This window comes from Streptomyces sp. DSM 116793 (assembly GCF_057320905.1).
In genome coordinates this window covers 4,897,065-5,356,808 of record NZ_CM170494.1, presented here as the reverse complement: position 1 = coordinate 5,356,808, position 459,744 = coordinate 4,897,065, and the positions used below count along the sequence as shown (strand labels likewise).

Sequence of the window (459,744 nt, the reverse complement as noted above, 5' to 3'; positions counted from 1 at the left end):
CCGCCGTGCACGAGGGCACCGTCCCGATCAGCTCCTCGATCAGGAACGCGTGGATCGACTTCAGCGCGATGGACTGCTCGATCGTCGCGGTCGTCAGCGATGTGATCCGGGACGGCGAGCCGGTCGTGGGCTACGGCTTCAACTCCAACGGCCGCTACAGCGCGGGCGAGATCCTGCGCCGCCGCATCATCCCCCGTCTGCTGGCCGCCCCCGCCGGGGAGCTTCTCGACGAGCGCGGCGACCTGGACCCCGCGCGGGCCTGGGACGTGATGATGCGCAACGAGAAGCCCGGCGGGCACGGCGAGCGCTCGGTGGCCGTCGGCGTCGTCGACATGGCGCTGTTCGACCTCGCGGCGAAGATCGCGGGGCAGCCGCTGTACCGGTACCTGTCCGACCGGTACGGCGACGGCAGTCCGGACGACTCCGTCTTCGTCTACGCCGCCGGCGGCTACTACGCGCCCGGCAAGACCCTCGTGGACCTCCAGGACGAGATGCGCGGCTTCCTCGACCTGGGCTACGACGTCGTGAAGATGAAGATCGGCGGCGCGGACCTCGCCGAGGACCTGCGCCGCATCGAGGCCGTCCTCGACGTGCTGGGCGGCGACGGCTCCCGGCTCGCCGTGGACGTCAACGGCCGCTTCGACCTCGCCACCGCCCTGGAGTACGGCCGGGCCATCGAGCCGTACGGCCTGTTCTGGTACGAGGAGGTGGGCGACCCGCTGGACTACCGGCTGAACGCGGTGCTCGCCGAGCACTACCCCGGCCGGATCGCCACCGGCGAGAACCTCTTCTCCCTCCAGGACGCCCGCAACCTCGTCCGCTACGGCGGCATGCGCCCCGACAAGGACGTCATCCAGGTCGACCCGGCGCTCAGCTACGGCCTGGTGGAGTACCTGCGGATCCTCACGATGCTGCGCGAGCACGGCTGGTCACCGCGGCGCTGCGTGCCGCACGGCGGGCACCAGTTCTCCCTGCACATCGCCGCCGCCCTGGGGCTCGGCGGCAACGAGTCCTATCCGGGCGAGTTCCAGCCCACCGGCGGCTTCGCCGACGACGCCGTCGTCGAGCACAGCCGGGTCGGCCTCACCGAGACGCCCGGCATCGGCTTCGAGGGCAAGGCCGCCTTCCACCGCGTCCTGCGCGCGCTGCACGCCTGAGACTGGGAGCACCGACGATGACATCCACCACCGCGCCGGAGCGCCCGGTGCGCTCCGGGCCCGCCCGTCTGATACGCGAGCTGTGGTTCCAGGTGGTGCTGGCCGCGGTCCTCGGGATCGCCGTCGGCATGGCCGCCCCGGGCGTGGGCAGGCAACTCGCGCCGCTCAACGACTGGTTCGTCAGCCTGGTCTCGATGATCGTGGTCCCGGTGGTCTTCTCCGTGGTGACCACCGGCATCGCGGCCATGGACGACCTCCGCAAGGCCGGCCGCATCGGCGGCAAGGCGATCGGCTACTTCCTGGTGCTGTCGCTGGTCTCGATGCTGATCGGGCTGCTGGTCGCCAACGTCTTCCAGCCCGGCGCCGGCCTGCACGTCGACCCGTCGACCCTCGACGCCCACGACGTGCCGTCCGACGCCAAGGAGCACGTCACCTTCACCGGCTTCGTCACCTCCCTGATCCCGACCTCCCTCTTCGGCTCCCTCACCGGCGACAACATCCTCGCCGCGCTGCTGGTGTCGATCGTCTTCGGCGTCGCGCTCAACATGGCCGGCGAGCAGGCGGCGCCGCTGACCCGCGGCATCAGGGCCCTGTCCGACGTCGTGTTCCGGATCGTCGGCTGGGTGATGCGGCTCGCGCCGTTCGGCACCTTCGGCGCACTGGCGACCGTCGTCGCCACCTACGGCGCGGAGAGCCTGAAGCAGCTCGGCTATCTGATCGTGCTGTTCACGGCGGTCTGCGTGCTCTACATCGTCGTCGTCCTCGGTCTGATCATGCGTGCCTGCGGCCTCGGTCTCCTGCCGCTGATGCGTTACCTCAAGGCGGAGCTGCTGGTGGCGCTCAGTACCTGTTCCAGTGAGGCGGTGCTGCCGGGTGTGGTGCGCAAGCTGGAGGCCCTGGGCGCCGGCCGCCCGGTCGTCGGCATCGTGATCCCGTCCGGGTTCTCCTTCAACCTGGACGGCTCGGCCGTGTACCTGACGATGGCGTCCCTGTTCCTGGCGCAGGCGCTCGGCATCGACCTGTCCTGGCAGGAACAGCTCGTCATGGTCGGTGTCATGATGCTCACCAGCAAGGGCACGGCGGGGATCGCGGGCGGTGCGTTCCTCGTGCTGGCCAGCACCATCACCGCCGTCGGCCACATTCCGCTGGCCGCCCTGTCCCTGATCGTCGGCATCGACCGCATTCTCAACGAGGGCCGTGTCTTCATCAACGTCCTGGGCAACGCCGTCGCCACCATCGTCATCGGCAAGTGGGAGAACGACTTCGACGCGGACCGGGCCCGTGCCGTCCTGCACCCGGCGCCAATGCCCACCCCGTAGGGGCGCGGGGAGCCGCACGGTCGAGGGCACGCACGAAGGGGCGCGGGGAACCGCGCGACAAGCCACGACGAGCCCGCCGGATCGTCACCGGGCCCGAGGGGCAACCGCATGACAGGAGTCCTCACCGGCTTCGCCGCCATCGGCACCGTCATAGCCGTCGGCTACGTCCTCGGCCACCGCGGCCACCTGGGCCGCACCGGCAAGGACGTGCTCAGCAAGCTCGCCTTCAACGTCGCCACCCCCGCCCTCCTCTTCACCACCCTCTCAAGGGCCGACCTCTCGGTGATCCTCTCGGCACGGCTCCTGGTCACCGCCCTGGCCACCGCGGGCACCGCCGCGGCGTTCGCCGCCGTCGGGACGGCGCGCCGCTGGGGCGCGGGGCGCACCACCGTCGGCGCGCTGTGCGCCAGTTACGTCAACGCCGGCAACCTCGGCATCCCCATCGCCGTCTACGTGCTCGGCGACGCCGCGCTGGTCGCGCCCGTCCTGCTCTTCCAGCAGATCGTGGTCACGCCCGTCGCCCTGACGGTGCTGGACCTGACGCGGCCGGGTTCGGCGCGCGCCCCGCTCTGGCGGCGGCTGACGACGCCCCTGCGCAACCCGATGGCCGTGGGCTCCCTGTCCGGGGTGGCGGTGGCGGCGGCCGGCTGGACGGTACCGGGGCCGGCCCTGGCCCCGCTCACCCTGCTCGGCAACATGTCGGTGCCGGCCGTGCTGATGGCCTTCGGCATCTCCCTGCGCGGCAGCTCCCTGCCGGTTCGCGGTCCGGACCGCGGCCCGGTGCTGCTGTCGGCCGGGCTCAAGTGCGTCGCGCAACCCCTTCTCGCCTGGGCGCTCGGCACCTGGCTCTGCGGCCTGGGCGCCACCGCCGTGCTCGACGTGACGGTGGTCTCGGCGCTCCCCGCCGCCCAGAACCTCTTCACCTACGCGACCCGCTACCGGGTGGCCGAGGAACTGGCCCGCGAGTCCATCCTGGTGTCCACCCTGGCATCGGTCCCCGTGCTGTTCGCGGTGGCGGCGCTCCTGGGGTAGGTCCGGCCTCACCGGGTGAGGCCCGGGGACCGGCCGAAGGGGTCGTGGTCGGTCCCCCGCGGGGAACGGCCATGGGGGCGCTTGTGCTCGACGGTCAGGAACCGCAGTTCCGTGGGGCCGTCGTTGCAGAGGTCGTGCAGCAGGTACTCGTCGCCGGGGAAGGTGAAGTGCCGGGTGTCGCCCGCACGGTAGGAGACCCGCCGTGTGGTGCCGTCATCGGTGTGCTGGATGCTGGACCCGTCGGTCAGGGCGGTCCAGAAGTAGTCCAGGACGTGTCGGTGGGCGGGCAGTCCACCGCCGGGGGGCACCTGGATGCTCCACACTTTCAGGTCCTCGGTCTCCGACAGGAGCACGGAGCCGACCTGGTAGTTGAAGGCGTTGTCCACGAACTCCTGCCGCAGCCGGGGGCTCCAGCCGTCGAAGTTCCTGGCGATGATCTCTCCGGCCAGGGAGGACGTGCGGGTGAAATCGGGGGTCATGCGGTTACCGCCTCGGTCACGATGGAAGGGAGAGGTCCCGCCGGCCCCCCGTGCGTCGGTGAGGAGCCGGGCACGAGGCCGCCGGGAACGGAAGGACCCCGGGGCACCCGCCCCAGGGCCGTGCGAGCCGTGCAGGAACGTCATGGCGGCTCTTCGTCGCGTCCTGGGTGGTGAGGGGAGGCCCCGGCGGTGTGCGTCAGCGGATGCGCAGCGCCTTGAGGGCGCGCAGCGAGGTGGTGAACACGGCGGCCTGCCGGGCCCTGCCCATGCGGGAGGGAGGGTCGAAGCCGAGCAGCCGCTGACTCGCGACCGTCTGGGCCTCGGTGTACTTGAGCAGGCCCGCGGAGCCGTGCCGCCGGCCGAGCCCGGAGGCCTTCATGCCGCCCATGGGCGCGCCCTGAGAGGCGTAGGCGGCCGCGTAGCCTTCGTTGATGTTGACCGTTCCGGCGCGGATGCCGGCGGCGACCCTGCGGGCGCGTCCGACGTCACGGCTGTACACCGCGGCGTTGAGCCCGTAAGGGCTGTCGTCGGCCGCCGCGACGGCCTCCTCGTCGGAGGCGACCCGGTAGACGGAGACGACCGGCCCGAACGTCTCCTCGTCGTGCACCGGCGTGCCGGTGGGCACGTCGGCCAGGATCGTGGGCTCGTAGAACAGGGGGCCGAGGTCCGGCCGCCGTCTGCCGCCGGTGATGACTCGCGCGCCGGCGACGCAGGCCTCGGCCACGTGCTCCTGGACCCGCTTGAGCTGCTGCTGGGTGGTCAGTGAGCCCATGTCCGTCTCGAAGTCGAAGTCCGGCCGCAGGGTCATCCGCTGCACCCGGGCGGCGAAGCGCCCGAGGAAGTCGTCGTAGACGTCCGCGTGGACGTAGATGCGCTCGATGCCGACGCACATCTGCCCCGAGTTGCCGAAGCACCCCCGGATCGCGGACTCCACGGTGGCGTCGAGGTCCGCGTCGTCGAGCACCACCATCGGGTTCTTGCCGCCCAGTTCCAGGGAGCACCCGATGAGCCGCCGGGCGGCCTGTTCGGCGATGCTCAGACCGGCCCTGGTGGAGCCGGTGAAGCTGACGTAGTCGGCGCCCTCCAGCAGCGGGGCGCCCACGACGGCGGGATCACCCAGGACCACCTGCCACAGCCCCTTCGGCAACCCGAGTTCCCCGAGGACGGCACGCGGCCACAGACTCGACAGCGCGGTCTGCGTGTCCGGCTTGTGGACGACCGCGTTGCCCGCCAACAGCGCCGGGATCACGTCCAGGCCCAGGGCCAGGGGGTAGTTCCAGGGCGTGATGACCGCGACGACCCCTTTCGGCCTGTGGGCCTCCACAGCGCGGGTGAGCAGCGGGAACGCGCCCTGACGGCGACGGGACCGCAGGACCTTCGGCGCCTGCCGGGCCGCGTAGAGCGACGCGGTGGCAGCCTCCAGCACCTCGTCGAAGGCATCGTGACGGGCCTTGCCGGTCTCCCACTGGAGCAGATCGAGGATCTCGCGCTGCCGCGCCAGCAGGACGTTGTGGAACCGGAGGAAGGGCTTGGCCCGCGCCCGCGGCGGCAGGGCCGCCCACGCCCGCTGGGCTGCGCGGGCCGCGGCGAAGGCCTGGGCCACGTCCGCCGCGGTGGACTGCGGGAGTTGCGCGAGAGGCTCTCCCGAGAACGGGGCACGCGTCGTGAGTCCTTCGCCGCTCGCCTGGACGCCGGCGGTCAGGCGTTTCACGAACGTGGGGTCCAGCAGCGGCTCTCCGGTGTCAGCGGCGCGGAGCCGGCGCTGAGGGGATGAGTTCATCAGGGTCTCCGTCGGGCGGAACGGTCGCGCCGGGACCCCGGCGGGCGGAGTCGACGTGCGCAGGGGCGAGCGGAATCCAGTCGCCCCGCGATCAGGTTACCGGCGTTCCTGTACGCTGTTCATGGACAACAATAACCATGAGACACGTACGGGATGGGGTTGTCAACAGGCGCGGCCCCGGCACGGCCGATGCCGTCATGAGGCCGCCGCGTTCGTGACGGCGGGGACGATGCGGAAGTCGCGCTGGTAGACGAGGTTGTGCAGCTCGGCGGAGGCGATGGCACGCAGAGTGGGCAGTTCGGCCGCGGCCTGCTCATCGCTGAAGACGTTCAGCGGCCAGTCACCGACGGTTCCGCCGCGCAGGTGGGGGTGGTGGAACCCGGCACCGTAGTACGCGTGCAGCGTGACCGGGCCGATTCCGGCTGCCCGCTGTTCGGGCCAGGTCAGAGTCCACAGCGCGTCCGGTCCCCTCCTGGAGGTGCGCAGCCCGGTGGCGACCACGTCTCCCCGACCCAGCAGGAGACAGGCGTTGATCTCCTGGAGCACCTGTCGGGCGTAGGGATCGAGCAGCCGGACCGCGGCGGCGAAGAGCTCCTCCTTGTCCTTGCGGGACACGGCGTCGCCGTGGTTGCCGTCGCGCAGATCCGTGAAGTGCCGGAGCAGCGCCGCCGTGTATGCGGGGGCCGGAGTGTTCATGGGCTGTCCTTACCGTGTGGAGTCCGACAGGGAGGTGCGGGTACCCGGCCGGTGCGCCGCCGGCCCCGCCGGGCCCGCCGACGGCGCCGGGCACCGGACCGCGGGGCCGCCGGAGTGGGTGGTCGGCGGCCCCGGGCGTCCGGGGAAGTGGCGCCGGCGGTTCAGGCTGCCGCCGCGGCCTCGGCGATCTGTTCCGCACTCGGCGCGATCTTCGGGGACGACACCGTCACCAGCACGTTGACGACGGCGAACACGGCCGCGACGATCAGCCCCCGGTGGAACCCCTCGACGAGGGCCTGCTGCTGGGACATGCCATCGGCCAGCGCGGCGTTGGTGCGATCGACGGACAGAGTCGTCGCAAGGCCCAGGCCCAGGGCTCCGCCGACCTGGTAGAAGGCGGTGACGACCCCCGAGGCGGCCCCGGCCTCGCGATGCTCGACGTCGACCACGGCCGCTATCTGCGCCGGTACACCGAGGGCGATGATGCCGGCGCCGAACAGGATCAGCCCCGGCAGGAGGTGCGCGGCGTAGCCGCTCCCGGCGTCCGTCCGCGCCAGCAGGAGCAGGCTCACCACGCTGAGCACCGCTCCGACGAGCTGTACGAACCGGGTTCCGAGGCGATGCACCAGCTGTGTGGTGACGACCGCCGCGACGATGGCGGCGCCGCCCATCGGCAGGACCTCCATGCCGGTCTTCAGCGCCGAGGCCCCACGGACTTCCTGTAGGTAGATCGCCGTGAGGAAGAACATCGTCAGGAACGCGGCACCGTTGAGGGCCAGGGCACCACTGGACGTGCTCAGGGCCCGGGACCGGAACAGGCGCAGCGGCACGAGGGGGGCCTTGGAGCGGCTTTCGACGCCGATGAAGACGGCCAGCAGAACGACTCCCGCCACAAGGCTGACGATCACCTCGGCCGACCCCCAGCCCACGGGCTCGGCCAGTACGACGCCGTAGACCAGGGCCAGCAGCCCGACGGTGCTCACCAGTGCACCGAGTGCGTCGAACCCGCGACCCGCGTGCGGCGCGATGTGCCGGACGATCAGCGGGGTCGCGATCATCAGCGCCACCACGATCGGGACGTTGACGAAGAAGACCCAGCGCCAGCTGAGGGAGTCGACGAGCAGGCCGCCGGCCACGACCCCCAGAGTGCCGCCCAGGCCGGCCAGGCCGCCCCAGACGCCCATGGCGATGTTGCGCTGCCGGCCGTGCGGGAAGGTCACGGTCAGGATCGACAATGCCGCCGGGGACATCAGGGCTCCGCCCAGCCCCTGCACCGCACGGGTGGCGATGAGCTCACCGGGGAAGGCCGCCAGTCCCGCGAGCAGCGAGGTGACGCCGAACAGGCCGAGACCGACGACGAACACACGCCGGGATCCCAGCAGGTCCGCCGCGCGCCCGCCCAGCAGCAGAAATCCGCCGAAGAGCAGCGTGTACGCGCTGATGACCCACTGCAGGCCGTCGGCGGTGAACTTGAGGTCCGTCTGGATGTGGGGCAGCGCGACGTTCACGATCGTCACGTCGAGCACCACGATGAACTGGGCAAGGGCCAACACCGTCAGTGTCGCCCATGGGCTGCGCCGCATGGTCTTCCTCATCAGGGCAGAGGTTTCACGTCTTCGGGCATCGCGTTCCAAGCCGCGGGCTGCCGTGAGCAGCCGCGGCCGAGCGACTGCGTACAATGTAAACACACACTGCTCATGAACGTCGTACAGGATCACCATCAAGGAGATGTCTTCCTGGTGAAACCCCATGTGTACGCTGGGGACTTCCGGGCTGGGGAGGTCGCGTTGGAGTCGTCGAGGAAGCGTCTCGATCGGGATGGCCTGACGGCCACCGCCCTGGCACTGGCCGACGCGGAGGGCCTGAGCGCGGTCACCGCACGCCGGGTCGGCCAGGCGCACGGAGTCTCGGCGATGGCCTTGTACCGGCACTTCCGCGACAAGGAACAGATCCTCGACGCCCTGGCGGAACGCCTCCTGGCCGAGGTCCGGCTGCCCGAGGCCGATGACCGTCCGTGGGACGCCCAACTCCGTGATGTCCTCATGGCACTTCTCTCGGCGCTGCGTCCGCATGCCGCCGCGTCCGAACTCGTCATCACCAGGGTCCTGGCCTCCCCGCCGGGACTGGAGCTGACGGAGAGGACGCTCGGACTGCTGGCCGCCGCCGGCTTCCACACGGAGCAGGCCGCGGAGATCGCCGGTCAGGCGTTATGTTCGGTGGTCGTTCTCGTCGTCACCGAGCCCGGCCACGGTCACGGTCACGGTCACCTGGAGGATCCCGAGCTGCGGGATGGCGTCGTCCGGGCCAGGCAGGCCGCACTGGAAGCCCTCTCCCCCACGCGCTACCCGCATGTCGTCGCGGCGGCCGGCGCGCTGGCGTCCTGCGCGAGCCGGGACGTCTACTACGAGCACGGTGTCGATCTCATCGTCTCCGGCATACGCGGTGTCCGGGCGGAGACGAGAGCCGACGTCGCCTGACCGCCCGCCGACGGCACGCGGAGCCCGACGGGCACCGTGGTGCCCAGGACCCCGCGGTACCCGTGTGCCCCGGCGCCCGCGGCACCGAGATGCCAAGACCCCCGCTCGAACCCTTCGCCGTCCCGGGCCGGCATGGCGAACTCCGCCTGCCGAGGCGGACGCCACCGGGAGCGTGATGCCAATCACCCGCGCCTTCCGGGTCTCCGTACGAACAGGGGAGTAGAAATTAGCCGGTAACCGTAACTTCTGAGCCATCCCGGTGGGGGCGAGGAGATATACATGAGCGTGTTGGATGGCATCCTGGCAGGTGTCCGTGAGGACCTTGAGCAGCGCAAGAGCGAGACGCCTCTCGCGGAGTTGCGCGCACGGGTGGCGGACATGCCGCCCGCCATCGACCCCCTGCCGGCTTTCCGGGCCGAGGGTGTGTCGATCATCGCCGAGGTCAAGCGCAAGAGCCCGAGCAAGGGCGATCTCGCCGAGATCCCGGATCCGGCCTCTCTGGCCGCCCGGTACGCAGCCGGTGGCGCCTCCGCGATCAGCGTGCTGACCGAGCGGCGCCGCTTCGGAGGATCACTTGCCGATCTGGACGCCGTACGCGCGCACGTCGATGTCCCGGTCCTCCGCAAGGACTTCATCGTCGATCCGTACCAGGTGTGGGAGGCCCGTGCGCACGGTGCCGACCTGGCGCTGCTGATGGTCGTGTCCCTGGACGGAGGTCAGCTCGCCGACCTGATCGGGCTGTGCCGTCAGGTGGGCCTGACGCCGCTCGTGGAGTCGCACACCGCCGAAGAGCTCCAGCGGGCAGCCGGCACGGAGGCGCAGGTGCTGGGGATCAACGCCCGGGACCTCACGACGCTGGAAGTCGACCGTTCGGTCTTCGCCGACCTCGCGCCCCTCATCCCCCAGGGAAGGGTCCGCGTGGCGGAGTCCGGGGTGGCCGGTCCGGAGGACGTCGCCGAGTACCGGCGCTGGGGCGCCGACGTCGTGCTGGTCGGTGAGGCCCTGGTGCGCTCGGGAGACCCGCGGACCTCCGTTCGTGAGTTCATCGATGCGGCGAACGCGCGAGTACAGGCGTCCTGACTCCCCGACCGCCGACACGGGCGTACACACCGACCCACACTCCCGGCCTACCTGCGAGACCACACCATGTACGTGAAGATATGCGGCCTGCGTCACCTGCCCGATGTCGAGTGCGCTGTCGAGGCGGGCGCGGACGCGATCGGGTTCGTCCTGTCCGAAAGCCCACGTCAGGTGAGCCCGGAGGTCGCCGACCGGCTGGCGGCGGCGGTGCCACCGGACGTGCTCACGGTCGCGGTGTTCCTCGGTGTGCCCGTGCCCCGGATCCGCCGGGCTGTGGCCGGGTCGCACCTGCGTGCCGTTCAACTGCACGGCGACTACCGGCCCGCCGACTTCGCGGCCCTGCGTGACCTGCCCGTCCGACTCGTCCGCGCGACGTCCCCGCAGCCGGGCGAGCGCCTGCGCACCGGCGACAGCGGCGAGGACATCCTCCTCCTGGACTCACAGCGCGCCGGCTCGGGCAGGACCTGGGACTGGTCGTCGGTGGCCGACCCGGGCGGCCGGTGGATGCTGGCGGGCGGTCTGCACCCGGGCAACGTCGCGGAGGCCGTGGCCACCGTGCGGCCGTGGGGAGTCGACGTGTCCAGCGGCGTCGAGTCGAGCCGGGGGGTCAAGGACCAGGGGCTCATCCGGGAGTTCGTCGCCGCGGCGCGGACGGACCCACCGGCCTGACCAGGCGACGCATGAACACCCGGGGAGCAGGACGACGTTGTCGAGGACAGGCGTCCACATCGTCACGCCGAACCTGTCCCGGGCGCTCGGCGCCTGCCCTCAGAGCTGTCGTGCGACCTCTGTGGCCCAGTACGTCAGGATGATGTGGGCGCCGGCCCGCTTGATGCCCGTCAGGGTCTCCATGATCGCCCGGTCCCGGTCGATCCAGCCCCGCTCGGCCGCGGCCTCGATCATCGCGTACTCGCCGGAGATCTGGTACGCGGCCACGGGCACGTCCGCGCTGTCGGCGACCCTGGCGAGGATGTCCAGGTAGGGCCCGGCCGGCTTCACCATCACCATGTCCGCGCCCTCCTGAAGGTCGAGGGCGAGCTCCCGCAGCGCCTCGCGGGCGTTGGCCGGATCCTGCTGGTACGTCTTCCGGTCGCCCTTGAGCGACGAGGCGACGGCCTCGCGGAACGGCCCGTAGAACGCGGACGAGTACTTGGCGGTGTACGCGAGGACGGCGACGTCCTCGCGGCCCGCCGCGTCGAGCGCGCCGCGGATCACGCCGATCTGGCCGTCCATCATCCCGCTCGGCCCCACCACATGGGCACCGGCCTCCGCCTGGACCCGGGCCATCTCGGCGTACCGCTCCAGGGTGGCGTCGTTGTCGACGTGGCCGTGGGCGTCCAGGACGCCGCAGTGGCCGTGGTCCGTGAACTCGTCCAGGCACAGGTCCGACATCACGATCAGGTCGTCGCCGACCTCGGCGCGGACATCGCGCAGCGCGACCTGGAGGATGCCGTCCGGGTCGGTCCCTGCGGACCCGACGGCGTCCTTCTTGCTGTCCTCCGGCACGCCGTACAGCATGATCCCGGACACGCCCGCCTCCGCCGCCTCCACGGCGGCCTTGCGGAGGGTGTCCCGGGTGTGCTGGTACACCCCCGGCATCGAGCCGAGCTCCACCGGGGTGGTGATCCCTTCCCGCACGAAGGCGGGAAGGACCAGGTCAGCCGGGTGCAGCCGGGTCTCGGCGACCATGCGCCGCATCGCGGCCGTACGACGCAGCCGCCGGGGCCGCGCCGCGGGGAAGGAACCGTACGTCGTCATGTCCACCACGGTACGCCCGGTCCGACTGTCCTTTTACCGACAGTTTGTCGGCCCGGCGGGTTCAGGCCGCCCGGTACCGGCCCACCGCCGTCGGCGGTCCTGTCCGGCAGTCGCGGCAGCGCCCGGGGCGGGAGGCGCGGAACGCGCGTTCGCAGCCGTCGCAGGTCTGGAACGGGGCGGGAGGACCGGCGCCGGTGAGGGCGCGGGCAGGGGCGGCGGCAACAGCTCCCGGAGGCGGTGGGCGACCAGCCCGGCGGGTTCCTGAGGTCTGCGGGGAGGTCGGCGGTGAGGGCGCGGTGCACGACGGCGTCCGTGGCACCGGCGTCGAACCAGGCGGTGACGGCCGGGGCGAGCCGGTGCACATCACGGCGGGGAAGGGTGAGCCGGTCGGCGGTGCGGCGCAGGTCGCTGAGGAGGGCGACGGCGCGGTCGTGGTGCGGGTGGTGGGCGGTGCCTTCTTCGGACGGGGCCGTGGGCTCGGTCGGCACGGCCGGGGTGGTCGGGGCCTCCGGAACCTCCGGGGCGGCTGGGGTGGCCGCTTCAGGTTCTTCGGGCCGGTCCGGCGGTACGGCCTCGGGGAGTGCGGGCGGCACGGGTCCAGCGGGGGCGGCGTGGGCGACGCGTGCGACGTGGGCGGCGGCCCCGACGGGAGCGTGGTGCGCGTAGGTGCGGGTGACGAGCCGCCCCGCCGCGGTGCGCTCCCGTACGCGTTCCAGGTAGCCGCACGCCTCCAGCTCCCGCAGGGCGAAGGCGATCCGGTCCCGGCCTTCCGGGAAGCGTTCGGCGAGGCTGCGGATGTCGACGGCGGCGCCTTCCGGCAGCGACAGGGTGTGGGTGGCCAGACCGATCGCGGTCAGCGACAGCTCGCGGTGCTGGACGAGGTGGTTGCCGACGATCGTGTACCGGCTCGGCTGGTACGCCCGTACGTGGGTGACACCTGAGTGGGTGGTCGTTCGCCGAACACGCTGTTGCGGGCGTCCGGCACCGTTAGGCTTGGAGTAAGCCATGGGGAAGGTCCGTTCTTCCTCGATGGTCAGGCCCTCGCACTGGGATTGCCGTCCCGGCGGGGGCCGAAGCATGTGTGGGGTCTGTTCTGCGGCTTGCCAGGGCCGAGCCTGCACGGCTCGACGCGGCGAACGCCAGCCAGGCCGCCCGCTTTCACCCTCGTGAGTGACGTGGGCGGGGTTTGGCCGGTTGGGAGGGTTTTCTCCCCGGTTCTTTGCTCCTTTACAGCCCGCAGCCCGGGCCCCCGCTCCACCGGGCCACGTGTTTCCGGGCTCCGGTGCGTCGTTCATCCACAGGGTGGGGACGGGGCGGTGGGCGGGGCGAGATCGAGTTCCGCCCACACGGTCTTGCGCGGCGTCGGCCCGCACTCCACGCCCCACCGGTGCGCCAGTTCCTCCACCAGCAGCAGCCCGTAGCCGGACTCGCCGGGCACACCGTCCGCGGCAGGCGTGCGGGCGGGCATCCGGTCGCCCCGGGTGTCGGCGACTTCGATGCGCAGCGTCGCGGGCGCGTGGACGTAGAGGCCGAAGAGGAAGCAGCGGCCCCGGACCCGGCCGTGCAGGGCGGCGTTGGCCGCGAGTTCGGCGACGACGAGCTGGGCCGGGTCCAACGGCAGTCCCCACGAGCGCAGTTGCTCGACCGCGAGCAGCCGGGCGAGCCGGGCGCCCCGGCGGGTGGCGGAGAGCGGCACGGCGAACTCGTGCACGGGGGTGGGCGGTTCGGCGGTTTGCTGATTCATGTGACACAGCGTGTCCATGCGTGCATACGCTGTGAAGGAACGACGCCCGGGCGAACCTTCACCGTCCGGCGGATGTACGGCTGGCGCCCGGTTCTGTACGGGTCGTGCGGGGTGACCGGCCGGGGGCGCCCGGGGTTGGGCACGTAGGGACTCGACGGGGAGGCAGCGGAGATGGGTGACTCGGATACGGTTCTGGACGACGACGAGGCCGAGGCCGTGATCAAGTTCGTGAGCAGGCAGCTCAAACTGTGGCGGCAGGCCGCGGGCCTCACACAGACGGAGTTCGGGGCGGCCATCGGGTACGGGGAGGAGTTGGTCTCCTCGGTGGAGCGGGGTAAGCGGATTCCACGCCCGGAGTACCTGGACGCCTCAGATGAGGTGCTGGGCGCGGACGGCAAGATCTCGGCGATGAAGAAGGATCTGGCGGAGGTCCGGTATCCGAAGAAGGTACGGGACCTGAAGAAGCTTGAGGCGCGGGCAGTTGAGCTGTGTGCCTACAACAACTCCGTGATCCATGGGCTGTTGCAGACAGAGGAGTACGCAAGGGCCGTATTCAGTGCTCGAAGGCCGCCGTTCACCGAGCAGGAGATGGAGAAGAGACTCGCTGGGCGACTGGCCCGCCAGGAAATCATCCACAGCGCCAACGGGTTGCCGATCTTCAGCTTCGTACAGTGCGAGTCGACGCTGCGACGCCCTTACGGGGGCACAATGGTGATGCGCGAGCAACTCGAACGGTTGTTGGAACTCGGTCGGCTCCCGAGCGTTGACATCCAGATCATGCCTCTGGACCGTGAGGGGAACGCCGGGATGGACGGCTCGTTCCGAGTGCTCAGGCTCAAGGATGGAAGCACCGTGGGATACAGCGGAGTAGAGCTCATCAGCCGCGAGATCGCCGAGCTGGAACTTGCCCCCATCCTCGCCATCCGCTATGGGATCATCAGATCTCAGGCCCTCACCCCCCAAGAGTCACTGGACTTCATCGAGAAGATTCTGGAAGACACATGAACCTCACGCCGGTTTCCGGGGACGACCCAGCCCTCACGTGGACAAAGAGCAGCTACAGCGGCGCAGACGAGCCTGACTGCGTCGAAGTCGCCTGGACGAAGAGCAGCTACAGCACGCCTGAAGGACCCGACTGCGTAGAGATAGCCACCACCCCCGACACCATCCTCATCCGCGACTCCAAGAATCCCACAGGCCCCCGCCTCACCCTCACCCCCACCGCCTGGGCCGATTTCCTGCCCTACGCCTCCGGGCACTGACGGGGCGAGCCCCTGGCCCTGGCCCTGGCCCTGACCCTGGCCCGCGTCCGGTCGACGGGCGCGGGCCGCACCTCCATTCAGGTGAATCGGCGACCCGAGTGGCGCGCCGGAGTTCCCGGTGCCACGCTCTTGTGCTGGGGGGGGCGGACAGCCGAGGTACAGACCGTCGCGGCCGATCGCCGGCGGCGGACCCGCTGTCCACCACGCTCGGGACAACCTGACTCGCCCTGGAGTCGCCATGAGCTTCCCGCGTTTTCCCATCCTGATCGCCGTGACCCTGCTGATCTCGGGAACGGCCTCGGCCTCCCCTGACGCCGCCGCGGCCCCGACCGCCCAGCACGTCGAGGCGCTGGGACCGACGGTGTCCATCCCACCCGGCGAGTCCGCCCACTCCTTCGCACAGTGCCCCGACGGGCTGCACGTCAGCGGGGGAGGAAACCGGAGTCCCGAGGACGCGAGTGCCCTGCGGCTGACCATGACGCACCCGGCAGTGCGAAGCGGTGATCCGGAACACGACGGCTGGGAGATCGAGGCGGTCAACACGGACCGGACGACCGCCCACACCATCACCCCCTACGCCGTCTGCACGCCCGAGCGCCTCGTGCAACGGCACTCGGACGATCTCAGGGTCGATGGCGGGGCCACCGGATTCTCCCAGGTACCGTGCCAGCCCGACGAGGCGGTCACAGGAGGTGGCATGGAGCTGGGGCTCGCCCCGGGAGGAACCTCCCCGACCGTGTACACCCAGTTCTCCACGCCGAAGCCCGACCGATGGCGCATCGCGGCGACCAACCACGGCAACGCCACGGAGACGATGAGCGCCGTCGTCATCTGCTCGAAGACACTGCACGTCACCGTCGTCAGTGACAGCTTCACCGTGTTGCCCCCGGGCAGGAGCGGAACGGCCCAGGTCTCATGCCCGGCCGGGCGGGTCCCCGCCGGCGGCGGCACCGGCGACGTCACCGCGAACGGCGTCTACCTGTACGCTTCGTCAGGAGACCTCACGTCGAACACCTGGCTCATACGCGCCATCAACACCTCCGACCGGGAGAAGACCCTCCGCGCAGCGGTGACCTGCACCGCACCGTGACCCCTCGCCATCCGGCCCGTTCGTCCGACCGGGACGGACCGGGCCACCCCGACGACGAGGAGCCGTACACCCGGCAGCCGTACTACTGCCCGGGCCCCCGTACCGGTGTCAGGCCAGGGCGGGATGCGCCATGATGAGGGCAGGTCCACAGCGCATCAGCAGTGCCCTCTGGCACGCACGTGCCAGTCACCCGAGGCGTTGCAGGTCGTCCTCGGAGGTGACATTCCGGAGGAGTCCGCCGTCTCCCGGCGGACCGTTCCGGTGCTCCGCAAGGCTCTCGCCGGCATCGACGACGCCCGCCGGCGTGTCTCCGCCGAGCTGGAGCACGCGGAGGCGGTCGGGGCCCGGCTGGTGACGGTACTCGACCCCGAGTACCCGGCCAATCTCCGGCTCGTGCCCGATCTGCCGCCTTTCCTGTTCCACCTCGGGGCGTTGGATGACCGCGACGCCCGCTCCGTGGCCGTCGTCGGCACCCGTAGCGCGAGCGACGTCGGCCTGCGCCGCGCCGCCCGGAACAAGCCCCTGGCCGAACGGATCCTGACCGCGGGCGGCGCGCTGCTGTCGCAGTTCTGGCCAAGCTCGTCCACTGCGACCTGGACCTTCCCCCGCCGCAACGTGGTCACTTCCGGCGCGAGCCGCGGCAGCGTCGGCATTGAGGCATCCGCCACCTCCGGTGCGAAGATGCAGGCCAGGATCGCGGCCGCGCACCGCAAGCACCTCTTCCTCCTGCGCTCGCTGGCCGCCACCGAGGAGTGGGCGCGGAAGATGATCGCCGAGGGGGCGGCGGTCGAGGTCACCGACCTGGACGACGTACTCTGCCGTCTCGGAGAGCCCGAGAAGCTCCAGCAGGTCGGCCGGCAGCGGTTACAGCTCGCGCTGGCGGGTCTGTGAGCCGGCCGTTAGACCTGGAGCCGTTAGGGTTCCCCAACTGCCGCGCCTGCCCGTTCCGGCTGAACGGCACGCCGTCGACCTGCGCGGACTGCGCCGCAGAGACTCTGCGCCCGCTCGTACCGCGCCACTGTCCGGTGTGCAGCCAGAGCTGGGACGACGAACAGACGACCTGCCGCAACACGATCTGCCGCTGGCCACTGGGGACCCAGCCTGAACCGACCGCCCGACGCCAGCCGACTTCCGGCTCTGACTCCGGTTCGGCTGCACCGCCGCTTCGCCACGAGCGCCGCACCGGGCGGTCCGGCCACGGGAGACACCGGCCTCACGGCGGGCACACCGGGGAGGGACCGCACGGGAGGGGTGAAGGGAATGCGTGTTGGCCATCAGCACGTCGGACCGTGGACGCTCGACGATGTCCTGGCACTTCCGGAGGACACGGCACAGCGGGTGGAGCTGGTCGGGGGCGCTCTGATGATGAGCCCCCTGTCCGGCCTGCCGCACCAGCGCGTCAGCCACCGCCTGCACACCCTGCTCCAACAGGCCGCCGACAAGGCAGACGCCGACGTCGAGGTGTTCGAGGCCATCAACGTCATCGTCCCGGACGGCCTGGCCGTCTCAGGTCGCGTGGCGACTGCGGGTGAGCCGGAAGTCGGTTTGTCAGTGGCACTGGTTGTGACGGTGAGCGGGCGGCGCTCGGGACGGCTGTCGGTGGCCGGAGTGGTCGCCATGCGGCCCGGCTCCCGGACCCGGCTGTGCCACCGTCTGCGCACCCACCCCTCGGGCAGGGGCAAGCGCCTTCAGCATCACTCCGGCACCCTCGACGGCTTCATAGCGGGCACTGGCCTGGCCCTCGAGCTCTGGGCCCCCGGCGAGCCCATGGGAAACCTCGGCATTTCCCACGGACAGGGTGACGGAGACTCACCACCGTACCGATGCCCGCTTTGCGGGCCTTCGCCATACAGCGTGCTCAAAATAAGCTCAATTAAGTGAACATTCGTTGACGTTCCTGTGCGGATGCCGCATGGTCACTGGGAGGGCCGGGCGAAGAAAGCTTTCAACTGGACCTGCCAGCGGGGGGACTGGGGGCTTGCGCATCCTACGTGGCTTGCGCTTCACCATTTCCTCTTACCCGATTCCGTACCTCGGAATCGGATGCCATAGAGGGGAATCAAAGTCATGCGTTCGACAATTCGTAATGGTGCCATTGCCACGCTAAGTGCGGGTCTTGCTGCGATGGCGCTGATGGGAATGCCCGGCACGGCCGTCGCCGGGGGCGTTCAGCCTCCGGGGCCCACCACTACTGCCGCGAACTATGTCTCCTACCTGGAGGGCAGGGCGCTTGCGGGCGACGCTGAGGCCGCCGATATCGCCAGGCAGTTCAAGGCACTCTCGATCGAGGATCAGTACAGATTCCTCACGCTGATCAGTGACCAGAAGACGACCGAGGCGTACGTCGCGGCGGTTACAGACGCGACGGACGATGCAGCCGACGGCCAGGAGCTCGACACGCCACCCACGTCGTCGGTGTCCACGGCCGTGCTCGGCGAGGGGCACAAGGTCGAGATAGTGACAGAGACCGGAGAGGCCGCACCGGAGGTCCAGAGCGTCGCCAAGGCGGGCGGTCAAGCAGGTCCCGCCGCGGCTGCCAGCTACCACGACATGTGGGCCTCGTACACGGTCTACGACACGGTTTTCGGTATTCGCGTCACCAAGGTCAGCGTCCGCACCAACTACCAGGTCAACGGCACTGACACGACCAAGGTCTACCCCGGTAGCGCCACTCACTACAACTACGTCCCGGCTGCTTCGTTCTCCAACAGTCCGGTGAAGGAGTGGATCTCGTCCCCGCCGGCCGACAACGCCCAGTCGGAGACCGTCTGGACGGCCACCGGAAACTGCTCGAACCCATCACTACCGTGGCCTCGGTGGCTCTGCGGCTACTCATGGCTCTGATGGTTGCCGCATTCATCCTCTCCACTGTCCACGGCTGGCGCAGCGGCAGCGTCTGCAGCACGGACTGGACCTCCAACAGCTCATACACGGGGCGAGATTTCACCCCCGAACCGGGCGCCCGCGTCGGCTCCGTTCCGCGCTACTGCGCAGAGAGCGCAACTACCGCGCAGAACATCCTGGCCAACCTCGGCCCCCTGGCATCACTCGTCTTGAGCGTCGGGGGCCTCTTCTTCCTCAGCCTGCTGCTCCGCGGCGCCTCACGCGGCGGAGTGCACACACTGCAGACCGCCACCCGGCTGCGACTGCTGGGATGGTGGCTCCTCGTGGGTAGCGTGGCTGCTGCAACCGTCGCTGCTGTCTCGCGGACGGCCCTCCTGGCGTCACTCGCCCGCGGAGTGGATATCACAGCCGTCTCCTGGCTCCAGGCCTGGAATGCGCCCTATCTGGCCATATTTACTGGTCTTGGTCTGCTTACTTTCGCCCGGATCACCCGTGACGGTTCCAGGATGCGGGAAGACCTCGAAGGACTCGTCTGATGGCCCCCGAAGAAGACGGCGGCCATGCTGTTGTCGTTCACCTTGACAAGATTCTTCAGCGTCGCGGAATGACACTGACCGAGCCTGCCACTCGGGTGGGCGTGACAAACGTCAACCTGTCTGTACTCAAGAATGGTCGCGCAAAAGCGATCCGCTTCAGCACACTGACTCGCATCTGTGAGGTATTGGAGTGCCAGCCCGGCGACATCCTCACTGTTCGGACAGGCCATGGTGAAAATTCAAAAGCATGACCATCGAGCCTCGATGGTCAGCCGCTCTATCTGATGGGAGAGCATCGTGTACGGAACGATGGGCACAGGGATGAAGGTTGCAATCGGTCTGGTCGTCGTCCTGATCGTCGTAGGAATCACCGCTGGAGTGAAGTGGTTCAGGAAGTCCGCATCCACACACTCGACGGAACACTCCACGGACGACGAGTAGTTGGGGGTCGGGGAAGGGCGGACTGGGAACCGGCGCCAAGGGCCTTACCGACTTCGGCTTGTCGAGGTGGCGTTGGTTCGTCGAGGGTCAGGCCAGTGCCCGCTATGAAGCCGTCGAGGGTGCCGGAGTGATGCTGAAGGCGCTTGCCCCTGCCCGAGGGGTGGGTGCGCACACGGTGGCACAGCCGGGTCCGGGAGCCGGGCCGCATGGCGACCACTCCGGCCACCGACAGCCGTCCCGAGCGCCGCCCGCTCACCGTCAGAACCAGTGCCACTGACAAACCGACGTCCGGCTCACCCGCAGTCGCCACGCGACCTGAGACGGCTTGACCTTCCACTCGAACAGCTCGGCCGCCTGCATCCGCACGGTCTCCCGGCGCCGGCGTCCCCCAGCAGCCAGCCCGCCCCCTCTGCATATCGCACACAGCATGGGATACCACCACCACTCCAGGCCCGTCAGGGACTCCGCCGAAGTGCACCTGACGAGCCGAAGTCAGTATTGGCTGAATCCCGCGCTCTTGGTGCGGAAGTTCCTGGTTCTGGAGGCGCGGGGACGACACACCGGGCACGATACTCCTCGCAATCATCCAACTACGGATCGCTATCACGAGGGGCGCACATGGTGCCGAGGCGCGGGGACTGCTCCAACACGCTGACAATGCTGCACAACACCGTCCTGCACACCGGGAAAGACCTGCGGGAGGCGCTGGCCGGCGCGGTGGAGAAGCTGGAGGGGAGCGGGCGGGCCGCCCAGGAGGAGACGCAGAAGGCGGTCGGCGACGAGCTGAACCGGATGCGGAACGACCTGCGCGACGCGCGGAACCGGCTGGCGTCCAGCCGGATCGACCTCGGCGAGGAGGTGCAGCGGGCGCTCGCCCAGGTGCAGCAGGACATGCGGGCCGTCACGGCGGCGGTGGACAGGCTCGCCGAGGCGGCGGCGCCCGCGCCCGCGGCGCCCGCTGCCCCCGGGGACCCCTCGGGCGCGAGGACGGACTCCGCCGGGGCGTCCGGCCATGTGGACCCCCGTGTGCTCCCGACGCCGTTCGGCGTGGACGGGAGCGGCCCCGCCGCGGAGCCGTCCCCGGCCGGTGTCCTGACGGAGCCCGCCCTCGCGCCCGAAGGGTCCACGCCCGAGGGGTCCACGCCCGAGGGGTCCGCGGCCGAGGAGTCCGCGCCCATCCGCATTCCCGCGCAGCGCGACGGCGTGAGCGGGGCGGCGTGCGGAGAGGCCGACGGCGAGGCGGGCGGGGGGACGCGTAGCGCGGCGCGGGTCGAGCAGACCGTGCAGGACACCGTCCGCGCGGTCGTCGCCGCCGTCCGGGACGAGGTGCGCGCCCGACTGGACACGATCGCGGACGACTGGTGCGGCCGTCTGGACGCCGCACGCGAGGAGTGGCGGGCCGAACTCGGCCGGGTCCGGGAGGAGGTGGCCGCGGCGGCGGGGGCGCTGCGGGAACGTGACGCCGGGGCCGTCGCGAAGGTCACCGAGGAGCACACCCGACTGCTGCGGCAGGCCGCCCGGGTGTCGTCGGCCGTGCTGCTGTGCCACCGCGACGTCTGGGGGTTCATCACCGCCCACGCGGGCCGCCACCCGCACTTCCGCGTGCCACCGCAGGTCGCCGACACCGGGCAGGAGCGGGTGCGCGCCGACGTGTCAGGGCGCTCCCTGATCGCCCTGCTGATCAGCCTGCACACCGTCGAGGCCGGCGCCCGGGAGGGCGACGGCGACGGGGAACTCGCCGGCACCCTCTACGAGCGGATCCGCACGAGCCTCACCGGACTGGCCGGCGACGGGGAGCCGGTGACCATCGTCCTCGACGACCGCGCACACCCGGGAGCCGACACCGCCCGCACCGCGGGAGCCGAGTCGAACACCGACGACACGCCCGAGGACGAGGGTGAGGATGGGGAGGCGCTGTCCGACGGGGAGGCGACCGGCTTCGACGACGAGTAGCCGTTCACCCGCGGGCCCGCGCACCCGCCGGCCCCAGCCGCCGGACCCCGCCGACGGATGACGGGCGGGGTCCGGCGGGACCGGCAGGTCCGGCGGGACCGGCAGGTCCGGCGGGACCGGCAGGTCCGGCGGGACCGGCAGGTCCGGCGGGACCGGCGGGGCCCGTACGGCCCCGGCCGCGTCAGTGCTGCGTGTGGGACGCCCAGTACACCTGGCCGCCCCGTTCGATCACGACGTTGCCGTCGGCCTGGAGGACGAGCACGGCGCCGTCGTGACCGCCGGTCCGTGAGGTCCAGAGGGTCCTGTTGGTGCTGCTGCGGACGACCAGGTCGCCGTCCGCCTGGAACACCGCCCTGTTCCCCCGGCCGGAGGTGTGCGAGGCCCAGCGCGCGTGCCCGTGCTCGTCGTAGATGACCAGATCGCCGTCGCCCTGCATCACCATGCGCGCACGCGTCGCGCTCCAGGACTGGCCGGCGCTCAGGGTCCGGGGCCCGCCGATCACGGCGGTGGTGGCGCCCGTGTGCTGCCTTCCGGTCCCGTCGGCGGCGACCCAGTGCCTCCAGTCATCCGTGCCGGCGCGCTCGTGGTGCGTGCGGCCGGACCCGGCGGTGCTCCGGTCCGTCGTGCGCGGTGCCGCGTGCTCGGCCTTCTGCGACGCCCGGGGCACGTCGCTCGGCGAGGCCTTCGCCGCCTCCGGCTTCTCGTTCGTCGCGGGGCTCCCCCGGTGTGTGCCCGTCCCCGACGGAGACGGGGAGGCCCCGGCGAGGCCGCTCTTCGCGCTGTCGTCGTCGGCGCCGCCGAGCACCGTGCCCGTGGACACGTCGGACCGGCCGGTGACGTCCTTCCCGTCGTCGTGGCCACGGCCGAGGAGCAGCAGCGGGACGCCGATCAGCAGGGCGCCGGCGATCCCCGCGGCCACCAGGACGGGCTTCACCCGGCGCCCCGAGCCCGGTGCCGCCGCGGTCGCGGTCCCGGCGGTGGAGGCCCCCCTCCGGGCGCCGGCGGTGGCGGTCGCGGCCCGGGCGGTGGCGGTCGAGGCGGCCGCGACCGTCCTGGCGGCGCTCAGGCCCCGACCCGGCCTGGTCCCCTGGCCCGGGCCGGCCGCAGGAGTGGTCGTCGGTGCGACGGGAGGGGGCTGCTCGGGAGGGAGGGGCTGCGAGACGACCGGCCGCCGCGTCGGAGCGACCGCCTCTGCCCCGGGCTCGGGCCGCGGTCCGGGCCCAACGGCTCCGCTCTGGTCCCCGGCGGCGACGGGGGCGCCCGAGGGCGCCGCCGGAGTGCCTGACGTCTGCGCCATGCGAAGTCCCAGCATTGAGAAGTGAGGTGTACGACTAGGCCGTTGATAATCCCATGACAACGCCCGCCACAGGAGCGCTTTCCCGTATCCGGGGGGCTCGGCTGTGAGGCATCCCGGGGCACCGGCAGCACGCACCCCGGCCTGCTCCTGCCGGACCACGGCCGCGTCGAACACCGACCCGCACTCCGCGCGGGCCCACCGTGCACTCGCCACGCGCCGGCAGCGCGGGCGAAACGCCACATGGCCCGCACCCGAGCTCACGGTGCGGGCCATTCGCGGCAGGGCCGCGTCTCAGGCGGGGGCTTATGTGGTGCGCCGCCGCCGCGCCCCCGGGCGCCGCTCGCTCGGGCGGGTGACCGGGTCGCCCGCCTCCATCGCCGCCTCGCGGCGCCCCGCGCCGAACTCCGCCAGTGCCTCCGCCAGCGCGTGCACGGACGGCTCGGGGGACATGACATCCACCCGGAGCCCGTGCTCCTGCGCGGTCTTGGCCGTGGCGGGGCCGATGCACGCGATCACGGTCACGTTGTGGGGCTTGCCGGCGATGCCGACCAGGTTCCGGACCGTGGACGACGAGGTGAACAGGACCGCGTCGAAGCCGCCGCCCTTGATCGCCTCGCGGGTCTCCGCGGGCGGCGGCGACGCGCGGACCGTGCGGTAGGCGGTGACGTCGTCGACCTCCCAGCCCAGCTCGACCAGGCCCGCGACCAGCGTCTCCGTGGCGATGTCGGCGCGCGGCAGGAACACCCGGTCGATCGGGTCGAAGACCGGGTCGTACGGCGGCCAGTCCTCCAGCAGGCCCGCCGCGGACTGCTCGCCGCTCGGCACCAGGTCCGGCTTCACGCCGAAGGCGACCAGCGCCTTCGCGGTCTGCTCGCCCACCGCGGCCACCTTGATCCCGGCGAACGCGCGCGCGTCGAGCCCGTACTCCTCGAACTTCTCGCGGACCGCCCTGACCGCGTTCACGGACGTGAAGGCGATCCACTCGTAGCGGCCCGTGACCAGGCCCTTCACGGCGCGCTCCATCTGCTGCGGGGTGCGCGGCGGCTCGACGGCGATCGTCGGGACCTCGTGCGGCACGGCGCCGTAGGAGCGCAACTGGTCGGAGAGCGACGCGGCCTGCTCCTTCGTCCGCGGTACCAGCACCTTCCAGCCGAACAGCGGCTTGGACTCGAACCAGGAAAGCTGCTCGCGCTGGGCCGCCGCGGACCGCTCGCCGACCACGGCTATCACCGGCCGGCCGCCGTCCGGGGACGGCAGCACCTTCGCCTGCTTGAGGGTCTGCGCGATGGTGCCGAGCGTCGCGGTCCAGGTGCGCTGGCGGGTGGTCGTGCCGCCGATGGTGACGGTCAGCGGCGTGTCGGGCTTGCGCCCCGCGGCCACCAGCTCCCCGGCCGCCGCGGCCACCGTCTCCAGCGTGGCGGAGACGACGACCGTGCCGTCCGACGCGCCGACCTCGGTCCAGCACCGCTCGGGCGCCGTGCGCGCGTCCACGAACCGGACGTCGGTGCCCTGCGCGTCCCGCAGCGGCACCCCGGCGTAGGCGGGCACGCCGACCGCGGTGGCGATGCCGGGCACCACCTCGAAGGGCACGCCCCCGGCCGCGCAGACCAGCATCTCGTCGGCCGCGGTGGTGTCGAAACCGGGGTCGCCGACGACCGCACGGACGACCCGCTTGCCGCCCCGCGCAGCCGCCATGACAAGATTGGCCGCATCCCTCAACGCGGGGATGTCAGCGGTTTTTGACGCGCTGTCAACAGACGCGCCGTCGAGGACCGCAGGCTGAGACGTGCCCGAATCCCCGGCGGCGGCCGTGCCTGAACCGGGGCTTCCGGAATCATCAGCAGGGCCCGTGCGGGACTCCGGCTGCGTCGCTGTGGCCGTGTCCCATACGGTGACACCGGCTCTGGTGTGCGCCCGGACCACATCGAGCACATCGGGCTCGGCGATCAGCACATCGGCGTTGGCCAGAGCCTCCACGGCACGGAGGGTCAGCAGCCCCGGGTCCCCTGGCCCGGCGCCCAGGAAGGTGACGTGCCCCTGCGCGGTGCCGGACTGTCTGGGGACGCCGGTGCCGTGCGGTGTGGCCCTTCCGTTGGGGGCGGCCGTGCCGCGGGCGGAGTGGGTCGGATGGTTCGAGGTGGTGGGGCTCAAAGTGCTCGCTCCCCCATCAGACCGGCCGCGCCCTTGGCGAGCATCTCGGCCGCGAGCTCACGGCCGAGCGTCACTGCCTGGTCGTGCGACTCGGGCACGGGACCGGTGGTGGACAACTGCACCAGTGTGGTGCCGTCGGGAGTGCCGACGACGCCGCGCAGGCGCATTTCCTTGACAAGCTGCCCGTCGACCTGGGGGTCCCCCCGCTCGAGCGGAGCCGAGAGTGGGGGAAGGTCGGCCAGCGCCCCCACGGGTGCGCTGCAGCCGGCCTCCAGGGCGCCGAGCAGGGACCGCTCGGCGGTCACGGCGGCCCGTGTGTACGGGTCGTCGAGCTCGCCGAGCACGGCGGCCAGCGGGGCGTTCCACGCCGCGCACTCGACCGCCAGTGCCCCCTGGCCGGGGGCGGGCAGAACCGTGTCGACCGACAGGAAGTCGGTCACCTCGGCGCTCCGGCCGAGCCGGATGAGACCGGCGGCGGCGAGGACCACCGCGTCCAGCTCGCCGCTCGCCACCAGGCCGAGCCTGGTGTCGACGTTCCCGCGCACCGGAACGGTCTCGATGACCGCCCCGTGGTCGCGTGCGTAGGCGTTGAGCTGGGCCATCCGGCGCGGGGACCCCGTGCCGATCCGGGCGGGCCGGGAGGAGTCCGCCACCAGGCCGGCGAAGGTGAGGCCGTCGCGGGCGATCAGCACGTCCCGCGGGTCCTCGCGGCGCGGCACCGCGGCCAGTGTCAGCCCCTCGGGCTGCGTGGTCGGGAGGTCCTTCAGGGAGTGCACCGCGAGGTCGACCTCGCCGCGCAGCACCGCGTCCCGCAGTGCGGTCACGAAGACGCCCGTGCCGCCGATCTGCGCCAGGGGCTCGCGGGTGGTGTCCCCGAACGTGGTGATCTCCACCAGCTCGACGGGTCGGCCCGTCACCTTTCGTATCGCCTCGGCCACCAGCCCGGACTGGGCCAGGGCGAGCTTGCTGCGCCTCGTGCCCAGCCGCAGCGCCGTGCCGCTCGGGGCCCGCTCACCGCCGGTGTGCGCGCCCCCTCCGGGCGCCCTGGCGCCGGGTCCGGGAGGCCCCGAGGTCTGCGGGGGGTCCCCCGGGAAATTGCGGTCGGTCATGCTCGCCCTCGGTTCTCGGCGCCCTTGACGGCCGCCTCGTTCAGGTCCTTCGTATCGTTCCGCCCGGCCGTGGAGACGGAGGCGACGGTCTCCGGGTCCAGGTCGAACAGGGTCCGCAACGCGTCCGCGTACCCGGCACCGCCGGGCTCGGCCGCGAGCTGCTTGACCCGTACGGTCGGCGCGTGCAGCAGTTTGTCGACGACGCGCCGCACGGTCTGCGTGATCTCGGCGCGCTGCCGTCCGTCGAGCTCCGGCAGCCGCCCGTCCAGACGAGCCAGCTCGCCGGCCACCACATCGGCGGCCATGGTACGCAGTGCGACGACCGTCGGGGTGATGCGCGCGGCCCGCTGGGCCGCCCCGAACGCCGCGACCTCGTCGGACACGATGACGCGCACCTTGTCCACATCGGCAGCCATCGGGGCGTCGGCGGAGGCCGCGGCCAGCGACTCCAGGTCGACCAGCCGCACCCCGGCCAGCCGGTGCACCTCCACGTCGACGTCGCGCGGCATGGCGAGGTCGAGCAGCGAGAGCACCGGACGCGCGGCGGGCCCGTCCTGCCGGGGGCCGCGCAGCTCGGGCACCCGGCCCACGGCCGCGGCGGCGGCCAGCGCGGCGATCGCGTCCGCTTCCGCGGCGGGGTCGGGCACCACGCGCGCCCGGCCCGGGCGGGCGGGCGCGCCGATGCCCTTGTCCACCCAGGCCGCGTGCTGCTCCAGGGCGGCGGCGTCCATGCCGGCCACGGCCGCCTCGCCCTGCACGGAGAACCCTCCGGCGGCCTCCTGCACGGCGGCCAGGTCCACGGGGCAGGCGTCGTTCTTCGCCGCGCCCGGGGCGCCCGCCGCGGCGTCCTGCGCCGCGCCGGGCCGGGTGCGGCCGTCCTGGGCGGCGCCGGCGGCGCCGGCCTCGTCCGGGCGGGGGGCCGCGGTACCGGGCGGCAGCCGGTCGGCGACCGCCGCGGCCACGTCCCGGGCGGTGAGCACGAGACCGGTGGCGCCGGTGCAGGACACCACCACGTCGGCACGTGTCAGCTCCTCGGCCACCAGCTCCATACGGACCGCGCGGGCCGGGGCGGAGGTGCCGCCGTGCGGGCCCGGTCCCTCGCCCTGGCTCTCGGTCAGGATCCGCGCGAGACGCTCCGCACGCGCATGCGTGCGGTTGGCGATGACGACCTCGGCGACCCCGGCCCGCGCGAGCGTCGCCGCGGCCAGCGACGACATCGAGCCCGCGCCGATCACCAGCGCCCGCTTGCCCGCGGCCCAGGCGCGTACGGCGGCCTCGGCGCCGTCCCCGGTGCCGGAGTCCGCGAGCTGTTCGAGCCCGAAGGTGACCAGCGACTGCCCGGCGCGGTCGATCCCGGTCTCGGAGTGCGCCCGCTTGCCGACCCGCAGCGCCTGCTGGAACAGCTCGTTGATCAGGCGGCCCGCGGTGTGCAGCTCCTGCGCGGTGGCCAGCGCGTCCTTGATCTGCCCGAGGATCTGGCCCTCGCCGACGACCATCGAGTCCAGGCCGCAGGCCACCGAGAACAGGTGGTGCACGGCCCGGTCCTCGTAGTGCACGTACAGGTACGGCGTCAGCTCGTCGAGCCCGACGCCGCTGTGCTGGGCGAGCAGTGTGGACAGCTCGGAGACGCCCGCGTGGAACTTGTCGACGTCCGCGTACAGCTCGATGCGGTTGCAGGTCGCGAGCACCGCGGCCTCGGCGGCGGGCTCCGACTCGACGGTGTCGTGCAGCAGCTTGGCGGCGGCGTCCGCGGAGAGCGCGGCACGCTCCAGGACGCTGACCGGCGCGCTGCGGTGGCTCAGGCCGACGACGAGCAGACTCATGCCGGCATCACGGCGGGGACGTCCCCGTCGGGTCCCTTCGGGCTCACTCCCGGCGTGGCGGTTCCTGCGGCGGCGCCCGGGGCGGCTTCTGGCGCGGGGGTACCCGTGGGGGCCGCGTCCGGCGCGGTGGTGCTTCCGGGCGGGGCGGCTCCCGGGGGGTTCGCGGCTTCCGGGGCGGGGGCCGCGGTGCCCGCGGGGGCCGCGGCGGCGCCCGCGGCCGGCTCGACGGCGCCCGCACCGGGCACGACCGCGCCCGCACCGGTGCCGGTGCCGGTGCGGGCGCCGGCACCCGCGCCGGCAGCGGCAGCGGCTTCGGCTTCGGCGAGAGGCGACCGCTCGTCGCGGTCCTCGCCGTTCTTGCGCTGCTCGTGGAAGGCGAGGATCTGGAGCTCGATGGAGAGGTCCACCTTGCGGACGTCGACGCCGTCGGGCACCGAGAGCACGGTGGGGGCGAAGTTCAGGATGGAGGTGACCCCGGCGGCCACCAGGCGGTCGCAGACCTGCTGGGCGGCGCCGGCCGGGGTGGCGATCACGCCGATCGAGACGCCGTTGTCGTGAATGATCGTTTCAAGCTGGTCGGTGTGCTGCACGGGGATGCCCGCGACCGGCTTGCCGGCCATCGACGGGTCGGCGTCGATCAGCGCGGCGACCCGGAAGCCGCGGGAGGCGAACCCGCCGTAGTTCGCGAGCGCCGCGCCCAGGTTTCCGATGCCGACGATGACGACCGGCCAGTCCTGGGTGAGGCCCAGCTCACGGGAGATCTGGTAGACGAGGTACTCGACGTCGTAGCCGACCCCGCGGGTGCCGTACGAGCCGAGGTAGGAGAAGTCCTTGCGGAGCTTGGCGGAGTTGACCCCGGCCGCGGCCGCCAGCTCCTCCGAGGAGACGGTGGGGACCGATCGCTCCGACAGTGCGGTGAGTGCCCTCAGGTACAGCGGAAGCCGGGCGACGGTGGCCTCGGGAATCCCTCGGCTGCGGGTCGCCGGTCGGTGCGTTCGGCCAGTTGCCACGATGCTCCTGCGGGTAGAGCGGGGCTGTGGGCGGTCAGACGTCCCGGGACCGCCCCGTCCCCTGCAGGCTATGTCTTTGTGAACGCGTGCACAAAGATTGTGTCCGAATTGCCCGGGCAACGTGACCGGGGTCACGCACCTCCGGGAGGGGCCCGGAGAACCGCCGCCCGGGCGGCTTCGTTCCTCAACGGACGGGGGCAAAGCCGAACACACTCCTCACGATCCTCGCCCCCGAGATCAGACCGCCTTCGATCGTAAGCCGCCACGGGCCCCTGATGCCTCCTCGGACCGTGACTGTTCCATCACGAACCACTCCCGTGACAGCAGATGTCCGCGATGCGAGACAACCACGGCACGTTCGCGGCACGGGCCGCGGCGTGTCCGCACCCGGAGGGCGGCGCCGCGCACCGGCTCCCGCGGCACGGGCGCAAGGCCGGGCGCGCCGGGCCTACGAGGTGAGCGCGCGGCGCAGCCGGGCCGGGTCGACGCGCCAGAAGTCGTGCTGCGCGCCGTCCACCAGCACCACCGGGATCTGCTCCCAGTACGCGCGGTACAGCTCCTCGTCCTGGGTGATGTCGCGCTCCTCCCAGGTGGCCCCCAGCTCGGCGCAGACCTTCTCCACCACGGCCTGCGCGTCGTCGCACAGATGGCAGCCGGGTTTGCGGATCAGGGTGACGACCCGTTCCTCGGGGGGCTTCTTACCGGGTCGCCGGAACACAGGGCTCATACGTCCATTCTGACCCGGCCGCCCGAGCATTCAACGGTTCGTCGCGGAGAGTTCACGCACCCCGGATCCGCCCGACTCCGGAGCACCGTACGAACTGGCTATGCTCACGTCATGTCCGCTCTAGGATGGCTCCCCCACCGCAGGCGCTCGGCCACGGCGCGCAGCGTGCTCGCCGGCGAGGCCTCTGCGGAGGCCGCGCGCAAGTCCCGGGAGGACGCCGCGGCGGAGTTCCCCGTCATCGGTGACGACAAGGCCGCCGCCTTCTTCGACCTGGACAACACCGTGATGCAGGGCGCCGCGCTCTTCCACTTCGGGCGCGGCCTGTACAAGCGGAAGTTCTTCCAGCGCCGCGAACTGGCCCGGTTCGCCTGGCAGCAGGCGTGGTTCCGGGTGGCCGGCGTCGAGGACCCGGACCACATGCAGGACGTCCGCGAGGCCGCGCTCTCCATCGTCAAGGGCCACCGCGTCGCCGAGCTGATGGCCATCGGCGAGGAGATCTACGACGAGTACATGGCCGAGCGGATCTGGCCGGGCACCCGCGCGCTGGCCCAGGCCCACCTGGACGCCGGGCAGCGCGTCTGGCTGGTCACCGCCGCGCCCGTGGAGACGGCCACCATCATCGCCCGCAGGCTCGGCCTGACCGGCGCCCTCGGCACCGTCGCGGAGTCGGTCGACGGCGTCTACACCGGCAAGCTGGTGGGCGAGCCGCTGCACGGGCCGGCGAAGGCGGAGGCGGTGCGGGCGCTGGCCGTCGCCGAGGGACTCGACCTGTCCCGCTGCGCGGCGTACAGCGACTCGCACAACGACATTCCGATGCTGTCCCTCGTCGGGCACCCGTACGCCGTCAACCCGGACGGCAAGCTGCGGAAGTACGCGCGCGAGCGTGACTGGCGGCTGCGGGACTACCGCACGGCGCGCAAGGCCGCCAAGGTCGGCATTCCCGCGGCGGCGGGCGTCGGCGCGGTGGCCGGCGGCACGGCCGCGGCCATCGCGATCTCCCGCCGGCGCCACTGACGAAGCCCACGGAGCCTTCCGGCTCCGGGACACCCGACGGGACACGACCGGGACCGCCCCTCCCGGCCGGTCCCGGCCTGGCGGTCCGGGCCCAGCGCCGTCCTGGCGGTCCGGGCCGGTACCGGCCTGACGGTCCGGGCCCGTACCGACCTGACGGTCCGGACCGGTGCCGACCTCACGGTCTCGTCGTGGCTTGTCGCGCGGTTCCCCGCGCCCCTTCAAGGCGGGGCTGCGCCCCGGTCCATCTCACGGGCGCGGGGGACCGCGCGCGCAACCCACCACCGGCTGGTCCGGAAACGACAGAGAACGCCCCTCCAAGGCGGTGCCGACCTGACGGTCTCGTCGTGGCTGGTGGCGCAGCTCCCCGCGCCCCTCGGGTGGGCCGGGGCTCGGCCCGCGTCATGTCACGCTGCGTGTCCACCGCGCCCCCCACCTACGTACGGAGTACAACCGCACGCTCCGTTCGGCCCAACCACGGGCCCGCCACATGCGTCCGTACGGCGCAAGGACACACAATCCGACACAAGCGCGGACACGCGGCAATCTTGCCGTCTTACCCGCGTACACCCCTCGCCAGTCGCGTTGATGCCACTCGACCACAACACACCTCGGAACCAGACCGAACCCGAACCCAATCGATCAACATTCGGTCACCGATTGCTACTTGAACGGTCGTCGATCGATAACAGAAGCGACGGAACCGATGATTTGGGCAACTGGGTGTAGCGCCGCCTGTACGAAGCGTTATTCTCCTCAGACGAAAACCGGTACCCACGCGTCGCCACGACGGGTGAATGGTCCCGTACTGCACGTGATGGAAGCTCTGCCTCTGGGAGTCTTGTGTACCCACACGTCGGGGTTGACGCCTCGGGCCTGGCTACGCTGCGCGCTACGGTCCTCGACCGCCTGCGCGGCTTCGTCCCCACCGTCCGCACCGCGTATGCCACCCCCACCGCGTACGCCGTGCCCGCGGCCGCCACCGTCCCCACCCGCACCGCACCCCGCCCCACCGGACCCTCCGGTCCGTGCTACGCCCTGGCCGACGGCAGCGCCGCCGTCGGCCGCCGCGGCCGCGCCACCCAGGCCGCCGCCACCCCCACCGCCCGCCGCCCGGCCGCCGACAGCGACAGCGCCCGGATGATGGAGCTGGTCGAGCGCGCCCAGGCCGGCGAGGCCGAGGCCTTCGGCCGCCTCTACGACCAGTACAGCGACACCGTCTACCGCTACATCTACTACCGCGTCGGCGGCAAGGCGACCGCCGAGGACCTCACCAGCGAGACGTTCCTGCGCGCCCTGCGCCGCATCGGCACCTTCACCTGGCAGGGCCGTGACTTCGGCGCCTGGCTCGTCACCATCGCCCGCAATCTCGTCGCCGACCACTTCAAGTCCAGCCGCTTCCGCCTGGAGGTCACCACCGGCGAGATGCTCGACGCCAACGAGGTCGAGCGCAGCCCCGAGGACTCCGTCCTGGAGTCCCTGTCCAACGCCGCCCTGCTCGACGCCGTACGCCGCCTCAACCCCCAGCAGCAGGAGTGCGTGACCCTGCGCTTCCTCCAGGGCCTCTCGGTCGCCGAGACCGCCCGCGTCATGGGGAAGAACGAAGGCGCCATCAAGACGCTCCAGTACCGGGCGGTCCGCACCCTCGCCCGCCTGCTCCCCGACGACGCCCGCTGAGCCCCCACCCTCAGGCTCCTCGGATTCCCCAGGCTCCTCAGCTCCTCAGATCCCCAGGTTCCCCAGATCCCCTAGATCCCCTAGTTCCTCAGATCCCCCAGGTTCCTGAGACCTCAGGCCCCGAAGCCCCCCTCCCCGGCCGGCCGCCGCCGAGCGTGCCCACGCCCCCCGCCGTCTTCGCGGACACCCACCGGCCCGCCCACAGCGCCCGCAGCCCCACCCCGCGGCGCCCGCCTCCCGCTGTACCCATCCCTCTACCCCACCCATGGCCGTGCGCGAACACCCCTTGCGCACACAGAGAGCAATTGTCAATTCACTTACGGTGAAAGACAGTTGGCGTCACGATCCGATCATCTTTCGTCCGTAACCCATGTGCCGCGCCACTCGTTGTGCGAGATGCAGGCTCCCTGCGGTTGCACGCCCACTGCCCTGGCTCACCCGATCGTGTGAGCCTGGTTGGACGCCGCAACCCCCAGGGTCCCCTGGGGAGTCGACCGTCATGACGAGAGGAGGTGCCGCCAGTGATCGCGAACGTATCGGCACACCGGCGGGCGAACGCCTTCGCCCGGGCCCTGGAGGAGCGATCCGCCCGGGGCACCGCTGCCGAGCGCCCCGAAGAGCCGGCGGAAGGCACCGAGCAGACCCGGATGCTGGCGCTGGCCGGAGGCCTGGCCGACCTGCCGAGGCCCGAGCTGGAACGCGACGTCAAGGCCGTCCAGCGCGCCCGGCTCGTCGCCGCCATGGAGGCCCTGGAACAGGGCGGCACGGCCCCGGGCGAGGCCCCGGGCGAGGCCACGGGCGCCACCGACGCCCCCGACGCCGCCGTCCCCGAGCAGCGCTCCCGCCGCCGGAAGTCCCACCGCGCGGGACCGTTGCGCGGGCTGCGCCCCAGGACCCGCCTCACCAAGGGCCTGGCCGCGGGCGGGCTCACCGTCGGCGTGGCCGCGGGCGCCTTCGGCGGCGTGGCCGCGGCCAGCACCGACGCCCTCCCGGGCGACTCCCTCTACGGCCTCAAGCGCGGCATGGAGGACGTCAAGCTGGGCCTGGCGGACAACGACGCCGCCCGCGGGCAGATCTACCTCGACCAGGCCTCCACCCGGCTCAACGAGGCCCGAAGACTCATGGAGCGCCGCCGCTCGGGCCCGCTCGACACGGAGTCCGTCTCGGAGGTCAGACACGCCCTGTCCGGCATGCGCCATGACGCGTCCGAGGGCCACCGCCTGCTCTTCGCCGCCTACAAGCGCGACGGCTCCCTCGCGCCCATCGAGGCGCTCTCCTCGTTCTCCCAGTCGCACCGCGACAGCTGGACCGCCCTCCGGGACCAGCTGCCCGTCCAGCTCGGTGACGTCCGCGACCAGGTCACGTCGGTCTTCGACGCCATAGACCAGGAAGTCGACCCGCTCCGCCCGTTGCTGCCGCGCACCCCCTCCCAGGGCCCCGGCACCCAGCGCCCCGGCTCGGGCCAGGGCTCGGGCGGCCCGTCCGGCTCCGGCGACCCGGCCCCGTCCGCGTCCGGCTCCAAGAGCGGCCACCGCGAGCGCACCGGCGACCCCGAGCCGTCCACCTCCGGCTCCGGCGACGGCGGCGGCCTGCTCGGCAGCTCCCCCGGCGACCTCTTCGATCCCCCGACGACCGACACCAACCCCCCGAGCCCGTCCGCCAAGGGCGGCCGCAGCAGCACCCCCGAGCCGGAGATCACCCTCCCGCCCCTTCTCCCGGACGTCCTCGGACTCGGCATCGACGGCCAGGGCGGCGGCAGGAGGTAGGCCGTACGGCCCCGCAGGGAAGGGCCCCCTACAGCTCCTTGTGGCCCTGTGCGGCACGGCTCCTTGCGGCGGCCCCTGCGCGGGCCCTGCGCGAGGCCTGTGCGGCACGGCTCCCGGCCGGCCCTGTGCGGCCCTCCGGGGCTCTCCTGTGGCCCCCGCGTCCCTCTTGAGGCCCCTTGTGGGCCCGGGGCACCCGGCCGCCGGGTGGGGACCGCTTGGTCCGGCCGGGGCGACGGCGGGGGCGGACCGGTGGACGCGGAGACCAACGCCGACCGGCCGGGCGGTGATCGGCAGCGACCGGCCGGGGCGGCGCCCAGGCGAACCGGGCTGGGCTGACCGGTGCGGGGCGTACGGGCCACGGTGGCCGGCCGGGCGTGCGGGGCACGGTGGCTGGCCAGGCGTGCGGGGCACGGTGACCGTGCGGACCGCGGCACGGTGGTCGTGCGGGACGTGCGGCGGGACGGGGCTGTGCGGGACGTGCGGCGGCACGGTGGTCGTGCGGGACGGGGGCTGTGCGGGCCATACGGTTCAAGTCAAGTCCCGCTGGGGCACACGGCGTTAGGATGAGGGAATGACGGGGCGGGGGGCTCGCGGTGCGGCGCTGGTCCTCGGCGTGCTCGCCCTGATCGGGCTCGGCCTCTACTCGGCGTTCGGCGATGTGCACGGCCAGGCGAGACACCACCTGTCACTGGCCATCGCCCTGGTGCTGGCCTCGTTCCTGCTGCTGTCCTGGCCGCCCATGCGGCCGGCACCCGGCGAAGGGGTGCCGCGTGCGCGGCCCACCGTGCTCCTCGGCAAGCTGCTGATCACCGTGGTCTGGCTCACCCGGTGCGTCCTCTCCGGGTACCTCAGCTACGCCATCTCCGTCCGGTTCCAGCACCCCGGGTTCCACAAGCCGGTCGCGCTGCTCTCGGTCGCGGGGGCACTGCTCACACTGCTGCTGCACTGCGGCAGCGCCATGGTCGGCATCCGCCCCCAGTGGCCCTTCACCCGGCACCCGCTCAGCCTGCTCCGCTACCTGCTGAACACCGCGGCCTTCGCCCTGCTCGCCGGCTACGCGACCCTGCTGCCCGGCATCGTCGAGACCGCCGTGACCGGGGTGCCCAGCCACACGTACCACTTCTGGACGGGCCTGGTCCCGGCCTGGCTCGGCATGCCGCTCACCGTCGCCACCTGCACGCTCTGGTTCTGCGCCGTGCTGGCCGTGGAAGGCGTCGTGCAGTGGCTGCTCGGCGTGGCGCTCGGCCGGGACAACGCCGTCGGCGCATGGCTCACGGAGCACAGCCCCGTCTCGTACCGCAGGACGGACACCGAGGTGACGTTCTCGTTCAACTTCTGGCTGCTCGCGTTCCAGTACTACAACAGTGATGCTTTCAAGGCGTTCGCCGGTCGCGTGGTGTTCTTCTCCTTCACCTTCGACGGCGACCGGGGCATGTACGCGCCACGCAAGCCGAAGCCGGCGCAGGTCCGCGCCTGGCAGGCCCTGGAGCGGCCGCTCCCGGACGACGAGAGGGCCGCCCTCCAGGACCGCATAGCCGCGGCCGCCGTGGCCCACGCGCCCGAGCACTGGCGCACGCTGCGGCTGGAACACCGGGCCGTCCTGGGCCACCAGGAGGTGCAGCTCGACGTGGACCCGCCGCCCGCCTTCCACGGCTGGGGCGCGGCCGGGACCGAGGACGGCGCCCAGGACCCCGCCGGGCACACCGTCCTCCAGCTCACGGACTTCCCGGAGCGCACGGCCCTGTGGCGGCTGCGGGAGGCCGCCTACCGAGCCGGCGCCGGCGCCCCCTACGTCCAGACCCTCACCATCACCAAGGAGCGGGCCACACCGTCCGGTGGGTCCGGCGGGTCCGGTGGCCGACGCTGGGACGTCCTGTTCCGCGACGAGCACGGCCACGCCCCGCCCGTCTGGCAGGACCCCCCGCCCCGCAGCCGGTACCGCAGGGACCTCCACCGCTTTCCGCAGCAGCGCGCCACCCGCCCTTTCTGGCTACGCGAGCGGGTGAGCCGCATCCGGTGACGCGGCTCCGGAGGCACCGGAGACTCCCGGACCGACGGGTCCGACGCGGCTTGGCGCATGGTTCCCCGCGCCCCTGTCCGGGCGTGCCCCTTACCTGGGGACGAGCCCCGGCCCGCAGAAGGGGCGCCGGGAACTGCGCGAACAACCACGACGCACCCGCAGGTACGAACCCGGCACGGAACGCCCCACGAAGAAGGGGCGCGGGGAACTGCGCGAACGGCCCCACCGCACCCGCAGGGTCCCGCCCCGGCGAAGCCGGGCACTCGGAAGAAGACCGCGGCAGCCGGGCACTCAGAAGAAGACCGACCTCCGCTGCACCAGCAACCGGTACAGCGTGTGCTGAATCCGTTCCCGCACCTGATCCGTGAGGTTGAACATCAGCATCGGATCCTCCGCCGCCTCCGGCGCATACCCCTCCGTCTCGATCGGCTCCCCGAACTCGATCGTCCACTTCGTCGGCAACGGCACCGCCCCCAGCGGCCCCAGCCAGGGAAACGTGGGCGTCACCGGGAAGTAGGGGAAGCCCAGCAGCCGCGCCACGGTCTTGGCGTTGCCGATCATCGGGTAGATCTCCTCCGCCCCGACGATCGAGCACGGCACGATCGGAGCGCCGGCACGCAGCGCCGTGGAGACGAAGCCGCCCCGCCCGAACCGCTGGAGCTTGTACCGCTCGGCGAACGGCTTCCCGAGCCCCTTGAAGCCCTCCGGCATCACGCCCACCAGCTCACCGCGCCCGAGGAGCACTTCCGCGTCCTCCGCGCAGGCCAGGGTGTGGCCGGCCTTGCGGGCGAGTTCGTTGACGACCGGCAGCATGAAGACGAGATCCGCGGCGAGCAGTCGCAGGTGCCGTCCCTCGGGGTGCCGGTCGTGCACGGCGACCTGCATCATCAGCCCGTCCAGCGGCAATGTGCCGGAGTGGTTGGCGACGATGAGGGCCCCGCCCTCGGACGGGATGTTCTCGATGCCTTTGACGTCGACGCGGAAGTAGTTCTCGTAGAGGAGCCGCAGCAGCGACATCAGGACCTGGTCGGTGAGTTCCGGGTCGTAGCCGAAGTCGTCGACCTCGTAGTTGCCGGTGAGGCGGCGGCGCAGGAAGGCGAGGCCGCTCGCGAGACGCCGCTCCCAGCGGCCCGCCTCACCACCGCCCGCCCGTCCACCGCCCGCCTGCCCATCGGCTCCCTGTCCATCGGCTCCCTCGGCATCGGTCGGCTCGCCAGAGGCCGCCACTCCAAAGGGCGCGTCTCCCCCTGCCCTCTCGCCAGAGGCCGCGTCTCCGCCTGCCCTCTCGCCACCTGCCCTCTCGCCACCTGCCCTCTCGCCACCTGCCCTCTCGCCACCGGCCCCCTCGGCACCGGCACCCGCCTCACCGGGCCGCGCGCCACCGCGGGCCCGGCCACCGCGGGCCCGGCCACCGGCGTCCCCGCCGCCCGCCCGCGCGCCACGACCCCGTCCCGCAGCACTCGTGGAGCCCGCCGCCCGGGCCTGCCCCGCCGCGTCACCGGCGGTCGCGTCGCCCGCTGCCGGGCCACCGCCGCCCGTCGCGCGGGCCTCCGTGCGGTGGGCCTGCTGGCCGGGCAGGGTCGCCACCTCGCCCACCGGGCCCGCCCCGGAGCCGTCCGTATGCGCCGCACCCTCCGCGCCGTCGGCGTCATGAGCGTCACGAACGGCACGGACATCGCCGGCGTCACGGGGGCCGTCGGCCTCCCGCCCACCGCGGCCGTCCCCGTCGTCCCGGGCTTCCCGATTGCCCCTGCCGTCCCTACCGTCCCTGCCGCGCGAGCCGTCGGAGCCCGCGGCCGGGCCACGGCGGCGCCCGGCGCGCTGGGCGCTTCCGCGCGCCCTGTCGTCGTCGAAGGGAATGACCTTGGCGTCCGCCATCGTTGCTGCGCTCCTCTATCGACGCTGGCCGGAACGGCGCTCGTGGGCACCGGAGGCATCAGACGCGCCGGCTGCACCTGACGCACCGGACGCACGGCGTGCACGGCCAGCACCGGGTACCCCGGACGCGGCGGCCGCATCAGACGCACCGCCCACGTCCGGACCGCCGCCCACGCCGAACCCGCCCGCCGCCCACGCCACCGCACGCCTCACGAACGGCGTCGCCGCCACCCGGTCGACGGCCGCCGCCACGCTCTCGGGCGGCAGCAGACCGGGGCCGCGGGTGCGGACGAACTCCGCGAACGTCTCGGCGGTGCTGTACCGGGGCGTGAACCCGAGTGTCTCCCGCATCCGCCGGGTCGCCACCACCCGTCCGTGCGTGAGCAGCCGCAGTTGCTCCGGCGAGAAGTCCGTCAGGCCGACCGTCCGCAGCGCCGAGCCGGCCCAGGTGACGGCCGGCAGCAGGACGGGCACGGTGGGCCGGCCGAGGCGCCGCGCGCACTGCGACAGCAGCAGGACCCCGTCGCCCGCCACATTGAACGTGCCGCTGCTGAGGGCGCTCGGCTCCGCCTCGTACGCCGCCAGGCTCAGCACGTCCAGCACGTCGTCCTCGTGGACGAACTGGAGCCTGGGGTCGTAGCCGAAGACGCTCGGCAGCACCGGCAGCGAGAAGTACTCGGCGAGCGGGGTGTCCCCGGTGGGGCCGAGGATGTTCGCGAACCGCAGGATGCACACGGCGACGTCGGGGCGGCGCCGCGCGAAGCCCCGTACGTACCCCTCGACCTCGACCGCGTCCTTGGCGAAGCCGCCGCCGGGCAGCGACTTGGGCGGCGTGGTCTCGCTGAAGACGGCGGGGTCGCGGGGCGCGGAGCCGTAGACGTTCGTGGAGGACTTCACCACGAGACGCCGGACGGTGGGCGACTTCTGGCAGGCGCCGAGGAGCTGCATGGTGCCGATGACGTTGGTCTCCTTGACCGCGCCGCGGCTGCCGCCGCCGAGCGCGGTACCGGAGACGTCCATGTGCACGACGGTGTCGACGGCGTACTCGGCGAGCACCCGGCCGATCGCCGGCTGGCGTATGTCGGCCGCCACGAACTCGGCGTCACCCAGCTCGTGCTCGGGCGTGACCGCGTCCACCGCGATGACCCGTTCGACCTGGGGGTCCCGCGTCAGCCGCCGGACGAACCGGCCGCCGAGCTGCCGGGCCACCCCGGTCACGAGCACGATCCTGCCCAAGATCAGCGCCTGCCTTCCCATCCGCGGAGCGCCGTGCCGTGTGGTGCCGACCGTACGCCGTGACCGGCGCGGTGCACCGACGCCGCGCCGCCCCTGATCACGCGCCGTCCGTACTGTCCTACAGCCGGACCGGTGCCGGGTGGGTACGGCGCGTGCGAGACGTTATCGGAACGCAAGCGGCTGTGGCCCTCCCACCGGTGGTGGAAGGGCCACAACGCGCGCTTGATCCTGCGGACGCTACTTCTTGTTGCGCCGCTGGACGCGGGTGCGCTTGAGCAGCTTGCGGTGCTTCTTCTTCGCCATCCGCTTGCGCCGCTTCTTGATGACTGAGCCCACTACAACCCTCGCTCACTTCTCATGGCGACCCCCACTCGACGGGGGGCAATCACACGGTGCGGGGCTGCATTGGGGCCCACACGACCTACGAAGGGCTAGCCTACCCCGGCTGGCCGCCAGGGTTGTAATCGAGGGGCGGAAAAAGCCTTCGGCGGGGCGGCTCGCCCCGCGGAGAACTCCGTGGAGAACCCTTGGAGAGCCCTTGGAGAACCCCGCGGAGGACACCAGCAGAACTCCTCGGAGGACCCTTGGAGGACCCTTTGAGGAGCCCCAGGAGCCCCAGGAGCCCCTGAAGCGCCCCTCGAAGAGAACTCCGGGAGACACCCATCGGGCGGGCCCCCGGAGTCCCCGGACATCCACCGTCAGGCCGTCTCCACCCCCACATATGAGTCGCGAAGGTACTCGTGAACCGCTTGCTCCGGGACTCGGAAGGACCTCCCCACCCGGATCGCGGGCAGATGACCGCTGTGCACCAAGCGGTACACGGTCATCTTCGACACTCGCATCACCGAGGCGACTTCCGCCACGGTCAGGAACTGAACCTCGTTCAGAGGCCTCTCGCCAGCAGCCATGACACACCTGAACCTTCCGCACATGACGGGCACCGGCTTCCCCTCCGGTGACTCCTCGTCGCTGTGCGCTCACTCCCCAGAGTAGGGGCGGGTGATGCGAGTGGGGAAGAGGAGCAGCATTCAGCCGCCTACTGTGACAGACACGCCCGTTTGAGTACATAGCGAGTAGGCGCCCGGTGGAGGAGGGGGCGTACGGCACCGACGCGCGGAACGCCCCTCGGGAGCCGCCCCCGGACCACGCGGGCCTTCGGCGCCAACCGGCCCGCGCCCGCCACTCACAGACCTCCGCACCCCTTCTGACCTGCACCGAAACCTCGCGCGCCACAGTCGGCGGCGGCTGCGTGAAAGGCCGCACGGGGCACACCGGCGCGACCGTCGCGGTGCGCATGAGATGCGGTGGACGGGTGTGTGCGCCGGTCTCATTTGCTACGAGGCGTGCGCCGGGTTCCCGCACCAGAGCGACCGTCTGTACGTCGCCGAGATTGCAGATGCGTAGACGGAACTGGATCGTTTTGTCGACACGCCTGCCCTGCAATGAGCGGAGGTCGATGCGATACGGCGCCGACGGAACGTCTGCACGAGCCGGTTGAAGAGCTCGCGGACGCCGCCCGACGACGGCCCGACGGCCTCCCGAGGGAGCTTGCGGGGCGCCGACGGGGGTGCGTCGGAGTGCCGGTGTGCGATCGCGAGCGGGGCGGCGGAGGGGCGCGCAGTGATACGGCGCGAGCCCGAACTGCCCCGGACACGCCCCTGATGCTGCCGCATCGGACGGGCCGGGACAGGCGGAATCGGGAAAAACCCGCCCGGGACGAGCGCGGGCGTACCGCGCACGGCACGGCACCGCGCACGGCACGGCACCGCGATCGTGCCCTCGCTACGGCAGCATGCCGCGCAGCGGGAACACGGCCTTCCTGGTGGCGCGCACCGCCTGGTCGATGCGGGAGGCCGGGTCGTAGCCGTCCTCCCAGGGCGCGTAGCCGACGGGCCAGCGCCCGTCCGTCATCCGGCCGGGCGCCACGCCCCGGCCCTTGGCGAAGACTTCGCCCCGCCACTCCTCGGGAAGCCGCTCCGCCGGCTCGACGGGACGGCCCGCGGCGATGGCCACCAGGTGCGTCCAGGACCGCGGCACCACGTCGACCACGGCGTATCCGCCGCCGCCCAGCGCGATCCAGCGGCCCTCCGCGTGCTCGTGCGCCAGCTCGTGGCAGGCGAGCTGGACGGCCCGCTGGGCGTCCAGGGACACCGTGAGGTGCGCCAGCGGATCCTCGAAGTGGGTGTCCGCGCCATGCTGGGTGACCAGCACCTGGGGACGGAAGTCCGCCACCAGCTCCGGCACCACGGCGTGGAAGGCCCGCAGCCAGCCCGCGTCGCCGGTACCGGCGGGCAAGGCCACGTTCACGGCCGACCCCTCCGCCGCCTCTCCTCCGGTCTCCTCGGGCCAGCCGGAGCCGGGGAAGAGCGTCTGGGGGTGTTCGTGCAGGGAGACGGTGAGCACCCTCGGGTCGTCCCAGAACGCCGTCTGCACCCCGTCGCCGTGGTGCACGTCCACATCGACGTAGGCCACGCGCTCCGCGCCCAGCTCCAGGAGGCGGGCGATGGCGAGCGCCGGGTCGTTGTAGACGCAGAAGCCGGAGGCGGCGGCGGGCATGGCGTGGTGCAGCCCGCCGGCGAAGTTCACGGCGTGCAGGGCCTCGCCGCGCCACACGGCCTCTGCCGCACCCACGGACTGGCCGGCGATCAGCGCGGACACCTCGTGCATCCGCGGGAACGCGGGGTCGTCGAGGGTGCCGATGCCGTAGTCCCCGTGTGCGGATGCGGGGTCGGCGGAGGCCGCCTTGACCGCGTCGATGTAGTCGTCTCGGTGCACGAGCCGGAGAGTGGACTCGCCGGCGGGCCGGGCGGCGACGACCGTCAGCTCGCGGTCGAGCCCGAACGCCGAGATCAGGCTCCTGGTGAGGCCCAGCCGGACCGGGTCCATGGGGTGGTCGGGCCCGAAGTCGTACCCCGATACTGCGTCATCCCACATCAACTGCGCGCGGCCGCTCATGCCCGCCACCGTATCGGGCCGCGCCGGGAGCGAACGACCTGGCGTAGCACAGTGTCACAAGCACCAGCGCCATGGGAACGAGCATCGCGGCACGGTAGTTCCACGCGTCGCCGAGCGCCCCGACCAGGGGGGAACCGACGAGGAAGCCCACATAGTTGAAGACGTTGAGCCGTGCGACGGCCGCGTCCGAGGCCCCGGGACCGTACCGCTCGGCGGCCTGCCGCCCCGCCGCGGCGAAGGTCTGCGGCACCAGGACGCAGAGCCCGAGCCCGAGCAGGGTGAAGCCGGCGATGCCCGCCCAGGCGCCGGGCGCCACCGCGACCACCGCGAAGCCGAGCGCCGCGAGCAGCGTTCCGCAGCGCACCACACCGGCCGCCCCGAACCGCCGCACCCCCAGGTCGCCGAGGGCACGGCCGAGCAGCGTCATCGCCATGTAGACGTTGTACGGCACCGTGGAGAGCTGCTCCGAGCCGCCCAGCACGTCCTGGAGGTACTTCGCGCTCCAGTTGGAGACCGTGGAGTCCCCGATGTACGCGAACGCCATCACCAGGCAGAAGGGCAGCAGCAGCTGGAAAGCGATGCGGACGGGGGCGGGGGCGGTGCCGTCCGGGTGCCCGGGGCCGTCGGGGTCGCCCGCGCCGCCGGTCCCCGCCCCGGTGCCGCTGTCGACGTACCACCTGCTGCCGAGCAGGGTCGCCGGCAGCAGCACCAGCACGACGGGCATGTAGGTGACGGGCAGCGGCAGTTGCCAGTGGGCCCCGGACCACGCGAGGGAGGCGCCGAGAATTCCGCCCAGGCTGAACGCGGCGTGGAACCCGAGCATGATGCTGCGCCCGTACGCGTGCTGGAGGCTCACCCCGAGCATGTTCATGGACGCGTCCAGCGCACCGACCGACAGCCCGAACGCGGCGAGTGCCAGGGCCGCCTGCCACAGCAGGTGCCCGGACCCGGCGGCCAGCAGGGCCAGCAGGACCAGGGGTTGCGACCAGCGCAGTACGCGACTGGGCCGCAGGCGCCGAACCATGCGCTCGGTGGACACGCTCCCGACGCCCGCGAGCACCGGCACCGCGGCGAGGAAGGCGGGCAGCAGCGCGTCGGACACCCCGTACCGGTCCTGAATGGCGGGAATGCGCGTCACGAGCAGCGCGAAGGTGGCGCCCTGCGCAAAGAAGGCAAACGCCAGAGAAGCCCTACCGCGCCGCAGCACTTCCGTCATGGCGGCACAGCGTAAGCCTCCGGGCTACTCACCGGTAGAGATGCGTCAGGCGATCTCGTCCTCGCATGCCGTCGCGACGGGCCGCACGGGTGCCGCCCGCTCGGGCCCGCCGGTGCCCTCCGGGTCGGTGAGCAGCAGGTCCGGCAACTGCGCCATGTCGTCGAAGAGTTGCCGGGCGCCGGCGTCCAGGAGCCGCTGGGCGGGCGTCATCGCGGTGAACCCGTAGACGTCCATTCCGGCCGCCAGGGCCGCCTGTACCCCGAGTGGGCTGTCCTCGACGACGGCGCAGCGCGCCGGGGGAACGTCCATGCGCTTCGCCGCGTGGAGAAAGAGATCCGGTTCGGGTTTGCCCCGCCCGACGTCCTGCGAGCTGAAGATCCGGCTGTCGTCGAACCATGCGTCCAGCCCTGTCTTGCGGTGCCCGACGCGAATGCGCTGGTGACTTCCCGACGAGGCGACGCAGTACGCGATCCCGGCGGCCGTGAGTCGCCCGAGAATATCGGGGACACCGGGAACCACGGTCAACTCCCGCTCGAACGCCTCGAACACGCGGGTGTGGTACCCCTCGTCGAAGCCTTCGGGGAGGCGCCGGCCGCTTCGCTCGAAGATGATGTCGTGGACGCGGTGCACAGCGCCGCCGAGGTAGTCGCGCAGCGAGTCCTCGTATGTGGTGGGGTGCCCTAGCTCGGTCAGGTACTCGGCGAGGATCCGGTTGGAAATCGGCTCACTGTCGACGAGTACGCCGTCGTTGTCGAAGATGACCAAGTCGTAGCGCATGCCCTGACAGTAGACGATGCGGAAAACGCAGAGAGCCCTGGTACTGGGTAACCCAGTACCAGGGCTCTCTCACAAAGAGTTCGGCGGCGTCCTACTCTCCCACAGGGTCCCCCCTGCAGTACCATCGGCGCTGTAAGGCTTAGCTTCCGGGTTCGGAATGTAACCGGGCGTTTCCCCCACGCTATAACCACCGAAACACACACCACCAACCACAACCCCAACCCCTACGGGCAAGACCATGTGATTGTTCGTGGTTTCAGAACCAACACAGTGAACGCGAGCACCTGAGGACAAGCCCTCGGCCTATTAGTACCAGTCACCTCCACACCTCACGGTGCTTCCAGACCTGGCCTATCAACCCAGTCGTCTACTGGGAGCCTTACCCCATCAAGTAGGTGGGAGCCCTCATCTCGAAGCAGGCTTCCCGCTTAGATGCTTTCAGCGGTTATCCCTCCCGAACGTAGCCAACCAGCCATGCCCTTGGCAGAACAACTGGCACACCAGAGGTTCGTCCGTCCCGGTCCTCTCGTACTAGGGACAGCCCTTCTCAAGACTCCTACGCGCACAGCGGATAGGGACCGAACTGTCTCACGACGTTCTAAACCCAGCTCGCGTACCGCTTTAATGGGCGAACAGCCCAACCCTTGGGACCGACTCCAGCCCCAGGATGCGACGAGCCGACATCGAGGTGCCAAACCATCCCGTCGATATGGACTCTTGGGGAAGATCAGCCTGTTATCCCCGGGGTACCTTTTATCCGTTGAGCGACGGCGCTTCCACAAGCCACCGCCGGATCACTAGTCCCGACTTTCGTCCCTGCTCGACCCGTCAGTCTCACAGTCAAGCTCCCTTGTGCACTTACACTCAACACCTGATTACCAACCAGGCTGAGGGAACCTTTGGGCGCCTCCGTTACCCTTTAGGAGGCAACCGCCCCAGTTAAACTACCCATCAGACACTGTCCCTGATCCGGATCACGGACCCAGGTTAGACATCCAGCACGACCAGAGTGGTATTTCAACAACGACTCCACGAACACTGGCGTGCCCGCATCACAGTCTCCCACCTATCCTACACAAGCCGAACCGAACACCAATATCAAACTATAGTAAAGGTCCCGGGGTCTTTCCGTCCTGCTGCGCGAAACGAGCATCTTTACTCGTACTGCAATTTCACCGGGCCTATGGTTGAGACAGTCAAGAAGTCGTTACGCCATTCGTGCAGGTCGGAACTTACCCGACAAGGAATTTCGCTACCTTAGGATGGTTATAGTTACCACCGCCGTTTACTGGCGCTTAAGTTCTCAGCCTCGCCCACCCGAAAGTGAGCTAACCGGTCCCCTTAACGTTCCAGCACCGGGCAGGCGTCAGTCCGTATACATCGCCTTACGGCTTCGCACGGACCTGTGTTTTTAGTAAACAGTCGCTTCTCGCTGGTCTCTGCGGCCACCCCCAGCTCACACCGCACGGGCGATCACCAGGAATGGCCCCCCTTCTCCCGAAGTTACGGGGGCATTTTGCCGAGTTCCTTAACCATAGTTCACCCGAACGCCTCGGTATTCTCTACCAGACCACCTGAGTCGGTTTAGGGTACGGGCCGCCACAAAACTCGCTAGAGGCTTTTCTCGACAGCATAGGATCATCCACTTCACCACAATCGGCTCGGCATCAGGCCTCACCCACAAGCCAGGCGGATTTACCTACCTGACGGGCTACACCCTTACCCCGGGACAACCACCGCCCGGGATGGACTACCTTCCTGCGTCACCCCATCACTCACCTACTACCAGCTCGGGCCACCGGCTCCACCACTCCCCTTCACCCGAAGGCTCCGGGGCGGCTTCACGGGCTTAGCATCACTGGATTCAATGTTTGACGCTTCACAGCGGGTACCGGAATATCAACCGGTTATCCATCGACTACGCCTGTCGGCCTCGCCTTAGGTCCCGACTTACCCTGGGCAGATCAGCTTGACCCAGGAACCCTTAGTCAATCGGCGCACACGTTTCCCACGTGTGAATCGCTACTCATGCCTGCATTCTCACTCGTCAACCGTCCACAACTACCTTCCGGTGCTGCTTCACCCAGCAGACGACGCTCCCCTACCCATCACGACCTCCGTTAAGAGTAATATCGCAATGACACGACTTCGGCGGTGTGCTTGAGCCCCGCTACATTATCGGCGCGGAATCACTAGACCAGTGAGCTATTACGCACTCTTTCAAGGATGGCTGCTTCTAAGCCAACCTCCTGGTTGTCTCTGCGACTCCACATCCTTTCCCACTTAGCACACGCTTAGGGGCCTTAGTCGATGCTCTGGGCTGTTTCCCTCTCGACCATGGAGCTTATCCCCCACAGTCTCACTGCCGCGCTCTCACTTACCGGCATTCGGAGTTTGGCTAAGGTCAGTAACCCGGTAAGGCCCATCGCCTATCCAGTGCTCTACCTCCGGCAAGAAACACACGACGCTGCACCTAAATGCATTTCGGGGAGAACCAGCTATCACGGAGTTTGATTGGCCTTTCACCCCTAACCACAGGTCATCCCCCAGGTTTTCAACCCTGGTGGGTTCGGTCCTCCACGACCTCTTACAGCCGCTTCAACCTGCCCATGGCTAGATCACTCCGCTTCGGGTCTTGAGCACGCTACTCCACCGCCCTATTCGGACTCGCTTTCGCTACGGCTCCCCCACAACAGGTTAACCTCGCAACATGCCGCAAACTCGCAGGCTCATTCTTCAAAAGGCACGCAGTCACGACTAACAGGAACAAGTTCCCGCCAGCGACGCTCCCACGGCTTGTAGGCACACGGTTTCAGGTACTATTTCACTCCCCTCCCGGGGTACTTTTCACCATTCCCTCACGGTACTATCCGCTATCGGTCACCAGGGAATATTTAGGCTTAGCGGGTGGTCCCGCCAGATTCACACAGGATTTCTCGGGCCCCATGCTACTCGGGAAACAAACAAGTGAGCCGCTGACATTTCAGCTACGGGGGTCTTACCCTCTACGCCGGGCCTTTCGCATGCCCTTCGCCTACATCAACGGTTTCTAACTCACCCAACAGCCGGCAGACTGCTGAAGCTCGCTCCCACAACCCCCTGAACGCAACCCCTGCCGGGTCTCACACGCTCAAGGTTTAGCCTCATCCAGTTTCGCTCGCCACTACTCCCGGAATCACGGTTGTTTTCTCTTCCTGCGGGTACTGAGATGTTTCACTTCCCCGCGTTCCCTCCACATACCCTATGAGTTCAGGTATGGGTGACAGCCCATAACGACTGCCGGGTTTCCCCATTCGGACACCCCCGGATCACAGCTCGGTTGACAGCTCCCCGGGGCCTATCGCGGCCTCCCACGTCCTTCATCGGTTCCTGGTGCCAAGGCATCCACCATGCGCCCTTAAAAACTTGGCCACAGATGCTCGCGTCCACTGTGCAGTTCTCAAACAACGACCAACCACCCACCACCCCAAACCACACGGCTTGAGTTCACTGGGGCCGGCAACCGAAGACACAACCAAGCGGCCGCGCCCTCAGACACCCAACAGCGTGCTCAACCCGTCCCACCCGAAGAACCACGTTCCACGCCCCCACAAGGGCAGTACTAGCAGCCTCCAAGCCCAGAACCAGGCCGAATAGTCAACGTTCCACCCATGAGCAACCGGCACCGGACACTCGCCGATGAACCGGCCTCTGACCCGAACCCCACAACAGGATCCGAGTAAGAAGTGCTCCTTAGAAAGGAGGTGATCCAGCCGCACCTTCCGGTACGGCTACCTTGTTACGACTTCGTCCCAATCGCCAGTCCCACCTTCGACGACTCCCTCCCACAAGGGGTTGGGCCACCGGCTTCGGGTGTTACCGACTTTCGTGACGTGACGGGCGGTGTGTACAAGGCCCGGGAACGTATTCACCGCAGCACTGCTGATCTGCGATTACTAGCGACTCCGACTTCATGGGGTCGAGTTGCAGACCCCAATCCGAACTGAGACCGGCTTTTTGAGATTCGCTCCACCTCACGGCATCGCAACTCATTGTACCGGCCATTGTAGCACGTGTGCAGCCCAAGACATAAGGGGCATGATGACTTGACGTCGTCCCCACCTTCCTCCGAGTTGACCCCGGCGGTCTCCCGTGAGTCCCCAGCACCACAAAGGCCTGCTGGCAACACGGGACAAGGGTTGCGCTCGTTGCGGGACTTAACCCAACATCTCACGACACGAGCTGACGACAGCCATGCACCACCTGTACACCGACCACAAGGGGGACCGTGTCTCCACGGTTTTCCGGTGTATGTCAAGCCTTGGTAAGGTTCTTCGCGTTGCGTCGAATTAAGCCACATGCTCCGCCGCTTGTGCGGGCCCCCGTCAATTCCTTTGAGTTTTAGCCTTGCGGCCGTACTCCCCAGGCGGGGCACTTAATGCGTTAGCTGCGGCACGGACCACGTGGAATGTGACCCACACCTAGTGCCCACCGTTTACGGCGTGGACTACCAGGGTATCTAATCCTGTTCGCTCCCCACGCTTTCGCTCCTCAGCGTCAGTATCGGCCCAGAGATCCGCCTTCGCCACCGGTGTTCCTCCTGATATCTGCGCATTTCACCGCTACACCAGGAATTCCGATCTCCCCTACCGAACTCAAGCATGCCCGTATCGACTGCAGACCCGGAGTTAAGCCCCGGGCTTTCACAACCGACGTGACACGCCGCCTACGAGCTCTTTACGCCCAATAATTCCGGACAACGCTTGCGCCCTACGTATTACCGCGGCTGCTGGCACGTAGTTAGCCGGCGCTTCTTCTGCAAGTACCGTCACCTTGCGGCTTCTTCCCTGCTGAAAGAGGTTTACAACCCGAAGGCCGTCATCCCCCACGCGGCGTCGCTGCATCAGGCTTGCGCCCATTGTGCAATATTCCCCACTGCTGCCTCCCGTAGGAGTCTGGGCCGTGTCTCAGTCCCAGTGTGGCCGGTCGCCCTCTCAGGCCGGCTACCCGTCGTCGCCTTGGTAGGCCATCACCCCACCAACAAGCTGATAGGCCGCGGGCTCATCCTTCACCGCCGGAGCTTTCCACACCGAGGAGATGCCTCCCGGTGTCATATCCGGTATTAGACCCCGTTTCCAGGGCTTGTCCCAGAGTGAAGGGCAGATTGCCCACGTGTTACTCACCCGTTCGCCACTAATCCCCGACCGAAGCCGGTTCATCGTTCGACTTGCATGTGTTAAGCACGCCGCCAGCGTTCGTCCTGAGCCAGGATCAAACTCTCCGTGAATGCTTCCCCGTACTCGGGGCGAACACATCACGAGAGCGGTGCGGGAAGAGGAATTATCTTCCCGCACACAGCATCCTCGCTGTGTATTTTTTTCAAAGGAACCTCGTCACCGGAGAACAATCTCCGGCAGACGGGGTATCAACATATCTGGCGTTGACTTTTAGCACGCTGTTGAGTTCTCAAGGAACGGACACTTCCTTTGTACTCACCCCGGAACCAAATTCCGCGGCTTTCCTCCGGGCGTTTCCCTTCGGTGTGTTTGTGACTCTATCAGACTTCCTCTCGGTCCTCTGACGCCCTGTCACCGGGCTGTCCGTCCCGCTGATGCGGTCCGAACGGAGTGAGACTTTAGCGGAACCTGGTCCGCCCGAGCTAATCGGGCGGCGCGTTCTTCCGAACGACGATTCCTCATTCGCGGGAGCGCACGACTGTGCGTCGACGAGGATCTCGCCGAACTTGTAGTGGGTTCCTGCGGAATGGTGTCCGGGGACCGGCCGGAACCGGCGCTCACATCGGACAACCCGAAAAACAGTACGGAGCGGTCCCGGGCGTGTCAACTTGGTTCTCCGCGCTCCCGGACGCAGCCCGGACCGCCTGCCCCGGAGCGTGGTCGCGGCGTACTCTCGGAGGCATGACGACGCATACGTACACCCAGTGGTGGGCCGCCTGACGGCGGCCGGAGTCACGTGTGCACCAGCGGCCGCCGCGCTCGGCGGCCACTGACGCGTCTCCGCTCCGGAGGCCTCGAAGCCGGCCGGCGGGCCACTGCGGTCCTCGACGGAAGGCGGAGAGCGGAGAGATGACAGGTACGCGGATCTTCAGCGGGGTCAAACCGAGCGGGCACCTGACGCTGGGGAACTACCTGGGCGCCATGCGGCGCTGGGCCGAGGTCGACCAACACCGGGCGGACGCGCTGTTCTGCATCGTCGACCTGCACGCCCTGACCGTGGAGCACGACCCGGCCCGCGTGCGGCGGCTGACGCATCAGGCGGCGACACTGCTGCTCGCGGCTGGACTCAGCCCCGAGCGGTGCACCCTGTTCGTGCAGAGCCATGTGGACGAGCATGCGCGGCTGTCCTACCTGCTGGAGTGCGTCGCCACGGACGGCGAGATGCGCCGGATGATCCAGTACAGGGAGAAGACGGCACGGGAGCGGGCCAGGGGCCGTGGCGTGCGGCTGTCCCTGCTGACGTATCCGGCCTTGATGGCGGCGGACATCCTGGCGTACGGAACGGACGAGGTGCCGGTCGGGGACGACCAGGCGCAGCACGTCGAGCTGAGCCGGGACCTGGCGGTGCGGTTCAACCAGCGCTACGGCCACACGTTCGTCGTACCGCGGGCGACGCGCCCCGGTGTGGCGGCACGGGTCATGGACCTGCAGGACCCCACGTCGAAGATGGGCAAGTCGCACGAGGCCGGGGCGGGGATCGTCTATCTGCTGGACGAGCCTGACGTGGTGCGCAGGAAGATCCTGCGGGCCGTGACCGACAGCGGGCACGAGGTCGCGTACGACCGGACGGCCAGGCCGGGCGTCTCGAATCTGCTGGAGATCCTCGCGGCCTGTGAGGGCGGGGACCCCGAGGAGTTGAGCGCGGCCTACGAGTCGTACGGGGCGTTGAAGAAGGACGTCGCCGATGCCGTGGTGGAGCTGCTGAATCCGCTGCGGGAGCGGCACCGGGAGCTGGCGGCCGATCCGGCGTATGTGGAGAGGGTGCTGCGGTCGGGCGCGGAGCGGGCCCGAGCGGCGGCGAGGCCGCGGGTGGACGCCGCTTACCGGGCGATCGGGCTGCTTCCGCCGGGCTGAGCGGATGGTGGGGGCCGTTCGCCCGTGCGCGTCGTGCGCAGGAGCCGGCCGGCTCCGGGGCCACAGCCGGGCCGGCCGGTGCCGGGGCGCACCTGGTTCAGCCGGTGCCGGAGGCCAGGGCGCGGCTGCGGTCGCGGGCGGCCTCCAGGGCGGCGATGAGGGCGGCGCGCACGCCGTGGTTCTCCAGTTCGCGGATGGCGTTGATGGTGGTGCCGGCCGGTGAGGTCACGTTCTCCCGTAGCTTCACCGGGTGCTCCCCGCTGTCGCGGAGCATCACCGCGGCGCCGATCGCGGCCTGGACGATGAGGTCGTGCGCCTTGTCCCGGGGCAGTCCGAGGAGGATGCCGGCGTCCGTCATGGCCTCCACGAGGTAGTAGAAGTACGCGGGCCCGGAGCCGGAGAGTGCGGTGGCGGCGTCCTGCTGGGCCTCGGGGACCCGCAGGGTCTTGCCGACGGCGCCGAAGACGTCCTCGGCGTGGCTGAGGTGCTCGTCGGTGGCGTGGGTGCCGGCGGAGATGACGGACATGGCCTCGTCGACGAGGGCGGGGGTGTTCGTCATGACCCGGACGACGGGCGTGCCCTCCGCGAGACGCTGCTCGACGAAGGAGGTAGGGATGCCGGCGGCGCCGGTGATGATCAGGCGGCTGGCGGGGGTGTGCGGGGCGAGCTCGTCCAGCAGGGCGCCCATGTCCTGCGGTTTGACCGTGAGGATCAGGGTGTCGGCCGTTTTGGCGGCCTCCGGGTTGCTGACGGGTGCGACGCCGTAGCGGGTGCGGAGTTCCTCGGCGCGCTCGGCGCGGCGGGTGGTGACCAGTACGTCCGCGGGGGCGCGGCCGGCCCTGATCATTCCGCTGAGCAGGGCCTCGCCGATCTTTCCGGTGCCGAGCACGGCGACTTTCTTGGTCATGAGCCTGTCCTTCGGGTGCGTCGTCCGCCCCCCATCCTCGCACCGGGCGCCGTCCGGGGGGTGCGCTGTCCGCCGGTCGGGACAGGGGACGTCCGGGCCGGCGGGGCGCGGCGAAGCGGCCGGAGGGGCGGGGTGGGGCGACCGGCCGCGGTGGGACGGGCGTCCGGCTGGTTCCGGGCGGGGTCCGGCGCGGGTCAGCGGCCGCGCGTTCCCGGACCCGGGTGCGGGCCGGTCCCGCTCAGGGGGTGCGGCGGCGGAGCGTGGCGGCGCCGAGGCCGAGGACCAGGAAGGCGCAGCCGGCGACGATCAGGCAGTCGCGGATGAAGTCGGCGGTGACGTCGGTGTGCCGCAGGACCTGGTTCATGCCGTCCACCGCGTACGACATGGGCAGCACGTCGGAGATCGCCTCGAGGACCGGATGCATGCTGGAGCGCGGCGCGAAGAGGCCGCAGAGGAGGATCTGGGGAAAGATCACCGCGGGCATGAACTGGACCGCCTGGAACTCTGAAGACGCGAACGCGGAGACGAAGAGGCCGAGCGCGGTGCCGAGGAGGGCGTCGAGCAGGGCGACCAGGAGCAGCAGCCAGGGGGACCCGGTGACGTCCAGGCCGAGGCCCCAGAGCGCGAGCATGGTGGCGAGGGCGGACTGGAGCACGGCGAGGCCGCCGAAGGCGAGGGCGTAGCCGCCGATCAGGTCGGCCTTGCCGAGCGGCATGGCGAGGAGGCGTTCCAGGGTGCCGGAGGTCCGCTCGCGCAGGGTGGCGATGGACGTGACCAGGAACATGGTGATCAGCGGGAAGATCCCGAGCAGTGAGGCGCCGATGGAGTCGAAGGTCCGCTCGTCGCCGTCGAAGACGTAGCGCAGCAGGACGAGCATCACGCACGGCACCAGGATCATCAGCGCGATGGACCGCGGGTCGTGGCGGAGCTGGCGCAGCACGCGGGCGGCGGTGGAGAGGGTGCGGGGGAACGAGAGCGCGGGGCCCGCGCCGGGCAGGGGGGCGGCGGGGGCCGCGGTGGTCGGGGCGGCGTTCATCGGTGGGGCTCCTTGCCGGGGTGGGCGGGGGCGGCCGGTGGGGCCGACGTGGCCGGTGCGGGCGGTGCGGGCGGTGCGGGCGGTGCGGTGCGGCCCGCGGCCTGGTCGACGAGGCGGAGGAAGGCGGCCTCCACGGTCTCCGTGCCGGTGCGGGCGCGCAGGGCGTCCGGGGTCTCTCCCCCGTCGTCCGTGCCCGGCCCGCCGCCGGTGAGGATCTCGCCGTCCCGCATCAGCAGCAGCCGGTGGCAGCGTTCGGCCTCGTCCATGACGTGCGAGGAGACCAGGAGCGTGGTGCCGCGCTCGGCGGCCAGGGCGTGGAAGAGGTCCCACAGGTCGCGGCGGAGGACGGGGTCGAGGCCGACGGTGGGCTCGTCGAGGACGAGGAGGTCGGGGGCGCCGAGCAGGGCGACGGCGAGCGAGACCCGGCTCAGCTGGCCGCCGGAGAGGGCGCCGGCCAGGGCGTTCGCGTGCGAGGTGAGGTCGACGTCGGAGATGGCGCGGGTGACGTCCGCCCGGCGCCGGTCCGCGGCGGCGCGGCCCGGGTCGAGGACCGCGGCGAAGTACTCCAGGTTCTGCCGCACCGTCAGGTCGGCGTAGACGGACGGCGCCTGGGTGACGTAGCCGATGCGGGACCGCAACACGGCGCTGCCCGCGGGGCGGCCGAGCACCTCCAGGGTGCCGGTGACCCGGCCCTGCGTACCCACGACCGCCCGCATCAGGGTGGACTTCCCGCAGCCGGAGGGCCCGAGCAGCCCGGTGATCCGGCCGCGGGGCACGGTGAAGTCGAGGCCGCGCAGGACGGTGCGGGTCCCGCGCACGACGCGGAGGCCCACGGCGCGTACGGCGGCGGATGCGGCGGCCGTGGCCGGGCGTTCGGCGGTGTCTCCGGCGGCTTCCGGGGGCGCGGAGCCCCCCGAGTAATTCATCATGCGATGAATAATGGGGGTGGCGAGTCGTGGCGTCAAGGAGCGGTGTGAGAAGCGGCTTCGGGACGCGGCTTCAGGAGGCGGCTTCAGGAACGGCATCCAGAGGCGGCGCCAAGGCGGGGCGCAAGAAGCGTTGCCCCGTCAGAAGGGTTCGGGGGCAGGGGCGAGAGGGCCTTGCGGCGGGGCCGAGGGCTGCGGGGTGGGGCCGAACGGGGCGTGCGGAAGTCGGGTCAGGCCCGGGGGCGGGAGGCGGTGAGGAGGTCGACGACGTAGGTCTCCTCGACCGTTTCGTCGGGGAACAGCTCGCGCAGCAGGGCGCCTTCCCGGGTGAGGAAGTCGTGCGCGGCCGTCTCGCCGTGCACCAGGAAGAGCGAGTGGCTGGCCAGGTTGGCGAGGTGCCCGTCCAGGGGGACCCGGCGGCTCCAGCGCACCCGGCTGCGGGTGAAGTCCAGGTCGGCACCGGCGCTGCGCACCCGGTCGGCGGTGCCGTGGGCGCCCGTGCCCGTGCCGAACCGCTGCCGGATCTGGCCTGCTGCTCGGCCAGCCACGGGACGGTGTGGTCGGGGACGTTCCACCAGAGGGCGAGGGTGCCGCCGGGGCGCAGTACCCGCATGGCCTCGGGGGCGGAGCGGGCGGGGTCGGTCCAGTGCCAGGACTGGGCGTAGGTGATGAGGTCGGCCGAGGCGTCGGCCAGCGGGAGGGCGTTGCCGTCGCCGCGCACCAGCGGCACATCGGGCAGCGTGTGGCGCAGTTGCGCCGCCATGCCCGCGCCCGGCTCCACGGCGAGGACCCGGGCGCCGCGGGCGGCCAGCAGGGCTGTGGAGATCCCGGTGCCCGCGCCGACGTCCACGACCCGGGCTCCGGCCAGCGGTCGGCCGGCACGTTCCTCGACGGTGTCGAGGAGGGCCGGCGGGTAGGAGGGGCGGTGGGCGGCGTACTGGGCCGCGACTGCGTCGAAGGACCGGGCGCGAGCCTCGCGGGACGGGGTGCGGGTTTCGCGGGACGAGGCGCGGGCCTCCCGGGACGGGGTGCGGGTTTCGCGGGACGAGGCGCGGGTTTCGCAGGACGAGGCGCGGGTCTCGCGGGACGAGGTACTCATGGTCTGCGGCTTCCTCCTGCTTGTTCGGCCTGTCTCCTCTTCCGCCTGCCTCTTCCGGTTCCGCTTCTGCGCTTCCTCTTTCGGCTCTGCCTTTCGGCTCTTCCGGTCTTCTCTCCCGGTTTCGCTCTCCCGGTTTCGCTCTCCCGGTTTCGCTCTCCCGGTTTCGCTCTCCCGGTTTCGCTCTTCCGGTTTCGCTCTTCGGGTCCCCCTCTTCCGCCTACCTCTTCCGCTTCCTGCGGGCCGCGGGGTTGCCGGTGCGGCGGGCGGTGCGGCGGGCGTGCTCCTCGCGGGCGCGGTCGTACTCCGCGCGGCGCAGTCGCTCGCCCGGGGCCTCGACGAGGCAGCGGACCGCGTACGCCAGCAGGACGCCGAGGAACCCGATGGCCGTGAAGCCGCGCTGCGAGGCCTGCTCGGCCGGGTCCTGCCGAGCGCTGAAACCGGACCAGGTACGCCGGAACGAGACCACGCTGCTGATCGCGACCACCGCCACGAGCAGCACGTTGACCAGGCTGCCTTCCGCGGCGGCCAGGCCCTGGCAGGCCAGGACGAGCACCAGGCTGCCTGCGGCCGCGGCGGCGAGGGCGCCTGCGGCGACGGCCAGGCGGCGGGCCGTGTAAGTGCTGTCGTGGGTGAGCCAGGTGGTGCCGAAGAAGCGCAGGGGTTCGGGGGTCGGGGTACCGGTGCCCTTGTCCGCCGTGCCGGCGGGGGCCGGGGTGTCGGGGGTGCCGGGTGCGTTGCTCACGTGTCGATTATCCGTCCTTGCCTCCAGAGGGGGTCCCGCGGGCCGGTGGGGCGGCTTCCGGGCCGCTCCTCCCGCGGGGTGGTGGTGGTCTCACGGTCTCGTCGTGGCCTGGCGCGCGGCTCCCGGCGCCCCTGGCCGGGCTCCGCCGGGCCGTGATGCCGTCGGTGTCATGCGCGTCGTGCGGCCGGGCGGCGCGGTGTTCGGGGCGGGAAACGATAGTTTGGTCAGGGCACGACGGTGCGGAACGTCGGGGGAGGTCGACCAGAGTGCAGCTCCGTGTGGGAGATCCCGAGACGATCGGGGGGTACACGCTGCAGGAACGTCTCGGTTCCGGCGGCATGGGTACGGTCTTCCTGGCGCATACGCCGTCCGGCCGGCCCGTTGCGATCAAGCTGATCCACCAGCAGTTCCTGGACGACGACGAGTTCCGGATCCGGTTCCGGCAGGAGGTCGCCGCGGCGCGGCGGGTCAGCGGGGCCTTCACGGCGGCCGTCGTGGACGCCGATCCCGACGGCCCCCATCCCTGGATGGCCACCACGTACATCTCCGGGCCGACGCTCGCCCAGCGGATCACGGAGGACGGCGCGCTCGGCGGCGCCGAGCTGCGCACCCTCGCCATCGGCCTGGTGGAGGCGCTGCGCGACATCCACCGTGCCGGCGTGGTGCACCGCGACCTCAAGCCGTCGAACGTCGTGCTCTCCCCCGACGGCCCGCGCGTGATCGACTTCGGGATCTCCCGCGCCACCGACCACCAGACGCTCACCATGACCGGGCGGGTCATCGGGACGCCGCCCTTCATGTCGCCCGAGCAGTTGCAGGCGCCGCGCGAGGTGGGGCCGGAGTCGGATGTGTTCTCGCTGGCCACGCTGCTGGTCTACGCGGCCACCGGCCAGGGGCCCTTCGACGCCGACAGTCCCTATATGACGGCGTACCAGGTGGTGCACGAGGCGCCGGTGCTCGCCCAGGTGCCCGCGCCGCTGCGTGCGGCCATCGAGCCCTGCCTGGCCAAGGACCGCGTCGGGCGGCCCAGCGCGGACGAGCTGCTGGACCGGCTGCGCGCCCTGCCCGAGGAGCTGACGGTCTCCCCGGCCGCCGCGGCCGCCGCCGCGGCCCGGGATCTCGACCCCGACACCCAACTGCTCTCCCCGCAGACCCGGGAGCGGCTGCGCAGGGCACGGGCGGCCAGGGGGGGACGGGAGCGCCGGGAGCGCCGGGAGCAGGGACAGCGTGCCGACCGTCGCCGAGCGGTTCGAGGAGTCCCTCGCCGCGGACGCGGACGCGCGCGCCGGTGCGGGTACGGACTCGGGCGCCGGTGCGGACGCGGGCGCGGGCACAGGCGCGAGCGCCGGTACGGGCGCCGGTGCGCGCCCCGGCCCAAGCGCAGGCACGCGCCCCGGTGCGGACGCGGGCGCGGGCGCCGGTACGGGCGCCGGTGCGGGGGTCCTCGGCGTCGGTCCGGCCTCCGGGGCCTTCGACGCCGACCCCGTCGTGGGCTCCCTCGACGAGGACGCCGCCGCGGGCTCCCTCGCTGCCGGCCCAGTCGCGGTGCCCTTGCCCGCCGACCCGGCGGCGAGCTCCCCCGTCGATCCCGCCGCCGACGACACCCACCCCGGGCGGGGCGCGGGCCGGGTCCGGCGGCGTGCGGAGCCACCCGCGCGCCCGGTGTCCGGCGCGGGCCGCGCCACCGCCGTGCCCACTCCCCCGCCGGGGGCCGGATCCCCGGCGGGTGCGGACGGCTCCGGGAGCGCGGAGGGCACCACGACCACCGGGGACGCCTCCCGGAACGGCGCACCGGCAGCCGCGGGCAACCCCGGGTGGGGCGCACCGACAGCCCCGGGCACGCCCACGCCCGCGTCCGCCACGGCCCCGTACGGCCCCTCCGCCACGGCCGGTGGGCCGTCCCGGGGCGGCGTGCCCGCCGGGCCGCCCCCTTCGGCCGGGTCGGCGCCGCAGGGCGCCGCCTCCGGGCACCCGGCGGCCCCACCCCCGTTCTCGGCTCGTGGCCTGCGCAGACGCTGGCGGACGGTGGTCGCCGTGGCGGCGGCGGTGGCCGCGATCAGCACAGGGGTGACGCTGCTGAGCGCGGGCGGTCCCCCGCGGGAGAGGGCCGGCGGCACGGACGACGCGGACCGCGGCACGGTCGCCGTCGCACAGGAGCGGCCGCCCGCGGGCTTCGCGCCCTGGCGCAGAACGGTCACCGGCGGGCAGCCGATCAAGGACGAACTGCGCTGCGTCCCGCACGGCGACTCGGTCTACTGCGGCGGGGGCGGCGTGCTCGGCGTCCGGCTCAGGACGGCGGACGGCAGCCAGGTGTGGAAGCGGACGAGCCCGGGGGTGCCCGCCCAGGGGGTGTACATGGCCGGCTTCGCCGACGACACGTTCGTCGGTTACCGGTTGGCGGCCAACGGCCCGGAGCAGGTCGTCGGCCTCTCCGCCGGGGACGGCGAGGAACTGTGGTCGGCACGGCCCGGGTCGATCTCCGCGGTGTTCACGGGTCGGCAGCAGGACGTCGTGACGCTGGGCTCCAGGGTCTTCTACGTCGACGGCGCGGCCACCCGGATCGAGGCCCACGAGGCGCGGTCCGGCAGACGGAGCTGGGCCACCCCGTTCCCCGCCCAACAGCAGTGCATCCCCCTCACCGCGGGGGCCCGCCTCTACGCGATGTGCGCGTCCCGTGCCGAGATCGCCGCCATCGATGTGGCGCACCCCACTTTCCACACGCTGGATCCCGAAACCGGCGCCCTGGGGCGCACCCTCGCGGTCGACGGGCACGTGGTGCCCGTGGGCGCGGCGGACGGCTCGCTCGTGCTGCTGCGCGAGCACAAGGTGGGCACCGGCTACGACGGCTACTCGGATGTGCTGCGGCTCGATCCGGAGACGGGCGAGGCCGCCTCGGCGCCGCTGCGGGGCGCCACGGGCGCGACACCGGGGCTGACCGGCGGGACGCTGTACCTGGCCAGGGCCGAGGGGCTCGTCATGGCGGTCGATCCGGTGACCGGACGCCGGAAGTGGGCGATGCAGACGGGCGTGGAGTCGGTGTCGGGGCCCGTGCTGTCGCACGGGGTGCTGTACTTCAGCTCACCCAGCGGGCGGGTGCTGGCGCTCGACGCGCGGGACGGACGGCGGCTGTGGAGCACCGTGCCCCGCTCGGACACCGTCAACTCCACCACGGGGGCCTCGGCGCGGGTGTCGGTGGCCGGCGGCGCGCTGATCGTCACGGCGGGCGGCAACACGGTCTTCGGCTTCGCGACGGCGAAGCCGCCGAAGGCGCCCTAGCGACCGCCGCGCCCCGCAGGGCGCTGGGAACTGCGCGCTCAGGCCCCACCGGCGCGGGGGTGCCCCCAGGACACAGCCCCGTGCCCTGCGGGGCACAGCGCCACCGACCCGGTGCCGGGCGAACGCATGGCGCCGCCCGGCGCCGGGTCACTGCTTCAGCAGCGGGGCGCCACGTACCCGTCGCTCCCGGTGCGGACATACGCGTCGGACACATAGCGCCCGCTGCCGATGCGGTCCCAGATGTTCGTGGTGCCGAGCGGGCCGACGACGCTCTGCCCCGGTGTCTGGCAGCTGATGGTGACCATGCTACCGGCCGAGACGGTGCCGACCTTCGCGTAGGACGTGCCGGGGCCCGAGCGGACGTTCACCGTCGCGACCACCGGGTAGCCGGCCGCGGCCGCGGTGAGCGCCATGCCCTCGGTGGCCACCGCCGGCTGCACGGTGTCCTGCGTGCCGTCGTCTCTCGTCTCGGGTGTCACGATGCTGTCGGTCATATGTGTCCTCCCCCATGCGGCGCGTCCGGCGTCCGGGTGGGCGCCGCGCCGTGCCTCCCCATTGGACATGTTTCCTGGCCTGTTGGCCACATATAAAGACGCCCCTCGCGGCGTGACAGTTGCACCGCGAGGGGCTCAAAGAGGTGAGGGGGCGTCAGCGAGGTCCGCCGTGCGCGACGTGCGAGGCGTCAGCCCAGCTTGGAGACGTCGCGGACGGCGCCCTTGTCGGCGCTCGTCGCCATCGCGGCGTAGGCGCGCAGGGCGGTCGAGACCGGGCGGTCGCGGTCGGCGGGCGCGTAGACGCCGCCGCGCGCGGCGCGCCGGGCCTCCAGGGTGGCGTCGTCGACCAGGAGATCGATGGTGCGCCCGGGGATGTCGATACGGATCCGGTCGCCGTCCTCGACGAGCGCGATGGTGCCCTCGGAGGCCGCCTCCGGGGAGACGTGGCCGATGGACAGGCCCGAGGTGCCACCGGAGAAGCGGCCGTCGGTGACCAGGGCGCACGCCTTGCCCAGGCCGCGGCCCTTCAGGTACGAGGTCGGGTACAGCATCTCCTGCATGCCGGGCCCGCCCTTGGGGCCCTCGTAGCGGATGACGACGACGTCGCCCTCCGTGATCTCCTTGCGGAGGATCTTCTCGACGGCCTCCTCCTGCGACTCGCAGACCACCGCCGGGCCCTCGAACGTCCAGATGGACTCGTCGACGCCCGCGGTCTTCACCACGCAGCCGTCGACCGCCAGGTTGCCCCTGAGCACGGCCAGGCCGCCGTCCTTGGAGTAGGCGTGGTCGACGTCGCGGATGCAGCCGGCCGCGGCGTCGGTGTCCAGGCTCTCCCAGCGCTCGGACTGGGAGAACGCCTCCGCGGAGCGCTTGCAGCCCGGCGCGGCGTGCCACAGCTCCACCGCCTCGTCGGACGGCGCGCCGCCGCGCACGTCCCAGGTCTCCAGCCAGGCCTTCACGGACGGCGAGTGGACCGTGTGCACGTCCTCGTTGAGCAGGCCGCCGCGGTACAGCTCGCCCAGGATGGCCGGGATGCCGCCGGCCCGGTGCACGTCCTCCATGTAGTACGTGGTGGTGGGGGCGGTGTTCGGGGCGACCTTGGCCAGGCAGGGCACCCGGCGCGAGACGGCGTCGATGTCGGTCAGGTCGTAGTCGACACCGGCCTCCTGGGCGGCGGCCAGCAGGTGCAGGATCGTGTTGGTGGAGCCGCCCATGGCGATGTCGAGGGCCATGGCGTTCTCGAACGCGGCGTGCGTGGCGATGCTGCGGGGCAGCACGGACGCGTCGTCCTCCTCGTAGTACCGCCGGGTCAGCTCGACGACGGTGGCCGCTGCGCGCTCGTAGAGGGCGCGGCGGGCGGTGTGGGTGGCGAGCACCGAGCCGTTGCCCGGCAGGGCCAGGCCGATGGCCTCGGTGAGGCAGTTCATCGAGTTGGCGGTGAACATGCCGGAGCAGGAGCCGCAGGTCGGGCAGGCGTTCTCCTCGATGCGGAGCATGTCCGCGTCGGAGACCGACTCGTTCACGGCGTCGGACATCGCGTTGATCAGGTCCAGCTTGCGGACCGTGCCGTCGACGAGGGTGGCGCGGCCGGCCTCCATGGGGCCGCCCGAGACGAAGATCGTGGGGATGTTGAGGCGCAGCGCGGCCATCAGCATGCCCGGGGTGATCTTGTCGCAGTTGGAGATGCAGATCAGGGCGTCCGCGCGGTGCGCCTCGACCATGTACTCGACCGAGTCCGCGATCAGGTCGCGGGACGGCAGGGAGTAGAGCATGCCGCCGTGGCCCATGGCGATGCCGTCGTCGACCGCGATGGTGTTGAACTCGCGCGGCACGGCGCCCGCCGCCTTGATGGCCTCGCTCACGATCCGGCCGACCGGCTGGAGGTGGGTGTGGCCCGGCACGAACTCGGTGAAGGAGTTGGCGACCGCGACGATCGGCTTGCCGATGTCCTCGCTCGCTACACCGGAGGCACGCATAAGGGCGCGGGCGCCCGCCATGTTGCGGCCGTGTGTGACAGTGCGGGACCTCAGCTCGGGCATCGTCGCTCGCTCCTTCTCAGGGGTGACTCCCCGACGAGCCTACGCCGCCCCTCCAGAATTCGGACAGGCCGTCCGTGATACGGGACGGGGGTTCCGTTTTCGCGGCCGGGGCGTGCTCCGGGGGCGCGTCGCGCTCCGCGGGGGCCGTTCCGGGGGCGGGGACCGTCGGGCCGGCGCCTTCGAAGCCGGTGAGGTGCCCCTGCACCACGGGGGCGACGCGGGCGACGATCTCGTCCACGGGCACCGACGCCAGCGGCTCGACCTTGATCACATAGCGCAGCATGGCGATGCCGACGAGCTGGGCCGCCGCGAGCTCGGCGCGCAGTTCCGCGTCCGGGAGGTCGAGCTGCCGCACGATCCTGCTCAGCAGCTGGGCGGCGACCAGGCGGCGGAACACCGCCGCCGCGGCCTCGTGGTTCACCGCGGAGCGGACGATCGCCAGCAGCGGCACCCGGGTCGCCGGGTTCTCCCAGATGTCGAAGATGAACCTGGTCAGCCGCGCGCCGACCACCTCGGGGGGCAGGGCGGCCAGCGCGTCGGCGCCGGTCAGCGCCGGTGCGAAGGCGACCGCGACCGCGGCCTCGAAGACCTGGTCCTTGGTGCCGAAGTAGTGGTGCACCAGCGCGGAGTCCACGCCAGCGGACTTGGCGATGCCGCGGACGGACGTCTTCGCGTAGCCGCGTTCCGAGAACTCCTGACGGGCCGCGTCCAGGATCAGCTCCCGGGTGCCCGGGCCCTCCGCCGCCCTGGTGCGGGGCGGGCGCCCGCGGCGGCGGGGTTCCGGGTCGGTCATGAGCGGGCCACGCCCTCGGCGCCGTGCGGCGAGACGCCGTGCGACGGGGCACCGTGCGGCGAGGCGCCGTGCGGCGAGGCGAGGTGCAGCCGGGTGAACGCCAGGGCCTCGGCGAGGTCGGCCTCGCGCTCGGCGCTCGACATGGCGCGGCGGGTGTTGACCTCGACCACGATGTGGCCGTCGAAGCCGCGGGCGGCCAGGCGCTCCAGCAGCTCGGCGCAGGGCTGGGAGCCGCGGCCCGGCACGAGGTGCTCGTCCTTGCCGGAGCCGGCGCCGTCCGCGAGGTGGACGTGGCCGAGGCGGTCGCCCATGCGGTCGATCATCCGCAGGGCGTCGGTGCGGGCGGTGGCGGTGTGCGAGAGGTCCACGGTGAAGTGGCGGTAGTCGTGCTTGGTGACGTCCCAGTCGGGCGCGTAGGCGAGCATCTCGCGGTCGCGGTAGCGCCAGGGGTACATGTTCTCGACGGCGAACCGGACGTCCGTCTCGTCCGCCATCCGCCATATGCCGTCGACGAAGTCGCGCGCGTACTGGCGCTGCCAGCGGAACGGCGGGTGGACGACGACGGTGCCGGCGCCCAGCCGCTCGGCGGCGGACCTGGCGCGCTGCAGCTTGGTCCAGGGGTCGGTGGACCACACGCGCTGGGTGACGAGCAGGCAGGGGGCGTGGATGGCCAGGACCGGGATGCGGTGGTAGTCCGCAAGGCGGCGCAGGGCCTCGATGTCCTGGCTGACGGGATCGGTCCAGACCATGACCTCCACGCCGTCGTAACCGAGGCGTGCGGCCATCTCGAAGGCCGTTGCCGTCGACTCCGGGTAGACGGAGGCCGTCGACAGGGCGACCTTCGCGTCAGGGATGCGTACGACGGGTTCAGCCACGGGCACCAGGTTACGGGGCGTTGGAGGGCGTGGGGTGTGGCGCTGTTCACGTCACCCCCCTCTCCGGCTCCCCCCGGCGGGGTGGCCCCTGGCCACGGGGATGGTGCGCACGTCTCGTCGTGGCCGGTCGCGCGGTTCCCCGCGCCCCTGAAGGTGGGCCGGGGCAGCCCCAACGTACGGGTCCGCCGAAAAGGGGCGCGCGGAACGGCGCGAGCAACCGCCCACCGGCTGATGGTCCGGAAACGACAGAAACAGCCCCCTTGGGACGGTGACGACGCGCGGGTCTCGCCGTGGCTTGTCGCGCAGTTCCCCGCGCCCCTGAAGGTGGGCCGAGGCAGCCCCAACGTACGGGCCGACCCGAAGAAGGGGCGCGGGGAACCGCGCGGACGGCCCCCGCCCGCCGGTGGTCCGGCACGACATAAACCGCCACCTTGGGGCGGGCGCCGGGGTGGCCCCGGCTGACAGGGGAACCTACGTGCTGGGGAGGTGGTCGAGGCGGCGCAGGATCACTCCCTCGCGCAGAGCCCAGGGGCAGATCTCCAGCGTCTCCACGCCGAACAGGTCCATCGCCCCCTCCGCCACCACCGCCCCCGCGAGCAGCTGCCCGGCACGCCCCTCCGAGACGCCGGGCAGCTCCGCCCGCTCCCGCGCCGTCATCGCGGCCAGCCGCGGCACCCAGTCCTCCAGGGACTCCCGCTTCAGCTCCCGCTGCACATAGAGCCCCTCGGCCGAGCGCGCGGCCCCCGCGATCCGGGCCAGTTGCCGGAACGTCTTGGAGGTGGCGACCACGTGGTCCGGCCTGCCGAACCGGCTGAACTCCCCCACCACCCGCGCTATCTCCGCGCGCGCGTGCTTGCGCAGCGCCCGGACGTCCGACGGGTCCGGCGGGTCCCCGGGCAGCCAGCCCGCCGTCAGCCGGCCGGCGCCGAGCGGCAGCGACACCGCCGCGTCCGGGTCCTCGTCGATGCCGAACGCGACCTCCAGGGAGCCGCCGCCGATGTCCAGGACCAGCAGCCGCCCCGCGGACCAGCCGAACCAGCGGCGCGCGGCGAGGAACGTGAGCCGTGCCTCCTCGTCGCCGGCGAGCACCTGGAGTGTGACGCCGGTCTCACGCCGGACGCGGGCCAGCACCTCGTCGGCGTTGCCCGCGTCGCGCACCGCGGAGGTGGCGAACGTCAGCAGGTCCTCAACGCCCTTGTCCTCGGCGGTCTGCAACGCGTCGCGCACCGTCTCGACGAGCCGTGCGATGCCCTCGGGTCCTATGGCGTCCCGCTCGTCGAGGAGCTGGGCGAGCCGCAGGTCGGCCTTGTGCGAGTAGGCCGGCAGGGGCCGGGCCCCCGGGTGCGCGTCGACCACCAGCAGATGGACTGTGTTCGAACCCACATCGAGGACACCGAGTCTCATGGACGGAACGCTACTGCCCACGGCGCCGGCGCCCGGCCCGGGTGCCCGAACTCTCCTGGTGGACGGCAGGGTGGACGGACGGGTCGGGGCGGCCCCGGGAGGTACGTCCGGGTGGCGCCCCGGCGGTGGTCCCGGGGCCGCATACCCTTGAGTGGTGCCAAAGACGAAAAAGGCAAAGGACCGCAAGTCTCCCGACTTCGCCCAGGCCGGACAGCAGAAGGGGCCGGGCCGGCCCAAGCTGCCCCGGGAGGCGCCCCCGCAGCGCCCCGGGGAGCCCGACGAGCAGGGTCTCGACTTCGCGCGGGCCTGGGTGGAGTTCCCCGACCCGGCCGACGAGGAGCAGGTCTTCCGGTGCGACCTGACCTGGCTGACGTCCCGGTGGAACTGCATCTTCGGCGCCGGCTGCCAGGGCATCGAGGCGGGCCGCGCGGACGACGGCTGCTGCACGCTGGGCGCGCACTTCTCGGACGAGGAGGACGAACAGCGCGTCGCGTCCCATGTGGCCCGGCTCACACCGGACATCTGGCAGCACCATGACGTGGGCCGCGCCACAGGGTGGGTGGAAGAGGCGGACGACGGCGAGGGGGGCCGCGAGCGGCAGACCAGGCGCTGGCAGGGGAGCTGCATCTTCCAGAACCGGCCCGGTTTCGCGGGCGGCACCGGCTGCGCCCTGCACATCCTCGCGCTGCGCGAGGGCCGGGAGCCGCTGGAGACCAAGCCGGACGTCTGCTGGCAGCTGCCTGTGCGGCGCACCTACGACTGGGTGGACCGGCCGGACGACACGCGGGTGCTGCGGGTGTCCATCGGGGAGTACGACCGCCGGGGGTGGGGGCCCGGCGGTCACGATCTGCACTGGTGGTGCACGTCCGCGCGGTCGGCGCACGGGGCCGGGGAGCCGGTGTACGTGTCGTATCGGGCGGAGCTGATCGAGCTCATGGGGAAGGAGGGGTACGGGCGTCTGGTGGAGCTCTGCGAGGAGCGGCTGGCCCGGGGCCTGCCGCTCCTCGCGGGGCACCCAGCGGATCCCGGCCCCGAGGCCTGAGACGGCCTGCGGCCCGGCTGAGGTCCTGCTGAGGTCCTGCTGAGGCCCGACAGTCCCTTCGGGACGGCGACGGCCTTCGGGACGACGACGGCCCGCGGGGGACGCGTCGCGGCCGAGCGCGCAGTCCCCCGCGCCCCCGAGCGGGCCGGGCCGACCCAGCCGTGAAGGCGCACCCCCAAAGGGCCCGGGGAACTGCGCACACAACCACCCACCCACCCGCCCGACGGCCCGACGGCCCGAACACGACAGAAACAGCCCCCTTCGGACCGAGACGACCCCACGGCCACGTCATCGCCGATCGCGCGGTCCCCACGCCCCCGAGCGGGCCGGGGCGCAGCCCCGTCTTGAAGGGGCGCGGGGAGCTGCGCGCGCGACCCACCACGCGCAGGTGGTCCGGACGCGGCCGGGACCGTCCCTCCGGGGCGGTGGCGGGTGGGTGGAGCTACTCGTCGTGGCGGGTTCCGTAGCCGTCGAGGAGGAGGACCGTGCCGGAGGGCCGGACGGCGACGCGAGCCGTCCAGTGACCGACCGGTGCGCCGTACCGGTCGGCACGCACCCGTACCCCCGCGCTCTCCCCTGGACCGAGCGTGCCGGAGGTCCTGCTGGGGTGCAGCCAGTGGGCGGCCCCCGTCCGCAGCGACCAGTGCACCGCCGCAGACCGCCGCGACGCTCTCAGCGTGAGGTACGTGGTGTCGCCGGCGGGCCGCGCGGTGACGCTGAGGCCCTGCGCGGACGGCGTCCCGCTCGGGCCGACGACCTCCACGGAGACGGTCGGACCGGTGCCGCGCGGGGAGGCGGCCGCCGGGTTCTCGCGGACGGTGTCCGCGGCGTCCTCGGCGTCCTCGGCGTCGTCCCCGGAGCCGGCCTCGCGGGTGCGCTCGGTGCCGGCGGCCCCGACGGAGCCGTCGCCGTCCCGGTCGCCCGCGGTGAGCGAGTCGCTGCGGTAGGCGGCCCACAGGGACAGCACCGGCGTGGCGAGCACGGCGGCGACGACCGCGGTGGTCACCGCACACATCCGCACCCGGTGGCGGCGCGCGGCACGGTCCCCCGGATCCACCGGGTAGCCGCGCCGGTCGAACCGCGGACCGGCACCCCGCGCGCGCGTAGCGGCCGCCATCGCGGCGGGCAGCGCCGCGCGCGGCGCCCCGATGAGGGGCAGATCCATGGGCATGACGGTGGTGCCCGGCCAGGCGTCCCGCACGACGCCGACGGCCGTGCGGCGGCAGCGCGGGCACTCGTCGACGTGCCGGACCAGTTCGCGGCAGAGCACCGCACCCGGGGGGTGCCCGCCGGTGAGCCCGGCCACGATCGGGCAGGTGCCGGTCGCCACGACGGCGACGGCGGCCCGGGTGCGCTCCACCTCGCAGGCGGCCGACGCGATCAGCTCCCCGGCGGCGGCCGGCTCGACGCCCAGTACGGCGGCCACCTCGGCCGCGGTGAGCCGGTGCCGCGCGGTGAGCTCCAGCGCCTCCCGCTGCTCGGGAGTGGTGCCGGCGGCCTCCGGCCAGGCCGGCAGCGCGGTATCCCGGCGGCGTCCGCGCTCGACGGGATCCGTGCTGCCGGGGGGAGCCTCCCGCACCGGCCCGGGCCCCGTCCGCTCGCCCGCCGCCGCCCCGGCGGCCCCGGCGGCCCCGGAAGGCGCCGGGACGGCGGAGCGGCGCGCCGGGCCGCGGGCGGGCGCGCCACGGCGTGGGCGGCGGGGCTCGGCGAGGCGTCGCAGGCAGGCCCAGCGGGCGAGTGCGTAGAGCCAGGCGCGGTGCTCCTTCGGATTCGCGGGGGCGCGACCGCGGCGGGCGCGGCGGCGCTCGGCGGCGGCGAGGGCGTCCCCCAGGGCGGCCGTCGCGGCGCCGTGGTCGCAGAGCACGGAGAGGCAGTACGTGAACAGGCCGTCCAGGTGTGGTTCGTAGCGCGCGGGCGGACACTGCGGCACGGCCCCCGCGACCGGCGGCACGGCCCGGTGGCGCGGGCTTCCGTGCGCCTGATGTGCGCGGGTGGGGGGCTCGAAGGTTTCCGACCGGCTGCTCATCACCCGTGCGACCGTAGGCGGGGCGAGGCGAATCCTTCCTTCACCAAGGGCACTTTTAACCCTTACGGGTGATGACATCCCCCAAAAGGGGACAGGGGTGTGGTGTGACGTCAAGCTCGGTGGGTTGACGACCCTCACCCGATCGGGGACGGCGCCGTTCGGGTGGCCCGGGCGCCGCTCGGGTGGCTCGGGCACCGCTCGGGTGGCTCGGGCACCGCTCGGGTGGCTCGGGCACCGCTCGGGTGGCTCGGGCACCGCTCGGGTGGCTCGGGCACCGCTCGGGTGGCTCGGGCACCGCTCGGTGCGGGCTCCGGTCAGTGCCCGGGCACCCCCTCGGCGCCCGCATCCGGCGGTCCACCAGCGCTCCACCGCCGTGGGTCACCGCGTGCCACGGCGGGCCACCGCGGGTTGCCAGGGGGCGCGGTGGAGCCGCCGGACCGCGTCGCGGGTTCCCGTCGCCGGTTCGCGTCGCCGGACCGCACCCGCCCGCGGGCCGCCGTTGTCAGTGGCGGGCGCTAACGTTCCGTGTCATGGCTGCCCGTACGAAATCCGGCAAGGACCGGCCGTCCTACCGCTGCACCGAGTGCGGCTGGCAGACGGCCAAGTGGCTCGGCCGCTGCCCCGAGTGCCAGGCGTGGGGCACGATCGAGGAGTACGGCGCGCCCGCGGTCCGCACCACGGCCCCCGGCCGGGTCACCACCTCGGCCGTCCCCATCGGCCAGGTCGACGGCCGCCAGGCCACGGCCCGCAGCACCGGCGTCCCCGAGCTGGACCGCGTGCTGGGCGGCGGCCTGGTGCCCGGCGCCGTCGTCCTGCTGGCCGGCGAGCCGGGCGTCGGCAAGTCCACGCTGCTGCTGGACGTCGCCGCCAAGGCCGCGAGCGACGACCACCGCACGCTCTACGTCACCGGCGAGGAGTCCGCCAGTCAGGTGCGGCTGCGCGCCGACCGCATCAAGGCGATCGACGACCGCCTGTACCTGGCCGCGGAGACCGACCTCTCCGCGGTCCTCGGCCACCTGGACGAGGTCAAGCCGTCCCTGCTGGTGGTGGACTCGGTACAGACCGTGGCCTCCCCGGAGATCGAGGGCGCCCCGGGCGGCATGGCGCAGGTCAGGGAGGTGGCGGGCGCGCTGATCCGTGCCTCCAAGGAGCGCGGCATGGCCACCATCCTGGTGGGCCATGTCACCAAGGACGGCGCCATCGCGGGCCCCCGCCTGCTGGAGCACCTGGTGGACGTCGTGCTGCACTTCGAGGGCGACCGGCACGCGCGCCTGCGCCTGGTCCGCGGCGTCAAGAACCGCTACGGCACCACGGACGAGGTCGGCTGCTTCGAGCTGCACGACGAGGGCATCACCGGCCTCGCCGACCCCTCCGGCCTCTTCCTCACCCGGCGTGACGAGCCGGTGCCGGGCACCTGCCTGACGGTCACCCTGGAGGGCCGCCGCCCGCTGGTCGCGGAGGTCCAGGCGCTCACCGTCGACTCCCAGATCCCCTCCCCGCGGCGTACCACCTCCGGCCTGGAGACCTCGCGGGTGTCGATGATGCTGGCGGTGCTGGAGCAGCGCGGCCGGATCACCGCGCTCGGCAAGCGCGACATCTACTCGGCGACGGTCGGCGGCGTGAAGCTCACCGAGCCCGCGGCTGACCTCGCCGTGGCGCTCGCGCTGGCCAGTGCGGCCAGCGACACCCCGCTGCCGAAGAACCTGGTGGCGATCGGCGAGGTGGGCCTCGCGGGCGAGGTGCGGCGGGTCACCGGTGTCCAGCGGCGGCTCGCCGAGGCGCACCGGCTGGGCTTCACGCACGCCCTCGTGCCGTCCGATCCGGGGAGGATACCCGCCGGTATGAAGGTCACCGAAGTGGCCGATATGTCCGATGCGCTGCGGGTACTGCCGAGGAGCCGTCGGCGGGAGGCCCCGCAGGAGGCGGTGGACCGCCGGTAGACTTTGCCCCGGTCTCGCCCATCCGTACGAATGCGGGGTACGAATGCAGGGGCGGACCGGACCCCGCGACCGGAGGAGTGCATGGCAGCCAACGACCGGGCGTCAGCTCCCGGCAAGACCGGCGGGAGCTCCGGTGCCGATGGGCTGATGCGCGCCTCGCTGAGCGCGGTCGCGCCGGGCACCGCACTGCGCGACGGGCTGGAGAGAGTCCTGCGCGGCAACACCGGAGGCCTCATCGTGCTCGGCTCCGACAAGACCGTCGAAGCCATGTGCACCGGCGGATTCGTGCTGGACGTGGAGTTCACGGCGACGCGGCTGCGGGAGCTGTGCAAGCTCGACGGCGGCATCGTGCTGGACAAGGACATCACGAAGATCCTGCGCGCCGGTGTGCAGCTGGTTCCGGACCCCACCATCCCCACCGAGGAGACCGGCACGCGCCACCGCACGGCCGACCGGGTCAGCAAGCAGGTGGGTTTCCCCGTCGTCTCCGTCTCGCAGTCGATGCGGCTGATCGCGCTGTACGTGGACGGGCAGCGGCGGGTGCTGGAGGACTCCGCGGCGATCCTGTCCCGGGCGAACCAGGCGCTGGCGACCCTCGAGCGGTACAAGCTGCGGCTCGACGAGGTGGCCGGGACGCTCTCCGCGCTGGAGATCGAGGACCTCGTGACCGTGCGGGACGTGACGGCGGTGGCGCAGCGTCTTGAGATGGTGCGGCGGATCGCGACGGAGATCGCGGAGTACGTGGTCGAGCTGGGCACGGACGGGCGGCTGCTCGCGCTGCAGTTGGACGAGCTGATCGCCGGGGTGGAGCCGGAGCGGGAGCTCGTGGTGCGGGACTATGTGCCGGCGCCTACCGCGAAGCGGTCCCGGACGGTGGAGGAGGCACTGTCCGAGTTGGACTCGCTGTCGCATGCGGAGCTGCTGGAGCTGCCTACCGTGGCTCGGGCGCTGGGGTACACCGGGGCGCCGGAGACGCTGGATTCGGCTGTGTCGCCGCGGGGGTTCCGGCTGCTGGCGAAGGTGCCGCGGCTGCCGGGGGCGATCATCGATCGGCTGGTGGAGCACTTCGGGGGGTTGCAGAAGTTGCTGGCGGCCAGTGTGGATGACCTGCAGACCGTGGACGGGGTGGGGGAGGCTCGGGCGCGGAGTGTGCGGGAGGGGTTGTCGCGGTTGGCGGAGTCGTCGATCCTGGAGCGCTACGTATAGCCTGCGGCCGGCCCAGCCGACCCGGGGCGCGCCGGACGTACGGCCTGGGGTTTTGTAGGGGTAGCGGGCTTTGGCTTCGCCTGGACGCGCGTTGTGGTTGGTTGTGGGCGGGCTTGGTGCGGCGCGTGCGGCTTTCGTTGGGGCGGTGCGCCTTCTATTCGTTGCAGGTTGGCTTTGTGTGGCGCCTGCGGCTTTCGTTGAGGCGGTGCGCCTTCTGATTCGTTAAAGGTTGGCTTTGTCTGGCGCCTGCGGCTTTCGTTGAGGCTGGGGCGCTTGGGTTTCGTTGTGGGGCGGGGCCGCGGGGGGATCTCCTCCCCCACGGCCTTGAAGGCCTGGGAGGTGCCCCCAGGGCGGACATCCCCCCACGTCCCCTCACGCTCGTCGGCGGCTGCGGCCCGGTGGGGCCTGAGGTGGGCACAGCCCACGGCGTGCGGTGGCCGGACGGTGCCGGCCCGTGCCCTCGGGGAGCAGATACGCCGCTTCAGTCCTCGTTGAGGACGAAAGACGTCTGGGACTTGGGGTAGCCGGGAGCCTTCGCCTCGACCAGGTACGTGCCGGGGGCCGCCGAGGCCGTGGAGGGCGTGGCGCAGTGGGGGGCGCTGGGGGTGCGGTTCCAGGTGACGGTGTGGGTGATGCTGGCGCCCGCCGGCACGCGGAGGAAGAGACTGCTGCCGTCCTTGGGGCAGTCGTCCGACGCCCAGATCTGCTTGTCCGTGCTCGCCTGAGTGATCGTCAGGACGGCGTTGCGGGGCCCGAGATCGAATTTGCAGTCGCTGCCGGACAGGTTCTTCGCGATGAGTTGGAACCGCGGATCGCGCCCCGGCGCATAGGAGTTGTCGACGCTGCGCAGCGAGAGCCGTACCGCGCTGTGCGAGCACGTCGGCAGCCCCGAACTCGCCGGCACCTCGGCCCCGGTGCCGCCGCCCGCCGTGGAACCGGCGCCGCCCGCCGAGCCGCTGCCGCCGCCCGCCGAGCCGCCCGTGGCGCCGCCCGCACCGGAGCCCCCCGCACCTGTCGTGTCCCCCGCGCCGCCCGACGTGCCGCCGCCGTCCGACTCGTCACGTCCGCCGGGGTGTTGGCTGATCGCCGGCCCCGAACCGGACGGGCCGGGGGTGATGGACGGCGCGGGGTTCTTGCCCTCGGCCCCGTCGGAGTGCTTCTTGCCGCCCCCGCCACCGGCCGTCACGAACCAGGCGATGAGCAGCGCCACCACAGCGAGCAGGGTCAGCAGTACGGCCCTCCGTCGCCAGTAGATGGAGGAGGGAAGCGGCCCGACCGGATTGCGCAGAGATCCCACGGCGCAAACTGTACGAGAGATCGGCGCGTCGTCTTGCCCCACCCGCCGTACCACAGGCGAATTTTGCCGATCATCATGCCGGCCGGAGACCGTGCGGTGTGCGCCGACGGAGGGAATCGCCGTGTCCCGCCACCGCCTGTCGTCAGGCACACCACCTGCCGATGGTCCGAGGTGGCCGAATGTGTCCTATTCCTACCGTCCTGGCCATGGATGATTTCGATTCCGATCTCTACATCGACGTCACGGACTTCGCGCACGTCTCCCCCACCTGGCTGCAAGGACTCGCCGGTGTCTGGACGGAGGCCGGACTGCTGGTGTTCTGCGTGCTGTTCGCGGCCTGTTGGTGGCGTGCGCGCCGGGGGCGGCCGCCGTGGTACTCGGATCCACGGTGAGTCCCCCGACCCGGCTCGTGCACACCCTGCGTGCGTCCGAGCGGCGCGCGGTCCGCTGTGCCACGGGCCCCAGCCCGCGGGCGGACTCCCGCACGGCTCAGAAGACCGGAACGGGACCACGGCCGCCCGTGGCGCCCCGTGGCCGGCACGGCGCGGGCCCGTGCGGCCGCGGTGCGGGACATCCGGCGGGTGCCGAGGCCGTCGATGACCTGCAGCGCCACCCGCGGCGGGAGGAACGCGGCGCCCTCGGCCACCACCCGTAGGCCCGCGATGAGTTCCCGCGGTCGCCGGACTTCGGGAGGAATCCGGTGGCACCGCCGCCGAGGGCCCGTGCGACGTACGCGTCCTCGGAGAACGTGGTGAGCATGGCCACCGCGGTGCCCGGCACGGTCCGGACGATCTCCTCGGCCGCCGCCAGGCCGTCCAGTCGCCGCATGCGGATGTCGAGCAGCGCCACGTCGGGCCGGTGCGCCTGGTGCGGTCGGTGCGGCCAGTCCGCCCGGTGCGGGCGGTCCACCGGGTGCGCCCGGCATGCACAGGGCGCCGCGGGTCGGTGCCCGGTCCGTCCGGCACGTCCGGACCACTCGGCACGTCCGGACCACTCGGCACGTCTTGGCCGCTCGGCGCGCCCGCTCCGGGCTTCGCGCTCGGTCCGTTCGGTGCGTAAGCCCCCGGCTTCGCGGGGAGCCATGCCGCGATCCCGAAGCCCGTGCCGCCGTGCGGGCCCGTCTCGACGTGGCCGCCCGGCGAGGTGATCCGGGCCCCGCAGGTCCGGCAGCCCGGAGCCGCTGCCCGTCCCGGCGCCCCGTGCCCACCCCGTGCTCCGCACACCGTCCATCCCGACGGCGCTGCCGGCGACCCGCACCCTGTACCCCTGCCGATCGTCAGGTCTTCGGGGCCGAACGCTGTCATCCCCGCCACGCCCTGCCCCGCCCGGCCCGGCCCGGCCCCGGTGCGGGGCCGGGCAGGGCAGGGCGGGCCGGAAGGCCGCGGGAGGCACCCGGTGACGCCGTGACGCCGGGCACCCGGCGACCGGGACGGTCCCGCCGAGCCGTGGAAGGCCGCGCGAGGCCCACGGCCAGGCGCACCCCGCGGCACTTCGCGGTCACGCACCCAAGAGGCCCACACCCCGGCCACGTAAGCCGCGCCCACCCCCACGGGCGTGCGAGGATCGCTCTGTCATGACTGCGCCCACACAGAACCCCGCCCGCCCGACGCCCGCACCCGCCCCCGCGGCCCCCCACAATCCGCAGCACGCCCAGGACCTGCACACTCCCGTCCTCGCCTGGTTCGAGCAGCACGCCCGCGACCTGCCCTGGCGACGCGCGGAAGCCGGCCCCTGGGGTGTCATGGTCAGCGAGTTCATGCTCCAGCAGACCCCCGTCAGCCGTGTTCTGCCCGTCTACGAGCAGTGGATGGCCCGCTGGCCCCGGCCGGCGGACCTCGCCGCCGAGGCACCGGGCGAGGCCGTCCGTGCCTGGGGCCGGCTCGGCTACCCGCGCCGCGCCCTGCGCCTGCACGGTGCCGCCGTCGCCATAACGGAGCGGCACGGCGGCGACGTGCCGACGCAGCACGCCCAGCTGCTCGCCCTGCCGGGCATCGGCGAGTACACGGCCGCGGCGGTGGCCAGCTTCGCGTACGGACAGCGGCACGCGGTGCTCGACACCAATGTCCGCCGGGTCCTGGCCCGTGCGGTGACGGGCGTGCAGTACCCGCCGAACGCCACCACCGCGGCCGAACGGAAGCTGGCCCGCGCGCTGCTGCCGGAGGACCCGGGCGTCGCCGCGCGCTGGGCGGCGGCCTCCATGGAGCTGGGGGCGCTGGTCTGCACCGCCAAGAACGAGAACTGCGCCCGCTGCCCGATCGCCGCGCAGTGCGCCTGGCGGCTCAAGGGCAAGCCCGAGCACGACGGCCCGGCGCGGCGCGGCCAGACCTACGCCGGCACCGACCGCCAGGTACGCGGCAAGCTGCTCGCCGTGCTCCGCGACGCCACCGGTCCGGTGCCGGGGGCCGTGCTCGACCGGGTGTGGCACGAGCCCATCCAGCGGGCCCGCGCCCTGGACGGCCTGGTCGCCGACGGCCTCGTCGAACCCCTCCCCCACGGCGCCTACCGCCTGCCGCTCACGCAGGGGTCGTGAGGCCCGGGTGTCCTGAGGCCCGGGTGCCGCAGAACTCTCCGGCCGCCCGGTTCCCCGCGCCCGCCAGGTCGTGGACCGCGCCCACGAAGGGGCGCGGGGAACCGCGCGCCCGATCACGGCGAGAGCCGCGGCCCGCCACCGGCCCCGAGAGGCAGCCGGCCCCGCCTCCCTGCCACCGGCCACCGATCACCGGCCGACGGGCGACGGCCGACGAGCGACGAGCGACGGGCGATGGCTGACGGCTGACGGCTGACGGCTGACGGCTGACGGCTGACGGTGGCGGCTCCACACCGCCCCGCGCCGCTCCGGAGCGGGGCACACTCGCCCCTGCCTTACCTCCCCCTTACATCTGTTACACAACCGACTGTCAGCCGTGCGCCCGCCGCAGGCCGGCCCCCACAGGCCCGTGACAATACCGCCGTAGCGTCATCTCCGACGCCGTGAACCGCCACCGCACCCGCCGGTACACCGGCCCGGGTCCGGGGCACGCGCGGCGGTTCACCAGCGGACGGCAAGCAGCGCGCGGCCATGCGACGGGGCGTGGCGCGCGCCATGGCAACAGGTCGCGTGCGGCGCACGGCGGTGCCGGGGGGTTCACCGGATGGCACCGGCCGGGTCGCCGCACGGCAGACGACGGTCACAACGGGAGGCGGTTGGAATGGCGCACGGCGAGGTGCTTGAGTTCGAGGATTATGTACGCACCCGGCAGGACGCCCTGCTGCGCAGTGCCCGCCGCCTGGTCCCCGACCCGGTCGACGCCCAGGACCTGCTGCAGACCGCCCTGGCCAGGACCTACGGCCGCTGGGACGGCATAGCGGACAAGCGGCTCGCGGACGCCTACCTGCGCCGTGTCATGATCAACACCCGTACGGAGTGGTGGCGGGCCAGGAAGCTGGAGGAGGTCCCCACCGAGCAGCTTCCCGAGGCCGCCATCGACGACTCCACCGAGCAGCACGCGGACCGCGCCATGCTGATGGACGCGATGCGGGTGCTGGCTCCCAAGCAGCGCAGTGTCGTGGTGCTGCGACACTGGGAGCAGATGTCCACGGAGGAGACGGCCGCCGCCCTCGGGATGACCGCAGGCACGGTCAAGAGCACGCTGCACCGCGCGCTGGCCCGGCTCCGCCAGGAGCTGGAGAGCCGCGCACGTGATGCGCGCGCGGTCGAGGACGAGGAGCGGGAGCGTTGCGCGGCCTGAGCAGACGGCACCCCGGCGTGGACGGCACCGGCGCGGACGGCACACGCGCGGGCGCCGCCCGCCCGGCACGCACCCGGCCGCACCGGCGCCGACCCACGGAACCGCACCCGCACCCGCACTCACACACACGCCCACACCCGCACCGCCCGCTCCGCGCCGCCGCGGTCCTGGCCTCCGCCGCCGCGGCCCTCGCGCTGCTCGCCGGCTGCTCCACCGGCGGCACCGGCACTCGGGACGAGGGCCCCGCGCGCACCGACCCGGTCGGGCACGCCACCGCGCCGTCCCCCACCCCCAGCGAGGCGCCCGCGCCGACGCCGGGCCGGGTGGACCCGGTGAAGCTGGTGATGACCGATCCGAAGGTGAGCACGGCGGTCAAGAAGGAACTGCGCCCGTGCAGGACGAACGACTACCCCGTCGACGTCTCCTACGGCAAGCTCACGGGCTCGGCGGACCCCGACGTCCTGGTCAACGTGATGACGTGCAATTCGGTCGGCGTAGGGTCGTATGTGTTCCGGCAGGAGAAGGGCCGTTACGAGAGCGTCTTCCAGGACGAGGAGCAGCCCGTCTACGCGACGATCGACCGCGGTGACCTGGTGGTGACGCAGAAGGTCTACGAGCAGAGCGACTCGGTCACCTCCCCGTCCAGCGAGGACGTGATCACGTACCACTGGTCCGCGTCGGCCCACCGCTTCACGGAGCAGGACCGTACGCACAACGAGTACAGCAACGCGGTGGGCGGCGACAAAACCGCCCCCGCCGACAACTGACAACCCCGGGCCCGGCCCGGGGGCCCACGGCGCCGAGGAGGACTGCACAGGGCACCCGGCACCATCGGCCACACGGCCACAGGGGGTACACGGCCCCGACGGCCGCACCCCGGTGGCAGCACACGGCGACAACGGCACACGGCACGACAGCGAGCGGACGCGATCGCCCGGCGGCGGGCGGTCCAAAGGGAGCGGCGGATTCGGATGACGCAGCGGACGGCAGAGCCCACCCATGTCCTGTTCGTCGAGGACGACGACGTCATCCGCGAGGCCACCCAGCTCGCCCTGGAGCGCGACGGCTTCGCGGTCACCGCCATGCCGGACGGCCTGTCGGGGCTGGACGCGTTCCGTGCCGACCGGCCGGATATCGCACTGCTCGACGTGATGCTGCCGGGCCTGGACGGGGTGAGCCTGTGCCGCCGGATCCGCGACGAGTCCACCGTCCCGGTGATCATGCTGTCGGCCCGCGCCGACTCCATCGACGTCGTGCTGGGTCTGGAAGCGGGCGCGGACGACTACGTGACCAAGCCGTTCGACGGTGCGGTGCTGGTCGCCCGGATCCGTGCGGTGCTGCGGCGCTTCGGGCACGCGAGCGGCGCGGCGGGCGGTCCGCGGCAGGGGCGGACCGGGGGCGGGGCGGCGCACGGCGGCCCGGACGGCACGCAGGACGGGCGCAGGGGCATGCTTGAGTTCGGCGATCTGTCCGTCGACACCGAGGGCATGGAGGTGCGCCGCGCCGGTCAGCAGGTGGCGCTGACGCCGACCGAGATGCGGCTGCTCCTGGAGTTCTCCACCGCCCCGGGCACGGTACTCTCCCGCGACCAGCTGCTGCAGCGCGTGTGGGACTACGGCTGGGGCGGCGACACCCGCGTCGTGGACGTCCATGTGCAGCGGCTGCGCACGAAGATCGGCCAGGACCGGATAGAGACGGTCCGCGGCTTCGGCTACAAGTTGAAGGCCTGATCCGGCCATGCGGGACCCCAGCTCCTCGTCCGCCGCGTCCTCACGTGCCAGGTCTGCGCGTGCCTCGTCCCGACGCGCCACGTCCTCGGGCGCCGCGCCCCTGGGTACGGGGTGGGGCGCCGACCCGGAGGCGGGCCCCTCGGCGGGGTCCCGTCCCCGGCCGCGTAGGCGCCTGCGTGACCGGCTGCTCGGCGGGCTCCGGCTGCGCACGGGCGTGCGGTGGCAGCTCAGCGCGGCGATCGCCCTGGTCGGCGCGCTGATCGCGCTGGCGCTCAGCCTGGTGGTGCACAATGCCGCGCTCGTCTCGATGCTGGACAGCTCGCGGGATGTGCAGGACGAGCGCGTCCAGTTCGCCCAGCGGATCTACGAGTCGACGGGCCGCAGGCAGTTCGGCACGTCGATCGACGATCCGAAGCTGCCGCACGCGCTCAAGGAGAAGGCGGCGCAGGGCCGGCGGGCCACCTATGTCTCGGACGGCGGCCCCGGCGGCCCGGACGTGTGGGCGGCCGTGCCGCTGAAGGACGGGCACGTGCTGTCCCTGCACACCCGGTTCACCGACGGCAGCGGCCGGGTGATGGACGATCTCGACCAGGCCCTGGTCATCGGCTCGATCGCGGTAGTGCTGGGCGGCTGTGCGCTGGGCGTGCTCGTCGGCGGCCAGCTCTCGCGGCGGCTCCGGAAGGCGGCAGCGGCGGCGGGCGAGGTCGCGAAGGGGCAGACGGACGTCCGGGTGCGCGAGGCGATGGGCGGGGTGGTGCGGGACGAGACGGACGACCTCGCGCGGGCCGTGGACGCGATGGCGGACGCGCTGCGGCAGCGACTGGAGGCCGAGCAGCGGGTGACGGCGGACATCGCGCACGAACTGCGCACCCCGGTGACCGGGCTTGTCACCGCGGCGGAACTGCTGCCGCCCGGGCGGCCGAGCGAACTGGTCAAGGACCGGGCGCAGGCGCTGCGCACGCTGGTGGAGGACGTCCTCGAGGTGGCGCGTCTGGACAGCGCGGCGGAGCGGGCCGAGTTGCAGGACATCATGCTCGGCGAGTTCGTCGCCCGCCGGGTGGCGGTGCTCAGCCAGGACGTCCGGGTGGAGGTGGTGCACGAGTCGGAGGTCACCACCGACCCGCGCCGGCTGGAGCGGATCGTGGGCAACCTGCTGGCGAACGCCGCCCGGCACGGCAAGCCGCCGGTGGTGGTGACCGTGGAGGGCCGGGTGATCCGGGTGCGGGACCATGGTCCCGGCTTCCCTGCGGAGCTGGTCGCCCGGGGGCCGAGCCGCTTCCGCACCGGCAGCGCGGACCGGGCCGGCCACGGGCACGGGCTCGGTCTGACCATCGCGGCGGGGCAGGCGCGGGTGCTGGGCGCGCGGCTCACGTTCCGCAACGTTCGGCCGTCGGGTGCGCCCGACGACGCGCCCCCCGAGGGTGCGGTCGCGATCCTCTGGCTCCCGGAACACGCACCGACCAGCACGGGCAGCTACCCGATGCTCCAGCTCCCACCCCAGCCGGGCCCGTAGCGGCCACCGTAGCGGCCTTACCGCCCCCCGGGGCCTTACCGCCCCCCGGGGCCTCACGGCCCCCGGGCCCCCAGAGGGGCGCGGCCCCCGGGCGAACGTCGACGTCAGGGCGCACCCCGAAAGGAGCGCCGGACCAACCGGGTGGACGGGACCTAGCAGGCCCAGTCCTTGTCAGGGTCGAGGCCCCCTTCGCGCGGCTGGGTGAACGAGAACCAGTTCCCGGAGTCGTCCCGGAAGAGCGCCTCCGTGCCGTACGGCCGCTCCTGCGGCTCCTGGATGAACTCCACACCCCGCGCCCTGAGGCGCTCATACCTCGGCGCGCTCCGTCCTGCGGTGCGAGAGGTACTGGCCGGGGTCCGGCCGTGGACCTCCTTGAAGGTGCGGACGAAGTAGTAGCGGGAGTAGCCGGCGTGCGCGGCCACCGCGTCCAGGTCGAGGTCCGGGTCGGACCAGTCGCGGTCCATCGCGTCCTTGGCGAGGCGTAGCTGCCGCAGTCTGTCCACGTCTTCGATGCTGGCACGGCCCACTGACAATGCGCCCGCGCGGCCGCAACCTCGTCCCGGCACCGCCGGCCCGCTCCGGGGAGACGGCGAGGGCCCCGGGCGCGCGTACTCCGCGCTCCTGGGGCCCCCGGACCGAGAACGAGCTGATCAGACGGCCTCTGCTACCGCCCGGTCGCCCTGCGCGGCGTCCCCTTCCGCGCGCTCGGCCGGCTTGCCGGTCTCCGAAGAGTCCTCGGGCCCCGCACCCCGCAGCGGTATCTCCTTGATGAAGACCGCGCCGAGCAGGGCCACCACGGCCACGGCGCCACCGAGTACGAACGCCGCGTGCGTACCCGCCGACACCGCGTGCTGGTAGGCGTCGCGCATGGCCGCGGGCAGCTTGCTCAGGCTGGCGGCGTCGAGCTGGGCCGACTTCTCCGTGATCTTGCCGCCGAGCGCGCCGGCGCGCTCGGCCATCACGTCCTGCACCTTGGAGTTGAAGAGCGCACCCATGATCGCGACACCGAAGGAGGAGCCCAGCGTCCTGAAGAGGGTGGTGGAGGACGAGGCGACGCCCATGTCCTTCATCTCCACGCTGTTCTGCGCGACCAGCATGGTGATCTGCATCAGGCAGCCCATGCCCGCGCCGAGCACGACCATGTACAGACCGGAGGTGAGGCGGCTGGTGCCGGTGTCCATCTGGGCCATCAGGAAGAGCCCGGCGATCATCAGGATGGTGCCGACGACGGGGAAGGCCTTGTACCGCCCCGTGCTGGTGGTGATCCGGCCCGCGACCAGCGAGACGGCCAGCATGGACAGGAGCATCGGCAGGAGCAGCAGGCCGGAGTTGGTGGCGGAGGCGCCCTGCACGGACTGCTGGTACAGCGGCAGGAAGAGCGTCGCGCCGAACATCACGAAGCCGGTGACAAAGCCGATGACGGCCACCAGGGTGAAGTTGCGGCTGCGGAAGATGTGCAGCGGCATGACCGGCTCGGCGGCCTTCGTCTGCACGAAGACGAAGCCGATCAGGGCCGCGACGCCGATGCCGATGAGCTCCATGATGACCGCGGAGCCCCATGCGTACTCGCTGCCGCCCCAGGTGGTGACCAGCACGATCGCGGTGATGCCGACGGTCAGCAGCCCCGCGCCCAGGAAGTCGATCCGGCCCTGGACCCGCTTCTTCGGCAGGTGCAGCACGGCGCTGACGGCGAGCAGGGCGACGATGCCGAGGGGGATGTTGATGTAGAAGGACCAGCGCCAGCCCAGGTGGTCCGTGATGGCACCGCCGACCAGCGGCCCGCCGATCATGGCGACGGCCATCACGGCGGACATCATGCCCATGTACTTGCCGCGCTCCCGGGGCGGGATCAGGTCGCCGATGATCGCCATGACGCCGACCATCAGACCGCCGGCGCCCAGGCCCTGGATGGCGCGGAAGCCGATGAGCTGTCCCATGTCCTGCGACATGCCGCTCAGCGCGGAGCCGATCAGGAAGATCACGATGGAGGTGAGGAAGCTGCCCTTGCGGCCGTACATATCGCCGACCTTGCCCCAGATGGGGGTGGAGGCCGCGGTGGCGAGCGTGTAGGCGGCGACCACCCAGGACAGGTGATCCAGGCCGCCCAGCTCCCCTACGATCGTCGGCATCGCGGTACCGACGATCATGTTGTCGAGCATCGCGAGGAGCATCGCGATCATCAGGGCCAGCAGGATGACTCGCACGCTGCGCTGCTGTTTGCCATTCTTCGGTACGGCATCATCCACCTGCTGAACCTGCGACATGGTGACCAACCCCCCTGGGCCATAAGGAGACAACGTAGGAGAACCGGGCGGAAGCCTCGCACTTACTTGCCGCCCGGCTAGCTGAACTGCACGCAAGCAAGGTAATCTGAAACTAGCCGGGCGTCAAGTAAGTTCCGGAGCGTGAGGAGCCACCACGATGGACGACACCAGGCACCACCGGCGCGGCAACACGCGCCAGCGCATCCAGGACGTGGCCCTCGAACTCTTCGCCGAGCAGGGCTACGAGAAGACGTCGCTCCGTGAGATCGCCGAGCGGCTGGACGTCACCAAGGCGGCGCTGTACTACCACTTCAAGACCAAGGAAGACATCCTCATCAGCATCTTCGAGGACGTCGGCAGGCCGATGACCGAGCTGATCGAGTGGGGCAGGCAGCAGCCGCACACCCTGGAGACGAAGATCGAGCTGCTCCGCCGCTACAGCGACGCGCTGGCCACCGCAGCGCCCATGCTCCGGTTCATGCAGGAGAACCAGGCGACGGTCAGGGAGCTGATCCCCGGCGAGATGTTCAAGCAGCGGATGTTCGCGCTGAACGACCTGCTGAAGGAGCCGGACGCCGACCTGGCCGACCAGGTCCGCTGCATCACCGCCCTGTTCACCATGCATGCCGGCACCTTCGCCCTCAAGGACGCCGAGGGCGACCCGGAGGACAAGCGCAGGGCCGTCCTCCGGGTCGCCATGGACCTGGTCGCCCAGGCACACACGGGCAGGGCCCCCGAGCCCCCTACCGAAGACGCCTCGTCGGCGCACGGGGACGCGGCCGCCCGGGCGCGCGAGGACATAGCCGGGACGCACGACGGCGGCCGGTGAGCCACCGGCCGCCGTCGTGCCAACGGGCGTAGGCCCGTCAGGCGCTGTCCGTCAGACCCTCAGGCCGTGGTGGGCCAGGAAGGTGACGGGGTTCACCGCCGAGCCGTAGTTCGGCGTGGAGCGGATCTCGAAGTGCAGGTGCGGCCCCGTGGTGTTGCCGGTGTTGCCGCTCAGGCCGATGACCTGGCCGGCCTTCACCTTCTCACCGGGGTGCACGTCGATCTTCGACAGGTGCGCGTACTGCGAGTACGTGCCGTAACCGTGGTAGATCACGATCGCATTGCCGTACGCGGGACCATCGCCGCCGCCGTTGGGGCCGTCCTTCACGACGACACCGCTGTGCGCGGCGCTGACCGGCGTCCCGACCGGCACGGCGAAGTCCTGGCCGGAGTGCTTGTGCGCCCACAGCCCGCCGGCCTGGTCGAAGCCCGCGGTCAGCTTGTAGTGGTGCACCGGCCGCACCCAGGTGAGCGTCTTGCCGTGGTGCGCGTGGTGAGCGTGGCGCCCATGGTGGGCGCCGTTGTGGTGCGCGGCCTTGTGGTGGGCGTTCCCGTGGTGGTCGCCACCGTGGCGTGCGCCCTTCTCGTGGCCCTTGTCGGCATGGTGACCGGCGTGGCCGTGATCGCCGTGGCCACCCTTGTGGTGCGCGTCACCATGGTGCGCGTCGGACGTCTGGTGCGCCACCGTCTCGAGCTGGGCAGAGGCAGCGGGCTTGGCCGGCGCGTCGTGCGCGGCGGGGCCGCCGTCCGCAGCGGCCGAGACCCCGGCCCCCAGTGCGGCCGAGGCACCCACACCCGCGGCGACGACGGCCACCCGGGTACGGAGCCGGGACGCGGCGGGACGACGGGACAGGGCACGCTTCAGCATTCTGAATACCTCCGGACATAAATGGACCCGGCGGAAATCACGCCCATCGACGTACAAGCCGGGCTGGCCATCCCTTGGTAACCCCACCCCCTCCCCCGCACCAAAGCCCCCTCTTACTAAGCCCGGCCGTAGCCACCGCACTGGGAATAGGCGCCATCGCATACATCCGATAGCGGAATAAATATGGTCAAATACCCACCAAAACGGGCGCTTATCTTCAGAGCTCCAGGGCCTGCGGCACACCCCGCGGCGCCCCGGCACCCCGGCCCACCCGCGCCTCCCCCGCCCACTGCGCACCCCCACCGGAATCGGCGCACTATCTCGCCTAGTAGGCCGGGAAACCGCTGTGTGGCATGTCACCGGAAGCCCGCCGGAAAAGTCCGGAAAATGTGACATGGACTACGCGAAAGACGAGCCGGCCGTGGACTACGCGAAAGACGAGGCGGCCGGTGAAGGACGAGCGGCGCCGGGCGCCGCACAGCTCGGCCCCGCCGGCCCCTCCCCCGCCGATCAGGCCCTGGCCGCGCACGAGCGCGTCCTGCTGCGGGGCGTCGCCGGTTCGGGGAGGACCACCCTCGCCCAGTGGCTCGCGGTCTCCGCGGTCGCCGAGGAGCCGTCCGCCCGGATGGCTCACCTGCACGGCAGGGTCCCCTTCGTGTTCCCGCCGCGCACCCTCACCCGGCACGGCGAGCGGCTGCCGTCGCCCTCGGGTTTCCTCGCCGCCGTCGGCTCGCCGCTCGCCGGTACGCAGCCCGACGGCTGGGAGGCGCGGGTGCTCGAAGCGGGCCGCGGCCCGCTGCTCGTGGACGGCATCGACGAAGTGCCGGAGGCCGAGCGGGCCCCGCGCCAGGGACTGGCTCAGCGCGCTGGTCGACACCTTCCCCGGCAACCGCTGGCTGGTCACCTCGCGGCCCTCCGCGGTCCGCGAGAACTGGCTCGCGGACGACGGGTTCACCGAGCTCACCCTCGCCGCCATGAACCCGTCCGGCGTGGCCGCCTTCATCCGCCGCTGGCACACCGCCGCCCGCACCGGCGACCCCGCCGAGGACGCCCAGCTCGGCGCGTACGAGACCCAGCTCCTGGACGCCGTCCGCGGCAAGCCCGACCTGGGCCGGCTCGCGACCAACCCGCTGATGTGCGGGCTGGTCTGCGCGCTGCACCGGGACCGCCGCGGCTACCTGCCGCACGGCCGCAAGGAGCGCTACGAGTCGGCGCTGTCGATGCTCCTGACCCGCAGGGACCGGGAGCGGGACATGGCGGGTCCCGAGCTGAGCGAGGAGCCGCAGCTCCAGCTGTTGCAGCGCCTCGCGTACTGGCTGATCCGCAACGGCCGCACGGAGATGGACCGCGAGCGTGCGGAGCCCACCATCGCAGGGGTGCTGCCGGCGGTGCCGACCGCCGCGGTGCTCGGTGACGCCCCGGACGTGCTGCGGCACTTCCTCGTCCGCACGGGCCTGCTCCGCGAGCCGGCCCCCGGCACGGTCGACTTCGTCCACCGCACGTTCCAGGACTACCTGGGCGCACGGGCCGCGGTGGAGTCCGGCGACTTCGGTCTCCTGGCGGAGCACGCCGCCGACGACCAGTGGGCGGACGTCATCCGCATGGCGGTCGCCCAGGGGCGGCCCCGGGAGCGGGCGGAGTTGCTGCGGCTGCCTCTACCAGCCCATTCCCGGAGACCGGCTGAACGCCCTCCTCCCCCAGGCCCCTCTCGGACGTCTCTCCCTCAGCTCGGAAGCAATCGTCACCACGGGCCTGCGGGGTGTGAGCCGATGGCCGACGATCAGGGAGCTGCACCTGTACGACGCGGTTGGTCCGGTCACCGCACGGGACTGGGCCGAGGTTGCCGACCTGCCGGCGCTGCGCCGCCTGACGCTGAACCGTGATGGACTGCCGGTCCGGGCAGGCGCCACGGTCCTGCCCGGCGTCGAGACATTGACCCTGAGCCAGTTACAGGGCAACGAGGATCTCTCCGGGCTGTCTGTCTGATCTCCTGCCTGCCCTCCGGAGAGTCGATCTCGTCCCGGACAGGACCACGTCCTCGACGCGGCCCACTACGTGCGCGTCTTTCCCCATGCACAGGTCGCCGTCGCCAAGCGCCACCCATCGGTCTTCTGACCGCACACGGAAGGGGGCTGCCCCCGAACCGTCAAACCGGTCCGGGGGCAGCCCCAACGCCTCCACGAGGCACTCGTGCGCACCGCGCGTGGCGGTTACGCCTCCTTGCTCAGGTTCGGCCCAGCCCCGCCGGCCGCCTGCTCGACGGGCGGCATGTCCGGGAGAGCCGTCTTCTCCTCGCCGCGGAACGTGAAGGTCTTGGTCTCACCCTCACCCTCCGTGTCGACGACCACGATGTGACCGGGGCGCAGCTCGCCGAAGAGGATCTTCTCGGAGAGCATGTCCTCGATCTCCCGCTGGATCGTCCGGCGCAGCGGCCGGGCGCCCAGGACGGGGTCGTAGCCCTTCTTGGCGAGCAGCGACTTGGCGCTCGCGCTGAGCTCGATGCCCATGTCGCGGTCCTTGAGCCGCTCGTCCACCTTGCTGATCATGAGGTCGACGATCTGGATGATGTCTTCCTCGGTGAGCTGGTGGAAGACCACCGTGTCATCGACACGGTTCAGGAACTCCGGGCGGAAGTGCTGCTTCAGCTCGTCGTTGACCTTGGCCTTCATGCGCTCGTAGCCGGTCTTCACGTCGCCCTGGGCGGCGAAGCCCAGGTTGAAGCCCTTGGAGATGTCCCGGGTGCCGAGGTTGGTGGTCATGATGATGACCGTGTTCTTGAAGTCCACGACCCGGCCCTGGGAGTCGGTCAGGCGACCGTCCTCCAGGATCTGCAACAGGGAGTTGAAGATGTCGGCGTGGGCCTTCTCGACCTCGTCGAAGAGGACCACGGAGAACGGCTTGCGGCGCACCTTCTCGGTGAGCTGGCCGCCCTCTTCGTAGCCCACGTATCCGGGCGGGGAGCCGAAGAGCCGGGAGACCGTGTGCTTCTCGCTGAACTCCGACATGTCGAGGGCGATCAGCGCGTCCTCGTCGCCGAAGAGGAACTCGGCGAGCGTCTTGGACAGCTCGGTCTTACCGACACCCGACGGGCCCGCGAAGATGAACGAGCCACCGGGGCGCTTGGGGTCCTTCAGGCCCGCACGCGTACGCCGGATGGCCTGGGAGAGCGCCTTGATGGCGTCCTTCTGGCCGATGACGCGCTTGTGCAGCTCGTCCTCCATGCGCAGCAGGCGGCTGGACTCCTCCTCGGTGAGCTTGAACACCGGGATGCCCGTGGCGGTCGCCAGGACCTCGGCGATCAGCTCGCCGTCGACCTCGGCGACGACGTCCATGTCGCCGGCCTTCCACTCCTTCTCCCGCTTGGCCTTGGCGGCCAGGAGCTGCTTCTCCTTGTCACGCAGCGAGGCGGCCTTCTCGAAGTCCTGCGAGTCGATCGCGGACTCCTTGTCGCGGCGGACGCCCGCGATCTTCTCGTCGAACTCGCGGAGGTCCGGCGGCGCGGTCATCCGGCGGATCCGCATCCGGGAGCCGGCCTCGTCGATCAGGTCGATCGCCTTGTCCGGCAGGAAGCGGTCCGAGATGTAGCGGTCGGCCAGGGTGGCGGCCTGGACCAGTGCCTCGTCCGTGATGGAGACGCGGTGGTGCGCCTCGTAGCGGTCGCGCAGGCCCTTGAGGATCTCGATCGTGTGCGGCAGCGACGGCTCCGCGACCTGGATCGGCTGGAAGCGGCGCTCCAGGGCGGCGTCCTTCTCCAGGTGCTTGCGGTACTCGTCGAGCGTGGTGGCACCGATGGTCTGGAGCTCGCCGCGGGCCAGCATCGGCTTCAGGATGCTCGCCGCGTCGATGGCGCCCTCCGCGGCGCCCGCGCCCACCAGGGTGTGCAGCTCGTCGATGAACAGGATGATGTCGCCGCGGGTGCGGATCTCCTTGAGCACCTTCTTCAGGCGCTCTTCGAAGTCGCCGCGGTAACGGGAGCCGGCGACCAGGGCACCCAGGTCGAGGGTGTAGAGGTGCTTGTCCTTGAGGGTCTCGGGCACCTCGCCCTTGACGATCGCCTGGGCGAGGCCCTCGACGACCGCGGTCTTGCCGACGCCGGGCTCGCCGATGAGCACCGGGTTGTTCTTGGTACGGCGGGAGAGCACCTGCATGACCCGCTCGATCTCCTTCTCGCGCCCGATGACCGGGTCGAGCTTGGACTCCCGAGCGGCCTGCGTGAGATTCCGGCCGAACTGGTCGAGGACCAGGGACGTGGAGGGGGTGCCCTCCGCGGGACCGCCGGCGGTGGCGGTCTCCTTGCCCTGGTAGCCGGAGAGCAGCTGGATGACCTGCTGCCGCACCCGGTTGAGATCGGCGCCCAGCTTGACCAGGACCTGGGCGGCGACGCCCTCGCCCTCGCGGATCAGGCCGAGCAGGATGTGCTCCGTACCGATGTAGTTGTGGCCGAGCTGAAGGGCCTCGCGGAGCGACAGCTCCAGGACCTTCTTGGCACGGGGTGTGAAGGGAATGTGGCCGGACGGTGCCTGCTGGCCCTGGCCGATGATCTCCTCCACCTGCTGGCGGACAGCCTCAAGCGAAATCCCGAGGCTCTCCAGGGCCTTAGCGGCGACACCCTCACCCTCGTGGATCAGGCCCAGGAGGATGTGTTCGGTGCCGATGTAGTTGTGGTTGAGCATCCGGGCTTCTTCCTGAGCCAGGACGACAACCCGCCGCGCGCGGTCGGTGAACCTCTCGAACATCGTTAATCGCTCCTCAGAGCGGTCAGGCAGTAAGGGGACGCTCCCCTCCCTGTCCTTCCGCAGCTTAGTCCCGCGAGCGGGGACCGCTCATTCCAACTGCCGACATCTGTCCGGATGACCCCCGCCCAGCCGGGGAAACCCGCTGCCGAAGTGCCGGCAATTGCTCCAACCCGATGGTGCGAGACGATGTTCCCGCAGGCCAGGCATATAGCCTCGTCTCCAGTACGCCGATGGCGAACGTGAGCCGTGCCCGTCCTGCGTGTCGCCCCTCCCCACTAGGGATGTCTTACCCGCGGGCACGGACACTCCATGCGGCGCACACCGGTTCCCTCCGCTACGGGCGAACAGCCTTGCGCGGCCATACGCTCCCGCACGCCCCGTTCGCCTGTACGCAGCGCAGTCGAACGGGGACGCGGTGTGACTCTCCGTCGTCCCGAGGAGCCCTGGAACGATCTCCGTACGCGCGCGCGGCGCTTCGGTACGGCCCCGCCATGCGGGGGCCGGGCTCCTGGACGGCCCGGGGGTGGAACGGCTCGCAGGGGGCCGCCGACGGGTGCGACCCCCCGAGCCCGGATGCGAGGTCGAGCCGGCTTCTCCTGGGCAGCACCACCGGCTCCGGCTGCCGGACGCCTCCGCTCAGCGGTGGGCGTCCTCGTACGCCTGGCGGATGTTCGCCGGGACGCGCCCCCGGTCGTTGACCTCGTAGCCGTTCTCCTTCGCCCAGGCGCGGATCTGCGCCGTGTCCTGGCTGCTGCCGGACGCCGCCGCGCGCGCCTTGCCACGCCCGCCCGAGGCTCGGCCCCCGGTACGGCGGCCGCCCTTCAGGTAGGGCTCCAGCAGGCCGCGGAGCTTGTCCGCGTTGGAGGTGGTGAGATCGATCTCGTACGTCTTGCCGTCCAGGGCGAACGTGACGGTCTCGTCCGCCTCGCCGCCGTCGAGGTCGTCGACAAGAAGGACCTGAACCTTCTGTGCCACCGCTATTTCCTTTCATCGATAACGTGCGGGCCGGTGTCCCGCGGCTCCGGCCGCTGTTTCGCCGTCCCCTTGTTATATGCACTACAGCAGTACGTCGGAAAGCAAACCGCTTTTCCCGGAAAAACACAAACCCCTGACAGCGGCCAAGACCCCAAGGCCCCCTGGAAACATGCGCGTTTCGGACATAGGGCACCGGGTCGAGTGACCACAGGAATACCGTCGGCGATCACAGATGCAGAAGCATCCGGCTGTTGCCCAAGGTGTTCGGTTTCACCCGTTCGAGACCGAGGAACTCCGCAACGCCCTCGTCATAGGAACGCAGCAGCTCACTGTAGACATCCGTGTCGACGGGGGTCTCACCGATCTCCACGAAGCCGTGCTTGGCGAAGAAGTCCACTTCGAAGGTGAGGCAGAATACGCGCCGAACACCGAGCCAGCGGGCGGTCTGCACCAGCTTCTCCAAGAGGTGGTGCCCCACCCCCGTGCCCCTGACCACGGGGTGCACCGCGAGCGTGCGCACTTCCGCGAGGTCTTCCCACATCACGTGGAGCGCTCCACAGCCCACGACCTGCGCGTTGTCGTCACGTTCCGCGACCCAGAACTCCTGGATGTCCTCGTAAAGCGTCACCGTCGCTTTGTCGAGGAGGATGCCCTTGCGGGCGTAGCGGTCCAGGAGGTGGCGCAGTTGCGGGACATCGCTCGTCCTGGCCCGCCGGACAGTAAGGGCTTTTGCGGTGACTTCGGGCTCTGCTGGCATGCCCGGACGCTATCGCCCGGCCTCCGAGTGCCGGGAGCCGGGGTTCTGCGTGGCCGTTCCGCTCCCGGAAGACGGCGCGTTCTCATGCCCTTCCGCGTTGGGCCCGTCTTCCCCGGCGCCGTTCTCCGGCTCTTGCGGCATCTCGTCCTCTTCGGCGTTCTCGCCGGCCGCCGGGGTCTGGTGCCCTTGGACGATGCGCATCGCATCGCGGAGCGCTTCACGCTGCCGCGGCGACATCATCCCGAAGAAGGCGACGAGAGCGGCCGCCGGGTTGTCACTGTGCGACCAGGCTTCGTTCATCAGAGCAGCCGCGTAGGCGGCGCGCGTGGAGACCGCCTCATATCGATAGGCACGGCCTTCCGCCTCTCGGCGCACCCACCCCTTCTGATGAAGATTGTCCAAGACGGTCATCACGGTGGTGTAGGCGATCGTCCGTTCCCGCTGGAGATCTTCCAGGACTTCTCGAACGGTCACGGGGCGGTTCCACTTCCAGACCCGCGTCATGACCGCGTCTTCGAGTTCTCCCAGAGGCCGAGGCACACCTGAACAATAGTCTTTAAATCGGTTGGAAGTGTAATCAACGCGTCTTCAACCCAATACGCGGACAAACAGGACCGTAAGGGCTGCTCCAGGTGGCCTCGCAGGGCCTCGGCGGCACCGGCCACCGCCGGGCCGCGAAAGAACCCGGAAGGCCGCATACGACAGGATGACGCGCTGATCACGCCCGGCCGCACGCCCACGTGCCGGAAGGTCGCCGAAGCCGCCGGCACGTCGCCCGGCCATCAGGGGCCTCCGCCAACGGCGCCGGTCGCCGGTCGCCGGTCGCCGGTCGCCGGAAGAGTCGCCGCAGCCGGCCGCCGCACCTGGACGTGGGGCGGGCCGGTCGGCCGAGGGCTCAGCCCCGGGTGTCGCTCCCGCCACGGCCGGTGGCCGTACCGGCCCCCGCGGCCACACCGGCAGCCGGTGTCACACCGTCCGTGCCCTCGGCGCGCGCCGCGATGGCGGCGTCGACGGCCGCATCCTCCTTGGCCTTGTTCGCCCCGCCCTGACTCTTCACCATCGTCACGATCACGCCGATGAAGAGCGCGGCCATCACCACCGGGGGCACAAGCGCAGAGACATAGTCCATGTCCCCAGGGTAGCTACCCGGCCGCCCGCTGCTCCGGCGGGTTCGACGGCGGCGCCGGCCTGCGCTTGGGCGGGAAGACCTCGGCCGGGGTGGGCACCGGACGCCCGTGCTCGCCGGGCCGGCGCGGCCCCCGCTCACGGTCCCGATCCGGCTCGGCCGAGGGCTCGGGCTCGGACGTCTTCTCCGGCTCCTCGTCGGGCCGGGCCTCGGTGTCCGGGCTCTCCGCCGGCTCCTGCGGCTCGGACGGCTCCGGTGCGTCCGCGGCGGCCAGCCCGCCCGGCAGGGCGTGCAGCCGGCGGCGCGAGGCGGGCACCAGGGCACGGGGCGCCGGGGTGTACTCGGCGCGGGCCGCCGGGAAGGGGGTGCGGTCGGCGAGCTGGACGTTCATGCTCTCCTCCAGGACGGCCCGGCACCGGTCGAGCAGCGCCGCGGCGGCCGGGTTGCCGCGCAGCGCCCGCAGCGCCGCGAAGTCATCGGGGTCCGGCCGGTACGCGGCGTCCAGCGCGTCACCCAGAAGGGCCAGGTACCCGGTCACGCTGCCCGGCAGGGCGGCGCGGTACCGGGCCAGGTCGTCGAAGAGAAACGCACGGAACCGGGCGCCCTCGCGTGCCGCGTCGTCGAGGGACTCGGCCAGGCGGTGGCAGTCCTGGACGTCCTGCACGGTGGCGGAGCTGGGGTGGAGGGCGAGGGCGAGGGCGCGGCGGAGTACGCGTAGCTCCGCCGGAGCGAACGCCATGCCGCCGCGGGATCCGTAGGGCGTGGGCATGTTGTGACGATAGGGGCTAATCCGACAATTTTCTCTCACCGCCACCCCGGCGTGCCCCACCCACCCCACTGCGTGAGGCCACGCCGCGGACCTGGGCGAGTGGGGCGGGGGCGGCTCTTCCCCTTCCCCATGTGCCCCTGGCGGTGCGGGCCGGTACCGCCCGGGCGCCGTACGCCGTGGGCTATGCCCACCGTCCCCCAGTGCCTTCAGAGCCTGGGAGGTACCCCCACCTCCAGCAGAACGACTGCCCACAGCGGGGGAAGGCCTGTGCCGGACGGCGCTCAGTGGCCACCCCAGGCCCCACCGGACCGCAGCCGCCGACGAGACGTGAGGGGACGTGGGGGGATGTCCGCCCTGGGGGTACCTCCCAGGCCTTCAAGGCACTGGGGGAGTCCGGCGCCACGGCCAGAGAACCCTTCCAGCCCACGGAGGGCGCCGGACCGAGGACGGACATCCCCCCGCGGCCCCGCCCCACAACGAAACAGAAGGCGCACCGGCGACAACGAAACCCGCACACGCCAACGCGCCCCGGCAAGTCTCAACGCACCGCGCAGCGGCGCCCCGCACACGCGGTCCCACGCCCTGGCGCCCCGCCCGCACCCGCGCGAACCGGCACGCCCCGCCCCCTACAACCGGGACACGTTCCTCTCGTACACCAACCGCAGCCCGATCAACGTCAACCACGGCTCATGCTCATCGATCACAGACGCCTCCCCCAACACCATCGGCGCCAACCCCCCGGTGGCGATCACCGTCACATCGTCCGGATCCTCCGCCAACTCCCGGGCCATCCGCCGCACGACCCCGTCCACCTGCCCGGCGAACCCGTACACGATCCCCGCCTGCATCGCCTCGACCGTGTTCTTCCCGATCACGCTCCGCGGCCGAGCCAGCTCGATCTTCCGCAACTGCGCCCCGCGCATCCCCAACGCGTCCACGGAGATCTCGATCCCGGGCGCGATCACCCCACCCGCGTACTCCCCCCGCGCGGACACCGCGTCGAACGTCGTCGCCGTCCCGAAGTCGACCACGATCGCCGGCCCCCCGTAGAGATCCACCGCGGCGACCGCGTTGATGATGCGGTCGGCGCCGACCTCCTTGGGGTTGTCCATGAGGATCGGCACCCCGGTCTTGATCCCGGGCTCCACGAGCACGGCCGGCACATCGCCGTAGTACCGCCGCGTCACCTCACGCAGCTCGTGCAGCACAGAGGGCACGGTCGAGCAGATGGAGATCCCGTCGATGCCGTCGCCCAGCTCCTCACCGAGCAGCGGGTGCATCCCCATGAGCCCCTGGAGCAGCACGGCCAGCTCGTCTGCGGTGCGCCGCGGCTCCGTGGAGATGCGCCAGTGCTCGACGATGTCCTCCCCGTCGAAGAGACCGAGCACCGTGTGGGTGTTCCCCACGTCGATCGTCAGCAGCATGACGCCTACTCAGCCCCGTCCCGGGACGCGCCCGTCCCCTCCGCCTCACCGCCACCAGCCGCGCCCCCGCCTGCCTCCCGCAGATCGAGACCGATGTCCAGGATCCGCGCGGAGTGCGTGAGAGCACCCACCGAAAGATAGTCGACTCCCGTCTCGGCGTACGCACGGGCGTCGTCCAGGGTGAGGCGCCCGGAGGACTCCAGGATGGCGCGTCCCCCGACGAGCGCGACGGCCTCCTCGGTCTCGACGACGGTGAAGTTGTCCAGCAGGATCAGGTCGGCGCCGGCGTCCAGCACCTCGCGGAGCTGGTGCAGGGTGTCGACCTCCACCTCGATGGGGACGTCGGGGAACGTCTCGCGGACGGCGGCGAAGGCCTGGGCGACGCCGCCCGCGGCCACGACGTGGTTGTCCTTGACGAGCGCCGCGTCGGAGAGGGACATGCGGTGGTTGACGCCGCCGCCGCAGCGCACGGCGAACTTCTCCAGGGCGCGCAGCCCGGGCGTCGTCTTCCGGGTGTCGCGGACCCTCGCCTTGGTGCCCTCCAGCACGTCCGCCCACGCGCGCGTGGCGGTAGCGATGCCGGACAGCCGGCACAGGATGTTGAGTGCGCTGCGCTCCGCGGTGAGCAGATCGCGGGTGCGGGTGGTGACGGTCAGCAGCCGCTGCCCGGCGACGATCCGGTCGCCGTCCTCGACGTGCCGCTCCACCTCGAACTCCTCCGTGCAGACCACGGAGAGCACGGCCTCGGCGATGTGCAGGCCCGCCACGACGCCGTTCTCGCGCGCGGTGAAGTCCGCGGTGGCGACGGCGTCCTCGGGGATGGTGGCGACGGTGGTGACGTCCACACCCTCGTCGAGGTCCTCCGCGACGGCCAGGTGGGCGATGTCCTCGACGAGCACGGGGTCGAGGCCCTGGTCGGCCAGGAGCTGCGCGAGCGTGGGGTCGAGCCCGCACTCCATGGGGTCGTGCTCCTCGCCGTGGGCGTGCTCCGGGGCCCCGGCCCCGCCGGAACAGCCACAGCCGCAGCCGCCCGCCGAAGGGCCGGACGAGGGAACAAGGGGAAGGTCGGCATTGCTCACGATCGGTCACTGCTCCTGGGGCTGGGCTGTGCGGTGTCGGACAGGGAAGAAACATGGGCGCCCCCGGAACCACCCGGACCACTGGGCTCAGCGGGCTCACCAGGATCACCGGACTCACCGGACTCACCGAGACCACCGAACCCACCAGGCTCACCGGAACCACCAGGCTCACCGAACCCTCCGGACCCACCGGACCTTCGGAGCCCTCCGGACCCACCGGCGCCGCCACCCCCGAAATCCCCCTGAGTGGCCGGAAACCCCGCCCCCTCCGTCGTCCGCAGCGCAACGCTCCGGTCGGGGTTCAGGCGTACCACGACATGGCGGCGCCAGCGGGCGTCGTCCCGTTCGGGGTGGTCCAGGCGCCAGTGGCAGCCCCGGGTCTCGGGGCGCTCCAGGGCGGCGGCGACGAGCGCCCGGGCGACGCACAGGAGGTTGGTGGCCTCCCAGCTGTCCACCCCGGGCTCGGCGGTCTTGCCCTGCTCGTCGAGCGCGTTCCGCGCATCGGTGTGGAGCTGCTCCAGCTGTGCCGCGGCGCGCTCCAGGGAGGCGGCGGAACGCAGTACCCCGGCGCCCTCGGTCATGATCCGCTGGATGGCGAACCGGGTCTCGGGCGCGAGCAGCGGGTGCGCAGGGGCCGCGGGAGAGACCGTGGGCGCCGGCACGCGCGCGTGGAGGGTGCCCTCGGCGTGCCGGGCGGCGATGTCGGCGGCGATCCGCTCGGCGTACACGAGCCCTTCGAGGAGGGAGTTGGAGGCGAGGCGGTTGGCGCCGTGCACACCGGTGCAGGCGACCTCTCCGCACGCGTAGAGGCCCGGCACGGTGGTGCGGCCCCGCCGGTCGGTGCGCACGCCGCCGGAGGCGTAGTGCGCCGCGGGGGCTACGGGGACAGGCTCGGTGACCGGGTCGATGCCGTGCGCACGGCAGGCGGCGAGGATGGTCGGGAAGCGGCTCTCCCACATGGCGGCGCCGAAGTGGCGCGCGTCCAGGTACATGTGGTCGGCGCCCTTCTCCTGCATCCGGCGCGTGATCGCCTTGGCGACGATGTCCCGGGGCGCCAGCTCGCCGAGTTCGTGCTGACCGGTCATGAAGCGGACCCCGTCGGCGTCCACCAGGTGGGCGCCCTCACCGCGCACCGCCTCGGAGACCAGCGGCTGCTGCCCCTCGGCGTCCGCGCCCAGGAAGAGCACGGTCGGGTGGAACTGGAGGAACTCCAGGTCGCTGGTCTCGGCCCCGGCGCGCAGCGCGAGCGCGACGCCGTCGCCGGTGGACACGGACGGGTTGGTGGTCGCCGAGAACACCTGGCCCATGCCGCCGGTGGCGAGCACCACCGCGGGCGCGTGCACGGCGCCCACGCCGTCGTGCTGGCCCTCGCCCATGACGTGCAGGGTGACCCCGGCGGTGCGGCCGGCGGCGTCCGTCAGCAGGTCGAGGACGAGCGCGTTCTCCACGGTCGGTATGCCACGCGCGCGTACCGCCTCGACCAGGGCGCGGGAGACCTCGGCACCGGTCGCGTCACCACCCGCATGGGCGATGCGGCGGCGGTGGTGGCCACCCTCGCGGGTGAGGGCGATGTCGCCGGTGGCGTCCGAGGTGTCGAAGTGGGCGCCGGTCGCGATGAGGCGGCGCACCGCGCCGGGCCCCTCGGTGACGAGGGTGCGGACCGCGTCCTCGTCGCAGAGGCCCACGCCGGCGACCAGGGTGTCGTCCAGGTGCTGCTCGGGGGTGTCGCCCTCGCCCAGGGCGGCCGCTATGCCGCCCTGCGCCCAGCGGGTGGAGCCGTCGTCCAGGCGGGCCTTGGTGACGACGACGGTGTCGAGACCGGCGGCCGAGCACCGCAGGGCCGCGGTGAGCCCCGCCACGCCGGAGCCGACGACCACGACGTCCGCCGTCTGCGACCAGCCGGGCGCGGGGGCGTGCAGCCGGATGCCGGTGGCCGCGGGGACGGGCGGCGGGCCGGCGGGAGCGGGCGGCACGTCGGCGGCGGACGGCACCGCGGGCGTCCCGCCCGGCGCGCGGGTGCCCCGTGCGGATCTGCCGTCCGAAGCGCTCGCGGCGGGGGGCTGGGTGCCGGTCATGTGGCGGCTCCGTGGTTTCCGAAGGTGAGCGGGAGGTTGTCGATCAGCCGGGTGCTGCCCACCTTCGCGGCGACCGCGAGGACGGCCTCGCCGGTGTGGTCGTCGGGGACCTCGGTGAAGTCGGCCGGGTCGACGAGGGCGACGTAGTCCAGTTCGAGCGGGGGCGTGCGGCTGGCGGCCTCCTCCAGGACCAGCCGGGCGGCGGCGCGCACGGCCGCCGGCCCGCTGGGTATCGCGCCCGCCACGGCGTGGGCGTCGGCGGCGGCGCGGGACTCGCCCAGGGCGGTGAGCGCGTCGGCACGCGCGTGCGTGGTGGGTGCGAGCGCGGCGCGGGCGCACAGCGCCTCCTGGGCGGCGTGCCGGTCGCGGCCGGCGAAGAGCGCCCGGGAGAGCGCGAGGGCGGTACGGCGCTCCGCGGGCGACAGATAGCGGTTGCGGCTGGACATGGCCAGGCCGTCGTCCTCGCGGACGGTGGGCACGGCGACGATCTCCACGGGGAAGTTCAGGTCACGCACCATGCGCCTGACGAGGGCGAGCTGCTGGGCGTCCTTCTGCCCGAACAGGGTGACGTCCGGGGCGGTGAGGTGGAGCAGCTTGGCGACGACCGTGAGCATGCCGTCGAAGTGGCCGGGCCGTGCGGCGCCCTCCAGTCGCGTCCCCATGGGGCCCGCGGCGATGGTGACCTGGGGGCGGCCGCCGGGGTAGACCTCGTCGACGTCGGGCGCGAACACCACGTCCGCACCGGCCCGTTCCGCGATCGCCAGGTCCTCGGCCAGGGTGCGGGGGTAGCGGTCCAGGTCCTCGCCCGCGCCGAACTGGAGGGGGTTGACGAAGACGGTGACGACGACCTCGCCTGGGCCGCCGGGCGCGGCGTCCGCGCGGGCGCGGGCCGCCCGGATCAGTGCCGCGTGGCCCTCGTGCAGGGCGCCCATGGTCATCACCACGGCGCGGCGGCCGGCACGCGCGCGTGCCCGCAGGTCGGCGGCGGTGTGCAGCAGGGTGGTCATCTCTCTCCCCCGTCCGTGCCGGGGTCGGCGGTCATCGGTCTCCTCCGCCCGTGCGCGGGTCGGCGCCGTGGGCCAGGGCGTCCAGCAGTTCCTCGGCCAGCTCCGGCTTGAGCAGGCCGTGCGACAGGGCGCGGTCGGCGGTGGCGCGCGCCATGGCGAGGTATCCGGCGACGCTGCCCGGGGCGTGCTTGCGCAGCTCGGACACGTGCGCCGCGACGGTGCCCGCGTCGCCCCGGGCGACGGGCCCGGTGAGCGCCGCGTCGCCGGACCGCAGGGCGTTGTCCAGGGCCGCGCCGAGCAGCGGCCCGAGCATCCGGTCGGGGGCGGCGACGCCCGCGGCGCGCAGCAGGTCCATGGACTCGGCGACCAGCGTGACGAGATGGTTGGCGCCGATCGCGAGCGCCGCGTGGTACAGCGGCCGCGCGGACTCCTCGATCCACTCGGGCTCGCCGCCCATCTCGATCACCAGCGCCTCCGCGGCCAGCCGCAGCTCCTCGGGGGCGGTGACGCCGAAGGAGCAGCCCGCGAGCCGGTGCACGTCGACGGTGGTGCCGGTGAACGTCATCACCGGGTGCAGCGCGAGCGGCAGCGCGCCGGCCCGCAGCGCGGGCGTCAGCACACCGGTGCCGTACCGCCCCGAGGTGTGCACGAGGAGTTGGCCCGGGCGCACGGCACCGGTCTCCACGAGGCCCTCGACGAGCCCCGGCAGGGTGTCGTCGGGCACCGTCAGCAGGACCAGGTCGGCACGCTCCAGGACCTGGGCGGGCGGCACGACGGGCACACCCGGCAGCAGTTCCCCGGCCCGCCGGCGGGAGGCGTCGGAGACCGCCGAGACGGCGACGGGGCGGTGCCCGGCGAGCTGCAGGGACGCGGCCAGGGCAGGTCCGACGCGCCCCGCGCCGACGACGCCGACGGTCAGCCTCGCGGGGCGGGTGCTGGGATCCGGTGGGGGTGTGTTCACGCCAGGACGGCCTTCCGTTCCAGTCCGCTGTGGGGTACCGGACGATTTCTCGTCATGTTAACGCTATCCGTCTTCGGCGCCGCTGTGCCGTCCACGGACTGTGACGCCTCGAACACCGCCGTCCCGAACGCCACCCGGGACGGGCGGGCCCGGGACCGCACTCCCCGGCGGGGGCCGCGAAACCCGGTGCCCCCACCCCGCGGCGTGCGCCATGCTCGGGGCATGAGCGGCAGCAGCAGGGAGAGCACCCACGAGAGCGGCACCCGTGACAGCGCGCACCGGAGCGGGGGCGACGGTGCACGGACGCGGGACGCCATACGCGCGCGCCGGATCGCCGCGCAGCGGTCGGTCCGGCGCCGCCTCGGCAGCAACGGGATGCACGTGCCCATGAGGGACCAGCTGGCAGGGCTCGTCGAGCACGGCCCGCACGTGTACGACCTGGACGGGCCGCCGGACCTGTACGGCGACGGCGTCGTCCAGGTCCTGGAGGAGCGCGTCGCCGGGCTGCTCGGCAAGGAGGCCGCGGTCTTCTTCCCCACCGGGACCATGGCGCAGCAGGTGGCCCTGCGCTGCTGGGCGGCCCGGACGGGGAACGCGACGGTGGCGCTGCACCCGCTGGCCCACCCCGAACTCCACGAGGAGGGCGCTTTCGGCGCCCTCAGCGGCCTGCGCACCGTCCACCCGACCCGGGAGCCTCGGCAGCCCACCGCCGACGAGGTGCGGGACCTGGGCGAGCCCTTCGGGGCGCTGATGCTGGAGCTGCCCCTCAGGGAGCCCGGTTTCCTGCTGCCGTCCTGGGAGGAGCTGACCGCCGTGGTGGCGGCCGGGCGGGAGCGTGAGGCGGTGGTGCACTTCGACGGGGCCCGCCTGTGGGAGAGCGTTCCGCATCTGGGGCACACCCTGGACGAGATCGCCGACCTCGCGGACAGCGTCTATGTGTCGTTCTACAAGTCGCTGGGCGGCCTGGGCGGGGCCGCGCTCGCCGGTCCCAGGACGCTCACCGAGGAGGCGCGGGCCTGGCGGCACCGGTACGGCGGGCAGATCGCCCGGCAGTTCCCGACCGTCCTGTCCGCGCTGATCGGCCTGGACCGCGAGCTGCCGCGGCTCCCCTCGTACGTGGCGCACGCGCGCGTGGTGGCCGCCGCACTCAAGGAGGGCCTCGCCGCCGCGGGGGTGCCCTGGGCGCGGGTGCATCCGGAGGTGCCGCACACCCACCAGTTCCAGGTGTGGCTGCCGTACGACGCCGACGTGCTCCAGGACGCGTCACTGCGGCAGGCCGAGGAGACCGGCACGGGCCTCTTCTGGAACTGGACCGCCGCCGGCGCCCCGGGCACCGCCCGCACCGAGGTCACCGTGAACGCCCCCGGCCTGGCCTGGACCCCGAACGACGTCAAGGAGGCGGTGACGGAGTTCGTCACCCGCCTCCCCGAATAGTCCCCGCCATAGTCCCCGCCCCGGACAGCGCGCGGGGAACCGCGCGCCGTCCAGGGAACTGCGCACCCACCCCCACCGGCCGGTGGAACACCGACAGACCGCAAGGGCCTCGACCCGGTGGCCCGCCGCAGGCGAAGGAGCGGGCACCGGGCCTCGCCGATTGACGCGAGCCGTCAATTGGCGGCCGCCTTGTCATACCCCCCGGGCACCATGGACGTCATGAGCGTGAGCATCGACATCAGGGGGCTGCCGCCGGAGCGGATCGCCGTCGTGCCCTCGCCCCTGGCGGAGCTGGGCCTGGCACTGCACGCGCGCTCGGCGCCGGACCACCACCCGGGGCTGCAGTCCTGGGCCACCACGGTCTCCGCGCGGCTCGACCCCGGTCTCGCCGACCGCCTCTGCGAGGCCGACTTCCTGTGGACCACCACGCTCTCCGACATCTTCCTGCCCTCGGCCGGCATACCGGGCAGGTCGACCCTGCCCGGCAGCACCCTGGCGGAGGACCTGGACCTGCTGGACAAGCTCAGCGACGAGCAGTTCGTGGACGCCGCCCTGGAGTTCACCTGTGAGCCGACCTACGGCCAGGCCACCGCGCACATCCTCGACGACCCGCGCGCACAGCGGCACGCGCTGGAGCTGGCCGCCGCCCGCGGCCCCCGGCAGATGCACTCCACCCGGCGGCTCTTCGCGGACCCGCCCGGCGTCCGCGGCTGGGTCCGCAGGCTGCTGGAGGACTGCGACGAGGCGTTCTTCGCGGACACCTGGGCCCGGGTGCGCCCCCAGCTCGCCACGGACGCCCGCCACAAGACGGAGCTGCTGCGCCGCAAGGGCATCGCGGCCATGATCTCCGCGGTCTCGCCCGCGGCCCGGCTGGACGAGGAGGCGGGCACGATCACGCTGGACAAGCTGGCGGTCGGCCGCTACGACGTCCCCGAGGGGATGCTGCTCCTGGTGCCCACCGGCATGGGCTGGCCGCACCTGATGTTCCTGCACCGCCACGACTGGCAGCGGGCGCTGTACTACCCGGTGGCGGCGCCCGGCCCCGCCGCGCCCTCCGTGGAGCAGGTCACGCTCCGCATGACGGCCCTCGCGCACCCGGTGCGGATGCGCCTGTGCCGCCGCCTCGCGCGCGGGGCGCACACCACGGGCGAGCTGGCGGACGCGTACGGCATGACCGCGCCCGAGATATCCCGCCACCTGAGCGTGCTCAAGAAGGCGGGCCTGGTCACCACCCGCCGCCGCGGCCGCTATGTGCAGCACCAGCTCGACCTGGGCGTGGTGGCCCGGCTCGGCAGCGAGTTCATCGAGGGTGTGCTGCGCTGAGCGGACTAGCGCGCGGCCTCCCCGTACGCCGGGCGTGGGCCAGCCCGTACCGCCGGGCGTATGGCCAGCCCCTTGCACCGGTCGTAGGCCAGCCCGTACCGCGGGCGTACGGCTGTTCCGTACCGCCGAGCGCGTTGCCTCCCTCTGCCGCCGAGCCCTGGCGCCTGCCCCGAGACCGCCGCGATCCGGGGCGTCCGCCGTCCGCGGCCCCCTCGGAGCTCGCCCGGGGGTCGGCAGCGGGGTGCCGTCGGGCCCACGACGCGGCGCCCGCGACATGGCGCCCGCGACATGGCCCGCGGACGGGTCAGAAGCCGGTGCCGCCGCCCGCCCGCACCAGGCCGGTCTCGTAGGCGAGCACCACCACCTGCACCCGGTCGCGCAGGCCCAGTTTGGTGAGGATACGGCCGACGTGCGTCTTCACGGTGGCCTCGGAGAGCACGAGGCGGGTGGCGATCTCCCCGTTGGAGAGCCCCTGCGCCACCAGCACCATGACCTCGCGCTCCCGCTCCGTGAGCCGGGACAGCTCCTTCTGCTGCGGTTCCTGCCCGGGGCCGGACGGCAGCATCGGCGCGAAGCGGTCCAGCAGCCGCCGGGTGGTGGACGGTGCGACGACCGCGTCACCGCTGTGCACGGCACGGATCGCGCCCAGCAGCTCCCCGGGCGGCACGTCCTTGAGCATGAAGCCGGAGGCGCCTGCCTTCAGCCCGGAGAAGGCGTACTCGTCCAGGTCGAAGGTGGTCAGGATGAGCACCTTCGGGGGGTTGGCCGCGGCACAGATCCGGCGGGTGGCCTCCACCCCGTCCAGCCGCGGCATCCGCACGTCCATCAGGACCACGTCGACCGCGGTGGCGCGCAGCGCCTCCAGCGCCTCCGCGCCGTCGCCGGCCTCCGCCACCACCTCCATGTCCGGCTGCGCGGCCAGCACCATCCGGAAGCCGGTGCGCAGCAGTACCTGGTCGTCGACGAGCATCACCCGGATCGGCCGTGCGGGCCCGGGCGGCTCGGGGGGCAGGTCGGGTGCGGGCGGGGTGGGCGGCATCGGGGGACATCCCTTCGTGGGCGTTGCGTACGACGGCCTGGAACGGGCACCGGCACCGGGAGCGGATCCGGTGCGGCGGACCGGGCCGGGGTTCGTGGGCGGTTCCGGCGGGCGGGACGCGGCCCGGTGGACCGGGCCATCGGACGGGGCCCGGTGGGCCGGGCCATCCGGCGGGGCCCGGGTTCGGCGAGCGGGTGGGAGGCATGGACGGGCGCGCGGGGCATGCGTGCATCAGCGGGCGGGTTTGAGCGGCAGCAGGGCACTGATACGGAAGCCTCCGCCCGGGCGGGGCCCGGCGTCCAGGGTGCCGCCGACCATGCCGACGCGTTCCCGCATGCCGATCAGGCCGTGCCCCTGGCCGTCCGCGCCGCCGTCCTCGTAGAGCTCGTGGGGGGCGCCCTTGCCGTCGTCCTCCACCAGCAGCCCCAGGCCGTCGTCGAAGTAGACCAGGCGCACGCTGGCCCCGACGTCGGGTCCGCCGTGCTTGCGGGTGTTGGTGAGCGCCTCCTGCACGATCCGGTAGGCGGTGAGCTCCACCCCGCTGGGCAGCGGGCGCGGGGTGCCCTCCACCTTGAAGTCCACGGGCAGGCCGGCGGTGCGCACCTGCTCGACGAGCTCCTCCAGCTGGCCGACGTCGGGCTGGGGGACGTAGTCCTCGCTGTCCTGCGGCTCGCCGGTGCGCAGCACCCCCAGCAGCCGCCGCATCTCCGCGAGCGCCTGGCGCCCGGTGCCGGAGATCGTCTCCAGGGCCTTCTTCGCCTGCTCAGGGGTGCTGTCCATGACATAGGCGGCGCCGTCCGCCTGGACGACCATCACGGAGACGTTGTGGGCCACCACGTCGTGCAGTTCGCGCGCGATGCGGGCACGCTCGGCGGCGACCGCGACCTTGGCCTGCGCCTCGCGCTCGCGCTCCAGGCGGGCCGCGCGCTCCTCCAGGTGGGCGAAGTAGGCCCGGCGGGTGCGGATGGAGTCGCCGAGCACCCAGGCGAGCGCGAACGGCACCGCCTGGAAGACCGTGACGAGGACGTTGCCGATGACGCCCGCGCTGCTGTCCGCGGGCCAGACCAGTTGGGCCAGCGGGGCCGCGCAGAGGCCGGCGACCAGCGCGAACCGCGACGCCCACCGCGCGCCGTCGGCCGCCACCGTGTAGATGATCACCAGCATGGCGAAGTCGGACGGCATGATGTCCACGTCGAACGCCACCTGGGCGAGCCCGGCCACGGTGGCGAGCAGCAGCATGTGCTCCGGCCACCGGCGGCGCAGGGCGATCACGACGGCCAGCGCCGCGGCGATCGGGAACGCCGCGACGTGCGGCTTGTGCGCCGCCGGCAGGGAGAAGACGTGCACCAGAATCACGACTTCGAAACCCAGGAGGACGACGGCCCAGAAGCCGTCGACCCATGCCGGGTGTCTGCGGAGAAAGTCGTAGAGACGTTGCACGTAACCCAGCGTAGAGACGCGTGCAGCGTGCAGGAGTCAACCGGAGGGCCGATCCGCCTCGCCGCCTCGTACTCCGCAAGGTGGATGCGGCACCGTCCCCTGTGCTTAGCCTGTGGCTGTGACGGACGAGGCACAACGGCGACCCGGCGCGGGCGGAGCGGGCAGCGCGGGCGGAGCGGGCGGCACGGGCGGCGCCCCGGAAGGGGCGCGGGGACGTGCGCGCGCAACCACCCACCCGCCGGGGGCCGAGGCACGGCAGAATCAGCCCCCTTCGGCCGGTGGCGACCCGCGGCCCTCGTCGTGGCCGATCGCTCCCCCACCGCCTGACGGGCATGGAAGGTGCCCCGGGTTCCCCGCGCTCCTTCCGGGGCGCCGTGGGCAGCCGGGCGCAGACCCCGGCGGGCTGCCCCGGTTCCGGGGGAGCGGCCTGCCCGGGTGGCGGGAGGCCGCCGAGGCCGCGCTCTACGGGCCCGGCGGCTTCTACCGCAGGCCCGAGGGCCCGGCCGGCCACTTCCGCACCTCCGTGCACGCCTCACGGCTGTTCGCCGAGGCCGTGGCGCGGCTGCTGTGCCGGGTCGACGAGGCCCTGGGCCACCCGGCCGAGCTGGCCTTCGTCGACATGGGCGCGGGCCGGGGCGAGCTGGTGCGGGGTGTCCTCACGGCGCTGCCCGCCGAGGTCGCCTCCCGCGCGCGCGGGTACGCGGTGGAGCGCGCGGGCGCGCCCCCGAGGGCCGGCACGGGGAACGTCACCTGGTGCACCGCTCCCCCGCGGGGCGTGACCGGCCTCCTCTTCGCGAACGAGTGGCTGGACAACGTCCCCCTGGACGTGGTCGAGACCGGCCCCGACGGAGTGCCCCGCCACGTCCTCGTCCGCGCCGACGGCACCGAGGTCCTCGGCGATCCGCTCGGCGACGGGCCCGACGCACGGTGGCTGCGGCGCTGGTGGCCGCCGGAGCCGCGGCCCGGGCTGCGGGCGGAGATCGGGCGGCCCAGGGACGAGGCCTGGGCGGCCGCCGTGGGAACGCTGAGGGCCGGTTACGCGGTCGCCGCGGACTACGGGCACCTGCGGGCCGCCCGCCCCGCCCACGGGACGCTCACGGGCTTCCGGGCGGGCCGGGAGGTGGCGCCGGTGCCGGACGGCTCCTGCGACATCACCGCGCACGTGGCGCTGGACGCCTGCGCGGCAGCCGGCGCCGAGCGGGCCGCCGCGGGGGCCCGGCGGTCCGCCGCCGCGGAATCCGGGCGGCCCCCGGCCGGCGCCCCGCCCGCCCCGCGCCTCATCACCCAGCGCGCCGCGCTGCACGCCCTGGGAATCACCGGCGCACGCCCCCCGCTCGCGCTCGCGACCACCGACCCCACCGCCTACGTGCGCGCCCTGGCCACCGCGGGCGAGGCGGCCGAGCTGACCGCGCCGGAGGGGCTCGGCGGCTTCGGATGGCTGCTGCAACCGGTGGGCATGCCGCACCCGGCGGGCCTCCCCGAGGGCGGCACCCGGTAGGCGCGCCGTTCCCCGCGCCCCGTAGGCGCCCGCCCGGTCGGTGCGCAGGCCGCCGGGCGGGCAACGTGCCCCGCGCCTGCGTGCGGGGTGCCGGTCCGCTACTTGTCGATGTCGCCGACGACGAAGAACAGTGATCCCAGGATCGCCACCATGTCGGCGACCAGGGTGCCGGGGAGCAGTTCCGTCAGCGCCTGGATGTTGTTGTACGAGGCGGACCGCAGCTTCAGCCGGTACGGCGTCTTCTCGCCCTTGGAGACCAGGTAGTAGCCGTTGATCCCGAGCGGGTTCTCGGTCCAGGCGTAGGTGTGGCCCTCCGGGGCCTTGAGGACCTTGGGCAGCCGCTGGTTGACGGGGCCCGGCGGCAGGTCGGCGAGGCGGTCCAGGCAGGCGTCGGCGAGGTCCAGGGAGTTGTGCACCTGCTCCAGGAGGCACTCGAAGCGCGCCAGGCAGTCACCCTCCTGGCGGGTGACCACCCTGAGGGTGTCCTGCAGCTGAGGGTAGGCGAGGTACGGCTCGTCGCGCCGCAGGTCGAAGTCGACCCCGGAGGCGCGGGCGACGGGCCCGCTCACCCCGTAGGCGTGCACCGCGTCGGCCGCGAGGACGCCCACCCCCCGGGTGCGGCCGCGGAAGATCTCGTTGCCGAGCACCAGCCGGTCGTACACGTCCATCCGGGAGCGCAGGGCGGCCACCGCCCCGCGCGCGCGTGCGGTCCATCCGGCGGGCACGTCCTCCTTGAGGCCGCCCACGCGGTTGAACATGTAGTGCATCCGGCCCCCGGAGACCTCCTCCATGACGTTCTGCAGTTCCTCGCGCTCGCGGAACGCGTGGAAGACGGGCGTGATGCCGCCGAGCTCCAGGGGGTACGAGCCGAGGAACATCAGGTGGTTCAGGACGCGGTTCAGCTCGGCGAGCAGAGTGCGCAGCCAGACCGCGCGCTGCGGCACCTCCATGCCGAGCATCCGCTCGACGGCGAGGACGACCCCCAGCTCGTTCGAGAACGCGGAGAGCCAGTCGTGGCGGTTGGCGAGCACGATGATCTGGCGGTAGTCGCGGGCCTCGAACAGCTTCTCGGCGCCGCGGTGCATATAGCCGACGACCGGCTCCGCCTCCAGGATGCGCTCGCCGTCCAGCACCAGCCGCAGCCGGAGCACTCCGTGGGTGGACGGGTGCTGGGGGCCGATGTTGAGCACCATGTCGGTGCTCTCCCCGGCGCCGCCGACGCCGACCGTGGTCTGGGTGGTGGGGCTCATGCCGCGGCTCTCTCCTCCGTCGCTCCTTCGAGGGGCCCCGGCCAGTCTCCCCTACGTAGGCTTGCGGCATGGAGACGGGGACTGGGACGGGTACGGCGGCCGGCGGCTCCGGCGGCGGAACGGCGAGCGGCTCCGGAACCGCCGGGCCCGGCACCGGTGGGGGCGACGCCGGCGGGGCCGTCGCCGCCTCCGCCTGGGTGGGGCTGCCGCCCGGGCTGCTGCGGATGCGCAGGCTGCTGTTCACGATGTGGCTGGTGCCGCTGACGGTGGCCGCGGGTGTGCTGCCCGGGCTCATCGCAGGGCCCCTCTGGGCGCTGTGCGCGGCCGTGCCGGGCGCGGCGCTGCCGGCCGGGTGGCGGATGCTGGGGCGCAACTGGCGCTCGTGGCGGTACGCGGAACGGTCCGACGACCTGCTCATCAGCCGGGGCGTGCTCTGGCGTGAGGAGACGGTGGTGCCGTACGGGCGGATGCAGCTCGTGGAGGTCACCTCGGGTCCGGTGGAACGGCACTTCGGCCTGGCCGGCCTCCAACTGCACACGGCGGCCGCGGCCACCGACGCCCGTATCCCGGGCCTGCTGCCCGAGGAGGCCGAACGCCTCCGGGACCGCCTCACGGAGCTCGGCGAGGCACGATCGGCGGGCCTGTGAGGCCGCCGGGGCCCGACGGGGACGGCGGGCCCCAGGAGGACGCCGGGGAAGGCGGGGACGGCGGGGTCGCTGAGGGTGCGGGGGTCGTCGAGGGTGCGGGGGTCGTCGAGGGTGCGGCGGCGGCTCGGGGGGCGGGAACCGCTGGGGACGCGGGGACCGCCCAGGGCGCTCACGGCACCCACGCCGACCGGGCCCCCGGTGTCTCCCGGACCACGGAGTCCGCCCGGAGCGCAGGCGTCGGCGAGACGGCCGAAGCCGTGGGGGCGGCGGAGACCGAGGGGATCTCCGAAACCGTCGGAACGGCCGAGGCAGGGGGGACGGCCGAGACCGTGGAGACGGCGAAGACCGAGGGGACCTCCGAAACCGTCGGAACGGCCGAGGCAGGGGGGACGGCCGAGACCGTGGAGACGGCGAAGACCGAGGGGACCTCCGAAACCGTCGGAACGGCGGAGACCGAGCGGGCCGCGGGGACCGCCGAGGTCGTGGAGCAGCGGCTTCACCCGGTCACCCCCTTTCGCCGCGCCTGGGCGCCCATAGCCCTCATCGTCGGCTGGGCGGTGCACGATCCCGACCAGGCGCAGTACCGGCTCTCCCAGCTCACCACCGCCACCCTCGTCGCCGGCCTGGCCGTGCTGATCGCGGCCGCCGCCCTGTACGGCTTCCTGACCTGGTGGTTCACCCACTTCGCCGTCACGGACACCGAGTTGCGCATCCGGACCGGGCTGGTGTTCCGGCGCACCGCGCACATCCGTCTCGACCGGTTGCAGGCGGTGGACGTCACCCAGCCGCTGCTGGCCCGTTTCGTCGGCGTGGTGAAGCTGAAACTCGACGTCGTCGGCATGGACAAGAAGGACGAGCTCGCCTACCTGGGCGAACGGGAGGCGCGCGGGCTGCGCGCCGAGCTGCTCGCGCGCGCCGCCGGCTTCGCGCCGGAGCGGGTGCGCGAGGTCGGCGAGGCCCCGGCCCGCCAGGTGCTGCGCGTCCCGCCGCGCACGCTGGCCCTGTCGGTGGCGCTGACCGGCGCGGCCTGGGGCCCGGTGCTGCCTGCGGTGGTCGTGCCGCCGGTGCTGTGGATGTTCACGCACAACCCCTGGACGGTGATCGCGGTGGCCGTGCCGCTGCTCGGTGCGGCGTTCGCGCGGACGGTGGGCCGGTTCATCGCCGAGTACGACTGGACGGTGGGCGAGTCCCCCGACGGGCTCCGCATCGACCACGGGCTGCTCGACCGCGCGCACGAGACGGTGCCGCCCGGGCGGGTGCAGACCGTGCGGCTGGTCGAGCCGCTGCTGTGGCGGCGGCGCGGCTGGGTGCGGGTGGAGCTGGACGTGGCCGGGTCGGCGAACTCGGTCCTGCTGCCGGTGGCACCGCTGTCGGTGGCGCAGGACGTGGTCGCGCGGGTGCTGCCCGGGGTGCGGGCGCCGCGGGACTTCGCCCCGCCGCCGCGGCGGGCCCGGTGGTGTGTGCCGGTGTGGTGGCGGGGCTACGGGCTGGCGGTCACCGATGGCGTCTTCGCGGCCCGGCGGGGGCTGCTGCGGCGCTGTGTGTCGCTGGTGCCGCATGCGAAGGTGCAGAGCGTGCGGCTTGTGCAGGGGCCCTGGGAGCGGCTTGTGGGGCTCGCGGACGTGCGGGTGGACAACGGGGCGGGGCGCACGGTGCGGGCTCGGCTCAGGAGTGCCGCTGAGGCCGAGGTCCTTCTCTACGCCCAGGCGGACCGTTCGCGCACGGGGCGGCGTGCGGCGCGGCCGGATCGGTGGATGGCGTAGGGGCCACCCGCCCGCGGGTGGTCAGCCCGCGCCGGAGACAGCCCCTTCGGGCCGGTGACGACGCTCACGTCTCGTCGTGGCTCGTTCGCGCAGTTCCCCGCGCCCCTTCCGGAGTGCACGTTCACGTCGGACTCCACCCTGGCCCACCCAGGGCGCGGGAAACTCCGCGCGCAACCCACCACCCGCCAGTGGCCCGGCACACGACAGAAACAGCCCCCTCAGGACAGTGACGACGCTCACGTCTCGTCGTGGCTCGTTCGCGCAGTTCCCCGCGCCCCTTCCGGAGTGCACGTTCACGTCGGACTCCACCCTGGCCCACCCAGGGGCGCGAGGAACTGCGCGCGCAACCCACCACCCGCCAGTGGCCCGGCACACGACAGAAACAGCCCCCTCGGGACAGCGACGACGCTCGCGTCTCGTCGTGGCGGATCGCGCAGTTCCCCGCGCCCCCGGCGGGGTCCGGGGCAGAGCCCGGTGGAGGCGTGTCGTCCGAAGGGGCTAGGAGACCGCGTTCCGCAGGCCCGTGACGTCGAGCTGTTCCGTCTCGTCGTGCGCGGTCAGGTCGATGACCTGACCGACGCCGCGCTCGGCCTCGGAGGCCGGCTTGAAGGCGGCCTCCTCCTCGGGCTTGTGCACGGCCGTGGCATCCTCACCGACCGCGTCCGCGAGGCCGGTGTTGTGCACGGAGTCGGCGGACGACGCCGGAGCGCCCGTCGCCTTGTTGCCGAAGAAGTCGAAACCGCCGCCCAGACGCGGACGCACCGGAGCCGTGGGCGCGACCACGGCCGCCGCGGTCGGCACCGCGTAGGGGCCGTCCCCGGACCGCCGGTCCCCCGCCGGACGTTCATGCTCACCTGCATCGCCCGCCGCCGGGCCGGCCTCCGACCGGCCCGCCGTGCGCTGCCGGGCCGCCGCCCGCCCCGTCCCGCCGGACGAGGGCGGCCGCAGCTGCCGCTGTGCCTGCGCCGGAACACGGGGCCCGCCCTCGGCGGCCGGCGCGGGCCTGCGCGGGCCGGTGGGCGCGGACTTCCGCGCGGCAGCCGGCGCCGGCTGCCGCGGCGCCGCGGACTGCCCGGCCCCGCGGGCCAGCATCTCCAGCGCGGCGTTGGCCCGCAGGAAGAGCGAGGCGGGGGGTGTCGTCGTGCTGCGGGCCCGGGCCGCCTCCGCGCTGCGCCGCAGCGCCGGCAGCCGCTCCTCCGGCGTCAGCTCGGGAACCGGCTCCGGAGCGGACTCGGGCCGCGGCTCCGGGCGGGCCCCGCCCCCGTGGCCCGCCATCTGCCCGACCGCCTCCGAGCTGCCCTCCGGCGTCGCCTCGATGGCCAGCAGACGGCGCCCCTCAAGGGCGCTGGCGCGCTCGGTCTCCGCGGTGGCGTACCGGCGCAGCAACGCGGCGTGCTCATTGCGCAGCGCCGCCAGCTCGGCGCGCTTCGCGCGGAGCTTCTTCTCCAGCTTCTGCCGGAGCTCACGCGACTCGTCGAGGTCCGCCTCCAGCTCGGCGACGCGCTCCTCATGCGCCCAGCCGTCGCTCTCCCGAGCCCGGACCAGGTCGGCCACCTGCCTGCCCGCCAGCCGGTCCCAGCTGCGCATCACGATCGAGCCCACGACGGCCCCGGCCGCGGCACCCACCGCGAGGCCACGCAGCACCACGGTATCCGCCGAGAACCAGGTGCTCACGGCGCAGACGACCGAGACGCCTGCGATCGCCGAGGGCGGCAGCAGCTTGTGCAGAGGCGGGGAATGGCGGTGACGTCCACGTGGCATGGCCAGAAACTTACCGCGCAAGGACGCCTCTTGGTGAGCGACCGAGCAAAATCCCTGTACCAGAAGGCGAAGTACAGCGCCAGGACTCGAAAAAGAGACAACGGCCACTATGAGAGCGGGACAAAGGCCGCTGAACATCCCAGAGTTGAGCCACTTCACCCGGGGGGCGCACCACCGGGGCGCGACGCCGCGCCCATGCTGCGGACATCCTGAAAAAGCGGCCGAAAGGCCACCGCACTGCCAAGTGAACGGGGTGGCCGTGCACGACCAGGTGAACACGAGAGGGAGAGCCGGTGGCCCGGCCGCGGGTGGCCGTCACCCCACCGCCCGACGGAGGCGCCGGACAGAGCGCCCGACCGAGGCGCCGGACCCAGGCGCCGGACGAAGCCCCGTAGGAGGCACTGCAGGAGGCACCGAACCACGGCAGCACACGAAACTCCTGAGGAGGCTCCGAGCCGAGCGCACGAGGCGACGAGGCGCACGAGGCGCCGGGGCCGAAGGCGACCGGACGGGACACCGGACGAGGCACCGACCCGCGTGCCCGAGCGAGGCTCCGGGCCGACGCCCCCGAAGCGGCACACCGTTCCCGCCCCGCACATCCCCCGCCGGCCCGCAATCGGGGCGAGCCGTGTACGGCCCGGTGTCGGACACCGGGCCTAGGCTGGAGGCATGAGTACGTTGCGTGGCCGCGGCCGAGTCGCGGGGCTGCCCGAGTGGGACCGCTGCGCGGTGATGGGAGTCGTCAATGTGACACCCGACTCCTTCTCCGACGGGGGCCGCTTCTTCGACACCACGACCGCGGTGAAGCACGGCCTCGACCTGGTCACCCAGGGTGCGGACCTGGTCGACGTGGGCGGTGAGTCCACCCGTCCGGGCGCCGCCCGGGTGGACGAGGCGGAGGAGCTGCGCCGGGTGGTGCCGGTGGTGCGGGGCCTGGCCTCGGAGGGGGTCACCGTCTCGGTGGACACCATGCGCGCCTCCGTCGCCGAGCGTGCCCTCACCGAGGGCGCCCTGCTCGTCAACGACGTCAGCGGCGGCCTCGCCGACCCCGCCATGATCCCCGTGGTGGCCGACGCGGCCGTCCCGTTCGTGGTGATGCACTGGCGCGGCTTCCTGGAGGGTCCCAACGTCCGCGGGGTCTACGCCGACGTCGTCTCCGAGGTCGTCACCGAGCTACGCGCCCGTGTGGACGCGGTCGTGGACGGCGGTGTGCGCGCCGACCGGATCATCGTCGACCCGGGCCTCGGCTTCTCCAAGGACGCCGAGCACGACCTCGCCCTGCTGGCCCACCTCGACCGGCTGGCCGGCCTGGACCGCCCGGTCCTGGTGGCGGCCTCCCGCAAGCGGTTCCTCGGCCGGGTCCTGGCGGGCCCCGACGGCGCGCCGCCACCCGCGCGCGAGCGGGACGCGGCCACCGCCGCCGTCTCCGCCATCGCCGCGCACCAGGGCGCCTGGGCGGTCCGCGTCCACGAGGTGCGCGCCACCGCGGACGCCGTCCGGGTCGCCCGCGCCGTGACGGACGCCAGGGCCACGCGCGGCCCCGGTGCCGGGGAAGGAGCCTCGTGACCGGACCGGCCCGTACCGACTTCGAGCAGGTGGAGGGCGTCAACACCGCCTACTACGAGGCCCTGGAGCGCGGCGACTTCGAGGAGCTGGCCGACCTGTGGCTGGGCGAGGGCGACCCCGAGGTCTCCTGTGTGCACCCGGGCTGGCCGGTCCTCAGCGGCCGCGGCGAGGTCCTCAGGTCGTACGCCCTGATCATGGCGAACACCGACTACATCCAGTTCTTCCTCACCGACGTCAAGGTCTCCGTCACCGGCAGTACGGCCCTGGTGACCTGCACGGAGAACATCCTCAGCGGTGGTCCCGCCCCCGAGGACAGCGATGAGCCGGGGCCCCTCGTCGGGCAGCTCGTGGTCGCCACGAATGTGTTCCTGCGCACACCCGGCGGCTGGAAGCTCTGGTCCCACCACGGCTCACCGGTCCTGGCCGAATCCGATGAGGACGAGGGTGACGACACCTCCGTCTGAGTGGGTAGGGGCTCTGGTACGCCGTACGGTCGGGCCTGGTCGTCGGCCTGGAGCAGCCTCCGCCGCACCGCTCCGGACAGCGCAGAAGGACGCCGCCCGGAGCGCCGGCCCAGGGGCACGCGCGCGGTGCCCGGGAGCCGCGGAAGCCTGACGGGTGTTACGCCCGGTCACGGTCCCGCCCCCGGGGGCTGTCGGTGCCCGCAGGTAGATTCCCTCCGGGGCCGGTGACCGACCGCACCCGGTACGGCCCCGCCATGACCGGACGACAGCAGGAGTGATTCGCGTGGATCGTGTCGCGCTGCACGGCCTCAGAGCCCGCGGACACCACGGGGTCTTCGCGCGGGAGCGCGAGGAGGGGCAGCCCTTCGTCATCGACCTCGTCCTGGGCCTGGACACCCGCGCCGCCGCGGCCGACGACGACCTCGCGAAGACCGTGGACTACGGCGCGGTGGCCGAGGAGACCGTCGCCATCGTCGCCGGGGAGCCGGTGTCCCTGATCGAGACGCTGGCGGAGCGCATCGCCCAGGCGTGCCTGGAGTACGACGAGGTGCGGGAGGTCGAGGTCCGCGTCCACAAGCCGGACGCCCCGATCACCGTGCCCTTCGACGACGTGACCGTCACCATCAGCCGGAGCCGAGCATGACCGCATTCTTCGCAGAGGGACGGGGCGACCCGACCGTGCAGCCGGTGCCCGCCTCCGTGGTGCAGCAGGTGGACGCGGCGGACACCACCCTGAGCAACCCGAAGCGTGCCGTGATCTCGCTGGGGAGCAATCTCGGCAACCGCCTGGAGACCCTCCAGGGGGCCGTCGACGCCCTGGAGGACACCCCGGGCCTGCGGGTCAGGGCCGTCTCGCCGGTGTACGAGACGGAACCCTGGGGCGTCGCCCCCGGCAGCCAGCCCACGTACTTCAACGCCGTCATGATCGTGAAGACCACTCTCCCGCCCAGCTCGCTCCTGGAGCGGGCGCAGGCCGTGGAGGAGGCGTTCCACCGGGTGCGCGAGGAGCGGTGGGGGCCGCGCACCCTGGATGTGGACATCGTCGCCTACGCCGAGGTGGTCTCCGACGACCCGGCGCTCACCCTCCCCCACCCCCGCGCGCACGAGCGGGCCTTCGTCCTCGTGCCCTGGTACGACATCGAGCCGGATGCGCTGTTGCCCGGCCGGGGGCCCGTCGCCCGGCTGCTGGAGGCGGTGCGGCGGGAGGGTGTCGCCCGGCGTGTCGACCTGGAACTCCGGCTGCCGGAGTAGTCGTTAAGGTCTACCGAAAGCTCCGCGGGGCGGGGCCGGCCATGCCTGACGACCACCGGCCGGGCCCGGCGCCCCGCGGACCAGCGCAGAGTGCCCGCACCCACCAGCCGCTCCGGCCGGAGCGGCCGTGCGGCACCGTCGGCGAAGGGGCGATGTGAAGCAGCTACGCATCAGGGTGCTGGCCGGGGTTTTCGTCGTCGCCGGGGTGCTCTCCTGGGCGGGCGCCCGGCTCTGGGACTCGTTCGGCACGCTGCCGAGCGTGCCGCTGGCCGCGCCGATCGTGCTGGCGGTCATCGCCGTCATCCTGCTGGCCACCGCCCTCTCGCTGCGGGCCCGGCTGCGGGCGCAGCGCGAGCGGCACGCCGGGGCGAAGGGTGTCGATCCCCTGATGGCGGCCCGTGCGGTCGTCTTCGGGCAGGCGAGTGCGCTGGTGGCTGCGCTGGTCTCCGGTATGTACGGCGGTGCGGGGGTCTTTCTGCTGGAGCAGCTCGACATCCCGGCGCGGCGGGACCAGGCCATCTATGCGGGGCTCTCCGTCGTCACCGGGGTCGGGGTGATAGCGGCGGCGTTCTTTCTTGAGCGGGTCTGCAAGCTGCCGGATGACGACGACGAGAACCACGGCGCGGGCGCACCCCACACCGAGTAACCCCACTTTCCTGCCCGGGGTGCCCCCGGTACCCCCTGGGGGCGACGACCGCCGGCGACGACTGTGCGGTGCCCCGGCCCACCCAGGGGCGCGACGACTGTGGGCGGTGCCCCGGCCCACCCAGGGGCGCGACGACTGTGGGCGGTGCCCCCGGCCCACCCAGGGGCGCGGGGAACTGCGCGAGCAACCCACCACCCGCCGACGGTCCGGAGACGACAGAAACAGCCCCCTCGGGACGGTGACGATCCGACCGCCTCGTCGAGCCTGGTCGCGCAGTTCCCCGCGCCCCTGCGTAGGCCGGGCCTGGCCCGACAACCCGCGCCCCCGGGGTAGACCGGACCCGGCCGGCCCCACAACCCGCGCCCCCGGGTAGACCGGGGCCGGGGCCCACGGTCCCGTGGGCCTGGGGGCCGGGGCTGAGCCCCGGAGAAGAGGGATCAGTGGGCCATGATCAGGCTCATCGCCTCGTTGCGCGTGGCCGGGTCACGCAACTGCCCCCGCACCGCAGACGTGATCGTCTTCGCCCCAGGCTTCCGCACCCCCCGCATGGTCATGCACATGTGCTCGCACTCCACGACCACGATCACCCCCCGCGGCTCAAGAATCTTCATCACGGAGTCCGCGATCTGCGTGGTCATCCGCTCCTGGACCTGCGGCCGCCGCGCATAGACGTCGACCAGCCGCGCCAGCTTGGACAGGCCGGTGATCTTGCCGTCGGCGGACGGGATGTACCCGACGTGCGCGGAGCCCACGAACGGCACCAGGTGGTGTTCGCAGGTACTCACCACCTCGATGTCCTTCACCAGCACCATCTCGTCATGGCCGAGATCGAACGTGGTGGTGAGCACATCCTCGGGCTGCTGCCAGAGGCCCGCGAAGATCTCCTTGTACGCCCGCGCCACCCGCGCCGGGGTCTCCCTCAGGCCCTCGCGGTCCGGGTTCTCGCCGACCGCGATCAGCAGTTCCCGCACCGCGCTCTGCGCCCGCTTCTCGTCGAACTCGCCTATCGGGCCCTCGCCGTCCAGCGTCACGGGGTCGGTCATGTGTCCTCGCTTCTGTGCGTGCCTCTGCGCAGTGCACCGGCCCTGCGCGGTATTCCTGATCTCCCCCGGGGCCTCCGCGACGGGCCGCGGTGACCCCCGCGCCCGCCCCTGACACGCGGCGGGCATGCGGGCATACGACGACGCCGCGCCCACCAGGCTAGAACCTGGCGGGCGCGGCGTTCATTCCAGCCTCACCGGGGGCGGCCCCGGAGCTCGGGGCTCCGGCATCAGCTCTCCGGGCGCTCCTCGGGAGCGGCGTCGGTGGGGGCCGCCGGGCCCGGCTCCGGGGTCGCTCCGGTCGTGATCGCGGTGCCGTTCGCCCCGTTCGTCAGCGAGAGCTCCTTGGGGGAGAGCACCGGCGGGCGGGTCGAGGGGGTGCGGCGTGAGGAACCGGTCCACGCGGGGCGGGCCGGGCGCTTCACGATCGGGGCGAAGATCTCGGCGATCTGCTCCTTGCCGAGGGTCTCCTTCTCGAGGAGCGCGAGGACCAGGTTGTCCAGGACGTCGCGGTTCTCGACGAGGATCTCCCAGGCTTCGTTGTGCGCGTTCTCGATGAGCTTCTTGACCTCTTCGTCGACCAGCGCGGCGACCTCTTCCGAGTAGTCCCGCTGGTGAGCCATCTCACGCCCGAGGAACGGCTCGCTCTGGTCGCTGCCGAACTTGATCGCGCCCAGCCGCTCGGTCATGCCGTACTGCGTGACCATCGCACGGGCCGTGGCCGTGGCCTTCTCGATGTCGTTGGCCGCGCCCGTGGTCGGGTCGTGGAAGACGAGCTCCTCGGCAGCCCGGCCGCCCAGCATGTAGGCGAGCTGGTCCAGCATCTCGTTGCGGGTGGTGGAGTACTTGTCCTCGTCGGGGAGGACCATGGTGTACCCCAGCGCCCGGCCGCGGGACAGGATCGTGATCTTGTGGACCGGGTCGGAGTTGGGTGAGGCCGCCGCGACCAGGGCGTGCCCGCCCTCGTGGTACGCGGTGATCTTCTTCTCCTTGTCGGACATGATCCTGGTCCGCTTCTGCGGGCCCGCCACGACGCGGTCGATCGCCTCGTCCAGCATCTGGTTGTCGATCAGCTTGCGGTCGCTGCGGGCGGTGAGCAGCGCGGCCTCGTTGAGGACGTTGCTCAGGTCGGCGCCGGTGAAGCCGGGGGTGCGGCGGGCGACGGCCGACAGGTCGACGTCGGGCGCGACCGGCTTGCCCTTCTGGTGGACCTTGAGGATCTCCAGACGGCCCTGCATGTCCGGGCGGTCGACGGCGATCTGGCGGTCGAAACGGCCGGGGCGCAGCAGCGCCGGGTCGAGGATGTCAGGGCGGTTGGTGGCGGCGATCAGGATGACGCCGCCCTTGACGTCGAAGCCGTCCATCTCGACGAGGAGTTGGTTCAGCGTCTGCTCGCGCTCGTCGTGGCCGCCGCCGAGGCCCGCGCCGCGGTGCCGGCCGACGGCGTCGATCTCGTCGACGAAGACGATCGCCGGGGCATTCGCCTTGGCCTGCTCGAAGAGGTCGCGCACCCGGGAGGCACCGACACCGACGAACATCTCGACGAAGTCGGAACCCGAGATCGAGTAGAACGGCACGCCGGCCTCGCCCGCGACGGCGCGCGCCAGGAGCGTCTTGCCGGTGCCGGGCGGGCCGTAGAGCAGCACGCCCTTGGGGATCTTGGCGCCGACGGCCTGGAACTTGGCCGGCTCCTGCAGGAACTCCTTGATCTCCTGGAGCTCTTCGACGGCCTCGTCCGACCCCGCGACGTCGTTGAACGTCGTCTTCGGGGTGTCCTTGGTGATCAGCTTGGCCTTGGACTTCCCGAAGTTCATGACGCGGGAGCCGCCGCCCTGCATCTGGTTCATCAGGAACAGGAAGACCACGACGATGAGCACGAAGGGGAGCAGCGAGAGCAGGATCCCGACGAACGGGTTCTGCTTCGAGGGCGAGACCGTGTAGCCGTCCGGAATCTGCTTGCCCTCGAACTTGGCCTGCAGGGACTTGGCCAGGTCGTTGCCCTGGTCGCCGATGTAGCTCGCCTGGATCTTGTTACTGCCGTCCACCTTCTGGCCGTCCTTGAGCTGGACCTTGACGGTCTGCTCGTCGCCAGTGGTGAGCTTGGCCTGCTGTACCTGGTTCCTGTCGATCGCCTGTACGACCTGACCGGTGTCCACCGTCTTGTAGCCACCGGACGAACCGACGACCTGCATCAACACGACCACGGCAAGGACGGCCAGCACGATCCACATGACCGGCCCACGGAAGTATCGCTTCACGTCCATCCATACGGAGCGGTGCCGCCCCGTCCCTCCTGCCATAGTGAGTTTGATAAAAACTGTTCTTCGGACGGTACCCCAGCATTGTCACCCGTAGCCGCCGGGGACGACTGGCGATCCCGCCCTCCCATGCTCCAACGGCTCAAACGCCGCGAGGGTTCCCGCTCGGGCGTCCCGGCTCCGTCGCCGGGGGCGGCGCCCCGGTGCGGGCCCCGGCCGTGGGGTGCGGATCAGCCGCCGTGGACGTGCGGGGCCAGGGTGCCGACGAAGGGGAGGTTCCGGTACTTCTCGGCGTAGTCCAGGCCGTAGCCCACGACGAACTCGTTGGGGATGTCGAAGCCGACCCACTCCACGTCGATCGCGACCTTGGCCGCCTCCGGCTTGCGCAGCAGCGTGCACACCTTGAGGGAGGCCGGCTCGCGCGAGCCGAGGTTGGAGATGAGCCAGGACAGCGTCAGCCCCGAGTCGATGATGTCCTCAACGATGAGGACGTGCTTGCCCTTGATGTCGGTGTCGAGGTCCTTGAGGATCCGCACCACACCGGAGGACTGGGTGCCCGCGCCGTAGGACGACACGGCCATCCAGTCCATGGTGACAGGGGTGGACAGCGCACGGGCCAGGTCGGCCATGACCATCACCGCACCCTTGAGGACGCCGACGATCAGCAGGTCCTTGCCCGTGTAGGCGGCGTCGATCTTCGCGGCCAGCTCCGCCAGCTTCGCGTCGATCTCTTCTTTGGTGATGAGCACCGCCTTGAGGTCGGTGCCCATGTCTTTCGCGTCCACCCGCATCACTTTCGTCGTCCGAGCCGCTGCCGCCGTCTCCCGGTGCCCGCCTGGTGCGGTGGGGCTCCCCACTGCCCGAGGGCTCCCCCACTGCCCCGAGAGGCGTGGGAGGTACCCCCGGAGGTGCCCCCGGGGCGCCGCGGTCAGTCCTGCCGGATAACCAGTCTGCCATCCTGCCGCCGGGCGACGACCCGGCCGGGGAGGTTGATGGCTCCCTGGCCGCGCCACCCCGTGATCAGGCGGTCGACCTCCTCGATGTGCCGGGCGAAGAGCGAGCCGGCGGGGGCGCCCGCTTCGATGGCGGCGCGGCGCAGCACGCGGCGGCGCACGGCCGCGGGCAGGACGCGCAGCTTGGCGCAGACCAGCCGCCCGGCGTCGTCGCGCACCGCCGTCTCGGCCTGGTCGGCCCAGACGTCGAGGGCGTCGGCGTCGTCGCGGGAGAGCTGGGCGGTGCGGGCGAGGGCCTCGACGACGCCCTTGCCGAGGGCCTTCTCCAGTGCGGGCAGGCCCTCGTGGCGCAGCCGGGAGCGGGTGAAGGTGGGGTCCGTGTTGTGCGGGTCGTCCCAGACTGGGAGGGACTGGGCGAGGCAGGCGCGGCGGGCGGTCTGCCGGTCCAGGTGGAGGAACGGCCTGCGGTAGCGGCCGGCGGCCCCGGAGACCGCGGCCATGCCGGACAGCGAGCGGGTGCCGGAGCCGCGGGCGAGGCCCAGCAGCACGGTCTCCGCCTGGTCGTCGCGGGTATGGCCGAGGAGGACGGCGGCGGCGCCGTGCCGCTCGGCGGCGGAATCTAGGGCGGCGTAGCGGGCGTCACGGGCGGCGGCCTCGGGCCCGGCGCCGGGGCCGACGGTGACGGCGATGGCCTCGACGGGGCTGAGGCCGAGGGCCGCGAGGCGGCCGGCGACCTCGGCGGCACGGGCGTCGGAGCCGGCCTGGAGGCCGTGGTCGATGGTGATGCCGCCGGCCCGGATGCCGAGCTTCGGCGCCTCGAAGGCGAGCGCGGAGGCCAGCGCCATGGAGTCGGCGCCGCCGGAGCAGGCGACCAGCACGAGGGGACCGGGCTCGGCGGCGGACTCGGACGCGAGGGCGTCGCCCGAGGCGGCAGCAGAGGGCGCGGAGGCATCGCCGAAGGCGTGGGAGGGCGCGGGGACGGCGCCGCGGGCGGTGGGGGGCGCGGGGAATGGGGCGAGCGCCGGGTCGGTACCCACGGGCGCGGGGGTAGTGAGGGTGGCGGGGCCGGAGGCGGAGTCGGTACGGGGGGCGGATCGAGGAGGGGCGGCTGGTGCGCGGAGTCCGGTGTCCGCGCGGGTGTCCGCGCCGGGGTGCGGCGAGGTGCCCGCGCTGGGGGCTGCGCCGGCCCTGAGGGCGGCGGCGTGGTCGGAGAGGACGTCGTGGAGTACGCGGCGGACCGCCAAACGTATCGCCGCGACCGCAGGATGGGGACCCATGTCCGGTTCCCTTCGTGAAGTTCGAGGGTGAGCCTCGGTGTCTGACACTCGGTTGCTGAGCGGCGGTGGCGGTGGCGGTGGGCTTGGGGGCGTCGTCGCAGCCGCCGGTCACCGACCTGCCGTCACTCAGAGTGTGTCGATGGTGACAGAACCGAGCCGTTCACCGAGCATTGCACGCCTGCCTATGACCCACGGTCCCTCGGACGGGTGATTGTCCGGGCGTTCTTCTGCCTCGGGGCGGACCCGGCGCGTACCGGTCACGAGTCGGCCTTGCGGTGCACCCGCGCGATCCAGTCCGCCGGTTTGGCGATCTCGGCCTTGGTCGGAAGCGTGTTCGGGGAGGTCCACACGCGGTTGAAGCCCTCCATGCCGACCTCGTCGACGACGGACCGCACGAACCGCTCGCCGTCGCGGTACTGGCGGAGCTTGGCGTCCAGGCCGAGGAGCTTGCGCAGCGCCTGGTCGAGACGGGACGCGCCGCGCGCCCTGCGCTGCTGGAACTTCTCGCGGATCTCGGCGACGGACGGGACGACGTCCGGGCCCACGCCGTCCATGACGTAGTCCGCGTGGCCCTCCAGGAGCGACATCACGGCGGTCAGCCGGGACAGGATCGCGCGCTGGGCCGGGGTCTGGACGATCTCCACCAGGGAGCGGCCGCCGTCCCGCTCGCCCGCCTCGCCCTCGGGGCGCCCGCCGGCGAGGGACTGGGCGGCCTCCCTGATGCGCTCCAGGAACGTCATCGGGTCGACCTCGGTCTCGGCGAGGAACGCCTGGATCTCGCCCTCCAGGTGGTCGCGGAGCCAGGGGACGGCCGTGAACTGCGTGCGGTGCGTCTCCTCGTGCAGGCAGACCCAGAGGCGGAAGTCGTGCGGCGCGACGTCCAGCTCGCGCTCCACGTGGACGATGTTGGGGGCGACCAGCAGGAGCCGGCCGCCGCCGTTCGCTCCCGCGGGCAGGTCGCGGGTGTCCGGGGCGAACGTCTCGTACTGGCCGAGCACGCGGGACGAGAGGAACGACAGCAGCATGCCCAGCTCCACGCCCGTGACCTTGCCGCCGACCGTGCCCAGGACGACGCCGCCGGGGCCCGAGCCGCGGCGCTCCTGCATCTTGTCGAGGAGGGGGGCGAGGATCTCGCGGAAGCCGGCGACGTTCGCCCGGACCCAGCCCGGGCGGTCGACCACGAGGACCGGGGTGTCCGCGGTGGCGTCGGCGGTCAGCCGGGTGAAGCCGCGGACGTGCTGCTCGCTCGCCCTGGCGTGCCGGCGCAGTTCCGTGACGACGGCCCTGGCCTCGTCGCGGGTGACTTCGGGGCCTGGGCGCACGAGGCGTGTCGCGGTGGCCACCGCGAGGTTCCAGTCGACCATCTCCGTACCACCGATGCTCGTCATGCATCAACGGTACGTGCTCGGCTTCCGTAACGCGGTGGCGTTACGACCGGCTGCGGAGGGTGGCCGCTGGGTGGTGGAGGGAGTGGAGGGCGGTGGAGGGCGGTGGAGGGCGGTGGGGTGCCGTGCGGTGCGGGTGCGGTGCGATCCGTGCGGTTCGGTCGGTGCTTGGGCGTGTGCGGCTCTCGGCGTGGCTGGTGCGCCTTCTGTTTCGTTGTGGGGTCGGCTGTCTGGGCGTGTGCGGGTCTCGTTGTGGCGGGTGCGCCTTGTGTTGCGTTGTGGGGCGGGGCCGCGGGGGGGATGTCCTCCCCCACTGCCTTAAAGGCGTGGGAGGTGCCCCCACGGTCCGGCGCCCTCCGTGGTCCGGAGGGTTCTCTGGGCGTGGCGCCGGACTCCCCCAGTGCCTTAAGGGCCTGGGAGGTACCCCCAGGGCGGACATCCCCCCACGTCCCCTCACGTCTCGTACGCGACTGCGGCCCGGTGGGACCGCACCTTCCCACCTCGTGCCACCGCTGCATGCAGTCGTTCCGCAGGACCGGTGGGCACAGCCCACGGCATACGGCACCCGGACGGTGCTCGTCCGCCCCGCTGGGGGCAGACGAGGGGAAGGGGAAGAACCACCTCCACCCCCACCGAGCAGCCCACAGCGCGGCGGGGCCGCGCCCCCGTACGCAGGGGGGTCAGTTGCAGCCGCAGGTCGTCAGGGCCGTGGCGAGGTGGTCCAGGGCCGCCTGGGTGGCCGCGGGAGCGGTCGCGCCCGACGTCATGAACGCGAACGCCAGCACGTGACCGTCCGCGTCGACGACCGTGCCGGCGAGCGTGTTGACCCCGGTCAGGGTGCCGGTCTTGGCGCGCACGAGGCCCTTGCCCGCCGAGTCCGCGGCGTCGGCGTAGCGCTGCTCCAGCGTGCCGGTGAACCCGGCCACCGGGAGCCCGGTCAGGACGGACCGCAGCTCGGGCCGGCCCGGGTCCCCGGCCTTCGCGAGCAGCGCGGTGAGCAGCCCCGCGCTCAGCCGGTCGGCCCGGTCGAGCCCGCTGCCGTCCCGGAACCGCGCCCCCGACACCGGCAGCCCGAGACGGCCGAGCCGCGCCCCGATCGCCTGCGCGCCCCCGGCGAAGCTCACGGGCCGGTGGGCGGCCAGCGCGGTCTGCCGGGCCAGCGCCTCGGCGATGTCGTTGTCGCTGTTCGTCAGCATCCGCTCGACCAGCGCCGACAGCGGCGGCGACTGCACGGCGGCCAGCCGCCGCGCCCCGCCCGCGGCCCGGGTCGCCGTCGGCCGCCCCTGCACCGCGATCCCCTGCTGCTTCAGGAAGCCCGCGAACGCGGTGGCCGCGTCGCCGGACGGGTCCGTGGAGCGCGGCGCGGGCCCGCTGGTGGTGTGGTCGAGCCGGCCCTCGTCGGTCATCAGGGCGGTGACGGGCGCCAGGTTCTCGTTCGGGCCGATGGGGTGCGTCCGCGGGCCCGTGTAGAGCGAGTCGTCGTAGCCGAGCGCGACCCTGCCGATGTGCCGGTCCGCCAGCTTCCGGGTGGTGGCCACGGCGAGCGCGCGCAGGCTCGCGGCGCCCTCCGTGTCGCCGTCCGCGTCGTCCCGCGCGGTCAGTGTGGGGTCGCCGCCGCCGACCAGCACGATCCGCGCCGGCCCCTTGTGCCCGCCGTCCTCGAGGACGGCGCGGGTGGCGATGCGGTGGTCGGCGCCCACGGCGGAGAGCGCGGCGACGGCGGTGGCCAGTTTGGTGGTGGACGCGGGCGTCAGCGCCCGCCCCGCCCCCTTGCCGTAGAGGCGCCTGCCGGTGGTCACGTCGACGACCGCCGCCGTGCGGGTGCTGCCCAGCGAGGCGTCCGCGAGGAGCGGGGTGAGCAGTGCGCCGAGCGCGCGCTCGTTGGGTTCCGGGCCGCCGCCCGAGCGCCCGGAGCCGCCCGTCGGCGCGCTCAGCGCGGCGAGCACCTCAGGGGCGCTCGGAGCCGCCGCGGGCCCCCCTCCGGGGCCACCGTGACCGTGATCTGCACCACCCCCGAGCCCCTGCCCGGCGGCCCAGTCCCGCTCCGCCGTACGCTGGCCGGCGGAGTCCCAGGGCCCCGCGGCGAGGACGGCCCCGGCCGCCACGGCCAGGCCGAGCACCACCGCACCCGCTGTGACCTGCCAGGTCTTCAGGGTCATGGGATTGAGAAGATCCGCGAGCCGCGCCGCGGCCGGCAGAGCCGGTCGCCTGGCGAGCAGCCGGGTCCACCGCCCGGGCCCCGGTTCCGGCTCTGGCAGCTCCGGCACGACGACCAGCCCCTTTCGCGATCACACACCTGCGTGAGGGACACTTAACCATCAGAAGTATGTGCTGATCATGGAGGAGCCACCGGTGGAGTTCGACGTCACGATCGAGATCCCGAAGGGTTCGCGGAACAAGTACGAGGTGGACCACGAGACCGGTCGTATCCGCTTGGACCGTCGCCTCTTCACGTCCACCAGCTACCCGGCGGACTACGGCTTCGTCGAGAACACCCTCGGCGAGGACGGCGACCCGCTGGACGCGCTGGTTCTCCTGGAGGAGCCGACCTTCCCGGGGTGCCTCATCAAGTGCCGCGCCATCGGCATGTTCCGGATGACGGACGAGGCCGGCGGCGACGACAAGCTGCTGTGCGTACCGGCGTCCGACCCCCGCGTCGAGCACCTGCGCGACATCCACCATGTGTCCGAGTTCGACCGCCTGGAGATCCAGCACTTCTTCGAGGTCTACAAGGACCTGGAGCCCGGAAAGTCGGTCGAGGGGGCCAACTGGGTGGGCCGCAGCGAGGCCGAGGGCGAGATCGAGCGGTCCTACAAGCGCTACAAGGAAGAGGGCGGTCACTGACCTCTCGTTTCCCGCGGGACCAGGCCGCGCGTTCCTCACTACGAGGAACGCGCGGCTTTTTCGTGTGCGCGTTCGCCGCGCTGTCGTACGAGCCCGGAGACCGCTTTGCGCCTCCCACCCAAGCCTGTGTCTGTATACGACATCCTGTACGACTTTTGGGATCCATATACCCAAATCAACCCATTACCGCAACCATCGAGTGTGTAACCCAAACGGCGCGCACCCACGTACGCGAGAGAGCGCCGCTTGAGGCGCACAGAAAGGGAAAGTCCGGTGACCGATACGGGCTCAGCGGGTAGTGCCGGGCCCCCGGGCCATGCAGAGGACCGCAAGCCGCTCTCGGACGAGGCGAGGAGCGCGTTCGCACCGCCGCGAGGCGTGCCGGCGCCCGCCCACTCCCCCGAGGACGAACCGCACACCACCTCGGAGTTCGCGGTTCCGGAGGACGTCGTCCGGCCGGAGACCCCCCACGACCGGGAGAGCTCGGCCTTCAGCACCCCGAAGACCTACAGCGCACGCCACGCACCCCCCGCGTTCACGCCCCCGTCCGGTGTCCCCCTGATCCGGCTGACCAGAGAGGTGCCGTGGCAGGACCGGATGCGCGCGATGCTGCGGATGCCGGTCGCCGAGCGCCCCGCGCCGGACCGCCCCAGCAGACCGGTCGAGGACGAGGTCGGGCCCGCGGTGCCGCGTGTGCTGGACCTGACGCTGCGCATCGGGGAGCTGCTGCTGGCGGGCGGGGAGGGCGCGGAGGACGTGGAGGCGGCGATGTTCGCCGTCTGCCGCAGCTTCGGCCTGGACCGCTGTGAGCCGAACGTCACCTTCACCCTGCTGTCGATCTCGCACCAGCCGTCCCTGGTGGACGACCCGGTCACGGCGAGCCGGACGGTGCGCCGCCGCGGCACCGACTACACCCGGCTCTCCGCCGTCTTCCGGCTGGTCGACGACCTGAGCGACGCGGACACCCCGCTCTCCCTGGAGGAGGCGTACCGGCGCCTGGCGGAGATCCGCCGCAACCGCCATCCCTTTCCCCGCTGGGCGCTGACCGGGGCCAACGGCCTGCTCTCGGGCTCCGCGTCGCTCATGTTCGGGGGTGACCTGGTGGTCTTCGTGGCGGCCGCGGTGGGCGCCATGCTCGGCGACCGGCTCGCGTGGCTCTGCGCGGGGCGCGGGCTGCCGGAGTTCTACCAGTTCGCGATGGCGGCGATGCCGCCGCCGGCGCTCGGCGTCACCCTCACGCTGCTGCACGCGGACGTGAGCACCTCAGCGGTGATCACCGGTGGGCTCTTCGCGCTGCTGCCGGGACGGGCGCTGGTCTCCAGCGTGCAGGACGGTCTCACCGGCTACTACATCACGGCCTCGGCGCGGCTGCTGGAAGTCATGTACTTCTTCTTCGCCATCGTGGTCGGTGTGCTGCTGGTGCTGTACTTCGGCGTCCGGATGGGCGCCCAGCTCAACCCGGACCAGGCGCTGGGCGCGACGGACCGGCCGCTCTGCCAGATCTTCGGCGCCATGGGGGTGTCGCTGGCGTTCGCCGTGCTGCTCCAGCAGGAGCGGTCGACGGTGGTGATGGTGGTGCTGAACGGCGGCGTGGCGGGGCTCGTCTACGGTGCGATGGTCTACACCGGCCATCTCTCGCCGGTGGTCTCGACCGCCGTGGCCGCGGGTCTCGTGGGGCTGTTCGGGCAGCTCTTCTCGCGCTACCGGTTCGTGTCCGCGCTGCCGTACACCACGGCCGCGATCGGGCCGCTGCTACCGGGATCGCCGACGTACTTCGGTCTGCTGGGCTTCGCCGAGGACCATCCGGTCAAGGGCGTCGTCTCGCTCACCACGGCCGTGGCGCTCTCCATGGCCATCGCGATCGGCGTCAACCTGGGCTCCGAGATCTCCCGGATGCTCATCCGGGTGCCGGCGTCGGCGACCCGCCGCGGGGCCGCGAAGCGGACGCGCGGCTACTGAGCCACGCGGTACGGCTGTGTCCGGGGCCCCCGGTGCCCCGTCGGGGTTCCCCGCGCCTTCCGGGGCGCCGGACCTAGCGCTTGGCGTGCCGGCCGCGGGTGCCGGGGGCCGGGGCGGGCGGGCCGTACTGCGCGGGGCCGGGGGCGACGGGGCCCTCAGCCTCCGCGCGCCGGGCCTTTCCGCGGGCCCGCAGGAACTCGATGGCTATCGGCACGACCGAGATCAGCACGACGAGGACGAGCATCGCCTCGATGTTGTCCCGGACGAAGGCGTGCCTTCCGAGCCAGGCGCCCAGCAGGGTGACGCCGGCGCCCCACAGCACACCGCCGATGACGTTGAACACGAGGAACGGGCGGTAGCGCATGCCGCTGACGCCGGCGATGATCGGTGTGAAGGTACGCACGACGGGCACGAAGCGGGCCAGGACCAGGGACTTCGGGCCGTGCTTGGCGAAGAACTCGTGGGCCTTGGTGACGTTCTCCTGCTTGAAGAGGCGGGAGTCCGGGCGGTTGAAGAGCGCGGGGCCGACCTTCTTGCCGAACAGGTAGCCCGCCTGGTCGCCGAGGACGGCGGCCAGGGCGACCAGCGCGCAGGCCGCCCAGAGGGGGAAGCGCAGCTGGTCGGTGGTGATCAGCAGGCCGGTCGTGAAGAGCAGCGAGTCACCGGGCAGGAAGAAGCCGATGAGCAGGCCGGACTCGGCGAAGACGACGAGCAGCAGACCGTAGATCCCGAACTGGTTGATCAGGTGGTTGGGATCCATCCAGCTCGGTCCGAGCGCAAGCGTCATCACGGTTCCGGGCTCCTGTGAGGGTGATGGGGCGGGGGCGGTGCGCCGCTGCGTGCGGCGAGAGGTCATCGCTGCGTGCGCCGACAAAGTTATCAACGCCCGCCACCCCCGCCGGGTTCCACCGTCCTCATCCCGTCCGGGTGCGCGTACGCCCGGCGCGCACCGCGGGACACCGCGCATCCGCCCCGGCGGCGCGTGCGCCGGGGCGGGCCCCGCGCGCCCACTCCCTCCCGCCGTCCGCCGCGCCGGCCCGCGCCGTCCGCGGCGGGACGACCGGGCCCGGGGGCGGCCGGGCCCGGGGGCGGCCGGGCCCGGGGTTGCCGGGCCCGGGGGCGGCCGCGCTACTCCTGCTCCCCCGCACGGGCGGCGTTCGCCCTGATCGCGTCGCGCATGTACACCGCGAGCCCCGGCCTGATCCCCTCGTAGAAGGCGGTGAACCGCTCGTCGTCGACGTACATCTCACCGAGGCAGAGGTGCATCCGGTGCGGGCACGTGTAGTGGTTCGCCGTGATGAACAGGCGGTGCTCCTCGGCGGCGTCCATGGCCTCCGCCGAGTCGGCGGGCAGGCCCCGGTCGAGCAGGCCGGCGATCCGCCGGTGGACCGCGTCGAACTCGGTGTTGATCCGCTTCCAGTCCTCCTTGGTGTACGTGGCGGCCTTGCGCTGGGATTCCCGGTAGGCCTCGGTGCCGCCCCAGCGCTGCCGCACCTCGTCCGCGTACTGGTCGGGGTCGGAGTCGCCGAAGACCTCGAACTTCTCCTCGGGCGTGAGGTTGATGCCCATCTTCCGTGCCTCCATGGCCTGGGTGACGGCGGCGGCCATCTGCGTCAGCTGCTCGATCCGGTCGGTCAGCAGCTTGTGCTGGCGGCGCAGGTGGTCGTACGGGTCCGTGCCGGGGTCGTCGAGCAGTGCCGCGACCTCGTCGAGCGGGAAGCCGAGGTGCCGGTAGAAGAGGATCTGCTGCAGCCGGTCGAGGTCGGCGTCGTCGTAGCGCCGGTGGCCGGCGGCGCTGCGGCCGCCGGGGACCAGGAGCCCGATCTCGTCGTAGTGGTGCAGCGTCCGTACCGTGACCCCGGCGAACCCGGCGACCTCTCCGACGGAGTAACCGCCGGTCCCGTGCCGCCCTGTCTCGCTCATGGCCTCCGCCTTTCCGTTCTTTCTGTGCGTCCTTCTCTCCGGGCGCGGGGTCAAGGGTGGGGCCTCACGTGGCGTGAGGTTCAAGGGGATTCGCCGGTGGCCGTCTTCGTCGTCCGGTGGGGCCCGGTCGGGTATCCCGCGCGGTCCGTCTCGTTCCGCCCAGTTCCCCCGCGCCTCTTTCGGGGCGGCGGCCCACCACGAGTTCACCCGCGACTCGCGCCCACCCGGCCCCGCGCCCCGGGCAGACCGGGCGCGGCCCCGGCCCCCGGGGTGCCGCTCGGCGGGCGGGTGGGCGGAATCGTTCGTATTCTCGCGTGTAGAGAGGTCCGGCGGGCCGCCGCGCCGGGCGAGGAGGACCCGATGCCGCTGCACCGCGCACCCGGGCACCCCGAGGTGCACCGCCCCGTCCTGGTCAACCCGTTCCACGGGGAGGCCAACCCGGTCGGCGGCATGACCGAGGCGCCGCCCAAGCACCGCCTCCCGGACGGGCCGCTGCCGCCCATCACCGCCTACCGCCTGGTCCACGACGAGCTGATGCTCGACGGCAACTCCCGGCTGAACCTGGCCACCTTCGTCACCACCTGGATGGAGCCGCAGGCCGGCCAGCTGATGCAGGAGTGCCAGGACAAGAACATGATCGACAAGGACGAGTACCCCCGCACGGCGGAGCTGGAGCAGCGCTGTGTGGCCATGCTCGCCCGGCTGTGGAACGCGCCGGACCCGTCCGCGGCGGTGGGCTGCTCGACGACGGGGTCGAGCGAGGCCTGCATGCTCGCCGGGCTGGCGCTCAAGCGGAGGTGGGCGCAGCGCCGCGGCGGGGACGCGCGGGGCGCCCGGCCGAACCTGGTGATGGGCGTCAACGTGCAGGTCTGCTGGGAGAAGTTCTGCAATTTCTGGGAGGTGGAGGCGCGGCAGGTGCCCATGGAGGGCGACCGCTTCCACCTGGACCCGGCGGCCGCCGCCGAGCTGTGCGACGAGAACACCATCGGTGTGGTGGCCATCCTGGGGTCGACCTTCGACGGCTCCTACGAACCCGTCGAGGAGCTGTGCGCGGCCCTGGACGACCTCCAGGAGCGCACCGGACTCGATATCCCGGTGCACGTCGACGGGGCGTCGGGCGCCATGGTCGCGCCCTTCCTCGACCGGGAGCTGGTGTGGGACTTCCGACTGCCCCGGGTGGCGTCGATCAACACCTCGGGGCACAAGTACGGCCTGGTCTACCCGGGCGTGGGGTGGGCGCTGTGGCGGTCGGCCGGAGAACTGCCGGAGGACTTGGTCTTCCGGGTCAACTACCTGGGTGGCGAGATGCCCACGTTCGCGCTGAACTTCTCCCGGCCGGGCGCGCAGGTGGTGGGGCAGTACTACACCTTCCTGCGGCTGGGCTGGGAGGGCTACCGGCTGGTCCAGCAGTGCGCGCGGAGCGTGGCCGTCTCGCTCGCCGACCGGATCGAGGCGCTGGGCGACTTCCGGATGCTCACCCGCGGCGACCAGCTGCCGGTCTTCGCGTTCACGACCCGTCCGGAGGTGACGGCGTACGACGTCTTCGACGTCTCGCGGCGGCTGCGGGAGCAGGGCTGGCTGGTGCCGGCGTACACCTTCCCGCCGCACCGCGAGGACCTCTCGGTGCTGCGCATCGTGTGCCGCAACGGCTTCTCCACCGACCTCGCGGACCTCCTCATGGACAACCTGGAGTCGCTGCTGCCGCATCTGCGGGCCCAGCCGCACCCGCTGACCCACGACCGGGCGGCGGCGACCTCGTTCCACCACTGACCCGGTCCCCTGCCGCGGCCCGCGCCGCCCTCACCTCCGGCGCACGCCACCGGGGCGTGCCACCGGCGTCAGGCCGCCCGGCGTGCGCCCGGCGCCATCGCCGCTCCCCGGCGCCTCCGGCTCTGCGCCGTCCCCAGGCCTCGTCCTCGAACGTCGTCCTCGGGCATGCCTCAGGCATGGCCCTCAGGCCTCGTCCTCAGGCCCGTCCCCCGGGAGTCCCTGCCCCGTCGCGTACGGGTTCTCCTCGCCCTCGGCCAGCACGCCCACGAACGGTGCGCCCTCGCCGGCGAACGTGTAGGCGCCGGCCTCGATGCGGGCGATCAGGCCCCGGGTCCACTCGGCGCCGCCGTCCGCCGAGTGCACCCAGAAGTCCATGATCTCGCCGATGTGGCCCGGCTTCTCCGGTCTGTCCCCGGGGATGTGGTGCTCGGTGACGGCGGCACGCCAATTCTCGATGCGGCGGACCCGTTCCGCGAGGAGCGCCAGCGCCTCCCGCCGCTCCAGGCCGACCATGCAGCCGAGGGCGGCCGAGAGGGCGTCCGGGCGCTGGCCGCAGGCGGTCAGGGACTCGCGCAGCAGCGTGAAGTAGGCGTCGGTGCCCCGCTCGGTGACCTCGTACTCGGTTCGGGGCGGGCCGCCCGCGGTGGACGGGGCGTCCTCGTGGGCGTTCAGCAGTCCCTGCTTCGCCATCTGCTTGAGGGCGTGGTAGATCGAGCCGGGCTTGGCGTTGGACCACTCGTGGGCGCCCCAGTACTCCAGGTCGTTGAAGACCTGGTAGCCGTGCGCCCTGCCGTGCCGGCGGACCGCGGCGAGGACGAGCAGGCGGATCGCTGACATGGGCCAAGACCAGGCCGGGGCCTGCGCCGGCCCCGAGCGCGCTCCGGCCCCGAGCCCGCGCCGGCCCGGCCCCGAGCCCGGGCGCGCGCCTGCCCAGGTCCGCGCCGGCCCAGGCCCCGCCGGCCCGAGCCCGCGTTCAGCCCGCGTCCGGCCCTTCCCCGCGTTCCATGGCGACCAGTTCGAAGGACGTCCGCCCGTCCAGCGACTCCCGGATGACGTCGGCGTGGCCCGCGTGCCGTGCCGTCTCCTCGATCAGGTGCAGCACCAGCCAGCGCATCGAGACCTTGCCCTCCGTGGGGAACCAGGGCGCCTCGGGCAGCGGGAAGGTGTCGTCGAGGCTGGGCACGGAGCGGACGAACTCCTCGGTCTGCGCGGCGACGTCCGTCCAGAAGTCGAGCATGCCGGCCAGCGTCTCGCCCTCGACCAGCCGGAAGCTGTCGGCCCAGGTGTCCGGGGTCCGCACCACCTCGGGCGGCCGCTGCTGCGCCATCCGCAGCCAGTTCAGCTCCGTCTCCGCGACATGCTTGACCAGGCCCGAGAGGGACAGCTCGCTGGCGCTGGGGCGCCGCGCGGCCTGCTCCTCGGTCAGCCCGAGCACGGCGCGCCGGATGCCGCCGCGCTGCGCGTCCGCGAACGCCAGCAGCGCCGCGCGCTCGTCGCCGCGGGGCTCTGCGGGAACGTGAGTGACCATGGTGGACCGTCCTTCAGGGGTGTCGCCGTGTTCCGTCTGACACCCGGGACACTAGGAGCGCTTGCGGTCAGCTCCTGTCCGCGATGCCTGCGGCAAGATCCGCGATGCCCGCGGCAAGAAAGGCCGTGTACACGGTCGCGGGGTCAGAACGGAAACGCACTCCGCCCGTGCTGGACGGAGACCCACTTCTGGGTGGTGAACGCCTCCACCATCTGCTCACCGTTCAGCCGCCCGAGCCCCGAGTGCTGCTCGCCGCCGAAGGCCACCGCGGGCTCGTCCCGGACGGTGCCGTCGTTGACGTGGACCATGCCCGTGGCGATCCGCCGGGCGAAGTTCACGCCGCGCTCCACATCGGAGGTGTGCACGGCTCCGCTCAGCCCGTACGGGTTCTCGTTCACCAGCCGCACCGCCTCCTCCTCGTCGTCGAACGGGACGAGCAGCGCCACGGGCCCGAAGATCTCCTGCCGCATGACCGAGGAGTCGGCGGGCAGGCCGGTGAGCACGATGGGCTCGACGAGGTTGCCGCTGATCCTGCCGTTCAGCAGGACGGTGGCGCCCTCGGCGACGGCCTGGCCGACGACGGTGGCGACGGCGTCCGCCTGGGCGGAGTTGATGACCGGGCCGATCACGGTGTCCGGATCGCTCGGGTCGCCCGCCTTGAGGGCCCTGACCCTGGCGACGAACTTCTCCGTGAACTCCTTCTCGACCCCGCGGTCCACCAGGATGCGGTTCGCCGCCATGCAGACCTGGCCCTGGTGGACGTACCGGCTGTAGACGGCGGCGTCGACGGCGTAGCCCACGTCGGCGTCGTCCAGGACGGTGAGGGCGCTGGTGCCGCTGAGTTCGAGGATGGCCTGCTTGAAGTGGGCGGCGCAGACGGTGGCGACGTGCCGCCCGACGGTCTCGGTGCCGCTGAAGGAGATCACCTTGGGCACCGGATGGTCGATCATGGCGTCGCCGATCTCCGCGACGTCGGTGATCACGACGTTCAGCAGGCCGCCGGGCAGTCCCGCGGTCTCGAACACCTTCGCCACCAGCGCCCCGCCGGTGACCGGCGCCTCCTCGTGCGGCTTGAGCACCACGGCGTTGCCCAGCGAGAGCGCGGGCGCCACGGACTTGACGGCCAGCAGGAACGGGAAGTTGAACGGCGTGATGACGCCGACCACGCCGACCGGCACGCGGTAGACGCGGTTCTCCTTGCCGGCCGCCGGCGAGGGGATCAGCCGGCCCTCGGCGCGCAGCGGCAGGTGGATGGCCTCGCGGAGGAACTCCATGGCGAGGTGCACCTCGTAGGCGGCCTGCAGCCGGGTGCTGCCCAGCTCGGCGACGATGGCCGCGGTGATCTCGTCCTCGTGGTCCTCGATGGTGCGCAGCGCGCGCTCGAAGACCAGCCTGCGGGTGTACGGACTGGTGGCGGCCCACTCCTTCTGGGCGCGCTCGGCCGCACGGTAGGCGAGGTCGAGCTCGCCCGTGGTGGCGATGGTGATCGAGGCCAGTTTCTCGCCGTTGTAGGGATTGACGTCGATGTTGTCCCAGGAGCCGCTGCCGTCCCGCCACTCGCCGTCGATGTACTGCCGGGCCAAGTCGGTGAAGAAGGACATGTGATCCCCTTACTGCAGTGCATCCGTGCAGAGTGCAGGCTCCCGATGTCCGATCATCGTACGGGCGGTGCCACACAAGTTGGCTCTGGATGATCGGAGGTTCCGGCACTTTTGTATACACTTTGCCGGCGCAGGCGTGGGCGCCTCGGGGCGGCGACGTGCCGAGGCCGCGAGGGCGAAGTCCGCTGCCCGGAGTAGGGCTCAGACCTGTCGTTGGAGGTCTCTGAGCATGTCCCGGGTCTCGGCCGGGCCGGGGGCGGTCCGCTGCAACTCGATCATGGCGCGCTCGTACTGCTCGACGTCCTCGCGCTTGTCGAGGTAGAGGGCGCTGGTGAGCTGCTCCAGGTAGACGACGTCGGAGAGGTCGGACTCCGGGAAGCTGAGCATGGCGAAGGAGCCGGACTCACCGGCGTGCCCGCCGGTGCTGAAGGGCATCACCTGGAGGGTGATGTTGGGCCGCTCGGAGATCTCTATGAGGTGCTGGAGCTGTCCGCGCATCACCTCGGGGCCGCCGTAGGGGCGTCTGAGGGCGGCCTCGTCGAGGACGACGTGGAAGTCGGGGGCGTTCTCGGAGACGAGCAGCTTCTGCCGCTCCAGGCGCAGGGCGACCCGGCGCTCGATCTCGGCCTCCTGCACCTCCGGGTTGCCGCGCGAGACGACGGCGTGCACATAGGCCTCCGTCTGGAAGAGGCCGTGCACGAACTGCACCTCGTACAGCCGGATGAGGGACGCGGCGCCCTCCAGGCCGACGTAGGTCTGGAACCATCCGGGCAGCACGTCCGAATAACTGTGCCACCACCCCGCGACGTTGGCCTCCTTGACCAGCGAGAGCAGCGCCTCGCGCTCGGCCTCGTCGGCGACGCCGTAGAGCGTCAGCAGGTCCTCGACATCCCTCACCTTGAAGCTCACCCGACCCAACTCCATGCGGCTGATCTTCGATTCGGAGGCACGGATCGAGTAGCCGGCGGCTTCGCGGGTGATGCCGCCCGCCTCCCGCAGCCGCCTCAGGTGCGAGCCCAGCAGGATGCGCCGGACCACCGAGCCCCCGCCGGCGCCCGATGCCTGGGAGTAGCCCCAAGACTCTCCTGCGGTCACTTCGTCAGCCCTCCTACAACGTCTTCAAGGAGCGAAGTCTGCCACTAAAACGCTCCACCCCGTACTCATACGGTTACGGAAACAGGAAATCCACGAAAGAGCAGTACAAGAAGCGCCGAGAAGAAATGATGCCGAAGTGGCTCGGGTGGCTACATATCAGGCGCGTGCACGTGCATCTGCTCTTGCATCTACTGGGGGCATTCGGAACGATGGTCCGCGCACCACTACACCAACCGCGCACCGCCGCACCACCGCAGCACCGCAGTAGCGCTACGGCCGCTCATCACGGGAGTGCCTCGCATGGGGACGAAGAGATCGACCATGCTCGTCGATCCGTTAAGGCAGGGGCTTCCTCCTCTCGACCCCGCGTCCGCCTCCAGCGCAGCCTCCTGTGCGCTGCCCGCACGGTACGAAGCGGTGCGCGAGGCCCGGCAGTTCACCGCACGGACCCTCGGCCACTGGAAGCTGGCCGACCGCTCCGAGGACGTCCGTCTGGTCGTCTCCGAGCTTGTCACCAACGCCCTGCGGCACGCACTGCCTTCGGACACCCCGCGCGACCACGAGCCGCCCGTACGGCTGCACCTGATGCGCTGGGCCACGCGGCTCGTGTGCGCCGTGCGGGACCCTGGCGGGGAGAGTCCCCTCGCGGTCGAGCCGGACTGCGGGGAGCTGGCGGCGGAGTCGGGGCGGGGGCTGTTTCTCGTCGAGTCATTCAGCGACGGCTGGGGGTGGCATCCGCTCGCGGGCACGCTGTGCGGGAAGGTGGTCTGGGCGCAGTTTCTGCTGTGAGCCGGTCTGCGTGTCGGCACGCGGTCGCGTTCTCCTGTGAGCGCACGGTCACGGAAACGTGTCAGGGGCCCGCTATGAGGTGGTCGAACTCGCCGTCCTTGGCGCCGAGGAGCATGGCTTCTATCTCGGCGCGCGTATAGACAAGCGCCGGGCCGTCTGGGTCCCGGGAATTGCGTACGGCCACTTCTCCGCCCGGCAGCTTGGCGAACTCCACGCAGGACCCCTGGGAGTTGCTGTACCTGCTCTTCTGCCAGGCCACCCCGCAAAGCTCCGTGGCCGCCATGCCGTTGTACACGTGGTGCACAGGTCGCTCCCAGGTGGTGCAGTGGCCGAGTGGCCAATTAGGCGATTGATGCAGCGGTCAACTGCTTCGGATCATAGCCGCGTCCCCAAGCGTGTGCATGGGCATATGCAACCCGCAGATGCATGCGCAGATGCACGTGCACACGGGGTGTTCCGCCGATTACAGTCGACCGTTCCCTGACTAACGGTTCTCCGGTGCCCGTTCCCCCCTGGGGAGCGCAGTCCTGGCTTTGCTGAAACGGCCGCCCCAAGGGCCCCTTGGGCGGCTCCCCTTGGCGGACACGCATGCACCGATGGAAAGACGAATAAGGCACAGTTCTTGTTCCGTCGCCTTCGCACGGACGGTCATATGGCTCGATCCCGACCATGGAACTGGAGGGCTCCGCCGCGTACGGGGAAGAAATGCGGGGCACTTGTGCGTGTGCCGCCGGGCCCGGCGGGTGGGCTTGGCGGCTGGGCTCGGCGCGGCCCTCGGGCGGGCGGCGGCCCGGACACGGCCGAAACTGCTCCCTCGGGACGGTGGCGCCCCAGCGGTCCCCTCGTGGATGGGCGCTGACCGCCTGCCGCAACGGCGTGGACGGTACACCGCAACGCGGCGGAGCCGCACAGCGGCACAGCCCCGCGCCCCTGGCTGGTTGCCGTGGGACGCACGGTGAAGGTGGTCGGCCCGTGGCCGCCTATCCTGGCGGTCGTGAGCTGGCTCCGGGCGTTGAAGGAAACCGGACGCTCAGGGCTGACGATCGAACGCAAGCGGCTCGAACCGCTCGCCGCGGCCCGGGGCGCCGCGGGTCTGGCGATCGTGATCGCCTTCAGCCAGTGGGCGTTCGGCCCGGCGGTCGCCGCCGGCTCGGCCTTCGGCGCGTTCCAGGCGGCCATCGCGACCTTCCAGCGGAGCTGGCGGCCCCGCCCCGAGTTGGCGATAGCCTCCGGGACCAGCCTCGGCGTCTCCACCTTCCTCGGCTATCTCACCGGCGCCCACCACCTGCTGTTCCTCGCGCTGCTGGTGGTGTGGACGTTCCTCGCCGGGCTGAGCTGGGCCGCGGGGCCCACGGTGGGCTTCATCGCGTCCACCAACGTGGCCATCATGCTGGTGACGGTCACCCTGCCGACCTCCGTCGCCGGTGCCGCCGCGCACGGCGGCATGATGATCTTCGGTGGCCTGGTGCAGGCGGCGCTCGTGGTGCTCTTCCCCGTGCGCAGATGGGGCGCACACCGTGACGCCCTCGCCGACGCGCTGGCCGCCGAGGCGACGTACGCGCGGCGGCTGCGTGCGAATCCGGTGACGCCGTTCGACCCGCAGCCGCTGATGCAGGCCCGGGACGCGGCGGCCCTCACCCCGCGCCAGGCCCGCACCCGCCCCGCCGAACTGCACGGCGCACGGGGCCTCGCGGAACGCATACGCCCGGTCCTGGCCGCGCTGGCCGACCCCGCGGTGGGCGCCGCGGAGACGGGCCGGCAGCGGGAGAGGGTGCACGAACTGCTCGCCGCGGCCGCCGCGATCCTGGACGCCGTGGCCGAGGCCATCCGGTACGGCCGGCGGCCCCAGCTGCCCCCGAACGCGGTGGCCGCGTTCGCCACCCCCGACACGGCCATGATCCTCACCGGCCCGGCCCGCCGCGCGGCCGTCCGCCTCGGCAACCTGCTCCACGACATCGTGGCGGCGGCGGGCGGCGGGCGGGGCGGCAGCGGCCTGCCCCGCCGCGTCACCGCGCACATCGCGGAGGACTCCGACCGTTTTCCCGAAGAGGCCGTTCGCGTCCCGGAGGACCTCGCCCGCGTTCCCGAGGACACCGTTCGCGTCCCGCTGAACCCCTCCCCCGTTCCCGAAGACACCGCGCACGTCGCGGAGGACCCCGCCCGCGTTCCCGAGGACACCGCTCGCGTCCCGCAGAACCCCGCCCCCGTTCCGGAGGGCGCCGGCTCCGGCGAGGCCGGCCCGGGGACGGGCGGTGGGGACGGTACCGGCGGCGCGGTGTACGGAACGGACGGGGGTTCCCGCGCGCGTGGGCGGCCGGAGACCGGCGGGACGCTGCGGCGGCCGGGGCTGCTCCGGCTGGTGCCGGAGGCCGTGCGGGCGATGCGGCGCGAGGCACGGCTCGGGTCCCAGATCATGCGGCACGCCCTGCGGGTCACGGTGGTGGCAGCCGCGGGATACCTGCTCGGCACCGCGCTGCCGCTCGGCCACGGCTACTGGGCTCCCATGGCGGCCGTCATGGTGATGCGCCCCGACTTCTCGCAGACCTACTCACGGGCCTTCGCACGGTTCGCCGGCACCCTGGTGGGCGTCGCGCTCGCCACCGGCGTGGTGCGCCTCGCGGAACCCGGAGGGCCGCTCACGGGCGCGCTCGCCGTGCTCGCGGCCGGCCTGATGTACCTGCTGTTGCGCACCGGCCAGCTCGCGGCGCAGGCCTGCATCACCGCGTACGTCGTCTTCCTGCTGGGCATGGGCGGCGAGCAGTGGACGCAGGCCGTGCCGCAGCGGGTGCTGCTCACCCTGCTCGGCGGGGTGCTGGCGATGCTCGCCTACGCGGTCTACCCGGACTGGGAGACGCCCCGGCTGCGCGGCAGGCTGGCGGACTGGTTGAGCACGAACGGCCGGTATGCCGCGGAGGTCGTCGGCCAGTACGCGGACCCGGCCGGCGGCGACCGCACGCGGGTACGCACGGCGCTGCTGACCGCGCGGGACGCCCGGATCGCCTGGCGGGAGGCGAGGGCCCGGGCCAGGACGGAGCCGGTGCGGGCCCGCGGACTGTCCCGCGCGACGGCCGACGCGGCCGCCGCTGCCGTCGGTCAACTCGGCCGCGTCGCCATGCTCATGGAGGCCTATCTGCCGGCCCGCAGTGCCGCCCCGTGGCCCGCCGCGGAGCGCCTGGCCACGGCGCTGCGCGAGGCGGCCGAACGGGGCGCGAAGGCGGTGCGCGAGGGACGCGTGCCGGAGTGGGACGACGTACGCGCCGCCCTGGAGGCCGAGGAGAAGGCCGAGGGGGATGCCGAAGGGGATGCCGAGGGGGATGCCGAGGGGAAGGTGGAGGGAGAGGCCGAGGGGGCGACCGGGGACGACCCCGGGCAGGAGGCCCGGGACGACCGGCCGCTGGACGGCGTCGTACTGCGTAGCGGCCGGCTGCTGCTCGCCGCGCTGGAGGAGTTGTCGGAGGCGCTGCGCGCCGGAGCGGGGCGGAAAGAGTCTCCCTAGGAGGTCCCTTCCGGAGACGCGGAGACGCTTCCTGGGAGGAGGGCTCCTTCCCAGGCCCCTGGGAGAACGGCACTTTCCTGGAGGGGGCCCTGAGGAGGGCTCTCTGGATGCCGGGCCCGTGGGAGGTGCCTCTTATGCCGGGCCCCTCCGGGAGGTGGCTCTTGAAAAGGGCCTCCCCAGGGCCCTGGAAGGTAGGACGGCCTCCTGGGAGGTCGTCCTCGTTCCGGAGGGTGGAGGCCCTGCTGGAGCCGCGCGGGCGGGCGCAGGTACTCGTCCGTCAGGGAGCCAGGCTTGCCGTCGGCAGGCCCCCGGGGAGCTTGCCGTCCTTGGACCGGGTGTACGTCTCGTCGCCGAAGCCCTCCCACTTGACCTTGAGGGTGGTGCCGCTGACCGAGTCGACCATGCCGTGGCTGCGGTCGTCGCTGCCGTCCGTGCACTTCAGGGCGATCATCCTCATGCCCGCTTGGTCCCCGGCGGTCCCGGTGCAGGTGTTGCCGCCGGAGTCGAAGAGCCCGGCCTGCTTGCCGGTGATGACCAGCGCCACTGTCCTGCCCTTGCTCGTGGTGAGCCAGCTTCCCTCCAGGCCGCCGCCGCTCGCGGCCCCGGAGCCGCCGGCGCTCCCGGACGCCGCCGCGGACGGCGAGGCGGCGGGGGTGGTCGGGGCGGTCGCGGAGTCGCCGCCCGTGCCGCCGGCCTTGGCGCCGTCGTCGCTCTGGTCGTCGCCGCTGCCGCACCCGGTCAGTACGAGCGCTGCCGCGAGCCCGCCGATGACGGCCGCGGTCCTGACCCGGGTGAAGTGAGAAGCCGACGTCACTGGTGACCCCCTGCTGGCGCTGGTGGTGGTGTGCTCCGTGCGGACCGCCGGTGCACCCCGCGGTCCGCAGCAAGCTACCAGGGGGCGGTCCGCACGGCGTGCGGACGACGGTGAAGGTGCGGTGAGACCGGCGGCACGTGAACCGGGTCCTCCGGCACGGAGCAGAGGTGACGCCGCTTCGGGGCTCTACCGGATGTCGCATCCGGTCCGGTCCCCCGGACCCGCTGATCACCGGCCTTCGGTGACCGTACTCGACCCCGGGCCCGCCGGAGCCCGGCCTCCGGGCCCGCCGGGGCCCGGCCTCCGTGCTCGCCCGGGGCCCGGCCTCCGTGCCCGGCCACCGTACCGTGCCCGCCCCACACCACCTGCGGACAGCGGCGGGCGGGTGCGGGGGATTGTCAGTGGGGGCTGCCAGAATCGCTCGCATGACCGAACGGTGGGCGGTGGCGCCGGTCGAGGGCGGTGGGGCCGAGCTCGTCGCGCTCGGCCCCGGCGGGCTGCCCGCGGGCCCGGTGAGCGCGGAGCCGGACCTCGCCGCGGCCGTCCGCTCCCGCGGCGAGGTGGCCCGCTGGGTGTGGCGGTCGACGGCCGAGGTGCACCCGAGGCTGCTCGCCGCGGGCGTGCGCGTGCCGCGGTGCTACGACGTGGAGGCCGCCGAGACCCTCCTGCTGGGCCACGAGGGGCGGTACGGGGAGCCGCGTTCCGCCGCGGCCGCCTGGGCGCGGCTGCGCGGTGGGCCGGTGCCCCCGGACCCTCCCCCGCGCACCGCCGCGCCCGGCGCGCAGTCGTCCCTCTTCGAGCCGGAGCCCGTCCCCGTTCCGCTCACGGCGCTGCTGGAGGTGTACCAGGAGCAGCAGCGCCGCCACGCGCGGGCAGCGCACCCCGAGCGCATGCATCTGCTGACGGCGGCGGAGTCCGCGGGGATGCTGGTGGCGGCGGAGATGCACGCGGCGGGGCTGCCCTGGCGCGCGGACGTGCACCGTGCGGTGCTGGACGAGCTGCTGGGCGAGCGCTACGCGGGCGGTGGCGAGCCGCGGCGGCTCGCGGACCTCGCGGCACAGGTGTCGGAGGCGTTCGGGCACCGGGTCAGGCCCGACCTGCCCGCGGAGGTGGTGAGGGCGTTCGCGCGGGCCGGCATCAAGGTGCGCTCGACGCGCCGCTGGGAGCTGGAGGCGGTGGACCACCCTGCGGTCCGGCCGCTGCTCGAGTACAAGAAGCTGTACCGGATCTGGGTGGCGCACGGCTGGTCCTGGTTGCAGGACTGGGTGCGCGACGGCCGCTTCCGCCCCGAGTACCTGCCCGGCGGCACGGTCTCCGGCCGCTGGGTCACCAATGGCGGCGGTGCGTTGCAGATCCCGAAGGTGATACGGCGCGCGGTGATCGCCGACCCCGGCTGGCGGCTGGTGGTGGCCGACGCCGACCAGTTGGAGCCGCGGGTGCTGGCGGCGATCTCCCGCGACCCGGGCCTGATGGAGGTCGCGAGCCGGCCCGCGGACCTCTACCAGTCGGTGTCGGACCGCGCCTTCGCCGGTGACCGCGGCAGGGCGAAGCTCGCGGTGCTCGGCGCCATATACGGCCAGACGTCCGGCGACGGCCTCAAGAACCTCGCGGCCCTGCGCCGCCGCTTCCCCACCGCCGTGGCCTACGTCGACGAGGCGGCCCGCGCGGGCGAGGAGGGACGCCTCGTGCGCACCTGGCTGGGCCGCACCTGCCCGCCCGTGACGGTGCCCGGCGCGGACGGCGAGGCGGCGGGGCTCGACGAGGCGGGGATCCCCCAGGACGACGGCGGCGAACTCGGCCCGGCGGCCGGCTGGGCGGCGGGGCTGTCCGGTGCGGCGGGGCTGTCCGGTGCGGACGGCGAGGGGGAGCCGGGGGGCGGCGGTGGTCGGGCGGGCCGTGGTTCCGGCACCGGTGCGGCCGGTGCCGCCGCGCGGGCCCGGGGTCGCTTCACCCGGAACTTCGTCGTCCAGGGCAGCGCCGCCGACTGGGCCCTGCTGATGCTCGCCGCGCTGCGCAGCCGCTGTGCCGGGCTCGCCGCCGAGATCGTCTTCTTCCAGCACGACGAGGTCATCGTGCACTGTCCGGCGGGGGAGGCGGAGCGGGTGTCGGCCGCCATTCAGGAGGCGGCCGACGAGGCGGGGCGGCTCGCGTTCGGGGAGATCCCGGTGCGGTTCGTGTTCACCACGGCGGTGGTGGAGTGCTATGCGGATGCGAAGTAGGGGGCGGGGGCGTCGTTGGGCCGGGGGCGATCCGGCGGGGTCGTCATGGTCTTTCGCGCAGTTCCCCGCGCCCCTGGGGGCCGGTTGGGGGTGGGGGTCGGAGGCGACTCGGGCTGCCCCTTCGGGGCGGTGGTTGTCTGGCGGGATCGTTGTGGCTTGTCGCGCAGTTCCCCGCGCCCCTTAGGGGTGAGCGTGGGGCGGTGGGTGGGGGCGAGTCGGGCTGCCCCCTCAGGGCGGTGGGCAGCTGGCGGGATGGTTGTGGCCTGTCGCGCAGTTCCCCGCGCCCCTTGGGGGTGAGCGTGGGGCGGTGGGTGCTGGTTGGCTTACTCGTGGGGGATCAGGGCCCTTGTCACGATGCGTGTTGCTGCGGCGATGGTGGGCTGGCCGGCGGTGGAGTCGGGGTCCTCGGGGGCGGTGTAGACCGTGAGGATCAGCGGCGCGTGGTGGGGTGGGCGGATCACCGCGATGTCGTTGGCCTCCGCGTGGTTGCCGCTGCCCGTCTTGTCCCCGACCCGCCAGCCGTCGGGAACCCCGGCCCTGATGGCCTTGCCGCCGGTGGTGTTGGCGTCGAGCCAGGCGACGAGCTGGTCGCGGCCGTCCGGTTCGAGGGCCTGACCCAGGGCGAGGGCGCGCAGGTCCGCGCCCATGTGTGCGGGGGTGGTGGTGTCCAGCACGCCGTCTGCCTCGTTGACCTCCGGCTCGCCGTGGTCGAGACGGGTCACGTGGTCGCCGAGGCTCCGTGCGAAGCGGGTCACCGCCGGCGGGCCACCCACCATCCTCAGCAGCAGGTTCGCCGCGGTGTTGTCGCTCACGGTGATCGCGGCCCGGCAGAGCGCCGAGACCGTCATGCCGTCGTCGACATGCCGGGAGGTGACGGGCGAGTGGTCGATCACCTGGGAACGCCGGTAGTGGATCACCTTCTTCAGCAGGTCCGGCTGATCCTGGCGGGCTCGCAGGACCGCCGACGCGACGAGCACCTTGAACGTCGAGCACATCAGGAAGCGCTCGCCGGCGCGGTGCCGCACCACTGTGCCGGTGCCCGTGTCCAGGCCGTACACGCCGAGCCGTCCCCGGAAGCGCCGCTCCAGCGCCGCGAGTTCGGCCTCCGCCCGCCCGATCGCGGACCGCGAGGGGGACTGTGCGGTCGTGGCCGACGCCGACGCCGAGGCCGAGGCCGGAGCCGGCGACCGGTCCGCGCCGCATCCGAGGAGCGCGGCTCCGGCGGCCGCCAGGCCTCCGCCCAGCACGGCACGGCGCGACCAGCGGCCACGCGCCGGCGGGCGCACCACCGGGACTCCGGTCGCCCACGGCGCCTCGATCGGGGGCGCTTCGGTGGGCGGTGCCGGGATGACGCGGTCGTCGGGGGTCATGATGCGGCTGCTCCTTGGGTCGGTCGCGCGCTCTCGGGTCGGTCGCGCGAGTGAGTCGCGGCCTGGTGACAGGCGGACGCGAGTCGGTGGGCCGGTGCGAGGCGAGTCGGTGGGCCGGTGCGAGGCGAGTCGGTGGGCCGGTGCGAGGCGAGTCGGTGGGCCGGTGCGAGGCGAGGCCCGTGTCAGGCGGGGACGAGGGCGTGTACGGCGGCACGGGGGCGGCCGGGGAAGCGGTGTCCCGAGGGCCGGTGTCCGGAGAGCCGGTGTCCGGAGAGCCGGTGTCCGGAGAACAGGTGTCCCGTGCACCGGCGGCGCGATCGGCGGCCTGGGGATCGTCGCCTTGCGAGCCGGGCGTGGACGAGGCCGCCGGTCCCGCCTATGTGCCCCACTCCCGGGCCCCCGCGCCGGGGGCGCCTGGGCCGGGGTGCCGAGTCCCACGGCGCCCCGGCCCAGGGCGTTCAGGCCCACGGCACCGCCGTCCCCGGCGAGCAGCGGTCTGCGTCGTCCTGTGGTCATGGCGACAGTGCAGCAACACCACATCGATAGCGCAAATATGAATGAAAGCGGTCTACGATACGTGAACGCATATGGACCCTGGTCGAGCGCTGGTATCGGTGACCGATGGACTTGCTGCGGTATCTGAACTTCTTCGTCACCATCGCCGAGGAACGGCACTTCGGCCGGGCCGCGCGCCGGTTGGGCATGGCGCAGCCGCCGCTGTCCCAGGGGCTCCGGCGGCTCGAGGACCACCTGGGGGTCACACTGCTCGACCGGGGGCCGCGCGGGGTGGCGCTGACCGCCGCGGGGCGTGACCTGCTGCCGCGTTCCAGGTCCCTGCTGGAGGACGCCGCCGCGTTGCACCGGGCCGCGGGACGGCACGCCGAGGCGGCGAGAACCCTGCGGGTCGGGATCGTGCCGGAGCTCGGCCCGCGCGCCGCCGCCCGGCTGGCGGCCCGTGTCGCCCGGCGCACCGGTCGGCGTACGTCGCTGACCACCGGGCCCACCGTCTCGCTGGTCGACGCGGTCTCGGCCGGGACGCTGGACGTCGCCGTGGCCGGGCACCCGTCCGTCATCGAGGCCGCCCGGGCCGGCCCGGTCGTCGCGCTGCCGACCGTGGTGCTCGTGCCGGGCACCCATCCCGCCGCGCGCACCGCGGGCCCCGTCCCGTTGCGGGCGCTGCGCGACCTGGAGCTGGCGACCACGCCGCGCGCTCACGCCCCCGCCGCACACGACCTGCTGCTCGACACCCTGGAGAGCCGCGGGCACCCGCCGCGGCCGGTCGAGGTCGAGGGTCCGACGGCCGCGCTCGCCCTGGTCGCCACGGGCGCCGCGTTCGCCCTGACCCCCGACCCCGGTCTTGGCGGCGCCGATGTGCGGCGGCTGCCGCTCGCCGGGGAGCCGGTGCCGTTCCGGGTGCGGATCGTGTACGGGGAGCCGACGCCGGCCGAGGTCGTCGACGAACTCGCCACCACCCTGCGCGCCCTCGCCGCGGAGACCGGACCGGAGCCCGGCCGGGAGACCGCCCCTTCGGCGGCCGAAGGGGGACCCCTCGTCGAGGAGGCCGGGCCGGGATGAGGATCACCGACGCCGAGAGCGCCGTGCGCGAGGTTTTCCGCGACGCCGGTGTGCGCGGCTGGCTGCACGCCCGGCCCGTCGGAGGCGACGGCCCCCGCTCCGCCGGCCGGGAGGTGTGCGTCGGAGCGGACGTGCCGGTGGTGATGGGCTCGGTGTACAAGGTCGTCGTCCTGGTGGCGTTCTGCCGTGCGGTGGACGCCGGCGAACTGGACCCGCGGCAGCCGGTCACCGTCCACCCCGACCGCCGCACCCCGGGGCCGACCGGCGTGTCCGCACTGGCCGACCCCGTCACCATGTCCTGGCGCGACCTCACCACCTCGATGGTCACCGCGTCCGACAACGCGGCGGCCGACGCCGTCCTGGACCGCCTCGGCCGGGCCCGCGTGGACGCCGTGCTGAGGGATCTCGGCCTGCCCGGCACGCACGTGCGCGGCGGCACCGCGGACGCGCACCGCAGCATGCTCACCGACACCGGCACGGACGACGTGGCGGCCGCGTTCTCGGTCCTCGCCGACAACGACGTGCCCGTGGCCGTGCGCGAGCTCAACCCCGCCTTCGGCTCAGCCACCACACCGAGGGACATGACCCGGCTGCTCACGCTGCTCTGGCAGGGCGAAGCGGCCTCCCCCGAGCAGACCCGCTTCGCGCGCCGCCTGCTCACCGGGCAGATCTGGCCGCACCGGCTGCGGTCCGGCTTCCCCGACGCGGCCACCGTCGCGGGCAAGACCGGGACCGTCGGCGCCGTCCGCAACGAGATCGGCGTCGTCACCTACCCCGGTGAGCACCCCGTGGCCGTCGCCGTCTTCACGCACGCCGCACGCACCGACATCACCGTCCCGCGCGCCGACGCCGCCATCGGGGCCGCGGCCCGGCACGCCGTGAACGCCCTGCGCGCGCCGGCGCTCGGCGACTGAGCACGCACGCGCACACCTGCGGGGGGGCGCCGGGGAAACCTCCCGGGCCCCCGGCTCCGGCCCGGCTCTGTCTCCGGCTGCGGCTGCTGCTGCGGCTGCGGCTCCGGCTGCGGCTGCGGCTGCGGGCCGAGGGCTGGGCAGGGACCGGAAGCCGGCGCGAACCGGGACCGCAAGCCGGCGCGAACTGGGTCCGCAAGCCGGCGCGAACTGGGTCCGGAGTCGGCGCGAACTGGGTCCGGAGCCCGGCGGGAACTGGGTCCGGAGGCCGGAGGCCGGGCCGGGGCCGGGGGACGGGGGACGGCCGGGTGTCTACGGAAGGCAGGGTGCCGACGGACCAGCCCGGGGGCCAGAGGGCTGCCGGCCGCGCGCCAGGGCTGCGGGGCGGGCAGGTCCGCCCCGCTGAGACATGCGGCTGCCGCGTCCACGATGCAGACCGGTATGACCGGTTCGGGAGGAGACTGGTACGGTCTTCAACCAGTTACCGCGGTTCCCAGGCGGCCGCGGGCCCGGCGCCGTGCCCGTCCGCCCTCGCGCGTCCGCCCCCTCTCGATGAGGTGCCTGCAGTTGACTCCACGAGGTGCGTCCAGTTGAGCGAGCCCCAGGCGGCACCACCGGCACGGCCTGCACCGCAGGCGCCACCGGCACAACCGGCACAACCGGCACAACCGGCACCGACCGATCCGGGGCGCCGGCTCATCCTGATCCTCGCCCTGGCCTGCGGCATCGGGGTGGCCACCATCTACTTCCCGCAGGCCATCAGCCCCCTGATCGCCGACGGTCTCGGCGTCTCGCCCGGCGCCGCGGCGGCCGCCGTGACCGCGTCGCAGTTCGGGTACGCCCTCGGCGTCTTCCTGCTCGTCCCGCTCGGCGACCGGATCGCGCACCGCAGGCTGGTGCCCGCCCTGCTCGGCGTCACCGGTGCCGGCCTGGTCGTGGCGGGCAGCGCGCCCGGCCTCACGGTGCTGGTCGCGGCGAGCGCGGTGATCGGGGCGGCGACGGTGGTGCCGCAGGTCATCATCCCGATGGCCGCGGGCCTGGTGTCCGACGGCCGCCGGGGCGCGGTCACCGGCACCCTGCTCAGCGGGCTGATCGGCGGCATCCTGCTGGCCAGGACGTTCAGCGGCTCGCTCGGCCAGTGGCTCGGCTGGCGGGCGCCCTACTACGTGGCGGCCGCGCTGATGCTGGGCCTCGCGGTGGTGATGGCCGTGGCCCTGCCGGCCACGGCGCCCACCTCCACCGAGCGCTACCCGCGGCTGGTGACGGCGTCGCTGCGGCTGCTGCGCGAGGAGCCCGCGCTGCGCCGCTCCTGCTTCTACCAGGCCGCGGTGTTCGCGGGCTTCAGCGCGGCCTGGACCAGCCTGGCCCTCTACGTCACCGGACCCGCCTTCGGCCTGGGTTCCTCGGTGGTCGGGCTGATCGCCCTGGTGGGCGCGGGCAGCATGTTCAGCACGCCGTTCGCGGGACGGCGGGTGGACCGCGGCGGGCCCGAGCCCGTCACGCTGATCTGCCTGCTGGGCACGCTGGCGGCGGCGGGCATCCTCGCACTCGGGACGCTGCACGGCATCGCGGGCCTGGTGATCCTGACGGTGGGCATGCTGGTGCTCGACGTCGCCGTGCAGAGCGGCCAGGTGGCCAACCAGGGACGCATATTCGCCCTGCGCCCCGAGGCCCGCGGCCGCATCAACACCGCGTACATGACCTGCGCCTTCCTCGGCGGCAGCGCCGGCTCCTGGCTGGGCGTGCGCGCCTACGCCGAACTGGGCTGGGGCGGCGTGGCGGGCCTGGTCGCGGCGCTGGGAGCACTGGCGCTGACGCGGCACCTGCTGTACGCGCGGCGAGCGCGGCGGATGCCGGGTGTCGATACGGGGTCGGGCTCCGATACGGGGTCGGGCTCCGATACGGGGCGGGATGTCGATACGGGGCCGAATGCCGATACGGGATCGGACGACGGCACGGCACCGGCCGACGGCACAGCACAGGCCGACCGCACGGCACCGCGCGGCACAGGTGCCGCAGGGACCGTGGGCACCGCGGCACGCCAGGACGACCGCGGGACGCCGGACCGCCCCTGAAGGGCGGACGCACGACAAGCCACGACGCCACGACGCCACGACGCCACGACGAGACGACGAGACGGCCGGGACACAGCCCGCGCCCCTTCCCGGGCCGGGCACAGCCCCGAGCGCCGCGGGAGCCGGGCGGCGCAACGTCCACAGCAGCAGGGCCGCGCGAGCGCCGCAGCAGGGCCACGCGAGCGCCGCAGCAACCGGACCGCACGGAACCGCCGGAGCCGGACCGCACGGAACCGCCGGAGCCGGACCGCACGGAACCACAGCAGCCGGGCAGCGCAAGGGCCCCACGGGCGCCCCCCGCCCGTTTCATTGACACTCGAAGTACCCGTTGCTTGGATGCGGCGAGCGTTCTCGCTCACTTCGCCGACATGTGGAGCGTGCGTCCATGGGACTGTCGCGGCGCGTTGTGTTGTCCATGGGTACGGGGGCCGGACTCGCGGCGCTCGCCGGGGCGGGGCCGGTGCGGGCCGCGGCCGACGCCGGGGGCGGGGGCGGGGGCGACGCCGGGCGCGCGAGTGGCGGGGGCGCCGGGGGCGCTGGAACCGACGAGGAAACCATCCTGGCCAACACCCTGGCGATGCTCGCCGGCACCGAGGACTCCAACGCACGCCCGGACGTCGCCGCCAAGGTCGCCGCGATCGGGAAGACCGCCCGGGACCGGCTCGCCCTGCTGACCCCCGACGGGGACGGCGAGCTGTTCAAAGGGGTGCCGCTCGGCACCAGCGACGCCAATCTGACGAAGTCGTACCAGTACCTGTACGAGATCGCGCTCGCCACCCGCACGCCGCCGGGCCCGGCCCCCCACAGTCCCGCGGGCGCGGGAGGTGCTCCGGCCGGAGGCGCCGAGGCCACCGAAGACGCCAAGGCCACCGAGGCCGCCGGAGACGCCGAGGCCACCGGAGGCACCACGGCCACCGGCACCCCGCTGTACGGCGACGAGAGCACCCAGCGGCAGGTCGCCGACGGGCTCGCCCGGCTGTACGACGAGTACTACGGGGACCAGTCGAAGGGCTACTACGGCAACTGGTTCACCTGGGAGATCGGCATCTCCCAGCACGTCAGCAAGGTCCTCGTGCTGCTGAAGGACATGCTCGCCGGCTACCGGCCCGAGCTCACCGCCGCCTACGTCACCGCGATGGACGGCTACCTGCGGGGCGGCAAGGACGGCGACGTCGACCTCGACTCGCGGTTCCACACCGGCGCCAACCTCGCCGACATCACCACCAACCGGATCCTCCAGGGCGCCGTGCTCGGCGACGCCGCACGGATCTCCAAAGCGGTCTCCGACCAGCTCACCGTGCTCGCCACCATCGACCCGTACGACCTGAGGCACGGTGTCACCGACGGCTTCTACGCGGACGGCTCCTTCATCCAGCACGCCTCCGTCGCCTACACCGGCACCTACGGCACCGGGCTGCTCAGCCGGGTCGTGGGGACCGTCGAACTGCTGGACGGCACCGCGTATCCGGGCGACGCCGACCCGGCGGCCGTGGCGCGGCGCTGGGTCCGGGACGGCTTCGCGCCGCTGATCTTCGAGGGCTGGATGATGGAGGCCGTCAAGGGCCGTGGGGCCTCCCGTGCCAAGAGCGGCTACGGCGACGTCGCCACCGTCGTCGAGGCGGTGGTGGACCTCTCCGCGTACAGCACCGGCGACGACGCCACCGCCCTGCGGGGCTACGTCAAGTACCTGCACGCCACCACCAAGGCCCCGCTGGACCCGGCGGGATTCGTCTCCCCCGTCAGCGTCGCCCGCTACGCCGACATCCTCGCCGACGCCGCCGTCCCGGCCCGCGACCTGAACAAGGCGTCGTACACGGCCGCGTTCCACGCGATGGAGCGCACCGTGCACCACCGGCCCGGCTGGGCGTTCGCGCTGGCCCGCAGCTCCGAGCGGATCAGCAAGTACGAGTACATGAGCGGCGAGAACCTGACGCCCTGGTTCCAGGGCGACGGCGCGCACCACCTCTACCTCTCCGGCCAGGACCAGACCCAGGCCTACGGCGCCGCCCACTACGCGACCGTCTCCCCGTACCTGCTGGCCGGCGTCACCGCCCCGGTCGAGACCCGGAGAACGGTCCCCGAGCTGTACGGCACCGCGTGGTACGACAACCCGGAGGCGGGCTTCACCTCGTCCTCTGAGTCGCAGAACACCTACGTCTACTTCCCGCGCGGCACGAACGCCTTCTCCGGCGGCGCCACGCTCGGCGCCCACGGCACGGCCGGTCTCGTCCAGTCCGACGACGTCGCCTGGACCGCCAAGCAGGCGGGTGAGCTGCCCGCCGACTTCGTCGTCTACCGGAACGCCACCGCCACCAAGTCGTGGTTCCTCCTCGACGACGAGATCGTGGTGCTGGCCGCGGGCGTGGGCGACCCGGCGGGCCGGACGGTGACCACCACCGTCGACAGCCGGATCGCCGACCCCGCCGACACCCTCACGCTCACCGGCCGGCTCGCCGACGGCACCCCCTGGCCGGGTCCCGGGCAGGACCCGGCCACCGCGACCGGCCGCCATGCCCGGTCGGGGCCATCCGCCCCGTCGGCCCCATCCGTCGCGTCGGCCCCGTCCGCCCCGCTCGCCTGGCTCCGGTACGCCGACGAGGACCAGGGCACGTCCGTCGGCTATGTCTTCCTGGCCGGCCCCCGGGGCGGCGGTCACACCGCGGGCCACCCGGCTCCGGCGGTGACCCTGGAGACGGTCACCCGGAGCCTCCGCAGCGTCAACACCGCCAACCCGGACACCCAGGTCAGCAAGCAGGTCTTCTGGCTCGGCGTACGGCAGCCCGCGGGCGCCCCGGACTGCGCGCTCGCGTACGCGCTGGTGCCGGGCGCCACCGACGCGCGCCTGCGGGCCTATGCGCACGGCCCGTTGGCGGTGCTCGCCAACACCCCCCGGCTCCAGGCGGTCGAGCACACCGGCCTCGGCCTGCTCGCCGCCAACGCCTTCGTGCCGGGCACGCACCGGGCGGGGCGGCGGCTCACGGTGGAGGGCCCGGCGTCCGTCCTGCTGCGGGAGAACCGGGACGGCACCGTCGCGCTCGCGGTCTGCGACCCGACCACCCACCGGGACACGGTCGCCGTCACCGTGCACGGCAGGCCGCTGCGGACCGTCACGGCGGACGACGGCGTCAGAGTCCTGCGAGTTCCGGGCGGCACCCGCATCGAGGCCACCGCCCGGCACGCGTACGGCCGGAGCCTGACGATCACTCTGCGGTGAGGCGCCCGGGCCGGGGTGGTGCGGCAGGCGGGCCCCGGACGCCGGGCCCCTCGCGCGGGCGCCGCTCGCCTGCCGACCGCATGAGCACCCTTCCCGCGGGCGCCGCTCGCCTGCCGACCGCATGAGCGCCGCTCGCGTGGGCCCCGGTCCGTCGCGTCCGGACAGGCCAGAGCCCGGGACACCGTCCGGCGAAAGTGTCCCGGGCCCGCGGGAGGCCTGGTGCGGCCCGCCCCGTCTGTGCCACCGGCCGCTGTTCACGCTGGCGGGCGCCGCTACGCACACATGCGGATGCGGATGCGGGTGCGGATGCGGTGCGGTGGCGCTGTGGTGCGGCGCACACTCAACCATCGGTGACTTCTGTACGCAATATCTCACGCATACTCTGCATAAAATCGACAGACCCCGCGACCATTCGCGATAGCGGGGACCGGGCGACGGGCGTCGGCGCCGCACTCCGGCCCGTGGGCGTCGGCGCCGCACCCGATCCCGCGGGGCGTCGGCGCCGCACCCTGGCCCGCGGGGCCCACGGAGCCGAGACTGTCGGCGTGACGACCACGTGCTGGTTCTGCCGACGCCCGCTGACCGGCGGCGAGACCTGCCCCGTCGAGCTGGCGCGCACGGGGTCGCCGGAGGAGCGCACGGTCGGGCTCCCCGGCTGCCCGGACTGCACCGCACGCTACGAGGCGCAGCTCCGGGGCTGGTCCACGACGACCTGCGGCTGCTGGACCGTGGCCTTCGGCGCCACCGCCGTCGTCCTCGCCGCGGTCGGCGCGCCGGCCGGCCTTCCCGTGGTGGCGCTCCCGGGCGCCGCCCTCGTCCCGGTGACGCTCGCCGTCTGGCTGCTGGAGGGCCGGAGCATCCGGAGAAAGGACCCGTACCGCCCGGAGGGCCGCCTCACGGCCCGCGCGACGGAGCACCCCGCGGTGAGCGAACTCCTGCGCCGGGGCTGGGAGGTGAAGGAGCCACCGCCGGAGGCCGGCGCGTGACCCGAGTACCGGAGGGCTCGCCTGCCACCCTCGCGTACCGCGGCCCGGGGACGCCTCGGAGACGCTCCCCCGCAGATCACGCGGATCACGCAGATCACGCGGATCATGCGGATCACGCGGATCATGCGGATCACGCGGATCACCGGCACGGAGGACGGCCGGGAGCCCGCCGACCGCGCCCAGGCCACCGGACAGCGCCGGCTCACCGAGGCGTCGGGCGCCGTCACCCCGCGGCGACCGGACACGACGGTGCGGGTGATCGGGCGGGTGATCGAGGCGTACCGGAACGGGTGAGCGGCGGCCCGATCCGCCCCCGGCATAGGCTGCCCCCGTGGCGACAGCACTGGTGGTGCAGAACACGAGGAGCAGTGGTCCGGGCCGCTGGGCGGCCTGGCTGACGGAGGCGGGGCTGACGCCGGAGGTGGTGGAGGCGCACACGGGCGCCCCGTTGCCGTCCAGGCTGACGCAGGACGCCCTGATCGTGCTGGGCGGCGGCTTCATGCCGGACGACGAGGAGCGCGCCCCCTGGCTCGGAGCGGTACGGCACCTGGTGGACGAGGCCCTGGACCGCGCGGTGCCGTACTTCGGCATCTGCCTGGGCGGCCAGCTGCTGGCCCAGCACGCGGGCGGCGAGGTACGGCCGTCGTACGGCACGCCGGAGTTCGGGAGCGTCCGGCTGACGCTGCGTCATGAGTCGTCGTCCGACCCGCTCTTCGGCGGCCTCCCCCGGGAGGTGACGGCGATCGAGAACCACATCGACCAGATCACCCGCCTCCCGGCGGACGCCGCCTGGCTGGCCTCCTCGGCCGACTGCCCCCACCAGGCGTTCAGGATCGGCCCGGCGGCTTGGGGAGTGCAGTTCCATCCGGAGGCGGGCGCCGACCACATCCCGCGCTGGAACACCGCCCGCCTGGCCGCCCACGGCGCCGACCGCGACGCCCTCCACCGCCATGCCCGGGCCGCGGAGCCGGCGTCCGCCAGGACCTGGCACACGGTGGCCCGCCGTTTCGCCCGCCTGACGACGGGGCGGTGATCCCACGGGGGTCGCGGCCCGGCCCCGGCCCGCGCCGGGAGCTCAGCCCCGTACGCGACCCCCGGCACCGCCCCCCGGCGCCTCGGCACGGTGGCGCCGGTAATGGCGGGCCACCCGGGCCCGGTTGCCGCATGCGCTGGTGCACCACTCCCGGCGGGAGTGCTGTTTGACGAAGTAGCGGTCGCAGCCGGGGGCCAGGCAGGCGCGGAGCCGGCCGCGCTGCGAGCCGGTGAAGAGCTCGACGGCCTGCCGGGCGAGCAGCGACACGACACGGTCACCGAAGGCGGCGGCCGACCCGAACACGGGCACCGGCTCCTCGCCGGCCGACCACACCAGCTCCGGCCAGAGGTGCGCTAGGCCGCTGAGCCGGTTCACCGTCCGGATCGCCTCCCGGCGCGCCGGGTCCGACGCCGACAGGAACTCCGGGGGCGCCCCGGTCGCCTCGGCGGCCAGCACGCGCAGGGCGGCACGCAGGGCGCGGAGCTGCCGGACATCCCGCTCGTCCAGCGCCTGAGTGACCGTCTCCCGGGCGCCGTCCGCGGCGGGGACCACGGGCGGCAGGCGGGGACCGACGGCGTCGACCCATTCGGTCGCGCGGGACGTGCCGTCCAGCACGTCGTACACCAGGGCGTCCCCGTCCATGTGGAGCGTGTTCATCAGCTCCACCGGCAGGGGTTCACCCAGCAGCGGCAGATCCACGGTCGTCTCACCCTGTCCCATGCCGACCAGCGTACCCGAACCTAATGGTTTCCCGTCTTCCAACCGTTTGACATGAAGGTGCAGGCATGACAGGCTCACTAACGTTTGAACACAAGCCAAGCATTAGCCTCCCTGGTGAGGGGCGAGGCTACCGGTCCGGCACACCCGCGCGGACCAGGGGCACGGACCAGACGGACAGACCAGCCGCACACAGACGCACAGACGCACAGACGCATATACACCCGGACACACAGACACACGAGCGCACAGACCAGGCAGGCCGCATGGACGGCCGCCGCACGAAGGAGAGGGCTACCGCAATGTCGCGACTTCCGCAGATCGACCCGGCGACCGCCACCGGCAAGGCCGCCACCCAGCTGGAGGAGACGCAGAAGGCGTTGGGTTCCATCCCCAACCTCTTCAAGGTGCTCGTCAACAGCCCCGCCGCGGTGAAGGGCTACCTGGCCATGAACGGCGCCCTCGCCTCCGGCGTACTGCCCTTCCCGGTCAGGGAGCGGATCTCCATCCTGGCGGCCGAGTTCAACGGCTGCACCTACTGCCTGTCGGCCCACACCTTCACCGGCGGCAAGTTCGCCGAGCTCAGCGAGGCGGAACTGGCCGCGGCCCGCGAAGCCAAGTCCGAGGACCCGCACGTCGAGGCCATCCTCACCCTGACGCGCAGCGTCCTCGAAGGGCGCGGCCAGGGCGGCGAGGCGGCCATCGCGGCCGCACGCGCGGCGGGTGTCACGGACGCCGAGATCGCCGAGGTCGTCGCCAACGTCGCCCTGAACGTGCTGACCAACTACTTCAACGAGCTGGTCGACACCGACGTGGACTTCCCGCGGATCACCCCTCACACTCACTGACCGAGGGCCGCCACGGCCGGATCCCCCACCCGCAGCCACCCGCAGCAATCCACAACGGGAGTCACCCACACCGCACCCGCCCCGACACCGCAGTCGCCCCCGCCCCCGGGGCCACCCCCGCAGCCGGACGGCGCTGCCGGACACCGCACACCGTCCGGCAGCGCCGTCCGGCGCCACCAGCACCCAGAAAGGACGCACATGCCGAGCCTTGCGGCCGCCGCACACACGAGCACGGACAAGAGCGCGAGCACGCTCAGAAGGGTCGAGTTCCCCGGTTCCCAGGGGGCTCCGCTGGCCGGGCGCCTGGAACTGCCGGACGGGACACCGCGCGCCTTCGCGCTCTTCGCGCACTGCTTCACCTGCGGCAAGGACACGGTGGCGGCCGCGCGGATCTCCAGGGCGCTCACCCGGCACGGCATCGGCGTCCTGCGGTTCGACTTCACGGGCCTCGGCCAGTCCGGCGGTGACTTCGGCAACACCGACTTCAGCTCCAACGTCGGTGACCTGGTGGCTGCCGCCGGCCATCTGCGGCGCGAGTTCGAGGCCCCCGGCATCCTCATCGGCCACTCGCTGGGCGGCGCCGCGGTCCTGGCCGCCGCAAGCGACATCCCCGAGACCCGGGCGGTCGTCACCATAGGCGCCCCCGCGGACCCCGCCCACGTGACCCACCTCCTGGGCGACACCACGGCCATCAGGCAGTCCGGCACGGCGGAGGTCCGCCTCGCGGGCCGCACCTTCCGCATCAGCAGCCGCTTCCTCGACGACATCGCCGCCCAGCCCCAGCAGGAACGCATCGCCCGGCTCGGCGTCCCCCTCCTGGTCATGCACTCCCCCACGGACGCCACCGTCGGCATCGACAACGCCCGCCGCATCTTCGACGCCGCCCGCCACCCGAAGAGCTTCATGGCCCTGGACGGCGCCGACCACCTCCTCACCGCCCCGAAGGACGCGGAGTTCGCCGCGGACATCCTCGCGACGTGGGCCTTCCGGTACATCCGCTAGCGCCCCCGACGCCCCCGAACGGCCTGCCTCGCCACCACCCCTTACGGTGCTCCGCACCGGACACGGCGTAAGGGTGGTGGCATGCGGGCAGGGTGCTCGTGCCGGGGCGGATGGCGCATGCGCCCGAGTCGGCCCTGTGGATGACGCCCTGATCGACAGACCTGGTGCGCGCCACGGCTCGCCCTCCGGAACTGTGCCGTAACGTACGGGGCGGTCAGTCGTGGCTGCACGGCGGCGGTCTCCACGGGGGCGCCTCCCGTACGCCGAACAGGGTCTTCAGCGGCACCACGCCCTTGCGGTTCGGCTCCCCGGTGGCGGCGTCGAACCACACGTTTGCCCGTTTGCTTCATGTGCCGCCCATACCCCGCACCTACGCCGGGTGCAGCCGGTTTCTTCACAATCTTCTGTCGTCCCCATTCGCCCGTGGAACTGGCAAGCGGTCGGCAGCCGTGGTTTAGTCCAACCGTGAGGATGTTCGAAGCTCCCCCTCTCCCCCACCAGAGAACGGAAGGGCCTTCTCCCGCCATGGCTCACTCCCCCTCATGATCCTCATCACCGGTGCGAGCGGCACCGTCGGAAGGGAGACAGCCCGGCTGATCGCGCGGCACGACGCGGCGGTACGGCTGATGAGCCGACGGCCGATGCGGGCGGGTGCGGTGCCGGGCGGCCCGGTCGAGACGGTCGTCGCCGACTACGGCGCCCCTGACTCGCTCCGCGCGGCGATGCGCGGAGTGCGGGCGGCGCTGCTGATCACCAACGCCCCGCACAGGCCCGACTTGGACGGGAACCTCCTCCGGGCCGCACTGGAGGCCGGCGTTCGGCATCTGGTCAAGCTGTCGACCCTCTCGGTCACCGATCCCCCGCCGGGCGGCCTGATCACGCGCTGGCACCGGGCGGCCGAAGAGAGCATCCGGCGTTCCGGTGTGGAGTGGACGTTCCTCCGGCCACGCGCCTTCATGAGCAATACTCTCTCGTGGGCCCCGGTCATCAGGGCCGAGGGCCTGGTCCGGGCATGGCCGGCGGATGCCCCGGTGGCGTGTGTCGACCCGCGTGACGTCGCCGAAACCGCCTGTGCCGCACTTATGGAGACGGGCCACGCCGGAGCGGCCTACGCGCTCACGGGGCCGAGCGCGCTGACGCCGCGTGAGCAGGCCGGAATCCTCGCCGAGGCGCTCGGCTGCCCCGTGCGCTTCGAGGCGAGCACGGCCGCGCAGGCCCGGCGGACGCTTGCGGAGCGCTACCCTCCTGCGGCGGTTGCCGCACTGATGGAGAGCTCGGAGCACCAGCACGAGGACGCCAAGGCCCGAGTGGAGAACGACATCGAACGTGTCCTAGGGCGCCCGGCACGGACCTACGACGAATGGGTCCGCGACCACGCGGGCCATTTCACCGGAGGCCAGGAGGCTTCGGACGCTCCCCCAAGCTCCTTGAGCAGGGACTGCCCCCGGAGCACGCACCGCATGGCGCTCTTCCCACACGGGGATCCGTCGGAAGCCCCGTAGACGTCGTCGGCCGGTACGGGTGCCGGCCGGCGACGCCGGACGGGGAGAGCAGCAAGGAAACGGGGGGACGTAATGGAAGCGGCACGAGACCGCAGAGCAGGGCAGGAGAGGGGGCCCGGCGGCCGGTTCCGGCTACACCGGGGTGCCGCACCCGGGCGCCTCGCCGCCTCCACCACCCGTGCGGCCCGCCCGGCTCCCGCTGTTCGGACCGCCTCCCCGTCGGCTCCCTCAGCCGGGCGCCCCCTCCTGCGGAGCGGACGCCGTCCCCGCCTGGTCGGGTACGGCGCCTTCCGCTGCCTTGACGAGCTCGACGGCCCGGCCACCGCGGCCTGCGGCCATGTCCAGCCGGCCGAGCACCGCCGGAGTGGTGACCGTCGACAGCACGGTCCGGAAGAGCACCGAGGCCCGTTGCTCCAGGTCCGCGAGGTCGGAGAGGACATGGGACATCAGCTGGAGACCGGTGAAGGAGCCCACCAGCAGCTCGGCGACCTCCTGCACATCAGCGTGCGGAAGCAGTTCGCCGTGCTCACGTGCCCGTTCCAGATCGTGCACACCCCGCTTCGTCCACTCGACGTAGGGCCTCCGCTGTTCCGCGCCGGGCCACTTCTGGATATCCACCGCCAGTCGCACGCTCCCGCGCACCAGTGGGTCAGCGCGCATCAGGTGCGCGAGGATCATTCCGCGGTCGACCAAGGACTGCAAGAAAAGTCCCGTATCGGGCGGTTCGGGAACCGCTTCCAGCTGCGTGTTGAGCAAGCCCTGAGCCAGATCCTCCTTCGAGGAAAAATGGAAGTAAAGTGCCCCCTTAGTTACACCTGCCCGAGTAAGGATGTCGGAGATCGTGGTGGCATCGTACCCGAGCTCGCCGAAGACATCTCCAGCCGCCCGCAGAATCTCACTGCGAGTCAGCTCCGCTCGTTTCTGACGCGGCATGGCCGCCCTCTCTGCAGACATCGTGACAGCAACTCTGATGTCACGACTCTCGATCTTGCAGTTGCATCTTGAAAGAAACCTTCCGGTATGTATTATAGCCGTCGGGGAAAGACAACGTGACGGACCGAACCAGTCCAAACGCGAGTCAGGGGCATTGTGTCGCAAAGCATCCAATCAACTCCGTTTTTATTGGCGAGTTCCACTTTGACCAGCACGGTTCCTCGCGAACTCGTACACCGTGCGGCGCTCGCCGAGGTATTCGTAACCGACTGGAAATCCCACAGTGACACGGAATTCTCGGTAACGGCCCAGTGGCCCAGGTCGCACGGCCTGTTCGCGCCGACGGCCACCGAGCACTACGACTCCCTGCTGGTGACGGAGACCATCCGGCAAGCCGGCATGACCATCGCGCACGCGGAATTTAAAATTCCGCTTGACCATCACTTCCTGCTGACAGAAATAGGCCAGGAGGTCTCGCCCGAGCGAATGTGCGTGGGCGCGACTCCCCGGGAACTCACCCTCTTGCTGGTGTGTTCCGACCTCCACCGCCAGGGCAAGCGGGTCACCGGCTTCCAGATGACCGCGACCATCAGATCCGACGAGGGGGTCGTCGCGACCGGCCACGCCGCGTTCTCGAGCGTGTCCCCCAAGGTGTACAAGCGGCTGCGCGGGGACCGGCTGTTCGCGTCGCAGTCGGTGGACCTGCTGCCCGAACCGATCGACCCGCAGCGCGTGGGCCGCAACCACTCCATGGAGGTGTTGCTCGCCGCCACCGAGGACGAACGGCGATGGGAAGTCCGAGCGGACACCCGCCATCCCGTTCTCTTCGACCACCCCGTGGACCACATCCCGGGCATGGTCCTGCTCGAAGCCGCACGCCAGGCCGCCGTCGCCCAGGCATACCCGCTCTGCTTCAACATGGTCGCAATGGACTGCACCTTCCACCGGTACGCCGAGTTCGGCACGCCCTGTCTCATGGCCATCGAGAGGCGCCGGGACGACGGCCCGGACCCCGCGACCGTCCGGGTCACGGCGCACCAGGAGGGGGCGTTGGTCTTCGAGGGCACGCTGCGCCGCGCCACACCGATGCCGCGAGGCGAGTCGCCCGCGGGAACATGGTAAGCGTGCGGGATCAGCCATTCCCCGCCTCCGAGGCCCGGAGGCGGACGCAGCACCACTTCTCGCGCGGCAGCGTGGGTGTGTTCTCCCCGTGCAACCCGCCTTCCGCCGCCGGCAGCCGCATGCCCGCCCGCACCGTGGGGTCCTGACCCGGCCGGGCCGGCACCGCGGCGGCGAAGCCCCCGACCGCCTCGTCGGTACGGGGGCCCTGGCTTGCCGTGAGCGCAAGCGAGGACGTGCAGAGACCGGCCAGCCTTCCGCCGGCCGCCGGTTCGCCCCCCGAGTCGGAGGGGGAGCACGGCGCGCCCTTGCTCACGCCCGCACTGCGGCTGCTCCCGGTCGGCCCGGTACGCATGCCCGACTGTCGAACATCCCGGCGGCGGCGCGTGCGAGGGCCTGGCGTGCCTGCTCGGCACATATCTGCAGTGGGCAGCACCAGTCCTGTCCTCGTCTTGATCGTGGTCGTGAGCACGGCGGATCGGCCACCGCACCCTGTGTGGCCTTGGTATAGAGAGTGTAAACCCAAAACCAGCATCGCGGTTTGTTACCTGCGAGATCGATCCACCTGAGACGCTACACAACCTGGAAACCTACCGGTCACCGGGTTGCAAACGTGCCCCTAGCAGCAGGAAGGTGTAGCTGTCGAGGGATTTTGGGAGTCCTTGCAAACCAGCGCGACGGTTTGTAATGTCCTCTAGAGTTACTGTTCGAACAGCCTTGACACTGCGTCACAGTTGGGGGAAGGCATGGTTCAGTACGCAGGGATCACTTCGCGGCCATGGGTCCCGGCACCACGAAGACTCGACGGCGACATGGCGGGGGCACCGGGCCGCGGTGGACTGAGGACCGCGGACAGCTGGCAGGTTCTCGTCGTCGAGGCCGATCCCGGCGACGCCGACTGCCTCGCCCAGCGGCTGTCACGGCAAGGCCACCAGGTACAGCGTGTGGAGACGGGCGCCGACGCCCTCCGGGCGTACCGGAACGCCGAGCTGGTGCTGCTCGACCTCGAACTGCCCGACCTGGACGGACTGGAGGTCTGCCGCGACATCCGGGCGGTCTGCGATGTCCCGATCATCACCGTCACCGGCCGAGGGACCGAGCTGGACCGCGTCCTCGGGCTCCAGGCCGGAGCGGACGACTACATCGTCAAACCCTATGGCTTCCGCGAACTGGTGGCCCGCATGGACGCGGTCATGCGCCGCGTCCGCCCGGGCACCGCCCAAAAGGAACAGCTCCTGTCGCGGGGCAAGCTGTGCATCGACGTGGCGTCGCGCGTCGTCACCGTGCACGGGCGCAGGATAGACATGACACGCAAGGAATTCGACCTGCTGTTCTTCCTGGCCTCCCGTCCCGAGACCGTGGTTCCGCGCAAGCAACTCATGCAGCGCGTCTGGGGCGACTCCTGGTCCCGCCGCACCCTCGACACTCACGTCAGCAGTCTCCGCCGCAAGCTCGGCGCGAGCGACTGGATCGTCACGGTCCGTGGAGTGGGATTCCGTCTCGGGTCCGGGTGATATGGGGCCGTAATGACCCTCCGATGCACCCCGGAGGCCGGCGCGCAAATCAGGAACGAATAGATGCCCCTGGCGGGGTCCTGCCGTCGTGATGGCAGGACCCCGCCAGGGGCATCTTCATATTCAGGTACGGACGGAATCGGCTTCCAACAAATCTCTGTCAATTCTTTCCGGAAATTCTCTGACGCTATCTCACAGAGGTATGACCTGAGACGTCTTGAATACCTCACTGCACCCGAAGAAGCTTGTTGACGGCTTCCGCCGCGTTGTCTCGCGCCACCGGCGCCCTCGAAAGATGTGCACGCCGAGCACAGCCGACCCGGGTTGTTCGGCCGTCGAGGAGAATCCGACGACACTCAAGGAGTTGTGTATGGACGCTGCAGTGATTGTCGTGGGTGCGGGACCGGCCGGGCTCACGCTCAGCGGAGAACTGCGGCTGGCGGGAATCGACGTCATTGTTCTGGAGCGTCTTGAGGAGCCGACCGGAGAGTCCCGCGGCCTTGGCTTCACCGCACGCACCATGGAGATATTCGACCAGCGCGGGCTGCTCTCCCGCTTCGGGAACGTCGAGACCAGCAACGTGGGCCACTTCGGTGGCCTGCCCGTGGACTTCGGGGTGCTCGAAGGCGCCCACCAGGCCGCCAAGTCCGTGCCCCAGTCCGCGACCGAGGCGGTGCTGGAGGCCTGGGCGACCGAGCTCAGCACGGATCTGCGGCGCGGGCACGAGATGCTCTCGCTGACGAACAATGCCGACGGTGTCGAGGTCGAGGTAGGCACCCCTGAAGGCGTGCGCACTCTGCGCGCCTCTTATCTGGTCGGCTGCGACGGCGGCCGGAGCGCCGTGCGCAAGGCCGCCGGGTTCGACTTCCCCGGCACCGCCGCCACGCTGGAGATGTTCCTCGCCGACGTCAAGGGGCTCGACCTCCAGCCCCGCATGATCGGTGAGACCTTCCCCGGCGGCATGGTGATGGTCGGCCCGCTCCCCGGCGGCATCACCCGGCTCATCCTGTGCGAGCGCGGCGCCCCACCACAGCGGCGCACCGCACCGCCCTCGTACGAAGAGGTGGTCATCGGCTGGAAGCGCGTCACGGGCATGGACATCTCCCACGGGGAGCCGGTCTGGGTCAGCTCCTTCGGCGACGCCACCCGGCAGGTCACCGAGTACCGCCGCGGTCGCGTCCTGCTGGCGGGGGACTCGGCCCACATCCACCTGCCGGCCGGCGGCCAGGGGATGAACACCAGCATCCAGGACGCGGTGAACCTCGGCTGGAAGCTTGCCGCCGTCGTCCGGGGGAAGGCGCCCGAGGGCCTGCTGGACACCTACCACACCGAGCGTCACCCGGTGGGCGAACGGCTGCTGTTGAACACCCGCGCCCAGGGCCTGCTGTTCCTCAGCGGGGCCGAGGTCCAGCCGTTGCGCGACGTGCTGACCGAACTCATCCGGTACCCGGATGTCAGCCGCCACCTGGCGGCCATGGTCAGCGGACTGGAGATCCGTTACGACGTCGGCGGCGGGCGTCACCCGCTGCTGGGCCGGCGGATGCCGAGACTGGAGATGGCCGTCGGGGGCCTCACGACCAACAGTGCCGAACTCCTGCGCGCCGGGCGCGGAGTCCTGTTCGACCTCCAGGACAACGCCGTCCTGCGCCGCAGGGCGTCCGGCTGGACGGACCGGGTGGATGTGGTGACCGCCGCACCCCTCGGTGTCGTGGACGGCGACCCCCTCGCCGGCACCGGAGCCGTGCTGGTGCGCCCCGACGGCCATGTCGCCTGGGCAGCGCCCGGCAGCCACCACGACCTGCCCATGTCCCTGGAGCGCTGGTTCGGGCCGTCCCGATAGGGCCACCCCCCGCACTGCACACGCGTGACGGCCCGGGACCACCCCGGCCGGAGAAGAGAGGGAGCACATGCACAGCACGCTGATCGTGGCCCGGATGGAACCGGGTGCGCACGCCGACGTCGCCCGACTCTTCGGGGACTTCGACGCCACCGAGATGCCCCACCTGATGGGCACCCGGCGCCGCCAGCTTTTCTCGTACCGAGGCCTCTACTTCCACCTGCAGGACTTCGATGCCGACAACGGCGGCGAACTCATCGAGAAGGCGAAGACCGACCCGCGCTTCGTGGGCATCAGCCGCAATCTGAAGCCCTTCATCGAGGCGTACGACCCCGCCACCTGGCGGTCGCCCGCGGACGCGATGGCAACGCGCTTCTACCACTGGGAGGGGGCCGCGTGACGGGCCGCAGAGTCGTCATCACGGGCCTCGGCGTCGTGGCCCCCGGCGGCATCGGGGCGAAGAACTTCTGGAGCCTGCTGAGCGAGGGCCGCACGGCGACCAGGGGCATCACCTTCTTCGACCCCTCGCCGTTCCGCTCCCGGGTCGCCGCGGAGATCGACTTCGATCCCGAGATGCACGGCCTGGGGCCCCAGGAGACCCGGCGCATGGACCGGGCGGCCCAGCTCGCCGTGGTCGCCACCCGGGAGGCGGTGGGCGACAGCGGCCTGACGATGGACGAGCTCGACCCGTACCGCGTCGGCGTCACCATCGGCAGCGCCGTCGGCGCCACCATGGGGCTGGACCGGGAGTACCGCGTCGTCAGCGACGGCGGCCGGCTCGACCTGGTGGACCACCGATACGCCGTGCCGCACCTCTACAACTACCTCGTGCCCAGTTCGTTCGCGGCAGAGGTCGCCTGGGCCGTGGGCGCGGAGGGACCGGCCACGGTCGTCTCCACCGGCTGCACCTCCGGCATCGACTCGGTCGGCCACGCGGTGGAGCTGATCCGCGAGGGCAGCGCGGACGTGATGATCGCCGGCTCCTCCGACGCCCCGATCTCGCCCATCACCGTGGCGTGCTTCGACGCGATCAAGGCGACAACGCCGCGCAACGACGACCCCGAGCACGCCTCCCGGCCGTTCGACAGCACCCGCAACGGCTTCGTCCTCGGCGAGGGCGCCGCCGTGTTCGTCCTGGAGGAACTGCAGAACGCGCGGCGACGGGACGCCCACGTCTACGCGGAGATCGCGGGCTACGCCACGCGCAGCAACGCCTACCACATGACGGGGCTGCGCCCGGACGGCACGGAGATGGCCGAGGCGATCCGGGTGGCGCTCGACGAGGCGCGGCTGAACCCCGAGGACATCGACTACGTCAACGCGCACGGCTCCGGCACCAAGCAGAACGACCGGCACGAGACCGCGGCGTTCAAGAAGAGCCTCGGCGAGCACGCCTATCGCGTCCCCGTGAGCTCCATCAAGTCCATGGTGGGCCACTCGCTGGGCGCGATCGGCTCCATCGAGATCGCCGCCTCCGTCCTCGCCATGGAGAACAACGTGGTGCCGCCCACGGCGAACCTGACCACCCGGGACCCGGAGTGCGACCTGGACTACGTGCCGCGCACGGCGCGGGAGTGGCGGACGGACGCGGTGACAACCGTGGGCAGCGGCTTCGGCGGCTTCCAGAGCGCCATGGTGCTGGCCCGGCCCGAGAAGAGCCACGCATGACCGCCCCGGTGGTGACCGGACTCGGCGTCGTCTCCCCCAACGGCCTGGGCACACGGGACTTCTGGGCGGCCACCCGCCACGGGAGGAGCGGCATCGGCAGGATCACCCGCTTCGACGCCGACCGGTACCCGGCCCGGCTGGCCGGCGAGATACCCGGCTTCGTCGCCGAGGAGCACCTGCCCAGCCGGATGATCCCGCAGACCGACCGCATGACCCGGCTCGCGCTGGTCGCCGCCGACTGGGCGCTGGCCGACGCTGGCGTCCACCCCGAGGAACTGCCCGCGTTCGACATGGGCGTCGTCACGGCCAGTGCGTCCGGTGGCTTCGAGTTCGGTCAGGGTGAGCTGCGCAAGCTGTGGGGCAAGGGCAGCCAGTACGTCAGCGCCTACCAGTCCTTCGCCTGGTTCTACGCGGTGAACAGCGGCCAGATCTCCATCCGGAACGGCATGAAGGGACCCAGCGGCGTCGTCGTCAGTGACCAGGCAGGCGGTCTGGACGCGCTCGCGCAGGCGCGCCGGCAGATCCGCAAGGGCACACCGCTGATCGTCTCGGGAGCCACCGACGCCTCACTCTGTCCCTGGGGATGGGTGGCCCAACTGGCCGGCGACCGGCTGAGCCACAGCGACGAACCGAGCCGCGCCTACCTGCCGTTCGACGCGCACGCCTGCGGACATGTGCCCGGCGAGGGCGGCGCGATCCTCATCCTGGAGGACCCCGGCACGGCGCAGCGCCGTGGGGCGCGGGTATACGGCGAGCTCGCCGGCTACGGGGCCACGTTCGACCCGGCGCCCGGCAGCACGCGAGAACCGGGGCTGCGCAGGGCGATGGAACTGGCCCTGGCGGACGCCGGAACCGAGGCCGCCGACGTGGACGTGGTGTTCGCCGACGCGGCGGGGCTGCCCGCCCTCGACCGCGCGGAGGCGGCGGCCATCACCGGGGTCTTCGGCCCGCGGGCGGTTCCGGTGACCGCGCCGAAGACGATGACGGGCCGGCTCTACTCAGGGGGCGCGCCGCTGGACGTGGCCACTGCCCTGCTGTCCATCGCGGACGGCGTGATCCCGCCCACCGTGAACGTCGAGCTGGCCGACGAGTACGAACTGGACCTCGTGGTGGGCCGGGCACGCGCCGCCGAGGTGCGCACCGCCCTGGTGCTGGCCCGCGGCCACGGAGGCTTCAACTCCGCCGTCGTCGTGCGCGCCGCCGCATAGCACCCGCCGCACAACACCCACCGCTACCACACCGCCGCACCTGCCCACCCGACGAAAGGACCGATATGACCGCCAAGGAGTTCACCCTCTCCGACCTCAAGCGCATCCTGCTCGAGGGTGCCGGGGCGGATGAGGGCGTCGATCTCGACGGCGACATCCTCGACACCGACTTCGAGGCCCTGGGATACGAGTCGCTGGCCCTGCTGGAGACCGCCGTCCGGATCGAGACGACCTACGGCATCAGCCTCGACGACACCGTGGTCACCGACGCCCGGACCCCCCGTGCCCTGATCGACATGGTCAACGCAGGGCTCACCGAGGCGGTCCCCGCCGGCTGACCCGGCCGGCCGGGCGGGCGCCGTCCGCCGCCGGGCGGACGGCCTCCGCCCGGCGCCGCCCGCCCGCCACGCCATCCACCGAACGCCAGGAGAGAACATGTCAGAACGGAACCAGCGGGTGGCTCTCGTCACCGGCGCCACCAGCGGAATCGGCCTCGCCGTCGCCCGGCTGCTGGCCGCCGACCACGCGGTGTTCATCGGGGCCCGCAGCGGCGAGAACGTGGCGTCCACCGTCAAACGGCTCCGCGAGCAGGGGCACGAGGCCGACGGCGTGCCCATGGACGTACGCGACGACGCGGACGTGAGCGCCTTCGTGCAGGCGGCCGTCGACCGCTTCGGCACGGTCGACGTGCTCGTCAACAACGCGGGCCGCAGCGGGGGCGGTGTCACCGCCGACATCCCTGACGAGCTGTGGCACGACGTCATCGACACCAACCTGAACAGCGTCTTCAGGATGACCCGTGAGGTGCTGAACACCGGCGGCATGCGGCACAAGGAACGGGGCCGCATCGTCAACATCGCATCGACCGCCGGCAAGCAGGGCGTCGTGCTCGGTGCCCCCTACTCCGCCTCGAAGCACGGTGTCGTCGGTTTCACCAAGGCACTCGGCAACGAGTTGGCGCCGACGGGCATCACCGTCAACGCCGTCTGCCCGGGGTATGTCGAGACGCCGATGGCCCAGCGGGTCCGGCAGGGCTACGCGAGCGCCTACGACACCACCGAGGAGGCGATCCTCCAGAAGTTCCAAGCCAAGATCCCGCTGGGCCGCTACGCCACCGCCGAGGAGGTCGCCGGGCTCGTCGGCTACCTGGTCTCGGACGCCGCCGCGTCCATCACCGCGCAGGCGCTCAATGTCTGCGGCGGTCTCGGCAACTTCTGAGTCAACCGATCCATGCCCCGAGGAGGGTGAGCATGTCGCAGCATGGCCCGCGCGAGGTGGCCCACGAGATCGTCGTAACGGCCCCGGCCGACGCCGTCTACCGCCTGATCTCCGAGGTGGAGAACTGGCCGCGGATCTTCCCGCCGACGATCCACGTCGACCAGGTGGAGAGCGAGGGGACGACGGAGCGGATACGGATCTGGGCCACCGCCAATGGTGAGGCCAAGAACTGGACGTCCCGGCGCAGGCTCGACCCGGCGACGCTGCGGATCGCCTTCCGGCAGGAGGTCTCCGCACCGCCGGTGGCCGCCATGGGCGGCACGTGGGTCATCGAGCCGCTGTCCGCGGCCGAGTCACGGGTCCGGCTGCTACACGACTACCGGGCGATCGACGACGACCCCGAGAGCCTGCGGTGGATCGATGCCGCCGTCGACCGCAACTCCCGCTCCGAACTGGCCGCACTCAAGTCCAACGTCGAGCGGGTGCACGCCGAGGCCGAGCTGACGTTCTCCTTCGAGGACACTGTGCGCGTCGAGGGCTCCGCGAAGGACGTCTACGACTTCGTCAACGAGGCGCACCTGTGGGAGCAGCGGCTGCCGCACGTGGCCGCCGTGCACCTCACCGAGGACACCCCCGGCCTGCAGAAGCTGCGGATGGACACCCGGGCCAAGGACGGCTCCACCCACACCACCGAGTCCTACCGGGTGTGCTTCCCGCACCACAGAATCGCCTACAAGCAGATCACGCTCCCCGCGCTGATGACCCTGCACACCGGCTGCTGGACATTCACCGAGGACGGCACCGGGGTAGCCGCGACGTCCCAGCACACGGTGACGCTGAACCCCGGGAACATCGCACGGGTCCTCGGCCCCGACGCGACCGTCGCCGACGCCCGGGAGTACGTGCACATGGCGCTCAGCACCAACAGCCGCGCCACGCTGGGCCATGCCAAGGACTACGCGGAACGGCAACGCTGACATGTCAACCGACCGTCCGGACACCCAGGTGCTCGTCGTCGGCGCGGGCCCCGTGGGGCTGATGCTCGCCGCGGAGCTGCGACTCGGCGGCGCCGACGTGATCGTCCTGGACCGCGAGACCTCCCCGACCACGGAGTCGAGGGCATCCACGCTGCACGCCCGCACCATGGAGATCTTCGACACCCGCGGCCTGTGGGACGGGTTGCCCACGCCGCCGAACGACCAGCGCGGGCACTTCGGCGGCATCCCGCTCGACCTGTCGCTGCCCAGCCCGTACCCGGGGCAGTGGAAGGTCCCCCAGGCGCGCGTCGAGGAACTGCTCCAGGAGCGGGCCCTGTCGCTGGGCGCGGACCTGCGGCGCGGCCATGAGCTTTGCGGCCTGTCCGTGGCGCGAGACCACGTGGCGGCCGAGGTCATGGGCCCGGACGGGGCCGTGCTGCTACGCGCCCAGTACGCCGTCGGGTGTGACGGCGAGAACAGCACGGTGCGCAGCCTGCTCTCGGCGGAGTTCCCCGGCGAGGATGCCGGCCGTGAGCTGCTCCGGGCGGACGTGGCGCATGTCGAGATCCCCGATCGGCGCTTCCAGCGTCTGGGGAAGGGGCTGGCCATCGCGGCCCGGCGGAGCGACGGCGTCACCCGCGTGATGGTGCACGAATTCGGCGCTCGGGCCCGGCCGCGCACCGCGCCGCCGGACTTCGCCGAGATGTGCGGTGCCTGGCTGCGCGTCACCGGGGAGGACATCAGCGGTGGCACCCCGCTGTGGGTCAACTCCTTCGGAGACGCCTGCCGCCAGCTCACCCGCTACCGCCACGGGCGCGTCCTGTTCGCCGGCGACGCCGCGCACCGCCAGATGCCGATCGGTGGCCAGGCCCTGAACCTCGGCCTCCAGGACGCGGTCAACCTCGGCTGGAAGCTGGCCCTCACACTCCGGCACGGCGGCGACAGCCTGCTCGACAGCTACCACACCGAGCGGCACGGTGTCGGCGAGCGGGTCCTGGCCAACATCAGGGCGCAGGCCATGTTGCTGCTGGGCGGCCCCGAGGTGGAGGCCGTGCGGACGGTACTCGGCGAGCTGGTCACCCAGGAGGACGTCAGGCGGCACCTGGCGGGAGCGATATCCGGCCTCGACATCCGCTACGAGGTCGCCGATGTGAGCGGCGAGCGCCACCCGCTGCTCGGCGCCCGGCTGCCGCCCACCGAGGTGGTGGCGGTGGGCGGTCCGGTGACCACCGCGCGTCTGCTGCGCGACGGCCGCGGGCTGCTGCTCGACCTGACCGGGGACGCCGGCCACCACGCCGCGTTGCGTGCGTGCGCCGGGCCGTGGGCGGAGCGGGTGGGCGCCGTGGCGGCCCGACTCGCCCGGCCCGGGCCCGACGGGCTGCCGGGGGCCACCGGCGCCGTCCTGGTCCGCCCGGACGGCCATGTCGCCTGGGCCGGACGCGGAACCGGCGGGCTGCCGGCCGCACTGGAGCGCTGGTTCGGTCCACCGGCACCGGCGGGTCCCCACCGGGCGCGTGCCACCGGGACACGGCACCCCACGAACCGCACCGGAACAGCACACCCGCACCCGGCGACCACGGCCGGGACACCACATCCGCGCCCGGGGCGTGCGACCGGGACATCAGCCGAGCACGAGAGGAACGACATGGGCAGGCTCACGGGCAGGACGGCGCTGGTCACCGGCTCCAGCCGCGGGATGGGGCGGGCGACGGCGCTGCGGCTCGGCCAGGAGGGCGCGCTGGTCGCCGTCCACTACACGAGCAGCGAGGAGGCCGCCGAAGAGGTCGTCGCCCTGATCGAGAAGGACGGCGGCCGGGCGTTCGCGGTCCGCGCGGAGCTGGGAGTCCCCGGCGACGTGCACGAACTCTTCCTGGGCCTGGAGGCGGGCCTGAAGGAACGCACCGGTTCAGCAGGACTCGACATCCTGGTCAACAACGCCGGGGTGATGGGCGGGGTGGCCCCCGAGGACACCACCCCGGAGCAGTTCGACCGCATCTTCGCGGTCAACGCCAAGGCGCCGTTCTTCGTGATCCAGCGGGCGCTGGGCACGCTGCGCGACGGCGGCCGGATCATCAACATCTCCTCCGGGCTGACCCGGGTCGCGAATCCGCAGGAGATCGCATACGCGATGTCCAAGGGGGCGGTGGAGCAGCTCGCACTGCACTTCGCCAAGCTTCTGGGCCCGCGCCGCATCACCGTCAACAGCGTGGCTCCGGGCATCACCCGCAACGGCAACCCGGTCTTCGACATCCCGGGGGCCGTCGAGCAGATGGCGTCCCTGTCGGCTTTCGGACGGGTCGGCGAGCCGGAGGACGTCGCCGACGTGGTGGCCTTCCTCGCCTCGGACGACGCCCGCTGGATCACCGGCGCCTTCGTGGACGCCAGCGGCGGAACGCTGCTCGGCTGACGCCGCCCAGGACACCCCGGACACCGCCCCCGTGAAGGAACCCGAGATGAGCCACTTGACGCCACCCGCCCTCTTGGGCGCACCCAAGACCGGCACGGCCCGTTCCCGGGGGCTGTCGGCCGTGCTGGCGGGCACCATGCTCCTGGACGCCGTCGAAGTGTCGGTCATGGTGGTGGCGCTGCCCCGGGTCGGCGCCGACCTGCACCTGTCGCCCACCGCGTTGCAGTGGACGATGGGCGGATTCGCTCTCGGCTTCGGTGGCCTGCTGCCGTTCTCCGGGCGGCTCGTGAGCCTGTATGGCAGGCGCACGGCGTATCTGGCGGCGCTGCTCGTCTTCGCAGTCGCGTCCCTGGCAGCGGGGGTGTCGGAGAGTCTGCCGGTGCTGGTCGCCACGCGCCTCGTCAAAGGCGCGAGCGCCGCGCTCACCGCGCCGACCGGACTGGCCATCATCGCCGGCACGTTCCGGGAGGGCCCGGACCGTGACCGGGTGGTGACGCTCTACTCGCTGTTCGGCGCGAGCGGGTTCACCCTCGGGTTGCTGATCTCCGGGGCGCTGACCGAGGCGAGCTGGCGGTGGACGCTGGCGTTCCCCGCCCCGGTGGCCGCGGTGCTGTTCCTCCTCGGGCTCCGGCTGGTCCCCCGGGACGGGCCGCGGGCCACCGCCCGCCGGCTCGACGCGGTCGGGGCACCGGCGCTGACCGGGGGCCTCGCGGCCGCCGTGTTCGCGATCGTCTCCGTGCCGGCCTCCGGGTGGGCGGGGCCGCGGGTGTGGGGCGGTCTCGCGCTGGCCGCCGCGCTCCTGGGCCTCTTCACGGGCACCGGGCGTGCCGCACCGGATCCTCTGCTGCGGCGCTCCGTGCTCGGACGTGGCACGCTGATCCGCTCCGCGCTGGGCGCGGCCACGCTCAACGGCTCGTACCTGGGCCTGCTGTTCCTCGTCACGCTGCACGCGCAGCGGACACTGGGCTGGGGCCCCCTGCGCACGGCGCTCGCGCTACTGCCCGCCAGTGTTCCGCTGCTGGCGACGGCGCCGTTCACGCGGGCCATGGTGGCGCGCTTCGGCGCGGCGCGGCTGATCGCGGCCGGCTCCCTCGCGCCGCCGGTCGGCTACCTGCTGTACCTCCGGGACCCCGCCCCGGCGTCCTACGCGGCGGGTGTGCTGCCGACGATGCTGCTGGTGGGCGCGGGCTTCGTGTGCTGCTTCGCCGCGCTCAACGCGCAGGCCGCCGCGGGCCTTGCGGCCGCCGATCGGAGCGACGCCCAGGGGCTGTACCAGTCCGCGGTCCAGGCGGGCGCCGCGCTGACACTCGCGCTCGTCGCCGCACTGTCCACGGGCCGCGGGCCCGCACCAGGCGCCGTCACCGAGCCGGGGCACGCGGTGGTCCTCGTCGCCGCCGTCGGCGGCGCGGGCTTCCTGGTCGGGCTCTCGGGCGTGCTGCCGCGGGTGCGCCCGGGGCGGCACGCGACCGCTTCCCCTGTCCTCCGCGACGCCGGTGGCACACGCCCCCCGGGCCGCGCTCGAAATCGGAGTCTGTGATGCGGGTCCTGTTCACGATCATGCCGGCGACGGCACATCTGTACCCCCTCGTTCCCCTGGCCTGGGCATTGCGCAGCGCGGGCCACGACGTGTGCGTCGCCAGCCACCCCGACATGGCGGACGAGATCGCCGCGGCGGGACTCACGGCGGTACCGCTGGGCACCCCGGTGGACCTGGGCGCCCTGATGCGCTCGGGCACCCGGGACCGGACGTTGGAGGACATCACCGAGGCCCTGCGGATCGCGCCGGAGGACCGCAACCTGCGGGGGGCGATCCGCTACTACCAGCTCGCCGCGTTCTCTCTGTACTACCCGACGGGGCCGGAGCCCGCACCGGGCCGCGCCCTGGTGGACGATCTCCTGGACTTCGCCCGCGACTGGCGGCCCGACCTCGTGCTGTGGGATCCGCTGAGCTTCCCTGGACCGCTGGCCGCACGGGTGTGCGGGGCAGCCCACGCCCGTCTGCAGTACGGCCTGGACTACACCGGCTGGGCCAGGGCGCGCTTCGCCGAGTTGGACGCCGGGCCCGCGGCGGCCGGCGAGGACCCGATGGCCGCCGTCATGCGGCCGGAACTCGACCGTCTCGGCATCGAGTTCGACGAGGAGCTGGTAGTGGGTCAGTGGACGGTGGACCTGATCCCGCCGCGGATGCGCCTGCCGGTGGACCTGCGCTACCTGCCGATGCGCCGGGTCCCCTACACCGGCGGGCACCCGTTCCCCGACTGGCTGCGGGCCCGCCCCGAGCGCCGGCGGGTGTGCCTGACCCTCGGTATGAGCACCCGCAAGTTCCTCGCGAAGGACAGCGCGGCCCTGGTGTCCGGCCTGCTGGAGGCGGTCGCGGACCTCGACGTGGAGCTGATCGCGACCCTCGACGCCACCCAGCTCGCGGACGTGCGGGCCCTGCCCGCCAATGTGCGCGCCCTGGACTACGTGCCGCTGGACCGCCTGCTCACCACCTGCTCCGCAGTGGTGCACCACGGAGGCGGCGGCACCTTCGCCGCCGCCGTCGCGCACCAGGTGCCGCAGCTCGTGCCCTCGCCCGGCGAGGGCGGCGACCGGCTTGCGTTCGCGCGGTACATCCACGACAAGGGCGCGGGGCTGATGCTGCGCCGCGACGAGTTCTCCGTGGAGACGCTGCGCGAGCAGTTCCAGGACGTCCTGGACGGGCCGTCCTTCCGGGCCGGCACGAGGGAGCTGCACGCGGACATGCTCGCGACCCCGAGCCCCAGGGACATGGTCCCGGTCCTCACGGAACTGACCGCCCGGCAGCACGGCTGAGGAACGAGGAAGACGGCGATGCGTGTTCTGTTCGCGATCTACCCGGCGGCCGCCCACCTGTACCCGGTCGTGCCGCTGGCCCACGCGCTGCGCTCAGGGGGCCACGAGGTACGGGTGGCGGCGCACCCGGACCTGGCCCCGGGCGTGGCGGCAGCGGGGCTGACCGCGGTGCCGGTCGGCGAGCCGGTCGTCCAGCCCGCGGTGGACCCCGCCCGGGTGGACCGGCCCACCGACGTGCTGGCGCTCGATGCCCTCGGCAGCAACCGCTGGGAGACGGTGGGGCGTTATCTTGCGGGCCTGTTCACGCGCTGCTTCCCGGTCGCCTCCGGCGCCGGCGAGCGGTCCTTCGTGGCCGAACTCGTAGACGTCGCCCGGTCCTGGCGGCCCGATCTGGTGCTGTGGGACCCGCTGTGCCCGCCGGGCGCGATCGCCGCCCACGCCGCCGGCGCCGCGCACGCCCGGCTGCTGTGGGGGCTTGACCACGTGGCGTGGCTCGGGCGGGAGCACCAGGCGGCCGGTCTGACGGACCCCCTCGCCGCTTGGGCCGAGCCGCACCTGCGCCGCCACGAGGTGCCTGAGTCAGCGGCGGCACTGCTCGGGCAGTGGACCCTGGACCTGGTTCCCCCGCGCATGCGGCTCCCCCTCGACCTGCCCTCCGTACCGGTGCGGCGCGTCCCCTACGCCGGGCCCGCCGTCCTGCCGGACTGGCTGCGCGAGGACCCCGGGCGCCCGCGCGTGTGCGTCACGCTCGGCGTGACCACGCGGACGTTCTACGCCCACCACAGCGGCGTCGGCATACCCGCATTGCTCGCCGCGGCGGCCGACCTGGACGTGGAGGTCGTCGCGACGCTCAACGGCGAACAGCTCGCGGCGGCCGGGGAACTGCCGGGCAATGTGCGCGCCGTGGACTTCGTCCCGCTGGACCTGCTGCTGCCGACCTGCTCGGTCGTGGTGCACCACGGGGGCGGGGGCACCTTCGCCGCGGCCGTCGCGCACCGGGTGCCCCAGATCGTGCTGCCGGTGGCGAAGTGGGACGAGGCCGCCACCGCCCGTTACGTGCACCGGCGGGGCGCCGGGGCGGCGCTGGACGGCGACCGGCACGGACCTGCTGACGTGCGGAAACAGTTGGCGGCGGCGGTGGACGGAGCGTTCGACGCGGGTGCCGCCGACCTGTACGCCGAGTGGTGCGCCACGCCGAGCCCGTTGGAGATCGTGCCGCTGCTGGAACGCCTGACCGCGCTGCACCGCACACGCTGACCACGCTGCACCGCCGCTGAGCACTCCCCACGCCTGGGCGGCCCCTCCCTTCCCGCCCGGCCCGGACACCCCCGTCAAACCCGCAGGACCCCCGAACGGAAACCCCCGTCGAACAACCCGTCAGGAGAACCGGAAACAATGCGAGTGCTCTTGCTGGCCACGCCTTCCGTGAGCCATGTGATGCCCCTGCTCCCTCTGGTGTGGGCACTGCGCGGATCCGGCCACGAGGTCATGGCCGCGGGCCGCCCGGATGTCCTCGACGCGTGGCGGTCCGCCGGGCTGACCACCCTGCGCGTGGGCGAGCCGTTCGACGGCGACGGGATGCTCGCCCGGGGACTGCCCGAGGGGCAGCGCCCCCTGGAGGCCCGGCCCCGGCCCCCGCGCGAGGCCCTGGGCCGGTACGGGCGGATCTGGTGGGCCAGTGCGGCGTCCGTCGCCGAGGACGTCCTCGCCTTCGCCAGGGAGTTCCGTCCCGACCTGGTGCTCTCCGATCCGCTGGAGTACACCTCCCTGCTGGTGGGGGCGGCGCTCAATGTCCCGGTCGTGCACCACCGCTGGGGCGTGGACGTGATCTCCGGACCCGCCCGCGCGCATGTCCGCGCCGACCTCCTCGCCCTCGCCGACAAGCTCGGCACCGGCGCACTGGAGGCACCCACCATCCTGCTGGACCCGTGCCCGCCGGCGCTGCAGGCCCCGGAGGCCGACCAGGGCACGCCCGTGCGCCACGTGCCGTCCAACGGAGGCGGCGCGCTGCCCAGCTGGCTCCGTGAGCGGCGGGCTCCCGGCACTGCGGTGCGGAGGCTCGCCGTCACCTTCGGGCACAGCACGCTGGCCCTGAACGGCGTTCCGCTCGTGCGGCGGGTCCTGCAGGCCCTCGCCGCGGTGCCCGGCGTCGAGGCCGTCGCGACCGTGCCCGCGGCCTTCTGGGCGCGCATCAGCGCGGTCCCCGCCCGGGTGCGGCTGGTCGAGCCGGTGCCACTCCATCCGCTGCTCGCCACCTGTGACGCGGTGGTGCACCACGGCGGGGCGGGCACCACGCTGAACGCGACCGCTCTGGGCCTGCCGCAACTGGCGCTGCCCCAACTGGCCGACCACTTCGCCCACGGCGATCGGCTGGTGGCGACCGGAGCGGGCTTGAGCCTCGATACCGCCGACGACCAGAACGACCCCGGGCGGTTGCGGGAAGCGCTGGAGGCACTGCTGGCCGATCCCGGTCACCGCACCGCGGCGCGCCGACTGGCCCGCGAGGTGGCGGCCGCGCCGCCGCCCGCGGAGATCGTCACCCGCCTGGAGGCCCTGGCGCGCTGAACCACGCCCGTGCCGGAAGGGGGACCGTCCCGCGCCACCGGCCATCCCGAGCCACCGGGCCGTCCCCCGCCACCGGCCGTCCCCGAGCCGCCGGTTCCCGCACCCGGGTCAGGCCCGCTCCACCACCGCCCCGCTGCACCGCCCGCCGCATCCGACACCAGAAGGGAGGCACCGTGCGCGTCGAAGAACTGGCCGTCGCCGGAGCCCTCGTCGTCACTCCGGACCACATCACCGACGAGCGCGGCTCGTTCTACGAGTCCCTGCGGACCGACGAGCTGGAGCATGCCCTGAAGCGGCCCTTCCAGCCCCAGCAGATCAACTACTCGGTCTCCCGGCGCCACACGCTGCGTGGGATCCACAGCGTGACGATCCCGCCGGGACAGGCGAAGTTCGTCACCTGTGTGCGCGGTGCGCTGCGGGACATCGTGGTCGACCTGCGGCTCGGGTCGCCGACGTTCGGCGTGCACCAGGTGAACGAGCTGGACGCCGCCTCGGGCCGCTCGGTGTATGTGCCGGAAGGGGTGGGCCACGGCTTTCTGACGCTCAGCGACGACGCCTGCATCTGCTACGTGGTCTCCAGCCTCTACGTGCCCGGCACGCAGATCGACATCAACCCGCTGGACCCCGAGCTCGCCCTCCCCTGGGACTGCCCGGAGGAACCGCTGATCTCCGCCAAGGACGCCGCGGCGCCCGGGCTCGCCGAGGCCGTCGAGGCCGGTCTGCTGCCCGAGTTCAGCGCCCTGTGACCCACCCCGCCCCGGACTTCGAGGAGCCACCGCCGTGAGATTCCTGTTCATCGCCGCCGGAAGCCCGGCCACCGTGTTCTCCCTGGCCCCGCTGGCCACCGCCGCCCGCAGCGCCGGCCACCAGGTCGTCATGGCGGCGAACGACGACATGATGCCCGTCGTCATCGGGGCCGGCCTGCCCGGCGTGCCGACCACCTCGCTGCCGATCCGCCACTTCATCACCACGGACCGGGGCGGCAGGGCAGAGGTGATCCCTGAGGACGCCGGCGAGCAGATCCTGTTCACAGGACGGTGGTTCGCCCGGATGGCGGCCGCCTGCGTAGGGCCCATGCTGGAGCTGGTCCGGGACTGGCGCCCGGATGTGATCGTCGGCGGCACGATGTCGTACGTGGCACCGCTGGTCGCCACCCGGCTGGGCATCCCCTTCGTCCGGCAGGCCTGGGACGCCGTGGACGCCGACGTGATCCACCGGGGCGCGGAGGCCGAGCTCCGCCCCGAGCTGCGCGAACTGGGCCTTGAGCGCCTGCCGGAGCCGGACCTGTTCATCGACGTCTGCCCGCCCGCCCTGCGCCCCGCGGACGCCGCACCCGCACAGCCGATGCGCTACGTCCCCGGCAACCGGCAGTGCCGGCTGGAACCGTGGATGTACACCCCGGCCGCGCGCCGCGTCTGCGTGACCTCCGGCAGCCGGGTGGCCAAGCAGAGCTATGACCGGAGCTACGCGTTCCTCAGCTCTCTCGCGCGCGACATCGCCGAGTGGGACGTGGAGCTGGTCGTCGCCGCGCCGGAGGAGATCGCCGCCGAGCTGCGGGCCAAGCTGCCGGGGGTGCGGGCCGGCTGGATACCGCTGGACGTGGTCGCCCGCACGTGCGACCTCCTCGTCCACCACGCCGGCGGCGTCACCACGCTGACCGGGCTCGAGGCGGGCGTCCCCCAGCTGCTGATCCCGCACGGCGCGGTGCTGCAGGCGCCCGCACGACGCATCGCCGACTACGGCGCGGCCATCACCCTGATGCCCGGCGAGGACACCACCGCGAACATCGCGGACTCCTGCAAGACGCTGCTCACAACGCCCTCCTACGCCCTGAAGGCCCAGGAGATCTCGGCCGAGATCGCGGCCCTTCCCCTGCCCGCCGAGGTCGTGGCCGCCCTGGAGGCCGTGGCGGCCTCCTGACCACCGGGGCCCGCCCCGAGGCGGGCCCGAGGACCGGATGACCCGGGACAACGCAAAGCGAGAGGATCTCCCATGAAGGCTCTGGTGCTGTCCGGCGGGTCAGGGACCCGCCTGCGCCCCTTCAGCTACTCCATGCCCAAACAACTCATACCGATCGCCAACAAACCCGTCCTGCACCACGTGCTGGAGAACATCCACGCCCTTGGCATCACCGAGGTCGGCGTCATCGTCGGCGACCGGGGCCCGGAGATCGAGGCGGTGCTGGGCGACGGCGCACGCCACGGCGTGCGGCTCACCTACATTCCGCAGGACGCCCCCCGAGGCCTGGCGCACACCGTACTCATCGCCCGCGACTTCCTGGGCGACGACGACTTCGTGATGTACCTCGGCGACAACATGCTCCCCGAAGGGGTGACGGCGATCGCCGAGCGATTCGCCGAGCGGCGCACGGCCGCCCAGGTCGTGGTGCACAAGGTCAGCGACCCGCGCACGTTCGGGGTGGCCGAGCTGGGCCCCGAGGGCGAGGTGCTGCGCGTGGTGGAGAAGCCCCAGGAGCCCCGGAGCGACCTGGCCCTGATCGGCGTGTACTTCTTCACGCCGGCGATCCACCGGGCCGTCGCCGCCATCGAACCCAGCGCCCGTGGCGAGTTGGAGATCACCGACGCGATCCAGTGGCTGGTGGATCAGGGCGCGGACGTGCGCGCCAGCGAGTACGGCGGCTACTGGAAGGACACCGGGCGTGCCGAGGACATCCTGGAGTGCAACCGGTACCTCCTGCGGAGCCTGCGGGGCTCGGTCGACGGCGAGGTGGACGACGCATCGGTGCTGACCGGGCCAATCGTCCTCGAGCCCGGCGCCCGCGTGGTGCGCTCCCGCGTCGAGGGCCCGGCGATCATCGCTGCGGGCACGCTCGTGGAGGACAGCCACATCGGCCACCACACCGCCATCGGACCGGGCTGCGTGCTCCGCCGCACCCACATCCACGACTCGATCGTTCTGGACGGCGCGTCGGTGACCGACGTGCGCGGCCTGCACGGCTCTCTGATCGGACGCTCCGCCTCCGTCGGTTCCACCGAGAGCGGCACCGTGCACCACCGCATGGTCGTCGGAGACCACACCCGCGTGGAGGTGGCGGCATGAGAATCCTGGTCACCGGCGCCGCCGGGTTCATCGGATCGCACTTCGTGCGGACCCTGCTGGCCGACGGGTACTCCGGCTGGGAGGGCGCACGCGTCACCGCCCTGGACAAGCTCACCTACGCCGGCAACCGCGCCAACCTGCCGGCGTCCGACCCACGCCTGGAGTTCGTGGTCGGCGACATCTGCGACGGCGACCTGATGCGCGAGCTGGCCGCCGGGCACGACGCGATCGTCCACTTCGCCGCCGAGTCCCATGTCGACCGCTCCATCGCAGGACCCGCCGAGTTCTTCCGCACCAACGTGCTGGGCACTCAGACGGTGCTGGACGCCGCGCTCGCCGCCGGCACCGAGCGGGTGGTGCACGTCTCCACCGACGAAGTCTACGGATCCATCGAGGAGGGCTCGTGGACGGAGGAGTGGCCGCTCGCGCCCAACTCCCCCTACGCCGCGTCCAAGGCCGGCTCCGACCTGGTGGCACGGGCGTACTGGCGTACCCACCAGCTCGACCTGTCGATCACTCGCTGCTCCAACAACTACGGCCCCTACCAGCACCCCGAGAAGCTCATCCCACTGTTCGTCACCAACCTGCTGAACGGCAGGCGGGTGCCGCTGTACGGGGAGGGCGGCAACGTACGCGAGTGGCTGCACGTGGACGACCACTGCCGCGGCATCCACCTCGTGCTCAACCACGGCCAGCCGGGCGAGGTCTACAACATAGGCGGCGGCAACGAGCGCACCAACCGGCAGATCACCGAGCATCTTCTGGAGCTGACCGGCCACGAACAGGACATGATCGTCACCGTTCCCGACCGCAAGGGCCACGACCTTCGGTACTCCATCGACGAAAGCAAGATCCGGAGCGAGCTGGGATACGAGCCGCGCATCCCCTTCGAGCAGGGCCTCGCCGACACCGTCGCCTGGTACCGCGACAACCCCGGCTGGTGGAAGGACGTCGTCCAGGGGGCCGAGCATGAGGCGGACTGAGACCGCGGCGCCGGCCGTCGGCCGTGTCGGCCGCCCGGGACATGCCCTTGCGGGCCGCACCGTCGTCGTCCTGGGCAGCACCGGTTTCCTGGGCCGGCACCTCACCGACGCCCTGGTCGCGGCCGGCGCCGACGTGCACGGGATCTCCCGGTCTGCCCCGCCCGTCACGGCCACGGGGGCGGGCGAGATCCACCACACCCTGATGGACCTCTCGGCGGCCCCCGCCGCGGAGCTGACCCGGCTGCTCGGCCGGGCCCGCCCGCACCTCGTGGTCAACGCGGCGGGCCGCGCCTGGCGGGCGGACGAGGCGGCCATGCTGACCGGCAACGTGGAGTTGGTCGGCCGCCTCGTCGACGCCGTGACCCGGCTGGACACCCGGCCGCGGCTGATCCAACTGGGCAGCGTCCACGAGTACGGCCCGGGCACGTTCGGCGCGGGGACCTCCGAGGAGCACGAGCCCGCGCCCGTCAGCCCCTACGGACGCAGCAAGCTCCGCGGCACCCGGATGGTGCTGGAGGCGGCCCGGTCCGCCGGGCTCGACGGGGTGGTGCTGCGGGTGGCCAACGTGACCGGCCCCGGGGTGCCCGCGGGCAGCCTCTTCGGCGCGGTCGCCGCACACCTCGCCGACGCCGCCGAGGTGTGCGGCCGCGGCGGCACACCGGCGGAGCTGCGCACGGCCCCGCTCACCGCGCACCGCGACGTGGTCGACGTCCGCGACGTCGTCGAGGCCGTCTTCGCTGCGGCCGGCGCCGCCCCCGCGGGCGTCACGGGGCGGGTGGTGAACATCGGCGGCGGGCGGGCCATCGAGATGCGCGCACTGGTCCGCCGGATGATCTCGCTCAGCGGACTGCCGGTGCGGCACGTCGAGGCACCGGCGGGGCGGCCCGCCACGGCCGGGGACTGGCAGCAACTGGACATCACACGGGCACGGCGCCTGATCGGCTGGCGGCCGCGGCGCGGACTCGACGAGTCCCTGCGCAGCGTGCTCCGTGGCGCGACACCTTCCGGACAACGAGAGGCAGGACGATGAGCGACGCCAAGGAAAAGGTGCTGGAGCAGGTGCGCGCGTACCACCGCGAGAAGCGCCCGGACCCGGTGTTCCGGCCCGGGGTGACGGAGATCTGGCCGTCCGGCGCGGTGCTGGACGAGAACGACCGGGTGTCTCTCGTGGAAGCGGCGCTGGAGATGCGGATCGCCGCAGGACCCAGTTCGCGCACGTTCGAGTCCCGGTTCGCCCGCAGGCTGAAGCGCCGCAAGGCGCACCTCACCAACTCGGGCTCGTCCGCCAACCTGCTCGCGGTCTCGGCACTTACCTCGCATCTGCTGGAGGAGAAGCGGCTGCGGCCGGGCGACGAGGTGATCACCGTCGCGGCGGGCTTCCCCACCACCGTCAACCCGATCCTGCAGAACGGGCTCGTCCCGGTCTTCGTCGACGTCGACCTGCGCACGTACAACACCACCGCCGAGCGGGTGGCCCGGGCCATCGGCCCGAAGACGCGTGCCATCATCATCGCGCATGCGCTTGGCAACCCCTTCGAGGTCACGGAGATCGCCCAGTTGGCCGTGGACCACGAGCTGTTCCTCATCGAGGACAACTGCGACGCGGTGGGCTCGACCTACGACGGGCGGCTCACGGGCACCTTCGGGGACCTGACCACCGTCAGCTTCTATCCCGCGCACCACCTGACGATGGGCGAGGGCGGCTGCGTGCTCACCTCGAACCTGCAGTTGGCGCGGATCGTGGAGTCGCTGCGGGACTGGGGCCGGGACTGCTGGTGCGAGCCGGGCGAGAACAACAAGTGCCTCAAGCGCTTCCAGTACCAGATGGGCACGCTCCCGGCCGGTTACGACCACAAGTACATCTTCTCGCACGTGGGGTACAACCTGAAGGCCACCGACCTGCAGGCGGCTCTCGGGCTGACCCAGTTGGCCAGGCTCGACGAGTTCGTCGAGAAGCGGCGGACCAACTGGCGGCGGCTGCGTGAGGGGCTGGACGGGCTGCCGGGCCTCATCCTGCCCGAAGCCACGCCGTCCAGCGATCCGAGCTGGTTCGGTTTCGCGCTGACCGTCGAGCCCGACGCCCCCTTCACCCGCGGCGAGCTGGTGGACTTCCTGGAGGGCCGGGCGATCGGCACCCGCCGTCTCTTCGCGGGCAACCTCACCCGTCACCCAGCCTACATCGGCCAGCCGCACCGCGTCGTGGGCGACCTCACCAACAGCGACATCATCACCGAGCACACCTTCTGGGTCGGTGTCTACCCGGCCCTCACCGCCGAGATGCTCGACTACATCACCTCCTCGATCAAGGAGTTCGTCGCAGCTCACCGATGACGCCGCTCCTGCAACAGATCGGGACTGACACCATGGACATAGTGGGAAACGGGTTCCTCGCCCGGAACCTGCGGCCGCTGGCCGACAAGCATCCACGGACCGTGGCCCTGGCGGCCGGCGTCTCCTGGGCCAGCGGCACCTCGGACGCCGACTTCGCACGCGAGTCCAGGCTGCTGCACGAGACCGCCCGGCGGTGCGCGGACACCGGTCGCCGGCTGCTGTTCTTCTCTACGGCGGCCACTGGCATGTACGGGGCCGTCGACGGCCCCGGCCGGGAGGACTCCCCGGTGGTGCCCTGCACACCGTACGGGGCGCACAAGCTCGCGCTGGAGGAGCAGTTGCGCGCCCTGGGTACCGACCACCTAATCCTGCGCTTGGGCCACCTGGTCGGCCCGGGGCAGCCGTCACACCAGTTGCTGCCCACCCTGGTGCGGCAGATGGAGACAGGCGTCGTACGGGTGCACCGCGGCGCGGCACGCGATCTGATCGGCGTTGCCGACGTGGTGGAGATCATCGACCGGCTGCTCGACCTGGACCTGCGCGGGGACACCGTCAACGTGGCCTCCGGCGTCGCCGTGCCGGTCGACGACATCGTCGACCACCTGGAGCGGAGCCTCGGCCTGCGCGCCCGCCGGGAGTACCACGACGCGGGCGGCCACCACATCATCTCGATCGACCGGCTGCGGGCACTGGTGCCCGAGGTGGCGCGGCTGGGCTTCGGGCCCGGGTACTACCGGCGCGTCCTGGACTCCTTCACCGCGGCGCCGTCCGCCATCGGCTGACGGCGGCCGGCCGCAGAACACCAGGGCCCAGAGGGCTCACAAGGCACGCAGAACACGCAGCGCCCACAGAACACGCAGGGCCTTCGGGACTCGCAGAGCCCACAGGACTCGTGCGACTCAGAGGAAAGGAATGGTTCATGCCGTCTCATCCTGACGCCGCCGGCACCACGACCGGCACCGCCGCGGCGGGCCCCGCCGTGCGACCGCGCGAGGACCGGGAACTGGCCGATCGCCTCGCCCTGTCCGCCGCGACGGACCGCGGCGCACACCTGAGGACGGAGGACGTCCGTGGCTGGCTGGCCGACCGCCGCCGTGCCCACACCTTCCGGGTGGACCGGATACCGTTCGCCGATCTCGACGGCTGGTCCTTCGCGGAGGACACCGGAAACCTGGTGCACCGCAGCGGGCGCTTCTTCACCGTGGAAGGCCTGCACGTGCAGGAAGAGGGCGAGCCGTTCGGCGACGGACCCCGCCAGGAGTGGCACCAGCCGATCATCAAACAGCCCGAAGTCGGCATCCTGGGCCTGTTGATGGCGGACTTCGACGGGGTGCCGCACTTCCTGCTCCAGGCCAAGATGGAGCCGGGCAATCCCAATCTGCTCCAGCTCTCCCCGACCGTGCAGGCGACCCGCAGCAACTACACCAAGGCGCATCGAGGCGCTGACGTGAAGTACATCGAGTACTTCACCGAATGCGGCCGCGGCCGGGTGGTTGCCGATGCCCTGCAGTCCGAGCACGGCGCATGGTTCCTCCAGAAGTCGAACCGCAACATGATCGTGGAGGCGGTGGGCGAGGTGCCGCTGCTGCACGACTTCTGCTGGCTCACGCTGGGCCAGATCGGCGCCCTGCTGCGGGAGGACAACGTGATCAACATGGACGCCCGGACGGTCCTGTCCTGTGTGCCCCAGCCGAATGCCGCGCCCGGCGCCCTGATGTCCGACACCCAACTGCTGTCGTGGTTCACCGGCGAGCGATCCCGGCATGATGTGCGCACCCGCCGCATCCCCCTGGACGGCCTGCCCGGGTGGAAGCGCGGCGACGACGTCATCGAGCACGAGGAGGGCCGGTACTTCAAGGTGGTGGCCGTCTCCGTGCAGGCCGGCAACCGTGAGGTGACCAGTTGGACCCAACCGCTGTTCGAGCCGGTCGGGGCGGGCGTCGTCGCGTTCCTGGTCCGTTCGTTCGGCGGCGTGCCGCACGTGCTGGTACACGCCCGGGTCGAGGGCGGCTTCCTGGACACCGTTGAGCTGGCTCCAACGGTGCAGTACACGCCGGGCAACTACGACCACCTGCCGCCGTCGGCACGACCCCCCTTCCTCGACCTCGTGCTGGACGCCGGCCCGGACCACATCCGGTACGAGGCCGTCCACTCCGAGGAGGGCGGCCGGTTCCGGGACGCCGAGAGCCGCTACCTGGTCGTGGACGTGGCCGAGCAGCAGGTGTCCTCGGAACCGCCCCCCGGGTACGCCTGGGCCACCCCGGCGCAGTTGGCGGACCTCACCCGGCACGGCCACTATCTGAACGTCCAGGCCCGCACCCTGCTGGCCTGCCTCAACACGAAGGCGGTGGAGGTCTGATGAGCGCTCCCGCGCACACGGGTGCTCCCGTGCGCATCGGCGTGATGGGCTGCGCGGACATCGCCGTCCGGCGCATGCTGCCCGCGATGGCGGCGCTGCCGGAGGTCGAGATCGCCGCCGTCGCCAGCCGCGACCCGGAGCGGGCCGCCAAGGTCGCCGCCCCGTACGGAGCCGACGCCGTGCACGGGTACGCGGAGTTGCTGGCGCGCCCGGACGTCGAGGCGCTGTACATTCCGCTGCCGGCCGCGCTGCACGCCGAGTGGACGGAGGCGGCGCTGCGGGCGGACAAGCACGTGCTGGGCGAGAAGCCGCTCACCACCGACAGCGATGTCACCGCGCGGCTGCTGCGAACGGCCACGCGGTCGGGCCTCGCCCTCATGGAGAACGTCATGTTCGTCCACCACCGGATGCACCGGGTAGTGCGTCGCCTGCTGGAATCCGGCGCTGTCGGGGAGCTGCGGGCGTTCCACGCGTCGTTCGCCATACCGCGGCCGCCCGACACCGACATTCGCCACGACCCTGCCCTCGGCGGCGGCGCCCTGTGGGACGTCGGTATCTATCCGCTGCGGGCCGCGCTCTACTTCCTCGGCGACGATCTGGAAGTCCTTGGCGCCCAGTTGACGCACGGGGTCGGGCGCCGGGTGGAGACGTCGGGGGCTGCCCTGCTCCGAGCGCCGGACGGGGTCACGGCACAGGTGACCTTCGGCATGGACCACGCCTACGGGTCCAGCTATGAGCTGTGGGGCAGCCAGGGCCGGATCGTCGTGGAGCGCGCGTACACCCCGCCGGCCGGACACCGTCCCGTGGTCCGTCTGGAACGCCGCGACGGAACCGAGACGCTCCGGCCGGCCGCCGCCGACCAGGTGTCCAACACCGTGGCGGCGTTCGCCTCCTCGGTCCGCTCCGGTCAGGGTCCCGCGTATGACCGGCGGTCGCCGCTCGCCCTGGCCGAGTTGATCGACGCCGTGCGCGCGGAGGCGGGGCGGTAGCGGGCGGCGGACACCCGGGAGGGGAACAGGGACGGGGACGCGGGCCAGGGGCGCTTCCCCGCGCCCCTAACGGGGCTCTTCGCGCTCCGCCTGACCGGCATATGCGGAACTCAACAACTCGACGGCGGCGTCAAGGAGATACTGCCGCTTCTCCTCCGCCTCCCCTTCCAGGTGCTGGAGGGCGAACGTGCCGAAGTGCAGGGTCAGCAGTGCGCTCACGCAGCGGACCTGCTCGGACAACGGGGCGTCCGCGTCGCGGAGCAGCGCGGAAAGTGCCATGGTGCGGTCGCTGAACTCCTGGCCGACGGCCAGCTCACTCATGGTGGCCTGGTTCTGCTGGAGGATGCGGAACAACGGAGCGGCGTCGTTGAAGATCACGCTGTACCGGGCGAGCAGTTCCCGCTTGGTCTGAAGGGTGCGCGGACACTCACGGCCCCAGGCGATCAGCTCGTCCAGCTCCTGGCCCACCCCCTCCAGGAGGCTGATCAGGATGTCCTCCTTGGTCTTGAAGTGGTAGTAGAGCGAGGCCTTGGTGAGCCCCACGCCGTCCGCGATCTCACGCAGCGATGTCTTCTCGTAACCGCGCTCGAGGAAGATCCGCAACGCCACGTCCTGAATGCTCTGCCGCCGTGTACTGCCACGACGCCTCTGCCGTGCGCCTTCCACCGTCCGGTACCTCCTCAGCCGACCGTAACTCAGCGTGCCATCACTCTACTTGACGCCCGACAGGTTGAACTCTAGGTTGGACATATTCTACCGGTCGGCAGGTAGAGAAGAGTAGCGTTGCGCCTCGGATCGGATCACGGCCCGCCCCGGCGTCATGCCTCGGCGATATGAGGAGATTCCATGTCAGACAGCCCGCTCACCCTTGCCGTCATCATCGGCAGCGTCCGCGAGGGCCGCTTCGGCCCGACCGTGGCGAACTGGTTCGTGCGCCAGGCGGACAACCACAAGGACGTCAAGATCGATCTGATCGACCTCGCGGACGTACCGCTGGGCGCCTCGGCCCCGACCATGAACCCGGATCCCCAGACGCTGGACGCGCTCAAGCACCTGACTCCCCGCCTCGCCGCCGCCGACGGGTTCGTCGTGGTCACCCCCGAGTACAACCACAGCTACCCCGCCTCCCTCAAGAACGCGGTGGACTGGCACAACCCGCAGTTCCACGCGAAGCCGGTGGCCTTCGTGTCATACGGCGGCCTCTCGGGCGGCCTGCGGGCGGTGGAGCACCTGCGCCTGGTCTTCGCCGAGCTGCACGCCGTCACCACACGTGACACCGTGAGCTTCCACAACGCCGGGGAGCAGTTCGGCCCGGACGGGGAGCCCAAGGACCCGGAGGCTCCCAACGCGGCGGCCAGGACACTGCTGAACCAGGTGACCTGGTGGGCGCGGGCCCTGAAGGACGCCAAGGCCAAGGTCCCCTACGGCTCCTGACGGGCGCGCGCACCGCGCGGCCGCCGTGCCGCCGTGCCGCCGTGCCGCCGTGCCGCCGTGCCGCCGTGCCGCCGTCGCACATAGGTCCCGAAGGCCCCGGGGGAACCACCTCCGGGGCCTTCGGCGCAGGGCTGCCGCGGCGTACCGAGCGGCGCGTCAGACGGCGGTCGGCGTCCACTCGGGCCGGCCGAGGACCTGGAGCACCGTGCATCCGAAGCTGAATCCCGCGCCCACTCCGACGAGTGCCACGTGGTCGCCCGGCCGCACCTCGCCGGTCTCCAGCAGCCGGGTGAGCGCGGCGGCCTGGTCACCGGCGCCCAGGTGCCCGGTGGTGCGCCCCCAGTCCCACGTCGTGCGCGCCAGGTCGATCCCGTACTCCCGCTGGAAGTCCCAGTAGTAGCCGAACCCCTGGCCGAGGTTGGTGAAGGCGAAGCGCGTGATGTCCTCGAGCGTGAGCTTCGCGTCCGCGAGGGCGCCTTCCATGACCTCGCGCAACCGGTCGGTGAGGTTGCGCACCATCACCCGCCCGATGCCTTCCTGGGACTGGAGATAGCCGGTGCGCCGCGAACGCAGGTCCCAGGGGTACCCGAGGGCGCCGCTGACGTCGCTCCAGGGTTCGTCGCCGCGGGAAATGACCTCGTGCGTGGCGTCCGTGACGATCGACGAGGAGAGCATCCTCGCGACGCCCGGCGACCGCGACAACACCACCGCGGTGCCCCCGTCACCGCGCAGCGTGCCCTTGTCCGTGCGGTAGCGGTCGAAGGCGGGCGGCGGGAACCTGTCGGCCGTGGTGACCAGCGCCGCGGCCGGACCGGACTGCACCGAGAGGTACGCGGCCGCCATCTCCAGCCCGATCAGACCGCCGTTGCACGCCTGCTGCACCTCCAGTGCTGCGGCCCTGCCGCCGACCGTGCCGCCCTGGATGTACGGCGTGGGCGTCCAGTAGTCGACGCCCTGGTAGTTGACGCTGGCGTGCACGACCAGCGCGAAGTCGGTGGGGCTCACCCCGGACCGCTCCACCGCGACGCGGCCAGCGGCCACCGCCATGTCGGCGGGTGACTCCGTGTCGGAGACGCACACGGACACATAGCCGTCCTCCGCGCACTCCTGGGCGTCGTAGCGGCCGTCCGCCACCGCCTCCGCCACGTTCTCCTTGCGCCCCAGCCAGGTCGCACACCCGGCCACGTACACATCGTTCCACCGCATGGAAGGGCCACCCCTCTGAGATTCCGCATCTCCTGCGTCTACTTGACGCCCGGTTAGTAGCTACCGTACCGTCAAATCTACCGTGCGGCAGGTAGAAAATGAATCGTCCACTTCTCGGGATTCGGTCAGGGGGTTCCGGCGTCATGGCACAGACAAGAGCCACCGCCAACGACGTGGTGCCGCAGCGCAGGCTCAGCATCGTGGTGCTCGCAGTGATGATCGCGATGGTGCTCGCGATGCTCGACAATCTGATCGTCGGTACGGCGATGCCGACGATCGTGGGTGATCTCGGAGGTCTCGACCGGCTGTCCTGGGTGGTGACCGCCTACACGCTGGCCACCGCCGCCGCCACGCCCCTGTGGGGGAAGTTCGGCGACATGTACGGCCGCAAGGGCATGTTCCTGACGTCGATCGCACTGTTCCTGGCGGGCTCCGCGCTGTCCGGCATGTCCCAGACGATGAACGAGCTGATCGGCTTCCGGGTCCTGCAGGGCCTCGGCGCGGGCGGCCTGATGGTCGGGGCGTACTCGGTCATGGGCGTGGTCATCCCCTCTCGGGAGCGGGGGAAGTACCAGGGCATGATGTCGGTCGTCATGGGCGCGGCCATGGTCGGCGGCCCGCTGGTGGGAGGGGTGATCACCGACAACATCGGCTGGCGCTGGGGCTTCTACGTCAATCTGCCGATCGGCGCCCTGGCCGTGCTGCTGATCGTCTTCGGACTGCACATGCCCCGGCGGAAGGGACCGGCCGCCCGGATCGACGTCGCAGGCTCGCTCCTGCTCACCGCCACCATCAGCGCGATCGTCCTGATGTCCACATGGGGCGGCAGCCGCTACTCGTGGGGCTCCAGGCAGATGTTCGGGCTCGAAGCGCTGATCATCGTGCTGGCCGTCGTCTTCGTCGCGGTGGAGCGCCGGGCGGCCAGTCCCGTCCTGCCGCTGCGGATCTTCCGTGACACCAACTTCTCCCTGGTCACGCTGATCGGTTTCCTGCTGGGCTTCGCGCTGTTCGGGGTGATGACGTTCCTCCCGATCTACCAGCAGACCGTCGTGGGCGACACCGCCACCGGCTCAGGTCTGCAACTGCTCCCCGTGATCGTCGGCCAGGTCCTCGTCAACGTGCTGGCGGGCGCGGTCATCACCAAGACCGGGCGGTACAAGGTGTTCGTGCTCCTCGGCGGCGTGCTGATCGTCCCCGGGCTGTTCCTGCTCGCACAGTTGGACACCGGGACCAGCCGCCTGCTGGCGTCGGTCTACATGGCCGTCTTCGGCGCCGGGATGGGCTTCCTGATGCAGACCACGATGCTCATCGCCCTGGACAGTACGGATATGAAGGACCGCGGGGTGGCGTCGTCCACGGCCACGCTCGCGCGCACGATCGGCGGGGCACTCGGCGTGTCCGTCATGGGCGCGGTCTTCAGCGACCAGATCCGGCAGACCCTCGGCAGGCACGGCGGCGCCGCGGCCTCCGCAGTCTCGGGCCAGGCATCGACGCAGTTGGACGCCGCCGGCCTGGCGAAGCTCCCGGAGACGGTGCGGGTGGTCTTCCAGGAGGCCACCGCGGACGGCATCCACCAGGCGTTCCTGCTGGCGACCATGGCGGGCGTCATCAGCCTGGCCGCCGCTTGGTTCATCAACGAGGTGCCGCTGCGCGAGAAGCCGCCCACGCCGGAGGAGCCCGCGGGGCCCACGCCCAGCGGCCCGGCCCACTCCGCCTCCACCGGCTGAGCGCCCCAGCGCGGGGTGGCCTGCAGAGCCGGGGCCGCGAAGGGACACGATGCGGATGAAATCCCCCACATCCGCGTCCCCCTCCGCGGCCCCTTCCACCACGGCCGCGGGGGCGCTCGACTTGCCCGGTGCTGGGCCCCGGCAAAACTCCCGGGGGGCGCAGGGCGGGAGGCGAACCAGCCACGGGGAGAGCTGCGGACCTTCCCCGTGAGGACGCCGCCTGACGGCATGTTCCCCAGGCGTTCCCATTCGCTCACGCAGAGGGCCCCGTGATCTTCACGGGGCCCTCGCCGAACTGTCTTCCCTGGTCAGGAATGGAGCCGCCTTCGGGATTCGAACCCGAGACCTACGCATTACGAGGGCCTGCGAGATCGTGGCAGGTAGTGATCCATGATCATGCGCGATCCGGTTTTGCCTGGTCGGAGACTTATCGACCTCGTCGGCGTGATGCTCAATCCAGCGGGTGCTGTCCCGTCCGCTCACGCATCGCTCACGCAGCTCACCTTCAATGGCAGTCTCCAGGGAGGCCGTCCATACGTGATCAGACGGCCCTCCCAGAAGCCGCGTCCAGCAAATATCCTCGAGAGTAACCGCTCCGGAGCCGTGGAGGCTCTCTGGATGGGGTTCTGCTCTCACGCGACGCAGACGCTACGGAAGACGCACAAGTCCTGTAGGACAAATCTTCAGCCGCAGGAATTGAGAACCTGGCCGTCGGGCATGCGAGGCTCGCTGAGGGAAGGCTCACGGACGAAGGCATATAGCTCGTCGAGCGACAGTCCCAACTCCGTGGCCAGAGCGGCGACAGTGAAGAACTCTGGTGTGGCAGTACGGCCCTTTTCGATACTGCGCACTGTCTCGACGGAGACTCCCGCGCTGCGAGCGACAGCCTCGGCCGAACGCCCAGACGTACGGCGGGCATGCGTCAGGCGGGAGGCAAGCATCTGGCCCCTGCGCCGGGCCGCGGGATTGAGCCTCCTACGTGGCATGGGTGTAATTATACATGTATGGTTACGCGCATGACGGCGACCGCGGCGGCCCCTTCCTCTAGCTGGCCCGAAGATGCACTCCGGTTGAATGCCGTCTGCCCGTACTACACGATGTTTCCGCTGGACTTTCCACTCGACCAGCTTGCTGCCCATCCCCAGGCCACCCGGGTGTTGGATCCGTTCTGCGGGCGGGGCACCACGCTCTACGCGGCACGTCTAGCCGGGCTCCCATCCGCGGGCATCGACATCAATCCGGTAGCGACCGCCATAGCCCAGGCCAAGCTCATTCAGGTCACGCCCGGTGCCGTAGTTCGCCTTGCTCGGGAAATCCTCGACGGCGAGATGCGCGGAGCAGCACCCGAGGGCGAGTTCTGGCATTGGTGCTACGAACCCGAGACACTGCGCGAGCTAGTGACGCTGCGCGAGTCCCTGCTGACAATGACCACGCCGACGGCGTCGATGCTGCGGGCGATCATGCTGGGTATCCTCCACGGGCCCCGCAACAAGGGCCTCCCGTCGTACCTGTCGAACCAGATGCCGCGCACCTACGCTTCCAAGCCAGCCTATGCGGTGAAATTCTGGAAGAAGCGCGACATAGAGCCAGTGCGCATTCCCGCCTTGAAGGTCATCGAGCGCCGGGCCACGCGCCTGTTGGATGCGGCGCCTCTCGCCCACGGAGGGAAGGTGTACCTGGGTGACTCCGTGGAAACTCTCAACGGCCTGCGGCAGAAGTTCGACCTGGTGGTCACCTCGCCTCCGTACTACGGCATGCGCACGTACGTGGCCGACCAGTGGCTACGCTCATGGTTTCTCGGTGGCCCCCCGGAGGTTCCCTACGGGACGCACGGACAGATCGCCCGTCAGCCGAACCAAGAGGCATTCGTTCGGGCCTTGGCCGAAGTGTGGGCCGCCACAGCGCGTCGCTGCCGGCAGGGCGCCCGGCTCGCGATCCGCTTTGGGGCTCTGCCCTCCGCCCGTACCGACCCGGAGGAAATGCTGCTGACCTCCGTCAAAGAAGCGAAGGCTGGCTGGGCCGTCAAGGAGGTCCGGCAAGTCGGCATCCCACCCAAGCGCGCCCGGCAGGCCGAGCAGTTCGGAAAGGCTGGGTCCGCGGTCGACGAGATCGACCTCGTAGCCGAACTGATCGGGCTGACCCGCTGATCGGATAACCCGCGAGTTCGCACAACTGCGTAACCGAGTGTCAGTGCTGCGTGTCATGCTGTGGGGGCTAGACGAGTGCACCACCCGCCCTTAACAGCACGAGCATGGCGTGGGGAGAAGCATGTTCGACGCAGACCAAATCAAGCAACTCAAACAGTTGATCGGCGACCAGGTCGAAGCCGGTCGCGCTGAGCTGGACAAGCTGGTCGAGCAGGCCCGTGCCATCCGCTCCGAGGTCAGGGTGATCAAGCCGCGCGCAGCAACATCGGTCGCGCTAATGGCGTCCGATGGTGGCAACAACAAGGTCGCCTTCAACCCCTTCTACCTTCAGGTCGTCAGGGTCGTGGACTCCAGTGGCAAGGAACTGTGCATGGAGGTGGTTTCCCCCATCTCCGACATCGATGCCCTGAGTCGCCGCCAGTTCAACGCGGACGGCAACCCGCTTACCGCCCTGGGCAGGATGATGGACGGGCTGGGCATCGACAGGCTCCAAGACCTGTCGCCGATGATGTCTGGCAAGTCGCCTAGCTGGGTGCAGGTTTTCCGGGACCTATGCGAGTGGGCCACACTGTATGACCTCATCTGCCACCGGGACTATGCGGTCGACACTCTGATTGTCCGCGACGGCCTGCTGCGGAGCAAGATCTTCCACGGCGAGCTGTTCGTGCAGATGGGCGAGCTGATGTATGAGGCCATCGAGCGGATCCGGCGTCGTGACCAGCGCAAGGTGTGGCTGGTGGGATTGGCGAAGAAGACACAGGTCCTGGAGTACTACCGGCTGGCGATTTCACTGTCCGGCGTGTTCGACAACGGCGCCGCCTGCTTCGCCAAGGTTCCCTCAGAGATGCTGGACGAGGTGTATCTCTGGGATGAATACACAAGGGACATCGAGGACGACTCCACGGGCGAGAAACCAAAGTTCAACATCGGCTCGATGCACTTCGTCCGCTTCGGTCCGTACTCCGGCGACCCTATCTGGACCGTGGACCTCATGTCGCGACAGGATAGGGAGGCCCAGGCAATCTTCGGCTATCTGCAGGCCGATGCGGTTGCAGGGTTCCCGATCCCGCTCTACCCGAACTGCATCCAGCAAGCCGACAGCTTCTCCCGTGTCGCCGACCTCGACATGGACATCATCGAAGACCAGCTCGTCGACGCCGTCCGCGACCAGGTCGGCGAGGGCAAAGCCCCGGTCATCGATGCTCTGCGGCTGGCTTCCGACGTGGCCGCCCGCCGCTACGAGTAACCCCACCTTCCGTCCGGCCCGCATCCTGTGGAGCAAGAACTGTCATGAGCCTGTTCGAGCGCGATAAAGTTGTCGGTACCTTCCGGGGCTTCTCCGAAAGCGGCATGGAGTTTCATGCCGACCTGGTTCTGCCGCACCACGACGACTTCCAGACCATGGCCATGCACGGCCAGTTCGCCCTCGTTCAGCTCGAACACGAACGCGAGGCCATCCTGGGGCGGATCACCACCATCTCCTCGCAGGGGCGCCTGGTGTCCCCCATCGGCGAGGACTACGCCACCCGCGCAGTGCGCGATCAGCGGCCCATTCCCGACGAGTTGCGCGAGCGATACCTGAAGTACAAGGTCGACATCCGCATCCTCGGCGTCCTCCGCGTGGAGGGCGACAAGCACATCTTCGTGCCCAGCCACCGGCGCCTCCCGCATGTAGGCGCCCAGGTCGCACTCCTGGGAGACGATCTGCTCGCAGAGGTCGTCAACGCGAAGGACACCGAGGACGGCGCGGTTCCCATCGGCTACCTCGCCTTCGGTGAATTTGTCTACGCCGGCAACGACAAACGCGTGGGCGACACCTCCTGGATGCAGATTCAACAGCCTGCGATCATGCCCACCTTCCAGATTGACAAGCTCGTGGCACGACGTAGCTTCGTCTTCGCTCGCGCCGGCTTCGGCAAGTCAAACCTGGTCAAGCTGCTCTTTTCTGCCTTGTATGAGCACCAGCCCACTGCCCCTCGCCGCTCTGGCGATGCTCCTGTCGGCACGGTCATTTTCGACCCGGACGGCGAGTACTTCTGGCCCGACTTTAGAGGCCGTCCCGCCCTCTGTGACGTGCCGCACCTGCGCGACAAGCTGGTCGTCTTCACCAACCGCCAGGGCCCCAGTGAGTTTTACCAGTCTTTCGTCGTTAACGGCGTCAAACTCAACATCAAGGAACTGCAGGCATCACGCGTGCTGGGCATCGCACTGCCGCCGGAAAAGCAGGACCAGCAGAACGTCGTCAAGCTGAAGTCCCTCGACGGGCCGAAGTGGAGCCGCCTCGTCGATCTGATCGACCGCGAGAAGTATGGGGCTGACCGCTCCCAGGTCCAAGAGATCCTGAATCTCGACGCTGGCCAGGAGGCCGAGACCAACGCGGCGATCGGCAATATGACCCGTGTCGTCAACGCGCTCCACGACCCCGACAGTCAACTCCTGAGCGCTTTGAAGGACTGTCTGGCCCAGGGAAAGCTTTGCGTGGTGGATATTTCCCAGATGCGCGGCTCTCAGGGACTCCAGCTTGCCGGTGTGATTCTCGGCGACATTTTCGAGCACAACCAGAAGCAGTTTACTGAGGCCGACCCGAAGTCCATCCCCACCATCGCCGTCATCGAGGAGGCTCAGTCCGTCCTCGGTGGCTCCAGTCAAAGCGAGGACGGCCCCTTCGTATCCTGGGTGAAGGAAGGGCGCAAGTACGACCTCGGCGCACTGCTGATCACTCAGCAGCCGGGTAGTCTGCCACAGGAGCTTCTCAGCCAGGGCGATAATTTCTTCGTCTTTCATCTGCTCTCGCAGGGCGACCTGATCTCCCTAAAGAAGGCCAACGCCCACTTCTCCGAGGATCTCCTGGCTACCCTGCTCAACGAGCCGCTGGTCGGTAACGGCATCTACTGGTCTAGCGCGCCAGGCACCGACCGCCACTCGCGACCATATCCCGTCTCCGTACGCGTTCTCAGCTTCGAAGACTCGTACGAAATGGCCGACCCCGACTACTCGCTCCCGGCTTCCGAGAGCTTCGCCGCCAGGGCTCGTGCCGCCGTCGAGGATCGGCGCACTGCAGCAAGGATTGCTTCCGTCAGCCTTGCCGCTAGCCACCCTCAGGATGCCAGTAGCGACTACGCCGATGACGTACCAGCGGCGGATGACACCGCCATCGCCATAGCCCACCTTCGGGACAAGCCCGAGTTCCAACGGAAGATCAAGACGTACGAGGGGATTAAGTGGGGGAGGATCGGCTTCCTGCTTGCCGAGAAGGCCCCCGAACACGCCAAACGAACCGGAGCTGATCGAGATTGGGGATTCGGCTTGGTCAAGGAAGCCTTGGATCGTCTTTACCCCGACCAGTGGACCACGGCCACGCGCAATGAGCCAGGTAGCACCCAGACCCGAAAGTGGGTCATGCTCAAAGAGTTTACTTCGAAGGATGACTCAAAAGTAGAGCAAGCCCTGAGAGATGCCTTGTTCGACGCGACGCAGACTGAAGAGAAGCCTCCCTTCTAACGAGTCGACTTCGATCCGTTCATAGTCCCCGTCGGCATCTCCCTCCCATAGATGTGCGGGATAACCACGGGGTGGATTGTGTCTTGCGGGCTGCCTTCGGTATCTGTTGGGAAGGGAGTTTGCATGGGCGACATGGAGTGGTCGACGCGTGTGGCAGGAGTTAAGCTCAAAGCCGTGCTTCCCCGCCGCTGGGCGCGCACAAGGGGTGGCCCGCCGTGCCACCGAGATCAGGAAGACCCTGGGCAAGAACGCTGACCTGCTCGTTGCTGCTGCCACGCTGCATGACGTAGGTTACGCGCCCCGCCTAGATGAGTGAGTCCGATGTTTGTGCTGGCCACGACTATGGCGAAGGGCGCCCACCTGGCGTTCGTGATCGGACAGCTCCAGCGACAACGGCTTCGGACCAGGCACCACCCCGCCCTATGACCGCCCTTGAACTTTAGACTCAGGACACTAGCGCGTGCGGGTGCCTAGGACCTTCCCGAGCGTGATGGCCACGTCGAAGTCCCGATCCCACGTGAGTGCGACGAGGTCGTCGAACTCCGCCTCAGGGCGGAGCAGATTGAGGACGTCGGCTTCGAATACTGAGCCCGGTTCTGCGAGGTCGAGCGCCTCGTCGTGGAAGCGGCGGTACGTGTTGCGTGACCGGAACATGACCGAGTACTCACCATCTACGAGCTCTCCCACGGAGACATCCCACTTTGCTTCAAGCGCCTGCAGTGTGCCGGCGACGACGTCGGCGTTGAGCGGCTCGGTCAACAGATCCACTCCCACCGCTTCTCGGGCCGAATCCAACGGAAGCGTCTTGTCCCAGAGCACCGAGAGGTGACCCTCGAAACCGATGTCCTCGCGAACTGTTTTGCCGAACTCCAGGTAGTCGGTGTCCAGATACGAACGCATCCAGCGGGTAATCCAGAGGATCGGGGCGTTGATCAGATTCGCCCGCAACGAGCCACTGCCTTCACCGTAGACAGATTCGCGGATGCTCGTCAGCAGCTCTTCGCAGTGGTAGTCCTTGCAGAACCGGAACAAGTGAGCCGACCGCCGTGGCAGACCGCCCCAGCGCGAAGACCGAGGGAGGGGGAAATCGGCCAGAATCGTCTCCAGCTCGCGTTGGAGTCCCGGCTTGGCGGCCGACAACACGAAGGCGTCGTCGTTCTCGTCCCACCGCCCGGCGCCCTCATAGTCGAACTTCCGCTTGCACGAGGCATATACAACGGCTTGGGCACACGTATTGAACAGCTCCGTGCTCACCCGGTACGCAACCTCGCAGTGATAGTTGAAGTTGAATCGGTCCAGCTCTCCGTCGGCGACCCGCTCGAAGACATGCTTCGCCGACAGCACGTCTCTCGCGGCACGGCCGAGGATCCGCTCGACCTCACCGGACGAGCTGTCGGCAGACGCTTCGTTGGGGCGCAGATCATCGGAGATCTCCTCGATTGTCGAGTCGAGCCGCTGAAGGGTTACCCGAAGCATGCCGCGTACGGCGTCGATGCGGAGCCGCTGCGCCTCGTCTTGGAGCAGCATCTTTTCAATGATCAGGTCGAGGTCGGCCAGGAAGGGATAGCGGTCGCGCACAAGCGCGTGTCGTCGCCCGCGGGCGTTCTGCTTCGTGAACATCTCGGTTATAACGAGGCCGAGCGCAAAGATGTCCGCCGGCTTGCCGATACCGAGGGCGTTGTTCCTCACCATCTGCTCGGGAGCGAGGTAGTTCCGGTTTACTAAGAGGTCCCCGCGATTCGTGAGCGAGGAGTCCTTGAAATGCGCGATGCCGAAATCGGCCAGGACGAGCCGGCGCGCACCAGGATCGACGAGGACATTCTCAGGTTTGATGTCGCGATGCACTATGCCGTCGCCATGCACGTACGCGAGCGCATCGCAGAGCTGGCACGCGTAGTCGAGAAGCACGTCAGCATCGGTTTCGTCGTTGATCACGTTTCGCAGCGTCATCGGGTAGAAGTCCATGACGTAGTAGAAGAATTTCTCGTCCTCTGAGCGCGCGTGGATATTCACGACGTTCGAGTGGCTCGATGTCTGTCCGTACTCGATCTCCTGCTTGAAACGCTTGTTGCGAGCGGAGTCCGCGTCGAGGTCCTTTGCAATCTGTTTGACTGCGAACACCTGACCGTCGGGCTTACGGCGGGCCTTCCACACCACGGCTGATCCGCCCCCTCCCGGAGCTGAATCGCGCTCGTAAGTGACTCCGTCGATGATGAACGGTTTGTGCTTCGGCATGAACCCACCCTACTGACCTCCTCGTGGCGGTGACGTCGGCCAATTGCCGCCAGGACCAGAGCGTTCTCCGGCGGGGCGAGGTAGATGCCCGCCACGTCGCGGACCTTGGTCACGAACTGCGGGTCGGACGACAGCTTCCAGGTCTCCACGATGTGCGGCTTGAGGCCAAACGCCCGCCATACCCGCGAGACGGCCGACTGCGACATGCCCTCCGCCACGGCCATCGAACGTGTCGACCAGTGCGAATCACCCGTCGGTGGCGCCTGGGCGAGCGTCCTGGCGACCAGGGCTTCGATCTACTCGTCGGTTATCCTTCGCGGTGGCCCCGAATGCGGTCGGTCCGCCAGGCTCTCCAGCCGGTTCGCGGCGAACCGGGACCGCCACTTGCGTACCGTCTCCCGCGAGACATCCAGATCGTCCGCGACCCGCGCGTTCGCCCGACCCTCCGCGCACGCCAGCACGATCCTCGACCGCAACACCAACGCCTGAGACGCCGTCCGCTTACGCAACCAGCCACGCAGAAGCTGGCGTTCGTGACCGGACAACTCCAGCGACAACGGCTTCGGACCAGGCACCACTCCACCCTATAGCCGCAAGCAAACTAACGGCTCAGGACACTAGGTCAGGTGTTGCCCAACCCTGCAGCAGACCCGCTGCTGGTGGACGCGCTCGTGTACTGCAACATGACGACCATGGCCGACGGCGGCCGGACCAGCGCCGAGAAGCGTGTCACAGAGATCCTTGGCCACTACGGAGACGACAGCCTGGCTGGGCGGTTCACCCGCCGGGCAGCGCCGGATATCTCCGCCTCCGTGGGGGTGGAGGCCGCGCTGGCGGCTCACCCAAGGTAGGGATAGGCGCCAGCCAGGTAGTTCCCGATCTGCTGGCGCATGCTCGGGTGAATGTCGTACTGGTCGAGCTCGGCCGGCTGGACGAAGCGAACGCCGTCGGCCTCATCGTTGATCGCGGGCGCCCCGCCGACAGGGCGACCGATGTAGGCCTTCTCGTACTGCTGGCGGATCTCGCCGTCAGTGGAGGCGACGGTGTGGTTCGGGTTGGTGTAGACGCCGAGGAAGCCGGTGATCTCCGCGACGATGCCGGTCTCCTCCAGGCACTCGCGGACCGCGCACTCGGCCGCGGTCTCACCAATGTCCTGGGCCACCGCCAGGGAGCGCCCACTGGCCAGTGTCGCGGCGGCGCTGGAGGAGGATGGCACCGCACTCGTCGACGACGAGGAGGCTGCTGGCCGGGATGAGGGTGTTCGCCTTGGGGGCGGCCGGGTCGTTGTAGTACTCAGACCTGCCCACGTTCTGCGATCCTCCCTCGGTCGGTGCCCACCGGCGTCCGCCGGCCCGGACGGGTTCGCCCCTTGAGCGAGTCACTCACGCCCCACGGTCACAGCTCGCGTAGGGCGGTGAGAACCTGTCCCATCACGAGCGGGGTGACTTCCGGACCACCACCGGAGGAGCCGGTGATTGCTTCCTCGGGTTGGGTCGGTACCTCAGCCCAGACCGTCTTTCCTGGAGGAGACTGCTCGGGGTAGTAGCCCCAGCGGTGGGCCATGGTCTGGGTCAGGAGCAGTCCTCGGCCTCCGGTGGCGTCGCTGTCGCTCGCTCGGGGCGTCGGGGGCCGCGGATCGCGGTCGCTGATCCCGATGAGGACGCCACGGTCGGTCGGCCAGAGCCTGAGAACGATTGTTCCGAGGGTGGCAGTTCCGGCGTTGGTGGCCGCAGTCGACTTGGGTGGGCACGCGTGTTGGATCGCGTTGGTGGCCAGCTCCGAGACGAGGAGGCGTGCGACCTCGATCCCTTCGGCCGGGAAGCGCCAGCTCTGGAGGATGTCGACGGTGTGACGGCGGGCCCAGGCGACGGCGTTCGGGGTGGCAGCGAGGGTCAGTTCGCTGGCAGGTGGTGGAACCTGATTCATGCAGGTGGCTCCCTCGGCGGCGTGGCCGGGTGGGTGCATGGCGCCGTGGTGAGTGGAGGCCCGCGAGGGCGGGGCGGCAGGTCAGGACATCCGGGCCCCGGGCTCGCGGGCGGCTTGTGTGCTACTTCGTGGCGATCACGTAGACGCTGCCCCAGCGGCGCTTCGGGTTGGCCATCGTGGAGTCGAACGTCCAGGGCTCGACAGTGGTGAAGCCGGACTCGGTGAAGAGCTGGACGAGCTTCTCGTAGTCGTAGGCCCACAGGTGCGGGGTGTACGTGGGGTCGTCGTCCTGGTCTCGGAAGACGAGGTTGACGAGGTCGAGGCGCGTGTTGATGTCGTCGCGGCAGTCACGCTTGGCGTACCAGCGCTCGATCGTCTCGTCGGAGGTTCCCAGGGGGCCGGGGTACTGGTTGAGGGCGAAGGCGGCGTCGGGGACGCCGGTGATGATCCGGCCGCCCCGCATGAGGACGCGGTGGGCCTCGCGGATGTAGTGCTTGACGGAGCGGGGGTAGTCGATGTGCTCCAGGAAGTGCTCGGAGAAGATCTCGGCGGCGCTGTCGTCCTGGAGGGGGATGCCCTCGCGGATGTCCCACAGGAGGTCGGCCGGCGGGACGAGGTCGATGTTGAAGAAGCCCTTGATGCGGTGGCCTCCCCCGCCGATCTGGACCCTGCCGGGCTTGTCGTCGATGCGGCCGTTGGGCCAGGCGCGACGGCTGGCGTGGTGGTACCGGTGAAGTTCGATCTCCTTGGCGGCGGTCCTGAGGGCGCGGGCGAGGCCGTGGGTGGTGGCGGGGTCGGCGAGGACGGAGGCGATCTGCTCGCCGAGGAGGTCGACGGAGGGCATGCCGGAGGGACTCATCACGGATCTCCTACGTGTGAGATTGCTTGGGGTGGGGTGTGCCGCGAACCGCGGCGGCGATCAGGCAGCGCTGGGCGCGGGAGCCGCCCACTGGTTGTTGCGCATGAGGGTGTACTTGATGTCCACCAGCCGCGGGGCGATGGTCAGCGCGAGCTCTTCGGCCGGGTGAAGGTGGCCGGTGTCGTCCTGCTCGGCTCGCCAGACGCGGTAGTCGAGGTTGGGGTAGGCCGGGTTGATGCCGATCTCACCCTTGGGCACCGTGCCGTTGAACGGGACGACGATGTCCATGTGGTTCCAGTAGTTCCAGGCTTGCAGCGCCTTGTGCTGGTCGAAGTAGAAGTAGAAGTCGGGGTAGCGGCCGAAGGTACGTAGTTCCCGGTGAATGAGGTGGCCGAGAAGCGGTCCGAGCTGGGTGGCCAGCGAGTCGAACTCCCAGCGCGTGTGATGCCAGGCTTCGGGGACCTCGCCGGCCGCGAAGAGGCGGGCAGCTACGAGGTAGCTGATCCGTTCGACCAGGTACGCGCTTGCGTGGCTGGTGTCGATGGTCGGGTCGACTCGGTGAATGAGCGCGGCCAGTCGCTTGGGACGGGGACGGAACTTGGCCAGGTCGAACTTGCCTGCCATCGCGGGGAAGGAGGCGAACAGCATCTCCTTGTAGAGCCAGTTGTTCAGCTCGCCGAGCCCGGCCAGGCACCGGGTGTGTCGGGAGGTCGAGTGAAGCATCAGGTACTCGGCGACCGCTTCGAAGTACAGGTAGCCGAGTATCGGCAGGCGGGGGATCGTCTCGTCGAGCAGCCTCAGGAACGGCTCGGCATCGACCCGGTTGCCCTGGTAGGCGACAGCGGAGGCGGTGGCGAGGAAAGCCGCCGAGTTCTTGACCCGGCTGACGACGGTCTCGCGCAGCTGGTGCCGTTCGTTCTTGCTCAGCAGGTATTCGAGGTGGCTGTAGATCTGCAGGTGGATGAGGCCCAGGCGCAGGTAGTCCACGCCGGCCAGTCCGCGGTACGCCTGCGGCGGGGTGTCGATCTCGAAGATCAGCGGGGTGGGGACGCGATCTGTGACGCCGAGCTTGGCCAGGAAGGCCGGCGCTTCCTTCGTCAGGACGTAGGAGCCGAGGTTGTGCATCCGGAGGCCCTGGTCGGTCGCGGTGAGTGGCGCGCAGTAGATGCTGCCGACGAGACATCCGCCCGACGGGTAGAGGACCCCCTGCCGGCTGATCTCCTCCAGGGCGTGGGTGACGTGAAGCAGGTGCAGCTTGCCGTTCCCGCTGAGGGCCTCGAAGAGGGCGTTGTGCCGCAGCAGGTGCCCGTTCGGGGTGTCCTCGGCGAGACGTCTGTCCCAGGCCGCGGTCTGGGCGACGAGTGGGGTGGTGTGGTCGGAGGCGCTCGGGATGAGTGCGGAGTCAAAGAAGGCGTGGGCATCGGCCCACAGGTGGTAGGCGTCGAGGAAGTCCACGTCAGACCAGGCCCCTCTCGGCGAGCGCGTAGCGGACGGCTGCGGGGCCGCCGGCCCCGGCGAGGTGGGCCCGCTCCGAGACCAGGACCAGGTCGAAGGCGAGCCCGCGCAGCTGGTCGAAGGCGGGTTCACGGACGTACCGGGAGTCCGGCCACCACTTGAGCTTCGGCAGGCGGTAGCGGTCCAGGGCGTCGGCGGCCTTGACCAGGTCGGTGACGCGCTCGGCGCGGGCGTGGTCGGCCCTGTCGTCGGCCGCGAACTCCTCGTACGGGATGTCGTGCAGCCGCACGGCGGTGGCCGCCTGCACGATCCGCCGGGGTGTGGCAGCGAGACCGAAGTGGCCCCAGACGGTGTCGGCGTTCGCGGCGAGCCATAGGGACGCGCGGGCGCCGTGTCCTCGGTCGTCCTGGTCGTGGCGTCGCTGGCAGTCGTGCACTGCGGCGGCGAGGATCGCGGTGGCGGTATCGGTGTCGTCGAGGCCGTTCCTCTCGGCGAGAACGGCGGTGAGGGCCGCCGTCCTCATGGCGTGCCGGACGCCGTGAATCGACGTGTACAGGCGGGGGTCCGCCCACCACCGGGTGGGCAGTCCACCGAGCGCGAGCATCTCCTTCGCCTGCGGGCGCAAGGCCGGCGGCGGTGCCGCCGGGAGGTCTGGCCTGTGATTGGTGATCCACGCGAGGGTGGCGTGGTCCATGTGCTGGTGGCGCGGGAGCTGCCTTCGGGCAGCCAGGTCGATCAGACTTGCGGTCAACGGGGTCGTGCTCACTCGTGCCCACCCCCTTGGTGGTCTCCGCTGGTGGTCTCCGCGGTGATGTTCCCTACCGGATCGGCGCGGCCTGCTGCTCGCGTTCCTTGCGCTCCTTCTCGGCCGCCTCGAAGGCGGCGGTGAAGTCGGCCAGCTCCTGCTCCGTCATCAGGGTCACGCCAAGCGCCGTGGCGACGTCCGTGATCCTGGCCTCGGCCTCGGCACGGGCTGCGTCGGAGGCGCCGTCCTCCAGCAGAACCTCGAACTCGGCGTGGTAGCCCCACGCCTCACTCCACTTGACCGCGATCTCGACGTCGTCGAGGCGGAAGTTGTGACGGAAGTTGAACGCCTCGTGCATCGACGTCCCGAACCCGAGGGCGTTGAACACCTTCACGGCGGCGGGAACGTCGGCGGGGGCGATGGCGAACTCGGTCTCGGCGAAGGCTGTACCCTGCCCGATCCTGCTCCCCTTAAGGGTGATCTTGGCGGTGCCGACGGCGGTGTTGTCGGTGACCTTCAGGAGCTGGTCGGGCAGCACGTAGAAGTAGATGTGCTTGTCGTCGGGGCCCAGGTCCTCCCCGTCCGTCTCCAGGCGGGTGACGAGCTGGTCGTGAATCTCCTTGGTGAAGCGGGCACGCATCTCGATCTCGACGGCCACGGGCTTGTCTCCTCGTTTCAGGCATGGCGAAGCCAGCCGGACCCTGCCGTGCGGGGGCTGTCCGGTCGGGCGCCGCTATGAGGTTGGTGGTCAAACGTGGGTGATGCGGCCGATGCGGGTGCCGGCCGCATCACCCCGGTGGATCGGTGTGGGTGTCAGCCGAGGGCGCCGAAGCGCGCCTCGACGACTCCCGAGTGCAGGTAGGTCGGCAGCGAGACGCCTCCCACCGACGTGCGGCCGGTGGCGACCTGCTCCTCCGTCTCGCTGGGGAAGCCCTCCAGCAGACGCAGGCATTGCTGGACCCACTCACGCGACGCGGGCCGGTCGCCCAGATCGCGGTGGCGTACGGCCAGGGCGTACGCGGTCTCAGTGGCTGCCCAGCGGTCGGTCGCCAGCTCCCGCTGGAAGATCGACTCCAGCTCGTCGGTGGAGGCCAGGCGGGTCTGGTCGGTCATGGTGCCCTCTCGGTTCAAGCGGTCGTGCCCCCAGTGGTGATCAACGCTCAGGCGTCCCCGCGGTGACGCGGTGACCCGCTGCTAGTACGTGTAGATCTCGGCCAGCGTCTTGTAGTCCTGCAGTTCGTCCTTCGCGAACCACAGCTCCACCTCCTGCTTGGCCTCCTGCGCGTTGCCGGAGGCGTGCACGAGGTTCGCGACCGCCTTGCCGGAGGCGATGCTGGCCGCCGAGCTGTAGTGGGAGAGGTCCCCCCGCACCGTGCCGGCCGGAGCCTGGTTCGGGTACGTGCTACCGACGATCTTGCGGACTGTTGCGATGGCGTCGAAGCCTTCCAGCACCAGGGCGATGACCGGCCCCTGCTGCATGAACGTCGAGGTGACGTTGTAGACCTCTGCCCCCAGCCGCTCCTCCAGGTCGAAGTAGTGCTTGCGGGTGAACTCCTCGTCCATCCACTTCATCTTCGTGCCGACGATCTTCAGGGCGGCGTCCTCGAACCGCGAGATGATCCTTCCTGCCAGGCCACGCGCCAGCGCATCGGGCTTGAGCAGGACGAGCGTGCGCTCGACAGTGTGTGCCTGAACCTCAGCCATTGACTCCCTTTCGACTTGCCGAATAACCAACGTGACGTGCTATCAGCCGTCGTGCGTTGAGGTTACCGGCGCTGAGGGAGCGATTCGGACGTGCGGGCAAGGCCCCGTACGGGTGATCATCGGTCAGGAAGCGGCGAAACCAGTTCGCCTAACGTCCCGATCTGGCCAACTTGGCTTTCTCTGCTATCCGCTGTGCATGCGCACCTAGAATCTCCTGTGGTCGTCCGGCACTCTCGCGCCGCTTGTACGCCTCCCAGGAGCTGAGCCCTTTTTGGCGGTTCCTCGGCTCCCGATGACTTCGATTCTTCCGGGGCTCTCCACGCGAGGCCATGCAGCGCCGGTGCAGTGGGAGTGCGGTTCCGGCGGACAGGATTCCTGCACTGAGACAGCGATAAGGGGGCAGTCCTTGTGGACGTGGTCGAGCGCTGGAGTGGCCGGTACGCGTGCCTGCTGCAGTCCGCCCTGCGACTCGGCAACGAACAGTTCGCCGCTCACCTGGGCATCGCCGTCAGGACGGTAGCGGCCTGGCACGCCGACGCGTCTGTCATGCCTCGCCGGGAGATGCAGCAACTACTCGACACTGCACACGAGCAGGCCCCGCCCGCTGCTCGTCAGCGCTTCGCGCTCTTGCTGGCGAAGGAGCAGGCGCCGTCTGACTCGATTCCGCCCGGTGCGCAGGCACTGCGTGTGGCCATCGCGGTGGTCGTCCGCGACAGCGAGGTCCTGCTGGTCTGCCGACGGGACAGCGACGCCGCGGGGATCACCTGGCAGTTCCCGGCAGGAGTCATCAAGCCAGGAGGCAGGGCAGAGACCACCACGGTGCGCGAGACGTTGGACGAGACCGGAGTCCACTGCGCGGCACGGAAGCACCTTGGGAACCGCCTGCACCCCGCGACCGGCGTCCTGTGCGAGTACTTCCTCTGCGAGTACCTGGCCGGCGAAGCCACCAACAGGGACGCCGCCGAGAACATCGACGTGATGTGGGTCCCCAGAAACTCGGTGTCCCGCTTCATCTCCGTCGATACGATCTTCCCACCCGTCCTGGCCGTCCTGGAGGAGCAGACGTGACGCAGCAGAACACGGACGAGCGGCCGGGCATCGCCGCCGCCATCGTCGTTCACGAGGGCCGTGTGCTCATGGTCCGCCGCCGCGTGAGCGAGGGGCAGCTCTCCTGGCAGTTCCCGGCCGGCGAGGTCGAGCCCGGCGAGGAACGCGAGGACGCCGCCGTACGGGAGACCCAGGAGGAGACAGGGCTGACCGTGGCCGCGGTCAAGCTGCTCGGCGAACGCGTTCACCCGAAGACGGGCCGCCTCATGTCGTACACCGCCTGCCAGATGCTGGGCGGCACAGCACACGTCGCGGACACCGAGGAACTGGCCGAACTTGCCTGGGTCTCCCACGGAGACATCCCGGAGTATGTGCCCTACGGGCTGTTCGAACCGGTACAGGAGTACCTCGACGGGGCCTTGTCCGTGTGAGTCGCTGTGAGCCGCTCCAGCTCGCGGCGGGGTGCTACCGAGGGGCGCCGAAGGCCTACGGCTTCCTGAATCTTGATCGAGGTGCAGGCGCCAGCGAACCAAGACGAGGGTTCTCCTTTTCCAACGCCCTGACGCGCCGCTTCAGTCAGCCGCCTCACAGGCGCGGACGGCGCTTCGGTTCCGCGAGGAACGCAGGCGGTGCGGGCTGCGTCTCGTCGGCCTTCGGGCCAGTCGCGGACACTCGCATTGTCGTGGTCCTGCGGGCCGCTTCGGCGCGGGGGTTCGGTGCGGGGTTGCGGCTGGTGTGCTGGATGCGGGTGATCAGGACACGGGCGGGCCGGCGGGGGGTCGTGAGTTCGCGTTGGGCGGCGGCTTCCTTGAGGAGTTTGTGGGGTTTGTGGCCGCCGGCTTCGGCGTCGGCAAGGACGGTGGCGAGGGCTGGCCAGGCGGGGTCGGTGAGGATGCGGTCGGCGTGGTCGGGGACGGCGGCGCGTACGTCATGAGCGAGAGTCCGCCGCGCCTGTGCGATGGGCTGGCGGGTGGCGAGATTGTCGACGACGGGCGTGAGGGCGTGATCGGCGGCGTTCTGGAGGTGGTAGAGGGTCCTGCGGGCGGCTTCGGCCTGGTGGACGTGGCTCTTCGCCTCGTGCCAGCGGACGGCGACGATCGTGGCCCAGACGAGGGCTGCGAGCAGGGAGGCCAAGGCGCTGCCGTCGGGGCCGGTGGCGGTGTGAGCGATGTCGCGGGCGGCGTGGCGCAGGGTGCGGGCGGCCTGGTTCTCGGCCCGGATCCGGGAGCGCTGGGCACGGGCGAATACCTGAGAGGCGGCATGTACGTCGGCGCGGAGGTGGTCAGGGGCTTTCTGGGCGGTGGCCTCGATGAGTTCGCCGAGCGCCACGATGTGGGCTTGGGCGTGGGTCTCGTCGGCCATGCCGGTGTGGAAGATGTCGAGGGCGTCGGTGGCCTGGTGCCAGGGAGTGGTGGGCTGCTCTCGGCGGGCGGTGGGGTGTTCCTCCGGCGCGGTGCTTTCCAGGCAGGCTTTGAGCTTGGGGAGGGTGAAGTCGGGAGCGATCTTTCCGCCGGGGTGGAAGATCTGTTCGCCGTCCTTGTTGTGGTCGCCGGGGCGGCCGGCGGCATAGCCGAGGAGGTCTCCGGAGGGTCCGCGGCGGGGTTTGACCGCGATGCCGTCGGCTTCGAGGTAGGCGAGGAGTTCCTCGGTGTTGCCGACGTGGGGGATGGCGGCACGGATGCGGTCCTGGAGCCAGTCGCGGCTGGTCTGCTCCCAGCCGAGGCGTTCGGCCTTGTGCATCTCGGCCTGAGTGGGGCGGCGTCCGGCGGTGCGGTCGCCCTTCTTCAGTTGGCGTAGGCCGTAGTCGGTCTCGATCTGGCGGCAGGCGTCGCCTACGCGGATGCCGCTGTTGTGAAGCTTGGGCCGACGGCCGTCTTCGCGGACGGTGGTGGCAAGGATGTGGATGTGGTCGTCGGCATGGCGTACGGCGATCCACCGGCAGCCGAGGTCATCGCCAGGCGGGGCGATGCCTGCGGCTTCGACGATCCGCTGGGCGATGTCGGCCCACTCAGCGTCGGAGAGGTGACGGTCTTCGGGGGCTGCACGGACAGGGCAGTGCCAGACGTGGTCCCTGACCTTCTTTCCGAACTCGCCGTTGCGGAGCCGTACGGGCTCGTTGAGGTGGCGAGCGAGCTGGGTGAGAGTGGCGTCGGGGTTCCGGCCGGGGTCGGGCATGCCGAGCATGGCGAAGCCCATGACGATGTGCGGGTCAAGGTGTTCGTCGTGACGACCGGGGCCGTAGAGATAGGCGAGTAGGCCGCGGGTGTTGGCTCCGGCCGGTTTGATGGCGGCTATCACGCGGGCCGGTCCTTCCTGGGATCGGCGGGTTCGCGTAGGGCCTCGGCTATCAGTTCCAGCAGGTGGTGCAGCTGGTCGAGACGGTGACGAATGTGGGGTGGGGTGAGGTCGCTGTTGAGGGCGCGGGCGATCTGGTTGACGTTTACGCCGATGCGGTTGAGTTCGCGCAGCACCTGGGCGCGGAACATGTGGGTGCGGCGGCGGTCCTCGGACAGCGGCAGGTTGGCGGTGAACCGGCCGGTGATGAAGGCGACGACGATGTCGGCGGCGAAGCCGGATTCCCCTTTGTAGCCGTGCTCGGCGGCAGCCTCCTGGAGGGCGGCTTGCTCGTCGCCGGTGAATCGCAGCGGGCCGACACGGACGGTGCGCTTGGTGCCGGTGAAACGGCGGATCGCCGGCTGGATGCTCTGTACCCGCTCGCCGGCTGGGGGCTCGGTGGCGGGTGCGGGGTGGAGGATCTGCTGCTGGACGGCGTGGAGCTCGTCCAGGCCGGGGCCGCCCTCAGCCCCGGCCTCCTGGCCCGGCGCCCCCTGGCGCTGGGACTCCTCCGCCACCCCCGGGGCGGAGGTCCCCGAAGACCGGCGTTCAGTCGGACTCGGGGTACTACTGGCTCCGCCAGGGGCCGCCCGTACGAACGCCTGCCGCAGACGTTTCGGCAACGTAGGGGACTTCGTCAGCGACAGCGGCTCGTCGGGAGTGTGGTCGGGGCGGTGCGAGTGGTGCGTCACGGGGGGTCTCCGGAAGGGGTGGGGAGGCTGGCGAGGTTCTGGTGGCTGGCGCCTCATCCGCAGGTGCGGGCAATGGGGCGGGCGACTGAGCCGGAGGCCGGCTGGCCGGGGTGACCGGAGGGGGTTCCGGTCACCCCGTGGGCATTCCGGTCAGCCGCTGTCCGGACCGCTCTTGGCAGCGGCTTCGGTTTCGGGCTGGAGGATCTTCATCACCTCGGTCAGCCGGTCACTGCCGATCGTCAAGTCCCTCTCCTTGACGGCCTTCCGGAGCAGTGACCTGCTGAGCGTGCCGTGCTCAGCGAGGGTGATTCGGCCGATCTCCACAAGCTCCTCGACGGTGGCTTTCGGCGGACGGCCACCGCGTCGCCTGCCCCCCGCAACCTCGGGAAGGGGTTCCGATACCTGGACGGTAGGGGCGGCCGGAGGCTCAGTGGACTGGACGAGCTCAGCCGGTGGCTCGGCGGGCTCGGCGGGCTTGGCGGGCGCGGTGGCCGGTGGTTCCGGTACCTGGACGGAATCGGTGCCCGGAAGGCCCGCGGGTTGGTCGACGAGCTGGTGGATCTGCCGCATCAGGACACCGAAGGCCAGCAGCGCGGCGGTCGGTGGGACAGCGGCGACGACGTAGTCGAGCAGCGGCACGGTTCCGGCACCGCCTGCGCCGCTGACTCCGGCCACGTTGAGCGCGATGGAACCGACCGACCCGGTGGCAGTGAGGGCGATCGCCCATCCGTCGGCCACTTGGCGCAGGCCCGCGCGGAGCATGAGAAGTTCGCCCGCGACGATGAACGCGTCCAGGGTCGCAGGCCAGGCCCAGCGTCGGGTGGGAGAGCGGTGCAGTCCGTGCTGTCCGGCGACCTCGGCCAGATGCGCATAGGACAGCCAGAACGCGCCGATGGTGAGGCCGACGATGACAGCGCCCGCTGCGATGAGCGCGTATCGCTCAGCAGCCTGCTTGGTCGTCTTCGGTCGTCCCTCGTCCGGGCGGCGGTCCCGGTAGGCGGGTGTGGATGGGTGGGGCAAGCGGGATACTCCTGGGGTTTGGCGGTGTGATCCGTCTTTGCCGTCTTGGCCGTTGCAAGCGCAGGTCAGGGTGGGTACGGCAGGGCCCTCGATCTGGCGTACCGGAGGCGTTGGCGGGGTCGTGTATCGAGTGGGACGGCGTCGTTGCCTCGTGCCGTCCCGGCCGACAGAGCCCTTACCTGCGCCGATACGGCGGGGACGCGTGGGGACGGCACAAGACGGATCCGGGCAGGGTGCCAGCAGGGCGGCGCGTATCGTCTTGATCGCGGTGCCGTCTTGCCTCCGGTTTCCGTCTTGCCTGCACGCCGTTTGATCTGCGGTTTCACGGCAGGGACGGCAGGGACGGCAGGGACGGCCACCTGGGTGGAGGCCGGCTCAGCCCAAGGTGGAGGCAGCGGGCTCGGCGTCCACCGCGTGGACGGTGGGGCAGTAGCGGCGCCAGGCGTCGAGGAACTTGTTGCGCATGTAGCCCTTGCGCTGGGTTCCGTCAGCCAGGCGGACGTTGCCGGGCTTGATGTCGTACCGGCGCAGCATCGCCGCGAGGTCGCGGGCGGTCAGGCCGTTGCGTCCCCATTCCGCCCACGGGTTCTCGGCGTTCTGCCGCAGGTGGTGCAGCAGTTCGTCCGTGGAGAGGCTGTCGACCTCGCGCTGGGCGACGAAGACCCTGCGGATGTCGGCAAGGATCCGGGCCTCGCCGGGCTGGTCCTCCTCGGCCTCGATCTCCGCGGCCACCATCCGCGCACACGCCTCGCGGGCGCGACGGGGCCAGGATCCGGCGGCGAGGTCGGCAACGATGACCAGGGGCTCCCAGGTGTCTGCGGCCCGGTCCTCCACCGGCATGTCCGGCTCCAGATCCGCCGCCTCGTCGAGCAGCGGCCTGGCCCAGGCGGCGATGCGATCGCGCAGGGCATGGAGCCCTGGGATGTCGCGGCGGGAGCGGAAGGGCTTGACGTACTCCCCCTCCGCGCGACGGCGCATTCGGATCACCACCGACCGGTCCATGATCGTGTCGGGCAGCTCGCCGATCCCAGCGAGGGCGGCCATGGCGAAGGTGGCGAACCTGTGCGGGGTGTGGTCGTTGCCGACGACCCGCGTGACGAAGCGATTGCGCTGGTGTCCTGCGTTGAGCAGGCCGCGCATCTCCTCGTTCTTCTCTGCCTGCTTCGGCGTGCCGAAGATGGTGTCCGCCTCGTCCACCAGGAGCGTGGGTGGCTCCTCGGTGATCGAGCGGAAGACCGCAGCCGGTGTGGTGTTGATGGTGAGCATCGGCTCGTGAACCGTCTCGGTCAGCACGTCCAGCAGCCGCGACTTGCCGCACCGCTTCGCCGGTCCGACCACGGCGAGGCGCGGCGCGTGCTGCCAGGCGGGCTGCAGATGCGTCGCCGCCACCCACAGTGTGACGGCGTCCAGGGCCTCTGCTGAGGGCAGGATCACGAACTTCGCTATCTGCGCACGCAGTTCGTTTAGCAACGATGACCCGGCGGTCGGCTCCGGCTCCGGCTCCGGCTCCGGCTCCGGCTCCGGCTCCGGCGAAGCATCCTCTCCGGACTGATCCGCCGTAGCTGCGTCCGGCGCTCCTTCGCCTGCGGGCATGGTGACTTCGCCGGTGTGGCGACCGGGCTGACCGGGGACTGCGACCGGCGGCCAGGTGTACTTGGCGGTGTCGGAACAGGACTCGGCTCCCGTATGTTCCACGGGGCAGCTCCTTGTCTGGCGGTGGCGGCTTGCGCGCCGTTGCCGCCGGGTTGGTTCTTCCAGGGCCGTTCGGGGTTGCTGGGCCTCCGGCGTTGCAGCGCCGGGGGTCCGTCCCCGTCTCGCGGGCAGCACGCCATCGCGAGGGAACACGGACCGTACGCCCATGCCCGGCAACAGTCCAACACTTCTGTGTCAGCTCAGCGCAGAACCGTCTGCTACGTTGCCGTCCCTTCACGCCGCAAGCCCGAGCAGATCCAGCAGATCCGCGGTCACGACCCGGTAGGCGTTGCCGAGCCGCAGCACCTTGCACGGGTACTCGCCCCGCTTCGCCAGCTCGTAGCCCTTGCTCCGTCCGAGACCCAGAGCGCGGTTGCTTGTCTCCAGGTCAACCGACACGGGAAGAGCGAGCAGCTCTTCCCGGCTCATCCCCTTCGAGCCCTTCAATCGTCCCGCCGCTATGCCTTCGCGCATACGTTGCGCCCCTTCGGTACAGCCCTCGGCGAACGTGCCCGTCACGTCCGGCTCCAGGTGTCTTACCAACCAGGATGGCCAAGCTAATGTGTCTTCATGACACAGCGCAGTGTGGATGCTGATGAGGACGACGTCCCCGAGTGGGCGGACCGGATCAAGGCCAACGTGGCCGGTGAAATCCGACGGAGAAGGAGGGAGATGGGGTGGAGCGCCCAGGACCTGGCGGACCAGTGCGAGCGGCTGGGGCATCCGATCCCGCGCAACGTGATCGCCAACATGGAGTCCGGGCGCAGGGCCAACCTTCCGCTGGTGGACGTGATGGTCCTGGCGGCCGCCCTTAAGACGTACCCGATCTGCCTGATCTTCCCCGTCGGCTACGTCGAGCAGACCCAGGAACTCCCGTTCCAGGACCCCGTGCCCACCTGGGACGCCCTGCGGCGCTTCACCAGCGAGCAGGACGTGCCTGGCTACGACGCCGGCCTGGTCCCCGACTTCGAGCGCCACGCCAGCCTCGTACGCACCGCGCTCGCAGCGCTCGAAGAGGAGGAGCGGGCTCGGTTCGCGGCCAAGACGGCCACAAGCCGCGCAGAGCAGGAAGAGGCCGAACGCAAGCGGACCGAATACGCCGACCAGGCCATCTCCGCCAAGTACCGCCTCCGCCACCTCCGTCGCGGCCTCCGCGCAGAGGGGGCCGCCGCACCCGATCTGCCACCAGCGCTGAGCGACGTCGACGCGTCCGAAAGCAGTACCGACACCGCCCCGGAGGACCGCCTTTGAAGGGCTCCACATACCGCCGCTGCTCCTGCCGTGACCCGAAGACCGGCAGGGAACTCGGCTCCTCCTGTCCCAAACGCAATAGCAGGAACCACTGCACCTACTCCATACGCCAGGAGCTGCCGCCCCGCGAAGAGGGCAGCCGCCGATCATTCGCCCGTGGCGGGTACAGCAGCCTCAAGGCCGCCCAGGCCGATCTCGACCACGTCCGTGCCCTCATGGGACTCGCCGAGGCCGACGACCCCGAAGGCGTCCAGCTGATCGCGGAGATGCTGGCAGAGGTGAGCGGCGAGAAGCTGCCGCTGCCGGACGTGGAGGAGACCCGGCGGCGGCTGAAGGCCGGTCAGGACCTCGTCGGCAGCCTCACCGTGGCCGAGTGGCTGGATCGCTGGCTCGCGGGCAAGCGCATCCGCAAGTCGGGCATCAGCCGCTACGAGACCGACGTTCGCGTGCACCTCAAGCCCCACATCGGCGACCGGCGCCTCGACCGGCTGCGCGTGAGCCACCTCAGCGAGATGTTCACCGCCATCACCGACGCAAACGCCGAGATCCTGGAGCAGAACGCCCAGCGACGCGCGGCGGTCCAGGAGTTGGCAACCGTGCCGTGGAAGGGCGCGGAGAACCGGGCACGCCGCAAGACCATGAAGGCGGCGATCGACGCGATGCCGCCCTTCCGCCGCGTCACCGGACCGTCCACGCGCCAGCACATCAAGGCCACGCTCCGCGCCGCCCTGAACGACGCGATCGGCCAGCAGATCATCACCTTCAACCCGGCGGCCCACGTCGAGATCGACCCGGTCCGCAAGCCGAAGGCCCTGGTGTGGACGGACGAGCGGGTCTCCCGGTGGCAGCAGACCGGAGAGAAACCTTCGCCCGTCATGGTCTGGACGCCGGAACAGACCGGCGCCTTCCTAGACTTCGTGGCCGCGGACCGGCTGTACGCCATGTGGCACCTGATCGCCTTCCGCGGCCTGCGGCGCGGCGAGGCGTGCGGACAGCCGTGGTCGGAGACCAACCTCGACCGGCACTCCCTCACCGTCACCGGCCAGCTCGTGCAAGACGGGTGGGAGGTCGAGTCGTCCGAACCGAAGACGGACAGCGGCTTCCGCGTCGTGGCCCTGGACGACGACACCGTCGGCGTCCTGGAGCGGCACCGCAAGCAGCAGGAGGCGGAGCGCGAGGAGTGGGGAACAGCCTGGGTCGAGACGGGCCTCGTCTTCACCCAGGAGGACGGCTCCTGGCTCCACCCGGGCAAGGTGACCGACCTCTTCGAGCGTCTCGTCGCCGCCTCCGGTCTCCCTCCGATCCGCCTGCACGACCTCCGCCACGGGGCGGCCACGCTCATGCTCGCCGCCGGCATCGACGTGAAGATCGTGTCGGACACGCTCGGGCACAGCGACACCCGGATCACGCGGGACATCTACCAGAGCGTCCTGCCCCACGTCGGCAAGAGCGCCGCCGAGGCCACGGCCAAGCTGGTCCCGCTCCAGCGCAAGGCGGAGGCCGAAGAGGCCGCACGCAAGGCGGAGAAGGCCCGGAAGAAGGCCAAGCGCGCCAAGAAGGCCCAGGTCGAGGGCAAGAAGAAGGCCCGGCGGAAGAAGCCCAAGAAGTAGGGCCGGCCCCCTCCGCTCACGCATCGCTCACGCAAGCAATCCCACGACCCCTCGGCCGTGTGCCCCGCCATGCCCCGAGAAACAGAAAACCCCAGGTCAGCGGCTATCTGACCTGGGGTCTGATGGAGCCGCCTTCGGGATTCGAACCCGAGACCTACGCATTACGAGTGCGTTGCTCTGGCCATCTGAGCTAAGGCGGCTTGCGTGTCGCACCTAGATGGTGCGATCAGCGGCGCCGCCAAGTCTACACAGTTTCCGGGGGTGCTCCGTACGCGCCCCGGCCGCGCCGGTTCCGGCTGGCCTGAGCGGCGCCTTCCGCCTCCGCCGGGCACGCCGCTACGAGCAGCGTGTCCCGTCCTTCGGGGCGGTGCCGGAGACGAGGTAGCGGTTGATCGCCCTGTCGACGCAGGTGCTGCCGCGGCCGTACGCGGTGTGGCCGTCGCCGTCGTAGGTGAGCAGCCGGCCCGAGGAGAGCTGGGCGGACAGGGAGCGGGCCCAGCGGTAGGGGGTGGCCGGGTCGCGGACGGTGCCGACGACGACGATCGGCGGGGCGCCCTTCGCCTCGATGCGGTGCGGTCGGCCGGTGGCGGGCACCGGCCAGTAGGTGCAGGTCAGGGAGGCCCAGGCGAGGCCGTCGCCGAAGACGGGGGACGCCTTCCTGAAGTCCGGCAGGGCCTTTCGGACCTGGTCGGGGGAGCTGAAGGCGGGCGGTAGGTCGAGGCAGTTCACGGCGGCGTTGGCGAACATCAGGTTGGCGTAGCGGCCGTCGCTGCCCCGCTCGTAGTAGCTGTCCGCCAGGGCCAGCAGGCCCGAGCCGTCGCCGTCCTCGATCGCGGCGGTGAGGGCGGCACGGAGCTGGGGCCACGCCGCCTCGTCGTACATGGCGGCCATCACCCCGGTGGTGGCCAGCGCCTCGCCGAGCATGCGGCCGCCGCGGCCGGTGCCGTGCCCGGTGCCCTGGCCGGTGCCGGTTCCGGTGCCCTGGTTGCCGGTGCCCGCGGAGCCGTCCGTGCCGGTGCCCACCCCTGAGCCCTCGTCTGCGGCCAGCGGCGTCCGGTCCAGCCGCTGGAAGAACGACTTCAGGTGCGCGCCCACATCCGCGGGTGTGATCGCCTTGCCGGGTGCCGCGCCGCCTCGGGCCCCGGCGCCGCTCGCCCTGCGGGAGCCCGCGCCCGAGCCCGTGCCGGAGCCGGCCGACGCGTCCGGGTCGGTCGCGATGCTGGTACTCGTGCCGTCGCCCGTGCCGTCACCGGTGCCGTCGCCCGTGCCGGAGCCGGGCGCGTCGCCCAGGGGGCAGTCGGAGCGGCGCGCGCAGTCCTTGGCGAAGGACTCGAACGCGGTCTCGAACCCGGCCGTCTGCTGGAGGTTCATCCCGCGCGCCGACAGGCTCGGGTCCATCGCGCCGTCCAGCACGAGGCGGCCGGCGCGGCTCGGGTACAGGCCTGCGTACGTCGCCCCGAGGAGGCTGCCGTACGAGGCGCCGACGTAGTTCAGCCTCCTGTCGCCCAGCGCGGCGCGCAGAATGTCCATGTCACGCGCCGCCTCCACCGTGGAGACATGCGGCAGGAGCGCACCGGAACGCCGTTTGCACCCGGCCGTGAACTCCTTGATCGCCGACACCAGCCGCGCCCGCTCACGGTCGTCGTCGGGGGTCGTGTCGGTCTGCGTGTAGGCGTCCATCTGCTTGCCGTTCAGGCAGGTCACGGCCTGGCTCGCGGCGACGCCCCGCGGGTCGACGCCGACCATGTCGTAACGAGCGCGGACCTCGGCGGGGTAGCCCACCGCGGCGTACGCCTGGAGGTAGCCGATCGCCGAGCCGCCCGGGCCGCCCGGGTTGACCAGGAGGGAACCGATCCGCTTGCCCGGCCCCGTGGCCTTCTTGCGGGCGACGGCCAGCTTGACGTCGCCCTCGCCGGGCCGCGCGTAGTCCAGCGGGGCCTTCATGGTGGCGCACTCGAACCCCGCTTCCCTGCACCCGTGCCAGCGGAGACGCTGCGTGTAGTACGGCGCCAGGGCCTTCGGGGTGGCCTGGGGCAGCGCCGCGACGGTGGCGGCCCCGGCCGCGGACCGGCCGGAGGAACAGCCGGAGGCGAGCAGCCCCCCGGCGGCCAGCAGCACACCCGCCATGCGGAGGACCGTCAGCCGGACCACACGACCTGTGCCGGGACCGGCGACGGTGGCCACGGCCGGCGCGGTCGGCACTGCCGGCGCGGCGGGGGCGGTCGGCACTGCCGGCGCGGCGGGCGCGGTGGGGCCAGTGGGCGCGCCGGGGCCGGTGGACGCGGCGGGGGCGGGAGCGGCCAGGGTGGCAGGGGCGCCCGGTGTGGCGGAGGCGGGTGCAGGTGCGGGTGCCGCCGGTGCGGCCGGGGCGACGGGGACGGTGCGGGCCAAGGGCGCAGTTGGGGCCGTGGGGGCTGTCGGGTGCGCGGGAGCGCCGGGGCCGGTGGCGCGGGGGCGGCGGCTGGTGTTCACCCGGCGACTTTAACTCCATGGAATCGTCCAGTCGCGCTAAGTGGTGTCGAGGGACCCCATCGTGGGCGTGGCGCGCGGAGGTGGACGGCGGCTCCTCCGCCACCGTCCGGTGTGCCGCACCCCGGCACCCCGGCACCCCGGCCCATTGCCCACCGCACACCGCACACCGCACACCGCACACCGGCATCAGGCCACCGACACCACGTGCGTCGTCGCCTCAGCCCACCGCCGGACAGGCGGCACCGCAGCCCACCGGCAACCAAGCCGAACCCCGGTCCGCCGACATGCGAGCGACACCTCAGCCCCGGTAGGCGAGCGACACCTCGGCCCCGACAGGCAGGCGGGGACCTCAGCCCGCCCGTAGTGCCAGCGTCATGGCCTCCACCGCGAGCAGCGGGGCGACGTTGCGGTCGAGGGCCTCTCGGCACGCGGCGATCGCCTCTATCCGGCGGAGTGTCGCCTCGGGAGACGTCCCCTGGGCGACGCGTTCCACGGCGTCCTGTACGTCGACCGTCGCGAGCGCCAGCCGGGAGCCCAGCTGGAGGGCGAGCACATCGCGGTAGAAGGCCGTGAGGTCGGTGAGGGCGAGGTCCAGGCTGTCCCGCTGGGTGCGGGTGCGCCGGCGCTTCTGACGGTCCTCCAGCTCCTTCATCACGCCCGCCGTGCCGCGCGGCATCCTGCCGCCCTGGGCGGCGCCGAGTGCCGCCTTCAGGTCCTCGGTCTCCTTTGTGTCGACGTCCTCGGCGACCTGCTTGGCGTCCTCCGCGGCGGCGTCGATCAGCTCCTGGGCCGCCTTCAGGCAGCCACCGACGTCGTCGACCCGGAGCGGAAGCTTGAGCACGGTGGCGCGGCGGGCGCGGGCGCGCTCGTCGGTCGCCAGGCGGCGGGCCCGGTCGATGTGTCCCTGGGTGGCACGGGCGGCGGACTCGGCGACGGCGGGCTCCACGCCGTCGCGCCGGACGAGCATGTCGGCCACGGCGGCCACGGAGGGAGTGCGCAGCGTCAGCAGGCGGCAGCGGGAGCGGATGGTGGGGAGGACGTCCTCCAGGGAGGGGGCGCAGAGCAGCCAGACCGTGCGTGGGGCGGGCTCCTCGACGGCCTTCAGCAGGACGTTCCCCGCGCCCTCGGTGAGGCGGTCGGCGTCCTCCAGGACGATGACCTGCCAGCGGCCCCCGGCCGGCGAGAGCTGGGAGCGGCGGACCAGCTCGCGGGTCTCCTTGACGCCGATGGAGAGCAGGTCCGTCCTGACGACCTGCACGTCGGCATGCGTGCCGATGAGCGTCGTGTGGCAGCCGTCGCAGAAGCCGCAGCCGGGGACGCCGCCCAGTGCCCGGTCGGGGCTGGTGCACTGGAGGGCGGCGGCGAAGGCCCGCGCGGCGGTGTCGCGGCCGGAACCGGGCGGTCCGGTGAAGAGCCAGGCGTGTGTCATCTTGGACGCCTCGGGGGCCGGGGTCCGCTCGTCCACGGCGGTGACGAGGGCGTCGGCGTCCCGCGCGGCGGCGGTGAGCTGGGCGCTCACCTGCTCCTGGCCCACCAGGTCGTCCCACACGGACATCAGGTCTTCCCCTTTCGGCCCGGACCCGCCGGCACCCGGCGTGGCTCATCGAGGCCGACTCTCCCGGCGTGGCTCATCGAGGCCGACTCTTCGGTCTCTCGGTCTCTCGGTCTGTCGGTCTCTTCGGTCTTTCGGTGCCGGCTCTTCGGCTCCGGGTGTGCTCGCAGCCGCCGCCCCGCGGACGTGGTTCAGCGGTCGACGTTCATTGTGCGGGACGGGTCTGACAATCGGGGCCCAGGCACCACAGGGACGCCGCTGACCTGCGCCTCCGCCCGACCCTGCGCATCTGGACGGTGTCACCACGAACGCGCCGCCGGGAGCTCGCCACCGGGGGCTCCCGGCGGGGGAACCTGCCGCCAGGAACCGCGAAACCACCCGCAGGCTGGCGCCGCCGCGAACCGGTCCAGCGCACCCGCCCCGGGCACCCCTCGCGCGCCGGCCCCGCGCGCCGCGACCCGCAGGCAGTCACCGCCCGCGCACCGGCCCCCACACGGTCGCGCCACACGCCGCGCGCCCGGCGCGCACGCCTCAGCGTCCGTGCCCCGGCGCGCTCCTCAGCACCCGCGCTCGCGCCCGCACCCCGGCGCACCCGCTCACTGCCCGCGTCCTCCACGCCCCCGGCCGTCGTCCTCGTCGGCCTCGCCCTCGTGCGGGCCGAGGAGCTCGTCGGCGAGGGTGGGGAGGTCGTCCAACGGGGTCTCCTCCGCCCAGGCGGGGCGCGGGCGGGAGCGCGGGGCGCCCGTTTCGGGGTCTATCTGGGGCAGCTCGCGCGTCTTGTCGTTCGCGCCGGTCAGCCCGGTGGAGCCGGCGCCCGGGTCCTGCTCCTGGCGCTCGTCTCGGAAGAGCCCCGGGGGCACGCGGTCGGCCGGGTCGCCGGAGGCCGGCGGGGGCACATCGGGGTCGCCCACGGCCGGCAGCTTCGCGGTCTCGTCGAAGGCGCCGGGTGGGTTCGCACCGGGCTGCTCACCCGGCGGGTTCGCGCCGAACGCCGGCAGCACCGCGGTCTCCTCGGACTCCGGGCTCGGGCGGCGGGCCGCCGCGTCGCGCTGCGAGACGACGGGCGTGGGCACGGTCTCCGCGGTGTCCGGGGACCAGTACACCGAGGCGCCCGGGGCGCCGTGCGCCGGGCCGCCCGCCGCACCGCCGGCACTCGCGGCGGCCGTGGGACCGCCGGGGGTGTCGCCGGGACCGGACGAGCCGCCGCGGCCGGGCCCGGGGCCGGCCGGACCGGAGTCCGACGGCGATCCGGCGCCGGAGCCGCCCGGGGCGCCGCCGTGCCCCTCACCCGACCGCCGCTCCCGCTCCGCGCGCAGCAGGGCCTCCTCGGCCTTGCGCTGCTCCTCCGCGCGCCGGGCCTCCTGTGCCGCGCGGACGCGCGCCTCGTCCTCGGCGCGCTGGCGGCGGCGCTGCTCCTCCTCGGCGCGGGCCTTCTCCTCGGCGAGGAGCCGGGCACGCTCCTCCTCGGCGCGGCGGCGGGCCTCCTCGGCGCGCTTCCTGGCCTCCTCGGCCTGCCGCTCGGCCTCGCGCTGCTGCGCCTCCTCCAGCTCGCGCTGCTTGCGGGCCTCCTCCTCGGCACGGAGCCTGGCGAGCTCAGCCTGGCGCTCGCGCTCCAGGCGCTCCTCCTCGGCCTTGCGCCTGGCCTCTTCCTCCGCGCGCCGCCTGGCCTCCTCCTCGGCGGCCTTGCGTGCCTCCTCCTGGGCCTTCACCTCGGCCTCGGAGAGCGGCAGCACGGAGTCGAGACGGTGCCGGATCACCATGGTGATCGCTTCGGGCTCCTGGCCGGCGTCGACGACGAGGTACCGGCCGGGGTCGGCGGCGGCGAGGGTGAGGAAACCACTGCGCACGCGCGCGTGGAACTCGGCGGGCTCCGACTCCAGGCGGTCCGGTGCCTCCGTGAACCGTTCCCTCGCGACCTCCGGGGGGACGTCCAGCAGCACCGTCAGGTGCGGCACCAGGCCGTCGGTGGCCCAGCGGGAGATCCGGGCGATCTCCGTGGGCGAGAGGTCGCGGCCCGCGCCCTGGTAGGCCACGGACGAGTCGATGTAGCGGTCCGAGATGACGACGGCGCCGCGCTCCAGGGCGGGTCGTACGACGGTGTCGACGTGCTCGGCGCGGTCGGCCGCGTACAGCAGGGCCTCGGCGCGGTGCGAGATGCCGGCGGACTGGACGTCGAGCAGGATGGAGCGCAGCCGCTTGCCCATGGGGGTGGCGCCCGGCTCGCGGGTGAGCACGACCTCGTGCCCCTTGGCGCGGATCCACTCGGCGAGCGCCTCGGCCTGGGTGGTCTTGCCCGCGCCGTCGCCGCCCTCCAGGGCGATGAAGAAGCCGGTGGGTGCCGGGGCCTGGAGCGGGTCGGCGCCGCGCACCGCGTCGCGCAGGTCGTGCCGCAGGGGGACGCCGGAGCGGTCGTCGACCTTGGCGAGCAGCAGCGCGGCGACCGGCAGCAGCAGGGCGCCGACGAGCATCATGACGAACGCGGCGCCGCCGTGCGCGAAGACGAACTTGCCGTCCTCCACGCGGTGCCGCCCGATCGCGCCGGCGAGCACGGGGGCCGCGACGGCGCCGACGCCGACGAAGAGCCGTGCCACCGCGTGCAGGTGGGCGGTGGTGCGGGTGTGCCGGGCCTCCTCGGTCTCCTGGTGGAGCAGGGTGTGACCGGTGTTGGCCGCGATGCCCGCGGTGAGGCCGGCGAGGGTGGTGATGCCGAGGACGGTGGCGATGTCGGGCACGAGACCGGCGGCGAGCAGGGCGACACCGGTGAGGGCGGTGGCGAACGCCATCAGCCTGCGGCGGGACAGGGACGGCAGCACCGAGGGAGCGGTACGGATGCCGGCGGTGGCCCCCCCGGTCAGGGCGAGCACCAGCAGGCCGAAGGCGACCGGGCCACCGCCGAGGTCCTTGGCGTGCAGCACGGCGACAGCGGCGGCCGCGGCGATCGCCCCGGCGACGGCTCCGCAGGCGAACACCAGGAGCGGTACGGCGCCGGTGCGGCCCTTGTCGACTCCGTCGGGCGTCCTGGGGCGGCGCAGGCCCTCCAGCGGGGACCTCGGGCGCGGTGTCTGGGTGCCGGGCAGTTCGAGGGACGTCAGGACGGACAGCGAGGCGGCGAACAGGCCGGCGGCCGTGTACGACGCCAGGGCCGCCTGGTGCTGGGTGAACCAGGCGATGCCGGTGCCGAGCAGATTGCTGACGAGGGTCACGACGACCAGGGCGGCGGCGGCCAGCGGCAGCGCCACGAACCCGGTGCGCAGCGAGAGGCGGCGCAGGGCGTCCATGTGGTCCGGCAGCGGCCGCACCGCGGCGCCCTCGGGCGGCGGCGGGGGCAGCAGGGCGGGCGCCGCGCTCTCCCGGCAGACCGTCCACAACCGCTCGGCGACACCGCCCACGAACGCGGTGACGAGCAGCAGCGCGGGTGCGTCCTGCGGCGTCCAGGCGATCCACAGCGGCGCGACGATCATCAGCGCCGCGCGCACGCCGTCGGCACCGAGCAGGGTCCAGCGGCGGTCCAGCGGGCCGCCGGGCGCGGTGAGGGACGTCAGCGGCCCGAGCAGGACGGCGCCGAAGAGGAGGGTCGCCAGGATGCGGGCGGCGAAGACGGCGGCGATCGCGAGTGCGACGCCGCGGTAGCCGCCGCCGAACGAGCCCTCGACGATGGCGGCCTGGAGGACGAGGGCCACGAGGACGAGGACGGCGAGGGCGTCGGCCACTGCGCCGATGAGGTGGGCGCTCCACAGGCGTTTCAGCGCGGGCACGCGTAGGAGGGCGCGGACGGCTCGCTCCCGGGAATCCGCGACCAGGGCGTCGTCTGGGGCCGTAGGCTGCTCGGCTCGCGTCATCCGTCCAGCCTATCGGCCCGCACCGACAGCCCGACGCCAGCCCACCACTCCGGCGCCCTCATGCCTCGGGCGCGCGCCTCAGCCCTGGTCGCTCTTGGACGAGGCCGCCCGCTTCCCGGAAGCAGCCTTCTTCGCCGCCCCCGCCGCCCCCGCCGCCCCCGCGGTCTTCTTCTTGGCAGGCGCCTTCTTGGCAGGCGCCTTCTTGGCCGCCCGCTTCACCGGCCCCTTCGCCCGCTTCTCCGCCAGCAGCTCGAACCCCCGCTCAGCGGTGATCGCCTCCACACTGTCCGCGGCCCTGAGCGTCGCGTTCGTCTCGCCATCGGTGACATACGGCCCGAACCGCCCGTCCTTGACCACGACGGGCTTCCCGCTGACCGGGTCCTCCCCCAGCTCCTTGAGCGGCGGCTTGGCGGCCGCCCGCCCCCGCTGCTTCGGCTGGGCGTAGATCGCGAGGGCCTCGTCCAGGGTGATGTCGAAGATCTGGTCCTCGCTCTGCAGCGACCGCGAGTCCGTGCCCCGCTTGAGGTACGGCCCGTACCGCCCGTTCTGCGCGGTGATCTCCACGCCCTCCGGGTCGGTCCCGACCACCCGCGGCAGCGACATCAGCTTGAGGGCGTCCTGAAGCGTGACGGTGTCCAGGGACATCGACTTGAACAGCGAGGCCGTCCGCGGCTTGACCGCGTTCTTGCCGGTCTTGGGCGTCCCCTCGGGCAGCACCTCGGTGACATAGGGACCGTAGCGACCGTCCTTGGCGACGATCTGACGGCCGGTCCCCGGGTCGGTGCCCAGCTCGAAGTCGCCGGTCGGCTTGGCGAGCAGCTCCTCCGCGTACTCGACGGTCAGCTCGTCGGGGGCGAGGTCCCCGGGGACGTCGGCGCGCTGGTGCCCTTCCTCGTCGCGCGTACCGCGCTCCACATAGGGGCCGTAACGGCCGACACGGAGCACGATGCCGTTGCCGACGGGGAACGACGACACCTCGCGGGCGTCGATCGCGCCGAGGTCGGTGACGAGTTCCTTGAGGCCGCCGAGGTGGTCCCCGTCGCCGTTGCCCGCAGCCGCCGCGGCGCCGGCGCCGTCCGGGCCGCCCTCGCCGAAGTAGAACCGCCGCAGCCACGGCACGGACTGCGCCTCACCGCGCGCGATGCGGTCGAGGTCGTCCTCCATGCGGGCGGTGAAGTCGTAGTCGACGAGCCGCCCGAAGTGCTTCTCCAGGAGGTTGACGACGGCGAAGGACAGGAACGACGGGACGAGTGCGGTGCCCTTCTTGAAGACGTAGCCGCGGTCGAGGATGGTGCCGATGATCGACGCGTAGGTCGACGGGCGGCCGATCTCGCGCTCCTCCAGCTCCTTGACCAGGGACGCCTCGGTGTAGCGGGCGGGCGGCTTGGTCGCGTGACCGTCGGCGGTGATCTCCTCGGCGGTGAGGGCGTCGCCCTCGGCGACCTGCGGCAGGCGCCGCTCGCGGTCGTCCAGCTCGGCGTTCGGGTCGTCGGCGCCCTCCACGTAGGCCTTCAGGAAGCCGTGGAAGGTGATGGTCTTGCCGGAGGCGCTGAACTCGGCGTCCCGGCCGTCGCCGGAGCGCCCACCGATCTTGACGGTGACGCTGTTGCCCACCGCGTCCTTCATCTGGGAGGCGACGGTCCGCTTCCAGATCAGCTCGTAGAGCTTGAACTGCTCACCGGTGAGGCCGGTCTCCGCCGGGGTGCGGAAGCGGTCGCCGGAGGGGCGGATCGCCTCGTGCGCCTCCTGGGCGTTCTTGACCTTGCCCGCGTACGTACGGGGCCGCTCGGGGAGGTAATCGGCGCCGTAGAGCTGGGTGACCTGCGCGCGGGCGGCGGCGACTGCCGTGTCGGAGAGCGTCGTGGAGTCCGTACGCATATAGGTGATGAAGCCGTTCTCGTACAGCTTCTGGGCGATCTGCATGGTCGCCTTCGCACCGAAACCGAGCTTGCGGCTGGCCTCCTGCTGGAGCGTGGTGGTGCGGAACGGCGCGTACGGGGAGCGCCGGTACGGCTTGGACTCCACGGAGCGCACGGAGAACTCCGAGCGCTCCAGGGCGGCGGCCAGCGCGCGGGCGTTCTCCTCGTCGAGGTGGAGGGTGTTCGCCGTCTTGAGCCGGCCGACGGAGTCGAAGTCACGGCCCTGGGCGACGCGCCTGCCGTCCACCGCGGTCAGCCGGGCCACCAGGGACGCCGGGTCGGACCTGTCGCCGGCGCGGCCGGTCGCAAAGGTGCCCGTGAGGTCCCAGTACTCGGCGGAGCGGAAGGCGATGCGCTCGCGCTCGCGCTCGACGACGAGACGGGTGGCGACGGACTGGACGCGGCCCGCCGACAGCCGCGGCATGACCTTCTTCCAGAGCACCGGGGAGACCTCGTAGCCGTAGAGGCGGTCGAGGATCCGGCGGGTCTCCTGGGCGTCGACCAGCTTCTGGTTCAGCTCGCGGGGGTTGGCGACGGCGGCCCGGATGGCGTCCTTGGTGATCTCGTGGAAGACCATCCGGTGCACCGGGATCTTCGGCTTGAGCACCTCCTGGAGGTGCCAGGCGATCGCCTCGCCCTCCCGGTCCTCGTCCGTGGCGAGGTAGAGCTCGTCGGAGTCGCGCAGCAGCTCCTTGAGCTTCTTGACCTGGGACTTCTTGTCGGCGTTGACGACGTAGACAGGCTGGAAGTCGTGCTCGACGTCCACGCCGAGACGGCGCACCTCGCCCGTGTACTTGTCGGGGACCTCGGCGGCGCCGTTGGGGAGGTCACGGATGTGCCCGACGCTCGCCTCGACGGTGTATCCGGGCCCGAGATAGCCCTTGATCGTCTTCGCCTTGGCAGGCGACTCGACGATGACGAGTCGGCGGCCGCCCTGTGCGGTCTCGCTGGTCGGGGACAACTTCGCTCTTCTCTCCGGTCGACGCTCGGTGGACATGTGCTGACGCTGCGGAGTGTGACGGTACCTCCCGCCCCCGTGTCAAACGGGGAAAGCCCACAACGGCCACTCGAACGGTAACCCGACTTCCGCTGTTCCTGCCGCCCGGAGCGGCGACCTGCCGCTACGCCTTATGCGGAGGGTCACATCTCAGTTACCGGTGTGCGGCGCCTCACACCGTGCTCAGACGCAGCTGAGACACCAGCAGCCGAGGCCCAGCGCGCCCGTCCCGGCGAGCGTGGCGACCGTGGCCGATGCGATGGGATTCACACCGTCCGCCACGGGCGCGCGGTGCCGCAGCCGCAGCCCCGTCCAGAGCAGCAGCCCCGCCCCGAACAGCGTGAACACCACGCCCGCGAAGACCGCGGGCACGCTCTCCAACTCCATGTCCTGTCGCCTCCCCCGCCCACCTCCGCCGGAGGCCGGGGGCTTTCCGGCGCGCCCGCCGGCCGCCCCTGCCGGGCTCCGCGGGCCCTCCCGAGGTACCTGTGGGCTTTCGGTACCGGAGGGTCGGAGGCTGACACGGCCGGGCGACGGGGGAAGGAATTTGGCGTGAACGGGTGGTGGCGCATTCGCGGCCCCGCCGCCACGCCGGGCCGCCTCCCGCGGCCTGTGCGGTCCCGTGCGCCGGGCCGCCCCGAGCCGCCCCTTGGGGGCTCACGCGCCCCGGGGCCCGAGCAGCCCGAGCAGCCCCTTGCGGGTTCACGCGCCCGGCCCCCGAGCGGCCCCTTGCGGGCCCGTACCCGGCCACCGGCCGGCGGGAGCCGAGCGCGCAGTTCCCCGCGCCCCTTCCGGGACCCGGATCACCGGCCCGGGGGAAGGAACCCTGCGACGTGAAGAGGGGCACGCTCCTGGGCGAAGAGGGGCTCCGTGCCGCGCGGAGAGGGGCTCCGCGCCGCGCGCAAGGGCTCCGTGCCGCGCGGAGAAGGGCTCCGTGCCGTGTGGAGAGGGGCTCCGTGCCGCGCGGAGGCGGGCTCCCCCCGTGGAGGGCGACTCCTCCCTGCCGTGTGGAGGGGCGGCTCCCTGCCGGATGGGCAGGGCATCCAGGGAGGCGCCTTACAGAATGGCCTCCCTAGGAGGTCGGTTCCGTGTCGTTCCCCGGCTCGCCGGCGGGTTCCAGGAAGCCCTGCTCGATGAGCAGCCGGATCTGCGCGGGGGTGCGGTCCCGGAGCAGGACGGGGTCCTCGCCGAGGAGCTGGGCGATGGCGTCCAGGATCCGCCCGGCGCTCAGGGTGCCGTCGCAGACCCCCGCGAAGCCGGCGCCGACGGTGTCCACCTTGGTGGCACGGCGCATCCCGCGCTGCTGGCGCAGCACGACGTGCTCGGGGTCCTCGGCACCGGGCAGCCCGATCTGCTCCTGGACGACCTCGGGGGCCAGCCGGAAGCGGCCTTCGAGCAGTGCGGCGTCGTCATGGGTGGCCAGGTAGGCCTGGCGGCGGAAGTGCGCCCGGACACTCTCGCCGAGGGGCTGCTCGACGGAGTGCGGCCACTCCTCCACGGTGACGGAGGGCGCCACAGCGCCGGTGCGGTGCAGGGTGATCCAGCCGAAGCCGACGGCCCTGGTCTTGCGCCGTTCGAACTCGTCCAGCCAGGCGTCGTACCGTGCCGCGTACTCGGCGGGGTCCGCCCGGTGGTCGCCGGCGTCCCGCAGCCACAGCTCGGCGTACTGGGCGACGTCCTGCACCTCGCGCTGGACGATCCAGGCGTCGCAGCCGGACGGCAGCCAGGAGCGGACGCGGTCCGTCCAGTCCTCGCCCTCGACGTGCTGCCAGTTGGCGAGGAACTGCGCGTGGCCGCCGTCGTTCAGCCGCCGTCCCGCGCCCTGCACCAGCGTCCGGCACAGGTCGTCACCGCCCATGCCGCCGTCCCGGTAGGTGAGCCGGGCGCCGGGCGAGATCACGAACGGCGGGTTGGACACGATCAGGTCGTACGTCTCGTCGCCCACCGGTTCGTAGAGCGAGCCCTCGCGCAGGTCGGCGGCCGGCGCGCCGGACAGCGCGAGGGTGAGCGCGGCCATGCGCAGGGCGCGCGGGTTGGTGTCGGTCGCGGTGACCCGGGCGGCGTGCTGGGAGGCGTGCAGCGCCTGGACGCCGGAGCCGGTGCCGAGGTCGAGGGCGCTGCCGACCGGGCCGCGGACGGTGAGCTGGGCGAGGGTGGTGGAGGCGCCGCCGACGCCGAGCACCACGTCGGAGTCCGCCTGCCGGCCGGGCCCGCCGATGCCCGAGGCGCCGCCGACCGCGCAGCCCAGGTCGGAGACGACGTACCAGTCCTGGCGCAACGGTCCGGCGTACGGCCGCACGTCCACCGTGGCGGCCACCTCGCCGCCGCCCGCCTGTGCGAGCCACCCCGCCTCCAGGCAGTCCCGCACCGGCAGCACGTCCGCCACGCGCGCGTGCGGCACGGGCTGCTGGAGCAGGAAGAGGCGGACGACCGACTCCAGCGGCGTCTCGCCGCGGGTGGCCCGCAGCGCGGGCACCGTCTCACCGCGCGCGAGGGCGGCGTAGGCGGCGGGGCCGAGCAGGCCGAGGAGGCCGTCCGCGGTGAAGCCGGCGGCCAGGAGGGCGTCCCGGAGCCGTGCGGCGGCGTTGGCGGCGGCCGCGGCGGCGGCCACCGGTTCCGGCGACGACGAGGGGGCGGACGGCAGGGGACGGGACGACAGCGGCGGGCCCGGGGGGCGGGTGGTACTCACGGGGCCCATTGTGTCCGCTCCGGCGGCCGGTCCGGGGCACGACCGAGGGCGCGGTGCGGGCGTCGATCGTGAGGCGGGCGGTCTCGATCGCCCGACGCCGTCCCGGCTCGCGACCGGTGCCGGCCGGTCCCGGTGCCCGACGCCGGCCCGTCCCGGTGCCGGTGTGCGCCCGTCTCGGTGCTGACGCCGGCCCGCCGTGCCCCGGCGGGGTCCGCCGCAGCCACCGACGAATCCGCGGCAGCCCACCCGGGAACCCACGGCAGCCCGTCGTCCTGCCCGGTGCCGGCCCCACCGACGCGCCCCCGCATCGACGCACCCCTGCATCACCCCGCTGGCGTGCGGCCACATCGGCCCACCGTCGTGCGCGTCGACCCACCGTCGTGCGCGTCCACCCGCCGTCGTGCGCGTCGGCCCACCGTCGTGCGCGTCGGCCCACCGTCGTGCCCGCGCCGGCCCACATCCCGCACGCCGACCGCGACTCGCATGCCGCGTGCCGGCCTCGACCCGCATGCCGCATACCGGCGTCAGCCCGCCGTCGTCGTGCCCGTCCGGTTCGCCGAAGCCTTCTGGCAGCTCTTCTGCTTCTCCATCGACTTGCCGACGTCGCCCGCCTCAAGCTTCGCCAGGGCGTTGTTGCCGGTCTTGCCGAGTTGGTCCAAGCGGGTGGCGATGTCGGTGAGGCCGTCCGCGAACTTGGCCTGGTCCTTGGTGTCCAGGCCGTCGACCTGCTTCTTCAGCCCGGCGTAGGACGCGGCGGTGCCCTTCAGTTCCTTGACCGCGTCCTGCTGCTTCTTGTCGCCGCCGTCGACGGGCGGCGCCCCGGCGCGGCCCACGGCGGAGGCGAGCGCCTTGTAGGCGTCGGACATGTCCTGGAAGGCCTGAGAGTCGGTCTTCTGCACGTCCTCGGGCTTGCTGGTGTCCGAGGTCTGCTGCTGGATGGCGGCGTTGGCCGACTCGATCTTCTTGGCCTGCGGCTGGACGGAGTCACAGACCGACTTGGCCCAGGCGTCGAGGTCCTTCTTGTCGTCGGTGCATCCCGACAGCGCCAGTACCGCCACCGCACCGCCGGACAGCACGGCTGCGAGCTTCTTCTTCACCGGATGGGCCCCTTCCATGGCTTCCGGCCCCGGAACATACACGCCGGACGGGTGACGGCCATGACCCAAATGCCCGGTTATGGATTGACTTGGCGCTGTTTACGACAAGGGAGAGATGACTCACGGCGACGGGAACCGGCCGCCGTGCATCCGCCACCCCGGAGGCCGCACCGACCGCACGCACCGACCGCTCCTCACCCCGGAGGCCGCACCGACCGCACGCACCGACCGCCCCAGCGCCGTTCATCCGCACCGCGCCCGCACACACACGTGCCGGCACACGGCGGCACCGGCGGGCGCGCATGGCGCCGGGCGGGCGCGCGGGAAACAGCACAGAGCCACTACGCCGGCGCACAGGCGGGCGGGCGACGCGTGTGTGCGCCGCCCGCCCGTCTGTTGCCCAGCCCCGGGGCCGGAGCCCGAGCCCGACGGCCCGGGATCGAAGTCCCCGAGTTTCCGAGCTCCGGGACCTCCGGGGCTCCGGGGGCCGGGGGCCGGGGACCAGGGACCGGGCCGGGGCCGGGGACCAGGGACCGGGGCCCCCGGATCCGTTCCCGAATCCGAGTCCGAATCCGAATCCGCCGTTACGACACCACCGCCGCATCGGCCGACTCGCCCACCGGCTCGCCCTTCTTCTTGTCCTCCTCTGCTGCGCCTCCCGTGCCGTCCTCGTCGTCTCCGCCGCCGACCGCGATCCCGCGCCGCTTGGACACGAAGACCGCCCCGACGATCACGGCCAGGGCGAGCACCGCGATGACCACCCGCACGGCGACACTCGCGCTCTCCCCGAAGCTGAACTTGATGACCGCGGGCGCGATGAGCAGCGCCACCAGGTTCATCACCTTCAGCAGGGGGTTGATCGCGGGTCCCGCGGTGTCCTTGAAGGGGTCGCCGACGGTGTCGCCGATCACCGTCGCGGCATGGGCCTCACTGCCCTTGCCGCCGTGGTGGCCGTCCTCGACGAGCTTCTTGGCGTTGTCCCAGGCGCCGCCGGAGTTGGCGAGGAACACCGCCATCAGCGTGCCCGTACCGATCGCGCCCGCGAGGTACGCGCCGAGCGCGCCGACGCCGAGCGTGAAGCCGATCGCGATCGGCGCCATCACCGCGAGCAGTCCTGGAGTGGCCAGCTCACGCAGCGCGTCCTTGGTGCAGATGTCGACGACGCGCCCGTACTCGGGCTTCTCCGTGTAGTCCATGATCCCGGGCTTCTCCTTGAACTGCCGCCGCACCTCGAAGACCACGGCCCCGGCGGACCGGGACACCGCGTTGATGGCGAGACCGGAGAAGAGGAAGACGACGGCGGCGCCCGCGATCAGGCCGACCAGGTTGTTGGGCTGCGAGATGTCCATCACCAGACTCAGCGGGCCGCCCGACCCGACCTTCTCGCCGACGTCGCGCGCCGCCGAGGTGATCGCGTCACGGAACGAGCCGAAGAGCGCCGACGCCGCGAGGACGGCGGTGGCGATCGCGATGCCCTTGGTGATGGCCTTGGTGGTGTTGCCCACCGCGTCCAGGTCGGTGAGCACCTGCGCGCCCGCGCCCTCGACGTCGCCGGACATCTCGGCGATGCCCTGGGCGTTGTCGGAGACCGGGCCGAAGGTGTCCATGGCGACGATCACGCCGACCGTGGTGAGCAGGCCGGTACCGGCGAGCGCCACCGCGAACAGCGCCAGCATGATCGACGTGCCGCCGAGCAGGAACGCCCCGTACACGCCGAGCCCGATCAGCAGCGCCGTGTAGACGGCCGACTCGAGCCCCAGCGAGATGCCGGAGAGCACGACGGTGGCCGGGCCGGTCAGCGAGGTCTTGCCGACGTCCCTGACGGGGCGCCGGCTGGTCTCGGTGAAGTACCCGGTCAGCTGCTGGATGAGGGCGGCGAGCACGATGCCGATGGCGACGGCGACAAGGGCGAGGACGCGCGGGTCCCCGCTCTTGCCCTGGATCGCCGCGTCGGTGATCCCGTCCAGGTCGGCGTACGAGGACGGCAGGTAGGTGAAGACGGCGACGGCCACCAGCACGAGCGAGATCACCGCGGAGATGAAGAAGCCGCGGTTGATCGCGGTCATGCCGCTGCGGTCGGAGCGGCGGGGGGCCACCGCGAAGATGCCGATCATCGCCGTGATCACACCGATCGCCGGGACGATCAGCGGGAAGGCCAGCCCGGAGTCGCCGAAGGCCGCCTTGCCGAGAATCAGCGCGGCGACCAGCGTGACGGCGTACGACTCGAAGAGGTCGGCGGCCATTCCCGCGCAGTCGCCGACGTTGTCGCCCACATTGTCGGCGATGGTCGCGGCATTGCGCGGGTCGTCCTCCGGAATGCCCTGTTCGACCTTGCCGACCAGGTCGGCGCCGACGTCGGCGGCCTTGGTGAAGATGCCGCCTCCGACACGCATGAACATGGCGATGAGCGCCGCACCGAGACCGAAGCCCTCCAGGACTTTCGGCGCGTCGGCCGCGTACACCAGCACCACACAAGAGGCCCCGAGCAACCCGAGCCCCACGGTGAACATGCCGACGACGCCGCCCGTACGGAAAGCGATCTTCATTGCCTCGTGCGAGACGGTGGTGAGATCCTTTTCCGGCTCGCCCTCGCCGGGTGTCGCCTTTCTTGCGGCGGCCGCGACGCGCACATTGCTCCGCACCGCGAGCCACATGCCGATATAGCCGGTGGCGGCCGAGAAGGCCGCACCGATCAGGAAGAACACCGACCGCCCGGCACGCTGATTCCAGTCGTCCGCGGGCAGCAGCATGAGCAGGAAGAACACCACGACGGCGAATACGCCGAGGGTGCGCAGCTGCCGGGCCAGATAGGCGTTGGCGCCCTCCTGCACGGCGGCCGCGATCTTCTTCATGCTGTCGGTGCCCTCGCCCGCGGCGAGCACCTGGCGCACCAGGATCCCGGCAACGACGAGTGCGGCGAGGGCGACAATCCCGATGACCACCACGATCATACGGTTGTCGTCGGTCAGCACTGCGGCTGCGAAGGTTGAGGGGTGGTCAAACTTTTGAGGGGTGGAAAGCCCCGCCATTCGTCCTCCTTGACGCTTGGGCTGAGCTCAAGATGTGGACGGATTGTAGGGAGCAGATCGGGATCTAAACAGTGGGCCGTCATCGTAATTGGCCCGCACCTGCGCCGCCGCAAATGATCGCCGCGGACGGCCCGCACTCGAAAGGTGTAATGCCTTAAAGGCATTGACCCACGACTAATGATCGACAATCACTTGATCCATCACCGTAATGGCCGGGCAGATGATCTGGTGATGTTTTCCCGGGGTGATCATAGACACGAATCAGGAATTCGATCAAGAATTGTGTGGGCGGGGTGTGGAAAGCGTGCGGGGGAATGCGGTCCGCCCTGCTCATGACGGGTGATGCCGGGGATGGCGGCCCGGCCCGCCACCACGGCGGCGGGCGGCGGGGCCGAGACTGAGAGGCGTCGAGCCCCCGCTGCGGCAGGCGGTCCAGGCGGGGACGGTACGGGGGTGTGGGCGGCCGTCGGAGGCGGGGCGGGGGCACGGCAGGGGCTCCGCGGCCCCGGGCCGGGCCCGGGCCGGGGTCCTCGGAGGCTCTGGTGGGGCCGGTGGGATCGCGGTGCGCCGGTGGGAAACGGGCGCCGCAAGTTGGCTGACTTCGTAAGCCGATCGGGTGCGGCAGCCGGGCGTACCCGTCGGTGGGGCGGGCACGCGCCCCTTCCGGGCGTGGCGCTCAGGGGCCGCCGACTGCGGATGCGGGGCGGGCTGAGGGCGGGCGAGGGGCTGCGCGGCCTGGGGAAGGCAGCACGCGCGGGTGGACTCGCTGAGTGCGGCGCAGACTCAAGAACGGCTCAGGCTGAGGAACGCTGGGCGCGGCGGACTCGGGCAGGGCGGGCACGGCGCAGGCTCAGGCTCGGGAACGTGGGCGCGGCATGGGCCCTGCCCCGAAGGCTGAGACCGGCGCAGGCACGGGCCCGGAAGGCTGAGACCGGCGCAGGCACAGGCCCGCGAGGCTGAGCGCGGTGCGGGCCGAGCAGGCCAGGGAAGGGGCTCAGGACGGGCGGGGTGAACTCAGCGAAGCCGGGCGCAGGCTCAACGAAGCCGTGCGCGAGCTCAGCGATGCCGGGCGCGGGCTCAGGGAAGGAGGGCGCGGGCTCAGGGAAGGAGGGTCGTCGGCGGGGTCGGCCAGCTCATGCGGATGTGGCCGCCGTGTTCGTCGGCCGTCACCTGCACGTCGTCGACGAGGCCGCTGATGACGGCGAGGCCCATCTCGTCCTCGCTCTCCGCGTCCGCGTCGGCACCGCCGGTCGCGCCGGCGACGGCCGCCGAGCGCGGCGCCTCGTCGCCGACCTCGATGGAGAACTGCTTCTCCTCCTCGATCAGCAGCACGCGCACCGGCGCCGACACCCCGTTGCTCTGGTGCAGGCCGACGGCACGGGTGCAGGCCTCGCCCACGGCGAGCCGTACCTCGTCGAGCACGGCCTCGTCCACCCCTGACCTGCGCGCCACTGCCGCCGCCACCAGACGGGCGGTCCTGACGTGCTCGGGCAGCGCGCTGAAGCGGAGTTCGACGGTGGCCATGCGTCCCCCTTTGACATACGGGCGTGCTGAGGGGGCCGGGCGCGGAGCCCGGTCCCCCCGGGTGGTGAAGCCCCGGGCGCGGGCCCGGGGAGCCGGGCTCAGTCGGTGGCCGCGACGGCTTCCTCGACAGAGGTGTGGATCGGGAACACCTTCGTCAGGCCAGTGATACGGAAGATCTTGAGAATGCGCTCCTGGTTGCAGACCAGGCGCAGCGAGCCCTCGTGCGCGCGAACGCGCTTGAGGCCCCCCACCAGCACGCCGAGCCCGGTGGAGTCGAGGAAGTCCACGCCCTCCATGTCGACGACCAGGTGGAAATTGCCGTCGTTCACGAGCTCGACCAACTGCTCGCGCAGCTTGGGCGCGGTGTACACATCAATTTCGCCACCGACCTCGACGACCGTACGGTCGCCGACAGTACGGGTCGACAGGGACAGGTCCACGGATCCTCCAGCACCTTGCTATCGAGCGGTCGTCCCTAGGGACACCTCGGCTTGAACCCCGGGACGGATCGCCAGCCGCGATGGCATTCAATCACTTACGACAGACGTGCACGACGCCTTGGGTCCATTGTCCGTCGTGCCGGTGACACACTCGATGCCGATGGCCAAGAATCACCGTCCCGAAAGATCCCCGGCGGACACCGCAGCCCGGCTCTCCCCGCAGACAGTCCTGGACCGTCTTGCCCCGGGGCAGGGCCGGGTTTCGCGCATCACCCATACGGAGCACTTGCCCCCGCGTGCGGGGCGGCATGCCGTCTGGCCCGACCGTATCCGACCGGAGATCATCCGCGCTGTGGAACGGGCGGGAATCGAGCACCCCTGGGCCCATCAGGCGCTCGCCGCCGAACACGCGCTCGACGGTGAGTCCGTCGTCGTCTCCACCGGCACCGCCTCCGGGAAGTCCCTCGCCTACCTCGTGCCCGTGCTCAGCACCCTGCTGGACGGCTCCGAGGCGCCGAACGGGCGGGGCGCGACCGCGCTCTACCTGGCCCCCACCAAGGCGCTCGCCGCCGACCAGTGCCGGATGGTGAAGGAGTTCGCCGCGCCGCTGGGCACCGCGGTACGGCCCGCCGTCTACGACGGCGACACCGCCTTCGAGGAGCGCGAGTGGGTGCGCCAGTACGCCACCTATGTGCTGACCAACCCCGACATGCTGCACCGGGGCATACTCCCGTCCCATCCCCGCTGGTCCTCCTTCCTGCGCGCGCTGCGCTATGTCGTCATCGATGAGTGCCACACCTATCGGGGCGTCTTCGGCTCGCACGTCGCCCAGGTGCTGCGCCGGCTGCGCAGGCTCTGCGCCCGGTACGGCTCGTCGCCCGTCTTCCTGCTCGCCTCCGCCACCGCCGCCGAGCCCGCCGTGGCGGCGGGGCGGCTGACCGGCGTGCAGGTGCGGGAGATCAGCGACGACGCCTCGCCCCGCGGCGAACTGGTCTTCGCCCTCTGGGAGCCCCCGCTCACCGAGCTGCACGGCGAGAAGGGCGCCCCGGTCCGCCGCACCGCCACCGCCGAGACCGCGGAGCTGCTGACCGACCTGGTCGTACAGGGCGTGCGTACCGTGGCCTTCGTGCGCTCGCGGCGCGGCGCCGAGCTGATCTCCGTGATCGCCCAGGAACGGCTCGCCGAGGTGGACCGCTCGCTGGCCCGGCGCGTCGCCGCCTACCGCGGCGGCTACCTCCCGGAGGAGCGCCGTGCCCTGGAGCGCGCCCTGCACACCGGCGAGCTGCTGGGCCTCGCCGCCACCACCGCCCTGGAACTCGGCGTCGACGTCTCCGGCCTCGACTCCGTCCTGATCGCGGGCTATCCCGGCACCCGGGCCTCGCTGTGGCAGCAGGCGGGCCGGGCGGGACGCTCCGGACAGGGCGCGCTGGCGGTGCTGGTCGCACGGGACGACCCGCTGGACACCTATCTGGTGCACCACCCGGAGGCCGTGTTCCGCCAGCCGGTGGAGTCCACCGTCCTCGACCCCGACAACCCCTATGTGCTCGCGCCCCACCTGTGCGCCGCCGCCGAGGAGCTGCCGCTCACGGACGAGGACCTGCCGCTCTTCGGCCCCGCCGCGGCCGGGCTGCTGCCGCAGCTGGAGGCCGCGAAACTGCTGCGCCGCCGCACGAAGGCCTGGCACTGGACGCGCCGGGAAAGGGCCGCCGACCTGACCGGCATCCGCGGCGAGAGCGGCGATCCGGTGCAGATCGTGGAGGCCGCGACGGGCCGGCTGCTGGGCACCGTGGACGCCTCCGCCGCGCACACCACCGTGCACGACGGCGCGGTCCACCTCCACCAGGGCCGTACGTATGTGGTCAGGCAGCTCGACCTCGACGCCGGGGCCGCGCTGGTCGAGCCTGCCGACCCGCCGTACACGACCATGGCGCGGGACACCACCGCCATCTCCGTCCTGGAGACCGACACCGAGGTGCCCTGGGGTGACGCCCGGCTCTGCTACGGCTCCGTGGAGGTCACCAACCAGGTCGTCTCCTATCTGCGCCGCCGGCTGATCACCGGCGAGGTGCTGGGCGAGACCAGGCTCGACCTGCCGCCCCGCACCCTGCGCACCCGCGCCGTCTGGTGGACGGTCACGCAGGACCAGCTCGACGCGGCCCGGGTCAACCCGGAACAGCTCGGCGGCGCCCTGCACGCCGCCGAGCACGCGTCGATCGGCATACTGCCGCTCTTCGCCACCTGCGACCGCTGGGACATCGGCGGCGTCTCCATCCCACTGCACCCCGACACCCTGCTGCCGACCGTCTTCGTCTACGACGGCCATCCGGGCGGCGCCGGCTTCGCCGAGCGCGCCTTCCACACCGCCCGCGCATGGCTGACCGCCACCCGTGAGGCCATCGCCTCCTGCGAGTGCGACGCCGGCTGCCCCTCCTGCATCCAGTCCCCCAAGTGCGGCAACGGCAACGATCCGCTCCACAAACGGGGTGCGGTGCGCCTGCTGACGGTGCTGCTGCGGGGCGCCGAGGACGCGGACGGCGCCGGCACCGGTGCCGCGGCTGCGCAGGGCGGTGTCCCGCGGGACGGTGCGGAGGGCGGCGGTGGACCGCGCGACTCCGGTGGGACCGCCCCGGTGGGGTGAGCCCTCCCACGTGCCCGGCTGCCCTGACGTGTCCGGGTGGGGTGAGGCAGCCGGGTCATTTGGGAGTGGTGGGGGTGCCGTGGGGGTCGCCGGGCCCGCACGGGAGCGCTGCTCCAGGTGGAACGGGCCCACGTCCGCCGCGGCCCTGACGTCGGAGACCTCGCCGAGCAGGGCGCACCGCACAAGCCGGGCGCCCTGGGCCTCGGCCACCCGCGCCGCCTCGGCGCAGGCCGCGGCGCGCCCGTCGCTCCAGTGGCCGGCCGCGGCGAGCGCCGCGAGATCGGCGGCACCGCCCGCCCGGTGCCGGGCGAGCACGACCTGGGCCATCCCGAGCAGCGCCACGAACACCACGGTCAGCACCATGATCACCGCGACGCCACACACGGTGGCAGAGCCACGGTCACCCGCGAGGACGCGGTCGCCGGCCCCGTCACGCTTGGGGACGTGGGAGTGAATCGGGGCGGGGGAGTGCGTCGGGGCGTGGGGACGAGTGAGGGCGTGCGGATGAGTGGGGGCGTGGGCTCGGTCGCGGGCGCGAGTGGGGGCGTGGGCTCGGTCGCGGGGCCAGAGTTGGCCGCGGGCCCGGAGACGGTCACGGGCGGGGAGGCAGCTACAGGCCCGGAGGCGGTCACAGGCGTGGCGGAGGCCAGTGCGGTCGGCTCCGGAGACTCGCTTGTGGCCGGAGGTGCTCGGGTGGGCGGCGAGGCGGCCGGGGCCTGGGACGCGTCCGGAAACGCGGGTGCGATCGAAGAGGTCGGGGTGGTCGAAGAGGTCGGTGTAGTCGAAGAAGCCGGTGCGGCAGAAAAAATCGGTGCGGTCGAAGTGACTGCTGCGGTCAGAGTGACAGGTGCTGTCAGAGTGACAGGCACTGTCGGAGACTCGAGCGGCCCCGGAGGCGCGGGTGGGCCTCGATGCACGGCGGGTGCCGCACGGCGCGTGGATGTCGCACGGTGCGTGGATGTCGCACGACGCGTGGGTGCCGCACGGCGCGCAGATGCCGCGCGGTGCGCAGGTGGCACACGGGGCGCGGGTGGCAGCACACGGGGCGCGGGTGGCACACGGGGCCGGAGCCGGGCGCCCGCCTGGGGCCGGCCCGTGTGGCTGGGTGCCACGGTTGGGTCGGCGGGTCATGACGGGGCCGCCCCCACGGTCTCCTCGGCCAGCGCCACGGCCTCCTGGTGCAGGTGGAGGGCGAGCGCGCCCGGCCCCGGGGAGTCGGCATCCACCCGGACACGGACCAGGTCCCCCTCGCGCCGCAGCGTCACTCGTGCTCCCTTGGGCGCCGCCTGCTCCGCCACGGCCACCGCCGTGGCGTCCGGATCCTGGCGGGCGGCCGCCCTTGCCCCGGCCCTGGCCGCGTCCACGCACTGGATCTGCGCGGCCGCGACCAGCAAAGCCCAGACCAGGCCCATGGCAAAGAGCACCAGCGCGGGGAGCACCGCCGCGGCCTCAGCGGTGACAGAGCCGGCGTCGGAGCAGCGGGGGACGGCGGGCCGGGAGGGCCCACCGTGGGCGCCTCCCTCAGGTCCCGCGAGCCACCGCAGAGGTCCGGGCCCGGGGGACGGTCGCGAAGCCGCGCTCCCCGCAGGCGGCAGCCCGGACCGCGGGATGGGCGGCAAGCACCGCCGCGGGGCATCCAGCGTGGCAGCCAGCGCCCGTGCAGTCGGACGCCACGGGGCCCCGCTCCCGTCCCGGGACGGCACGGCGACCGCTGCCCGTCCCCCGCCCCCGGCCGACGCCGACCGGGGCCCACTCCCGGCCGCCCCCGCACGGCCGTCAGAGCTGGACATCGAAAGCCCGCCTCACCGTCCGCTGGAGCAGCGCGCGCACCTCCGGGCCGGTCACCACCTTGTAGAGCACCCCGGCCAACGCCACCGCGACGATCATGCACACCGCGTACTCGGCCGTGGTCATGCCCGCGTCCCGCACCGGCATCCGGGCCACGGTGGCCCGATGCAGCAGCCCGACCACGTGACGGACCGCGGAGACGCACGCCGCGGCCCATCGACGCAGCGCCGGCTGCGCGCACGCCGTGCCGCCCGACTGTGTGCGGCCCGGCGGGCCCTGCCCGCCCGTGCCCTCGCACGGCTCCGCCTCGTTCCGTGCCGCCGCATGGGATTCGGCTTCACGTTCATGCGGTGCCGTCCCGTGCTGACCCGAGGCGTCCCGTCGCGCCTTGCGCCGTGTCCCTTCCTCGAGGCTCGTCGCGTGTTCCTCCACCGCCGGCGGGGCCGCGGCCCGCCACCGCTCAGCCGGCCCGCCCGCGGTGGCTCCCGCGACCGCCGACGCGACCCGGTCCGCCGCTCGATCCGCGGTCCGTTCCCTCAGGGTGCTCATCTCGGTGCTCATCTCATCCCCCGTGTCGTCACACATCTCGCCCTCCGCGTCATCCGCGTCATCCGCGTCGTTCATGAACTTCATGTCGTTCGCGCCGCTCACGCCGCCCGCGTTCCTCACGCCGCTCACGCCGCCCGTGTTGCGCACGCCGCTCGCGTCGCTCCCGTTGCTCGTGCCGTTCGCGCGTCCACGCGTTCGCGTCCGTCTCGTCGACCGGCGTTCACATCACGCCCCCCTTTCCAGCGCCTCCGGCGCCCCAAGCCGGAGACCCGGCACCACCCGGATCAGCCGACTCATCCAGCGCACCCAGCACACCCAGCGCATCCAGCGCATCCGGTACGCCCGGCGCACCCGGCGCGTCCGCGTTCGCCCGCCGCATCCGCCCACCCGGGACCCAGCGGCAGAACACCGCCCGGTCCCGTCCGGTCAGCGGCCCATCACCCCGCTCAGCAGCCCGCTCGCCAGCCCGATGACGACCGGCAGGACGCCGACCGTGATGAACGCGGGCAGGAAGCACAGACCCACCGGAGCCGTGATCAGGACGCCGGCACGGCGTGCCCTCGCCGTTGCGGCCCGGCCCCGCTCGGCCCGCGCGTCGGCAGCCAGCCGGGCGATCGGAGCGGCCGCGGGAGCGCCGGAGTCGCCCGAGCGCTCCAGGAGCCGGGCCAGCGGGCCGGCGCCGGGGATCGCGGCCAGCCGCCGCCATGCCTCCGCCGGCTCACCGCCGAGCCGTATCTCCGCCGCTCCCCACGCCAGGCGCTCGCCGACCGGTCCGCCCAGGGACTCCCCGACCACCCGCGCGGCCGTGACGGGATCGGCGCCCGCGGCGGTGCAGGCCGCCAAGAGATCGGCTGCCAGCGGGAGTTCGCGTACGGCGCGGGCGGTGTCGAACTCCTCCACCGGTGCGGGTCTGCGCTGCCACCACCAGAGGGCACCACCGGCCAGCAGCCCCAGCGCGACCCCGAAGCCCCCTCCCACCAGGACGTATGCCGTGCAGACCGCGCCGAGGACCGGTGCCCAGCCGCGCACCACGGCACGCGTCCGCCGGCGCAGGCTCGCGGTGCGGGGCTCGTCGGCCCGGGCAACGGCGGACTGGACGGCCGGCAGGCCGAGGACCGGCTCCTCCGTCCCGGGCCGGCGGGGCGCCTCTGGCGGTCCGCCGGCCCGGCCTCCCCCGTGGCCTCTCCCACCCGGACGCCCACGAGCCCCGGCGGCACCCGGAGCATGGCCCGTGCCACCGGCCCGGCCGACGAGCACGGCGGCTCTGCGCAGCACCCCCTGCCGCTGCCGCCGCGCGCCGAACGCGCCCGCCGCCAGCAGGATGCCGGCCACCGCCCACACCACTACCCCCAGCCTGTGGATAACCTCGGCACTCATCGACCCGCTCCTTCCGCACTCATCCGACCTCTGTGCTCCGGACGATCCGCAGCGCCCACCACAGACCGCCGGCTTCCAGCACGCCGCCCACCAGCAGGCACCCGAGCCCGGCACCGGTGTGCAGCAGGACGTGCAGGGGGTGGGCACCGAGGGCGCCGCCCAACAGCAGCCCGAACGCGGGGAGCACGGCCAGCAGGGCCGCCGTCGAGCGCGGCCCGGACATCTGGGCGCGCAGGTCGGCGCGTTGGCTCTGCTCGGCGCGCAGGGCGGCCTCCAGGCGGTCGAGGCCCGCCGCGAGGCCCGCACCGCCGTCCACGGCCACCCGCCAGCAGGCGGCGAGCCCCAGCAGGCCCTCCACTCCCGGCTCCCGGCCCGCGGCGGCCAGGGCGCTGGGAACATCGCCGCCGAACCGCGCCGCGGCCAGCAGGGCGGCCTGGGCCGCCGTGAGGCCGCCGGATGCCCGGGCGGTGGCGAGCAGCGCCGCGCCGGGGTGCCGCCCGGCCCGTACCTCGCCGGCCAGCGCACCGCAGAGAGCGATGACCTCGGTGGTCCGCCGCTCCCGGGCCCGCCGCGCCTGGTGCGCCCGCGATGCCCGCCGGGCCATGGGCAGGGCCGCCACGCCCAGCACCAGCGGGAGGACGGAGTCACCGAGGAGCGCGACGAGCGCCGCCGCCAGCAGGCAGACCGTCTCGGGCCGCGTCGCCAGGCGCGCCGCGCCGGCCGTCCGCCGGCCGCCCCCTGGCACGGGCCCACGCCCGTATCCGAGATGGCGCTCTCCGACATGGCGCTCTCCGACACGGCGCTCCCGGACGACCCCCTCCCCCGCGCGGGACTTCCCCGTACCGGACACCCCCGCACTCGGCTCGCCCGCACGACGTCCGCCGGGCCTTCGCAGGAGCCGCGCGCCGGGGCCACCCGGCGGAAACAGCGACCGCAGCCGACGCGCCCCGCCGTCGCCCGTGAACGTCAGCCATCCGGCGGCCCCCGCGCAGGCCATCGCCGCGCCGACGCAGAGCAGCCAGGTGAGCCGGTCCGCCGGGGGCAGCGTGAGCGCCGGTGCGGCCGGCGCGCCCGTGGTGGCGCGTCCCGCGGCCGTCAGTGAGGTACTCCCGACCGCCGGCGCAGTGCTTCCAGCGACCGTCAGAGCAGCGCTCCCAGCGACCGCCAGAGCAGCGCTCCCAGCGACCGCCAGAGCAGCGCTCCCAGCGACCGCCAGAGCAGCGCTCCCAGCGACCGCCAGGGCAGCGCTTCCAGCGATCGTCACCAGTGCCGTCACGGCCGGCCTCCCGTGAGCAGTCGCTCCAGGTGCGGCCAACCCGTCTCGTGGACGAAGGCCGTGCTGCCCCAGCGGAGCGCGGGCACGGTCACCACGAGACCCGAGGCGTCCCGCCGCAGCACATGCACCTCCGCGATGCGGCGCCGGCCACGGCGGTCCCTGACCAGGTGCAGCACCACGGAGAGGGCGGCGGCGAGCTGGCTGTGCAGCGCGGCGCGGTCCAGGCCGGCGGCCGTGCCCAGGGCCTCGAGCCGGGCGGGGACATCGGCTGCGGCATTGGCGTGCACCGTGCCGCAGCCGCCTTCGTGGCCGGTGTTGAGCGCGGCCAGGAGGTGGACCACCTCCGGGCCGCGGACCTCGCCCACGACCAGCCGGTCGGGTCGCATGCGCAGCGCCTGGCGCACCAGGTCCTGGAGGGTGACGAGCCCGGCGCCCTCCTGGTTGGCGGGCCTGGTCTCCAGACGGACCACATGGGGGTGGTCGGGCCGCAGTTCGGCGGAGTCCTCGGCCAGCACGATCCGCTCGTCGGGCTCGACGAGGCCGAGGAGGGCGCTGAGCAGGGTGGTCTTGCCCGAGCCGGTACCCCCGCTGATCAGGAACGACAGGCGGGCGTCGAGCAGAGCCCGCAGGGTGCGGTCGCCGCCGGGTGGGACGGTGCCCGCCGCGACGAGTTCGCGGAGGGTGAAGGCTCGGGGGCGGACGACCCGCAGGGACAGGCAGGTGCTTCCGACGGCCACCGGGGGCAGCACCGCATGCAACCGGGTGCCGTCCGGGAGCCGGGCGTCCACCCAGGGATGGGCGTCGTCCAGCCGGCGGCCGGCCACCGCCGCGAGGCGCTGCGCGAGGCGGCGTACGGCCGCGGCGTCGGGGAAGGTGACGCCGGTCAACTCGAGGCCGGCACCGCGGTCCAGCCAGACGCGGTCGGGAGCGGCGACCAGGACGTCCGTGACGGTCGGGTCGGCGAGCAAGGGTTCCAGCGGGCCGGCGCCGACCAGCTCCGAGCGCAGGTGCTCGGTGGCGGCCAGGACGTCGGCGTCGCCCAGGATCCTGCCCTGAGCCCGCAGTGCCTCGGCGACCCGCGCCGGGGTGGGCTCGTGGCCCCGTTCGGCGAGCCACTGGCGCACCCCGTCGAGCAGCCCGCGTCCGCCCGGCACCGGGGCCTTTGGCCGGCGGCCGAGCGCGATCCCGGCGGGTGGCACGGGTGCGCTCCACGGCCGTGGGGCGAGGGGCGGTGGCGCGGCGACGTGTGCGGGAGGCGGCGCAGGCCGCGGTTGCCACGCAGGTCCCGTCTCGGCCGCTCCCGTGATCGCACCCTCCGGAGAGGGGTACCGTCCGGCCACCGTGCCCTCGCTGGAGGGCGGTACTCCCGGCGGAATCCCGGGTGGGACCGGTGTGGGGTCCGTCGGGGGCGCTCCCGGTGGGACCGGCGCGGGGACCGTCGGGGGCGCTTCCGGGACCGCCGTACGAGAGCCCACCGTGCTCCACAGCGGGGCCACCACACGCTCGGAAACACCCTCCGTCACATCCGCACCCGGGGAGTCCGTGGCCGCTCCCCCACCCGGAACACCGGCAGCCGCGCTCTCTCCCGCAGCGCCCACGGCCGGCCTCCCTCCGTACGAGGCCTGCGCGGCCGAACGGCCCCCGGCCGTCCCCCCGCCGCCGGGGGCACCCGCCGCCTCCACCGGTGAACGTCCGCTGCCCGCCGGCAGATCCACCGTCGGCAGACCAACCGATTCCGTGGACACCACGAGCCGCCTCCCGCACTGCCCGGCCCCGCTCATCGGGCACCGCCCACGTCCGGCAGCCGGTCCCACAGAGCCGTGCAGAAGCGGGCCAGGGGGCCCTTGGGGTCGCGGCCGGGAGGTGCGCCGGACGCCTGGGCGGACGCCAGGCCGGGCTCCTGGGGGAGCTCGCCGGCGAGGGGGAGCCCGAGGAGGCGGCCGACCTCGTCCGGAGTGAGGGAGCCCGGCGGGTGGCCCGTGGCAGGTGGGCGTACGACGAGGCGCAGGTCCCGCAGCACCATGCCGGCGGCGGAGGCCACCTTGCCCGCGGCGGCCACCGCGCGCAGCTCCGCGGGCACCACCAGCAGCCCCAGGTCGATCTGGGCGAGGGCCTCGGCCACGCCCTCGTCCACCCGGCGGGGCAGGTCCACGACGACCACGCCCCCGCGGCGCCGGGCGGCCGCGAGGACCGCCCGCATGGCCTCCGGGGCGACCGCGACCGTGTCCCCGCGGTCCCAGCTGAGGAGCCTCAGGGAGTGCAGCTCGGGCAGCGACTCCTCCAGGGCGCCGCCGCCCACCCGGCCCCGGGACGCGGCCAGGTCGGGCCAGCGCAGGCCCTCGGCCGACTCGCCGCCGAGCAGGACGTCCAGCCCGCCGCCGAGCGGGTCGGCGTCGACGAGCATGGTGCGGTGCCCGGCGCGGGCCGCGGTGACGGCCAGCGCACAGGCCAGGGTGGAGGCGCCCGCCCCGCCGCGGCCGCCGACCACGCCCACCGTGACAGCGGGCCTGCCCACGCCCTCCGCCACGTCCGCGATGCGGTCCACCAGCCACTGCTCGCCGTCCGGCAGCACCAGTACGTGGTCGGCGCCGATCTCGATGCCGCGGCGCCACACACCCGGGTCGTCCTGGTCGCGCCCGACGAGCACCACGCCGGCGCGGCGGGCGGCGCCACGCACGCGTGGGACGGCATCGTCGCCGACCAGGACGAGCGGGGCCTCCTCCCAGGCGCCCCGGCGCCCGGGGAGACCGTGGTGCACCTCCGGGCGTGCGCCCGCCGCCGCGCACAGACGCAGCAGATCGTCCAGGAGGTCGATGTCCTCCGTGATGATCAGCGGTGTGCGGCCGACCGCCTCCGCGGCCTCCCCCGGACCGTTCGAGAGCACTCCAACCACGATTTCCAGCCCCCTTCGCCACGCATCTCGCGACGCCCCCCGCGGGCCCGCGAATGCCCTTCACACGAAGAAACCGGCCGCTGGACGGCTTACGAAGCGTGGATAAGAACCGGCCAATGGAACCGGTCCCAAACCGAAGCGCTCATGAACTTCGCGAGCAGGGCGTGCCGAATCACGGTGCCGCGAACACGAAAATCGTGTGGATCTTGGTCGATAACTGTGGACGAGCGGGCGGTTGTGAATATCGTCGTCACCCACACAAGTGACCCCGGGGAGCCGTGGCGACGGCAGCCGCAGAGCAGCCCAAAGGTCACGGAGAGTGACGATCTTCGAGAGGGGAAGGCGCGGGCACCAGCGGCCGCCGCGCGGCCCCGAAGGGGCGGAGAGGACGGAGAAAACCCATCCGGACATGCGACGACCCCCGCCGGGGGGGAGAGCGGGGGTCGTCCCCACGGCCGACTCGGGGGGGGAGGAGTCGGGCCGGGTTAGCACGGTCGCGAACGATCCGTGACTTCCATGGTGTACCCGAGAGCCTTCTCAGGCAAACCCACGCGCCACAGCTTACGCCGAATGGCGGGCGCATATGCTCAAGGGCGTGGAAAACCACTCCTTGCCTCGCACAGCAGCCTTCTTTGACCTGGACAAGACGGTCATTGCGAAGTCGAGCACGCTCACCTTCAGCAAGTCCTTCTACCAAGGCGGACTGATCGGCCGCAGGGACGTACTGCGCACCGCCTATGCGCAGTTCGTCTTCCTTGCGGGCGGCGCCGACCATGACCAGATGGAGCGCATGCGGGCGTACCTGTCGGCGCTGTGCCGTGGATGGAACGTCCGGCAGGTGAAGGAGATCGTGGCCGAGACCCTGCACGATCTCATCGATCCGATCATCTACGACGAGGCGGCATCCCTCATCGAGGACCACCACTCCGCGGGGCGCGATGTGGTGATCGTCTCCACCTCCGGCGCGGAGGTCGTCGAGCCCATCGGCGAACTGCTGGGCGCGGACCGCGTGGTCGCCACCCGCATGGTCGTGGGCGACGACGGCTGCTTCACGGGGGAGATCGACTACTACGCCTACGGACCCACCAAGGCGGAGGCGATCCGGGACCTCGCCGAGTCCGAGGGGTACGACCTGTCCCGCTGCTACGCCTACAGCGACTCGGCGACGGACCTGCCGATGCTGGAGTCCGTCGGGCACCCCTGCGCCGTCAACCCCGACCGGGCGCTACGACGCGAGGCCGTGGCGCGGCAGTGGCCGATCCTCGACTTCCACCGCCCGGTCCGGCTCAAACAGCGGCTGCCCTCCCTGTCCGTGCCGCCTCGCCCGGCACTCATGGCAGTCGCGGCGGTCGGCGCGGCGGCGGCCACCGCGGGGCTGGTCTGGTACGCCAGCCGGCGCCGCGCCGCAACGGCCTGACGCGACACCCCGAGCCGGCCCCGCCACCACGGCAGGCGCCCCGGCGGGCGACCCCGGGCGGCAGCCCGCGACCGGCGGGCAACGGGCGCCCGCACGCACGGGTTCCGGGAGTGCACCCCGAACACTCCGGCGCCCGCCGCGCCCGAGCGCGCCTCCCCACCCCTTTTGCACCGTTTGAAGTTAAAAGTAAATACCGCGCGCAGGGGGTTTCGCCGCACCCGGCGCAGGAGTACAAAGGAATTGACGGCCCGCGAGACCAGGGACATCCGAGAGGATCACCTCGACACGCACACGGCCCACGGACCGCGCATGGGCACCCGGCACCCACGCGACGCCGACCCGTCGAATACGGGCCAGCCGCACCGGGCAACGGGGACGCAGTCCCCGACTCGGTGGGCGCTAAACAAAGGACGCATGGTAACCAGGTGGTCATGCCAGCGGCGGTACGAGTCGTCGTACCGCCGCACCTCTGTGTCCGGCGCGTCCGGGCCTTGAGCCGACGCCCCGAAGGAGACCCCGAAGAGGCGGCCGCACGCCGCGCGGTTCAGGCGGCGCCTCGCTGCATCGCCTCGCAGACCGCCGTCGACTCCCGGGCCCCCAGTTCCACCGCGCGCCCGCAGTGGGCGATCCAGGACGCCATCCCTTGCGGCGTGCCGGAGGCATAGCCCTGGAGGGCCGTCAGATACGCCGCGCGGCCCTGCTCACCGTGGCCCACCTCGGCCGGGCAGACCGCCTTGGGGTCCAGGCCGCTGCCCACCAGGACGATGCGTTCGGCGGCGCGCGCGACCAGGCCGTTGTGCGAGGTGAAGGGACGCAGTGCGAGCAGTTCGCCGTGCACCACGGCGGCCGTCACCAGAGCCGGCGCCGAGCTGCCCGCGACGATCAGCCCCGACAGCCCGTCCAGGCGCGCGGCGACCTCGTCCGCAGCCGGAAGCGGCAGCTCACCGAACTCCTCGTCGACACGCTCCCCCGCCTGCCGCGGCCGGCCCACCTCCTCGCCGCGCCCCGCCTCCTCGCCGCGCCCCGCCTCCTCGCCGCGCCCCGCGGCCGCCAGCAGATGGAGGCGGGCCAGGACACGGAGGGGTGACTGCCGCCATATGGACAGCAGTTGGCCCGCCTCGGCGGTCAGCCGCAGGGCCGCGCCGACCGTGCGCGCCGGGTCGGCGGCGTCCGCACCACGGAAGTCGGTCCGCCTGCGCACCTCTTCGAGCGCCCAGTCGGCGCCCGAGAGCGCGGCCGACGCACGCGCGCCACGCAGCGCCGCCTCCGAGGAGACCTCCGGGCTGCGGCGCCGCATGACCCGGTGACCGTAGACGCGGTCCACGGCACCCCGTACGGACTCCACCGTGTCCCCGACGCCAGGCAGCTCACCCAGGGCGGCGAGCGGATCGGCGGACGCACCTGTCGTACTCATGAGTACGACCCTACGCACTCCCGAGAGCGACCCCACGATGGAGTGGCTTCCTCCCTCCGGGTGAGCACTACAGGCAGTCATTCGACTACTCTACGTGAATATGAAGATCGCTTTCGTGGGAAAGGGCGGCAGCGGCAAGACCACCCTGTCCTCCCTGTTCATCCGCCATCTCGTCGCCACCGGCGCCCCCGTCGTCGCCGTGGACGCCGACATCAACCAGCACCTGGGGACGGCACTGGGGCTCTGTGAGGACACCGCCGCCGCGCTGCCCGCCATGGGGGCCAGGCTGCCCCTGATCAAGGAGTACCTGCGCGGCTCCAACCCGCGAATCGGCTCCGCCGACGCCATGATCAAGACCACTCCGCCCGGCAGCGGCTCACGGCTGCTGCGGGTACGCGAGGACAATCCCGTCTACGACGCGTGCGCGCGGCCGGTGGAACTCGAAGGCGGCACCGCGCGTTTGATGGTCACGGGACCGTTCACGGAGGCCGACCTCGGCGTCGCCTGCTACCACTCCAAGACGGGCGCCGTGGAGCTGTGCCTCAACCACCTCGTCGACGGCCCCCACGAGTACGTGGTCGTCGACATGACCGCGGGTTCGGACTCGTTCGCGTCCGGCATGTTCACCCGCTTCGACATGACCTTCCTGGTGGCCGAGCCGACCCGGAAGGGAGTGTCCGTCTACCGCCAGTACATGGAGTACGCGCGTGACTTCGACATCACCCTGAGAGTCGTCGGCAACAAGGTCCAGAGCCAGGACGACATCGACTTCCTGACCGCCGCAGCCGGTGACGACCTGCTGGCGGCCTTCGGGCACTCCGAGTGGGTGCGCGCCCTGGAGAAGGGCCGCTCACCCCGCTTCGACGACCTGGAAGCCGGCAATCAGCGCGCGCTGGGGACCCTCAGGGCCGCCGCCGACGCCACATACGCGACGCGCGACTGGGAGCGCTACACGCGCCAGATGGTGCAGTTCCACCTGAAGAACGCGCAGAACTGGGGAAATGAGCGGACGGGCATCGACCTGGCCGGCCAGGTCGACCCAGGGTTCGTCCTGCGGGAGTCCGCCGCGGGCCCGGCGGAGGCCCAGGCGGTGCAGCCGGCCTGAGCCTGCCTCAGGGCACGGACGCCGGGCGCCGGGACGCCGAGCGTGCCAGGTCGCGCACCTCGGCACCCCGGCACCCCGGCACCCCGGCACCCCGGCACCCCGGCACCGCATACGGTCCCGGCACTCCGGATGGCCCCGCCACTCCGGACGGTCCCGGCCGACCGGACACCCCGGCGGGCCGAACGGCCGGGGCGTTTCATCAATCACACATATCACCTGTACGGGTGGATCACTGCATCGATTACCCGAATCCCCCTGACGCCATCTTTACTCTGTATTACGGTTCGTTTACCGAGAGTTGAGCAAGTCCAGCGTCGCCGCACGCGGTGATCTCCGGCTGCGATCAGGCCGTTTTCTCGACCGTCCCACGACCGCGCTGCCTCTCAGGAGACGAACCCATGTCAGCCTGCACGTCCCCTCGCGCTCCCGACCCGGCACCCACGGCTCGTCTGCACAGGCCCCACGGCCTGCCCGTCGTCTTCCTGATCGCACTGCCGCTGTGCCTGGGCGTCGCGCTGGTCGTCGGGGCGCCGCTGCCCGCGGGGCTGGTGGCCGCGGCGGGAGGAGGCCTGATCGCGGGGTGGTTCGGGGGATCGCCCGTGTGGGCGAGTGCGGTCGCGGCGGGGTTCGCCGTCGTGTGCGCCGAGTTCGTGGACCGCCACGGGTGGCGGGCGGCCGGCATCACCGTCGCGCTCGCCGCGTTACTCCAGCTCTGCCGCGCCTGCCTGCCGACGGGGCGCCACGCGGCCGTCGCGGGCCACACGAACACGGCAGCCCAGCCCGCCCCGGACACAGGCGGCCACCGCTCCGCCGTCGGCCAAGGGCACGGCCAAGCGCCCGACCAAGGCGCGGCGCGCCGGGGCGGCGCACGGTCCGGCTTTCCCGCCCTGCCACGGCGCATCGGTTCCTGGCACGCCCTCAAGGGGGCCCGGCCGGTGCTGGGCGCCGGGCGCCAGGGGTGGCCCGACCGCGCCCGGCGAGCCGGAGGGACGATGCCGGCCGTCTGCACCGGGGCGGCCATGGTGGGTGCGCTGGCCGGACCAGGGCTGCCCAGCGTGGTGCCGGAGTCATGGGACAGCCAGGTCCTGGCCGGGTTCCCGGACGGGCCCGTGGCCGGCACCGTGGCCGGAGTGCTCACCCTCACACTGGTGTGCGCCCTCCCGTCGCCGGCCGCCGCCGGAGTCCGCCTCCGTGCCCACGACGTCGCCCGTGGCCCCCACGCGTTCCTGTGGGCCGTGACCGCCCTGGCCGTGCTCCTCCTGGGCGTCCTGCCCGGGGTGGCCGTGGTCCTCGTGGCGGCGGCGGGCCTGGGCCTGTACGGACGCATCCGGCACCTTGCCCTCCATGGCGCCGGAGCCCGCCGCTCCCCACTGGGGAGCCTCGCGGCGGAGGCGGCCATGGGGTTCGCCGCGCCCGGCACGCGCGCCGATCGTGCGGACTCTGAAGACCACAAGGACCGCTGGGGCCGCAGAGGCCGCAAGGGCCGCAAGGACCACCGGCCGTGCGCACGGACGGCCGGAAGCTTCCTCCCGGTCGGCCAGTCCCCCGAGGCGTACGCCTCCCCGGGACACGCCACCGCCCCGGACGGCGTGGGCACCGTTCTCCGGAGCGGCGCCAGGACCGGACCGCCGCGCCACCCCGCGGGCTCCGGTGCCCGCCCGGAGATGCGGTTCGCCGGACACCTCGGCGTCCGCCCCGCGCCCCAGGCGCCGGCGCAGACGGCCGGCCGGGCGAGTGCGCTGCACCAGCTGACGCACGGCATCAGCGCTTTCCAACGGCACACGGCACCCCTGGTCCGCGACGAGCTGGCACGCCTCGCGCGCGAGGGGCAGCGGCCCTCGCAACTCTTCCTGACCTGCGCCGACTCCCGCCTCGTCACCTCGATGATCACCTCCAGCGGTCCCGGCGACCTCTTCGTCGTACGGAACATCGGCAACCTCGTGCCGCTCCCGGGCGAGGAGAGCGGGGACGACTCCGTGGCCGCCGCCATCGAGTACGCGGTGGACGTGCTGAAGGTGCGGTCCATCACCGTGTGCGGCCACTCGGACTGCGGCGCGATGCAGGCGCTGCTGGCCACGGCGGAGGACGGCCAAGGAGCGGCCGGAACCGCAGCGTGCGCCCAGGACGCACGTTCCGTGCCCGGACCGCGATGCGCCAGGGAGACACGTTCCGCGGCCTGCGCACCGACCCTCCAGGGAGCACGTTCCCCGGACGGCGCACCACCCCCGCACGGAGAACGTTCGGCGGCCGGCCGACCGATCACCCAGGGAGCACGTTCCGCGGACCGCGTCCCCGCCGCGGCCACCCCCCTGAAGCGCTGGCTGCGCCACGGACGACCCGGACTGGAGTGGATGCGGGGTGCCGAGCCGCCGATGGTGCGGCTCGGCGGTCGGCCGCCCACGGACGCGGTCGAGCGGCTGTGCCTGACGAACGTCCTGCAGCAGCTCGCCCATCTGCGTGCCCACGAGGCGGTGGCGCGGGGCCTCGCGGCCGAGGAACTCGACCTGCACGGGATGTACTTCCACGTCGCCGAGGCCCAGGCCTACCTGCTGGCCGACGACGGCAGCCCGGTCTTCGACCAGGTGGCCTCCGCGGCTGACCCGGCCCCGGCCCCCGCCCCCATCACCGAGACCCCGCCCTGAGCCCCGCGCCCCCGGGCTCCGCGCCGTACGCCCCCGCGCCCGGCTCCGGGCTTCGAGCTCCGGGCTTCGACCTCTGAGCTCCGAGCTCCCAGCTCCGAGCTCCCAGCTCCGAGCTCCGCCATGAGCCTCAGCCTCGGACCGGGGCCCAGTCACCCCAGCCCGCGACCGCGCCCCTCACGTCACGGCGCCTCCCGTCACCTCCAGACCACCAGCCCAGGCCCACCCACCACACAGTCACCCCACGACCGCCCCACCCCACGACCAGCCCACACCACGCCCACAACCCCGACGCGGGCCCCGGGCCCACCCCTCCCGGACACCCGCTCCCAGGGGGCCTACTCTGACCGCAGAATGGAGGATCCAGGCACCGGCAACAGGTCTATACCAGTTTGCCGGCCAGCTCTTGTCACCAGCGGCACGCTTCTGATGAGCTGTGGCCTGGGACACAACGGACACCCTGGGAAAGGGAGATGTCGTGAGCAACGAAAGCCTGGCCAACCTCTTGAAGGAGGAGCGTCGTTTTGCGCCCCCCGCGGACCTGGCCGCGCACGCCAACGTCACGGGGGAGGCGTATGAGCAGGCCAAGGCTGACAGGCTCGGCTTCTGGGCCGAGCAGGCCCGCCGCCTGACCTGGGCCACCGAGCCCACCGAGACCCTGGACTGGTCGAACCCGCCGTTCGCCAAGTGGTTCGCGGACGGCAAGCTCAACGTCGCGTACAACTGTGTGGACCGCCATGTCGAGGCGGGCCACGGCGACCGGGTGGCGATCCACTTCGAGGGCGAGCCGGGCGACGGCCGGGCGGTCACCTACGCCGAGCTGAAGGACGAGGTCTCCCGGGCGGCCAACGCCCTGACCGAGTTGGGTGTCACCAAGGGCGACCGGGTCGCCGTCTACCTGCCGATGATCCCCGAGGCCGTCGTGGCGATGCTGGCCTGCGCCCGCATCGGCGCCGCCCACTCGGTCGTCTTCGGCGGGTTCTCCGCGGACGCCATCGCGGCCCGGATCGACGACGCCGACGCCAAGGTCGTGATCACCGCCGACGGCGGCTACCGCCGCGGCAAGCCGTCCGCGCTCAAGCCCGCCGTGGACGACGCCGTGGCCCGTACCCAGAGTGTCGAGAAGGTGCTGGTCGTGCGCCGTACCGGCCAGGACGTGGCCTGGACCGAGGGCCGCGACCTCTGGTGGCACGAGATCACCGGGCGGCAGTCCGCCGAGCACACCCCCGAGGCGTTCGACGCCGAGCAGCCGCTCTTCATCCTCTACACCTCCGGCACCACGGGGAAGCCCAAGGGCATCCTGCACACGTCCGGCGGCTACCTCACCCAGGCCTCGTACACCAGCCACGCCGTCTTCGACCTCAAGCCCGAGACCGACGTCTACTGGTGCACGGCCGACATCGGCTGGGTCACCGGCCACTCGTACATCGTCTACGGCCCGCTCTCGAACGGCGCCACGCAGGTGATCTACGAGGGCACCCCGGACACCCCGCACCAGGGCCGCTTCTGGGAGATCGTGCAGAAGTACGGCGTCACGGTCCTCTACACGGCGCCGACCGCGATCCGCACGTTCATGAAGTGGGGCGACGACATCCCCGCCAAGTTCGACCTCGGCAGCCTGCGGGTGCTGGGCTCGGTCGGGGAGCCGATCAACCCCGAGGCGTGGGTCTGGTACCGCAAGCACATCGGCGGTGACCGCTGCCCGATCGTGGACACCTGGTGGCAGACGGAGACCGGCGCGATGATGATCTCGCCGCTGCCCGGCGTCACCGAGACCAAGCCCGGCTCGGCGCAGCGTCCGCTGCCCGGCATCGCGGCCACGGTCGTCGACGACGAGGGGAACGAGGTGCCGAACGGCGGCGGTGGCTACCTCGTCCTCACCGAGCCCTGGCCGTCCATGCTCCGCACCATCTGGGGCGACGACCAGCGGTTCCTGGACACCTACTGGTCGCGCTTCCCGGGCCGGTACTTCGCGGGTGACGGCGCCAAGAAGGACGACGACGGCGATGTGTGGCTGCTCGGCCGCGTCGACGACGTGATGCTCGTCTCCGGCCACAACATCTCCACCACGGAGGTGGAGTCCGCGCTGGTCTCGCACCCCTCGGTCGCCGAGGCGGCCGTCGTCGGCGCGGCGGACGAGACGACCGGGCAGGCCATCGTCGCCTTCGTGATCCTGCGGGGCACGGCCAGCGAGGACGCGAGCCTCATCGGCGCGCTCAGGGACCACGTCGGCAAGACACTGGGCCCGATCGCCAAGCCGAAGCGGATCCTGCCGGTGGCCGAGCTGCCGAAGACCCGCTCCGGGAAGATCATGCGCCGGCTGCTGCGCGACGTCGCCGAGAACCGGGAGCTGGGGGACGTCACGACGCTCACCGACTCCTCGGTGATGGACCTCATCCAGTCCAAGCTGCCGTCGGCGCCCAGCGAGGACTGAGCGCGAGGGGGCTGCGCGCTCAGTCACGGCGACCTGACGGTCCCGTCCTGCCCCGCCCGGTCGGTGGCGGTCCGGCGGTCTCGTCCGGCCCGCCCGGTCGGTGGCGATCCGGCGGTCCCGTCCGGCCCGCCCGGTCGGTGGCGATCCGGCGGTCCCGTCCGGCCCGCCCGGTCGGTGGCGGCCCGGCGGTCCCGTTCGGCCCGCTCGGTCGGTGGCGATCCGGCGGTCTCGTCCGGCCCGCCCGGTCGGTGGCGATCCGGCGGTCCCGTTCGGCCCGCCCGGTCGGTGGCGATCCGGCGGTCCCGTCGTGGCTGGTCGCGCAGTTCCCCGCGCCCCTGAGTGGTTGACGTCGGCCGCATGGTTCGCCGTCGCCCCGAGTGGTTGGCGTCTGCCGCACGGTTCGCCGTCGCCCCGAGCGCGTTCCCGCCCCTGCGTGGTTGACGTCGGCCGGGCGCTTGCCGGGGCGTCGGGGAAGTGGTCGCCACGCGCCGTCGTGTAGCGTCCGCCGGACTTCCACACCCTAAAGTGGTGCAAGACTCCGGAAGGCCACCCCGCCGTCCCGTCCTGGAGGACCGTCCCGTACCGGAGGACCGCCGTGCCGCTCCCCCGGACCCCGCGCCGCAGGGTGCTCACCCTTCTCCCCCTCCCCGAGCGCGCCTTCATCGCCGACGCCCTGCGTGCCGAGACCGTCGGCGGCATCCTGCTCCTCCTCGCCGCCGTCGCGGCCCTGATCTGGGCGAACACCCCCGTCAAGGCGAGCTATGCGACGGTGCGCACCACGCACGTCGGCCCCGCCTTGCTCGGCCTGGACCTCACGCTCCAGCACTGGGCCTCCGACGGCCTGCTGGCCGTCTTCTTCTTCGTCGCCGGCATCGAGCTGAAGCGGGAACTCGTCGCGGGCGACCTGCGCGACCCACGAACCGCCGTCCTGCCCGTCGTCGCCGCATTCTGCGGCATGCTGACGCCCGCGCTGGTCTACGCCCTCGTCAACACCGCCGGCGGCGGTTCCCAGGCCGGCTGGGCCGTGCCCACCGCCACCGACATCGCGTTCGCACTCGCCGTCCTCGCGGTCGTCGGCGCCTCGCTGCCATCCGCGCTGCGCGCGTTCCTGCTGACGCTCGCCGTCGTCGACGACCTCCTCGCGATCCTGATCATCGCCGTCTTCTTCACCGGGGACGTGAACTTCGCCGCGCTGGCCGGCGCCGCCGCCTGCGTCGTCGTCTTCTGGCTGCTGCTGCGGTACACCCGGGTGCGCGGCTGGTACGTCTACGTTCCGCTCGGTCTGGTGACGTGGGGCCTGACGGCCAACAGCGGAGTACACGCGACCGTCGCCGGGATCGCCCTGGGACTGGTCCAGCGCTGCCACCGGGAACATGGCGAGAGCCGCTCTCCTGGCGAGCGGATCGAGCATCTGGTGCGGCCGCTGTCCGCCGGGCTCGCCGTCCCGCTCTTCGCGCTGTTCAGCGCCGGGGTGGCCGTCTCCGGCACGGTGCTGGCCGACGTGGTCACCAGGCCGGAGACGCTGGGCGTGGTGCTCGGCCTGGTGGTCGGCAAGCCGCTCGGGATCTTCGGCGGAACCTGGCTCTCGGCCCGTTTCACCAGGGCGCAGCTCAGCGAGGACCTGGTCTGGGCCGATCTGTTCGCTGTGGCGGTGGTCGCGGGTGTCGGCTTCACCGTCTCGCTGCTCATCGGGGAGCTGGCGTTCACCGGCGACCCCGCCCTGACCGATGAGGTCAAGGCCGCCGTCCTCGTGGGCTCCCTCGTCGCGGCCATCGCCGCCGCCGTCCTGCTGCGGTTCCGCAACAGGACGTACCGCAGGCTCTGCGAGGCCGAAGAGCGGGACGCCGGCGGGGACGGCGGACCCTGACGGCCGGTAAGCGGACGGGACGGTACGGCCGACGGCGCCCCCCTGGAGCGTGGCGAACCGCGCGACCGGCTACGAGCAGACCGTCAGGTCGTCACCATCCGGGGACCGCCCCGGGTTCGCACCCGATCCGCTGTGCCCACCGGGCTACCGGGCCACCGGGCTACCAGGCCCCCAGGCCCCAGGCGACCGAGCAACCCGACCACCAGCAAACCGACCACCAGCAAACCGACCACCGGGCCACCCGGCCACCGCCCCACCGGACGCAAACCGCCGACGCCCGCGGAGAGGCCGGAAAGGGTGCGGTCGGGCGAGGCGGAGACTTGCCGAAGAGACGGGCGGTCACGCGACGGCGACGCCCGTCCGGCATGATCTGAGGCCACGTACCACGATGCAGAGGGAGAACGCGATGAGCGCATCCGCTTCCGACGAACCCGTCGGCGCCGAGCGCAGCCTCGGCTCGCTGGTGGCCACGGCGACCGGCGAGCTGTCCGCCCTGGTGCACGACGAGATCGCCCTGGCCAAGGCCCAGTTGCGGCAGGACGTCAAACGCGGCGCGGCCAGCGGGGGCGCGTACACGGTGGCCGGAGTGCTGCTGATCTTCTCCCTGCCGATGCTGAACTTCGCCCTCGCCTACGGCATCCAGTTCTGGAGCGGCTGGCACCTGTCGGTCTGCTTCCTGCTGTCGTTCGCGGCCAACGTGGTGGTGGCGGGCCTGCTCGCCCTGATCGGCACCATGTTCATGAAGAAGGCCCGGCGGGGCCGCGGCGCGCAGAAGGCCATCGCGTCGGCCAAGGAGACCGCCGCGGTGCTCGGGAACGTCAAGCCGCACCCGCGCGCCGTGCCCGCCGCGCGGGACGCCGCCCCGGCGGCCATCGAGGACGGGAAGACTGTGGCACGCTCATCCTCATGACCGACCCCGCCACACCCTCCGCCCCGCCGACCGCCACGGTCCGCATCGCCGGCCCCTGGACCCACCGCGACGTGGCCGCGAACGGCGCGCGCTTCCACATCGCGGAGCTGGGCGACGGGCCGCTGGTGCTCCTGCTGCACGGCTTCCCGCAGTTCTGGTGGGCCTGGCGGCACCAGCTCGTGGCACTGGCAGAGGCCGGTTTCCGCGCGGTGGCGATGGACCTGCGGGGCGTGGGCGGCAGCGACCGCACGCCCCGCGGCTACGACCCGGCCAACCTCGCCCTGGACATCACGGGCGTCGTACGGTCCCTGGGCGAGCCGGACGCCGCGCTGGTCGGCCATGACCTGGGCGGCTACCTGGCATGGACGGCGGCCGTGATGCGGCCCAAGCTGGTGCGGCGGCTGGCCGTCTCGTCCATGCCGCATCCGCGGCGCTGGCGGTCGGCGATGCTCGCCGACGCGCGGCAGACCGCGGCGAGTTCCCACATCTGGGGGTTCCAGCGGCCCTGGGTGCCCGAGCGGCAGCTCATGGCGGACGGCGGGGCGCTGGTGGGACGGCTGATCCGGCAGTGGTCGGGCCCCAAGCCGCCCGACGACGACGCGGTGGACGTCTACCGGCGGGCGATGTGCATCCCGTCGACGGCGCACTGCTCGATCGAGCCGTACCGGTGGATGGTGCGGTCGCTGGCGCGGCCGGACGGCATCCAGTTCAACCGGCGGATGAAGCGGCCCGTACGGGTGCCGACGCTGCATCTGCACGGGTCCCTGGACCCGGTGATGCGCACGCGCAGCGCGGCCGGCTCCGGCGAGTACGTGGAGGCCCCGTACCGCTGGCGGCTCTTCGACGGGCTCGGTCACTTTCCCCACGAGGAGGACCCGATGGGCTTCTCCACGGAGCTGGTCGGGTGGCTGCTGGACCCCGAGCCGGACCGGTAGCGGGGCCCGGCGGCGCGGGGCCGGTCGGCGGTGCCGCCATGTGCCGGGCGCATACGCCGATTGGGGGGTGCCATGGCGGTTACCGACCTTGAGGGCCGGGCAGACGTCCCGGTATGGGCTGGAGGCACGACTACAGTGACGTAGCACGCAATCGCCGCTCGGCCACTCCGCTGAACGCGCTCCGCGGAGACGGCCCCACGGTGGAGGGACACGAACCCTCCCCCGACGACATCGGGATCCCCCGCATTCTGCGGCGCCGGGCCCGCTGGGTATCGGCACGGCTACGCCACACGCGGGGATGACGGCGGCACCCCTACGCCAACGGCGGGGCTGCTGACGCCCGCCGCATCCCCCGGGTGTGACGGAGCCTGTCCGTTCGGTGTACCCCGGTGCCCTCAGGGGGCGCGGGGAACTTCGCGCGCGCCCCCCACCCGGCCGGTGGCTCGGACCGACTGCGTCTGCCCCGTGGGCCGGTGGCGACCCGATGGGCAGGTCGGGGCTGGTCGCTCCCCCGTTGCCAGGACGGCATGGGGGGCGGGTTCAGTTCCCTGCGCCCCCGGGGACGGGCAAGCCCCGGCACCCGGGGGGACCGGGGCGACGCCCAATGGGGTTACAGCGCGCACCCCTGGCTGTCGACCTGCTGGTTCGCCGTGCGCCCCGAGGCGATGTCGGGGCGGATCTCGTCCGCGGTGAGCGCGTAGCCGGTCTCCGGGTCGTCAAGCGACTTGGCGAAGACGACACCGTAGACCCTGCCGTCGGGGGTGAGCAGCGGGCCGCCCGAGTTCCCCTGGCGCACGGTCGCGTACAGCGAGTACACGTCGCGGCGGACGGTGCCGCGATGGTAGATGTCCGGGCCGTTCGCCGCGATCCGGCCGCGGACCCGGGCGGAACGGACGTCGTACCCGCCGTTCTCGGGGAAGCCGGCGACGATGGCGCTGCTGCCGCTGGTGGCGTCGGACGAGGAGAACTGCAGCGTGGGCGCGTCGAGGCCGGGCACGTCGAGGACGGCGATGTCGCGCCGCCAGTCGTAGAGGACGACCTTGGCGTCCAGCAGCCTGCCCTGGCCCCCTATCTGCACGGTGGGCTCGTCGACCCCGCCGACGACATGGGCGTTGGTCATCACCCGGCGCGGCGCGAAGACGAAGCCGCTGCCTTCGAGGACCTTCCCGCAACTGGGCGCGGTACCGACCACCTTCACGATGGAACGTCTCGCCTGGGCGGCGACGGGGCTGCCCTCCAGCGCCGGGTCGGGGGGCTGCACCTCGTGGATGGGCTCGTTGGCGAACGGGCTGAAGACCTGCGGGAAGCCGTTCTGCGCGAGCACCGAGGAGAAGTCGGCGAACCAGGTGTCGGCCTGCGCGGGCAGCGCGCGGGAGACCCCGAGCAGCACCTTGGAGTCCCGTACCTCCTTGCCCAGCGTCGGCAGGGTGGTGCCCGCGAGGGCCGAGCCGATCAGCCAGGCCACGAGCAGCATCGCGACCGTGTTCACCAGCGCGCCGCCCGTCGCGTCCAGGGCGCGGGCGGGCGACCAGGTGATGTGGCGGCGCAGCTTGTTGCCGAGGTGGGTGGTGAAGGCCTGGCCCACGGAGGCGCAGACGATCACCAGCACCACGGCGATCACGGCCACGGAGGTGGTCACCTGTGCGTCCTGGGTGATCCGGTCCCAGATCACCGGGAGGGCGTAGACGGCGACGAGACCGCCGCCGAGGAAGCCGATCACCGACAGGATGCCGACGACGAAGCCCTGCCGGTAGCCGACCCACGCGAACCAGACGGCGGCGGCCAGCAGCAGGTAGTCCAGTACGTTCACCGTTCGCAGCCCCGCCTTACCTCTTCACCGGTCACGCCGGGCCCCGGACCCCGGCTGCTCACGCCGGGCCCCGGACCCCGGCCGGTCGCGCCGGACCCGACGCGCTCCCTGGTCACGCCCGGCCCATCGTCGCTCACGCCGGGCCCGACGCCACTGCCGACCACGCCGGGCCCGACGCCACCGTTGGCCACACCCAGCCCGAAGCACTCACCGGCCACACCCAGCCCGAAGCGCTCACCGGCCACACCCGGCCCGTAGTGCTCACCGGCCGCATCCAGCCACAAGCCCTGGCCGGCCGCACCCAGCCGGAAGCCCTGCCCGGTCACGCCCAGCCCGAAGCCCTGCCCGGTCACGCCCAGCCCGGCGCCGCCGCCGGCCATGCGATCCTCACCGCTCACTGCCTGCTGCTCCCTGCCTGCCGCCGCACCGCTTCACGGCTCACTTCCGCTGTGCGCCCGTCGGCCCGATTCCGCTGTGCGCCCGTCGGCCCACCTTGTCATGCGTGATAGTCGAGCGGGACCAGCTTCTCCCGGTCCCAGGGCCGTTCCCAGCCGGCGTAGTGCAGGATGCTGTCGATCACGCCGGCCGTGAAACCCCAGACCAGAGCCGATTCGACGATAAACGCCGGACCCTTGTGGCCCCGTGGATGAACCGCCATGGCGCGATGCTCCGGATCCGTGAGATCCGCCACGGGAACCGTGAAGACCCGGGCCGTTTCGCCCGGGTCCACCACGCCGACGGGGCTCGGATCGCGCCACCATCCGAGCACGGGGGTGACGACGAACTCGCTCACCGGGATGTAGAGCTTCGGGAGCACACCGAAGACCTGCACGCCCCGGGGGTCGAGCCCGGTCTCCTCGTGTGCCTCGCGCAGGGCCGCCCGCACCGGTCCCGCGCCAGCCGGGTCGCCGTCCTCCGGATCGAGGGCGCCGCCCGGGAACGACGGCTGGCCGGCGTGCGAGCGCAGCGAGCCCGCGCGCTCCATCAGGAGCAGCTCGGGGCCGCGCTCACCCTCCCCGAAGAGGATCAGAACGGCGGACTGCCGCCCCGCGCCGTCCTCGGGCGGCAGGAAGCGGCTGAGCTGCGCCGGCCGGACCGTCCGCATGGCGTGCAGCACGGGGTCGAGCCAGGCCGGGAGGCCGTCGGTGCTGATCTCCACGACGGCCGGGACGGGGGCAGCCTCGGCCGCCCGCGCCCCCGCCCTGCCGGTGCCCGCGTCCGCCCCGGCGTGAGGCGTGTCCGGTCCCCTACGGTATGTGTCCGGCCCGGCATGGTTCGTGTCCGGCCCGGCGTGGGCCGTCTCATGGCTGCTGGTCATGCGGCGCCCAGCGGGAGCGCCGGCTTGCCGCCCGCCTCCAGATAGGCCGCCGGGGGCTTCAGGCGCTGGCCCGGCATGCCGCCCTTCTCGTACTTGAGCAGCTTCTTCGCCTTCTCCGGGTCCGTCTCGCCCTCTCCGTACGCGGGGCAGAGCGGGGCGATCGGGCAGGCGCCGCAGGCGGGCTTGCGGGAATGGCAGATGCGGCGGCCGTGGAAGATCACATGGTGCGAGAGCATGGTCCAGTCGCTCTTGGGGAAGAGGGCGCCGACGGCCGCCTCGACCTTGTCCGGGTCGGTCTCGTCGGTCCACTTCCAGCGCCGCACCAGCCGCCCGAAGTGCGTGTCGACGGTGATGCCGGGCACCCCGAAGGCGTTGCCGAGCACCACGAACGCGGTCTTGCGGCCCACCCCGGGGAGCTTGACCAGCTCCTCCAGACTGCCCGGCACCTCGCCGCCGAACTCGTCCCGCAGGGCGGTGGCGATACCTATGATCGACTTCGTCTTGGCCCGGAAGAAGCCGGTCGGCCTGATCAGCTCCTCGACCTCCTCCGGGTTGGCCGCGGCCAGGTCCTCGGGGGTGGGGTAGGCGGCGAAGAGGCCGGGCGTCGTCTGGTTGACGCGCAGGTCGGTGGTCTGGGCGGAGAGCACCGTGGCGAGCAGGAGCTGGTAGGGGTTCTCGAAGTCCAGCTCGGGGTGTGCGTACGGGTACACCTCGGCCAGGGCGCGGTTGATCCGGCGGGCGCGGCGCACCAGCGCCGTGTGCGACTCGGGCTGCACCGTGCGGGCCGCCTTGGACGGGCGCCCCGCGCCGCCCCCGGAGGACTTCGCACGCTTCGCGCCCCTCGCGGGCGCCCCTGCTCCGGCGGACTCCGCGTGTCCGGCGTCCGCCGTGACCCCGGCGGCCTCCCCGGACACACCGGTGCCCGCTGCGGGCTCCCCCGTACCCCCGGCGGACGCCCCGGTGGCGCCTGCCGCCGAGTTTCCAGTTCCCACCGCGGCGTCCCCGGCGCCCACCGAGGCCTCCCCGGCGGCCGCCGAAGCGGGACCACCCTCCGCCACCTGTGATGTCTTGACCGATTTCACCGCTGCCCTGCCTCCGCCTCCGTCTCCGCTTCCGCCCGCGGTGCCGGATTCACCTTGCTCGCCGGTTTGCTTGCCGGTTCGGTGAGCGCGACGGGGGCGTGTTCGCCCACAGCGGAATTGTGCGCACACCCACCAGCCCGGCCCCTTCGGCCTGTGCTCTCACCGGCTGTTTGGACACCCGGCCAGCCTAAAGCCAGCCACCGACATCCGCCCCGGCCCTTGGCGATCAGCGCCCAATTGGCCCCCTCCCGCACAGCATGCCGCGCCGGTGCGGCAGACTTGTGACTGATCACACTGTTTGGACCGTCCAGCACAATGGGGAGCACGAACCCCTGTATGCCGATCCTGACGTACCACTGACGCAGGTCTACAAGGAGTGAACTCGTGGACGACGTTCTGCGGCGCGCCCCGCTCTTCGCCGCGCTCGATGACGAGCAGGCCGCGGAGCTGCGCGCTTCCATGAGCGAGACGACCCTCGCACGCGGCGACGCGCTCTTCCACGAGGGCGACCCGGGCGACCGTCTGTACGTGGTCACCGAAGGCAAGGTCAAGCTGCACCGCACGTCCCCCGACGGCCGCGAGAACATGCTGGCCGTCCTCGGCCCCGGTGAGCTGATCGGCGAGCTGTCGCTCTTCGACCCGGGCCCGCGCACCGCGACCGCCACCGCCCTCACCGAGGTGAAGTTCCTCGGCCTCGGCCACGGCGACCTCCTCCCCTGGCTGAACGCACGGCCGGAGGTGGCCTCCGCCCTGCTGCGGGCCGTCGCCCGGCGCCTGCGCAAGACCAACGACCAGATGTCCGACCTGGTCTTCTCGGATGTGCCGGGGCGGGTGGCGCGTGCGCTGCTCGACCTGTCGCGCCGCTTCGGCGTGCAGTCGGAGGAGGGCATCCACGTGGTGCACGACCTCACGCAGGAGGAGCTGGCCCAGCTCGTCGGTGCCTCCCGCGAGACGGTCAACAAGGCCCTGGCGGACTTCGCGGGCCGCGGCTGGCTGCGGCTGGAGGCCCGTGCGGTGATCCTGCTGGACGTGGAGCGGCTGGCCAAGCGGTCGCGGTGACCGCGGCGGGCGTCCCCGCGCGGGCGCCCGGGGAGCGCCGCGGCCACTACGGCAGCAGCCCGTGCTCCCCCAGATACTCCAGCTGGGCCCGGACCGACAGCTCGGCGGCCGGCCACAGGGAGCGGTCCACGTCCGCGTAGACGTGGGCTACCACCTCCGAGGGGGTGCGGTAGCCGTTCTCGACGGCGGTCTCGACCTGGGCCAGGCGGCTGGCACGGTGGGCCAGGTAGTACTCGATGGCGCCCTGGGCGTCGTCCAGGACGGGCCCGTGGCCGGGCAGCACCACGTTCACACCGTCGTCGACGGTCAGCGAGCGCAGCCTGCGCAGGGAGTCCAGGTAGTCCCCGAGCCGCCCGTCGGGATGCGCGACGACGGTGGTGCCCCGCCCGAGGACCGTGTCCCCGGTGAGCACGGCACGGTCGGCGGGCAGGTGGAAGCAGAGTGAGTCGGCCGTGTGCCCGGGGGTGGGCACGACCCACATCTCCATGCCGCCGACCTGGATGACGTCCCCGTTCCCCAGTCCCTCGTCGCCGAGCCGCAGCGCCGGATCGAGAGCGCGCACCTTTGTGCCCGTCAGCTCGGCAAACCTCGCGGCGCCCGCGGAATGGTCGGCATGCCCGTGGGTGAGCAACGTCACGGCGACCCGTTTGCCCGCCTCCTCAGCGGCGCGCACGACCTGGCGCAGATGACCCTCGTCGAGCGGACCGGGGTCGATCACCACGGCCTGCTCGGAGTCGGGCTCGGAGACGATCCAGGTGTTGGTGCCGTCCAGCGTCATCGCGGACGGGTTCGGCGCCAGCACGTTGAGCGCCCGGGCCGTGGCGGGCCCGGAGCGCGCCGCGCCACCGCGCGGCTGGCCCGGCAGGGCGGCGGCCTCGGTCATGCGGACCCCTCCCCGGGGGCGTGCGAGGGGACGCGCTTGGTGAACTCCTCGTGACCCGGCCAGCTCAGCACCACCTCGTCGTCCTCCAGGCGGGCGCGGGCCAGGACGGGCGTCAGGTCCCGCCCGGGCGCCGCCCCGAGGACCTCGGCCACGGTGCCGTAGCCGCTCAGCTCGCGCAGCGCGGCGACGGTCGGTGGGAGCATCAGCAGCTCTCCGGCGTCGTAGCGGGCGGCGGCCTCAGAAGGGGCGATCCAGACGGTGCGATCGGCCTCACTGGACGTGCGGGCCGCCCGCTGGCCGGCGGGCAGGGCGGCCACGAAGAACCAGGTGTCGTACCGGCGGGGTTCGAACTCGGGCGTGATCCAGCGGGCCCAGGCGCCCAGCAGGTCGGAGCGGAGCAGCAGGCCGCGGCGCTCCAGGAACTCGGCGAACGACAGCTCATGGGCGATGAGCGCCGCGCGGTCCGCCTCCCAGCGGGGGCCCGTGGTGTCGGAGACCACCGCGTCCGGCGCGGGGCCGGCGAGCAGCACACCCGCCTCCTCGAACGTCTCACGGACGGCCGCGCACACGATGGCCTGGGCGGCGGCCTCGTCGACGCCGAGCCGTGCCGCCCACCACGCGCGCGACGGGCCCGCCCAGCCGACCAGGACGTCGTCGTCCCTCGGATCGACGCCACCGCCCGGGTAGGCGTAGGCGCCTCCGGCGAAGGGCATCGTGGTGCGGCGGCGGAGCATGTGGACGGTGAGGCCGGCGGGGGCGGCCGCTTCGGGGGCCGCCGTGCCGGGGGTACCAGTTCCGGGGGCCTCGGTATCGGAAGCACCGGTGCCGGGGGCCTCGGTACCGGAAGCACCGATGCCGGGGGCCTCGGTACCGGAAGCACCGGTGCCGGGGGTGTCCGTGCCGCGGTGGGGCGCTCCGGGCGCGTCCACTCCGCGCGCGCCGGCCCCCCGCCCGTCCGCTCCGGGCGTGTCCTTCAGCAGCATGACCGTGGCGGCCCGCCGCGGCGTGCTGACGGTCAGATTGCCGCTCGCCAGGGCCCGGATGCGCCCCGGCCACTCCGGTGGGTACCACTGCCCAGAAGCCATGCTCGGAGGCTAACCCGGGTACGCCCGAATGTTCGACCCCGCCTCCGGACCACCGCTCCCGGCCACCCGCCGTGTGCCGCCGCGCCACCGCGCGGGGCCACCGCCGACCGCCCGCACCGGACCACCGGCTTCGAGTCGGGCCCCGTCCGGCACGGCGGCCGGGCGGGGCCACGTCGGGTCCGGCGGCTGAAGTCCCCGGGGCGGCTGAAGTCCCCGGTCGATACCGCCGCCTCCGGCAGACCGGTGCGGGACCGGCTCGCTCCCGAACCCGTTCGGCCCAGTACCGGACCGGCCCAGTCCCGACAGACCCACTCCCGGACCGGCCCAGTCCCGACAGGCCCACTCCCGGACCGGCTCAGTTCCGGACCGGCTCAGTACCGGACCGGCCCAGTCCCCGACATGCCCATCCCGGACCGGCCCAGTACCGAACCGGCTCAGTACCGAACCCGCCCGCTCTTGGACCCGCTCATCCAGGGAACCGGCTCACACAGGGACCGGCAGGAAGGTCCGCGACCGGCTCACTCGGGGAGAGGCTCGCTCAGAGACCCGCTCACCCCCAGCCCGACTCAGTCCCCGGTCAGCTCGACCTGGATCTCCACCTCCACCGGGGCGTCCAGCGGCAGTACCGCGACGCCCACGGCACTGCGGGCGTGCACGCCCTTGTCGCCCAGGACCTCGCCCAGCAGTTCGCTGGCGCCGTTCACCACACCGGGCTGGCCCGTGAAGTCGGGCGCCGAGGCGACGAAGCCGACGACCTTCACCACACGGGCGATGCGGTCCAGGTCCCCGGCGACGGTCTTGACGGCCGCCAGTGCGTTCAGCGCGCAGGTGGCGGCCAGCTCCTTGGCCTGCTCCGCGGTGACATCGGCGCCGACCTTCCCGGTGGCGGGCAGCTTGCCCCCCACCATGGGGAGCTGGCCGGACGTGTACACGCAGGCGCCGGACCTGACGGCGGGCTGGTACGCGGCGAGCGGGGGCACCACCTCGGGCAGCGCGAGCCCCAGCTCGGCGAGCCGCGCCTCCACCGCGCCGCTCACGCCTGCTTCTCCCGCTTCAGATAGGCCACCAGCTGCTCCGGATTGGGCCCCGGCACCACCTGGACGAGCTCCCAGCCGTCCTCGCCCCAGGTGTCCAGGATCTGCTTGGTGGCGTGGACGAGGAGCGGCACGGTCGCGTATTCCCACTTGGTCATGGGGCGACTTTAGTCGCTGCCTCCGCCGGCCCGTGTCCGCCTGTGGACAACGCCGGCGGGCACAGGAAACCGGCGGTTCGGAGCAACCTCCCGCACCGAGCGCCACCCTGACACCATTCGGCACACTCCCACTTTCGGCCCATTCCCACCACACGGCTCTCCCTCACCGCACGGCTCTTCCCCACCACACGACTCTCCCTCACCGCACAGCTCTCCCTCACCGCATGTCACCCCGGCGTCGTGCGACACCTCTGGCCCTCTATGGCGCCCACGCACCGTACGACGCGTCCGCTCCGGTCACACGCGCTCGCACCGTACGACGCGTCCGTCCCCGCCCCATGCGCTCGCACCGTACGACGCGCCCTCTCCCACCACGCGCCCCCGCACCGTCCGACGCGCCCTCTCGCATCACCAGGCGCTCATGCAGGCTCCGCCCGCTCTTGCACGCTCCCTCCTGCCGGCAGAGGCGACGCCCACCTCGCGTGCGCCGCGGCGCGCGCGCCGGGGTTCGGCCCCCAACCCGCGCCGGAGCCTGCCCCCGGGCCCCAAGCCCGCCTCTACACCCGCGCCGGGCCTTGCTCCCGCGCCCGCGCCGCACATTCGCGCCCACCCCGGCACGCCCGCGCTCGGCCGCTGTTCCGCACACCTCGGCACCGCCCGGGTTATCCACAGATGGGACGGCCACCTGCGTACGCCGCCACGGCACTGGTTAGGCTCGAATACGTGAGCAGGCTCCAGGTCGTCAGCGGCAAGGGCGGTACCGGCAAGACCACGGTCGCCGCGGCGCTCGCGCTCGCCCTCGCGACCGAGGGCCGGCGCACCCTTCTGGTCGAGGTGGAGGGCCGTCAGGGAATCGCACAACTCTTCGAGACGGAGGCGCTGCCGTACGAAGAGCGGAAGATCGCCGTCGCCCCGGGCGGCGGCGAGGTGTTCGCGCTGGCCATCGACCCCGAGCTGGCGCTGCTGGACTACCTCCAGATGTTCTACAAGCTGGGCAGCGCGGGCCGCGCCCTGAAGAAGCTCGGCGCGATCGACTTCGCCACCACGATCGCCCCCGGCCTGCGCGACGTCCTGCTCACCGGCAAGGCCTGCGAGGCGGTCCGCCGCAAGGACAAGCGCGGCCGCTTCGCCTACGACTACGTGGTCATGGACGCTCCGCCCACCGGCCGCCTGACCCGCTTCCTCAATGTCAACGACGAGGTGGCCGGCCTCGCCAGGATCGGCCCGATACACAATCAGGCCCAGGCCGTGATGCGTGTCCTGAAGTCGTCGGAGACGGCGGTGCACCTGGTGACGCTCCTGGAGGAGATGCCCGTCCAGGAGACCGCGGACGGCATCGCGGAGCTGCGCGCCGCCCGCCTCCCCACCGGGCGGATCATCGTGAACATGGTCCGTCCCACCCTGCTCGACGAGCCCTCGCTCGCCCTGGTGCGCGACGGCGTCCCCCGCGCAGCGGTGGCCAGATCGCTGTCGGCGGCGGGCCTGGGCGGGGCGCGCCGGGGCGGTGGCGCCGAGCGTCTGGTCACCCCGCTGCTCGGTCAGGCCGGCGAGTACGCGGCGCGCCATGCGCTGGAGCGCGACCAGCGCGCCGTCCTCGCGGAGCTGGGCCTGCCGCTGCACGAACTGCCCCTGCTCACCGAGGGCATGGACCTGGCCGGCCTCTTCGAGCTCGCCACTCAACTGCGGAGGCAGGAGATTTCATGACGCCGCGCACGCAGGGGACGCCGTCCGGAGCCGCTCTCACGTCCACCCGGGGCCTGGATGTGGATCCGCTGCTTGACGACCCGGAGACCCGCATCGTGGTCTGCTGCGGCTCCGGTGGCGTCGGCAAGACCACCACGGCCGCCGCGCTGGGGCTGCGCGCCGCGGAGCGCGGCCGCAGGGTGGTGGTGCTCACCATCGACCCGGCACGCCGGCTGGCCCAGTCGATGGGCATCGACTCGCTGGACAACACCCCGCGGCGGGTGAAGGGCATCGACGACACCGCGGGCGGCGAGCTGCACGCGATGATGCTCGACATGAAGCGCACCTTCGACGAGATCGTCGAGGCGCACGCGGAGCCCGAGCGGGCCCGCGCGATCCTGGAGAACCCGTTCTACCAGTCCCTGTCGGCCGGTTTCGCCGGTACGCAGGAGTACATGGCGATGGAGAAGCTGGGCCAGCTGCGGGCCCGCGACGAGTGGGACCTGATCGTCGTCGACACCCCGCCGTCCCGCTCCGCGCTGGACTTCCTCGACGCCCCCAAGCGGCTCGGCTCGTTCCTGGACGGCAAGCTGATCCGGGTACTGATGGCGCCCGCCAAGGTCGGCGGCCGGGCGGGGATGAAGTTCCTGAACGTCGGCATGTCGATGATGACCGGCGCCCTCGGGAAGCTGCTCGGCGGCCAGCTGTTGCGGGACGTGCAGACGTTCGTGGCGGCCATGGACACCATGTTCGGCGGTTTCCGCACCCGTGCGGACGCCACGTACCGGCTGCTTCAGGCGCCCGGTACGGCGTTCCTTGTGGTGGCCGCGCCGGAGCGGGACGCGCTGCGTGAGGCCGCGTACTTCGTGGAGCGCCTGGCCGCGGAGCGTATGCCGCTGGCCGGCCTGGTGCTGAACCGTGTGCACGGCAGCGGTGCCGCCCACCTCTCCGCGGAGCGCGCCGTGGCCGCCGCGGAGGCACTGGATGAAACGATTACGGAAATCCAGCGTCCGGAGGGCATAGCCGATCAGCCAGAAGGGAAAGCTGAGGATCGTACCCCCGGCGTCACTTCCGATTCCGGCTCCCCCTCCGGATCCTCCCGCCCCCATGGCGCCCGCGACCAGCAGGCCGTGGACCGGCTGACGTCGGGGGTGCTGAGGCTGCATGCCGAGCGTATGCGGCTGCTGGCGCGCGAGCAGCGCACCCGTGACCGTTTCGCGGCCCTGCATCCCGAGGTATCGGTGGCCGAAGTGGCCGCCCTGCCCGGGGATGTGCACGACCTCGCGGGCCTGCGGGACATCGGCGACCGCCTGACGGCGCGGCATCAGGCGTCGACAGAGGCGCCGGTGGCGGACGGCGAGCCGTAGAACAGCCGTCCCCGGATCCGGGCACCCGGACGCCCGGCCACCACGCCGCCAGCCACCTCCGTACGCACCGGATCAGGCCGTGCGCACCGGACCACGCCGTGAGCACCGCATCACTCCGGTGAACACCGGAGTACGAGCGCTCCAACGCACACGAGCAACCCAGGCGTACGAGCAACCCAGGCGTACGGGCAGGCATACGAGCAACCCAGGCGTAGGAGCAGGCGTACGAGCAACCCAGGCGTAGGAGCAGGCGTACGAGCAATCCAGACGCGTGCGAGCAGCCCGGAGGCCAACGCCGACGAGCGGCCCGGAAGTAACAGGCAGCCCGAAGGCCAGCTGATGCGCGCGCCGGGACCATGTCCCGGCACACCACAGGGGCAAGCCTTCGCATCCCGTAGGAAGACCCTGCGGCGCCGATGGGGAGCAGGCGCCGCACGCTCGCACCTCAGCCGACCGCCGCGTACCTCTCGTACGCGCGCTCGTAGTTCTCGTCCTCCGACTCCAGAGGCAGCAGGCCCGCACCGCGCTCGTACTCCGTGCGCGCGGTCTCCAGGAGCCTGCGCCACGAGGTGACGGTGGGCCGCCTACGCAGCAGCGCCCGGCGCTCCCGCTCCGTCATACCGCCCCAGACGCCGAACTCGACGCGGTTGTCGAGCGCGTCCGCGAGACATTCGGTGCGTACCGGGCACCCGGTGCATACCGCCTTGGCCCTGTTCTGCGCCGCTCCCTGCACAAAAAGTTCGTCCGGATCGGTCGTGCGACAGGCAGCCTGCGCACTCCAGTCGGTTACCCAGCCCATACCGGCGCCGTCCTCTCCCGAATCGAGGCTCCCCCACGGCGGCAGCGGCATATTCACCGCAGCCAGTTGAGGACGTTACGGAAGGTGGGCAGAGCGCAACACCCCCCTCGGGCCCAATCTTGAATGGCCCGAACGGACTATGCGTACGCGGCAGATCACCCAACGGAGTGAGCTGAGGACATTAATGATCATCCTGGCAAACCAGGGCAGTTCAACTCGGCGTCACCAAGCGTGGGCCATCACATAAGGCGCAATGGCCACAATCATGGACAGGGATCCGCGCCGAGCTCGATCGGGATGGACCGGGCTCGACCGGGCTCGATCAGGCGCGCCGGCCTGGGCGGGATCCCGGTCATCCGGGATGGTCGGGGTGGGAGTGCCGGGGCCGCGCCCCGATCGGATCGGGGACGGCGAAGTGTGATGCGCCACATCACTGCTGTGACAGTTGAGAGCAGCTTAGGCCAACGGATACCGGCCTGTCCGGCGAATCCGAACGCCGGTGCCCTACGAGCCCTCCCCCCGCCCCCTTCCCCGTCCAAACCCGAAAACCATCACGATCCGGCTCCGAACCCGCGCTGGGGCCTCGCTCCCTCGGAACGCTCTCGTCCACGGATTAGGCTTGCTCCATGGCAAACAAGCGCTCGGGCGAGGGCGGCGGTCTGTCGCCGGTTCAACAGGCCGCGAAGTTCCTCGGTGTCAGCGTGCTGGCCGGCGCCGTGCTGGCCGGCATCGCGCTGCCCGCGGCCGGCGCGCTGGGCCTGGCGGCGAAGGGCTCGGTCGAGGGATTCGACGACATACCGGCCAATCTGAAGCGTCCGCCGCTCAGCCAGCGGACCACCATCCTGGACGCCGACGGCGGCCAGATCGCGACGGTCTACTCCCGCGACCGCACCGTCGTCCCCCTGAAGGACATCTCCCCGTACATGCAGAAGGCGATCGTCGCCATCGAGGACTCGCGCTTCTACCAGCACGGGGCGATCGACCTCAAGGGCGTGCTGCGCGCGTTGAACCAGAACGCGCAGAGCGGCGGCGTCGCCCAGGGCGCCTCCACCCTCACCCAGCAGTATGTGAAGAACGTCTTCGTGGAGGAGGCGGGCGACGACCCCACCAAGGTCGCGCAGGCCACCCAGCAGACCCTGGGCCGCAAGGTCAAGGAGCTGAAGTACGCGATCCAGGTCGAGGAGAAGCTCGGCAAGAAGCGCATCCTCGAGAACTACCTGAACATCACCTTCTTCGGTGAGCAGGCCTACGGCATCGAGGCCGCCGCCGAGCGCTACTTCTCCAAGCACGCCAAGGACCTCGACGTGGAGCAGTCGGCGCTGCTGGCCGGCATCGTCCAGTCGCCGAGCCGCTACGACCCGGTGAACGACCCGGACGAGGCCATCAAGCGGCGCAACGTCGTCCTGCAGCGGATGGCCGACACCGGCGACATCTCCCAGGCGGACGCGGACGCAGCCAAGAAGAAGCCGCTGGGCCTGAAGGTCAGCAAGCCGGAGAACGGCTGCATCACCGCCGTCAAGGGCGCCGGCTTCTTCTGCGACTACGTACGCGACGTGTTCCTCACCGACCCGGTCTTCGGCAAGACCACGGAGGACCGCGCGAAGCTCTGGAACCGCGGCGGCCTGACGGTCCGCACCACTCTCGACCCGCAGGCCCAGCAGAGCGTCCAGAACTCGATCAAGAAGCACGTCTACGCCTCCGACCAGGTGGCCACCGCCGTCACCCTGGTCCAGCCGGGCACCGGCAAGATCCTCGGCATGGGCCAGTCCCGGCCGTACGGCTTCCAGGGGAACGACACCCAGATCAACCTGTCCGTCAACCACGACATGGGCGGCGGCGCGGGCTACCAGCCAGGTTCGACGTTCAAGCCGATCGTCGCCGCGGCCGCGATCGAGGGCGGCACGCCGCCGACGAAGAGCTACTCGTCGCCGTACGAGATGCCCTACCCCAGTCCCGTGGCGGCCTGCGACGGCAAGCAGTGGGTGAACTCGGAGGGCGCCAAGCTCACGAACGAGAACGAGTCCGAGCGCGGCCCGATGGGCATGAAGGAGGCGACCGCCAAGTCGGTCAACACCTACTACGTGCAGCTCATCAGCGATATCGGCATCTGCCCGGTGATCAAGATGGCGCACAGGATGGGCGTGGCACGGGCCGACGGCAGGGCGATCGACCAGGCGCCGTCGATAGCGCTGGGCACCCAGGAGATGTCGCCGCTGACCATGGCGAGCGCCTACGCCACGTTCGCCGCACGGGGCACGTACTGCACCCCGGTCGCGATCGCGTCGATCACGGGCCCGGACAAGAAGCCGATGCCGGTGCCGAAGTCGACGTGCACGCGCGCCATGTCCGAGAAGACCGCGGACACCATCAACACGCTCCTCAAGGGCGTGGTCGAGGACGGCACGGGTACGCAGGCGGGCCTGGACGACCGTCCGAGCGCGGGCAAGACGGGTACGACGGACGAGCGGTACGCCGCCTGGTTCGTGGGCTACACCCCGAACATGGCCGGCGCGGTCTGGGTCGGCGACCCCGCCCACAAGCGGAAGATGATCAACATCACGATCGGCGGCGTCCCCCACGACAAGGTCTTCGGCGCCGACACACCGGGACCGATCTGGAAGGACGCGGTCAGCGGCGCCCTTGAGGGCAAGCCCGCCCCGAACTTCAACCTGGTCGACATCCCCGACGGCGACGGCCACGCCAAGCACAGGGGCGACGACAAGCCGGGCCACGGCCACGACAACCAGCCGCCCCTCCCCCCGGACTTCATCGGCGGCATGGCCAACGGCGGCGGCGGCAACGGCGGCGCCGACGGCGGTGCGGTGGGCGGCGGTACGACCGACGGGGGCATGGTGGACGGCGGCATGACCGACGGCGGCATGACGGACGGCGGCGCGACCGCCGGCACCCCCGGCGGCGGGAACGGGCAGGCGAACGGGGGCATCGGGGGGTGGCCGCGAGGCTGAGGTGAGGGTGCCCAGGGGCTTCGGGCCATGGGCTTGAGCCCTGGGCTCAGGTGCAGGGGCTTCGGGCCATAGGCTTGGCCCCTGGGCTTCGGGCCAGGGGCTTGGCTCCTGGGCTTCGGTCCGCGGACGTGAGCGTTCCGCCCGGCGGCCGCCCCGGTGGGGGGTGGCTGCCGGGCGGTTGTGCTTCTTTGGGCGGCTGAGGCGGCGGTGGCGAGCCGCTGTGGCGGGGGGTTGGCCGGGGTAGCGGTCGGCCGTGGGGCGGCGGTCGGCCATGGGGCCGCGGTCGGCCGTGGACCGGGGCACTGTCCGAAGCCGGCTGCTACGGCCGATCAACCCTCGCGGGAATCAGTCCTCGCGTGAGTCAGCCCTCCCGCGGACACGAACCCAACAGCCCCCGCGTACCAACCGCCCGCGAGTCAACCGTTCCCGTGGACCAACCGCCCCCGCGAGTCAACCGTCCCGGCGATCAACCGACCCCCCGAAAAAACCGACCCGGCGGATCAATCGCCCCCCGGACCAACCGACCCGACGGACCAATCGCCCCCCGAAACAACCGACCCGGCGGATCCACCGCCCCCCGAAACAACGCTCCGCGAAACAACGCTCCGCGAATCAGCGCTCCGCGAGGAGCCGCTTGACGACGGCCGCAACCCGGCCGCCCTCCGCGCGCCCCGCCACCTTCGGGTTCACGATCTTCATGACCTGACCCATGGCGCGCGGGCCCTCCGCCCCCGCGCCCGTCGCCTCGGCGACCGCCTCCGCGACCAGCTGCTCCAGCTCCTCGTCCGACAGCTGCTTGGGCAGGTAGGCGGCGAGCACCTCGCCCTCGGCCCGCTCCCGGTCGGCCTGTGCGGCGCGCCCGCCCTTGGCGAAGGCATCGGCGGCCTCCCGCCGCTTCTTCGCCTCACGCGTGATCACCTTCTGCACTTCGTCGTCGGAGAGCTCGCGCGCGGTAGTCCCGGCGACCTCTTCCTTGGTGATCGCCGAGAGGGTCAGCCGGAGCGTCGAGGAGCGCAGCTCATCGCGCTCCTTGATCGCGGCGGTGAGGTCTTCCTGCAGCTTCGCCTTGAGCGTGGTCATGGCTTGATTGTCGCAGGTAAGGGAGGCGGGCCGCCGAACGTTTCCGGCCCGCCCCATACTCGCCGGTAACAGCAGGGGAGGCGCAGGAGGGGACCCTCCGACGCCCGACACGACGACCGCTGCCGTCTGACACGATGGGCGTATGCGCGCGCTCTATGGAGTACCTCTGGGAATCACGGCGGTCGGCGCCGCCGGCCTGCTCTACTCGGTGGGTTTCGAAGCCCGCTCGTTCCGGTTGCGGAGAATCACCGTCCCGGTCCTGCCGCCCGGTATGAGCCCTCTGCGGGTGCTCCAGGTCTCCGACATCCACATGGTGTGCGGACAGCGCAAGAAGCGGCGCTGGCTCCAGTCCCTGGCGGGCCTCCGCCCGGACTTCGTGATCAACACGGGAGACAACCTCTCGGACCCGGAGGGCGTCCCCGAGGCCCTGGACGCGCTCGGTCCCCTCATGGAGTACCCGGGGGCGTATGTCTTCGGCTCGAACGACTACTACGGTCCGAAGCTGCGCAACCCCGCTCGGTACCTGATCGAGAAGGCCCAGGGCAGGCACGGCCTGAACGGCAACGCACCGGCGGTCGGTGCCGTCCACAACCCGTGGGAGGGCCTCAGGGACGCCTTCGACGCGGCGGGCTGGCTGAACCTGACCAACACCAGGGGCGCACTCAAGATCGAGGGCATGGAGATCGGCCTCACCGGCCTGGACGACCCCCACATCAAACGCGACCGGTACGCGCACGTGGCGGGCGGCCCGGACCATGGCGCGGACTTCTCGATGGGTATAGTCCACGCCCCCTACCTGCGGGTACTGGACGCCTTCGCGGCCGACGGCTACCCCTTGATCCTCGCCGGCCACACCCACGGCGGCCAGCTCCGCGTCCCCTTCTACGGCGCCATGGTCACCAACTGCGACCTGGACACCGACCGCGCCCGCGGCCTCTCCACCCACGAGTCCGCCGGCCACCGCGCCTACCTCCACGTCTCCGCGGGCTGCGGCACCAACCGCTACACCCCGGCCCGCTTCGCCTGCCCCCCGGAGGCCACCCTGCTCACCCTGGTGGAGCGCCCCCGCTGACCCCGCTGCCCCGCTGACCCCGCTGCCCCGGGGGCCCAGCGGCCCCCGCCCGCCCCACCCACCGAAACCGGATTTCGTCTCGGGCTCCCCGTGGGCTAAAGTAAACGACGTCGCCGCGACAGCGCCGACACTCGGGGTGTAGCGCAGCTTGGCAGCGCGCTTCGTTCGGGACGAAGAGGTCGTGGGTTCAAATCCCGCCACCCCGACAGAGAAATACCAGGTCAGGCCCTAAGCTGAGAGATCAGCACAGGGCCTGATTTGCTTTGCGGGCCCATTTTGGGAGCCATTTGGGAGCTGACCTCGGGATCCGGCTCCCCGGTGGCTCCCAGCGAGTGGCGTTCCGCCTTCGAGCACGCCGTGCGCCGCGTGCGCCCTGGAAGGGTCACCCCACGGCTTGTGCCGAGGAGACCGCAGACGGTACGACGATCGCCATGCACCCATGGTCTCCGTTGAACGACCGGCAGCTCGCACTCCTCAGCCGCATCGGCGACGGAACCGACCCCGTCACTTCGGACAGCCCCGAGCTCGCTCGCACTGCCCGCGCACTCAAGGAGCGGCGCCTGATCACCATGCCCAAGCAGAGCGGGAAGTGGCGGGCGGAGATCACCGACGCGGGGCGCTTCCACCTGGAGCATGGGCATCATCCCGACCGCCCCGAGCCGGCCCCGCGCAAACCTCGTTCGGCGGCGTCTGGAGCCAGGACGCAGGTTGCCCCACGCCCTCAGCAGGACGCCGCTCCCCCGCCCGAGACGAAGCCGGCCCCACAGCGTGCTGTGAAGCCCGCACGCCCGTCACCAGCGGAAGTCGGGCCGGCGCTGATCGCGCAGGTGCAGGAAGCCGGACGATTCCTTCGGATCCCGGAGCCCAGCGACGCGGAACGGGCTCGGTATCGCAGGGCCTTCGACGCGGCGCGGCAGTGCGCTCCGGAGGGATACCACCTGAAGTACAGCGGGCGGGCGAAGGGCGATTTCTTCCTCGGCCTGCTCCGGGTGACCGGTGAGGACGACACCGAGTGGAACCGTATCCGCCTGGCGCGCAGCCGTGTGATCACCGATGTCGAGGACGTGATCGCCGCAGTCACCGCGGACCACAGCGCCTTTGAGATCTCCGAGGAGGTCCTGCCACGGGTGCTCACGATCCTCCGGCTCCTCGCCGAGCAGGCCCTCACTCGGCACGGCGAGATCGCGGTGTCCAAGAAGCGGAAGCAGCCGAGGCCGCTGCTCACCGTCCACGGCAGGACATATGAGATCAGCTTCCGCGAGCGGCAGAAGCAGGTCCGGTACGTCCCCAAGCAGCCCGGCCGCCGTACATACGACTGGCAGCGGGTCACCCCAGCCCACAAGTTCGAGCCGTCCGGCGAACTGGAGTTGCTGGTCAGCCAGCAATCTGGCTACGGCTACGGCTGGAAGAAGGAATGGGCCGACACGGCCAAGAAGCCGCTGGAGGAGCAGATCGGTTCAGTCTTCCGGGCGTTGAAGGCGCACGCGGAGGAGCAGGAGCGGGCGCGGCTGGAACATGAGGCAGAGCAGGAGCGTCTGCGAGAGGAACGGGAACGGCAGGAGGCCGAGCGCCGGCGCCTGGAAGCGGAGCGGAAGGAGCGCGAACGCCGGGAGTGGGAGGCCGCCGTCAGTGCGGCTTCGATCAAGGCCGTTCACGCGGTGCGGGCCGAGCACTTCGGGACGGCCCTTGAGCAATGGCGGGCCGCTGGTGAGATCCGGGCGTTCTGTGCCGCACTGGATGAAGCCGCCGTCACATCGGGGGACGCCCTCGAAGCGGAGAGGCTGCGAGAGTGGTCGGCTTGGGGGAAGGCGGAGGCTGCTCGGCTCGACCCCACCAAGAACGGCCAGGGTCTGGCCTCCCTCGACTTCCACGCAGAGCCGACGGGAGACCGGCTGCGGCCGTTTCTCGACGGCTGGCGTCCGGACCGGCCGGAGAAGGAGAAGCCCCCGGCACAGCCGTCGCCGTCCAAGGCGGAGCCGGACCCGTGGCGCGGCCTCATCGACGCACGTCAGGATCAAGGCTGGCGATATGGACGCCGAGGTCGCGCTCAATGGTGGAGGCGATGACGCCGTGGCCGCGGTCGCGTAGGGCCTTGACCGCCTTCTCGACGAGCTCCCCGAGCCGGATGACCTCGGCGCGTAGGGCGACCAACTCGTCGTAGCGGTCGGCCTTGTCCTGGCCGCACCACGCCCGGACGGTTCGCAGGATGGCCGCCTCCGCGTCCAACTTGCGCTCGTCCCGGCGTCCGTAGGGGTACCAGGAGGACTGGGCGCGCTCCTGCTCGATGTCCTGCTGCTTGCGATCCACCTCACGGAGGATCTCTTCAGCGTGACGGCCGGCCATCTGCCGGGCGACGCGTTCGGTGACCGGCCACCCGGCCAGGCACGAACCGTCGCTCTTCTCGTGGACCATCGAGTCGGCACGTAGTTCAGCGGTGTCCATGCCGATGACCGGTGCCGCGTCGTCGAGGCGGCCCAGCTCCAGGACTCCCGCGTCCGCGACGCCCCTGCGCAGACGGAGCCTGTTCTTCGGCCGGACGAACCCGAGGATCATGCGCGCGGCCTCGAACTCTGCGCTCCCCCGCACCTGGCGTGACGCCTCGGCCAGCGCCAACTCTCCCGCGTCGTCGGCACGGAACACGTCGACGTCCGCCCACAGTGTGACGAGAGAATTCGGATTGACCCACTCCTGCAGGCCCTCGTCGTCACCGTCGAGGAACCGCACATGAATCCAACCGGACCTGCCGGAGCCACCCCTCGAACGATCTCCACCCGGCGAACCGCGCCGCCCAACTCCTTCGGCCTCGCGCGGTATGCCCAGTGCTCGCCAATCTCCATGTGCCTATTGAGCCAGGTCTGTTGGTCTCGTTACCCGGCGTTTGCCATAACTACCGGCGCGAGCTCCTCACCAGGTTGACGCCGCCCGTCGAAGGGGCGCGGGAGACAGCTGTGCCCCTGGCAGCGGACGGGTCCTGTCCCCCGAGAAGTGGACAAGACCCCCTGATGATGTGCGGCGACGCATCACTACGATCACGGTCATGGATTGGCTCGAGCGTGCCGCGAAGCTGAGGCAGTGGAGCCGGGACGGGGTGCGGGCGCCGCACAAGCCGTTGCTGCTGCTGTACGCGCTGGGTCGTTTCCAGGCGGACGCGGCGGACGAGTTGCCGTACAGCGCGGTGGAGGCGGATCTGAAGCAACTGCTCGTGGAGTACGGTCCGTCGCGTGCGACCACGCCCGCCTATCCGTTCCACCATCTGGTCAGCGACGGGGTGTGGGAAGTGCGGACCGAGCATGGCGTCGGCAGCCCGGGTACCGGGGTGCGGGAACTACGGGCCAGGCGGGCCACTGGGCGGCTGGCCCCGGATCTCCAGGTGGCGCTCCGGCGGGAACCGTCGCTGCTGGGCCGCATGGCAAGGGTGCTGCTGGATCTGCACTTCCCGGCGTCGCTGCACCAGGACCTGTGCGACGCTGTGGGCCTGGAACTGGAACTGGCGGAGACCGACGCTCTGACGGCGCCGGAGAGGCGTCAACGGAACCGGCGGATGCGGGAGATGGTGCTGACCGCGTACGAGTACCAGTGCGCCTTCTGCGGCTACGACGGCATGATCGGCACCGTGCCCGTCGGGCTGGAGGCCGCGCACGTGCGCTGGTGGGCGTTCGACGGCCCGGACCATATAGACAACGGACTGTGCCTGTGCTCGCTGCACCACAAGCTCTTCGACAAGGGCGTCCTCGGCATCGGCGACGGCCACCGCATCATGGTCTCGCAGCAATTCGTCGGCCGCAGCCAGGCTGCCCGCGAGCATGTCACAGGACTCGCGGGCCGTCCGCTCATAGGCCCACAACCCGGCACCCCGCCCATCGCGACGGCCCACCGCTCCTGGCACACCAGCCAGGTCTTCCACGGCAGCCCACGCCCCACCGCCGCCTGATCCGGTGTTCAATGCGCGATTCCCGCCTCTGAACAACTGCTGCTGTCACAGCTGGTGGCCGCCATCAGGGTCGCTGCGGCGGACGGGGGCATCGAGCTGGAGGAGACGGGTAGGGCGGCCGGGAAACGGACCTTGTAGCGGCTCTGCGCCGCTGGTCGAATGGGGCGTTCTCATCGAGACCGAGGGCCATGTGGCCGCGCTCGCGCAGGATGCGGGCGGAGAGGCCCTGATCACAGTGGAACGGGAGCTGGCCCGCGTCCTCGTCGCCGGCCCGCTCGCGCAGGCCCGTGACGGCGCCGACCTGGTCCGGCGGGCAGCCGGACCCGGGATAGCGATGCCCGGCCAGTCGAAATCGCCGTGGTACGCGAAACGGTAGCTGGCGGCGGACGGGTCAGGATCTCTTCTTCGGTAACCCCCGATGGCCCTCCTCGCGGGTACGCAGGTCCTGTTGCGCCGTACGCAGGCCGGTGAGGCGGAGCCGGTGAGGCGGAGCCGGTGAGGCGGAGCCGGTGGTTCTCCTCCGCGGCCAGGCAGCCCTCCCGGCGCGTTCGTCCCGCTCGGCATAGGTCGTCCACCAGAAGGTCGAGGGTGACCTCCTCATGGAGCGCGACGCCGAGGGTCCGCAAGCAGTGGTGAGGCAAGGCTTGACAGTTCGTCCTCTTGCCAGTGCTGCTGCGTACATGTCAGCGTGACCACGACCGTTGATCACACCCATTGGTCATCCGAGTGCGGAGCGGCGGCACATATGCACCGATTTCGGCCATTCGGCGCCCTGATCCTGTCCGCGGGCAGTTGGGGCGTGGCGACAGCCGTCGCCAAGTACGCCGTGGCAGGGCTGGGCGCGTTCACCACCCTGCTCGTCGAGGCCGGTGCCGCCTCCGTGGTGCTGTGGGCGGTGATGCTGCGGGTCCGCCCCGCACGCTCCGCCCCCCTGCGTCACTTCGTGTTCCTCGCCCTGTTGGAGCCCGTCGTGGCCTACGGTGCGCTCGACCTGGGGTTAGAGCGGACCGGGGCCGCCGATGCCGCGCTGCTGGACGGTATGCAATCGGCCATGGTCCTGGTGATGGGCGCCCTGTTCGTGAAGGAGGCCATCACCCGGCGCGGTGCGTTCGGCGTCGTGCTCGCGACGGTCGGGGCCGCCCTGCTCACCGGGGCGGACGTCACGCTGGACGTGGGCATCGGCAACGTTCTCGTGCTGGTCGGATCCCTGGGGGCCTCCGCGTCCGTGGTCGTCGTGAGCCGGCTCGCCGCCACGTCGAGTGCCCTGGAGCTGACCGCGTACCAGTTCGGCATCGGGTTCCTGGTGAGCATCCCGCTGGCCGTACTGCGCTGGGCAACAGGCTCCGAGCCGGTGCCCACGCCCGAGGACCTGCCGCACGTCGCGGCCGCCGCAGGCATCGGTCTGGTCGCCTTCGCGCTCGCCTACCTCGCCTACAACCACGCCGTCGCACACGTACCCGTCGGCGTGGCGGGCATGGCGCTGAACCTGATCCCGCTGTTCGGCGTCGGCACGGCGGTGCTCTGGCTCGACGAGCACCTGTCCCGCCTCGAGATCACCGGCGGGGCACTGATTCTCCTGGGGCTGTGCCTGTTCCCCTACGACACCTCCGATCCGCACCACCCCACGGCCGAACCACCGACGCCCGGTGGCGTCCCCCTCCGGATCACCACCGAGCCGCACGTCTAGAAACCCGACACCACCAGAAGCCCCACATCCTCACCCCACCAGAAGACCGACACCCCTCACCCCACTGGAAACCCGCCCCCAGAAGCCCCCCAACCGATCAAACCCCTCACCCATCAGAAGCTCCCCAACCACCAGAAGCCCGCCAACCCACCAGAAACCCCCACACCCACCACCCTCCCCACCCCGCCCCCTCATCCCCACGGAGTCCAACCTGTGAGTCTGCATCACCCGGATCCCCGCTACGCCCGGCACGACGCCTACTTCCGCCGCCACACCCCGCCCACCCCATGTCTGCTCCTCGACCTCGACGCCGTGGCCGACGCGTACCGCCGGCTGGCCGACGCGCTTCCGGAGGCCGAGATCTTCTACGCGGTGAAAGCCCTGGGTGATCCCGGACTACTCCGGCGTCTGGTCGAGTTGGGGTGCGGATTCGATGTCGCCAGCCCGGGCGAGATCGATCTGTGCCTGGCCGCGGGTGCCGACCCGGCCCGGCTCAGCTACGGCAACACCGTCAAGAAGGCCGCCGACATCCGGTACGCCCATGAACGCGGCATCCCGCTGTTCGCCTTCGACTCGGCCGAGGAGATCGACAAGATCGCCACGGCCGCGCCCGGGGCCGATGTGATGTGCCGGGTCACCGTGCACACCACCGGCGCGCAGTGGCCCATCAGCCGCAAGTTCGGCTGCTCGCCGAGGCGGGCCGTCGACCTGTACGAGCTGGCGCATGAACGAGGTCTGAACCCGCATGGAGTCACTTTCCACGTCGGCTCCCAGCAGCGCAATCCGCACAGCTGGGAGGAGGGCGTCTCGGCCGCGGCCGAGGTCATCGCCGCGCTGCGGGACCGGGGGATCGAGCTGCCACTGCTGAACCTGGGCGGGGGGCTGCCGGCAGCGTACGACGACGGCATCGCCGGTCTCGACTCCTACGCCAAGACCATCCGGGAGTCCCTGGGCCGCCACTTCCCCGAGTCACCCCGGCTGATCATCGAGCCGGGCCGATATCTGCCTGCCGACGCCGGACTGGTCCGCTCCGAGGTCATCCTGGTGACCACCCGTACCGAACCCACCGAGAGGCGCTGGGTGTACGTCGACGCCGGCCGCTTCGGCGGCCTCGCCGAGACCGAGGGCGAGGCCATCCGCTTCCCCCTCGCCGTCTCCCGGTCGGGCGCCCCGGTGGACGCCCCCTCGGGCCCCGCCGTGCTCGCCGGCCCCACCTGCGACAGCGCCGACGTCCTGTACGAGCAGAAGCCCCGCTCTCTGCCCCTCGACCTGCGGCCCGGCGACCACATCGACTTCGTGGCCGCGGGCGCCTACACGGTGCCCTACGCCTCCGTCGGCTTCAACGGCTTCCCGCCGCTTCGTACCTACTGCTTCTCCGGTGACCTCGAGGACTGACCCACAAGGGGGGTTCCGTGACCACAGCAACCACCGGCACCAACGACATCACCTGGGCCTACACAGGCAAGCGCTACACGATGTACCGCTTCCCCGCCGATGTAGAACGCGACCTGCGGGCCCTGAACAGGGCCGACAACTGGCACGTCCTGCTCGCCTGGCTGGAGGACGCCGTCTGGATCACCGGCTGTGTCCTCGCCTGCGTCCGGGGCTCGTACTGGCTGTACCCGGTCGCGGCGATCGTGATCGGGGCACGTCAGCGCGGCCTGTCCACGCTGCTGCACGACTGCGCCCACGGCGTGGGCATCGCCAACAGAAGGCTGCAGATGGCGGTGGGCACCGTCCTGACCGCCTACCCCATCTTCCAGCAGCACTACGCGTACAAGATCAGCCACGTCTTCACCCACCATCCCCGCCTGGGCAGCCCCGATCTCGATCCGGACCTGCGGTTCTTCATCGAGCAGGGCGCCTACCGCGCCGGGGCGCGCCGCGGCTACGTGCGGCGAGTGGTGCTGATGCCGCTGCTCGGCTCCCAGACCTGGGCCTACCTGCGCTACCTGGTGCGCAATCGGTACCGCATCCTGCGCGGCGCCCAGCAGGGCCCGTCCACGTCGAGCCCGGTGCAGCGGCGTAAACGGGCCTTCGACCGCGCGGGGTTCTGGCTGTTCTGGGCCGCGGTGGTCGCCGCCGCCTGGACCGGCGGCTGGCTCACCGGCCTGCTCCTGTTCTGGGTCGTCCCCTACCTGACCGGGTTCCAGATCCTCGGCTGGTACATAGAGCTGTCGGAACACACCCCGCTCGTCCGGGACGCCAACGTCGACCTGTACATGACCCGCAACCGCAAGAGCCGGCTGTGGGAGCGCCTCCTCACCGGTATCCACAACGACCACTACCACCTGGAGCACCACCTCGACCCGCGCACGCCGTTCTACCGGCTGCGCCAGGCACGGGAGATACGCATGCGAGATCCCCGGTACGCGGAGGTGGACGCCCGGTTCGGCGGCCTGTTCCACAAGGGCCCCCAGGGCCAGCCCAGCGCGATGGCCGCCATCGTCACCTCGATGACCTCCGCCCCGGCACCGGCCGGCCCCGCCTCCGTACCCACCCAGAACCAGGGGAGCGCCCATGACGCAGCATGAACCCGCCGGCACCGCACCACTGCCGCGCAAGCGGTACACGCGCGCGGACACCGCCGCGGTCCACGGCGGCTCCGAGTGGCGCATGGGTCTCACCCCGCCGGTGGTCACCCCCATCTTCCAGACCGCGGCCTACGAACTGCCCAGCACCGCCGCGGCGGCGGGCATCTTCGACCTGCAACAGGACGGCCACGCCTACTCCCGGCTCAACAATCCGACCTGCGACGTCCTCGAAGAGCGCATGGCGGCCGTCGACGGAGCCGCGGCCGCGCTCGCCGTCGCCTCCGGACAGGCGGCGGTCAGTCTGGCCCTGCTCAACCTGTGCCAGGCGGGTGACAACATCGTCGCCTCGGACGAACTGTACGGCGGCACCTGGAACCTGCTCGGGAACACCTTCGCCCGGTTCGGCATCGAGACCCGCTTCGTCAGCCCGTCCGACCCCAAGAACTTCGCCGCGGCGACGGACGACCGCACCCGCTGCTACTTCGGCGAGACCCTGCCCAACCCCCGGCTGCGGATCTTCCCCATCGAGCAGGTGGCCCACATCGCCGAGGAGCACGGCGTCCCTCTCGTCCTCGACAACACGATGTTGCCCTCGGTGTGCCGTCCTCTGCGACACGGAGCGCACATCGTCGTCTACTCCGCGACCAAGTACATCGGCGGGCACGGATCGACCCTCGGCGGGCTGATCCTCGACGGCGGCGGCTTCGACTGGACGGCCCACGCCGGCCGGCACCCCCTGCTGACCGAGCCCGACCCGGCGCACGGCGGCATCGTGTGGACCGACACCGTCGGAGTCCTGGACAGCCCGCTCGGGCACAGCGCCTATCTGCTCAAGGCGCGCGAGACGCTCCTGAGGGACCTCGGTCCGTGCCTGAGCCCCTTCAACGCCTGGCTGCTCCTGCAAGGGCTGGAGACGCTTCCCCTGCGCATGCGGGCGCACGGTGACAACGCCCGCCGTGTGGCCGAGTACCTGGCCGCGCATCCCAAGGTCGCCCTGGTGCGCCATCCGCTTCTGGCCACGGGCGACGAGGCCGAACTGGCCGCGCGCTACCTCGGCGACAACGCCGGGCCGCTGGTGCAGTTCGAACTCACCGGCGGGCGCGAGGCGGGCAGCAGGTTCATCGAAGCGCTGCGGCTCATCTCGCACGCCACCAACATCGGCGACGTCCGCTCGCTGGCCACCCACCCCGCGTCCACCACCCACGCCCAACTGCCCGAGGCCGAGCAACTGGCCGCGGGCGTCACCCAGGGCTCCATCCGTCTGGCCGTGGGCGTGGAACACATCGACGACCTGCTCGCCGACCTGGAAGGAGCACTGGCCCGGGCATGACAGACCTCACCACGCGCCCCGTCGTGGCTCTGGCGTGCGCGACCGAGACCTTGGACGAGGTCCCGCACGCCGCGGTCCGGCGGGCCTACATCGATGCTCTCGAATCCTTCTCGGGCTGCACCGTCGTGCTGCTGCCCGGGCCGGACGCGCCCGCCGACGCGCTGAGGCGTTTCGACGGGCTCGTGCTCGGCGGCCACGAGAGCAATGTCGAACCCGCGCGCTACGGCGCGCCCGGCTCCGCCGGCCCTCGCGACCCCGTCCGTGACGCCTTAGCCATGACCGCCCTGCCCGCGGCGATCGAGGCCGGCCTGCCCGTCCTGGGCATCTGCCGTGGTCTGCAGGAACTCAACGTGGCGCTTGGCGGCACCCTGCGTGACCTGCCTGACGACGCTCACCGCGAGGACCTCTCCCTGCCCAGGGACGAGCAGTACCTCCCCGCGCACGACGTCCGGTTGACGCCCGGCGGCGTCCTGCACGACGTGCTCGGGAGCACTTCGGTACGGGTCAACTCACTGCACGGTCAGGCCGTCGACCGCCTCGGGACGGGACTGCGGATGGAGGCGCTCGCCGCGGACGGCGTCGTCGAGGCGGTGTCGCTCCCGGCGGCCCGGGCGCTGTGCCTCGCCGTGCAGTGGCATCCCGAGTGGCTCGCGGCAAGCGACCCTGTGTCCAAGCACCTCTTCACGGCCTTCGGGACCGCGGCTGCCGAGCACGTGGGGAGGCGGTGATCATGAACGTACCCACCACGTTCCCGAGCGCCCCCACGGCCGCGCCGCACGACGCCCCCACGGCCGCGCCGCACGACGCCCCCACGGCCGCGCCGCACGACGCCCCCACGGCCGCGCCGCACGACGCGCCCACGGCCACTCCGCACGGCGCCACGGCCACTCCGCACGGCGCTCCTGCCAGCGCTCCCGCCAGCGTGTTCCAGCGCACGGTCCGCCTGTTCGGCGACGGCTCCCCGTTGCGCCTGGCCCACGGGGCGTGCCTGGATGGCGTGGACGTCGCCTACGAGGAGTTCGGCCGGCGCAACGCGGACGGCACCAACACCGTCTTCGTCTGCCATGCCCTGACCGGTGACTCCCATGTGGCACGCCACTCCCCCGAGGACCTGCCCGGCTGGTGGGAGCCCATGGTGGGCCCTGGGCGCCCCATCGACACGCGCCGACTCCACGTGGTGTGCGCCAACGTCCTCGGCGGCTGCGCGGGCAGCACCGGACCGCTCAGTCCCGGTCCCGGCGGGGCGCCCTTCGCCGTGCGGTTCCCCCGCATCACGGTGGCCGACATGGTGACCGTGCACCGGGCTCTCCTCGCCCACCTCGGCATCGGCCGGCTGTACGCGGTGGTCGGCGGTTCCATGGGGGGAATGCAGGCCCTGGAGTGGCTGCTGCGCCACCCTGGCGACGCGCAGCGGTACCTGCTCATCGCGACCACGGCCAAGATGAACGCGGACAACCTGGCCGCCCACGCGGCCGGACGCGCCGCGATCCACGCCGACCCGGATTTCCGCCACGGTGAGTACGGCGACGGGCACGGCCCCGTCCACGGACTGGGCGTCGCCCGGATGATCGCACACCTCACCTACATGTCCCCGGCCTCGCTGGACGCCAAGTTCGGACGGTCCTGTGCGCCGTCCCGTACCGACGTCCCCACGGGCATCTCCAAGGGGCCCTACGCCGTGGAGCGCTACCTGGAGCACCAGGCGGACAAGTTCACCGCCCGGTTCGACGCCAACAGCTATCTGTGTCTCACGGCGGCCATGGACGACTTCGACGCCTTCGCCACCGCCACGGCACCGGCTCCGGCGCCGCCGCGTGTCCACCTGTTCAGCTTCGCCTCGGACCGGCTCTTCGGCGTCAGCCACGCCGAAGCACTACGCCGAGCCCTGGCGGAACGGAACCTGCCCGCCGGCCACTTCCACGACACCGAGTCCCCCGCGGGACACGACGCGTTCCTGCTGAACGGGCAGCGGTACGTGGAGGAGGTCAGACGTGTGCTGGAGGGCGATTCCACGGAGCGGGACGTGGCCACGGAGCAGGTCGGGACCACGGGGCGGGACGTGGTCAGGGGGCAGGACGTCGTCACGGAGCGGGAGGTGGTCCCGGAGACATAGGAGGCGCCCGCCGTCGGCCGTTCGCGCACTGCCGGGGGCTGCCCCCTGCATCTGCCGTTGTCTCCCGCGTCGTGCGTACCGCAGGGTGACGTCCATGGGAGAGCAGGCGTCCATGGGAGAGCAGGGGGAGTCATCGCCCGTCCGTGACAGCAAGGTCCCGCACGGTCCGTCCTGACCTCCGGGACCGGCACCTGGAGTGCGTTCACACACCTCCGGCGTGATCCACGTACGCACCCGGCTCACCGCCGACTTCACCGTGATCGCCAACGCCCTCGCGCAGCGCCGCGGCAGCGCGGTCACGGTCGGCGTCGCGGCGTACATCCTGTCCCTTCCCGACGGCTCGCCCGTGAGCATCGCCGCCCTGTGCGCGCACTTCACCGAGGGCGAGATCCTGATCTCGCGGGCGCTCAGGGACCTCGAAGCGGCCGGCTACCTGGAGCGCCGCCGCGAGCGGACGCCCGCCGGGCAGATCCGGACCCGGACGTACTTCTACGACGTGCCCGGCGGCGGCCCGGACGGTACGGACGGTACGGACGGTACGGACGGTACGGACGGTACGGACGGTACGGACGGTACGGAGCGACCGGTGGTCCCAACGGGTCGCCGGAACAAGAGAGGCGTGCAGAAGCGACCGGGTCCTCGGGAAAGGCCGCTCCCGGTCTTCGTCCTCGACTGCGAAGCCCTGTCACTGGCCGTGCGTGGCGACCGGATGATGATCGCCCGGCTCGGTGTGGCGGCACAGGGGGGAGGTGCGGATGGTCACGTCACCGTTGCCCCTCGTCGAGGCGCACGACGGACCGACCACCGAGCGGCGGTGGGACTGGATACTCTCCCGGGTCAGCGTCGCCGATGTAGGGAAAGAAGAGGCCCGGCAGGCCCGTCGGCTCCTGGCCGCAGCCGGGCTGCACGGCCACGAGTACGCCATCGGCGCCGTGCTCGCCGTCGTCGCGCGACGGCAGAAGGGCACCGTCACCGTCCTCACCTCGGACGTGGACGACCGGGAGGGCTCGTCCCGGAGACGATCGTCGTCCGGAAGGTGTGACCGCTCACACCACTGTGGTCCTGTAGGCTGCCCGACCACCCCAAGGCGGTGCCCGGCCGCGGGACCGCAGGAGACGGTCGCCAACACATGGACACCATCGTGAGCCTGGTCTTTCTCGCCGTCCTCGTTCTGCCCGTGCTCTGGCTGTGGGCCAGGCCCCTGTTCACCGGGCGGTGGCGGTCTCCCGGATGGTTTGTGGAGACGGCCGTGTTCTGCGGGGTCGCCACCGTCGTCACATGGTTCATCGGCGCCGTCGCCGGGCCCTCCCTGGACCCGGCGGAGGCCTGTGCCGCAGCCGGTGAGCTCTACGACGCGGCCTATCGGTCCGCCCACGCGCGGGATCTCTGGCGGTGGTTTCCGCTGCACGACAGGTGCAACGCCGGCTACGACATGGTCCCGGCGTGGGTGAACCCGGCACTGGTGCTGCTGCCGCTGCTGGCCGTCGGCTGCCTGAGCGCGGCCGTCGTGCTGGCCGTGGGGCGCCGGCGCTCCCCCGGCCGGGGAGCGGCCCGCTAGCTCACGTCCTCACGTCCTCACGTCCTCACGTCCGTGCGTCCGTTCGTCCGTCCCTCTGTCCGTCTGTCAGGGCCGTGGGCCGGCCGGCTGGGGGCCGACCCCGCCGAGGACGGTGAGGTCGGTGCGCTGTGGTGGGGACGCCAGCAGGGCGAGGACGTCCGCGGGCCGGGGAGCGCCGGTGGCCGGCTCCGTGGTGAGGGCCGCCTGCGCACTGGCCTCGTCCTGCCAGACCTCGGTGACGTGCACCGTGTCCGGGTCGGAGGCGTTCCGGCTGATCAGGTAGATCTCACAGCCGGGGAAGCCGCGGAGTCCCGCTGCGACCCGCAACAGGATGCCGGCGAGCTCGCCGCCCCTGCCCGGGTGCGCGGTCATGGTCATCAGTCGGCCGATCATGTTCACACCAGTGTGGTGATGCAGAACGGGTGACCGGCGGGGTCCAGCAGGACCCGCCAGCGGTCGGGGGACGGCTGCTGCTCGGGGCGGGTGGCTCCCAGGGCGAGCAGCCGGCGCTCCGCGGCGTCCAGGTCGTCCACGCCCAGTTCGAGGTGGGCCTGTTTTTCCTGCGCCGGGTCGGGCCAGGTGGGACGCCGGTAGTCGGCCAGCCGGTTGAAGCCCAGGCCGGGCGTCCCCTCCCGGCTGAGGAACACGAAGTCGTCACCGGAGTAGGCGACGGGCAGGCCGAGGGCCTCGCCGTAGAAACGGGCCAGCTCGGCGGGGTCCGCGCAGTCGAACGTGACGGCCGCGTAGCGGATCGCGGGTGCGGGTGCGGGTGTCGAAGCGGACGTGGATGTCTCTGTGGGTGCTGAAGTGCTCATGGGGGTGACGTTAGAGCGGGATCAGGACAGGTTGTGTCCTGATCTCCACCTCGCGAGAGGGTGTGGGAGCGCCGTCCCGCTCCCCCCGGTTCCCGGTCCCGGCACCGGCACCGGCACCGGCACAAGCCCCTACCCCACCGAGGGGAACAGGTCCACGAACGGCTCCGACGTGGCGGCGAGGCCGCGGCCGAAGGGGGTGTCGAGGACCCAGATGAGGAAGAGGAGGAAGACGATCAGGGCGCTGAAGGTGCCGGCCAGGAGGAGTTCGCGGGCGGAACGCCGGATCTGGAGCGTGAAGATCAGCCCCACGGTGACCACGGCGCCGGTGATCAGGCCGAACCAGACGATGCCGGGCATCGTCGGACCGGCGTTCTCGCCGCGGGTGTTGCGGGCCGCGTCGGCCGTGGCGACCAGGTCGGCCATGGACTGGTACGACTGGCTCTCCGCCTCGCTCCGCGGCTCACGGGTCAGCACGTCGTGGCGCACCTTACCCAGCAGCTCGGTCCCGTGTGACGACAGCGACTGGTGCTGCTCCATATACCGCCACTCGGTGTGGACGACGTAGGACACGTACGCGTCGACGTCCGACCTGACGCGGTCCCGGTACTCCGCCGGGTAGACCTGTGCGCGTGCGCTCAGCTCATGGAGCGCCTGGGCCTCGTTGAACGAGTTGTCCTGCGCGGCGCTCCTGGCCTCCCAGACGCCGGCGATGGCGAGGCCGAGGACGATCGCGTAGATCACGCCGATCATCATCGTCATGTACTCGATGACGTCCGGGGTCTCGGACGGGTCGTCGTCCTCCCCGACGCGGCGCTGCCGCAGGACGACGACGGCGACGACCACGGCGCACGCCAACGCCATCGCGATGACGAGTACCACCCATTCCGACATGGACAACCCCCATGGCTCGTTCTTGCTCTGACATCGGGTCCGGCCGGGTCACGAGCGCCCGCGGCGGGACGAACGGGAGCGTGGGCGCAGGGCGGCCGCCGCGAGGACGGCGGGCACGGTGACGACCAGCATCGTGAGGGTCATCCGCGCCGGGCCGTGCCGGGGCGGGGCGGGTGCGGTGCCCTGCTGTGGCACCGGATACCGGCCCGGCGGCTCGGGTGAGCGCGGGGGCTCGGCGGCCGCTGCGGACGAGGTCGGCGGCGCCGGTGGCCGGGACGGCACGGTGGAGTCCGCCGGGCTGGTGGGCGGCGGCTTCAGCGGGGCGGTCGTCTGCGGGGGGCCGGGGTGCGCCGGTGGTTCGGTCTTCGGTGGCGGCGGGGGTGTGGGGGTGTGCGTGGGCGGCGGAGGTGGGGGTGGCGTCGGGGTCGGTGAGGAGTCCTGCGGAGGTGGGGGCGGGGGCGGGGGTGGTGGGGGTGGCGGAGGCGGCGGGCAGTGGTGGTGGCGACAGCAGCAGTGATGGCGGCAGCAGCAGTGGCCGGCCGGACCCCTCGTGTCCTTCTCGCCCAGGTGCAGGGACGTCGCCGCGTCCAGGCCGACTGTGCCGACGATCCCGCCGAGGCCGATGTGGACGCACAGATCGACGTGGACTCCGGCTCCGGGGTGGGTGGTCCCGCGGTCCCGCGCGGAGGGTGCGCCGGACGCCCCGGTGAGGGTCAGGCAGAGGAGGAGGGTGGCCGGGAGGGTTCCCAGGAGGGCGGCGGTGCGCCTGGAATTCCTTCGGCTCCCGATGTCCATGCGGCCCCCGCCCTCGCGCACGTGGCGCCTGCTGAACCATGTTCCGCGCACGGCGGTGCGCGGGAGAAAGGCCCGTCCCCTCACGCCGCGGATCGTCTCACAGCAATTGTCAGGTGATGACTTTTTTGCGTGTTTTGCGAACATGACCGGATCGAACAGGGATAATGCGCTGCCACACGCGGCCACTCCATGCTGCCCACGTCCGAGCCGTCCCAGACATGACGTCCGTCCCCGTACAGCCGTTCAAGCCACGGGGCCCGGCCGCTGGGCCGGAGCCGGAGCGGAACGGAGCCGGGGCGGGAGCGTTTCCCGGCCGCTGGATCTGGTAGGAATCGGGGAGTCGGGAGTGGTGGGAGTGGGGAAGCCACGTGTGCGCACGAGGCTGAGGGAGGGGTTCATGGCACCGCGTGAGACCGCCGGCCGTCTGGGCGAGGAGTTCTTCGCCTCCGGGAGTTCGTCGTTCACGGAGTTCCTCTCCGCGCACCGTCCCGGGTTGCTGCGTGCGCACCGGCTGGTTCCCGAGGGTGCTCCGGGGGGTGGTCCGGTGGGTGCCCCCGGCGCCCCCGGCGCCCCCGGCGCCTCCGCCGCGGCCGGCCGGCTGCCGCACGGCACCACCGTGCTGGCCCTCACCTTCCGCGACGGTGTGCTGATGGCCGGCGACCGGCGGGCCACGATGGGCAACGTCATCGCGCAGAAGGACCTGGAGAAGGTGTACCCCGCGGACGACTGGACCGCGGTCGCCTTCGCCGGCACCGTCGGGCTCGCCGTGGACATGGTGAAGCTGTACCAGGTGGAGCTGACGCACTTCGAGAAGATCGAGGGCGCTCCCATGACCCTCAACGCGAAGGCCGTCCGGCTGGCGGCGATGGTCCGGCAGAACCTCGGGCAGGCGATGCAGGGGCTGGCGATGATCCCGCTGCTGGCGGGGTACGACCATGCGGCTCCGGACGGGCGGCATGGCCGGATATTCAGCTTCGACGTCACGGGCGGGCCGTACGAGAAGACCGACTTCCACGCGGAGGGGTCGGGGTCGCCGTACGCGCGGGGTGCGCTGAAGAAGATGTTCCGGCGAGACCTGTCCCGGCGGGATGCCGCGCTGGCGGCGTTGCAGGCGCTGTACGACGCGGCGGACGATGACTCGGCCACCGGGGGCCCCGATGTCTCCCGCCGTATCTACCCCATTGTCTCCGTCATCACGGAGGAGGGGTACGAGCGGCTTTCCGAGGCGGAGACGGAGGGGCTCGCCCGCGAGGTGGTCGGGCAGCGCGGGGTGCAGCCGGACGGGCCTACGGCTGGGCTCTGAGCGGGTCCGCCTGGCGGTGGGTGGTGCGGTCCTCGCGGGGGCGGACCTCGCGGGGGCGGCGACCCGGGTGCGACAGAGACAGCCCCTTTGGGACGGTGGCGACCTGCCGGCCTCGCCGGGGCCGGTCGCGCAGTTCCCCGCGCCCCTCAAACACGCGCCGCACACACAAACCCCCGCCAGGACCGGCCGCCCCAACGCGACACAGACAGTCCCATTCGGACGGTGACGAACCGCGGGCCTCGGCCCTCGCGGGCGGACTCGTGGCCTTCGTATGAAACGCCCAGAGCCCGACGGGCCGCCTTCGACCCTGCCGCTGCGGAGATCACCCGCGGTGACCGAAGCTCAAGGGGGTCCTCCCTCACGGGCTTCGGTCAACACTCACCCGCAGCGTGTGCCGCGCCAAGCATGGGAGATCAGACAGGAACCGTTTCGATCACGGCATAGGCGCCCGCCGGAGTGACCTTGGTGCGTCGCAGCCCGGCAGCGGCGAAAAGGGCATCGAATTCGGCGGTGTCGCGTTCCCTTCCACCCGTCATGTCGAGCATGTTCATGTCCATCAATGGAGCGAGGCCTGGAATGCCGATCTCAGGGATGAGGAGGTCAACGACAACCACCCTGCCTCCCCCCTGGAGCGAGGCCCTGCAGTTCTTCAGAATGCTCACGCAGTCGTCGTCGTCCCAGTCATGCATGATGTACTTCAGGACGTACATGTCAGCCGGGGGGACTGCCTCGAAGAAGTCACCACCGACCGTGGTGAACCGCTCACCGAGTCCGTCCTCCTTCGCGGCGGCCTCGGCGTCGGGGACGATGTGAGGCAGGTCGAAGACGCCTCCCCGCAGCTCCGGATTCGCCTTCATCAGGGCTCGAATGACTTCACCGCCCGCGCCACCGATGTCGAAGGCGAGCCCGACGCCCTTCGTGTCGAGCACCGCCGCGACGTCCTGAGCCGCAGCGCGCGACAGATTACCCATCGACTCCGTGAAGAATCCGGCCTCGTCAAGGTGCTGGCCGAAGTAGTCGAAGATCGTCTCTTCCCCGTGGGCCGCCCTGATCTGATGCTCGCCACTGCGCACCGCTTCCGGAAAGAGCCCCCAGGGCAGCCAGTGACCCGGCGCGGCCTGGGAAATGGCGAACCCGCGCAACGAGTTCGGGTCGTCCTTGGCCAGGGTGCTCAGCAGAGATGTAGCGCTGTAGTGTGCACCGCCGTCCTTGCTCGTCATCAGGCCCAGCGAGGCACAGGTCCGCATGAGACGCCGGGTCGCGCCGAGATTGATACCTTCCGCCTCAGCGACCGCTTCAGGTGTGTCGGTTCCCTTGGCGAGGTGATCCGCGAGGTTGTAGACGGCCGCGGCACGAACCGTCTGGGTGACCCAGAAGCCCGTCACCATGCCCATCATGCGGTCGTAGTCCTGCGGCCCGGCCGGTGTGGGGGTAGTTGACACATCACTCTCCTGTTTCTTCTCGCAGCAAGGACGTGTGTGAACGCCCAATCGTTCAGCTCTTGAGCATCTGTGATGCAATTCACACCACGCCGCTCGTCGCCCCTCGGACGCCCGCCAGACGGTCTTGTTCGTCCTCGGGTCGGTGAGGCGAGCGGAAGGTGCCGTACGGGTTGACGTTCGACCAGAACAGCGCGGTCAGGCCGCGCCGGTCCTCGTCGCTCGATTTCTTCGCCCACACCGGTTCGGCCAGGACTGCTGCACCAACAGGGGGTTGACATGCACGAGCGCGGGTGGCCTCGAAGTCGCCCGGCAGGTCGTCCTCCGGATCGCGCCAGCGCGCGGCGCCTCGACGTGGATCTCGCGGCGGCGGACCGCGTCCCGTAGCGCGAGGACCAGAACGCACAGCTGACTCCTCCAGACCCGAGACCCTACTTGCGGCTGGTGTCTGAGCTCGCCCACCGGGGCTGTCTCGCCGGGGCCGGTCGCGCAGCTCCCGCGCCCCTGGCGGGGTGCCCCTGACAACGTGGCGCGCTGGCCTCACACGTTGCGGAAGCGTGCCGCGATCGCCGGGGAGTGAAAGCCCGTGCCCTGGCCCGAGGACCAGCGGACCAGGTCGGGGGCGTGCAGGCGGGCGCCGCCCGCCGCCCAGATGGAGAGCACGACGACGAGTCCCAGCGTGGTGATGCCCATGGTGATCGCCACGGAGAGCTGGAAGCCGTCGGCGAAGGACGGATACTGCGTCAGGGCCAGGTGGACCAGCACCGGGCCGATCAGGAACGCCGCCTCCGAGCGGAGCAGTTCGACCAGGGCGAAGGTGGGCCCGAGCTGGGCGGCGGAGACGGAGAAACCGGCCAGGAACAGGCCGGGCGTGACACCGGCACCCGCGCCGTAGCCCAGGAACACCGTGGAGAGGGGGATGAGGACGTCCGCGTTCGAACCGCTCACGCCCAGCAACAGGGCCCCGCCCAGCATGATGGCGAGGATCCCGGAGAGCGCGAGCACCGGCGTCCACTTCGTCGCCACGCACCTCTTGAACAGCACGGAGGCGGCGATCACGCCGAAGATCATCGGGGTGAGCAGGCCACCGGTCTTGACCGTCGAGAAGTGCGACATGTCCAGCAGGTAGGTCTCGCTCAGCTCCAGCAGCGTGGTGAAGGACGCACCGACCACCATCGCGGTGATGGTGCCGCTGACAGGCAGGGTGTTGGTGATGATGCGCACCGGCATCAGCGGGTTCCGCGTGTGGTACTGCGACCCCACCAGTGACACGCCGAAGAACACCCCGACGAACAGCGGCACCAGGAACTCGGGGTCGGACCAGGTGCCGCGGGCCAGCCAGGCGACGCCGAAGAACGGCAGGAAGGACGCGCCGAACGCCTGCGGGATCGCCCACCAGTCGAAGCGCGCGCCGGGCGCGAGCGGCTCGTTGGGTTCGAACGTGAGCAGGCCGATGGAGAGGCCGACCGCGGCGACCACCGCGATCGAGGTGTACAGGTACCGCCATCCGTCGTACTGGCCGACCAGCCCGCCCACCAGCGGCCCGATGGTCACCATGCCGAAGAAGCCCAGGCTGACCACGGCACCCGTGATCGGCAGCCGTTCGATCCCGTGCCGCAGGATCAGCGGCGGCAGCGCGGCGACCAGCAGCATGCCGGTCGCACCGCCCTGGAGGATCACCCCGGCGACGAACTGCTCGATGCTCTGCGCGCTCAGCACCACGATCGTGCCGACGACGAATCCGCCCTCGGCCAGGAGGTACACCGTGCGCCGCGACAGGCGCTGGGTCAGATCGGCCGAGACCACCGCGCCGAACGCATAGCCGGCGTTGGACATGGCCCCGGCCAGTTGCAGCTCGAACCGGTTGGCGCCCAGCTCGCGCATCAGGACCGGGCTGGCCAGGGTGGTGACGGTGGTGAGCACCAGGTACGGGCTCAGCGCGAGGAGTACCACGATGACCGCGGCGGGATAGTTCGTGGCCAGCGGCACACGGGTCAGGACGCTCGGCACGGGGACGCGGAACTGCATGGCTGCCCTTGCGGTCGGGAACAGGCGGCGCCCGGTCACGCACCCGGCACCCACCGAGTGCCGTCCTCATCGCGGACAGGCCGTGGCCTGACGGGCCATCAGCTCACCGTAGCCGCAGCCGACCTCGCAGGCGGATTGACACGCCATGGGTTACTTCGCCCGGATCCGGGGCGTTCCGCTGAACGGACGAACGGACGAACGGACGAACGCGCCGCAGATGGCCGACGGCGAACGCCGGCGTCCGCGGCGGGGGCGCGGCCGGGCCGCCGGGCCCGGTTCGGCCGGGCCCGGTTCGGCCGGGCCCGGCCCGCGCTCAGCCCATCGCCGCCGAGACCTCCGCCGCCCACTGCCACGGCGCGGCGGTGCCGCCCGGCAGGGAGTTGAAGTACTCCCAGCCGGCCACGCCGCCGAAGTCGTACGTGCCGGCGAGGGCGGAGAGGGTCGACTTGAGGGTGGTCATGTCGACGTAGCCGCTGCCGCAGTTCGCGGGATTGGTGAGGGTACCCGCCACCACCTTGTTCGCGGGGATGATGCCGCGGGAGACGATCGCGTCGTAGCCCCTGGTGGTGGAGAGGGAGCCCCAGCCGCAGTAGAACTGGGTGTTGAACCAGCCGATGGAAGCGCCGCGGTCGCGGTAGAGCTGGTCGTAGTCGAAGCCGGAGAGGTTGCCGCCGCCGCTGAGGGCGGTGGCGACCGGGGCGAGCGTCACGATGAAGCCGCTGCCGAAGTCGGCGTGGAGCCGGTCGATCAGGTGCTCGATGGCGCCGAGGGACATGTTCTCCTCGACGTCCAGGTCGAGCCCGTCGAGGTGGTACGTCGTCACGACGTCCTTCAGCCGCGGGTAGTACGTGTCGAAGTCCGACTCCAGCCGCTGGAAGCTGCCCTGGGCCGCGCCGCCGACGAAGCCGAGGGCATGCACGCCCGACGCCTGCATCGCCGCGATGTCCTGCCACATCCGCGTGAAGGAGCTGTCGTCGGGGGTGTGGTCGTTGAGGGTGACATCGTTGTCGTTGATATGGAAGGCGCCGACCAGCAGGTCGGTGACGCCGGTGTTGTGGTCGGTGAGCGCCTTGGGCGAGACATAGGTGCCGTTGCTGTACTGCGTCTGGTAGTAGACGACCACGCGCTTGCTCGTGGCGGCGGTCGCCGGGGAGCCGGCCGCCAGGGCGGCGACGGTGGCCAGCAGTGCGGCCACGCACACCGCCAGCGCGCGTCTGAGTACCGCGCCGGGGGCGGTGGCCGCTGGGGCGGTGGCTCCGGACACGGTGGCCCCGGGGGCGGTGGCCCCGGGAGCCGTGCGGCGGGCTGTGCCTGTCTGGTTCATGACACTTCTCCTCGTCCGTGGGGGGTGACGTCCGCGGTGACGCCTCGGGAGGGGAACCCGGCCCGGGCCGGGTGGTGCTGTGCCGGTCGGCCCGTGCGCCGGGTCGGCAGGGGGCGCTTCGGTTGCCCGGACTATGGCCGAGGGGGGCGGTGGTGTCAACGGTGCCCCGACGTACGCCACCGGCCGGCCGGCGGAGGTCTCCGCCGCCTCCGGACGCCGCCTCCGGACCCGCGGGCGTGGCGGGTTGCCCGAACCCACTGCGAACACCCCGACTACCCCCCGCCACCGGACCACCCGACCAGCCGGCCACCAAACCACCCGATCAGCCGACCACCCCGACCACCCCGACCACTCGACCAGCGATCACCGTCGAACGTCCACCGTCGCCGCCGACCGCCCGGCGCGCCGCTGCCCACGCGCAGTCCTGCACGCGCACGCGCACCCGCGCTCACACCCACACCCACACCCGCACCCACCCCCGTCCCGAGACGTTTCTCTCACTTCGCCCCGTCGCGGCTGACACGTCGCGATCGCGGGTAACCGATTGCATACCCTGACCAAGCCATCCGAGTGATGGCCGAAACCGTATGCACATCGCCACCCGCGATCACGTTCAGGAGCACATCGATGGCCAGCGACGCCGCCCCTCTGAGCCGGCTGCGCGCATGGATGCTGGAGGGCCTGTCCGACATGGCCGGGACCCCGCAGGGGCCGCACGCCGCGCCGGAGCATCCGCACAAGGGCCAGCCGTGGTGGCGGGTGATGTGCCTGACCGGTGTCGACTACTTCTCCACCCTCGGCTACCAGCCGGGCATCGCCGCGCTGGCGGCCGGCCTGCTGTCGCCGATCGCGACGATCGCGCTGGTGATCGTCACCCTCGCGGGTGCGCTGCCGGTGTACCGGCGGGTCGCCGAGGACAGCCCGCACGGGCAGGGCTCGATCGCGATGCTGGAGAAGCTGCTGTCGTTCTGGCAGGGCAAGCTGTTCGTGCTGACGCTGCTCGGCTTCGCCGCGACGGACTTCCTGATCACCATCACCCTCTCGGCCGCGGACGCCGGCACGCACCTGGTGGAGAACCCGCACCTGACGGGGGCGCTGGACGGCAAGCAGATGCTGATCACCCTGCTGCTGATCGCGCTGCTGGGCGCGGTGTTCCTCAAGGGCTTCCTTGAGGCGATCGGTGTCGCGGTCGTCCTGGTGGGCGCCTACCTGCTGCTGAACGTGGTCGTCGTGGTCGCGGGCCTGTGGCAGGTGTTCACCGCGCCGCACGTGGTCACCGACTGGTCCGCGGCGCTCACCGCCGAGCACGGCAGCCCGGCGGCCATGATCGGCGTGTCGCTGATCGTCTTCCCGAAACTCGCGCTCGGCCTGTCCGGGTTCGAGACGGGCGTGGCCGTGATGCCGCACGTCGAGGGTCGTCCCGGGGACACCGAGGCGCGGCCCGCGGGCCGGATCCGGGGCACGAAGAAGCTGCTCACCACGGCCGCCGTGATCATGAGCTGTTTCCTGATCTGCACCAGCTTCATCACCAGCGTGCTGATCCCGGAGGACGCCTTCCAGCCGGGCGGCCAGGCCAACGGCCGTGCGCTCGCCTTCCTGGCGCACCGCTACCTCGGGGGCGGCTTCGGCACCGTCTACGACGTCTCCACCATCGCGATCCTCTGGTTCGCGGGCGCCTCCGCGATGGCGGGGCTGCTCAACCTGATGCCGCGGTACCTGCCCCGGTACGGCATGGCGCCGCACTGGGCACGGGCGGTGCGGCCCATGGTGCTGGTCTTCACGCTGATCGCGTTCCTGGTCACCTGGATCTTCGACGCCAGCGTGGACAAGCAGGGCGGCGCGTACGCCACCGGGGTGCTCGTACTGATCAGCTCCGCCGCCATCGCGGTGACCATCGCCGCCCGCAAGGCCGGGCAGCGCGGCTGGACCATCGGCTTCGGGATCATCTCCGCCGTCTTCCTCTACACCACGGTGGACAACGTCATCGAGCGCCCCGACGGCGTGAAGATCGGCGGCTGTTTCATCGCCGGGATCATCCTGGTGTCGCTGCTGTCCCGGCTGGCCCGCTCGTTCGAGCTGCGGGTCACCCACGTCGAACTGGACGACCTCGCCCAGCGCTTCGTGCGCGACGTCTCGCACCGCCGGAGCCGCTTCATCGCCAACGAGCCGGACCGCCGCGACGTCGCCGAGTACCGCGACAAGCTGGAGCAGATCCGGCAGGACAACGACCTGCCCGCGCAGGAGGACTTCATCTTCGTGGAGGTCTCGATCGCGGACCCGTCGGAGTTCGAGGCCGACCTGAGCGTGCACGGCGAGGTCCTGCACGAGCGCTTCCGGGTGCTGACGCTGCAGAGCGCCTCCGTGCCCAACGCGCTGGCGGCGCTGATGCTGCACGTGAGGGACACCACGGGGGTGCTGCCGCACATCTACTTCGAGTGGACCGAGGGCAGCCCGTTCGCCAACTTCCTCCGTTTCTTCCTCTTCGGCCAGGGAGAGGTCGCCCCGGTCACCCGCGAGGTGCTCCGGGAGGCGGAACCGGACCGGGCGCGCCGGCCGCGGGTGCACGTCGGCTGACGTCCCCGTCGTTCAATGAGACGTCCCCGTCGTCCGACGGTGGGACGTCAGCGGGCATTGATCGACACGGACGCCGGGAGTGCCGGACGACGGGGACGGTGAGGGCAGATGACCCGGGCGCACGAGGAGACCCCCGCCCCGCGCATCCGCTGGACGCGGCCGAACCTGCGCTACCAGTGGGAGAAGGACCGCGCCCGGTGGCCCGAGGAGCGCCGGGCGTCGACCGGGGTCACGGAGCACGACACCGGGCTCTCCCCCGCCGACCTGGTCTTCCACGCCGCGTACCGGGAGGTCCCCGCGGACCGCGCGCTCGCCGGGGCGTTCGGGGTGCCGGAGGGGACGGTGCTGGTGGAGCGCACCTACCGCACCCGCCCGGCGGCCGAGCGCGCCCCGCTCTCGCTGGTCACCTCCCGGCTGGTGCGGCACATGGTCGCCGCCAACCCCGATCTGCTCACCGCCGCGCGGGAGCCCTGGCCCGGCGGCACCCCGCACCAGCTCGCCACGGTTGGCATCGAGGTGGACCGTGTGGAGGACCGCGTCACCGCCCGCGCCCCCAGCCCCGAGGAGGCCCGGGAGCTTGACCTGCCGCCCGGCACCCCGGTGCTGCTGCTGCGGAAGACGTCGTTCGACACGGCGGGACGGGTGGTGGAGGTCTCCGACGTCACGCTGCCCGCGGACCGTACGGAACTGGCCTTCACGACCCCTCTGCGACGGTGGTGACCTGGCCCCGGCTCCCGGCTCCCGGCTCCCGCGGCAGCCCCCGCGCCGCACCCGAACCCGAACCCGAACCGGCATGCGCCCTTCCGCCCCCGCGGGTCTAAGGTCGGAGCCTGAAGGTCCAGGGGGAAGGGGCAGGCCGGGATGGCTCAGGACGACGCCGTGGTCGGCTGTACCGGGATTCTGGTCATCGGCACGCGCGGCACCGCCGGCCCGGGCGAGGTGCTCGTGCGGGTGCGCGGTGGCTCCGAGACCTTCCTCGCCTGGTCCGAAGAGCCCCTCCCGCGAGGGGCGACCGTGCTCGTGATCGAGTCCCGTGGCACCCGCCAGGTGGACGTCATCGAGTGGACGGATCCATTGGACGCCGCCGTCCTGGACGCCGGTGGCGTGGGCTGAGGAGATGAAGGATGTTCGGTTACCGCGTTCCCGCCCCTGACCAGGCGATGCTGATCTCCGGAGGCAGGCGTGGGCTGGGTGGCGCGCCGTTCCGGGTGGTGACCGGCCACGGTAAGTTCGTCCTGCCGGTCTTCCGCAAGACGCGCTTTCTGACCCTGGCGATGTGCGAGGCCGAGGTCGAGGAGAAGTGCGTCACCAAGCAGGGCATCACGCTGACGGTCCGCGCCGTGATCGCCTTCAAGGTCGGCAACGACCACGAGAGCATCGTCAACGCCGGCCAGCGGTTCCTCTCGGACCAGGACCAGATGGCGATCCTCACCGGCCGGATCTTCGCCGGCCACCTGCGCGCCATCATCGGCTCGATGACGGTCGAGGAGATCGTGACGGAGCGCCAGAAGCTGGCGACCGAGGTCCTGGAGACCTCGAAGACGGAGATGGCGAAGATCGGCCTGATCGTCGACTCGCTCCAGATCCAGTCCATCGACGACGGTGACACCGGCTACATCGAGGCGATGTCCGCGCCGCACAAGGCCGCCATCCGCCGCCAGGCGCAGATCGCGCAGGCGCAGGCCACCCAGGCAGCCGCCGAGGCCGAGCAGGAGGCGGCGCGGCGGCAGGCGGAGTACGCCCGCCAGACCGCCGTCGTCCAGGCGCAGTACAACGCCGAGGTGGACCGGGCCCAGGCGGAGGCCGCCCAGGCCGGGCCGCTCGCTCAGGCGCACGCGCAGCAGGAGGTGCTGGCCGCGCAGACCGAGCTGGCGGAGCGCAGGGCGGAGCTGCGCCAGAAGGAGCTGGTCGCGGAGGTGGTCAAGCCCGCGGAGGCGGAGGCCGAGCGGATCAGGCTGCTGGCGAGGGCCGAGGCGGAGCGGATGAAGATCCAGGCGGAGGCCGCGGCGTCGTACGACCGGGTGGCCCTGGACCGGATGCTGATCGACCAGCTCCCGCAGATCGTCAAGGAGGCCTCCGGCGGCCTGGCCGGCGCCAACGTCAACGTCCTCAACGGCACGGACGGGCTCGGTCAGATCGCGGCGGGTCTGGTCGGCCAGGGGCTGACGATCCTTGACTCGGTCAAGCAGAACCTCGGTGCCGGCCCGGCCGGCGGCGCCCCTTCGGGGGGTGGGCGCACGGGGGCGGACGGCACTCCGATCGGCATCGAGTAGCCACGGCGGCGGCCCGGAAGGGGCGCGGGGGAACCGCGCGCGCAACCACCCACCGCGCCGGCGGCCCGGACCCACCGGGCCGCCGGCCCGGACACCACCGAAACAGCCCCCTTCGGACGGTGACGACCCGCAGGTCTCGTCGTGGCCGGTCGCTCCCCCACTGCATGAAGGGCGTGGGAGGTACCGCCAGTTCCCCGCGCCCCCAGGTGGGCCGGGCCCACCCGGCAGCCGACGGCGCGCCCTTCCGGGGTGCCGGAGCCGTCAGGCTCAGTAGCCGCCTCCGCCGGTGCCGGTGGTGGTGCCGGTCGGGCTGGGGCTGGGCGAGGCCGCCTTGGTGATCTGCCGTCCCGCCGGGTTCAGCGCCCACCACTTCGCGCCGAACTGGTTGAGCCCCTGCCCCATGGTCTCGCCCGGCTTCTTGTCGCCGGCGAAGTAGTACACCGGGTGGCCGTTGACGGTGACCTGGGTGCTGCCGTCAGAGCGGCGGCTGGTGCCCAGCCGTACGCCGGACGCGACCCCGTTGCCGGCCTTTGGCTGGCCGTGCGTGGTCACCGGCGGCCAGGCGGCCGCACAGGCCCCGGTGCACGTCGACTTGGTCGTGGTGTCGGCCAGGAAGACGTAGATCGTGCGGTTCCTGGCCCCCACCATGATTTTTCCGAGACCGGAGTTGCGGACCGACACCGTGGCGGGGCCCTGCCGCTTCGCGGCGGGCTCGGCGGACTCACTCGCGGCGGCCCCTGCCGGAGTCTCGGCCTGCGCCGCGCTCTGTTCGGCTTGCGACACCGTCGAGGACGACTTGTCGCTGCCGGCTGAACATCCCGTGGTGACGGCGGTGGCAAGGCTGGCGGCGGCGAGCAGCGCGGCACCGGCCGCCCGTTCGGCCACCCAGGTCGTGCGTTTCATACGGACCCCTCGTAGTTGGCAAGGCGTCGTCGGTGACGCTGTTTCCACTACGGATCAGCCCCGCTGTCCCGGCAATCCGGGTGACCCATTGGGGCTACGCAAACGGGGGTACGGGGCGGGAACGGGCCCGGGGCGGCCGCGTGGACCGGGTGGGGACGGCGGGGCGGCCAGGGAAGGACCGGGCGGGGTGGCCGAGCGACCGAGCGGGCCGCGGGGCCGCCCTGCGCACCCGACGGCGCGCAGGGCGGGGAATTGCTTTCACGCAGAGGACGTTGGACATCATTGCGCCGGCAGAACACCGCCGTGCGCGGCGCACTGAACCACCACCCGTAGGCCGACGCCCCGCGGGCGCCGCCCACTCCTCACAGGAGGACGCCGAACGTGTCAGCTCAGCTCTCGGACGCGCTGAAGAAGTACCTCGACGACGAGAAGGTCTTCGCGACCGTCGCCACGGTCCAGCCCGACGGCCGCCCGCACCTGACCGTCGTCTGGATCAAGCGCGAGGGCGACGACCTGCTCTTCTCCACGACAGTGGACCGACGGCAGGGCAAGAACGCCGCCCGTGACCCGCGCGTCACCGTCCTGATCAGCCCGCCCGAGGACCCGTACAAGTACGCGGAGGTGCGCGGCACCGCCACGGTCACCCCCGACCCCGAGAAGCGGCTGCCCGACGAGCTGTCGCGCAAGTACACGGGCCAGGACTACAGGACGTTCAACCCGTCCTCCGTGGACGACGGCGACCGCGTCATCGTCCGCGTGACACCCGAAAAGGTGACGGGCAGGTTCTGACGACGGGAAGGTGACGGGCCCGCCTCCGACGGCGGGCCGGGTCGGCCCGTCACCGGGTCGACCCGCACCGGGGCCGGCGCACGCTGCGCCGGCCACACACTCACGGCACCCATTTGCGCCGATTCGCCTCCCGGACCCTGGCCCGCAGCACCTCGCCCGGCTCCGCGGTGTGCACCTCGGCGGGCGGACAGTTCCACCTCCGCCCGCCGCCCGGCGGACGCAACTGCACGCAACCGCCCTCGTAGCCCATCACCTCCCCTACTCTGCCGTCCCGCCCGTCCCGCACGTACGAGCCGATCGCCGGCCGCCGCTCCCCCGCCCTGGCCCCCTTGCCGCTCATCGCCCCGCCTCGCTGAGCACGGCGACCAGGCGCCGGGCCGTGTCCATGTTGCAGCGGCCCAACTCCACCAGCGGGTACGGCTCTTCGCTCGCCGCGGTCAGCGGGTCGATGCGCAGCGACGGCAGCACCACCCCGCGCGCCGCCAGCGCGCCGCGCAACCGGGTCACCACGTCCTCCACGGCCTGGATCCCCTCGACCGACTTGGCCACCATGATCCTCCAACCTCCACGCTGAGTGCCTGCCTTCTCCACACAGAGTGGCGGATGAAGGGCTGCCGTGACCACTGTCGGTGAACAACACCACCCTCTGTGGCAGAGTTTGGGAGGTGGTTCGCCTCACAAGGGACCGGTGCGCGGAACGCCGAGGGCGGCACCCCCCCTGGATGAGGGGTGCCGCCCTGGTGGTGCGCGGAGGACTCTGAGCCGTGGCTCAGAAGTCCATGTCGCCGCCCGGCATACCGCCCGGCGCGCCCGCCCCGGCGGCGGCCTTCTCGGGCTTGTCGGCGACGACGGCCTCCGTGGTGAGGAAGAGGCCGGCGATCGACGCGGCGTTCTGCAGCGCGGAACGCGTCACCTTCGCCGGGTCGATGATGCCCTCGGCGACCAGGTCCACGTACTCACCGGTCGCGGCGTTCAGACCGTGGCCCGGAGTGAGGTTGCGGACCTTCTCCACCACGACGCCGCCCTCGAGGCCGGCGTTCACGGCGATCTGCTTGAGCGGGGCCTCCAGGGCCAGCTTCACGGCCTGGGCACCGGTCGCCTCGTCGCCGTCCAGCTCCAGCTTCTCGAAGACCGACGCGGCCTGCAGCAGGGCCACGCCACCACCGGCGACGATGCCCTCCTCGACGGCGGCCTTGGCGTTGCGGACGGCGTCCTCGATGCGGTGCTTGCGCTCCTTGAGCTCGACCTCGGTCGCGGCACCGGCCTTGATGACGGCCACGCCGCCGGCCAGCTTCGCCAGGCGCTCCTGGAGCTTCTCGCGGTCGTAGTCCGAGTCGGAGCTCTCGATCTCGGCGCGGATCTGGTTGACCCGGCCCTGCACCTGCTCGCTGGAGCCGTTGCCGTCGACGATGGTGGTCTCGTCCTTGGTGATGACGACCTTGCGGGCGCTGCCGAGCAGGTCCAGGGTCGCGTTCTCCAGCTTGAGGCCGACCTCCTCGGAGATGACCTCGCCACCGGTGAGGATGGCGATGTCGCCGAGCATGGCCTTGCGGCGGTCGCCGAAGCCCGGGGCCTTGACGGCGACGGACTTGAAGGTGCCGCGGATCTTGTTGACCACCAGGGTCGACAGGGCCTCGCCCTCGACGTCCTCGGCGATGATCAGCAGCGGCTTGCCCGACTGCATGACCTTCTCCAGCAGCGGAAGGAGGTCCTTCACGTTGCTGATCTTGGAGTTGGCGATCAGGATGTACGGGTCGTCGAGGACGGCCTCCATACGCTCCATGTCGGTGGCGAAGTACGCCGAGATGTAGCCCTTGTCGAAGCGCATGCCCTCGGTGAGCTCCAGCTCGAGACCGAAGGTCTGCGACTCCTCGACGGTGATGACGCCTTCCTTGCCGACCTTGTCCATGGCCTCGGCGATCAGCTCGCCGATCTGGACGTCGGCGGCGGAGATGGAGGCGGTGGAGGCGATCTGCTCCTTGGTCTCCACGTCCTTCGCCTGCTCGAGCAGGGCGGCGGAGACGGCCTCGACGGCCTTCTCGATGCCGCGCTTCAGCGCCATCGGGTTGGCGCCGGCGGCGACGTTCCGCAGGCCCTCCCTGACCAGCGCCTGGGCGAGGACGGTCGCCGTCGTCGTACCGTCACCGGCGACGTCGTCCGTCTTCTTGGCGACCTCCTTGACGAGCTCGGCGCCGATCTTCTCGTAGGAGTCCTCGAGCTCGATCTCCTTGGCGATGGACACGCCATCGTTGGTGATCGTGGGGGCGCCCCACTTCTTCTCCAGCACGACGTTGCGACCCTTGGGGCCGAGCGTCACCTTGACGGCGTCGGCGAGCTGGTTCATGCCGCGCTCAAGGCCGCGCCGTGCCTCCTCGTCGAACGCGATGATCTTGGCCATGTGAAGTGGTCCTCCCGGACAACAGAGGTCTCCCCATGCCCTGTGAGAGCGTGGGGCGGATTGCTCCGGACCGCGCTGGCGCCCGCGACGGACGGCCTGCCTGCCCCCGTGGTTCCTTGCCCCACGGCGCCTGCGGACCTCACCGACCCGGTCCTTCTTTTGTCACTCTCACCTTCGGAGTGCTAACGCCAATGATTAGCACTCTCCCCACCCGAGTGCAAGGTTGGCCCGTCACGACCGCCCGGTCGAGCGGCCCGGTTCGGCCGCCCGGTACGCGGTGGGCCGGGCGGCCCCGGCCCGGTGCCCCCCGTGCCCGGGTGCGCATGGCGAAGGGTCAGCCCCGGCGCGCACGGCGACGGGTCGGTGCCGGGTGCGCATGGCGAAGGGCCCGCGCCCCGGGTGGGGTGCGGGCCCTTCGGAAAGACGTCGCTGCAGTCAGTCGGCGCGTCAGCCGGCTACACGGACCATGTCCGCCTGCGGCCCCTTCTGGCCCTGCGAGATCTCGAACTCGACTCGCTGGCCCTCCTCCAGGGTGCGGTAGCCGTCCATCTGGATCGCGCTGTAGTGGACGAAAACATCCGCACCACCGTCGACCGCGATGAAGCCGTAGCCCTTCTCCGCGTTGAACCACTTGACGGTGCCCTGAGCCATGCCTAACTCCCCTATTACTGGCCCTTGCGCAGGACCGCACTTCGCGGACCCGGGTCAGACCTCACGCCCCAACCGTTGGGGGTGTGCGCCGGAACGCGTCGACCGCGGCTGAATGTATCTGTCCAACTGCCGTCTGCAACAGGTCAAGCGGACGAGAAATCTGGGCAGCGCATATCGTAAATAACCGGGGAATTGAGAAGAATTCAGGGCAATTCGGGCCGGGCAAATGCCGTGAAGGGCTGAAAAGAGCCCAGCACTTTGGCTATTTCTCGACGGCAGTCGGCTGCACTTCGCCCCTGCCCGCGTAAGGAGTGAGCGGGCGCGTTCCCCAACTCTACCGCCTTCAATCCTGCTGAATTGCCCCCTCCGCTTCTCCGAGGAGGGGGCAATGAGAGGGACGGTGCGCGTCGGCGGACGGTTCCCGGGCCGGGCGGGGGGCGCGGGCACGGAGGGCGCGGACGCGGGGGCACGGACTCGGGGACGCGAGCGGGGGCGGGAGCGGGGGCGGGAGGCCCGGCGAGGGGGACACGGGGTCCGCGGGGGAGGGGGGACACAGGGGCCGCGAGGGGATGCGGGGGTCCGCGAGGGGGACGCGGGGCGAGGAGGACGCAGGGTCCCGCGGGGAGGCCCGGGTGAGCGGTGCGGGCGGGCAGGCCGGGCGAGCGGCCTGCCCAGGGCGGACAGGCCGGATGAGCAACCCGGACAGACAGGCCGGGCGAGCGGCCGGGGCGGACAGGCCGGGCGAGCGGCCGGGGCGGACAGGCCGGGCGAGCGGCCCGGCCTGCCGTCGTCCTGTCCTGCTCAGCAGCCGCCCGCGACCGCCGGGATGATCGAGACGCCCGCGCCGTCCGGGGTCGCCGTCTCCAGGCCCTGCTCGAAGCGGACGTCGTCGTCGTTGACGTAGACGTTCACGAAGCGGCGCAGCTTGCCCTGGTCGTCCAGGACGCGGGCGGCGATCCCGGCGTGCCGGGTCTCCAGGTCGGCGATGACCTCGCCGAGGGTGGCGCCCTCGGCGGAGACCTCGGCCTGGCCGTCGGTGTACGTGCGGAGGATGGTCGGGATGCGGACGTTGACGCTCATGTTCAGGCCTTCCTGGTCCTGGGCGTACGGGTGGTCTGGGGCGGGCGGCGCCGGGTGCGGGCGGCGGCGGGGCGGGCGGCCGAGGCGGCTCGCCCGGCCGGGCGGGTGGTGACTCAGCCGGCCAGTCCCGCCGCTCGGAACGCGTCCAGGCTCGGACGGATCGTGGCCGTGGGGCCGGTGGTCGGGGCGACGGCGTCCAGCGTCTTGAGGCCGTCGCCCGTGTTCAGCACCACGGTGGTCAGCGTCGGGTCGAGCAGACCGGCGTCGACGAGCTTCTTCGTGACGCCGACGGTGACGCCCCCCGCGGTCTCGGTGAAGATACCCTCGGTGCGCGCGAGGAGCTTGATGGCGTCGACGATCTCGGCGTCGGTCACGTCCTCCACCGCCCCGCCGGTGCGGCGCGCGATGTCCAGGACGTAGGGGCCGTCGGCGGGGTTGCCGATGGCGAGGGACTTGGCGATGGTCTCGGGCCGCTGGGGGCGCACCACGTCGTGGCCCGCCTTGTAGGCGGTCGACACCGGCGAGCAGCCCTCGGCCTGCGCCCCGAAGATCTTGTACGGCTTCTCCTCGACGAGGCCGAGCTTGATCAGCTCTTGGAGGCCCTTGTCGACCTTGGTGAGCTGCGACCCCGAGGCGATCGGGATCACCAGCTGGTCGGGCAGCCGCCAGCCGAGCTGCTCGCAGATCTCGTACGCGAGCGTCTTGGAGCCCTCGCCGTAGTACGGGCGCAGATTGACGTTGACGAAGCCCCAGCCCTCGCCCAGCGGGTCGCCGATCAGCTCGGAGCAGAAGCGGTTGACGTCGTCGTAGGTGCCCTCGATGCCGACCAGGTCGCCGCCGTAGACCGCGGCCATGACGACCTTGCCCTGCTCCAGGTCGTGCGGGATGAAGACGCAGGAGCGGAAGCCGGCGCGGGCGGCGGCGGCGCCGACGGCGCCCGCCAGGTTCCCGGTGGAGGAGCACGACAGGGTGGTGAAGCCGAAGGCGCGGGCCGCCTCCACGGCCTGGGCGACGACGCGGTCCTTGAAGGAGTGCGTCGGGTTGCCGGAGTCGTCCTTCACGTACAGGCCGCCGGTGATGCCCAGCTCGGCGGCGAGCCGGTCGGCCTGGACGAGCTTGGTCCAGCCCGGGTTCAGGTTCGGCTTCTCGGCCACGTCGGCCGGGACGGGCAGCAGCGGCGCGTAGCGCCAGAGGTTGGTGGGGCCGGACTCGATCTTCCGGCGCAGCGCCTCGGGGTCGCCGAGGGGGAGGTCGTAGGCGACCTCCAGCGGGCCGAAACAGCTGGCGCAGGCGAAGATCGGGCCGAGCGGGAAGCGCTCGCCGCACTCGCGGCAGGAGAGGGCGGCGGCGGGGCCGAGATCCACGGTGCCGGGCTTTTCGCCGGGGGCGGTGGCGGGGGTTACGGTGCCAGTGGTGCCGGTGTTGCCAGTGGCGTCGGCGGTGCCGGTGGTTCGGTCGGAGGCAACAGACTGCGCAGCCATGATGGCGAGGCCCTTTCTCCTCATCTTCCTCGCGACGCGTCTCGCCGCGAGACGGAATTGGCACCTTCCCTAGTCGGGGCCTCGCCGCCGCCTGGGCGGCGGGCGGACTGCCGCGTGCGCGGCATGGCCGACTGGAGGGTTGCCGGGGCTTCAACGGGCCGTATCCCTCTGCCCCTCTGGATGAGCGGTATGGCACGGAGGCCGGTGGCGGCTCCGGTGCGTTTGTCGTCGGACGGACCCGGCATGCGGGGGCCGTCCGCGTTGTTCAAGACTGTAACCGACGTCCGGGATAGTTGAGATAGTCGTCCGAACCGCGAGATGGATCACATGGCTCCGGATCGCCCCCCGCCCGGAGGTCACGGAGGGCACGGTTCCGGTCCGGTTCCGGTCCGGCGGTCCGGTTCGTCGGTCCAGTTCGGTCCGGTTCCGGTCCGGCGGTTCCCCGGTCCGGCGGTCGTGTTCCGGTCCGGTTCCGGTCCGGTGGTTCCGGTCCTGGTTTCGGTCCGGCGGTCCGTTCCTGGTTTCGGTCCCGGTTCGTTCTGGGGTCACGGGCCGGGTGTCGATCCCGGGTCGCCGTACCGGCCGGTGTGGGGAAGTGGGCGACGCGAGGGAGCGAAGGGGACGTCAACCGTGCTGGAAGAGGTCGAGCGCTGGCTGGGCCGGCGCTCGTGGTCGGTGGCCGACCGGCCGCGGCAGCAGCTCGCCGCCGCGAAGCGCGCCACCGGCGCGACGGTCAGCGTCGTGCTGCCCGCGCTCGACGAGGAGGAGACGGTCGGCGAGATCGTTTCCGTGATCCGGCGCGAGCTGATGGGGGTGCCCGGAGGCGAGCGTGGGACGCCGGGCGCGGGCGAGCGTGGGGCTTCGGCGGGGGGCGAGCCTGCGGATGCGGGCGGGGCGGTGGTGCCGCTGGTCGACGAGGTGGTGGTGGTCGACTCCGGATCCACGGACCGTACGGCCGAGGTGGCCGCCGCGGCCGGTGCGCGGGTGGTGCAGCGCGACGACGTGCTGCCGCGGATTCCGGCGCTGCCCGGCAAGGGCGAGGTGCTGTGGCGCTCGCTGCTGGTGACCGGCGGTGACATCGTCTGCTTCGTCGACGCGGACCTGCGGGAGTTCTCGGCGGACTTTGTGACGGGGATCATCGGGCCGCTGCTCACCGAGCCCGACGTGCACCTGGTGAAGGCCATGTACGACCGGCCGCTGGGCGGGCAGCCCGGGGAGGGCGGGCGGGTCACGGAGCTGATGGCCAGGCCGCTGCTGAACCTCCACTGGCCGCGGCTGGCCGGATTCGTCCAGCCGCTGGGCGGTGAGTACGCGGCCCGTAGGTCGCTGCTGGAGCGGCTGCCGTTTCCCGTGGGGTACGGGGTGGAGCTGGGGTTGCTGGTTGACGCGCTGCACGCCGTGGGGCTCGACGGGCTGGCGCAGGTGGACGTGGGCGTGCGCAGGCATCGGCATCAGGACGGGCGGGCGCTCGGGCGGATGGCGGCGGCGATCTACCGGACGGCGCAGGTGCGGCTTGCGCGGGGGCAGGTGGGGGCGGCGTCGCTGGTGCGGCCTGTGCTGACGCAGTTCGAGCGGACGGAGGGGGGGTTTGAGCCGCGGTCGTATGCGGTGGATGCGGAGGAGCGGCCGCCGATGAGCGGGATCCCCGAGTATGTGGGGCGACGCGTGGCTTAGGGCACGGTCTCAGGCTCGTGGTTCCGGCTCGTGGCCCGGGGCGCTGCCTTGTGCTTCGTGATGGTGCCCGGGGCTGTGGCGTGTGCGGGTTTCGTCGGGGCCGGTGCGCCTCCTGTTTCGTTGTGGGGCGGGGCCGCGGGGGGATATCCGTCCTCGGTCCGGCGCCCTCCGCCCACTGGAGGCTTCTCTGGTCGTGGCGCCGGCCACTGCGGGCGGACATCCCCCCACGTCCCCTCACGCCTCGTCGGCGACTGCGGCCCGGTGGGACCGCACCTTCCCACCTCGTGCCCGCACCAACCAGGGGAAGGCGGGGGGGAGCAAGCGCCCCGACCAGCCCGCGGCGCCGAGCCGGGTGGTGTTGGTCCGGGTTGGCGGGGCCGGGGTATGGGGGCCGGGGCTCCGGGACGTTTGAGGGAAATCGTGGGTGGCTAGGTTGGCGTCATGGCTTCCGCTTCCGCTGAAGGTCCCCCCGCCCGCATCCTCGTCGCGTCCAACCGCGGGCCCGTCTCGTACACCACGCTCGGCGACGGCTCGCTGCGGGCCAGGCGGGGCGGCGGGGGTCTGGTCTCGGGGCTCTCCGCGATCGGCCCCGACGCGGACGCCGTATGGGTGTGCGCGGCCCTCGGGGACGGCGACCGGGTCGCCGTGGACCGCACCGGCGGCCGGCTGTCCACGGAGGACACCGGCGGACAGCGCGTCCGGATGCTCGGTATCGCCCCCGACGTGCACGCGGCGGCGTACAACGGTATCGCCAACTCGGTGCTGTGGTTCGTGCACCACATGCTGTACCAGACGCCGCTGGAACCGGTGTTCGACGCCGAGTTCCGCGACCAGTGGGCCGCGTACGAGGAGTACAACGCCGCGTTCGCGCAGGCGCTCGCCGAGGAGGCTGCCGAGGGCGCCGCGGTGCTGGTGCAGGACTACCACCTGACGCTGGTGCCCGGGATGCTCCGGCAGCTCAGGCCGGACCTGCGCATCGGCCACTTCTCGCACACCCCGTGGGCCCCGCCGGAGTACTTCCGGATGCTGCCGGACGACATCGCCGAGCAGGTGCTGCGCGGCATGCTCGGTGCGGACCGGCTGGGCTTCCTGACCCGGCGGTGGGCGGCGGCCTTCACGGCCTGCTGCGAGGCCGTGCTGCCCGGCGGCACCGGCAGCACCCGGATCGGGGTGCACGGGCTCGGCGCGGACGGGGACTTCCTGCGGGAGCGCTCGCGCCGTCCCGACGTGGACGAGCGGCTCACCGTGCTGCGCGACCAGATCGGCACCGCGCCCGACGGCAGCCCGCGCCGCACCATCGTGCGCGTGGACCGCACCGAGCTGTCCAAGAACATCATCCGGGGCCTGCTCTCCTTCCGGCAGCTCCTCGCCGACCACCCCGAGTGGCACCAGCGCGTCGTGCACGTCGCCTTCGCCTACCCGTCCCGGCAGGACCTCGCCGTCTACCGGGACTACACGGCGGAGGTGAGCCGCCTCGCCGCTGAGATCAACAGCACGTACGGGTCGCTCGACTGGACGCCCGTGGTGCTCCATGTCGAGGACGACTTCGCGCGCTCGCTCGCGGCGTACCGGCTGGCGGACGTGGTGCTCGTCAATCCGGTGCGGGACGGGATGAACCTGGTCGCCAAGGAGGTGCCGGTGGTCTCGGAGGAGGGGTGCGTGCTCGTGCTCTCCCGGGAGGCCGGGGCGTACGAGGAGCTGGCCGACGAGGTGATCGCGGTCAATCCGTACGACGTGACGGGGACGGCGGCCGCGCTGCACACGGCGCTCGGGGTGCCGGAGGCGCAGCGGGTCGAGGGCACCAAGCGGTTGGCCGCGGCGGCCACCGCGCTGCCGCCCAGCAAGTGGTTCCTGGACCAGTTGTCGGCCTTGCGCGGGGACGCCGGCTGAGGGGCCGGTCGTTCCGCCCGGCCTTGCGGCCCGCCAGGGCCCGCCCGCGGCGGCCTTCCGGCCTGCCTCGGCCCGATCTTCTTGCGGTGGGTCCGGCACCGCCGGCCGGGCCGGGTGTGGTTGCTCACCGCTGCGGCGGAAGTGGCCGGGGGCGCCACCGGGCACCATGCGCCGGGTGCTCGCCGTCGCGGCGGGATGGTGAGGGCACGGTGCCCCGCTTCGTCCGCGTCCGCGGTGGGGAACCGGAGGCGGCCCTACCGTCCCGCCGCCGTCGCCAGGGCGGAGAGGAGGGCGACCACGCCCGACGGGCCGTCCACGACCAGGTCGGCGCGGGCGGCGAGGTCCGGGACCTCCGTGCTGCCGCTGCAGACCAGCAGGCCGGGGAGTCCGTCGAGGCGCAGCTTGTCGACGGCGCCGAAGGCGGGGAGGTCGCCGAGGTCGTCGCCGGCGTACAGCACCGCGGCGGCGCCCACCTCGCGGACGTACGCCGTCAGGGCCACGCCCTTGTCCATGCCCGGCGGGCGCAGCTCCAGGACCAGCCGGCCGGGCTCGACGATCAGTCCGTGCCGGGCGGCAAGGCGGGCGAGCGGCTCGCGCAGGGCGGCGAGCGCCGCCTCCGGCTGCTCGGCGCGGCGGGTGTGCACGGCCACCGCGAAGCCCTTGTCCTCGATGGTGGCGCCCCGTGCGTCCGCCGTGCGCTCCAGGACCTCGGGCAGCGCGGCGCGCACGGCGCCCACCCCGGGGTGCGGATCGGGCGCGGTGATGCCGCCGGTCGCCGCGTCCCACCGCTCGGCACCGTAGTGCCCGAGCACGACCAGGTGGTCCAGGCCGGCCGCCCCGGCGAAGCCGCCGTGCCGCACCGCGGCCTCCGCGGGCCGGCCGGTGATCACCGCGACCGAGCGCACCCTCGGCGCGAGCGCGGCGAGCGCGGGCACCGCGCCGGGGTGCGCGCGGGCCTGCGCGGGATCGGGCACGATCGGCGCGAGCGTCCCGTCGAAGTCCAGGCCGATCACCGCCCCGGCCGGCTGTGCGAGCAGCGCGGCCAGGCCCTCGCGGCCCAGGGGGGTGACGGGTGCGGGCAGGTCCGTGCGGTCGACGTGGCTGGCCATGGAGCGACTGTATCCAGCGCGGCCCGCGCGGACCCGGGGGGCGGCCCGAAAGCGGCCACCGGGGCGGATCCCGGCCGGTTGAACACTCGGCGAACAATGCGTGGGGCGGTGGCCGCGGCATCCCCGAATCGCCCTCCGACTCGTACATTTGTCCCCCCTGGCGGGGCCCCTCGGGGCCCGGCCGGCCGGCTGCCGCCTGCCGGGGCGCGGCTTGTTATCGCCTCAGATCATGTGCGCGGGGGACGACATGGGCTGGATCGAGGACCTGGTGGCGCCCGAGAACCTGCTGGCGCTGCTCGGTGTCGTGGCCACCATCGGGGTGCTGTCGTACGAGCGGCTGTTCCCGGGCCGCAAGCGGATCGGCTTCCGCGTCCAGATGGACACGGTGATCGACGACGGCAGCCGGGACGAGGGCCCGCTGCACCAGCGGCTGCGGATGCTGGAGCACCACCCGGACCTGTCCGGCGCCTCGCTGGTGCTGCTGAGGATAGAGAACGACGGCTTCCGCGGCATCGACGCCGACGACTACATCACCGCCCCCGACGTGAACCACGGCCTGACCGCCACCTTCCCGGGCCGCACCGTCCGGGACGTCGCCGCCACCGAGCCCAGCCACCTCTCCCTGCTGCGCTACCTGCCCCGTGGCGACACCGAGGAGAGCCCCGGGCTCGTCTGGTCGGGCAGCGAGGTCTCGATCCCGCGGGTGCCGCTGAACCGCGGCGACCACTTCAAGCTGCTGGTGCTGCTGACGGGCTCCGCGGAGGAGAAGGCGCCGGAGGTGGACGGGCGGCTGAAGGAGGGCAGGGTCCGCAACAACGAGCGGTTCCGGCGGCCGAACAACCGCATGCTGGGGCTGATCCTCAGCCTGTTCCTGGTGACGGTCGCCCAGCCGTTCTTCTTCAGCCACTTCCAGCACACGCCGCTCCCCGCGGGCTGCGCCGGCGGGCGCCTCACCGTCGTCGGCTCCACCGCCTTCCAGCCGGTGATGAGCCGCCTGGCCGGCGCCTACCGCGACAACTGCCGGCAAGCCCCCGACATCTCCGTGGACGCCCACGGCAGCGGCGCCGGCATCAGCACGCTCCTGGACCGGGGCGGGGCGGCCGGCGGCGGCTTCGCCCCGTACCTCGCGCTCTCCGACGGGCCCGCGCAGAGCAGGAACCCGCGCCTGAAGGAGCGGCTGGTCGCGGTCTCCGTGTTCACCCTCGTCGTCAACAAGGACGTGCCGCTCACCGACATCCGGCTCGCGGACCTGCGGAAGCTCTACACCGGCGACATCACGGACTGGCGCCGGCTGCACACCGCGACCGGCGCGCCCGGACCCGGCCTCCAGGTCACGCTGGTGGGCCGGGACGGCGCCTCGGGCACCCGGAACGTCTTCGAGGACCGGCTGCTGGGCGGCGCCCCGGAGCCTTCGCGCACCTCAAGCGCCGACGACTGCGCCACCCGGCTCTTCGGCAGCGAGGGCGTCACCCGCTGCGAGCAGAGCAGCACCGACCGGCTGCTCAAGACCGTCGCGGCCACCCCCGGCGCGATCGGCTACGCCGACCTGCACACCGCCCGGCAGTACGCCGCGAAGGGCGGGCTGCGGCTGCTCGGGCTGGACGGCGAGCAGCCCTCCATCGACTCCGTCCGCGAGCGCGGCTACCCGTTCTGGGAGCCCGAGTACGCCTACACGTACGGCACCCCGCCGGACAACTCCCTGGCCTCGAAGTTCCTGGACTCCATGGCCGGCGACACGGGCCAGAACGTCATGGAGCGCTACGGCCACCTGCCCTGCTCGGTCCCGGAGAACCAGCAGGCGTGCCGCGAGGCCCGGACCCAGGGGCGCTGACGGGTGGTCCGGAGCGGGCGCGGTGGCCGCACGGCGGCCGGGCGCGGTGGCCGGGCGCGGTGGCCGGGCGCGGTGGCCGGGCGCCGTGGCCGGGGCTTCAGCGCTGGGTACGGCGGCGGGAGCGGACGCGGCGCAGCCGGTTGACGGTGACGGGGTCGTGGGCGAGGGCGCGGGGGTCGTCGAGGAGCGCGTTGAGGAGCTGGTAGTAACGGACCGGCGCGAGGCCGAGCTGCTCGGTGATGGCGCGCTCTTTCGCGCCCGTGCTGGGCCAGGTGCGGCGCTCGAACGCGAGCACGGCACGGTGCCGCGCGCCGAGCCCGCCGTCCCGGGCCTCCTCGGGCGCGCCCCGCGCGACGCCTCCGGCCGGCCCGGGCCCGCCGGCCGGCCCGGACCCGCCGGCCCGGGCGTCGTCCGTCACCCCGGCCTCGCCATCCGTGCGGTCGTGGTCGTCCATACCGGCGACCGTACCGTCAGCGGTCGGCGTTGTCGGCGGCCTCGGCGGTGCGCTGGAGGGTGCCGAGGACGGAGGCGGGGTCGCCGCCGGGAGCGACGGCCCGGCCGATGGACTTCTTGATGTCCGCGCTGACCGCCGCCCAGGAGGTCTTGCCCACCGGGTACAGCTCCGCGGTGGGCAACTCGTCCAGGAACGGGCCGAGACGGCCGGAGGCGTGCCCGTCGGACATCACCTGGGACGCGGTCGTGGTGGCCGGCAGCAGGTCGTACCGGCGGCAGAACGCGAGCGTGTTGGCGTCGGTGTAGACGTAGTCCAGGAACTGGCCGATCTGCTTCCGGTGCCCGCCGCTCTTGAAGGCCATCATCCAGTCGGCGACACCCATCGTGGCCCGGGACCTGCCGGCCGGCCCGGGCAGCGGGGCCATCCCGAACTTGACGCCGTTGTCCGCGGCGGCCTTCATCAGGGTGGGGTGGCCGTCGAGCATGCCGACGTCGCCGGCCGCGAACCCGTCGAACGCCGCGGCCCGGTTGAGCTGTGCGGGCGGGGTGGGGCCGGTGAGCCCGGCGCCGACGAGCTTGTCCCTGAGCCAGGTGAACGTGGCGACGTTCCGCCGGGAGTCGATGTCGTAGGCGCCGATGTCGTTGACGTAGTCGCCGCCGCCGCTCAGCAGCCACATCATCGTCTCGGCCTGGGCCTCCTCGGGGCCGAGCGGCAGCGCGAACGGGACCCGCACGCCGCTGTCCTTCAGCAGCCGGGCGTCGCGCCGCACCTCGTCCCAGGTGGTCGGCGGCCCGGAGATGCCCGCCCTGCTGAAGAGGGTCTTGTTGTAGAAGAGCAGCCGGGTGGAGGCGACGAAGGGCATGCCGTACTGGACGTGGTCCACCTCGCCGGCGTCCCGCAGCGGGGCGGCGAAGTTCGCCTCGGTGGGGATGGAGAGCACCTCGTCGGCGCTGTACAGGCGGCCTTGGGCGGCGTAGTCGGCGTAGGCGCCGATCTGTGCGATGTCGGGGGCGTGGCCGGCGGCCACCATGTCGTGGACCTCGCGGTCGACGTCGTTCCACGAGTAGACGCTGACGTCGACCTTGACGCCCGGGTGGGCGGCCTCGAACTTCCGGGTGAGCGTGGCCCAGTACGCCTTGGACGAGTTCGCGGCGGAGTCCCCGTAGTCGGCGGCCACCAGCCGCAGCGTCACACCGTCCGGGCCCGACGAGTCGCAGGCCGCGAGGCCCGCCGTCATGCCCAGCGCGGCCACCGCCGCCGTCAGCCCGGTACCGCGCCGCCGCGCGCCTGATCTCATCCTCCGGTCCTTCCTCGTCTCGAACGTCTCCCGCGCCGGCCGCGGCGCCGGGGCACCGCCGGGCGCCCTGCCGTCCCCGCGCCGTACGCCCCGGTGTGCGGGCATGCGTGAGTACGCCCGGTTGGCGGCCTGCGCCCCTCCGTGCGCCGTTCCGCCCCGGACCATAAGGTCTACACCACTCGGGTGCGGCTTCTGTCACGGAGGTCCGGTTCGGTGCCCGTCGGGCCCGGTTGCGCGGTATGTGCGGGCGGGCCCGGTTGCGCGGTATGAGCCGGCCGGCCGGTTGGGGCGGCATGGGCCGGCCGGCCTGGTCGAGCGGTACGGGCGACTGGACTAGACCTCTCACGGTCTCTCGCGGGAGACTGTCCCCCGTGAGACATGTCATCGCCCTGGACGTGGGCGGCACCGGGATGAAGGGCGCCCTGGTCGGGGCGGACGGCACGCTGCTGTACGAGCGGCGCCGGGCGACCGGCCGTGAGCGGGGCGCCGACGCCGTCGTCGCGACGATCCTCGACTTCGCCGCCGAGCTGCGCGGCCTCGGCGAGGAGCGGTTCGGCGAGGGCGCGGCCGCGGCCGGCGCCGCGGTCCCCGGCATCGTCGACGCCGAGCGGGGCGTCGCGGTCTACGCCGCCAACCTGGGCTGGGACCACGTCCCACTGCGCGACCTGCTGAGCCGGCGGCTGGACGGGCTGCCGGTGGCGCTCGGGCACGACGTGCGCACCGGCGGGCTCGCCGAGGGCCGGATCGGGGCGGGCCGCGGCGCCGACCGGTTCCTCTTCGTGGCCCTGGGCACCGGCATCGCCGGTGCCATCGGCATCGACGGCGCCATCGAGCCCGGCGCGCACGGCTCCGCGGGCGAGATCGGGCATGTGGTGGTCCGGCCCGGCGGCCCGCCCTGCGACTGCGGCCAGCGCGGCTGCCTGGAGCGCCTGGCGTCGGCGGCCGCGGTGAGCCGGGCGTGGGCGGCGGCCTCCGGCGACCCGGACGCGGACGCCGCGGACTGCGCGGCGGCCGTCGCAGCGGGCGATCCGCGCGCCGCCGAGGTCTGGGCGTCGGCCGTGGACGCGCTCGCGGACGGCCTGGTCACCGCGCTCACCCTGATCGACCCGCGCACCCTGATCGTCGGCGGCGGCCTCGCCGAGGCCGGGGAGACGCTGTTCGCGCCGCTGCGGGCGGCCGTCGAACGGCGCGTCACCTTCCAGGGGCTGCCCACCATCGTCCCGGCGGCCCTCGGCGACACCGCGGGCTGCCTCGGTGCGGGGCTGCTCGCCTGGGACCTGCTGGCCGGCCCCGGCACGCACGGCGCCGTCCCGGCCCCCGCCCCCCGCGGCACCGCCGCGCCCACCCCCACGACTCCTCGGAGGTAACCGCCTGATGCCCGCGAAGGACAGCTGGACTCTCACCGGTGCCCGGGTGGTGCTGCCGGACGGAATCCTGGACGCCGGACACCTCACCGTCGAGGGGACCCGGATCGCACGGATCGCCGGGAGCGCCCCCGGCGGGGCGGCCGCCGGCCCGGGGCCGTCCGCGCCGGCGGCCGCGGCGACGGCCGCCGCCTCTGCCGGGGACGCGGGGGCGGCGGGCGCAGCCGGGGCCGCCGGGGCCGCCGGCGGCGAGACGCTCGACCTCACGGGCCACTGGCTGGTCCCCGGCTTCGTGGACATCCACAACCACGGCGGCGGTGGCGCCTCGTTCAGCAACGGCTCCGTGGCCGACATCCTCACCGGCGTCCGCACCCACCGCCTGCACGGCACGACCACCGTCGTCGCCTCCACCGTCACCGGCGAGACCGCCGCGCTGGCGCAGCGCGCCGGGCTGCTCTCGGAGCTGGCCGAGCAGGGCGACATCGCGGGCGTCCACTTCGAGGGCCCGTTCATCTCGCCGTGCCGCAAGGGCGCGCACTCCGAGGACCTGCTGCGCGACCCGGACCCCGCGGAGGTGCGCAAGCTGCTCGACGCGGCGCGCGGCCAGGCCCGGATGGTCACCCTCGCCCCCGAGCTGCCCGGCGGCCTGGACTCCGTACGGCTGCTCGCCGAGCACGGCGTGCTCGCGGCCGTGGGACACACCGACGCCACCTACGAGCAGACCGTGGCCGCGATCGACGCCGGCGCGAGTGTCGCCACCCACCTCTTCAACGCGATGCCGCCGCTCGGCCACCGCACGCCCGGCCCCGTCGCCGCGCTGCTCGAGGACGACCGCGTCACCGTCGAGCTGATCAACGACGGCACCCATCTGCACCCGGCCGCCCTGGGGCTGGCCTTCCACCGCGCGGGCGCCGCCCGGGTGGCCTTCATCACGGACGCCATGGACGCGGCCGGCTTCGGCGACGGCCACTACCGCCTCGGCCCGCTCGCGGTGGAGGTCAAGGACGGCGTGGCACGGCTCGCCGAGGGCGGTTCCATCGCCGGCTCCACCCTCACCCTGGACCGCGCCTTCCAGCGTGCGGTCACCATCGACGGCCTGCCCGTCCAGGACGTCGTCCGCGCGCTCTCGGAGAACCCGGCCAGGCTCCTCGGCCGCTACGACACCGTGGGCTCCCTCGAACCCGGCAAGGACGCGGACCTGGTGGTCCTCGACGCGGAGTTCGGGCTCGCCGGGGTGATGCGGAAGGGCGAGTGGGTGGTGCGGCCGGGAGAGTAAGCCGGCGGGCCGGACGCCCGGGTCGGCGCGGGCGGGGGCGCGGGCCCACCAGGCACCCGGCGCCCGCGCGGCGCCGTGCCGGGCGGCCGCCCGCACTCCCGCGCGGGCGCCGGGTGCCTGGTGGGCCGTGCCGGGTGCCTGGCGGGCCCCCTGGGGGCTTCCCGGGGAGTCCCATTGGGGTCAATTGGGGGTCTACCGCGCCTTCAGGCAGGGGGGAACGAGCAAGCGGTCTGGGCCTCCCGCGGACTCTTTGGCATGATCAGGACCGGACAGCGGTACGACGATCAGCCACACGGCAGGCGAACTCTTCGGGGGAGGTCCCGGGTGATCCTCACGGTCACGCTGAACGCCGCTCTCGACGTGACGTACAAGGTCGCGGCGCTGCGTCCGGGTGCCAGCCACCGGGTCGCGGAGGTCACCGAGCGGCCCGGCGGCAAGGGGCTGAACGTCGCCCGGGTGCTCGCGGCGCTGGGCCACGAGGTGACGGTCACCGGCTTCGTGGGCGGGCCCACGGGGCGTGCGCTGCGCGAGCAGCTCCGGGCGGAGGGCGTGGCCGGGGCGGCCACGGCATCGGTGGGGGGCGCGGAGGGTGCGCCGTCGGCGGGCGGTGCGCGGGGTGCGCCCCCGGAGGGCGACGGGGCGTCCGGGGCTGAGGAGGCCTCCGGGGCGCTCGATGCCTCCGGTTTCCGAGGGGCGTCCGGGGCGGTGGGGGTCTCCCGGGGGCCGCGGGTGCGGGACGCGCTGGTGTCCGTCGCGGGCACCACCCGCCGTACCGTCGCCGTCGTCGACTCCTCCAGCGGCGAGACGACCCAGCTCAACGAGCCGGGACCGGTCATCGCACCCGAGGAGTGGAGCGCCTTCACGGCCGCGTACGAGGAGCTGCTCGGCGGCTGCTCCGCGGTGGCGCTGTGCGGCAGCCTGCCGCCCGGGGTGCCGGTGGGCGCGTACGCCCGGCTGGTACGGGCCGCGCGCGCCGCGTCGGTGCCGGTGCTGCTGGACACCAGCGGGGAGCCGTTGCGGCGGGGGCTCGCCGCCCGCCCCGACGTCATCAAGCCCAACGCCGACGAGCTGGCCGAGCTCACCGGCTCCCACGAACCCGCACAGGCCACGCGGGACGCCCGGCGCCGCGGCGCGCACGCGGTCGTCGCCTCGCTGGGGCCGCGGGGGATGTTCGCGGTGACCCCGGAGGGCCGCTGGCGGGTGACCCCGCCGCGCCGCCTGCGGGGCGGCCCGGTACGCGGCAACGCCACCGGGGCGGGCGACTCGGCGGTCGCCGGCCTGCTCTCCGGCCTCGTGGACGGCCTTCCGTGGCCCAAGCGGCTGGTCCGTGCGGCGGCACTGTCCGCGGCGACGGTGCTGGCCGCCACGGCGGGGGAGTTCGACCGGGGGGCGTACGGGGAGTTGCTGGGCCGCGTCGAGGTGACCGAGGCGACGTGATCCCCCCGGGAGGGAGCACCCTCCCGGCCCACCTCGCCCGGGGGCGCCGGGCCGGTGCGGTCCGGGGCGCCGGGCCGGTGCCGGAGGCGCCGGCCGCTCCTCCACCCGCACCCGCTTCAGGGCTGCGCCCTCCCCCCTCCCGGGCTGCGCCCTTGCCCCTTCTGGGCTGCGCCCTCACCTCTCCCGGGCTGCACCCTCGCGCCTTCTGGGCTGCGCCCTTGCCCCTTCTGGGCTGCGCCCGGCTCGGCACCGCCGATCAGGTCGTGTGGGCTTCTCGCCGTCGCGGCGGGATGGAGTGGGCGAGAAGGGCAAAGGGTCCGCCGGTACCCGTTGCCGCCGTCGCGGCGGTACGGGGTGGGCGAGACCGGCAAGAGCCTCCCGTACCTGCTCCCGCCGTCGCGGCGGGACGAGGCGGGCGAGGCCGGCAAGAGCCCCCCGTGCCCGCTGCCGCCATCGCAGCGGACGAGGCGGGCGAGGCCGCGGAAGGCTGTGACGGGCGGTGGGTGGGTTTGGCAGCCGGGGCCGGGCTTCGGTCCAGGCCCGGGAGCCCGGGCCCGGGCCCGGGCTCCCGGGGAGTTCAGGGGCTCGAAGGGGCCGTTAGTTTCCCTTCCAGCCCTTTTCCAGCCAGACCTGGTCGAGGTTCGCATCGCACTGGTTCCCCTGCTCGCAGGAGATCTTGAGCGTGTTCGTCCCCTTGTTCAGCTGGATGTAGGCGTACGACCGGGTCCAGCCCTTCTCCCAGTCGCCCGCCGGCGCGTTCGCCCAGTTCTTCAGGCTGAGCGGGCTGGTCTGCGGCGTGCCGTTGACCGTGAGGGTGGCGTTGGCGTCCTTGCCGGGCACGCCGTAGCCGATGTACAGCGTGTACTTGCCGGAGGAGGGGATGCCGCTGACGGTCCACGTCGCCGAGGCGCCGACCTGGCCCAGACCCGCCACGTAGACGCCGCCGTCCGCCTTGGCGCCCTTGATGTCGGAGGCGGTGACCGTGCCGCCCTCCAGCTTCAGGGCCTTGGCGTCGGCCTTGGGCAGCTTCCCGGCGTTCCCGGCCTGGTCCGACGGCGCGGTGTCGCTGGGCTTGGCGGTGTCGGCACTGCTCGGGCCGGGGCCCGCCTGGTCCTTGCCCTTGTCGTCGTCGCCACCGGTGAGCACGGCCGCGCCGATGCCGATGACGACCGCGGCGACCACCGCGAGCGCGCCGATCAGCAGCCCCTTGGTGTTGGGCCCGCCGCCGCGCCGGCCGCGGGTCCCGCCGTCGTACCCGGGCGGCGGCCCCTGGCGGGGCGGTGCGCCCGCGACGGTCTCGGGGGCCTGGTAGTGGGCGTTCGGCTGGTGGTAGCCCTGCTGGGGGATCTGTCCGTAGGCGGCGGTCTGCCCGTCCTGACCGGGCCCGCCGGGCCGGCCCTGACCCGGCTGGCCCTGCTGCGGCGGGTAGCCGTACCCGCCGCCGCGGCCGCCCTGGGCCTGCTGCCCGTACTGGCGCCCGCCCACGGTGCGGACCTGGTTGTACGAGGACCGGGGACCGGGGTAGCCGTAGCCGCCGCCTCCGCTGGGCGGGGTGGCCCCTGACGCCTGGCCGTCGGCGTACAGATAACCGAACGGGTCGTCGTCCTCGGGCGTGCTCTCGCCGTTGTTGCCGGCCGTCATTCCCTGGGTCACTCCTTGGCACACGGGGTCTGTGCGGTCCGCTCAGGCGGGGTGCCGGGCGGGGCGCACATGCGGTCTGTGCGGTCGTTCAGGTCTGCGGATTCGCCGAGCCTACCCGCTCCGGCCGGTCCCAAGCGGGGCCGTGGGCCGCATCCGGACCCCCGCCACGGCTCTGACCTGCGATTAGCCGGCCCGTCTGTGCTGTTTGGCACGCGAACGCTTCTCGATGTACATCCGTTGGTCAGCTGATTTCAACACCTCGTCCGCCGACATGCCGCAGTGTGCCCACCCGATGCCGAAGCTGGCGCCGACGCGGACCTGCCTGCCGTCCACCCGGATCGGGGGGATGATCGCGTTCCGCAGGCGCACCGCGAGGTCCTGGGCGTCCGCGCGGCCGAGGCCGTCGGCGAGGACGACGAACTCGTCACCGCCGAGCCGGGCGACCGTGTCGCCGTCCCGTACGCCGCTGGTGAGGCGGCGGGCGACCTCGATGAGAACGGCGTCACCGGTGTGGTGCCCGAAGCGGTCGTTGATCGACTTGAAGCCGTCCAGGTCGCAGAAGAGGACGGCGAGGCCCTTGGTGCCGTCGTCCGTCTCGCCCTCCGGGGCGACCGTGTGGACGTGGTCGTGCCCGGGGAAGCCGGCGGCGGCCGCCGCGGGGCCGCCCGGGCCGTAGCCGAGGCCGGCGAGCGGGCCGCTGTAGGCCGCGTCGAGGGAATCGATGTCGGAGGGCGGCACGGCCTGCGGGCGCCCGCAGAGCCGGGCCCCGAGCCGGGCGCGCAGCTCCGCGGAGTTCGGCAGGCCGGTGAGGGAGTCGTGCGAGGCGCGGTGCGCGAGTTGCAGCTCGCGGCGCTTGCGCTCCTCGATGTCCTCGACGTGGGTGAGCAGGAAACGGGGACCGTCGGCCGCGTCCGCCACGACGGAGTTCCGCAGCGAGACCCACATGTAGGTGCCGTCGCGACGGGCCAGGCGCAGCTCGGCGCGGCCCCCCTCGGCGGAGGTGCGCAGCAGGGTCCCGATGTCCTCGGGGTGCACGAGGTCGGAGAACGAGTAGCGGCGCATCATCGACGCGGGGCGGCCCAGGAGGCGGCACAGCGCGTCGTTGCTCCGCAGGATGCGGCCGTGCTGGTCACCGCCCATCTCGGCGATGGCCATGCCCGACGGGGCGTACTCGAAGGCCTGTCGGAAGGATTCCTCACTGGCGCGCAGGGCCTGCTGCTCGCGCTCCAGGCGGACCAGGGCGCGCTGCATGTTCGCCCGCAGGCGGGCGTTGCTGATCGCGATCGCGGCCTGGAACGCGTACATCTGGAGTGCCTCGCGGCCCCACGGGCCCGGCCTGCGGCCGTTGCGCGGGCGGTCCACCGAGATCACGCCGAGCAGCTCACCGCCGGAGGCGCCCGGCGCGTACAGGGGCGCGAAGAGGCGGTCGGAGGGATGCCACTCGTCCTCGAAGCGGGGCTCCGGGCCCTCCGTGAACCACTGGGGGACGTCGTCGTCGTCGAGGATCCAGCCCTCGGTGTGCGGGATGAACCGCAGGTCCCCCCAGGCCTCGCCCATGGACAGCCGGCGCTCCCAGGCCAGCCGGGAGCCGACGCGGCCCGTGATCAGGGCCTCCGCGGCGGTGTCGCCGGCCAGCGCGGCGACGACGAGGTCGCCGTCGGGCCGCACCAGGTTGACGGCGGCCAGTTCGTAGCCCAGGCCGTTCACCACCCCGTCCGCGACGGTCTGGAGGGTGTCGGCGAGGCTGCGGGCGGTGTTCATGTCCGCCATGACCTGGTGCAGCTGCCGCAGGGTCGCCAGGCGGACGTACGGCTCGGACTCCGTATCCATGCTCGCCCTCCCCGAGACTCTCGTCAGCAACTCCGGTATGTCAGCTGTGTCAGCTTGTCTTGTGCGCTGTCCGCTGTCTGCTCTGCCTGCTCGTCTGCTCTGTCAGCTCTGTCCGTCAGTCAGCCCTGTCAGCGTCTGTCGTCGGCGTACGTGGCGTACGTCGGCGTACTCCCGGCGCGCGTCCGGCGTACGGTTCCGCCCGCGTGTCCGGTGTGCCCCGGCGTACGTATCGCAGCGTCTCCGTCACTGAATCACAGCGAGCTGCCCACTCGGTACACAGGGTCAACAAAATATGGCTCGTGTGACTCAAGTCACAGCAGGTTGTGAACCTTTGACGACGTTGTCCTCGCTTGCAGCGTGCGTTTCCTGAACGCACATCGGCCCCCCGGCCGACCCTCTCGGCGCCCCCATTATGGGTGCGCGTGTGGGCGTTCGGCGGTCGGGGTCGGTTTTCGGGGGATTCTGGGCGTGTGCGAGGTTCTTTGAGCCAGCACGGCTTTCGCCGCGGCGTGACGCCCGTAGACGTTCGAGCTCGCTGGTCTTGGCGCCAGCCAGCAACGCGTTCCGCTAACCGCTGTGGGCGTGGGCACCTCCCAGGGCCTTAGGGCACTGGGCGAAGGGTGGGCACAGCCCACGGCGCACGGCAGCCGGACGGTGCCGGCCCGCACACTGCGGGGAAGGCGGAGTTACGCGAGGTGGCGGTAGCGGCCGCGGAAGTAGGCGAGGGGGGCACCCTCGGGCTTGGGGAGGGTCGTGGTGAGGACGAGCCCGATCACAAGCGTGTGATCGCCGGCCGGGACCAGCTGATGCGTCCGGCACTCCAGAACCGCCAGCGCCCCGTCCACCAACGGCGCCCCGGACATCACCCCCCGGGTGTGCGGAACGTCCTGAAACAGCAGCCGATCACTCAGCCGCCCCCGCATCGCGAACCGGCCGGCGATCTGCCGCTGCCCCTCCGCCAGCACCGACACAGCCCACAACGGCTGCTCCGCGAGCAGATCGTCCATACGCGAGCCGGTGCGCACGCTGACCAGCACCAGCGGGGGGTCGAGCGAGACGGACATGAAGGACGTCGCCGTCATCCCGGCGTCCTCGCCGCCGGGACCCTCCGGGTCCAGCGCGGGTTCCTGCGCGGTGACCAGCACCACGCCCCCGGCGAGCCGGGACATGGCGGCACGGAACTCGTCGTTGCTCACCCCCACAGGATGCCCGTCCGGGCGTGGGGGCTGCGGTTCCGGGTGCTGGGAGAGGGCGGACGCGTTGGGCACGCCGCAACGCTAACCACTCACCCAGTCCCCCGCATCGGTCCCACTCCCCGCCCCAAGCCCTAGGTCCCAGGCCCGACCCCAGCCCCCGCAGTCCGGTAAGGATCGCCCGCCCACCGGCGGTGCGCGCCGGGGCCATCCTGACTCCGCCCGTGGCCCCCGAGGGGACGGCCCTTCCCCGTCTGCCGACGGTGCGGACCGGTACGTTCGCGTGCCGAACGCCGTCGGCCAGAGGGTGAGGGCGGAGGTGCCCCGTCGCCCTCCCTCGCCCCGGACGGGGCAGCCCCCTTCCCCGTGACGCTCCTGGCGGTGCGAGCCGGCACCGTCCGGCTGCCGTGCGCCGTGGGCTGTGCCTCCCCAGTACCTGAAGGGTCTGGCAGGTGCCCACAGGGGGGAGGAGGCGCATGCCAACCGGCGCTTACAGCAGTTAACGGAACGCGTTGCCGGCCGGCGCCCGAAGTAGTCACCTCAGGCCCCACCGGCCGCAGTCGCCGACGAGGCGTGAGGGGACGTGGGGGATGTCCGCCCTGGGGGTACCTCCCAGGCTTAAGGCACTGGGGGAGTCCGGCGCCACGACCAGAGAACCCTCCAGTGTGCGGAGGGCGCCGGACCGTGGGGGCACCTCCCAGCCTTTAAGGCAGTGGGGGAGGAGATCCCCCCGCGGCCCCGCCCCACAACGAAACAGAAGGCGCCCCAGCCACGACGAAACCCGCACACGCCGCAGCCCCAAGCACCACAACGCACCAAAGGCGCGCCGAGCACAGCGACAACCGCACCACCACAGCCACCCCGGCCTCGCCCAGCCGCGTGCCAACGTCCGGCGCCGGAAGACGGGAACGGGCACCCCGGCCGAGCCGGGTGGCGGCCACGGTTCGTGGGGGGCTTGGGCCGGTGGCCGGACCGAGGCTTGGGAAGCGCCGGCTTCCTACTCCCAGCGAGACGAGCGCCCCCGCTTGGTCTCCCCCCGCCTCTTCTTCTCCCGCAACCGCCGCTCATTGATCCCCCGAGGCACCCGCGTGGCCCGCCGCTGCCGAGGCGGCGGCGCCGTCGCCTCCGCCAGCAGCGCGGCCAGCCGCACCGCCGCCGTCTCGCGGTTGCGCCACTGGGAACGGTGCTCGGAGGCCCGTACCGCTATCACCCCGTCGACGAGCCGCCCGGCAAGCCGCTCAAGCGCCCGTTCCCGCCACACCGGAGGCAAAGCCTCCGTATGCGCCAGGTCAAAACGCAGCTCCACCTGGGAGTCCGAGGTATTGACATGCTGCCCGCCGGGCCCCGACGACCTGGAGAAACGCCACATGAGCTCGGCCTCGGGCAGCGAGACGGAGCCACGGATGACATAGGGACCGGACATACCCCCATGATCCCGCGCCCCCACCCGCCTCGTCACCCACTTTTCCCACCCCCACCCGGCACCGAACCCCGCATCCCACACCCCACACCCCACACCCCACACACCCCACACCCGGCACCGAACCCCGCACCGCGCCCCCGCCCCACACCCCACCGGCCCCCGCCCCCTCCCCCGGCCCTTGCCATCACTTCTCGAAGGCATGTGCGCAAGGAAAAAGCCTTGGCAAAGAAAGTAAAGGAGTGGGGAACCCTGCGGCGGCCGAGCGGCGTTCCTAGGGGTGACGGTAGCTTCGTCGACGGCACGGATCCGACGCGGACCCGGCACGGCGGTACAGACCGCCGCAGATCCGCGCACACACGTATGAAACCCCCGCGCCGCCCGATCACAACACAAGGGAAGGGACTCCCCGATATGGCTGTAAGCCTGTCCAAAGGCGGCAACGTCTCGCTCACCAAGGAGGCACCGGGCCTGACCGCCGTCACGGTGGGCCTCGGCTGGGACGTCCGCACCACCACCGGCACCGACTTCGACCTGGACGCCTCCGCCATCGCGGTGAACGCCCAGGGCAAGGTCTACTCGGACAGCCACTTCGTCTTCTTCAACAACAAGCAGACGCCGGACCAGACCATCGTCCACACCGGCGACAACCGCACGGGCGAAGGCGCCGGCGACGACGAGGCGATCAACGTCAACCTCTCCGCCCTCCCGGCCGAGATCGACCGGGTCGTCTTCCCGGTCTCCATCTACGACGCGGACAACCGCAGCCAGAACTTCGGCCAGGTACGCAACGCCTACATCCGCATCGTCAACCAGACCGGCGGCACCGAGATCGCCCGTTACGACCTGAGCGAGGACGCCGCCACCGAGACCGCCATGGTCTTCGGCGAGCTGTACCGCAATGGCGCGGAGTGGAAGTTCCGCGCGGTGGGCCAGGGCTATGCCTCGGGCCTGGTCGGCATCGCCCAGGACTTCGGCGTGAACGTCTGAGGGCCCGCCAGGGCGCCTGACGGCCTGCCATGGGTCGTATGCCGCACAGCATGGACACCGTGCGGCATACGACCCCGGCACCCCCGCACCGCGCGGTCGCCCATCGGGGCCAGCCGGCCCCGGACACATCCGCACGAGCAGGCGGCTGCCCGGGGGCCCACACCCGCACCCCCCGCGCCCACAGCCACCCAGACATCCCTGAGCCTCCATACGCCGCGGCACCGTCCCCGGCAGCGTCCGCACCACCGGCCGCCCCCCTACGCCGCGGCCCCGCGCCGCCGCGGCCCCGCGCCGCCGCGGCCCCGCGCCGCCGTGGCGCGCGCCCCGTGACACCATCCCCCCGTGCTCGACATCGGCTACGCCCTCTCCACCCGTTTCCCGGACCCCCCGGCGATCGACTACCGCACCGCGGACGTCAAGTCGCTGCGGTACGACCTGTTCTGCGGTGATGTGTACCTCGCGGACACCGAGGCGGACCGCGAACTGTCCACAGCCTGGGGATGGGTGCCCGTGCTCGACTTCGCCTGGGCGCTGTGCGACATCGCCGAGGAACTGGGCCGCGACCCGCGCGGCAGCCGGTCCCCGGGGCCCCACCGGGCCGAGCTGGACTTCACCGAGTCGACCGACCTGCTGCGCTTCGAGCGGCGCTTCGGCTGGGTCACCATCACGGCCGACTGGTCGCCGGCGGGCACGCCCGCGCTCACCTTCCCGTACGGCGCACTCCGCCGCGAGGCCCGCGACTTCCTGCACGATCTGCTCGCCGACCTCGTCGACCTCCACGAGGACCTGGGCGAGAACCCCACCATCTGGCAGCTCCAGGCCCGCTTCCCGCGCGTCTAGGCCGCGCCCCCACGGCCGCGGGCGGCGAACCCCCGTCGCGGACCACGGACCAGGGGCGGGGGCCGGGGGCCAGGGGGCAGGGGCCAGGGGCGGATCCGGGGTCGGGGACTCGTCAGAGGGCCGGGCGGACACGCCCTATCCCTCCTCCACCCGCACCCCTGTCTGCGCCGCGAACACCGGTGCCAGGTCGAGGAGCTGGGACGGGCTGATCACCGCGCCGGAGAGGCGGTCCACGCCCCGGGTGATGTCGAGCAGCGCGGTGCCCCGCAGGTCGACGTCCGCCATCGCCGCGCCGCTGAAGTCCACGCCCTTGAGGGTGCAGTCCGGGAACTCGACACGCTCCAGGCGTGCCCCGCCGAAGTCCGGTTCGACCAGCACACAGCCCTCGAAGACCACGTCCTTCAGTCGGGCCGCGCGGAAATTGGGGTAGTCGATCTTCCCGCCGCGTATCACCACCCGTTCCAGCACCGCGCCGTGCAGTTGCGTCCCGCCCAGTCGGGCGTCGGCCAGCTCCACGTCGCGCAGGGTGGCCTCGGCCAGGTCGGCGCCGACGCCGCGGGGCGCGGTGAGCACGGAGTCGAGCAGCCGGGCGTGGGTGAGCCGGATCTCGTCCAGGGCGCAGTCCGTGAGGGCGCAGTCCATGAACCGGGCGCCGCCCGCGTCCTGGCCCGAGAGATCCAGGCCCTGGAAGCGCACGCCGTCGTAGTCCCCGTCCGGCTCCAGGTATCCGCCCGGCCAGGGGGTGAGCGCCGGCAGCCGCACCTCGGGGCGCCGGGCCCGCTTCACCTTCGCCGCCCTCGCCGCCCTCGCCGCCTTGGCCGGCGGTATCGCCCGCGTCGCCTGTGTCGCCCGCGTCACCTGCGCGGCCTTCTGCCTTCTCGCCGACCTCGCCGGCCGCCCGGGCTCCGGCGGCCTCGGCGTGTTGGATGCGTTGGTCACATGTGCCGTCCTTGTGGTTCGTGTTGTCCTGACCGCCCCGCGGCCCCGCCTGCCGGCCCGCGTCCGCCCGGCCACGCCTGCCCGCCGGCATCCACCGGCCCGTGTCCGTCCACCCGCGCCTCCCGCCTCTCCGCCCGTCCGCGTCCGCCCGTCCGCGTCTGTCCATCCGCGTCTGTCCATCCGCGTCTGTCCATCCGCGTCCGTCCACCCGCGGCCGTCCATCCGCGTCTGCCGGTCAACGCACCCCATCCGCGTCTGCCGAGTCCATGCTGCCCTCCCCCACTGACAGTCGGCCCCCGCCCGCCGTCGTCCCGGCCCGACGGGCCGCCTCCGCCCTGCGGCCGGCCCGGCGGACCGCCGGGCGGCCGGGCGGCCGGGCGGCCGGGCGGCCGGGCGGCCGGGCCCTGGCCCGGACGAACCGCCCCGTGTCACATTCCCACCCCTCTCCGCCGTCTTAGCTGTGGACCGTGTGGTCGACGGCCACGGGTTCCAGGTCCCGCGTCCCGTCCGAAGGAGGACCCGCCGTGCGCCCTCGTCCGTCCTCACGCCCTCCCGCCGCTCCGGCCGTGCGCCGGTCCCGTACGACCGGGCGGCGGATCACCGTCGTCGGCGGCGGCATCGCCGGTCTCACCGCGGCGATCACCGCCGCCGAGGCGGGCGCGAAGGTGACCCTCTACGAGGCGCATCACACCCTCGGCGGGCGGGCCGCCGCCGCTGAGGGCCCGTACCGCACGAACGAGGGCCCGCACGCCCTCCACAGCGGCGGCCCGCTGTGGACCTGGCTGGGGCAGCGCGACCTGATCGGGCCGCTCGCGCCGCTGCCCGCGCTGGAGGCCTCGCGGATGCGGCTGCACCACAAGGGTGCGCTGCGCAGGACGCCGCCGCCGGCGATGCTCAAACTGCTGCGCCGGGGCGTCCGGCACGCGCCCGTGGACCGGGACTTCTTCTCGTGGGCCGCGGCCGAGGTCGGTGAGGCGGGCGCGCGGGCCGCCGCCCACTTCAGCGCCGCCGTCGTCTTCCACCACGACCCGGGTGCGCTGTCCGCCGCGTTCGTCCACGAGCGCCTGCGGCGCGCCGCGAAGCTGCCGCCCGAGGCGCGTTACCCGGTGGGCGGCTGGGCCTCCGTCGTGGACCGGATGGCCGCCCGGGCCTGGAACCTGGGCGTCCGGATGGAGACGCTGGCCCGGGTCGAGGCGCTGCCCACCGGCACGCCCGTCGTCGTCGCCACCTCGCTGCCCGCCGCGCGCCGGCTGCTCGGGGACGACTCGCTGGTGTGGGACAGCGGCCGCACCGCGCTACTCGATCTGGCGGTGCGCGGCCGGCGCGGCGACGCGCTCGCCGTCTGCGACCTGGACGCGCCGGGCCATCTGGAGCGGCCCACGGCGCAGGACCGCACCCTCGCCCCGCGCGGCGAGCAGCTCGTTCACGGGCAGTTCCCGCTGGCGCCCGGCCAGGGCCCGGAGGCCGGCATCGCGCGCGCGGAGCGGCTGCTCGACCTGGGGTTCCCCGGGTGGCGGGAGCGGGTGACGCTGCGCCGCGAGTCCGTGAGCCAGGGGCGCACCGGGGCGGTGGATCTGCCCGGCAGCACATGGCGGGACCGGCCCGCGATCGACCGGGGTGACGGGGTGTACCTGGCAGGGGATCAGGTGGCGGCGCCGGGGCTGCTGGCGGAGGTGTCGTTCACGAGTGCGGTGGAGGCGGTGAGCCGGGCGCTCACGGTGAGCCGGTTCGCGCCGTGGCCACCGCGGCTGGAGGGCCGCACGGCGTAGTCGGTTCCTTCGGCAGCCCGTCGGGTGAGCAGGCGAGCCGGCAGGCGGGCGAGCGGGAGGGTGGGCGGGTATGCGTGTGGTCGGGGATGTGGGTAGACGGGGGACGCGGGTAGACGGGGACGCGGGTGGGCGTACCGCGGACGCGTCGTTCCTCGCTCACGCACACCGTCCCTTCCCTCGTCCCTTCCCTCCCGTCCCGTCCCTCCCTTCCCTGCCCTCCCCCGCCTCCCCCGACCCGCCACCGTCCAGATGCGCCCCCTCCGGATCCGTGTTCTTCTGGCACATATGACTGCCACCCGATCAGGTGAGCGGGATGGGGCCGACGAGGGGCCGGATCCGCACCGCTGGTGGGCACTGGTCGTCATCGCGCTCGCCCAGCTCATGGTCGTCCTGGACGCGACGATCGTCACCATCGCGCTGCCCTCGGCGCAGCGCGAGTTGCACATCTCCAACGGCAACCGGCAGTGGGTCATCACCGCCTACACGCTGGCGTTCGGCGGGCTACTGCTGCTCGGCGGCCGGATCGCGGACTTCGTGGGCCGGAAGCGGACCTTCATCATCGGCCTCTGCGGCTTCGCGGTCGCCTCCGGCGTGGGGGGCGCCGCGGAGTCGTCGGGGATGCTCTTCGGCGCCCGTGCCCTCCAGGGGGTGTTCGCCGCGCTCCTCGCGCCGTCCGCGCTGTCGCTGCTGTCCACGACCTTCTCGGACCCGGCCGAGCGCGCCAAGGCGTTCGGCGTCTTCAGCGCCCTCGCGGGCAGCGGTGCCGCGATCGGGCTGATGGGCGGCGGGCTGCTCACCGAGTACCTGAGCTGGCGCTGGTGCCTGTACGTCAACATCCCCATCGCCATCCTCGCGGTGGTCGGCGCGCTCATGCTGCTGCACGACCGCCCCGGACACGAGGAGGCCCGGCTCGACGTGCCGGGCGTGGTGCTGGGCTGCGGGGGCCTCGCCGCGATCGTGTACGGCTTCAGCGAGGCCGAGTCGCGCGGCTGGACCAGCTCGTTCGTGCTGGCGCTGCTGGCGGCGGGCGTGGCGCTGCTGATCGGCTTCGTCCGGTGGCAGACGAAGGCCCGTCACCCGCTGCTGCCGCCGCACATCATCCGGGAGCGGAACCGGGCGGGCAGCTTCCTCGCGATGGGCATGGCGACGATCGGGCTCTTCGGGCTGTTCCTGTTCCTGACCTTCTACATGCAGACGATCCTCGGTTACTCGCCGTTGCGCACCGGTCTCGCGTTCCTGCCGATCACCGGCGCGATCGTCCTGGGCTCCACGCAGATCTCGGCGCGGCTGCTGCCGCACACCGCCCCCCGGAACCTGATGGTGCCCGGCATGCTCCTGGCCGCGGGCGGGCTGATCATCCTCACCCAGCTCACCGTGGACTCGGAGTACGTCACGCACCTGCTGCCGGCGATGCTGCTGCTCGGCCTCGGGATCGGCCTGACCTTCATGCCGGTGATGGCGACGGCGACGGCCGGGGTGGCGCCGCGGGATTCCGGGGTGACCTCCGCGACGGTCAACACGGCACAGCAGGTCGGGGGATCCATCGGGACGTCGCTGCTGAACACGATCGCGACGAGCACCGCGGCCGACTACGTCGCCACGCACCTGCGGAACCCGGCCCAGCGCGCGGCCGTGGTCCGGACCGGGGTCGTGCACGGGTACGCGACGGCGATCTGGTGGGCCGTGGCGATCATGCTGCTCGGCGCGGTGATCGCGGGGTTCCTGGTCAGCGGGAAGGGGCCGCAGCAGCCGGCGGCACGGGAGGAGCGGGTTCCGGAGCCCGTACGGTGACTCATCTTCCGGGGTTTGCCCGGGTCTCGGTTCCGGGGTTCTCCGAACCCCCGTGCCTTTGGGCGCGGTGGCGGTGAGCGCTCTCCTGGCCGGGGGTTGCCGGGGGTTGCCGGGGGCTGCCGAGGCACAGGTGGATTCGGCACCGCCGGGCTGCGCCGTGGGACGGCTCGCCGTTGCGGCCGGAGAGGTGAGAGGGATGAGGGGGATGAGGGGGATGATGAGGCGGACGATGAGGGGTGAGAGGGAGATGAGCGGGCGAGGAGCCGCAGCGAGGCCGGGCCGGGCACGGAGGGGCCGGGCAGCCCCGAAGCCCCTGGGCCGGGCGGCCCGGAGAGGTCAGGCGGGGAGTGCGCCGAGGCTCTTCAGGGACTCGTCCGTCAGGCGGTAGACCGTCCACTCGTCCTGGGGGCGGGCGCCCAGGGCGCGGTAGAACCGGATCGACGGGTCGTTCCAGTTCAGCACCGACCACTCCAGCCGCTCGTAGCCGCGCGCCACGCATATCCGGGCCAGCTCGGCCATGAGCGCCTTGCCGTGGCCGGCGCCGCGCCGCTCCGGCCGGACGTAGATGTCCTCCAAGTAGATCCCATGTGTCCCGCGCCACGTCGAGAAGTTCAGGAACCACAGGGCGAAGCCCACGGGCTCGCCGGTCCCGTCGTCCTCCGCGAGGTGGGCGTAGGCGGCGGGCCGGGGCCCGAAGAGCGCCTCGTGGAGCTGCTCCCGGGTTGCGCGCGCCTCCTGGAGGGCCTTCTCGTACTCGGCGAGCTCGCGGATCATGGTGTGGAGGACGGGCACGTCGGCGGGTGTGGCGGTGCGAATCATGGCCGCAGGTTAACCCGAACGGAGTAATCTGCCCCGAATTCACCCCGCCCGGGGCGGATCCCCGGTAGCAAGGCTCCCCACCCGTCCCCGCCGGGGCGGGCGGCACGCGGGGACGGGTGGGGCCCAGCCGGGGAGGGGGCACGCGGGGACGGATGGGGCCCCGCCGGAGAAGTGGCACGCGGGGACAGGTGCGGCCCAGCCGGGGAGGGGACCCGCGGCCGTCCGGCGGCTCACCATGCCAGCAGCCGGCGCCCGACCTCCACCTGGACGTCGCCCGGCGGCCGGCCCTGCTCGACGTTCCAGAGGCAGAACTGCAGCACCCGCACCAGCGTCCACGCCCGTGCCCGTTCGCGCTCCAGCCCCATGACGTCCGTCATCGCGTCGAAGCGCCAGATGACCTCGGACGCCTCGAAGCGGTTGTGGAGGGCGGGGAACAGTTCGAAGCCGGGGTCACCGGCCAGCGGCTTCGGGTCGATGGCCAGCCACGGCTCACGGTCGCCGGCCAGCACGTTCTCGTAGTGCAGGTCCCAGTGGAGCAGCCGGTCACGGTAGCCGTCGCCGGCGGGGGTGCGGGACGGGGCGGGCGCGGCGACGTTGGCGGGGCCCCCGGCGCCCGGGGAAACCCCGGCGCCCCCTACACCGGCGGCATCCCCGACCCGCTCCGCGGCCGCGATCAGGTCCCGCAGCGCCGCCGCGCAGTCCGTCAGCACCCGGCGCGCCCCAGGGTCCGCGATCCGCCGCACCGCGTGCGCCCGTGCAGCGGTGTCCCTGGTCATGGTGCCGAGATCCCGCAGGCCCTCGGGTGCGCGCACCGCGGTCAGCCGGGACAGCAGTCCGGCGATGACCAGCACGGCCGCCCGCGAGTCGGCGACCGTGCCGAGTTCCCGCGCCGCGTCCAGCCGCTCCAGCAGCATCGTGCCGGTCTCCGGATCGTGCGCCAGCAGCCGTACGGCGCCCCGGCCGTCCCAGGCCCGCAGCGCGACGGGCTCTCCCTCGGTCTCCTCGTCCAGGAACTGGAGCTTGAGCGCGGCCGGCGTACCGTCCGCGCACCGCACGGGCAGCACCAGCGCACACACCCCGGCCGCCGCGGAACCGTCCCGGGTCAGCCGCCAGCGTCGCAGGAACGCGGTGATCCGCTCCGGCAGCGCGGCGAGGAAGGCCCGGCCCTGGTCACCGTTGTAGGTGGTCTGCGCGGTCACCAGCCTCTGCGGGATATCCATCACGCGGCCGATCGTAGGCCGCGGGCACGTCGTGGTCGCCCGCGCACCTGCCCGCGCCGCTTCCGGGGCACCCTGGTCCGGCTCGACGGCAAGCGCAAGTGGCAGCGTCCCCAAGGGGCGCGGGGAACCGAGCGACAAGCCCCCAGCACCCGCAGCCGGCAACAAACCCCAAGGAGCAGGACGGACCCGATCAGGGGCGCGGGGAACGCGCAGACAACCTCCGTCCGCGCCGCACGGTCTCCGCAGCCCCGTGGACCGAGGCGATGCGAGCGACAAGAAGGGCAGGCAGGAAGGACAGGCAGGAAGGACAGGGCACCTCACCGCACCACCAGCACCCGCAGGGCCCGCACCACCTCCCCAGGATCCTCCTCGGCCATGAAGTGACCGCAGGTGACCGTCGTGTGCCGCAGGTCGGGAGCCCAGGCGCGCCAGAGGGCGACGGCGTCGTAGCCGAGCGCGGCGCCCCAGTCCTGCTGGAGGACGGTGACCGGCATCCGCAGCCGGTTCCCGGCCGCGCGGTCGGCCCGGTCGTGGTCGGCGTCGACGCCCGCTGAGGCGCGGTAATCGGCCACGATCGACGGCACCGCCGCACGGCACGCCGCCAGGTACTCGGCGCGTATGTCCCCGGGGAGCGCCGCGGGATCGTTCGTCCAGACGTCCAGGAAGTGTCCGAAGAACGCGTCCGGCGCGGCGGAGATCAACCGCTCGGGCAGGCCGGGCGGCTGCGCCATCAGATAGAGGTGGAACCCCACGGCGCCCCCGACACCGTGCAGCGCCTCCCACATGTCCAGCGTCGGCAGCACCTCGAGACAGGCCAGATGGCTGACGGCGTCCGGATGGTCGAGCCCGGCGCGGAACGCGACGAGCGCGCCCCGGTCGTGCCCGGCCAGCGCGAAGCGCTCGTGCCCCAGCGCACGGGCCACGGCGACGACGTCCGCCGCCATGGTCCGCTTGGCATACGTGCCCCCGCCGGCCTCGGCGGGCTTGTCGCTGTCCCCGTAGCCACGCAGGTCGGGGCAGATGACGGTGTGGTCGGCCGCGAGATCGGCGGCCACGTGCCGCCACATCAGGTGGGTCTGCGGAAAGCCGTGCAACAGCACGACCGGACGGCCCGAGCCGCCGACGGCCACGTTCAGGCGGACGCCGTCGGCGCCGGGGATGCGGGCGTACTCGAAACCTGGGATGACAGCGGACATGGGCGTGCTCTTTCCGTGAACGAGGGGTCGGTGACGTCCGCGGGCCGGCACGGGCAGGCAGCGGACGGCTGGACCGGCGGTCGGTCCGGCGGTCGGTCGGTCCGGCGGTCGGTCGGTCCGGCGGTCGGTCGGACAGATGGCCCGGGCCGTCCGACGGGGTGGTGGTCGGACGGGGCGGTCGGACGAGCAGACGGGGGGTCGGACGAGCCGAGCGGCCCGACGGCCCGGGCCGCCGTCGGTCGGCCCGGACGACGGATCTGCCCGGTGCACCCGGGACCGTGGCGTCGGACCGCAGGAGTCGACCGTGCCGGCCGACCGCGGAACCCGACCGCGCGGTCCGACCACGGTGGCTCCAACCCTCCCCCCGCCGGATGAGCATCCGATGAGCACCGGACCCGACGCGCTACCGTGGCTGGTGACCTGGGACGTTGCCCCAGGGGCGCGGGAGCCCGGTGGGGCAGGGGCCCGGTGGGGGCGGAGCCCAGGGGCGCGGGAGCCCGGTGGGGCAGGGGCCCCGCGAGGCAGGGCCCCGGGGAACCACGACACCGTGTGGGGTCACGGCCGCAGTGGGCCACACACCGCGAGGGATCGTTGGGTCACGGCCCCGGTGGGGCGCGGCCCCGGAGAGGGTTGTCCTTATGTCGGTCGTGTTCGGAGTGCTGGGCCCCGTGACGGCATGGGACGGCACCGGGGAGCCGATCGCGCTGAGGGGCCCCCGGCACCGTGCCGTGCTGGCGCGGCTGCTCGTCGCCCGCCGCCGGGTCGTACCCGTGGCACGGCTGGCCGACGACCTGTGGCCGGAACCACCCGCCGACCCGGTGGGCGCGGTCCGCACCTTCGTGGCCGCCCTGCGCCGCGCCCTGGAACCGTACCGCCCGCCCCGCGCCCCGGCCCGCCTGCTGGTCACCGAGGGCCCGGGCTATGCGCTGTGCGCCGCGCCCGACGCGGTGGACGCCTGGCGTTTCGAGCATGCGGTGACCGCCGCCGCGGGGCTGCCGCCCGAGGCGGAGCTCGCCCGGCTGACCGAGGCGCTCGGGCGGTGGCGGGGACCCGCCTACGCGGACTTCGCCGACCAGCCCTGGGCCCGCGCGGAGCGCACCCGCCTCACCCAGCTCAGGCTGCACGCCGTGGAGCGGCAGGCCGCGGCCAGGATGGCGGTCGGCCAGGCCGCGCAGGCCGCCGCGGACCTGGACGCGCACGTGGCCGAGCATCCGTGGCGCGAGGACGCCTGGCGGCTGCTCGCCCTCGCGCTGTACCGGACGGGACGGCAGCACGACGCGCTGACGGTGCTGCGCCGCGCCCGCACCCTGCTCGCCGGGCAACTCGGCCTCGACCCCGGCCCGGGCCTGCGCACCCTGGAGGCGGACATCCTCGCCCAGTCCCCCCGCCTGGACCCGGCACCCGACGACACGGCGGAGCACATGCGGGCCGCCCACGCGCCCGACCACGCCGCGCACCGGGTGTGGACGCAGACCACGGCCGCGTACGACCGTGCCGTACCCGCGGGAGCGCGCGCCGGCGCACGGGCCCGGCTGGAGTCGACGGTCGGTCTGCTGCGGGGCCTCGCGGTGACCGGGGGCAGCGGGCTCCAGGCCGCCCGGCGGCAGCGCCTCGCGGCCGTCGCCGCGGCCGAGGAACTGGGCGACCCCGCCCTCACCGCCCGGGTAATCGGCGCGTACGACGTGCCGGCGATCTGGACGCGCGTCGACGACCCCGAGCAGGCCGCCCAGGTGGTCGCGGCCGCGCGGCGCGCGCTGGCCACGCTCCCGTCGGACCCCGCCCACGACCCGGCCCGCGCCCGCCTCCTTGCCACCGTCGCCCTGGAGTCCCGCGGCGCGCCCGCCCGGACCGCCCCCGAGCCCCGCGACACGCCCACCGGCACGACAGACCCGACCAGCGCGACCGACGCACCCGACACCACAAGCACAGCCGGAACAGCCGCGACCACCACGGCTGCCCCCCGCACAGCCGCCACCCCCCACACAACCGACACCAGCCGTACAGCCGCCACCCCCCACACAACCGACACCAGCCACACAGCCGACATCCCCCGCACAACCGACACCAGCCGTACAGCCGCGACCACCACGACTGCCACCCACACAGCCGCCACCACCCACACAACCGCCACCACCCACGCAACCGACACCGCCGGCACACCCCCCATCCGCACCCCCCACCCCGCTGCCGCCGCCCGCCAGGCGGAGGAGATCGCGCGGCGCCTACAGGATCCGGCCGTTCTGGCCTTCGCCCTGAACGCCGTCTTCATGCAGAGCTTCGACCGCGCCGGCCGCGCCCCGCGCAGGGACGCGATCGGCGCCGAGCTCGTCGCGCTGGCCGGCCGGCACGACCTGGTCGCCTACGAGGTCCTCGGCCACCTGATCCGGCTCCAGGCCCGCGGCGGCCTCGGGGACTTCCGGGGCGCCGACCGGCACGCCGCGGCCGCGGACCGGCTCGCGGAGCGCCACGAGCTGCCGTTGGTGGGGGTGTTCACCACCTGGTACCGGGCGCTGCGGCTGGCCGAGACCGGCGGTGACCCGGCGGCTGCGGAGGCTGCCTACCGGCGGGCGGCCGCCCGGCTGGACGGCGCGGGCATGCCCGGCCTCGACCACGGCCTGCTGCCCCTCGCCCTGCTCTGCCTGCGCCTGCGGCACGGCCGCCCCGCCTCCACCGGCGAAGGCACCGACTGGGGCCCGTACGCCCCCTGGACCCGGCCCCACGTGCTGCTGGCCCAGGGCCGCGGGGACGCGGCGGCTAAGGCCCTGCGCGGCGCCCCGGACCCGCCCGCCGACCTGCTCATGGAGGCACTCTGGTGCCTGATCGGACAGGCCGCGGTCGCGGTCGGCGACCGGGAGCGTACGGCCCGCGCGCACGCGGCCCTCGCCCCGGCCGCGGCGGAACTGGCCGGGGCGGGCAGCGGCCTGCTCACCCTGGGCCCGGTCTCGTACCACCTGACCACTCTCGACACCGCCCTCCGGCAGACGTGAAGCGTCGCGGCCCTCCCGGGAGGCCGGCGCACGTCCACAAAAAAGCCCCGGCCACGGACCGGGTGACCTGGACTCTGCGAGTCCCTGTCGGAGGCGGACCGACGACCTGCGCACGACGACACGGCACCCGAGCACGACCTGATCCACGTGCCGGCCGTCGCCTCCCCGCACCTAGGCGGGCCGCGCGGCCAGACGCCCGGAAGATCCGGGCAACACCGCACCCGACTCAGCCGCCACCGCCGCCGCATGGACCACCGACCCCCCGAACCATGAACTGCGGCTGCGGTACGGGCCCCCGCGGGCCGCGCCGTCAGGCCGCCATGAGTCCTCGGTCGGTCGCGTTCAGGGGGGTGAGCACCGAGTCCAGGGGGTGGAGGGCGCTGAGAAGTGCCACCACCGACCGGTTCAGGGGGACGTCGATCCCGTGGGCCCGGGCATGTCTGACCACGGCGCCGTTGAGTGCGTCGTGCTCCAGCGGCCGGCCCGCCAGGCGGTCGTACAGCATGGACGTGCCGTTGCCCTCGGCGAGTTCGGCCGTGAGATCCAGGGCCCACTGGACGTCCTGTTCCGTCAGGCGAGCGCCGTCGGCGACGCCCACCGCGGCCACCTCCCGCATGAGGCCCTGGGCCAGTTCACGAATCCGGGTGTCCCTGAACACCTCCATACCGCGCAGAGTGAGCGCGGTGAGCGGGTTCGCTGCGACGTTGACCATCAGCTTGCGCCATGTCGCCGTGGTCAGGTCCGTCTGCGGGCGCAGCTCTATACCGCTGCCTTCGAACAACTCCGTCAGCCGCTCTGCCTCAGGGCCCGCCGCGACCTCGATGCCGTTGTTGTAGCCGACTCGGATACGGCCGGGCGCCTGGCGCTCGGCCTGTATGTACACCAGCGCGGGCAGGACCGGTGTCTGCGGGACGAGTTCGCGAACCAGGTCGACCCCGTCGACTCCGTTCTGGAGCACGACGACGGTGGTGTTCCCGTCGCACAGGGCCGACAGCCAGGGAAGTGCGCTCTGCGTGTCGAACGACTTCACGGCCAGCAGGACCCAGCTCACCGGCTTCAGCTCACCGGGATCGGTGACGACACGCACCGGGACCCTGTCCTCACCGGTGCCGGTCAGCACCAGCAGTTCTTCGAACGGCGACCTGACGCAGACGGACACGTCATGTCCCGCCTTGTGCATACCCCAGGCGCACACCCCTCCCACCGCGCCCGCGCCGACGACCGCCACAGAGGTGCGGGCACGCGCTCCAGGGAACTCCATCATTTCCTCCATTGCTCCGTATCCATGCCGAGGCTCCCCGTTCCTCAGCCCCGGGTCGGGTACGGACGATCCGCGACTGTCAGTACCGACCGCGTGCCGAACGTTCGGTTTCCCCGCCACTCCCGTCGCCCCGCGCAGCGGGCGGATACCGGTCGTAGATTTCACATGCATGTGCAAAAGACTTCATCTGCGGCACATTCGGTTGGGGAGGGCACCCCGCGTCTTCCTGGAATGGAGATCCGGAGCGCCGTCGTGGTCAAGGTCATCGAGGCCGCCTCCACATATCGGCATCATTCGCTGGAAAACAAGCTTGGTACGCCTCTAGTAGACAGACGGCACTGGAATCGCACAATATGCTCATCTCAGATTGAGCATTCTGCTCAGAAGCCGAGTCGGACGAGAGACGTCAATTGAGCACCATGAACAGCGAACGAGGCCTGGACGCCACGGACGCGCGGATCCTGCTCGCCCTGGCCGCCGACCCACGGGCCACCGTGGTCGCCCTGGCCGAGCAGTTGAAGCTGTCCCGCAACACCGTCCAAGCCCGGGTGACCCGGATGGAGAGGGACGGCGCACTGGGCTCGCTGGAGCGCCGGGTCACCCCGAGGGCACTGGGGCACCCACTCACCGCGTTCGTGACCGCGCAGGTCAACCAGCACCGGCTGGCCGGCGTGTCCGAGGCACTGGCCGGCATCGACGAGGTCGTGGAGGTCTTCGGCCTCAGCGGCGACAGGGACCTGCTCGCGCGGGTGGTCGCCGCGGACGCGGAGGACCTGTACAGGGTCGCGGGGCAGATCCTCGCCATCCCCGGCATCGAGCGCACCACCACAGCCCTGGTCATGCGCGAACTGGTGCCACACCGTCTCACCCCGCTGCTGCGTCGCACCGCCGCGGGCAGGTAGCCGTTCCGCATGGACTCCACAGCCGGACACGGGCGTTGACCCCACGCAACGAATTCCGCCTGACACAAGAGATACGGCGTGACCGCCGCCGCCGAGTCCTCCGTGGACCGCGCCGAGGGTGTTTCCCTCGTCGTACGGCCCGGGTTTCCGGGGCCGCGATCCCCTCGCCGTACGCCCGGCCTCCGAGACCGGATTCTTCTCGTACTCCCGGGCTTCCGAGGCCGTATTCCCCTCGTCGTACTCCTGGATTCCCGATCCCCCGAAGACTTCGCTCTTGTGTCGACGCCGGGCAGCACCGCTGCCGTCTTCACGGCTCCGCACCGCCGGCCCCGCACGGCGGCGTGGCCATGGTCACAGCCCGGTGCCGGGGCGGTCACTCTCGATCCGCGTCGCCTCGGACATCCACACCACCGTCCTCGCAGCGGTCGGGCGCGAGGCTTCCGAGGCGAGCGTCTCCGCAGGCAGGCAGGGGACGCCCGAGAGCTTCCCCGGCGACGCCGCGTGACGGCATGCCCCCCAGGATGTCGCCATCCACACGAAAAGAGGGCCCCGCGATCCTCGCGGGGCCCTGCATTCGAACCGTTTGCCTGGTCGGAGGCGGAGCCCCCTGTCGGAGTCGAACCGACGACCTACGCATTACAAGTGCGTTGCTCTGGCCAGCTGAGCTAAGGAGGCAGCCACAGCAGTGTACCCAGCCCGGCGGGGTGGGCCCGGCGAAAATTTCGTCGAAGTTCATGGGGGAGGGAGTGCTGACAGAACGCATGACCGGCATGTAACGTCCGGTTCACGTTCGTACAGGTGGACTACACCTCTGCGTACGTCGGTCTGCGACACACCGCAGTCACAACGTCACAAGTGGTCGCCGCGGCGGAGCACCCCTCCGGCACGGTCACCCCTTTACTCGGATCGTCCGGCACGTTCCTGCCGGTGAAGGGAATCACGAGCCATGGCAACTGTTTCGTTCGACAAGGCGACCCGGGTCTATCCGGGCTCCGAGAAGCCCGCCGTCGACGCTCTCGACATCGACATCGCGGACGGCGAGTTCCTCGTCCTGGTGGGCCCGTCCGGCTGTGGAAAGTCCACCTCCCTGCGGATGCTCGCAGGTCTGGAGGACGTCAACTCGGGCGCGATCCGCATCGGTGACCGCGATGTCACGCACCTGCCGCCGAAGGACCGGGACATCGCCATGGTGTTCCAGAACTACGCGCTGTACCCGCACATGACCGTCGCCGACAACATGGGCTTCGCCCTCAAGATCGCCGGTGTGCCGAAGGCCGAGATCCGCAAGAAGGTCGAGGACGCCGCGAAGATCCTGGACCTCACGGAGTACCTGGGCCGCAAGCCGAAGGCGCTCTCCGGTGGTCAGCGGCAGCGTGTCGCGATGGGCCGCGCCATCGTCCGTGAGCCGCAGGTGTTCCTCATGGACGAGCCGCTGTCCAACCTGGACGCCAAGCTCCGCGTCTCGACCCGTACGCAGATCGCGTCCCTGCAGCGCCGCCTCGGCATCACCACCGTCTACGTCACCCACGACCAGGTCGAGGCCCTGACGATGGGCGACCGCGTGGCCGTGCTGAAGGACGGCCTCCTGCAACAGGTCGACTCGCCGCGGGCCATGTACGACAAGCCCGCCAACCTCTTCGTCGCCGGCTTCATCGGCTCCCCCGCGATGAACCTGGTGGAGGTCCCGATCATCGATGGCGGCGTGAAGTTCGGCAACTCGGTCGTGCCGGTCAACCGCGACGCCCTCAAGGCCGCCGCGGACAAGGGGGACACCACCGTCACGGTCGGCATCCGCCCGGAGCACTTCGACGTCGTCGAGCACAACGGCGGCGCCGCCCAGGCCCTCACCAAGGACTCCGACTCCGACCCGGCCGGCCTCGCCGTCAGCGTGAACGTCGTCGAGGAACTCGGCGCCGACGCCTACGTCTACGGCACCGCCCAGGTCGGCGGCGAGGCCAAGGACCTGGTCGTCCGCGTCGGCGGCCGGGAGGTCCCGGAGAAGGGCACCAAGCTGCACGTCGTGCCGCGGCCGGGCGAGACCCACGTGTTCTCCACGTCGTCGGGCGAGCGTCTGAGCGACTGACCCGGCGGCGACCGGTCCGACCGAGCCGAGCCGAGCCGAGCCACGGCACGCGCCGCGCCACGCCGGCGCACGGACCGGCCACCGGCGCACGGACCGGCCACCGGTTCACCGACCGGCCACCGGTCATCGCTTCGATCATCACGAGGGGTTCCGCACCGCGCCCGGTGCGGAACCCCTCGTGTGTGCGGGTGACTCCGGTGAGCCGGTGGCTCCCGAAAGTCGGGGCCCCGCCGGGGACTTCGCTCCGCTCGTCAACCGCCGCCAAGTTTTTTGGGGCATTTCGTCCCCCTACAGGGTGACGAAATGTCGCCAAATCTCCACTGAGCGCTACGCTCACAGCCGTGACGCACTTCGCCAAACCCCTGCCGCGGCGCGGCCCGGCCCGCCGTATCGGCCGCTCCCTCGCACTCGTCCTGCCCGTCGTCCTGGTGCTCTCCGGCACCCTCGCGGTCACCCGCGTCAACTGGTCGGGCGCCGCCCGGGACTCGGTCCTCACCGCCTCCTCGGCCTCCGTCTCGTCGCATGCCGCCGCGCGCCCCGCGCAGGACGTGCTGCGCGACCGGCTGCTGCTCGAACTCCGCGAGCAGGACCCGGGCACGGCCCTCACCCACCTCCAGCAGGCCGTGCACGACCGGCCGTCGCTGGCCAGGCACTGCGGCTCCATCGCCCGCGCCCTCGGCCGCGCCGCCGTCCAGGCCTACGGTCCCAACCGCGCGCAGGCGTACGCCCGCCCGGTCTGCGACACGTCCTTCGCGGCCGGGGTGGCCGACCAGCAGTAGCCCGGGCGGCGCGCAGACACTTTCCGTACGGACACGGCTCCGGGCGCTGTCGGACGGATGCGATCCGGGCGCCCCCCGTACGGACACGGCTCCGGGCGCCCCCGGCTACGGACACGACTCCGGGCCCCCGGCTTCGGACGCGGCTCCGGGCGCCCCCGGCTACGGATACGGTCCGGGCACCCTGGGACGGACGGGCTCCGGGCGCCTTCCGTACGGACACGGTCGGGCACCTTCCGTACCGCTGCGTGCGGCCCGCATACCGCTACGTGCGGCCCGCATACCGCTACGTGCGGCCCGCATACCGCTGCGTGCGGCTTCCGCTCCGGTGCGTACGCTTTCGTGCCATGACCGATCCAGATGCCGTCCCACCGCCCACGCAGGCCGTCGTCCTGGCGGGCGGGCAGGGCTCGCGGCTGCGCCCCTACACCGATGACCGGCCCAAGCCGATGGTGGAGATCCCGGGCACCGGGACCCCGATCATCGGCCACCAGCTCGCCTGGCTCGCCGAGGAGGGCGTCACCGACGCGGTGGTCTCCTGCGGCCATCTCGCCGAGGTGCTCCAGGAGTGGCTGGCCAAGGCCGAACTCCCGCTGCGGGTCACCACCGTGGTGGAGCGCGAGCCGCTGGGCCGCGGCGGCGGGCTGAAGTACGCGGCCGCGCACCTGCCGCACCCCGACCGGCCGTGGTACGCGACGAACGGCGACATCTGGACGCGGTTCTCGCTGCGTGAGATGGCCGCGTTCCATGCGGAACGGGCCGCGACGGCGACGCTGGCGCTGGCCCGGCCGCGAATTCCGTGGGGGGCCGTGGAAACGGACGCGTTCGGTCACATCACCGACTTCATCGAGGCGCCGCCGTCGCCGTATCTGATCAACGCGGGGGTGTACGTGTTCGCCGCGGAGTTCACCGCGCTGCTCCCGGACCGCGGCGACCACGAGCGGACCACGTTCCCGGGCCTGGCCCGCTCCCGCCGGCTCGCGGGCTATCCCCTCCCCCACGGCGCGTACTGGCGGGCCATCGACACGGCCAAGGATCTGAGGGAGGCGGCGAAGGAACTGGCCTCGTCGGGGCGCTGAGCGGTGGGGGTGGGGGTGGGGGTGGGAGACGAGGGCACCTCGTGGGCCCCCGTCCCCCGAGTGCTCCCGCCCGCTCGCACGCCGGTGCGCCCCTTCAGGTCGCGCGGGCCGCCCGCAGGGCCGCATCCCGTGCCGGCGCCGCGCTGTCGCGTTCGATTGAGCGCGAAGGACACGGCGCTCTCCGAGACGCCCGCCCGGCGGGCGACGTCCTTCATGGTTGGGCCTGCGCACGGGAGCCCGCCGCACCCCCCGCACCGCCTCGCCCCGCCGGTCGGGGCCTCCACCGGCCCGCGCGTCCGAACCTCCCGCCGGTCGGGGCCTCCACCGGGCCGCGCGTCCGAATCCTCCCGCCGGTCCGGCCCGCCGCACTCCCCCGCGCCCACCCCATCCGACCGGGTCGGCCCGCCACCGGCCCGCGCGTCCGGCCTGTCCCGCCCCTCGCCCCCGCCACCGGCCCCGGCATCCGAGCTGCCGCGCCAGCCGCGCCGGTCGCGCTCGTCCTCCTCCCGCCGTTCCACCCGTCCACTCCCCCACCCGGCTCTCCCCGGCGACGCCGCGCGCCTCGGGGGCCCTCGCGCCGCCACCGCCCGGCCTTCGTCCGAAGCCCGGCCTTCGCCCGACGTCCGCCCACCGTCGCCCCCCGGCCGGCGCGCCGGCCCGACCGCTCCTCCGGCACCCCGGCCCGGCACCCACCGCCCCGCACCCACCACCCCGCACCCACGGCCCCGCGCCCACAGCACCCACCGCCCACAAGGCCACCGCACCCACCGCCCCCGCAACGCTCACAACGCTCACAACGCCCAGGCCGCTAAAGCGCTTGAGCACTCTCCACGCTAAAGCGCATTAGCGCAATTCTCAACGTGCCCCCTGACACACCCCTGACCAGGCAATCAGCACCACCCTCCAGATTCCGTTCGCAGTCGCGTATTGACTTCCGGCGCATCGCATTGCAAGGTCTGGTCATCGAGCGGCGATGGTGCCGAACCCGGCCCCATCCCCGCTCACCGTCCGGGCGAGCGAACCTCGTGCCCCGCGTTTCTCCCGACCGTTCCGCAGAGCGCGGAGAGTGCTCGTGCTCCACGCACCGGGACCCGGCACCGCTAAAGCGCATTAGCGGTCAGCTCAGCAATCAGCACGCTCAGCACGCTCAGCACGTCCCCCGAGGAGCACGCAACCCATGCACGTTCAGCCGCAGTTGACCCTCGACCGCCTGGAACGGGTAGGGCGCGAGCGCGTCGCGCCCGCCGTGCACACGCCCCTCGCCGAGGTGCACGTGACGGCCTGGCGCGTGGACGGTGACGGTGAGCCGGTTCCGGTGGCCCACGCCCTGGGCCGGGACGTGCCGCAGGGGCGGAAGCCGCCCGTCTACGCACCGCTGGCCATCGGTGAGACCTGGGGTCCCGCCTGGGGCACGACCTGGCTGCGCGTCACCGGCAGGGTGCCCGAGGCCGCGCCGGACGTGGTCGAACTGGTCCTGGACCTGGGCTGGGAGGACCACTCCGTGGGCGGGCAGTGCGAGGGGCTGGTGCACCGCGCCGACGGCAGCGTCGTCAAGGGCCTGCACCCGCGGAACGGCTGGGTGCGGCTGCGCGGGCCCGGCGCGCCCCGGGACCTGCTGGCCGACGACGGCTCTTTCGAGCTGTACGTCGAGGCCGCCGCCAACCCGCTGGTCCTCGGCCTGCCCCCGTTCGTCGTGACGGAGCTGGGCGAGAAGCCGCCGCCGGGGCACCCCGAGCCGTACCGGCTGGTCCGCGCCGACATCAGCGAGTTCCACGAGGAGGTCTGGCAGCTCGCCCGGGACCTGGAGGTCCTCGGCGGCCTCGCCCGGCAGGTGCCGGCCACGGAGACGCGGTACTGGCGCATCCTGCGCGCCCTGGACAGGGCCCTGGACGCCTACGACGGGCGCAGGCCCGACGAGACCGCCCCGCGGGCCCGCGCGGAGCTGGCCGGGGTGCTCGCGCGGCCCGCGCACGCCAGCGCCCACCGGCTGTCCGCGGTCGGGCACGCGCACATCGACTCCGCGTGGCTGTGGCCGGTCCGGGAGACCGCCCGCAAGGTGGCCCGCACGGTGGCGAACGTCCTGGCGCTGATGGACACCGACCCCCGCCTGACCTACGCGATGTCGTCGGCGCAGCAGTTCGCCTGGCTCCAGGAGCGGCACCCCGACCTCTTCGAGCGGGTGCGCCGCCTCGTCGCCGAGGGGCGCTTCCTGCCCGTCGGCGGGATGTGGGTCGAGTCGGACGCGGTGATGCCCTCGGGCGAGTCGCTGGTACGCCAGTTCACGCGGGGCAAGCGGTACTTCCGGGAGAACTTCGGCCTGGAGCCCCGGGAGGTGTGGCTGCCGGACAGCTTCGGGTACTCGGGCGCGCTGCCGCAGCTCGCCCGGCGGGCCGGCTACCGCTGGTTCCTGACCCAGAAGCTGTCGTGGAACGACACCAACGTCTTCCCCCACCACACATTCCACTGGGAGGGCATCGACGGCACACGCATCCTGACCCACTTCCCGCCCGTCGACACCTACGCGGCGGACGTGCGTGCCGAGGAGCTGCAGCACGCCGCGGCCACCTTCCGCGACAAGGCGGTCTCCGACCACTCGCTGCTGCTGTTCGGGTACGGGGACGGCGGCGGCGGTCCCACCCGGGAGATGGGCGGGCGCCTCGCGCGCTTCGCGGACCTGGAGGGCGCGCCGCGGGTCGAGCAGCGTCCACCCGGGGAGTTCTTCGCGGACGTCGAGGTGGAGCTGGCCGACTGCGACGACGCGCCCGCCTGGGTGGGCGAGCTCTACCTGGAACTGCACCGCGGCACGCTCACCTCGCAGAGCGCTATGAAGCGGGGCAACCGGCGGGTCGAGGCGCTGCTGCGGAGCACGGAGTACCTGGCGGCGCTGGCCGCCGTGCGGGGCGCGGCCCCGTACCCGGCCGAGGAGCTCGACGACATCTGGGCCACGGTGCTGCTGCACCAGTTCCACGACATCCTGCCGGGCTCGTCGATCTCCTGGGTGCACCGGGAGGCGCGCGAGACGTACCGGAGTCTGGAGGAACGGCTGCGGCGGCTGGCCGCCGACAGCGCCCGCGCCCTCGGCGACAGCGCACCCGCGCCCGGCGGCAGCGCACCCGGTGGGGGCGCGGGCCGCCCGGGCCGGATCGCCGCGGGCAGCGACGGCACCCTCGCCGTCCGCCCGGCCGCCGCCGCGCACGAGGCGCCGGTCACGGTCACCCCGCGGGCGGACGGCGCCACCGTGCTGGACAACGGTCTGGTCCGGGTCGTGGTGGACGCCGGCGGCCACGTGCCGTCGATGACCGACCTGGCCGCGGACCGGGAGCTCGTCGTCGAGGGGGAGCGGCTCGGCCGGCTCCTGCTGTTCCGGGACGAACCGGTCCGCTGGGACGCGTGGGACCTCGACCGGCACGTGCTGCGGCACGCCTCCGAGGTGACCGGCCCGGCGGACGTCACGGTGACCGCCGGGGACCCGGTCGCCCGGGTCGACGTCGAGCGGTCCTTCGGCGCCTCCACCGTCCGCCTGTCGTACCTGCTGCGGCCGGGCGCGGCACAGCTCGACATGGCGGCGGAGATCGACTGGCGGGAGCGTGAGCACCTGCTGAAGGTGTCGCTGCCGCTGGCGGTGCGCGCCACCTCGGCAAAGTTCGAGACGCAGTACGGCTTCGTCGAGCGGACGCTGCACGCCAACACGTCCTGGGACGAGGCGCACTTCGAGTCCTGCACGCACCGCTGGGTGCACGTGGCCGAGCCGGGCTACGGGGTCGGCGTCGTCAACGACTCCACGTACGGCGCCGACCTGACCCGGCCCTCCGGGGCGCGCCCGGGCGTCGACGTGCGGCTCTCGCTGCTGCGCGGGCCCCGCTTCCCGGATCCCGGCACGGACCTCGGCGTGCACTCCTTCGCCTGGTCCGTCGTCTGCTCACCGGAGCTCACCGCGACCGTCGACGCGGCCGCGCTGCTGAACGCGCCGGTGCTCGACGCGCTGCCCGACGTCCCGGCGCCGCTGTCCCTCGCGCTCACCCGGGGCCATGCCGTCCTCGACTGGCTCAAGCTCGCGGACGACGGCTCGGGCGACGTCGTGGTGCGCCTGCACGAGGCGGCCGGCGGCCGGGCCGCGGGGCACCTCGTACCGGGCGACGACCTCGCCGGCTGGCTCGTGCGCGAGACGGACCTGCTGGAGCGGCCCGAGGCGGCCGCGCCCGACCTGCCGCTCGCCCTCGCCGCACCGGACCGCGACCGCGTCCCCGCGGCCGGCGGGGGCGGCCCGGTGCCGGCGGCCGGCGCGCGCTTCACGCTCGGCCCCTTCCAGCTGGCGACGCTGCGGCTCAGCCCCCCGGCGCACGCGTCCGCCCGCCCCGGTGAACCGAAGGAATCGAAGGAGTAGCTGAACATGCCCAGAACACAGATCGGCCGGGTCGCGGCCGCCACCGCCCTCACCGTCGCCGGAGCCCTCGCCCTCGCCGACTGCGGCATCGGCGGCGCGTCCGGCGGCTCGGACGGCACCGACTCCGTCAGCGGCAAGGTCAAGGGCACGATCACGTTCCAGACGTGGAACCTCAAGTCCAGTTACGCCGACTACTTCACCAAGCTCGTCGCGTCCTTCGAGAAGCAGCACCCCGGCACCACCGTGAAGTGGATCGACCAGCCGGCCGAGGGCTACCAGGACAAGCTGTCGGCCGACGCCGCCGCGGGGAACCTGCCCGATGTCGTCGACGTCGGCCCCGAGGCGGCCTACACCCTCGCCAAGGCCCACCTGCTCCTCAACGTCTCGAAGACGGACCCCTCGGCGAAGTCGCGCTATCTGCCGAAGGCGTGGCAGGCCGACACCTTCGACAGCATCGACGGCAGCACCTACGCCTACCCGTGGTACCTCAACACGGGCCCGTCGTTCTTCAACGGCGCACTGCTCAAGAAGTGCGGCGTCGACACCGGGAAACTCCCGAGGACCTACGAGGAGTTGTTCTCGGCGGCGGCCGCCATGTCGAGGAAATGCGGCACGAAATACTCGATGATCGGCCGGCTCCCCGTCATCGAGATGTTCGGTGCGTACGGCGTGAAACTCATGAACGCCGACCACACGAAGTTCACCTTCAACGACGCCCGCGGCGTGAAACTCGTCGACTCCTTCCGGAAGCTGTACCGGGGCCGGGGCCTGACCGCGGAATCCCTCGACGAACTCCAGACCGGCGAGACCGACAAATTCAAGGCGGGTGAGGTGGCCTGGCTGCCCGGCAGCTCGTACACCCTCAAGGACCTCAAGGCCTCCGCCCCCGACGTGTACAAGAGCGTCAAGGTCGCGCCGCTCATCACCGACGCCAAGCCCAACATGTACATCGAGTCGCTCGGTGTGAACGCCACCTCGAAGAACAAGGCGACCGCCGTCGCCTTCGCCAAGTTCGTCACCGACCGGCAGAACCAGCTGACGTTCGACAAGGCCGCGGCCATCTTCCCGTCCGCCGCCGGCGCCCTGTCCGACCCGTACTTCACCAAGGACGACGGCTCGGACGACGCCTCGGTGCGGATACCCGCCGCCGCCCAGATCGCCAAGGCCGAGGTGTACTGGCCCGCCGAGTTCTCCGCGCAGGACGTGGCCTACCTGCGGCAGCAGGTGGCACAGGCCGTCCTCGGCAAGAAGTCCGCACAGGCCGCGCTGGACGCCGCCGTGGCCTACGCGAACGACAAGCTGTCGGCCAAGTGACCGGCTACCCCGTCACGGCGGCCCCGGAGGCGACGGGCACCCGGGGGCACTCCCGCCGCTCCGGTCACTCCCGCCCGTCCCGTCACTCCCCGGGCGGCAGCTTCGCCGAGCGCACCCACCGGCGCTGGTACGCGCCCTGGCTGTTCCTCGCGCTCGGTCTCGTGACCGTGGCCGTGTTCATCCTCTATCCCTTCCTGAACACGATCGCCCTGTCGTTCACGGACGCCAAGCTCCTGACGGGCGGTCACTTCACCGGCCTGGCGAACTACCGCCGGCTGCTGCACGACCCCCGGTTCGGCACCGCCCTGCTCAACTCGTTCCTCTACGTGGTCTGCGTGGTGCCGTTCACCGTCTCGCTGCCGCTCGTGCTCGCGGCCCTGGTCAGCGGCAAGGGCCGCCTCCTCGGCTTCTTCCGCACGGGCTACTACCTGCCCGTCATCATGTCGCCCGTCATCGTCGGGCTGATCTGGACGAACCTGCTGGGCAGCCGGGGCCTCGTCAACGCGACGCTCCAGTGGCTGCACTGGATCCACGGCCCGGTCCCGTTCCTCACCGACCGGTGGCTGACGCTGCTCAGCGCCATGTTCGTCACGGTGTGGACCGCCATGGGCTACTACATGGTGATCTACCTGGCGGCGCTCGCGAACGTCGACCAGAGCCTGTACGACGCCGCCGCCATCGACGGCGCGGGCGTGGTGCGGCGCTTCTTCAGCGTCACCGTGCCGGGGGTCCGCTCGACCATCGCGCTCGTGGCGCTCTTCTCGTCCATCTCCGCCTTCCGCGTCTTCGGCGAGATCTACGTCCTCACCAACGGCACCGGCGGCACCGGCGGCGGTGATCTGACCATGACGATGCTCATCCAGTCCGAGGGCACCGGACTCCAGGCCGACACCGGATACGCGGGCGCCATCAGCGTCGTGATGTTCGTGGTCATGGGGCTGCTCCTCGGCGTCCAGCTGTGGGCCCAGAGCCGCGCGGGCAGAAAGGACGGGGACTCATGACGACATCGCTCGTACACCACCGGCGCCCGGCCGGCGGGACCGGCCGGGCCGGCCGGGACGGCAGGGGCGGCCGGGACGGAAGCCGCGCCGGCGGCCGGCGGGCGGCGGCCTGGACCCGCTACGCCCTTCTCGTGCTCTTCCTCGTGCTCCTCGCGGGACCGCTGCTGTGGCAGCTCTCGCTCTCGCTCAAGGGACCCGGCGACAATCTGTACGCGCAGCCGCCCGCGCTGCTCCCGCACCACCCGACCGGCGCCCACTACGGCGAGGTGACCAGGCGCCTGCCGGTGCTGCACTACGTGCTGAACAGCGCGATCGTCGCCGTCTGCGTGGTCGTCGGCAACATGGTGGGGGCATCCCTCGCCGGTTACGCCCTCGCCCGCCTGCGCTTTCGGGGGCGGCGGCTCGTCACCGGCCTGTTCGTGGCCGCGCTGCTCATCCCCGTCGAGACCGTGCTGATCGCCCAGTTCCTGCTGGTCCGCTCGGCGCACCTGGCGGACTCCCTGCTCGGTGTCGCGCTGCCGACGATCGTCACCGCGCTGAACGTGCTGCTGATGCGCAACGGCTTCCTCGGGCTGCCCCGGGAGCTGGAGGAGGCGGCCGTCGTGGACGGGGCCAACGTGTGGCAGCGGTTCCTGCGCGTCTGCCTGCCGCAGGTGAGGGGCACGCTCACGGTGGTGGCGATCTTCGCGTTCGTCGGCTCCTGGAACGACTTCCTCTGGCCGCTGATCATCCTCTCCAACCAGGACCACTACACGCTGACGGTCGGCCTCAGCCAGCTGCGCGGCACCTTCTACGACGATCCGCGCGTCGTCGCGGCCGGCACGATCGTCGCCCTCGTACCGATCATCGCGTTCTTCATGGCGTTGCAGCGGTACTTCTTCCGCGGCATGGAATCCGGAGGCCTCAAGGCATGACCACCCCCACGGCTCGCTTCGGCGTGAACTACACGCCGTCCCGCGACTGGTTCCACACGTGGCTCGCGCCCGACTGGGACTCCGTCCGCCGCGACTTCGACGGCATCGCCTCGCTGGGCCTGGACCATGTGCGCATCTTCCCGCTCTGGCCCGTCCTGCAGCCCAACCGCACCCTCATCCGCGGCCGGGCGCTCGACGACGTCCGGACGATGGCCGAGCTGGCGGCCGCCGCCGGGCTCGACCCCGCGGTCGACGTCATCCAGGGGCACCTGTCGAGCTTCGACTTCCTGCCGGCCTGGCTGACGACGTGGCACGCGCGGAACATGTTCACCGACGAGGACGCCGTGCAGGCGCAGGCCCGGCTGGTCGGCGCCGTGCACGAGGCCGTGTCGGACGTCAGGGGCTTCCTCGGCCTGACGATCGGCAACGAACTCAACCAGTTCTCGGACCGCCCGCACCCCTCGGCGATGCGCATCGGCCCGGCCGACGCGGAGCACTGGCTCGGCACGCTCCTCGCCGCCGTGCCCGACTCCTCCCCCGGCCTGCGCGCACACGCCGTGTACGACGCCGCCTGGTACCTCGACGGCCATCCGTTCCTGCCCGCCCACGCCAGCCGGCTCGGCGACGTCACGGTCATCCACTCGTGGATCTTCAACGGCACGGCACAGCACTACGGCGGCCTGGCGCAGGAGAGCGTCCGGCACGCCGAGTACCTCGGCGAACTCTCCCGCGCCTTCGCGACCGACGCGCACCGGCCCGTCTGGCTCCAGGAGATCGGGGCGCCCCTCAACTGCCTGACGGAGCCGCAGGCACCCGACTTCTGCGAGGCCGCCGTCCGGCACGCCGCCGCCACGGACGGCTTCTGGGGCGTGACGTGGTGGTGCTCGCACGATGTGCACCCCGGCCTCGGCGACTTCCCGGCCCTCGAATACTCGCTCGGTCTCCTCGACGCGGACGGGGCGGTCAAACCGGTCGGCCGGCGGTACGCGGACGTCGCCGCGGAGCTCCGGGCCACCCCGGCCGGGCCGCCACCGCGCGGCACGGCGGTGGAGATAGCCGTGGACGACACCGGCACACCGCTCTCACGTGCCGCCCTGGCACCGGGCGGGGCCGCCTTCACGGCCTGGCACGACCTCGTACGGGACGGTGAGCGGCCGACGTTCGTCACGTCCCGGACCGCGGCCGACCCCGCCGCGCTCGAAGCCCGCGGCGTGACCCGCGTCGTCCGGCCCGGCACGGCCGGGCGGAGCCTGTACACGGCGGTCAGCGAGAGCGATGCGGTGGCCGTCGGAGGCTGACGGGCCGGGGCCGCCGGCGGTGGGAAGCCGGGCCGCCGGCACCCGGAATCCGGCCCCGTGAATGGCCCCGTGACGCCCCCCGTCCACCACCCCCAGGAGAACCATGGCACCCCACCAGACCGGCGAGGGCGGCACCACCGGCGACGACGGCACCGGAACGCGCCCGCCCGGCGGCCCTTCAGGGCTTCCCCCCTACCGCCGGGCCGACCTGCCCGTCGACGTCCGCGTCGCCGACCTGATCGGCCGGATGACGCTGGCCGAGAAGGTCGGCCAGCTCAACCAGCGGATGTACGGCTGGCAGGCCTACCGGCGGGTGCCGGCTCCCGAGCCGGGGGCGGAGCGCCGGGAGCGGGCCGCCGGGAGCCACGCGGGACGGACCGCCGGGAGCCGCCCGGAGCGGGTCGCCGACGGCTCCCGGGACACCGTGACGACCGCGACGGGCGCCACCTTCGAACTGACCGACGCGCTCCGCGCCGAGGTGGACCGCTTCGGCGGCCTCGGCGCCCTGTACGGCCTGCAACGGGCGGACGGCTGGTCGGGGGTGACGCTCGGCACCGGCATCGGTCCCGCCGACGGCGCCGAGGTCTGCCGGCTCGTCCAGCGCCACGTCGTCGCGCACTCGCGCCTGGGCATACCCGTGCTGTTCGTGGAGGAGGCACCCCACGGCATGCAGGCGCCCGGCGCCACCGTGCTGCCCGTGGGGCTCGCCGCCGCGTCGGCGTGGGATCCCGCACAGTACGGGGAGGCGTCCCGTGCCGTCGCCGCGGAGCTGCGGCAGCGGGGCGCCCACGTGGCACTCGTCTCGGGCCTCGACGTGCTCCGGGACCCGCGCTGGGGCCGGTCCGAGGAGACATACGGCGAGGATCCGGTGCTGGCCGCGGAGCTGACGCGGGCCGCCGTCACCGGCATGCAGGGCGAACCGGAGGGGCCTCTCGCGCCCTTCCCGGCGCAGAGCGCCGCGGTGGTGGTCAAGCACGCGGCGGGACAGGGCGCGGCGACCGGCGGACGCAACTGGGCCGCCACCGAGATCGGCTGGCGCGAACTGTACGAGATCCACCTCCCCCCGGTGCGGGCCGCGGTGGCGGCCGGGGCGGCGGGGCTGATGGCCGCCTACTCCGAGATCGACGGGCTGCCCTGCGCGGCCAGCGCGCGGCTGCTCACGGACGTGTTCCGCGGCGAACTCGGCTTCACCGGGCTCGTCATGGCGGACGGCACCGCGCTCGACCGCCTGGTGCGGCTGACCGGTGACCTCGCGGGCGCCGCGGCGACGGCGCTGCGCGCCGGTACCGACCTCAGCCTGTGGGACGACGCGTTCACCCTCCTGGAGGAGGCGGTGCACCGCGGACTCGTCGACGAGGCGGCCGTCGACACGGCCGTCGAGCGGGTGCTGCGGCTCAAGTTCCGGCTGGGCCTGTTCGACGAGGACCTCACGGCCGCGCCGGGGACACCACGGGCGTCCACGGACACGCCGGGGACCCCGCGGGCGTCCACGGACACGCCGGGGACCCCGCGGGCGTCCACGGACACGCCGGGGACCCCGCGGGCGTCCACGGACACGCCGGGGACCCCGCGGGCGTCCACGGACACGCCGGGGACCCCGCGGGCGTCCACGGACACGCCGGAGACACCACGGGCGTCCACGGACACGTCAAGGACACCACCGGTGTCCGCGGACCCACCGGAAACACCACGGTTGTCCGCGGACCCACCGGAAACACCACCAGCGCCCCCGCCCACGCCGGCTTCCGATCCCGCCCCGGCCGGCGGCGGGGCCGCCGTCGTGGGTGCCCGTCTTGCGGAGGGCGCCGTCACGCTGCTCGCCAACGACGGAACGCTCCCCCTCACCGGGACGCCCCGCATCGCCGTGGTCGGCCCGCACGCCGACACCGTCCTGCACGCCCTCGGCGACTACACGGCCCCACAGCCGCCCGGCACCGGCACCACCCTGGTCGCGGCGCTGCGCGAACTGTCGCCGGGCCCCGTCACCCACACCCGGGGCGCCGGCCTGACGGGCGACGACGGCTCCGGCATCGCCCGCGCCGTCGAACTGGCGGCCGAGGCGGACGTCGTCGTGGTGGCCCTCGGCGGGTCGAGCGCGCGGGAGACGGAGGCACGCTTCGACGACAACGGCGCGATGGTCGTCGAGACCGCCGACGCGCGGTCCGGGGTGCCGCTCGCGGAGACCACCTCGGGCGAGGGCGCCGACCTGGCCGGCCTCGCCCTCGGCAGGGCCCAGCTCGACCTGGTCGGGGCCGTGGCGCGGACCGGGACCCCCGTCGTGACCGTGCTGGTGCAGGGCCGACCGCACGTCATGGGCGAGGTGCTGGACGTCTCGTCGGCGGTCCTGTCGGTGTTCTACCCGGGCCCGGCCGGCGGCCGCGGCCTCGCGAGGGTCCTGCTGGGCGCGGCGGAGCCGACGGGCCGGCTCCCGGTCTCGATACCGCGTACGGCCACGGTCCTGCCGGTGACCTACAACCAGAAGGACCACGCCTTCCGCGGCTACGTGGACGCCGACGCCTCCCCCCTGTTCCCGTTCGGGCACGGCCTCGGCTACGGACGGCTCACGCTCGGCGCGCCCGTGCTCACGGCGGACGGCCGGGGCGGCGGGGACGGTCCGGCCCGGATCACGGCCCGGGCCCTGCGCGAGGGGGCGACGGTCGACTGCGCGGTGGAGGTCGCCAACCCCGGACCGACCCCGTCGTCCACCGTCGTCCAGCTCTACCTGCGCCGGCTCACGGCCACGAGCTGGCCCCGCACCAGGGAACTACGCGCCTTCACCCGCGTCACCCTCGCCCCCGGCACCCACACCGTCGTCCACCTGCGCCTGACCCACGACGACCTGGCCGTCGTCACCCGCGGCCTCCGGTACGCGGTGGAACCCGGCCACTACGAGGTGGAGACGGGCGAGTCGAGCGCTTCGCTGCGGTCGGCCGCGCTCGACATCGCGTGAACGGTGCCGAAGAGGACAGGGCGGTGGCCTGGGGGCACCGCCCCCGCCCGCAGTCAGGGGGAACCTCCGCAGCGACGCCTCGACCGGCCCCCGGACTCCCCACCAACAGCGGTGGCCGCCGCGCACTCGTCCGAAGCCGCACCGGGAGCGGCAGCGGCGACCGGTTGGGCGATGCCGTGCCGTCAGGTTGCCGTTCGGCAGGCCGCGACGGATTTGTACTCGACGAAGGCGGACAGGCCGGGGCGCCCGTACTCCCGTACTCCCGTCCGATGCCGCCGGCCTTGAACCCCCCGAAGGGGGCGTCACCGTGCCGGGGGCTCCGTTGATGTGGAAGATGCCGGTCCGTACGGCCCCCGCCACCTCAAGGCCGCGTTCGGGGGTCGGCGGTCCGGACGCCGCCGCTGAAGCCGAAGTCGGAGTCGTTGGCGATCCGGATCGCTTCGTGGAGGCCGTCGTAGGGGATGACGCGGACGACGGGCCCGAAGATCTCCCCGCGGGCGATCCGCATCGAACTGTCGACGTCGGCGAAGACGGTGGGCCGCACGTAGGTGCCGCGGGCCGTGGCGGGTCGTCGAGAGGCTCCGGCCCGCCGGTGACCAGGGCGGGCCCCTTCGGCGATGCCCGCCTCCAGGTAGCCGCGGACCCGTCGGGCCGGCCCTCGCTGACGAGCGGGCCGACGTACGTTGCGGGGTCGGCCGGGCCTCCCCCGCGGAGGGGAGCAGGCGGCGGAGCTGTCGGCCTTCGTCCACGAACCCCTCATGGCCGTATGGCCCTTGGCCGATACCTGCCCCGCGCCATGACTCTTCTGATCGCCGGCTTCCGCGGAGCGCCGCAGGAGCCGGACCCGGCATGCGACGAGCCCTGAGGCCTCGGAGGAGCGACCGACCACATGCCGCGGGATCGCGGTCCTCAGCACGGACCCCGATCCCGCTCTGACAGACGCCGCGGCGAACGCCTTCTCACCGGCCGCAGGACGGTTGCCTCTGGAACGGGCGTAGCCACGGGGGCTGATCCCCCGGGTGCGCGCGAACAACCGCGACACGCCCACGGAGGCCGGGGAGCCGCCCCCCTTCTCACCCCAGAAGCCCACCCACCAGATCACCGGACTCCCCGCTCTCCGAGGAGCCGGTACCGGAGGTACCGGACGTGTTCGTGCCGGTGGAGGCGGAACCCCCCGTGGAGGAGGGCCCGGCCGTGGCGGCCGGAGGGGGAGGCGGCACCGGTCGGTGGGACGGCACTCCGCCGGTCGCCCGGCTCTGGCTCGGCTGTCCCGCCCCCGCCGACGCCGACGCGCTCGCCGAGCCCGCGGTGGCCGACCGGGACGGGCTGGCGGACGTCCCCTGCGTGGGCGAGCCGGACGCGGCGGGCGTGCCGCCGGTCTCCGTGGCACCGGGCTCCTCGGGCAGCGGGGAGCCGGGGAGTTCGTTCCGCGGGGCCTCGCCGGGCCCCGGGACGGTCACCCGGTCGGAGTCCCGCACGGCGCCCCCGAGCAGCGCGCCGACCAGGAAGGTGAGCCCGGTCACCAGGCCCGCGATGAGCGTGCCCCGGCGCAGCACCCGGCGGCGCAGCTGCCACAGCTCCGCGCGGGGGCCGAGGGTGCGCCAGGCCTCCGAGGACAGCCGCCCGTCGACCGAGTACACCGGCGCGCCCGCGATGACCAGCGGGGACCAGGCGGCGAGGTAGATGATGTCCGGCGCGCCGTACCCGGGCGCGCTCCGCCAGCTGACGGTGACGAGCAGCGCCGCGGACAGCACCGCGCCGACCGCCGCCGCGACCCGCTGCCAGAGCCCGAGCACCGTCAGCACGCCCACGATGACCTGGAGGAACGCCACCGTCAGGCCCGCACCGACGGGGTGCTGGAGAGCGAAGTCGCGCAGCGGCTCCGCCAGCGCCCAGGGGTGCAGGGCGTGCAGTGACCTCACCAGGCTGCCGTGCTCGCCGGCGTCGAAGTAGGCGGGGTCGCAGAGCTTGCTCATCCCGGCGTAGAGGGAGATGAAGCCGAGGAAGACGCGCAGCGGGAGGAGGACGAGGCCGAGGTTCATCCGGCGGCCGGGGTAGTACGCGTGCCGCACGGGCTCGGTGCCGCGGCGCCGGAAGCGGCCCAGCCCGCGCCGGGTGCCCTTGTCCTGGCCGTACTCGTCGTCCTCCCCGTACTCGCCGTACTCGCCGCCCTGGTCGTACTCGCCGTACTCGCCGTACTCGCCGCCCTGGTCGTACCGGCCGTCCCCGCCGTCCGGCCCGTACTCGCCGGGCCCGCCGTGCTCGGCTTCCCCGGGGCCCGGGGCGTGTCCGGCGTTCCGGGCGTGCTCGGCGTCCGGGTGGGGCCGGCGGCCGGACGTGTCCCGGCGCCGGCCGTCGTGGGCGTCATAGTCGTCGTGGGCGTCCTGATCGGCGTGGTCGCCGTGGCCGGTCGCCGGGCGCATCTGCGGCAGGAGCCGGGTGCCGGTCCCGTCGGGACCGGCGGTCACCGGCGTGGCGGCGGTGTCGGCGTCGATGCCGACGCGTGGCATGACCTGTGTGGCGCCCGGGTCGTGGCCCGCCGGGCCGCTCCCCGGGGGCCCGCCGCCGGGCCTGAGGCCGGTGCCGACCGCCTGGAGCAGCCCGGAGGCGACCGGGTCGCCGGGAGCGGGCGCGCCGCCGCGCACCAGGGGACCGCGGCGCCGTACGATCGCGCCGCTCAGCGCGGGCGGGTGCCCGGCCGCCGCGCCCAGCGCCGGGGCGTGCCCGGCGGCGCCCAGCGCGGGCGGGTGCGGGGCCGCGGCGGCGGCCGTGGCGGACAGGTACCTGGCGACCCGCTGCGACCTCGCGGGCTGCGCCGTGGGGAAGTGCACGCGGAAGCTGGCGTGATTGACGACGATCTGCGCCGGGTCACACGGCACCTTCACCATGGTCAGCGCGGGAGCGTCGTCGTGTCCGGACGAGCGGTCCCCCGTGGGGGTGCGGGGCGTTCTGGTCTCCACACTCATCTAACCGAGTGACACGGCGGGAGGACACTGCCTTGACCCCTGGGGATCGGGCCGGTGTCCGCCGGTCGGGGGGCGCCGGCGCGTTCGGGGTGACGCGCTGCCGCCCGGTTCGGGGCGTCCGGGTCGCCCCTTCGCGCCGGGGTGCACGGCGCGCCCGCGCGCCCCGCGCCGTGCGGCCCTCGGGCGTGCGGCGCGGGGCACGGGTCACCTCAGGCGCGGCGCCGTGCCGCCTCGTACAGCACGATGCCCGTCGCCACGCCGGCGTTGAGGGACTCCGCTCCGCCGGGCATGGGGATCCGCGCGCGGACGTCGCAGGTCTCGCCGACGAGCCGGGACAGGCCCTTGCCCTCGCTGCCGACGACGATGACGACGGGGCCGTCGAACACGTCGAGTTCGCCGATCTCGGCCTCGCCGTCCGCGGCGAGGCCGACCACCACGAGGCCGGCCTTCTTGTACTCGACGAGGGCCCGGGTGAGGTTGGTGGCGCGGGCCACGGGGGTGCGGGCCGCGGTGCCCGCGGACGTCTTCCAGGCGCCCGCGGTCATCCCGGCGGCGCGCCGCTCGGGCACCACCACGCCGTGCCCGCCGAAGGCGCTGACGGAGCGGACCGCGGCGCCCAGGTTGCGCGGGTCGGTGACGCCGTCGAGCGCGACGATGAGCGGCTCCTCGCCCGCGTCGGCCGCGGCGGCGGTGAGGTCCTCGGGGTGCGCGTACTCGTACGGCGGGATCTGCAGGACGAGGCCCTGGTGGTTGATGCCGCCGGTCATCCGGTCGAGCTCGGGGCGCGGCGCCTCCATGAGGTGCAGGCCGGGCCGCTCGGCGGCGAGCTTGAGTGCCTCGCGCACCCGCTCGTCGTTGTCGATGAACTGCTGGACGTGCAGCGTGGTCGCGGGCACGCCCTCGCGGAGCGCCTCGACGACGGGGTTGCGGCCGACGACGTACTCGGCGGGCGACTTGCCGCCGCGGCTCCCTTTGGGGCGGCCGACGGCACGCTTGGCCTTGGCCTGGGCGAGGCGGTTCTTGGGGTGGCCCTTGCGCATCTCGGCGGGCGGCGTGGGGCCCTTGCCTTCCAGGCCGCGGCGTCGCTTGCCGCCGCTGCCGACCTGCGCGCCCTTCTTGCCGGACATGCGGCGGTTCTGTGCGGCCATGAGGTGGTGGACCTGCCTGTCTGTGGGTGGTGTCTGTGGGTGGTGTCTGTGGGTGGCGTCTGCGGGTGGTGACGGTGGTGGGGTGCCGGGGAACGGTCGTGGTGCGCTGTGCGGTGCCGCGCCGGTCGCCCTGGGCGGTGCCGCCTCGGACGGCGGCGTACGGCGGCCCCAGGAGCCGCCGTACGGTCAGCGTGGGCCGAGGGACCAGCGCGGCCCCTGCGGGCTGTCCTCGATGACGAGGCCCGACTGGTTGAGCTGGTCGCGGATCGCGTCCGCGACGGCCCAGTCCTTGCGGGCGCGGGCGGACTCGCGCTGCTGGAGGACGAGCCTGACGAGCGTGTCGACGACGCCGTGCAGGTCCTCGCTGCGGTCGTTCTCGTCGGACCAGTGGGCGTCGAGCGGGTCGAGGCCGAGGACGCCGAGCATGGCCCGCACTTCGGCGAGCCGGGCGACGGCCTCCTCCTTGTCGTCCGCGGCGAGCGCGCTGTTGCCCTGCCGGATGGTGGTGTGCACCACCGCCAGGGCCCCCGGGACGCCCAGGTCCTCGTCCATGGCCTCGGCGAACGACGGCGGCACCTCGGCGGCCGGGGGGACGGCCTCCCCGGCCTTCTCGGTGACCCGCTGCACGAAACCCTCGATCCGCGCGAACGCGGACTCGGCCTCGCGCAGCGCCTCCTCGCTGTACTCGATGGTCGAGCGGTAGTGCGGGGTGGCCAGGTAGTAGCGGAGCACGATGGGCCGCCAGTGCTTGACCATGTCGCCGACCAGCACCGAGTTGTCCAGCGACTTGGACATCTTCTCGCCGCTCATGGTGACCCAGGAGTTGTGCACCCAGTACTGCGCGAAATCGTCGCCGTAGGCCTTGGCCTGGGCGATCTCGTTCTCGTGGTGCGGGAAGATCAGGTCGATGCCGCCGCCGTGGATGTCGAAGGCGCGGCCGAGGTACTTGTGCGCCATGGCCGAGCACTCCAGGTGCCAGCCGGGCCGGCCGCGCCCCCACGGGGTCTCCCAGCTCGGCTCGCCCGGCTTGGCCGCCTTCCACATCGCGAAGTCGCGCGGGTCGCGCTTGCCGGTCTCGCCCTCGCCCTCCGGCTGGAGGAGGTTGTCCAGGTCCTGGTTGGAGAGCTGGAGGTAGCCGGGGAAGGACGTGACGTCGAAGTAGACGTTGCCGTCGGCCTCGTAGGCGTGGCCGGTGTCGATGAGGCGGCGCATCATCTCCACCATCTCGGTGACATGGCCGGTGGCCCGCGGCTCGTACGTGGGCGGCAGGCAGCCCAGGGCGGCATAGCCGTCGTTGAACGCCCGCTCGTTCTCGTAGCCGATGGCCCACCAGGGGCGGTGCTGCTCGGCCGCCTTGCGGATGATCTTGTCGTCGATGTCCGTGACGTTCCGGACGAACGTCACGTCGTAGCCGCGGTAGGCGAACCAGCGGCGCATGATGTCGAAGTTGAGGCCGGAGCGGATGTGCCCGATGTGCGGGGCGGCCTGCACGGTCGCGCCACAGAGGTAGATCGAGACGCAGCCCGGCACGAGCGGGGTGAAGTCACGGATCTGCCGGGCGCTGGTGTCGTACAGGCGAATAGTCACCACTCCAGGGTAGTGGCCCGAAGGCGATGCCTTGAGCCCCTTCGGCAACAGTGGCCCTGGATTCGTGGTATTGCGGCGGCATCGTGCCGCGCGGCACATGACCACGGCATGGGCACGAATCCGCTCGCCGTCCGGTGGGCCTGCGCCCCGGTGCCCCGAGGGGCGCGGGCCACTGCGCGGGCGACCACGACACACCCGCGGCGGGCCACCGGGCCAGCCCCTCGCGGACTCCCTCCCGGCCACCGGCCGGTGGTGGCTGGTCGCGCAGTTCCCCGCGCCCCTGACGGCCCGCCCCTTACAACGCCATACCCCCGACCACAGACCCGTGGGACTCCACCCTGCCTCCCCCGAGGGGCGCCGCACACTGCGCGAGCGGCACACGACATCCCCGCGACGGGCCACCGGGGCCAGCCCTTCGCGGGCTCGTCGCCACCCACCCGCCGGTGGGACCGGAGCGCGCGGTTCCCCGCGCCCCTCGGGCCCCGCCGGCCGGCGGGACTCGCGCAACGCGGGGCCGGTCAGGCGGCGGGCGGGCTGGCGGTCGGTACGACCAGGGCGGTGGCGATCGCCGCGAGGCCCTCACCGCGGCCGGTCAGGCCGAGCCCGTCCGAGGTGGTGCCGGAGACGGCGACCGGCGCACCCACCGCCGCGCCGAGCGCCTTCTGCGCCTCGTCCCGGCGCTTGCCGATCTTGGGCCGGACCCCGATGACCTGGACGGAGACGTTGCCGATCTCGAAGCCGGCGGCGCGCACGATCCGGGCGGCCTCGGCGAGCAGGCTCACCCCGGAGGCGCCGGCCCACTCGGGGCGGTCGGTGCCGAAGTGGGCGCCGAGGTCGCCGACGCCGGCCGCGGAGAACAGCGCGTCGCACGCGGCGTGCGCGGCCACGTCCCCGTCGGAGTGCCCCGCGAGGCCGTAGCCCCCACTGGCGCGCTCGTCCCAGAGCAGCCCCGCGCACCACAGCTCGCGGCCCTTCTCGAAGGCGTGCACATCGGTGCCGACGCCGATCCGCGGCAGCGGCGGGACGGCGGCGGCGCCGGAAACCGTCTCAGAACTCATCCTTGGCCCTCCTGCGGGCGAGCACGGCCTCGGCGAGGACGAGGTCGAGCGGCCTGGTCACCTTGAACGCCTCCTCGTGGCCGGGCACGAGGACGACCGGCTCACCGAGCCGCTCGACCATCCCGGCGTCGTCCGTGGCTCCCTCGCCGCTGACCGCGACGGCCTCGTGGGCGCGGACGATGGTGGCGCGATCGAAGCCCTGCGGGGTCTGGACGGCGCGCAGCCGCGCCCGCTCGGGGGTGGCGACGACCGGCTCCGGCTCGCCGGGAGCACAGGGCCCGATCTCCTTGACGGTGTCGGCGAGCGGCAGGGCGGGCACCACGGCGGGCGCCCCGTCGCGCACCGCCTCGATGACCGCGTCGACCGTCTCCACGGGCACCAGCGGGCGCGCCGCGTCGTGCACGAGCACGATCTCGATGTCGGGGGGCAGCACGTCCAGGCCCAGCTTGACGGACTCCTGGCGGGTGTCACCGCCGGGCACGACGACGACGTCCGCGCGCTCCGGGAGCGCGTGCGCGTCCAGCAGGCTCTTGACCTCGGGGGCGCCGTCCGGCGGGGCGACGACCACGACGAGCTGGACGGCGCGCGAGGCGGCCAGCGCACGCGCCGCGTGCACCAGCATCGGAACGCCGCTGAGCATCCTGAGCGCCTTGGGCGCCCCGGGTCCGAGCCGCACGCCCCGGCCCGCGGCGGGGATCACGGCGGCGGTGCGCGGCAGGCGGCCGGCCGGGGCGGGGGCGGTCTCGGTGGGGGCGGTGCCGGTGGGGGCGGTGCCGGTGGGCGCCGTGCCCGGGGCGGGAGCGTCCGCGCGCGCGCCGGGCGCCGCGGCGGGGGGCGCGACGGGGGGCGCGACGGGGAACGGTGGCGCGGGGGCGCCCGTGGGCGGCGGGATCGGCTGGGTACCGGCGGTGGGCGGCTCGGGGGAGCCGCCGGTCCGCGCCGGACGGGAATCGTCAGTCATCGGTTCCGTTCAGGTTTGTACGCTCGGGCGGGATGGGTATGGCCTTGGGCGTACCCCCCGCTCCTGGAGCTGGGGGGAGTGCCGGGCGCGACGCCTTGACCGGCCCCTTCCGTGACACCGGTCGAGGCAGCTGCCCGGGCCCGGCACGCCAGTCGGTGCACTCCGGAAGCGAAGCGCGTCCCGCGCCTCCGAGCGGCACCGGCGGTGAGTGACAGGGTCCTGGCCCCGGTGGGACGACCGGCGGTCGGGACCGTACTGCACGTCCGCACCACCGCACACCCGACACCGTTGGCCGTGGCGTGCCGGCCCGCGGGCCGGGTGGGCGTGTGATGTCGGTCACCGAGCCCTCGGCGGCCGTTGGGCGGCCGGCCGGATTCGGGAGGCGGGCCGGTCCCTGCGGTGAGCGGCGCCTCACCCACCGCAGTCAGCGGAACGCACAGCTCCGTTACCCGATCGGCCCAGCCCCTGGCCGCACCGGCGGGGCGGCCGGCCCAGCCGAGGCGCCCGCCGAAGGACCACCGCGGGCGCCGATGCGCAGGGAGTCCTCGCCGGGCGTGCACAGCAGCCACCACCGGACGATCAGGGCTCGCAGCCGCGGGGCCGACGCGTCCCGTGCCGGGCGTGTCTCCCGGGGCCGGGGCGCGGGGTCGCGTCGCAGGGCGTGGGCCCACGCACGGAGCATGCCGCGGCCGGGCCCCGACGACCTCCGAGGGCGCACGCCGGAAACGCGCGAACATGCCGCAGCGCCCGGCCAGCTGGCGCGTGTCGGGCACTGCGGCACTGCTTACGTCAGGACGACAGCATGTGTGTCAGGACGCGAGAACCTCGTCGAGCAGGGCCTCCGCCTTGTCCTCGTTTGTGTTCTCCGCGAGGGCGAGCTCGCTGACCAGGATCTGCCGGGCCTTGGCCAGCATCCGCTTCTCACCTGCGGAGAGTCCGCGCTCGCGCTCTCGGCGCCACAGGTCGCGGACGACTTCCGCGACCTTGATCACGTCGCCGGAGGCGAGCTTCTCGAGATTTGCCTTGTAACGACGGGACCAGTTGGTGGGCTCCTCCGCGTACGGCGCGCGCAGCACCTCGAAGACCCGGTCCAGCCCGTCCTGACCGACCACATCACGCACGCCGACGAACTCCGCATTGTCCGCTGGCACACGCACCGTCAGGTCGCCCTGGGCGACCTTCAGCACCAAGTAGGTCTTGTCCACGCCTTTGATCTGGCGAGTTTCGATGGCCTCGATCAGCGCGGCCCCGTGATGGGGATAGACCACGGTGTCGCCAACCTTGAACGTCATGTGACAGGTACCCCTTCCGTGGCTATCCAGGGTAACACGAGAACGGCGTCTTCTGAATGGCGTTTTCGCAGGTCAGGGCATATCTCAGGGCTTGACAACAGCCTCGGTGACGTGCTGGGAGGCCCTGGCGGAGACGGGAATTCGCAGGTCGGAGCGGTTGTACGGGGAGCGGGAAAGCGGCGCGTCCGTCACGCTGACGGGTTGATCCAAGCGGCCGAACGTCCCGTTTTGTCGGATTCCGCGGAGGCCAGTTCCGCTACTCCGTTCGGCGATCGCAGTCACATCCGAAGCGAATCGAAAATTGATCACGGATCCCGGTTGATCAATTCTGCGCGCCTCGCGCATTCCTTACCGGAAATCCCTGGACGGCCGTCCACCGCTCTTATGGGAAAGGCCGACAGGAGCCTCACGACGAACACAACATGAACACACCGGCGGCCCGTAGGGGGCGAGAGGCTGTGCCCTGCGGGCACCTCTGCGGGCACCTCCGGGGGCACCTCCCCCGCCCTGAGGCAGTGGGGAAGCCCCTGAAGCAGTGGGGGGAGGCTGCGGCAGCCCCACCGGCCCGTGGCTGAGGGTGGGCCGGCGGAGAGAGGCGGGTCGGGTGCGGCGGCCGACAACGGGCTCGATACTCTAAGGCGCTGAGATCCGCCCGGGCACCCGCCCGGGTGCCGACGCACCGACGAACCGACCTCCATACCGCCCACGTTCAAGGAGTTGCCGCCGCCGTGAGCAGCAGCCTTCGACGCGGCGCTCTCGCCGCCACCGCCCTCGCGTTCTCGATCGTCACGCTCGCCGGGTGCGGCGTGGGCACCAACGCACAGACGCTGGAGGTCAAGCCGGACAACGCCGCGACCACCGTCGGCGTCGTCAAGGTGCAGAACGCCACGATCATCACGCAGCCCAAGCTCGACGCGCCGGGCCCGGCGGTGGTCACGGCCACGCTCTTCAACAACGGCCGCACCGACCAGACGCTGGACTCCATCACCCTCGGCGGCACCGGCGCCAAGGCCCAGCTCAAGCCCGCCAAGGGCAAGGGCCCGCTGACGGTTCCCGCGGGCGGCTCCCTGCTGCTCGGCGGCAAGGGCAACGCCTCGGCGGTGCTGACCAGCGGACGTGAGTCGGTGCAGGACGGCAACGTGCAGTCCGTCACCTTCACGTTCAGCAGGACGGGCCAGGTGAAGCTCGACACCTTCGTGGTGCCGGCGCAGAGCTACTTCAGCTCGTGGGGGCCGAACACGCTGCCCCCGACGCCCACCGGCAACCCGGCCCGGAACCCGGCCGGGGGCCCGGCGGGGTCGGCGAACGGCACCCCGTCCGGGTCCCGCTCGGGCGCGCCGGCCGACGGCAGCCAGAAGGGCGGCGACAAGAACGGCACCGGCACCAGCACCGGCACCGGCACCGGCACCGGCGAGAGCACCACGCAGAACGGCGGTGCGACAGGCGGTGCCCAGAACACCCCGTCGTCCGGCGACTCGGCGAACCCGGGCGCCTGACCGAGGCCCACGCCTGGACGAGGCCACGCCTGACCCGGTCCCTCGCCTGACGGGGGGCCGGGCAGCGCGGCGTTCGGCATCCGCCGCTCGAAGCGGCGTCAGCGCCGCGCCGCTCGAAGTGGCACCCCGCGCCCCGCGCGCCCACGGCCCGAGCCGCATCAGCGTCACCGCCGTCCTGAGCGGCGCCCGCGGGCCCGAAGCGAGGCAGCGCCACGCGGCCCGAAGCGGCGCCACGCGGCCCGAAGCGGCGCCACGCGGCCCGAAGCGGCGCCACGCGGCCCGAAGCGGCGGCGTTCGGCCTACGGCTCGAACTTGTAGCCGAGGCCGCGCACCGTCACCAGGTAGCGGGGCGCGCCCGGGTCCGGCTCGATCTTGGCGCGCAGCCGCTTGACGTGCACGTCGAGCGTCTTGGTGTCGCCCACGTAGTCGGCGCCCCAGACGCGGTCGATGAGCTGCATCCGGGTGAGCACTCTGCCGGCGTTGCGCAGCAGCATCTCCAGCAGGTCGAACTCCTTGAGCGGCAGGTCGACCTTGGATCCCGAGACGGTGACCACATGGCGGTCCACGTCCATGCGGACCGGTCCCGCCTCCAGGGCGGCCGGGGTGACCTCCTCCGGCTCGCCGCGGCGGCGCAGCACGGCGCGGATCCGGGCGACCAGTTCGCGGGACGAGAAGGGCTTGGTGACATAGTCGTCGGCCCCTATCTCCAGGCCCACGACCTTGTCGATCTCGCTGTCCTTGGCGGTGACCATGATCACCGGGACGTTGGAGCGGCTGCGCAGCTGGCGGCAGACCTCGGTGCCGGGCAGACCGGGCAGCATCAGGTCGAGCAGGACGAGGTCCGCGCCGTTGCGCTCGAACTCGTCGAGGCCGTCGGGGCCCGTGGTGGACACGGCGACCTCGAAGCCCTCTTTGCGGAGCATGTAGGACAGGGCGTCGCTGAACGATTCCTCGTCCTCGACGACGAGCACTCGGGTCACGGAAGGACCTCCCGGGCGGTGAAGGGTTCGTACGGGGCTGAGACGGTCGTCTCGGTGGGCGGGCCGCCGTCGTCCGCGGCGTCGTCGCCGGCAGCGTCGGTGGCGGGCTCCTCCCGGGGCGCACGAGCGCGGGCCGCGCCCGCCTCCGGCAGCCGCAGAGTGAATGTGGAGCCCTGTCCCTCGGTGCTCCACACGGTGACCTCCCCGCCGTGCGAGGCGGCCACGTGCTTGACGATGGCGAGGCCGAGCCCGGTGCCTCCGGTGGCACGGGAACGGGCCGGGTCCACGCGGTAGAAGCGCTCGAAGATGCGCTCCTTGTCCTTCTCGGAGATGCCGATGCCCTGGTCGGTGACGGCGATCTCGATGTGGTCGCCGCCCGGCGCGGAGACCCGGCGGGCCGCGATGCCCACCCGGGTACGGGACGGGCTGTAGTTGACGGCGTTCTCCACGAGGTTGCCGAGGGCCGCGGCGAGCTGCCCGCGGTTGCCCCACACATAGAGGTCCTCGGTGCCGCCCTCGGCGGAAGGCCCCGCGGGCCCCCCGATCGACGCTGCCATGGTGATGTGCTTGGTGCCGGCCTGGTGGCGGCAGCGGTCGATGGCCTCGGCCGCCAGCTCGTCGACGCGGACCGGCTCCGCGTCCTCCAGCGGGTCGTCGTTCTGCACCCGGGAGAGGTCGATCAGCTCCTGGACGAGGCTGGTCAGGCGGGTGGCCTCGACCTGCATCCGGCCCGCGAAGCGCTCCACGGCCTCCGGGTCGTCGGACGCGTCGAGGACCGCCTCGGAGAGCAGCGAGAGCGCGCCCACCGGCGTCTTCAGCTCATGGCTCACATTGGCCACGAAGTCCCGGCGCACCGCCTCTATGCGGCGGGCCTCGGTCAGGTCCTCGACGAGCAGCAGCACCAGGCGGGAGCCGAGCGGCGCCACGCGGGCGGAGACGGCGAGCGCCTCGCCGCGGCCGGTGCCGCGGCGCGGCAGGTCCAGCTCGATCTGCCGTATCTCGCCGTCCCTGCGGGTGTCCCGGGCCATCTTCAGCATCGGCTCCACGGCGAGCCGGCCACCGCGCACCAGACCGAGGGCGTATGCGGCGGAGCTGGCCTTGACGACGGCGTCGGCCTCGTCGAGGACGACCGCGGAGGACCGGAGCACCGACAGGACCGTGTCGACGCCGGGGGGCAGCACGGGGTCGGTGTGCAGGGAGGTCCGGGTGGGTCTCTTCTGGTCGCGTTCGCTCCAGCGGAACGCCAGCGTCGCGGTCACACCGGTACACACACCGGCGATCGCAGTCGCTGCGGCGACCGCCGCGTTCACGTCCATGGCTCCAGGTTATGCGTGCCGCTGCCCCTGGCCACAGCCGTCCAGGTGTCACCTCGAACACTCGTCGCCCAGAGTTCACCTTCAGGTCAAAGGTGATTCATTTGCGATGTCGGAAACGGTCGCGTGTCAACGCGAACATGGGAGCGTGGGTTCACCCGGGCCGGGGAGGTTCCGGGGCGGCGGTCCGCCCGGCGGTGCCGGCGCGGTCCGCCCGGCGCGGCCGGCAGCGGCCGGCGGGGCCCGGAGAAGTCAGCAGGACCCGGAAGACCCCGGAAGACCCCGGAAGACTCAGAGAGGGACGAGCCACATGCGGGACGCGTACCACGAGGAACTGGACTCGATCGGCGAGGCCCTGGTCGACATGGCCCGCCTTGTCGGGTCGGCGATCGGGCGCGCCACCACGGCCATACTCGACGCCGACCTGAAGCTCGCGGAGAGCGTGATCGCCGCCGACCAGAAGATCGACGACCTCCAGCACGACCTGGAGGCACGGGCGATCGCGCTGCTCGCGCGGCAGCAGCCGGTGGCGACCGATCTGCGGATCGTGGTCACCTCGCTGCGGATGAGCGCGGACCTGGAGCGCTCCGGCGACCTGGCGCAGCACGTCGCCAAGCTGGCCCGGCTGCGCTTCCCGGAGCGTGCGGTCCCCCATGACCTGCACGCCACGATCCTGGAGATGGGGCAGCTCGCGCAGCGGCTGATGGCGAAGGCCGCGGAGGTCATCGTCACCAAGGACATCGACCTCGCGCTCCAGCTGGAGCAGGACGACGACGCGATGGACCTGCTGCACCGGACGCTGTTCCAGCACCTGATGGACGACCGCTGGAAGCACGGCATCGAGACGGCCGTCGACGTGACCCTGCTCGGCCGCTACTACGAGCGCTTCGCGGACCACGCGGTGTCGGTGGCCAAGCGGGTGGTGTACCTGGTGACGGGCGAGCACGCGGATGAGCTGCAACCGGACGTGCAGCCCGGCATCCAGGCGGAGGGGCAGGCCGTGGGGGGCGCGGACGGGGTCTGACCGGCGCCTCGGCGGACAGGGTGGGCCCGGGGTCTTCTGCGGGCTTATGAGTCTTTTCACACCCTTCGGGGCCTTCCGTGTGCGGGGGTGCGCAGGGGGATGCGCCCCCGGTCGGATCCGGTGCGCCCCGGGTCCGCGCACCGATGCGCCGTGGCCTCAAGCCTCCATGCGCCCTTGATGCGCCCGATGCGCCGGGGCTGCAATGGGCGGACGGAGACCGTGCCTGCGAGGAGGACCCCATGGCCGAATCCCCGATGACCGATGCTCCCCGAGAAGAACGTGCGCCCGAAGCGGTGCGGCATCTGCCGCTGCTCGGCGCCTGCGGCTGCGGCTCGGGCTGCGGCTGCGGCTGCCAGTCGGGGGCGCCCTGTCAGTGCGGTGGTCGTTGCGGCTGAGCCACCCCGTCGCCGCCATCGTGCTCCGCGCCGCCGGTGCCCGTCGCACCACGGTCACCGCGGCGCACCCATCCCCGAAGGGGCCCGCCCACCAGGGCGGGCCCCTTCCGCATTCCCTCGGCCCCGGCCCGCCTCCGGGGCGCGGGGCCGTGTCGGTACCCCTGCCGGGGCGCACCCCCCGCCGCCGGGTGACCGGCGAGGGAACCGGGGCGGCCCCTTACTTCTTGCGGCCCTGGTTCCTGACCGCCTCGATCGCCGCCGCGGCCGCCTCGGGGTCGAGGTACGTGCCGCCCTTGGTGACCGGACGGAACTCGGCGTCGAGCTCGTAGGAGAGCGGAATGCCGGTCGGAATGTTCAGCCCCGCGATGTCCGCGTCGGAGATGCCGTCCAAGTGCTTCACGAGCGCGCGCAGGCTGTTGCCGTGCGCGGCGACGAGCACCGTGCGCCCCGCGAGCAGATCCGGAACGATGCCGTCGTACCAGTACGGCAGCATCCGCACGACGACGTCCTTGAGGCACTCCGTGCGCGGCCGCAGCTCCGGCGGCACCGCCGCGTACCGGGGATCGTCGTGCTGCGAGAACTCCGCGTCGTCCGCGAGCGGCGGCGGCGGAGTGTCGTACGACCGGCGCCAGAGCATGAACTGCTCCTCGCCGAACTCCGCGAGCGTCTGCGCCTTGTCCTTGCCCTGGAGCGCCCCGTAGTGACGCTCGTTCAGCCGCCAGGAGCGGTGCACGGGGATCCAGAGCCGGTCCGCGGCCTCCAGGGCGAGCTGCGCGGTGCGGATCGCGCGCTTCTGGACGGAGGTGTGCACGACGTCGGGGAGCAGGCCCGCCTCCCGCAGCAGCTCACCGCCGCGGACGGCCTCCTTCTCGCCCTTCTCGTTCAGGTTGACGTCCACCCACCCGGTGAACAGGTTCTTCGCGTTCCACTCGCTCTCGCCGTGGCGGAGCAGAATCAGCTTGTACGGTGCGTCGGCCATGGGCCCGAGCCTAGTCGAGCCCCGCAACGCCCCGGCCCGGGGACCGCTGCGCGGACCGCCGGGCCGGACGGGCCCCGCACCCCGCGTCGTTTGACGGCGGACGTCAATTGAGTGGCACCGCGGACGAGCCGAAACGTAATCTCTGAATGCCACTTGAGACACTTACCGTCACCGTGAGGTGACCGTCCGGCGCGGTGCGGGCACCGCGGCCGCACCGTGGGGGGAGCCATGCCGCTGAAGACGATCACGCGGGCCGCGAGGGAGTCCGTGTCGGGGCTCCCGAGAGCGTTCTGGTGGCTGTGGACCAGCACCCTGATCAACCGCCTGGGCGGCTTCGCCGTCACCTTCCTGGCGATCTACCTCACGGCACAGCGCGGCTTCTCGGCCTCCTACGCGGGCCTGGTCGCCGCGCTCTACGGGCTGGGCGGCGTGGTGGCGTCGATCGGGTCGGGGGTGATGACGGACCGGCTGGGGCGGCGCCCCACCCTGCTGGTCGCGCAGACGTCGACCGCCGTGACGGTGGCCCTGCTCGGCTTTGTGACACACCCGGTGGCGATCGCGGCGGTGGCGCTGCTGCTGGGCATGGGGGCGAGCGCCTCCCGGCCCGCGGTCCAGGCCATGATGGCGGACATCGTCCGCCCCGAGGACCGCATCAGGGCGTTCTCGCTGAACTACTGGGCGATCAACCTCGGCTTCGCGGTCTCCTCGACGGCGGCGGGCTTCGTCGCCGAGATCAGCTACCGGGTCGGGTTCCTGATCGAGTCGGGCATGACGCTGCTGTGCGCGGTGGTCGTCTTCGTCAAACTGCCGGAGTCCCGGCCGGAACGGGACCGGTCCGAACGGGACCGGTCGGAACGGGACCGGTCGGAACGAGACCGGTCGGAACGAGACCGGTCTCAACGGGACCGGTCGGAACGAGACCGGTCTCAACGGGACCGGTCTCAACGGGACCGGTCGGAACGGGACCGGTCGGAACGGGACCGGCGGGAACGGCAGATCACCGGGGCCGCGGGATCCGCCGGCCCCACCGGGCGGAAGGCGGCCGGGGCCGGGCGGGCCACCGGGGCGGGGGCGCGGGCCGGAGCCGGCTCCGGCGGCGGCCGGGGCGGGGAGCCGGGCCTCGGGACCGTGCTGCGGGACGGCCGCTTCATGAGCGTCGTCGCGCTGTCCTTCGTGATCGCGCTGATCTTCCAGCAGGCCTATGTGGGCCTGCCGGTCGCCATGTCCCGCGCGGGCTTCAGCCCGGCCGACTACGGCCTGGCCATCGCCGTGAACGGCCTGCTGATCGTGGTCGTGCAGCTCCCGGTCACCCGGTTCATCGAGCGCCGCGACCCGCGGCGCCTGCTGGTCGTCTCCGCGCTGCTCGCGGGGTACGGCTTCGGGCTCACCGCCTTCGCGGGCTCGCTCGCCGTCTTCGTGCTGACGGTGTGCGTGTGGACCTTCGCCGAGATCATCAACGCGCCCACCCAGACCGGCCTGGTCGTCCGCCTCTCCCCCATCCACGCCCGCGGCCGCTACCAGGGCATGTACACGCTGTCCTGGTCGGTGGCGTCGCTCGCCGCGCCCCTGATGTCCGGCCTGGCGATCGACCACTTCGGCGCGGCCAGCCTCTGGGCCGCCTGCGCGGCCGTCGGCACGCTGGCCGCCCTCGGCTACGCCCTCCTGATGCGCGGCCTGCCCCGCGCCCCTCACCCGTCCCCTGACCCCTCCCCGGAGACCCGGCCGACGGAGGCCGCGGCCTGATCCTTCCCCCTCCCGCCCGGTGCGGGACGGCGCCCGGCAGGATGCCGCCGAGCTCCGGCGGAACCCGGCCGACCGCGGCCCGCACCAGTGCGCGGGCCCGGTGGGCCCGCCCGTCGCGGCCACCGCCCGGCGCGCCAGGCCGACCGTGCTCCACCAGGACGCCGGCTTCGTGACCCTCGCCCGCGTCACGGGCCGGCCCGTCCGCGGGATCACCGGCTGCCGCGGGCTCGGCCATGTGCTCAGGTGGCGGTGGCCGGGGGTTCGGGGATGCGGGCCACTCCCGCGTAGACGCCGTTGACCTCGAACTTCGGGGCCGGGGTGCCCTGGTACCACTCGCAGGTGGTGACCAGGCCCGGGGGGACGAGGTCCAGGCCGTCGAAGAAGCGCTCCACCTCGGCGCGGGTGCGGGCGCGCAGCGTGATGCCGCCCTCCCCGTAGGCGCTGCCGATGCGGTCGGCCAGCTCCGGGTACGGGTCGTAGGTACCGTGCGAGAAGATCAGGGCACTGCCGGGCGCCAGGGCGTCGACGAGGGTGCGGACGAGGCCGTAGGGGTCCTCGTCGTCGCCGATGAAGTGCAGCAGGGCGAGCAGGGACAGCGCGACGGGGCGCGTGAAGTCCAGGACCTCCGCGGCGCCCGACAGGATCGTGCGCGGGTCGCGGACGTCCGCCTGGATGTAGTGCGTGGCGCCCTCCGGGGTGCCCACCAGCAGGGCCTCCGCGTGCCGCAGCACGATCGGGTCGTTGTCCGCGTAGGCGATCCGGGCGGACGGGACGATCTCCTGGACGACCTGGTGGAGGTTGGGCTCGGTGGGTATGCCGGTGCCGACGTCCAGGAACTGGTCGATGCCCTGCCGGGCCGCCCACGCCACGGCGCGGTGCATGAAGGCCCGGTTGAGCCGTGCGCTGCGGTGCGCGATCTTCGGCAGCTTCTCGCCCACCAGCCGGTCCACCTTGTAGTGGTCCTTGCCGCCCAGCATGTAGTCGTAGACCCGCGCCGGATGCGGCTTGCTGGTGTCGACCTGCGGCTTGGGCCTTCCTGCCGTCATGAGGGCGCTCCCGGGCTGCTCTGCGCGGCCCCGCCGCCCCCGGCCGGCGCGGCGGGCCCTGGGCGGTCGGTGTGACCACGGCTGGGTTCCGTTGTCTCCGGCTGCCCAGCCTGCCACACCAATCGCTGCATGGACGCGTCAATTCCACCTCGGCCGGCCCGGGTTCGACCGGGTTCGCCCGGGCCGGCCCGGCGCGGGCGGGGTGGGCCGGCGCGGTGCGGAAGCCTCTCGCGGACGGTGGGAACGGCGTCAGGAGGTGGGACGCTGGGTCAGATGTGTGAACGCCGCCAGATTGCGGGTGGATTCGCCGCGGGACACCCGCCAGGCGTACTCCTTGCGGATCGCCGAGGCGAACCCCAGCTCCAGGAGCGTGTTGAAGCTGCCGTCCGCCGCCTCGAGCACCGAGCCGAGCAGCCGGTCGAGCTCGTCCTCGGTGACCGCGCCCAGCGGCAGCTTGCCGACCAGGTAGACGTCGCCGAGCCGGTCGATCGCGTAACTCACCCCGTACAGCTTGAGGTTGTGCTCCAGCAGCCAGCGGTGCACGCCCTCCTCGTTCTCGTCCGGGCGCCGGATCACGAACGCGTTCAGGGAGAGCGCGTGGCGGCCGACGATCAGCGAGAGCGTGGTGGACAGCTTCCTGGTGCCCGGAAGCTGCACGACGTAGCTGCCGCGTTCGGGGCTCTCCCATGCGAGGTCGGCGCCCCGGAGGGTCGCCTCGATGCACTCCATGGCCCTGGTCTGCGCGTCGCCCATGGGGCGAGGGTACGGGAGGGGGGCGGTGGAAGTGGGTCTTGACCGGCTTGGGGGTGGTCTTGGGCGCGGGGGTGGTCTTGGGCGCGGGGTGGTCTGGGGCCTTCGTGGGTCGTCTTGGGGCTTGGGACGGTCCCAGCGCCTCTTCGTGAGGTCTCAGGCGGGCCGCCCGGCGGCTGTGTGCCGCTCTGTGCTGGGCCGCGTCAGCCGGTGTGGCTGCGGACGCGGTGGCGGTGGTCCTGGAGGGCGGCCGTGTAGACGGCCGCCGTGGCGGAGGCCGCGGTGCCCCAGCCGAAGGACTGTGCGTGCTGGGCGGCCGCCCCGCCGAGCCGGTCCGTCAGGGACGGATCATCGGCGAAATCGGCTAGCACGCGCGCGTACGCCGCCGGTTCGTGGCCCTGGACGAGGAAGCCGGTGGCCCCGTCGCGGACCGCGACCGGCAGCCCGCCGACCGCCGCCGCGAGCACGGGCGTACCCGCCGCCTGCGCCTCCACGGCCACCAGGCCGAACGATTCGCTGTACGACGGCATGACGAGCAGTGAGGCGGCCCGGAACCAGTCCGCCAGCTCGTCCTGACGCACCGGCGGCCGGAAGCGGACCACGTCCGCGATGCCGAGCAGCGCGGCGAGCTTCTGCAACCGCTCCGGCTTGGCGAGGCCGGTGCCGCTCGGGCCGCCCACCACGGGGACGACGATGCGTGAACGCAGCTCCGGGCGCTCCTCCAGGAGCACGCCGACGGCGCGCAGCAGCACGTCGGGGCCCTTCAGGGGCTGTATGCGGCCGGCGAAGAGCGGGATCAGGGCGTCCTGCGGCAGGCCGAGGCGGGCGCGGGCGGCGGCGCGGCCGTCCGCGGGCCGGAAGACGTCCAGGTTGACGCCGGGGTGCACGACGGCGACCTTCGCCGGGTCTGCGGCATAGTGACGCACCAGCTCGTCGGCCTCCCCCGCGGTGTTGGCGACGAGCCGGTCGGCGGCGTGGACCACCTGCGTCTCGCCGATCACGCGGGCCGCGGGCTCCGGGGTGTCGCCGTCGGCCAGGGCGGCGTTCTTGACCTTGGCCATGGTGTGCATGGCGTGCACCTGGGGGACGCCCCAGCGCTGGGCGAGCAGCCAGCCGACCTGGCCGGAGAGCCAGTAGTGGGAGTGCACGAGGTCGTAGTGGCCCGGGCGGTGGTCGGCCCAGGCCTGCAGGACGCCGTGCGTGAAGGCGCAGAGCTGGGCCGGCAGCTCCTCCTTGGTCAGGCCGCCGTAAGGGCCGGCGTCCACGTGGTGCACCAGGACGCCGGGCGTGAGCTCGACGGTGGGCGGGAGGCTGCCGCTGGTGGCGCGGGTGAAGATCTCGACGTCGATGCCGAGGGTGGCGAGGCGGCGGGCCAGTTCCACGATGTAGACGTTCATGCCGCCTGCGTCGCCCGTGCCCGGCTGGTGGAGGGGGGAGGTGTGGACGCTGAGCATGGCCACCCGGCGGGGCCTGCGGGGGCCGCCCGGCAGGCGGAGCCGGGCGGGGGCGCCTGATGCGCGGCGTCCGAGCCTGGTCACGTGACGGGTCACCTGGTGTCCTCCTTGCGTGCCGCGGCCTGTCGTGCCGCTCGGTCGGCCGTGCGCCTCGGCCATCCGCTTCGCCTCGGGGTGGCCGGGTGTTGCGGGTGTTGCGTGTTGTTACGTGTTGCGTCGTTGCGTTGCTGTTGCGTTGTTGCTGAGCGTTACGCGGTGGTACGGGTTGGTGCGTTCTGCTCCGCGGTGGCCTGGCGGGTGGGGCTGCTCGGGCATGGCTCAGGGGAGGATGTGCGGTTTCCTCCTGTGGGCAGCAACAGCGGAGCCTCGGCTTCCATTTCCGCTTTACGCAATGATTACCTACGACTCCGGTGAGTCCCCTTTGCGGCGGGGTGTTCTGGGTCTCACGGGGCTGGGGTGCGGGGCACGGCTTTCGCGCTGTGGGGTGCGGCTTGGGTGTGCTGTGGGCGGGTGCGGCTTGGGTGTGCTGTGGGCGGGTGCGCCTTGGGTGCGCTGTGGGCGGGGTGATCTGGCGAGGGCTGCTCTCGTCGTGGCTCGTGCGCCTTCGGTTTCGTTGGGGGCGGGGCCGCGGGGGGATATCCGTCCTCGGTCCGGCGCCCTCCGTAGGGGTTCGGGTTCTCTGGTCGTGGCGCCGGACACTGCGGGCGGACATCCCCCCACGTCCCCTCACCTCTCGTCGGCGGCTGCGGCCCGGTGGGCCCGCAGCTTCCAGCCACGAGCCACCACTGCGCCCCCTCCCGCCAGCACCAGCCAATGACGTACGGCACCCGGACGGTGCTGGCCTTCCCCCTCTGGGGCGGACGGGGAAGGGGGAGGAGCCACCGGGTCGGGGAAAGAGTCGCCTCCGACCCCGGGGGAGCGAACAACCTGTTCGGGGACTTACGCTCGGGGGCGTGGTTGGTCGCGCCCCCTCCCCCCGCCCCGTAGGCGTGGTGACGCGCGGAACCACGCACCCGAATCGCCTCCGCCGAATGGACCGCTGGATAGCCGCCACCCACGGCGCCGAACTACGCCGCACCCCCACCCCCCTCGCCGTGGACCTCGGCTTCGGCGCCGCCCCCTGGACCGCCGTCGAACTGCTCGGGCGACTGCGCAGAGTGGCCCCCGCCACCCGCGTCGTGGGCGTCGAGATCGACCCGGCCAGGGTCGCCGCCGCCCAGCCGTACGCCCGCGAGGGCCTCCTCTTCCGCCGCGGCGGCTTCGAGATCCCGGTCACCGAGTTCGAACGCGCTCCCGGTACGGAGGCCTCCTCCCCGGGGCTGACGCTGATCCGGGCCGCCAACGTGCTGCGCCAGTACGACGAGGCGGAGGTGGCCGGCGCGTGGGAGCGGTTGTGTGCGCGGCTCGCGCCGGCGGACCCGGCACGCGGGTCGCGGGGCGGGCTGCTGGTGGAGGGAACCTGCGACGAGATCGGGCGCCGGCACGTGTGGGTGGCGCTGGGGCCGGAGGGGCCGCGCACGGTGACGTTCGCGGCCCGGCTGGCCTCCCTCGGCGCCCCTTCCGACCTCGCGGAACGGCTCCCGAAGGCGCTTATCCACCGGAACGTTCCCGGTGAACCCGTGTACGCGTTTCTACGGGACTTCGATCGCGCGTGGGCGGCCGCGGCGCCTTATGGCGCGTACGGGGTACGGCAACGGTGGGTCGCGGCGGTCCGCGCGCTGACGGACCGGTGGCCGGTCGTGGACGGCCCGCCCCGCTGGCGCCACGGCGAGCTGACGCTCCCCTGGTCCTCGCTCTCCCCTCACGCCTGACCTGGCCGACGCGGCGATCGGCCGGCAGGCCTCGGGCGTCGTTCGAGGGGTGGTCACCGGGACTACACAGCAGTCCCCTTCACCGACCGGCACAGCTGGACATGCGTCCGATGCGTGCGGGCCATGGGCATGCGCGTCCATCGAGGTACGAACGCCTCACCGCGCCACAGCTCCCCACACACACAAGTGAGCCACCTCACGTGGCCTCCGGCCGGTCTGCGGGTCGGCAGCAACCCCCGAGGGGTGAGATTCGTCATCATGTGTACGACTGTGACCTGCCCAAGTGCGTTACCGGTTGCGGCATATGACGGGGGTCGTTTCCCCACCGGCATTCCCTTGCGGTGGCGGCACCCGCTATGGTCCCCGTCGGTGGGTCGTCGCTCGACGTCCCACCATGCCCTCGGGGGGAGGGAAGGAACCAAGCCAATGCCCGTACCCGTACCGCGGCAGAGAAAAGTCCCGGCCGCGGAGAGTGGTCAGGCTCACACCCCGTCGGCCTCCGCGCCGGACGACACCGCCCATACCCGTACCGACGTGCACGCACAGAACACCGCGCACGCCGGTGGCCCCTGCACACCCGGCTCCACCGGCACGGCCACCCCCGACACCCCCGAAGCATCCGGTACCGGCACAAGCAGCGGCACCCCCACCGCACCCGAATCCGCCGACCGCACCGCCCCGCACGGCTCAGCCGCCCGCTGCGACATCCCTGCGGCCCCCGCCGGCGCCCCCCTCACCCTGCTGGTGATCGAGGACGACCCCACCCGCCCCCTGACCCTCCCCGAACTCTTCGACGCCGCGGGCAACCCCATCCGCGTCCGCACCGCCCGCAACCTCACCGAGGCCGAGCGGCTGCTCACCGACGACGTGCACTGCATCCTGCTGGACCTGGCACTGTCCGCCTCGGACCTGCCCCGGGAGCCCGCCCCGGCAGCGGCCACCGCCCGCACGACCCGCGCGAACGCGACTCACACGGCCCACGCACACGCGCCCCGCACGGCCGCCTCCGGCACAGGAGTCTCACCCACAGGCCCCACCCGCGCCACGGACCTCGGCTCCCCCGCCTCGGGAAGCCTCGCCTCGGGAAGCCTCGCGGACCATCCCGACGAACCGGATGAACTGGCCACCCTCAAGCAGGTCCTGCGCCTCGCGCCCCGCCACGCCGTCCTGGCGCTCACCGCATCGGAGAACGTGGAGGGCGGCGCGGCGGCCGTACGGGTCGGCGCCCAGGACTACCTGCTGCGCGACGAGCTCGACGCCCGCCTGCTCAGCCGCGCCATCCGCTACGCCGTGGAGCGCAAGCGCGCCGACGCGGCCCAGCGCCAGCTCACCGAGTCCAGGCTGCGCGCGCAGGAGAACGCCCGTCTGGAGCGCGGGCTGCTGCCCACCCCGCTGCTCGAGGGTTCGATGCTGCGCTTCGCGGCGCACTACCGCCCCGGCCGCTCCCGGGCGCTGCTGGGCGGTGACTTCTACGACACGGTGCGGACCCCGGACGGCACGGTGCACGCCATGATCGGCGACGTCTGCGGCCACGGCCCGGACGAGGCGGCGCTCGGCGTGGAACTGCGGATCGCCTGGCGCGCCCTGACCCTGGCGGGCCTGACCGGCGACGAGCTGCTGCGCACGCTGCAGCAGGTCCTGGAGCACGAACGCGCCGACGAGGAGATCTTCGCCACACTCTGCACGGTGGACATCGCCCCGGACGGCCTGAGCGCCGGCTTCTGCCTGGCCGGCCACCCCGCGCCGCTGCTCGTCCCGCAGGACGTCCCGGCCGGGCTGCTGCCGCACGACAGCACCGGCCCGGCGCTCGGCATCCTGCCGCAGGCCGGCTGGGAGCGCGCAGAGGTGGAGCTGGGCCCGGCGTGGAGCCTGATGCTGTACACGGACGGCCTGATAGAGGGCCGGGTCGGCGACGGCACCCAGCGGCTCGGGCAGGACGGCATGGTGGAGATGGTCCGCCGCCAGCTGGCCCGGGGCCTCACGGGTGACGAGTTGCTGGCGGCCGCGGTGAACGAGGCCCGCGACCTCAACCGCGGCGAGCTCACGGACGACGTGGCGATCCTGCTCCTGGACCGGGCGCCCTGAAACGTCCCGGCAGGTCAGCCGGCGGATCAGCGTGTCCCCGCGAGGTGGGCACGGCACGGTACGGACACGGTCCCCACGGGCGGACACGGACCGACCGCACGTGCGCGGCCGGACGAGGACCACAGCACAGGTGACCCGCCCCCGGCGGCTGACGGCCGTCGGCTACCCGACTGCCCGGCTACCCGGCTACCCGGCTGCCGGCGAACGGCCTCAGCGGCCGTTGAACGGCCCGTAGGGCCCGTCGCTGCTGGAGCCGCCGCGGCGCGGCCCGCCGCCGGTGATCGCGCGGATCGCCGGGCGGACGTCCACCATGTACACGATCGTGGCGATCAGGCCGATGATGGGCAGGAACGACAGGATCGGGAAGATCAGGCTCACCACGAAGGCCAGCCCGAGGATGATCAGCCAGAACGGCTTGGTCTGCTTGTCGACCGCGCGGTAGGCGTCCTCGCGCCGGAACGCGGCGTCGAACAGCGCGAAGCCGCTGAAGACGATCAGGGCGACGTTCAGCAGCCACATGACTCCTGCGAACCCCTGCATCAGCACTACGTCCACCACCCGTGTCGACTCGTCCTTGTGCGGCCACCGTACCCGGAGAACGTACGGGGCACGCCGGTCGTGCCCGAGCCCGCACGCGCCGGTGCCGCCGTCGGCACCCGCGCCACCCGCTCGGCCGGACCGGTCGCCGCGCCGCGCCGGTCACCTCACCGGACCGGTCACTTCGCCGGCGGAGTGGTCTTCTTCGTGCCGTTCCTGCGGGCCGTCGTCTTCTTCGCGGGGGTCTTCCTTGCGGTCGCGGAAGCCGCCGGGGACGTCTTGGGAGCGGTGGCGCTGGTGCCGCGCCCGGCGGGCTCGTCCTTGACGGCGACGGGGCCCGGCTTGTCGGTGTCGCCCGCGGGCTCGACGGCGGGGGCCGGCTCCGTGGCGGTCTCGCCGCGCCACGTCCTCACCGCCTGCTCGCCGTGCTCGGCGACCTTCTCGTACGTCTCCCGCGCCTTGACGGCGTACTCGACGGCCACGCCGACGCCGCGCAGCGCCAGGCCCTGGGCGGACTCGCCGAGCTTCTTCAGGTCGGTGTCGAGCTGGCCGATGAGCCCCGTCACCGCGGTCTGGACGGTGCCCTGCACATCCCTGGCGCGTGCGGCGGCGCGGTCCTGGAGCTCACGGGGGTCGGTGCGGCGCACGGCCTCGAAGCGCGCGGGCGCCTCGGTACGGAGCTGCTCGACCAGGCCCGGAACCTTCTTGGCCTGCTGCAGGGCCAGGTCCGCGGTGCCGGCGGCGAAGTAGAGCGGGGTCGGGTCGGAGAAGGTCTTGCGCAGGTCGTCGGTGATGGCCATGAGGGTGGTCCTCCCGGTGGTCTCGGTCGGGGCGGCCCGCGAGGGCCGCCCCCTGGGGTCAGTGATCGTCGTGCTTCGGCGGGGCATCGCCCGTGCCTCCGTCTCCAGGTGCCCCGGAGCCTGCCGCGGCATCCACGGCGTCCGCGCCGACCGCGCCGCCGGCCGCCTCGCCGGGGGCGGTTCCGACGCCGGTGCCGGGGCCCGGGGCGGCGTTCTCCCTGCGGAACGAGTCGTAGATCTGCAGCAGCACCTGCTTCTGCCGTTCGTTCAGCGACGGGTCGGAGAGGATGACGGCACGCGTCTCCAGCTCGTCGCGGCGGCGCTCGTCGAGGATCCCGGCGCGCACGTACAGCGTCTCCGCGGAGATCCGCAGCGCCTTGGCGACCTGCTGGAGCACCTCGGCGCTCGGCTTGCGCAGCCCGCGCTCGATCTGGCTGAGATACGGGTTCGACACCCCTGCGGCCTCGGCGAGCTGACGCAGCGACAACTGCGCGTGCCGCCGCTGCTCGCGGAGGTACTCGCCGAGATTGCCCACGTTGAGCGATGCCATGCCCTGATACTGACCCACTTTGCTAACTCTTGCAAGCACCCGCTTGCAAGAGTGCGCTACGCCACGCGCCGAGCGGCTGAGCCCGGAGACCAGATGCCTCTCTTCCCGGCACATCCGCATAGCCGCAGCGGACGCACGGGCAGCATGGGGAAGCACGCAGCATGCGCCCGAATGACTGGCACCTCACCGAAGACGTCGACGACTTCCTCGCCCCGAGCCGGCGACTTTCTGCGCTCGCGTCCCGCCCTGCACACCACGCCGCTGACAGCGATCGGGGAACGGGGCCGAGTCGTGAACGCCCAGGACCATGAGCAACTCGTGTGTGGGCGCCGTGAGTTCCGCGTCGGCAGTGGGGAGGACATCTCCGTAGACGCAACTTGGCCAGCTACGGGGGTTCTCCGGGGGACGCGGCCTCCGGCTGTGGCCGAGCGCTTCGAAGCGGGGCTCCGGGCCACCGGACACCCCCGGGCCGCCGGACACCCGGGCCGCCGGACGGCTCCGGCGGTCCGGGTGTGGCGGGTGGCTACGGCAGGGTGACGAACGGGGAGAGGAAGGCTCGGGCTTCGGGTGTGTCCAGGCGGTAGGCGACGTTCGTGGCGTAGCACGGGGTGTCGCCGGTGATGGTGGTCGCCACCAGTGTCCGCACGCCGTCGATCTCGGCGAAGTCGGGGCCGCCGGAATCGCCGTAGCAGGCGCCGCCGTTGCCCTGCGGTGCGGTCATGGCCAGCCGGACCCAGGCGTCGTTCAGGGCGTCGAAGGTCACCGGGGCCTTCATCCGGACGCCGCCGCCCGGGTGGGTCTGGCCGCCGGAGCCGCGGGCCGCCTCCTGTGTGCCGTACCCGGCGACGGTGAAGTCGGTGCCGTTCAGGCCCTGCGGGCCGAGCGCGTCGAGGCTGCCCGCGGTCGGGAGGGTGGCGGGAGTGAAGGACCAGCGGCTCTTCACCGCGCTCGCCGGGAGTTCGATCACGGCCATGTCGTGCGGGTCCGAGCTGGGCCCCGGGTACGCGGGGTTCGTGTGCGCCCGGCCCTGGACGCCCACCTGGGCCGCGACGGCCGCGGGATCGCCCGGGTGGTCGGCCGCGGCCGCGTCCAGCGCGCCCTGCACGTCCTGGTCGAGCGAGACGTAGAACGTCACGTTCGCCGGCCAGTCGCTGGTGCAGTGCGCCGCGGTGAGGAAGGTGTCCGCGTCGACCATCGTGCCGGAGCAGACCCAGTCAACCTGGTCGGGGGTGCCGGGATCGCCGTCGTCGTCCCAGGTGGCGATGAGCGCGCCGACCTCGGTGCGCTCGGGGGCCGGAGTGGCGTTGTACGAGTTGATGGCGGCGGCCGGGAAGGACGACGCCAGCATCAGGGCGGCCGCGGCCGAGGCGACCGCGGCCGTTCCTGCGAGGGTGGCGCGCAAGTGTCTGATCCGCACGGTGGACTCCTGACGAGGTCGGTGTCGACGGACTGTTCGAGTGGAGCATCCACAGCGGACAGCGCACGCCGGCCCCGAACCGTCACTCCCGGCGGCCGTACGGCCCGCGCCCGACCCCCCGACCGGCCGACCAACCGACCAACCGACCGGCCGCCCGACCAGCCGACCGGCCCGCCGCCGTCCCGCGGGGCAGTCCACCGCCGCACCCCCCGCATACCGCCACACCCGGCGCCCACCGCCGTACCGGCCGGACGCCCACCCGCGCCCGCCCGCCCCGCCCTACCGGACGTCCACCACCGCGCCGCCCGCCGCCGCCCTACCGGACGTCCACCGGCCGGTCCTCGCGCAGGTTCGTGAAGAGCCGCTTCGCGCGGGGCGCGTCCCACTGGACGGCGCTGCCCTTCGGGGTACTGAGGCCGAGGTCGGCCACCGGGACGTCCATCCGGTGGCCGGCGCCGGCCGCGGCGTCCCGCATCGCGCGGAACAGCGACGCGAGAGTCCACGGAGTCATGTCCCTGTCCACGACGAGGGTGCGCAGCCCGGCGCTCACCGTCGGGTACGCCTTGAGCGGGTCGAGCGCGACACCGGGCGTGGCGGCCTTGTGGGCGAGCGCCGAAAGGAACTTCTGCTGGTTCATCGTGCGTCCCAGGTCGCCCCGGGCCTCCTGGTGGCGCTGGCGGACGAACGCGAGCGCCTTCGGACCGTCCAGGACGTGGCAGCCCTTCGTCAGCGCCAGGCCCGAGTTCCGGTCCCTGACGTCCCGGTCCACGCACATGCGGACACCGCCGACGGCGTTCACGACGTCCACGAAACCCGAGAAGCCCACCTCCGCGTAGTGGTCGATGTGCAGGCCGGTGTTGTACTCGACGGTCCGCACCAGCAGGTCGGGGCCGCCCAGCGCGTACGACGCGTTCAGCTTGTTCTTCGCGGCCGGGAAGTGCTCCCCGGTCTCGGGACGGATGTGGGAGGGGATGGTCAGCCATGAGTCGCGCGGCAGGCTGACCATCGTGGTGCCGTGGGCGCCGGTGTGCAGCAGGATCATCGAGTCGGTGCGGCCGCCGCCGGCGGAGCCCGTGTGCAGGTTCCGCTTGGCCGCCGCGGAGAGGCCCTGGCGGCTGTCGGAGCCCACGATGAGGTAGTTGGTGCCGGCACCGCGCGGCGGCCGGTCGGGGACCTTGCCCAGGTCCACCGTGCGGTTGAGCTGGGTGTCGGCCCAGACGTACGAGCCTATGGAGGCCATGACCAGCAGCGCGAGCAGCAGGACGAGGACCCGGGCGGCCCTGCGGCGCCGGCTGGCCCGGGCCCTGGGCGGCCTGCCCCGGGGGCCGTGGCCACCGGGGACACCACCGGGGAAGCCGCCCGGGACCGGCCCCGCATAGGGGCCCTCCGCGGGGGGACCGCCCACCGGGAGCCGGACCGCGTAGGGCCCGCCCGCGGGGAGCCGCCCCATGGGATGCGGGTGCGCAGCCGCGACGGGCACGACGGCGCGCGGCGCGCCCGTCGCACCGTCGTCCCGGCCTCCGCCGGGCCACCCTCCGTGCCGGTCACTCATCGGCACATCCTGCATATTCACCGTTCCCTCTCGCGAATATCTCGTGACGTCACGGACTGAGGACGAGGCCGGGCCCAGGCCCGGAGCCGGGGCTCGGCCCGAGCCGGTCCGGAGCCGGGCCGGAGCCGGGCCGGAGCCGGGGCCCGAGCCGGGCCGGAACCAGGGCGAGGGCCGGGGGCGGGGGACGCCGGGGCGGGTCACCGGGACGACAGCTCCCGCGCCCGCGCCCCGTTCACCTCCCCCGCGCCCCTCACCCCGCCGAGCCGCTCCCCCGCCGTCCCGGACCGCTTCGTGCGGTGCCACGTCAGCCGGGCGCCGAGCACCGCCGCGACCAGCGACTGGATGATCACCAGGTACATCAACTGCCGGTAGACGAAGAGCTGGAAGGGCATCGCCCACAGCGCCCGCACCCGTTCCCCGTCCAGCCTGAGGGCGTACCCGGCGCAGACGAGCTGGATGGCGAGGAAGCCGAACCACACCCCGGCCGACTGCACCGGGTCGAGGAAGAGCGCGCCGTACAGGGCGAAGAGGTCGACGACCGGCGCCAGCAGCGGCAGCACGACCTGGAAGAGCGTGAGGTAGCTCAGCCCGCGGCGGCCGAAGCGCCCGGCGGGGCCCAGTTCGAGCACCGCGCGGCGGTGTTTCCACATGGACTGGAGCGTGCCGTAGCACCAGCGGTAGCGCTGCCGCCACAGTTGGCGCAGCGACATCGGGACCTCCGTCCAGGCGACCGCGGTCTCCTCGTAGACCACCCGCCAGCCGGCCCGCCACAGCGCCATGGTGAGGTCGGTGTCCTCGGCGAGGGTGTCCCCGCTCACCCCGCCGACCCCCATCAGCGCGTCCCGGCGGAACGCGCCCACGGCGCCCGGCACCGTGGGCATGCATTCGAGGACCTCGAACATCCGGCGGTCCAGGTTGAACCCGAAGACGTACTCCAGGTGCTGCCAGCGGCCCAGCAGGCCGCGCCGGTTGCCGACCTTGGTGTTGCCGCTGACCGCGCCGATGGCCGGGTGCGCCAGCGGCTGGATGAGCCGGTGCACGGTGTCCGGCTCGAAGACGGTGTCGGCGTCGACCATGATGACGATGTCGTACAGGGCCATGCCCAGGCCGGTGTTGAGGGCGGCCGCCTTGCCCGCGTTGGGCTGCCTGACGACCGTCAGCCGCGGGTCGTCGATCCAGGTGACGAGGTCCGCCGTACGGTCCGTCGAGCCGTCGTCGACCACGATGACCTGGAGGTGGGGGTGGGTGGAGGCGAGCAGCGAGCGGACGGTGGACTCGATGCCGGCCTCCTCGTTGTAGGCCGGGACCAGGATCGTCACCGGGTCGGTGACCTCCCGCAGCCAGGGCGCGCCGGGGCGGAACCGCTCCAGCCGCCGCACGTGCAGCCGCGCGAAGAGCGCGAGCAGCACCAGCCGCAGCACCCCGAGCCCGCCCGCGACCCCCAGGATCCAGGTCATGCCCTCGGTGAACGCGTGGCCCACCCGCTGGGTCCAGATCAGCGCGGTGCCCTCGACCCGCGCGGGGCGCGCCGCGGCCGAGTCGCCGGGGCGCAGGCCGAGGCCGGAGGTCACGGTGGTGAAGGAGTCGACGTTCCGGTCGTCGAGCAGCTCCTTCGCCTGCCGGTACGCGGCGGGGGTCTGGCTGTACTGGCGGATCACCCCCTGTGCGGGCTTCCGGTACCACTGGTCGGCGGCGACCAGCAGGTAGCCGTCCCCGGCGGCCCGGTGCGCGGCTCCCCACTCTGCCCCGCACAGCGTGTCCACCGCGGTGGTGCCCGGCATCCGCAGCAGCGTGGTGTGCAGTCCCGCGGCGCCCGCCAGTGCCTTCTGGGTGAGCGACAGCTCCAGCCGGGTCCTGGCGGCCGACGCGGTGCCGAGGTCGGCCCCTGTGTAGGTGTTCGACCCGATCTCGTGGCCCTCGGCGGCGATCCGCCGTACCAGGCCGGGGTGCCGGGCCGCCTGGGCGCCGGAGAGGAAGAAGGTGGCGTGCGCGTGGTGCGCGCGCAGCAGGTCGAGCAGGCGCGGGGTCCACACCGGGTCGGGCCCTCCGTCGAAGGTGAGGGCGGCGGTACGGGCGGGCATGGAGTACGACGTCACGCCGCGGGCGCCGATGCGCAGCGCCGGGCCGCCGTGCGCCACGGCCTTCGGCACGGGCGTGGTGCAGTCGGGACGGGTCGTGGACCCGGCGACCTCGTGCTGGGTCCAGCCCTCGAAGAGGAGGGCGGCGAACATCACGGGAAGGACCAGGATCAGCAGCAGCCAGTGCCCTCGGGGATCGCGTGCTTGTGCGTGCCGGCCCGCCATCAGCGGGCGCGTCCCCGTGCTCCCCGGATGCGTTCCCGTGCTTCCGGGGAGCGTCCCCGTACTCCCGGGGGCGATCCGGCAGGGGTCCCGGCCGGCGCCGGGTGGCTCCGCACGGCGGAACGGGACCGGGTGCGGGTGCGGGACCGGGTGCGGGTGAGTGTCCCGTGTCCCGGCGCACGGCCGCCTCTTCGCACGGCGCCACGACAGGGCGCCGGCGTTGCCGGTCTGCCCGTGCCGACTGCTCCGGCACCGCACCACCACGCACCGCCACGCCGACCGGAATCGCCGCTTCCTGGCTGCTCAAGGCATGCTTTTTGCCGATTTTCCATCGCAACGGGCTCACACATGCTGCGCGAGTCTAGCCATCCGGCACATCGGCCAAGAGTCTCTACGCCACCCCGCCCGCACCGTAGGAGAAACGTCACACCAACCACGTCGGCCACAAACACCCCCTCAGCCACTCCCCCCGCGCCGAATGCGCGAGGAACCACGCCACCAGCCTCCACCGACCGACAGCCGGCAATGAACCCGCAAGAGGCCAAGCGAACCCGAAGAAGGGGCGCGGGGAACTGCGCAGACACCCCACCGACCGACAGCCGGCAACGAGACCTCGAAGGACCAGGACGAAGCCCGACAAGGGGCGCGGGGGACCGCGCGATCACCCCCCGGACAGCGCCGCCCGCTCCATACTCGCCGCGAACCGCGGCGTCTCCCTGCTGTTGTGATCGCTGAACGCCGCCTGCAACTCCCGCGCCACCCGCTCGAACGGAATGCCGTGGTCCCGGAGAAAGGCGAGGAACTCGTCCGTGGGCCGCGCGCTCACCGAGTTGGTGTACTCGCACCGGTCCGCGCCCATCGGCGCGACACTCAGATCCCAGACGACCCGCACCTTCGCGTGCCCCTGCGGGAGGAAGACGTCCGACCGCGACACCATGCGGCAGCGGCGCGGCCCGGCGATCTCGCCGACATAGTGGTGGACCAGCAGGCACGTCCCGATCATCTCGACGTTGATCGACACGTGCCGCCCCTCGTCCCCGGCGGAGGCCCCCGCGGCGATGTGGTCCGGGGGCGCGCACCGCTGGTACTCCGCGTCGGGCAGGCCGAAGAGCCACGTCGCGAGGTCGACCTTCTCCACCGGCGCGTTGACCTGGGCGTGGAACACCGAGTCCGACAGGACCAGATCGGCTTGGACGGTGGTCATCTCCCGTTCTCCCTTGCCACGGGTGCGTACGCCTACCGTGGTGTGCCCATATTCGAGTGTACGTTCGGGTCCGGCGCTCAGGGGACGGGCGGCGCGGCCCGGTCTTCGCGCAGCCCGGCCGGAAACGCTTTGCGCGGCCCGCCCCGGCCGCGTTACCGTCGAGCCGTCTCTGTTGTCTCCGATAGAGGTGGACATTGCTCGTCTGAGGTCCGCGACCATCGCGCGGTACGGCCCCGGCCGTACGCACGGCACGCCGCAGCCGGCCCGCCCGGCGCCCGTGACCCGCGCGGAACGCGACCTCGGTGCACGAGCCGTCCCCCGGCCGCCGGCCCCCGATCCCCGCTGATCCCCGGCCCGCCGGAAGACCGTCGAGACGTCTCTGGTCCCCGTTCCGCGCGCCGCGCGGTGCTCGCCCTTTCCCCGTCAAGCACCGAGCAGAGAGCACCGAGCAGAGAGCTCCTAGCACAGAGCGGCTCCGAGCTCCGAACTCCGAGCACTGAGCCCCGAGCTCTGATCACCGAGCACCGGCGACTCAGCCCGAAGCCCACCGCGCGCGACTGCGAGATCAGAAACCCATGGTGAATCCCACCCCCAGCACCTCCCTGACCTGTGCCGGCCTCTCCTTCCGGTGGCCGGACGGCACCCCCGTCCTGGACGACCTGTCCCTCACCGTCCCGCGTGGCCGCACCGGCCTCGTCGGGGCCAACGGCGCCGGCAAGACCACCCTGCTGCGCCTGCTCGCCGGCCGGCTGCGCCCCTCCCGGGGCTCGGTCACCGTGCCCGGCAGCCTCGCCTACCTGCCGCAGAACATCACCCTGGACACCACCGTCCACGTCGACGAAGCCCTGGGCATCGCCGAGCGGCGCGCCGCGCTGCGCGCCATCGAGTCCGGCGACGTCCAAGAGGAGCACTTCGAGACCGTCGGCGACGACTGGGACGTCGAGGAGCGGGCCCTCGCGACGCTCGGCGCGCTCGGGCTCGACGGCATCGGGCTCGACCGGACGGTCGGCGAGATGTCCGGCGGCGAGACCGTCCTGCTGCGGCTGGCGGCGCTGCTGCTGGAGCGCCCCGACGTGCTGCTGCTCGACGAGCCGACCAACAACCTGGACCTGTTCGCGCGCCGCCGCCTCTACGACGCGGTGGACTCCTGGCGGTCCGGCGTCCTCGTGGTGGTCAGCCACGACCGGGAGCTGCTGGAGCGCGTGGACCGCATCGCCGAGCTGCGTTCGGGCGCGGTGAGCTGGTACGGGGGCGGCTACTCCGCCTACGAGGAGGCGCTGGCCGTCCAGCAGGAGGCGGCCGGGCGGATGCTGAAGGCCGCAGAGGCCGACGTCCGCCGCCAGCAGCGCGAGCTGGAGGAGACGCAGACGAAGCTGGCCCGCAGGCAGCGGCACAACAAGAAGATGGACGGCCAGCGGCGCGCGTCGCGGATCGTGGCGGGCGAGCGCAAGCGCGCGTCGCAGGAGTCCGCGGGCCGGATGCGGGGCCTGGCACAGGAGCGGCTCAGCGAGGCGCGGGAGCGCCGCGAGGAGGCCGCGGACGCGATCCGGGACGACGCGGAGATCCGGGTGAGCCTGCCGGGCACCGCCGTGCCGAGGGGACGCACCGTCCTCACCCTCGACGAGCTGCGCCCGCCGCACGGCCGGCTGAAGGAGGGCAGCCTCCATGTGCACGGGCCCGAGCGGATCGCGCTGGTCGGCAGGAACGGCGCCGGCAAGACCACCCTGCTGCGCACCCTCACCGGCGAACTGGCCCCGCTGTCCGGGCGGGCCAGGACGTATGTGCCGCTGCGGTTCCTGCCGCAGCGGCTCGACGTGCTGGACGACGGGCTGAGCGTCGCGGCGAACGTCTCCCGGACGGCCCCCGGCGTGCCGGACAACGAGATCCGCTCCCAGCTCGCGCGGTTCCTGTTCCGGGGCGCCCGCGCCGAGCAGCCCGCCGGCACCCTCTCCGGCGGCGAGCGCTTCCGTGCCGCCCTCGCGGCGACGATGCTGGCCGCCCCCGCCCCGCAGCTCCTGCTGCTCGACGAGCCCACCAACAACCTGGACATCCCCAGCGTCCGGCAGCTCACCAGCGCTCTCGCCGCCTACGAGGGCGCCCTGCTGGTCGCCAGCCACGACCTGCCGTTCCTCGCGTCCATCGGCATCACCCGCTGGCTGCTGGTCGGAGAGGAACTGGTGGAGACGTCGGCGGACGAGGTCCGCGAACTCCTCGACACGCCGGACGGACGGCGGGACGACGGGGCCGCCGAGGACGGCGCAGGCGAGGACGGCGCAGCCGAGGACGGCCAGGGGCAGGACGGCCAGGGGCAGGACGGTCACGGGGAGAACGGTCACGAAGAGAACGGTGGCCGGTGGGGCGGCGGCCACCGGGAGGACGGTGCCGTGGCGCCCGACGCGGGCTGAGCGGCGAGACGGGGCCCGCCGGCCCGCCGGCCACCGGGACGGGCGTGGTCCGGGTGTGTGCCGGGCGTGGCCCGGGCGCTGGGTCCGGGTGTGTCCGGGTGTGTCCGGGCGTGCTCAGGCGTACCGGTCCGCGGCCAGGGCGGCGAACTCGGCGACGAGGCCGGTGCGGCGGCCCGCGGCCCAGGCGAGGCAGACCTGGCTGGGGCCGATGTCCTCGATGGGGATGTGCACGACGTCGGGGCGCGTGTAGAAGGAGGCGGTGGACTGCGGGAGCACCACCAGGCCGTCGTGGGCCGCCACGTACTCCAGCTTCTCCTCGACGGTGTCGACGGGCGGCCGGGGCCGGCGCGGCGCGTCGTCGGGGTGGGCGGGCAGGTCGCGCCACTCGGGCACCGCGTCGGGGTCCTGGAGAAGCCGCTCGCGGGCCAGGTCGGCGATCGCGACGGACGCCTTGCCGGCCAGCCGGTGCGCGGCGGGCAGCACGGCCACCCGGGGCTCGGTGAAGAGGGCGGACAGTTCGAGTCCGCGCTGGTCGACGGGCATCCGCACGAAACAGACGTCCACCCTCCCGTCCAGCACGATCTGCGCCTGGTCGCGGTAGGAGGTGCGGACGACGTCCACGGCGAGGTCGGGGTGGCGCGCGGACAGGGCCCGCACCGCGTCCGTGACGGTGATGCCCGGCATGAAGCCCACACCGAAGCGCGGCCGGTCGGCGCCGGCCCGGCGCACCCGGCGCAGCAGCGCCTCGGCGGACGCGAGCAGGGCCGGCGCGTCGTCGAGGAGCTGCCGGCCCGCCGGGGTCAGCTCGGTGGAGCGCCGGTCGCGCCGGAAGAGGCGGGTGCGCAGCTCGCTCTCCAGGGCGCCGATCTGCCGGGACAGCACGGGCTGGGCGATGTGCAGGCGGGCCGCGGCACGGCCGAAGTGCAGTTCCTCGGCCACGGCGACGAAGTACCGCAGCTTTCGCAGGTCGATGTCCACTGCCGGCTCCTCGTCCGGGGGCTCGCCCGGCGCGGGCCCGGCGCGCCTCCCCGTCTCCTGGTGCCTCCAGGGTATGACAGCAGGCGGAAGAGGTCTTGGACGGCGCCGTGGGGGCCGGACGACGATGCAGTCGTCACAGGAAATATGACCGAGAGGTTGGGAGATGACCCTTACCCCCCTTACTGACCAGCGGGTGGTCGTCCTCGGTGGTTCGTCCGGCATCGGGCTCTCCACCGCCGCGCAGGCCGCGGAGCTGGGCGCGCGGATCACCGTGGTGTCCAGCAACGAGGCGCGGGTGCGGGCGGCGCTGGAGACGCTGCCCGAGGGCAGCACCGGCGAGACCGCCGACCTGAACGACGACGCACAGGTCGCCGCTCTCTTCGAGCGCGTCGGGGCCTTCGACCATCTGGTGTACACGGCGGGTGAGCCGCTGCGGATGATGCCCATCGAGCAGCTGGACGTGGCGACGGCGCAGGACTTCTTCCGGCTGCGGTACTTCGGCGCGCTGCGCGCCCTCAGCGCGGCGCGGCCGTATCTGCGCGGCACGGGTTCGGCCGTGCTGACCAGCGGCACGGCCGTGCAGCGCCCCGGCCCCGGCTGGGTGCTCGGGGCGAGTATCTGCGGCGCGATCGAGGCAGCGGTGCGGGCGGCGGCCGTCGAACTCGCCCCGGTGCGCGTGAACGCGGTACGCCCCGGCGTGTCCCGCTCGGCCGTCTGGTCGCGCCTCCCGGAGGACGAGCGCGACCGGCTCTACAAGCAGGTCGCCGACGCCAACCTGCTGGGCCGGGTCGGCGAGGTGGAGGACGTCGCGGAGGCCTACGTGTACCTGCTGCGCCAGAGCTTCACGACGGGCACGGTACTGACGGTGGACGGCGGGTCACTGCTGACGTGAGGGGCCGCGCGGGCGCGGGGCCAGCCGGGGGCGCGGGGTGAGCCGGGGGCGTGGGATGAGCCGGGGGTGCGGGGTGAGCCGGATGCGCGGAGTGAGCCGGATGCGTGGGGTGCTCGGGGCGGGTGGTCCGGAAGGACCGGTTGCCCGTGCGCTCACGGCGGGCGCGGCGGTGCGGCGGCGGGCGGGCGCGGCGGTGCGGCGGTGGGCGGGAGGCGCTGTCAGGGGTCGCGGCTACGCTCACGCGGCATGACCGACACCGAGGCGACACCACCCCGTCCTCCCCGCCCCCGCCCCCGTACATGCCCTACCGATGCGCGGGCCGGGCTGCGGAGCCACCTGGACGCCACCCGAACGGCGTACGACACCGTGGCCGTCGACTACGAGCGGTTGCTCCGCACCGAGCTGGCCGGCAGGCCGCTGGACCGCGCCATGCTGGGCGCCTTCGCGGAGCTGGCGAGGGAAGCCGGTGCCGGCCCGGTGGCGGACGTCGGCTGCGGCCCCGGCAGGGTGACGGCGCACCTGCACGGGCTCGGTGTGGACGTCTTCGGGGTGGACCTCTCTCCGGAGATGGTGGCGGTGGCCCGGGCGGTGCACCCGGGCCTGCGCTTCGAGGTGGGTTCGATGACCGCGCTCGACCTGGCGGACGGTGCGCTGGGCGGCGTCGTCGCCTGGTACTCCACGGTCCACACGCCGCCGGAACTGCTGCCGGGGGTCTTCGCCGAGTTCCGCCGGGTGCTCGCGCCGGGCGCCCCGTTCCTGCTCGCCTTCAAGGCCGGCGACCTCCTCACGCATCTCGACCACGCCTACGGCCACGACCTCTCCCTCGACGTCTACTGGACGCCGCCGGAGCGGATCGCCGACCTCGTCACCGCGACCGGGCTGAGGGTGGAGGCCCGCCTCGTCCGCGAGCCGCACGAAGCCGAGGTGGGTTCGCGGGGACAGCAGGCCTACCTCCTGGCCCGCAGGCCCGCCACCGACCGGGAGTGAACGGACGGGCCGACGCCGCCTGCCGCCCGGCGCGGGTCCGCCGGGTCTCCCGCACTCCGCCGGGATTCCCGCACTCACGCCGGGTCTCCCGCACTCACGCCGGTCGCCCGCACAGGTCCCCGCCAGGCCATCGTGGCAGCCGGCCCGGGGCCCGCGCAGGGCGTGACACAGGACACAGGAACCCACCGGCGCTCGCGGACAGGTAACGGATGTGAGGAACAGAGACACAGGAGCCACGGGAGCCACAGGAGATCCAGGGGGCTCAGAGGGCTCAAGGAGCTCAGGGGGCTCAGGACGTTCAGCGGGCCTGGAACGCCGGGAAGACCGAGGCGACCGGGACGACCGGGGCCACCCGGACGAGCGGGATGACCCGGACGACCGGGAGGCCCGGGAGAACCGGGAGAACCGTCTGGAACCGGAGGGCCCCGGCGGCGAAGGGGAGGACCCCGGTGGGGACGGCGGTGTGCGGGCGCGCCTGCGGGCCGGGGACCGTGCGGCTTTCGAGGACCTCTACGAGCGGTATGCGCGGGCCGTCTACAACCACGGCCTGCGGCTGACCGGCAACTGGTCGACCGCCGAGGAGATCATGTCCGAGACCTTCCTGACGGCCTGGCGCACCCGGGACCGGCTTGAGCCGGACGGCGGCTCCGTCCGCCCGTGGCTGCTGGGCATCGCCACGCACAAGGCGCACAACGCCAACCGGAGCCTGCGCCGTCGGCTCGCCTTCCTCGCGCACCGGCCCGAGCCCCGGCCGGTGACCGACTTCGCCGAGGAGACCGCCGGACGCGTCGACGACGCACGGCGGCTCGCCGCGGTGCGCGCGAGCCTGAACCGGCTGCGGCGCCAGGAGCGGGAGGTGCTGGTGCTGTGCGTGTGGTCGGGGCTCAGCTACCAGGAGACCGCGCAGGCGCTCGGCGTGCCGGTCGGGACGGTGCGGTCGCGGCTGGCGCGGGCCCGCGCGCGGCTGAGCAGACTCAGTGAGGAACGGCCGGAACCCCATCGCGGCCGCGGAGAGATGGGGAGTGAGGCCACGTTCGTGGCCCTGCCCCTGCGGGAGGAAACCCCATGAACGCTCGGCGTCGGGACCGGGACGGGTCCGAGGAACGCGTCCGGGAGGAGCTGACCCGGCTGCTGCCCGGCAGGGCGGAGTGGGATCTTCCGCCGGGGCGTCACCTCCACCACAAGGAACGTCTGATGCAGCGTATCGATCAGGATTTGCAAGCCGGTGCGGGTGCCGTGCCGGAGGGCACCGCTCCGGCCGGCGGCCCGGTCCGGGGCTCCGCCCCGGCACCGGAACCGGTTCCGGCACCGGTCCCGGTTGCGTCCCCGGTGCCGGCCCGGCGCCGGCGTCTGCTGCGGCCCGCCGTGCTGGTGCCGGTCGCGTCGCTGGCGGTCGCGTCGCTGGCGGTCGCGGGGACACTGGTCGGCTCGCTCGCCGCGGGCGACCGGGGTGGGCAGGGCGTGCCCGCCGTGGCCGGTCCCGGCGCCGGCTCCGCTTCCGGCGCGGGCGCCACGCACGAAGCCGTCGTCACCCTCGACCGGATCGCGTCCGCGGCCATGAAGGAGGACGAGTCGCCGGTCAAGGACGGGCAGTTCGTGTACGTGCGGAGCCTGGTGCGGTCGAACGAGGGCACGTTCGAGGGGCCCGTGAAGCTGGGTCCGCCGCACAAGCGCGAGGTGTGGATGTCGCAGGACCCCACCACCGTCACCAACCTCGGCTGGCTCCGGGAGACGGGCAAGGGCGTGCCGATGTCGGGCGAGGACCTGCCCATCGAGACCGCGGGCCCGGACGGCACGGACGAGACGGGCGCGGTCGGGCCCGGCATCGACCGGCCCACGTACAAGTGGCTGGCCTCGCTGCCCACCGACCCCGACGAGCTGCGGGCACTGCTGTACCGGGAGACCCGGACGGAGGGGCCGCGGGTGTCGAAGGACCAGGCGGTCTTCGAGCAGATCGGCACGCTCATCAGCGAGACGATCATGCCGCCGCGTACGGCCGCCGCGCTGTACGGAGTGGTGGCGCGGATCCCCGGGGTGCGGGAGGTTCCGGACGCGGTGGACGGTGCGGGGCGGCACGGGATCGGTATCACCCGTGAGGACCGGCACGAGGCCACGCGCGACGAGTGGGTCTTCGATGCGCGGAGCCTGACGTACCTGGGGTGGCGTTCGTACGTCACCGAGGACAAGAAGCGGGGCGGCCCGGCGACGGTGCTGAGCGGCAGCGGGGCCGTTCTGCGACGGGCGGTCGTGGACCAGCGCGGGATGCTGCCGGACTCCACCGGGCGCTGACCCCTGACGGGGGTGGGGGTCTGGCCGCCACCCCCACCCCCGTCGAGGGATACCGGAGACGTTCGGCACGGGCAGGAGAGACCGGAGGCGTTGGGTGCGGGTAGGGGGCGCTCTGGTTGCTGTGCGGGTGGTGGCATGATCACGTCGCCCCGGCACAACGGCACAACGGCACAACGGCACACCGAGCACCGGAACACCGCCGCCCCGCCGCGACAGCGCACCCTCATCGTGCGTGCCGCGCGTCGCCTCGCCGTTCAGCGAAGGGAACCGTCTTGTCCGGCTCCTGCTGACCATCGCCGTGGACTCCGTCGCACACGCGCCGCGCGACTGACCGCACCGGTCGCACACGCGCTGCGGCGCGCCCGGACCAGCGGGCGCCGCGGCCGGCCCCTGCGCTTGTCGCCCTGCGGGAACCGCTCACCCCCGAGCCCGGCCGGCGGATCCCCGTCCCCCGACCCACCGCCCCCCGACTCACCGACTCCCCGACCCACCGGCCCACCGGCCCCCACTCACCGGCCCACCGACCCACCGACCCACCGACCCACCGACTCGGGATCACGCGAAGAAAGCGGTCAGTTCCCGCACGAGGTCGTCGGGGCGCTCCTCGGCGAGGTAGTGGCCCGCGCCCGCGAACTCCACGTAGCGCGCGTCCGCGGCCCTCCCTTCCAGCAGTGCGGGCACGAACGGGTAGTAGATGCCGCCGAGTCCGAGCAGGGGCATCGTCAGCACCGGATAGTCCTTCGCATCGGCGATGTCCTGGCCGAAGGTCTGGTACCAGCCGTTCGCCGCGCGGATCGCGTCCGGGGTGTCGTACGCGGCGGCGTAGCGGGCGCGGGCTTCCTCGCTGAAGGCTCCGGGGTCCGTGGCCTGGTAGTCGATCAGCCAGTCGACGAGGAACCGGAACCGGCCTTCGAGGAGCTGCCCGGGAAGCCGGTCGATCTGGTTGAACGCGAACCACCAAGGTGCCGTCGGCCGGCCTTCCTGCGGAAGCATGCGCAGGTCGTTGAAGGCTTCCCCGGGGTGTCCCACCTCCCACAGAGCGATCTTCCGGGTCGCTTCGGGATGGTTCGCGGCGAAGCTGTAGGCCACCATCGACCCGATGTCCTCACCGGCGATGTTCACCTCGCGGTAGCCGAGGGCGCGGATCAGCTCGTGGACGTCCCGGGCCATGGTCTTCTTGTCGTATCCCGCGGCGGGCTTGCCGGACTCGCCCATGCCGCGCAGGTCCACGGCGATCACCCGGTAGCGCTGCGCCAGCACCGGCATGACCTTGTGGAACTGGTACCAGGTCCGCGGCCAGCCGGGGAGCAGTACCAGGGGATCGCCCTGCCCCCCGGCGACGTAGTGCAGCCGGGTGCCGTTGACCTCGGCGAAAGCGCTCGTGAAGCCTTCGATCATCATCGCCCTCAGCTCTTGCGCATACTGCCCGGGGAGCCCGGGGCGCGGCACATGACGCCCCCGACCGGAAAGTGAAGGATCATTCCCAAACGAAGGCTACCGTTTTGTGAGCGATCACTCAAATAGGGCTAGGCTGGTGTCATGCCACGCCCTCGGACCTTCGACGAGCAGGACGTCGTCGACCGCGCCATGGAACTGTTCTGGACCCGCGGCTACGAAGCGACGTCCGTCTCCGACCTCACCGCTGAACTGGGCCTCCACCCGGGTTCGCTGTACCGCACCTTCGGGGACAAGCGTGCACTGTTCCTCAAGGCTCTCGCCCACTATCGCGACAGCAAGGCCCGGATCCTCGCACCCACCCTGCTGGCGGGAGGCCCCGTCCTGCCCCGGATCCGTGCCGTCCTGATCGGGTGGATCGAACTGGCCGCGGAACAGGACTCCCCCCGCGGATGCCTGATCGCCAACGCCGCCGGAGAGCTGCTGCCGGCCGACCCGGAAGTCGCGGGCAGTGTGAGCGACGTCCTGTCCGTCGTCGAGGACGGGTTCCTTCAGGGCCTGCGGGCGGCAGCCCGGCACGGGGAGATCTCCGAGGCCCTGGACCTGCCGGCCTGCGCCGCCATGCTGACGATGTTGCTGGAAGGGCTCCAGGTGCTCGTGAAGGCGGACCCCGATCCGCGACGCCTCGTCGCCGCCGTGGACACGGCACTCACAGCCATGGCGGCGGTGGGCGAGCGGCGCTAGACGAGTAAGTCCGAAGGCTTGGTCAGTGGTCGTAGGCGGTCAGTGATCGGGTGACGGGTGCGCCGGTGGTGCGGTTGTGCCAGAGGGCGGCCGTCATGGCGAGGATCCGTTGTCCGACGCGGGCCAGGACCCCGGCCGGGGTCCTGGCTCCGTGACGTTCGAGGTCGAGTTGGCCTTTGAGGGTGTCGTTGACCGACTCGATGAGCTGGCGGACGGGCTTGAGCAGGTGTTCTCCCAGCCGGGGGGTGAGGTTGCGGTAGGTCGGCCGCAGCAGGACCAGGCCGTGCTCGGCCATGAAGGCGTCGAGGTGCTTGGACACGTAGCCTCTGTCGCCGATGATCGTCTGCCCCGGGTGGGTGGCCAGCAGGTCCTGGTCACCGGTGAGCATGTCGGCCAGTACCTCGCGTTCGTCGGTTTTCGGGTTGGCCAGGGCCCAGGCGATCGGCAGCCCGCCGGGTGTGCACATCAGGTGCAGGCGCAGGCCCCAGAAGAACCGGGAGTGGGAGGGGCAGTAGCCGTAACCGGCCCAGCCGGCCAGGTCGGAGCGTTTGACGGTGGGCCGTGAGCGGGCGCACTCGACGGGTGTGGAGTCCACGATCCACACGTCGTCGTGCCACAGGTCGGTGTCGCGGGCGAGGGTGCGGATGAATCGGCTGATCAGTGTGTTCGCGGCCCGCAGGCGCTTGTTGTAGCCGGACTGCCCGGGCAGGCAGGGGAACTCGGCGGCCAGGTGGGCGCGGGCGAAACGCAGCCAGCGGGCTTCGGAGACGAATCCGAGCAGGGCCTGCATCACCGCCAGCGTCAGCAGCTCGGCGTCGGTCAGGTTCGGCGGGCGGCCCCATCGCCGCGTTCCGACCAGAGAGTCATCGATCTTCACGTACAGTGCAGTCGCGAGGGTTTCGAGGTCTGTCGTCACAAACGGACCAACGAGACCCTCGCTTCATGCACCCGGCCCCTTCGGACTTACTCGTCTAGCCCGCCTGAGCCCCTACCTGACACGGGTCGCGCCCGACACCGACCTCGCCCGTGGCCCGGCAGACCAACTCGCCCGGCACATCACCGAGGCACTGGCGCTGAAGCCGACCACCGAGTCCCCGCACACCGAGTTGTTGGCCGCTCGCATCGCGTCCCCGGCCGGCAACGACCTGGGCGCTGACGCCCGTGCGCTAATCGCCATATCCCACGCCCTCGAGAGGCAAACGTGACCAAAATACTGATCACCGCGGACCGTGTCATCGCCGGACCCGCACAACAGGTGACCGTCGACGGCGCCGTGCTCGTCGAATCCGGCGTCATCGCCGCTGTCGGTCCGGCCGCCGAGCTGGACGCGTCGGTGGATGCGCACGTGCCTCGGCTGCGGTGTCCCGGAGCGACGGTGATGCCCGGAATGATCGACTGCCATGTCCACCTGACCTTCGATGCGGACCTGGACCTGATCAGCACGGTGTCGAACGCCGATCCGGGCGAGCTCTCCACCGCCATGGCGCAGCGCGCCCGGCAGCTGCTGTGCGCTGGAGTGACGACTTTACGGGATCTCGGCGACCGTGACGGGCTCACCGTGGCGTTGCGTTCCTCCATCGACTCAGGGGACATGGTCGGCCCGCGCATCATCGCGGCGACCACGCCGCTGACCTCGCACGGTGGTCATTGCGGCTTTCTCGGCGGTGAAGTCACCACGGACGACGATATCCGCGCACAGATCGCCCGCAACGCGGCAGCCGGTGCCGACGTGATCAAGGTAATGGCTTCGGGCGGCGCCCTCACCCCGAACGGTCCCCGTATGTGGGAGGCACAGTTCACCCCCCCAGCTACGCCTGATCGTCAAGGAGGCGGCCCGCCATGACCTGGGAGTAGCAGCTCACGCGCACGGCACCGAGACAATCGCCCATTGCGTGGACGCCGGCGTTCGAACCATCGAACACTGTTCCTGGCGCACCGCTGAGGGCATCGTCTACGACCCGGCGATCACTCGGCGGATTGTCGACAATGACATCTCCGTCTGCCGATGTGTGTCCGGGGACTGGCAGCTGTTCCTCGAGCAGATGGGAGCCGAACGCGCCAAGGCGATGGTCGAGCTCACTCAGGAGATGCGCGAGGCCGGTGTCCGTTTCATCGCCGGCACGGACGCCGGCGTGCCAGGGGCGCGGTTCGGCGACTACGTCGGAATGCTCGAGTTCTTCGCCTCGCTCGGCTTCGAGCATGCCGAGATCCTCGACATGGCCACCGTCAACGCCGCCCACGCACTCGGACTGTCCGACACGGGCCACCTGGCTGCCGGAATGCGCGCCGACCTCATCGTCGTCGACGGCGACCCCATGACCGAACTGGGCGCCCTACGCCGGATCCAGCACGTGCTCACGGCAGGCCACTTGGTCACCAAGTGAAGGATGATTGGCAGGGCCTGGCCCTGAGTGGTCAGGCCCCCAGTCGACGGCGTACGCCAAGGTCAGGTGCCAGTGACCATCCCGAAGGTCGGGTTCTGCTGATCCACCCTGCCGCTTCCGCAGTGATTTCCTCGGGCGGAAACTCACGGAACAGTTCACTCTGGGCACAAGCCAGCCCCGCCCGCCGCGTGGAGCGGTCGCCGGCCAGAGCCTGGGCGACGGCCTCCCACAAGTGTTCCTCCGGTGCCTGCGCCGTGGCGGCCGCCTGAGAGCGGATCCATTCCCATGTCTGCTCGGTCATCGGATGCTCATGAGGTACCGCTCATGCCCGGGGAACATGCTGCAGAGCACGTCGATGGGCAGTGCGTCCTACAGCCGTCACCAGATCTTCCGCATCGCCTTGCCTTCGTTCTTCGCGGACACGAGAACCACCAGGCGCGTACGGTCCTCGGAGGCCGCCAGGGACAGACGACTTCCCTGTTGCGCCGCCTTCAGCTCGACGGTCCCAACGGCGCGGGTCAGGGTGATCTCGATGGCGTGCAGGGTCACTTTCTGCTCTCCTTCATCGCGATAGGCACAGTGGATCTCACTCGAGTGAGATCTCTCCGTCGGGCAGCCATCCCTCCCAGTAGCCGTCAATGAGGTCGAGCAGGACTTCCGGTTCCACATGCGTGCCGCCGTCCCGCAGTTCGGCTGTCGTCCACCACCGCGCATCCGGTGCAAGCAGGAGGCGTACGTCGCATGGCCAGACCCTTACTGCAGGGGCCACCAGGATGAAGTACTCCTCGTGCCGACGCGTCTGCTGGCCAAAGGCCTCCCCGACCACCAGGTCCAGCGGATGGTGAAGGCTCTGAAGTCGAGCGCGGCGAGCGCAGGCTCCCTCGTCACCGCAGGAGAGCGCCGGGACGTCGAGCGCTGGATCCAGCGTGCTGCCGCCATGACACCGCACCGGGCCCCGAGCACAGGGGGCGAGCGCCGGCGCCAGGACCGCCCGCCGCGGCGGCGGGCCGAGCGCCCCGCCGGACCGCCGAGCCGGGCCGGCACAGCGGGACAGCACAGCCCGCGTCCGGAGGTGAAGCCGGCGGTCCCGCCCCGGCTGTCCGCCGACGCGGTGCCCGCGGTCGCTGCCGCGGTGCGCGGGGCTCTGAAGAAGGCCGCCCGTGAGCGGGTGACCACGTCCTGGTCCCGGCTCGGCCGCCAGCTCGGCTCCGCCCTGCCGCCCCTGCACCCGGACGACCAGGCGGAAGTGCTCCGCCGCGTCGACAAGAACACACCCCGGGCCGAGCCCCTGCTGGCACAACGAGGTCGTCAGACTCCACCACGTCTGGCGCTACCAGTGACTGGACACGACGACGATCGCACTTCCGCAGCCGTCGCCGTTACCTGCCATCGCGTGGCTGCGCCCCATTCCCGCTGCCGGAAGGGGCGTACTGAACCCCGTGGCCGGTGCTGGTATCCACCGGCTTCCAAGCCGGGAGGACCGGGTATGGGAGAACGGCTCGGCCGGTATGACCCCCATCCGGTTGTGGTAACAGGTGTTACCATCAGCGTATGGCGAAGACACAGTTGGGTGCGCGCGTCGACGACACCATCGCTGAGCTGGCGAGGGCCCGCGCCAAAGACCGCGGCCTGGCCCTCGGCGACTACATCGCTGCCCTCGTACTGGACGACGCCGGCGGGCTGCGCCAGCGCGGCCTGGACGCCGCCCGGCGCTTCCTCGACGAGCACCAGGATCTCTTCGACGAGGCCGAAGACGCCGACCGCCAGGGCCCGGGAGCGCACGCCGCGTAATGGATCTGTACATCGACGTCCCCTGGATCCTGCAGGTCGCGGAAATCGCGGGAGCGGGGGACCCCGCTCCCGACGACTACGGGGTGCCGGTGGCCGCCGTCGCCTGCCACCGGGCCGAGTTGCTGGAAACCCCGGTCTACGACGGTCCGTACTCCCGCGCCGCCGCCCTGGTACACATACTCGGCCGCTGCCGATGGCTGGAGCGTTCCAACCTCGCCGTGGCCGCCGCGACAGGCGTGATGTACCTGGAGGCCTCCGGCATAGCGGTCAAGCCCACCCGCGAGGACGCCGTCGCTCTGCGAGATCTGCTGCGAGATCCCGCTTGCACTGCCGCAAGGATCGCCGAGCAGTTGCATGCCTGGCCGCAGGCAACCTGAATCAGTCACGACGCCATGGGCCACCTCGACAACAGGCACCGCACGGACTGAGGCGTCTGGCCGCTCTCGTTCACATCGGTGGGGACCGGGCAAAGTCCAGCGGATCCGGCATACCACACACGTCCGGCCGTCCCATGATCTGCCCAGGGTTCACAGCGGGAAGGCAGCCGGCGGCCCCCGGCGGTCCGTCGATGCGGTGCTCACGGTCGCTGCCGCGGTGCGCAGGGCGCCGCTGAAAGTGGGGTCAGGCCTCTACGAGGCAGCAGTCAGGCCCTCGCTCATGTGAAGGCGTCAGGTCACACAAGCTTTCGCGTCGCCCGGCCGCAAGGGGTATCGCCCTGGCGGCCGGGCCGTCCGGCCGGCCCGGGACGGACTCCGGCCTGTGACGTGGGCGTCTCACTGAGGTGACTGGCTGTTGTCTGCCAGCGCTGGCGCAAGCTGACGCGGGTGGTGCTCCGCCTGCTTACCTCAGGCGGGGGATGGTTCTGTGGGAACGCCCCTCACTCCTCGGTGGTGCACCCGTGAGGGTGCAGAAGCACTGGCCGAGGCAGTGGTAGTAGTCTCCGAGCTCGCCATGAGCACGCTGATCGCACGGGGAGCCACACGGGTTGCCTCCGGCACGTTGGGAGGCGAGCGCGACGTGGGTGGGCGGGTATAGGCCGTCCCCGCCGCGGAGATGGTAACCGGCGTCAGTGGCGTACTTGCGAACTGACGTGACCTCCAGGGTCTGCCCGTGCTTCGGGCCCGTTGTGATCGTCAGCCAGTCACCTGCTCGGTGCATGGTCGTCCCCTCACTTCTCGGCGGTGCGGTAGCTCGATCACACGGCGCCGATGAAAGAGTGCTCACGAGCCGGGTCTTCCAGGTGGCACCCCCGGCAGAAGGCGGGCCGGCCGAGGTGCGTGTACCAGTCCTTGTGGACCTGACCAGGGTGACCGCAGGTTCCGCAGAGAGTCGTGCACGTGTACGCGGTGCAGCCCTGGGCGACGTCGTTGCCGATAGCGCGGCCGCAAACACAGCACTGCCCGGTGCGCTTAGCAGAACGCCAGCGCTCCTCGTCGGTCATCCTCATGCTCAGCCCCCACTTCTGCGGCGCGGTCGGCGGCGGGTAGGCGGAGTTCGGCACAGGTCGCCGCCGTGCTGAGCCGCCCGCCCGAATGCCCGAACCCGGAACGCAACCCGTACCTGATCTACGTCGCCCGCCGTCACGGAGTCCCCTTGCGATGAAACGCTCCTCGAGACCGCGGCCACTGCTCTGGCGATCGTCTCCCGGGTCAGCCCGGTGCCAACACTTCGACCATCGCTATGCCAGGCGGGCCTCGGAGGCACTGGAGCTGCCTCCGAGGCCCGTCGCGACTCTACTTCGGCCTTTATCGGCCCGGACAGATGCGCCCGTCGGCCCGCGCCGCTTCCGTGCGCCCGTGTCGCCGCCGCCACTTCAGCCCCGCAGCCTTCAACCGGATCCGCCTACTGGGCGACCGCCGACGTGCGCCGCGCCGCCGAGCCATCGCGATGGCCATCGAGCGGCAGAATCTCGGATGCGACCACCTCGGTGCTCCCGTCGTGGCGCCTTCCGTCCTGGTTCAGTCTCAGTGTCCTGCACATAAACCCTGGTAGCGCAAGAGGGCTGCGCGGGGGAGGCATACCGAGGCATAGCGTCACCCGATCACTGACCGCCTACGACCACTGACCAAGCCTTCGGACTTACTCGTCTAGGCCGTCCGGCCGCCCGCCGCCGTCGACGAAGCCGAGACCGGCCGGCGGAACACCTGCTCCCGGGCCGGGCCGGGGCCGGCAAGACGTCCCCTGCGGACCGCGGCCCCTGCGGAGCTTCGCCGGGACGCCGCGCCCCGCGCCCCGAACCCCGCGCCCGCGCCGGCCTCAGAGGTGGCTGGTCTCGTCGTAGAGCCTGGAATGCCACCAGGCTCTGCCGGGGTTTCTGGAAGCGGAGGGGTCGGGCAGCGTTCGGCGCCACAACTGCTCGTCCATGCCTGCCAGGAGTGCGTTCAACTCACCGCGGGCCCAGCGGGGAAGCGTCGGCAGGACCAACTCCAGGAGGTCCCGCGCCGCTGTCACGTTCTCGTCGAGTTCGCAGCCGTAGCAGCCGCAGTGGGATCTGAGCAGGTAGAGGTGCCGGCCTGGACGTGCGAGGAACCGGCGGTACGACCGAAGTGCCGCCGCGGTGGCACCGGGCCATATGCCCGACTCCTCTCCATGCCGGAGTGTCTCCGCCCGGTGAATGGCGGACACGGTGCGGGAGGACAGGCCGTCGATACGGGTCGGCCAGGGGCGGGGTCGGAAGAGATGGTGCGGCGGTCTCCACTGCTGGGCGCGCAGTGCGCTCGGCCGACTACGCGGCATGGCCCTTTCGGCTGGTCATCATGGTGGAATCCTGCCATCGGAGTACCGGAACTGTCGACCCGTCAGAGGTGGGTGCCGGGTGGGTGCGGCGGTGCCCCTGCCGTGCGCCCGCCACGACCACCGGCCCGGGTCCGACGGGAATCCCGCGGTTCACCGTGAACCGGAATTCCTTTCCCTCCCGAGCAATTCACCTTCCTCTTCGTTTTCCGGCGCTTATACATTCCGGGTATCACAGCTCTCCGATCAGGTATTGGACGTCATCGGATCGCGCCCCCACGATGGAATCCACCGGAACGCCGAGAAACGTCCAGGGAGTCGATCGTGAGCCATTCCACCGTGCCCCGTCCGTCCATTGACGGCAAGGCCGTGCTGTGGTCCGCGCCCGAGGAGGAGCGCGCCGGCCGGCCTTTGCTGGTGGCGCTGCACGGGTGGAGTTACGACGAGACGCACCTCTTCCAACTCACCTCGCACCTGCACGGCGAACTGGTCGTCGCGTCGCTGCGCGCCCCCGTGCCCGAGGCCGGCGGATACGCCTGGTTCCCCAGGCGGGGCAACCCCATCGGCAACCCGCAGGCGTCCCTGGCGAACGCCATGACCGGCGCCGTCCTCACCTGGCTGACCGCACAGCCCGCATTCTCCTCGGTGGGGCTCATCGGCTTCTCGCAGGGCGGCGCGATGGCGCTGCAGTTGCTGCGGCAGGACCCCTCGCGCTTCTCGTACGCGGTCCAACTGGGCGGATTCGTCGTGGGCGACAGCCAGCCGGGGGACCGGGTGCTCGCCGGTACCAGGCCGCCGGTCTTCTGGGGCCGCGGCGCCCTCGACGGGGTGATTCCGCGGGACGCGGTAGCGCGGACGGATTCCTGGACGCGGCGGCACACGAGCGCGGAGATCCAGGTCTATCCGCAATTGGGGCACGACGTCGCGGGCCGGGAGGTCGACGACCTGACGGAATTCGTCCGCCGCCAGGCAGCCTGACGAACGTACCGATAAAAAAACACAGCTGAAAGGGCACAGGAAATGGTGCGGCACAACATCGAGTTCGACGCCGAGGGCGCTCTGCTGCGCGGCTGGTTCTACGAGCCGGAGCCCAGGACCGGCCCCGCCCCGTGCGTGGTGATGGCCCACGGCTGGTCGTCCACCAAGCTCATGTACCTCGACAGGTTCGCCGAGGTGTTCGCGGCGGCCGGCCTCGCCGTGCTGGTGTACGACAACCGCGGTTGGGGCGAGTCCGAAGCCGCCCCCGGAAAGCCCCGGCACGAGATCGACCCCTGGGAGCAGATCCGGGACTACCAGCACGCCATCACCTGCGCGCAGAACCACCCGGACGTCGATCCCGACCGGATCGGGGTGTGGGGCACCAGCTTCTCCGCCGCACACGCCTTCGTCGTCGCGGCGATCGACCGGCGGGTGAAGGCCGTCAGCGGACAGGCGCCGTTCATCAGCGGCCGTGCCACGTACGCCAACCTCGCCCGGGTCCACAACCTGGTGGTCGGGCCCGACGTGTTCACCGCCGACCGGCGTGCGCGGGCGGCGGGGGAACCGCCGGCCACCGTGCCCGTCGTGGGGACCGACCCGGGGCAGTTGGTGGGCCTGCCCACCCCCGACTCCTACGCGTACTTCACCCACGCCCGGGAAGAGCTCGACCCGGCCTGGCCGAACGAGGTGACCCTGCGCAGCCTCGACAACTTCCACGGCTACGAGCCCGCACGGTACCTCCCCGACGTGACGCCGACACCCCTGCTGATGATCGTCGGCCGGGAGGACGGCCTGACCGGCGGAAACCTGGCGGCCTCGGCGTACCGGACGGCAGCCGAGCCGAAGAAGATCCTGTTCCTCCCCGGCGGCCACTTCGCCGCGTACACCGGCGAGGGGTTCACCACCGCCTCCGCGGCCTCCCGGGACTGGTTCCTGACGCATCTCGCCGGCTGACACCCGGCCTGTGACCCACGGTGCCGACGGAGTCGATCAGGTCGCGTGCCGTTCCTGTTCGGCGAGGGCCCGCGCCACCCGGGCGGCCTGTTCCTCCGCGGCCCCGAGCGTGTCCTGCCCCGCCGGGAGCATCCCCTGCCGAAGGAAGAGCGCGAGGCCATGGGCCGCCGCGGCGACCCGCACCAGCAGATCGAGAGCCGCGGCGTCCCCGGGAGCGATGCGCGCGGCGACCGGCGCGAGGGCGGCGAACAGCTCACCACCGGCGGTCTCCAGCTCCGGGTGGCGCCCCTTGTCCAGACCGGCCAGAAAGGTGATGTCGAACAACGCCCGCTCCTCGACGGCGAACCGCACGTAAGCCGCCGCGAAGGCGGCGAGCCGCTCGGCCGGATCACCGTCTCCCGCGACCGCGGCGGTGTAGCGGCGCACCTGCTCGCGGTACCCCTTGAGCGCCAGCGAGGCGAGCAGCGCGTCCCGGTCGGCGAAGTGCTTGTACGGCGCGGAGACGCTCACCCCGGCCCGGCGGCACGCCTCGGCCAGCGTGAAGCCGTGCGGGCCGCGCTCCGCCACAAGGGCGAGGGCGGCCTGCTCCAGGGCGTTGCGCAGGTCTCCGTGATGGTGACCGGTGGGGCGGCGCGGACCGGCGGAACGGCTGTGGTCAGTCACGGACCTCAGGTTAACGCTGTTCACCGGAGCTGCGTGCCGTGCCCCGGAGAGCCACTTCCCGGTGTGACCGCGGCCGTACAAGAACGGGACAGCCGCCGGGACGGGTGACCGGGAGGCCGCCCGCAACGGCAACCGCCGCTGCACCCGCCCGCAACGGCAACCGCCGCCGCACCCGCCAGCAACGGGAACCGCCGCTACACCCCGCCCGCCCCGCTCGACGCCCGGCCCACCAGCACCGGCGCCAGCCGGACCGACTCCACCGGCCGGCCGTCGAGGAGGCGGACGAGGAGGCGCGCCGCCTCGCGCCCCATCTCGTGCATCGGCGACCGCACGGACGTCAGCGGCACCGGCAGTTCCGCCGCGAGCGGGGTGTCGTTGAAGCCGACCACGGCGATGTCCTCCCCGACGCGCAGCCCGTGGTCGCGCGCCGCGCCCATCGCGCCGATCGCCGCGAAGTCGTTGACCGCGAAGAGCGCCGAGGGCCGGCGGGCGGCCGCGAGCAGGTCCACCGCCGCCCGGTGGCCACTGAGCGTGTCGAACGAGGAGTGCACCACCCGCTCGTCAGGGATCCGCAGCCCGGCCTCGCGGTAGCGGTCCAGGAAGCCGTTCGTGCGGTCCACGCCGGTGCTGGCGTGCGGCTCGCCGGCGATCACGGCGGCCTCCTCGTGCCCGAGCGCCAGCAGATGGTCGGCCGCCAGGCGGCCGCCGAGGTAGTCGTCGCAGGTCACCGACGGGTACTCGCCCGCACGGCGGTTGACGAGCACGAACGGGGTGTCCTGCGCGGCGATCTCGGCGAGCAGGGTGCCGTCCAGGTGGGCGTCGCCGAAGATCAGACCGTCCACCCTGCGGTCCAGCACCATCTTCGTGCGGGCGCGCTGGATCTCCGGGTCGTCCTGGGTGTTCGTGACGAACACGGAGAGCCCGTGCTCGGCGGCGGCCTCCTCGATGCCCTCGTAGATCGTCGCGAGGACGACGTCCGAGAGCCGCGGAACCAGCACCCCCATGAGGTTGCTGCGCCGGGTGCGCAGGCTCGTGGCGTGCGGATTGGGGCGGTAGCCCAGCTCCGCGGCCAGCCGGCGGATGCGCTCCGCCGTGTCGCCGGACGCGGCGCGCGCGCCCTCGCCCACCGCGCCGTTCAGCACCCGGGAGACCGTCGACACATGGAGACCGAGCTGATCGGCGATCGACCGCAACGTCGCAGGTCGCGAACCGGCCACCGCACCTCCCCGTGACTTCTGCGGGCACGCCGCGGCCCCGCGGCCGGGCACCGACCCCTTGACCGTGCGCTTGGTGTGATTCAAGATACCCCAAACGTTTGGCCCAAACGTTTGGGCATAGCTTTATCGCCAACACTTGGCCGAAAGTCACCCGCCCAAACGTTTGGCCCGAGCCCCACAGGTCGCCCTCAGAGCCGAGAAGAGGCCAGCGATGACCGCTCGACCGCATCCCACGCAGCCCGTTGCCCAGCGCCCCACGCAGCCCGCTGCCCAGCACACCGCGCAGCCCGCTCCCCCGCAGACGGAGCCGACCCCTCGGCACACCCCGCGGTCCACTGCCCGGGCGGCCGGCACGCCCGGGTCGGCGCCGGCGGCCGCCGCCGGGCCGGCGCCCGCGGCCGACGGCCGGGTCAGCCCCGTCCGGGTCGCCGCCGTCCAGTTCGACCCCCAGGTCGGCGTGGCCAACCGCGAGCGCAACGCCACCCGCGCCCTGGAGCTCGCCACCGCGGCCGCGGCCGAGGGCGCAGACCTGATCGTGCTGCCGGAGCTGGCCTCCAGCGGCTACTCGTTCACCGGGCGCGCCGACGCCTACGCGCACGCCGAGGAGGTCCCGGCCGGGCCCACGGTGCGCGCCTGGGAGGCCTTCGCGCGCGAACACGGCGTACACCTGGTCGCCGGGATCGCCGAGCGGGACGGCATGCGGCTGTTCGACACCGCCGTCCTGGTCGGCCCGGACGGCTATGTGGGCCGCTACCGCAAGGCCCACCTGTGGAACCGGGAGAAGCTCTGGTTCACCCCCGGCGACGAGGGCTTCCCGGTCTTCGAGACCGCCATCGGCCGGATCGGCATGCTGATCTGCTGGGACATCTGGTTCCCCGAGGTGCCCCGGCTGCTCGCCCAGCAGGGCGCGGACATCATCTGCAGCCCCAACAACTGGGTCTTCACCCCGCCGCCGCTCTTCGACGAGACCGGCAAGTGCATGGCCACCTACCTGACCATGACCGCCGCCCACGTCAACAACGTCTTCATCGCCGCCGCCGACCGCGTCGGCACCGAGGGCGACGCGAAGTTCCTCGGCTGCTCGGTGATCGCCGGCATCAACGGCTGGCCCATCGGCCGCGTCGCCGGGCCCGAGGAGGAGACGGTCCTCTACGCCGACGTCGACCTCGCGGCCCCGCGCAGCGCCCCGGTCTGGAACCAGCTCAACGACCTGCTCCGGGACCGCCGCACCGACCTCTACGACGGCATGCTCGGCTACCGGCTGGGCCCGGCGCTGCCGCGCTGAGGGAGGCTCCGATGACAGAGACACGCCCCGGTGACGGGGCCGCAGCAGAGGCCGGGGGCGGCCCGGTGCCCGCCCCGACGGGCCCGCAGGGATCGCCCGGCCCGTCCGGCTCACCCGGCCCGTCCGGCGCAGAGGGCCTGTCCGGCTCAGAGGGCATCTCCGGCCCGTCCGGTTCGTCTGACCCGTCCGGTCCGCCCGGCCCGTCCAGCTCTTCCAGCTCGTCCGGCTCGTCCAGCTCTTGCAGCTCTTGCAGCTCGTCCAGCTCGCAGGCGGCGTCCGGCTCGCCTGAATCACCCGGCCCGCTCGTCAGGTCCGGCTCACCGAACTCACCCGACCTGCTCGCCACATCCGATCCGCAGGCATCGCTCGACTCACCCGACTCGCCCGACCCTCCCACCGGGCTCGCGCAGCAGGCACCATCCGACTCACCCGACCCGCCCGCCGTGCCCGGCTCACCGGCCGCACCCGGCTCGCCCGCCGCGTCCGGCCGGCTCTGGCTCACCGCCGGGGCCGTGGCCGCCGCCACCTCGCTGGTCGCATGGGGCCTCGTGGCGCTGCGCCCGGCCCTGCCGGCCGTGCTGCCGGACTACGGCGCCTGGATCGGCGGGTACTACCGCGTCGGCTCGTTCCTGCGCTGGCTGGTCGCCGACGGCACCGAGTCCGAGTACGCCAAGACCGCGCTGTCCGGTGCCGGCATGCTGCTGGCCGCCGCGCTCGCGCACCTCGTCCAGCGGCGCCGTCCCGGTGGGCGCCTGCAGGGCTTCGCGATCAGCTACGGGACGGGGTTGTGGCCGTGGGTCGCGGGCAGCGCCGTGCTCGGCATGGTCGCCAGCAACCTGGTGTGGGGCTGGACCGTGCCGGCCAGTGGATCGTGGCAGCCCACGTTCGTGCCGTTCGTGTCGGTGCCGCCGGCCGTCGTCCTCGTGTACGGGGCGGGCTGGACGGTGGCGCTGACCGGCGCCGCGTTCGGTGCCCTGCTCACCACCCCCGTGGCGCTGCTCGCCGTGGACTACGTGAGCACCCCGCTGCACCTGCCCGGCGTCGTCGGCGCCACCACCGGCATGTGGGTGAGCGCGCTGATCGCCTTCGCCGTCTGCCGGGTGCTGCCGTGGATGCCGCGCCCGCTCGCGGCCGAGGAGCCGCGCCCCGAGCAGGAGCCGGACGCCGAAGGCCCGACCGCGGGCCCGGCGCCCGGGCGTCAGGGACCGGTGTGGGTGGCCCGCCGGATGCTGGCGGACTACTCCGAGGCGCAGTTCTACGGCAACGAGTGGGCGAGCGCGGGGCTGCTGCTGGGCACCCTGGTGGCGTACCTGCTCAATCCCGCGCTGCCGGCCGCGGCCGGCCTGTGGCCGCAGGTGCTCGCCTCGCAGGCGCTCACCGCCGCGATCGCCGTGGTGCTGTGGCGGCACAAGTGGGCCGAGGCGGGCTGGTACCCGTCGTTCGTCCCGGTCGTCTCGGTGGCCCCCGCGACCGCGCTCGCGTACGGCGGCAGCGTCCAGTCGGTGGTGGTGGGCGCCGTGCTGGGCGCGGTGGCCTGCCCGCCGCTCGCCGCGTTCATCGGCAGCCGCCTCCCCGCGCACTTCCACCCGTTCATCGGCAACGTCGTGTCGATGACCGTGTGCACGGCGGCGTTCGTGCCGGCGCTGAGCCTCTTCCCGGGCTTCCCCGGGTTCCCGCCACCGGCGTGAGCGGCGCGGGAGGGGCGGACGCGAGGGCCGGACGCGGGAGGCGAAGACGCGGGAGGCGCGGACGCGGGAGGCGCGGACGCGCGAGGCGCGGACGCGCGAGGCTCTGGCGCGCGAGGCCCGGCGCGGGGGGCCTGGCGCGCGATGCTCTGGCGCGCGAGGCCCGGCGCGGGAGGGCCGCGGGGGCTTACTTCGCGGGCCGGCTTCCGTCGTGCGGGAGCGGCGAGGGAAGCGGCACACCACGATGTCGCGCGCCCGCTACCGCACGCGCCGGTGCCGGACCCCGGCGTCGCGCCGCCACCGGAGTCGCGCGCACCCCGGCGCCCAGGCGCGGTAAGGGCGGTGCGCCGTGGGCAGGAACGGTACGGACCCGGCCGGAAGCCGGACCGGGTCGTGACCGGAAGCCGGGCCGCGGACGGAAACCGGCCGGTCCTGTCAGAAGCGGGCCGGGCCGCGGACGGAAACCGGCCGGTCCTGTCCGTAGCAGGCCGGGCCGCGGACGGGAACCGGCCGGTCGTGGTCGGAGACAGTACGAGCGTGGGCGGGGCGGTAGGGACGTGAGCGGAGTGAGCGTGAACGGTACGGGGCACGGGCCCAGGACGGCGGCGGACGGCACCGGGGCAAGCGCGGAACCGGGGTTCTTCGCGGGCCCGGGCGGCACCGTCGCCGCCCTCGGGGCCAGGCTGCGCGGTGGCGGCATGACCGCCGTGGACCTCACGGAACGGGCCCTGGAGGCCGTGGCGCGGCTCGATCCGCACCTGGGCGCGTTCGTCACCGTCGACGCCGACGGCGCGCGCCGCGCCGCCCGGCAGGCGGACGCCGAACTGGCCGCCGGGCACGACCGCGGTCCGCTGCACGGCATCCCGGTCGCCGTGAAGGACATCATCGACGTGGCCGGGCTGCCCACGACCGTGGGCTCGGCGCACTTCGCGGGACGTGTCGCGGCGGCGGACGCGGAGTGCGTCAGCCGGCTGCGCGCGGGCGGCGCGGTCGTCGTCGGCAAGACCACCACGCACGAGCTCGCGTACGGCCCGACCGGCGACCGTTCGGCGAACGGCCCGTCCCGCAATCCGCTCGACCCCACGCGGATGTCCGGCGGCTCCAGCGGCGGCAGCGCGGTCGCCGTCGCGGCGGGCATGGTGCCGCTCGCCCTCGGCACGGACACCGGCGGCTCGGTGCGGATACCCGCGGCGCTGTGCGGCGTGTGCGGCTTCAAGCCCGCGTACGGTGCGGTGCCCACCGCGGGCGTCTTCCCGCTGGCCGTCTCCCTCGACCACGTGGGCGTACTGGCCCGCACCCCCGGGGACTGCGGGCTGGGGTACCGGGTGCTGACGGGAGGACATGCCTTCGGGCGGCCCGCCCTCGATGCCGTGCGCGTCGGCTGGCTGCCGCCGGAAGCGTTCTCCGCCGCCGATCCCGAGGTCGTCCGGGTCGCCCGCGCGGCCGTCGAGCGGGCCGGTGCCGCCGCCGTCGAGGAGGTGGAGTTCCCCGGGGCGCGGGACGCGCTCGCCGCGATCGCCGCGATCCAGGACAGCGAGGCGTACGCCGTGCACGCCGACCGGGTGGCCGAACGGCCGGAGCTCTTCGGGTCCGAGGTGCTGGACCGGCTGCGCGGCGCGGCCCGCACGCCCGGCTGGCGGTATGTGCGCGCGCTGGGCGAGCGGGAGCGGATCGGGCGTGCGGTGGCCCGGTTGCTGGACCGCCACGACCTGCTGGCCCTGCCGACCACCCCGCTGACCGCACCGGAACTCGGCGCCCGCACGGCCGTGCTGGACGGCACCCGGGTCGGGGTCCGCCCCGCGCTGCTCTCCCTGACCAGCCCCTGGAACCTGCTCGGCCTGCCCGCGCTGAGCGTCCCCGCCGGCACCGTCGGCTCTCTGCCGGCGGGGCTCCAACTCGTCTGCCGCCCCGGCCGGGAGGACCTGCTCCTCGCCCTCGCGGACGCGGCACCGGGGAGGGGCGCGGCGCTCTGTGGATGAGGGCCCGCTCCGTGGCCGAGGGCCCGCTCCGTGGCCGAGGGCCCGCTCCGCGGGCGAAGGGACGCTCCGCGGGCGGCGGCCGGAGCACGGGGTGAACGGGCGGGCGGGTGGCCAGGGCTGCCCTAGGGCACGAGGAGGATCCGGCCCCGGTGGGCCCGGGACTCGAAGAGGCGGTGGGCCTCGGCCGCCTCGGCGAGCGGGATCCTGGCGTGCACCGCGGTGCGCAGCCGGCCCGCCGTGAGGTGGTCCGTGAGGAGGTCCACATCCTTGACGGCCTGCTCCGGAAAGGCCGCACGGTAAGCCAGCAACCCGAAGCCGACCGCGCTCCTCAGCGCGAACAGCGACCGTACGGGCAGGTCGATCAGCCGGCCCATCGCCGAGCCGAAGAGCACGAGCGTGCCGAACGGCGCGAGCAGTTCGAGGCTCTGCCGGGTGACGTCCTCACCGACCGCGTCCAGCACCACGTCCACGCCGCCGGGTGCCGCCCGGCGTACCTGGTCGGGCCAGTCGTCGTCCAGGTAACCGACCGCGGCGTCCGCGCCGAGCCCGCGCACGAAGTCCAGCTTGTCCCGGGTGCCGGCGGTGCCGATCACCGTGCCGGCGCCGAGCAGCCGTGCGAGCTGCACCGCCACGTGGCCGATGGCGCCCGCCGCGGCGTGCACCAGCACCGTCGCACCGGGCTCGATCCGCCCGGCACGCAGCGCGCCGAGCGCCACCGGGGCCGCGGTGCACAGCATGCTCACCGCGCCCGCGTCCAGGCCGTCCGGCACCGGGATCAGCCAGTCCGCGCCTGCCACCGCGAAGTCCGCGAACGCGTCCTCCGCGACCGGCGCCACCACACGCCGCCCGGTCAGGTCCCGGTCCACCCCCTCGCCCACCGACTCCACCGCCCCGACCACGTCACCGGTGAAGGTGCCGGGCAGCGGCCGGTGGTAGAGCGAGCCCTCCGGGTGGCCGCGGCGGATGATCGCGTCGACGTAGTTCGCGCCGACCGCCTCCGTACGGATGAGTACCCGACCCGGCCCCGGCGCCGGCACGTCGACCTCCTCGACCCTCAGGACCTCCGGGCCGCCGTACTCGTGATAGCGCACACGTCGCATGATGATGTCCCCCAGCAGAAGACGCACCGGCAGAAGATGCCCCTACAGAAAGAGAGCCGACGGCAACTGGACCGCCGGTCAAGTTACCCGGGACCTTACTTGACCGCCGGTCCAGTTGTCCATGCGTCCGTGGGCGCCGGGAGCCATCCCCCCGCCCCCGGCCCCGCATGCGGCCATCGGCTCGCGGAACGAGGACGTGCACCCATGACCCAAGGCCGTCGCGAACGTGCCGACGCGGCGCGCAACCGGCGCGCCATCCTCTCGGCGACCGAGGACCTGCTGACCCGATACCGGCCGGAGGAGATCTCCATGGAGCGGGTCGCGGCGGCGGCCGGGGTGGGAAAGGGCACGCTGTTCCACCGGTTCGGCAGCCGGATGGGGCTCATGGTGGCGCTGATGCAGGAACGCGCGCTCGGCCTGCGGGAGGCCGTGACGACGGGACCGCCGCCGCTGGGCCCCGGCGCCCCGCCGCGCGAGCGCCTGTTCGCCTTCCTCGACGGCATCGTCGACGTCGTCAGCCGCAACAAGGGCCTGATCGCGGCGCTCGGCCACGCCGCCTCCACGGCGCACCGGCCACCGGCCGGGCAGCGGCCTCCGGCCGGCCCGGACGGCGGGGACGGCGACGGCGGCGACGGCGACAGCGGCGGCCCGCATCCGCACGACGGCCACCCCGTCTACCGCTTCTGGCACGGCCACATCAGCGGACTGATCGCCGAGGAAAGGCCGGATCTGGACGCCGGCCTGCTCGCCCACGTCCTGCTGAGCACCCTGCAGAGCGAGCAGATCCAGGCCCTGCTCGGGGACGGCGAGGGGGCGCGGGTGGCCCAGACCCTGCGCCTGGTCGCGGCGGGGATCCTGGCGGCCCCCGCGACCTCCGGAGCGTCCGGAGCGTCCGGAGCGTCCGGGGCGAGCTGAGCACACCGGAAGCAGTCCTGCGGCTGGCGGTCCGGGGGGTCCCTCCGGCCTGTCCCCGCCTGCGGCGTTACCGCTCGCTCGATCCCCAGATGCCGATCCGCTCCGCGTCGGCCTCTTCCCGCGACGTCGCGTCCGGCTCTCCGGTGAGCGGCACGAGGCGTCGCCACCACCGTCGCCGCGGGGCGCACGGCTGAGGGCGAGGATCCCGGCTGACACCGCCGGGGGAAGCGGGAACCGAGTAGAGATTCGGAGCCGGCTCCCCTTACCTTCGGCCGCATGGCTGACGAATGCTTCAGACATCCACGGCTGGCCGCGGTCTACGACGCGCCGACTCCGATCGCGCCGATCTCGGGGCGTACGTCCGCATGGCGGAGGAGTTCGGAGCGCGTCGGGTTCTGGACATCGGCTGTGGGACGGGAGTGTTCGCCCTGCTGCTCGCTGATCGCGGGATCGAGGTCGTCGGTGTCGATCCCGCCGAGACTTCCGTCGACGTGGCCCGGGGCAAGCCGGGCAGCGAGCGGGTGCGCTGGATCTGCGGCGATGCGACAGCGCTTCCACCGCTGTGGGTCGACCTCGCCACCATGACGGCGAATGTCGCCCAGGCCATCACCGACCCGCAGGTGTGGCGGGAGACCCTGCGCGGGGCGTACGAGGCGCTGCGGCCTGGAGGGCGTCTGGTGTTCGAGACCCGGGATCCGGCCAGACGGGCCTGGGAGGAGTGGACCCGGGAGAAGTCCTACCGCGTGGTGGAGGTTCCGGGCGTCGGTGCCGTCGAGACCTGGTTCCAGGTGACCGACGTGAGCCGGCCGCTGGTGACGTTCCGGGCGGCCTACGTCTTCGCCGCGGACGGACAGGTGCTGACGTCGGAATCGACGCTGCGTTTCCGCGAGCGCGGGGAGATCGAGGCGGACCTTGTGGCGCGGGGGTTCGTGGTGGACGGCGTTCGCGACGCTCCTGACCGTCCCGGCCGGGAGTTCGTCTTCCTCGCCCGGCGCCCGGAGACAAGCGGGGTGTGAGGGCGGGTGCGGTGGTGACGGTGGCGTCACCTCGGAGGTGGGTGGCCAGAGGGAGGACCGGTTGCCGTCGGTGTGCCGGGCTCGGCGGTCGGTGGTGGTTGGCGGTCGGTGGTGGTTGGCGATGGTGCCCGGGGCGCGGTCGGTGAGCGGAGCAGGTTGCGGGGGCGGCCGGGGTGGGCTGCCGGTGGCGGCGCCCGCGGTGGTGTGGGCGGTGCTGCGGTCCTCCCGTGCGCGTGACGGCGCCTGACCGTCCGCGGCGCGGCAGAATGCCCGGCATGGACGACGACGAACTCCTGGCGGTGCGGTTCGAGGAGAGCCGGACGCGTCTGCGGGCCGTGGCATACCGGATGCTCGGTTCGCTGAGCGAGGCCGAGGACGCGGTCCAGGAGGCGTGGCTGCGGCTCGGCCGCACCGGGGCTGAGCAGATCGAGAACCTGCCCGGCTGGCTGACCACCGTGGTCGGCAGGATCTGCCTGGACATGCTCCGCGCCCGCCGTTCGCGCCGCGAGGATCCGCTCGACGTCCGCGTGCCCGACCCGGTGGTCGAGCCGGTGGACGTGGGCCCCGGCGACCCGGAGGGGGCGGCGGTGCGCACCGACGCGGTCGGCCTCGCGCTCCTCGTCGTCCTGGACACGTTGAGCCCCGCCGAGCGGCTCGCCTATGTGCTGCACGACATGTTCGCGGTGCCGTTCGAGGCCATCGCGCCCATCGCCGACCGCAGCCCGGCCGCCACCCGGCAGCTCGCCAGCCGGGCCCGGCGGCGCATCCGGGCGGCCGGGCCCGAGCCGGAGCGGGATCCGGTCCGGCAGCGGAGCGTCGTCGACGCGTTCCTGGCGGCCGCCCGCGGCGGGGAGTTCGAGGCGCTTGTCGAACTGCTCGATCCGGACGTGGTGCTGCGGGCGGACGCCGGCCCGGCCGGCGTCTCGCAGCTCATCCGGGGCGCCCGGGATGTCGCCGGTCAGGCCCTTGCCTTCCGGCGGCTGGCGGGGGATGCCCGGCCCGTGCTGGTGAACGGCATGCCCGGGCTGCTCGCCGCGCCCGGGGGGCGGGCGGTGTCCGTGATGGGCTTCACCGTGCGCCGGGGGCGGATCACGGAACTCCACATCCTGGCGGATCCCGAACGCTTGGCCCGCCTGGGCGCAGCGTCCTGACCGCCCTCACCACGCGGGCGCGCGCGACCGGCCACCGGCCGGCCCCGCCGGGGCCGCCTCCGCGTCAGCGGCCCGCACGAAAAGGGGCGCGGGGAACCGCGCGCGCAACCACCCACCGGCGGTGGTCCGAAGACGACCGGAACAGCCCACGGTCCGGACCAGCCCCCTTCGGACGCTCCGGAACAGCCCCCTTCGGGCGGTGACGACCCCGGCGCGTCTCGCCGGGGCTGGTCGCTTCGCCCACCGCCCTACGCCGGGCCGGGCCGGGCCCACCCGGTGACCCGGGGCCGCCCCGGACGACCGTGTGCGGTGGCGGGTGGCCGGAACGGGAGGCCCAGCGCCGCGGTGGCCTCCCGGAGGGTCATGCCGTAGGCGTCGACGGCACGCTGGACGTTCGGAGCGTCCAGGCTCGTTCCGCCGCACAGCCGCGCCAGGTCGACGTACGCGGACCTGACGCGCTCCATCCGGTGGTACGCCGGCAGGTCGTCCTCCCAGCCCCGGGTGTACCGCCCCGGCAGCCGCCGGCCCCACGCCCGCAGCATCCGCCGGCGGATGTCACCGCTCGCCCCGCGCGTCAGGTGCAGGTGGCGCACCAGGTCGTACAGCGGGTCGCCGACCACCGCCATCTCCCAGTCGATCAGGACGAGGCCGGCCACGCCGCGCACCAGGTTCCAGGGGTTGAGGTCCCCGTGCAGCAGGACGGGCACGCGCCGCACCGCCCGGTGGCGGCCCAGGATCTCCCGCAGCCGGGGGCCGTCCGGCAGCCCGTACCGCCGGGCCGCGCGCTGGGTGTCCAGGGGCAGGGCGCCGACCAGGGTGACGAGTTCCTCGCACAGCCAGGGGTAGAAGTCCACGCCCTCGGCCGCGGGGTCGAGCGTGCCGTGGTCGACCTCGGTCAGCGCGCGCAGCTGGGTGACGAGGTCGTCGGCCTCCTCGGGCCGGAGCCCGCCCGCGGGGTGGCGGGGCCCGCCGCGGCCCGACTCGTAGGAGTGGACGGCGAATCCCTCCTCGACCCCGTCGCGGTGGGATTCGCCGAGGGCGAGCACCCGGGGGACGCGCACCGGGACGCCGGAGCGCTCGATGGCGCCGAGGACGGCGTGCTCGCTGAGGAAGCCGCGTTCCAGGCGTGCCGCGCCCGGGATCCTGCGCCGCACCACGACCAGGCGGCCGACGCTCGGAACGTGCACGACGGTGTTCCGGTGGGTGGTGCCCTTGAAGACCCGCTCGGGTGGCGCGGTGCGCTCGGCGGCCAGGGCCTCGGCCACCGCACCGCGGGGGAAGTCGGGGCGTTCGGGGACGCGTTCGTCGGGTGTCCAGTCGACGGCGGACGGCTCCTCGGCCGTGCCGTCGGCCACACCGCCGGCCATGGCTGTTCCCGGGCCCGTGGCTCCCGGCGCGGGACGTGCACCCACGGACCACTCCTGGAGGTTCGGGCACTCGCGTCGTAGGTGCTCACACCATAGTGGTGATCTCCGTACCGCACATCTCAGGGGCCCCGCCCGCCCCCTCCGCCGCGCCGCCCGTACGCGCCGCGCGACCCGTACGGACGGCGCGCACGGGCGGCGCGTATGGCGCGTATGGCGCGTACGCACCTGGCCGGCCGGCCCTCACGACGGTTCCGCGCCCTCGCGCACCAGGTCCAGGACCTGCCGGAGCGAGGTCACGATGCCCTCCGCGCCCGCGTCGTGCAGCAGCTCGGCCTTGCGGTCGCGGGGGGCGTAGCCGAGGAACGGCACACCGGCCTGCCGGGCGGCGGCGAGGTCCGAGGTGTTGTCGCCGATCATGAGCGCGTCGGCGGGCCGGGTGCCGGTGGCGCTCAGGGCGCGGCGCAGGCAGTAGGGGTCGGGCTTGAGGCGGTGCAGGTCCCCGGTGCGGCCGTAGATGTGCGGCTCGAAACACCCGGCGAGGTCCCGGCCGCCCAGGTAGGCGCGCGCCACCCGCGGGGAGTTGTTGGTGGTGATGGCGAGCCGGGTGCCCGTCGACCGCCAGGTGCGGATCAGCGGGTCCGCGAACGCCGTGGGCCAGGCGGAGCCGGCCGCGAGCAGCTCCGCCTGCGTCAGGCGCTCCTCCAGCTCGCCGACGAGGTCGCTGCCGGGGTGTCTGCTGTCGACGGCGCGCAGCACCTGCTGCGGGTCGGGGTACCGCTGCTCCTCCTCGGTCAGCAGCTCGCGCAGGCCGTGCCCGGCCACCCAGTCCACCAGGTCGGCGGCGACCCGCTCCGCCTTGTGCCCGGCGAAGAGGCGGCAGATCGGGCCGTCGAAGTCGAAGAGCACGAGACGGGCCGCCTCGATCAGTTCACGAACCTTCTCGGTCTGCTCCGCGCTTATTTCGGTCTCTTCTGCTACCGGGATTTCCTTTTCCCTACGCTGTTCGGTCCGTTTCGTATCAGAGGTCACTAGGAGAGTGTCAGGTCCGTGGCGATGGTTTCCCAGAGCGCGTCGAACCAGTTCTGTGACTCCGCCACGAAGGCCGCCTCCCGCTGCCCGGCCCGCTTCCGGAAGGAGAACAGCAGGGACTGGCTGCCGAGGGCGTCGTACATGTCGAGCCGGTCCGTCTCGTACTCCTCGGCGCGCCTCGTCACCGTGTAGTACGCGAACAGCGCCTCCTCGCCGCCCAGCAGATAGAGCTTGATGGGCGGGGTGAACGGCAGCGCCCTGAAGGCGATGTCCACGTCGATGCCGTGCGAGTGGCGCAGCGAGCGGAGGTTGTGGCGGAGCACCTGCCCCTGGGAGTTGCGCTGGCTGAGCCAGCGGTGGTGCACGCGGTCGCCCGCGGCCCCCTTCTCGATCGGGGCGGGGAAGGCGAGCGAGATGTCGCGGCTGGGCAGCAGGATGCGCACCGTCAGGGACTCGGGCCCAAGGCGGCCCTGGTGGATCAGCCTGACCGGGTCGGCCACGGCCAGCATCAACGTCTCCGCGGTGAGGCAGACGGCGTCGATCCGCACCTGGGGCGCGGCGAACGCGGCGCTGAGCCGGGGCGCCAGAGCGACCATCGCCGGCTGCGGCCGCGTCACCTCGGGCGCCGGCTCGGCGACCCGCGGCGGGCTGCCCCTGCCGACACCCACCAGCAGCCCGGCGCCCTGAAGGCTGCTGAGCGCCTGCCGCACGGCACCGCGCTCCACGCCGAACTCCGCGGCCAGCTCCGCCTGCGTGGGCAGCCGGTCCCCCGCCTTGAGGACACCGCTGTGGATCCGCTCGCGCAGCGCATCGGCGATGTCCCCGGAGGTTCGTCTGTGACGGTCCCCGCCACCCTCGTCCCGAGTCACGACCAAACCGTACAACTTTGATCCATCTGACGACAGTTACTTGTAAGTTGTTTTCGGTTTCTACCAAGTGGGAACAAGTACAACAGAGTTGGTTGCCAACTTGGAGATGGGGGAACGCCATGTCTGCCCTCGCCCTCCTGGGCCTTCTGAAGGAGGTCGCCGGCGCCACCGCCGAGCAGTTCCTGAGGTGGCCCTACGGGTTGGCCGGCATCGTGGGCCTGCTGCTGCTCGGTGCCGGCCTCAAGGCCCGCAGACCGGCGTGGAGTTCCGCCGGGGCCCTGGTGCTGGCGCTGCTCGTGGTGGCGCCGAGCCGCTGAGGACGGTCCGCCGAGGACGGTCCGTTCGGGATGCGCGGGCACGGAACACAACGGGGAGGGTTCGTCATGCCGTTCTTCACCATTGCCCTTGCCGCACTCGCCGTCGGATTCGAGCAGCTCGTCCAGTGGCGCTACGGCCCGATGGGGATCATCGCGTTCCTTTTGCTGTCCATCGGGGTGCGGGCCAGGAACGCCGTGCTGGGCTGGGTGGGCGCGGTGATCCTGCTGATGCTGCTGGCGCGGTGAGGCGCGGCGCGGCGCGGTATACCGAGGCGCAGTGCGGCCCGGTGAGGCGCAGTGCGGCCCGGTGCGGCGCAGTGCGATGCGAGGACGCCGGCGTACGCGGCCCGGCCCGGCCGTCAGAACAGGTCCGGGCACCACGGCCGGCGGGCCGTGCGGAAGAGGATCTCGGCGGTGGCCGTCGCCGCGGGGGTGTGCTCGGTGAGGCGGCCGAGGGCGGCGAGGCGGGTGGCCGACTCCTCGCCGAGCCAGAGCGCGGCCAGCTCCGCGGCGCCCAGCGTGAGGTCGGGCGACCGGGTGGTGCGGGTGCAGCTCGCGCCGTCCGGGGTGGCGTCCAGCAGATAGCGGCCCGCGGCCGGACCCCGCGCGCCGCCGCGCCCACCGGCCCCCGGGCCGCCGCGCCCGGCCGTGGCCCCCGGGCCGCGGTGCCCTCCGGCGGCCGCCAGGCCCGCGTACTCGTCGACGACCTCCAGCACGAGCCTGCCCGGCACCGCGTACGTCCGGCTCTCCAGGGCGCGGGCGGTGTCCAGGACGCGCACCCACAGCCAGTCCGCGCTGGTCACCTGGCGGGCCGCGCGCGGGTTGGGGAGCAGCAGGGGCAGCACGTCGTCCGTGGCGCGGTGCCCGGTGCGGACCTTGGTGATCCAGTCGATGGAGCAGACGAAGTGCCACAGCGCGCGCTCGGCCGCCGGGGTCACCGCGATCAGGTCGTGGACGGTGGCGGTGTCCATGGACAGCTTGGCGTCGCTCCAGACGTCGTCGGAGCGGTAGACGAGCAGGCCCTCCACGGTGCCGTCGGGCCCGCGGTAGAGCGCCTGGAAGGGCTCGGTCCAGGACGGGTCGAGGGCGGGTCCGGCCTGCCCGGTGGCCAGCTGCCACCAGCGCTCGTCGCGGTCGACCGCGCCGTGCTGCCGGGCCCGGAAGCGCTCGTGCAGCTCCGGGCCCGCCTTGCGGACCTCGGGGCCGTCGACGAGGTCGATCCGGCCGCCGTCCTCGGGGACGGGGCGACGGGTGTCGAGACCGGCACGGGGCACGTCGACCTCCCAGTCCGCCACGCCCGCGGCGGGCCCGAAGCCGAACCGGCCGTATATCGGGTACTCGGAGGCGATCAGACTCGCGACGACGTCGCCGCGCTCACGGGCCTCCGCCAGGTCCGCGGTCATCATGGCGCTCAGCAGGCCGCGGCGCCGGTGGGTGGGCGACACGGTGACGTTGGAGATCGCGGTGGCCGCGACCTGCGCGCCGCCCACGGCCGTGAGCGCCTGCGGGAACGAGCGGAACGTCGCCACGCAGCGCCCCGCGTCGAAGGCGCCCCGGGTACGGGCGTAGTCGATCGCGGCGGCACGGTGCGCCACGGCGGCCGGGGTGGGCGTGGGCGGACGCAGGAACCCGGTGTTCAGGGCCCGCATCCACTCCGAGAGCTCGGACTCGGCGATGGTACGTATCTCCGGGACAGCACGCATGGGGCCACGGTAGGGGTGGGACGGGGCCGGTGTCGCATCCATTTCCGGGGACACGTGCCCCCCGAGCCCTGGCGCACATACCCGTGAGCAGCACGCATGAAAGGGGCGCGGGCACCTGCGCGTCTGAAAGGGGCGCGGGCACCTGCGCGTCCAGCCGGCACCCGCCGTTGGTCCGGAGGCGGCGGGGACGCCCTTCCGGACCGGTGACGGCCCGGCCGCCTCGCCGCACCCGGTCGCTCCCCGCTGCGTCGACGGCGTGGGCGGTACCCCCGGGCTGGAGACCCCAGGGCACGGTCCCGCGCCCTGGGTAGTGGGCCGGGCCCCGGCCCGGCGTGAGAACGCACCCTGCCGGGGCGGTGCACGTCACGACCCTTGACGCCGCGGATCCCCCACGAGTTAGATCACTTCTGGCTTAAATCACCCCTTGAATAAAGGCGTGGAGTCACCCCGGCGCCCGTGGCACCCCGCCCGGAGCGGTGTGCCGTCCCCCGGCGCCGGCCTCCTCGAAGGGAATCTCAATGATGAAGTCAAGCCGCTTGCGTGACCGGCGGGGCGGAGGTGAACAGCCTTTGGTCACGCAGCATGGCCCACAGCACGTCGACTCGACGTCGGGCGAGCGCAAGCAATGCTTGGGTGTGGATCAACCCTTCGGATCGCTTCCGCAGGTAGTAGTCGCGAGATGGGCCGGGCCGCATCATGGCGGTCTGTGCGGCCAGGTAGAAGATGTGCCGCAGGCGCCGGTTGTAGCGTTTGGGCCGGTGGTAGTTGCCGGTGCGGCGGCCGGAGTCCCGGGCGACGGGGGCCAGGCCGGCGTGGGAGGCGAGGCGGCCAACGTCGCGATAGCCGGACAGGTCACTGACGATGGCGACGAACTCGGCTCCCAGGATCGGACCCATGCCGGGCATGGACTCGATGATCTCGGCACGGTCGTCGGCGCGGAAGGTCTCGCGGATCTCCCGGTCGTTGTCCTTGATCCGCTCGTCCAGGGACAGGAGCTGGTGAGCGAGGTCGCAGACGAGCTTGGCGGCCCGCTTCTCGCCGGGCAGGGCGATCTGCTGGGACTGGGCAGCCTCAACGGCCTTGGCCGCGACGGTGCCGGCACTGCGGACCTTGCGGCGTTCCAGCCAGGCCGTCAGCCGCTTGACGCCGATCCTTCGCAGGGCAGCGGGGGTTTGGTACTCGGTGAGCATGACGACCGGGCCTTTGGCCGCGGAGTAGTCGAAGGCCCGCTCCAGCGCCGGGCAGATGCCCACCAGCAGGTCACGGAGCCGGTTGATCAGCCGGACCCGGTCGGCGATCAGGTCAGCCCGGCAGTTCGTCAGGACCCGGAGCGTGGAGACCAGTTCCGGGGGCGTGTCCAGGACCGCGAAGCCCTTTGGGCGCATGCGGGCCTGATCGGCGATGACCCGTGCGTCCTTGGCGTCGGTTTTGCCCTCGCCCTGGTAAGCGCCGGACATCCGGTTGACCGTCCGCCCGGGAACGTAGACCACGTTCTGGTCGTGTGCGATCAGCAGGGCCAGCAGCAGCGTGGAGGCCCGGCCGGAGATGTCCACCGCCCACCGCACATCCTCGGCCCACTCGCGGGCGGTCTCGATGAGGGTCAGGATCTGGGCCTCATCGTTGATCACCTTTGTCGAGAACAGGGTCTCCCCGTCCAGGCCGAGCCCCACTGCCCAGTGGTGGCCCTTGCCGGCATCGATACCGACCCATATCCGCGTCTGCCGCGTGCTCAAGTCCGTTGCTCCATGTCCTTCTCGACCAGCACTCCGTGGCCCGAAGAACACCCCGCCGACAGGTCCCTAACCAGCGATGACCGCAGTTCTCAATCAGTGGTCGGAGCGTCCCGGAGGACCGGGCGGCCATTCCTTTCGAGCCATCAACGGCAACACCTCATCAGCCACACCCGGTCCTCCCGGACCGCCAACCATTCTTAGGGACGTCTCATGGCTGTTGCTTCCCCCGGGAACACCCCTGCCCCCGTACCGGACCGCGCCGCCGCCTCCGCCTCATCGCCGAGCCGCGCCGCCCTGGGCAGGCGCGGCTTCCTCGCCTCCGCCGGCGCCGTGGCCGCCGGCACCGGGGTCGCCCTCGGCACCCCGGCCACCGCCTCCGCCGCGCCCCGCGAGGCCGCACCCGCCAAGGCCGCCGAGGCCGCACCCGCCAAGGCCGCCGCGAGCGCGCCCCCGCCCGCGCAGCACCCCGCGGGGGAGCCGGACTTCGGCCCCAACGTCTACGTCTTCGACTCCGCCACGCCCGTCAAGACCATCCAGTCCCTGGTCGACCAGGTGTACGCGCAGCAGGCCGGCGCGCAGTTCGGGACCGGCCGGTACGCCTTCCTGTTCAAGCCGGGCGGCTACGACGTGGACGTCAACGTCGGCTACTACACGCAGGTGTCGGGCCTCGGCATCCAGCCGGCCGCCGTGACCCTCAACAACGCGGTGCACGCCGACGCCGACGCGCACGGCCACGGTGCGCTGACCAACTTCTGGCGCGGCGTGGAGAACATCAACCTGGTGCCCCGCAGCGGCACCGCGCGCTGGGCGGTCTCCCAGGCGACGTTCTTCCGCCGCGTCTACCTGCTGGGCAACATCCAGCTCGACGACGGCGGCTGGTCCAGCGGCGGCTTCATAGCCGACTGCAAGATCACCGGACAGGTGGACTCGGGCACCCAGCAGCAGTGGCTGACCCGCAACTCGATGGTGGGCCAGTGGCTCGGTTCCAACTGGAACATGGTCTTCGTCGGCGTCGACAACGCCCCCGCCACCACCTTCCCCGCACCCACCTACACCTCCGTGCCGCGCAGCCCGGTGGTCCGTGAGAAGCCGTTCCTCCACGTGGACCGGGACGGCGCGTACCACGTCTTCGTGCCCGCCGTGCGCACCGACAGCCACGGCACGAGCTGGGAGGGGCGCAGACCCGCGGGGAAGTCACTGCCCATCGGCGACTTCCACATCGCGCACGAGGGCGCCACGGCCGACGAGCTGAACGCGGCGCTGGCGAAGGGCAAGCACCTGCTCATCACCCCCGGTGTGTACCACCTGGACAAGCCGGTGGCGGTGACGCGCGCCGGCACCGTCGTGCTCGGTCTCGGCCTCGCCACGCTGGTCCCGGACGGCGGTGTGACCGCGCTCGACATCGCCGACGTGGACGGTGTGACGGTCGCCGGGCTGCTGGTGGACGCGGGCGAGCAGGTCTCGGACGCGCTGGTGCGGGTCGGCCCCGACGGCGCCCGCCGGAGCCACCGGACCGACCCGACCTGTCTGCACGACGTCTTCGTGCGGATCGGCGGGGCGGGCGTCGGCAAGGCCAGGCGGTCCGTGGTGGTGAACAGCTCGGACGTGATCATCGACAACACCTGGCTGTGGCGCGCAGACCACGGCACGGGCGTCGGCTGGGACACCAACACCTCCGAGGAGGGGCTGGTGGTGAACGGCGACGACGTCACCGTCTACGGCCTGTTCGTGGAGCACCACCAGAAGACGCAGGTGCAGTGGAACGGCGAGGGCGGCCGGACCTACTTCTTCCAGAACGAGATGCCCTACGACCCGCCGAACCAGGCCGTCTGGATGGACGGCACGCACCGCGGCTTCCCCGCCTACCAGGTCGCGGACCACGTCCGCAGGCACGAGGCGTGGGGCCTGGGCAGCTACTGCATCTTCGCCGAGGACGCCACGATCGTCGCGGACCGCGCCTTCGCCGTGCCCCGGACGCCAGGGGTCCGCCTGCACAGCATGATCACGTTCTCCCTGGGCGGCGGCCAGGGCACGATCGCCCATGTCGTCAACGAGACGGGCGGCCCCTCGGACGCGGAGGTCAACCTGGCCATGCTCACGTCGTACCCGTCGTGACGGGCCTCTGACGGTCACCGGTCCGACGCCCCCGCGGAGGCCGATCGCCCGGCCGGCTTCCGCGGGGCACCGGCCGGCCCGGCTCAAGCGGCTCCTTCAGCCTGTGCGCGATGCTCGGCGAGTTCGTCCGTCAGGCTCACAAACATGCAGCCCTCAAGGCGCCTGACCAGTTGAGACGCGACGACCCAGCGCATACGGGGGTCGCCGTACGGCATGATCACGTCCTCTGCCGGCTCGGGGCCGAGGCGCCCTCCGCGGTACAGGACGCCGTAGACGCCGTGGACTTCGGGATACTTCACGCGAACGGCCACGTACCTGCCGCGCAGGTGCGGGCAGAGCTTGACGGACCTGAAGGCGCAGGGGAGGCACACGGGCGGGTGCGTGGCCGCCACGTTCTCGGGCCAGTCGGGCGACTCCCCGCGGTCGTCGTGCAGCAGCCACAGCACACCCCGCTCGGTGCGGTCAGCGGGCCCGGCGCAGATCTGGCACCGTAGATTCCGCATCACCCGTCGCTGCCGGAGCGTGTGCACCCGCGCGAACTCGGGGCGGCCTTCACCCGGGCGGCTGGGCACCCGCCGCCACAGAGCCCCTTCCGCATCGCGGTCGTGGAAGTCCTCGTCGCGGTAGGCGATGCCCCTGCTCCCCAAGCCCACGACCTGGGGCGAGCGCATGCGTTCGGCGCTCCACGTGGCGATGTACGGGACGAGCCCCGCACGGCTCGGCGCCTGTGCGCCCGGCCGATCGGGCGGTGAGCCGAGCCCGCTCCGGGCTGGCGTTGGGAACGGGTGCACCGTTACGTCCTTTGCATGAGTGCCCTGCTCAGAGGGCTACTACGGTGATCCGCCGGGGACCGGTATGCGGCGTCGAATCGCCACTGACCCGGACGTGATTCAAGGGTCTACGGCGGGCCACTCCGCATGCAAGACTTCACTAAGGGACTTCGCCTAAATAGTCTCGAACAGATGTCTTCTCTTTTGCGACGAGCACTCAGCACATTTCATTGTGAGTAGGCAGAGTCCGTCATACTGAGAGCACAGAAGGGGTGGGGAATGGCTGAAGGACCTACCGGATCGACAGTTCCGCGTCGCCAGCTCGGCCGTCACCTGCGGGACTTACGGAACCAAGCACGGCTCACCGTCCGCGCCGCGGCGAAGAAACTGGAATGGTCCGAGGCGAAGATGTGGCGCATCGAAACGGGGCAGACCCCGCTGCGCAGCCTCGACGTCGAGGCCATGTGCAAGATCTACGGTGCACCGCAGGATCTGACTCAGGCGCTGATGGCGCTGGCCAAGGAGACCAAGGCCCGGGGCTGGTGGCACGCGTACGGCGACGTGATCCCGGAGGGGTTCGATGTGTACGTCGGCCTGGAGGAGGCGGCACAGAGCTTGTCTCTGTACCACAGCGACATCGTTCCGGGACTTCTCCAGACATCGGGCTATGCGCGCGAGATCATCCGTACCCACATCCGCGAGATCAGTGATGACGAACTCGACGGGCGTGTGCGCCTACGTGGCGAACGGCAGGCACTCATCACCCGGGCCACCGATCCTCCCACACTGCGGGTCGTCCTGAGCGAGGCCGTACTCCGTCGGCCCATCGGCGGACGCGAGGTGATGCGTGAGCAGCTCGCTCACCTGGTCTACGTGTCGGAGCGGCCGAACATCTCGATTCGCGCTATTCCCTTCGCTGCTGGTATGCACTCAGGTGTCGTCACTGGACCGTTCAACTTGCTGCGCTTCCCCCTCAACGGTGCCGGTGTCGACTCCGAGCCTCCCACCGTCTACGCCGACGGATACACCGGGGGCTTGTACCTGGACAAGCCGAACGAAGTCGATCAGTACGAAACGGCTTTCCGGGAAATCTGGGAAGCATCACTTGATGAGCAGGCGTCACGGCGCCTGATCGCTGAGGTGGCAGGGAGCCATGAACAGGGTTGATCTACACGACGCACAGTGGTTCAAGTCGAGTCACAGCAACGGCAACGGCAACTGCGTCGAGGTGACGTTCGTCAAGTCGAGCTACAGCAACGGCAATGGTGATTGCGTCGAGGTCGCGCGCCTCGGCGACGCGGTCGCCCTGCGCGACAGCAAGCAGCCGGCCGGGCCCGTGCTGACCAGCTCACCCGAAGGGTGGCGAGCCTTTATCGCGGGCGTGGTCGACGAGGAGTTCGGCGGGCGGTAGGAGCAGAAGCGCCCCGGTACGGCCGTGTGCGACGGCCGTACCGGGCGCTCTGGGCAGCCAGCGGCTTGGCATGAAACCGCAGCTCCCTCGCCCCGGCAGGGGCGCCTACGCGAACAGCTCCGGCCGCCGCTCCGCCAGCGCGATCAACCCGCCCGCCGTCAGCATCTCGATGAGGAACGGGTCGGCCGGGCGGCCGGTCCGGGTCTCGCCCGTGGCCGTGTTGGTGACCGTGCCCTCGGTGATGTCCACGGCCAGCCGGTCGCCCTTGTGGGCGAGGGCCGTGATGCCCTCGACCTCCAGGGCGGGCAGGCCGATCTCGAAGCAGTTGCGGTAGAAGGTGCGCGCGAAGCTCTCCGCGACCACGCAGCCGATCCGGGTGGCCGCCAGCGCCTTGGCCGCGATGGCGCGGCCCGACGACTGGCCGAAGTGCCGGCCCGCCACGACCACGTCCCCGGGCTGGACCTCAAGCGGGAACCGGGGGTCCAGGTCCTCCAGGACGTGCTGGACGATCACGTCCATCGGGTCGAAGACGTAGCGGGACTTCACGAGCTGGTCGGTGGGGATGTTGTCCCCGAACGTCCAGCAGGGGCCCTCGAAGCGCCCGAAGGGCCCGTCGGTGCCGGGGTGCGCGTCCGTGCCGGACCGCCCGGCCGTCTGCTCGGCCATCACGCCGCCCTCCTCTCGCCGCCGGCCGGCGCCACGGCGATCTCGCCGGCCGCCGCCGAGGCCGCCACGGTGGCCGCGGAGGCCAGGTACACCCCGGCCTCCGTGCTGCCGTTGCGGCCGGGGAAGTTCCTCGAGTGGGTGCAGATCATCGCCTCGCCCGCGGCCATCGCACCCATGTTGATGGCCTGGTTGGAGCCGGTGCTCGGCGGGAACCACGTCGCGCCGGCCTCGTGCAGCGCCGCCACCAGGCCCTCGCGGACCGCCTCCGCGAACACCTCCCGGCTGGACGGCACGATGTTCAGCCGGGTGTCCGGGTGCACCCGGCGGCCGTCCAGCACCTCGGCCGCGGCGCGGATGTCCTCAAGGCGCCCGCCGCCGTGCCCGCCCAGTTCGGCCCAGCCGACCGGGGTGCCGGCCGCCTCCGCGACCGGTTTGGTGTTGCCTACCGTCGGCGGGCACGCCACCTGCGGCGGGACCTCGCTGACGTCGTACCGCAGCACCGTCGCCGCGTCCTGCGCCCCGTCACCGCGCGGCAGCGGACCGCCCAAGGACCCGGGGGCCCCGCCCGGCAGGGTGCGCAGGAACGCCTCCGTGACCTCGTCCGGCTCGACGTAACCGCATTTCGCGCCCAGGTCCACGGTGAGCAGCGGGAAGAGCCAGCGGTCCCAGAACGGCGCCTGCTTGACGTAGGGCCCCGCGAACTCCAGCGCCCGGTAGTTCAGCGCGCCCTCACCGATCTCCGCGCCCAGCCAGAGCGCGATGTCCCGTGCCGTGGTGCCGGGCCGCGGGACGCCGTGCAGCTCGATGCGGACGGTCTCCGGCACCCGGAACCACGCCTTCCCGTACGGCAGCACGGTACCGGCGTGCGAGTCGTTGCCGAGCGCCACGGCGAGCGTGCCGAGCGCCCCGTGTACGGGGGTGTGGCTGTCCGAGCCGACCACGATCATGCCGGGACGCACATGCCCGCCCCGCACGGCCGCGTGGTGCAGGTTGCCGTTGCCGCAGTCCATCAGCGTGATGCCGTGCCGCCGGGCCCAGGCGCGGTTGTGCTGGAGGATCTCCGCCTGGCGCTCGGTGGGCGGCGAGAAGTGGTGGTCGAAGACCATCACCACCCGCTCGGGGTCCGGGATCGGGCGGCCCACCCGCTTCTCGTACACCTCCGAGGTGAGGTAGCCGCTGAGGTCGTGCATCAGCAGCCGGTCCACCTGCGCGATCACGATCTCGCCCGGCTCGACGGACGTCCGCCCGCTCGCCCGCGCCAGGATCTTCTCGACGAGGTTCACGCGGAGGCTCCTTCCGTGCGGCCGGCAGGCCGGGCGGACCGCGGCGCGTCCGCCAGCACGTCCGCCGGGTTGGTGATCACACCCGTGATCGCGGAGGCCGCCGCGGTGGCGGGGCTGCCCAGGTAGATCCGGGACTCGTAGCTGCCCATCCGGCCCTGGAAGTTGCGGTTCGCGGTGGACAGGGTGGCCTCGCCGTCGGCCATCGCGCCGCCGTTGCCCGCGCAGGCGCCGCAGCCGGCGTTGGTGATCATCGCCCCGGCCTCGATCAGCGTGGCGAGCACGCCGGTGGCGGACGCCTTGGCCATCACCGCGCTCGACGCGGGCGTCACCACGAGCCGCACGCCCCGTGCGACCTTGTGCCCGGCCAGCACCTCGGCGGCGATGGCCAGGTCGTCGTACTTGGCGTTGGCGCAGGACCCGATGAAGACCTGGTCCAGCCTGGTGCCGCTGACCTCGTCGACGCCGACCACGTTGTCGACGGTGTGCGGCACGGCGATCTGCGGGGTGAGCGCCGAGCCGTCCATCCGCACCACGTCCCGGTAGGCGGCGCCCTCGTCCGGCAGCAGCACCTCGTAGCCGTCCGCCGGCACCCCCGCCTCGTCGCTCAGGTAGGCGCGGGTGACGGCGTCCGGTGCGACGTAGGCGTTCTTCGCGCCCATCTCCATCGCCAGGTTGCAGAACGTCATCCGCTCCGACACCGACCGGGACGTGACGTAGGAGCCGCTGAACTCGGCGGAGCAGTACGTCAGCCCGTCCGCGCCCAGGTCGCCGATGAGCTTCAGCATCACGTCCTTGGCGTACGAGCCCACCGGCAGCTCGCCCTCGATCTCGATCCGCACCGAGTCGGGCACCTTCACCCACAGCTTGCCGGTCACCCAGGCCGCGGTGATCTCGCTGAACCCGACACCGGTGCCGAAGGCGCCGAGCGCGCCGTAGATGGTGGAGTGCGAATCGGTGCCGATGATGAACTGGCCCGGCCTGACCAGGCCGTTCTCCATCAGGACGATATGCGCGATGCCGGCGTTGACGTCGAAGAAGTTCTTGATGCCCATCCGGTCGGCGAACTGACGGCACAGCCGGTGGTCGGCGGCCGTCTTGGCGTTCATGGCCGGCGAGATGTGGTCCATGACCATGGCGACCCGGTCCGGGTCGTAGAGCCGCTCGGTGCCCATCCGCTCCAGCGTGCGGATGCAGCGCCAGCTCGCGGTGTGGCTCATGTAGAGGTCGGGGTAGGCGTCCACGATCTGCCCCGGGACGAGGCCCGACTCGCCGGAGGCCCGCTCGATCGCCTTCTGGGCGAACGTCCTGGGAGTGCCCACGCCACTGGCGGTGCCCGTCACGGAGTCGCTCCTTCCTGCGCGAAGCCGCGCATCAGATGGGGTATCAGGCCGCCGTCCTGGAGGATCTCGCGCAGGCCCTGCGGGTACGGCGCGAAGCCGAACGTGCCGCCCGCCACCTCCACGCTGCCCCGGTCGTAGTCGACCCACATGTCCCCCTCGCCGCCCGCGGCGGCCAGCGCGTCCACAGCCTGTGGACACTCGACGGCGACGAGGCCGGTGTTGATCGCGTTGCGGAAGAAGACGCGGGAGAAGGAGACGGCGACGACGGCCTTGACGCCGGCGCCGATCAGGCAGCTCGCGGCCTGTTCGCGGGCGCTGCCACAGCCGAAGTTCCGGCCGGCGACCACGACCCGGCTCGCCCTCAGCTTCTCCTGGACCTCCGGTCCGAGGGGTTCGAAGGCGTGCGTGGCCAGTTCGACGGGGTCGATGCTGACGAGGTAGCGGCCGGGGATGATGACGTCGGTGTTGATGTTGTCACCGAAGGTGATGGTTTTCCCGCCTACGCGGGGTGGGGGCGTGGAACTCATTGCTTACGGCTCCTCACGACGAAGCCCGTCCGGCGTTTGAGGACGAGCCCGAAGGGCGAAATTCAGGGGGACGGCCCGCGGCCAACGACGAAACCTCACGGACTGGTCTCCTCCAGCAACCACTCAGTCGGCACCTCGTGCCCGAGCCCCCGCTCCTCCGCCAGCTTCAGCGCCCGCGAGCACACCGCCGCGAACTGGATGCCCATCCCCGTGTTGTTGGCGAACACGGTGATCTCCTCCGGCGAGCGCCGCCCGGGCGCGTCGCCGGTGAGCAGCTCCCCCAGTTCCCGGATGTCGTCGAAGGACATCCGGCCCCGCTCGACGGGCCCGAGGATGTCGTACTGCTTGTCGTGGTGGACCTGCTCGCGGGAGAGGACGACGATGCGGCCGGCCCGGTCGAAGGTGGTGTCGTCCAGCTCGCGGCGGGTCGCGGTGCCGTCCGGCGAGGTGATCGCCGTGACATGGGTGCCGGGGTCCAGCCAGGCACCGTCGAAGCAGGGCTCCATGGCCGCCGTCGCGCAGGTCACGATCGCGCAGCCGGCGACGGCGTCGCGCGGGTGGTCCACGGCGACGATCCGGCGGCCGGTGCGCTCGCTCCACGTCTTGGCGAACGTCTCCCGGTGCTCGGCGGTCGGGCTGTAGACCCGGACCTCCTCGATCGCCGGGCGGACCAGCAGCAACGTCTCCAGGTGCGCCTCGGCCTGCCAGCCGGAGCCGAACATGCCCGCGACCGTGGCGTCCTCGCGGGCCAGCTCGCGGATGCCGAGCGCGGAGGTGGCGCCCACCCGCATCTTCTGGATCCAGCTGTCGTGCAGGATCGCCAGCGGCTCCAGGGTGGTGAGGCTGTAGAGGGTGACCAGGCCGACGTACCGCCCGCCGGGCGCGGCCGGGATGAGGCGGCGGCGCTGCACCCCGCTGGGCAGGGTCTCGACGCCCGCCAGGTCGGAGGTGATGCGCAGCGCCCACACCCCGCTGGAGACGTTGCCGCCCTCCTGCGACTTGAAGCGGTAGCCGAAGCCGGGGTACCGCTCGTCCCCCACCGGGAAGTACGTGTGGTTGCGCGGCCGGTTGGCGCCCTGGCCGCGGGTCAGCTCCCGGTAGGCGGTCTGGAGGGCATCCAGGCACTCCTCGGCTGACAGCACCTTCTGAATGTCGTCGTTCGACAGGATCCTCACTGCGCTGACCTCCCGCCGGGGCGCCCGGCCCCGTCCGTGCTGGTGGTGTGGTGGCCGGGGGCGGCCGGTGTGGCGCCCGCCGGGTCCGATCCGGTGGCCGGGCTCGTGGTGAGCCGCCGGGCGCCGTCCGCCGTGATCAGGACGGTGTCCGCGAGCGCCGCGTAGCCGCCGCCGGGCAGCAGCGCGTCGGCGGTGACGGCCACCGCCGCGCCCGCCGCCAGCGGGATGTCCACGGTGGCCGGGCGGTACTCGCCCGCGGACGCCAGGTCCGTCTGGTCGACCCAGGCCACCTGGGCGTCGGTGCCGGCCGGCAGGCGGTCGAGCGCCGGCCGGGCCGCGGCGGCGAGGTCCGCGCCGGTGGCACCGGCACGTGCCGCGGCCACCGCGCGGTCCAGCGCGTCCTTCAGCGCCTCGGCCCAGGCGAGACCGGCGGCGCCCGCGAGCCGGGCCGCGTGCACCCACAGCGTGCGGTACTGGCCGGTGACCTGCACGCACTCGGCGCCGTCCCGTGCGTCGGCGGTGCTCACCTGGACGTCCAGGAAGCCGGCGCCGCGCACCAGCCGTTCGACGGTGGCCACCCGGTCGTGGCCGCCCGAGGCGGAGCCGGCCGCGGCGTCCGCGGCCTCGCCCACCACCCGCGCGGCGGTCTCCAGCAGCGTCAGCTCGGCCGGCGACGGCACGGCGCGCTGCTCCCGCACCAGGCCGGGCAGTTCCCGCAGCTCCCAGCCGGGCAGCGCGTCGCGCAGCTCGGCCACCACGGGCGCGGGCCACAGCGGCGCGTCGACCAGGCCGACGGTGCCGGGCGCGCGGCCCTCGGCGAGCTTGGCCGCGAGCGCGCCGAACTGCCGGCCGCTCTCGATGCGGGAGACCGTCGAGACCCGCCGCATCCAGGGGTGCACCCGCGGCGAGAGCTTGGTCAGGAACACCGGCTCGCCCTCGGCCGGCACGGCGAGCACGCCCTCGTTCCAGTAGATGCAGAGGTTGGTGAGGTAAGCGATGTCGTCGGAGCTGAAGACGTCTCCGTAGACGAGCGCCAGGTCCACCCGCTCGGCGGCGAGGCGCTGCTGGAGGCCGTCCACCCGCTCCCGCCACTCCTCGGCGGGCACCTCGTCCGGGTCGAGCACCACGAGTCCGCGCTTCATGCCAGGGCCTCCTCTCCGGCGGCGGTGCCGGCTGCCGCGGCGGCTCCGCCGGCGCCCGGTCCCGCACCGGCTCCCGCGGCGGCTGAAGCCCGGGAGCGGTCCTTGTCGGAGTGGAACAGCCTGCGTTCTGTCTCGATCAGCACCTCGGGGCCGTCCTTCGTCACCCGGACCGGGTCGCCCAGCACGTGGTAGCCGGCCAGCGGGGTGTAGGTGTTGGGGTGGATGATGAAGACCGCGTTCTCTGGCAGCACGGTCTCGTTGCCCTCGATGATCGGCGTCTCGTCCAGGTGCAGCCCGTGGCCGTGGCCGCGCACCCGGGTGTACTTGCTGGAGCAGTACTCGCCGTAGCCGTAACGGCGGAAGACGTCGTTCTGCGCCTTGGCGACGTCGTGCGCGGTGACGCCGGGCCGGGTGGCGGCCATGCCGGCCTCCACCGCCTCGTTGAAGAGGTCGAAGGACCTGCGCTGGCCGTCGCTGGGCGGGCCCACGACCGCGGACCGGCAGATCTGCAGCCAGTAGCCGTCCATCTGCGGGGTCAGCTCGGTGCGCACCATGTCGCCCGCTTCGAGGAAGCGGGGCGTCGGGGCTGTCATGCCGCGCACCTCGTCGCCGCCGGAGGCGATCAGCATGAAGTTGTCCTCGGCGCCGAGCCGTTTGATCTCGGCCTCCACCTCCGCGACGATCCGGTACTCGGGCAGGCCCGGTTCGAGGACGTCCACGAACGCCTGCCAGCCCGCCGCGCAGACGGCCGCGCTGCGCCGCATCCTGGCCAGCTCCCAGTCGCTCTTGACCAGCCGCACCCGGTCCATCAGCGCGCTGGCGGAGACCAGTTCGGCGTCCGGCAGGGCCCGGCGCAGCGCGTCGGCGAGCAGCCCGGGCAGCAGTTCCAGGTGGGCCACGCCCACCCGCCGCGGCCGCAGGTCGCGCAGGGGCTCGGTGAGGGCGGTGGGGGCGTGCGCGTCGAGCAGGGCGGTGTGGTCCACCCAGCCGGCCGCCGCGAGCGCCGGGAGGTCGGCGCGGCGGGTGGAGAACGCGGCGATCTCGCCGGCGGCGGCGGCCGGGACGAGCACGAAGGACGCGGTGCCGGTGAGCCGGGCGTCCGTGAAGTAGCGGACGTTCTCGCGGCGCCAGCCGGGTGCGAAGGCCAGCAGGACGTCCAGGCCGTCCTCGGCCATCGCGGCCCGCACCCGGCGGTGGCGCAGGGCGCGTTCCGCGGCGTCGGCTGGGGCGAGCGCACGGGTGCCCGCGGACGCGGGCGGGGGTGCGGCCGGGGCTGCCCGGTCGGGGGTGCGGGGTGTGCGGGAGGGCGCGGAGGTCATCCTTCACCTGCCTGTTTCGGGTCGTACGGTGCGGTGGGGTCCGGGGCGTACTGTGCGGTCGGGTCCGGGGCGGAGAGCTCGGTGGCGGGGATGTGCGGGGTGCCCCGGGCGGTGTCGCCCCGACTCACGTCCGCTCGGGCGGTGTCCCCGCGGGCGCCCGGCGGCGGTGCCGGACTGCGGGTGAGCGCGAAGGCCGGGACGGGGCTCGGGGCGCCGTCCCCGGTGCGGCCCGGGGACCGGCCGTCGCGGCCGGGCCGGGCGGTGATCTCCGCGGTGATCTCCTCGACGGTCCTGCCGCGGGTCTCGAACGTGACCAGCAGCCCGGAGATCCCGGCGAGCGCCGAGACGCCCGCGAAGAGGACGAAGAAGGTGTAGCCCGCCGCGTGGGCCGCGAGGATCCAGCCGATCACCGTCGGGATGATCAGCCCGCCCGCCTTCTGCCACGCGGCCGCCCAGCCGAGGCCGGTGGCGCGGCCCGCGGTCGGGTACAGCTCGCTGGCGTAGACGAAGAGGGTGCTGCCCGCGAGCCCGCTGCCGAAGAACGTGGCGCAGCAGCCCAGCACCACCACGGCCGCGGTGGCGTCGACCGCGCCCCACAGCAGGCAGAACACCCCGCTGAGCAGGAACGACAGCCCGATGGTGAGGCGCCGCCCGATCCGGCTCGCCAGATGCCCGGCGAGCAGGGCGCCGGCGACGCCGGTGGCCGTGATGATCGCCGTGTAGGTGAGGCTGCCGAGCAGGCTGTTGCCGCGTTTCTCCAGGACGGACGGCAGCCAGGTGGAGAGCCCGTAGAGGAAGGCGCCCGCGCACAGCTCCATGAACCAGAGGGAGAGGGTGTACGGCGCGTAGCGCCCGGCGAGCAGCCGGAGCACCGAGCCGGCCGGGTTCCGCGACGAGCCCTCCTGCTCGGGGAGCACGGCGGCGGGGCGCGGTGGTGCGGGCGTGCCGTCGTGGGCGGGGTCGGCGGGCGTGCGCTGCGGCTCCGTGACCGCGGGCGGCTCGGTGACCGTCCGGGACCGGGAGGCCGTGGCCGGCTCGACCGCCAGCCCGTCGACGATGCCGCGCGCCGCGTCCAGGCGCCCCCTGCGCAGCAGGTACCGCACCGACTCGGGCAGCACGGCCAGGATGACGGCGCTGACCAGCACGGGCGCCGTGCCCACCACGAACATCGCACGCCACGACAGCGCGGGCACCAGCGCCGCGCCCACCACGGCCGCCACCGGGAGGCCGATCAGCCAGGCCGCGGTGGCCGAGGTGACCAGCGGCGCGCGGTGCCGGGCGGGCACGAACTCGGTGATGTACGGCAGCACGACGGCGATCTCGGCGCCTAGCCCGACGCCCTGGCAGAACCGTGCCGTCATCAGCGACGGGTAGTCCCAGGCGCACGCGGCGAGCACGGAGAACCCGCCGAAGACCAGCAGGCAGACGGCGAGCGGCACCTTGCGGCCGAGCCGGTCGGAGACCACGCCGGCGACGGCGGCGCCGACGAGCATGCCGGCGAAGAGCACGGAGCTGAGGTAGCCGGCCTCCTTGCTGCTGAGGTGGAAGGCCGGGATGACGCCCGGCAGGACGACACCGGTCAGGTTGATGGTGAAGCCGTCCAGGAAGTGCCCGACGAGCGCCGTGCCGTAGATCACGCCGTGGCGGCGGGTGAAGGCGGAGCGGTCGAGCCGGCTCAGGAGCTGGGCCGGGCCCGGGCTTGTGGTGGTCGCGCGGTCGCGTGGCATGAACGTTTGCCACCTCCTCGTGGCTGACGCCTCGTTCCTCGTGCCCGGTGGTCCCGGGCCCTGGGGCCTGGGCCCGGGACCACGGGGCACCGATGCGCCGTGGACGGCGGCCCTGCTCCGGCCCCGTCCCGGCCCCGCCTCGGCCCGGTGCGGCTCCGGGGCTTGGTCCGGAGGACGGGACACGGGGTGGGTGCGGCGTTGCGGGGGACGGGGGTGCGGGTAGGGGCGCCGTCGGGTGCGGGTGGGTGCGGTTCTGGGTGCGGTGTGGGGGCGCTGGTGGGTGAGGGTGTGAGCGCTCGCGTGCGCGCATGGGGGTACGCGGGAGCGCGGGCGCTCAAGGGTGCCCGTGTGCGGCGTGGCCGCGGTGGGCTGCTTCCGGTGCGTGCCCGTCACCGGCGGCCGGGCCTCGGTCATCGGTGCTCGGTGGACGGCTCGTGGTGGACGACTCGTGGTGAACGGTGCCGGGTGCCGGCACCCCGTGGGGTGCCCGCCCGCCGGGGTGCCGGTGGGCTGCCCTCGGCGGTGGTCCCGGCGCCGGCCTCGGGCCGTGGGGCCCGGCGGCGTGCCGCCCCGGGCGCGGGGCGCCGGCATGGGGCTGCCGGCGCGTACCGGGTCATCTGCTGTCGAGGTGACCCTGGATCTCGGCGTACAACTGGTAGAGCGCGGGGCGGATGAGGTCTCTGCTCTCCTCCGGGAGCCGCGCGGTGATCTCGGCGGTGAACTTGCCCAGGGCCCGGTCGCCCGCCTCCAGGGCGGCGAGGCCGGTGTCGGTCAGGGCCAGCCGCATGGTGCGGCGGCTGGTGTCCGACACGCCGCGGGTCAGCAGCCCCTGCTGGACGAGCTTGTCGACGCTCTGGGACATCGTGGACGGGCCCCGGTGGGCGAGTCTGCACAGGGCCGTCAGCGAGGTGTGACCGCTGTGGACCCTCGACAGGATGCGGTACTGGCGAATCGTCAGCGGTTGGCCGAGACTCGCCAGGATCTCCGTCTGCAACCGGGTGAGACGGCCGCCGAGCGCGAGCAGCACCTCGCCGAGCTCGCCGGCCACAGGTACGTCCGCATCGCCTCCGGCGGTCTCCTCAGTACGCTTGGCTGTCACTTTGCCCTCCGTACTTTCCGGTACCCGAAGCTTTCGGATGACGGGAAACTACCGCCGCCCACGGGACCCGGCAAGGGGGTGCGCAGAAGAAACTTCGGGCACCGAAGTTTCCGGCGCGCAGCGGCGCGGAGAACGGCACCTCAGGCCCCACCGGCCGGTGACCGGTCATGAGACCGCGAGGGCTCGCCCCAGCGGCCTCAGGCCACGTGCACCGGGCAGATTGCCGTAGTACGGGCACAGTCATCGCCGCAGCCTCGGCATCTGGCTCCATACGCCAGCAGCGGGACACGGCCGTTCCTCCGACCGTGTTGGTCGGTCATACGAGGGCGCCGACGCGGTGCGCGAACGCGCGTACACCGGGAAGAGTGCGGTCGTGCCGCACGAGCCCGGCGGCCATGGTCCGCACCGAGTCACGGCGAACCTCCTGCGACGCTGCTTGCTCGGCCGCCAGGAGGGCGTGGTAGCAGCGGTCGGGCTTGCCCCATTGGTCGAAGGCGCGGGCGACGTCGATCCAGTATCGGGCCTGGCGTTCGGTGGTGGGCAAGGCAGTCGCATCGATGCGGCGGGCGTACTCGATGGCTTGGCCCGCGTCGCCGAGCAGGTGGCTGATCGAGATCTGGTGGAGGAGTACCTGGCTGGGGCCGAAGACGGTGCCGCGCAGGAGAGCGTCGTGGCCCAGTTGCCCGGCGGTGGCTTCGGCCTCGGCGATGAGGGCGTGTGCGGTGTGCCGGTCGCCTTGTCTCGCTGCGGTGTAGGCGGCGGTGGCGTACAGGTTGCCCTGGACAGAGAGCCGTTCGGTTACGTCGGTGGTGCGGTCGGACGTGAGCTGTCGGGCAGCAGTGACGGCAATGTCGGTGGCGCGGGGGTAGTGGCCCTGGCGGCGCCACACGGAAGAGACCATGCGGTGGGCCTCCGCGATCGTGAGTGCGTCTGCACCGCCGAGTGCCGCGGTCAGGGCCCGGTCGGCGGTGACGGCGGCCAGACCGTCTTCACCGAGTTTGATGCACAGCCGGGTTGCCGTGGTGTAGAGCTCGGCGACCGCGGTCGCCGCCCCCTCAGGGTGACCGTCTGCGCCGAGGCTCTGGGCGAGTGCGATCCGGGCAGGCAGTGCGCGGGCGAGCGCGTCGTAGCGGCAGGCGCTGAAGTCCGCTCGGGCGGCGTTCACCGCCGCGTTGACGGTTGACGGTGTGGAAGCCAGGGCGAGGGCTTGGCCATGCTGCCGGTGCAGCAGCAAGTCCTCCAGGCCGGACAGGCTCGGCCTTGCCGGTGCATGTGCAGCGGCTGGAGGTCCAAGGACCGCGCCGGTGGCGGCTCCGGACAGGGATCCCAGGAGTTTACGGCGTCGCACCGGATCGTCCCCCTCCTCGCCGAACAGGGCCTGCGTGCCCACCCTAGCGGCGCCGGGTCCCGCCGCCCCTGCTCGCTGGTGTTGCGGCGCGAGGCCGAGCAGGTGCGGCGGGATGTCCAGACAGGTGGCGAGGCGCTGGAGCAGCAGCACATCGCGCATGGGCTGCTTGCCCCGTTCCATCCGAGAAAGGGAGGCAGCGGTGTAGCCGACTTGCCTGCCGAGGTCGGCGAGCGTGATGTCGGCCGCGCGGCGGGCCAACCGGACGATCGCGCCGGCGTCGCGGCGGGCGAGGGCGTCGCGCATGGCTGCTGAGCGCCAGATCGGGTGGGTGCTGTCCACGACTCACCTCCTGCCGTGCTCATTGTTCCGTCAACCGTCTGCCGGCACGAGGAGTTGCAAGGCATTTACGCCCGGTGCAAGCCATGTGCGCGCCGAAGGGCCACACCTCCCCGTTGCGGGGTGGGCTGCGGTGTCCTCGTGACGTAGACGGCACGTACGAGAGCGGGCCGCAGGCGATCCCCCGAGGGGTGAGCGAGATGAGGCAGAACACGGCGGTCAAGGGCGTATGGGCGTCGATCACCCATGCGACGCCACTGAAGCGGGACGCGACGTACGACCACCGTGCCCAGCAGGCTGCCCTGGGCATCGAGGTCCATCACGCCGACGGTCAGACCACGCAGTCGGTGCTGGTCCTGACCCCGGACCAGGTGGAGCTGTACGCCATCCAGTTCGAGCAGCTCGTCGCCAAGCGCGACCAGGCCCGATAGACGGAGCCGATGGCACCGCGGATCTCACAACACCATGGAGGCACTGTGCGCGACACCCAGTTGAAGGAACTCGCCGGCCGAACCGTGCTGGTCACCGGCGGGGCCGGGCTGATCGGCAGCCGGATCGCCGGCTACTTACGCCAGGTAGGGGCCCGGCCGATCTCCCTGTGCATGCTGGACGCCTACCCCCGGCACACCTACCGCGACCTGTTCGGCGTCGATGCCACCGACCCGGACGTCATCGTCGGCGACATCCAGAACTCGGACCTGCTCAAGAAGACGGTCGCCAAGGTCGACTACGTGATCCACGCCGCCGCCCTGGCGGACGTCGCCGCCTGCACCCGCAAGCCCATGGCGGCGATTCACACCAACATCACCGGCACCCAGGTCCTGCTCAACGCGGTAGCCGAATGCGAGGGCATCCGCCGGCTGGTCTTCGTCTCCTCGGCCAGCGTCTACGGCAACGGCACCCCGGAGGACTGGGCACGCCCCTGCGAGGAGTACCGGACCGTCCGCAAGCTACTGGAAGCCGCCTACGGCCAGGCGGCGCCGCAGTTCCACGAACACGCGCACCTGCGGCCGGTGTCCGTCTACGCCAACACCAAGGCGTGGGGCGAGACGCAGACCGCCCTCACGCTGGGCGCCGTGGGCACCTCGTACACGGTCGTGCGGTACTTCTCCGTCTACGGCGATCCGCAGGTCATCAAGGAGAACAGCCATTCGTGGGTGGTCGCCTGGTTCGCCACCCGCGCCGCCCTGGGCCTGCCTCTGCACCTCAACGGCGGCGGCCACCAGATCCGGGACCTGGTCCACGTCGACGACATCGCCACCGCCACCGTGCGAGCCCTCGTCGCCCCGCGGGCCCACAACGAGACGATCAACATCGGCACCGGCATCCCCACCAGCATCCGCACGGTGGCCGAGCTGGTCGCCGAGCAGTACCCGGGCACCCGGTTCGTGGAGACGCCGATGCCTCCCGGTGACCCGGCCGGCGGCTACGCGGCCACCCACCGCATGGAAGCAGTGCTCGGCTGGCGGCCGACGATCACGGTCAAGGAAGGGGTGGCCCGCTACGCCGACTGGCTGGACAAGACCCCGGATGCCTTTCCCTCCTGGCTCAGGGCCGAGTCCGAGGCCGCGACCGCCTGATCAGATGACCGGCGGCCGGCCCAGTCGGGTCATCCGCCACACCGTGGCCCACCGCATCGGCCGCCGGGGCGGGCACGGAGTGCGCAGGCCCTCCGCGAACCCGCCGAACCAGGCCCGCAGCCCCGCCGCCGATCGGGTGCGGGCCACGGTCATCGCGGTCCAGACGCCGAGGTAGACGGGGACGAGGAGGGCGGGAAGGTGCCTCTTGGCGAGCCAGACCCGATTACGGGCGACCATGCGGTGGAAGACCGCGTGCCGGGTCGGCGACGTCCACGGGTGCTGGAGCACGAGCTCCGGCTCGTAGAGCACCTTCCAGCCCGCGTCCAGCGCCCGCCAGGCCAGGTCGGTCTCCTCATGGGCATAGAAGAACGGCTCAGGCCAGCCACCGATCTCGTCCAGCATCCGCATGGACAGACCGTGCCCGCCGCCCAGGAACGTCGTCACCAGCCCGCCCCGCGTCGGATCCTTCGCACGCAGACGCGGGACGTGACGGCGCTGGGTGCGGCCTCGCTCGTCGGCGATGCGGAAACTGACGATGCCCAGCCGCTCGTCCGCCGCGTACAGCTCTGTGAGCCGGGTGAAGACGTCCGGGCTGATCAGCAGGCCGTCATCGTCCAGGTCCACCACCACATCGACATCCCCGAACTCCCGCAACCGGGCCAGAGCGGCGTTCCGGCCACCGGAGATGCCCAGGTTCTCGGGCAGTTCCACACCGGTCACCCACTCCGGCAGCAAAGACAGCGGCGAACCGTTACCGACCACCACCACCCGCGCGGCACGCGTGTCCTGCCCGGCGACCGACGCAAGCAGGTCGGCCAGCTCGGCAGGCCGCGTGCCCATGGTCAAGATGGCGACGCCAACGCGCGGGTTACGCACAGATGAACTCCCCGTTCCTCGGTTCCGGTGCCGGTGATGCTAGCCGCCCCGGGATCGTCCACCGACCACACGTTGAAAGGGCCACCGATGGCCACCCTCCGCCTCGGCGACTACCTCTCCGCCCCCGCCGGCGACATGCTGGCCGGCACCCCATACGAGCAGCTTGAGAAGACCGAGCTCGCCGACTTCCTCACCCTCTGGGAGGACTGGCACCGCCAGGCCCTCACCCGCATCGAGCACCGCATCCACCCCACGGCACAGATCCACCCGACCGCGATCATCGGCGACGACGTGATCATCGGCCCCCGCGCACGGGTATGGGAGTTCACCACCGTCCGCGCCGGCTCCGTGCTGTGCGCCGATGTCTCGGTCGGCTTCAACTGCGAGATCACCCGCTCATTCCTTGCTGAACGGGCCATCCTCGGCCACCGCGTCGGGATCAACCGCACCCTCGTCGGCGCCGCCGCCCACCTGTCCGCCAACCTGACCGTCGCGGCCATCAGCATGTGGAGCCCCCACATGAGCAACCCCGAACGAGAGATCATCCTGCGAACACCCGACGGCCTCTACCGCTGCGGCACACCACAATTCGGCGCCCTGATCGGCGACCGGGTCCAGACCGGCAACAGCATCAGCCTCGGCCCTGGCCTCGCCCTCGGCCGCGACTGCCGCATCGCCAGCGGCGTCACCCTCGCCGCACGCACCATCCCCGAACACAGCGTCATCACCGCACCGCACATCTCCAACGTCCACATCCGCCAGCGACCCGCACGCCGCGGGAGGACTCCGCCGCCCGGCCCGGGTCCATGCTGAGGTGTGGCTTGCCCCCGAGGCCCCTTGACCCCGCTGTCACCCGCCAGGGTTGGGATTCGCCCTGATGTGACACCGGCCAGAGCGGCTCGCCTCGGCGTAAGGCCTCTCGGGCGGGCCACCCGCGGCCTCGTCGGCACCGACCCGCGCCCCAACGACGTCGGCATGGACGAACGTCCCCGTTTCAAGGCCGGTCGAGCGGATGGGAAGCAGTCCGTTCCGGCCAGTCACCGGCCACCAGTTCCGCCGCCGCGCAGCCCGGCTTCCGCGCTGCCTGGTCCCGGAACAGGCGGACGAAGGACGGGCCGAAGCCCAGCCGGGGGTATGCCGTGACGAGCGTGTCAGTGAAGGACGGGTCGAAGGCCTCCAGGCCCGTCCCGGACACATCCGCGCTGGTCCCCACCTGCAACAGCCGGCTCTCCACGTCCACGTCCGGCGCGATCTCGTCCCGCATGTGGAGCACGATCAGCTCGGCGGCCCGGTCGCGGCGCTCGGTCGGCCAGCCGAGGCCGGCTGTGAAGACCCTGGCCAGGTGGCCGCCGGCCGCCTCGAACGAGAGCGTGTGGCTGTCGAACGGCGGGGTGAGAGCCAGGTCGTGCAGCATCGCCGAGACGAAGAACAGCTCGCGGTCGAAGTCGAGACCACGTGCCTCGGCCCAGGCCGCGCCGAAGACGTACGACCGCACGGAGTGGTGGTACAGCGAGTCGTCGGCGTACTCCTCACAGACCAGCCGCGCCGCCTCCGCCGCGCGTCCCACGGGCACGCGCACCCCTGCGACCTCGCCCAGCATCCACCCGACCCCGTCCCCACCGAACCGTCACCACCGCAGTCGCCGCTCCCCCCTGACGCTATACCGCACGTCCGGGGCCGGACAGGCAGGCCCCGTCACCGGCCGCGACACCTGTCCGCCGACCGCGCCGAGGCCCGCCGGACTGCGTCACCGACGTCCTGTCCCGCAACAGCTCGGACGACCCTTTGATTTGTCAGAAAATTGAGAACTTATGACTTCTTAGGGTACAAATGCACATCGTCGTGTGGTCATGTGGCGTTGGGGATGAGACTGGCAACTCCTGCGTCGCCACGGTCCTGCCAGGCGGCCTCGGAGTCGTGCCGGACCGGGGAGAAGGTGGGGCCACTGTGAGCATCGCACTCATCCGTGCGCAGACGAACTGAACACCGTAGCGATCGCTATGGACAGCGAGATCGGACACCGCAATGGGAAAGCTTGATGGTCAGGTTGCCGTCATCACCGGCGGAAGCAGCGGGATCGGCCTTGCCACCGCGCAGCTGTTCGTCGAGGAAGGGGCGGAGGTCGTGATCATCGGCCGCCGTCAGGCCGCGTTGGACGAGGCGGTGGAGCTCATCGGCCCGGAGGCCACCGCCGTGCGGGGTGACATCGCCGAGCTCGACGACCTCGACCGGATCTTCGCGGCGGTCGGGCAACGCCACGGACGAGTCGACGTGCTGGTGGCCAACGCCTCCCATGTGGAGGCCGTACCGATCGAGCAGGTCACGCCTGAGCATTTCGACAGGACGTTCAACACCAACGCCCGCGGAACCCTCTTCACGGTGCAGAAGGCCCTGCCGCTGCTCAGGAACGGCTCGCGTGTCGTGTTGGTGTCCTCCGCCATCAGTGCGCGCGGCATCCCCGAATATGTGACGTACGCAGCCACCAAGGCTGCGATCCGCTCCTTCGGCCGCACCTTGGCCGCCGATCTCAAACAGCACGGAATCCGGGTCAACGTGCTCAGCCCGGGTGTGATCGAAACCCCGATATTCGACACTCAGGTCTCAACCAGGGAAGAGGCAGACGCCTTCCGCGACAGTTTCGTCCCGAGGATCCCGATCGGTCGGCTCGGTCGCGCGGCAGAGGTCGCGAGCGGAATACTCTTTCTGAGCTGCGATGACAGCAGCTACATGATCGGCAACGACCTCTTCGTCTCCGGGGGAGCTTCCCAGATCTGAGGGTTTCGTTTCCGAGGGTTCCGCGATTTCCGAGGTCTCCGAGGGCGGGGCCGGGCCGGAATTCTCCCGGCCGGCCCCGAGCCGACCCGGGGTCCGGGATCGGTTGGTTGCGGGGCTCCGGGTTCGGCCGCCGGATGCCGCCGGGGCCGGGGCCGGCCCGGGCGGAGGGGTCAGAAAGCCGCCCGTACCGTTCCTACCTCCTGGCCGCCGCCCACGACCGGCTCGTGGCCGATGCGGGTCAGGACGTCGGCGTGGACGCCGGCGAGTTCCAGGGCCCGGGCGAGCACGGGGCCCTGGGCCCGCTGGCCACCGTCGTCGATCTTGAAGGCGAGCGATCGGCCGTCCGGCAGCGCGACCGCCTGTACGGCCTCCGCGCCCACCTTGGCGAGCACCCCCGGTACCCCGCGCATCAGCCAGGTGTCGTGCCGGTGCGTGCCCGCCACGTACTCGGGGTGGGCGCGCATGGCGTCGGCGACGCGGCGCTCAGGGGTGCCGGGGTCGGCGAGCACGAGGCTCCGGAAGGCGCGGGCGAGGCCGGTGAGGCTGATCGCCATCAGCGGGGCGCCGCAGCCGTCCGTGCCGATCGCGGCCACCCGCTCGCCCGCCGCCTCCTCCAGCACCGTCCGCACGAGTTGCTGGAGCGGGTGCCCGGGGTCGAGGTACGACCGGGTGGGCCAGCCCGCGGTGGCACAGGCGGCGAGCATGGCGGCGTGCTTGCCGGAGCAGTTCATCGCGATCCGCTCGCGCCGGCCCCCCGCGCCGAGGTAGGCCTCCCGCTCGGCCGGGTCCAGCGGCAGGTCGGGCGGGCACTGGAGATCGTCGGGCGTGAGACCGTGCTCGGCGAGCACCTTGCCGACGAGCGCACGGTGGAAGCCCTCGCCTGAGTGGCTGCCCGCGGCTATCGCCAGCCGCTCGTCGGCGAGGCGGGCCCCGGCGCGCAGCACCGCGGCGGCCTGCATCGGCTTGTTCGACGACCGCGGGAACACCGGCACGGCGACCTCGCCGAGCGCCAGCTCCACGCCTCCGTCCGCCGCCAGCAGCACCAGGCTCCCGCGGTGCCGCCCCTCGACGAACCCGGACCGCACCACCTCGGCGAGCACGGGGTGCGCGGTGTCGGCCGCGGCTCCCCGTACGGGGGCTGCGGGCCCGGCGGCGGAGCGGGCGGACGCGGCGCCGGTCGGGGTGGCGGGGCCGGCGGAGTGCCGGGCGGGGCCGGGGGCGGGGGTGTCGGCGGGCATGGGTGGGCCTTCCGGACGGGGACCGCCGCCGCGCGGCCCCCGGGGTCACCGGGCGCCGCGTCAGGCGAGCAGGTCGTCTACTTGCGCTTCGCCCTCACGGTACCTGCGGGCGATCTCGGCGCTGCATCCGTCCGCCGTGTGCTGCACCTGCTGGCGGCGCCGGGAGACCTGCTGCTCGTAGCCGACGAGCCGGCCCATGGCCGTGCGCAACTCGTCGTCGGTGCGCGCGTCCAGGTCGGAGAGCTGGACCTCGGCGAGCATGTCGGCGGCCAGCCGCCCGTACTCCTCGCTGTGCGGGGTGCCGAGCGTCACATGCCGGGCGGACGACCGCTGCCGGGCGGGCTGGTCGGCCAGGATCTCGGAGAGCCGGTCGACCAGCGGCGCCTCGCGCTCCGCACGGCGCGCGAGCTCCGCACGCAGGATGTCCACCCGGCCCTGCACCAGGCGCCGCACATAGCTCAGGTCGGCCTCCTCACGCTGCGCGGCCCGGCGCAGCGCCCGCAGCTCGGCGAGGCTGAGGCCGGTGAGGTCGGGCCCGGGCAGCGCGGGCCGCTGCGGACCGTCCCGGTCACCCCGGACACGCCGGTCGCCTCGGTCACCCCGGTCAATGCGGTCACCCCGGTCGATGCGGTCACCCGGGTCGACGGGGTCGGTGGGGTCGATGCGGTCGCCCCACTCGGCCCGCTCGGCACGCACCGGTCCCGCCCGGTGGGTCCGGGCCGTCGTCCTGGTCGCGGACACCGCCCCGGGGGCCTGCCCGGCCCCGGTACTCGCTGTGCACATGCGACTTGCTCCACTTCGCCTCGCCGGGCTCCCCCCGTGCGACCTCATCGTGCCATCACCGGTGTGCGCCATGTGACCGAGAAGCCGCGATCCTCCCCGGATGGGGGGCTTGGGGGGCTGCCGGTGGCCCGGATGGGGGCGCACGGGCCCCGCGGGGGCCTGTCGGGGTGGCACGGCATGATGGGGCGCATGCGTGCGGTGGTGCAGAGGGTGGACGGCGCGAGCGTGGTCGTGGACGGCGTCGAGGTCGGCGGGATCACCGGCGAGGGCCTGTGCGTCCTGGTGGGAGTGACCCACGAGGACACCGAGGAGAAGGCCGCGCAGCTGGCCAGGAAGCTCTGGACGATCCGGATGCTGCACGACGAGAAGTCCTGCTCGGACGTGGCCGCGCCGCTGCTGGTGGTCAGCCAGTTCACGCTCTACGGCGACGCGCGGAAGGGCCGCCGCCCGACGTGGAACGCCGCGGCGCCCGGTGAGGTGGCGGAGCCGCTGGTGGACGAGGTGGTCGCCCGACTGCGGGCGCTGGGCGCGACGGTGGCGACGGGGCGGTTCGGCGCACGGATGCGGGTTTCACTGACCAACGACGGGCCGTTCACCGTCCTGTTGGAAGTCTGAGCCGCGCTGCGCCGTCGGTTCGCCGCTCTTCCTTCCCGGCCGGTGGTCGGTGGCCGGTGGTCGGCGGCCGGTGGTCGGTGTCCAGTGTCGGGTGTCCGGTGACGTCTGGGACCGCCTTTCTCCGCCGGTGGCGAACCTTCCGTCTCGTAGTGGTCGCGCGCGCAGTTCCCCGCGTCCCTACCGCGTACGGCTTACGGCTGGACGACCGTCTCCTGGGCCGCCGCCGTGTCCTCCGCGATCAGCCGGGCGTCCGTGGGGACGTTCCGCTTGACCAGGGCGAGGGCGATCGGGCCCAGCTCGTGGTGGCGGGCGGAGGTGGTGACGAAGCCGAGCTTGCGGCCGTCGGGGCCCTCGTCGGCGAGGCGTACCGCGGCGCCGTGCGGGGGCAGGTGCACCTCGCTGCCGTCCAGGTGCAGGAAGACCAGCCGACGCGGTGGCTTGCCCAGGTTCTGCACCCGGGCGACCGTCTCCTGGCCGCGGTAGCACCCCTTGTCGAGGTGGACCGCGCCGCCGATCCAGCCCACCTCGTGGGGGATGGTGCGGTGGTCGGTCTCGAAGCCGAGGCGGGGGCGGTGCGCCTCGACGCGCAGCGCCTCGTAGGCGAGGAGTCCCGCGGCGGGGCCGGCCTGCTCCGCGAACGCGGAGAGCTCGCCGCGCGGCAGGAAGAGGTCGCGCCCGTACGCCGTCTCCCGTACGACCGCGCCGGCGGGCGGCTCCGCGATCGACCCGGCGGGCAGGTGCACGACGGCGTACTCCTCCGTCCGGTCGGCCACCTCCACGCGGTAGAAGAACTTCATCGACTCCAGGTAGCCGAGCAGCGCACCCTGGGTGCCGGGCTCGACGTGCATCCAGACGGTGCCGCCGTCGTCGACGAGGTACAGGGCGTGCTCGATGTGGCCGTGCGCGGAGAGGATCAGCGCCTCGGTGGCCCGGCCCGCGGGCAGCTCGCTGACGTGCTGGGTGAGCAGCAGGTGCAGCCAGCTCAGCCGGTCCGCACCGCTGACGGTGAGCACACCGCGGTGCGAGAGGTCGACGAAACCGGAGCCGTCCGCGAGGGAGCGCTGCTCGCGAAAGAGATCGCCGTAGTGGGCGGCGACGCCTTCGTCCACGCCCTCGGCGGGGACGGCGCCTGGCAGGGACAGCAGAGGGCTCTTCATATCCACACAGCCTACGACCGTGTGCTCACCGCTTTTATTTCCCACGGCGGTTTGGTCGTACCCCGCCGACGCCCGCTACGCGGGCGGCCCGCCCCCGGTACCGCTCCCACCGGCCGCCGCACCGGCACACTTCTCGCACCTGCCGAAGATCGCGAAGTGCTTCATGTCGGTGTCGAAGCCGAACGTCTCCCGCAGTTTGGCGGTGAACTCCGCCGCGATCTGCACATCGGCCTCGATGACGTCCGTGCAGTCCCGGCAGACCAGGTGGATGTGGTGGTGCCGGTCGGCGAGGTGGTAGGTGGGGGCGCCGTGCCCGAGGTGCGCGTGGCTGACGAGGCCCAGCTCCTCCAGCAGCTCCAGCGTGCGGTAGACGGTGGAGATGTTGACGCCCGAGGCGGTCTTGCGCACCTCGCACAGGATGTCGTCCGGTGTGGCGTGCTCCAGCGCCTCGACGGCTTCGAGCACCAGCTGGCGCTGCGGCGTCAGCCGGTACCCGCGCTGCCGCAGATCGCTCTTCCAGTCGGTGCTCACCACAGAGCCAGTGTAGGCAGGCGAGCGGGCGCTCACCCCGGGAATCTCACTTGAAGAACGCGATCCCGTCATCCGGGAGGTCCCCCAGGTCCTTGGCCCAGGAGGCCACCTCCTCGGGGCTGACGACCTTCTTGAGCTGCGCGGACATATACGGCCGCAGCGGCACCCCGGGCGTCTGCTTCTCGCCGACCCACATGAGGTCGCCCTTGACATAGCCGTACAGGCGCTTGCCGCCGCTGTAGGGCCCCGAGGCGGCGGTGCGGGCGACGGCGTCGGTGGCCAGGTCGATCTGGGGCTTCTTGTCGGCCAGCTCGCCGTACCAGACCTCCGCCACGCCGCCGTCGCGGACCATGACGGCCTCGACCTTCCGCTCGGCGTCGACGCGCCAGAAGCCGGACTCCGACTCCAGCGGCTCGACCTTCTTCCCCTCGGCGTCCAGCACCCAGGTGTGCGAGCGGTACTCCAGGAAGTCACGCCCGTCGTGGGTGAAGGTGACCTCCTGGCCGAAGTTGCACTTCTCGGCGCCGGGGAAGTCGAAGACGCCGGCCCCGGCCCAGGAGCCGAGGAGGAAGGCGAGGGGGACGAGGTCCTTGTGCAGGTCGGACGGAATCTCGATCATCGGGTGCTCAGTCGGTCTCTCGTTGGGGGCGGGGCGGGCTCGGACGCCGCGGGGCTACTCGGCGGGGGCCGGCTGCTGCCCGGCTGCCGGGGGCGGCCCCGGCCACCGCGGCGGCCCGGCCGCTGGCTAAATCCGCGGCAGGGCTCAGCGCTGGCCCTCGTACAGCTTGCTCACGGCCAGCCATGCGAACGCCACGACGGCGACGCCGACCAGTGCGAGCAGGGCCTCGTAGAGTGCCTCGAGCACAGCGCCTCCTCGGCGGTCGGATCGGCGGTACGGACATCGGCGGTACGGACGGCGCACAGGCCGCACTCCAGCTTAGTCCGCCGCGCTCCGGCGCATACGATGCGGCCATGGCGAAGAACCTGGTGATCAAGGTGACGGCGGGTGCTGACGCGCCGGAGCGCTGCTCGCAGGCGTTCACGGTGGCCGCGGTGGCCGCGGCCAGTGGGGTGAGCGTGTCGCTGTGGCTGACCGGCGAGTCGGCGTGGTTCGCGCTGCCCGGCCGCGCCGCGGAGTTCGAGCTGCCGCACGCCGCGCCGCTGCCGGAGCTGATCGAGGGGATCCAGCTGGGCGGCCGCATCACCCTGTGCACCCAGTGCGCGGCCCGCCGTGGCATCACCGAGGACGCCGTGCTGCCGGGGGTGCGGATCGCGGGGGCGCAGGTCTTCGTCCAGGAGGCGCTGGCGGAGGACACACAGGCGCTCGTGTACTGAGAGGTGGCCTCGGGTACTGATCGGGTACTGAGAGGTGACCTCGGTACTGAGAGGTGACCTCGCGGTCCCGGCGGGCCCCGCGGTTCGCCGGGGGCCGGTCAGCGGCCGGCGCTCAGCGGCGTTTTCTGCTCTTGCCGTCCAGCTCGTCCCACCACTCGTCGGACTTCGGGTCCCCGGAGGGCTCGTCCCACCAGCGGTCGTCGGGGCCGCGGCGGTTGGCGATGATCGCAGCGAGCGGAGGGATCACCATGGCGACCACGCACATGCCGACGGCCGCCGGGATGGACCAGATGCGCACGACGCCCCACGCCAGGACGAACAGCGTGATGCAGATGCCCATCATGGTGAAGTAAGCGTGGCGCCTGCGCGCGTACATACCTTCAGGGTAGGCCGGGCGGCGGCATCCATGCCCGTTCCGAGCACCCTTTTCCCGGTACACCGAGACGGTACACCGAGACGACCGGAGGACCGGAGGACCGCCGGGAGAACGCCGCAGGACGGCCGGAGACGGCCGGAGGACCGCCCCGTGCGCCGGTGCGTCCGGCGGCGGGTGCGGCCCTCCGGCCGTCGTGCCGATCCTGCGTCCTGCGGCGCCGGCACTCCGCTCCCGCTCGGTGCCGGCCCTCCGTGCCGCCGTCAGACGGCGATCGCGACCTCCGCGAGGCCGCCCGTCTGCGCGACGACCGTACGGTCCGCGGTCGCGCCCGGTACCAGGGCGCGCACGGTCCACGTGCCTTCGCGGGCGTAGAAGCGGAACTGGCCGGTGGCCGAGGTGGGCACCTCGGCGGTGAACTCGCCGCTGGCGTCCAGCAGCCGCACGTACCCGGTGACGGGCTCACCGTTGCGGGTCACCTGGCCCTGGATGGTGGTCTCACCGGGCTTGATCGTCGAGGCATCGGGTCCGCCGACCTTAGCTCCACACATACGTCAGTCCTTACGGTCGAGAGTGGTGGTGCGGGATGGTGCGAAGTGCCCTGCGCTACTCCGCGTCGAGTCGCGCTGCACTGACTGCCGAGTGCGCTGCACCGACTGCGCGACTGCCGACAGCCGACAGCCGACAGCCGACAGCCGTGCGAACGCCGGACCGCCTACCGGTGGTACGCGCCGCTCACTCGCCGGCGCCGAGCTCGATCGGCACACCCACCAGGGAGCCGTACTCGGTCCAGGAACCGTCGTAGTTCTTGACGTTGTCCACGCCGAGCAGCTCGTGCAGCACGAACCAGGTCAGCGCGGAGCGCTCGCCGATGCGGCAGTAGGCGATGGTGTCCTTGGCGAGGTCGACGTTCTCCTCGGCGTACAGCTCCTTCAGCTCGTCGTCCGACTTGAACGTGCCGTCGTCGTTGGCGTTCTTGGACCACGGGATGTTCCGGGCGCTCGGCACGTGGCCGGGGCGCTGGGACTGCTCCTGCGGCAGGTGGGCCGGGGCGAGCAGCCGGCCGGCGAACTCGTCGGGCGAGCGCACGTCGACCAGGTTCTGCGCGCCGATCGCGGCGACCACGTCGTCGCGGAAGGCGCGGATGGAGGTGTCCTGCGCCTTGGCCTTGTACTCGGTGGCGGGGCGGTTCGGCACCTCGGAGCCGTCGACCAGGTCGCGGGAGTCCAGCTCCCACTTCTTGCGGCCGCCGTCGAGCAGCTTCACGCTGTCGTGGCCGTACAGCTTGAAGTACCAGTAGGCGTACGCGGCGAACCAGTTGTTGTTGCCGCCGTAGAGGACCACGGTGTCGTCGTTGGCGATCCCGCGCTCGGAGAGCAGCTTCTCGAAGCCGGCCTGGTCGACGAAGTCACGGCGGACCGGGTCCTGCAGGTCCTTCTTCCAGTCGATCTTGACGGCGTTCTTGATGTGGTTCTTGTCGTACGCGGCGGTGTCCTCGTCGACCTCGACGATGACCACCTTGGGGTTGTCGAGGTTGGCCTCGACCCAGTCGGCGTCTACCAGGACGTCGCTGCGGCTCATGCTTACTCCTCCGGGGCAGTTGCGGCGGGACTGTGCTGCTTCGAGTGGTGCACGGGGGTGCACCGGGTACTGCGCCGATGCGCCTGGGACGGTGCCCGCCGGCGCGCCGGGCCGTGCATGGGACGGTCACGCGGGGTATCGGGGGATACCCGACGGGTACGGGGCGGGCCGGGGGCCGGACGACGCCGGGTCCCGACGGCCGTGGGCACGCACGCCGTCCTGCTGCGCGCCGTGCCGTGACGGCTTCGGGAGGCGGCGGGCCGCGCGGTGCCCGGATGCCCGCTCGGGCGCCCGCTCAGACTGTGCGACAGAGCATGGCGGCCACACGGCACAGGTCCACTGCCCGCCGTTTTGTCAGGTCCGCCTGCCCCCGGGAGTGGGGACCGCTCAGATAGCACTGCATAAGGGCGATCGTAGGGATCCATCGGCACAGATGTCACCGGTTGCTCAAATCCTGAGACGCGATCGTCCATCATTCGGAATACCCGGGGAGGGGGCCGGTTGCGCCCGGCCGGCGGGCCGCGGGTGCGGCCTTCCGCCGCGTCCCGGGGCGGAGTGCCGGGCCCTGTCTCTTCTACTGTACGGACGGCTCGTCTCGTACTGCGGACGTGGGCGGCACCGGGGGTGCGTGTGGGGCCCGGCGGGGCCCGGCGCGGCCCGGGGCGCCGGGCGGGCGGAGGTCCGGGCTGCCGGGTCGGCCGAGGTCCGGGCTCTCGGGTCGGCGGAGGCCCGGGGGTGTGCGAAGGTCCCGGGTGTCCGGCCGGCGGAGGTCCGGCGTGCGGGTCGGCGAGCCGCCCCCGGGTCGCGGTCCGCCGCGTTCCCGGACGGAGGTCCGCCCTCGCTCGCGGGCCGGGGCCTCCCACGCCCCGGGGCCCCGGGCCCAGGTCCACCCGGTCGGCCGATGCCTACCCCGCGAGGTTGACGTGCGAACCCTTGACGGTGACGTGGACGCCGTCCGGCGCCGCCTGCACCTTGTCGATCTTGATGCCGGCGGGCAGGCCCGTGATCGTCTGCTGGAAGTCGGTGATCTGCCGGACCTGGCCCTCCGGCGTGGGCAGGCCCCCGAACGTGGGCAGCGTGTCCGCGTGCACCTTCACCACGTCACCGTCGACGCTCATGGTGCTCGTGACGGTGATCGGGTCGGGCAGCTTCTTCCCGAGCAGGGTCGCCTCGACGGTGACCTTCAGCTTGCCGTTGCCGCCGTCGGAGAGCCGGATGACCTTGGCACTCGCGCCGGGCGCCACCTCCACGGGCTCGACCCGCGCGGCCTTCAGCAGTTCGGCGTACGAGATACGGGCGGTGCCGGTGGCCGAGTCGGCGGTGGCGGAGGTGTTGCTCAGGGAGAACTCCACGTCCTTCATCCGGGCGTCCAGGTCCTGGATGTGGAGGGTGCCGGGGCCCTTGCCCTCGGTGCTGCCGCCGCCGACGGCGCCGCTCGTGGACGCCGCGTAGTCCTTGATCTTGATCTCGACGTCGTCGAGCTCGCCCGCCGCGACCTGGGTGAGGAACGGGAAGCCGTTGATCGAGACGTCCGGCTGCTCGGAGAGGTTCTCGCTGCTGCGCAGTTCGTCGGCGACCTTGCCCTCGGCGACGTGCACGCCGATCCGGTCGGCGGCCACGAAGAGGCCGCCGAGGACCACCACGACGATCAGAAGTATTCGCAGTCCGCGCATGCCCGGAGTCTCCCCCCGCCTCGGCGGTCGCCCGCCTCACCGCCCGAGGACGTCCCGGGCCCGGACGTGAGCCTAACCCGGCGGGGTGGCGGTACGGGTGTGATGCTGGTGACGCGTGGGGCGGCGGTTCGCGGGGCGGCCTGACGCCCCGGGCCGCCCGGGCCCGGGGCCCGGGCCCGGGGCCCGGGCCCGGGGCCCGGGCCCGACACCCCGGGCCCCCTGGCGTCAGCCCAGAGCCCGGCCCAGCACATAGACCGCCGGAGCCGCCGCGGCCAGCGGCAGGGCGACACCCGCGGTCATATGGACGAAACGGGACGGATAGTCGTACGCGGCCACCCGGTGGCCGATCAGCGCACAGAGCCCCGCACCGAGCCCGAGCAGCACCGCGTCCCGCGTGTCATAGCCGGTGAACGCCGCCGCCCCGTACCCGGCACCCGCCGCCGCGGCGAGCGCCACCAGCACGGAGAGCACGGTCGGCAGCGGCACCGCACGGAGCAGCACCGCCGCGGCCACCGCGATCCCGCCGACCGTGACCGCGTCCCGTTCGGCCGCGAGGTGTCCGGCCGCCGCGATCGCCAGCGCGGCGGAGGCGACCGTCGCCGTCAGCCCGTACATGCGCTCGTCGGCCGCGGCACCGCTGCGGAGCTGGAGCGCGAGGGAGAGCAGCACCCAGACGCCCAGGGTGCCCAGCAGGGCGCCGGGGGCGTGCTCGCGGGCCACGCCCAGCACGGCGCCGTCCGCGGCGAGCGCGCCGAGGAACGCCAGCGCGATGCCCTGCCGGGCGGGCCACATGCCGTTCAGCCGGAACCATCCGGCGGCCGTCACGCCCTGCAGCACGACCAGCGGCGCCAGCAGCACGTACTGGTTCGCCGCCGCGGCACCGGCCAGCAGCAGTCCGAGGACCGCCGTCAGCAGGGCGGGCACGATGCCGGGCTCGATGATCGGCGAACGGCCCTCGGCACGGGCCCGCTGCGCCGCGGTCGGCCGGGCGTGCCCGCGGCCGGCCGGGGCCGGCGCCGGAGCCGGCGCCGGGGAGACCGTGGCGGCGGGCGCCGCGGAGACCTGGGCCGCGGCAGGTGCCGGGCCCGCGAACTCACCGGGCCGGTACGACTGATCGCTCATAAAAGAGAGTCACCCTCCTGCGAACGGCGGAAGCACCTCGACGGTGCCGCCCTCTGCCAGCCGTACCGTCTCATGGCCACGAGTCCCGACGGGATCTCCGTCGACCAGGAACGAGCTGCGTCGCAGCACCCGTACCAGCTCCCCCGGGTGCCGTGAGCGCACCGCCTCCAGCGCCTCCGCCAGAGTCACGGCATCGTACGGCTCCTCGGCGACCCCGGCCGCCGCCTTGGCCGCGGCCCAGTACCGAACGGTCCCGGACGCCATGGGACCCCTCCCTTCTCTTCTCGCTCCTCGCGCCGGCCGCCGGCTCTCGCTGCCGGCCGCCGGCTCGTCGCGTCAGCCGCCGGTTCTCCGCACCGGCCGCCGACCCCGCGGCGCCGTGCCGGGCCATGAACGTGCCCCGGGCGCCGGCCACGCTCCATTCAACCGGGTCGCGTCAAACGGTTGACGACGGGCGGTGATCCGGCGGTCGTCTTCCCGGGCCCGGACGCGATCACCCGGCGCGGTCCGGCCATCCGGGCGCGATCCGGTCGCCGGGCGCGATCCCTTCCGCCGTGGGCGGTCCGGTCACCCGGACGCCGTCAGGTCACCCGGCACGGCCCGTGCCACGGAGGCCAGCGCCCAGCGGGCGATCCGCTCCAGCAGGGCGGTGCCCGCGGCGTGCTCCGCGTGCCCCATCCCCCGTTCCACCCACAGCTCGGCCGCCCCGTCCGACGCGTGGGCCAGCGTCGAGGGGTGGTCCAGCGGGAAGTACGGGTCGCGGTCGCCGTGCACGATCAGCAGCGGTGTAGGCGCGATGAGGGGCACCGCCTCCACCGGGGAGAGCGGAACGGGGTCCCAGTCCCGCGGGTGGATCCGGGTACGGAACCCGTAGCGCCCCACCACCCGCCCCAGCGGCCGCGTCACCATCCAGTGCAGCCGCCGCATGGGCGCCGTTCCGCGGTAGTACCACCGGGCCGGGCCGCTCACCGAGACCGCCGCGTCCGTCCACGCATCCGTGCGCCCCCCGCGCCCCGGCTCGGCGGCCCGCACGACCGGCGGGCCCTCCACGGCGCACGCCTCGGCACGGTGCAGCGCCGCGTGCCGCAGCACCACGGAGCCGCCCATCGAGAAGCCGACGGTGACCACCTTCCGGTAGCCGAGCCGGCGTGCCCAGCCCACCGCGGCCGCCAGGTCGAGCACCTCGCGGTCGCCGACCGTGGAGTGTCCGCCGGAGCGGCCGTGGCCCCGGAACGAGAAGGTGACCACGTCCGCATACTGGGCGAACACCTGGGCGATCCGCCGGACGTGCGGCCGCTCCAGGTCGCCCGTGAAGCCGTGTGCCACCACGATCGCCACGCCGGCCCTGCGGTCGCCGTCCGCGCCCCTCGCCCCCGGGCCGGACGCCACGGACGCCGCGGACGCCGCGGGCCCGGGGGCCACCGCGGCGCCGCCCGCCTCGTACCGGGCATCGATGAGCACGCCGTCGGTGGTGCGCAACAGCGCCCTGCGCACGGTACGGCGCACGGTGCGCGGAGCGGGCGCCGTACCGCGCGGCGCGGGAGCCTGCGCGCCGTCGCGCACCGTTCGATCTGCCCGACCTGGATTCATGTGAGCTATTCTGCTGGCAGGAGGATCCGGGCAGTGACGCCCCCGGGTCCTTTTGTGCTTTTTGCGCCTTACGCAAGCCGCAGAGGTACCCCCAACGCACAGGGACCGAGGAGGAACCGACGTAATGGGCGAGCGAACCACACAAGGCGGCCCGACAACCGAGGGCGCATGCCGCGCCCTCGACGCAGCGCGGGAAGGCGGGGCGCGATGAGCTCTCTGCTGCTGCTGACCAACGCCCTCCAGCCGTCGACCGAGGTGCTCCCCGCCCTCGGCCTGCTGCTGCACCATGTCCGGGTGGCCCCCGCGGAGGGCCCCGCGCTCGTCGACACTCCCGGCGCCGACGTCATCCTCGTGGACGGCCGGCGCGACCTCCCGCAGGTGCGCAGCCTCTGCCAGCTGCTGCGCTCCACGGGACCCGGCTGTCCGCTGGTCCTCGTCGTGACGGAGGGCGGGCTCGCGGCCGTCACCGCCGACTGGGGCATCGACGACGTCCTGCTCGACACCGCGGGCCCCGCGGAGGTCGAAGCGCGGCTGCGGCTGGCCATGGGCCGCCAGCAGATCGTGAGCGACGACTCCCCGATGGAGATCCGCAACGGCGACCTCTCCGTGGACGAGGCGACCTACAGCGCCAAGCTGAAGGGCCGGGTGCTGGACCTGACGTTCAAGGAGTTCGAGCTGCTGAAGTACCTGGCGCAGCACCCGGGCCGGGTCTTCACGCGCGCCCAGCTCCTCCAGGAGGTCTGGGGCTACGACTACTTCGGCGGCACCCGGACCGTGGACGTGCACGTGCGGCGCCTGCGGGCGAAGCTCGGTCCCGAGCACGAGTCCCTGATCGGGACCGTTCGGAATGTGGGGTACCGGTTCGTGGTGCCGGAGAAGGGTGAGCGAGAGCGGGAGCGTGAGCGGTCTGCGGGCGCTCAGGACTCCGCGGAGGCCGCGCCTGCGGCCGCGCCCGCGGCTGCGGCCGCCGAGGAGCGGGCGGCGGTACGCACCACCAAGCACTGACGCCCGCGGCGGCACGCGCCGCGCAGGGCCACCGCCCCTCCCGGTCTCGTCGTCGGCTGCCGGCCGGTGGGGGCTGG

Annotated in this window: 366 protein-coding genes, 3 tRNA genes, 3 rRNA genes, 18 pseudogenes and 1 riboswitch (1 of these 391 cut by a window edge); of the genes and pseudogenes, 183 read left to right on the top strand and 207 right to left on the bottom strand. The window is 72.4% G+C overall.

What is annotated here, in order from left to right:
* From ACSMXW_RS20890 to ACSMXW_RS20880, 3 genes are all read left to right on the top strand, one after another.
* Nucleotides 1–1,157, top strand: partial view of a mandelate racemase/muconate lactonizing enzyme family protein gene (locus ACSMXW_RS20890; RefSeq protein ID WP_485798280.1) — the 3' portion only. Its footprint begins 10 nt before the window's first position; the window shows 1,157 of its 1,167 coding nt (coding positions 11–1,167); its start codon lies off the left edge, out of view; it ends in the stop codon at nucleotides 1,155–1,157.
* A gap of 17 nt (nucleotides 1,158–1,174) precedes the next feature.
* Entirely contained in the window at nucleotides 1,175–2,476 is a 1,302-nt protein-coding gene (locus ACSMXW_RS20885) for a cation:dicarboxylate symporter family transporter (RefSeq protein ID WP_485798278.1), read from the top strand.
* 108 nt (nucleotides 2,477–2,584) lie between these two features.
* Nucleotides 2,585–3,508, top strand: a complete 924-nt coding sequence (locus tag ACSMXW_RS20880; protein ID WP_485798277.1) for an AEC family transporter — start codon at nucleotides 2,585–2,587, stop codon at nucleotides 3,506–3,508.
* A gap of 8 nt (nucleotides 3,509–3,516) precedes the next feature.
* On the opposite strand, the gene ACSMXW_RS20875 is transcribed toward ACSMXW_RS20880, so the two are convergent.
* From ACSMXW_RS20875 to ACSMXW_RS20860, 4 genes are all read right to left on the bottom strand, one after another.
* Complete coding sequence (locus ACSMXW_RS20875) at nucleotides 3,517–3,987, bottom strand: cupin domain-containing protein (RefSeq protein ID WP_485798275.1); 471 nt, start codon at nucleotides 3,985–3,987, stop codon at nucleotides 3,517–3,519.
* Between the two features lie 196 nt (nucleotides 3,988–4,183).
* Nucleotides 4,184–5,767 (bottom strand): succinic semialdehyde dehydrogenase, encoded by a 1,584-nt coding sequence (locus tag ACSMXW_RS20870; RefSeq protein WP_485798273.1) that lies wholly within the window; start codon nucleotides 5,765–5,767, stop codon nucleotides 4,184–4,186.
* Between the two features lie 195 nt (nucleotides 5,768–5,962).
* Nucleotides 5,963–6,463 (bottom strand): hypothetical protein, encoded by a 501-nt coding sequence (locus ACSMXW_RS20865; protein ID WP_485798271.1) that lies wholly within the window; start codon nucleotides 6,461–6,463, stop codon nucleotides 5,963–5,965.
* A 161-nt stretch (nucleotides 6,464–6,624) separates the two neighbouring features.
* The gene (locus ACSMXW_RS20860; protein WP_485798269.1) at nucleotides 6,625–8,046 is read right to left on the bottom strand and encodes a DHA2 family efflux MFS transporter permease subunit; all 1,422 of its coding nucleotides are present in this window, start codon (nucleotides 8,044–8,046) and stop codon (nucleotides 6,625–6,627) included.
* A gap of 114 nt (nucleotides 8,047–8,160) precedes the next feature.
* Here ACSMXW_RS20860 and ACSMXW_RS20855 point away from each other — a divergent pair, with 114 nt between their 5' ends.
* The 3 genes from ACSMXW_RS20855 to ACSMXW_RS20845 all read left to right on the top strand — a co-directional run bounded on the left by ACSMXW_RS20855 (nucleotide 8,161) and on the right by ACSMXW_RS20845 (nucleotide 10,689).
* A complete protein-coding gene (locus tag ACSMXW_RS20855) occupies nucleotides 8,161–8,940 on the top strand; it encodes a TetR/AcrR family transcriptional regulator C-terminal domain-containing protein (RefSeq protein WP_485798267.1) in 780 nt (259 codons plus the stop codon).
* Between the two features lie 279 nt (nucleotides 8,941–9,219).
* The gene (gene trpC / locus ACSMXW_RS20850) at nucleotides 9,220–10,020 is read left to right on the top strand and encodes an indole-3-glycerol phosphate synthase TrpC (RefSeq protein ID WP_485798265.1); all 801 of its coding nucleotides are present in this window, start codon (nucleotides 9,220–9,222) and stop codon (nucleotides 10,018–10,020) included.
* Nucleotides 10,021–10,086: 66 nt separating this feature from the next.
* On the top strand, nucleotides 10,087–10,689 hold the full coding sequence (locus ACSMXW_RS20845; RefSeq protein ID WP_485798263.1) for a phosphoribosylanthranilate isomerase: 603 nt from the start codon (nucleotides 10,087–10,089) through the stop codon (nucleotides 10,687–10,689).
* Between the two features lie 99 nt (nucleotides 10,690–10,788).
* Here the strand turns inward: ACSMXW_RS20845 and hemB are convergent, their stop codons facing one another.
* The 3 genes from hemB to ACSMXW_RS20830 all read right to left on the bottom strand — a co-directional run bounded on the left by hemB (nucleotide 10,789) and on the right by ACSMXW_RS20830 (nucleotide 13,522).
* The gene (hemB, locus tag ACSMXW_RS20840) at nucleotides 10,789–11,778 is read right to left on the bottom strand and encodes a porphobilinogen synthase (protein WP_485798261.1); all 990 of its coding nucleotides are present in this window, start codon (nucleotides 11,776–11,778) and stop codon (nucleotides 10,789–10,791) included.
* Nucleotides 11,775–12,785: a helix-turn-helix domain-containing protein gene (locus ACSMXW_RS20835; protein ID WP_485798259.1), complete on the bottom strand. Its 1,011-nt coding sequence runs from the start codon at nucleotides 12,783–12,785 to the stop codon at nucleotides 11,775–11,777. The genes hemB and ACSMXW_RS20835 overlap by 4 nt, the downstream gene beginning before the upstream one ends.
* A 284-nt stretch (nucleotides 12,786–13,069) precedes the next feature.
* A complete protein-coding gene (locus ACSMXW_RS20830; RefSeq protein WP_485798258.1) occupies nucleotides 13,070–13,522 on the bottom strand; it encodes an ATP-binding protein in 453 nt (150 codons plus the stop codon).
* A 171-nt stretch (nucleotides 13,523–13,693) separates the two neighbouring features.
* Here ACSMXW_RS20830 and ACSMXW_RS20825 point away from each other — a divergent pair, with 171 nt between their 5' ends.
* From ACSMXW_RS20825 to ACSMXW_RS20785, 9 genes and pseudogenes are all read left to right on the top strand, one after another.
* Complete coding sequence (locus ACSMXW_RS20825; protein ID WP_485798256.1) at nucleotides 13,694–14,527, top strand: helix-turn-helix domain-containing protein; 834 nt, start codon at nucleotides 13,694–13,696, stop codon at nucleotides 14,525–14,527.
* Entirely contained in the window at nucleotides 14,524–14,784 is a 261-nt protein-coding gene (locus ACSMXW_RS20820; RefSeq protein ID WP_485798254.1) for a DUF397 domain-containing protein, read from the top strand. Before ACSMXW_RS20825 ends, ACSMXW_RS20820 begins: the two co-directional genes overlap by 4 nt.
* A gap of 238 nt (nucleotides 14,785–15,022) precedes the next feature.
* Nucleotides 15,023–15,874, top strand: coding sequence for a hypothetical protein (locus tag ACSMXW_RS20815; RefSeq protein ID WP_485798252.1), 852 nt, complete (start codon nucleotides 15,023–15,025; stop codon nucleotides 15,872–15,874).
* 261 nt (nucleotides 15,875–16,135) lie between these two features.
* Nucleotides 16,136–16,765, top strand: coding sequence for a DNA-processing protein DprA (locus tag ACSMXW_RS20810; RefSeq protein ID WP_485798251.1), 630 nt, complete (start codon nucleotides 16,136–16,138; stop codon nucleotides 16,763–16,765).
* A gap of 669 nt (nucleotides 16,766–17,434) precedes the next feature.
* Nucleotides 17,435–17,560: pseudogene (locus ACSMXW_RS20805) on the top strand (IS630 family transposase); the annotation flags it as partial.
* A 381-nt stretch (nucleotides 17,561–17,941) separates the two neighbouring features.
* Nucleotides 17,942–18,718, top strand: coding sequence for a hypothetical protein (locus ACSMXW_RS20800; protein WP_485798250.1), 777 nt, complete (start codon nucleotides 17,942–17,944; stop codon nucleotides 18,716–18,718).
* Nucleotides 18,709–19,254 (top strand): hypothetical protein, encoded by a 546-nt coding sequence (locus ACSMXW_RS20795; RefSeq protein WP_485798248.1) that lies wholly within the window; start codon nucleotides 18,709–18,711, stop codon nucleotides 19,252–19,254. The genes ACSMXW_RS20800 and ACSMXW_RS20795 overlap by 10 nt, the downstream gene beginning before the upstream one ends.
* On the top strand, nucleotides 19,254–19,505 hold the full coding sequence (locus tag ACSMXW_RS20790; RefSeq protein ID WP_485798246.1) for a helix-turn-helix domain-containing protein: 252 nt from the start codon (nucleotides 19,254–19,256) through the stop codon (nucleotides 19,503–19,505). Before ACSMXW_RS20795 ends, ACSMXW_RS20790 begins: the two co-directional genes overlap by 1 nt.
* 808 nt (nucleotides 19,506–20,313) lie before the next feature.
* Nucleotides 20,314–21,648, top strand: a complete 1,335-nt coding sequence (locus ACSMXW_RS20785; protein ID WP_485798244.1) for a hypothetical protein — start codon at nucleotides 20,314–20,316, stop codon at nucleotides 21,646–21,648.
* Nucleotides 21,649–21,829: 181 nt separating this feature from the next.
* Here ACSMXW_RS20785 and ACSMXW_RS20780 read toward each other — a convergent pair whose 3' ends face one another.
* From ACSMXW_RS20780 to ACSMXW_RS20755, 6 genes and pseudogenes are all read right to left on the bottom strand, one after another.
* Complete coding sequence (locus ACSMXW_RS20780; RefSeq protein WP_485798243.1) at nucleotides 21,830–22,582, bottom strand: hypothetical protein; 753 nt, start codon at nucleotides 22,580–22,582, stop codon at nucleotides 21,830–21,832.
* A 666-nt stretch (nucleotides 22,583–23,248) separates the two neighbouring features.
* Nucleotides 23,249–24,967: a bifunctional uroporphyrinogen-III C-methyltransferase/uroporphyrinogen-III synthase gene (locus tag ACSMXW_RS20775; protein WP_485808179.1), complete on the bottom strand. Its 1,719-nt coding sequence runs from the start codon at nucleotides 24,965–24,967 to the stop codon at nucleotides 23,249–23,251.
* Between the two features lie 125 nt (nucleotides 24,968–25,092).
* Nucleotides 25,093–26,205 (bottom strand): hydroxymethylbilane synthase, encoded by a 1,113-nt coding sequence (gene hemC / locus ACSMXW_RS20770; protein ID WP_485798241.1) that lies wholly within the window; start codon nucleotides 26,203–26,205, stop codon nucleotides 25,093–25,095.
* Nucleotides 26,202–28,028, bottom strand: coding sequence for a glutamyl-tRNA reductase (locus tag ACSMXW_RS20765; protein ID WP_485798239.1), 1,827 nt, complete (start codon nucleotides 28,026–28,028; stop codon nucleotides 26,202–26,204). Before ACSMXW_RS20765 ends, hemC begins: the two co-directional genes overlap by 4 nt.
* A gap of 215 nt (nucleotides 28,029–28,243) precedes the next feature.
* Nucleotides 28,244–29,038 (bottom strand): annotated as a pseudogene (locus tag ACSMXW_RS20760) (redox-sensing transcriptional repressor Rex); the annotation flags it as partial.
* 448 nt (nucleotides 29,039–29,486) lie between these two features.
* Entirely contained in the window at nucleotides 29,487–29,765 is a 279-nt protein-coding gene (locus ACSMXW_RS20755) for a glutaredoxin family protein (RefSeq protein WP_485798238.1), read from the bottom strand.
* 111 nt (nucleotides 29,766–29,876) lie between these two features.
* On the opposite strand from ACSMXW_RS20755, the gene ACSMXW_RS20750 reads away from it, so the two are divergent.
* The 4 genes from ACSMXW_RS20750 (at nucleotide 29,877) to ACSMXW_RS20735 (ending at nucleotide 36,239) form a co-directional block, all read left to right on the top strand.
* Nucleotides 29,877–30,779 carry an HAD family hydrolase gene (locus ACSMXW_RS20750; protein WP_485798236.1) on the top strand — a complete coding sequence of 301 codons (903 nt, stop codon included), beginning with the start codon at nucleotides 29,877–29,879 and terminating at the stop codon, nucleotides 30,777–30,779.
* 840 nt (nucleotides 30,780–31,619) lie between these two features.
* The gene (locus ACSMXW_RS20745) at nucleotides 31,620–32,453 is read left to right on the top strand and encodes an ECF subfamily RNA polymerase sigma factor, BldN family (protein ID WP_485798235.1); all 834 of its coding nucleotides are present in this window, start codon (nucleotides 31,620–31,622) and stop codon (nucleotides 32,451–32,453) included.
* 521 nt (nucleotides 32,454–32,974) lie between these two features.
* Nucleotides 32,975–34,219, top strand: coding sequence for a DUF5667 domain-containing protein (locus ACSMXW_RS20740; RefSeq protein ID WP_485798234.1), 1,245 nt, complete (start codon nucleotides 32,975–32,977; stop codon nucleotides 34,217–34,219).
* 571 nt (nucleotides 34,220–34,790) lie between these two features.
* Nucleotides 34,791–36,239 (top strand): hypothetical protein, encoded by a 1,449-nt coding sequence (locus ACSMXW_RS20735; RefSeq protein ID WP_485798232.1) that lies wholly within the window; start codon nucleotides 34,791–34,793, stop codon nucleotides 36,237–36,239.
* 291 nt (nucleotides 36,240–36,530) lie between these two features.
* Here the strand turns inward: ACSMXW_RS20735 and ACSMXW_RS20730 are convergent, their stop codons facing one another.
* From ACSMXW_RS20730 to ACSMXW_RS20685, 10 genes and pseudogenes are all read right to left on the bottom strand, one after another.
* The gene (locus tag ACSMXW_RS20730; RefSeq protein WP_485798230.1) at nucleotides 36,531–37,466 is read right to left on the bottom strand and encodes a lysophospholipid acyltransferase family protein; all 936 of its coding nucleotides are present in this window, start codon (nucleotides 37,464–37,466) and stop codon (nucleotides 36,531–36,533) included.
* 873 nt (nucleotides 37,467–38,339) lie between these two features.
* Nucleotides 38,340–39,353, bottom strand: a pseudogene (locus tag ACSMXW_RS20725) (NAD-dependent epimerase/dehydratase family protein); the annotation flags it as partial.
* A gap of 237 nt (nucleotides 39,354–39,590) precedes the next feature.
* A complete protein-coding gene (locus ACSMXW_RS20720) occupies nucleotides 39,591–39,689 on the bottom strand; it encodes a 30S ribosomal protein bS22 (protein WP_003948845.1) in 99 nt (32 codons plus the stop codon).
* 362 nt (nucleotides 39,690–40,051) lie between these two features.
* Nucleotides 40,052–40,261, bottom strand: coding sequence for a helix-turn-helix domain-containing protein (locus ACSMXW_RS20715; RefSeq protein WP_212907930.1), 210 nt, complete (start codon nucleotides 40,259–40,261; stop codon nucleotides 40,052–40,054).
* Between the two features lie 874 nt (nucleotides 40,262–41,135).
* Nucleotides 41,136–42,308 carry an acetoin utilization protein AcuC gene (locus ACSMXW_RS20710; protein ID WP_485798228.1) on the bottom strand — a complete coding sequence of 391 codons (1,173 nt, stop codon included), beginning with the start codon at nucleotides 42,306–42,308 and terminating at the stop codon, nucleotides 41,136–41,138.
* Nucleotides 42,277–43,524 carry an MFS transporter gene (locus tag ACSMXW_RS20705; RefSeq protein ID WP_485798227.1) on the bottom strand — a complete coding sequence of 416 codons (1,248 nt, stop codon included), beginning with the start codon at nucleotides 43,522–43,524 and terminating at the stop codon, nucleotides 42,277–42,279. The genes ACSMXW_RS20710 and ACSMXW_RS20705 overlap by 32 nt, the downstream gene beginning before the upstream one ends.
* 45 nt (nucleotides 43,525–43,569) lie before the next feature.
* Nucleotides 43,570–44,301, bottom strand: a complete 732-nt coding sequence (locus ACSMXW_RS20700; protein WP_485798225.1) for an HAD family hydrolase — start codon at nucleotides 44,299–44,301, stop codon at nucleotides 43,570–43,572.
* Between the two features lie 78 nt (nucleotides 44,302–44,379).
* A 5S ribosomal RNA gene (gene rrf, locus ACSMXW_RS20695) occupies nucleotides 44,380–44,496 on the bottom strand.
* A 91-nt stretch (nucleotides 44,497–44,587) separates the two neighbouring features.
* Nucleotides 44,588–47,712, bottom strand: a 23S ribosomal RNA gene (locus ACSMXW_RS20690).
* 325 nt (nucleotides 47,713–48,037) lie between these two features.
* Nucleotides 48,038–49,567 (bottom strand): 16S ribosomal RNA (locus ACSMXW_RS20685).
* The 16S, 23S and 5S rRNA genes sit together here, the layout of an rRNA operon.
* Before the next feature lie 799 nt (nucleotides 49,568–50,366).
* On the opposite strand from ACSMXW_RS20685, the gene trpS reads away from it, so the two are divergent.
* Nucleotides 50,367–51,371: a tryptophan--tRNA ligase gene (trpS, locus tag ACSMXW_RS20680; protein WP_485798223.1), complete on the top strand. Its 1,005-nt coding sequence runs from the start codon at nucleotides 50,367–50,369 to the stop codon at nucleotides 51,369–51,371.
* A gap of 97 nt (nucleotides 51,372–51,468) precedes the next feature.
* Here the strand turns inward: trpS and proC are convergent, their stop codons facing one another.
* From proC to ACSMXW_RS20655, 5 genes and pseudogenes are all read right to left on the bottom strand, one after another.
* A complete protein-coding gene (gene proC / locus ACSMXW_RS20675; RefSeq protein ID WP_485798221.1) occupies nucleotides 51,469–52,278 on the bottom strand; it encodes a pyrroline-5-carboxylate reductase in 810 nt (269 codons plus the stop codon).
* A 238-nt stretch (nucleotides 52,279–52,516) separates the two neighbouring features.
* Entirely contained in the window at nucleotides 52,517–53,314 is a 798-nt protein-coding gene (locus ACSMXW_RS20670; RefSeq protein WP_485798219.1) for an ABC transporter permease, read from the bottom strand.
* The gene (locus ACSMXW_RS20665) at nucleotides 53,311–54,243 is read right to left on the bottom strand and encodes an ABC transporter ATP-binding protein (RefSeq protein WP_485798217.1); all 933 of its coding nucleotides are present in this window, start codon (nucleotides 54,241–54,243) and stop codon (nucleotides 53,311–53,313) included. Before ACSMXW_RS20665 ends, ACSMXW_RS20670 begins: the two co-directional genes overlap by 4 nt.
* A 227-nt stretch (nucleotides 54,244–54,470) precedes the next feature.
* Nucleotides 54,471–55,225: pseudogene (locus tag ACSMXW_RS20660) on the bottom strand (class I SAM-dependent methyltransferase); the annotation flags it as partial.
* A gap of 331 nt (nucleotides 55,226–55,556) precedes the next feature.
* Nucleotides 55,557–56,081 carry an EamA/RhaT family transporter gene (locus ACSMXW_RS20655; protein WP_485798215.1) on the bottom strand — a complete coding sequence of 175 codons (525 nt, stop codon included), beginning with the start codon at nucleotides 56,079–56,081 and terminating at the stop codon, nucleotides 55,557–55,559.
* 266 nt (nucleotides 56,082–56,347) lie between these two features.
* Here ACSMXW_RS20655 and ACSMXW_RS20650 point away from each other — a divergent pair.
* Nucleotides 56,348–57,158 (top strand): annotated as a pseudogene (locus ACSMXW_RS20650) (serine/threonine-protein kinase); the annotation flags it as partial.
* A gap of 150 nt (nucleotides 57,159–57,308) precedes the next feature.
* Complete coding sequence (locus ACSMXW_RS20645; RefSeq protein ID WP_485798213.1) at nucleotides 57,309–59,357, top strand: outer membrane protein assembly factor BamB family protein; 2,049 nt, start codon at nucleotides 57,309–57,311, stop codon at nucleotides 59,355–59,357.
* 155 nt (nucleotides 59,358–59,512) lie between these two features.
* On the opposite strand, the gene ACSMXW_RS20640 is transcribed toward ACSMXW_RS20645, so the two are convergent.
* The 5 genes and pseudogenes from ACSMXW_RS20640 to ACSMXW_RS20620 form a co-directional block, all read right to left on the bottom strand.
* The gene (locus ACSMXW_RS20640; RefSeq protein ID WP_485798211.1) at nucleotides 59,513–59,851 is read right to left on the bottom strand and encodes an SH3 domain-containing protein; all 339 of its coding nucleotides are present in this window, start codon (nucleotides 59,849–59,851) and stop codon (nucleotides 59,513–59,515) included.
* 188 nt (nucleotides 59,852–60,039) lie between these two features.
* A complete protein-coding gene (ilvD, locus tag ACSMXW_RS20635) occupies nucleotides 60,040–61,890 on the bottom strand; it encodes a dihydroxy-acid dehydratase (RefSeq protein WP_485798209.1) in 1,851 nt (616 codons plus the stop codon).
* Nucleotides 61,891–62,074: 184 nt separating this feature from the next.
* Nucleotides 62,075–62,683 (bottom strand): annotated as a pseudogene (locus ACSMXW_RS20630) (TetR/AcrR family transcriptional regulator); the annotation flags it as partial.
* Nucleotides 62,680–63,558 (bottom strand): sugar phosphate isomerase/epimerase family protein, encoded by an 879-nt coding sequence (locus ACSMXW_RS20625; RefSeq protein WP_485798207.1) that lies wholly within the window; start codon nucleotides 63,556–63,558, stop codon nucleotides 62,680–62,682. The pseudogene ACSMXW_RS20630 and the gene ACSMXW_RS20625, both read right to left, overlap by 4 nt.
* Before the next feature lie 471 nt (nucleotides 63,559–64,029).
* Entirely contained in the window at nucleotides 64,030–64,962 is a 933-nt protein-coding gene (locus ACSMXW_RS20620) for a Ppx/GppA family phosphatase (protein WP_485798205.1), read from the bottom strand.
* A 238-nt stretch (nucleotides 64,963–65,200) separates the two neighbouring features.
* Between ACSMXW_RS20620 and ACSMXW_RS20615 the strand changes: the two genes are divergently transcribed.
* Nucleotides 65,201–66,004: a DUF3109 family protein gene (locus tag ACSMXW_RS20615; RefSeq protein ID WP_485808178.1), complete on the top strand. Its 804-nt coding sequence runs from the start codon at nucleotides 65,201–65,203 to the stop codon at nucleotides 66,002–66,004.
* A gap of 442 nt (nucleotides 66,005–66,446) precedes the next feature.
* Here the strand turns inward: ACSMXW_RS20615 and ACSMXW_RS20610 are convergent, their stop codons facing one another.
* Complete coding sequence (locus tag ACSMXW_RS20610; protein ID WP_485798203.1) at nucleotides 66,447–68,030, bottom strand: hypothetical protein; 1,584 nt, start codon at nucleotides 68,028–68,030, stop codon at nucleotides 66,447–66,449.
* Between the two features lie 530 nt (nucleotides 68,031–68,560).
* On the opposite strand from ACSMXW_RS20610, the gene radA reads away from it, so the two are divergent.
* A complete protein-coding gene (radA, locus tag ACSMXW_RS20605) occupies nucleotides 68,561–69,970 on the top strand; it encodes a DNA repair protein RadA (RefSeq protein ID WP_485798201.1) in 1,410 nt (469 codons plus the stop codon).
* A gap of 81 nt (nucleotides 69,971–70,051) precedes the next feature.
* Nucleotides 70,052–71,176: a DNA integrity scanning diadenylate cyclase DisA gene (disA, locus tag ACSMXW_RS20600; RefSeq protein WP_485798199.1), complete on the top strand. Its 1,125-nt coding sequence runs from the start codon at nucleotides 70,052–70,054 to the stop codon at nucleotides 71,174–71,176.
* 481 nt (nucleotides 71,177–71,657) lie between these two features.
* Here disA and ACSMXW_RS20595 read toward each other — a convergent pair whose 3' ends face one another.
* Nucleotides 71,658–72,473, bottom strand: coding sequence for a hypothetical protein (locus ACSMXW_RS20595; protein WP_485798197.1), 816 nt, complete (start codon nucleotides 72,471–72,473; stop codon nucleotides 71,658–71,660).
* A 206-nt stretch (nucleotides 72,474–72,679) separates the two neighbouring features.
* On the opposite strand from ACSMXW_RS20595, the gene ACSMXW_RS20590 reads away from it, so the two are divergent.
* Complete coding sequence (locus ACSMXW_RS20590) at nucleotides 72,680–72,865, top strand: hypothetical protein (RefSeq protein WP_485808579.1); 186 nt, start codon at nucleotides 72,680–72,682, stop codon at nucleotides 72,863–72,865.
* Between the two features lie 131 nt (nucleotides 72,866–72,996).
* On the opposite strand, the pseudogene ACSMXW_RS20585 reads toward ACSMXW_RS20590, so the two are convergent.
* A pseudogene (locus tag ACSMXW_RS20585) lies at nucleotides 72,997–73,337 on the bottom strand (response regulator); the annotation flags it as partial.
* 709 nt (nucleotides 73,338–74,046) lie between these two features.
* Between ACSMXW_RS20585 and ACSMXW_RS20580 the strand changes: the two are divergent.
* The 5 genes from ACSMXW_RS20580 (at nucleotide 74,047) to cseC (ending at nucleotide 79,444) form a co-directional block, all read left to right on the top strand.
* Entirely contained in the window at nucleotides 74,047–75,003 is a 957-nt protein-coding gene (locus ACSMXW_RS20580) for an HhH-GPD family protein (protein ID WP_485798196.1), read from the top strand.
* Between the two features lie 658 nt (nucleotides 75,004–75,661).
* The gene (locus ACSMXW_RS20575; RefSeq protein ID WP_485798194.1) at nucleotides 75,662–76,201 is read left to right on the top strand and encodes a SigE family RNA polymerase sigma factor; all 540 of its coding nucleotides are present in this window, start codon (nucleotides 75,662–75,664) and stop codon (nucleotides 76,199–76,201) included.
* Complete coding sequence (locus ACSMXW_RS20570) at nucleotides 76,189–76,968, top strand: hypothetical protein (RefSeq protein ID WP_485798192.1); 780 nt, start codon at nucleotides 76,189–76,191, stop codon at nucleotides 76,966–76,968. The genes ACSMXW_RS20575 and ACSMXW_RS20570 overlap by 13 nt, the downstream gene beginning before the upstream one ends.
* Nucleotides 76,969–77,172: 204 nt before the next feature.
* On the top strand, nucleotides 77,173–77,931 hold the full coding sequence (gene cseB, locus ACSMXW_RS20565; RefSeq protein ID WP_485798191.1) for a two-component system response regulator CseB: 759 nt from the start codon (nucleotides 77,173–77,175) through the stop codon (nucleotides 77,929–77,931).
* Nucleotides 77,932–77,938: 7 nt separating this feature from the next.
* Nucleotides 77,939–79,444 carry a two-component system sensor histidine kinase CseC gene (gene cseC, locus ACSMXW_RS20560; RefSeq protein WP_485798189.1) on the top strand — a complete coding sequence of 502 codons (1,506 nt, stop codon included), beginning with the start codon at nucleotides 77,939–77,941 and terminating at the stop codon, nucleotides 79,442–79,444.
* A 152-nt stretch (nucleotides 79,445–79,596) separates the two neighbouring features.
* Here cseC and ACSMXW_RS20555 read toward each other — a convergent pair whose 3' ends face one another.
* Together ACSMXW_RS20555 and ACSMXW_RS20550 are read right to left on the bottom strand one after the other, a co-directional pair.
* On the bottom strand, nucleotides 79,597–79,947 hold the full coding sequence (locus ACSMXW_RS20555; RefSeq protein WP_485798188.1) for a helix-turn-helix transcriptional regulator: 351 nt from the start codon (nucleotides 79,945–79,947) through the stop codon (nucleotides 79,597–79,599).
* A gap of 147 nt (nucleotides 79,948–80,094) precedes the next feature.
* Nucleotides 80,095–81,708 (bottom strand): MDR family MFS transporter, encoded by a 1,614-nt coding sequence (locus ACSMXW_RS20550; RefSeq protein WP_485798186.1) that lies wholly within the window; start codon nucleotides 81,706–81,708, stop codon nucleotides 80,095–80,097.
* Nucleotides 81,709–81,865: 157 nt separating this feature from the next.
* On the opposite strand from ACSMXW_RS20550, the gene ACSMXW_RS20545 reads away from it, so the two are divergent.
* Entirely contained in the window at nucleotides 81,866–82,537 is a 672-nt protein-coding gene (locus ACSMXW_RS20545; RefSeq protein WP_485798185.1) for a TetR/AcrR family transcriptional regulator, read from the top strand.
* Between the two features lie 51 nt (nucleotides 82,538–82,588).
* On the opposite strand, the gene ACSMXW_RS20540 is transcribed toward ACSMXW_RS20545, so the two are convergent.
* A complete protein-coding gene (locus tag ACSMXW_RS20540) occupies nucleotides 82,589–83,404 on the bottom strand; it encodes a M23 family metallopeptidase (RefSeq protein WP_485798183.1) in 816 nt (271 codons plus the stop codon).
* A 502-nt stretch (nucleotides 83,405–83,906) separates the two neighbouring features.
* Here ACSMXW_RS20540 and ACSMXW_RS20535 point away from each other — a divergent pair.
* Nucleotides 83,907–85,056 (top strand): annotated as a pseudogene (locus tag ACSMXW_RS20535) (NACHT domain-containing protein); the annotation flags it as partial.
* Nucleotides 85,057–85,614: 558 nt separating this feature from the next.
* On the opposite strand, the gene ACSMXW_RS20530 reads toward ACSMXW_RS20535, so the two are convergent.
* The 11 genes and pseudogenes from ACSMXW_RS20530 to ACSMXW_RS20480 form a co-directional block, all read right to left on the bottom strand.
* Nucleotides 85,615–88,140, bottom strand: coding sequence for an ATP-dependent Clp protease ATP-binding subunit (locus ACSMXW_RS20530; RefSeq protein ID WP_485798181.1), 2,526 nt, complete (start codon nucleotides 88,138–88,140; stop codon nucleotides 85,615–85,617).
* A gap of 636 nt (nucleotides 88,141–88,776) precedes the next feature.
* A complete protein-coding gene (locus tag ACSMXW_RS20525; protein WP_485798179.1) occupies nucleotides 88,777–89,115 on the bottom strand; it encodes a histone-like nucleoid-structuring protein Lsr2 in 339 nt (112 codons plus the stop codon).
* 226 nt (nucleotides 89,116–89,341) lie between these two features.
* Nucleotides 89,342–89,872, bottom strand: a complete 531-nt coding sequence (locus ACSMXW_RS20520) for an amino-acid N-acetyltransferase (protein WP_485798177.1) — start codon at nucleotides 89,870–89,872, stop codon at nucleotides 89,342–89,344.
* 9 nt (nucleotides 89,873–89,881) lie between these two features.
* A complete protein-coding gene (locus tag ACSMXW_RS20515) occupies nucleotides 89,882–90,376 on the bottom strand; it encodes a BlaI/MecI/CopY family transcriptional regulator (protein WP_485798176.1) in 495 nt (164 codons plus the stop codon).
* Nucleotides 90,377–90,767: 391 nt separating this feature from the next.
* Nucleotides 90,768–91,001, bottom strand: coding sequence for a hypothetical protein (locus ACSMXW_RS20510; RefSeq protein WP_485798175.1), 234 nt, complete (start codon nucleotides 90,999–91,001; stop codon nucleotides 90,768–90,770).
* A gap of 13 nt (nucleotides 91,002–91,014) precedes the next feature.
* Nucleotides 91,015–91,767: a hypothetical protein gene (locus ACSMXW_RS20505; protein WP_485798174.1), complete on the bottom strand. Its 753-nt coding sequence runs from the start codon at nucleotides 91,765–91,767 to the stop codon at nucleotides 91,015–91,017.
* Nucleotides 91,768–92,393: 626 nt separating this feature from the next.
* Nucleotides 92,394–93,191, bottom strand: a complete 798-nt coding sequence (locus tag ACSMXW_RS20500; protein ID WP_485798172.1) for a type III pantothenate kinase — start codon at nucleotides 93,189–93,191, stop codon at nucleotides 92,394–92,396.
* Nucleotides 93,192–93,196: 5 nt separating this feature from the next.
* The gene (nadC, locus tag ACSMXW_RS20495) at nucleotides 93,197–94,270 is read right to left on the bottom strand and encodes a carboxylating nicotinate-nucleotide diphosphorylase (protein WP_485798171.1); all 1,074 of its coding nucleotides are present in this window, start codon (nucleotides 94,268–94,270) and stop codon (nucleotides 93,197–93,199) included.
* A gap of 242 nt (nucleotides 94,271–94,512) precedes the next feature.
* Nucleotides 94,513–96,345 (bottom strand): annotated as a pseudogene (locus ACSMXW_RS20490) (L-aspartate oxidase); the annotation flags it as partial.
* On the bottom strand, nucleotides 96,342–97,352 hold the full coding sequence (panC, locus tag ACSMXW_RS20485) for a pantoate--beta-alanine ligase (protein WP_485798170.1): 1,011 nt from the start codon (nucleotides 97,350–97,352) through the stop codon (nucleotides 96,342–96,344). The pseudogene ACSMXW_RS20490 and the gene panC, both read right to left, overlap by 4 nt.
* A 31-nt stretch (nucleotides 97,353–97,383) precedes the next feature.
* Nucleotides 97,384–98,313 (bottom strand): Rossmann-like and DUF2520 domain-containing protein, encoded by a 930-nt coding sequence (locus ACSMXW_RS20480; RefSeq protein WP_485798168.1) that lies wholly within the window; start codon nucleotides 98,311–98,313, stop codon nucleotides 97,384–97,386.
* Nucleotides 98,314–98,535: 222 nt separating this feature from the next.
* Here ACSMXW_RS20480 and ACSMXW_RS20475 point away from each other — a divergent pair, with 222 nt between their 5' ends.
* Both ACSMXW_RS20475 and ACSMXW_RS20470 read left to right on the top strand, forming a co-directional pair.
* On the top strand, nucleotides 98,536–99,747 hold the full coding sequence (locus ACSMXW_RS20475; RefSeq protein WP_485798167.1) for a threonine aldolase family protein: 1,212 nt from the start codon (nucleotides 98,536–98,538) through the stop codon (nucleotides 99,745–99,747).
* Between the two features lie 219 nt (nucleotides 99,748–99,966).
* Complete coding sequence (locus tag ACSMXW_RS20470; RefSeq protein WP_485798166.1) at nucleotides 99,967–101,070, top strand: DUF5937 family protein; 1,104 nt, start codon at nucleotides 99,967–99,969, stop codon at nucleotides 101,068–101,070.
* Nucleotides 101,071–101,374: 304 nt separating this feature from the next.
* On the opposite strand, the gene ACSMXW_RS20465 is transcribed toward ACSMXW_RS20470, so the two are convergent.
* Both ACSMXW_RS20465 and ACSMXW_RS20460 read right to left on the bottom strand, forming a co-directional pair.
* Nucleotides 101,375–102,109: a response regulator transcription factor gene (locus ACSMXW_RS20465; RefSeq protein ID WP_485798164.1), complete on the bottom strand. Its 735-nt coding sequence runs from the start codon at nucleotides 102,107–102,109 to the stop codon at nucleotides 101,375–101,377.
* A 231-nt stretch (nucleotides 102,110–102,340) separates the two neighbouring features.
* Nucleotides 102,341–103,549 (bottom strand): sensor histidine kinase, encoded by a 1,209-nt coding sequence (locus tag ACSMXW_RS20460; RefSeq protein WP_485798163.1) that lies wholly within the window; start codon nucleotides 103,547–103,549, stop codon nucleotides 102,341–102,343.
* A 403-nt stretch (nucleotides 103,550–103,952) separates the two neighbouring features.
* Here ACSMXW_RS20460 and ACSMXW_RS20455 point away from each other — a divergent pair, with 403 nt between their 5' ends.
* A complete protein-coding gene (locus tag ACSMXW_RS20455) occupies nucleotides 103,953–105,047 on the top strand; it encodes an SAM-dependent methyltransferase (protein WP_485808177.1) in 1,095 nt (364 codons plus the stop codon).
* 98 nt (nucleotides 105,048–105,145) lie between these two features.
* Here the strand turns inward: ACSMXW_RS20455 and ACSMXW_RS20450 are convergent, their stop codons facing one another.
* On the bottom strand, nucleotides 105,146–106,297 hold the full coding sequence (locus ACSMXW_RS20450; RefSeq protein WP_485798161.1) for an NADH-quinone oxidoreductase subunit D: 1,152 nt from the start codon (nucleotides 106,295–106,297) through the stop codon (nucleotides 105,146–105,148).
* A gap of 68 nt (nucleotides 106,298–106,365) precedes the next feature.
* Between ACSMXW_RS20450 and ACSMXW_RS20445 the strand changes: the two genes are divergently transcribed.
* Together ACSMXW_RS20445 and ACSMXW_RS20440 are read left to right on the top strand one after the other, a co-directional pair.
* Complete coding sequence (locus tag ACSMXW_RS20445) at nucleotides 106,366–106,944, top strand: PH domain-containing protein (protein WP_485798159.1); 579 nt, start codon at nucleotides 106,366–106,368, stop codon at nucleotides 106,942–106,944.
* Nucleotides 106,945–107,426: 482 nt separating this feature from the next.
* A complete protein-coding gene (locus ACSMXW_RS20440; RefSeq protein WP_485808176.1) occupies nucleotides 107,427–108,707 on the top strand; it encodes a PH domain-containing protein in 1,281 nt (426 codons plus the stop codon).
* A 498-nt stretch (nucleotides 108,708–109,205) separates the two neighbouring features.
* Here the strand turns inward: ACSMXW_RS20440 and ACSMXW_RS20435 are convergent, their stop codons facing one another.
* The gene (locus tag ACSMXW_RS20435) at nucleotides 109,206–110,468 is read right to left on the bottom strand and encodes a hypothetical protein (RefSeq protein WP_485798158.1); all 1,263 of its coding nucleotides are present in this window, start codon (nucleotides 110,466–110,468) and stop codon (nucleotides 109,206–109,208) included.
* A 669-nt stretch (nucleotides 110,469–111,137) separates the two neighbouring features.
* Here ACSMXW_RS20435 and folP point away from each other — a divergent pair.
* From folP to ACSMXW_RS20410, 5 genes are all read left to right on the top strand, one after another.
* Nucleotides 111,138–112,034: a dihydropteroate synthase gene (gene folP, locus ACSMXW_RS20430; RefSeq protein ID WP_485798156.1), complete on the top strand. Its 897-nt coding sequence runs from the start codon at nucleotides 111,138–111,140 to the stop codon at nucleotides 112,032–112,034.
* Nucleotides 112,031–112,498, top strand: coding sequence for a nuclear transport factor 2 family protein (locus tag ACSMXW_RS20425; RefSeq protein ID WP_485798154.1), 468 nt, complete (start codon nucleotides 112,031–112,033; stop codon nucleotides 112,496–112,498). The genes folP and ACSMXW_RS20425 overlap by 4 nt, the downstream gene beginning before the upstream one ends.
* A 283-nt stretch (nucleotides 112,499–112,781) precedes the next feature.
* Nucleotides 112,782–113,141: a dihydroneopterin aldolase gene (gene folB / locus ACSMXW_RS20420; RefSeq protein ID WP_485798153.1), complete on the top strand. Its 360-nt coding sequence runs from the start codon at nucleotides 112,782–112,784 to the stop codon at nucleotides 113,139–113,141.
* Entirely contained in the window at nucleotides 113,138–113,749 is a 612-nt protein-coding gene (folK, locus tag ACSMXW_RS20415) for a 2-amino-4-hydroxy-6-hydroxymethyldihydropteridine diphosphokinase (RefSeq protein WP_485798152.1), read from the top strand. Before folB ends, folK begins: the two co-directional genes overlap by 4 nt.
* Nucleotides 113,750–113,903: 154 nt before the next feature.
* Complete coding sequence (locus ACSMXW_RS20410) at nucleotides 113,904–114,395, top strand: DUF3180 domain-containing protein (RefSeq protein WP_485798151.1); 492 nt, start codon at nucleotides 113,904–113,906, stop codon at nucleotides 114,393–114,395.
* Nucleotides 114,396–114,832: 437 nt separating this feature from the next.
* Here the strand turns inward: ACSMXW_RS20410 and folE are convergent, their stop codons facing one another.
* From folE to dacB, 6 genes are all read right to left on the bottom strand, one after another.
* A complete protein-coding gene (folE, locus tag ACSMXW_RS20405; RefSeq protein WP_485798150.1) occupies nucleotides 114,833–115,438 on the bottom strand; it encodes a GTP cyclohydrolase I FolE in 606 nt (201 codons plus the stop codon).
* A gap of 227 nt (nucleotides 115,439–115,665) precedes the next feature.
* A complete protein-coding gene (gene ftsH, locus ACSMXW_RS20400; protein WP_485798149.1) occupies nucleotides 115,666–117,699 on the bottom strand; it encodes an ATP-dependent zinc metalloprotease FtsH in 2,034 nt (677 codons plus the stop codon).
* A gap of 224 nt (nucleotides 117,700–117,923) precedes the next feature.
* Nucleotides 117,924–118,484, bottom strand: a complete 561-nt coding sequence (gene hpt, locus ACSMXW_RS20395; RefSeq protein WP_485798148.1) for a hypoxanthine phosphoribosyltransferase — start codon at nucleotides 118,482–118,484, stop codon at nucleotides 117,924–117,926.
* Nucleotides 118,485–118,621: 137 nt separating this feature from the next.
* Nucleotides 118,622–119,923, bottom strand: coding sequence for a tRNA lysidine(34) synthetase TilS (gene tilS, locus ACSMXW_RS20390; RefSeq protein ID WP_485798147.1), 1,302 nt, complete (start codon nucleotides 119,921–119,923; stop codon nucleotides 118,622–118,624).
* Nucleotides 119,924–120,180: 257 nt separating this feature from the next.
* Nucleotides 120,181–121,311, bottom strand: coding sequence for a zinc-dependent metalloprotease (locus ACSMXW_RS20385; protein ID WP_485798146.1), 1,131 nt, complete (start codon nucleotides 121,309–121,311; stop codon nucleotides 120,181–120,183).
* Nucleotides 121,312–121,988: 677 nt separating this feature from the next.
* Nucleotides 121,989–123,467 (bottom strand): D-alanyl-D-alanine carboxypeptidase/D-alanyl-D-alanine endopeptidase, encoded by a 1,479-nt coding sequence (gene dacB / locus ACSMXW_RS20380; RefSeq protein WP_485798145.1) that lies wholly within the window; start codon nucleotides 123,465–123,467, stop codon nucleotides 121,989–121,991.
* Nucleotides 123,468–123,660: 193 nt separating this feature from the next.
* Between dacB and ACSMXW_RS20375 the strand changes: the two genes are divergently transcribed.
* Both ACSMXW_RS20375 and ACSMXW_RS20370 read left to right on the top strand, forming a co-directional pair.
* Nucleotides 123,661–124,152, top strand: a complete 492-nt coding sequence (locus ACSMXW_RS20375; protein WP_485808174.1) for an inorganic diphosphatase — start codon at nucleotides 123,661–123,663, stop codon at nucleotides 124,150–124,152.
* 273 nt (nucleotides 124,153–124,425) lie between these two features.
* Nucleotides 124,426–126,111: a threonine/serine exporter family protein gene (locus ACSMXW_RS20370; RefSeq protein WP_485798144.1), complete on the top strand. Its 1,686-nt coding sequence runs from the start codon at nucleotides 124,426–124,428 to the stop codon at nucleotides 126,109–126,111.
* A gap of 73 nt (nucleotides 126,112–126,184) precedes the next feature.
* On the opposite strand, the gene ACSMXW_RS20365 is transcribed toward ACSMXW_RS20370, so the two are convergent.
* The gene (locus ACSMXW_RS20365; RefSeq protein ID WP_485798143.1) at nucleotides 126,185–126,898 is read right to left on the bottom strand and encodes a DedA family protein; all 714 of its coding nucleotides are present in this window, start codon (nucleotides 126,896–126,898) and stop codon (nucleotides 126,185–126,187) included.
* A 341-nt stretch (nucleotides 126,899–127,239) separates the two neighbouring features.
* Complete coding sequence (locus ACSMXW_RS20360; RefSeq protein WP_485798142.1) at nucleotides 127,240–128,034, bottom strand: MerR family transcriptional regulator; 795 nt, start codon at nucleotides 128,032–128,034, stop codon at nucleotides 127,240–127,242.
* 360 nt (nucleotides 128,035–128,394) lie between these two features.
* On the opposite strand from ACSMXW_RS20360, the gene gad reads away from it, so the two are divergent.
* Complete coding sequence (gad, locus tag ACSMXW_RS20355) at nucleotides 128,395–129,804, top strand: glutamate decarboxylase (protein ID WP_485798141.1); 1,410 nt, start codon at nucleotides 128,395–128,397, stop codon at nucleotides 129,802–129,804.
* 183 nt (nucleotides 129,805–129,987) lie between these two features.
* Here the strand turns inward: gad and ACSMXW_RS20350 are convergent, their stop codons facing one another.
* The 4 genes from ACSMXW_RS20350 to ACSMXW_RS20335 all read right to left on the bottom strand — a co-directional run bounded on the left by ACSMXW_RS20350 (nucleotide 129,988) and on the right by ACSMXW_RS20335 (nucleotide 134,028).
* The gene (locus ACSMXW_RS20350) at nucleotides 129,988–130,641 is read right to left on the bottom strand and encodes a PadR family transcriptional regulator (RefSeq protein ID WP_485798140.1); all 654 of its coding nucleotides are present in this window, start codon (nucleotides 130,639–130,641) and stop codon (nucleotides 129,988–129,990) included.
* A gap of 136 nt (nucleotides 130,642–130,777) precedes the next feature.
* The gene (locus ACSMXW_RS20345) at nucleotides 130,778–131,332 is read right to left on the bottom strand and encodes a DinB family protein (protein ID WP_485798139.1); all 555 of its coding nucleotides are present in this window, start codon (nucleotides 131,330–131,332) and stop codon (nucleotides 130,778–130,780) included.
* Nucleotides 131,333–131,475: 143 nt separating this feature from the next.
* Complete coding sequence (locus ACSMXW_RS20340; RefSeq protein WP_485798138.1) at nucleotides 131,476–132,933, bottom strand: aldehyde dehydrogenase family protein; 1,458 nt, start codon at nucleotides 132,931–132,933, stop codon at nucleotides 131,476–131,478.
* Nucleotides 132,934–133,134: 201 nt separating this feature from the next.
* The gene (locus tag ACSMXW_RS20335; RefSeq protein WP_485798137.1) at nucleotides 133,135–134,028 is read right to left on the bottom strand and encodes a helix-turn-helix domain-containing protein; all 894 of its coding nucleotides are present in this window, start codon (nucleotides 134,026–134,028) and stop codon (nucleotides 133,135–133,137) included.
* A 300-nt stretch (nucleotides 134,029–134,328) separates the two neighbouring features.
* Between ACSMXW_RS20335 and ACSMXW_RS20330 the strand changes: the two genes are divergently transcribed.
* The gene (locus ACSMXW_RS20330) at nucleotides 134,329–134,817 is read left to right on the top strand and encodes an ATP-binding protein (RefSeq protein WP_485798136.1); all 489 of its coding nucleotides are present in this window, start codon (nucleotides 134,329–134,331) and stop codon (nucleotides 134,815–134,817) included.
* Nucleotides 134,818–134,878: 61 nt separating this feature from the next.
* Here ACSMXW_RS20330 and ACSMXW_RS20325 read toward each other — a convergent pair whose 3' ends face one another.
* Nucleotides 134,879–135,121: a DUF397 domain-containing protein gene (locus ACSMXW_RS20325; RefSeq protein ID WP_485798135.1), complete on the bottom strand. Its 243-nt coding sequence runs from the start codon at nucleotides 135,119–135,121 to the stop codon at nucleotides 134,879–134,881.
* A gap of 690 nt (nucleotides 135,122–135,811) precedes the next feature.
* On the opposite strand from ACSMXW_RS20325, the gene ACSMXW_RS20320 reads away from it, so the two are divergent.
* Complete coding sequence (locus ACSMXW_RS20320) at nucleotides 135,812–138,313, top strand: FUSC family protein (protein ID WP_485798134.1); 2,502 nt, start codon at nucleotides 135,812–135,814, stop codon at nucleotides 138,311–138,313.
* A 277-nt stretch (nucleotides 138,314–138,590) separates the two neighbouring features.
* Here the strand turns inward: ACSMXW_RS20320 and ACSMXW_RS20315 are convergent, their stop codons facing one another.
* The gene (locus ACSMXW_RS20315; RefSeq protein ID WP_485798133.1) at nucleotides 138,591–139,127 is read right to left on the bottom strand and encodes a hypothetical protein; all 537 of its coding nucleotides are present in this window, start codon (nucleotides 139,125–139,127) and stop codon (nucleotides 138,591–138,593) included.
* Between the two features lie 425 nt (nucleotides 139,128–139,552).
* Between ACSMXW_RS20315 and ACSMXW_RS20310 the strand changes: the two genes are divergently transcribed.
* Complete coding sequence (locus ACSMXW_RS20310; protein WP_485798132.1) at nucleotides 139,553–141,346, top strand: bifunctional 3'-5' exonuclease/DNA polymerase; 1,794 nt, start codon at nucleotides 139,553–139,555, stop codon at nucleotides 141,344–141,346.
* 323 nt (nucleotides 141,347–141,669) lie between these two features.
* Here ACSMXW_RS20310 and bla read toward each other — a convergent pair whose 3' ends face one another.
* A complete protein-coding gene (gene bla / locus ACSMXW_RS20305; RefSeq protein ID WP_485798131.1) occupies nucleotides 141,670–142,716 on the bottom strand; it encodes a class A beta-lactamase in 1,047 nt (348 codons plus the stop codon).
* A 621-nt stretch (nucleotides 142,717–143,337) separates the two neighbouring features.
* Here bla and ACSMXW_RS20300 point away from each other — a divergent pair.
* The 7 genes from ACSMXW_RS20300 (at nucleotide 143,338) to ACSMXW_RS20270 (ending at nucleotide 152,510) form a co-directional block, all read left to right on the top strand.
* Nucleotides 143,338–144,291, top strand: a complete 954-nt coding sequence (locus ACSMXW_RS20300; protein WP_485798130.1) for a LysR family transcriptional regulator — start codon at nucleotides 143,338–143,340, stop codon at nucleotides 144,289–144,291.
* Nucleotides 144,288–145,205, top strand: a complete 918-nt coding sequence (locus tag ACSMXW_RS20295) for a serine hydrolase (protein ID WP_485798129.1) — start codon at nucleotides 144,288–144,290, stop codon at nucleotides 145,203–145,205. The genes ACSMXW_RS20300 and ACSMXW_RS20295 overlap by 4 nt, the downstream gene beginning before the upstream one ends.
* Before the next feature lie 587 nt (nucleotides 145,206–145,792).
* Nucleotides 145,793–147,277 (top strand): MFS transporter, encoded by a 1,485-nt coding sequence (locus ACSMXW_RS20290; RefSeq protein WP_485798128.1) that lies wholly within the window; start codon nucleotides 145,793–145,795, stop codon nucleotides 147,275–147,277.
* A 385-nt stretch (nucleotides 147,278–147,662) separates the two neighbouring features.
* Nucleotides 147,663–150,491, top strand: coding sequence for a polysaccharide lyase family 8 super-sandwich domain-containing protein (locus tag ACSMXW_RS20285; RefSeq protein WP_485798127.1), 2,829 nt, complete (start codon nucleotides 147,663–147,665; stop codon nucleotides 150,489–150,491).
* Between the two features lie 545 nt (nucleotides 150,492–151,036).
* Nucleotides 151,037–151,477: a hypothetical protein gene (locus ACSMXW_RS20280; protein WP_485798126.1), complete on the top strand. Its 441-nt coding sequence runs from the start codon at nucleotides 151,037–151,039 to the stop codon at nucleotides 151,475–151,477.
* Between the two features lie 105 nt (nucleotides 151,478–151,582).
* Nucleotides 151,583–151,771, top strand: a complete 189-nt coding sequence (locus ACSMXW_RS20275) for a hypothetical protein (protein ID WP_485798125.1) — start codon at nucleotides 151,583–151,585, stop codon at nucleotides 151,769–151,771.
* Between the two features lie 37 nt (nucleotides 151,772–151,808).
* Nucleotides 151,809–152,510, top strand: coding sequence for a type 1 glutamine amidotransferase (locus tag ACSMXW_RS20270; RefSeq protein ID WP_485798124.1), 702 nt, complete (start codon nucleotides 151,809–151,811; stop codon nucleotides 152,508–152,510).
* A gap of 42 nt (nucleotides 152,511–152,552) precedes the next feature.
* On the opposite strand, the gene ACSMXW_RS20265 is transcribed toward ACSMXW_RS20270, so the two are convergent.
* The gene (locus ACSMXW_RS20265) at nucleotides 152,553–153,230 is read right to left on the bottom strand and encodes a CGNR zinc finger domain-containing protein (RefSeq protein WP_485798123.1); all 678 of its coding nucleotides are present in this window, start codon (nucleotides 153,228–153,230) and stop codon (nucleotides 152,553–152,555) included.
* Between the two features lie 299 nt (nucleotides 153,231–153,529).
* Here ACSMXW_RS20265 and ACSMXW_RS20260 point away from each other — a divergent pair, with 299 nt between their 5' ends.
* The 3 genes from ACSMXW_RS20260 (at nucleotide 153,530) to ACSMXW_RS20250 (ending at nucleotide 156,579) form a co-directional block, all read left to right on the top strand.
* Nucleotides 153,530–154,075: a carboxymuconolactone decarboxylase family protein gene (locus tag ACSMXW_RS20260; protein WP_485798122.1), complete on the top strand. Its 546-nt coding sequence runs from the start codon at nucleotides 153,530–153,532 to the stop codon at nucleotides 154,073–154,075.
* A 198-nt stretch (nucleotides 154,076–154,273) separates the two neighbouring features.
* On the top strand, nucleotides 154,274–155,077 hold the full coding sequence (locus tag ACSMXW_RS20255) for an alpha/beta hydrolase family protein (RefSeq protein WP_485798121.1): 804 nt from the start codon (nucleotides 154,274–154,276) through the stop codon (nucleotides 155,075–155,077).
* Between the two features lie 542 nt (nucleotides 155,078–155,619).
* Nucleotides 155,620–156,579 carry an SDR family oxidoreductase gene (locus tag ACSMXW_RS20250; protein ID WP_485798120.1) on the top strand — a complete coding sequence of 320 codons (960 nt, stop codon included), beginning with the start codon at nucleotides 155,620–155,622 and terminating at the stop codon, nucleotides 156,577–156,579.
* 228 nt (nucleotides 156,580–156,807) lie between these two features.
* On the opposite strand, the gene ACSMXW_RS20245 is transcribed toward ACSMXW_RS20250, so the two are convergent.
* Nucleotides 156,808–157,512, bottom strand: a complete 705-nt coding sequence (locus tag ACSMXW_RS20245; RefSeq protein ID WP_485798119.1) for a ScbR family autoregulator-binding transcription factor — start codon at nucleotides 157,510–157,512, stop codon at nucleotides 156,808–156,810.
* Between the two features lie 204 nt (nucleotides 157,513–157,716).
* Between ACSMXW_RS20245 and ACSMXW_RS20240 the strand changes: the two genes are divergently transcribed.
* The 23 genes from ACSMXW_RS20240 to ACSMXW_RS20130 all read left to right on the top strand — a co-directional run bounded on the left by ACSMXW_RS20240 (nucleotide 157,717) and on the right by ACSMXW_RS20130 (nucleotide 184,561).
* Nucleotides 157,717–158,634 (top strand): ScbA/BarX family gamma-butyrolactone biosynthesis protein, encoded by a 918-nt coding sequence (locus ACSMXW_RS20240; protein WP_485798118.1) that lies wholly within the window; start codon nucleotides 157,717–157,719, stop codon nucleotides 158,632–158,634.
* 809 nt (nucleotides 158,635–159,443) lie between these two features.
* Complete coding sequence (locus tag ACSMXW_RS20235) at nucleotides 159,444–160,145, top strand: response regulator transcription factor (RefSeq protein WP_485798117.1); 702 nt, start codon at nucleotides 159,444–159,446, stop codon at nucleotides 160,143–160,145.
* Nucleotides 160,146–160,515: 370 nt separating this feature from the next.
* Nucleotides 160,516–161,985 carry an FAD-dependent monooxygenase gene (locus ACSMXW_RS20230; RefSeq protein WP_485798116.1) on the top strand — a complete coding sequence of 490 codons (1,470 nt, stop codon included), beginning with the start codon at nucleotides 160,516–160,518 and terminating at the stop codon, nucleotides 161,983–161,985.
* Nucleotides 161,986–162,052: 67 nt separating this feature from the next.
* Nucleotides 162,053–162,382: a TcmI family type II polyketide cyclase gene (locus ACSMXW_RS20225; RefSeq protein WP_485798115.1), complete on the top strand. Its 330-nt coding sequence runs from the start codon at nucleotides 162,053–162,055 to the stop codon at nucleotides 162,380–162,382.
* Nucleotides 162,379–163,650, top strand: coding sequence for a beta-ketoacyl-[acyl-carrier-protein] synthase family protein (locus tag ACSMXW_RS20220; protein ID WP_485798114.1), 1,272 nt, complete (start codon nucleotides 162,379–162,381; stop codon nucleotides 163,648–163,650). The genes ACSMXW_RS20225 and ACSMXW_RS20220 overlap by 4 nt, the downstream gene beginning before the upstream one ends.
* Nucleotides 163,647–164,858 (top strand): ketosynthase chain-length factor, encoded by a 1,212-nt coding sequence (locus ACSMXW_RS20215; RefSeq protein ID WP_485798113.1) that lies wholly within the window; start codon nucleotides 163,647–163,649, stop codon nucleotides 164,856–164,858. Before ACSMXW_RS20220 ends, ACSMXW_RS20215 begins: the two co-directional genes overlap by 4 nt.
* Before the next feature lie 65 nt (nucleotides 164,859–164,923).
* A complete protein-coding gene (locus ACSMXW_RS20210; protein ID WP_485798112.1) occupies nucleotides 164,924–165,196 on the top strand; it encodes an acyl carrier protein in 273 nt (90 codons plus the stop codon).
* 97 nt (nucleotides 165,197–165,293) lie between these two features.
* The gene (gene fabG, locus ACSMXW_RS20205; protein WP_485798111.1) at nucleotides 165,294–166,076 is read left to right on the top strand and encodes a 3-oxoacyl-ACP reductase FabG; all 783 of its coding nucleotides are present in this window, start codon (nucleotides 165,294–165,296) and stop codon (nucleotides 166,074–166,076) included.
* Between the two features lie 32 nt (nucleotides 166,077–166,108).
* Entirely contained in the window at nucleotides 166,109–167,053 is a 945-nt protein-coding gene (locus tag ACSMXW_RS20200; RefSeq protein WP_485798110.1) for an aromatase/cyclase, read from the top strand.
* Between the two features lies 1 nt (nucleotide 167,054).
* Nucleotides 167,055–169,460 carry an SDR family oxidoreductase gene (locus tag ACSMXW_RS20195; RefSeq protein WP_485798109.1) on the top strand — a complete coding sequence of 802 codons (2,406 nt, stop codon included), beginning with the start codon at nucleotides 167,055–167,057 and terminating at the stop codon, nucleotides 169,458–169,460.
* A 46-nt stretch (nucleotides 169,461–169,506) separates the two neighbouring features.
* On the top strand, nucleotides 169,507–170,997 hold the full coding sequence (locus ACSMXW_RS20190) for an MFS transporter (protein WP_485798108.1): 1,491 nt from the start codon (nucleotides 169,507–169,509) through the stop codon (nucleotides 170,995–170,997).
* Nucleotides 170,997–172,274: an activator-dependent family glycosyltransferase gene (locus tag ACSMXW_RS20185; RefSeq protein ID WP_485798107.1), complete on the top strand. Its 1,278-nt coding sequence runs from the start codon at nucleotides 170,997–170,999 to the stop codon at nucleotides 172,272–172,274. Before ACSMXW_RS20190 ends, ACSMXW_RS20185 begins: the two co-directional genes overlap by 1 nt.
* A gap of 18 nt (nucleotides 172,275–172,292) precedes the next feature.
* Nucleotides 172,293–173,531 (top strand): nucleotide disphospho-sugar-binding domain-containing protein, encoded by a 1,239-nt coding sequence (locus ACSMXW_RS20180; RefSeq protein ID WP_485798106.1) that lies wholly within the window; start codon nucleotides 172,293–172,295, stop codon nucleotides 173,529–173,531.
* A gap of 138 nt (nucleotides 173,532–173,669) precedes the next feature.
* A complete protein-coding gene (locus tag ACSMXW_RS20175) occupies nucleotides 173,670–174,839 on the top strand; it encodes a nucleotide disphospho-sugar-binding domain-containing protein (RefSeq protein WP_485798105.1) in 1,170 nt (389 codons plus the stop codon).
* Between the two features lie 173 nt (nucleotides 174,840–175,012).
* The gene (locus ACSMXW_RS20170) at nucleotides 175,013–175,585 is read left to right on the top strand and encodes a dTDP-4-dehydrorhamnose 3,5-epimerase family protein (RefSeq protein WP_485798104.1); all 573 of its coding nucleotides are present in this window, start codon (nucleotides 175,013–175,015) and stop codon (nucleotides 175,583–175,585) included.
* A gap of 34 nt (nucleotides 175,586–175,619) precedes the next feature.
* Nucleotides 175,620–176,759 carry a glycosyltransferase gene (locus ACSMXW_RS20165; RefSeq protein WP_485798103.1) on the top strand — a complete coding sequence of 380 codons (1,140 nt, stop codon included), beginning with the start codon at nucleotides 175,620–175,622 and terminating at the stop codon, nucleotides 176,757–176,759.
* Between the two features lie 72 nt (nucleotides 176,760–176,831).
* Nucleotides 176,832–177,899 (top strand): glucose-1-phosphate thymidylyltransferase, encoded by a 1,068-nt coding sequence (locus tag ACSMXW_RS20160; protein WP_485798102.1) that lies wholly within the window; start codon nucleotides 176,832–176,834, stop codon nucleotides 177,897–177,899.
* The gene (gene rfbB, locus ACSMXW_RS20155) at nucleotides 177,896–178,882 is read left to right on the top strand and encodes a dTDP-glucose 4,6-dehydratase (protein ID WP_485798101.1); all 987 of its coding nucleotides are present in this window, start codon (nucleotides 177,896–177,898) and stop codon (nucleotides 178,880–178,882) included. Before ACSMXW_RS20160 ends, rfbB begins: the two co-directional genes overlap by 4 nt.
* Nucleotides 178,869–179,912, top strand: coding sequence for an NAD-dependent epimerase/dehydratase family protein (locus tag ACSMXW_RS20150; RefSeq protein WP_485798100.1), 1,044 nt, complete (start codon nucleotides 178,869–178,871; stop codon nucleotides 179,910–179,912). Before rfbB ends, ACSMXW_RS20150 begins: the two co-directional genes overlap by 14 nt.
* A complete protein-coding gene (gene rfbH, locus ACSMXW_RS20145; RefSeq protein ID WP_485798099.1) occupies nucleotides 179,909–181,213 on the top strand; it encodes a lipopolysaccharide biosynthesis protein RfbH in 1,305 nt (434 codons plus the stop codon). Before ACSMXW_RS20150 ends, rfbH begins: the two co-directional genes overlap by 4 nt.
* Before the next feature lie 32 nt (nucleotides 181,214–181,245).
* The gene (locus ACSMXW_RS20140) at nucleotides 181,246–181,995 is read left to right on the top strand and encodes an NAD-dependent epimerase/dehydratase family protein (protein WP_485798098.1); all 750 of its coding nucleotides are present in this window, start codon (nucleotides 181,246–181,248) and stop codon (nucleotides 181,993–181,995) included.
* Between the two features lie 137 nt (nucleotides 181,996–182,132).
* Nucleotides 182,133–183,572, top strand: a complete 1,440-nt coding sequence (locus tag ACSMXW_RS20135; RefSeq protein ID WP_485798097.1) for an NDP-hexose 2,3-dehydratase family protein — start codon at nucleotides 182,133–182,135, stop codon at nucleotides 183,570–183,572.
* Nucleotides 183,572–184,561: a Gfo/Idh/MocA family protein gene (locus ACSMXW_RS20130; RefSeq protein ID WP_485798096.1), complete on the top strand. Its 990-nt coding sequence runs from the start codon at nucleotides 183,572–183,574 to the stop codon at nucleotides 184,559–184,561. Before ACSMXW_RS20135 ends, ACSMXW_RS20130 begins: the two co-directional genes overlap by 1 nt.
* 66 nt (nucleotides 184,562–184,627) lie before the next feature.
* Here ACSMXW_RS20130 and ACSMXW_RS20125 read toward each other — a convergent pair whose 3' ends face one another.
* Entirely contained in the window at nucleotides 184,628–185,170 is a 543-nt protein-coding gene (locus tag ACSMXW_RS20125) for a TetR/AcrR family transcriptional regulator (RefSeq protein ID WP_485798095.1), read from the bottom strand.
* A 237-nt stretch (nucleotides 185,171–185,407) separates the two neighbouring features.
* Here ACSMXW_RS20125 and ACSMXW_RS20120 point away from each other — a divergent pair, with 237 nt between their 5' ends.
* Complete coding sequence (locus ACSMXW_RS20120; protein WP_485798094.1) at nucleotides 185,408–185,995, top strand: NADPH-dependent FMN reductase; 588 nt, start codon at nucleotides 185,408–185,410, stop codon at nucleotides 185,993–185,995.
* 156 nt (nucleotides 185,996–186,151) lie between these two features.
* Here the strand turns inward: ACSMXW_RS20120 and ACSMXW_RS20115 are convergent, their stop codons facing one another.
* Nucleotides 186,152–187,201 carry a ketoacyl-ACP synthase III family protein gene (locus ACSMXW_RS20115; RefSeq protein WP_485798093.1) on the bottom strand — a complete coding sequence of 350 codons (1,050 nt, stop codon included), beginning with the start codon at nucleotides 187,199–187,201 and terminating at the stop codon, nucleotides 186,152–186,154.
* Between the two features lie 143 nt (nucleotides 187,202–187,344).
* Here ACSMXW_RS20115 and ACSMXW_RS20110 point away from each other — a divergent pair, with 143 nt between their 5' ends.
* Entirely contained in the window at nucleotides 187,345–188,928 is a 1,584-nt protein-coding gene (locus tag ACSMXW_RS20110) for an MDR family MFS transporter (protein WP_485798092.1), read from the top strand.
* A gap of 683 nt (nucleotides 188,929–189,611) precedes the next feature.
* On the opposite strand, the gene ACSMXW_RS20105 is transcribed toward ACSMXW_RS20110, so the two are convergent.
* Nucleotides 189,612–189,869: a helix-turn-helix domain-containing protein gene (locus tag ACSMXW_RS20105; protein ID WP_485798091.1), complete on the bottom strand. Its 258-nt coding sequence runs from the start codon at nucleotides 189,867–189,869 to the stop codon at nucleotides 189,612–189,614.
* A 75-nt stretch (nucleotides 189,870–189,944) separates the two neighbouring features.
* Here ACSMXW_RS20105 and ACSMXW_RS20100 point away from each other — a divergent pair, with 75 nt between their 5' ends.
* The 4 genes from ACSMXW_RS20100 (at nucleotide 189,945) to ACSMXW_RS20085 (ending at nucleotide 194,892) form a co-directional block, all read left to right on the top strand.
* Nucleotides 189,945–191,075: a site-specific DNA-methyltransferase gene (locus ACSMXW_RS20100; protein WP_485798090.1), complete on the top strand. Its 1,131-nt coding sequence runs from the start codon at nucleotides 189,945–189,947 to the stop codon at nucleotides 191,073–191,075.
* Nucleotides 191,076–191,196: 121 nt separating this feature from the next.
* A complete protein-coding gene (locus ACSMXW_RS20095) occupies nucleotides 191,197–192,321 on the top strand; it encodes a hypothetical protein (RefSeq protein ID WP_485798089.1) in 1,125 nt (374 codons plus the stop codon).
* Between the two features lie 44 nt (nucleotides 192,322–192,365).
* Complete coding sequence (locus tag ACSMXW_RS20090; protein ID WP_485798088.1) at nucleotides 192,366–194,576, top strand: ATP-binding protein; 2,211 nt, start codon at nucleotides 192,366–192,368, stop codon at nucleotides 194,574–194,576.
* Between the two features lie 148 nt (nucleotides 194,577–194,724).
* The gene (locus ACSMXW_RS20085) at nucleotides 194,725–194,892 is read left to right on the top strand and encodes an HD domain-containing protein (protein WP_485798087.1); all 168 of its coding nucleotides are present in this window, start codon (nucleotides 194,725–194,727) and stop codon (nucleotides 194,890–194,892) included.
* Between the two features lie 137 nt (nucleotides 194,893–195,029).
* Here the strand turns inward: ACSMXW_RS20085 and ACSMXW_RS20080 are convergent, their stop codons facing one another.
* Together ACSMXW_RS20080 and ACSMXW_RS20075 are read right to left on the bottom strand one after the other, a co-directional pair.
* Entirely contained in the window at nucleotides 195,030–196,811 is a 1,782-nt protein-coding gene (locus ACSMXW_RS20080; protein WP_485798086.1) for a serine/threonine-protein kinase, read from the bottom strand.
* 296 nt (nucleotides 196,812–197,107) lie between these two features.
* Nucleotides 197,108–197,272: a helix-turn-helix domain-containing protein gene (locus ACSMXW_RS20075; protein WP_485808173.1), complete on the bottom strand. Its 165-nt coding sequence runs from the start codon at nucleotides 197,270–197,272 to the stop codon at nucleotides 197,108–197,110.
* Nucleotides 197,273–197,458: 186 nt separating this feature from the next.
* On the opposite strand from ACSMXW_RS20075, the pseudogene ACSMXW_RS20070 reads away from it, so the two are divergent.
* Nucleotides 197,459–197,662 (top strand): annotated as a pseudogene (locus tag ACSMXW_RS20070) (phosphohydrolase); the annotation flags it as partial.
* Here ACSMXW_RS20070 and ACSMXW_RS20065 read toward each other — a convergent pair.
* From ACSMXW_RS20065 to ACSMXW_RS20030, 8 genes and pseudogenes are all read right to left on the bottom strand, one after another.
* A pseudogene (locus ACSMXW_RS20065) lies at nucleotides 197,650–198,118 on the bottom strand (NUDIX hydrolase). The pseudogenes ACSMXW_RS20070 and ACSMXW_RS20065 sit on opposite strands and share 13 nt — an antisense overlap.
* A gap of 88 nt (nucleotides 198,119–198,206) precedes the next feature.
* Complete coding sequence (locus ACSMXW_RS20060) at nucleotides 198,207–198,737, bottom strand: ATP-binding protein (protein ID WP_485798085.1); 531 nt, start codon at nucleotides 198,735–198,737, stop codon at nucleotides 198,207–198,209.
* Between the two features lie 121 nt (nucleotides 198,738–198,858).
* Nucleotides 198,859–199,596 (bottom strand): class I SAM-dependent methyltransferase, encoded by a 738-nt coding sequence (locus tag ACSMXW_RS20055; protein WP_485798084.1) that lies wholly within the window; start codon nucleotides 199,594–199,596, stop codon nucleotides 198,859–198,861.
* A gap of 60 nt (nucleotides 199,597–199,656) precedes the next feature.
* Nucleotides 199,657–201,051 (bottom strand): hypothetical protein, encoded by a 1,395-nt coding sequence (locus ACSMXW_RS20050; RefSeq protein WP_485798083.1) that lies wholly within the window; start codon nucleotides 201,049–201,051, stop codon nucleotides 199,657–199,659.
* A gap of 1 nt (nucleotide 201,052) precedes the next feature.
* Nucleotides 201,053–201,817: a hypothetical protein gene (locus tag ACSMXW_RS20045; protein WP_485798082.1), complete on the bottom strand. Its 765-nt coding sequence runs from the start codon at nucleotides 201,815–201,817 to the stop codon at nucleotides 201,053–201,055.
* A 52-nt stretch (nucleotides 201,818–201,869) separates the two neighbouring features.
* Nucleotides 201,870–202,454 carry a hypothetical protein gene (locus tag ACSMXW_RS20040; RefSeq protein WP_485798081.1) on the bottom strand — a complete coding sequence of 195 codons (585 nt, stop codon included), beginning with the start codon at nucleotides 202,452–202,454 and terminating at the stop codon, nucleotides 201,870–201,872.
* A gap of 155 nt (nucleotides 202,455–202,609) precedes the next feature.
* Complete coding sequence (locus tag ACSMXW_RS20035; protein WP_485798080.1) at nucleotides 202,610–202,909, bottom strand: hypothetical protein; 300 nt, start codon at nucleotides 202,907–202,909, stop codon at nucleotides 202,610–202,612.
* Between the two features lie 81 nt (nucleotides 202,910–202,990).
* Nucleotides 202,991–203,500, bottom strand: coding sequence for a nucleoside-diphosphate kinase (locus ACSMXW_RS20030; RefSeq protein WP_485798079.1), 510 nt, complete (start codon nucleotides 203,498–203,500; stop codon nucleotides 202,991–202,993).
* A 408-nt stretch (nucleotides 203,501–203,908) separates the two neighbouring features.
* On the opposite strand from ACSMXW_RS20030, the gene ACSMXW_RS20025 reads away from it, so the two are divergent.
* Both ACSMXW_RS20025 and ACSMXW_RS20020 read left to right on the top strand, forming a co-directional pair.
* Nucleotides 203,909–204,568, top strand: a complete 660-nt coding sequence (locus tag ACSMXW_RS20025; RefSeq protein WP_485798078.1) for an NUDIX hydrolase — start codon at nucleotides 203,909–203,911, stop codon at nucleotides 204,566–204,568.
* Complete coding sequence (locus ACSMXW_RS20020; RefSeq protein WP_485798077.1) at nucleotides 204,565–204,978, top strand: NUDIX hydrolase; 414 nt, start codon at nucleotides 204,565–204,567, stop codon at nucleotides 204,976–204,978. Before ACSMXW_RS20025 ends, ACSMXW_RS20020 begins: the two co-directional genes overlap by 4 nt.
* Before the next feature lie 154 nt (nucleotides 204,979–205,132).
* Here the strand turns inward: ACSMXW_RS20020 and ACSMXW_RS20015 are convergent, their stop codons facing one another.
* The 5 genes from ACSMXW_RS20015 to ACSMXW_RS19995 form a co-directional block, all read right to left on the bottom strand.
* Nucleotides 205,133–206,845: a relaxase/mobilization nuclease domain-containing protein gene (locus ACSMXW_RS20015; RefSeq protein ID WP_485798076.1), complete on the bottom strand. Its 1,713-nt coding sequence runs from the start codon at nucleotides 206,843–206,845 to the stop codon at nucleotides 205,133–205,135.
* On the bottom strand, nucleotides 206,842–207,399 hold the full coding sequence (locus tag ACSMXW_RS20010; protein ID WP_485798075.1) for a MobC family plasmid mobilization relaxosome protein: 558 nt from the start codon (nucleotides 207,397–207,399) through the stop codon (nucleotides 206,842–206,844). Before ACSMXW_RS20010 ends, ACSMXW_RS20015 begins: the two co-directional genes overlap by 4 nt.
* Before the next feature lie 324 nt (nucleotides 207,400–207,723).
* Nucleotides 207,724–208,593 (bottom strand): DUF2637 domain-containing protein, encoded by an 870-nt coding sequence (locus ACSMXW_RS20005; protein ID WP_485798074.1) that lies wholly within the window; start codon nucleotides 208,591–208,593, stop codon nucleotides 207,724–207,726.
* A 375-nt stretch (nucleotides 208,594–208,968) separates the two neighbouring features.
* Entirely contained in the window at nucleotides 208,969–210,288 is a 1,320-nt protein-coding gene (locus ACSMXW_RS20000; protein ID WP_485798073.1) for a DUF3631 domain-containing protein, read from the bottom strand.
* Between the two features lie 231 nt (nucleotides 210,289–210,519).
* On the bottom strand, nucleotides 210,520–210,714 hold the full coding sequence (locus ACSMXW_RS19995; protein WP_485798072.1) for a hypothetical protein: 195 nt from the start codon (nucleotides 210,712–210,714) through the stop codon (nucleotides 210,520–210,522).
* 141 nt (nucleotides 210,715–210,855) lie between these two features.
* Here ACSMXW_RS19995 and ACSMXW_RS19990 point away from each other — a divergent pair, with 141 nt between their 5' ends.
* Nucleotides 210,856–211,536 carry a helix-turn-helix domain-containing protein gene (locus ACSMXW_RS19990; protein WP_485798071.1) on the top strand — a complete coding sequence of 227 codons (681 nt, stop codon included), beginning with the start codon at nucleotides 210,856–210,858 and terminating at the stop codon, nucleotides 211,534–211,536.
* Nucleotides 211,533–213,146: a tyrosine-type recombinase/integrase gene (locus ACSMXW_RS19985; RefSeq protein WP_485798070.1), complete on the top strand. Its 1,614-nt coding sequence runs from the start codon at nucleotides 211,533–211,535 to the stop codon at nucleotides 213,144–213,146. Before ACSMXW_RS19990 ends, ACSMXW_RS19985 begins: the two co-directional genes overlap by 4 nt.
* Before the next feature lie 123 nt (nucleotides 213,147–213,269).
* On the opposite strand, the gene ACSMXW_RS19980 is transcribed toward ACSMXW_RS19985, so the two are convergent.
* From ACSMXW_RS19980 to bldG, 11 genes are all read right to left on the bottom strand, one after another.
* Nucleotides 213,270–213,346: transfer RNA gene (locus tag ACSMXW_RS19980), tRNA-Thr, on the bottom strand.
* Between the two features lie 136 nt (nucleotides 213,347–213,482).
* Entirely contained in the window at nucleotides 213,483–215,273 is a 1,791-nt protein-coding gene (locus ACSMXW_RS19975; RefSeq protein WP_485798069.1) for an alpha/beta hydrolase, read from the bottom strand.
* 694 nt (nucleotides 215,274–215,967) lie between these two features.
* On the bottom strand, nucleotides 215,968–217,173 hold the full coding sequence (locus ACSMXW_RS19970) for a DNA polymerase III subunit delta' (protein WP_485798068.1): 1,206 nt from the start codon (nucleotides 217,171–217,173) through the stop codon (nucleotides 215,968–215,970).
* Between the two features lie 593 nt (nucleotides 217,174–217,766).
* Nucleotides 217,767–221,009 carry a dTMP kinase gene (gene tmk, locus ACSMXW_RS19965; RefSeq protein WP_485798067.1) on the bottom strand — a complete coding sequence of 1,081 codons (3,243 nt, stop codon included), beginning with the start codon at nucleotides 221,007–221,009 and terminating at the stop codon, nucleotides 217,767–217,769.
* A gap of 78 nt (nucleotides 221,010–221,087) precedes the next feature.
* A complete protein-coding gene (gene topA, locus ACSMXW_RS19960; RefSeq protein WP_485798066.1) occupies nucleotides 221,088–223,889 on the bottom strand; it encodes a type I DNA topoisomerase in 2,802 nt (933 codons plus the stop codon).
* A gap of 219 nt (nucleotides 223,890–224,108) precedes the next feature.
* Nucleotides 224,109–224,306: a hypothetical protein gene (locus ACSMXW_RS19955; RefSeq protein ID WP_485808171.1), complete on the bottom strand. Its 198-nt coding sequence runs from the start codon at nucleotides 224,304–224,306 to the stop codon at nucleotides 224,109–224,111.
* A gap of 691 nt (nucleotides 224,307–224,997) precedes the next feature.
* Nucleotides 224,998–226,536: a DUF7059 domain-containing protein gene (locus tag ACSMXW_RS19950; RefSeq protein ID WP_485808169.1), complete on the bottom strand. Its 1,539-nt coding sequence runs from the start codon at nucleotides 226,534–226,536 to the stop codon at nucleotides 224,998–225,000.
* Between the two features lie 602 nt (nucleotides 226,537–227,138).
* Nucleotides 227,139–227,729 carry a small secreted protein gene (locus tag ACSMXW_RS19945; RefSeq protein WP_485798065.1) on the bottom strand — a complete coding sequence of 197 codons (591 nt, stop codon included), beginning with the start codon at nucleotides 227,727–227,729 and terminating at the stop codon, nucleotides 227,139–227,141.
* Nucleotides 227,730–228,295: 566 nt separating this feature from the next.
* The gene (locus tag ACSMXW_RS19940; RefSeq protein WP_485798064.1) at nucleotides 228,296–230,740 is read right to left on the bottom strand and encodes a sodium-translocating pyrophosphatase; all 2,445 of its coding nucleotides are present in this window, start codon (nucleotides 230,738–230,740) and stop codon (nucleotides 228,296–228,298) included.
* A gap of 1,098 nt (nucleotides 230,741–231,838) precedes the next feature.
* Nucleotides 231,839–232,264 carry an ATP-binding protein gene (locus ACSMXW_RS19935; protein WP_485798063.1) on the bottom strand — a complete coding sequence of 142 codons (426 nt, stop codon included), beginning with the start codon at nucleotides 232,262–232,264 and terminating at the stop codon, nucleotides 231,839–231,841.
* Nucleotides 232,265–232,362: 98 nt separating this feature from the next.
* Nucleotides 232,363–232,704: an anti-sigma factor antagonist BldG gene (bldG, locus tag ACSMXW_RS19930; RefSeq protein ID WP_010986038.1), complete on the bottom strand. Its 342-nt coding sequence runs from the start codon at nucleotides 232,702–232,704 to the stop codon at nucleotides 232,363–232,365.
* A gap of 154 nt (nucleotides 232,705–232,858) precedes the next feature.
* On the opposite strand from bldG, the gene ACSMXW_RS19925 reads away from it, so the two are divergent.
* Nucleotides 232,859–235,342: a DEAD/DEAH box helicase gene (locus ACSMXW_RS19925; protein ID WP_485808168.1), complete on the top strand. Its 2,484-nt coding sequence runs from the start codon at nucleotides 232,859–232,861 to the stop codon at nucleotides 235,340–235,342.
* Nucleotides 235,343–235,492: 150 nt separating this feature from the next.
* Here the strand turns inward: ACSMXW_RS19925 and ACSMXW_RS19920 are convergent.
* From ACSMXW_RS19920 to ssd, 7 genes and pseudogenes are all read right to left on the bottom strand, one after another.
* Nucleotides 235,493–235,705, bottom strand: a pseudogene (locus tag ACSMXW_RS19920) (Rv3654c family TadE-like protein); the annotation flags it as partial.
* 764 nt (nucleotides 235,706–236,469) lie between these two features.
* A complete protein-coding gene (locus ACSMXW_RS19915; protein ID WP_485798062.1) occupies nucleotides 236,470–236,781 on the bottom strand; it encodes a TadE family type IV pilus minor pilin in 312 nt (103 codons plus the stop codon).
* 337 nt (nucleotides 236,782–237,118) lie between these two features.
* On the bottom strand, nucleotides 237,119–237,781 hold the full coding sequence (locus ACSMXW_RS19910) for a DUF4244 domain-containing protein (RefSeq protein ID WP_485798061.1): 663 nt from the start codon (nucleotides 237,779–237,781) through the stop codon (nucleotides 237,119–237,121).
* A gap of 324 nt (nucleotides 237,782–238,105) precedes the next feature.
* Entirely contained in the window at nucleotides 238,106–239,056 is a 951-nt protein-coding gene (locus ACSMXW_RS19905; protein ID WP_485798060.1) for a type II secretion system F family protein, read from the bottom strand.
* Nucleotides 239,057–239,075: 19 nt separating this feature from the next.
* Nucleotides 239,076–240,053, bottom strand: coding sequence for a type II secretion system F family protein (locus ACSMXW_RS19900; protein ID WP_485808166.1), 978 nt, complete (start codon nucleotides 240,051–240,053; stop codon nucleotides 239,076–239,078).
* A 275-nt stretch (nucleotides 240,054–240,328) separates the two neighbouring features.
* Nucleotides 240,329–241,531, bottom strand: coding sequence for a TadA family conjugal transfer-associated ATPase (locus ACSMXW_RS19895; RefSeq protein ID WP_485798059.1), 1,203 nt, complete (start codon nucleotides 241,529–241,531; stop codon nucleotides 240,329–240,331).
* 578 nt (nucleotides 241,532–242,109) lie between these two features.
* Entirely contained in the window at nucleotides 242,110–243,225 is a 1,116-nt protein-coding gene (ssd, locus tag ACSMXW_RS19890) for a septum site-determining protein Ssd (RefSeq protein ID WP_485798058.1), read from the bottom strand.
* 583 nt (nucleotides 243,226–243,808) lie between these two features.
* Here ssd and ACSMXW_RS19885 point away from each other — a divergent pair.
* The gene (locus tag ACSMXW_RS19885; protein WP_485798057.1) at nucleotides 243,809–244,642 is read left to right on the top strand and encodes an HAD family hydrolase; all 834 of its coding nucleotides are present in this window, start codon (nucleotides 243,809–243,811) and stop codon (nucleotides 244,640–244,642) included.
* A gap of 544 nt (nucleotides 244,643–245,186) precedes the next feature.
* Here ACSMXW_RS19885 and ACSMXW_RS19880 read toward each other — a convergent pair.
* Nucleotides 245,187–246,056, bottom strand: coding sequence for a Fic family protein (locus ACSMXW_RS19880; protein ID WP_485798056.1), 870 nt, complete (start codon nucleotides 246,054–246,056; stop codon nucleotides 245,187–245,189).
* A 100-nt stretch (nucleotides 246,057–246,156) separates the two neighbouring features.
* Here ACSMXW_RS19880 and ACSMXW_RS19875 point away from each other — a divergent pair, with 100 nt between their 5' ends.
* The 8 genes and pseudogenes from ACSMXW_RS19875 to ACSMXW_RS19840 all read left to right on the top strand — a co-directional run bounded on the left by ACSMXW_RS19875 (nucleotide 246,157) and on the right by ACSMXW_RS19840 (nucleotide 256,248).
* Nucleotides 246,157–247,161 (top strand): ATP-binding protein, encoded by a 1,005-nt coding sequence (locus ACSMXW_RS19875; protein WP_485798055.1) that lies wholly within the window; start codon nucleotides 246,157–246,159, stop codon nucleotides 247,159–247,161.
* A gap of 1,604 nt (nucleotides 247,162–248,765) precedes the next feature.
* Nucleotides 248,766–249,482: pseudogene (locus ACSMXW_RS19870) on the top strand (carbonic anhydrase); the annotation flags it as partial.
* Nucleotides 249,456–249,803, top strand: a pseudogene (locus ACSMXW_RS19865) (carbonic anhydrase); the annotation flags it as partial. The pseudogenes ACSMXW_RS19870 and ACSMXW_RS19865, both read left to right, overlap by 27 nt.
* A gap of 433 nt (nucleotides 249,804–250,236) precedes the next feature.
* Nucleotides 250,237–252,234 (top strand): acetate--CoA ligase, encoded by a 1,998-nt coding sequence (gene acs / locus ACSMXW_RS19860; protein WP_485798054.1) that lies wholly within the window; start codon nucleotides 250,237–250,239, stop codon nucleotides 252,232–252,234.
* A gap of 595 nt (nucleotides 252,235–252,829) precedes the next feature.
* Nucleotides 252,830–254,101 carry a Na+/H+ antiporter NhaA gene (gene nhaA / locus ACSMXW_RS19855; protein WP_485798053.1) on the top strand — a complete coding sequence of 424 codons (1,272 nt, stop codon included), beginning with the start codon at nucleotides 252,830–252,832 and terminating at the stop codon, nucleotides 254,099–254,101.
* A gap of 406 nt (nucleotides 254,102–254,507) precedes the next feature.
* Nucleotides 254,508–255,011, top strand: a complete 504-nt coding sequence (locus ACSMXW_RS19850; protein ID WP_485798052.1) for a phage holin family protein — start codon at nucleotides 254,508–254,510, stop codon at nucleotides 255,009–255,011.
* Nucleotides 255,008–255,946, top strand: a complete 939-nt coding sequence (locus ACSMXW_RS19845) for an alpha/beta fold hydrolase (RefSeq protein WP_485798051.1) — start codon at nucleotides 255,008–255,010, stop codon at nucleotides 255,944–255,946. The genes ACSMXW_RS19850 and ACSMXW_RS19845 overlap by 4 nt, the downstream gene beginning before the upstream one ends.
* 113 nt (nucleotides 255,947–256,059) lie before the next feature.
* Nucleotides 256,060–256,248, top strand: a complete 189-nt coding sequence (locus tag ACSMXW_RS19840) for a hypothetical protein (RefSeq protein ID WP_485798050.1) — start codon at nucleotides 256,060–256,062, stop codon at nucleotides 256,246–256,248.
* Between the two features lie 308 nt (nucleotides 256,249–256,556).
* On the opposite strand, the gene ACSMXW_RS19835 is transcribed toward ACSMXW_RS19840, so the two are convergent.
* From ACSMXW_RS19835 to nth, 4 genes are all read right to left on the bottom strand, one after another.
* Nucleotides 256,557–257,756 carry a MarP family serine protease gene (locus ACSMXW_RS19835; protein ID WP_485798049.1) on the bottom strand — a complete coding sequence of 400 codons (1,200 nt, stop codon included), beginning with the start codon at nucleotides 257,754–257,756 and terminating at the stop codon, nucleotides 256,557–256,559.
* Entirely contained in the window at nucleotides 257,753–258,136 is a 384-nt protein-coding gene (locus tag ACSMXW_RS19830) for a hypothetical protein (RefSeq protein WP_485798048.1), read from the bottom strand. The genes ACSMXW_RS19835 and ACSMXW_RS19830 overlap by 4 nt, the downstream gene beginning before the upstream one ends.
* A 116-nt stretch (nucleotides 258,137–258,252) precedes the next feature.
* A complete protein-coding gene (locus ACSMXW_RS19825; RefSeq protein ID WP_485808164.1) occupies nucleotides 258,253–258,861 on the bottom strand; it encodes an NUDIX hydrolase in 609 nt (202 codons plus the stop codon).
* Between the two features lie 209 nt (nucleotides 258,862–259,070).
* The gene (gene nth, locus ACSMXW_RS19820) at nucleotides 259,071–260,132 is read right to left on the bottom strand and encodes an endonuclease III (protein ID WP_485808162.1); all 1,062 of its coding nucleotides are present in this window, start codon (nucleotides 260,130–260,132) and stop codon (nucleotides 259,071–259,073) included.
* Between the two features lie 408 nt (nucleotides 260,133–260,540).
* Between nth and ACSMXW_RS19815 the strand changes: the two genes are divergently transcribed.
* Nucleotides 260,541–261,215, top strand: a complete 675-nt coding sequence (locus ACSMXW_RS19815; protein WP_189936214.1) for a Crp/Fnr family transcriptional regulator — start codon at nucleotides 260,541–260,543, stop codon at nucleotides 261,213–261,215.
* A 46-nt stretch (nucleotides 261,216–261,261) separates the two neighbouring features.
* Here the strand turns inward: ACSMXW_RS19815 and ACSMXW_RS19810 are convergent, their stop codons facing one another.
* From ACSMXW_RS19810 to sp36, 4 genes are all read right to left on the bottom strand, one after another.
* The gene (locus ACSMXW_RS19810) at nucleotides 261,262–262,098 is read right to left on the bottom strand and encodes an MBL fold metallo-hydrolase (protein ID WP_485798047.1); all 837 of its coding nucleotides are present in this window, start codon (nucleotides 262,096–262,098) and stop codon (nucleotides 261,262–261,264) included.
* A complete protein-coding gene (locus ACSMXW_RS19805) occupies nucleotides 262,095–263,183 on the bottom strand; it encodes an NUDIX hydrolase (protein WP_485798046.1) in 1,089 nt (362 codons plus the stop codon). Before ACSMXW_RS19805 ends, ACSMXW_RS19810 begins: the two co-directional genes overlap by 4 nt.
* Before the next feature lie 566 nt (nucleotides 263,184–263,749).
* The gene (locus tag ACSMXW_RS19800; protein WP_485798045.1) at nucleotides 263,750–264,220 is read right to left on the bottom strand and encodes a RidA family protein; all 471 of its coding nucleotides are present in this window, start codon (nucleotides 264,218–264,220) and stop codon (nucleotides 263,750–263,752) included.
* On the bottom strand, nucleotides 264,217–264,375 hold the full coding sequence (sp36, locus tag ACSMXW_RS19795; protein WP_009189813.1) for a Sp36 family protein: 159 nt from the start codon (nucleotides 264,373–264,375) through the stop codon (nucleotides 264,217–264,219). Before sp36 ends, ACSMXW_RS19800 begins: the two co-directional genes overlap by 4 nt.
* Nucleotides 264,376–265,098: 723 nt before the next feature.
* Between sp36 and bagA the strand changes: the two genes are divergently transcribed.
* Nucleotides 265,099–266,079: an ATPase BagA gene (bagA, locus tag ACSMXW_RS19790; RefSeq protein WP_485798044.1), complete on the top strand. Its 981-nt coding sequence runs from the start codon at nucleotides 265,099–265,101 to the stop codon at nucleotides 266,077–266,079.
* Nucleotides 266,076–267,425 (top strand): ATPase BagB, encoded by a 1,350-nt coding sequence (bagB, locus tag ACSMXW_RS19785; protein WP_485798043.1) that lies wholly within the window; start codon nucleotides 266,076–266,078, stop codon nucleotides 267,423–267,425. Before bagA ends, bagB begins: the two co-directional genes overlap by 4 nt.
* 445 nt (nucleotides 267,426–267,870) lie before the next feature.
* Here the strand turns inward: bagB and ACSMXW_RS19780 are convergent, their stop codons facing one another.
* Nucleotides 267,871–268,224, bottom strand: coding sequence for a WhiB family transcriptional regulator (locus tag ACSMXW_RS19780; protein WP_485798042.1), 354 nt, complete (start codon nucleotides 268,222–268,224; stop codon nucleotides 267,871–267,873).
* A 626-nt stretch (nucleotides 268,225–268,850) separates the two neighbouring features.
* Between ACSMXW_RS19780 and ACSMXW_RS19775 the strand changes: the two genes are divergently transcribed.
* Nucleotides 268,851–271,190, top strand: a complete 2,340-nt coding sequence (locus ACSMXW_RS19775; RefSeq protein ID WP_485798041.1) for a transglycosylase domain-containing protein — start codon at nucleotides 268,851–268,853, stop codon at nucleotides 271,188–271,190.
* 612 nt (nucleotides 271,191–271,802) lie between these two features.
* Here the strand turns inward: ACSMXW_RS19775 and ACSMXW_RS19770 are convergent.
* A complete protein-coding gene (locus ACSMXW_RS19770) occupies nucleotides 271,803–272,270 on the bottom strand; it encodes a GatB/YqeY domain-containing protein (RefSeq protein WP_485798040.1) in 468 nt (155 codons plus the stop codon).
* Between the two features lie 142 nt (nucleotides 272,271–272,412).
* Here ACSMXW_RS19770 and ACSMXW_RS19765 point away from each other — a divergent pair, with 142 nt between their 5' ends.
* From ACSMXW_RS19765 to ACSMXW_RS19755, 3 genes are all read left to right on the top strand, one after another.
* Nucleotides 272,413–273,342 (top strand): metallophosphoesterase, encoded by a 930-nt coding sequence (locus tag ACSMXW_RS19765; RefSeq protein WP_485798039.1) that lies wholly within the window; start codon nucleotides 272,413–272,415, stop codon nucleotides 273,340–273,342.
* A gap of 132 nt (nucleotides 273,343–273,474) precedes the next feature.
* Nucleotides 273,475–273,548: transfer RNA gene (locus ACSMXW_RS19760), tRNA-Pro, on the top strand.
* Nucleotides 273,549–273,773: 225 nt separating this feature from the next.
* Entirely contained in the window at nucleotides 273,774–275,408 is a 1,635-nt protein-coding gene (locus ACSMXW_RS19755) for a PE-PGRS family protein (protein ID WP_485798038.1), read from the top strand.
* Here ACSMXW_RS19755 and ACSMXW_RS19750 read toward each other — a convergent pair.
* Nucleotides 275,338–276,066 (bottom strand): PE-PGRS family protein, encoded by a 729-nt coding sequence (locus ACSMXW_RS19750; protein WP_485798037.1) that lies wholly within the window; start codon nucleotides 276,064–276,066, stop codon nucleotides 275,338–275,340. The genes ACSMXW_RS19755 and ACSMXW_RS19750 overlap by 71 nt on opposite strands.
* Before the next feature lie 313 nt (nucleotides 276,067–276,379).
* On the opposite strand from ACSMXW_RS19750, the gene ACSMXW_RS19745 reads away from it, so the two are divergent.
* Together ACSMXW_RS19745 and ACSMXW_RS19740 are read left to right on the top strand one after the other, a co-directional pair.
* Entirely contained in the window at nucleotides 276,380–277,273 is an 894-nt protein-coding gene (locus ACSMXW_RS19745) for a phosphorothioated DNA-binding restriction endonuclease (RefSeq protein WP_485798036.1), read from the top strand.
* Between the two features lie 4 nt (nucleotides 277,274–277,277).
* Nucleotides 277,278–277,649 carry a DUF2398 family protein gene (locus ACSMXW_RS19740; RefSeq protein WP_485798035.1) on the top strand — a complete coding sequence of 124 codons (372 nt, stop codon included), beginning with the start codon at nucleotides 277,278–277,280 and terminating at the stop codon, nucleotides 277,647–277,649.
* On the opposite strand, the pseudogene ACSMXW_RS19735 reads toward ACSMXW_RS19740, so the two are convergent.
* Nucleotides 277,598–277,837: pseudogene (locus tag ACSMXW_RS19735) on the bottom strand (hypothetical protein); the annotation flags it as partial. The gene ACSMXW_RS19740 and the pseudogene ACSMXW_RS19735 sit on opposite strands and share 52 nt — an antisense overlap.
* A gap of 181 nt (nucleotides 277,838–278,018) precedes the next feature.
* On the opposite strand from ACSMXW_RS19735, the gene ACSMXW_RS19730 reads away from it, so the two are divergent.
* From ACSMXW_RS19730 to ACSMXW_RS19690, 9 genes and pseudogenes are all read left to right on the top strand, one after another.
* Nucleotides 278,019–278,960: a DMT family transporter gene (locus tag ACSMXW_RS19730; RefSeq protein ID WP_485798034.1), complete on the top strand. Its 942-nt coding sequence runs from the start codon at nucleotides 278,019–278,021 to the stop codon at nucleotides 278,958–278,960.
* 213 nt (nucleotides 278,961–279,173) lie between these two features.
* A complete protein-coding gene (locus ACSMXW_RS19725; protein WP_485798033.1) occupies nucleotides 279,174–280,355 on the top strand; it encodes a type III PLP-dependent enzyme in 1,182 nt (393 codons plus the stop codon).
* A 17-nt stretch (nucleotides 280,356–280,372) separates the two neighbouring features.
* A complete protein-coding gene (locus ACSMXW_RS19720; RefSeq protein ID WP_485798032.1) occupies nucleotides 280,373–281,494 on the top strand; it encodes a fatty acid desaturase family protein in 1,122 nt (373 codons plus the stop codon).
* Complete coding sequence (locus ACSMXW_RS19715) at nucleotides 281,481–282,824, top strand: O-acetylhomoserine aminocarboxypropyltransferase/cysteine synthase family protein (RefSeq protein WP_485798031.1); 1,344 nt, start codon at nucleotides 281,481–281,483, stop codon at nucleotides 282,822–282,824. The genes ACSMXW_RS19720 and ACSMXW_RS19715 overlap by 14 nt, the downstream gene beginning before the upstream one ends.
* Nucleotides 282,821–283,552, top strand: a complete 732-nt coding sequence (locus tag ACSMXW_RS19710; RefSeq protein WP_485798030.1) for a gamma-glutamyl-gamma-aminobutyrate hydrolase family protein — start codon at nucleotides 282,821–282,823, stop codon at nucleotides 283,550–283,552. The genes ACSMXW_RS19715 and ACSMXW_RS19710 overlap by 4 nt, the downstream gene beginning before the upstream one ends.
* 2 nt (nucleotides 283,553–283,554) lie before the next feature.
* Nucleotides 283,555–284,937, top strand: a complete 1,383-nt coding sequence (metX, locus tag ACSMXW_RS19705; protein WP_485798029.1) for a homoserine O-acetyltransferase MetX — start codon at nucleotides 283,555–283,557, stop codon at nucleotides 284,935–284,937.
* 217 nt (nucleotides 284,938–285,154) lie between these two features.
* Nucleotides 285,155–285,451 (top strand): annotated as a pseudogene (locus ACSMXW_RS19700) (hypothetical protein); the annotation flags it as partial.
* Nucleotides 285,452–285,692: 241 nt separating this feature from the next.
* The gene (locus ACSMXW_RS19695; protein ID WP_485808577.1) at nucleotides 285,693–286,082 is read left to right on the top strand and encodes a hypothetical protein; all 390 of its coding nucleotides are present in this window, start codon (nucleotides 285,693–285,695) and stop codon (nucleotides 286,080–286,082) included.
* Nucleotides 286,067–286,495 (top strand): hypothetical protein, encoded by a 429-nt coding sequence (locus ACSMXW_RS19690; protein ID WP_485798028.1) that lies wholly within the window; start codon nucleotides 286,067–286,069, stop codon nucleotides 286,493–286,495. The genes ACSMXW_RS19695 and ACSMXW_RS19690 overlap by 16 nt, the downstream gene beginning before the upstream one ends.
* A 66-nt stretch (nucleotides 286,496–286,561) precedes the next feature.
* On the opposite strand, the gene ACSMXW_RS19685 is transcribed toward ACSMXW_RS19690, so the two are convergent.
* From ACSMXW_RS19685 to ACSMXW_RS19675, 3 genes are all read right to left on the bottom strand, one after another.
* A complete protein-coding gene (locus ACSMXW_RS19685) occupies nucleotides 286,562–286,888 on the bottom strand; it encodes a putative quinol monooxygenase (protein ID WP_485798027.1) in 327 nt (108 codons plus the stop codon).
* 2 nt (nucleotides 286,889–286,890) lie between these two features.
* Nucleotides 286,891–287,310, bottom strand: a complete 420-nt coding sequence (locus ACSMXW_RS19680) for a VOC family protein (protein WP_485798026.1) — start codon at nucleotides 287,308–287,310, stop codon at nucleotides 286,891–286,893.
* A gap of 129 nt (nucleotides 287,311–287,439) precedes the next feature.
* On the bottom strand, nucleotides 287,440–288,201 hold the full coding sequence (locus ACSMXW_RS19675) for a bestrophin-like domain (protein WP_485798025.1): 762 nt from the start codon (nucleotides 288,199–288,201) through the stop codon (nucleotides 287,440–287,442).
* A 1,192-nt stretch (nucleotides 288,202–289,393) separates the two neighbouring features.
* On the opposite strand from ACSMXW_RS19675, the gene prcB reads away from it, so the two are divergent.
* Complete coding sequence (prcB, locus tag ACSMXW_RS19670; protein ID WP_485798024.1) at nucleotides 289,394–290,299, top strand: proteasome subunit beta; 906 nt, start codon at nucleotides 289,394–289,396, stop codon at nucleotides 290,297–290,299.
* 413 nt (nucleotides 290,300–290,712) lie between these two features.
* Here prcB and ACSMXW_RS19665 read toward each other — a convergent pair whose 3' ends face one another.
* The 3 genes from ACSMXW_RS19665 to ACSMXW_RS19655 form a co-directional block, all read right to left on the bottom strand.
* Nucleotides 290,713–291,741: a methyltransferase gene (locus ACSMXW_RS19665; RefSeq protein WP_485798023.1), complete on the bottom strand. Its 1,029-nt coding sequence runs from the start codon at nucleotides 291,739–291,741 to the stop codon at nucleotides 290,713–290,715.
* Between the two features lie 537 nt (nucleotides 291,742–292,278).
* Entirely contained in the window at nucleotides 292,279–293,766 is a 1,488-nt protein-coding gene (locus ACSMXW_RS19660; RefSeq protein ID WP_485798022.1) for an MFS transporter, read from the bottom strand.
* A gap of 313 nt (nucleotides 293,767–294,079) precedes the next feature.
* The gene (locus tag ACSMXW_RS19655; RefSeq protein WP_485798021.1) at nucleotides 294,080–295,090 is read right to left on the bottom strand and encodes a glycoside hydrolase family 18 protein; all 1,011 of its coding nucleotides are present in this window, start codon (nucleotides 295,088–295,090) and stop codon (nucleotides 294,080–294,082) included.
* Nucleotides 295,091–295,717: 627 nt separating this feature from the next.
* Here ACSMXW_RS19655 and ACSMXW_RS19650 point away from each other — a divergent pair.
* From ACSMXW_RS19650 to ACSMXW_RS19635, 4 genes are all read left to right on the top strand, one after another.
* The gene (locus ACSMXW_RS19650) at nucleotides 295,718–297,664 is read left to right on the top strand and encodes an APC family permease (protein WP_485798020.1); all 1,947 of its coding nucleotides are present in this window, start codon (nucleotides 295,718–295,720) and stop codon (nucleotides 297,662–297,664) included.
* 108 nt (nucleotides 297,665–297,772) lie between these two features.
* Entirely contained in the window at nucleotides 297,773–298,384 is a 612-nt protein-coding gene (locus tag ACSMXW_RS19645; RefSeq protein WP_485798019.1) for a UTRA domain-containing protein, read from the top strand.
* Nucleotides 298,385–298,525: 141 nt separating this feature from the next.
* Complete coding sequence (locus ACSMXW_RS19640) at nucleotides 298,526–298,777, top strand: hypothetical protein (protein ID WP_485798018.1); 252 nt, start codon at nucleotides 298,526–298,528, stop codon at nucleotides 298,775–298,777.
* An 11-nt stretch (nucleotides 298,778–298,788) separates the two neighbouring features.
* Nucleotides 298,789–299,937: an SPFH domain-containing protein gene (locus ACSMXW_RS19635; protein WP_485798017.1), complete on the top strand. Its 1,149-nt coding sequence runs from the start codon at nucleotides 298,789–298,791 to the stop codon at nucleotides 299,935–299,937.
* Between the two features lie 267 nt (nucleotides 299,938–300,204).
* On the opposite strand, the gene ACSMXW_RS19630 is transcribed toward ACSMXW_RS19635, so the two are convergent.
* Nucleotides 300,205–300,840: a COG4315 family predicted lipoprotein gene (locus ACSMXW_RS19630; RefSeq protein WP_485798016.1), complete on the bottom strand. Its 636-nt coding sequence runs from the start codon at nucleotides 300,838–300,840 to the stop codon at nucleotides 300,205–300,207.
* A gap of 381 nt (nucleotides 300,841–301,221) precedes the next feature.
* Here ACSMXW_RS19630 and ACSMXW_RS19625 point away from each other — a divergent pair, with 381 nt between their 5' ends.
* Nucleotides 301,222–301,629, top strand: a complete 408-nt coding sequence (locus ACSMXW_RS19625; RefSeq protein WP_485798015.1) for a PPOX class F420-dependent oxidoreductase — start codon at nucleotides 301,222–301,224, stop codon at nucleotides 301,627–301,629.
* Nucleotides 301,630–301,729: 100 nt separating this feature from the next.
* Here ACSMXW_RS19625 and ACSMXW_RS19620 read toward each other — a convergent pair whose 3' ends face one another.
* The 6 genes from ACSMXW_RS19620 to thrC form a co-directional block, all read right to left on the bottom strand.
* Nucleotides 301,730–301,969, bottom strand: coding sequence for a hypothetical protein (locus ACSMXW_RS19620; RefSeq protein ID WP_485798014.1), 240 nt, complete (start codon nucleotides 301,967–301,969; stop codon nucleotides 301,730–301,732).
* Nucleotides 301,966–302,181, bottom strand: coding sequence for a hypothetical protein (locus ACSMXW_RS19615; RefSeq protein WP_485798013.1), 216 nt, complete (start codon nucleotides 302,179–302,181; stop codon nucleotides 301,966–301,968). The genes ACSMXW_RS19620 and ACSMXW_RS19615 overlap by 4 nt, the downstream gene beginning before the upstream one ends.
* A 217-nt stretch (nucleotides 302,182–302,398) precedes the next feature.
* On the bottom strand, nucleotides 302,399–304,027 hold the full coding sequence (gene groL, locus ACSMXW_RS19610; protein WP_485798012.1) for a chaperonin GroEL: 1,629 nt from the start codon (nucleotides 304,025–304,027) through the stop codon (nucleotides 302,399–302,401).
* A 447-nt stretch (nucleotides 304,028–304,474) separates the two neighbouring features.
* The gene (locus tag ACSMXW_RS19605) at nucleotides 304,475–304,678 is read right to left on the bottom strand and encodes a cold-shock protein (protein WP_003986833.1); all 204 of its coding nucleotides are present in this window, start codon (nucleotides 304,676–304,678) and stop codon (nucleotides 304,475–304,477) included.
* An 801-nt stretch (nucleotides 304,679–305,479) separates the two neighbouring features.
* Complete coding sequence (locus ACSMXW_RS19600) at nucleotides 305,480–305,758, bottom strand: MoaD/ThiS family protein (RefSeq protein ID WP_485798011.1); 279 nt, start codon at nucleotides 305,756–305,758, stop codon at nucleotides 305,480–305,482.
* A 113-nt stretch (nucleotides 305,759–305,871) separates the two neighbouring features.
* A complete protein-coding gene (gene thrC / locus ACSMXW_RS19595) occupies nucleotides 305,872–307,263 on the bottom strand; it encodes a threonine synthase (protein ID WP_485798010.1) in 1,392 nt (463 codons plus the stop codon).
* Nucleotides 307,257–307,426: riboswitch (SAM riboswitch) on the bottom strand. (Overlaps the previous gene by 7 nt.)
* Nucleotides 307,427–307,869: 443 nt before the next feature.
* Here thrC and ACSMXW_RS19590 point away from each other — a divergent pair.
* On the top strand, nucleotides 307,870–308,913 hold the full coding sequence (locus ACSMXW_RS19590) for a glucosyl-3-phosphoglycerate synthase (RefSeq protein WP_485798009.1): 1,044 nt from the start codon (nucleotides 307,870–307,872) through the stop codon (nucleotides 308,911–308,913).
* Between the two features lie 477 nt (nucleotides 308,914–309,390).
* Nucleotides 309,391–310,803: an alpha,alpha-trehalose-phosphate synthase (UDP-forming) gene (locus ACSMXW_RS19585; protein WP_485808161.1), complete on the top strand. Its 1,413-nt coding sequence runs from the start codon at nucleotides 309,391–309,393 to the stop codon at nucleotides 310,801–310,803.
* A 254-nt stretch (nucleotides 310,804–311,057) separates the two neighbouring features.
* Here the strand turns inward: ACSMXW_RS19585 and otsB are convergent, their stop codons facing one another.
* Nucleotides 311,058–311,912 carry a trehalose-phosphatase gene (otsB, locus tag ACSMXW_RS19580; RefSeq protein ID WP_485798008.1) on the bottom strand — a complete coding sequence of 285 codons (855 nt, stop codon included), beginning with the start codon at nucleotides 311,910–311,912 and terminating at the stop codon, nucleotides 311,058–311,060.
* A gap of 229 nt (nucleotides 311,913–312,141) precedes the next feature.
* Here otsB and ACSMXW_RS19575 point away from each other — a divergent pair, with 229 nt between their 5' ends.
* Nucleotides 312,142–313,743, top strand: a complete 1,602-nt coding sequence (locus tag ACSMXW_RS19575) for a PstS family phosphate ABC transporter substrate-binding protein (RefSeq protein ID WP_485798007.1) — start codon at nucleotides 312,142–312,144, stop codon at nucleotides 313,741–313,743.
* Nucleotides 313,744–313,840: 97 nt separating this feature from the next.
* On the opposite strand, the gene ACSMXW_RS19570 is transcribed toward ACSMXW_RS19575, so the two are convergent.
* Nucleotides 313,841–314,197, bottom strand: coding sequence for a DUF3263 domain-containing protein (locus ACSMXW_RS19570; protein ID WP_485798006.1), 357 nt, complete (start codon nucleotides 314,195–314,197; stop codon nucleotides 313,841–313,843).
* A gap of 16 nt (nucleotides 314,198–314,213) precedes the next feature.
* Nucleotides 314,214–315,494, bottom strand: coding sequence for an extracellular solute-binding protein (locus ACSMXW_RS19565; RefSeq protein ID WP_485798005.1), 1,281 nt, complete (start codon nucleotides 315,492–315,494; stop codon nucleotides 314,214–314,216).
* 371 nt (nucleotides 315,495–315,865) lie between these two features.
* Here ACSMXW_RS19565 and ACSMXW_RS19560 point away from each other — a divergent pair, with 371 nt between their 5' ends.
* The 3 genes from ACSMXW_RS19560 (at nucleotide 315,866) to ACSMXW_RS19550 (ending at nucleotide 319,571) form a co-directional block, all read left to right on the top strand.
* Nucleotides 315,866–316,861: an ROK family protein gene (locus ACSMXW_RS19560; RefSeq protein ID WP_485798004.1), complete on the top strand. Its 996-nt coding sequence runs from the start codon at nucleotides 315,866–315,868 to the stop codon at nucleotides 316,859–316,861.
* Nucleotides 316,862–316,868: 7 nt separating this feature from the next.
* Nucleotides 316,869–318,134, top strand: coding sequence for an N-acetylglucosamine-6-phosphate deacetylase (nagA, locus tag ACSMXW_RS19555; RefSeq protein ID WP_485798003.1), 1,266 nt, complete (start codon nucleotides 316,869–316,871; stop codon nucleotides 318,132–318,134).
* Between the two features lie 324 nt (nucleotides 318,135–318,458).
* Nucleotides 318,459–319,571, top strand: coding sequence for a 1-phosphofructokinase family hexose kinase (locus ACSMXW_RS19550; RefSeq protein ID WP_485798002.1), 1,113 nt, complete (start codon nucleotides 318,459–318,461; stop codon nucleotides 319,569–319,571).
* 597 nt (nucleotides 319,572–320,168) lie between these two features.
* Here ACSMXW_RS19550 and ACSMXW_RS19545 read toward each other — a convergent pair.
* The 4 genes from ACSMXW_RS19545 to arfB form a co-directional block, all read right to left on the bottom strand.
* On the bottom strand, nucleotides 320,169–321,212 hold the full coding sequence (locus ACSMXW_RS19545; RefSeq protein WP_485798001.1) for a carbohydrate-binding protein: 1,044 nt from the start codon (nucleotides 321,210–321,212) through the stop codon (nucleotides 320,169–320,171).
* 183 nt (nucleotides 321,213–321,395) lie between these two features.
* A complete protein-coding gene (gene cdgB / locus ACSMXW_RS19540; RefSeq protein ID WP_485798000.1) occupies nucleotides 321,396–323,042 on the bottom strand; it encodes a diguanylate cyclase CdgB in 1,647 nt (548 codons plus the stop codon).
* A gap of 686 nt (nucleotides 323,043–323,728) precedes the next feature.
* On the bottom strand, nucleotides 323,729–324,310 hold the full coding sequence (locus ACSMXW_RS19535; protein WP_485797999.1) for a flavin reductase family protein: 582 nt from the start codon (nucleotides 324,308–324,310) through the stop codon (nucleotides 323,729–323,731).
* 922 nt (nucleotides 324,311–325,232) lie between these two features.
* Nucleotides 325,233–325,658: an alternative ribosome rescue aminoacyl-tRNA hydrolase ArfB gene (gene arfB / locus ACSMXW_RS19530; RefSeq protein WP_485797998.1), complete on the bottom strand. Its 426-nt coding sequence runs from the start codon at nucleotides 325,656–325,658 to the stop codon at nucleotides 325,233–325,235.
* Nucleotides 325,659–326,069: 411 nt separating this feature from the next.
* On the opposite strand from arfB, the gene ACSMXW_RS19525 reads away from it, so the two are divergent.
* Nucleotides 326,070–326,645, top strand: coding sequence for a TerD family protein (locus ACSMXW_RS19525; protein WP_485797997.1), 576 nt, complete (start codon nucleotides 326,070–326,072; stop codon nucleotides 326,643–326,645).
* 342 nt (nucleotides 326,646–326,987) lie between these two features.
* Complete coding sequence (locus ACSMXW_RS19520; RefSeq protein WP_485797996.1) at nucleotides 326,988–327,485, top strand: hypothetical protein; 498 nt, start codon at nucleotides 326,988–326,990, stop codon at nucleotides 327,483–327,485.
* Between the two features lie 135 nt (nucleotides 327,486–327,620).
* Here the strand turns inward: ACSMXW_RS19520 and ACSMXW_RS19515 are convergent, their stop codons facing one another.
* On the bottom strand, nucleotides 327,621–328,271 hold the full coding sequence (locus ACSMXW_RS19515; RefSeq protein ID WP_485808160.1) for a pentapeptide repeat-containing protein: 651 nt from the start codon (nucleotides 328,269–328,271) through the stop codon (nucleotides 327,621–327,623).
* Between the two features lie 719 nt (nucleotides 328,272–328,990).
* Here ACSMXW_RS19515 and ACSMXW_RS19510 point away from each other — a divergent pair.
* Both ACSMXW_RS19510 and ACSMXW_RS19505 read left to right on the top strand, forming a co-directional pair.
* On the top strand, nucleotides 328,991–330,193 hold the full coding sequence (locus ACSMXW_RS19510) for an NAD(P)-binding protein (RefSeq protein WP_485808158.1): 1,203 nt from the start codon (nucleotides 328,991–328,993) through the stop codon (nucleotides 330,191–330,193).
* 285 nt (nucleotides 330,194–330,478) lie between these two features.
* Complete coding sequence (locus ACSMXW_RS19505) at nucleotides 330,479–331,984, top strand: MFS transporter (protein WP_485797995.1); 1,506 nt, start codon at nucleotides 330,479–330,481, stop codon at nucleotides 331,982–331,984.
* A gap of 336 nt (nucleotides 331,985–332,320) precedes the next feature.
* On the opposite strand, the gene ACSMXW_RS19500 is transcribed toward ACSMXW_RS19505, so the two are convergent.
* From ACSMXW_RS19500 to ACSMXW_RS19490, 3 genes are all read right to left on the bottom strand, one after another.
* Complete coding sequence (locus ACSMXW_RS19500) at nucleotides 332,321–332,803, bottom strand: GNAT family N-acetyltransferase (protein WP_485797994.1); 483 nt, start codon at nucleotides 332,801–332,803, stop codon at nucleotides 332,321–332,323.
* Nucleotides 332,804–333,033: 230 nt separating this feature from the next.
* Nucleotides 333,034–334,026: an aminoglycoside phosphotransferase family protein gene (locus ACSMXW_RS19495; RefSeq protein ID WP_485797993.1), complete on the bottom strand. Its 993-nt coding sequence runs from the start codon at nucleotides 334,024–334,026 to the stop codon at nucleotides 333,034–333,036.
* 314 nt (nucleotides 334,027–334,340) lie between these two features.
* Nucleotides 334,341–335,219 (bottom strand): alpha/beta fold hydrolase, encoded by an 879-nt coding sequence (locus ACSMXW_RS19490; protein ID WP_485797992.1) that lies wholly within the window; start codon nucleotides 335,217–335,219, stop codon nucleotides 334,341–334,343.
* Nucleotides 335,220–335,857: 638 nt separating this feature from the next.
* On the opposite strand from ACSMXW_RS19490, the gene ACSMXW_RS19485 reads away from it, so the two are divergent.
* On the top strand, nucleotides 335,858–338,206 hold the full coding sequence (locus ACSMXW_RS19485) for an AfsR/SARP family transcriptional regulator (protein ID WP_485797991.1): 2,349 nt from the start codon (nucleotides 335,858–335,860) through the stop codon (nucleotides 338,204–338,206).
* A 310-nt stretch (nucleotides 338,207–338,516) separates the two neighbouring features.
* On the opposite strand, the gene ACSMXW_RS19480 is transcribed toward ACSMXW_RS19485, so the two are convergent.
* The gene (locus ACSMXW_RS19480) at nucleotides 338,517–339,479 is read right to left on the bottom strand and encodes a 2-dehydropantoate 2-reductase (protein WP_485797990.1); all 963 of its coding nucleotides are present in this window, start codon (nucleotides 339,477–339,479) and stop codon (nucleotides 338,517–338,519) included.
* A 407-nt stretch (nucleotides 339,480–339,886) separates the two neighbouring features.
* Here ACSMXW_RS19480 and ACSMXW_RS19475 point away from each other — a divergent pair, with 407 nt between their 5' ends.
* Entirely contained in the window at nucleotides 339,887–340,369 is a 483-nt protein-coding gene (locus ACSMXW_RS19475) for an Lrp/AsnC family transcriptional regulator (RefSeq protein WP_485797989.1), read from the top strand.
* Nucleotides 340,370–340,970: 601 nt separating this feature from the next.
* Here the strand turns inward: ACSMXW_RS19475 and ACSMXW_RS19470 are convergent.
* Nucleotides 340,971–341,044 (bottom strand) — tRNA-Thr (locus ACSMXW_RS19470).
* A 271-nt stretch (nucleotides 341,045–341,315) separates the two neighbouring features.
* Between ACSMXW_RS19470 and ACSMXW_RS19465 the strand changes: the two genes are divergently transcribed.
* From ACSMXW_RS19465 to ACSMXW_RS19425, 9 genes are all read left to right on the top strand, one after another.
* The gene (locus ACSMXW_RS19465) at nucleotides 341,316–342,452 is read left to right on the top strand and encodes an ABC transporter ATP-binding protein (RefSeq protein ID WP_485797988.1); all 1,137 of its coding nucleotides are present in this window, start codon (nucleotides 341,316–341,318) and stop codon (nucleotides 342,450–342,452) included.
* A 341-nt stretch (nucleotides 342,453–342,793) separates the two neighbouring features.
* Complete coding sequence (locus tag ACSMXW_RS19460; protein WP_485797987.1) at nucleotides 342,794–343,231, top strand: hypothetical protein; 438 nt, start codon at nucleotides 342,794–342,796, stop codon at nucleotides 343,229–343,231.
* 344 nt (nucleotides 343,232–343,575) lie between these two features.
* Complete coding sequence (locus ACSMXW_RS19455; protein ID WP_485797986.1) at nucleotides 343,576–344,307, top strand: nucleotidyltransferase family protein; 732 nt, start codon at nucleotides 343,576–343,578, stop codon at nucleotides 344,305–344,307.
* A gap of 1,177 nt (nucleotides 344,308–345,484) precedes the next feature.
* Entirely contained in the window at nucleotides 345,485–348,691 is a 3,207-nt protein-coding gene (locus ACSMXW_RS19450) for an alpha-mannosidase (protein WP_485797985.1), read from the top strand.
* A 6-nt stretch (nucleotides 348,692–348,697) separates the two neighbouring features.
* Nucleotides 348,698–350,005, top strand: coding sequence for an ABC transporter substrate-binding protein (locus tag ACSMXW_RS19445; RefSeq protein WP_485797984.1), 1,308 nt, complete (start codon nucleotides 348,698–348,700; stop codon nucleotides 350,003–350,005).
* A complete protein-coding gene (locus ACSMXW_RS19440; RefSeq protein WP_485797983.1) occupies nucleotides 350,002–351,006 on the top strand; it encodes a carbohydrate ABC transporter permease in 1,005 nt (334 codons plus the stop codon). Before ACSMXW_RS19445 ends, ACSMXW_RS19440 begins: the two co-directional genes overlap by 4 nt.
* Nucleotides 351,003–351,920 carry a carbohydrate ABC transporter permease gene (locus tag ACSMXW_RS19435; RefSeq protein ID WP_485797982.1) on the top strand — a complete coding sequence of 306 codons (918 nt, stop codon included), beginning with the start codon at nucleotides 351,003–351,005 and terminating at the stop codon, nucleotides 351,918–351,920. The genes ACSMXW_RS19440 and ACSMXW_RS19435 overlap by 4 nt, the downstream gene beginning before the upstream one ends.
* On the top strand, nucleotides 351,917–353,218 hold the full coding sequence (locus tag ACSMXW_RS19430; RefSeq protein WP_485797981.1) for a glycoside hydrolase 5 family protein: 1,302 nt from the start codon (nucleotides 351,917–351,919) through the stop codon (nucleotides 353,216–353,218). Before ACSMXW_RS19435 ends, ACSMXW_RS19430 begins: the two co-directional genes overlap by 4 nt.
* Before the next feature lie 247 nt (nucleotides 353,219–353,465).
* Nucleotides 353,466–356,168 carry a glycoside hydrolase family 3 N-terminal domain-containing protein gene (locus ACSMXW_RS19425; RefSeq protein WP_485808156.1) on the top strand — a complete coding sequence of 901 codons (2,703 nt, stop codon included), beginning with the start codon at nucleotides 353,466–353,468 and terminating at the stop codon, nucleotides 356,166–356,168.
* A gap of 361 nt (nucleotides 356,169–356,529) precedes the next feature.
* Here ACSMXW_RS19425 and ACSMXW_RS19420 read toward each other — a convergent pair whose 3' ends face one another.
* From ACSMXW_RS19420 to ACSMXW_RS19390, 7 genes are all read right to left on the bottom strand, one after another.
* Entirely contained in the window at nucleotides 356,530–356,928 is a 399-nt protein-coding gene (locus ACSMXW_RS19420; protein ID WP_485797980.1) for an aldehyde dehydrogenase family protein, read from the bottom strand.
* Between the two features lie 313 nt (nucleotides 356,929–357,241).
* Nucleotides 357,242–359,134 carry a DoxX family membrane protein gene (locus ACSMXW_RS19415; RefSeq protein WP_485797979.1) on the bottom strand — a complete coding sequence of 631 codons (1,893 nt, stop codon included), beginning with the start codon at nucleotides 359,132–359,134 and terminating at the stop codon, nucleotides 357,242–357,244.
* 209 nt (nucleotides 359,135–359,343) lie between these two features.
* Nucleotides 359,344–360,282 (bottom strand): 23S rRNA (guanosine(2251)-2'-O)-methyltransferase RlmB, encoded by a 939-nt coding sequence (rlmB, locus tag ACSMXW_RS19410; RefSeq protein WP_485797978.1) that lies wholly within the window; start codon nucleotides 360,280–360,282, stop codon nucleotides 359,344–359,346.
* A 186-nt stretch (nucleotides 360,283–360,468) separates the two neighbouring features.
* Nucleotides 360,469–361,869, bottom strand: coding sequence for a cysteine--tRNA ligase (cysS, locus tag ACSMXW_RS19405; protein WP_485797977.1), 1,401 nt, complete (start codon nucleotides 361,867–361,869; stop codon nucleotides 360,469–360,471).
* A 518-nt stretch (nucleotides 361,870–362,387) separates the two neighbouring features.
* Nucleotides 362,388–362,927: a 2-C-methyl-D-erythritol 2,4-cyclodiphosphate synthase gene (ispF, locus tag ACSMXW_RS19400; protein ID WP_485797976.1), complete on the bottom strand. Its 540-nt coding sequence runs from the start codon at nucleotides 362,925–362,927 to the stop codon at nucleotides 362,388–362,390.
* Complete coding sequence (gene ispD, locus ACSMXW_RS19395; protein WP_485808155.1) at nucleotides 362,917–363,645, bottom strand: 2-C-methyl-D-erythritol 4-phosphate cytidylyltransferase; 729 nt, start codon at nucleotides 363,643–363,645, stop codon at nucleotides 362,917–362,919. Before ispD ends, ispF begins: the two co-directional genes overlap by 11 nt.
* Before the next feature lie 1,052 nt (nucleotides 363,646–364,697).
* Complete coding sequence (locus ACSMXW_RS19390) at nucleotides 364,698–365,180, bottom strand: CarD family transcriptional regulator (protein ID WP_003953493.1); 483 nt, start codon at nucleotides 365,178–365,180, stop codon at nucleotides 364,698–364,700.
* 728 nt (nucleotides 365,181–365,908) lie between these two features.
* Here ACSMXW_RS19390 and ACSMXW_RS19385 point away from each other — a divergent pair.
* Complete coding sequence (locus tag ACSMXW_RS19385) at nucleotides 365,909–366,676, top strand: copper chaperone PCu(A)C domain-containing protein (RefSeq protein ID WP_485797975.1); 768 nt, start codon at nucleotides 365,909–365,911, stop codon at nucleotides 366,674–366,676.
* 299 nt (nucleotides 366,677–366,975) lie between these two features.
* Here the strand turns inward: ACSMXW_RS19385 and phoP are convergent, their stop codons facing one another.
* Complete coding sequence (phoP, locus tag ACSMXW_RS19380) at nucleotides 366,976–367,656, bottom strand: two-component system response regulator PhoP (protein ID WP_212907729.1); 681 nt, start codon at nucleotides 367,654–367,656, stop codon at nucleotides 366,976–366,978.
* A complete protein-coding gene (gene phoR, locus ACSMXW_RS19375; protein WP_485797974.1) occupies nucleotides 367,653–368,972 on the bottom strand; it encodes a two-component system sensor histidine kinase PhoR in 1,320 nt (439 codons plus the stop codon). The genes phoP and phoR overlap by 4 nt, the downstream gene beginning before the upstream one ends.
* Nucleotides 368,973–369,279: 307 nt before the next feature.
* Between phoR and phoU the strand changes: the two genes are divergently transcribed.
* Complete coding sequence (gene phoU / locus ACSMXW_RS19370) at nucleotides 369,280–369,993, top strand: phosphate signaling complex protein PhoU (protein ID WP_485797973.1); 714 nt, start codon at nucleotides 369,280–369,282, stop codon at nucleotides 369,991–369,993.
* A 612-nt stretch (nucleotides 369,994–370,605) separates the two neighbouring features.
* On the opposite strand, the gene ACSMXW_RS19365 is transcribed toward phoU, so the two are convergent.
* Nucleotides 370,606–371,367, bottom strand: coding sequence for a phosphoglyceromutase (locus ACSMXW_RS19365; protein ID WP_485797972.1), 762 nt, complete (start codon nucleotides 371,365–371,367; stop codon nucleotides 370,606–370,608).
* 228 nt (nucleotides 371,368–371,595) lie between these two features.
* Here ACSMXW_RS19365 and ACSMXW_RS19360 point away from each other — a divergent pair, with 228 nt between their 5' ends.
* Entirely contained in the window at nucleotides 371,596–373,110 is a 1,515-nt protein-coding gene (locus tag ACSMXW_RS19360) for an MDR family MFS transporter (RefSeq protein ID WP_485797971.1), read from the top strand.
* Between the two features lie 239 nt (nucleotides 373,111–373,349).
* Here the strand turns inward: ACSMXW_RS19360 and ACSMXW_RS19355 are convergent, their stop codons facing one another.
* The 3 genes from ACSMXW_RS19355 to mshA form a co-directional block, all read right to left on the bottom strand.
* On the bottom strand, nucleotides 373,350–374,156 hold the full coding sequence (locus tag ACSMXW_RS19355) for an SAM-dependent methyltransferase (RefSeq protein WP_485797970.1): 807 nt from the start codon (nucleotides 374,154–374,156) through the stop codon (nucleotides 373,350–373,352).
* 249 nt (nucleotides 374,157–374,405) lie between these two features.
* Nucleotides 374,406–374,909, bottom strand: coding sequence for a type III secretion system chaperone family protein (locus ACSMXW_RS19350; protein WP_485797969.1), 504 nt, complete (start codon nucleotides 374,907–374,909; stop codon nucleotides 374,406–374,408).
* Nucleotides 374,910–375,109: 200 nt separating this feature from the next.
* The gene (gene mshA / locus ACSMXW_RS19345) at nucleotides 375,110–376,456 is read right to left on the bottom strand and encodes a D-inositol-3-phosphate glycosyltransferase (protein ID WP_485797968.1); all 1,347 of its coding nucleotides are present in this window, start codon (nucleotides 376,454–376,456) and stop codon (nucleotides 375,110–375,112) included.
* Nucleotides 376,457–377,391: 935 nt separating this feature from the next.
* Between mshA and ACSMXW_RS19340 the strand changes: the two genes are divergently transcribed.
* Together ACSMXW_RS19340 and ACSMXW_RS19335 are read left to right on the top strand one after the other, a co-directional pair.
* Entirely contained in the window at nucleotides 377,392–378,171 is a 780-nt protein-coding gene (locus ACSMXW_RS19340) for a class I SAM-dependent methyltransferase (protein ID WP_485797967.1), read from the top strand.
* 426 nt (nucleotides 378,172–378,597) lie between these two features.
* Nucleotides 378,598–380,256 carry a PP2C family protein-serine/threonine phosphatase gene (locus ACSMXW_RS19335; RefSeq protein WP_485797966.1) on the top strand — a complete coding sequence of 553 codons (1,659 nt, stop codon included), beginning with the start codon at nucleotides 378,598–378,600 and terminating at the stop codon, nucleotides 380,254–380,256.
* Between the two features lie 210 nt (nucleotides 380,257–380,466).
* Here the strand turns inward: ACSMXW_RS19335 and ACSMXW_RS19330 are convergent, their stop codons facing one another.
* The 7 genes from ACSMXW_RS19330 to ACSMXW_RS19300 form a co-directional block, all read right to left on the bottom strand.
* On the bottom strand, nucleotides 380,467–380,796 hold the full coding sequence (locus ACSMXW_RS19330) for a DUF2516 family protein (RefSeq protein WP_485808153.1): 330 nt from the start codon (nucleotides 380,794–380,796) through the stop codon (nucleotides 380,467–380,469).
* 176 nt (nucleotides 380,797–380,972) lie between these two features.
* Complete coding sequence (locus ACSMXW_RS19325; protein WP_485797965.1) at nucleotides 380,973–381,593, bottom strand: hypothetical protein; 621 nt, start codon at nucleotides 381,591–381,593, stop codon at nucleotides 380,973–380,975.
* Nucleotides 381,594–381,651: 58 nt separating this feature from the next.
* A complete protein-coding gene (locus ACSMXW_RS19320; RefSeq protein ID WP_485797964.1) occupies nucleotides 381,652–382,143 on the bottom strand; it encodes a helix-turn-helix domain-containing protein in 492 nt (163 codons plus the stop codon).
* A gap of 523 nt (nucleotides 382,144–382,666) precedes the next feature.
* The gene (locus ACSMXW_RS19315) at nucleotides 382,667–383,560 is read right to left on the bottom strand and encodes a trypsin-like serine protease (RefSeq protein ID WP_485797963.1); all 894 of its coding nucleotides are present in this window, start codon (nucleotides 383,558–383,560) and stop codon (nucleotides 382,667–382,669) included.
* A gap of 316 nt (nucleotides 383,561–383,876) precedes the next feature.
* On the bottom strand, nucleotides 383,877–385,112 hold the full coding sequence (locus ACSMXW_RS19310) for an LCP family protein (RefSeq protein ID WP_485797962.1): 1,236 nt from the start codon (nucleotides 385,110–385,112) through the stop codon (nucleotides 383,877–383,879).
* A gap of 197 nt (nucleotides 385,113–385,309) precedes the next feature.
* A complete protein-coding gene (locus ACSMXW_RS19305; RefSeq protein WP_485797961.1) occupies nucleotides 385,310–387,415 on the bottom strand; it encodes a bifunctional polysaccharide deacetylase/glycosyltransferase family 2 protein in 2,106 nt (701 codons plus the stop codon).
* A 658-nt stretch (nucleotides 387,416–388,073) separates the two neighbouring features.
* Nucleotides 388,074–388,616: a hypothetical protein gene (locus ACSMXW_RS19300; protein ID WP_485797960.1), complete on the bottom strand. Its 543-nt coding sequence runs from the start codon at nucleotides 388,614–388,616 to the stop codon at nucleotides 388,074–388,076.
* 575 nt (nucleotides 388,617–389,191) lie between these two features.
* Here ACSMXW_RS19300 and ACSMXW_RS19295 point away from each other — a divergent pair.
* Nucleotides 389,192–391,021, top strand: a complete 1,830-nt coding sequence (locus ACSMXW_RS19295) for an ABC-F family ATP-binding cassette domain-containing protein (RefSeq protein ID WP_485797959.1) — start codon at nucleotides 389,192–389,194, stop codon at nucleotides 391,019–391,021.
* A 114-nt stretch (nucleotides 391,022–391,135) separates the two neighbouring features.
* Here the strand turns inward: ACSMXW_RS19295 and ACSMXW_RS19290 are convergent, their stop codons facing one another.
* Complete coding sequence (locus tag ACSMXW_RS19290) at nucleotides 391,136–391,999, bottom strand: LysR family transcriptional regulator (protein ID WP_485797958.1); 864 nt, start codon at nucleotides 391,997–391,999, stop codon at nucleotides 391,136–391,138.
* A 163-nt stretch (nucleotides 392,000–392,162) separates the two neighbouring features.
* On the opposite strand from ACSMXW_RS19290, the gene ACSMXW_RS19285 reads away from it, so the two are divergent.
* The 4 genes from ACSMXW_RS19285 (at nucleotide 392,163) to ACSMXW_RS19270 (ending at nucleotide 396,167) form a co-directional block, all read left to right on the top strand.
* The gene (locus ACSMXW_RS19285) at nucleotides 392,163–392,891 is read left to right on the top strand and encodes an SDR family oxidoreductase (protein ID WP_485797957.1); all 729 of its coding nucleotides are present in this window, start codon (nucleotides 392,163–392,165) and stop codon (nucleotides 392,889–392,891) included.
* Nucleotides 392,892–393,137: 246 nt separating this feature from the next.
* Entirely contained in the window at nucleotides 393,138–393,878 is a 741-nt protein-coding gene (locus tag ACSMXW_RS19280; protein WP_485797956.1) for a class I SAM-dependent methyltransferase, read from the top strand.
* 463 nt (nucleotides 393,879–394,341) lie between these two features.
* Entirely contained in the window at nucleotides 394,342–394,947 is a 606-nt protein-coding gene (locus tag ACSMXW_RS19275) for an RNA polymerase sigma factor (protein ID WP_485797955.1), read from the top strand.
* Nucleotides 394,944–396,167: a CU044_5270 family protein gene (locus ACSMXW_RS19270; RefSeq protein ID WP_485797954.1), complete on the top strand. Its 1,224-nt coding sequence runs from the start codon at nucleotides 394,944–394,946 to the stop codon at nucleotides 396,165–396,167. Before ACSMXW_RS19275 ends, ACSMXW_RS19270 begins: the two co-directional genes overlap by 4 nt.
* Before the next feature lie 555 nt (nucleotides 396,168–396,722).
* On the opposite strand, the gene ACSMXW_RS19265 is transcribed toward ACSMXW_RS19270, so the two are convergent.
* Nucleotides 396,723–397,568 (bottom strand): alpha/beta fold hydrolase, encoded by an 846-nt coding sequence (locus ACSMXW_RS19265; protein WP_485797953.1) that lies wholly within the window; start codon nucleotides 397,566–397,568, stop codon nucleotides 396,723–396,725.
* A gap of 138 nt (nucleotides 397,569–397,706) precedes the next feature.
* On the opposite strand from ACSMXW_RS19265, the gene ACSMXW_RS19260 reads away from it, so the two are divergent.
* A complete protein-coding gene (locus ACSMXW_RS19260; protein ID WP_485797952.1) occupies nucleotides 397,707–398,306 on the top strand; it encodes a TetR/AcrR family transcriptional regulator in 600 nt (199 codons plus the stop codon).
* A gap of 22 nt (nucleotides 398,307–398,328) precedes the next feature.
* Here the strand turns inward: ACSMXW_RS19260 and ACSMXW_RS19255 are convergent, their stop codons facing one another.
* Entirely contained in the window at nucleotides 398,329–399,222 is an 894-nt protein-coding gene (locus ACSMXW_RS19255) for an IS982 family transposase (RefSeq protein WP_485797951.1), read from the bottom strand.
* A gap of 285 nt (nucleotides 399,223–399,507) precedes the next feature.
* Here ACSMXW_RS19255 and ACSMXW_RS19250 point away from each other — a divergent pair, with 285 nt between their 5' ends.
* Nucleotides 399,508–400,149 (top strand): amidohydrolase family protein, encoded by a 642-nt coding sequence (locus tag ACSMXW_RS19250; protein WP_485797950.1) that lies wholly within the window; start codon nucleotides 399,508–399,510, stop codon nucleotides 400,147–400,149.
* On the top strand, nucleotides 400,121–400,690 hold the full coding sequence (locus tag ACSMXW_RS19245) for an amidohydrolase family protein (RefSeq protein ID WP_485808152.1): 570 nt from the start codon (nucleotides 400,121–400,123) through the stop codon (nucleotides 400,688–400,690). Before ACSMXW_RS19250 ends, ACSMXW_RS19245 begins: the two co-directional genes overlap by 29 nt.
* A gap of 31 nt (nucleotides 400,691–400,721) precedes the next feature.
* Here ACSMXW_RS19245 and ACSMXW_RS19240 read toward each other — a convergent pair whose 3' ends face one another.
* From ACSMXW_RS19240 to ACSMXW_RS19230, 3 genes are all read right to left on the bottom strand, one after another.
* On the bottom strand, nucleotides 400,722–400,991 hold the full coding sequence (locus ACSMXW_RS19240; protein ID WP_485797949.1) for a hypothetical protein: 270 nt from the start codon (nucleotides 400,989–400,991) through the stop codon (nucleotides 400,722–400,724).
* 77 nt (nucleotides 400,992–401,068) lie between these two features.
* Complete coding sequence (locus tag ACSMXW_RS19235; RefSeq protein WP_485797948.1) at nucleotides 401,069–401,239, bottom strand: hypothetical protein; 171 nt, start codon at nucleotides 401,237–401,239, stop codon at nucleotides 401,069–401,071.
* Between the two features lie 37 nt (nucleotides 401,240–401,276).
* Nucleotides 401,277–401,516, bottom strand: coding sequence for an NUDIX hydrolase (locus ACSMXW_RS19230; protein WP_485797947.1), 240 nt, complete (start codon nucleotides 401,514–401,516; stop codon nucleotides 401,277–401,279).
* Between the two features lie 725 nt (nucleotides 401,517–402,241).
* Between ACSMXW_RS19230 and ACSMXW_RS19225 the strand changes: the two genes are divergently transcribed.
* Both ACSMXW_RS19225 and ACSMXW_RS19220 read left to right on the top strand, forming a co-directional pair.
* Nucleotides 402,242–402,481 (top strand): hypothetical protein, encoded by a 240-nt coding sequence (locus tag ACSMXW_RS19225; RefSeq protein ID WP_485797946.1) that lies wholly within the window; start codon nucleotides 402,242–402,244, stop codon nucleotides 402,479–402,481.
* The gene (locus ACSMXW_RS19220; protein WP_485797945.1) at nucleotides 402,481–402,858 is read left to right on the top strand and encodes a fic family toxin-antitoxin system, toxin component; all 378 of its coding nucleotides are present in this window, start codon (nucleotides 402,481–402,483) and stop codon (nucleotides 402,856–402,858) included. Before ACSMXW_RS19225 ends, ACSMXW_RS19220 begins: the two co-directional genes overlap by 1 nt.
* 1,879 nt (nucleotides 402,859–404,737) lie before the next feature.
* Here the strand turns inward: ACSMXW_RS19220 and ACSMXW_RS19215 are convergent.
* Nucleotides 404,738–405,106, bottom strand: coding sequence for a hypothetical protein (locus tag ACSMXW_RS19215; RefSeq protein ID WP_485797944.1), 369 nt, complete (start codon nucleotides 405,104–405,106; stop codon nucleotides 404,738–404,740).
* Nucleotides 405,107–405,538: 432 nt separating this feature from the next.
* Between ACSMXW_RS19215 and ACSMXW_RS19210 the strand changes: the two genes are divergently transcribed.
* Nucleotides 405,539–406,192: an alpha/beta hydrolase gene (locus tag ACSMXW_RS19210; protein ID WP_485797943.1), complete on the top strand. Its 654-nt coding sequence runs from the start codon at nucleotides 405,539–405,541 to the stop codon at nucleotides 406,190–406,192.
* A gap of 42 nt (nucleotides 406,193–406,234) precedes the next feature.
* Nucleotides 406,235–407,146, top strand: coding sequence for an alpha/beta hydrolase (locus ACSMXW_RS19205; protein ID WP_485797942.1), 912 nt, complete (start codon nucleotides 406,235–406,237; stop codon nucleotides 407,144–407,146).
* A gap of 36 nt (nucleotides 407,147–407,182) precedes the next feature.
* Here the strand turns inward: ACSMXW_RS19205 and ACSMXW_RS19200 are convergent, their stop codons facing one another.
* Together ACSMXW_RS19200 and ACSMXW_RS19195 are read right to left on the bottom strand one after the other, a co-directional pair.
* Nucleotides 407,183–407,809, bottom strand: coding sequence for a TetR/AcrR family transcriptional regulator (locus ACSMXW_RS19200; RefSeq protein ID WP_485797941.1), 627 nt, complete (start codon nucleotides 407,807–407,809; stop codon nucleotides 407,183–407,185).
* 194 nt (nucleotides 407,810–408,003) lie between these two features.
* Nucleotides 408,004–409,026, bottom strand: a complete 1,023-nt coding sequence (locus ACSMXW_RS19195) for a LacI family DNA-binding transcriptional regulator (protein ID WP_485797940.1) — start codon at nucleotides 409,024–409,026, stop codon at nucleotides 408,004–408,006.
* A 211-nt stretch (nucleotides 409,027–409,237) separates the two neighbouring features.
* Here ACSMXW_RS19195 and ACSMXW_RS19190 point away from each other — a divergent pair, with 211 nt between their 5' ends.
* From ACSMXW_RS19190 to ACSMXW_RS19180, 3 genes are all read left to right on the top strand, one after another.
* Entirely contained in the window at nucleotides 409,238–410,311 is a 1,074-nt protein-coding gene (locus ACSMXW_RS19190; RefSeq protein WP_485797939.1) for a nitrilase family protein, read from the top strand.
* Nucleotides 410,312–410,754: 443 nt separating this feature from the next.
* A complete protein-coding gene (locus tag ACSMXW_RS19185; RefSeq protein ID WP_485797938.1) occupies nucleotides 410,755–411,999 on the top strand; it encodes a hypothetical protein in 1,245 nt (414 codons plus the stop codon).
* A gap of 563 nt (nucleotides 412,000–412,562) precedes the next feature.
* Nucleotides 412,563–413,975 carry an amidase gene (locus ACSMXW_RS19180; protein ID WP_485797937.1) on the top strand — a complete coding sequence of 471 codons (1,413 nt, stop codon included), beginning with the start codon at nucleotides 412,563–412,565 and terminating at the stop codon, nucleotides 413,973–413,975.
* A 122-nt stretch (nucleotides 413,976–414,097) separates the two neighbouring features.
* On the opposite strand, the gene ACSMXW_RS19175 is transcribed toward ACSMXW_RS19180, so the two are convergent.
* Nucleotides 414,098–415,102 carry a quinone oxidoreductase family protein gene (locus ACSMXW_RS19175; protein WP_485797936.1) on the bottom strand — a complete coding sequence of 335 codons (1,005 nt, stop codon included), beginning with the start codon at nucleotides 415,100–415,102 and terminating at the stop codon, nucleotides 414,098–414,100.
* A gap of 177 nt (nucleotides 415,103–415,279) precedes the next feature.
* On the opposite strand from ACSMXW_RS19175, the gene ACSMXW_RS19170 reads away from it, so the two are divergent.
* From ACSMXW_RS19170 to ACSMXW_RS19160, 3 genes and pseudogenes are all read left to right on the top strand, one after another.
* Nucleotides 415,280–415,990 carry a TetR/AcrR family transcriptional regulator gene (locus ACSMXW_RS19170; protein ID WP_485797935.1) on the top strand — a complete coding sequence of 237 codons (711 nt, stop codon included), beginning with the start codon at nucleotides 415,280–415,282 and terminating at the stop codon, nucleotides 415,988–415,990.
* A 276-nt stretch (nucleotides 415,991–416,266) separates the two neighbouring features.
* A pseudogene (locus tag ACSMXW_RS19165) lies at nucleotides 416,267–417,006 on the top strand (class I SAM-dependent methyltransferase).
* Nucleotides 417,007–417,281: 275 nt separating this feature from the next.
* Nucleotides 417,282–418,157: a sigma factor gene (locus tag ACSMXW_RS19160; RefSeq protein WP_485797934.1), complete on the top strand. Its 876-nt coding sequence runs from the start codon at nucleotides 417,282–417,284 to the stop codon at nucleotides 418,155–418,157.
* 248 nt (nucleotides 418,158–418,405) lie between these two features.
* Here the strand turns inward: ACSMXW_RS19160 and ACSMXW_RS19155 are convergent, their stop codons facing one another.
* The 3 genes from ACSMXW_RS19155 to ACSMXW_RS19145 all read right to left on the bottom strand — a co-directional run bounded on the left by ACSMXW_RS19155 (nucleotide 418,406) and on the right by ACSMXW_RS19145 (nucleotide 421,428).
* Nucleotides 418,406–419,569: an aminoglycoside phosphotransferase family protein gene (locus ACSMXW_RS19155; protein WP_485797933.1), complete on the bottom strand. Its 1,164-nt coding sequence runs from the start codon at nucleotides 419,567–419,569 to the stop codon at nucleotides 418,406–418,408.
* 195 nt (nucleotides 419,570–419,764) lie between these two features.
* Nucleotides 419,765–420,553, bottom strand: coding sequence for an HAD family hydrolase (locus ACSMXW_RS19150; protein WP_485797932.1), 789 nt, complete (start codon nucleotides 420,551–420,553; stop codon nucleotides 419,765–419,767).
* Nucleotides 420,553–421,428 (bottom strand): GntR family transcriptional regulator, encoded by an 876-nt coding sequence (locus tag ACSMXW_RS19145; protein ID WP_485797931.1) that lies wholly within the window; start codon nucleotides 421,426–421,428, stop codon nucleotides 420,553–420,555. The genes ACSMXW_RS19150 and ACSMXW_RS19145 overlap by 1 nt, the downstream gene beginning before the upstream one ends.
* Nucleotides 421,429–421,541: 113 nt before the next feature.
* Here ACSMXW_RS19145 and ACSMXW_RS19140 point away from each other — a divergent pair, with 113 nt between their 5' ends.
* Nucleotides 421,542–421,739 (top strand): hypothetical protein, encoded by a 198-nt coding sequence (locus ACSMXW_RS19140; RefSeq protein WP_485797930.1) that lies wholly within the window; start codon nucleotides 421,542–421,544, stop codon nucleotides 421,737–421,739.
* 66 nt (nucleotides 421,740–421,805) lie between these two features.
* Nucleotides 421,806–421,985, top strand: a complete 180-nt coding sequence (locus ACSMXW_RS19135; protein WP_485797929.1) for a hypothetical protein — start codon at nucleotides 421,806–421,808, stop codon at nucleotides 421,983–421,985.
* A gap of 113 nt (nucleotides 421,986–422,098) precedes the next feature.
* Here the strand turns inward: ACSMXW_RS19135 and ACSMXW_RS19130 are convergent, their stop codons facing one another.
* Nucleotides 422,099–423,442 carry a GNAT family N-acetyltransferase gene (locus ACSMXW_RS19130; RefSeq protein WP_485797928.1) on the bottom strand — a complete coding sequence of 448 codons (1,344 nt, stop codon included), beginning with the start codon at nucleotides 423,440–423,442 and terminating at the stop codon, nucleotides 422,099–422,101.
* 527 nt (nucleotides 423,443–423,969) lie between these two features.
* Entirely contained in the window at nucleotides 423,970–425,175 is a 1,206-nt protein-coding gene (locus tag ACSMXW_RS19125) for an IS110 family RNA-guided transposase (RefSeq protein ID WP_485797927.1), read from the bottom strand.
* A 210-nt stretch (nucleotides 425,176–425,385) separates the two neighbouring features.
* On the opposite strand from ACSMXW_RS19125, the gene ACSMXW_RS19120 reads away from it, so the two are divergent.
* The gene (locus ACSMXW_RS19120; RefSeq protein WP_485797926.1) at nucleotides 425,386–427,290 is read left to right on the top strand and encodes a coagulation factor 5/8 type domain-containing protein; all 1,905 of its coding nucleotides are present in this window, start codon (nucleotides 425,386–425,388) and stop codon (nucleotides 427,288–427,290) included.
* 83 nt (nucleotides 427,291–427,373) lie between these two features.
* Here the strand turns inward: ACSMXW_RS19120 and ACSMXW_RS19115 are convergent, their stop codons facing one another.
* The gene (locus tag ACSMXW_RS19115; RefSeq protein ID WP_485797925.1) at nucleotides 427,374–427,961 is read right to left on the bottom strand and encodes a hypothetical protein; all 588 of its coding nucleotides are present in this window, start codon (nucleotides 427,959–427,961) and stop codon (nucleotides 427,374–427,376) included.
* A 378-nt stretch (nucleotides 427,962–428,339) separates the two neighbouring features.
* Between ACSMXW_RS19115 and ACSMXW_RS19110 the strand changes: the two genes are divergently transcribed.
* Nucleotides 428,340–429,227, top strand: a complete 888-nt coding sequence (locus tag ACSMXW_RS19110; protein ID WP_485797924.1) for a helix-turn-helix domain-containing protein — start codon at nucleotides 428,340–428,342, stop codon at nucleotides 429,225–429,227.
* A complete protein-coding gene (locus ACSMXW_RS19105) occupies nucleotides 429,214–429,471 on the top strand; it encodes a DUF397 domain-containing protein (RefSeq protein ID WP_485797923.1) in 258 nt (85 codons plus the stop codon). The genes ACSMXW_RS19110 and ACSMXW_RS19105 overlap by 14 nt, the downstream gene beginning before the upstream one ends.
* Before the next feature lie 105 nt (nucleotides 429,472–429,576).
* Here the strand turns inward: ACSMXW_RS19105 and ACSMXW_RS19100 are convergent, their stop codons facing one another.
* The 10 genes from ACSMXW_RS19100 to ACSMXW_RS19055 all read right to left on the bottom strand — a co-directional run bounded on the left by ACSMXW_RS19100 (nucleotide 429,577) and on the right by ACSMXW_RS19055 (nucleotide 441,436).
* Entirely contained in the window at nucleotides 429,577–430,137 is a 561-nt protein-coding gene (locus ACSMXW_RS19100; protein ID WP_485797922.1) for a LeuD/DmdB family oxidoreductase small subunit, read from the bottom strand.
* On the bottom strand, nucleotides 430,137–431,420 hold the full coding sequence (locus tag ACSMXW_RS19095; protein ID WP_485797921.1) for a 3-isopropylmalate dehydratase large subunit: 1,284 nt from the start codon (nucleotides 431,418–431,420) through the stop codon (nucleotides 430,137–430,139). Before ACSMXW_RS19095 ends, ACSMXW_RS19100 begins: the two co-directional genes overlap by 1 nt.
* Nucleotides 431,417–432,760: a 3-isopropylmalate dehydratase large subunit gene (locus ACSMXW_RS19090; RefSeq protein ID WP_485797920.1), complete on the bottom strand. Its 1,344-nt coding sequence runs from the start codon at nucleotides 432,758–432,760 to the stop codon at nucleotides 431,417–431,419. Before ACSMXW_RS19090 ends, ACSMXW_RS19095 begins: the two co-directional genes overlap by 4 nt.
* Nucleotides 432,757–433,287, bottom strand: coding sequence for a LeuD/DmdB family oxidoreductase small subunit (locus ACSMXW_RS19085; protein WP_485797919.1), 531 nt, complete (start codon nucleotides 433,285–433,287; stop codon nucleotides 432,757–432,759). Before ACSMXW_RS19085 ends, ACSMXW_RS19090 begins: the two co-directional genes overlap by 4 nt.
* A gap of 95 nt (nucleotides 433,288–433,382) precedes the next feature.
* Nucleotides 433,383–434,462: an ornithine cyclodeaminase family protein gene (locus ACSMXW_RS19080; RefSeq protein ID WP_485797918.1), complete on the bottom strand. Its 1,080-nt coding sequence runs from the start codon at nucleotides 434,460–434,462 to the stop codon at nucleotides 433,383–433,385.
* Nucleotides 434,459–435,604 (bottom strand): aminopeptidase P family N-terminal domain-containing protein, encoded by a 1,146-nt coding sequence (locus ACSMXW_RS19075; protein WP_485797917.1) that lies wholly within the window; start codon nucleotides 435,602–435,604, stop codon nucleotides 434,459–434,461. The genes ACSMXW_RS19080 and ACSMXW_RS19075 overlap by 4 nt, the downstream gene beginning before the upstream one ends.
* Nucleotides 435,601–436,923, bottom strand: coding sequence for a M24 family metallopeptidase (locus tag ACSMXW_RS19070; RefSeq protein WP_485797916.1), 1,323 nt, complete (start codon nucleotides 436,921–436,923; stop codon nucleotides 435,601–435,603). The genes ACSMXW_RS19075 and ACSMXW_RS19070 overlap by 4 nt, the downstream gene beginning before the upstream one ends.
* A complete protein-coding gene (locus ACSMXW_RS19065; RefSeq protein WP_485797915.1) occupies nucleotides 436,920–438,650 on the bottom strand; it encodes an MFS transporter in 1,731 nt (576 codons plus the stop codon). The genes ACSMXW_RS19070 and ACSMXW_RS19065 overlap by 4 nt, the downstream gene beginning before the upstream one ends.
* Nucleotides 438,651–439,263: 613 nt before the next feature.
* Nucleotides 439,264–439,749, bottom strand: a complete 486-nt coding sequence (locus ACSMXW_RS19060) for a MarR family winged helix-turn-helix transcriptional regulator (RefSeq protein ID WP_485797914.1) — start codon at nucleotides 439,747–439,749, stop codon at nucleotides 439,264–439,266.
* Nucleotides 439,750–440,065: 316 nt separating this feature from the next.
* On the bottom strand, nucleotides 440,066–441,436 hold the full coding sequence (locus tag ACSMXW_RS19055; RefSeq protein WP_485797913.1) for a helix-turn-helix domain-containing protein: 1,371 nt from the start codon (nucleotides 441,434–441,436) through the stop codon (nucleotides 440,066–440,068).
* 197 nt (nucleotides 441,437–441,633) lie between these two features.
* On the opposite strand from ACSMXW_RS19055, the gene ACSMXW_RS19050 reads away from it, so the two are divergent.
* On the top strand, nucleotides 441,634–441,864 hold the full coding sequence (locus tag ACSMXW_RS19050) for a hypothetical protein (RefSeq protein WP_485797912.1): 231 nt from the start codon (nucleotides 441,634–441,636) through the stop codon (nucleotides 441,862–441,864).
* Nucleotides 441,865–441,909: 45 nt separating this feature from the next.
* Entirely contained in the window at nucleotides 441,910–443,013 is a 1,104-nt protein-coding gene (locus tag ACSMXW_RS19045; protein ID WP_485797911.1) for an NAD-dependent epimerase/dehydratase family protein, read from the top strand.
* Here the strand turns inward: ACSMXW_RS19045 and ACSMXW_RS19040 are convergent, their stop codons facing one another.
* Nucleotides 443,014–443,889, bottom strand: a complete 876-nt coding sequence (locus ACSMXW_RS19040; RefSeq protein WP_485797910.1) for a glycosyltransferase family 2 protein — start codon at nucleotides 443,887–443,889, stop codon at nucleotides 443,014–443,016.
* 87 nt (nucleotides 443,890–443,976) lie between these two features.
* Here ACSMXW_RS19040 and ACSMXW_RS19035 point away from each other — a divergent pair, with 87 nt between their 5' ends.
* Nucleotides 443,977–444,702, top strand: a complete 726-nt coding sequence (locus tag ACSMXW_RS19035; protein WP_485797909.1) for an LbetaH domain-containing protein — start codon at nucleotides 443,977–443,979, stop codon at nucleotides 444,700–444,702.
* 181 nt (nucleotides 444,703–444,883) lie between these two features.
* Here the strand turns inward: ACSMXW_RS19035 and ACSMXW_RS19030 are convergent, their stop codons facing one another.
* Nucleotides 444,884–445,462, bottom strand: a complete 579-nt coding sequence (locus ACSMXW_RS19030) for an HD domain-containing protein (protein ID WP_485797908.1) — start codon at nucleotides 445,460–445,462, stop codon at nucleotides 444,884–444,886.
* A 452-nt stretch (nucleotides 445,463–445,914) separates the two neighbouring features.
* On the opposite strand from ACSMXW_RS19030, the gene ACSMXW_RS19025 reads away from it, so the two are divergent.
* Nucleotides 445,915–446,664, top strand: a complete 750-nt coding sequence (locus tag ACSMXW_RS19025; protein WP_485797907.1) for an SDR family NAD(P)-dependent oxidoreductase — start codon at nucleotides 445,915–445,917, stop codon at nucleotides 446,662–446,664.
* Between the two features lie 170 nt (nucleotides 446,665–446,834).
* On the opposite strand, the gene ACSMXW_RS19020 is transcribed toward ACSMXW_RS19025, so the two are convergent.
* The gene (locus tag ACSMXW_RS19020) at nucleotides 446,835–447,902 is read right to left on the bottom strand and encodes an asparaginase (protein ID WP_485797906.1); all 1,068 of its coding nucleotides are present in this window, start codon (nucleotides 447,900–447,902) and stop codon (nucleotides 446,835–446,837) included.
* A gap of 60 nt (nucleotides 447,903–447,962) precedes the next feature.
* Nucleotides 447,963–448,445, bottom strand: coding sequence for an RsiG family protein (locus tag ACSMXW_RS19015; RefSeq protein ID WP_485808150.1), 483 nt, complete (start codon nucleotides 448,443–448,445; stop codon nucleotides 447,963–447,965).
* A gap of 429 nt (nucleotides 448,446–448,874) precedes the next feature.
* Here ACSMXW_RS19015 and dtd point away from each other — a divergent pair, with 429 nt between their 5' ends.
* Nucleotides 448,875–449,300, top strand: coding sequence for a D-aminoacyl-tRNA deacylase (gene dtd / locus ACSMXW_RS19010; protein WP_485797905.1), 426 nt, complete (start codon nucleotides 448,875–448,877; stop codon nucleotides 449,298–449,300).
* Between the two features lie 191 nt (nucleotides 449,301–449,491).
* On the opposite strand, the gene ygfZ is transcribed toward dtd, so the two are convergent.
* From ygfZ to ACSMXW_RS18995, 3 genes are all read right to left on the bottom strand, one after another.
* The gene (ygfZ, locus tag ACSMXW_RS19005) at nucleotides 449,492–450,457 is read right to left on the bottom strand and encodes a CAF17-like 4Fe-4S cluster assembly/insertion protein YgfZ (protein WP_485797904.1); all 966 of its coding nucleotides are present in this window, start codon (nucleotides 450,455–450,457) and stop codon (nucleotides 449,492–449,494) included.
* A gap of 75 nt (nucleotides 450,458–450,532) precedes the next feature.
* Entirely contained in the window at nucleotides 450,533–450,991 is a 459-nt protein-coding gene (locus ACSMXW_RS19000) for a Fur family transcriptional regulator (RefSeq protein WP_485797903.1), read from the bottom strand.
* Between the two features lie 43 nt (nucleotides 450,992–451,034).
* On the bottom strand, nucleotides 451,035–451,607 hold the full coding sequence (locus tag ACSMXW_RS18995; RefSeq protein ID WP_485797902.1) for a heme-binding beta-barrel domain-containing protein: 573 nt from the start codon (nucleotides 451,605–451,607) through the stop codon (nucleotides 451,035–451,037).
* A gap of 353 nt (nucleotides 451,608–451,960) precedes the next feature.
* Between ACSMXW_RS18995 and ACSMXW_RS18990 the strand changes: the two genes are divergently transcribed.
* Nucleotides 451,961–452,323, top strand: coding sequence for a DsrE family protein (locus ACSMXW_RS18990; RefSeq protein ID WP_485797901.1), 363 nt, complete (start codon nucleotides 451,961–451,963; stop codon nucleotides 452,321–452,323).
* A gap of 112 nt (nucleotides 452,324–452,435) precedes the next feature.
* Here the strand turns inward: ACSMXW_RS18990 and ACSMXW_RS18985 are convergent, their stop codons facing one another.
* The 8 genes and pseudogenes from ACSMXW_RS18985 to ACSMXW_RS18950 form a co-directional block, all read right to left on the bottom strand.
* Complete coding sequence (locus tag ACSMXW_RS18985) at nucleotides 452,436–452,699, bottom strand: DUF3099 domain-containing protein (protein WP_485797900.1); 264 nt, start codon at nucleotides 452,697–452,699, stop codon at nucleotides 452,436–452,438.
* A gap of 260 nt (nucleotides 452,700–452,959) precedes the next feature.
* Nucleotides 452,960–453,247, bottom strand: coding sequence for a DUF1416 domain-containing protein (locus ACSMXW_RS18980; protein WP_485797899.1), 288 nt, complete (start codon nucleotides 453,245–453,247; stop codon nucleotides 452,960–452,962).
* Between the two features lie 184 nt (nucleotides 453,248–453,431).
* Nucleotides 453,432–454,277 carry a sulfurtransferase gene (locus ACSMXW_RS18975; protein WP_485797898.1) on the bottom strand — a complete coding sequence of 282 codons (846 nt, stop codon included), beginning with the start codon at nucleotides 454,275–454,277 and terminating at the stop codon, nucleotides 453,432–453,434.
* A gap of 295 nt (nucleotides 454,278–454,572) precedes the next feature.
* Entirely contained in the window at nucleotides 454,573–454,680 is a 108-nt protein-coding gene (locus ACSMXW_RS18970) for a putative leader peptide (RefSeq protein ID WP_485797897.1), read from the bottom strand.
* Nucleotides 454,681–455,182: 502 nt separating this feature from the next.
* Complete coding sequence (locus ACSMXW_RS18965) at nucleotides 455,183–455,950, bottom strand: LmeA family phospholipid-binding protein (protein WP_485797896.1); 768 nt, start codon at nucleotides 455,948–455,950, stop codon at nucleotides 455,183–455,185.
* 225 nt (nucleotides 455,951–456,175) lie between these two features.
* Nucleotides 456,176–457,051: pseudogene (locus ACSMXW_RS18960) on the bottom strand (hypothetical protein); the annotation flags it as partial.
* A gap of 30 nt (nucleotides 457,052–457,081) precedes the next feature.
* The gene (locus tag ACSMXW_RS18955; RefSeq protein ID WP_485797895.1) at nucleotides 457,082–457,336 is read right to left on the bottom strand and encodes a MoaD/ThiS family protein; all 255 of its coding nucleotides are present in this window, start codon (nucleotides 457,334–457,336) and stop codon (nucleotides 457,082–457,084) included.
* Nucleotides 457,337–457,639: 303 nt separating this feature from the next.
* Complete coding sequence (locus tag ACSMXW_RS18950) at nucleotides 457,640–458,662, bottom strand: alpha/beta hydrolase (protein WP_485797894.1); 1,023 nt, start codon at nucleotides 458,660–458,662, stop codon at nucleotides 457,640–457,642.
* 207 nt (nucleotides 458,663–458,869) lie between these two features.
* Between ACSMXW_RS18950 and ACSMXW_RS18945 the strand changes: the two genes are divergently transcribed.
* Nucleotides 458,870–459,667 carry a response regulator transcription factor gene (locus ACSMXW_RS18945; protein ID WP_485797893.1) on the top strand — a complete coding sequence of 266 codons (798 nt, stop codon included), beginning with the start codon at nucleotides 458,870–458,872 and terminating at the stop codon, nucleotides 459,665–459,667.
* The last annotated feature ends 77 nt before the right edge of the window (nucleotides 459,668–459,744 follow it).

What these genes read in the sequence shown, in the direction of transcription:
- trpC (WP_485798265.1), top strand. Translation starts at nt 9,220, where the DNA reads ATGAGCGTGTTGGATGGCATCCTGGCAGGTGTCCGTGAGGACCTTGAG.
- sp36 (WP_009189813.1), bottom strand. Translation starts at nt 264,375, where the DNA reads ATGACCAAGTGGGAATACGCGACCGTGCCGCTCCTCGTCCACGCCACC.
- ACSMXW_RS20185 (WP_485798107.1), top strand. Translation starts at nt 170,997, where the DNA reads ATGCGGGTCCTGTTCACGATCATGCCGGCGACGGCACATCTGTACCCC.
- ACSMXW_RS19265 (WP_485797953.1), bottom strand. Translation starts at nt 397,568, where the DNA reads ATGATGATCGAAGGCTTCACGAGCGCTTTCGCCGAGGTCAACGGCACC.
- ACSMXW_RS20880 (WP_485798277.1), top strand. Translation starts at nt 2,585, where the DNA reads ATGACAGGAGTCCTCACCGGCTTCGCCGCCATCGGCACCGTCATAGCC.
- ACSMXW_RS20385 (WP_485798146.1), bottom strand. Translation starts at nt 121,311, where the DNA reads ATGACGAGCATCGGTGGTACGGAGATGGTCGACTGGAACCTCGCGGTG.
- ACSMXW_RS19635 (WP_485798017.1), top strand. Translation starts at nt 298,789, where the DNA reads ATGTTCGGTTACCGCGTTCCCGCCCCTGACCAGGCGATGCTGATCTCC.
- ACSMXW_RS19300 (WP_485797960.1), bottom strand. Translation starts at nt 388,616, where the DNA reads ATGACCACCGTCCAAGCCGATCTGGTCCTGTCGGACTCGGTGTTCCAC.
- ACSMXW_RS19490 (WP_485797992.1), bottom strand. Translation starts at nt 335,219, where the DNA reads ATGTCCGCTGTCATCCCAGGTTTCGAGTACGCCCGCATCCCCGGCGCC.
- ACSMXW_RS20815 (WP_485798252.1), top strand. Translation starts at nt 15,023, where the DNA reads ATGAGCTTCCCGCGTTTTCCCATCCTGATCGCCGTGACCCTGCTGATC.
- ACSMXW_RS19940 (WP_485798064.1), bottom strand. Translation starts at nt 230,740, where the DNA reads ATGGCGGGGCTTTCCACCCCTCAAAAGTTTGACCACCCCTCAACCTTC.
- ACSMXW_RS20150 (WP_485798100.1), top strand. Translation starts at nt 178,869, where the DNA reads ATGAGGCGGACTGAGACCGCGGCGCCGGCCGTCGGCCGTGTCGGCCGC.
- ACSMXW_RS19690 (WP_485798028.1), top strand. Translation starts at nt 286,067, where the DNA reads ATGGACACCATCGTGAGCCTGGTCTTTCTCGCCGTCCTCGTTCTGCCC.
- ACSMXW_RS19575 (WP_485798007.1), top strand. Translation starts at nt 312,142, where the DNA reads ATGTGCGCGGGGGACGACATGGGCTGGATCGAGGACCTGGTGGCGCCC.
- ACSMXW_RS19810 (WP_485798047.1), bottom strand. Translation starts at nt 262,098, where the DNA reads ATGACCGAGGCCGCCGCCCTGCCGGGCCAGCCGCGCGGTGGCGCGGCG.
- ACSMXW_RS20885 (WP_485798278.1), top strand. Translation starts at nt 1,175, where the DNA reads ATGACATCCACCACCGCGCCGGAGCGCCCGGTGCGCTCCGGGCCCGCC.
- ACSMXW_RS20105 (WP_485798091.1), bottom strand. Translation starts at nt 189,869, where the DNA reads ATGCTTGCCTCCCGCCTGACGCATGCCCGCCGTACGTCTGGGCGTTCG.
- ACSMXW_RS19310 (WP_485797962.1), bottom strand. Translation starts at nt 385,112, where the DNA reads ATGAGTGACCGGCACGGAGGGTGGCCCGGCGGAGGCCGGGACGACGGT.
- ACSMXW_RS20620 (WP_485798205.1), bottom strand. Translation starts at nt 64,962, where the DNA reads ATGAGACTCGGTGTCCTCGATGTGGGTTCGAACACAGTCCATCTGCTG.
- ACSMXW_RS19655 (WP_485798021.1), bottom strand. Translation starts at nt 295,090, where the DNA reads ATGAACCAGACAGGCACAGCCCGCCGCACGGCTCCCGGGGCCACCGCC.
- ACSMXW_RS19770 (WP_485798040.1), bottom strand. Translation starts at nt 272,270, where the DNA reads ATGACCACGCTCAAGGCGAAGCTGCAGGAAGACCTCACCGCCGCGATC.
- ACSMXW_RS19505 (WP_485797995.1), top strand. Translation starts at nt 330,479, where the DNA reads ATGACTGCCACCCGATCAGGTGAGCGGGATGGGGCCGACGAGGGGCCG.
- panC (WP_485798170.1), bottom strand. Translation starts at nt 97,352, where the DNA reads ATGACCACCCTGCTGCACACCGCCGCCGACCTGCGGGCACGCGCGCGT.
- ACSMXW_RS20175 (WP_485798105.1), top strand. Translation starts at nt 173,670, where the DNA reads ATGCGAGTGCTCTTGCTGGCCACGCCTTCCGTGAGCCATGTGATGCCC.
- ACSMXW_RS20870 (WP_485798273.1), bottom strand. Translation starts at nt 5,767, where the DNA reads ATGAACTCATCCCCTCAGCGCCGGCTCCGCGCCGCTGACACCGGAGAG.
- ACSMXW_RS19745 (WP_485798036.1), top strand. Translation starts at nt 276,380, where the DNA reads ATGGATTGGCTCGAGCGTGCCGCGAAGCTGAGGCAGTGGAGCCGGGAC.
- ACSMXW_RS20580 (WP_485798196.1), top strand. Translation starts at nt 74,047, where the DNA reads ATGACTGCGCCCACACAGAACCCCGCCCGCCCGACGCCCGCACCCGCC.
- ACSMXW_RS20300 (WP_485798130.1), top strand. Translation starts at nt 143,338, where the DNA reads ATGGACTTGCTGCGGTATCTGAACTTCTTCGTCACCATCGCCGAGGAA.
- ACSMXW_RS20500 (WP_485798172.1), bottom strand. Translation starts at nt 93,191, where the DNA reads ATGCTGCTGACGATCGACGTGGGGAACACCCACACGGTGCTCGGTCTC.
- proC (WP_485798221.1), bottom strand. Translation starts at nt 52,278, where the DNA reads ATGACCAAGAAAGTCGCCGTGCTCGGCACCGGAAAGATCGGCGAGGCC.
- ACSMXW_RS18950 (WP_485797894.1), bottom strand. Translation starts at nt 458,662, where the DNA reads ATGAATCCAGGTCGGGCAGATCGAACGGTGCGCGACGGCGCGCAGGCT.
- ACSMXW_RS20060 (WP_485798085.1), bottom strand. Translation starts at nt 198,737, where the DNA reads ATGAATCAGGTTCCACCACCTGCCAGCGAACTGACCCTCGCTGCCACC.
- hpt (WP_485798148.1), bottom strand. Translation starts at nt 118,484, where the DNA reads ATGCGGGTGGACGCGAAAGACATGGGCACCGACCTCAAGGCGGTGCTC.
- ACSMXW_RS20515 (WP_485798176.1), bottom strand. Translation starts at nt 90,376, where the DNA reads ATGACGCGGGTCTGGAAGTGGAACCGCCCCGTGACCGTTCGAGAAGTC.
- cseC (WP_485798189.1), top strand. Translation starts at nt 77,939, where the DNA reads ATGCGGGACCCCAGCTCCTCGTCCGCCGCGTCCTCACGTGCCAGGTCT.
- ACSMXW_RS20545 (WP_485798185.1), top strand. Translation starts at nt 81,866, where the DNA reads ATGGACGACACCAGGCACCACCGGCGCGGCAACACGCGCCAGCGCATC.
- ACSMXW_RS19640 (WP_485798018.1), top strand. Translation starts at nt 298,526, where the DNA reads ATGGCTCAGGACGACGCCGTGGTCGGCTGTACCGGGATTCTGGTCATC.
- ACSMXW_RS18955 (WP_485797895.1), bottom strand. Translation starts at nt 457,336, where the DNA reads ATGGCGTCCGGGACCGTTCGGTACTGGGCCGCGGCCAAGGCGGCGGCC.
- ACSMXW_RS19545 (WP_485798001.1), bottom strand. Translation starts at nt 321,212, where the DNA reads ATGACGGCCGGCAACAACGGCGAGAGCACGCCCGAGGACGACGACCCG.
- ACSMXW_RS20250 (WP_485798120.1), top strand. Translation starts at nt 155,620, where the DNA reads ATGATCCTCATCACCGGTGCGAGCGGCACCGTCGGAAGGGAGACAGCC.
- ACSMXW_RS19320 (WP_485797964.1), bottom strand. Translation starts at nt 382,143, where the DNA reads ATGGCATCGCTCAACGTGGGCAATCTCGGCGAGTACCTCCGCGAGCAG.
- ACSMXW_RS19130 (WP_485797928.1), bottom strand. Translation starts at nt 423,442, where the DNA reads ATGCGTGCTGTCCCGGAGATACGTACCATCGCCGAGTCCGAGCTCTCG.
- ACSMXW_RS19475 (WP_485797989.1), top strand. Translation starts at nt 339,887, where the DNA reads ATGAACAGCGAACGAGGCCTGGACGCCACGGACGCGCGGATCCTGCTC.
- ACSMXW_RS19330 (WP_485808153.1), bottom strand. Translation starts at nt 380,796, where the DNA reads ATGCAGGGGTTCGCAGGAGTCATGTGGCTGCTGAACGTCGCCCTGATC.
- disA (WP_485798199.1), top strand. Translation starts at nt 70,052, where the DNA reads ATGGCAGCCAACGACCGGGCGTCAGCTCCCGGCAAGACCGGCGGGAGC.
- ACSMXW_RS20795 (WP_485798248.1), top strand. Translation starts at nt 18,709, where the DNA reads ATGGCTCTGATGGTTGCCGCATTCATCCTCTCCACTGTCCACGGCTGG.
- folK (WP_485798152.1), top strand. Translation starts at nt 113,138, where the DNA reads ATGACCGCATTCTTCGCAGAGGGACGGGGCGACCCGACCGTGCAGCCG.
- ACSMXW_RS19415 (WP_485797979.1), bottom strand. Translation starts at nt 359,134, where the DNA reads ATGAGTGTGGAGACCAGAACGCCCCGCACCCCCACGGGGGACCGCTCG.
- arfB (WP_485797998.1), bottom strand. Translation starts at nt 325,658, where the DNA reads ATGTCCGGTCCCTATGTCATCCGTGGCTCCGTCTCGCTGCCCGAGGCC.
- folE (WP_485798150.1), bottom strand. Translation starts at nt 115,438, where the DNA reads ATGACCGACCCCGTGACGCTGGACGGCGAGGGCCCGATAGGCGAGTTC.
- ACSMXW_RS20505 (WP_485798174.1), bottom strand. Translation starts at nt 91,767, where the DNA reads ATGCCCACGCCCTACGGATCCCGCGGCGGCATGGCGTTCGCTCCGGCG.
- ACSMXW_RS19990 (WP_485798071.1), top strand. Translation starts at nt 210,856, where the DNA reads ATGACACAGCGCAGTGTGGATGCTGATGAGGACGACGTCCCCGAGTGG.
- ACSMXW_RS19480 (WP_485797990.1), bottom strand. Translation starts at nt 339,479, where the DNA reads ATGGAGGAAATGATGGAGTTCCCTGGAGCGCGTGCCCGCACCTCTGTG.
- ACSMXW_RS20825 (WP_485798256.1), top strand. Translation starts at nt 13,694, where the DNA reads ATGGGTGACTCGGATACGGTTCTGGACGACGACGAGGCCGAGGCCGTG.
- ACSMXW_RS19220 (WP_485797945.1), top strand. Translation starts at nt 402,481, where the DNA reads ATGGATCTGTACATCGACGTCCCCTGGATCCTGCAGGTCGCGGAAATC.
- ACSMXW_RS20665 (WP_485798217.1), bottom strand. Translation starts at nt 54,243, where the DNA reads ATGATGAATTACTCGGGGGGCTCCGCGCCCCCGGAAGCCGCCGGAGAC.
- ACSMXW_RS19935 (WP_485798063.1), bottom strand. Translation starts at nt 232,264, where the DNA reads ATGGCCACCGTCGAACTCCGCTTCAGCGCGCTGCCCGAGCACGTCAGG.
- ACSMXW_RS20450 (WP_485798161.1), bottom strand. Translation starts at nt 106,297, where the DNA reads ATGAGCCCCACCACCCAGACCACGGTCGGCGTCGGCGGCGCCGGGGAG.
- ACSMXW_RS19430 (WP_485797981.1), top strand. Translation starts at nt 351,917, where the DNA reads ATGACCACCCCCACGGCTCGCTTCGGCGTGAACTACACGCCGTCCCGC.
- ACSMXW_RS19325 (WP_485797965.1), bottom strand. Translation starts at nt 381,593, where the DNA reads ATGGCCATCACCGACGACCTGCGCAAGACCTTCTCCGACCCGACCCCG.
- ACSMXW_RS19570 (WP_485798006.1), bottom strand. Translation starts at nt 314,197, where the DNA reads ATGGACGACCACGACCGCACGGATGGCGAGGCCGGGGTGACGGACGAC.
- ACSMXW_RS20140 (WP_485798098.1), top strand. Translation starts at nt 181,246, where the DNA reads ATGGACATAGTGGGAAACGGGTTCCTCGCCCGGAACCTGCGGCCGCTG.
- ACSMXW_RS18965 (WP_485797896.1), bottom strand. Translation starts at nt 455,950, where the DNA reads ATGCGCGGACTGCGAATACTTCTGATCGTCGTGGTGGTCCTCGGCGGC.
- ACSMXW_RS20750 (WP_485798236.1), top strand. Translation starts at nt 29,877, where the DNA reads ATGTCCGCTCTAGGATGGCTCCCCCACCGCAGGCGCTCGGCCACGGCG.
- ACSMXW_RS19945 (WP_485798065.1), bottom strand. Translation starts at nt 227,729, where the DNA reads ATGGAAGGGGCCCATCCGGTGAAGAAGAAGCTCGCAGCCGTGCTGTCC.
- ACSMXW_RS20180 (WP_485798106.1), top strand. Translation starts at nt 172,293, where the DNA reads ATGCGTGTTCTGTTCGCGATCTACCCGGCGGCCGCCCACCTGTACCCG.
- hemB (WP_485798261.1), bottom strand. Translation starts at nt 11,778, where the DNA reads ATGACGACGTACGGTTCCTTCCCCGCGGCGCGGCCCCGGCGGCTGCGT.
- ACSMXW_RS19970 (WP_485798068.1), bottom strand. Translation starts at nt 217,173, where the DNA reads ATGTCCGTGTGGGACGACCTGGTGGGCCAGGAGCAGGTGAGCGCCCAG.
- ACSMXW_RS19035 (WP_485797909.1), top strand. Translation starts at nt 443,977, where the DNA reads ATGGCCACCCTCCGCCTCGGCGACTACCTCTCCGCCCCCGCCGGCGAC.
- ACSMXW_RS19905 (WP_485798060.1), bottom strand. Translation starts at nt 239,056, where the DNA reads ATGAGTGCCGAGGTTATCCACAGGCTGGGGGTAGTGGTGTGGGCGGTG.
- ACSMXW_RS19335 (WP_485797966.1), top strand. Translation starts at nt 378,598, where the DNA reads ATGCCCGTACCCGTACCGCGGCAGAGAAAAGTCCCGGCCGCGGAGAGT.
- ACSMXW_RS20365 (WP_485798143.1), bottom strand. Translation starts at nt 126,898, where the DNA reads ATGACGCTTGCGCTCGGACCGAGCTGGATGGATCCCAACCACCTGATC.
- ACSMXW_RS19975 (WP_485798069.1), bottom strand. Translation starts at nt 215,273, where the DNA reads ATGGCGGGTGTGCTGCTGGCCGCCGGGGGGCTGCTCGCCTCCGGCTGT.
- ACSMXW_RS20340 (WP_485798138.1), bottom strand. Translation starts at nt 132,933, where the DNA reads ATGTCCTTCTTCACCGACTTGGCCCGGCAGTACATCGACGGCGAGTGG.
- ACSMXW_RS19455 (WP_485797986.1), top strand. Translation starts at nt 343,576, where the DNA reads ATGACCGATCCAGATGCCGTCCCACCGCCCACGCAGGCCGTCGTCCTG.
- ftsH (WP_485798149.1), bottom strand. Translation starts at nt 117,699, where the DNA reads ATGGACGTGAAGCGATACTTCCGTGGGCCGGTCATGTGGATCGTGCTG.
- ACSMXW_RS19285 (WP_485797957.1), top strand. Translation starts at nt 392,163, where the DNA reads ATGACCCTTACCCCCCTTACTGACCAGCGGGTGGTCGTCCTCGGTGGT.
- ACSMXW_RS18990 (WP_485797901.1), top strand. Translation starts at nt 451,961, where the DNA reads ATGGCGAAGAACCTGGTGATCAAGGTGACGGCGGGTGCTGACGCGCCG.
- ACSMXW_RS19140 (WP_485797930.1), top strand. Translation starts at nt 421,542, where the DNA reads ATGTCTGCCCTCGCCCTCCTGGGCCTTCTGAAGGAGGTCGCCGGCGCC.
- ACSMXW_RS19525 (WP_485797997.1), top strand. Translation starts at nt 326,070, where the DNA reads ATGGCTGTAAGCCTGTCCAAAGGCGGCAACGTCTCGCTCACCAAGGAG.
- ACSMXW_RS20865 (WP_485798271.1), bottom strand. Translation starts at nt 6,463, where the DNA reads ATGAACACTCCGGCCCCCGCATACACGGCGGCGCTGCTCCGGCACTTC.
- ACSMXW_RS20765 (WP_485798239.1), bottom strand. Translation starts at nt 28,028, where the DNA reads ATGAGTCTGCTCGTCGTCGGCCTGAGCCACCGCAGCGCGCCGGTCAGC.
- ACSMXW_RS19270 (WP_485797954.1), top strand. Translation starts at nt 394,944, where the DNA reads ATGAACGCTCGGCGTCGGGACCGGGACGGGTCCGAGGAACGCGTCCGG.
- metX (WP_485798029.1), top strand. Translation starts at nt 283,555, where the DNA reads ATGAACGTACCCACCACGTTCCCGAGCGCCCCCACGGCCGCGCCGCAC.
- ACSMXW_RS20715 (WP_212907930.1), bottom strand. Translation starts at nt 40,261, where the DNA reads ATGGCTGCTGGCGAGAGGCCTCTGAACGAGGTTCAGTTCCTGACCGTG.
- ACSMXW_RS19605 (WP_003986833.1), bottom strand. Translation starts at nt 304,678, where the DNA reads ATGGCTCAGGGCACCGTCAAGTGGTTCAACGCGGAGAAGGGCTACGGC.
- ACSMXW_RS20330 (WP_485798136.1), top strand. Translation starts at nt 134,329, where the DNA reads ATGGGGACGAAGAGATCGACCATGCTCGTCGATCCGTTAAGGCAGGGG.
- gad (WP_485798141.1), top strand. Translation starts at nt 128,395, where the DNA reads ATGCCGCTGCACCGCGCACCCGGGCACCCCGAGGTGCACCGCCCCGTC.
- ACSMXW_RS19780 (WP_485798042.1), bottom strand. Translation starts at nt 268,224, where the DNA reads ATGGGCTGGGTAACCGACTGGAGTGCGCAGGCTGCCTGTCGCACGACC.
- ACSMXW_RS20215 (WP_485798113.1), top strand. Translation starts at nt 163,647, where the DNA reads ATGACCGCCCCGGTGGTGACCGGACTCGGCGTCGTCTCCCCCAACGGC.
- ACSMXW_RS20475 (WP_485798167.1), top strand. Translation starts at nt 98,536, where the DNA reads ATGAGCGGCAGCAGCAGGGAGAGCACCCACGAGAGCGGCACCCGTGAC.
- ACSMXW_RS20265 (WP_485798123.1), bottom strand. Translation starts at nt 153,230, where the DNA reads ATGGGACAGGGTGAGACGACCGTGGATCTGCCGCTGCTGGGTGAACCC.
- ACSMXW_RS20540 (WP_485798183.1), bottom strand. Translation starts at nt 83,404, where the DNA reads ATGCTGAAGCGTGCCCTGTCCCGTCGTCCCGCCGCGTCCCGGCTCCGT.
- ACSMXW_RS19715 (WP_485798031.1), top strand. Translation starts at nt 281,481, where the DNA reads ATGACGCAGCATGAACCCGCCGGCACCGCACCACTGCCGCGCAAGCGG.
- ACSMXW_RS19160 (WP_485797934.1), top strand. Translation starts at nt 417,282, where the DNA reads ATGGACGACGACGAACTCCTGGCGGTGCGGTTCGAGGAGAGCCGGACG.
- ACSMXW_RS19630 (WP_485798016.1), bottom strand. Translation starts at nt 300,840, where the DNA reads ATGAAACGCACGACCTGGGTGGCCGAACGGGCGGCCGGTGCCGCGCTG.
- ACSMXW_RS19075 (WP_485797917.1), bottom strand. Translation starts at nt 435,604, where the DNA reads ATGAAGCGCGGACTCGTGGTGCTCGACCCGGACGAGGTGCCCGCCGAG.
- prcB (WP_485798024.1), top strand. Translation starts at nt 289,394, where the DNA reads ATGGCACCGCGTGAGACCGCCGGCCGTCTGGGCGAGGAGTTCTTCGCC.
- ACSMXW_RS20435 (WP_485798158.1), bottom strand. Translation starts at nt 110,468, where the DNA reads ATGCCACGTGGACGTCACCGCCATTCCCCGCCTCTGCACAAGCTGCTG.
- ACSMXW_RS19260 (WP_485797952.1), top strand. Translation starts at nt 397,707, where the DNA reads ATGCCACGCCCTCGGACCTTCGACGAGCAGGACGTCGTCGACCGCGCC.
- ACSMXW_RS19365 (WP_485797972.1), bottom strand. Translation starts at nt 371,367, where the DNA reads ATGGCCGACGCACCGTACAAGCTGATTCTGCTCCGCCACGGCGAGAGC.
- ACSMXW_RS19710 (WP_485798030.1), top strand. Translation starts at nt 282,821, where the DNA reads ATGACAGACCTCACCACGCGCCCCGTCGTGGCTCTGGCGTGCGCGACC.
- trpS (WP_485798223.1), top strand. Translation starts at nt 50,367, where the DNA reads ATGACAGGTACGCGGATCTTCAGCGGGGTCAAACCGAGCGGGCACCTG.
- ACSMXW_RS20710 (WP_485798228.1), bottom strand. Translation starts at nt 42,308, where the DNA reads ATGAGCGGCCGCGCGCAGTTGATGTGGGATGACGCAGTATCGGGGTAC.
- ACSMXW_RS19025 (WP_485797907.1), top strand. Translation starts at nt 445,915, where the DNA reads ATGGGAAAGCTTGATGGTCAGGTTGCCGTCATCACCGGCGGAAGCAGC.
- ACSMXW_RS20310 (WP_485798132.1), top strand. Translation starts at nt 139,553, where the DNA reads ATGACCGAACGGTGGGCGGTGGCGCCGGTCGAGGGCGGTGGGGCCGAG.
- ACSMXW_RS20470 (WP_485798166.1), top strand. Translation starts at nt 99,967, where the DNA reads ATGAGCGTGAGCATCGACATCAGGGGGCTGCCGCCGGAGCGGATCGCC.
- ACSMXW_RS18970 (WP_485797897.1), bottom strand. Translation starts at nt 454,680, where the DNA reads ATGCAGTGCTATCTGAGCGGTCCCCACTCCCGGGGGCAGGCGGACCTG.
- ACSMXW_RS19105 (WP_485797923.1), top strand. Translation starts at nt 429,214, where the DNA reads ATGAACAGGGTTGATCTACACGACGCACAGTGGTTCAAGTCGAGTCAC.
- ACSMXW_RS19445 (WP_485797984.1), top strand. Translation starts at nt 348,698, where the DNA reads ATGCCCAGAACACAGATCGGCCGGGTCGCGGCCGCCACCGCCCTCACC.
- ACSMXW_RS20260 (WP_485798122.1), top strand. Translation starts at nt 153,530, where the DNA reads ATGTCGCGACTTCCGCAGATCGACCCGGCGACCGCCACCGGCAAGGCC.
- ACSMXW_RS19280 (WP_485797956.1), top strand. Translation starts at nt 393,138, where the DNA reads ATGACCGACACCGAGGCGACACCACCCCGTCCTCCCCGCCCCCGCCCC.
- ACSMXW_RS19830 (WP_485798048.1), bottom strand. Translation starts at nt 258,136, where the DNA reads ATGGCCGGCGGCGGCGCCGGGCTGGGCGTGACCGGGCAGGGCTTCGGG.
- ACSMXW_RS18995 (WP_485797902.1), bottom strand. Translation starts at nt 451,607, where the DNA reads ATGATCGAGATTCCGTCCGACCTGCACAAGGACCTCGTCCCCCTCGCC.
- ACSMXW_RS20575 (WP_485798194.1), top strand. Translation starts at nt 75,662, where the DNA reads ATGGCGCACGGCGAGGTGCTTGAGTTCGAGGATTATGTACGCACCCGG.
- ACSMXW_RS20135 (WP_485798097.1), top strand. Translation starts at nt 182,133, where the DNA reads ATGCCGTCTCATCCTGACGCCGCCGGCACCACGACCGGCACCGCCGCG.
- ACSMXW_RS20800 (WP_485798250.1), top strand. Translation starts at nt 17,942, where the DNA reads ATGCGTTCGACAATTCGTAATGGTGCCATTGCCACGCTAAGTGCGGGT.
- tmk (WP_485798067.1), bottom strand. Translation starts at nt 221,009, where the DNA reads ATGACGCGAGCCGAGCAGCCTACGGCCCCAGACGACGCCCTGGTCGCG.
- ACSMXW_RS19730 (WP_485798034.1), top strand. Translation starts at nt 278,019, where the DNA reads ATGCACCGATTTCGGCCATTCGGCGCCCTGATCCTGTCCGCGGGCAGT.
- ACSMXW_RS19485 (WP_485797991.1), top strand. Translation starts at nt 335,858, where the DNA reads ATGTCGGTCGTGTTCGGAGTGCTGGGCCCCGTGACGGCATGGGACGGC.
- ACSMXW_RS19925 (WP_485808168.1), top strand. Translation starts at nt 232,859, where the DNA reads ATGCCGATGGCCAAGAATCACCGTCCCGAAAGATCCCCGGCGGACACC.
- ACSMXW_RS19360 (WP_485797971.1), top strand. Translation starts at nt 371,596, where the DNA reads ATGCCGCTGAAGACGATCACGCGGGCCGCGAGGGAGTCCGTGTCGGGG.
- ACSMXW_RS20875 (WP_485798275.1), bottom strand. Translation starts at nt 3,987, where the DNA reads ATGACCCCCGATTTCACCCGCACGTCCTCCCTGGCCGGAGAGATCATC.
- ACSMXW_RS19465 (WP_485797988.1), top strand. Translation starts at nt 341,316, where the DNA reads ATGGCAACTGTTTCGTTCGACAAGGCGACCCGGGTCTATCCGGGCTCC.
- ACSMXW_RS19355 (WP_485797970.1), bottom strand. Translation starts at nt 374,156, where the DNA reads ATGACGGCAGGAAGGCCCAAGCCGCAGGTCGACACCAGCAAGCCGCAT.
- ACSMXW_RS19675 (WP_485798025.1), bottom strand. Translation starts at nt 288,201, where the DNA reads ATGTCGGAATGGGTGGTACTCGTCATCGCGATGGCGTTGGCGTGCGCC.
- ACSMXW_RS20700 (WP_485798225.1), bottom strand. Translation starts at nt 44,301, where the DNA reads ATGCGCTACGACTTGGTCATCTTCGACAACGACGGCGTACTCGTCGAC.
- ACSMXW_RS19600 (WP_485798011.1), bottom strand. Translation starts at nt 305,758, where the DNA reads ATGAGCGTCAACGTCCGCATCCCGACCATCCTCCGCACGTACACCGAC.
- cdgB (WP_485798000.1), bottom strand. Translation starts at nt 323,042, where the DNA reads ATGGATACGGAGTCCGAGCCGTACGTCCGCCTGGCGACCCTGCGGCAG.
- ACSMXW_RS19070 (WP_485797916.1), bottom strand. Translation starts at nt 436,923, where the DNA reads ATGACCTCCGCGCCCTCCCGCACACCCCGCACCCCCGACCGGGCAGCC.
- ACSMXW_RS20345 (WP_485798139.1), bottom strand. Translation starts at nt 131,332, where the DNA reads ATGGTCACTCACGTTCCCGCAGAGCCCCGCGGCGACGAGCGCGCGGCG.
- ispF (WP_485797976.1), bottom strand. Translation starts at nt 362,927, where the DNA reads ATGAGTTCTGAGACGGTTTCCGGCGCCGCCGCCGTCCCGCCGCTGCCG.
- ACSMXW_RS20835 (WP_485798259.1), bottom strand. Translation starts at nt 12,785, where the DNA reads ATGGCTTACTCCAAGCCTAACGGTGCCGGACGCCCGCAACAGCGTGTT.
- rlmB (WP_485797978.1), bottom strand. Translation starts at nt 360,282, where the DNA reads ATGGCCGCACAGAACCGCCGCATGTCCGGCAAGAAGGGCGCGCAGGTC.
- ACSMXW_RS19805 (WP_485798046.1), bottom strand. Translation starts at nt 263,183, where the DNA reads ATGGCTTCTGGGCAGTGGTACCCACCGGAGTGGCCGGGGCGCATCCGG.
- ACSMXW_RS19190 (WP_485797939.1), top strand. Translation starts at nt 409,238, where the DNA reads ATGACCGCTCGACCGCATCCCACGCAGCCCGTTGCCCAGCGCCCCACG.
- ACSMXW_RS20610 (WP_485798203.1), bottom strand. Translation starts at nt 68,030, where the DNA reads ATGAGCAGCCGGTCGGAAACCTTCGAGCCCCCCACCCGCGCACATCAG.
- ACSMXW_RS20080 (WP_485798086.1), bottom strand. Translation starts at nt 196,811, where the DNA reads ATGCCGAAGCACAAACCGTTCATCATCGACGGAGTCACTTACGAGCGC.
- ACSMXW_RS19680 (WP_485798026.1), bottom strand. Translation starts at nt 287,310, where the DNA reads ATGAGCACTTCAGCACCCACAGAGACATCCACGTCCGCTTCGACACCC.
- phoR (WP_485797974.1), bottom strand. Translation starts at nt 368,972, where the DNA reads ATGGACGTGAACGCGGCGGTCGCCGCAGCGACTGCGATCGCCGGTGTG.
- ACSMXW_RS19755 (WP_485798038.1), top strand. Translation starts at nt 273,774, where the DNA reads ATGCACCCATGGTCTCCGTTGAACGACCGGCAGCTCGCACTCCTCAGC.
- ACSMXW_RS19565 (WP_485798005.1), bottom strand. Translation starts at nt 315,494, where the DNA reads ATGAGATCAGGCGCGCGGCGGCGCGGTACCGGGCTGACGGCGGCGGTG.
- ACSMXW_RS20115 (WP_485798093.1), bottom strand. Translation starts at nt 187,201, where the DNA reads ATGCGGTGGAACGATGTGTACGTGGCCGGGTGTGCGACCTGGCTGGGG.
- ACSMXW_RS20550 (WP_485798186.1), bottom strand. Translation starts at nt 81,708, where the DNA reads ATGTCGCAGGTTCAGCAGGTGGATGATGCCGTACCGAAGAATGGCAAA.
- ACSMXW_RS19115 (WP_485797925.1), bottom strand. Translation starts at nt 427,961, where the DNA reads ATGCGCTCGCCCCAGGTCGTGGGCTTGGGGAGCAGGGGCATCGCCTAC.
- ACSMXW_RS20095 (WP_485798089.1), top strand. Translation starts at nt 191,197, where the DNA reads ATGTTCGACGCAGACCAAATCAAGCAACTCAAACAGTTGATCGGCGAC.
- ACSMXW_RS19390 (WP_003953493.1), bottom strand. Translation starts at nt 365,180, where the DNA reads ATGACGTTCAAGGTTGGCGACACCGTGGTCTATCCCCATCACGGGGCC.
- ACSMXW_RS19435 (WP_485797982.1), top strand. Translation starts at nt 351,003, where the DNA reads ATGACGACATCGCTCGTACACCACCGGCGCCCGGCCGGCGGGACCGGC.
- ACSMXW_RS19850 (WP_485798052.1), top strand. Translation starts at nt 254,508, where the DNA reads ATGAGCGCATCCGCTTCCGACGAACCCGTCGGCGCCGAGCGCAGCCTC.
- ACSMXW_RS20830 (WP_485798258.1), bottom strand. Translation starts at nt 13,522, where the DNA reads ATGAATCAGCAAACCGCCGAACCGCCCACCCCCGTGCACGAGTTCGCC.
- ACSMXW_RS19840 (WP_485798050.1), top strand. Translation starts at nt 256,060, where the DNA reads ATGGGCTGGAGGCACGACTACAGTGACGTAGCACGCAATCGCCGCTCG.
- ACSMXW_RS19620 (WP_485798014.1), bottom strand. Translation starts at nt 301,969, where the DNA reads ATGAGCGGCAAGGGGGCCAGGGCGGGGGAGCGGCGGCCGGCGATCGGC.
- ACSMXW_RS19065 (WP_485797915.1), bottom strand. Translation starts at nt 438,650, where the DNA reads ATGCCACGCGACCGCGCGACCACCACAAGCCCGGGCCCGGCCCAGCTC.
- ACSMXW_RS19425 (WP_485808156.1), top strand. Translation starts at nt 353,466, where the DNA reads ATGACGCTGGCCGAGAAGGTCGGCCAGCTCAACCAGCGGATGTACGGC.
- ACSMXW_RS19350 (WP_485797969.1), bottom strand. Translation starts at nt 374,909, where the DNA reads ATGGGCGACGCGCAGACCAGGGCCATGGAGTGCATCGAGGCGACCCTC.
- thrC (WP_485798010.1), bottom strand. Translation starts at nt 307,263, where the DNA reads ATGAGGAGAAAGGGCCTCGCCATCATGGCTGCGCAGTCTGTTGCCTCC.
- ACSMXW_RS20100 (WP_485798090.1), top strand. Translation starts at nt 189,945, where the DNA reads ATGACGGCGACCGCGGCGGCCCCTTCCTCTAGCTGGCCCGAAGATGCA.
- ACSMXW_RS20590 (WP_485808579.1), top strand. Translation starts at nt 72,680, where the DNA reads ATGGATGATTTCGATTCCGATCTCTACATCGACGTCACGGACTTCGCG.
- ACSMXW_RS20295 (WP_485798129.1), top strand. Translation starts at nt 144,288, where the DNA reads ATGAGGATCACCGACGCCGAGAGCGCCGTGCGCGAGGTTTTCCGCGAC.
- ACSMXW_RS19170 (WP_485797935.1), top strand. Translation starts at nt 415,280, where the DNA reads ATGACCCAAGGCCGTCGCGAACGTGCCGACGCGGCGCGCAACCGGCGC.
- ACSMXW_RS20200 (WP_485798110.1), top strand. Translation starts at nt 166,109, where the DNA reads ATGTCGCAGCATGGCCCGCGCGAGGTGGCCCACGAGATCGTCGTAACG.
- ACSMXW_RS20255 (WP_485798121.1), top strand. Translation starts at nt 154,274, where the DNA reads ATGCCGAGCCTTGCGGCCGCCGCACACACGAGCACGGACAAGAGCGCG.
- ACSMXW_RS20465 (WP_485798164.1), bottom strand. Translation starts at nt 102,109, where the DNA reads ATGCCGCCCACCCCGCCCGCACCCGACCTGCCCCCCGAGCCGCCCGGG.
- dacB (WP_485798145.1), bottom strand. Translation starts at nt 123,467, where the DNA reads ATGACCCTGAAGACCTGGCAGGTCACAGCGGGTGCGGTGGTGCTCGGC.
- ACSMXW_RS20055 (WP_485798084.1), bottom strand. Translation starts at nt 199,596, where the DNA reads ATGAGTCCCTCCGGCATGCCCTCCGTCGACCTCCTCGGCGAGCAGATC.
- ACSMXW_RS20640 (WP_485798211.1), bottom strand. Translation starts at nt 59,851, where the DNA reads ATGACCGACAGCATCGTGACACCCGAGACGAGAGACGACGGCACGCAG.
- ACSMXW_RS20445 (WP_485798159.1), top strand. Translation starts at nt 106,366, where the DNA reads ATGGAGACGGGGACTGGGACGGGTACGGCGGCCGGCGGCTCCGGCGGC.
- tilS (WP_485798147.1), bottom strand. Translation starts at nt 119,923, where the DNA reads ATGGGTCCCCATCCTGCGGTCGCGGCGATACGTTTGGCGGTCCGCCGC.
- ACSMXW_RS19050 (WP_485797912.1), top strand. Translation starts at nt 441,634, where the DNA reads ATGAGGCAGAACACGGCGGTCAAGGGCGTATGGGCGTCGATCACCCAT.
- ACSMXW_RS19135 (WP_485797929.1), top strand. Translation starts at nt 421,806, where the DNA reads ATGCCGTTCTTCACCATTGCCCTTGCCGCACTCGCCGTCGGATTCGAG.
- ACSMXW_RS20785 (WP_485798244.1), top strand. Translation starts at nt 20,314, where the DNA reads ATGGTGCCGAGGCGCGGGGACTGCTCCAACACGCTGACAATGCTGCAC.
- phoU (WP_485797973.1), top strand. Translation starts at nt 369,280, where the DNA reads ATGCGGGACGCGTACCACGAGGAACTGGACTCGATCGGCGAGGCCCTG.
- groL (WP_485798012.1), bottom strand. Translation starts at nt 304,027, where the DNA reads ATGGCCAAGATCATCGCGTTCGACGAGGAGGCACGGCGCGGCCTTGAG.
- ilvD (WP_485798209.1), bottom strand. Translation starts at nt 61,890, where the DNA reads ATGCCCGAGCTGAGGTCCCGCACTGTCACACACGGCCGCAACATGGCG.
- ACSMXW_RS20510 (WP_485798175.1), bottom strand. Translation starts at nt 91,001, where the DNA reads ATGGACTATGTCTCTGCGCTTGTGCCCCCGGTGGTGATGGCCGCGCTC.
- ACSMXW_RS20705 (WP_485798227.1), bottom strand. Translation starts at nt 43,524, where the DNA reads ATGACGGAAGTGCTGCGGCGCGGTAGGGCTTCTCTGGCGTTTGCCTTC.
- folP (WP_485798156.1), top strand. Translation starts at nt 111,138, where the DNA reads ATGAGTACGTTGCGTGGCCGCGGCCGAGTCGCGGGGCTGCCCGAGTGG.
- rfbH (WP_485798099.1), top strand. Translation starts at nt 179,909, where the DNA reads ATGAGCGACGCCAAGGAAAAGGTGCTGGAGCAGGTGCGCGCGTACCAC.
- hemC (WP_485798241.1), bottom strand. Translation starts at nt 26,205, where the DNA reads ATGACCGACCGCAATTTCCCGGGGGACCCCCCGCAGACCTCGGGGCCT.
- ACSMXW_RS18945 (WP_485797893.1), top strand. Translation starts at nt 458,870, where the DNA reads ATGAGCTCTCTGCTGCTGCTGACCAACGCCCTCCAGCCGTCGACCGAG.
- ACSMXW_RS19305 (WP_485797961.1), bottom strand. Translation starts at nt 387,415, where the DNA reads ATGGCGGGCCGGCACGCACAAGCACGCGATCCCCGAGGGCACTGGCTG.
- ACSMXW_RS19450 (WP_485797985.1), top strand. Translation starts at nt 345,485, where the DNA reads ATGCACGTTCAGCCGCAGTTGACCCTCGACCGCCTGGAACGGGTAGGG.
- ACSMXW_RS19880 (WP_485798056.1), bottom strand. Translation starts at nt 246,056, where the DNA reads ATGAGTACGACAGGTGCGTCCGCCGATCCGCTCGCCGCCCTGGGTGAG.
- ACSMXW_RS20860 (WP_485798269.1), bottom strand. Translation starts at nt 8,046, where the DNA reads ATGCGGCGCAGCCCATGGGCGACACTGACGGTGTTGGCCCTTGCCCAG.
- ACSMXW_RS20190 (WP_485798108.1), top strand. Translation starts at nt 169,507, where the DNA reads ATGAGCCACTTGACGCCACCCGCCCTCTTGGGCGCACCCAAGACCGGC.
- ACSMXW_RS20225 (WP_485798115.1), top strand. Translation starts at nt 162,053, where the DNA reads ATGCACAGCACGCTGATCGTGGCCCGGATGGAACCGGGTGCGCACGCC.
- ACSMXW_RS20235 (WP_485798117.1), top strand. Translation starts at nt 159,444, where the DNA reads ATGGCGGGGGCACCGGGCCGCGGTGGACTGAGGACCGCGGACAGCTGG.
- ACSMXW_RS20090 (WP_485798088.1), top strand. Translation starts at nt 192,366, where the DNA reads ATGAGCCTGTTCGAGCGCGATAAAGTTGTCGGTACCTTCCGGGGCTTC.
- ACSMXW_RS20160 (WP_485798102.1), top strand. Translation starts at nt 176,832, where the DNA reads ATGAAGGCTCTGGTGCTGTCCGGCGGGTCAGGGACCCGCCTGCGCCCC.
- ACSMXW_RS20855 (WP_485798267.1), top strand. Translation starts at nt 8,161, where the DNA reads ATGAACGTCGTACAGGATCACCATCAAGGAGATGTCTTCCTGGTGAAA.
- ACSMXW_RS19995 (WP_485798072.1), bottom strand. Translation starts at nt 210,714, where the DNA reads ATGAGCCGGGAAGAGCTGCTCGCTCTTCCCGTGTCGGTTGACCTGGAG.
- rfbB (WP_485798101.1), top strand. Translation starts at nt 177,896, where the DNA reads ATGAGAATCCTGGTCACCGGCGCCGCCGGGTTCATCGGATCGCACTTC.
- nagA (WP_485798003.1), top strand. Translation starts at nt 316,869, where the DNA reads ATGCCCGCGAAGGACAGCTGGACTCTCACCGGTGCCCGGGTGGTGCTG.
- ACSMXW_RS20110 (WP_485798092.1), top strand. Translation starts at nt 187,345, where the DNA reads ATGGCACAGACAAGAGCCACCGCCAACGACGTGGTGCCGCAGCGCAGG.
- ACSMXW_RS19825 (WP_485808164.1), bottom strand. Translation starts at nt 258,861, where the DNA reads ATGCGGACGGTCCGGCCGGCGCAGCTCAGCCGCTTCCTGCCGCCCGAG.
- ACSMXW_RS19845 (WP_485798051.1), top strand. Translation starts at nt 255,008, where the DNA reads ATGACCGACCCCGCCACACCCTCCGCCCCGCCGACCGCCACGGTCCGC.
- ACSMXW_RS19420 (WP_485797980.1), bottom strand. Translation starts at nt 356,928, where the DNA reads ATGAGGGGTTCGTGGACGAAGGCCGACAGCTCCGCCGCCTGCTCCCCT.
- ACSMXW_RS20230 (WP_485798116.1), top strand. Translation starts at nt 160,516, where the DNA reads ATGGACGCTGCAGTGATTGTCGTGGGTGCGGGACCGGCCGGGCTCACG.
- ACSMXW_RS19225 (WP_485797946.1), top strand. Translation starts at nt 402,242, where the DNA reads ATGGCGAAGACACAGTTGGGTGCGCGCGTCGACGACACCATCGCTGAG.
- cseB (WP_485798191.1), top strand. Translation starts at nt 77,173, where the DNA reads ATGACGCAGCGGACGGCAGAGCCCACCCATGTCCTGTTCGTCGAGGAC.
- ACSMXW_RS20035 (WP_485798080.1), bottom strand. Translation starts at nt 202,909, where the DNA reads ATGACCGACCAGACCCGCCTGGCCTCCACCGACGAGCTGGAGTCGATC.
- ACSMXW_RS19885 (WP_485798057.1), top strand. Translation starts at nt 243,809, where the DNA reads ATGCTCAAGGGCGTGGAAAACCACTCCTTGCCTCGCACAGCAGCCTTC.
- ACSMXW_RS19120 (WP_485797926.1), top strand. Translation starts at nt 425,386, where the DNA reads ATGGCTGTTGCTTCCCCCGGGAACACCCCTGCCCCCGTACCGGACCGC.
- bla (WP_485798131.1), bottom strand. Translation starts at nt 142,716, where the DNA reads ATGACCCCCGACGACCGCGTCATCCCGGCACCGCCCACCGAAGCGCCC.
- ACSMXW_RS19100 (WP_485797922.1), bottom strand. Translation starts at nt 430,137, where the DNA reads ATGGCCGAGCAGACGGCCGGGCGGTCCGGCACGGACGCGCACCCCGGC.
- ACSMXW_RS20195 (WP_485798109.1), top strand. Translation starts at nt 167,055, where the DNA reads ATGTCAACCGACCGTCCGGACACCCAGGTGCTCGTCGTCGGCGCGGGC.
- radA (WP_485798201.1), top strand. Translation starts at nt 68,561, where the DNA reads ATGGCTGCCCGTACGAAATCCGGCAAGGACCGGCCGTCCTACCGCTGC.
- ACSMXW_RS19775 (WP_485798041.1), top strand. Translation starts at nt 268,851, where the DNA reads ATGGCAAACAAGCGCTCGGGCGAGGGCGGCGGTCTGTCGCCGGTTCAA.
- ACSMXW_RS19875 (WP_485798055.1), top strand. Translation starts at nt 246,157, where the DNA reads ATGAAGATCGCTTTCGTGGGAAAGGGCGGCAGCGGCAAGACCACCCTG.
- ACSMXW_RS19085 (WP_485797919.1), bottom strand. Translation starts at nt 433,287, where the DNA reads ATGAGTTCCACGCCCCCACCCCGCGTAGGCGGGAAAACCATCACCTTC.
- ACSMXW_RS20790 (WP_485798246.1), top strand. Translation starts at nt 19,254, where the DNA reads ATGGCCCCCGAAGAAGACGGCGGCCATGCTGTTGTCGTTCACCTTGAC.
- ACSMXW_RS19110 (WP_485797924.1), top strand. Translation starts at nt 428,340, where the DNA reads ATGGCTGAAGGACCTACCGGATCGACAGTTCCGCGTCGCCAGCTCGGC.
- ACSMXW_RS20210 (WP_485798112.1), top strand. Translation starts at nt 164,924, where the DNA reads ATGACCGCCAAGGAGTTCACCCTCTCCGACCTCAAGCGCATCCTGCTC.
- ACSMXW_RS19695 (WP_485808577.1), top strand. Translation starts at nt 285,693, where the DNA reads ATGGTCACGTCACCGTTGCCCCTCGTCGAGGCGCACGACGGACCGACC.
- ACSMXW_RS19900 (WP_485808166.1), bottom strand. Translation starts at nt 240,053, where the DNA reads ATGGCCTGCGCGGGGGCCGCCGGATGGCTGACGTTCACGGGCGACGGC.
- ACSMXW_RS19615 (WP_485798013.1), bottom strand. Translation starts at nt 302,181, where the DNA reads ATGGTGGCCAAGTCGGTCGAGGGGATCCAGGCCGTGGAGGACGTGGTG.
- ACSMXW_RS19660 (WP_485798022.1), bottom strand. Translation starts at nt 293,766, where the DNA reads ATGCAGTTCCGCGTCCCCGTGCCGAGCGTCCTGACCCGTGTGCCGCTG.
- ACSMXW_RS19765 (WP_485798039.1), top strand. Translation starts at nt 272,413, where the DNA reads ATGCGCGCGCTCTATGGAGTACCTCTGGGAATCACGGCGGTCGGCGCC.
- ACSMXW_RS19685 (WP_485798027.1), bottom strand. Translation starts at nt 286,888, where the DNA reads ATGATCGGCCGACTGATGACCATGACCGCGCACCCGGGCAGGGGCGGC.
- ACSMXW_RS19500 (WP_485797994.1), bottom strand. Translation starts at nt 332,803, where the DNA reads ATGATTCGCACCGCCACACCCGCCGACGTGCCCGTCCTCCACACCATG.
- ACSMXW_RS20530 (WP_485798181.1), bottom strand. Translation starts at nt 88,140, where the DNA reads ATGTTCGAGAGGTTCACCGACCGCGCGCGGCGGGTTGTCGTCCTGGCT.
- ACSMXW_RS20030 (WP_485798079.1), bottom strand. Translation starts at nt 203,500, where the DNA reads ATGGCTGAGGTTCAGGCACACACTGTCGAGCGCACGCTCGTCCTGCTC.
- ACSMXW_RS20670 (WP_485798219.1), bottom strand. Translation starts at nt 53,314, where the DNA reads ATGAACGCCGCCCCGACCACCGCGGCCCCCGCCGCCCCCCTGCCCGGC.
- ACSMXW_RS20120 (WP_485798094.1), top strand. Translation starts at nt 185,408, where the DNA reads ATGTCAGACAGCCCGCTCACCCTTGCCGTCATCATCGGCAGCGTCCGC.
- fabG (WP_485798111.1), top strand. Translation starts at nt 165,294, where the DNA reads ATGTCAGAACGGAACCAGCGGGTGGCTCTCGTCACCGGCGCCACCAGC.
- ygfZ (WP_485797904.1), bottom strand. Translation starts at nt 450,457, where the DNA reads ATGAAGAGCCCTCTGCTGTCCCTGCCAGGCGCCGTCCCCGCCGAGGGC.
- ACSMXW_RS18980 (WP_485797899.1), bottom strand. Translation starts at nt 453,247, where the DNA reads ATGTGTGGAGCTAAGGTCGGCGGACCCGATGCCTCGACGATCAAGCCC.
- ACSMXW_RS19240 (WP_485797949.1), bottom strand. Translation starts at nt 400,991, where the DNA reads ATGACCGAGCAGACATGGGAATGGATCCGCTCTCAGGCGGCCGCCACG.
- ACSMXW_RS19205 (WP_485797942.1), top strand. Translation starts at nt 406,235, where the DNA reads ATGGTGCGGCACAACATCGAGTTCGACGCCGAGGGCGCTCTGCTGCGC.
- bagB (WP_485798043.1), top strand. Translation starts at nt 266,076, where the DNA reads ATGACGCCGCGCACGCAGGGGACGCCGTCCGGAGCCGCTCTCACGTCC.
- ACSMXW_RS20735 (WP_485798232.1), top strand. Translation starts at nt 34,791, where the DNA reads ATGACGGGGCGGGGGGCTCGCGGTGCGGCGCTGGTCCTCGGCGTGCTC.
- otsB (WP_485798008.1), bottom strand. Translation starts at nt 311,912, where the DNA reads ATGGCCAGCCACGTCGACCGCACGGACCTGCCCGCACCCGTCACCCCC.
- ACSMXW_RS20245 (WP_485798119.1), bottom strand. Translation starts at nt 157,512, where the DNA reads ATGCCGCGTCAGAAACGAGCGGAGCTGACTCGCAGTGAGATTCTGCGG.
- ACSMXW_RS20360 (WP_485798142.1), bottom strand. Translation starts at nt 128,034, where the DNA reads ATGAGCGAGACAGGGCGGCACGGGACCGGCGGTTACTCCGTCGGAGAG.
- ACSMXW_RS19020 (WP_485797906.1), bottom strand. Translation starts at nt 447,902, where the DNA reads ATGCCCGCCGACACCCCCGCCCCCGGCCCCGCCCGGCACTCCGCCGGC.
- ACSMXW_RS20755 (WP_485798238.1), bottom strand. Translation starts at nt 29,765, where the DNA reads ATGAGCCCTGTGTTCCGGCGACCCGGTAAGAAGCCCCCCGAGGAACGG.
- ACSMXW_RS19295 (WP_485797959.1), top strand. Translation starts at nt 389,192, where the DNA reads ATGGTGAATCCCACCCCCAGCACCTCCCTGACCTGTGCCGGCCTCTCC.
- ACSMXW_RS20275 (WP_485798125.1), top strand. Translation starts at nt 151,583, where the DNA reads ATGCGGATCACGCGGATCATGCGGATCACGCGGATCACCGGCACGGAG.
- ACSMXW_RS20350 (WP_485798140.1), bottom strand. Translation starts at nt 130,641, where the DNA reads ATGTCAGCGATCCGCCTGCTCGTCCTCGCCGCGGTCCGCCGGCACGGC.
- ACSMXW_RS19340 (WP_485797967.1), top strand. Translation starts at nt 377,392, where the DNA reads ATGGACCGCTGGATAGCCGCCACCCACGGCGCCGAACTACGCCGCACC.
- ACSMXW_RS20130 (WP_485798096.1), top strand. Translation starts at nt 183,572, where the DNA reads ATGAGCGCTCCCGCGCACACGGGTGCTCCCGTGCGCATCGGCGTGATG.
- ACSMXW_RS19650 (WP_485798020.1), top strand. Translation starts at nt 295,718, where the DNA reads ATGGCCAGCGACGCCGCCCCTCTGAGCCGGCTGCGCGCATGGATGCTG.
- ACSMXW_RS20520 (WP_485798177.1), bottom strand. Translation starts at nt 89,872, where the DNA reads ATGCCAGCAGAGCCCGAAGTCACCGCAAAAGCCCTTACTGTCCGGCGG.
- ACSMXW_RS19645 (WP_485798019.1), top strand. Translation starts at nt 297,773, where the DNA reads ATGACCCGGGCGCACGAGGAGACCCCCGCCCCGCGCATCCGCTGGACG.
- ACSMXW_RS18985 (WP_485797900.1), bottom strand. Translation starts at nt 452,699, where the DNA reads ATGTACGCGCGCAGGCGCCACGCTTACTTCACCATGATGGGCATCTGC.
- ACSMXW_RS18975 (WP_485797898.1), bottom strand. Translation starts at nt 454,277, where the DNA reads ATGAGCCGCAGCGACGTCCTGGTAGACGCCGACTGGGTCGAGGCCAAC.
- ACSMXW_RS20845 (WP_485798263.1), top strand. Translation starts at nt 10,087, where the DNA reads ATGTACGTGAAGATATGCGGCCTGCGTCACCTGCCCGATGTCGAGTGC.
- dtd (WP_485797905.1), top strand. Translation starts at nt 448,875, where the DNA reads ATGCGTGCGGTGGTGCAGAGGGTGGACGGCGCGAGCGTGGTCGTGGAC.
- ACSMXW_RS20285 (WP_485798127.1), top strand. Translation starts at nt 147,663, where the DNA reads ATGGGACTGTCGCGGCGCGTTGTGTTGTCCATGGGTACGGGGGCCGGA.
- ACSMXW_RS20820 (WP_485798254.1), top strand. Translation starts at nt 14,524, where the DNA reads ATGAACCTCACGCCGGTTTCCGGGGACGACCCAGCCCTCACGTGGACA.